General features: G+C 68.7%; 422 protein-coding genes, 6 tRNA genes and 1 pseudogene (2 of these 429 only partly in view). 271 read left to right on the top strand and 158 right to left on the bottom strand.

What is annotated here, in order from left to right:
• Positions 1–645 carry the 3' portion of an SLC13 family permease gene (locus tag ACIQLD_RS13890; RefSeq protein ID WP_402610273.1) on the top strand. The gene continues 522 nt to the left of window position 1, outside the view, so the window shows 645 of its 1167 coding nt (coding positions 523–1167); the start codon falls outside the window, past its left edge; its stop codon occupies positions 643–645.
• 88 nt (positions 646–733) lie between these two features.
• Here ACIQLD_RS13890 and ACIQLD_RS13895 read toward each other — a convergent pair whose 3' ends face one another.
• Entirely contained in the window at positions 734–1678 is a 945-nt protein-coding gene (locus ACIQLD_RS13895) for an alpha/beta fold hydrolase (protein ID WP_402608765.1), read from the bottom strand.
• 148 nt (positions 1679–1826) lie between these two features.
• Here ACIQLD_RS13895 and ACIQLD_RS13900 point away from each other — a divergent pair, with 148 nt between their 5' ends.
• Entirely contained in the window at positions 1827–2276 is a 450-nt protein-coding gene (locus tag ACIQLD_RS13900) for a hypothetical protein (RefSeq protein ID WP_402608767.1), read from the top strand.
• A gap of 51 nt (positions 2277–2327) precedes the next feature.
• Here the strand turns inward: ACIQLD_RS13900 and ACIQLD_RS13905 are convergent, their stop codons facing one another.
• The 3 genes from ACIQLD_RS13905 to ACIQLD_RS13915 are packed head-to-tail and all read right to left on the bottom strand — an operon-like array spanning position 2328 to position 4497.
• On the bottom strand, positions 2328–2924 hold the full coding sequence (locus ACIQLD_RS13905) for a GNAT family N-acetyltransferase (protein WP_402608769.1): 597 nt from the start codon (positions 2922–2924) through the stop codon (positions 2328–2330).
• A 32-nt stretch (positions 2925–2956) separates the two neighbouring features.
• A complete protein-coding gene (locus ACIQLD_RS13910) occupies positions 2957–3565 on the bottom strand; it encodes an FMN-binding negative transcriptional regulator (RefSeq protein ID WP_402608771.1) in 609 nt (202 codons plus the stop codon).
• On the bottom strand, positions 3565–4497 hold the full coding sequence (locus ACIQLD_RS13915) for a DMT family transporter (protein WP_402608773.1): 933 nt from the start codon (positions 4495–4497) through the stop codon (positions 3565–3567). The genes ACIQLD_RS13910 and ACIQLD_RS13915 overlap by 1 nt, the downstream gene beginning before the upstream one ends.
• Here ACIQLD_RS13915 and ACIQLD_RS13920 point away from each other — a divergent pair.
• Positions 4496–5902 carry a PLP-dependent aminotransferase family protein gene (locus tag ACIQLD_RS13920; protein WP_402608775.1) on the top strand — a complete coding sequence of 469 codons (1407 nt, stop codon included), beginning with the start codon at positions 4496–4498 and terminating at the stop codon, positions 5900–5902. The two genes, ACIQLD_RS13915 and ACIQLD_RS13920, sit on opposite strands and share 2 nt — an antisense overlap.
• An 82-nt stretch (positions 5903–5984) precedes the next feature.
• Here the strand turns inward: ACIQLD_RS13920 and ACIQLD_RS13925 are convergent, their stop codons facing one another.
• Positions 5985–8105, bottom strand: a complete 2121-nt coding sequence (locus tag ACIQLD_RS13925) for an APC family permease (RefSeq protein WP_402608777.1) — start codon at positions 8103–8105, stop codon at positions 5985–5987.
• 288 nt (positions 8106–8393) lie between these two features.
• Here ACIQLD_RS13925 and ACIQLD_RS13930 point away from each other — a divergent pair, with 288 nt between their 5' ends.
• Positions 8394–9296, top strand: a complete 903-nt coding sequence (locus ACIQLD_RS13930) for a VanZ family protein (RefSeq protein WP_402610274.1) — start codon at positions 8394–8396, stop codon at positions 9294–9296.
• A gap of 18 nt (positions 9297–9314) precedes the next feature.
• Here ACIQLD_RS13930 and ACIQLD_RS13935 read toward each other — a convergent pair whose 3' ends face one another.
• Positions 9315–9677 (bottom strand): nuclear transport factor 2 family protein, encoded by a 363-nt coding sequence (locus ACIQLD_RS13935; RefSeq protein ID WP_402608779.1) that lies wholly within the window; start codon positions 9675–9677, stop codon positions 9315–9317.
• Between the two features lie 107 nt (positions 9678–9784).
• On the opposite strand from ACIQLD_RS13935, the gene ACIQLD_RS13940 reads away from it, so the two are divergent.
• The 5 genes from ACIQLD_RS13940 to ACIQLD_RS13960 all read left to right on the top strand — a co-directional run bounded on the left by ACIQLD_RS13940 (position 9785) and on the right by ACIQLD_RS13960 (position 13573).
• On the top strand, positions 9785–10519 hold the full coding sequence (locus ACIQLD_RS13940) for a GTP pyrophosphokinase family protein (RefSeq protein ID WP_402608781.1): 735 nt from the start codon (positions 9785–9787) through the stop codon (positions 10517–10519).
• Between the two features lie 68 nt (positions 10520–10587).
• On the top strand, positions 10588–10875 hold the full coding sequence (locus tag ACIQLD_RS13945) for a hypothetical protein (RefSeq protein ID WP_402608783.1): 288 nt from the start codon (positions 10588–10590) through the stop codon (positions 10873–10875).
• A gap of 111 nt (positions 10876–10986) precedes the next feature.
• The gene (locus ACIQLD_RS13950; protein ID WP_402610276.1) at positions 10987–12612 is read left to right on the top strand and encodes a molybdopterin-dependent oxidoreductase; all 1626 of its coding nucleotides are present in this window, start codon (positions 10987–10989) and stop codon (positions 12610–12612) included.
• Between the two features lie 41 nt (positions 12613–12653).
• The gene (locus ACIQLD_RS13955) at positions 12654–13142 is read left to right on the top strand and encodes a molybdenum cofactor biosynthesis protein B (protein ID WP_402608785.1); all 489 of its coding nucleotides are present in this window, start codon (positions 12654–12656) and stop codon (positions 13140–13142) included.
• Positions 13139–13573, top strand: coding sequence for a molybdenum cofactor biosynthesis protein MoaE (locus tag ACIQLD_RS13960; RefSeq protein ID WP_402608787.1), 435 nt, complete (start codon positions 13139–13141; stop codon positions 13571–13573). Before ACIQLD_RS13955 ends, ACIQLD_RS13960 begins: the two co-directional genes overlap by 4 nt.
• A gap of 117 nt (positions 13574–13690) precedes the next feature.
• Here ACIQLD_RS13960 and ACIQLD_RS13965 read toward each other — a convergent pair whose 3' ends face one another.
• From ACIQLD_RS13965 to ACIQLD_RS13980, 4 genes are read right to left on the bottom strand one after another with little or no spacing between them, the layout of a single operon-like run.
• Positions 13691–13924: a MoaD/ThiS family protein gene (locus ACIQLD_RS13965; protein WP_402608789.1), complete on the bottom strand. Its 234-nt coding sequence runs from the start codon at positions 13922–13924 to the stop codon at positions 13691–13693.
• A complete protein-coding gene (gene moaC, locus ACIQLD_RS13970) occupies positions 13921–14415 on the bottom strand; it encodes a cyclic pyranopterin monophosphate synthase MoaC (RefSeq protein WP_402608791.1) in 495 nt (164 codons plus the stop codon). The genes ACIQLD_RS13965 and moaC overlap by 4 nt, the downstream gene beginning before the upstream one ends.
• Positions 14412–15647 (bottom strand): gephyrin-like molybdotransferase Glp, encoded by a 1236-nt coding sequence (gene glp, locus ACIQLD_RS13975; protein ID WP_402608793.1) that lies wholly within the window; start codon positions 15645–15647, stop codon positions 14412–14414. The genes moaC and glp overlap by 4 nt, the downstream gene beginning before the upstream one ends.
• The gene (locus ACIQLD_RS13980) at positions 15644–16441 is read right to left on the bottom strand and encodes a HesA/MoeB/ThiF family protein (protein ID WP_402608795.1); all 798 of its coding nucleotides are present in this window, start codon (positions 16439–16441) and stop codon (positions 15644–15646) included. The genes glp and ACIQLD_RS13980 overlap by 4 nt, the downstream gene beginning before the upstream one ends.
• A gap of 223 nt (positions 16442–16664) precedes the next feature.
• On the opposite strand from ACIQLD_RS13980, the gene ACIQLD_RS13985 reads away from it, so the two are divergent.
• Positions 16665–17690, top strand: coding sequence for a tellurite resistance/C4-dicarboxylate transporter family protein (locus tag ACIQLD_RS13985; protein ID WP_402608797.1), 1026 nt, complete (start codon positions 16665–16667; stop codon positions 17688–17690).
• Here the strand turns inward: ACIQLD_RS13985 and ACIQLD_RS13990 are convergent.
• Positions 17644–19017 carry a D-alanyl-D-alanine carboxypeptidase family protein gene (locus ACIQLD_RS13990; RefSeq protein ID WP_402608799.1) on the bottom strand — a complete coding sequence of 458 codons (1374 nt, stop codon included), beginning with the start codon at positions 19015–19017 and terminating at the stop codon, positions 17644–17646. The genes ACIQLD_RS13985 and ACIQLD_RS13990 overlap by 47 nt on opposite strands.
• Positions 19018–19165: 148 nt before the next feature.
• Here ACIQLD_RS13990 and ACIQLD_RS13995 point away from each other — a divergent pair, with 148 nt between their 5' ends.
• From ACIQLD_RS13995 to ACIQLD_RS14020, 6 genes are all read left to right on the top strand, one after another.
• The gene (locus tag ACIQLD_RS13995; protein WP_402608801.1) at positions 19166–19558 is read left to right on the top strand and encodes a molybdopterin-binding protein; all 393 of its coding nucleotides are present in this window, start codon (positions 19166–19168) and stop codon (positions 19556–19558) included.
• Between the two features lies 1 nt (position 19559).
• The gene (gene modA / locus ACIQLD_RS14000) at positions 19560–20342 is read left to right on the top strand and encodes a molybdate ABC transporter substrate-binding protein (RefSeq protein ID WP_402608803.1); all 783 of its coding nucleotides are present in this window, start codon (positions 19560–19562) and stop codon (positions 20340–20342) included.
• Positions 20339–21127, top strand: a complete 789-nt coding sequence (gene modB / locus ACIQLD_RS14005; protein ID WP_402608805.1) for a molybdate ABC transporter permease subunit — start codon at positions 20339–20341, stop codon at positions 21125–21127. The genes modA and modB overlap by 4 nt, the downstream gene beginning before the upstream one ends.
• Positions 21124–22218 (top strand): ABC transporter ATP-binding protein, encoded by a 1095-nt coding sequence (locus ACIQLD_RS14010; RefSeq protein ID WP_402608807.1) that lies wholly within the window; start codon positions 21124–21126, stop codon positions 22216–22218. The genes modB and ACIQLD_RS14010 overlap by 4 nt, the downstream gene beginning before the upstream one ends.
• Positions 22219–22336: 118 nt before the next feature.
• Entirely contained in the window at positions 22337–23431 is a 1095-nt protein-coding gene (gene moaA / locus ACIQLD_RS14015) for a GTP 3',8-cyclase MoaA (RefSeq protein WP_402608809.1), read from the top strand.
• Positions 23432–23489: 58 nt separating this feature from the next.
• Entirely contained in the window at positions 23490–23759 is a 270-nt protein-coding gene (locus tag ACIQLD_RS14020; protein WP_402608811.1) for a hypothetical protein, read from the top strand.
• 144 nt (positions 23760–23903) lie between these two features.
• On the opposite strand, the gene ACIQLD_RS14025 is transcribed toward ACIQLD_RS14020, so the two are convergent.
• Together ACIQLD_RS14025 and ACIQLD_RS14030 are read right to left on the bottom strand one after the other, a co-directional pair.
• A complete protein-coding gene (locus ACIQLD_RS14025) occupies positions 23904–25118 on the bottom strand; it encodes an amidohydrolase (protein WP_402608813.1) in 1215 nt (404 codons plus the stop codon).
• A gap of 53 nt (positions 25119–25171) precedes the next feature.
• Entirely contained in the window at positions 25172–25819 is a 648-nt protein-coding gene (locus ACIQLD_RS14030; RefSeq protein WP_402608815.1) for a TetR/AcrR family transcriptional regulator, read from the bottom strand.
• Positions 25820–25978: 159 nt separating this feature from the next.
• Here ACIQLD_RS14030 and ACIQLD_RS14035 point away from each other — a divergent pair, with 159 nt between their 5' ends.
• From ACIQLD_RS14035 to ACIQLD_RS14060, 6 genes are all read left to right on the top strand, one after another.
• Entirely contained in the window at positions 25979–27637 is a 1659-nt protein-coding gene (locus ACIQLD_RS14035) for an ABC transporter substrate-binding protein (protein WP_402608817.1), read from the top strand.
• 73 nt (positions 27638–27710) lie between these two features.
• Complete coding sequence (locus ACIQLD_RS14040) at positions 27711–28535, top strand: ABC transporter ATP-binding protein (protein ID WP_402608819.1); 825 nt, start codon at positions 27711–27713, stop codon at positions 28533–28535.
• Complete coding sequence (locus ACIQLD_RS14045; protein WP_402608821.1) at positions 28532–29338, top strand: ABC transporter ATP-binding protein; 807 nt, start codon at positions 28532–28534, stop codon at positions 29336–29338. The genes ACIQLD_RS14040 and ACIQLD_RS14045 overlap by 4 nt, the downstream gene beginning before the upstream one ends.
• Positions 29335–30423: an ABC transporter permease gene (locus ACIQLD_RS14050; RefSeq protein WP_402608823.1), complete on the top strand. Its 1089-nt coding sequence runs from the start codon at positions 29335–29337 to the stop codon at positions 30421–30423. Before ACIQLD_RS14045 ends, ACIQLD_RS14050 begins: the two co-directional genes overlap by 4 nt.
• A gap of 1 nt (position 30424) precedes the next feature.
• Positions 30425–31561, top strand: coding sequence for an ABC transporter permease (locus ACIQLD_RS14055; protein WP_402608825.1), 1137 nt, complete (start codon positions 30425–30427; stop codon positions 31559–31561).
• Positions 31561–33807, top strand: a complete 2247-nt coding sequence (locus ACIQLD_RS14060; RefSeq protein ID WP_402608827.1) for a glycoside hydrolase family 3 N-terminal domain-containing protein — start codon at positions 31561–31563, stop codon at positions 33805–33807. Before ACIQLD_RS14055 ends, ACIQLD_RS14060 begins: the two co-directional genes overlap by 1 nt.
• A gap of 33 nt (positions 33808–33840) precedes the next feature.
• Here ACIQLD_RS14060 and soxR read toward each other — a convergent pair whose 3' ends face one another.
• Positions 33841–34290, bottom strand: a complete 450-nt coding sequence (gene soxR, locus ACIQLD_RS14065) for a redox-sensitive transcriptional activator SoxR (RefSeq protein ID WP_402608829.1) — start codon at positions 34288–34290, stop codon at positions 33841–33843.
• Positions 34291–34408: 118 nt separating this feature from the next.
• On the opposite strand from soxR, the gene fdxA reads away from it, so the two are divergent.
• The 4 genes from fdxA to ACIQLD_RS14085 are packed head-to-tail and all read left to right on the top strand — an operon-like array spanning position 34409 to position 37238.
• The gene (fdxA, locus tag ACIQLD_RS14070) at positions 34409–34735 is read left to right on the top strand and encodes a ferredoxin (RefSeq protein ID WP_021199249.1); all 327 of its coding nucleotides are present in this window, start codon (positions 34409–34411) and stop codon (positions 34733–34735) included.
• Positions 34732–36090, top strand: a complete 1359-nt coding sequence (locus ACIQLD_RS14075) for an FAD-dependent oxidoreductase (RefSeq protein ID WP_402608831.1) — start codon at positions 34732–34734, stop codon at positions 36088–36090. Before fdxA ends, ACIQLD_RS14075 begins: the two co-directional genes overlap by 4 nt.
• Positions 36087–36596, top strand: coding sequence for a flavin reductase family protein (locus ACIQLD_RS14080; protein ID WP_402608833.1), 510 nt, complete (start codon positions 36087–36089; stop codon positions 36594–36596). Before ACIQLD_RS14075 ends, ACIQLD_RS14080 begins: the two co-directional genes overlap by 4 nt.
• A gap of 12 nt (positions 36597–36608) precedes the next feature.
• Positions 36609–37238, top strand: coding sequence for a superoxide dismutase (locus ACIQLD_RS14085; RefSeq protein WP_402608834.1), 630 nt, complete (start codon positions 36609–36611; stop codon positions 37236–37238).
• Between the two features lie 99 nt (positions 37239–37337).
• Here the strand turns inward: ACIQLD_RS14085 and ACIQLD_RS14090 are convergent, their stop codons facing one another.
• Both ACIQLD_RS14090 and ACIQLD_RS14095 read right to left on the bottom strand, forming a co-directional pair.
• Positions 37338–38366 carry a LacI family DNA-binding transcriptional regulator gene (locus ACIQLD_RS14090; protein WP_402608836.1) on the bottom strand — a complete coding sequence of 343 codons (1029 nt, stop codon included), beginning with the start codon at positions 38364–38366 and terminating at the stop codon, positions 37338–37340.
• Between the two features lie 99 nt (positions 38367–38465).
• A complete protein-coding gene (locus tag ACIQLD_RS14095; RefSeq protein ID WP_402608838.1) occupies positions 38466–40136 on the bottom strand; it encodes a glycoside hydrolase family 13 protein in 1671 nt (556 codons plus the stop codon).
• A gap of 227 nt (positions 40137–40363) precedes the next feature.
• Here ACIQLD_RS14095 and ACIQLD_RS14100 point away from each other — a divergent pair, with 227 nt between their 5' ends.
• Both ACIQLD_RS14100 and ACIQLD_RS14105 read left to right on the top strand, forming a co-directional pair.
• Positions 40364–40792 (top strand): DUF1761 domain-containing protein, encoded by a 429-nt coding sequence (locus ACIQLD_RS14100; RefSeq protein ID WP_402608840.1) that lies wholly within the window; start codon positions 40364–40366, stop codon positions 40790–40792.
• A 186-nt stretch (positions 40793–40978) separates the two neighbouring features.
• Positions 40979–42244 carry a hypothetical protein gene (locus ACIQLD_RS14105; RefSeq protein ID WP_402608842.1) on the top strand — a complete coding sequence of 422 codons (1266 nt, stop codon included), beginning with the start codon at positions 40979–40981 and terminating at the stop codon, positions 42242–42244.
• Positions 42245–42279: 35 nt separating this feature from the next.
• On the opposite strand, the gene purQ is transcribed toward ACIQLD_RS14105, so the two are convergent.
• The 3 genes from purQ to ACIQLD_RS14120 form a co-directional block, all read right to left on the bottom strand.
• Positions 42280–42987, bottom strand: coding sequence for a phosphoribosylformylglycinamidine synthase subunit PurQ (purQ, locus tag ACIQLD_RS14110; RefSeq protein ID WP_402608844.1), 708 nt, complete (start codon positions 42985–42987; stop codon positions 42280–42282).
• Positions 42984–43232: a phosphoribosylformylglycinamidine synthase subunit PurS gene (gene purS, locus ACIQLD_RS14115; protein ID WP_017204254.1), complete on the bottom strand. Its 249-nt coding sequence runs from the start codon at positions 43230–43232 to the stop codon at positions 42984–42986. The genes purQ and purS overlap by 4 nt, the downstream gene beginning before the upstream one ends.
• A gap of 214 nt (positions 43233–43446) precedes the next feature.
• Positions 43447–43980, bottom strand: a complete 534-nt coding sequence (locus ACIQLD_RS14120) for an adenine phosphoribosyltransferase (RefSeq protein ID WP_402608846.1) — start codon at positions 43978–43980, stop codon at positions 43447–43449.
• Between the two features lie 134 nt (positions 43981–44114).
• On the opposite strand from ACIQLD_RS14120, the gene ACIQLD_RS14125 reads away from it, so the two are divergent.
• From ACIQLD_RS14125 to ACIQLD_RS14150, 6 genes are all read left to right on the top strand, one after another.
• Positions 44115–45425 carry an ABC transporter substrate-binding protein gene (locus ACIQLD_RS14125; RefSeq protein ID WP_402608848.1) on the top strand — a complete coding sequence of 437 codons (1311 nt, stop codon included), beginning with the start codon at positions 44115–44117 and terminating at the stop codon, positions 45423–45425.
• A gap of 98 nt (positions 45426–45523) precedes the next feature.
• Positions 45524–46612 (top strand): carbohydrate ABC transporter permease, encoded by a 1089-nt coding sequence (locus ACIQLD_RS14130; protein WP_402608850.1) that lies wholly within the window; start codon positions 45524–45526, stop codon positions 46610–46612.
• On the top strand, positions 46609–47499 hold the full coding sequence (locus ACIQLD_RS14135) for a carbohydrate ABC transporter permease (protein WP_402608852.1): 891 nt from the start codon (positions 46609–46611) through the stop codon (positions 47497–47499). The genes ACIQLD_RS14130 and ACIQLD_RS14135 overlap by 4 nt, the downstream gene beginning before the upstream one ends.
• A gap of 5 nt (positions 47500–47504) precedes the next feature.
• Positions 47505–48935 (top strand): GH1 family beta-glucosidase, encoded by a 1431-nt coding sequence (locus tag ACIQLD_RS14140; RefSeq protein WP_402608854.1) that lies wholly within the window; start codon positions 47505–47507, stop codon positions 48933–48935.
• A gap of 27 nt (positions 48936–48962) precedes the next feature.
• Entirely contained in the window at positions 48963–49499 is a 537-nt protein-coding gene (locus tag ACIQLD_RS14145) for a DUF6578 domain-containing protein (protein WP_402608856.1), read from the top strand.
• A gap of 110 nt (positions 49500–49609) precedes the next feature.
• Positions 49610–50605 (top strand): LacI family DNA-binding transcriptional regulator, encoded by a 996-nt coding sequence (locus ACIQLD_RS14150; RefSeq protein WP_402608858.1) that lies wholly within the window; start codon positions 49610–49612, stop codon positions 50603–50605.
• 104 nt (positions 50606–50709) lie between these two features.
• Here the strand turns inward: ACIQLD_RS14150 and ACIQLD_RS14155 are convergent, their stop codons facing one another.
• Positions 50710–51747 (bottom strand): hypothetical protein, encoded by a 1038-nt coding sequence (locus ACIQLD_RS14155; RefSeq protein WP_402608860.1) that lies wholly within the window; start codon positions 51745–51747, stop codon positions 50710–50712.
• Entirely contained in the window at positions 51744–52616 is an 873-nt protein-coding gene (locus tag ACIQLD_RS14160; protein WP_402608862.1) for a DUF1266 domain-containing protein, read from the bottom strand. The genes ACIQLD_RS14155 and ACIQLD_RS14160 overlap by 4 nt, the downstream gene beginning before the upstream one ends.
• A 125-nt stretch (positions 52617–52741) precedes the next feature.
• Between ACIQLD_RS14160 and ACIQLD_RS14165 the strand changes: the two genes are divergently transcribed.
• A complete protein-coding gene (locus tag ACIQLD_RS14165) occupies positions 52742–53428 on the top strand; it encodes a TetR/AcrR family transcriptional regulator (RefSeq protein ID WP_402608864.1) in 687 nt (228 codons plus the stop codon).
• A gap of 75 nt (positions 53429–53503) precedes the next feature.
• On the opposite strand, the gene ACIQLD_RS14170 is transcribed toward ACIQLD_RS14165, so the two are convergent.
• Together ACIQLD_RS14170 and ACIQLD_RS14175 are read right to left on the bottom strand one after the other, a co-directional pair.
• Positions 53504–54322, bottom strand: coding sequence for a matrixin family metalloprotease (locus ACIQLD_RS14170; RefSeq protein ID WP_402608866.1), 819 nt, complete (start codon positions 54320–54322; stop codon positions 53504–53506).
• 235 nt (positions 54323–54557) lie between these two features.
• Positions 54558–55196, bottom strand: coding sequence for a GntR family transcriptional regulator (locus ACIQLD_RS14175; protein WP_402608868.1), 639 nt, complete (start codon positions 55194–55196; stop codon positions 54558–54560).
• 173 nt (positions 55197–55369) lie between these two features.
• Between ACIQLD_RS14175 and ACIQLD_RS14180 the strand changes: the two genes are divergently transcribed.
• From ACIQLD_RS14180 to ACIQLD_RS14200, 5 genes are read left to right on the top strand one after another with little or no spacing between them, the layout of a single operon-like run.
• On the top strand, positions 55370–56647 hold the full coding sequence (locus ACIQLD_RS14180; RefSeq protein ID WP_402608870.1) for an NRAMP family divalent metal transporter: 1278 nt from the start codon (positions 55370–55372) through the stop codon (positions 56645–56647).
• Between the two features lie 4 nt (positions 56648–56651).
• On the top strand, positions 56652–57416 hold the full coding sequence (locus tag ACIQLD_RS14185) for a LamB/YcsF family protein (RefSeq protein WP_402608872.1): 765 nt from the start codon (positions 56652–56654) through the stop codon (positions 57414–57416).
• Between the two features lies 1 nt (position 57417).
• Positions 57418–58218 (top strand): putative hydro-lyase, encoded by an 801-nt coding sequence (locus tag ACIQLD_RS14190; protein WP_402608874.1) that lies wholly within the window; start codon positions 57418–57420, stop codon positions 58216–58218.
• The gene (locus ACIQLD_RS14195) at positions 58218–59822 is read left to right on the top strand and encodes a carboxyltransferase domain-containing protein (RefSeq protein ID WP_402608876.1); all 1605 of its coding nucleotides are present in this window, start codon (positions 58218–58220) and stop codon (positions 59820–59822) included. Before ACIQLD_RS14190 ends, ACIQLD_RS14195 begins: the two co-directional genes overlap by 1 nt.
• A complete protein-coding gene (locus tag ACIQLD_RS14200; RefSeq protein WP_402608878.1) occupies positions 59819–61558 on the top strand; it encodes an acetyl/propionyl/methylcrotonyl-CoA carboxylase subunit alpha in 1740 nt (579 codons plus the stop codon). Before ACIQLD_RS14195 ends, ACIQLD_RS14200 begins: the two co-directional genes overlap by 4 nt.
• An 84-nt stretch (positions 61559–61642) precedes the next feature.
• On the opposite strand, the gene ACIQLD_RS14205 is transcribed toward ACIQLD_RS14200, so the two are convergent.
• Both ACIQLD_RS14205 and ACIQLD_RS14210 read right to left on the bottom strand, forming a co-directional pair.
• A complete protein-coding gene (locus ACIQLD_RS14205; RefSeq protein WP_402608880.1) occupies positions 61643–62971 on the bottom strand; it encodes a uracil-xanthine permease family protein in 1329 nt (442 codons plus the stop codon).
• Between the two features lie 224 nt (positions 62972–63195).
• Complete coding sequence (locus ACIQLD_RS14210; RefSeq protein ID WP_402608882.1) at positions 63196–64074, bottom strand: phosphoribosylaminoimidazolesuccinocarboxamide synthase; 879 nt, start codon at positions 64072–64074, stop codon at positions 63196–63198.
• A 90-nt stretch (positions 64075–64164) separates the two neighbouring features.
• Between ACIQLD_RS14210 and ACIQLD_RS14215 the strand changes: the two genes are divergently transcribed.
• From ACIQLD_RS14215 to ACIQLD_RS14240, 6 genes are all read left to right on the top strand, one after another.
• Positions 64165–64713: a GNAT family N-acetyltransferase gene (locus ACIQLD_RS14215; protein WP_402608884.1), complete on the top strand. Its 549-nt coding sequence runs from the start codon at positions 64165–64167 to the stop codon at positions 64711–64713.
• A gap of 91 nt (positions 64714–64804) precedes the next feature.
• Positions 64805–65431 (top strand): PadR family transcriptional regulator, encoded by a 627-nt coding sequence (locus ACIQLD_RS14220; protein WP_402608886.1) that lies wholly within the window; start codon positions 64805–64807, stop codon positions 65429–65431.
• Positions 65428–66999, top strand: coding sequence for an MFS transporter (locus tag ACIQLD_RS14225; RefSeq protein WP_402608888.1), 1572 nt, complete (start codon positions 65428–65430; stop codon positions 66997–66999). The genes ACIQLD_RS14220 and ACIQLD_RS14225 overlap by 4 nt, the downstream gene beginning before the upstream one ends.
• A gap of 66 nt (positions 67000–67065) precedes the next feature.
• Positions 67066–67620, top strand: a complete 555-nt coding sequence (locus ACIQLD_RS14230) for a GNAT family N-acetyltransferase (protein ID WP_402608890.1) — start codon at positions 67066–67068, stop codon at positions 67618–67620.
• Positions 67621–67674: 54 nt separating this feature from the next.
• The gene (locus ACIQLD_RS14235; RefSeq protein ID WP_402608892.1) at positions 67675–69153 is read left to right on the top strand and encodes an amino acid ABC transporter substrate-binding protein/permease; all 1479 of its coding nucleotides are present in this window, start codon (positions 67675–67677) and stop codon (positions 69151–69153) included.
• Positions 69150–69878, top strand: a complete 729-nt coding sequence (locus tag ACIQLD_RS14240; RefSeq protein ID WP_402608894.1) for an amino acid ABC transporter ATP-binding protein — start codon at positions 69150–69152, stop codon at positions 69876–69878. Before ACIQLD_RS14235 ends, ACIQLD_RS14240 begins: the two co-directional genes overlap by 4 nt.
• Positions 69879–70098: 220 nt before the next feature.
• Here ACIQLD_RS14240 and ACIQLD_RS14245 read toward each other — a convergent pair whose 3' ends face one another.
• From ACIQLD_RS14245 to ACIQLD_RS14260, 4 genes are all read right to left on the bottom strand, one after another.
• Positions 70099–71415, bottom strand: coding sequence for an MFS transporter (locus tag ACIQLD_RS14245; protein ID WP_402608896.1), 1317 nt, complete (start codon positions 71413–71415; stop codon positions 70099–70101).
• Positions 71412–71891, bottom strand: coding sequence for a winged helix-turn-helix transcriptional regulator (locus ACIQLD_RS14250; RefSeq protein WP_402608898.1), 480 nt, complete (start codon positions 71889–71891; stop codon positions 71412–71414). The genes ACIQLD_RS14245 and ACIQLD_RS14250 overlap by 4 nt, the downstream gene beginning before the upstream one ends.
• A gap of 232 nt (positions 71892–72123) precedes the next feature.
• On the bottom strand, positions 72124–73401 hold the full coding sequence (purD, locus tag ACIQLD_RS14255) for a phosphoribosylamine--glycine ligase (RefSeq protein ID WP_402608900.1): 1278 nt from the start codon (positions 73399–73401) through the stop codon (positions 72124–72126).
• Between the two features lie 43 nt (positions 73402–73444).
• Entirely contained in the window at positions 73445–74119 is a 675-nt protein-coding gene (locus tag ACIQLD_RS14260) for an NUDIX hydrolase (RefSeq protein WP_402608902.1), read from the bottom strand.
• 49 nt (positions 74120–74168) lie between these two features.
• Here ACIQLD_RS14260 and ACIQLD_RS14265 point away from each other — a divergent pair, with 49 nt between their 5' ends.
• Positions 74169–74537 carry a sterol carrier family protein gene (locus ACIQLD_RS14265; RefSeq protein ID WP_402608904.1) on the top strand — a complete coding sequence of 123 codons (369 nt, stop codon included), beginning with the start codon at positions 74169–74171 and terminating at the stop codon, positions 74535–74537.
• 85 nt (positions 74538–74622) lie between these two features.
• Here ACIQLD_RS14265 and ACIQLD_RS14270 read toward each other — a convergent pair whose 3' ends face one another.
• Positions 74623–75441, bottom strand: coding sequence for a BtpA/SgcQ family protein (locus ACIQLD_RS14270; protein WP_402608906.1), 819 nt, complete (start codon positions 75439–75441; stop codon positions 74623–74625).
• 125 nt (positions 75442–75566) lie between these two features.
• Between ACIQLD_RS14270 and ACIQLD_RS14275 the strand changes: the two genes are divergently transcribed.
• The 8 genes from ACIQLD_RS14275 (at position 75567) to ACIQLD_RS14310 (ending at position 85561) form a co-directional block, all read left to right on the top strand.
• A complete protein-coding gene (locus ACIQLD_RS14275; RefSeq protein WP_402608908.1) occupies positions 75567–76340 on the top strand; it encodes a DeoR/GlpR family DNA-binding transcription regulator in 774 nt (257 codons plus the stop codon).
• A gap of 172 nt (positions 76341–76512) precedes the next feature.
• Positions 76513–77547 carry an autoinducer 2 ABC transporter substrate-binding protein gene (locus tag ACIQLD_RS14280; protein ID WP_402608910.1) on the top strand — a complete coding sequence of 345 codons (1035 nt, stop codon included), beginning with the start codon at positions 76513–76515 and terminating at the stop codon, positions 77545–77547.
• 63 nt (positions 77548–77610) lie between these two features.
• Entirely contained in the window at positions 77611–79149 is a 1539-nt protein-coding gene (locus ACIQLD_RS14285) for a sugar ABC transporter ATP-binding protein (protein WP_402608912.1), read from the top strand.
• On the top strand, positions 79146–80174 hold the full coding sequence (locus ACIQLD_RS14290; RefSeq protein WP_402608914.1) for an ABC transporter permease: 1029 nt from the start codon (positions 79146–79148) through the stop codon (positions 80172–80174). Before ACIQLD_RS14285 ends, ACIQLD_RS14290 begins: the two co-directional genes overlap by 4 nt.
• Before the next feature lie 2 nt (positions 80175–80176).
• Entirely contained in the window at positions 80177–81274 is a 1098-nt protein-coding gene (locus tag ACIQLD_RS14295; RefSeq protein ID WP_402608916.1) for an ABC transporter permease, read from the top strand.
• Between the two features lie 24 nt (positions 81275–81298).
• Positions 81299–82786 carry an FGGY-family carbohydrate kinase gene (locus ACIQLD_RS14300; RefSeq protein ID WP_402608918.1) on the top strand — a complete coding sequence of 496 codons (1488 nt, stop codon included), beginning with the start codon at positions 81299–81301 and terminating at the stop codon, positions 82784–82786.
• Positions 82786–83859, top strand: a complete 1074-nt coding sequence (locus ACIQLD_RS14305) for an aminopeptidase (protein WP_402608920.1) — start codon at positions 82786–82788, stop codon at positions 83857–83859. The genes ACIQLD_RS14300 and ACIQLD_RS14305 overlap by 1 nt, the downstream gene beginning before the upstream one ends.
• Before the next feature lies 1 nt (position 83860).
• A complete protein-coding gene (locus tag ACIQLD_RS14310; protein ID WP_402608922.1) occupies positions 83861–85561 on the top strand; it encodes a dihydroxyacetone kinase family protein in 1701 nt (566 codons plus the stop codon).
• A gap of 13 nt (positions 85562–85574) precedes the next feature.
• Here ACIQLD_RS14310 and ACIQLD_RS14315 read toward each other — a convergent pair whose 3' ends face one another.
• From ACIQLD_RS14315 to ACIQLD_RS14325, 3 genes are all read right to left on the bottom strand, one after another.
• Positions 85575–86027 carry a hypothetical protein gene (locus ACIQLD_RS14315; RefSeq protein ID WP_402608924.1) on the bottom strand — a complete coding sequence of 151 codons (453 nt, stop codon included), beginning with the start codon at positions 86025–86027 and terminating at the stop codon, positions 85575–85577.
• 122 nt (positions 86028–86149) lie between these two features.
• Positions 86150–86926, bottom strand: a complete 777-nt coding sequence (locus tag ACIQLD_RS14320; RefSeq protein ID WP_402608926.1) for an inositol monophosphatase family protein — start codon at positions 86924–86926, stop codon at positions 86150–86152.
• Positions 86927–86990: 64 nt separating this feature from the next.
• On the bottom strand, positions 86991–87359 hold the full coding sequence (locus ACIQLD_RS14325; protein ID WP_402608928.1) for a VOC family protein: 369 nt from the start codon (positions 87357–87359) through the stop codon (positions 86991–86993).
• 62 nt (positions 87360–87421) lie between these two features.
• Here ACIQLD_RS14325 and ACIQLD_RS14330 point away from each other — a divergent pair, with 62 nt between their 5' ends.
• On the top strand, positions 87422–87871 hold the full coding sequence (locus ACIQLD_RS14330) for a MarR family winged helix-turn-helix transcriptional regulator (protein WP_402608930.1): 450 nt from the start codon (positions 87422–87424) through the stop codon (positions 87869–87871).
• 19 nt (positions 87872–87890) lie between these two features.
• On the opposite strand, the gene ACIQLD_RS14335 is transcribed toward ACIQLD_RS14330, so the two are convergent.
• Genes ACIQLD_RS14335 through ACIQLD_RS14345 form a run of 3 tightly spaced genes read right to left on the bottom strand, consistent with a single transcriptional unit; the run spans position 87891 to position 90837 of the window.
• Positions 87891–88664, bottom strand: coding sequence for a heme ABC transporter ATP-binding protein (locus ACIQLD_RS14335; RefSeq protein ID WP_402608932.1), 774 nt, complete (start codon positions 88662–88664; stop codon positions 87891–87893).
• Positions 88661–89734: a FecCD family ABC transporter permease gene (locus ACIQLD_RS14340; RefSeq protein WP_402608934.1), complete on the bottom strand. Its 1074-nt coding sequence runs from the start codon at positions 89732–89734 to the stop codon at positions 88661–88663. Before ACIQLD_RS14340 ends, ACIQLD_RS14335 begins: the two co-directional genes overlap by 4 nt.
• Positions 89731–90837, bottom strand: coding sequence for a hemin ABC transporter substrate-binding protein (locus tag ACIQLD_RS14345; protein WP_402608936.1), 1107 nt, complete (start codon positions 90835–90837; stop codon positions 89731–89733). The genes ACIQLD_RS14340 and ACIQLD_RS14345 overlap by 4 nt, the downstream gene beginning before the upstream one ends.
• Before the next feature lie 163 nt (positions 90838–91000).
• Between ACIQLD_RS14345 and ACIQLD_RS14350 the strand changes: the two genes are divergently transcribed.
• Together ACIQLD_RS14350 and ACIQLD_RS14355 are read left to right on the top strand one after the other, a co-directional pair.
• Complete coding sequence (locus ACIQLD_RS14350; protein ID WP_402608938.1) at positions 91001–95212, top strand: HtaA domain-containing protein; 4212 nt, start codon at positions 91001–91003, stop codon at positions 95210–95212.
• Positions 95213–95319: 107 nt separating this feature from the next.
• A complete protein-coding gene (locus ACIQLD_RS14355; protein ID WP_402608940.1) occupies positions 95320–95634 on the top strand; it encodes a potassium transporter Trk in 315 nt (104 codons plus the stop codon).
• A gap of 3 nt (positions 95635–95637) precedes the next feature.
• On the opposite strand, the gene ACIQLD_RS14360 is transcribed toward ACIQLD_RS14355, so the two are convergent.
• Positions 95638–96243, bottom strand: a complete 606-nt coding sequence (locus ACIQLD_RS14360; protein ID WP_402608942.1) for a zinc-binding alcohol dehydrogenase — start codon at positions 96241–96243, stop codon at positions 95638–95640.
• Positions 96244–96329: 86 nt separating this feature from the next.
• Here ACIQLD_RS14360 and purM point away from each other — a divergent pair, with 86 nt between their 5' ends.
• The 3 genes from purM to ACIQLD_RS14375 are packed head-to-tail and all read left to right on the top strand — an operon-like array spanning position 96330 to position 100249.
• Positions 96330–97460 (top strand): phosphoribosylformylglycinamidine cyclo-ligase, encoded by a 1131-nt coding sequence (gene purM / locus ACIQLD_RS14365; protein WP_402608944.1) that lies wholly within the window; start codon positions 96330–96332, stop codon positions 97458–97460.
• Positions 97461–97466: 6 nt separating this feature from the next.
• On the top strand, positions 97467–98939 hold the full coding sequence (gene purF, locus ACIQLD_RS14370; RefSeq protein ID WP_402608946.1) for an amidophosphoribosyltransferase: 1473 nt from the start codon (positions 97467–97469) through the stop codon (positions 98937–98939).
• Positions 98936–100249, top strand: a complete 1314-nt coding sequence (locus tag ACIQLD_RS14375) for a CynX/NimT family MFS transporter (RefSeq protein WP_402608948.1) — start codon at positions 98936–98938, stop codon at positions 100247–100249. Before purF ends, ACIQLD_RS14375 begins: the two co-directional genes overlap by 4 nt.
• Before the next feature lie 24 nt (positions 100250–100273).
• On the opposite strand, the gene ACIQLD_RS14380 is transcribed toward ACIQLD_RS14375, so the two are convergent.
• The 3 genes from ACIQLD_RS14380 to ACIQLD_RS14390 all read right to left on the bottom strand — a co-directional run bounded on the left by ACIQLD_RS14380 (position 100274) and on the right by ACIQLD_RS14390 (position 102059).
• Positions 100274–100798 (bottom strand): hypothetical protein, encoded by a 525-nt coding sequence (locus ACIQLD_RS14380; protein ID WP_402608949.1) that lies wholly within the window; start codon positions 100796–100798, stop codon positions 100274–100276.
• A 65-nt stretch (positions 100799–100863) separates the two neighbouring features.
• Complete coding sequence (locus tag ACIQLD_RS14385; protein ID WP_402608951.1) at positions 100864–101556, bottom strand: zf-HC2 domain-containing protein; 693 nt, start codon at positions 101554–101556, stop codon at positions 100864–100866.
• On the bottom strand, positions 101553–102059 hold the full coding sequence (locus ACIQLD_RS14390; protein ID WP_021199185.1) for a sigma-70 family RNA polymerase sigma factor: 507 nt from the start codon (positions 102057–102059) through the stop codon (positions 101553–101555). The genes ACIQLD_RS14385 and ACIQLD_RS14390 overlap by 4 nt, the downstream gene beginning before the upstream one ends.
• A 105-nt stretch (positions 102060–102164) precedes the next feature.
• Here ACIQLD_RS14390 and ACIQLD_RS14395 point away from each other — a divergent pair, with 105 nt between their 5' ends.
• Positions 102165–102614: a DUF2231 domain-containing protein gene (locus ACIQLD_RS14395; protein WP_402608954.1), complete on the top strand. Its 450-nt coding sequence runs from the start codon at positions 102165–102167 to the stop codon at positions 102612–102614.
• 3 nt (positions 102615–102617) lie between these two features.
• Here ACIQLD_RS14395 and ACIQLD_RS14400 read toward each other — a convergent pair whose 3' ends face one another.
• Positions 102618–103661 (bottom strand): LacI family DNA-binding transcriptional regulator, encoded by a 1044-nt coding sequence (locus ACIQLD_RS14400; RefSeq protein ID WP_402608956.1) that lies wholly within the window; start codon positions 103659–103661, stop codon positions 102618–102620.
• A 94-nt stretch (positions 103662–103755) separates the two neighbouring features.
• On the opposite strand from ACIQLD_RS14400, the gene ACIQLD_RS14405 reads away from it, so the two are divergent.
• Positions 103756–105576: a beta-galactosidase family protein gene (locus tag ACIQLD_RS14405; protein WP_402608958.1), complete on the top strand. Its 1821-nt coding sequence runs from the start codon at positions 103756–103758 to the stop codon at positions 105574–105576.
• A 227-nt stretch (positions 105577–105803) separates the two neighbouring features.
• Entirely contained in the window at positions 105804–110984 is a 5181-nt protein-coding gene (locus ACIQLD_RS14410; RefSeq protein ID WP_402608960.1) for an endo-alpha-N-acetylgalactosaminidase family protein, read from the top strand.
• Positions 110985–111271: 287 nt separating this feature from the next.
• Here the strand turns inward: ACIQLD_RS14410 and ACIQLD_RS14415 are convergent, their stop codons facing one another.
• The 5 genes from ACIQLD_RS14415 to ACIQLD_RS14435 form a co-directional block, all read right to left on the bottom strand.
• On the bottom strand, positions 111272–112192 hold the full coding sequence (locus ACIQLD_RS14415) for a carbohydrate ABC transporter permease (RefSeq protein WP_402608962.1): 921 nt from the start codon (positions 112190–112192) through the stop codon (positions 111272–111274).
• On the bottom strand, positions 112189–113166 hold the full coding sequence (locus ACIQLD_RS14420) for a carbohydrate ABC transporter permease (RefSeq protein WP_402608964.1): 978 nt from the start codon (positions 113164–113166) through the stop codon (positions 112189–112191). The genes ACIQLD_RS14415 and ACIQLD_RS14420 overlap by 4 nt, the downstream gene beginning before the upstream one ends.
• A gap of 90 nt (positions 113167–113256) precedes the next feature.
• Complete coding sequence (locus ACIQLD_RS14425; RefSeq protein ID WP_402608966.1) at positions 113257–114570, bottom strand: ABC transporter substrate-binding protein; 1314 nt, start codon at positions 114568–114570, stop codon at positions 113257–113259.
• Between the two features lie 194 nt (positions 114571–114764).
• Positions 114765–115586: an MOSC domain-containing protein gene (locus ACIQLD_RS14430; RefSeq protein WP_402608968.1), complete on the bottom strand. Its 822-nt coding sequence runs from the start codon at positions 115584–115586 to the stop codon at positions 114765–114767.
• A gap of 127 nt (positions 115587–115713) precedes the next feature.
• The gene (locus tag ACIQLD_RS14435; protein WP_028503149.1) at positions 115714–115899 is read right to left on the bottom strand and encodes a DUF3073 domain-containing protein; all 186 of its coding nucleotides are present in this window, start codon (positions 115897–115899) and stop codon (positions 115714–115716) included.
• Positions 115900–116048: 149 nt separating this feature from the next.
• On the opposite strand from ACIQLD_RS14435, the gene ACIQLD_RS14440 reads away from it, so the two are divergent.
• Complete coding sequence (locus ACIQLD_RS14440) at positions 116049–116594, top strand: universal stress protein (RefSeq protein ID WP_402608970.1); 546 nt, start codon at positions 116049–116051, stop codon at positions 116592–116594.
• Between the two features lie 220 nt (positions 116595–116814).
• Here the strand turns inward: ACIQLD_RS14440 and ACIQLD_RS14445 are convergent, their stop codons facing one another.
• Both ACIQLD_RS14445 and ACIQLD_RS14450 read right to left on the bottom strand, forming a co-directional pair.
• Positions 116815–117441 (bottom strand): PadR family transcriptional regulator, encoded by a 627-nt coding sequence (locus tag ACIQLD_RS14445; protein ID WP_402608972.1) that lies wholly within the window; start codon positions 117439–117441, stop codon positions 116815–116817.
• The gene (locus ACIQLD_RS14450; protein ID WP_402608974.1) at positions 117438–118277 is read right to left on the bottom strand and encodes a DUF4097 family beta strand repeat-containing protein; all 840 of its coding nucleotides are present in this window, start codon (positions 118275–118277) and stop codon (positions 117438–117440) included. The genes ACIQLD_RS14445 and ACIQLD_RS14450 overlap by 4 nt, the downstream gene beginning before the upstream one ends.
• Positions 118278–118454: 177 nt before the next feature.
• On the opposite strand from ACIQLD_RS14450, the gene ACIQLD_RS14455 reads away from it, so the two are divergent.
• The 3 genes from ACIQLD_RS14455 to ACIQLD_RS14465 all read left to right on the top strand — a co-directional run bounded on the left by ACIQLD_RS14455 (position 118455) and on the right by ACIQLD_RS14465 (position 120610).
• Positions 118455–119252 carry a MerR family transcriptional regulator gene (locus tag ACIQLD_RS14455; RefSeq protein WP_402608976.1) on the top strand — a complete coding sequence of 266 codons (798 nt, stop codon included), beginning with the start codon at positions 118455–118457 and terminating at the stop codon, positions 119250–119252.
• Between the two features lie 138 nt (positions 119253–119390).
• A complete protein-coding gene (locus tag ACIQLD_RS14460; RefSeq protein ID WP_402608978.1) occupies positions 119391–119765 on the top strand; it encodes a hypothetical protein in 375 nt (124 codons plus the stop codon).
• Positions 119766–119770: 5 nt separating this feature from the next.
• Positions 119771–120610, top strand: a complete 840-nt coding sequence (locus ACIQLD_RS14465; protein WP_402608980.1) for a nitroreductase family protein — start codon at positions 119771–119773, stop codon at positions 120608–120610.
• Here the strand turns inward: ACIQLD_RS14465 and ACIQLD_RS14470 are convergent.
• On the bottom strand, positions 120579–122105 hold the full coding sequence (locus ACIQLD_RS14470; RefSeq protein ID WP_402608982.1) for an FAD-dependent oxidoreductase: 1527 nt from the start codon (positions 122103–122105) through the stop codon (positions 120579–120581). The genes ACIQLD_RS14465 and ACIQLD_RS14470 overlap by 32 nt on opposite strands.
• A gap of 87 nt (positions 122106–122192) precedes the next feature.
• Here ACIQLD_RS14470 and ACIQLD_RS14475 point away from each other — a divergent pair, with 87 nt between their 5' ends.
• The 10 genes from ACIQLD_RS14475 (at position 122193) to ACIQLD_RS14520 (ending at position 133347) form a co-directional block, all read left to right on the top strand.
• Complete coding sequence (locus ACIQLD_RS14475) at positions 122193–122567, top strand: fluoride efflux transporter FluC (RefSeq protein ID WP_402608984.1); 375 nt, start codon at positions 122193–122195, stop codon at positions 122565–122567.
• Positions 122564–122923, top strand: a complete 360-nt coding sequence (locus tag ACIQLD_RS14480; RefSeq protein WP_402608986.1) for a fluoride efflux transporter FluC — start codon at positions 122564–122566, stop codon at positions 122921–122923. Before ACIQLD_RS14475 ends, ACIQLD_RS14480 begins: the two co-directional genes overlap by 4 nt.
• A 109-nt stretch (positions 122924–123032) precedes the next feature.
• Positions 123033–124301, top strand: a complete 1269-nt coding sequence (locus ACIQLD_RS14485) for an ABC transporter substrate-binding protein (protein ID WP_402608988.1) — start codon at positions 123033–123035, stop codon at positions 124299–124301.
• Between the two features lie 4 nt (positions 124302–124305).
• Complete coding sequence (locus ACIQLD_RS14490; RefSeq protein ID WP_402608990.1) at positions 124306–125265, top strand: carbohydrate ABC transporter permease; 960 nt, start codon at positions 124306–124308, stop codon at positions 125263–125265.
• Positions 125258–126151, top strand: coding sequence for a carbohydrate ABC transporter permease (locus ACIQLD_RS14495; RefSeq protein ID WP_402608992.1), 894 nt, complete (start codon positions 125258–125260; stop codon positions 126149–126151). Before ACIQLD_RS14490 ends, ACIQLD_RS14495 begins: the two co-directional genes overlap by 8 nt.
• A gap of 3 nt (positions 126152–126154) precedes the next feature.
• Positions 126155–127213 carry a LacI family DNA-binding transcriptional regulator gene (locus tag ACIQLD_RS14500; RefSeq protein ID WP_402608994.1) on the top strand — a complete coding sequence of 353 codons (1059 nt, stop codon included), beginning with the start codon at positions 126155–126157 and terminating at the stop codon, positions 127211–127213.
• Between the two features lie 42 nt (positions 127214–127255).
• Positions 127256–128452 (top strand): Gfo/Idh/MocA family protein, encoded by a 1197-nt coding sequence (locus ACIQLD_RS14505; protein ID WP_402608996.1) that lies wholly within the window; start codon positions 127256–127258, stop codon positions 128450–128452.
• A complete protein-coding gene (locus tag ACIQLD_RS14510; protein ID WP_402608998.1) occupies positions 128449–129384 on the top strand; it encodes a DMT family transporter in 936 nt (311 codons plus the stop codon). The genes ACIQLD_RS14505 and ACIQLD_RS14510 overlap by 4 nt, the downstream gene beginning before the upstream one ends.
• Positions 129385–129530: 146 nt before the next feature.
• A complete protein-coding gene (locus tag ACIQLD_RS14515) occupies positions 129531–130118 on the top strand; it encodes a TetR/AcrR family transcriptional regulator (RefSeq protein ID WP_402609000.1) in 588 nt (195 codons plus the stop codon).
• A 16-nt stretch (positions 130119–130134) separates the two neighbouring features.
• Complete coding sequence (locus tag ACIQLD_RS14520) at positions 130135–133347, top strand: efflux RND transporter permease subunit (protein ID WP_402609002.1); 3213 nt, start codon at positions 130135–130137, stop codon at positions 133345–133347.
• Between the two features lie 133 nt (positions 133348–133480).
• On the opposite strand, the gene ACIQLD_RS14525 is transcribed toward ACIQLD_RS14520, so the two are convergent.
• The gene (locus ACIQLD_RS14525; RefSeq protein WP_402609004.1) at positions 133481–134377 is read right to left on the bottom strand and encodes an aldose 1-epimerase family protein; all 897 of its coding nucleotides are present in this window, start codon (positions 134375–134377) and stop codon (positions 133481–133483) included.
• 282 nt (positions 134378–134659) lie between these two features.
• Here ACIQLD_RS14525 and ACIQLD_RS14530 point away from each other — a divergent pair, with 282 nt between their 5' ends.
• Positions 134660–136951 (top strand): DEAD/DEAH box helicase, encoded by a 2292-nt coding sequence (locus ACIQLD_RS14530; RefSeq protein ID WP_402609006.1) that lies wholly within the window; start codon positions 134660–134662, stop codon positions 136949–136951.
• Between the two features lie 189 nt (positions 136952–137140).
• Here the strand turns inward: ACIQLD_RS14530 and ACIQLD_RS14535 are convergent, their stop codons facing one another.
• Positions 137141–137680: a YaeQ family protein gene (locus ACIQLD_RS14535; RefSeq protein ID WP_402609008.1), complete on the bottom strand. Its 540-nt coding sequence runs from the start codon at positions 137678–137680 to the stop codon at positions 137141–137143.
• A gap of 46 nt (positions 137681–137726) precedes the next feature.
• Positions 137727–138818: an Rv2578c family radical SAM protein gene (locus tag ACIQLD_RS14540; RefSeq protein WP_402609010.1), complete on the bottom strand. Its 1092-nt coding sequence runs from the start codon at positions 138816–138818 to the stop codon at positions 137727–137729.
• A gap of 74 nt (positions 138819–138892) precedes the next feature.
• Between ACIQLD_RS14540 and ACIQLD_RS14545 the strand changes: the two genes are divergently transcribed.
• The 3 genes from ACIQLD_RS14545 to ACIQLD_RS14555 all read left to right on the top strand — a co-directional run bounded on the left by ACIQLD_RS14545 (position 138893) and on the right by ACIQLD_RS14555 (position 142346).
• A complete protein-coding gene (locus ACIQLD_RS14545) occupies positions 138893–139822 on the top strand; it encodes a M15 family metallopeptidase (RefSeq protein ID WP_402609012.1) in 930 nt (309 codons plus the stop codon).
• A 151-nt stretch (positions 139823–139973) separates the two neighbouring features.
• Entirely contained in the window at positions 139974–141137 is a 1164-nt protein-coding gene (locus ACIQLD_RS14550) for an acyl-CoA dehydrogenase family protein (protein WP_402609014.1), read from the top strand.
• Positions 141138–141248: 111 nt separating this feature from the next.
• Positions 141249–142346, top strand: a complete 1098-nt coding sequence (locus ACIQLD_RS14555) for a serine hydrolase domain-containing protein (protein WP_402609016.1) — start codon at positions 141249–141251, stop codon at positions 142344–142346.
• 219 nt (positions 142347–142565) lie between these two features.
• On the opposite strand, the gene ACIQLD_RS14560 is transcribed toward ACIQLD_RS14555, so the two are convergent.
• From ACIQLD_RS14560 to ACIQLD_RS14580, 5 genes are all read right to left on the bottom strand, one after another.
• The gene (locus ACIQLD_RS14560; protein WP_402609018.1) at positions 142566–143171 is read right to left on the bottom strand and encodes an ECF transporter S component; all 606 of its coding nucleotides are present in this window, start codon (positions 143169–143171) and stop codon (positions 142566–142568) included.
• Positions 143168–144043 carry a siderophore-interacting protein gene (locus ACIQLD_RS14565; protein WP_402609019.1) on the bottom strand — a complete coding sequence of 292 codons (876 nt, stop codon included), beginning with the start codon at positions 144041–144043 and terminating at the stop codon, positions 143168–143170. The genes ACIQLD_RS14560 and ACIQLD_RS14565 overlap by 4 nt, the downstream gene beginning before the upstream one ends.
• A 12-nt stretch (positions 144044–144055) precedes the next feature.
• Positions 144056–144874 (bottom strand): energy-coupling factor transporter transmembrane component T, encoded by an 819-nt coding sequence (locus ACIQLD_RS14570; RefSeq protein WP_402609021.1) that lies wholly within the window; start codon positions 144872–144874, stop codon positions 144056–144058.
• Positions 144871–146562, bottom strand: a complete 1692-nt coding sequence (locus ACIQLD_RS14575; RefSeq protein WP_402609024.1) for an ABC transporter ATP-binding protein — start codon at positions 146560–146562, stop codon at positions 144871–144873. The genes ACIQLD_RS14570 and ACIQLD_RS14575 overlap by 4 nt, the downstream gene beginning before the upstream one ends.
• A gap of 84 nt (positions 146563–146646) precedes the next feature.
• Complete coding sequence (locus tag ACIQLD_RS14580; protein ID WP_402609026.1) at positions 146647–147192, bottom strand: ECF transporter S component; 546 nt, start codon at positions 147190–147192, stop codon at positions 146647–146649.
• Between the two features lie 167 nt (positions 147193–147359).
• Between ACIQLD_RS14580 and ACIQLD_RS14585 the strand changes: the two genes are divergently transcribed.
• From ACIQLD_RS14585 to ACIQLD_RS14615, 7 genes are all read left to right on the top strand, one after another.
• Positions 147360–150593 carry a S8 family serine peptidase gene (locus ACIQLD_RS14585; RefSeq protein ID WP_402609028.1) on the top strand — a complete coding sequence of 1078 codons (3234 nt, stop codon included), beginning with the start codon at positions 147360–147362 and terminating at the stop codon, positions 150591–150593.
• Between the two features lie 183 nt (positions 150594–150776).
• Positions 150777–153062, top strand: coding sequence for a carbon starvation CstA family protein (locus ACIQLD_RS14590; RefSeq protein WP_402609030.1), 2286 nt, complete (start codon positions 150777–150779; stop codon positions 153060–153062).
• 16 nt (positions 153063–153078) lie between these two features.
• Positions 153079–153324 carry a YbdD/YjiX family protein gene (locus ACIQLD_RS14595; RefSeq protein WP_402609032.1) on the top strand — a complete coding sequence of 82 codons (246 nt, stop codon included), beginning with the start codon at positions 153079–153081 and terminating at the stop codon, positions 153322–153324.
• Positions 153325–153355: 31 nt separating this feature from the next.
• Positions 153356–154537: a sensor histidine kinase gene (locus ACIQLD_RS14600; RefSeq protein ID WP_402609034.1), complete on the top strand. Its 1182-nt coding sequence runs from the start codon at positions 153356–153358 to the stop codon at positions 154535–154537.
• A 5-nt stretch (positions 154538–154542) separates the two neighbouring features.
• Positions 154543–155310, top strand: a complete 768-nt coding sequence (locus ACIQLD_RS14605) for a LytR/AlgR family response regulator transcription factor (protein WP_402609036.1) — start codon at positions 154543–154545, stop codon at positions 155308–155310.
• Positions 155307–155681 carry a heavy metal transporter gene (locus ACIQLD_RS14610; RefSeq protein ID WP_402609038.1) on the top strand — a complete coding sequence of 125 codons (375 nt, stop codon included), beginning with the start codon at positions 155307–155309 and terminating at the stop codon, positions 155679–155681. The genes ACIQLD_RS14605 and ACIQLD_RS14610 overlap by 4 nt, the downstream gene beginning before the upstream one ends.
• Positions 155678–157135: a cation acetate symporter gene (locus ACIQLD_RS14615; RefSeq protein WP_402609040.1), complete on the top strand. Its 1458-nt coding sequence runs from the start codon at positions 155678–155680 to the stop codon at positions 157133–157135. The genes ACIQLD_RS14610 and ACIQLD_RS14615 overlap by 4 nt, the downstream gene beginning before the upstream one ends.
• 232 nt (positions 157136–157367) lie before the next feature.
• Here the strand turns inward: ACIQLD_RS14615 and ACIQLD_RS14620 are convergent, their stop codons facing one another.
• On the bottom strand, positions 157368–158285 hold the full coding sequence (locus tag ACIQLD_RS14620) for a pirin family protein (RefSeq protein ID WP_402609042.1): 918 nt from the start codon (positions 158283–158285) through the stop codon (positions 157368–157370).
• Positions 158282–158623: a GNAT family N-acetyltransferase gene (locus ACIQLD_RS14625; RefSeq protein WP_402609044.1), complete on the bottom strand. Its 342-nt coding sequence runs from the start codon at positions 158621–158623 to the stop codon at positions 158282–158284. Before ACIQLD_RS14625 ends, ACIQLD_RS14620 begins: the two co-directional genes overlap by 4 nt.
• 205 nt (positions 158624–158828) lie before the next feature.
• On the opposite strand from ACIQLD_RS14625, the gene recQ reads away from it, so the two are divergent.
• On the top strand, positions 158829–160877 hold the full coding sequence (gene recQ / locus ACIQLD_RS14630) for a DNA helicase RecQ (protein ID WP_402609046.1): 2049 nt from the start codon (positions 158829–158831) through the stop codon (positions 160875–160877).
• Positions 160878–160934: 57 nt separating this feature from the next.
• On the opposite strand, the gene ACIQLD_RS14635 is transcribed toward recQ, so the two are convergent.
• A complete protein-coding gene (locus tag ACIQLD_RS14635) occupies positions 160935–162212 on the bottom strand; it encodes a TetR/AcrR family transcriptional regulator (RefSeq protein ID WP_402609048.1) in 1278 nt (425 codons plus the stop codon).
• Between the two features lie 133 nt (positions 162213–162345).
• Between ACIQLD_RS14635 and ACIQLD_RS14640 the strand changes: the two genes are divergently transcribed.
• The 6 genes from ACIQLD_RS14640 to ACIQLD_RS14665 all read left to right on the top strand — a co-directional run bounded on the left by ACIQLD_RS14640 (position 162346) and on the right by ACIQLD_RS14665 (position 175194).
• Positions 162346–163644, top strand: coding sequence for an MFS transporter (locus ACIQLD_RS14640; protein WP_402609050.1), 1299 nt, complete (start codon positions 162346–162348; stop codon positions 163642–163644).
• 2 nt (positions 163645–163646) lie between these two features.
• Positions 163647–165401: a glycoside hydrolase family 3 protein gene (locus tag ACIQLD_RS14645; RefSeq protein ID WP_402609052.1), complete on the top strand. Its 1755-nt coding sequence runs from the start codon at positions 163647–163649 to the stop codon at positions 165399–165401.
• A 275-nt stretch (positions 165402–165676) separates the two neighbouring features.
• Positions 165677–170866 (top strand): choice-of-anchor G family protein, encoded by a 5190-nt coding sequence (locus ACIQLD_RS14650; protein WP_402609054.1) that lies wholly within the window; start codon positions 165677–165679, stop codon positions 170864–170866.
• A gap of 78 nt (positions 170867–170944) precedes the next feature.
• The gene (locus tag ACIQLD_RS14655; RefSeq protein ID WP_402609056.1) at positions 170945–171763 is read left to right on the top strand and encodes a DUF5819 family protein; all 819 of its coding nucleotides are present in this window, start codon (positions 170945–170947) and stop codon (positions 171761–171763) included.
• The gene (locus tag ACIQLD_RS14660) at positions 171760–173007 is read left to right on the top strand and encodes an HTTM domain-containing protein (protein ID WP_402609058.1); all 1248 of its coding nucleotides are present in this window, start codon (positions 171760–171762) and stop codon (positions 173005–173007) included. The genes ACIQLD_RS14655 and ACIQLD_RS14660 overlap by 4 nt, the downstream gene beginning before the upstream one ends.
• Before the next feature lie 120 nt (positions 173008–173127).
• The gene (locus ACIQLD_RS14665) at positions 173128–175194 is read left to right on the top strand and encodes an acyl-CoA dehydrogenase (protein WP_402609060.1); all 2067 of its coding nucleotides are present in this window, start codon (positions 173128–173130) and stop codon (positions 175192–175194) included.
• Between the two features lie 116 nt (positions 175195–175310).
• On the opposite strand, the gene ACIQLD_RS14670 is transcribed toward ACIQLD_RS14665, so the two are convergent.
• Positions 175311–175754: a hypothetical protein gene (locus ACIQLD_RS14670; RefSeq protein ID WP_402609062.1), complete on the bottom strand. Its 444-nt coding sequence runs from the start codon at positions 175752–175754 to the stop codon at positions 175311–175313.
• Between the two features lie 124 nt (positions 175755–175878).
• On the opposite strand from ACIQLD_RS14670, the gene ACIQLD_RS14675 reads away from it, so the two are divergent.
• Positions 175879–176922, top strand: a complete 1044-nt coding sequence (locus ACIQLD_RS14675; RefSeq protein ID WP_402609064.1) for an NAD(P)-dependent alcohol dehydrogenase — start codon at positions 175879–175881, stop codon at positions 176920–176922.
• 71 nt (positions 176923–176993) lie between these two features.
• On the opposite strand, the gene ACIQLD_RS14680 is transcribed toward ACIQLD_RS14675, so the two are convergent.
• Together ACIQLD_RS14680 and ACIQLD_RS14685 are read right to left on the bottom strand one after the other, a co-directional pair.
• Entirely contained in the window at positions 176994–177971 is a 978-nt protein-coding gene (locus tag ACIQLD_RS14680; RefSeq protein WP_402609065.1) for a nucleoside hydrolase, read from the bottom strand.
• A gap of 50 nt (positions 177972–178021) precedes the next feature.
• The gene (locus tag ACIQLD_RS14685; RefSeq protein ID WP_402609067.1) at positions 178022–179434 is read right to left on the bottom strand and encodes an MFS transporter; all 1413 of its coding nucleotides are present in this window, start codon (positions 179432–179434) and stop codon (positions 178022–178024) included.
• 141 nt (positions 179435–179575) lie between these two features.
• Between ACIQLD_RS14685 and ACIQLD_RS14690 the strand changes: the two genes are divergently transcribed.
• Genes ACIQLD_RS14690 through ACIQLD_RS14700 form a run of 3 tightly spaced genes read left to right on the top strand, consistent with a single transcriptional unit; the run spans position 179576 to position 181841 of the window.
• Positions 179576–180361, top strand: coding sequence for a GntR family transcriptional regulator (locus ACIQLD_RS14690; protein ID WP_402609069.1), 786 nt, complete (start codon positions 179576–179578; stop codon positions 180359–180361).
• Between the two features lie 12 nt (positions 180362–180373).
• Positions 180374–181231: a ribokinase gene (locus ACIQLD_RS14695; protein ID WP_402609071.1), complete on the top strand. Its 858-nt coding sequence runs from the start codon at positions 180374–180376 to the stop codon at positions 181229–181231.
• A gap of 40 nt (positions 181232–181271) precedes the next feature.
• Entirely contained in the window at positions 181272–181841 is a 570-nt protein-coding gene (locus ACIQLD_RS14700) for a DNA-3-methyladenine glycosylase I (protein ID WP_402609073.1), read from the top strand.
• A gap of 18 nt (positions 181842–181859) precedes the next feature.
• On the opposite strand, the gene ACIQLD_RS14705 is transcribed toward ACIQLD_RS14700, so the two are convergent.
• Entirely contained in the window at positions 181860–182606 is a 747-nt protein-coding gene (locus ACIQLD_RS14705) for a GntR family transcriptional regulator (protein ID WP_402609075.1), read from the bottom strand.
• 205 nt (positions 182607–182811) lie between these two features.
• Here ACIQLD_RS14705 and ACIQLD_RS14710 point away from each other — a divergent pair, with 205 nt between their 5' ends.
• The 9 genes from ACIQLD_RS14710 to ACIQLD_RS14750 all read left to right on the top strand — a co-directional run bounded on the left by ACIQLD_RS14710 (position 182812) and on the right by ACIQLD_RS14750 (position 201157).
• Positions 182812–185610, top strand: a complete 2799-nt coding sequence (locus tag ACIQLD_RS14710; protein WP_402609077.1) for a metallophosphoesterase family protein — start codon at positions 182812–182814, stop codon at positions 185608–185610.
• Positions 185611–185737: 127 nt separating this feature from the next.
• Positions 185738–186871, top strand: a complete 1134-nt coding sequence (locus ACIQLD_RS14715; RefSeq protein WP_402609079.1) for a serine/threonine-protein kinase — start codon at positions 185738–185740, stop codon at positions 186869–186871.
• The gene (locus ACIQLD_RS14720; protein ID WP_402609081.1) at positions 186871–192786 is read left to right on the top strand and encodes an Ig-like domain-containing protein; all 5916 of its coding nucleotides are present in this window, start codon (positions 186871–186873) and stop codon (positions 192784–192786) included. Before ACIQLD_RS14715 ends, ACIQLD_RS14720 begins: the two co-directional genes overlap by 1 nt.
• A 69-nt stretch (positions 192787–192855) precedes the next feature.
• On the top strand, positions 192856–193821 hold the full coding sequence (locus ACIQLD_RS14725) for an AAA family ATPase (RefSeq protein WP_402610278.1): 966 nt from the start codon (positions 192856–192858) through the stop codon (positions 193819–193821).
• On the top strand, positions 193818–195188 hold the full coding sequence (locus ACIQLD_RS14730; RefSeq protein ID WP_402609083.1) for a DUF58 domain-containing protein: 1371 nt from the start codon (positions 193818–193820) through the stop codon (positions 195186–195188). The genes ACIQLD_RS14725 and ACIQLD_RS14730 overlap by 4 nt, the downstream gene beginning before the upstream one ends.
• Positions 195185–197737 carry a transglutaminase domain-containing protein gene (locus ACIQLD_RS14735; protein ID WP_402609085.1) on the top strand — a complete coding sequence of 851 codons (2553 nt, stop codon included), beginning with the start codon at positions 195185–195187 and terminating at the stop codon, positions 197735–197737. The genes ACIQLD_RS14730 and ACIQLD_RS14735 overlap by 4 nt, the downstream gene beginning before the upstream one ends.
• The gene (locus ACIQLD_RS14740; RefSeq protein WP_402609087.1) at positions 197734–199641 is read left to right on the top strand and encodes a DUF5684 domain-containing protein; all 1908 of its coding nucleotides are present in this window, start codon (positions 197734–197736) and stop codon (positions 199639–199641) included. The genes ACIQLD_RS14735 and ACIQLD_RS14740 overlap by 4 nt, the downstream gene beginning before the upstream one ends.
• Positions 199638–200465, top strand: a complete 828-nt coding sequence (locus ACIQLD_RS14745) for a PP2C family protein-serine/threonine phosphatase (RefSeq protein WP_402609089.1) — start codon at positions 199638–199640, stop codon at positions 200463–200465. The genes ACIQLD_RS14740 and ACIQLD_RS14745 overlap by 4 nt, the downstream gene beginning before the upstream one ends.
• On the top strand, positions 200462–201157 hold the full coding sequence (locus ACIQLD_RS14750; RefSeq protein WP_402609091.1) for a hypothetical protein: 696 nt from the start codon (positions 200462–200464) through the stop codon (positions 201155–201157). Before ACIQLD_RS14745 ends, ACIQLD_RS14750 begins: the two co-directional genes overlap by 4 nt.
• Positions 201158–201325: 168 nt before the next feature.
• On the opposite strand, the gene ACIQLD_RS14755 is transcribed toward ACIQLD_RS14750, so the two are convergent.
• Positions 201326–201793, bottom strand: coding sequence for a hypothetical protein (locus ACIQLD_RS14755; protein WP_402609093.1), 468 nt, complete (start codon positions 201791–201793; stop codon positions 201326–201328).
• 283 nt (positions 201794–202076) lie between these two features.
• Between ACIQLD_RS14755 and ACIQLD_RS14760 the strand changes: the two genes are divergently transcribed.
• From ACIQLD_RS14760 to ACIQLD_RS14780, 5 genes are read left to right on the top strand one after another with little or no spacing between them, the layout of a single operon-like run.
• Positions 202077–202826 (top strand): hypothetical protein, encoded by a 750-nt coding sequence (locus tag ACIQLD_RS14760; protein ID WP_402609094.1) that lies wholly within the window; start codon positions 202077–202079, stop codon positions 202824–202826.
• A 1-nt stretch (position 202827) separates the two neighbouring features.
• Positions 202828–203145 (top strand): hypothetical protein, encoded by a 318-nt coding sequence (locus ACIQLD_RS14765; protein ID WP_402609096.1) that lies wholly within the window; start codon positions 202828–202830, stop codon positions 203143–203145.
• 20 nt (positions 203146–203165) lie between these two features.
• Positions 203166–203861: a hypothetical protein gene (locus ACIQLD_RS14770; RefSeq protein WP_402609098.1), complete on the top strand. Its 696-nt coding sequence runs from the start codon at positions 203166–203168 to the stop codon at positions 203859–203861.
• Positions 203862–203878: 17 nt separating this feature from the next.
• Complete coding sequence (locus ACIQLD_RS14775; protein WP_402609100.1) at positions 203879–204286, top strand: hypothetical protein; 408 nt, start codon at positions 203879–203881, stop codon at positions 204284–204286.
• A 41-nt stretch (positions 204287–204327) separates the two neighbouring features.
• Positions 204328–204759, top strand: coding sequence for a hypothetical protein (locus tag ACIQLD_RS14780; protein WP_402609102.1), 432 nt, complete (start codon positions 204328–204330; stop codon positions 204757–204759).
• A 59-nt stretch (positions 204760–204818) separates the two neighbouring features.
• On the opposite strand, the gene ACIQLD_RS14785 is transcribed toward ACIQLD_RS14780, so the two are convergent.
• Genes ACIQLD_RS14785 through eccD form a run of 3 tightly spaced genes read right to left on the bottom strand, consistent with a single transcriptional unit; the run spans position 204819 to position 208837 of the window.
• Positions 204819–206147, bottom strand: coding sequence for a S8 family serine peptidase (locus tag ACIQLD_RS14785; RefSeq protein WP_402609104.1), 1329 nt, complete (start codon positions 206145–206147; stop codon positions 204819–204821).
• Complete coding sequence (eccB, locus tag ACIQLD_RS14790; protein ID WP_402609106.1) at positions 206147–207499, bottom strand: type VII secretion protein EccB; 1353 nt, start codon at positions 207497–207499, stop codon at positions 206147–206149. Before eccB ends, ACIQLD_RS14785 begins: the two co-directional genes overlap by 1 nt.
• A gap of 3 nt (positions 207500–207502) precedes the next feature.
• Complete coding sequence (eccD, locus tag ACIQLD_RS14795; protein WP_402609108.1) at positions 207503–208837, bottom strand: type VII secretion integral membrane protein EccD; 1335 nt, start codon at positions 208835–208837, stop codon at positions 207503–207505.
• 424 nt (positions 208838–209261) lie between these two features.
• Between eccD and ACIQLD_RS14800 the strand changes: the two genes are divergently transcribed.
• From ACIQLD_RS14800 to ACIQLD_RS14885, 18 genes are all read left to right on the top strand, one after another.
• The gene (locus ACIQLD_RS14800) at positions 209262–210566 is read left to right on the top strand and encodes a S8 family serine peptidase (protein ID WP_402609110.1); all 1305 of its coding nucleotides are present in this window, start codon (positions 209262–209264) and stop codon (positions 210564–210566) included.
• An 89-nt stretch (positions 210567–210655) separates the two neighbouring features.
• Positions 210656–211042, top strand: coding sequence for a hypothetical protein (locus ACIQLD_RS14805; protein ID WP_402609112.1), 387 nt, complete (start codon positions 210656–210658; stop codon positions 211040–211042).
• 263 nt (positions 211043–211305) lie between these two features.
• Positions 211306–211620 (top strand): WXG100 family type VII secretion target, encoded by a 315-nt coding sequence (locus ACIQLD_RS14810; RefSeq protein ID WP_017831420.1) that lies wholly within the window; start codon positions 211306–211308, stop codon positions 211618–211620.
• 41 nt (positions 211621–211661) lie between these two features.
• Complete coding sequence (locus tag ACIQLD_RS14815; RefSeq protein ID WP_017831421.1) at positions 211662–211943, top strand: WXG100 family type VII secretion target; 282 nt, start codon at positions 211662–211664, stop codon at positions 211941–211943.
• 124 nt (positions 211944–212067) lie between these two features.
• Positions 212068–212496 carry a hypothetical protein gene (locus tag ACIQLD_RS14820; protein ID WP_402609114.1) on the top strand — a complete coding sequence of 143 codons (429 nt, stop codon included), beginning with the start codon at positions 212068–212070 and terminating at the stop codon, positions 212494–212496.
• The gene (locus ACIQLD_RS14825) at positions 212496–213839 is read left to right on the top strand and encodes a S8 family peptidase (protein WP_402609116.1); all 1344 of its coding nucleotides are present in this window, start codon (positions 212496–212498) and stop codon (positions 213837–213839) included. Before ACIQLD_RS14820 ends, ACIQLD_RS14825 begins: the two co-directional genes overlap by 1 nt.
• A complete protein-coding gene (locus ACIQLD_RS14830) occupies positions 213829–215217 on the top strand; it encodes a hypothetical protein (RefSeq protein ID WP_402609118.1) in 1389 nt (462 codons plus the stop codon). Before ACIQLD_RS14825 ends, ACIQLD_RS14830 begins: the two co-directional genes overlap by 11 nt.
• Positions 215218–215288: 71 nt before the next feature.
• Positions 215289–215696, top strand: coding sequence for a YbaB/EbfC family nucleoid-associated protein (locus ACIQLD_RS14835; RefSeq protein ID WP_402609120.1), 408 nt, complete (start codon positions 215289–215291; stop codon positions 215694–215696).
• The gene (locus ACIQLD_RS14840; RefSeq protein ID WP_402609122.1) at positions 215696–215986 is read left to right on the top strand and encodes a WXG100 family type VII secretion target; all 291 of its coding nucleotides are present in this window, start codon (positions 215696–215698) and stop codon (positions 215984–215986) included. The genes ACIQLD_RS14835 and ACIQLD_RS14840 overlap by 1 nt, the downstream gene beginning before the upstream one ends.
• Positions 215987–216014: 28 nt before the next feature.
• Positions 216015–216344: a hypothetical protein gene (locus ACIQLD_RS14845; protein ID WP_402609124.1), complete on the top strand. Its 330-nt coding sequence runs from the start codon at positions 216015–216017 to the stop codon at positions 216342–216344.
• Positions 216341–217912: a hypothetical protein gene (locus ACIQLD_RS14850; protein ID WP_402609126.1), complete on the top strand. Its 1572-nt coding sequence runs from the start codon at positions 216341–216343 to the stop codon at positions 217910–217912. Before ACIQLD_RS14845 ends, ACIQLD_RS14850 begins: the two co-directional genes overlap by 4 nt.
• Entirely contained in the window at positions 217912–218391 is a 480-nt protein-coding gene (locus ACIQLD_RS14855) for a hypothetical protein (RefSeq protein ID WP_387181831.1), read from the top strand. Before ACIQLD_RS14850 ends, ACIQLD_RS14855 begins: the two co-directional genes overlap by 1 nt.
• Entirely contained in the window at positions 218388–218534 is a 147-nt protein-coding gene (locus ACIQLD_RS14860) for a hypothetical protein (RefSeq protein WP_387181834.1), read from the top strand. The genes ACIQLD_RS14855 and ACIQLD_RS14860 overlap by 4 nt, the downstream gene beginning before the upstream one ends.
• 68 nt (positions 218535–218602) lie before the next feature.
• A complete protein-coding gene (locus tag ACIQLD_RS14865) occupies positions 218603–219013 on the top strand; it encodes a hypothetical protein (RefSeq protein ID WP_402609128.1) in 411 nt (136 codons plus the stop codon).
• Between the two features lie 64 nt (positions 219014–219077).
• Positions 219078–220442, top strand: coding sequence for a hypothetical protein (locus ACIQLD_RS14870; RefSeq protein ID WP_402609130.1), 1365 nt, complete (start codon positions 219078–219080; stop codon positions 220440–220442).
• Complete coding sequence (locus ACIQLD_RS14875; protein ID WP_402609132.1) at positions 220439–221692, top strand: FHA domain-containing protein; 1254 nt, start codon at positions 220439–220441, stop codon at positions 221690–221692. The genes ACIQLD_RS14870 and ACIQLD_RS14875 overlap by 4 nt, the downstream gene beginning before the upstream one ends.
• Complete coding sequence (eccCa, locus tag ACIQLD_RS14880; RefSeq protein WP_402609134.1) at positions 221689–225663, top strand: type VII secretion protein EccCa; 3975 nt, start codon at positions 221689–221691, stop codon at positions 225661–225663. Before ACIQLD_RS14875 ends, eccCa begins: the two co-directional genes overlap by 4 nt.
• A gap of 136 nt (positions 225664–225799) precedes the next feature.
• Positions 225800–226561: a hypothetical protein gene (locus ACIQLD_RS14885; protein WP_402609136.1), complete on the top strand. Its 762-nt coding sequence runs from the start codon at positions 225800–225802 to the stop codon at positions 226559–226561.
• Between the two features lie 9 nt (positions 226562–226570).
• On the opposite strand, the gene ACIQLD_RS14890 is transcribed toward ACIQLD_RS14885, so the two are convergent.
• Positions 226571–227047 (bottom strand): recombinase family protein, encoded by a 477-nt coding sequence (locus ACIQLD_RS14890; RefSeq protein WP_402609138.1) that lies wholly within the window; start codon positions 227045–227047, stop codon positions 226571–226573.
• Positions 227048–227101: 54 nt separating this feature from the next.
• The gene (locus ACIQLD_RS14895) at positions 227102–228091 is read right to left on the bottom strand and encodes a malate dehydrogenase (protein WP_402609140.1); all 990 of its coding nucleotides are present in this window, start codon (positions 228089–228091) and stop codon (positions 227102–227104) included.
• 52 nt (positions 228092–228143) lie between these two features.
• On the opposite strand from ACIQLD_RS14895, the gene ACIQLD_RS14900 reads away from it, so the two are divergent.
• Both ACIQLD_RS14900 and pip read left to right on the top strand, forming a co-directional pair.
• Positions 228144–229028, top strand: a complete 885-nt coding sequence (locus ACIQLD_RS14900; protein WP_402609141.1) for a neutral zinc metallopeptidase — start codon at positions 228144–228146, stop codon at positions 229026–229028.
• Between the two features lie 67 nt (positions 229029–229095).
• Positions 229096–230073 carry a prolyl aminopeptidase gene (pip, locus tag ACIQLD_RS14905; protein WP_402609143.1) on the top strand — a complete coding sequence of 326 codons (978 nt, stop codon included), beginning with the start codon at positions 229096–229098 and terminating at the stop codon, positions 230071–230073.
• A 3-nt stretch (positions 230074–230076) separates the two neighbouring features.
• Here the strand turns inward: pip and ACIQLD_RS14910 are convergent, their stop codons facing one another.
• The 3 genes from ACIQLD_RS14910 to ACIQLD_RS14920 are packed head-to-tail and all read right to left on the bottom strand — an operon-like array spanning position 230077 to position 233594.
• On the bottom strand, positions 230077–231873 hold the full coding sequence (locus ACIQLD_RS14910; RefSeq protein ID WP_402609145.1) for an aldehyde dehydrogenase family protein: 1797 nt from the start codon (positions 231871–231873) through the stop codon (positions 230077–230079).
• Between the two features lie 28 nt (positions 231874–231901).
• Entirely contained in the window at positions 231902–233299 is a 1398-nt protein-coding gene (locus ACIQLD_RS14915) for an MFS transporter (protein ID WP_402609147.1), read from the bottom strand.
• A gap of 31 nt (positions 233300–233330) precedes the next feature.
• A complete protein-coding gene (locus tag ACIQLD_RS14920; protein WP_045264281.1) occupies positions 233331–233594 on the bottom strand; it encodes a glutaredoxin domain-containing protein in 264 nt (87 codons plus the stop codon).
• 149 nt (positions 233595–233743) lie between these two features.
• Here ACIQLD_RS14920 and ACIQLD_RS14925 point away from each other — a divergent pair, with 149 nt between their 5' ends.
• On the top strand, positions 233744–234136 hold the full coding sequence (locus ACIQLD_RS14925) for an SIP domain-containing protein (RefSeq protein WP_402609150.1): 393 nt from the start codon (positions 233744–233746) through the stop codon (positions 234134–234136).
• Positions 234137–234188: 52 nt separating this feature from the next.
• On the opposite strand, the gene ACIQLD_RS14930 is transcribed toward ACIQLD_RS14925, so the two are convergent.
• Positions 234189–234644 (bottom strand): adenylyltransferase/cytidyltransferase family protein, encoded by a 456-nt coding sequence (locus ACIQLD_RS14930; protein WP_021198753.1) that lies wholly within the window; start codon positions 234642–234644, stop codon positions 234189–234191.
• A 161-nt stretch (positions 234645–234805) separates the two neighbouring features.
• On the opposite strand from ACIQLD_RS14930, the gene ACIQLD_RS14935 reads away from it, so the two are divergent.
• Positions 234806–235984 carry a glycosyltransferase gene (locus tag ACIQLD_RS14935; protein ID WP_402609152.1) on the top strand — a complete coding sequence of 393 codons (1179 nt, stop codon included), beginning with the start codon at positions 234806–234808 and terminating at the stop codon, positions 235982–235984.
• A gap of 83 nt (positions 235985–236067) precedes the next feature.
• Positions 236068–237090 carry a glycosyltransferase family 4 protein gene (locus ACIQLD_RS14940; protein ID WP_402609154.1) on the top strand — a complete coding sequence of 341 codons (1023 nt, stop codon included), beginning with the start codon at positions 236068–236070 and terminating at the stop codon, positions 237088–237090.
• Between the two features lie 26 nt (positions 237091–237116).
• On the opposite strand, the gene ACIQLD_RS14945 is transcribed toward ACIQLD_RS14940, so the two are convergent.
• The gene (locus ACIQLD_RS14945; RefSeq protein WP_402609156.1) at positions 237117–239114 is read right to left on the bottom strand and encodes a glycosyltransferase; all 1998 of its coding nucleotides are present in this window, start codon (positions 239112–239114) and stop codon (positions 237117–237119) included.
• A 193-nt stretch (positions 239115–239307) separates the two neighbouring features.
• Here ACIQLD_RS14945 and ACIQLD_RS14950 point away from each other — a divergent pair, with 193 nt between their 5' ends.
• From ACIQLD_RS14950 to ACIQLD_RS14990, 9 genes are all read left to right on the top strand, one after another.
• Entirely contained in the window at positions 239308–240261 is a 954-nt protein-coding gene (locus tag ACIQLD_RS14950; RefSeq protein ID WP_402609158.1) for a glycosyltransferase family 2 protein, read from the top strand.
• Complete coding sequence (locus ACIQLD_RS14955) at positions 240252–240971, top strand: CDP-alcohol phosphatidyltransferase family protein (RefSeq protein ID WP_402609160.1); 720 nt, start codon at positions 240252–240254, stop codon at positions 240969–240971. The genes ACIQLD_RS14950 and ACIQLD_RS14955 overlap by 10 nt, the downstream gene beginning before the upstream one ends.
• On the top strand, positions 240968–241585 hold the full coding sequence (locus tag ACIQLD_RS14960) for a hypothetical protein (protein WP_402609162.1): 618 nt from the start codon (positions 240968–240970) through the stop codon (positions 241583–241585). The genes ACIQLD_RS14955 and ACIQLD_RS14960 overlap by 4 nt, the downstream gene beginning before the upstream one ends.
• Before the next feature lie 199 nt (positions 241586–241784).
• A complete protein-coding gene (locus ACIQLD_RS14965) occupies positions 241785–242318 on the top strand; it encodes a DUF4352 domain-containing protein (protein ID WP_402609164.1) in 534 nt (177 codons plus the stop codon).
• Between the two features lie 86 nt (positions 242319–242404).
• The gene (locus ACIQLD_RS14970) at positions 242405–247105 is read left to right on the top strand and encodes a PKD domain-containing protein (protein ID WP_402609166.1); all 4701 of its coding nucleotides are present in this window, start codon (positions 242405–242407) and stop codon (positions 247103–247105) included.
• Positions 247106–247116: 11 nt separating this feature from the next.
• On the top strand, positions 247117–248427 hold the full coding sequence (locus ACIQLD_RS14975; RefSeq protein ID WP_402609168.1) for a hypothetical protein: 1311 nt from the start codon (positions 247117–247119) through the stop codon (positions 248425–248427).
• A gap of 10 nt (positions 248428–248437) precedes the next feature.
• Positions 248438–249835 carry a polysaccharide biosynthesis tyrosine autokinase gene (locus ACIQLD_RS14980; RefSeq protein ID WP_402609170.1) on the top strand — a complete coding sequence of 466 codons (1398 nt, stop codon included), beginning with the start codon at positions 248438–248440 and terminating at the stop codon, positions 249833–249835.
• A 192-nt stretch (positions 249836–250027) separates the two neighbouring features.
• A complete protein-coding gene (locus tag ACIQLD_RS14985; RefSeq protein WP_402609172.1) occupies positions 250028–252721 on the top strand; it encodes a right-handed parallel beta-helix repeat-containing protein in 2694 nt (897 codons plus the stop codon).
• Between the two features lie 10 nt (positions 252722–252731).
• Positions 252732–254042 (top strand): lipopolysaccharide biosynthesis protein, encoded by a 1311-nt coding sequence (locus tag ACIQLD_RS14990; protein ID WP_402609174.1) that lies wholly within the window; start codon positions 252732–252734, stop codon positions 254040–254042.
• 45 nt (positions 254043–254087) lie between these two features.
• Here ACIQLD_RS14990 and ACIQLD_RS14995 read toward each other — a convergent pair whose 3' ends face one another.
• The 3 genes from ACIQLD_RS14995 to ACIQLD_RS15005 are packed head-to-tail and all read right to left on the bottom strand — an operon-like array spanning position 254088 to position 257948.
• The gene (locus ACIQLD_RS14995) at positions 254088–255224 is read right to left on the bottom strand and encodes a glycosyltransferase (protein WP_402609176.1); all 1137 of its coding nucleotides are present in this window, start codon (positions 255222–255224) and stop codon (positions 254088–254090) included.
• Positions 255221–256417: a glycosyltransferase gene (locus tag ACIQLD_RS15000; protein ID WP_402609177.1), complete on the bottom strand. Its 1197-nt coding sequence runs from the start codon at positions 256415–256417 to the stop codon at positions 255221–255223. Before ACIQLD_RS15000 ends, ACIQLD_RS14995 begins: the two co-directional genes overlap by 4 nt.
• A gap of 4 nt (positions 256418–256421) precedes the next feature.
• Positions 256422–257948 carry a sugar transferase gene (locus ACIQLD_RS15005; protein ID WP_402609179.1) on the bottom strand — a complete coding sequence of 509 codons (1527 nt, stop codon included), beginning with the start codon at positions 257946–257948 and terminating at the stop codon, positions 256422–256424.
• A 351-nt stretch (positions 257949–258299) separates the two neighbouring features.
• On the opposite strand from ACIQLD_RS15005, the gene ACIQLD_RS15010 reads away from it, so the two are divergent.
• From ACIQLD_RS15010 to ACIQLD_RS15025, 4 genes are all read left to right on the top strand, one after another.
• Positions 258300–259457 (top strand): low temperature requirement protein A, encoded by a 1158-nt coding sequence (locus tag ACIQLD_RS15010; protein WP_402610280.1) that lies wholly within the window; start codon positions 258300–258302, stop codon positions 259455–259457.
• A gap of 79 nt (positions 259458–259536) precedes the next feature.
• A complete protein-coding gene (locus ACIQLD_RS15015) occupies positions 259537–260496 on the top strand; it encodes an intradiol ring-cleavage dioxygenase (RefSeq protein ID WP_402609181.1) in 960 nt (319 codons plus the stop codon).
• Between the two features lie 204 nt (positions 260497–260700).
• A complete protein-coding gene (locus ACIQLD_RS15020) occupies positions 260701–260985 on the top strand; it encodes a hypothetical protein (RefSeq protein WP_402609183.1) in 285 nt (94 codons plus the stop codon).
• Positions 260986–261144: 159 nt separating this feature from the next.
• Positions 261145–262263 carry a fatty acid desaturase family protein gene (locus ACIQLD_RS15025; protein ID WP_402610282.1) on the top strand — a complete coding sequence of 373 codons (1119 nt, stop codon included), beginning with the start codon at positions 261145–261147 and terminating at the stop codon, positions 262261–262263.
• Between the two features lie 87 nt (positions 262264–262350).
• Here the strand turns inward: ACIQLD_RS15025 and ACIQLD_RS15030 are convergent, their stop codons facing one another.
• The 3 genes from ACIQLD_RS15030 to ACIQLD_RS15040 all read right to left on the bottom strand — a co-directional run bounded on the left by ACIQLD_RS15030 (position 262351) and on the right by ACIQLD_RS15040 (position 264844).
• A complete protein-coding gene (locus ACIQLD_RS15030; RefSeq protein ID WP_402609185.1) occupies positions 262351–263742 on the bottom strand; it encodes a DivIVA domain-containing protein in 1392 nt (463 codons plus the stop codon).
• A 221-nt stretch (positions 263743–263963) separates the two neighbouring features.
• Positions 263964–264488 (bottom strand): hypothetical protein, encoded by a 525-nt coding sequence (locus tag ACIQLD_RS15035; protein ID WP_402609187.1) that lies wholly within the window; start codon positions 264486–264488, stop codon positions 263964–263966.
• 50 nt (positions 264489–264538) lie between these two features.
• Entirely contained in the window at positions 264539–264844 is a 306-nt protein-coding gene (locus ACIQLD_RS15040; protein ID WP_402609189.1) for a hypothetical protein, read from the bottom strand.
• A gap of 136 nt (positions 264845–264980) precedes the next feature.
• Here ACIQLD_RS15040 and ACIQLD_RS15045 point away from each other — a divergent pair, with 136 nt between their 5' ends.
• The 3 genes from ACIQLD_RS15045 to ACIQLD_RS15055 all read left to right on the top strand — a co-directional run bounded on the left by ACIQLD_RS15045 (position 264981) and on the right by ACIQLD_RS15055 (position 267598).
• The gene (locus tag ACIQLD_RS15045; RefSeq protein ID WP_402609191.1) at positions 264981–265244 is read left to right on the top strand and encodes a hypothetical protein; all 264 of its coding nucleotides are present in this window, start codon (positions 264981–264983) and stop codon (positions 265242–265244) included.
• A gap of 87 nt (positions 265245–265331) precedes the next feature.
• Positions 265332–266702 (top strand): FG-GAP-like repeat-containing protein, encoded by a 1371-nt coding sequence (locus ACIQLD_RS15050; RefSeq protein WP_402609193.1) that lies wholly within the window; start codon positions 265332–265334, stop codon positions 266700–266702.
• 53 nt (positions 266703–266755) lie between these two features.
• Complete coding sequence (locus tag ACIQLD_RS15055; RefSeq protein WP_402610311.1) at positions 266756–267598, top strand: transposase; 843 nt, start codon at positions 266756–266758, stop codon at positions 267596–267598.
• A gap of 213 nt (positions 267599–267811) precedes the next feature.
• On the opposite strand, the pseudogene ACIQLD_RS15060 reads toward ACIQLD_RS15055, so the two are convergent.
• Positions 267812–268822 (bottom strand): annotated as a pseudogene (locus tag ACIQLD_RS15060) (AAA family ATPase); the annotation flags it as partial.
• Between the two features lie 1615 nt (positions 268823–270437).
• Between ACIQLD_RS15060 and ACIQLD_RS15065 the strand changes: the two are divergent.
• Positions 270438–270632 carry a hypothetical protein gene (locus tag ACIQLD_RS15065; RefSeq protein ID WP_402609195.1) on the top strand — a complete coding sequence of 65 codons (195 nt, stop codon included), beginning with the start codon at positions 270438–270440 and terminating at the stop codon, positions 270630–270632.
• Positions 270629–271000, top strand: coding sequence for a hypothetical protein (locus ACIQLD_RS15070; protein WP_402609197.1), 372 nt, complete (start codon positions 270629–270631; stop codon positions 270998–271000). Before ACIQLD_RS15065 ends, ACIQLD_RS15070 begins: the two co-directional genes overlap by 4 nt.
• A gap of 214 nt (positions 271001–271214) precedes the next feature.
• Here ACIQLD_RS15070 and ACIQLD_RS15075 read toward each other — a convergent pair whose 3' ends face one another.
• Together ACIQLD_RS15075 and ACIQLD_RS15080 are read right to left on the bottom strand one after the other, a co-directional pair.
• On the bottom strand, positions 271215–271451 hold the full coding sequence (locus tag ACIQLD_RS15075; protein ID WP_402609199.1) for a hypothetical protein: 237 nt from the start codon (positions 271449–271451) through the stop codon (positions 271215–271217).
• Between the two features lie 744 nt (positions 271452–272195).
• Positions 272196–272762 (bottom strand): MauE/DoxX family redox-associated membrane protein, encoded by a 567-nt coding sequence (locus tag ACIQLD_RS15080; protein WP_402609200.1) that lies wholly within the window; start codon positions 272760–272762, stop codon positions 272196–272198.
• Positions 272763–272997: 235 nt separating this feature from the next.
• On the opposite strand from ACIQLD_RS15080, the gene ACIQLD_RS15085 reads away from it, so the two are divergent.
• Entirely contained in the window at positions 272998–273828 is an 831-nt protein-coding gene (locus ACIQLD_RS15085; RefSeq protein ID WP_402609202.1) for a hypothetical protein, read from the top strand.
• A gap of 207 nt (positions 273829–274035) precedes the next feature.
• Here ACIQLD_RS15085 and ACIQLD_RS15090 read toward each other — a convergent pair.
• The 3 genes from ACIQLD_RS15090 to ACIQLD_RS15100 form a co-directional block, all read right to left on the bottom strand.
• Positions 274036–274108 (bottom strand) — tRNA-Phe (locus ACIQLD_RS15090).
• 69 nt (positions 274109–274177) lie between these two features.
• A tRNA-Asp gene (locus ACIQLD_RS15095) sits at positions 274178–274251 on the bottom strand.
• Between the two features lie 29 nt (positions 274252–274280).
• Positions 274281–274353, bottom strand: a tRNA-Glu gene (locus tag ACIQLD_RS15100).
• A 210-nt stretch (positions 274354–274563) separates the two neighbouring features.
• Between ACIQLD_RS15100 and ACIQLD_RS15105 the strand changes: the two genes are divergently transcribed.
• Positions 274564–275928, top strand: coding sequence for a peptidoglycan DD-metalloendopeptidase family protein (locus ACIQLD_RS15105; RefSeq protein WP_402609203.1), 1365 nt, complete (start codon positions 274564–274566; stop codon positions 275926–275928).
• A 73-nt stretch (positions 275929–276001) separates the two neighbouring features.
• Here ACIQLD_RS15105 and ACIQLD_RS15110 read toward each other — a convergent pair whose 3' ends face one another.
• The gene (locus ACIQLD_RS15110) at positions 276002–276493 is read right to left on the bottom strand and encodes an inorganic diphosphatase (protein WP_021198726.1); all 492 of its coding nucleotides are present in this window, start codon (positions 276491–276493) and stop codon (positions 276002–276004) included.
• An 82-nt stretch (positions 276494–276575) separates the two neighbouring features.
• The gene (locus ACIQLD_RS15115; protein WP_402609205.1) at positions 276576–277241 is read right to left on the bottom strand and encodes a TMEM175 family protein; all 666 of its coding nucleotides are present in this window, start codon (positions 277239–277241) and stop codon (positions 276576–276578) included.
• Between the two features lie 91 nt (positions 277242–277332).
• Here ACIQLD_RS15115 and tilS point away from each other — a divergent pair, with 91 nt between their 5' ends.
• A complete protein-coding gene (tilS, locus tag ACIQLD_RS15120) occupies positions 277333–278325 on the top strand; it encodes a tRNA lysidine(34) synthetase TilS (protein WP_402609207.1) in 993 nt (330 codons plus the stop codon).
• A gap of 53 nt (positions 278326–278378) precedes the next feature.
• Here the strand turns inward: tilS and ACIQLD_RS15125 are convergent, their stop codons facing one another.
• Positions 278379–278978, bottom strand: a complete 600-nt coding sequence (locus ACIQLD_RS15125; RefSeq protein ID WP_402609209.1) for a DUF937 domain-containing protein — start codon at positions 278976–278978, stop codon at positions 278379–278381.
• 132 nt (positions 278979–279110) lie between these two features.
• Here ACIQLD_RS15125 and hpt point away from each other — a divergent pair, with 132 nt between their 5' ends.
• From hpt to ACIQLD_RS15175, 10 genes are all read left to right on the top strand, one after another.
• Entirely contained in the window at positions 279111–279662 is a 552-nt protein-coding gene (gene hpt / locus ACIQLD_RS15130) for a hypoxanthine phosphoribosyltransferase (protein ID WP_021198722.1), read from the top strand.
• 73 nt (positions 279663–279735) lie between these two features.
• Complete coding sequence (gene ftsH, locus ACIQLD_RS15135; protein ID WP_402609212.1) at positions 279736–281736, top strand: ATP-dependent zinc metalloprotease FtsH; 2001 nt, start codon at positions 279736–279738, stop codon at positions 281734–281736.
• 1 nt (position 281737) lies between these two features.
• Positions 281738–282346 carry a GTP cyclohydrolase I gene (folE, locus tag ACIQLD_RS15140; RefSeq protein ID WP_402609214.1) on the top strand — a complete coding sequence of 203 codons (609 nt, stop codon included), beginning with the start codon at positions 281738–281740 and terminating at the stop codon, positions 282344–282346.
• On the top strand, positions 282346–283155 hold the full coding sequence (folP, locus tag ACIQLD_RS15145) for a dihydropteroate synthase (RefSeq protein WP_402609216.1): 810 nt from the start codon (positions 282346–282348) through the stop codon (positions 283153–283155). Before folE ends, folP begins: the two co-directional genes overlap by 1 nt.
• Before the next feature lie 33 nt (positions 283156–283188).
• Complete coding sequence (gene folB, locus ACIQLD_RS15150) at positions 283189–283584, top strand: dihydroneopterin aldolase (protein ID WP_402609217.1); 396 nt, start codon at positions 283189–283191, stop codon at positions 283582–283584.
• A complete protein-coding gene (gene folK, locus ACIQLD_RS15155; protein WP_402609219.1) occupies positions 283581–284120 on the top strand; it encodes a 2-amino-4-hydroxy-6-hydroxymethyldihydropteridine diphosphokinase in 540 nt (179 codons plus the stop codon). The genes folB and folK overlap by 4 nt, the downstream gene beginning before the upstream one ends.
• Entirely contained in the window at positions 284117–284599 is a 483-nt protein-coding gene (locus tag ACIQLD_RS15160; RefSeq protein ID WP_402609221.1) for a DUF3180 domain-containing protein, read from the top strand. The genes folK and ACIQLD_RS15160 overlap by 4 nt, the downstream gene beginning before the upstream one ends.
• Positions 284550–285131, top strand: coding sequence for a PH domain-containing protein (locus tag ACIQLD_RS15165; RefSeq protein WP_402609223.1), 582 nt, complete (start codon positions 284550–284552; stop codon positions 285129–285131). The genes ACIQLD_RS15160 and ACIQLD_RS15165 overlap by 50 nt, the downstream gene beginning before the upstream one ends.
• A gap of 35 nt (positions 285132–285166) precedes the next feature.
• Positions 285167–287020: a PH domain-containing protein gene (locus tag ACIQLD_RS15170; protein ID WP_402609225.1), complete on the top strand. Its 1854-nt coding sequence runs from the start codon at positions 285167–285169 to the stop codon at positions 287018–287020.
• Positions 287010–287702, top strand: coding sequence for a DUF2520 domain-containing protein (locus ACIQLD_RS15175; protein WP_402609227.1), 693 nt, complete (start codon positions 287010–287012; stop codon positions 287700–287702). The genes ACIQLD_RS15170 and ACIQLD_RS15175 overlap by 11 nt, the downstream gene beginning before the upstream one ends.
• 39 nt (positions 287703–287741) lie before the next feature.
• Here ACIQLD_RS15175 and ACIQLD_RS15180 read toward each other — a convergent pair whose 3' ends face one another.
• Positions 287742–289628 (bottom strand): DUF2207 domain-containing protein, encoded by a 1887-nt coding sequence (locus ACIQLD_RS15180; protein ID WP_402609229.1) that lies wholly within the window; start codon positions 289626–289628, stop codon positions 287742–287744.
• Positions 289629–289708: 80 nt separating this feature from the next.
• On the opposite strand from ACIQLD_RS15180, the gene lysS reads away from it, so the two are divergent.
• Entirely contained in the window at positions 289709–291241 is a 1533-nt protein-coding gene (gene lysS / locus ACIQLD_RS15185) for a lysine--tRNA ligase (protein WP_402609231.1), read from the top strand.
• 16 nt (positions 291242–291257) lie between these two features.
• Here lysS and ACIQLD_RS15190 read toward each other — a convergent pair whose 3' ends face one another.
• The gene (locus ACIQLD_RS15190; RefSeq protein WP_402609233.1) at positions 291258–292376 is read right to left on the bottom strand and encodes a DUF4192 family protein; all 1119 of its coding nucleotides are present in this window, start codon (positions 292374–292376) and stop codon (positions 291258–291260) included.
• A 112-nt stretch (positions 292377–292488) separates the two neighbouring features.
• Here ACIQLD_RS15190 and ACIQLD_RS15195 point away from each other — a divergent pair, with 112 nt between their 5' ends.
• The 3 genes from ACIQLD_RS15195 (at position 292489) to ACIQLD_RS15205 (ending at position 294985) form a co-directional block, all read left to right on the top strand.
• Positions 292489–292662, top strand: a complete 174-nt coding sequence (locus ACIQLD_RS15195; RefSeq protein ID WP_021198192.1) for a hypothetical protein — start codon at positions 292489–292491, stop codon at positions 292660–292662.
• An 86-nt stretch (positions 292663–292748) separates the two neighbouring features.
• A complete protein-coding gene (gene cls, locus ACIQLD_RS15200) occupies positions 292749–294209 on the top strand; it encodes a cardiolipin synthase (protein WP_402609236.1) in 1461 nt (486 codons plus the stop codon).
• Positions 294210–294256: 47 nt separating this feature from the next.
• Positions 294257–294985 carry a hypothetical protein gene (locus ACIQLD_RS15205; protein WP_402609238.1) on the top strand — a complete coding sequence of 243 codons (729 nt, stop codon included), beginning with the start codon at positions 294257–294259 and terminating at the stop codon, positions 294983–294985.
• 17 nt (positions 294986–295002) lie between these two features.
• On the opposite strand, the gene ACIQLD_RS15210 is transcribed toward ACIQLD_RS15205, so the two are convergent.
• On the bottom strand, positions 295003–296001 hold the full coding sequence (locus ACIQLD_RS15210) for a diacylglycerol/lipid kinase family protein (RefSeq protein WP_402609240.1): 999 nt from the start codon (positions 295999–296001) through the stop codon (positions 295003–295005).
• 79 nt (positions 296002–296080) lie between these two features.
• Here ACIQLD_RS15210 and ACIQLD_RS15215 point away from each other — a divergent pair, with 79 nt between their 5' ends.
• Positions 296081–296611 (top strand): RNA polymerase sigma factor, encoded by a 531-nt coding sequence (locus ACIQLD_RS15215; RefSeq protein ID WP_402609241.1) that lies wholly within the window; start codon positions 296081–296083, stop codon positions 296609–296611.
• Between the two features lie 35 nt (positions 296612–296646).
• Here the strand turns inward: ACIQLD_RS15215 and ACIQLD_RS15220 are convergent, their stop codons facing one another.
• Positions 296647–297027, bottom strand: a complete 381-nt coding sequence (locus tag ACIQLD_RS15220; RefSeq protein ID WP_402609243.1) for a YybH family protein — start codon at positions 297025–297027, stop codon at positions 296647–296649.
• 109 nt (positions 297028–297136) lie between these two features.
• Between ACIQLD_RS15220 and serS the strand changes: the two genes are divergently transcribed.
• The 9 genes from serS (at position 297137) to ACIQLD_RS15265 (ending at position 306928) form a co-directional block, all read left to right on the top strand.
• Entirely contained in the window at positions 297137–298453 is a 1317-nt protein-coding gene (serS, locus tag ACIQLD_RS15225; RefSeq protein WP_402609245.1) for a serine--tRNA ligase, read from the top strand.
• Positions 298450–299271, top strand: coding sequence for an HAD family hydrolase (locus tag ACIQLD_RS15230; protein WP_402609247.1), 822 nt, complete (start codon positions 298450–298452; stop codon positions 299269–299271). Before serS ends, ACIQLD_RS15230 begins: the two co-directional genes overlap by 4 nt.
• A gap of 42 nt (positions 299272–299313) precedes the next feature.
• Positions 299314–299398: transfer RNA gene (locus ACIQLD_RS15235), tRNA-Ser, on the top strand.
• Between the two features lie 49 nt (positions 299399–299447).
• Positions 299448–300701: an LCP family protein gene (locus ACIQLD_RS15240; protein WP_402609249.1), complete on the top strand. Its 1254-nt coding sequence runs from the start codon at positions 299448–299450 to the stop codon at positions 300699–300701.
• Positions 300702–300764: 63 nt separating this feature from the next.
• Positions 300765–301769, top strand: coding sequence for a LacI family DNA-binding transcriptional regulator (locus ACIQLD_RS15245; protein WP_402609251.1), 1005 nt, complete (start codon positions 300765–300767; stop codon positions 301767–301769).
• A gap of 188 nt (positions 301770–301957) precedes the next feature.
• The gene (locus ACIQLD_RS15250; RefSeq protein WP_402610284.1) at positions 301958–303601 is read left to right on the top strand and encodes a glycoside hydrolase family 13 protein; all 1644 of its coding nucleotides are present in this window, start codon (positions 301958–301960) and stop codon (positions 303599–303601) included.
• Between the two features lie 40 nt (positions 303602–303641).
• The gene (locus tag ACIQLD_RS15255; protein ID WP_402609253.1) at positions 303642–305012 is read left to right on the top strand and encodes an ABC transporter substrate-binding protein; all 1371 of its coding nucleotides are present in this window, start codon (positions 303642–303644) and stop codon (positions 305010–305012) included.
• A gap of 6 nt (positions 305013–305018) precedes the next feature.
• Positions 305019–305984: a carbohydrate ABC transporter permease gene (locus ACIQLD_RS15260; RefSeq protein WP_402609255.1), complete on the top strand. Its 966-nt coding sequence runs from the start codon at positions 305019–305021 to the stop codon at positions 305982–305984.
• Positions 305981–306928 carry a carbohydrate ABC transporter permease gene (locus ACIQLD_RS15265; protein ID WP_402609257.1) on the top strand — a complete coding sequence of 316 codons (948 nt, stop codon included), beginning with the start codon at positions 305981–305983 and terminating at the stop codon, positions 306926–306928. The genes ACIQLD_RS15260 and ACIQLD_RS15265 overlap by 4 nt, the downstream gene beginning before the upstream one ends.
• Here the strand turns inward: ACIQLD_RS15265 and ACIQLD_RS15270 are convergent.
• Positions 306925–307509: a TetR/AcrR family transcriptional regulator gene (locus ACIQLD_RS15270; protein ID WP_402609259.1), complete on the bottom strand. Its 585-nt coding sequence runs from the start codon at positions 307507–307509 to the stop codon at positions 306925–306927. The genes ACIQLD_RS15265 and ACIQLD_RS15270 overlap by 4 nt on opposite strands.
• Before the next feature lie 94 nt (positions 307510–307603).
• Between ACIQLD_RS15270 and ACIQLD_RS15275 the strand changes: the two genes are divergently transcribed.
• Positions 307604–309889, top strand: coding sequence for a glycoside hydrolase family 3 C-terminal domain-containing protein (locus ACIQLD_RS15275; protein ID WP_402609261.1), 2286 nt, complete (start codon positions 307604–307606; stop codon positions 309887–309889).
• Between the two features lie 4 nt (positions 309890–309893).
• On the opposite strand, the gene ACIQLD_RS15280 is transcribed toward ACIQLD_RS15275, so the two are convergent.
• From ACIQLD_RS15280 to ACIQLD_RS15295, 4 genes are all read right to left on the bottom strand, one after another.
• The gene (locus ACIQLD_RS15280) at positions 309894–312488 is read right to left on the bottom strand and encodes a family 78 glycoside hydrolase catalytic domain (protein ID WP_402609263.1); all 2595 of its coding nucleotides are present in this window, start codon (positions 312486–312488) and stop codon (positions 309894–309896) included.
• Between the two features lie 101 nt (positions 312489–312589).
• Positions 312590–314203 (bottom strand): MFS transporter, encoded by a 1614-nt coding sequence (locus tag ACIQLD_RS15285; protein WP_402609265.1) that lies wholly within the window; start codon positions 314201–314203, stop codon positions 312590–312592.
• On the bottom strand, positions 314200–315675 hold the full coding sequence (locus ACIQLD_RS15290; protein ID WP_402609267.1) for a DUF2252 domain-containing protein: 1476 nt from the start codon (positions 315673–315675) through the stop codon (positions 314200–314202). Before ACIQLD_RS15290 ends, ACIQLD_RS15285 begins: the two co-directional genes overlap by 4 nt.
• Positions 315676–315858: 183 nt before the next feature.
• Positions 315859–316569: a potassium channel family protein gene (locus tag ACIQLD_RS15295; protein ID WP_402609269.1), complete on the bottom strand. Its 711-nt coding sequence runs from the start codon at positions 316567–316569 to the stop codon at positions 315859–315861.
• Positions 316570–316758: 189 nt separating this feature from the next.
• Between ACIQLD_RS15295 and ACIQLD_RS15300 the strand changes: the two genes are divergently transcribed.
• From ACIQLD_RS15300 to ACIQLD_RS15325, 6 genes are all read left to right on the top strand, one after another.
• Positions 316759–316847, top strand: a tRNA-Ser gene (locus tag ACIQLD_RS15300).
• A gap of 101 nt (positions 316848–316948) precedes the next feature.
• Positions 316949–318571 (top strand): sodium-dependent transporter, encoded by a 1623-nt coding sequence (locus tag ACIQLD_RS15305; protein WP_402609271.1) that lies wholly within the window; start codon positions 316949–316951, stop codon positions 318569–318571.
• Positions 318568–318702, top strand: coding sequence for a methionine/alanine import family NSS transporter small subunit (locus ACIQLD_RS15310; RefSeq protein ID WP_017828034.1), 135 nt, complete (start codon positions 318568–318570; stop codon positions 318700–318702). Before ACIQLD_RS15305 ends, ACIQLD_RS15310 begins: the two co-directional genes overlap by 4 nt.
• A gap of 85 nt (positions 318703–318787) precedes the next feature.
• The gene (locus tag ACIQLD_RS15315; protein ID WP_402609274.1) at positions 318788–319654 is read left to right on the top strand and encodes a GyrI-like domain-containing protein; all 867 of its coding nucleotides are present in this window, start codon (positions 318788–318790) and stop codon (positions 319652–319654) included.
• A 103-nt stretch (positions 319655–319757) separates the two neighbouring features.
• Positions 319758–320393, top strand: coding sequence for a GyrI-like domain-containing protein (locus ACIQLD_RS15320; RefSeq protein ID WP_402609276.1), 636 nt, complete (start codon positions 319758–319760; stop codon positions 320391–320393).
• 62 nt (positions 320394–320455) lie between these two features.
• Positions 320456–321256 carry a DUF1206 domain-containing protein gene (locus ACIQLD_RS15325; protein WP_402609278.1) on the top strand — a complete coding sequence of 267 codons (801 nt, stop codon included), beginning with the start codon at positions 320456–320458 and terminating at the stop codon, positions 321254–321256.
• A 34-nt stretch (positions 321257–321290) separates the two neighbouring features.
• Here ACIQLD_RS15325 and ACIQLD_RS15330 read toward each other — a convergent pair whose 3' ends face one another.
• The gene (locus ACIQLD_RS15330; RefSeq protein WP_402609280.1) at positions 321291–321938 is read right to left on the bottom strand and encodes a LysE family translocator; all 648 of its coding nucleotides are present in this window, start codon (positions 321936–321938) and stop codon (positions 321291–321293) included.
• A 77-nt stretch (positions 321939–322015) separates the two neighbouring features.
• Entirely contained in the window at positions 322016–322408 is a 393-nt protein-coding gene (locus ACIQLD_RS15335) for a nuclear transport factor 2 family protein (RefSeq protein ID WP_402609282.1), read from the bottom strand.
• Positions 322409–322498: 90 nt separating this feature from the next.
• Between ACIQLD_RS15335 and ACIQLD_RS15340 the strand changes: the two genes are divergently transcribed.
• The 7 genes from ACIQLD_RS15340 to ACIQLD_RS15370 all read left to right on the top strand — a co-directional run bounded on the left by ACIQLD_RS15340 (position 322499) and on the right by ACIQLD_RS15370 (position 327365).
• The gene (locus tag ACIQLD_RS15340; protein WP_402609284.1) at positions 322499–322879 is read left to right on the top strand and encodes a winged helix-turn-helix transcriptional regulator; all 381 of its coding nucleotides are present in this window, start codon (positions 322499–322501) and stop codon (positions 322877–322879) included.
• 42 nt (positions 322880–322921) lie between these two features.
• Positions 322922–324229 carry an aminotransferase class V-fold PLP-dependent enzyme gene (locus ACIQLD_RS15345; RefSeq protein ID WP_402609286.1) on the top strand — a complete coding sequence of 436 codons (1308 nt, stop codon included), beginning with the start codon at positions 322922–322924 and terminating at the stop codon, positions 324227–324229.
• Positions 324226–324660 (top strand): Fe-S cluster assembly sulfur transfer protein SufU, encoded by a 435-nt coding sequence (gene sufU / locus ACIQLD_RS15350; protein WP_387182230.1) that lies wholly within the window; start codon positions 324226–324228, stop codon positions 324658–324660. Before ACIQLD_RS15345 ends, sufU begins: the two co-directional genes overlap by 4 nt.
• Before the next feature lie 69 nt (positions 324661–324729).
• Positions 324730–325371: an NADPH-dependent F420 reductase gene (locus ACIQLD_RS15355; RefSeq protein ID WP_402609288.1), complete on the top strand. Its 642-nt coding sequence runs from the start codon at positions 324730–324732 to the stop codon at positions 325369–325371.
• Positions 325372–325483: 112 nt separating this feature from the next.
• The gene (locus ACIQLD_RS15360) at positions 325484–326149 is read left to right on the top strand and encodes a GntR family transcriptional regulator (protein WP_402609290.1); all 666 of its coding nucleotides are present in this window, start codon (positions 325484–325486) and stop codon (positions 326147–326149) included.
• A gap of 110 nt (positions 326150–326259) precedes the next feature.
• Positions 326260–326505, top strand: coding sequence for a hypothetical protein (locus ACIQLD_RS15365; protein ID WP_402609292.1), 246 nt, complete (start codon positions 326260–326262; stop codon positions 326503–326505).
• A complete protein-coding gene (locus tag ACIQLD_RS15370) occupies positions 326505–327365 on the top strand; it encodes a hypothetical protein (protein WP_402610286.1) in 861 nt (286 codons plus the stop codon). Before ACIQLD_RS15365 ends, ACIQLD_RS15370 begins: the two co-directional genes overlap by 1 nt.
• Before the next feature lie 25 nt (positions 327366–327390).
• Here ACIQLD_RS15370 and ACIQLD_RS15375 read toward each other — a convergent pair whose 3' ends face one another.
• Positions 327391–328230: an SDR family NAD(P)-dependent oxidoreductase gene (locus ACIQLD_RS15375; protein WP_402609294.1), complete on the bottom strand. Its 840-nt coding sequence runs from the start codon at positions 328228–328230 to the stop codon at positions 327391–327393.
• A 130-nt stretch (positions 328231–328360) separates the two neighbouring features.
• On the opposite strand from ACIQLD_RS15375, the gene ACIQLD_RS15380 reads away from it, so the two are divergent.
• Both ACIQLD_RS15380 and ACIQLD_RS15385 read left to right on the top strand, forming a co-directional pair.
• Entirely contained in the window at positions 328361–328945 is a 585-nt protein-coding gene (locus ACIQLD_RS15380; RefSeq protein WP_402609296.1) for an asparagine synthase, read from the top strand.
• 64 nt (positions 328946–329009) lie between these two features.
• Positions 329010–329082, top strand: a tRNA-Arg gene (locus tag ACIQLD_RS15385).
• Positions 329083–329184: 102 nt separating this feature from the next.
• On the opposite strand, the gene ACIQLD_RS15390 is transcribed toward ACIQLD_RS15385, so the two are convergent.
• Positions 329185–330114 (bottom strand): LysR family transcriptional regulator, encoded by a 930-nt coding sequence (locus ACIQLD_RS15390; RefSeq protein ID WP_402609298.1) that lies wholly within the window; start codon positions 330112–330114, stop codon positions 329185–329187.
• Positions 330115–330191: 77 nt separating this feature from the next.
• Here ACIQLD_RS15390 and ACIQLD_RS15395 point away from each other — a divergent pair, with 77 nt between their 5' ends.
• Positions 330192–331922 (top strand): L-aspartate oxidase, encoded by a 1731-nt coding sequence (locus ACIQLD_RS15395; protein ID WP_402609300.1) that lies wholly within the window; start codon positions 330192–330194, stop codon positions 331920–331922.
• Between the two features lie 103 nt (positions 331923–332025).
• Entirely contained in the window at positions 332026–332820 is a 795-nt protein-coding gene (locus tag ACIQLD_RS15400) for an APH(3'') family aminoglycoside O-phosphotransferase (protein ID WP_402609302.1), read from the top strand.
• A gap of 15 nt (positions 332821–332835) precedes the next feature.
• Here ACIQLD_RS15400 and ACIQLD_RS15405 read toward each other — a convergent pair whose 3' ends face one another.
• Positions 332836–333132 carry a hypothetical protein gene (locus ACIQLD_RS15405; RefSeq protein WP_402609304.1) on the bottom strand — a complete coding sequence of 99 codons (297 nt, stop codon included), beginning with the start codon at positions 333130–333132 and terminating at the stop codon, positions 332836–332838.
• A 128-nt stretch (positions 333133–333260) separates the two neighbouring features.
• Here ACIQLD_RS15405 and ACIQLD_RS15410 point away from each other — a divergent pair, with 128 nt between their 5' ends.
• The 5 genes from ACIQLD_RS15410 to ACIQLD_RS15430 all read left to right on the top strand — a co-directional run bounded on the left by ACIQLD_RS15410 (position 333261) and on the right by ACIQLD_RS15430 (position 337804).
• On the top strand, positions 333261–334757 hold the full coding sequence (locus ACIQLD_RS15410; RefSeq protein ID WP_402609306.1) for an L-serine ammonia-lyase, iron-sulfur-dependent, subunit alpha: 1497 nt from the start codon (positions 333261–333263) through the stop codon (positions 334755–334757).
• Positions 334758–334827: 70 nt separating this feature from the next.
• Positions 334828–335580 (top strand): AAA family ATPase, encoded by a 753-nt coding sequence (locus ACIQLD_RS15415; protein ID WP_402609308.1) that lies wholly within the window; start codon positions 334828–334830, stop codon positions 335578–335580.
• Between the two features lie 42 nt (positions 335581–335622).
• Positions 335623–336219, top strand: coding sequence for a TetR family transcriptional regulator (locus ACIQLD_RS15420; protein ID WP_402609310.1), 597 nt, complete (start codon positions 335623–335625; stop codon positions 336217–336219).
• A gap of 68 nt (positions 336220–336287) precedes the next feature.
• On the top strand, positions 336288–337073 hold the full coding sequence (locus ACIQLD_RS15425; RefSeq protein ID WP_402609312.1) for an ABC transporter ATP-binding protein: 786 nt from the start codon (positions 336288–336290) through the stop codon (positions 337071–337073).
• Positions 337070–337804, top strand: coding sequence for an ABC transporter permease (locus tag ACIQLD_RS15430; protein ID WP_402609315.1), 735 nt, complete (start codon positions 337070–337072; stop codon positions 337802–337804). The genes ACIQLD_RS15425 and ACIQLD_RS15430 overlap by 4 nt, the downstream gene beginning before the upstream one ends.
• 19 nt (positions 337805–337823) lie before the next feature.
• On the opposite strand, the gene hrpB is transcribed toward ACIQLD_RS15430, so the two are convergent.
• The 3 genes from hrpB to ACIQLD_RS15445 all read right to left on the bottom strand — a co-directional run bounded on the left by hrpB (position 337824) and on the right by ACIQLD_RS15445 (position 342873).
• Positions 337824–340379, bottom strand: coding sequence for an ATP-dependent helicase HrpB (gene hrpB / locus ACIQLD_RS15435; protein ID WP_402609317.1), 2556 nt, complete (start codon positions 340377–340379; stop codon positions 337824–337826).
• 197 nt (positions 340380–340576) lie between these two features.
• Complete coding sequence (locus ACIQLD_RS15440; RefSeq protein WP_402609319.1) at positions 340577–342178, bottom strand: SPFH domain-containing protein; 1602 nt, start codon at positions 342176–342178, stop codon at positions 340577–340579.
• Between the two features lie 266 nt (positions 342179–342444).
• Complete coding sequence (locus ACIQLD_RS15445; protein ID WP_402609321.1) at positions 342445–342873, bottom strand: MarR family winged helix-turn-helix transcriptional regulator; 429 nt, start codon at positions 342871–342873, stop codon at positions 342445–342447.
• A gap of 317 nt (positions 342874–343190) precedes the next feature.
• Between ACIQLD_RS15445 and ACIQLD_RS15450 the strand changes: the two genes are divergently transcribed.
• On the top strand, positions 343191–343715 hold the full coding sequence (locus ACIQLD_RS15450; RefSeq protein WP_402609323.1) for a VOC family protein: 525 nt from the start codon (positions 343191–343193) through the stop codon (positions 343713–343715).
• On the opposite strand, the gene ACIQLD_RS15455 is transcribed toward ACIQLD_RS15450, so the two are convergent.
• Positions 343712–344320 (bottom strand): hypothetical protein, encoded by a 609-nt coding sequence (locus tag ACIQLD_RS15455; RefSeq protein ID WP_402609325.1) that lies wholly within the window; start codon positions 344318–344320, stop codon positions 343712–343714. The two genes, ACIQLD_RS15450 and ACIQLD_RS15455, sit on opposite strands and share 4 nt — an antisense overlap.
• The gene (locus tag ACIQLD_RS15460; RefSeq protein WP_402609327.1) at positions 344317–344844 is read right to left on the bottom strand and encodes a hypothetical protein; all 528 of its coding nucleotides are present in this window, start codon (positions 344842–344844) and stop codon (positions 344317–344319) included. Before ACIQLD_RS15460 ends, ACIQLD_RS15455 begins: the two co-directional genes overlap by 4 nt.
• 140 nt (positions 344845–344984) lie before the next feature.
• Here ACIQLD_RS15460 and ACIQLD_RS15465 point away from each other — a divergent pair, with 140 nt between their 5' ends.
• The gene (locus ACIQLD_RS15465) at positions 344985–345974 is read left to right on the top strand and encodes an SDR family oxidoreductase (protein WP_402609328.1); all 990 of its coding nucleotides are present in this window, start codon (positions 344985–344987) and stop codon (positions 345972–345974) included.
• 8 nt (positions 345975–345982) lie between these two features.
• On the opposite strand, the gene ACIQLD_RS15470 is transcribed toward ACIQLD_RS15465, so the two are convergent.
• The 3 genes from ACIQLD_RS15470 to ACIQLD_RS15480 all read right to left on the bottom strand — a co-directional run bounded on the left by ACIQLD_RS15470 (position 345983) and on the right by ACIQLD_RS15480 (position 349242).
• Positions 345983–347089 carry a fatty acid desaturase family protein gene (locus tag ACIQLD_RS15470; protein ID WP_402609330.1) on the bottom strand — a complete coding sequence of 369 codons (1107 nt, stop codon included), beginning with the start codon at positions 347087–347089 and terminating at the stop codon, positions 345983–345985.
• A 67-nt stretch (positions 347090–347156) separates the two neighbouring features.
• Positions 347157–348473, bottom strand: coding sequence for an MFS transporter (locus tag ACIQLD_RS15475; protein WP_402609332.1), 1317 nt, complete (start codon positions 348471–348473; stop codon positions 347157–347159).
• Positions 348466–349242 (bottom strand): DeoR/GlpR family DNA-binding transcription regulator, encoded by a 777-nt coding sequence (locus ACIQLD_RS15480; protein WP_402609333.1) that lies wholly within the window; start codon positions 349240–349242, stop codon positions 348466–348468. Before ACIQLD_RS15480 ends, ACIQLD_RS15475 begins: the two co-directional genes overlap by 8 nt.
• A gap of 206 nt (positions 349243–349448) precedes the next feature.
• Here ACIQLD_RS15480 and ACIQLD_RS15485 point away from each other — a divergent pair, with 206 nt between their 5' ends.
• Positions 349449–350138, top strand: coding sequence for an HAD family hydrolase (locus tag ACIQLD_RS15485; RefSeq protein WP_402609335.1), 690 nt, complete (start codon positions 349449–349451; stop codon positions 350136–350138).
• Between the two features lie 80 nt (positions 350139–350218).
• Here the strand turns inward: ACIQLD_RS15485 and ACIQLD_RS15490 are convergent, their stop codons facing one another.
• The gene (locus tag ACIQLD_RS15490) at positions 350219–351181 is read right to left on the bottom strand and encodes an arsenic resistance protein (RefSeq protein WP_402609339.1); all 963 of its coding nucleotides are present in this window, start codon (positions 351179–351181) and stop codon (positions 350219–350221) included.
• A 113-nt stretch (positions 351182–351294) separates the two neighbouring features.
• Between ACIQLD_RS15490 and ACIQLD_RS15495 the strand changes: the two genes are divergently transcribed.
• The 3 genes from ACIQLD_RS15495 to ACIQLD_RS15505 all read left to right on the top strand — a co-directional run bounded on the left by ACIQLD_RS15495 (position 351295) and on the right by ACIQLD_RS15505 (position 354591).
• The gene (locus ACIQLD_RS15495; RefSeq protein WP_402609340.1) at positions 351295–351984 is read left to right on the top strand and encodes a GntR family transcriptional regulator; all 690 of its coding nucleotides are present in this window, start codon (positions 351295–351297) and stop codon (positions 351982–351984) included.
• A 203-nt stretch (positions 351985–352187) separates the two neighbouring features.
• Positions 352188–353216 carry a TerC family protein gene (locus ACIQLD_RS15500; RefSeq protein ID WP_402609342.1) on the top strand — a complete coding sequence of 343 codons (1029 nt, stop codon included), beginning with the start codon at positions 352188–352190 and terminating at the stop codon, positions 353214–353216.
• A 94-nt stretch (positions 353217–353310) separates the two neighbouring features.
• Entirely contained in the window at positions 353311–354591 is a 1281-nt protein-coding gene (locus ACIQLD_RS15505; protein ID WP_402609344.1) for a hemolysin family protein, read from the top strand.
• Positions 354592–354652: 61 nt separating this feature from the next.
• Here ACIQLD_RS15505 and ACIQLD_RS15510 read toward each other — a convergent pair whose 3' ends face one another.
• The 5 genes from ACIQLD_RS15510 to ACIQLD_RS15530 all read right to left on the bottom strand — a co-directional run bounded on the left by ACIQLD_RS15510 (position 354653) and on the right by ACIQLD_RS15530 (position 358173).
• Positions 354653–355558, bottom strand: a complete 906-nt coding sequence (locus ACIQLD_RS15510) for an arginase family protein (RefSeq protein ID WP_402609346.1) — start codon at positions 355556–355558, stop codon at positions 354653–354655.
• A gap of 40 nt (positions 355559–355598) precedes the next feature.
• Positions 355599–356507, bottom strand: coding sequence for an SDR family NAD(P)-dependent oxidoreductase (locus ACIQLD_RS15515; RefSeq protein WP_402609348.1), 909 nt, complete (start codon positions 356505–356507; stop codon positions 355599–355601).
• Positions 356508–356532: 25 nt separating this feature from the next.
• Positions 356533–357210: a cation transporter gene (locus ACIQLD_RS15520; RefSeq protein WP_402609350.1), complete on the bottom strand. Its 678-nt coding sequence runs from the start codon at positions 357208–357210 to the stop codon at positions 356533–356535.
• Positions 357210–357545, bottom strand: coding sequence for an ArsR/SmtB family transcription factor (locus ACIQLD_RS15525; RefSeq protein ID WP_402609352.1), 336 nt, complete (start codon positions 357543–357545; stop codon positions 357210–357212). Before ACIQLD_RS15525 ends, ACIQLD_RS15520 begins: the two co-directional genes overlap by 1 nt.
• A 79-nt stretch (positions 357546–357624) precedes the next feature.
• Positions 357625–358173: a small multidrug efflux protein gene (locus tag ACIQLD_RS15530; RefSeq protein ID WP_402609354.1), complete on the bottom strand. Its 549-nt coding sequence runs from the start codon at positions 358171–358173 to the stop codon at positions 357625–357627.
• A 155-nt stretch (positions 358174–358328) separates the two neighbouring features.
• On the opposite strand from ACIQLD_RS15530, the gene ACIQLD_RS15535 reads away from it, so the two are divergent.
• From ACIQLD_RS15535 to erm, 3 genes are all read left to right on the top strand, one after another.
• A complete protein-coding gene (locus tag ACIQLD_RS15535; protein ID WP_402609356.1) occupies positions 358329–359531 on the top strand; it encodes a sensor histidine kinase in 1203 nt (400 codons plus the stop codon).
• On the top strand, positions 359528–360130 hold the full coding sequence (locus ACIQLD_RS15540) for a response regulator (protein WP_402609358.1): 603 nt from the start codon (positions 359528–359530) through the stop codon (positions 360128–360130). Before ACIQLD_RS15535 ends, ACIQLD_RS15540 begins: the two co-directional genes overlap by 4 nt.
• A gap of 224 nt (positions 360131–360354) precedes the next feature.
• Positions 360355–361119: a 23S ribosomal RNA methyltransferase Erm gene (gene erm, locus ACIQLD_RS15545; RefSeq protein WP_402609360.1), complete on the top strand. Its 765-nt coding sequence runs from the start codon at positions 360355–360357 to the stop codon at positions 361117–361119.
• 70 nt (positions 361120–361189) lie between these two features.
• On the opposite strand, the gene ACIQLD_RS15550 is transcribed toward erm, so the two are convergent.
• Positions 361190–362002: an alpha/beta fold hydrolase gene (locus ACIQLD_RS15550; protein ID WP_402609362.1), complete on the bottom strand. Its 813-nt coding sequence runs from the start codon at positions 362000–362002 to the stop codon at positions 361190–361192.
• A 144-nt stretch (positions 362003–362146) separates the two neighbouring features.
• Between ACIQLD_RS15550 and ACIQLD_RS15555 the strand changes: the two genes are divergently transcribed.
• The 8 genes from ACIQLD_RS15555 to ACIQLD_RS15590 all read left to right on the top strand — a co-directional run bounded on the left by ACIQLD_RS15555 (position 362147) and on the right by ACIQLD_RS15590 (position 372111).
• Entirely contained in the window at positions 362147–362653 is a 507-nt protein-coding gene (locus ACIQLD_RS15555) for a methylated-DNA--[protein]-cysteine S-methyltransferase (protein ID WP_402609364.1), read from the top strand.
• Positions 362654–362756: 103 nt separating this feature from the next.
• A complete protein-coding gene (gene thrC, locus ACIQLD_RS15560; protein WP_402609366.1) occupies positions 362757–364160 on the top strand; it encodes a threonine synthase in 1404 nt (467 codons plus the stop codon).
• 240 nt (positions 364161–364400) lie between these two features.
• The gene (locus tag ACIQLD_RS15565) at positions 364401–365741 is read left to right on the top strand and encodes a purine-cytosine permease family protein (RefSeq protein WP_402609368.1); all 1341 of its coding nucleotides are present in this window, start codon (positions 364401–364403) and stop codon (positions 365739–365741) included.
• A gap of 40 nt (positions 365742–365781) precedes the next feature.
• Complete coding sequence (locus ACIQLD_RS15570) at positions 365782–367329, top strand: hydantoinase/oxoprolinase N-terminal domain-containing protein (RefSeq protein WP_402609370.1); 1548 nt, start codon at positions 365782–365784, stop codon at positions 367327–367329.
• A 1-nt stretch (position 367330) separates the two neighbouring features.
• Complete coding sequence (locus ACIQLD_RS15575) at positions 367331–368446, top strand: DUF917 domain-containing protein (RefSeq protein ID WP_402609372.1); 1116 nt, start codon at positions 367331–367333, stop codon at positions 368444–368446.
• Complete coding sequence (locus ACIQLD_RS15580; protein WP_402609374.1) at positions 368443–369561, top strand: DUF917 domain-containing protein; 1119 nt, start codon at positions 368443–368445, stop codon at positions 369559–369561. The genes ACIQLD_RS15575 and ACIQLD_RS15580 overlap by 4 nt, the downstream gene beginning before the upstream one ends.
• Positions 369562–369571: 10 nt before the next feature.
• Positions 369572–370600: a DUF917 family protein gene (locus ACIQLD_RS15585; protein ID WP_402609376.1), complete on the top strand. Its 1029-nt coding sequence runs from the start codon at positions 369572–369574 to the stop codon at positions 370598–370600.
• Entirely contained in the window at positions 370597–372111 is a 1515-nt protein-coding gene (locus ACIQLD_RS15590; RefSeq protein ID WP_402609378.1) for a PucR family transcriptional regulator, read from the top strand. The genes ACIQLD_RS15585 and ACIQLD_RS15590 overlap by 4 nt, the downstream gene beginning before the upstream one ends.
• 12 nt (positions 372112–372123) lie before the next feature.
• Here ACIQLD_RS15590 and ACIQLD_RS15595 read toward each other — a convergent pair whose 3' ends face one another.
• The 4 genes from ACIQLD_RS15595 to ACIQLD_RS15610 all read right to left on the bottom strand — a co-directional run bounded on the left by ACIQLD_RS15595 (position 372124) and on the right by ACIQLD_RS15610 (position 374210).
• Complete coding sequence (locus ACIQLD_RS15595) at positions 372124–372537, bottom strand: VOC family protein (protein ID WP_402609380.1); 414 nt, start codon at positions 372535–372537, stop codon at positions 372124–372126.
• A 104-nt stretch (positions 372538–372641) separates the two neighbouring features.
• Complete coding sequence (locus tag ACIQLD_RS15600) at positions 372642–372908, bottom strand: glutaredoxin family protein (protein ID WP_402609382.1); 267 nt, start codon at positions 372906–372908, stop codon at positions 372642–372644.
• 129 nt (positions 372909–373037) lie between these two features.
• Positions 373038–373346, bottom strand: a complete 309-nt coding sequence (locus ACIQLD_RS15605; RefSeq protein ID WP_402610288.1) for a hypothetical protein — start codon at positions 373344–373346, stop codon at positions 373038–373040.
• Between the two features lie 123 nt (positions 373347–373469).
• Positions 373470–374210, bottom strand: coding sequence for an SDR family oxidoreductase (locus ACIQLD_RS15610; protein WP_402609384.1), 741 nt, complete (start codon positions 374208–374210; stop codon positions 373470–373472).
• A 132-nt stretch (positions 374211–374342) separates the two neighbouring features.
• On the opposite strand from ACIQLD_RS15610, the gene sigJ reads away from it, so the two are divergent.
• From sigJ to ACIQLD_RS15625, 3 genes are read left to right on the top strand one after another with little or no spacing between them, the layout of a single operon-like run.
• The gene (gene sigJ / locus ACIQLD_RS15615; RefSeq protein WP_402609386.1) at positions 374343–375221 is read left to right on the top strand and encodes an RNA polymerase sigma factor SigJ; all 879 of its coding nucleotides are present in this window, start codon (positions 374343–374345) and stop codon (positions 375219–375221) included.
• Positions 375222–375245: 24 nt separating this feature from the next.
• The gene (locus tag ACIQLD_RS15620; protein WP_402609388.1) at positions 375246–376586 is read left to right on the top strand and encodes a M20/M25/M40 family metallo-hydrolase; all 1341 of its coding nucleotides are present in this window, start codon (positions 375246–375248) and stop codon (positions 376584–376586) included.
• Positions 376587–376641: 55 nt separating this feature from the next.
• Positions 376642–378102 carry an MFS transporter gene (locus ACIQLD_RS15625; protein ID WP_402609390.1) on the top strand — a complete coding sequence of 487 codons (1461 nt, stop codon included), beginning with the start codon at positions 376642–376644 and terminating at the stop codon, positions 378100–378102.
• Positions 378103–378105: 3 nt separating this feature from the next.
• On the opposite strand, the gene ACIQLD_RS15630 is transcribed toward ACIQLD_RS15625, so the two are convergent.
• From ACIQLD_RS15630 to ACIQLD_RS15650, 5 genes are all read right to left on the bottom strand, one after another.
• Entirely contained in the window at positions 378106–378933 is an 828-nt protein-coding gene (locus ACIQLD_RS15630; protein WP_402609392.1) for an alpha/beta hydrolase, read from the bottom strand.
• A complete protein-coding gene (locus ACIQLD_RS15635; protein ID WP_231479857.1) occupies positions 378930–379190 on the bottom strand; it encodes a hypothetical protein in 261 nt (86 codons plus the stop codon). The genes ACIQLD_RS15630 and ACIQLD_RS15635 overlap by 4 nt, the downstream gene beginning before the upstream one ends.
• Positions 379191–379386: 196 nt before the next feature.
• Complete coding sequence (locus ACIQLD_RS15640) at positions 379387–380556, bottom strand: RtcB family protein (protein WP_402609394.1); 1170 nt, start codon at positions 380554–380556, stop codon at positions 379387–379389.
• Between the two features lie 276 nt (positions 380557–380832).
• On the bottom strand, positions 380833–381237 hold the full coding sequence (locus ACIQLD_RS15645; protein WP_402609396.1) for a VOC family protein: 405 nt from the start codon (positions 381235–381237) through the stop codon (positions 380833–380835).
• Positions 381238–381270: 33 nt separating this feature from the next.
• On the bottom strand, positions 381271–382038 hold the full coding sequence (locus tag ACIQLD_RS15650) for a siderophore-interacting protein (protein WP_402609398.1): 768 nt from the start codon (positions 382036–382038) through the stop codon (positions 381271–381273).
• Between the two features lie 100 nt (positions 382039–382138).
• Between ACIQLD_RS15650 and ACIQLD_RS15655 the strand changes: the two genes are divergently transcribed.
• From ACIQLD_RS15655 to ACIQLD_RS15670, 4 genes are read left to right on the top strand one after another with little or no spacing between them, the layout of a single operon-like run.
• Positions 382139–383131 carry a siderophore ABC transporter substrate-binding protein gene (locus tag ACIQLD_RS15655; RefSeq protein WP_402609400.1) on the top strand — a complete coding sequence of 331 codons (993 nt, stop codon included), beginning with the start codon at positions 382139–382141 and terminating at the stop codon, positions 383129–383131.
• A 48-nt stretch (positions 383132–383179) separates the two neighbouring features.
• Positions 383180–384166: an ABC transporter permease gene (locus tag ACIQLD_RS15660; protein WP_402609402.1), complete on the top strand. Its 987-nt coding sequence runs from the start codon at positions 383180–383182 to the stop codon at positions 384164–384166.
• Between the two features lie 7 nt (positions 384167–384173).
• The gene (locus ACIQLD_RS15665) at positions 384174–385202 is read left to right on the top strand and encodes an iron chelate uptake ABC transporter family permease subunit (protein WP_402609404.1); all 1029 of its coding nucleotides are present in this window, start codon (positions 384174–384176) and stop codon (positions 385200–385202) included.
• On the top strand, positions 385199–385954 hold the full coding sequence (locus ACIQLD_RS15670) for an ABC transporter ATP-binding protein (protein ID WP_402609406.1): 756 nt from the start codon (positions 385199–385201) through the stop codon (positions 385952–385954). Before ACIQLD_RS15665 ends, ACIQLD_RS15670 begins: the two co-directional genes overlap by 4 nt.
• Positions 385955–385998: 44 nt before the next feature.
• Here the strand turns inward: ACIQLD_RS15670 and ACIQLD_RS15675 are convergent, their stop codons facing one another.
• The 3 genes from ACIQLD_RS15675 to ACIQLD_RS15685 are packed head-to-tail and all read right to left on the bottom strand — an operon-like array spanning position 385999 to position 387923.
• Positions 385999–386196, bottom strand: coding sequence for a hypothetical protein (locus ACIQLD_RS15675; protein WP_402609408.1), 198 nt, complete (start codon positions 386194–386196; stop codon positions 385999–386001).
• A 16-nt stretch (positions 386197–386212) separates the two neighbouring features.
• Entirely contained in the window at positions 386213–387172 is a 960-nt protein-coding gene (locus ACIQLD_RS15680; RefSeq protein ID WP_402609410.1) for a DNA-3-methyladenine glycosylase family protein, read from the bottom strand.
• Positions 387173–387215: 43 nt separating this feature from the next.
• Complete coding sequence (locus tag ACIQLD_RS15685) at positions 387216–387923, bottom strand: winged helix-turn-helix domain-containing protein (protein WP_402609411.1); 708 nt, start codon at positions 387921–387923, stop codon at positions 387216–387218.
• Positions 387924–388255: 332 nt separating this feature from the next.
• Here ACIQLD_RS15685 and ACIQLD_RS15690 point away from each other — a divergent pair, with 332 nt between their 5' ends.
• From ACIQLD_RS15690 to ACIQLD_RS15710, 5 genes are all read left to right on the top strand, one after another.
• The gene (locus ACIQLD_RS15690; protein WP_402609413.1) at positions 388256–388564 is read left to right on the top strand and encodes a GNAT family N-acetyltransferase; all 309 of its coding nucleotides are present in this window, start codon (positions 388256–388258) and stop codon (positions 388562–388564) included.
• A gap of 52 nt (positions 388565–388616) precedes the next feature.
• The gene (locus tag ACIQLD_RS15695; protein WP_402609415.1) at positions 388617–389099 is read left to right on the top strand and encodes a DIP1984 family protein; all 483 of its coding nucleotides are present in this window, start codon (positions 388617–388619) and stop codon (positions 389097–389099) included.
• Positions 389100–389409: 310 nt separating this feature from the next.
• The gene (locus ACIQLD_RS15700) at positions 389410–390855 is read left to right on the top strand and encodes an MFS transporter (protein ID WP_402609417.1); all 1446 of its coding nucleotides are present in this window, start codon (positions 389410–389412) and stop codon (positions 390853–390855) included.
• A 110-nt stretch (positions 390856–390965) separates the two neighbouring features.
• The gene (locus tag ACIQLD_RS15705) at positions 390966–392135 is read left to right on the top strand and encodes an exonuclease SbcCD subunit D (protein WP_402609419.1); all 1170 of its coding nucleotides are present in this window, start codon (positions 390966–390968) and stop codon (positions 392133–392135) included.
• Positions 392136–395120: an AAA family ATPase gene (locus ACIQLD_RS15710; protein ID WP_402609421.1), complete on the top strand. Its 2985-nt coding sequence runs from the start codon at positions 392136–392138 to the stop codon at positions 395118–395120.
• 64 nt (positions 395121–395184) lie between these two features.
• Here the strand turns inward: ACIQLD_RS15710 and ACIQLD_RS15715 are convergent, their stop codons facing one another.
• On the bottom strand, positions 395185–395742 hold the full coding sequence (locus tag ACIQLD_RS15715; protein ID WP_402609423.1) for a nucleoside phosphorylase: 558 nt from the start codon (positions 395740–395742) through the stop codon (positions 395185–395187).
• Positions 395743–395849: 107 nt separating this feature from the next.
• On the opposite strand from ACIQLD_RS15715, the gene nadE reads away from it, so the two are divergent.
• The 3 genes from nadE (at position 395850) to ACIQLD_RS15730 (ending at position 401010) form a co-directional block, all read left to right on the top strand.
• Positions 395850–396668, top strand: a complete 819-nt coding sequence (nadE, locus tag ACIQLD_RS15720; RefSeq protein ID WP_402609425.1) for an ammonia-dependent NAD(+) synthetase — start codon at positions 395850–395852, stop codon at positions 396666–396668.
• Between the two features lie 83 nt (positions 396669–396751).
• Positions 396752–400222 carry a TM0106 family RecB-like putative nuclease gene (locus tag ACIQLD_RS15725; protein ID WP_402609427.1) on the top strand — a complete coding sequence of 1157 codons (3471 nt, stop codon included), beginning with the start codon at positions 396752–396754 and terminating at the stop codon, positions 400220–400222.
• Positions 400219–401010, top strand: coding sequence for a hypothetical protein (locus ACIQLD_RS15730; protein WP_402609429.1), 792 nt, complete (start codon positions 400219–400221; stop codon positions 401008–401010). Before ACIQLD_RS15725 ends, ACIQLD_RS15730 begins: the two co-directional genes overlap by 4 nt.
• A 19-nt stretch (positions 401011–401029) precedes the next feature.
• On the opposite strand, the gene upp is transcribed toward ACIQLD_RS15730, so the two are convergent.
• On the bottom strand, positions 401030–401662 hold the full coding sequence (gene upp, locus ACIQLD_RS15735) for a uracil phosphoribosyltransferase (protein WP_017828113.1): 633 nt from the start codon (positions 401660–401662) through the stop codon (positions 401030–401032).
• 80 nt (positions 401663–401742) lie between these two features.
• Here upp and tadA point away from each other — a divergent pair, with 80 nt between their 5' ends.
• A complete protein-coding gene (gene tadA, locus ACIQLD_RS15740; RefSeq protein ID WP_402609431.1) occupies positions 401743–402198 on the top strand; it encodes a tRNA adenosine(34) deaminase TadA in 456 nt (151 codons plus the stop codon).
• A gap of 24 nt (positions 402199–402222) precedes the next feature.
• Here tadA and ACIQLD_RS15745 read toward each other — a convergent pair whose 3' ends face one another.
• Positions 402223–402651, bottom strand: a complete 429-nt coding sequence (locus tag ACIQLD_RS15745; RefSeq protein WP_402609433.1) for a hypothetical protein — start codon at positions 402649–402651, stop codon at positions 402223–402225.
• Positions 402652–402664: 13 nt separating this feature from the next.
• Complete coding sequence (locus tag ACIQLD_RS15750; RefSeq protein ID WP_402609435.1) at positions 402665–403636, bottom strand: cation diffusion facilitator family transporter; 972 nt, start codon at positions 403634–403636, stop codon at positions 402665–402667.
• 59 nt (positions 403637–403695) lie between these two features.
• Between ACIQLD_RS15750 and proC the strand changes: the two genes are divergently transcribed.
• Both proC and ACIQLD_RS15760 read left to right on the top strand, forming a co-directional pair.
• Entirely contained in the window at positions 403696–404535 is an 840-nt protein-coding gene (gene proC / locus ACIQLD_RS15755; RefSeq protein WP_402609437.1) for a pyrroline-5-carboxylate reductase, read from the top strand.
• A gap of 3 nt (positions 404536–404538) precedes the next feature.
• Entirely contained in the window at positions 404539–404826 is a 288-nt protein-coding gene (locus tag ACIQLD_RS15760; protein ID WP_402609439.1) for a DUF1905 domain-containing protein, read from the top strand.
• A 155-nt stretch (positions 404827–404981) separates the two neighbouring features.
• Here the strand turns inward: ACIQLD_RS15760 and ACIQLD_RS15765 are convergent, their stop codons facing one another.
• From ACIQLD_RS15765 to ACIQLD_RS15780, 4 genes are all read right to left on the bottom strand, one after another.
• Positions 404982–406574 (bottom strand): hypothetical protein, encoded by a 1593-nt coding sequence (locus ACIQLD_RS15765; RefSeq protein ID WP_402609441.1) that lies wholly within the window; start codon positions 406572–406574, stop codon positions 404982–404984.
• Positions 406556–407332 (bottom strand): ABC transporter ATP-binding protein, encoded by a 777-nt coding sequence (locus ACIQLD_RS15770; protein ID WP_402609443.1) that lies wholly within the window; start codon positions 407330–407332, stop codon positions 406556–406558. The genes ACIQLD_RS15765 and ACIQLD_RS15770 overlap by 19 nt, the downstream gene beginning before the upstream one ends.
• A 76-nt stretch (positions 407333–407408) precedes the next feature.
• Positions 407409–408080, bottom strand: a complete 672-nt coding sequence (locus ACIQLD_RS15775; RefSeq protein ID WP_021198064.1) for a TrkA family potassium uptake protein — start codon at positions 408078–408080, stop codon at positions 407409–407411.
• Positions 408073–409503, bottom strand: a complete 1431-nt coding sequence (locus tag ACIQLD_RS15780) for a TrkH family potassium uptake protein (RefSeq protein WP_402609446.1) — start codon at positions 409501–409503, stop codon at positions 408073–408075. The genes ACIQLD_RS15775 and ACIQLD_RS15780 overlap by 8 nt, the downstream gene beginning before the upstream one ends.
• Before the next feature lie 106 nt (positions 409504–409609).
• Between ACIQLD_RS15780 and ACIQLD_RS15785 the strand changes: the two genes are divergently transcribed.
• Together ACIQLD_RS15785 and ACIQLD_RS15790 are read left to right on the top strand one after the other, a co-directional pair.
• Positions 409610–410020 (top strand): ArsR/SmtB family transcription factor, encoded by a 411-nt coding sequence (locus ACIQLD_RS15785; RefSeq protein WP_402609448.1) that lies wholly within the window; start codon positions 409610–409612, stop codon positions 410018–410020.
• A gap of 70 nt (positions 410021–410090) precedes the next feature.
• On the top strand, positions 410091–410801 hold the full coding sequence (locus tag ACIQLD_RS15790; protein ID WP_402609450.1) for a DUF2071 domain-containing protein: 711 nt from the start codon (positions 410091–410093) through the stop codon (positions 410799–410801).
• Between the two features lie 160 nt (positions 410802–410961).
• On the opposite strand, the gene ACIQLD_RS15795 is transcribed toward ACIQLD_RS15790, so the two are convergent.
• Both ACIQLD_RS15795 and ACIQLD_RS15800 read right to left on the bottom strand, forming a co-directional pair.
• Positions 410962–411789 (bottom strand): ABC transporter permease, encoded by an 828-nt coding sequence (locus tag ACIQLD_RS15795; RefSeq protein WP_402609452.1) that lies wholly within the window; start codon positions 411787–411789, stop codon positions 410962–410964.
• Positions 411786–412679, bottom strand: coding sequence for an ATP-binding cassette domain-containing protein (locus tag ACIQLD_RS15800; protein ID WP_402609454.1), 894 nt, complete (start codon positions 412677–412679; stop codon positions 411786–411788). The genes ACIQLD_RS15795 and ACIQLD_RS15800 overlap by 4 nt, the downstream gene beginning before the upstream one ends.
• 102 nt (positions 412680–412781) lie before the next feature.
• On the opposite strand from ACIQLD_RS15800, the gene ACIQLD_RS15805 reads away from it, so the two are divergent.
• The 9 genes from ACIQLD_RS15805 to ACIQLD_RS15845 all read left to right on the top strand — a co-directional run bounded on the left by ACIQLD_RS15805 (position 412782) and on the right by ACIQLD_RS15845 (position 417819).
• Positions 412782–413714: a TetR/AcrR family transcriptional regulator gene (locus tag ACIQLD_RS15805; protein WP_402609456.1), complete on the top strand. Its 933-nt coding sequence runs from the start codon at positions 412782–412784 to the stop codon at positions 413712–413714.
• Positions 413715–413823: 109 nt separating this feature from the next.
• Positions 413824–414015, top strand: coding sequence for a helix-turn-helix domain-containing protein (locus ACIQLD_RS15810; protein WP_017204627.1), 192 nt, complete (start codon positions 413824–413826; stop codon positions 414013–414015).
• A gap of 157 nt (positions 414016–414172) precedes the next feature.
• On the top strand, positions 414173–414271 hold the full coding sequence (locus ACIQLD_RS15815) for a 30S ribosomal protein bS22 (RefSeq protein ID WP_003792170.1): 99 nt from the start codon (positions 414173–414175) through the stop codon (positions 414269–414271).
• A 78-nt stretch (positions 414272–414349) separates the two neighbouring features.
• Complete coding sequence (locus tag ACIQLD_RS15820; protein ID WP_029259767.1) at positions 414350–414652, top strand: rhodanese-like domain-containing protein; 303 nt, start codon at positions 414350–414352, stop codon at positions 414650–414652.
• Positions 414649–414945, top strand: a complete 297-nt coding sequence (locus tag ACIQLD_RS15825; protein WP_402609459.1) for a glutaredoxin family protein — start codon at positions 414649–414651, stop codon at positions 414943–414945. The genes ACIQLD_RS15820 and ACIQLD_RS15825 overlap by 4 nt, the downstream gene beginning before the upstream one ends.
• Positions 414942–415244, top strand: a complete 303-nt coding sequence (locus ACIQLD_RS15830) for a Dabb family protein (RefSeq protein WP_029259769.1) — start codon at positions 414942–414944, stop codon at positions 415242–415244. The genes ACIQLD_RS15825 and ACIQLD_RS15830 overlap by 4 nt, the downstream gene beginning before the upstream one ends.
• Before the next feature lie 172 nt (positions 415245–415416).
• The gene (locus ACIQLD_RS15835) at positions 415417–416235 is read left to right on the top strand and encodes a basic amino acid ABC transporter substrate-binding protein (protein ID WP_402609461.1); all 819 of its coding nucleotides are present in this window, start codon (positions 415417–415419) and stop codon (positions 416233–416235) included.
• A 34-nt stretch (positions 416236–416269) separates the two neighbouring features.
• A complete protein-coding gene (locus ACIQLD_RS15840) occupies positions 416270–417067 on the top strand; it encodes an amino acid ABC transporter permease (protein WP_136025337.1) in 798 nt (265 codons plus the stop codon).
• On the top strand, positions 417064–417819 hold the full coding sequence (locus tag ACIQLD_RS15845) for an amino acid ABC transporter ATP-binding protein (RefSeq protein ID WP_021198052.1): 756 nt from the start codon (positions 417064–417066) through the stop codon (positions 417817–417819). Before ACIQLD_RS15840 ends, ACIQLD_RS15845 begins: the two co-directional genes overlap by 4 nt.
• 69 nt (positions 417820–417888) lie before the next feature.
• Here the strand turns inward: ACIQLD_RS15845 and ACIQLD_RS15850 are convergent, their stop codons facing one another.
• The 6 genes from ACIQLD_RS15850 to ACIQLD_RS15875 all read right to left on the bottom strand — a co-directional run bounded on the left by ACIQLD_RS15850 (position 417889) and on the right by ACIQLD_RS15875 (position 422759).
• Positions 417889–418065, bottom strand: a complete 177-nt coding sequence (locus tag ACIQLD_RS15850; protein ID WP_402609464.1) for a YegP family protein — start codon at positions 418063–418065, stop codon at positions 417889–417891.
• Between the two features lie 89 nt (positions 418066–418154).
• Entirely contained in the window at positions 418155–419246 is a 1092-nt protein-coding gene (locus tag ACIQLD_RS15855; RefSeq protein ID WP_402609466.1) for an ABC transporter ATP-binding protein, read from the bottom strand.
• On the bottom strand, positions 419243–420037 hold the full coding sequence (locus ACIQLD_RS15860; protein ID WP_402609468.1) for an ABC transporter permease: 795 nt from the start codon (positions 420035–420037) through the stop codon (positions 419243–419245). The genes ACIQLD_RS15855 and ACIQLD_RS15860 overlap by 4 nt, the downstream gene beginning before the upstream one ends.
• A complete protein-coding gene (locus ACIQLD_RS15865; protein ID WP_402609470.1) occupies positions 420034–420972 on the bottom strand; it encodes an ABC transporter permease in 939 nt (312 codons plus the stop codon). The genes ACIQLD_RS15860 and ACIQLD_RS15865 overlap by 4 nt, the downstream gene beginning before the upstream one ends.
• The gene (locus ACIQLD_RS15870; RefSeq protein WP_402609472.1) at positions 420969–422108 is read right to left on the bottom strand and encodes an ABC transporter substrate-binding protein; all 1140 of its coding nucleotides are present in this window, start codon (positions 422106–422108) and stop codon (positions 420969–420971) included. Before ACIQLD_RS15870 ends, ACIQLD_RS15865 begins: the two co-directional genes overlap by 4 nt.
• A gap of 135 nt (positions 422109–422243) precedes the next feature.
• On the bottom strand, positions 422244–422759 hold the full coding sequence (locus ACIQLD_RS15875) for a GNAT family N-acetyltransferase (protein ID WP_402609474.1): 516 nt from the start codon (positions 422757–422759) through the stop codon (positions 422244–422246).
• A gap of 122 nt (positions 422760–422881) precedes the next feature.
• Here ACIQLD_RS15875 and ACIQLD_RS15880 point away from each other — a divergent pair, with 122 nt between their 5' ends.
• Positions 422882–423667 carry a sulfite exporter TauE/SafE family protein gene (locus ACIQLD_RS15880; RefSeq protein ID WP_402610290.1) on the top strand — a complete coding sequence of 262 codons (786 nt, stop codon included), beginning with the start codon at positions 422882–422884 and terminating at the stop codon, positions 423665–423667.
• 105 nt (positions 423668–423772) lie between these two features.
• Here ACIQLD_RS15880 and aspS read toward each other — a convergent pair whose 3' ends face one another.
• Positions 423773–425554 (bottom strand): aspartate--tRNA ligase, encoded by a 1782-nt coding sequence (aspS, locus tag ACIQLD_RS15885; protein WP_402609476.1) that lies wholly within the window; start codon positions 425552–425554, stop codon positions 423773–423775.
• Positions 425555–425697: 143 nt separating this feature from the next.
• Between aspS and ACIQLD_RS15890 the strand changes: the two genes are divergently transcribed.
• Both ACIQLD_RS15890 and ACIQLD_RS15895 read left to right on the top strand, forming a co-directional pair.
• Positions 425698–426072, top strand: coding sequence for a DUF5684 domain-containing protein (locus ACIQLD_RS15890; RefSeq protein ID WP_402609478.1), 375 nt, complete (start codon positions 425698–425700; stop codon positions 426070–426072).
• A 1-nt stretch (position 426073) separates the two neighbouring features.
• Positions 426074–426703 carry a histidine phosphatase family protein gene (locus ACIQLD_RS15895; RefSeq protein WP_402609480.1) on the top strand — a complete coding sequence of 210 codons (630 nt, stop codon included), beginning with the start codon at positions 426074–426076 and terminating at the stop codon, positions 426701–426703.
• A gap of 72 nt (positions 426704–426775) precedes the next feature.
• Here ACIQLD_RS15895 and ACIQLD_RS15900 read toward each other — a convergent pair whose 3' ends face one another.
• Positions 426776–427681 (bottom strand): NAD(P)/FAD-dependent oxidoreductase, encoded by a 906-nt coding sequence (locus ACIQLD_RS15900; protein WP_402609482.1) that lies wholly within the window; start codon positions 427679–427681, stop codon positions 426776–426778.
• Between the two features lie 55 nt (positions 427682–427736).
• Here ACIQLD_RS15900 and ACIQLD_RS15905 point away from each other — a divergent pair, with 55 nt between their 5' ends.
• The 5 genes from ACIQLD_RS15905 to ccsB all read left to right on the top strand — a co-directional run bounded on the left by ACIQLD_RS15905 (position 427737) and on the right by ccsB (position 432484).
• Positions 427737–428141: a MerR family transcriptional regulator gene (locus ACIQLD_RS15905; RefSeq protein ID WP_402609484.1), complete on the top strand. Its 405-nt coding sequence runs from the start codon at positions 427737–427739 to the stop codon at positions 428139–428141.
• A gap of 62 nt (positions 428142–428203) precedes the next feature.
• Positions 428204–428854: a TlpA family protein disulfide reductase gene (locus ACIQLD_RS15910; protein WP_402609486.1), complete on the top strand. Its 651-nt coding sequence runs from the start codon at positions 428204–428206 to the stop codon at positions 428852–428854.
• Between the two features lie 13 nt (positions 428855–428867).
• The gene (locus ACIQLD_RS15915; protein WP_402609488.1) at positions 428868–429653 is read left to right on the top strand and encodes a cytochrome c biogenesis CcdA family protein; all 786 of its coding nucleotides are present in this window, start codon (positions 428868–428870) and stop codon (positions 429651–429653) included.
• A 52-nt stretch (positions 429654–429705) separates the two neighbouring features.
• Positions 429706–431505, top strand: coding sequence for a cytochrome c biogenesis protein ResB (locus tag ACIQLD_RS15920; RefSeq protein WP_402609490.1), 1800 nt, complete (start codon positions 429706–429708; stop codon positions 431503–431505).
• 4 nt (positions 431506–431509) lie between these two features.
• Complete coding sequence (gene ccsB, locus ACIQLD_RS15925) at positions 431510–432484, top strand: c-type cytochrome biogenesis protein CcsB (RefSeq protein WP_402609492.1); 975 nt, start codon at positions 431510–431512, stop codon at positions 432482–432484.
• Between the two features lie 151 nt (positions 432485–432635).
• On the opposite strand, the gene ACIQLD_RS15930 is transcribed toward ccsB, so the two are convergent.
• The 3 genes from ACIQLD_RS15930 to ACIQLD_RS15940 form a co-directional block, all read right to left on the bottom strand.
• Positions 432636–433115, bottom strand: a complete 480-nt coding sequence (locus ACIQLD_RS15930; RefSeq protein ID WP_402609494.1) for a hypothetical protein — start codon at positions 433113–433115, stop codon at positions 432636–432638.
• 280 nt (positions 433116–433395) lie between these two features.
• The gene (locus ACIQLD_RS15935) at positions 433396–435276 is read right to left on the bottom strand and encodes a YhgE/Pip family protein (protein ID WP_402609496.1); all 1881 of its coding nucleotides are present in this window, start codon (positions 435274–435276) and stop codon (positions 433396–433398) included.
• Positions 435273–438074, bottom strand: a complete 2802-nt coding sequence (locus tag ACIQLD_RS15940; protein WP_402609498.1) for an efflux RND transporter permease subunit — start codon at positions 438072–438074, stop codon at positions 435273–435275. Before ACIQLD_RS15940 ends, ACIQLD_RS15935 begins: the two co-directional genes overlap by 4 nt.
• 131 nt (positions 438075–438205) lie before the next feature.
• On the opposite strand from ACIQLD_RS15940, the gene ACIQLD_RS15945 reads away from it, so the two are divergent.
• The gene (locus ACIQLD_RS15945) at positions 438206–438829 is read left to right on the top strand and encodes a TetR/AcrR family transcriptional regulator (protein WP_402609500.1); all 624 of its coding nucleotides are present in this window, start codon (positions 438206–438208) and stop codon (positions 438827–438829) included.
• 8 nt (positions 438830–438837) lie between these two features.
• Here ACIQLD_RS15945 and ACIQLD_RS15950 read toward each other — a convergent pair whose 3' ends face one another.
• A complete protein-coding gene (locus tag ACIQLD_RS15950) occupies positions 438838–439818 on the bottom strand; it encodes an o-succinylbenzoate synthase (protein ID WP_402609502.1) in 981 nt (326 codons plus the stop codon).
• A 40-nt stretch (positions 439819–439858) separates the two neighbouring features.
• Entirely contained in the window at positions 439859–440878 is a 1020-nt protein-coding gene (locus ACIQLD_RS15955; protein ID WP_402609504.1) for a GNAT family N-acetyltransferase, read from the bottom strand.
• 88 nt (positions 440879–440966) lie between these two features.
• On the opposite strand from ACIQLD_RS15955, the gene ACIQLD_RS15960 reads away from it, so the two are divergent.
• The 11 genes from ACIQLD_RS15960 (at position 440967) to ACIQLD_RS16010 (ending at position 450728) form a co-directional block, all read left to right on the top strand.
• Positions 440967–441299 (top strand): PadR family transcriptional regulator, encoded by a 333-nt coding sequence (locus ACIQLD_RS15960; RefSeq protein ID WP_402609507.1) that lies wholly within the window; start codon positions 440967–440969, stop codon positions 441297–441299.
• Between the two features lies 1 nt (position 441300).
• The gene (locus ACIQLD_RS15965; RefSeq protein WP_402609509.1) at positions 441301–442296 is read left to right on the top strand and encodes a permease prefix domain 1-containing protein; all 996 of its coding nucleotides are present in this window, start codon (positions 441301–441303) and stop codon (positions 442294–442296) included.
• 88 nt (positions 442297–442384) lie between these two features.
• Positions 442385–443305, top strand: a complete 921-nt coding sequence (locus ACIQLD_RS15970) for a 1,4-dihydroxy-2-naphthoyl-CoA synthase (protein ID WP_402609511.1) — start codon at positions 442385–442387, stop codon at positions 443303–443305.
• 27 nt (positions 443306–443332) lie between these two features.
• Positions 443333–444487 (top strand): AMP-binding protein, encoded by a 1155-nt coding sequence (locus tag ACIQLD_RS15975; RefSeq protein ID WP_402609513.1) that lies wholly within the window; start codon positions 443333–443335, stop codon positions 444485–444487.
• A gap of 26 nt (positions 444488–444513) precedes the next feature.
• On the top strand, positions 444514–445305 hold the full coding sequence (locus ACIQLD_RS15980; RefSeq protein WP_402609515.1) for a class I SAM-dependent methyltransferase: 792 nt from the start codon (positions 444514–444516) through the stop codon (positions 445303–445305).
• 60 nt (positions 445306–445365) lie between these two features.
• The gene (locus ACIQLD_RS15985; RefSeq protein ID WP_402609517.1) at positions 445366–446544 is read left to right on the top strand and encodes a sensor histidine kinase; all 1179 of its coding nucleotides are present in this window, start codon (positions 445366–445368) and stop codon (positions 446542–446544) included.
• A complete protein-coding gene (locus ACIQLD_RS15990) occupies positions 446541–447176 on the top strand; it encodes a response regulator transcription factor (protein WP_021198993.1) in 636 nt (211 codons plus the stop codon). Before ACIQLD_RS15985 ends, ACIQLD_RS15990 begins: the two co-directional genes overlap by 4 nt.
• 103 nt (positions 447177–447279) lie before the next feature.
• The gene (locus tag ACIQLD_RS15995) at positions 447280–448041 is read left to right on the top strand and encodes an ABC transporter ATP-binding protein (protein WP_402609519.1); all 762 of its coding nucleotides are present in this window, start codon (positions 447280–447282) and stop codon (positions 448039–448041) included.
• Positions 448038–449498: an FtsX-like permease family protein gene (locus ACIQLD_RS16000; RefSeq protein WP_402609521.1), complete on the top strand. Its 1461-nt coding sequence runs from the start codon at positions 448038–448040 to the stop codon at positions 449496–449498. The genes ACIQLD_RS15995 and ACIQLD_RS16000 overlap by 4 nt, the downstream gene beginning before the upstream one ends.
• Before the next feature lie 18 nt (positions 449499–449516).
• A complete protein-coding gene (locus ACIQLD_RS16005; protein WP_402609523.1) occupies positions 449517–450176 on the top strand; it encodes a 2-phosphosulfolactate phosphatase in 660 nt (219 codons plus the stop codon).
• Between the two features lie 138 nt (positions 450177–450314).
• Positions 450315–450728, top strand: a complete 414-nt coding sequence (locus ACIQLD_RS16010; protein ID WP_402609525.1) for a DUF3054 domain-containing protein — start codon at positions 450315–450317, stop codon at positions 450726–450728.
• Positions 450729–450735: 7 nt separating this feature from the next.
• On the opposite strand, the gene ACIQLD_RS16015 is transcribed toward ACIQLD_RS16010, so the two are convergent.
• The 4 genes from ACIQLD_RS16015 to ACIQLD_RS16030 all read right to left on the bottom strand — a co-directional run.
• Entirely contained in the window at positions 450736–451224 is a 489-nt protein-coding gene (locus ACIQLD_RS16015; protein ID WP_402609527.1) for a SprT-like domain-containing protein, read from the bottom strand.
• Positions 451225–451270: 46 nt separating this feature from the next.
• The gene (locus ACIQLD_RS16020; RefSeq protein WP_402609529.1) at positions 451271–451798 is read right to left on the bottom strand and encodes a hypothetical protein; all 528 of its coding nucleotides are present in this window, start codon (positions 451796–451798) and stop codon (positions 451271–451273) included.
• A gap of 160 nt (positions 451799–451958) precedes the next feature.
• Positions 451959–452819: a spermidine synthase gene (locus ACIQLD_RS16025; RefSeq protein ID WP_402609531.1), complete on the bottom strand. Its 861-nt coding sequence runs from the start codon at positions 452817–452819 to the stop codon at positions 451959–451961.
• Between the two features lie 31 nt (positions 452820–452850).
• Positions 452851–453163, bottom strand: the end of a protein-coding gene (locus tag ACIQLD_RS16030; protein WP_402609533.1) for an LCP family protein. It continues 959 nt past the right edge of the window; 313 of the gene's 1272 nt are visible here — the last part of the coding sequence; its start codon lies beyond the right edge, outside the window; it ends in the stop codon at positions 452851–452853.

Below are 453163 nucleotides of genomic sequence, written 5' to 3' on the forward strand. Positions count from 1 at the left end.
GCGATCCTGACGATCCTGCATCGGCGCACGGTCTTCGGTGCGTACGAGACCCCGGTGGCACGGCGGCCCGCCGACCCGACACTGTTCTGGAGCGCGACCGGCATCCTGCTCGTGCTGATGCCGCTGCTCGCCCTGACCCATGACGTCTGGATCCCGGCCACGGTCGCCGCGCTCGCGCTGATCTGCCTGTTCGCGGTCCGGCGGCGGCGCGCGCTGCGGCTCTCGCTCGTGCCGTGGCAGGCGCTCGCGCTCGCCGCGTCGCTGTTCGTGCTGGTCGAGGCGGCGCACGCGCAGGGCCTGCTCGACTTCCTGACCTCGCCGACCGCTAACGGCGACTCTCCCGCCGATCTGTTCCGCCTGGCTGCGCTCGGGGCCGTGAGCGCCAATGCGATCAACAACCTCCCGGCGTACCTGGTGCTCGAGCCCGCCGCCGGTGACCCTGTCGCCCTGATGGCGTTGCTGATCGGCGTGAACATCGGTCCGCTCATCACGCCGTGGGCCTCGCTCGCGACCCTGCTCTGGCATCACCGGATCGTCGCGCTCGGTGTCACGATCCGGTGGAGCCGCTTCATGCTGTGGGGCACGATCGCCGCGGTGCCGACCGTGCTCGCCGCCGTCGTCGTGTTGTGGCTCGTCTCGGGCTAGCGCCCGGGCCCGTTCCGGTCGCAGCTCCTGCCGCCCGCGAGGCGTGGAACCGGCAGAAAGTGCGACCGGACGACGGCGTGCCCGTCCGTCAGCGCACCGCGAGGGAATCCAGGAACGTGCGCGTCTGGGCCGCCAGCTCCGGCGACCGTGTGTGGTGGAGGTAGTGACCCCCGTCGATCCTCACGACCTCGCCGCGGTCGACGCTCGCGGCCTGGGCTTCGTGCAGCTCCAGCCAGCCGGGAACCTCGGCATCCTCATCCGCCACGAACAGCAGCACGGGGAGATCGGCGCGGAACGTCTTCCCGCTGACCTCGGCGAAGTTGACGGGGGCGTGGTCCATCTCGTCGAGCATCGTCGGTGCGGCGGCGTTCCTGGCGGTGAGCACCTGCATCCGATCTTTCGTCGCGTCGTCGTACGGCAGTCCCTCGTAGGGGTCAGGGGCGATCCCGCTCAGCACGCGGGTGAGCCCCAGGGCCGAGAACGTGCTGATGGTCGAGGTCGGGATCGGCTCATCCGCGCCCGGCTGGTCGGGCACGCTGCTGTCGATGCCCACGAAGGCGGTGACCTCGTCGGGGTAGGCGGCGGTGTAGGTCAGCGCGTAGATGCCCGAGATCGAGTGTCCCATCAGCACGTACCGGTCGATGCCGAGCTCCTGCAGCGCCTCGTGCACCTCGCTGGTGATGTTCTCGGCGGTGCGCTCCACGTCGGTCTGGTCGCTGAGCCCGGTGCCGAACGGCTCCACTGCGACGACCCGGTACGTGTCCTGCAGCTCGGAGATCAGCGGCTGGAAGTCCAGCGTCGGCGCGGCGGTGCCGAGGCCCGGCAGCAGCACGATCGTCTCTTCGCCCTCGCCGGCGACCACGACGTTCATGTTCTTGCCGTCGACGGCCACGGTCTCGCCGTAGGGCGTGAAGACGGATGTCTCGACCCTCGTCGCGATCACGTTCACGATGGCGGTCGTGGCGATCGCGAGCACGGGCACCGCCACGATGACTCCGAGGGTGGTGAGGGCGACTTTCCAGGGCGTGCGCATGGTGCTCTTTCTCGACCGGCGGATCGGGTTCCGCGTCGAATCCAGTCCATCCGGCCCGTGCATCCGGCGGAAGTGTCGTGCCGTCACCACCTGCGGTGACTTGTGTCACGGTCGCCTGGCGTCGGCAGGGGCTGACAGGATGTCGGTCATGAGCGTTCTCCACGACTACTTCTCCGCGCCGGACGACGAGCGGGCCGTGACGGTCCTCGAGGTGGAGGGTGGTCCGACAGCGGCGGACTCCGGCTTCGACGCCGGGACGCTCGGCGGCATCGACCCGGTCGTGCAGCTCGGCACCCTCGAGGCGCTGCTGACAGGCACGCCGTATGACGACGTGACCGACGACCCGCGCGCCGGCCACAACCTCGCGATGAGCGACGACTACGACCGGATCGCCATCACCGTGACGGATGCGCTGGCCGCCGCGCTCGCCGCAGCCGACGACGTCCGCCTGGCAGAGGTCGCGGAGTTGTGGTCGCAGACCGAAGAGCTCGAAGGAGCCGATCCGGCCCAGCTGGCCGCGTTCGCGCGCGACCTCGCCGCGCTCGCACGTCGCGCCGCGGCATCCGACCACCGCCTCTACTGCTGGACCTGCATCTAGGACGCCCGTCCGTGCAGGACGCACCCAGCGGCGAGCCGTCACGGGCCTCGATCAGCGTGCGGTCGGCCATTCCTCGGCGAGCAGGCCGTAGTTCATGCCGTCGAGCCATACGCCCGAGCGGTGCAGTGCCGTCTTTCGGCTGAACTCCTCTCGGCGCATCCCGAGTCGTTCCATGAGACGCCAGGACGGTTCGTTGTCGGCGAAGCACCCAGCATGCACCCGGCGCAGGCCCAGTCGTCCGAAGCACACGTCGATCACGGCACGGATGGCCTCTGTCGCGTAGCCGTGTCCGGTGTGGGCGGGGTCGAGAACCCAGCCGAGCTCGGCCTCGACGCCCTTCGCCTCGGGTTCGGCTTCGGCCTGCGCCCACCCGTCGCCGCGCCGCACCATGATGTCGCCGATCGGGGTGGGATCGGCGCCCTCGGCGTCGGGCAGCAGCTCCACGAGGTACAGGGAAGCGAGCAGCCCGGAGTCGAGATAGCGCTCTCGGAACGCGTCTCGTGTGTCGGGAGCGGCACCGAGCCACCGATTCACCTCGGGGAGTCGACGCCACTCCCACATCGCATCGACGTCGGCGGGCGTGCAGGGGCGCACCTGCAGCCGGGGCGTCAGCGCCGGCCACGGCTCGGGGGTTCGCGTGTCGGTCATCGCTCCACCCTAGGCGCGTCGGGCGACGTCGATCAGGCGGTCTCACCGCCGACCCGCCGCATCTCCTCTGCGAGCGCGCTGTTCGTCTCGGCGAACCGCGCGGTGATGCTCTCGCGCACTTCGGGGGACTTGTTCTGGCTGAGCTTGGCGCGGGCGTCGAAGCGGGCGACGCGCATCCGCAGACCGACCGTGCCCTTCGCGGCGCGGCGGGTCCCCGGCTCGTCCTCCGACAGGTGGCGGCCGTGCTGCTGGTGATCCTCGAAGTGGTCGGTCAGCCTCGTGAGCATGGCGTAGTTCTCCTCTTCGCTCAGGATCTCGGGGATGCCGTACAGGTGCGCGGTCACGTGGTTCCACGTCGGCACCAGATCGCCCGGCGCATACAGGCTCGGCGACACGTAGTCGTGCGGGCCCTGGATGATCACGAGCACCTCGTGTCGGCCGAGTTCGTGGAGCTGCTCATCCGGCCGCCCGAAATGACTCGCGATCACGATGTCGTCTTCGTCCTCGAGCAGCAGCACGGGGTAATGCGAGGCGACGAGGCCGCTGCGCGCAGGGGAGACGAACGTCGCCCACGGGTTGTCGCGAATGAGGCGTTTGACCTCGTCGGGGTCGGTCATCAGGTAGCGGGGCGTGTGGCGCATCAGGATTCCTCTCTTCGGCGGTCGGTCAGACGGGTGCGCACCGCGAGGGCGGCGCAGGCGATCACGGCGAGTCCCCCGACGGCGGTGGCCCAGCCGATCGGCTCGCGCAGCAGGAGCGCCGCCCACGCGATGCTCATCACCGGTTGGACGAGCTGGATCTGGCTCACCTGTGCCATCGGGCCGATCGCGAGACCGCGGTACCAGGCGAAGAAGCCGAGGAACATGCTCACGGCAGCGAGGTAGGCGAAGGCGAGCCATTGCACCGGTGTCGCGGCCGGCGGTTGCTGGACGGCCGACACCACCGTCAGTGCCGCCATCAGCGGAGCGGCCACGATCAGCGCCCACGATACGGTCTGCCAGGAGCCGAGTTCACGGGCGAGCAGGCCGCCCTCCGCGTAGCCGACGGCAGCCGCGATCACGGCCCCGAACAGCAGCAGGTCAGCGCCCGTGAGGGATCCGAGTCCGCCGTTCTGCAGTGCGGCGAACACGACGGCCGCGGCGGCGCCCAGGAACGCGAAGATCCAGAAGGAGCGGACGGGGCGTTCGCGCGTGCGGAGCACCACGGCAACCGCAGTCGCCGCGGGAAGCAGACCGATCACGACGGCACCGTGGCTGGCGGGGGTCGTGGTCATCGCGAACGAGGTGAGCAGCGGGAACCCGGCCACGACCCCACCGGCGACGATCGTGAGGCGGCCCCACTGCGGCATCGTCGGCCGGCGCTGACGGGTCGCGGCCAGGGCGATTCCCGCGAGGAGGGCGGCGACGACCGCGCGCCCGGAGCCGATGAACAGCGGTGAGAGCCCGCCGATCGCGATGCGCGTGAACGGGAGGGTGAAGGAGAAGGCGAAGACGCCGAGAAGCCCCCACCAGAGCCCCGCACGAGTCGATAGCACTGTCGATCGCCGAGCGATAACGCTACTGTCTACATTCATGAGTCAGGATAGCAGTGACCGGATCGTCGCCGGGGTCCGCGAGTGGATCGCCACCGCATCACCGGGCGCACGCGTGCCGTCGAACCGTGCGCTCATGGCGGAGTACGGCGCGAGCCCGGTGACCGTGCAGAAAGCGATGCAGCAGCTCGTGCGGCTGGGGCTGGTCGAGTCGCGCCCCGGTGCGGGGACGTTCGTGCGCGCCGCGCCCCGCGCCCGCACGGCCGACTACGGCTGGCAGACGGCGGCCCTCGGCACGGCGCCCACGGGGCTCATCGGCCTGTCGTCGACGCAGCGCACGGTCGCCCCCGATGCGATCGGACTGCACTCGGGCTACCCCGCAGTCGACCTGCTGCCCCAGCGTCTCGTGAGGCAGGCGCTCGTGCGCGCAGCCCGGTCCGACGCGGCGCTGACCCGTTCGCCCGCTGCAGGTCTTCCGGAACTGCAGGCCTGGTTCGCCGGCGAGCTCGCCTCCGCCGCTCCCGCCGGCATCACACCCGCCTCAGCGCGAGACGCCCTCATCATCTCGGGCAGCCAGAGCGGGCTGAGCTCGATCTTCCGGGCGGTCGTGGGTGTGGGGCAGCCGCTGCTGATCGAGTCGCCGACGTACTGGGGGGCGATGCTCGCGGCCGCACAGGCCGGCGTCGTGCTGGTGCCGATCCCGTCCGGTCCGCACGGGCCCGATCCCGACGACGTCGAGCGGGCTTTCACGCAGACCGGGGCGCGAGCGTTCTACGCGCAGCCGAACTTCGCCAACCCGACCGGGGCGCAGTGGCCGATCGCGACGGGCGAGGCCGTGCTCGAGACGGTCCGCCGTCACGGGGCGTTCCTGATCGAGGACGACTGGGCGCACGACCTGGGGATCGACACCGACCCGCATCCGATCGCCGCATCCGACGACGACGGTCACGTGGTCTATCTGCGCTCGCTCACCAAGAGCGCCTCGCCCGCCCTGCGCGTCGCGGCCGTGATCGCCCGTGGGCCTGCACGCGATCGGATCCTCGCCGACCGCGCAGCCGAGTCGATGTACGTGAGCGGGCTGCTGCAGGCCGCCGCACTCGACGTGGTCACCCAGCCCGCCTGGCGCACGCACCTGCGCGGATTCCGAGAGCACCTGCGTGTGCGCCGCGACCTGTTGATCTCGAGCCTGGCTGCACACGCGCCCTCCGCGCACGTCGAGGGCGTCCCGGTGGGTGGCCTGAACCTGTGGGTGCGACTGCCCGAAGGCACGGACGTCGTGCAGGTGGTGCGCGAGTGCGAGGTGCGCGGGGTGATCATCGCGCCGGGGCACGAGTGGTTCCCGGCCGAGCCCTCCGGCTCCTATGTGCGCCTCAACTACGCGAACGCCGACCCCGCCCGTTTCACCGAAGCCGCCGGCATCCTGGGCGCCGTGCTCGACGGAGTCTGACGGGTACTCAGCCCGCTCCGGTCGCACTTCCTGCCGCTCCCGCGCTGCGGAAGCGGCAGGAACTGCGACCGGAAGAACCGTCTCAGGCCTCGGGGGCGCCGTCCTGCGGCGGGCCCGCCGGGCGGTGCGCGCGGCGACCGTTCACGACCACCGGGCGGCCGGCACGCTCCTGGCCCGGCAGCGGACGGGAGCGGCGGCCGTAGATGAGCTCCGATGAGTCGAGCAGCCACGGCACGAGCGTGATCGACACCCCGTGCACGAGCATGAGCTGGTTGGCGAGACGACGCGCGCGCCGGTTGTGCAGGAACGACTCCCACCAGTGGCCGACGATGTACTGCGGCAGGTACACGGTCACCACCGACGAGCCGTGCTTCTCGCGGTACTGCTTGATGAACTGGGTCACGGGCTGGGCGAACGAGCGGTACGGCGACTCGACGATCACGAGCGGGATCGGCACCAGATGATCGGCCCACTCCTTCTGCAACTGCGCTGCATCGTCGGAGGCCACGGCCACGTGCACCGCCAGCGTCTTGCCGTGCTTTGCCGCGATCGCGTAGTCGATCGCTTTCACGACGGGCTTCTGCAGTCGGTTGACGAGCACGATCGCGAGGTCGCCGGTCGCCCCGAACTTCGTGGTGTCGTCGATCGCGATCTCATGCTCGACGTCGCGGTAGTACCGCTTCACACCCAGCATCAGGAAGGCGAGGATCGGGATCGCGAAGAACACCAGGTACGCGCCGTGCGTGAACTTGGTGATCGTCACGATGACCAGCACGAGCACGGTCATCACGGCGCCGGCCGAGTTGATGATGAGTCCGACCTTCGCCGAGCGGCGATCGGATGCCGAGGCCCCGTCGACGCCCGAGCCGGGCTTGTCCTCCACCGGTCCGCGCAGCACGCGCCGCCAGTGCCGCACCATGCCGATCTGGCCGAGCGAGAACGACACGAACACACCGATGATGTAGAGCTGGATCAGGGTGGTCAGCTTCGCCTGGAAGATCACGAGCACGGCGATCGCCGCGATGCCGAGCAGGATCATCCCGTTCGAGAACACCAGCCGGTCGCCGCGGGTGTTGAGCGACTTCGGCGCGTAGCCGTCGCGGGCGAGCACAGCGCCCAGCAGGGGGAAGCCGTTGAAGGCGGTGTTCGCTGCGAGGAGCAGAACGCACGCGGTCGCCGCCTGCACGATGAAGAACGCGATGCTGCCGCCGCCGAAGGTCGCCGCGGCGATCTGCGCCATCAGCGAGGGCTGCGGGTTCGTGCAGTCGAAGCCGACCAGGTCGCACGGGTTCTCGGCGTAGTGCACGCCGGTGATGAGGGCGAGAGCGGTGAGACCCGCGAACAGGCAGATGGCGATCGATCCCATGAGTACCAGGGTCGACTGCGCGTTGCGCACCTTCGGGGCGCGGAACGCGGGGACGCCGTTCGACACGGCCTCGACGCCGGTGAGGGCCGAGCATCCGCTCGAGAATGCGCGCAGGATCAGCAGGATCACGGCAGCCTGCCCGAGACTCTCGGCCTGCACCGAGAACTCGGCGCTCGAGGCGACCGGGGCGTCGCCGAGGAAAGTGCGGATCAGACCGGTCACGATCATGATGCCGACCGAGCCGATGAACACGTAGGTGGGGATCGCGAAGACCAGGGAGGCCTCGCGCACCCCGCGGAGGTTCACGACGATGATGAGGATGACGAAGCCGACCGCGAGCTCGACGCGGAAGGGGTCGAGCCCCGGCACGGCGGAGATGATGTTGTCGACACCGGAGGCGACCGACACGGCCACGGTGAGCACGTAGTCGACCAGGAGGGCCGCGGCGACGATCACTCCGGGGATCTCGCCGAGGTTCTTCGACGCGACCTCGTAGTCGCCACCCCCCGACGGGTAGGCCTTGATGAGCTGGCGGTAGCTGAGCACGACCACGATCAGCAGCACCACGACCGCGATCGCGACGAGCGGCGTGAACGACAGGAAGGTGAGCCCGCCGATCAGCAGGATCATGACCAGCTCCTGTGGCGCGTAGGCCACCGAGCTCAGAGCGTCGGACGCGAAGATGGGCAGAGCCATCCGCTTCGGGAGCAGCTGGTCGTCGACCTGCTGGCTCGTCAGCGGTTCTCCGATGAGGATGCGCTTGGCGAGCGGCGGTGCGTCCGCGCCCTCCCTGTTTTCGTCTGACACGTCCGGCGACACTACGCCTCCTGATGGCATCCTCACGCGATCCTCACGGAATCCCTACGGTGGGATGCGCGGTCCTCACGGAATCCTTACGCGCAAAGCTACACTGGCACGCGGTGGAAGATCAGGTGCTGCTCGGATTCATCGCGATCGCGATGGGGGCGGCTTTCGGCATCCTCCTCTTCGTGCCCTTCGTGGCGGTCAGCTATCGCCGACGCGGGCGAACTCGGCCTCGGACGCACGCTGCTCTGGCTGTCGGCCCTCATCTACTTCTGGGCGATCTGGACCTATACCCTGCTGCCACTGCCCGACCCCGACACGATCCGCTGCGTCGGAGCGATCACCGATCCGATGTCGGTCGTGCGCGATGTGCAGAAGGCATTCGCGGCACCGGGGAATCCGCTGCGACAGCCGGCCCTGCTGCAGCTGGTGTTCAACGTGCTGCTGTTCGTGCCGCTCGGCTTCTTCGTCCGTGTGCTCGCCGGCCGAGGCGTCGTGACGGCGCTCGCCGCCGGGCTCGGACTCTCGCTGTTGGTCGAGACGACGCAGCTGACCGGTGTGTGGGGCGTCTACCCGTGCGCGTATCGCTTCTTCGACGTGGGCGACCTCATGACGAACACCCTCGGTGCGGTGATCGGCTGCATCGTGGCGGTCCTCGTCCCGCGGTCGCTGCGCGGTGCGAAGGTGAGCCCCGACGCCGATCTTCCGCGTCCGGTCACCCGCGGTCGCCGCCTGCTCGCGATGCTGTGCGACTTCCTCGCCTACGGGTTCCTGAGCATGGCAGCCGGGGTGACCGTGCAGGTGTGGCTGGAGTTCGTCGTGGACGACCGCGCCTCGGTGCTCGACGGCACCCTCGCATCCGCCGCCGCCACCATCGCCCCCTCGGCTCTGTTCCTGGTGCTGATCCTGATCAGCGGGCGCTCGGTCGGCGACATCGCGGTGCAGCTCCGCTACACGGGGTCGCGCCTGCCCGCACCGTTCGCGCGGCTCCTGCGCTGGGCGGGCGGCATCGGCGGGATCAGCGCGCTTCAGCTGCCCGGTGGGTTCTTCGGATTCGCGGCGGCCGTACTGTTCCTCGCCGCGATCGTGCTGCCGTTCACGACACGCGACGGGCGCGGGCTTCCGGGCGTCGTCTCCGGACAGCATCTCGGCGATGCTCGGGCGTATGCCGCGGGCCCCGCGCCGAGCGCGCCCACATACGCTTCCCCTCCGCGCGACGCGTGACGGACCGACGCCCCGCGCTCAGCCCTCCGTGTGGGGGCGCGGCATGTACCACTCGGTGAACTCCGTCGCACGCTCGTCGGGTGCGAGCCGGATGATCCAGAGGTTGAGGTAGTCGCGCTCGGCCGGGTACTGCGTGCGGCCCTGGACGACCACGAAGCCGCCGACCTCGTGGAGGACCTCCCACTCGAAGGTCCAGGTGCCCGGTTCGTCGCCGTCCTCGAGCCACCCCGACACGATCGCCTCGCGCCCGACCCGCGGTTCCGAATCGGGGCTCGTGAGGTATCGGGCGTCGTGCGTGAAGAGCGCCCCGATCCGTTCGGGGTCGTTCGACCTCCATGCCTCGATGTAGGCCCGGGTCCAATCCTCTCCTGCTGTCGTCATGTGCTCCGTTCTAGGCCGCGGGAGACGCTGCGTCAACCCGTTCGCGAACCGCAGCGGTGTCGGGGATCCACAGCGGTTTCCGATCACGAAGCCGTAACGTCGAGGGCATGACGACCGTTCACGTCACCGAGGACACGATCAACCAGGCCCGCGAGCTGCGCGACGAGCTGCAGCGGTTCCTGCGCGAGTACGAGTTCGGGATGCGCGAGGTCGAGACGAAGATCTCGATCCTGCGCGACGAGTTCACGCACGACCACGCCTACAACCCCATCGAGCACGTGAAGAGTCGGCTGAAGTCGCCGGACAGCATCGTCGAGAAGATCGCCCGCAAGGGTATCGACGAACCAGACTTCGATCGCATCCGTGCCGAGATCACCGACATCGCCGGTGTGCGCGTGACCTGCAGCTTCGTCGCCGACGTCTACCGCCTGTTCGACCTGCTCACCGCGCAGGACGACGTCACGGTGCGCACGGTCAAGGACTACATCGCGCATCCGAAGGACAATGGCTACAAGAGCCTGCACGCGATCATCGAAGTGCCCGTGTTCCTGTCGACCGGTGCGCTCTCCGTGCCGGTCGAGGTGCAGTTCCGCACGATAGCGATGGACTTCTGGGCCAGCCTCGAGCACAAGATCTACTACAAGTTCTCGAACCAGGTGCCCTCTCACCTGGTCGACAGCCTGTCGGATGCCGCGGATGCCGCCGCTGAGCTCGACAGCCGTATGGAACGTCTGCACCGTGAGGCGCACGGGGTGCCGCAGCGTCAGCTCGCCCCACCGCCCCCTCCCGCGCCACCGGGGATCCCGGATGCGCCGTCCGATCCGCGAGTCGTCGGGGTCTGACCGCAGACGCGCCGCAGCCCCGGCTCGGTGATGTTGCGAGCGCGTGCCGGCCCTGGGAACATCAGCTGGTGGGGAGAACGCAGGAAGCCGAGGCCGTCGAGGTCGACACCGACGTCGACGAACTCGCGAAGATCGACGAGCTGGCCGGGCTCGATCGCGACCGGCAGCGGTGCGAATGCGATCACGGCGACGACGACGGCTACCAGCCGTGCGGACGCAAGGCCAAGTGGCGCGTGACCGTCGACTGCGTCTGCGGCGAGGGCCACCCGCGTCGGGTCGAGATCCTGTGCTCGCGATGCATGCGCACGCTGCGGAAGTTCCAAGGACGCGAGGCCATCACCGTTCGCCACCTCTGACCGTCGAGCCTGTCGCTCGCACGAACGTCACATCCGATCGCCCGTCCGCTCCGAACAACGGGGGATCACACCGGCGACAGTGTCGACGTGACGGTGGGACAGGAGACGACCATGGTGCAGCGCGGCAGCGGCAAGAGATTCCTCGTCTGGGCCGCCCTCGCGGGCGTGATCGGCGGTGGCGTCTTCCTCGCGACGGCCGAGCTGTTCGCGCTGCTGTTCGCGCGCGCGGCCAGTCCGATCCTCGCCGTCGGCGGGTTCGTCATCGACATCGTGCCGCAGCCCTTCAAGGAGTTCGCGATCGCCACGTTCGGCGAGTACGACAAGATCGCGCTGCTGGCAGGCCTCGGTCTGGCCGTGCTCATCGCCTCGGCGATCGCCGGCATCCTGCAACTCGTGCGTCCGCCGCTCGGGGTGATCGCGCTGGTCATCGCGGGAGCGCTCTCGACCGCGGCGATCGTGACCCGCGCCGCGGTGGCGCCGCTCGCCTTCCTGCCGCCGGTCCTGGGAACCGTCGCGGGATCGTTCGTCCTCGTGCTGCTCTGCCGTCGCCTGCGCGGATGGCGGGAGGCCGTCGTGGGCGTGCGGGGAGACGATGAGAGCGACACCGCGACCGCGGGCGTCGAGGACGTCGGGACGGACGCCGCCGACGGAGAGACCACCCGCCCCGGGTTCGACCGCCGCCGCTTCTTCGTCCTCGCCGCCCTCGCCGGAGCATCGGCACTGGTCGTGGGCATCACCGCCCGCACCGTGAGCATGGCGGTGTCGTCGGTCGAAGCGATCCGCGGCGCGCTCAAGCTGCCCTCCCCGAAGACCACCGTCACCGTGCCGGCGGGGGCCGAGCTCGACATCCCCGGACTCAGCGAGCTGTTCACCCCGAACAAGGACTTCTATCGCGTCGACACCGCACTCACTGTGCCCTCGATCGACCCGGACACCTGGCGTCTGGTGATCGACGGCATGGTCGACCAGCGCGTGGAGATGAGCTTCCAGGACATCCTCGACATGGGCCTCGACGAGTACGCGATCACGCTCACGTGCGTCTCCAACGAGGTCGGCGGTGAGCTCGTCGGCAACGCGAAGTGGCTGGGGGTGCCGTTGCGCGACGTGCTCAAGAAGGCGGGAGTGAAGTCCGGTGCCGACATGGTGCTCTCGCGCAGCGTAGACGGCTACACCGCGAGCACGCCGCTCTCGGCGTTGACGGACGATGACCTCGACGCCATCCTCGCTGTCGGGATGAACGGCGAGCCGCTGCCCCTCGAGCATGGATTCCCGGTGCGGATGGTCGTGCCCGGACTCTACGGTTACGTGTCGGCGACCAAGTGGCTCACCGAGCTCAAGGTCACGACCTTCGCCCAGGACGAGGCGTACTGGACGCCCCGTGGTTACAGCGCCGAGGCTCCGATCAAGTTCGCCTCGCGCGTCGACACCCCCAAGATCGGCGAGGCGGTGGCGGCGGGGAAGATCCCGATCGCCGGAGTCGCCTGGGCGCAGTCGGTCGGCATCGAACGCGTCGAGGTCAGCATCGACGATGGAGACTGGGTTCCGGCGACGCTGTCGGCTCCGATCAACGACGACACGTGGGTGCAGTGGTTCATGGAGTGGGATGCCACACCGGGGACGCACTACGTCGCCGTGCGCGCCGTCAACAAGAACGGCGACCTGCAGATCCAGGAACGCGCGCCCATCGCACCGAACGGGTCGTCCGGCTGGCAGCGTTCGCTCATCCGGGTCAACTGAGACCCGTGCGCGGTCGTGCGGGCGGGCCTAGGGTGGGAGCCATGGGCCCGCTCCCCGCACTCGTGATCACCGTCTCGGACCGATCCTTCTCGGGAGAGCGCGAAGATCGGGGCGGCCCGATCGCCGTCGGCCTGCTGCGCGAAGCCGGGTGGCATTGTCCTGACGCCGAGATCGTCGCCGACGGTGCGGGTTCGGTGGCCGATGCTCTGCGCCGGGCCGTCGCCCGGGGCATCCGGCTGGTCGTGACGACGGGGGGAACCGGTGTCGGTCCGCGTGATCTGACGCCCGAGGGGACGCGGCGTGTGATCACCCGAGAGATCCCCGGGATCGCCGAGGAACTGCGTCGCAGCGGACTCGCCGACACCCCGTTGTCCGTACTGTCGCGTGGACTCGCCGGCATCGTCGATCCCGACGGCACGCTCGTGGTGAACCTCCCCGGTTCGCCGAGGGCCGTCGCCTCCGGCGTCCCCGTGGTGCTCGGCGTCGCCGGGCACATCCTGGATCAGGTGAAGGGCGCAGACCACTCATGAACGACGTGCGAATCGCAGCCGTATCGGAGGAGCGCCTCGATCTCGATGCGCATCTCGCCGCGGTCGAAGACCCTCGATTGGGTGCGGTGACGACTTTCGTCGGTCGGGTGCGCGACAACGACCCCGACGCCGAGACGCCCGTCGTCGGACTGGAGTACAGCGCTCATCCCGATGCGGAGGCGACGTTGCGGCGGATCGCCGAGCAGGCCGGAGCCGGAGCGGAAGCCTCCGCCGTGGTGGCGGTGAGCCATCGCATCGGACACCTCGATGTGGGCGATGCGGCCGTGGTGGTCGCGGTCGCCTCCGAGCACCGTGCTGAGGCGTTCGAGGTGTGTCGGGCCGTCATCGAGGCGATCAAGAGCGACCTCCCCGTGTGGAAGCGTCAGCTCGAGGTCGACGGAACCTCGTCGTGGAAGGGCATCGGCGGCTGAGCCGCGGGGGCAGCCGTCGCTCCTGACGCGCCATCTGCATGAGCTCTTGCCGCATGCAGGAGGAAACGCCGGTCATCGGTCCTGCATGCGGCCAGCGTTCCTGCAGGTGGCGTGTGGTCATCCGCCCGCGAAGGGCGGGAGCACGTCGATGAGCTCGGCGTCGTCGAGGACGAGGTCGCCGTCGGTGCGCACCCCGTCGACGAGCACCGCGCAGCGCGGCAGGATGTCGACGAGGGCCGGATGCTCGGCGATGACCGCCGCGCGCAGGGCGACGAGTGACCTCTCCCCGCGCTCCTCGACGTCGGTTCCCGCAGCCTCCGCAGCGGCGGCGAAGTAGCGCACCCGCGTCATCGAGGTTCTCCGGGGGCTGCTTCGCCGGGTCGCACCCAGTCGCCCGAACGCCCGCCCGACTTCGCCACGATCCGCACATCGTCGATCACGACGGCGCGGTCGACGCCCTTGATCATGTCGACGATCGCCAGGGCGGTCACCGACACGGCCGTGAGTGCCTCCATCTCGACACCGGTGCGGTCGGCGGTGCCCACCGTCGCCTCGATGCGCACGCCGTCGTCGACGATCTCGAGGTCGACGCTCGCCCGGTGCACGCCGATCACGTGTGCGAGGGGCAGCAGCGCGGGAGTGGACTTGGCCGCCTGGATGCCGGCGATGCGCGCCACGGCGAGCACGTCGCCCTTCGGCACGGTGCCGTCGCGGAGGGCGGTGATCACGTCGGGGCTGCAGCGCACGAAGCCTCGGGCGGTCGCCGTGCGGACGGTCGGCTGCTTCGCGGTCACGTCGACCATGTGCGCGCGGCCAGCCGCGTCCAGGTGAGGAAAGCTCATCCGACCAGCATGACATCGATGACATCGCCCACGGCCACGGACTCGACCTCGGCAGGCACGATCGCGAACGCGTGCGCACGGGCGAGTCCGCCGGCGAGGTGCGATCCCGATCCGCCGTCGGTCGCCGGGCGCACGGTGCGCGTCGCAAGGTCGACGACGGCGGGAAGGTACTGGCGTCGGCCCGGCGGTGGTGTCCACGACGCGTCGGCGGTGAAGGTGGCGCGCGGCCGGTGGATCTCGCACCGTCCCTGCATCGCGAGCAGAGCGGGGCGCACGAACACCTCGAACGACACCGCCACGCTGACCGGGTTTCCGGGCAGGCCGAACACGAGGCAACCGGTCTCGAGCACCCCGAAGGCCTGGGGCTTGCCCGGCTGCATGGCGACCGCGCTGAACTCGACCTCTCCACCACCGTCGAAGGCCCCGCGCACCGGCTCGTAGGCCCCCGCGCTCACACCGCCGGTGAACACGATCACGTCTGCCCCGAGGGCTGTGGCCTCGGCGGTGACGGCCCGGACGGCGTCGGCCTCGTCGGGAACCCGTGCGACCAGCACCACCTCGGCGTCGGCTGCGGCGACCAGCTGTTCGAGCAGGGGGCCATTCGAGTCGGGGATGCGTCCGCGGGCGGGGGTTTCCCCCGGCGCGAGCAGTTCGCTCCCCGTCGAGACCACCGCCACGCGGGGCGCCCGCGTCACCGAGACCTCGACGATGCCGGCCGCGACCGCGGCGGCGAGCTGGAAGGGTCCGAGGCGCTCGCCGACGTGCACGACCTCGTCGCCGGTGCGCAGGTCGGCTCCGCGTCGGCGCACGAACACTCCGGGCTTCGCGGGGGCGCGCAGCACCGTCACCTCGCCCAGGGAGTCGGCGAGACCGCCGGCCGTGTCCTCGAAGGGCACGATCACGTCGGCATCGGTGGGGGTGGGCGAACCGGTCATGATGCGGGCGGCTTCGCCGATGCCGAGCGGAGGATCGAGGGCGACACCCGCGGGGAGGTCGGCGACCACGCGCAGGGTGACCGGGGTGTCCTCCGATGCCGCGGCGACATCGGCACCGCGCACTGCGAAGCCGTCCATCGCGGAGTTGTCGAACAGGGGGATGTCGTGGGCGGCCACGGCGGGAGCGGCGAGCGTGCGACCGGCGGTATCCGTCACCGGCCGCGTCGTGTGCTCGATGACGCGGACGGCCTCGAGCACGCGCGCGAGCTGCTCCTCGACAGTGCGACGGCCGGTCATGCGCGAGCTCCCGTTCGCTGCTCCGTCGTCGGGGCGGATGCCGAGCGGATCACGACCTCGTGCTGACGGGACGTGAGCGCATCGACCATCGCGAGTCGTCCGAGCAGGGGTTCGCCGGCGCCCGTCACGAGTTTGATCACCTCGCCGGCGAGTATCCCGCCGACCTGCACGCACAGGGCTCCGAGCACACCGACCTGGGCGCAGCTGGGGGGTTCGCCCTCGGTGCCGGGCGGGAAGAGGTCGGCGAGCACGACCGGCTCGCCCTGGGGAGGGGCCGACCAGAACACCGTGGCCTGCGCATGCCATTCCTGCACGGCACCCCACACGAGCGGAAGCCCGAGGGTCTCGGTCGCGGCCGCCACGTCTCGACGGGTCGCGAACGAGTCGCTCGTGTCGACCACCGCGTCGGCGCCCGCGAGCAGGCGTTCGGCATTGGCTGCATCCAGGCGTTCGGCTACTTGGGTCACCGCGGTCTGCGGGGCGAGCGCGGTGATCGCGCGCGCGGCGGATACGGTCTTCCGCGTCCCGATGTCCTGCACCCGGTGAGCCAGCTGACGTTGCAGGTTCGTGAGTTCCACCACATCGTCATCGATCACGGTGATCGATCCGATACCGGCGGCAGCCAGGGCGAGAAGCGCGGGGGAGCCGAGCCCGCCCGCGCCGACGATCGTGACATGCGCGGCGTTGAGGCGGCGTTGTCCTTCCTCGCCGATGCCGGCGAGCACCGCGTGCCGCGCCGTGCGGACGAGTTCTTCCGGCTCCAGCACGGGCGCGGGGGCGACGAGAGGCTGCATGGGTTCAGCGTATGCCCGTCGGATCGCGACGTCGCGGCTCGCCTGATCGTGCCGGGATGCATGTTCTGTCATCCTCGACTGCAGAGGCACGCGGTATCCGCGGCCGACATCGGTGACGATCTTCGAGAGGTGCCGGATGGTGGACAGCGGCGGGAAGTCGCACGCGGAGCAGGGGTCCCTCGCCCGCACGCCGCAGGAGCAGGACCGGCAGTCGATCTGAGCGATGTCCGTGCGCACGATGATCGAAAGGCTCCCGCCCGCGGCGTTCTCCTTCGTGATGGCGACGGGCATCGTCGGCACGTCGTTCGTCGCGATCGGACTGGTACCGGTCGGGGTCGTGGCGTTCGTGCTCGCCGTCGGCGGATATGCGGTCCTGCTGATCGCGACCGTGGCGCGCGTTGTCTTGGTGCCGGCCGCTGTTCTCCGCGACGCCGGCGACCCGGGCCGCGCGTTCGGTTTCTTCACGATCGTGGCGGCGACGGGTGTCACGGCCACGCTGGGCGCGTCGCTCGGGGCCGTGGGGATCCTCCCCGTCGCGCTCGCCGTGGAAGCGCTGCTCTGGGCCCTTCTGACCTACGGGATGCTGCCGTGGCTCGTCACTCATGCGTCTCGTCGGCCGCTGCTCCGGACCGTCGACGGCGGGTGGTTCCTCGTCGTCGTCGCGACCCAGTCGCTGTCGGTCCTGACGAGTGCGACCCCCGGAGCGCACCGTCTGCTGGCCCTCGTGGCGTTCGGGCTCTGGTGCCTCGGGATCGTTCTCTATCTGCTTCTCATGGCGGCGGTGACGGTGCGGCTGCTCGCCCAGGAGGTCGGTGCGGTCGACGTCGCACCGACCGCATGGGTGCTCACGGGATCGACCGCGATCTCCACCCTGGCCGCCGCACGGCTGCTGACGGCCGACTTCGCCGCCCTTCCCGGCACGGAGGGAGCGGTCGCCGTCGTGGCGATGGTGCTCTGGTCGTTCGGAACGTTCCTCATTCCCTTCCTCGTGGGGCTCGGCATCCGCGATCTCCGCACGCGCCCGGACGCGAGGCGATTCACGGTGGGGTGGTGGAGCATCGTCTTCCCCATCGGCATGTACGCCACCGCGACCATCGCCCTCGGCCGGGCCGCGGGCGTCGAGGAGATGGTCGCTGTCGGCACGTTCGCGGTGTGGTGCGGGGCCGTCGCGTGGGCGGTGGTCAGTGTCCTGGCGATCGTCCTCAGCCTCGGGCATCCGTCATCGAGCCGAGCTCGTACGGGTGGGTGAGCCGCCACCACTCGGACGGCGGGTCGATGCTTCCCTTGATCTCGACCGGCGCGGTGACGGTGTTCGGACCGGCGGTCCAGGTCACGTTCCCCACGGCCGAACCATCTCGATAGGTCGGCGGCGTCTTGATGTCCATCGTCACGGTGATCGGCGTATCCGACCAGGTGAAGATCGATGCCTCCTCGCCGATGACCAGTCGGGCGGTATCGCCCCAGGGCGTCGTGATCGTGCCGACTTCCTGACCGGATGTCGCAACCGGCACCGCATGGAAACCGGAGCGGATGCTGTCCAACGCGGCGATCACGCCGGCGTTCACCGAATCGCGCGATGATCCCCCGAGAATCACGCCGGTCACGGCGAGCGGATCGGCGGTCCCCACGACGAGCGTCGCCGTGTAGAGCAGGCTGTAGGTGCCCTCGCCGAGGGTGCCGGTCTTCAGCCCCGTGATCCCGCTGGTGCCGAGGAGGCCGTTGGTGTTGTAGAGCAGACCGGCGCCGGGAAGCGTGATCGACGGGGTCGCCACGATCTGCGCGATCACCGGGTTCGCGGCGGCGAGCTTCCCGATGGCCACGAGGTCGGCGGGCGTGCTCGTGTTGCGCGGGCTTATGCCGGTGGGCTCGGTGATCGTCGTTCCTGTGAGCCCATTGGCGGCGAGCCAGTCGCGCGTCGCGCCGAGGAACGCGTTCTGCGATCCGAAGATGTGCGACGACAACGCTTCGGCGTAGTTGCTCGCCGAGGGGATCAGCATGGCCGCCAGGGCATCATGCAGGCTCATCGAGGTGCCGGTGGGCATGGGGGCGATGGTTGCGCCGAGAACGTAGTACCTGTCGTAGAGGTCGTGGTCGGCCTTGCTGAACGTGATGGTCGGGCCCGGGTCATCGGCGGAGGCGAGCGGGGTGGCGTCGAGGATGACCAGGGCGGTGATGAGCTTGGTGATACTCGCGATGGGCAGCGGCTCGCCGGTCCCGCTCGACGACCAGATCCCGCTCGCGGCCTCGCCCAGGTACGCATCCGCGCCGGCGACGCTGATCGCTGACGCGCCCGCGGGAGGGGTGGCGATCGACGCGGCCTCGACGGCCGGGGCCTGCGGCGTCTGCGTGGTCACCGTCGGCGGATTCACGGGAGTGGAGAGAGCCCACGCGACGTACCCACCGGCGGCAGCGAGCACCACGACGATGCAGACGGCGGTGATGATGAGCCCCCGGCGCCGGCGCTTTCGGCGCACCTCCGGATCGACTCGATCACGAGGGGAGAGGAATTCCTGTTCGTGGGTCATCAGCTCGGCGAAGTCGGACAGGTCGTCCGTCGGTTGATTCGGTGCCGTCATCGTCGAGAGCCCCTCCAGTGCGTCGAACAGCCATCTTCGCGGAAACCTGACGTTTGCGGTATAGGCCATTCGGTGGACATACGGAGGGCGTGGTCGCAATCTCGGATCTATTAGAGGATTTCCTCCGCATCTGCGGTAGATTCGCCGCATGCAGGCTTACCGGATCGCTCGGGCCGCTCAGCTGCTCGGCGTGAGCGACGACACCGTGCGGCGCTGGATCGAGCAGGGGCTCCTGCCCGTCACCGATGCCGCGCCGTCTGAGATCCCGGGGGATGCCGTCGCCGCGCGAGCCGTCGCGCTCGCAGAGGAGGCGAAGGTCGCAGGCGACGTGGTCTCTTCTGCCCGCAACCGCTTCGTCGGCATCGTGACCCAGGTGCAGATCGACGGGCTGATGGCGCAGGTCGACATCCAGTCCGGACCACATCGCGTGGTCTCGCTGATGTCTGCTGAAGCTGCACGGGAACTGCAGCTCGAGGTCGGCTCGCTCGCCACCGCATCCGTCAAGGCGACTCAGGTCGTGGTCGAAGTACCGAAAGGCTGACATGAACCGCACCGTGCGTCGCTCCACCCTCGCCGTCCTCGCCGCCGCTGCGCTCGCCCTCACCGGCTGCGCGGGTGCCGTCGAGAGCGCCCCTTCCCCGTCGGCGACGGCGGAGAAGAGCGGTGTCGGCGGAGAGCTCACGGTCTACGCCGCCGCCTCGCTCAGCGGGGCCTTCGATGCGATCGGCGAAGCCTTCACCGCCGAGAACCCCGACGTGCGGTTCACTCCCGTCTACGACGGCTCGTCGACCCTGGTCACGCAGATCCTCGAAGGAGCACCGGCCGACGTGTTCGCGTCCGCCGACGAGGCGAACATGGACAAGGCAGCAGATGTGGCCGTCGATCCGACGCTGTTCGCCTCCAACACCCTTGTGATCGCGGTGCCTGCCGGCAACCCGGGCGGGGTGGAGGCGCTGGCCGATCTGGCCGACGTGACCACCGTGCTGTGTGCGCCGGAGGTGCCCTGTGGGGCGGCCTCCGCGAAGTTGCTCTCCGCGGCGGGCGTGACGGTCGACGCGGCGAGTCTCGAGCAGAACGTGACGGCCGTGCTCACGAAGGTCGCGGCCTCCGAGGCCGATGCCGGACTCGTGTACGCCACCGACGTGATCGGCCGAGACGATGTCGAGGTGATCGTGCCGGAGGGGGCAGACGAGGTGGTCAACCACTACCCGATCGCCGCGCTCTCCGATGCTCCGAACAGCGAGGCCGCCGACGCCTTCGTGGTGTTCGTGCTGTCGGACGCGGGTCAGAAGATCCTGGCGGACTTCGGCTTCGGAGCTCCATGAGCGCGGCCGGCGCGCGCGGATATGCTCCCCGCGCGCTCGCCGTTCCGGCCCTGATCGGTCTGGCGTTCCTGATCCTGCCACTGACCGCACTCGTCGCACGCGTGCAGTGGTCGACGTTCCTCGCCGATGTGACGTCGGAGGCCGCTCTCTCGGCGCTCCTGCTCTCCCTCAGCACCGGGCTGCTGGCCACCGTGCTGTGCGTCATCGTCGGGGTGCCGCTTGCGCTCTTCATCGCCCGCTCCGGACCTCGCCTGGCTGCGGTGCTCCGCGCCGTCGTCACGGTGCCCCTGGTGCTGCCGCCCATGGTGGGCGGCGTCGCGCTGCTGTACCTGTTCGGGCGCGCGGGGTGGCTCGGAGGACTCGGGCTGTCGTTCAGCACCCCGGCCGTCGTGCTGGCGCAGACGTTCGTGGCGCTGCCCTTCCTGGTGCTGGCGGTCGAGGGAGCGGTGCGCACCTCGGGCGTGGACTACGAGCGCACGGCAGCCGCACTCGGAGCAGGACGATGGACGATCCTGCGTCGCATCACCCTCCCGCTCGCGGCGCCGGGCATCGTCGCCGGCGTCGTGCTGTGCTTCGCGCGGGCTGTCGGCGAGTTCGGCGCGACAGCGCTGTTCGCCGGAAACCGGCCGGGAGTCACCCAGACGATGCCGCTCGCGATCTACACCGCCTTCAACGGGGCCGGAGTGACGCAGGGCACGGCGGTCGCGCTCGCCCTGCTGCTGCTCGCGACTGCGATCGTCGTGCTGCTGCTCGTGCGCGGCTGGCGACCGGGGGCGGCGCGATGACCGTGGCGAACGGAATGCCGGCCGAGCACCGCGCCGCCGATGAGCCGGGGCTGCGCGCCGACATCGTGGTCGAGCGCGAGCACTTCGCCGTCGAGGTAGCCGTGCAGGTCGCCGTCGGCGAGACGGTCGCGATCATGGGGCCGAGCGGTGCGGGCAAGTCGACACTGCTGCAGGCGCTCGCCGGACTCGAACCGCTGACCGCAGGAGAGATCGAGGTCGCGGGACGCGTGGTCGACCGCGTGGCCGCACCGCAGGTGCGCACCGCCCCCATGAACCGGGGCATCGTGCTGCTCGGGCAGGATGCGCGGCTGTTCCCGCACCTGTCCGTGCGCGAGAACGTCGCCTTCGGGCCTCGCGCTGCGGGAACGGATGTTCGCGCGGCACGAGACTCGGCGGATGAATGGCTCGACCGCGTCGGCCTCCCCGGTGCGGGGGATCGAATGCCACGCGAACTCTCGGGTGGGGAAGGACAGCGCGTCGCCGTCGCCAGGGCGCTCGCCGCGTCCCCCCGCGCGGTACTGCTCGACGAACCGCTGGTGGCGCTCGACCCCGCGACGGCGGGCGACATCCGGCAGATGCTGCGCGATCAGCTGACCGGGATCACCACGATCGCGGTCACGCACGATGCGGCGGATGCCGTCGCACTGGCGGAGCGTCTCGTCGTCGTCGAGGCCGGTCGGGTCACGCAGAGCGGGCCGGTCCGTGCGGTGCTGTCGGCTCCTGCCTCGGGCTTCGTCGCCTCGATCGCAGGCGTCAACCGTCTGGTGGGCGTCGCCGCGAACGGCGGCTGGCAGAGCGGAGACCTGCGCCTCGCGAGCTCGGACGCCGACTCGCTCGCGCGCGCCGCGGCTGACGGCACCCCTCTCGCTGCGGTCTTCCGTCCCGACCACGTCCGAGTGGTCGACGGGAGGGCAGGGGGAGCATGGATCACCGAGGTCACGCGACTCGAGCCCACCCTCACCGGTGTGCGTGTGCAGACGGCTTCGTGCGCGGTCGACGTCTCGCTCGTCGATGCCGCCGGGATCGCACCGGGAGATGTGGTCCACCTGCGGATCGATCCGGAGCGCGTGCGGTTCTTTTCCCTCGGCTGAACGGACGCCCTCGTCGACACCGTCGAACGCCGGCAATCCGCCGGTCGCGTCATCGAGGCGGCCCTGTCCGGTATTCCGCGGGTTAGTCTCGTGAGATGACGGGGAGCGTGGAAGCGCCATGACGGCCGTACCGGTCGTGATCGGTGTGCGCGCGCCGCAGGTCGCTTCGACGTCGCAGACCGCACCGCTCGCGGGGGTCGGCGGCGGCCTCGTCGACACGCATGGCCGGGTGCATCGCGACCTGCGCATCTCGCTCACCGATCGATGCTCCCTGCGCTGCACGTACTGCATGCCCGAGCAGGGCAACGAGTGGCTCGCCCGCACGAGCATCCTCTCCACCGACGAGATCGTCGAGGTGGCCGAAGTGGCCGCGGCCCTCGGCATCCGCACCTTCCGTCTCACCGGCGGCGAGCCGCTGCTGCGGACCGACATCGTCGAGGTGGTGAGAAGAATCTCCCGCATCGAGGGCGAGGAAGGCCCCGTCGAGGTCGCGATGACCACCAACGGCATCAGCCTCGCCCAGAAGCTTCCGGCGCTGATCGATGCCGGGCTCACGCGCCTCAACATCAGCATCGACACGGTCGACCGCCAGCGCTTCGCCGACCTCACCCGGCGCGACCGTCTCGACGACGTGTTCGCGGGGATCGCGGCGGCCGCGGCCTCCGAGCTCCGCCCCCTCAAGCTGAATGCGGTCGCGATGCGCGGCGTCAACGACGACGAGCTGGTCGACCTGGTGGAGTTCGCGATGAGCGTCGGCGCACAGCTGCGATTCATCGAGCAGATGCCGCTCGATGCCGGACACACCTGGGACCGGGCCTCGATGGTCACGCGCGAGGAGATCCTGGCGTCACTCGGAGAACGCTGGCGCCTTGATCCGGTCGAGGGGCGGGGCGGCGCACCCGCCGAGAAGTGGCGGATCGACGGAGGCCCGCATGAGGTGGGCGTGATCGCATCGGTCACCGCTCCGTTCTGCGGCGCCTGCGACCGCCTGCGGCTGACCGCCGACGGTCAGCTGCGCAACTGCCTCTTCTCGCTCGCCGAGTACGACCTGACCGGGCTGCTGCGCGGTGAGTCGGCCGCTGCGCCGGGGGAGCGCGCCGACGAGATCGCCGCGCTGCTGCGCTCGTGCGTGCACGGCAAGCTCCCGGGGCACGCGATCGACGACCCCTCCTTCCTGCAGCCGGCTCGCGGGATGAACGCGATCGGCGGCTGACCACCGCGGCTCCCGTGCAAGGGTTCGTCGGATCCGATCCGCGGTACGGTCGATCTCGATGACCACCACCACTGTCACCCCCGATTCCCGGATCGACGAAGAGCTCGACGAACTGCCGGTGCTCGATCGTGGCGATCTGCGCTGTGAGTGCAACCACGGCACGGCTGACGACTACCGGGCGTGCGGAGACAAGGCGCGGTGGCGGGTCACGATCGAGTGCACGTGCGGTGGCGGGCACCCGCGTCGGGTCGAGCTGCTGTGCACGCAGTGCCTGGCCAATCGGCGCCGCGATCTCGAGCGCGAGTCGATCGCGATCCGCCCGGTCTGAGTGCGGGCCGCAGTGCGCGAGTGGGCACACGTTGCCCGAACTGCATGGATCAGCCCGCAAGCACTACCGACGTGACCAACTCGACGAACTCTAAGTCGTCCCCGTCCATCGTCATGTCCGGGGTGAGCGCATCGCGGCGGAACTCTACGCGAGGAACTCCCGGGCCGCGGCCGACAGTGCGGTGACGCCGACCTCGATCGTCGGGTGGATCTCCGGTGCGAAGAACGGCGAGTGGTTGGTGGGGATGTCCTCGCCCAGACGGCCCGCGGCGATGGCCTCGGCGAACCGGGCCGGGTCGATCCCGCCCCAGAACCAGAACACGAGGGGTGCTCCGGCGTCGCGGGCGAACCAGGAGACGTCTTCACTGCCGGTGAACATGCCGGGGTCGATCACGGCCGCCTCGCCGAGGGCGCGCTGCAGGGCCGCAGTGACGCGTGCCGTGGCGTCGTCGTCGTTGATGGTGGCGGGGAGGGTGTGGTCGGTGCGGATCTCGGGCTCCCGCTCGGCACCGGAGGCCGTGGCCTCGGCCCGCACGATGCGCTCGACGCTTGCGAGCACCTTCTCGCGCGTCTCCTCGTTCGGGTAGCGCAGGCTGAGCTCGAGCTTCGCCTCGGCGGGGATGATGTTGTTCTTCAGCCCCGCGTGGATCGATCCGACGGTCACGACGGCGACGCCCTGCGGGTCGATCTCGCGTGAGGTGATGGTCTGCAGGCGCATCACGGTGGCGGCGGCCATGACGACGGGGTCGATCGTCGCATGCGGGCGCGAGCCGTGTCCGCCGCGGCCGTGCAGGGTGACGGTGAGTCCGTCGGAGGCGGCCATCTGCGTGCCGCTGCGCACGCCGATCACGCCGGCGGGCAACGGGGTGACGTGCTGGCCGAGCACCACGTCGGGCTTCGGATAGCGGTCGCGGATCCCGTCGTCCAGCATCGCCCGTGCCCCGGCGCCGTACTCTTCCGCGGGCTGGATCAGCACGACGAGGGTGCCTGACCAGTCGGACCGCTCGGCGACGAGCTTCTCGACCGCTCCGACCATGGCGGTGACGTGCATGTCGTGGCCGCAGGCGTGCATGACGGGAACGGTGGTGCCCGCGGGGTCGACGCCCTTCGCGGTGCTCGCGTACGACAGGCCGGTCTGCTCCTCGACGGGCAACGCATCCATGTCGGCACGCACCCAGACGACCGGACCCTCCCCGTTGCGCAGCACTCCGACGACACCGGTCACTCCGACGCCCTCTTCGACCTCGAGCCCCAGATCGCGCAGGTGCTGGGCGGCGATGCCGGCGGTGCGGGTCTCCTGGAACGAGAGCTCAGGATGCTGGTGCAGGTCGATGTAGAGCGCTTCGAGGTCGATCGTCATGGCCCGAGCCTAGCCGGGCCGACGGGCGTTGCCGAGGGTGCGCGATCGAGGGATCAGGCGGGACGCACGTAGGTCGGCAGCTCGGGCCCCGGATGCAGCACGGCGTTCACGATCGCCTGGATCGCGAACTCGCTCGTCTCCCCGAGCTCGATGACCCCGGGGTGCAGGAGCCACTGCAACTGCAGACCGTCCATCACCGCGAGGATCGCGGCAGCGGCCGCGGCGATCGTGTCGGGATCACGCACACCCTCCTGGGCGCACAGCGCGTGGAACGCGGCCGTGACCTCACGACGCAGGGTCGTGTAACGGTCCTCGAAGAAGTGCCGTGCGGGGTGGTCGTCTGTCACCGACTCGGCAGACAGCACGGTGTAGGCCTGCACGATGCCGGGCCGCTTCTCGTTCGCGAACGCCGTGCGCACGAGGTGCAGGAACAGCTCGGGGCCATCCGGGATGTGCTTTTCGGCGAGCTCGGCGACGTCGGCCTGGTCGCGATACGCGAGTACCTCGAGCAGCAGCTTCTGCTTCGAGCCGAAGTGGTGCAGGACGCCCGCGTGCGTGATGCCGACCTGCTCGGCCACGTCCGCCAGGGTGCCGTTGGTCGAACCCTTGTTGCCGAAGATCTCGACGGCCGCCTTGAGGATCTGCTCGCGTTTCGCGAGGGTCGCCGGGCGCACGCGCACTGTCTGGTCGCTGTCTGCCACCGCGGCCTCCTCTCCATCGTCGGGCTGTGCTTGCGATCAAACTTACTACTCGGTAACCTCACGAGAGCTTACTTTCTCGACAGTAAGCAAATCACGACAGTCGGCGGGCTCCCGTCCTCCGGCGACGCAGCACAAAGACCCGTGCCCCTAGGAGAAGCAATGAAGCTCAGAAAGTCTCTGATCGCCGTGACCGCGATCACCGCCCTCGGCGTATCGGCCCTCGCCGGATGCTCGGCAGGCGGTGGATCCGACGACGGCGCCGGTTCCGCATCCCTCACGATCGCGAAGCCCGACGGCGCGATCACCACCGAATCCAACAACCCGTTCGTCGGGGACTCGTCCGCCTCGAAGTACGGCTACGGCAAGGTGATCTTCGAGACCCTCGCCCTCGTGAACCAGACCGGTGACCGCGGCGTCACCCCGTGGCTTGCGGACAGCCTCGAATGGAACGACGACTACACCGTTCTCACCGTCGTCCCGCGCGCGGACGTCACCTGGAGCGACGGCGAGCCCTTCACCGCCGAAGACATCGTCTACTCCTACGAGCTGGCCTCAACGCCCGCCCTCGACACCGCCGGCCTCCAGCTCGACAGCGCTGCCGTCGACGGCGACAAGGTCGTGCTCACCTTCGCCGCGTCGAAGTACGTCAACCTCGCACGCGCACTGCACGTGCCGATCGTCCCGAAGCACATCTGGGAGAACCTCGGCGACCCGGCCACCGACCCCGTCAAGGGCGACGACCTGGTGGGCACCGGGCCCTATGTCCTGTCGAACTGGTCGACCGAGTCGGTCACGCTCGACGCCCGCGACGACTACTGGGGCGGCGACCTGGCCGTGCCCGAGCTGCACTACGTCTCCTACGGCGACAACACGGCGCTCACCACCGCTCTCGCGAACGGTGACGCCGACTGGGCGCAGGCGTTCATCCCGCAGATCGAGGAGCAGTTCCTCTCGGCCGACCCCGACCACAACAAGTTCTGGGCGGCTCCCACCACCGGTTCCGCGACGCTGTTCATGAACCTGCAGCAGAAGCCGTTCGACGACCCGGCCTTCCGTCAGGCGCTCGCCTGGGTTATCGACCGCGACGCCTACGTCGACATCGCCCGCGAGGGTGCCAGCGAGGCCGTCTGGTCGGTGACGGGACTCTCGTCGATCCTCGAGGACGAGATCCAGCCCGAGTTCCAGGGCAAGGAGTACGCGGTCGACGCCGAGAAGGCCCGCGACCTGCTCACCACGGCCGGATACACGTGGAAGGACGACGCGCTGATCGACCCCGACGGCGCACCCGTCTCATTCACGCTCTCCGTCCCCTCCGGCTGGAGCGACTGGAACACCGCGCAGGAGCTGATCGCCGAAGATGTGACCGAGGCCATCGGCGCCGAGGTCAAGATCGACATGCCCGACTGGGGTGGCTGGGCCGACCCGCGCGACAACGGCACGTTCTCCGCGATCATCCACTGGCTCGAGGACAGCGGAACGGCCTACGGCCTCTACACCTCCACCATGGACCCGCGCTGGATCTCGGACGGCAAGGCCGGCTTCAACTTCGGTCGCTTCGATGACCCGACGGCGACGGCCGCGCTGAACTCCTACGCGAACGCCTCGTCTGACGAGGAGCGCACCGCGGCAGTCGACACGCTCCAGACGATCTTCTCCGAGCAGGTACCGGCCATCCCGCTGGGCGCGCACCCGCTGCTGGGCGAATTCAACACCCGCAACTACGTCGGATGGCCTTCGGAAGAGGACCCGTACGCGTCTGCTGACCCGACTCAGCAGAACATCGTGCAGATCCTCACGAAGTTGAAGCCCGCCGAATAAGCAGCATCCTGCAGGGGAGCCCGCCTCGGCGACGGTGCGGGTTCCCCTGATCAGGTCGACGAAGGACACCCCTATGCCAGACCCCCTGCTCAGCGTGCGCGACTTCTCGGTCGTGTACGACGTCGATCCGCCCGTCGAGGCGGTGAAGAACGTCACCCTCGAACTGCAGCGCGGCGAGATCCTCGGTCTCGCCGGTGAGAGCGGATGCGGCAAGACCACGCTCGCCTACGGTGTGCAGCGTCTGCTCCGCGCCCCCGCCGTCATCACGGGCGGCAGTGTGACCTTCCATGATGTGACCGGGGTCGACATCGACATCAACGCCCTCGACGTGGATGCCATGCAGCGCTTCCGCTGGGACAAGGTGTCGATGGTGTTCCAGGGGGCGATGAACGCCCTGAACCCGGTCGCGACGATCGGCTCGCAGCTGGAGGACGTCTTCGAGATCCACCGTCCCGACATGAACCGCAAGCAGCGGCGTGCCGAGGCCGAGGAGCTGCTGGAGATCGTGAAGGTCGGACGCCAGCGCGTGCGCTCCTTCCCGCACGAGCTGTCCGGCGGCATGCGCCAGCGCGTGATGATCGCGATGGCCCTCGCGCTGCGTCCGCAGCTGATGGTCATGGATGAGCCGACGACGGCCCTCGACGTGCTGGTGCAGCGCGAGATCCTCAAGCAGATCTCGCAGCTGCGGCACGAGTTCGGCTTCTCGGTGATCTTCATCACCCACGACCTTCCGCTGCTCCTCGAGATCAGCGACCGGATCGCGATCATGCGCGAGGGCGAGATCATCGAGCTCGCGACCGCGGAGCGCATCTGGACGCAGCCCGAGCACGAGTACACGAAGACACTGCTGTCGTCGTTCCCCCGACTGACCGGGGAGAGAGGGGTGCTGGTGCGATGACCACTCTCGAATTCCGAGGCGTCACCAAGGCCTACAACGTCCGCGGAGCCGGCCAGATCAAGGCGCTCGACGACGTGAGCTTCACGCTGACCTCCGGGCAGACGATCGGGCTGGTGGGTCAGTCCGGGAGCGGCAAGTCGACGATCGCGAAGATCCTCACCCAGCTCGAGACCCCGACCAGCGGCGAAGTGCTGCTCGACGGCACGCCGATCCCGCGTCGTGGCAAGGGTCTGCGGAAGTACCGGCAGCAGCTGCGCATGGTGTTCCAGGACCCGTTCGCCTCGCTCAACCCGTACCACTCGATCCGCTACCACCTGGAGCGCCCGATCCGCCTCGACGACGTCGTGCCCAAGAAGGAGACGGAGGGTGAGGTGCGCCGACTCCTCGGCCGCGTGCGCCTGGACGCGGACGCGGTGATCGACCGCCGCCCCCACGAGCTGTCGGGCGGCCAGCGGCAGCGCGTGGCCATCGCCCGCGCCCTGGCCTCGCGCCCCTCGCTCCTCGTCGCCGACGAGCCCGTGTCGATGCTCGACGTGTCGATCCGCCTCGGCGTGCTGAACCTGCTCGCCGATCTGCAGCGCGAAGAGGGGCTCGGCGTGCTCTACATCACGCACGACCTCGCGACCGCCCGCCACTTCAGCGACGAGATCATGGTGCTCAACCAGGGCCGCGTCGTCGAGTACGGCGCTGCCGACGACGTGATCCTCCATCCGCAGGACCCATACACGCGGGAACTGCGATCCGCTTCCCCCGACCCGGACAAGTTCTTCGCGCAGGCCGCATCGAACGGAGGCACCCTGTGAGCACCGCGTTCCCCCAGCTCGACGACAACGACCTCGTCGCCCGTGACGCTCTCGAAGTCGGCACCACCGCGACCACGGCCGAACGCGGACGGCGGCGTGTGCCGTGGCGCTTCTTCGCCGGCCGAGCGGGGTTCTACCTGTTCACGCTGTGGGCGGCGATCACGATCAACTTCTTCCTGCCGCGCCTCATGAAGGGCGACGCGGTCAGCTCGTACCTCGCGCGCAACCGCAACGTGAGCCCCGAGGCCGCCGATGCGCTGCGCATCCTGCTGGGCATCGACACCGACAAGTCGATCTGGCAGCAGTACATCGAGTACTGGGGGATGCTGCTGCGCGGAGACCTGGGCATCTCGACCCTGCACGGTCTGCGACCGGTCGCAGAGGTGCTCGCCGCCGCTCTCCCGTGGACGCTGGGTCTCGTCGGCATCGCGACCATCATCTCCTTCACGATCGGCACGATCGCCGGCGCCGTCGTCGGCTGGAAGCGCGGCAGCAAGCTCGACGCGATCATCCCGGTGACGACCTTCTTCAACACGATCCCGTACTTCTGGCTCGGGCTCATCGCGATCGCGATCTTCTCGTCGACCCTGAAGTGGTTCCCGTCGTCGCACGCGTACGACAAGGGCCAATCCCCGGAGTGGAGTCTCGACTTCATGGGCCAGGTGATCATGCACGGCACGCTGCCGGCGCTGACCATCGTGGTCGCCTCGCTCGGCGGCTGGGTGCTCGGCATGCGCAACATGATGCTGACGGTGCTCGACGACGACTACATCACGGTCGCGCAGGCCAAGGGCATGCCCAACAAGCGCGTGCTCTGGGGCTATGCCGCCCGCAACGCGGTGCTGCCGCAGATCCAGAGCTTCGCGCTGTCGATCGGCTTCATCGTCGGCGGCACGATCGTGATGGAGATGGTGTTCAGCTATCCAGGCGTCGGCAAGCTGCTGCTCGATGCGACCAACGCCAAGGATTTCGCTCTCATGCAGGGCGTGTTCCTCGTGATCACGCTGTCGGTGCTCGTGGCCAACATCCTCGCGGATGTCGTCTACGCCTACCTCGACCCGCGCACGCGCCAGATGGAGTCCTGACATGACCGTTCCCACCACCGCCAGCACCACGGCGCCCGACGGATCCGCCGTCGTGTCCGGCATGCCGGAGACAGCGACGCTACGCACCCCGACGGGTGCTCCTTCGCGCAAGACGTTCTGGTCGCAGCTCGCTCAGGCGTTCGCGATGTTCCGCAACCCCAAGTCGATCGCGGGGCTCATCATCCTCGGGGTGTTCGTGCTCATCGCGATCTTCGCGCCGTGGATCGCGCCGTACGGGCCTACCCAGAAGGATCGCACCGCCCTGCGTCAACCGCCCTCCTGGGAGCACTGGCTGGGCACGACGCACATGGGGGAGGACGTGCTGAGTCAGATCATCTACGGCACGCGCGGCGTCATCGTCGTCGGTTTCCTCGCCGCCTTCATCGCTACGATCATCGCGATCACCATCGGCGTGATCGCCGGTTACGTGCGCGGCTGGAAGAGCGAGTCGCTCTCGGCGCTGACGAACGTGTTCCTGGTGATCCCGGGAATCCCGCTCATCATCATCATCGCCTCGCAGTTCGAGAACCCGCCGCTGATCGTGATCGCCGCCGTGCTCGGGATAACAGGTTGGGCCTGGGGTGCCCGCGTGCTGCGAGCTCAGACCATGTCGCTGCGCAACCGCGACTTCATCCAGGCCGCGCGGGCGAACGGAGAGCCCCTGCGCCGCATCATCACGGTCGAGATGCTGCCGAACCTCATGGCGCTCATCGCGTCGAGCTTCGTCGGCACCGTGACGGCGGCGATCCTCGGCCTCACCACGCTGGCGTTCATCGGGGTGATCCCGGTGAGCAACCTGAACTGGGGCACGATCCTGTTCTGGGCGCAGCAGAACGGCGCCTTCCCGCGGCTGTGGTGGTGGTACGTGCCCGCCGGTCTCTGCATCGCGATCATCGGCGTCGCCCTCTCGCTCATCAACTTCGGCATCGACGAGTACGTCAACCCGCGCCTGCGTTCCGCGGGTGAGCGGGCCAGGGCGATGAAGAAGAAGGGGCTGAACGTGAACGACGCCGTCACGGCCGTCCGCAGCGTGCCCCTGCCGAAGAAGACGCCCGATCCCGTAACGTCGGCGACCTCGCCCGAAACCTCCGACTCCTCGAAGACCTCGACACCGAACACGACCCAGAACACGAAGTGATGACCTCTCAGACTCTGACCACGCAGCTCCCGTACCAGGACCCCGCTCTCTCGATCCCGGAGCGAGTGGCCGATCTCCTCAGCCGCATGACGCTGGAAGAGAAGGTCGGGCAGATGCTGCAGCTCGACGCCCGCGACGATCTCGACGACCACATCGCCCGCCGTCACGCCGGATCGATCCTGCACACCTCGCCCGAACGCATCCTGCGGGCGAACGAGCTCACCGCCCAGACCCGGCTCCGCATTCCGCTGCTGGTGGGAGAGGACTGCATCCACGGGCACTCGTTCTGGCCCGGTGCGACGATCTACCCGACGCAGCTCGGCATGGCCGCGTCGTGGGATTCCGTGCTCGTCGAGCGCGTCGCCCGCGCGACCGCCGAAGAGGTCGCGGTGACCGGCATCCACTGGACCTTCTCACCTGTGCTCTGCATCGCCCGCGATCTGCGCTGGGGTCGCATCGACGAGACCTTCGGCGAAGACCCGTTCCTGATCGGCGAGCTGGCCTCGGCGATGGTGCGCGGCTACCAGGGCGACGGACTCGACGACCCGACCGCGATCCTCGCGACGGCCAAGCACTTCGCCGGCTACTCCGAGACCCAGGGTGGACGCGACGCGAGCGAGGCCGACATCTCGCGGCGCAAGCTGCGCTCGTGGTTCCTGCCGCCGTTCGAGCGCGTCGCCCGCGAGGGGTGCCGCACCTTCATGCTCGGATACCAGACCACCGATGGGGTGCCGATCACGACCAACGACTGGCTGCTCAGCGACGTGCTGCGCGGCGAGTGGGGTTACACCGGCACCCTCATCACCGACTGGGACAACGTCGGACGCATGGTGTGGGAGCAGCGGATCCAGCCCGACATCACGCATGCGGCTGCGGCAGCCGTGCGAGCGGGCAACGACATGATCATGACGACGCCGGCCTTCTTCGAGGGGGCGCTCGACGCCGTCGCCCGGGGCATGCTCGCCGACGACGCCTTCGATGCGGCGGCCGCCCGCATCCTGACGCTGAAGTTCGAGCTCGGCCTGTTCGAGAACCCGCGCCTGCCTGGCACGGAACTCGACGCCGTGGTGGGCAGTGCCGCGCACGCCGACCTGAACCTCGAGGTCGCCCGTCGCTCGCTCGTGCTGCTCGAGAACGACGGCGTGCTGCCGCTCGACGCGACGGCGCCGCTGAAGATCGCGGTCACCGGTCCGCTCGCCGACGACGCCCAGACGCAGCTCGGCGACTGGGCCGGCGGCTCCGGTCAGGCGGGCTGGCTCGACGGGCAGCCGCGCGAGATGATCACGACCGTGCTCGACGGCCTGCAGGCGATCGAAGGCTGGAGCGTCACCCACGCCCGCGGCGCCGACATCCTCACCCTCGAAGAAGACCCGCAGGGGCCGTTCTTCCCCGACAAGCAGCCACGTCCGCCGGTCGTGAAGGCCTGCGAGCCGGATGCCGTGCTGATCGCGGAAGCCGTCGCCGCGGCCTCCGACTCCGACGTCGTCGTGGCGGTGGTCGGCGACCGGATCGAGCTGGTCGGTGAAGGGCGCTCCACTGCGACGCTCGAGCTCATCGGCGGGCAGAACGCCCTGATCGACGCGCTCATCGCGACCGGGAAGCCGGTCGTGATCGTGCTGCTCGCCTCGAAGCCGCTCGTGCTGCCGGCGTCGGCATCGAAGGCTGCTGCCGTGATCTGGGCGGCGAACCCCGGAATGCAGGGTGGTCGCGCACTGGCCGACATCATCTCGGGGGCTGCCGAGCCGTCCGGGCGCCTGCCGATCTCGTTCGCCCGCCACGTGGGCCAGCAGCCGACGTACTACAACCAGATCCGCGGACAGCACGGTGACCGCTACGCCGACCTCACGCAGTCGCCCGCCTGGGCATTCGGCGAGGGGCTGTCGTACACGACTGTGGAGTACTCCGACCTGGCGCTCGAAGCGACGACGCTGGGGGAGACTGACACGATCGTCGGCCACGTCACCGTGTCGAACACGGGCGAGCGGCCGGCGCGCGAGACCGTGCAGGTGTACGTGCGCGACTCCGTGACGAGCGTGAGCTGGACCGACAAAGAGCTGAAGACCTTCCGCCAGGTCGACGTCGCCCCCGGTGAATCCGTGCGCGTGCGTCTGGAGCTGCCTGTTGCCGACTGCACCATCGTCGACGCCGCGGGCAACCGCATCGTCGAGGCGGGCGCGTTCGAGCTGCTCGTCGGCCCGAGCTCGCGCGACGACGCGCTCCTCTCCGCGGACTTCGAGGTCGCCTGACCCCACATTCCTGGAGGGGAGGAGCGAGAGGCGTCAGTCCTGAAGACGCTGGGGGCCGGCGCCCTGCGTCCCGAGGGCGTCGTCGGGGTTGAGCAGGCCGCACGCCTTCATCGACAGGCAGCCGCAGCCGATGCATCCGGTCAGCTCTCGTTCGAGGCGCTCGATGCCCTCGCGACGCTTCTCGAGTTCGCGCTTCCAGCGTCGCGATGCCCGCTGCCAATCGGCGTGGCTCGGGGTCTCGGTCAGCGGCACGTCGGCGAACGCCGCCTGCACGTCGGACAGCGGGATGCCGAGGCGCTTCGCGACCGTGATGAGCGAGACGCGGCGCAGCATGTGCCGGGCGTAGCGGCGCTGGTTGCCGGGCGTGCGGGTCGAGGCGATGAGCCCGAGGGTCTCGTAGAAGTGCAGGGCGGAGGCGGCGACGCCGGTGCGTCGGGTCATCTCGCCGATCGTCAGCGGTTCGTCGGGTGCGTGCGGGCTCATCGGGCGGCCTTCCCTCGATTTGACCTCAAGTGTACTTGAGGTTTTACGGTTGACGAGTGGCCCCGAGCCGGGCCGATCGACCGAACGAGGACAGCGTGACCCGAACGAAGACCCCGCGATGACCTACGTGATCGCTCTGCCGTGCGTCGATGTGAAGGACAAGGCCTGCATCGACGAATGCCCCGTCGACTGCATCTACGAGGGCGAACGCTCGCTCTACATCCACCCGGACGAGTGCGTGGACTGCGGTGCCTGCGAGCCGGTGTGCCCGGTCGAGGCGATCTTCTACGAAGACGACCTTCCCGACGAGTGGCAGGACTATTACAAGGCCAACGTCGAGTTCTTCGACGAGCTCGGGTCTCCCGGAGGCGCCGCGAAGACGGGGATGCTCGCCTTCGACCACCCGATCATCGCCGCGCTCGCACCACAGGGGGAACACGCATGACCATCGCCGAACCGCGCATCGCCATCGTCGGAGCGGGACCGGCCGGCATCTATGCCGCCGACATCCTGCTCGACCGGGTGCCGACCGCCTCGATCGACCTCTTCGAGAAGCTTCCGGCGCCGTACGGTCTCGTCCGCTACGGCGTCGCGCCCGACCACCCTCGCATCCGCAAGATCACCGATGCCCTCCACGAGGTGCTCGTGAACCCGCGCATCCGGCTGCGGTGCAACGTCGAGATCGGCGTCGACATCGGGATCGACGAGCTGCGCGCCGCGTACGACGGTGTGATCGTGGCGACGGGGGCCGACCTCGACGTCGCTCTCGACATCCCCGGGATCGACCTGCCCGGCTCGTTCGGCGCGGCCGACTTCGTGGCCTGGTACGACGGGCACCCCGATGTGCCCCGCACCTGGCCGCTCGCCGCCGAGTCGGTCGCCGTGCTCGGCGCCGGTAACGTGGCGCTCGACGTGACGAGGATCCTCGCCAAACATGCCTCGGCGCTGATCCACACCGACACCCCGGATGCCGTGCTCGACCAGCTCGCGGCCAGCCCGTTGCGTGACGTGCACCTGTTCGCCCGTCGGGGCCCGGCCGACGTGCGCTTCTCGGCCATGGAGCTGCGCGAGCTCGCCGAGCAGGACGATGTCGATGTGATCGTCGACCCGGACGAACTCGCCCTCGACGAGCACGCGGAGCGGATGGTCGCGCAGTTCTCGCAGCGCCGCATCATCGTGCGCACGATGACCGAATGGGCGGCCCGCGACCCCGCGAGCCGCATCGCTTCACGTCGCATCCACCTGCACCTGCGGCAACGTCCGGTGCGCCTGCTCGGCGCGGACGCGGTCACCGGCATCGAGATGGAGCGCACCGCATCCGACGAGCTCGGCCGCATGGTCGGCACGGGAGCACTGCTGCGCTACGACGTCGGAGCCGTCTACCGCGCGGTGGGCTACCGTTCGACACCTGTTCCCGGAGTGCCGTTCGATGCCGCTCTCGGGGTCGTGCCGCACGTCGAAGGCCGCGTCGTCGATGCCGACGGAGCGCCGATCCCGCGACTGTACGCGACCGGCTGGATCAAGCGCGGCCCGGTCGGGCTCATCGGATCGACCAAGTCGGATGCGGCGCAGACGATCGGTCACGTCGTCGACGATCTCGATGCGATGGAGCGCGAGGCGCGGGACGACGATCCGATCGCCCACCTCTCTCATGCGGTCGACCTCGACGGCTGGCTGCGCATCGACGCCGCCGAGCGCGGGGCCGGAGCGGAGCGCGGTCGTGAGCGGACGAAGCTCGTCGAGCGTGATGAGATGCTGACACATGCGAAGCAGGAGCAGATGATGGAGGCAGGTCGATGACCGCGACACCCGTACCCACCCCGATCGGCGAGGGGCTCAAGGCCGCTTTCCGCACCCATCCGGCGGGAGTCGCGATCATCACGGCGAGCACGCCGGAAGGGCCGGTCGGTCTCACCGCGTCGAGCGTCGCCTCGGTGGCGGTCGATCCCGCGGCGATCGTGTTCTCCGTGACCCGAGCCACCGGGTCGGCCGGAGCGATCCTCGGCGCCGACACGTTCGTGGTGCACCTCATCGACGACGAGCACTCCGATCTCGCCCAGAGCTTCGCGGTCAGCGGGTCCGAGCGATTCACGCCCGAACAGGGATGGGCGACACTGCCGACCGGCGAACCGCACCTCCCCGAGGCCAGGGTCGCGTTGCGAAGCCGTCCGATCCAGACCGTGGCCGTCGGTTCGTCGACCGTGGTCATCGCCGAGGTCATCGAGGTGCTGCCGGGACTCCCCGGGCGTCCCCTCGTCTACATCGATCGCCGCTTCCACGCACTTCCGCACGACACTCACCACTGAAAGGAAGACGACATGTCCACTCTCTACACGCTCCCCGAGCTGCCCTACGACTACTCGGCCCTCGAGCCCCACATCTCGGGCAAGATCATGGAACTGCACCACTCCAAGCACCACCAGGCCTACGTCACGGGGGCGAACACCGCACTCGAGCAGCTCGCCACGGCCCGCAGCGCGGGTGACCTCGCGAACGTCAACAAGCTCGAAAAGGACCTCGCGTTCAACCTCGGCGGCCACATCAACCACTCGGTGTTCTGGCAGAACCTCTCGCCCGAGGGCGGCGGAGCACCCGAGGGTGAGCTCGAGGCGGCGCTCGTCGACGCGTTCGGGTCGATCGACGCCTTCCGCGCGCACTTCACGGCGACCGCACTCGGTGTGCAGGGATCGGGCTGGGCCGTGCTCGCCTGGGACAGCGTGGGCGCGCGCCCCGTGATCTTCCAGCTGTTCGACCAGCAGGGCAACGCGCCGCTCGGTGTCACTCCGCTGCTGCAGCTCGACGTCTGGGAGCACGCCTACTACCTCGACTACCTCAACGTGCGGGCCGACTACGTGAAGGCGTTCTGGAACCTCGTGAACTGGCCCGACGTGCAGCGGCGCTTCGAGGCTGCACGCACGGCGACGGCGGGACTCATCGTCGCGAGCTGAGGCGCGCTGCGTTCACAACTCAGGAGGTCTGGTCCCGCGGGCACTCGAAATCGGGCAGCCGCGCATATCTCGGGGCCGTCTTCCTGAGTTGTGAACGCGTCAGCGGGGCGCCCGTTCCGGCTGCAGCAGGCGGGCGGTCGTGCCGCGCACGTTCAGTTCGTACGGCAGCGCCGACGGGATGTGCACGGCATCGGGGGAGGCGAGCTTCGCCAGCACGGCGTCCGCGGCGCGCTCGCCCTGCCCGAGCGGAAACTGATCGACGGTGGTCAGACGGAAGAACTCGCCGAGCTCGTGCCCGTCGATGCCGACGATCGACAGCTCCTCGGGAACGCTGAAGCCGAGGTCGCGGGCCGCGAGCAGTGCGCCGATGGCCATCTCGTCCGAGGCCGCGAACACGGCGGTGGGCCGAGGGCCCGGCCGTCCGAGCAGCTGCTTCGCCGCCCGGTAGCCGCCCTCGACGGTGAAGTCGGCAGGCTCGAGGAAGGCATGGTTGAGGGGGATCCCCGCCTTCGCCAGAGCCTTCTCGAAGCCCAGGCGGCGGTTGGTCGGGATGTGGAAGTCGATGTCGAACTCCGGGTTCGCCCCGATGTGCGCGATGTCGGTGTGGCCGAGACTGATCAGGTGCTCGGTGGCCAACTGCGCGACCGCGACGTCGTCGACCGTGAGGGTGTCGAGCTTCGGGTTCGGGCCGCCGATGGCGATCACCGGAAGCCCGAGATCGAGCAGGTACTGCGTCTCGTCCTCGTCGAGCTCGATCGACACTGCGATCACGGCATCCACACGCTGACGCCGCAGGAACGTGTCGAACACGTGCCGACGCACGTCCTTGTCGGCGGTGATGTTGTAGAGCGTGATGTCGTAGCCCTCGCGCATCAGGGCGGCCGAGACGCCGGAGAGCACCGTGCTGAAGAACCAGCGGTCGAGGAAAGGGACGACGACCCCGACGTTGCGAGTGCGTCCCGAGGCGAGACTCGACGCCCGTGAGGAGACGACGTAGCCGAGCGTCTGGGCCGCGGCCTGCACCCTCTCCTTCGCGGATTCGGACACGTGGCCGCGTCCGCTCAGTGCGCGCGAGACGGTCGCGGTGGAGACGCCGGCGAGCCGGGCGACCTCATCGATGCTGGCCATGTGTTCCTCTTCGAAAAGTGTTCCGGTCGCGATTCCCGTCGTGTCCCACGGGGTGGGCGACGGCAATCGCGACCGGAAGGGCCCTGTCAGACCTGGATATCAGGCCTGGGCTGCGGTGGTGTACCAGACGGCGGTGTCGACCGGGATCGACGACCCTTCGAACGGCTGGCTCTGCAGCATCACGAAGGCGTCGGCCGGCAGCTCGATCGGCGCGGTACCGAGGTTCGCGACCACGTGCACGTCTCCGCGGCGGAAGGCCACAGCGTCGGGGCCGGCGTCTTCCCAGACCAGCGAGCCGCTGCCGAAGCCGTGCTCACGACGCGCGGCCAGCAGACGCTTGTACAGCGCGAGCGTCGATGCGGGGTCGACCTCTTCGACGTCGCGGGCGTAGGCCGCCCAGTCGGCCGGCTGCGGCAGCCACGACAGGCCGGTGTCGTTGAAGCCGAAGGCCGGAGCCTCCGCCTCCCACGGCAGCGGCACGCGGCATCCGTCGCGCCCGTAGCGCTCGCCGTTCGTGCGGAACCAGGTCGGGTCCTGACGGTACTCGTCGGGGATCTCCATCGCCTCGGGCAGCCCGAGCTCCTCGCCCTGGTACAGGTACGACGATCCGGGCAGCGCCAGCATCAGCGTGGTCGCGGCGCGGGCGCGGGCCAGACCGATCGCGGTGTCGGGCTTGCTCGGGGTGTTCGGGCCGATGCCCTCGCCCTGCGGGTTGTCCGCCGTCAGCGCGAGGCGCGAGGCGTGGCGCACCACATCGTGGTTCGAGAGCACCCAGGTGCTCGGGGCGCCGACCGCGCCGAAGTCGTCGAGCGACTCGCGGATGACGTCGCCGAGGGCCTTCGCGTCCCACGGCGTCATCAGATACGGGAAGTTGAACGTCTGGTGCATCTCATCCGGACGCACCCAGAGAGCTGTCTGCTTGAGCGTCGGCATCCAGGCCTCGCCGCACAGGGCGCGGTCGCCGTCGTACTCGGCGAGCACCTTGTGCCAGTCGCGGTAGATGTCGTGCACGCCGTCCTGACCCCAGTACGGCACGTTCGACTCGCCGCCGCCCATGGAGTCGGCATCGCTCGGGGGCGTGTAATCGGGAAGGCCGTCGGCCTTGATCATGCCGTGGGCCACGTCGACGCGGAAGCCGTCGACACCGCGGTCGAGCCAGAAGCGCAGGATGGAGCGGAACTCCTCGCGCACCTCTTCGTTGGTCCAGTCGAAGTCGGGCTGAGTGGCGTCGAAGATGTGCAGGTACCACTGGCCCGGGGTGCCGTCGGCTTCGACGACCCGCTCCCACATGCCGCCGCCGAACACGGACTCCCAGTTGTTGGGAGGGAGCTCGCCGTTCTCGCCCTTGCCGTCGCGGAAGATGTAGCGCGCGCGCTCGGGGCTTCCCGGTGCGGCCTTCAGCGCCTGCTGGAACCAGACGTGCTGATCGGACGAGTGGTTCGGGACCAGGTCGACCACCACGCGGATGCTGCGGGCGTGCGCGGCCTCGAGCATGTCGTCGAAGTCGGCCAGCGTGCCGAACAGCGGGTCGACGTCGCGGTAGTCGGCCACGTCGTAGCCGGCGTCGCGCTGCGGACTGGTCATGAACGGACTCAGCCAGATCGCGTCGACGCCGAGCTCCTGAAGCGCGTCGAGCCGGCTGGTGATGCCCGGCAGGTCGCCGATCCCATCACCCGAGGCATCCGCGAAGGAGCGGGGGTAGATCTGGTAGATGACGGCGCTGCGCCACCACTCGGAACCGGGGGCTGCGATCTGCTCAAGCTGTGCCATGGGAACAGGTTAGTGCAAACGCTTACATTCATGCCAGAGCGGGGATCGAATCGGTTCGGTGCCGCGGATTCCGCCGGTGGAGGCCGCGCCACTTGCATGACGGTCGGCCATTCGCATGATCGTCCAGCGTCCGTGGTCATGCATCCGTCGCGGTCTCATGCCGGTGTCGCCGGCGGTGCGATCGCAGGCGGGGAGTAGGGTGAGGCATCCGAGGAGTGGAGGCTGTCATGGTTCCCGAGATCAACTACTGGGCTGTCCTGCTGGCCACCGCGTCGAGCATGCTCGTCGGCTCGGTCTGGTACGCCCCGAAGGTGTTCGGCACGCGCTGGTCGAAGCTCGCGAACGTCGACATGGATCGCCCTGCAGCCACAGCGGCCTGGCCGATCATCACCACGGTCATCGTGAGCTTCATCACCGCCTGGGTGCTCGCCGGCGCCTCGTCGATCGCGTGGCACTTCTACGGCGGATCGTACTTCTGGGGCGCCATCGTCACCGCGGTCACGCTGTGGGCGGGGTTCACGGCGGCCCGCTTCATCACTCACGACGCGTTCGAGGGGCGTTCGACCCGGCTCACCACGCTGAACATCGCACACGAGCTCGTCACGGTCGTCGTCATGGCGATCCTCATCGGCGTCTGGCCGCCGGCGCTCGCCTAGGGCGTCTCGCCGACACTCGGAGATCCGAGGCCGTCGGGAGATGCGCGCGGAGGTCTCGCCGATCGGTGAGGGATCCCTAGACTTTCGCCGCTTCTGCGGGCGGACGCGGGGTGCGAGGCTCGATGGGCGACCTGCCGGTCGCCCGCGTGCTGCCGACCCGCGCGCGGTTCTGACCGAGGGGTCTCGATGTCCGGTTCTTCGCGCCGATCGGCGCCGTGGGCGGTCGCCGCCGCACTCGTCGCCGCGGCCGTTCTGGTGGGTGCGGCTCCTGCCGCGTGGGGTGCCATGCGCTCGTCGGATGACCAGGCGTCCGGGGCGAGTCCCCTGGACCCCTCGCAGTCGGTCGCCTTGGCGTACGAGTTCCTGGATGCGCGCGTCGACCAGTTCTGCGATGGGGCCGGGCACTGTCTGCCGCGCAGCTACGAGGGCGGATTCTTCACCACCCCGAGCTGGGACTTCACTCCCTCGTTCGTCTATGACGATGCGCTCGTGATCATCGCGTACACCGCCCGTGGCCTTCCCGACGACCTCCGTCGTGCGCGGGCGATCGGCGACACGCTCCTGTTCGTGCAGGAGAACGATCCGATCGGCGACGGCCGCACGCGGGCGTCGTATGAGCCGCACGGTATCCGCCAGGGACGGGTGGAGATCACCGGCCCCGGCAGCTTCACCGGGAACCAGGCGTGGGTCGGACTGGCCCTCACTCGTCTCGCGCACGCGACCGGGGACTCCCGGTACCTCGATGGCGCGCTGCGCGTCGGCCGGTGGATCCAGGACAACACGGCCGACATGGTCCGAGCCCCGTACGGGTACACCGGGGGTCAGCTCGAGGACGGCACGTCGCTCACCTGGAAGTCCACCGAGCACAACAGCGACGTGTCGGGGTTCTTCACGCAGCTGGCTCAGCTCACCGGCGACCCGGTGTGGTCCGACAGAGCGGCCGTCGCCGCGGGTTTCGTCGCGACGATGCAGAGCGCCGACGGCCACGTGAACACCGGAACGGGCCTCGACGGTTCGACGGTCAACACTCGCCCCATCCCCCTGGATGCGCAGACGTGGAGTTCACTCGCCACCGGCGACCCGCGCTTTGGCGCCGCGCTGGACTGGACGCTCGCGAACCTGATCGCCACCGACGGTCCGTACACCGGCCCATCGATCAGCGAGGTCGATGTGTCGAAGGCATGGTTCGAGGGCAGCGGGCATCTCGCGCTGGCACTCACGTTGCGCGACGGACCGGGAGACGCCGACCGGGTGGAGACGCTGTTGAGCAGCATCCGGCTGGCGCAGCGCGACGCTCCCAACGGCGACGGCAAGGGCATCGTCGCGACTTCGAACGACGGTCTCGACTCGGGGTTCGGCGACCTCTACTACGCCAGCCTGCACACCGGAGCGACCGCCTGGTACCTGCTCGCGGCAGCGGGCGACAACCCGTTCACCCTGCCTGTCGACTGAAGGCCGGGCCGCGGGCCGGTCGCTTCCGCCGCGGGTTATGCGGCGACGCGGGCGACCGCGGCGATGGCGCTCGTGAAGAAGTCGAGTCCGTCGATGCCGCTGCGCATGGCGACCGAGGTGTCGGGGCCGAAGCCCGCCTCGGTGGCGTGCTCGGGGTGCGGCATCAGGCCGACCACGTTGCCCGCCTCGTTGGTGAGACCGGCGATGTCGCGCAGCGATCCGTTCGGGTTCACTCCGGCGTAGCGGAACGCCACCAGGCCTTCGCCCTCGATGCGGTCGAGGGTCTGCTCGTCGGCGATGTAACCGCCGTCGGCGTTCTTGAGCGGGATCACGATCTCCTGGCCGGTGCGGAACGCATTGGTCCAGGCGGTGTCGGAGTTCTCGACCGTGAGCTTCTGGTCGCGGCGCACGAAGTGCTGGTGGTTGTTGCGGATCAGGCCGCCGGGCAGCAGGTGCGCCTCGACGAGCATCTGGAAGCCGTTGCAGATGCCGAGCACGGGCATGCCCTTGGCGGCGGCATCCTTGACCTCGCTCATGATGGGCGAGAGGGCGGCGATCGCGCCGGCGCGCAGGTAATCGCCGTAGCTGAAGCCGCCGGGGAGCACGAGCGCGTCGACGCCCTCGAGGTCGTGCGAGCCGTGCCACAGGGCGACCGGCTCGGCGCCGGCGATGCGCACCGCGCGCTGCGCGTCGCGGTCGTCGAGTGAACCCGGGAAGGTGATGACGCCGATGCGGACGGTCACTCCGCGACCTCGATGCCGACGACGTCCTCGATCACGGAGTTGGAGAGCACCTCGTCGGCGATGCGCCGGGCCTCGGCGAGAACCTCGTCGGTGACCTCGCCTTCGACGGTGAGCTCGAAGCGCTTGCCGATGCGGACGTCGGTGAAGCCCTCGACGCCGAGGCGGGCGAAGGCGCCGGAGACGGCCTTGCCCTGCGGGTCGAGCAGTTCGGGCTTGGGCATGACGTCGACGACGATGGTGGGCATGACGGCTCCAAGAGTCGCGGGCGGACGGGCGCACCCAGTCTACTGCCCTCGGCCCACCCGCCCTTCATCCCCCCATCCCCTCCGCCCCCTCCGCCCCCCACGCCCCCTCGGTGCCGAGTGCACGACATCTCGCCGAGTGCACGGCCGGTGTGCGGGGGGATGCCGTGCCCTCGCCGAGTACCCGTGCACTCGACGAGCAGTGCGTGGGGGGGGGCTAGGCGGAGTGGAAGACGGTGTGCAGGTCGCCGACCGCCTCGCGGCCGCCGAGGCCGTCGATCTCGAACAGCACCGAGATGCCGATCACATGGCTGCCGAGACGCTCGACGAGCTCGCGACCTGCGGCGAGGGTTCCTCCGGTGGCGAGCACATCGTCGATCAACAGCACGCGGGATCCGGCGGGCAGGTCGTCGTGCATCTCGATCGTCGCGGTGCCGTATTCGAGGGCGTAGTCGACGGATGCTGCCGGGCGCGGCAGCTTGCCTGCCTTGCGGATCGGGATGAGGCCGACGCCCGCGGCGATGGCGGCGGCGCTGGCGAGGATGAAGCCGCGCGCCTCGATGCCCGCGATCACGTCGAACTGACCGGCGAAGGGCTCGATGATCGCCTCAGTCGTCACGCGGAGGGCCTCGGCGTCGGCGAGGAGCGGCGTGATGTCGCGGAAGATGATGCCCGGCTGTGGGTAGTCCGGCACGTTGCGGATCAGGGATTCGGCGCGGACGAGGGCAGGGGAGAGCGTGGCTTCGGGCACTGCCCAAGGGTACCCCGCGGCGGCCGGGTTGACACTGTGGGAGCGCTCCCATAGAGTGATTCCTCAGTTCGTGGGAGCGCTCCCACAACGTCCCGACGCACCAACACCGCACGACCACCACAAAGGAGTGAACCGTGAACACACGTGCCCGCAACCGGATCCTCGTGACTGCCGCCGTGGCATCCGTCTCCGCCCTCGCCCTCGCAGGCTGCTCCGGCAGCACCGGCGACGCCGCGGAAGGAAGCGCCGACGAGGAGGTCACACTGACCGTCACCACGTTCGGCACCTTCGGCTACGAAGATCTCTACAAGGAGTACGAGAAGGCCCACCCGAACGTCAAGATCGAGGCGACCAACATCGACACCGGCGGCAACGCCCGTACCGATGCGTTCACCAAGATCGCCGCCGGCTCCGGCCTCAGCGACATCGTCGCGGTCGAAGAGGGCTGGCTCGGCGCGATCATGGACGTCTCCGACACCTTCGTCGACCTGCGCGACTACGGCATCGAGGACCGCAAGGACGACTGGGTCGACTGGAAGTACGGGCAGGCGACCGACGCCGAAGGCCGCGTCATCGGCTACGGCACCGACATCGGACCGAGCGGCATCTGCTACAACGGCGCCGCGTTCGAGGCGGCCGGGCTCCCGAGCGACCGCGAGTCGGTGGCCGAGCTCCTCAACGGCGACTGGGAGAACTACTTCGCTGTCGGCGCGGACTACACCGCGAAGACCGGCAAGGCCTGGTACGACCACTCCGGCTTCGTCTGGAACGCCATGGTGAACCAGCTCGACGAGGGTTACTACACGATCGACGGCGAACTGAACGTCGAGGACAACGCCGAGCTCAAGGAGCGCTTCGAGTTGCTGGGTGCCGCGACCGAGGGCGGGCAGTCCGCCGCGCAGACGGCGTGGGACTGGAACGGTGGCAAGTCGTTCGTCGACGGCACCTTCGCGACCTTCGTGTGCCCGGGCTGGATGCTCGGCGTCGTGCAGGGCCAGGTCGAGGCCGGCGGCGGCGACGCGTCGACCGGATGGGACTTCGCCGACGTGTTCCCCGGCGGTGCGGCCAACTGGGGTGGCGCGTTCCTGTCTATCCCCGAGACCTCGCAGCACAAGAAGGCGGCCGCCGAGCTGGCCGACTGGCTGACGCAGCCCGAGCAGCAGGTGAAGCAGTCCGCCGCCGCGGGCAACTTCCCCTCGACGATCAAGGCACAGGAGACGCTCGCCGCCGATGCGACGCCGAACGCGTTCTTCAACGACGCGCCGACCGGGGCGATCCTCGCCGAGCGCGCCAAGGGCGTCGTCGCCCAGTTCAAGGGCGCCGATGACTCGGTCATCCAGGAGAACGTCTTCGGCCCGGCCCTCAGCAGCCTCGACCGCCGCGAGACCGACACCCAGGGCGCCTGGGACCAGGCGGTCGGCCTCCTGAACGAGCTCGTCGGCTGACATCCCCCTTCCGGTCGCAGTTGTTGCCGCCTCCTCCCCACGGCCGGCGGCAGGAACTGCGACCGGAACTCCTCGGAACTCCGGGACAAGGACACCCCATGACACTCACCGCCCCACCCGCGGAACAGCAGCGCGCGGCATCCCCGGCGAAGGATTCCCCGCCGAAGCGCTCCTGGCGCCACCGCGTCTCACGGTTCGACCAGAACGCCTCGCCGTACTTCTACATCTCGCCGTTCTTCCTGCTGTTCGGGCTGGTCGGTCTGTTCCCGCTGCTCTACACGGTCTGGGTGGCGGTGCACGAGTGGGACCTGCTCAAGGGCGAAGGCGAGTTCGTCGGGGTCGGCAACTTCGTCGAGATCCTCGGCGACTCGATGTTCTGGAACTCGATCGGCAACACCCTGAGCATCTTCCTGCTCTCGGCGATCCCGCAGCTGGCCGTGGCCCTCGTGATCGCCTACCTCCTCGACCGGGGCCTGCGCGCCCCGACGTTCTGGCGCATGAGCGTGCTGATCCCGTTCGTGGTCACCCCGGTCGCCGTCGCCATCATCTTCTCGAGCATCTTCAACGAGGCCGATGGCCTCGCCAACAACCTGCTCAACCTCATCGGCATCGCGGACCAGGAGTGGAAGCACAACACCGCGCTGTCGCACATCGCGATCGCCGTCATGGTCAACTTCCGCTGGACGGGCTACAACGCCCTCATCCTGCTGGCCGCGATGCAGGCCGTGCCGCGTGACCTCTACGAGTCGGCGGCCCTCGACGGTGCCGGCGCCGCGCGCCGCTTCTTCTCGATCACCATCCCCACGATCCGTCCCACCCTGATCTTCGTCATCATCACCGCGACGATCGGCGGGCTGCAGATCTTCGCCGAGCCGCGCCTGTTCGACGTGTCGACCGCCGGCGGCATCGGCGGCAGCGACCGGCAGTTCCAGACCACCGTGCTGTTCCTCTGGGAGCTGGCCTTCTTCCGCCGCAATCTCGGTGAGGCATCCGCCGTCGCGATCCTGCTGTTCCTGCTGATCGTCGGGATCGGCGTGATCAACTTCCTGATCTCCCGGCGCATCTCGACCGGGGATGCCCCGAAGAATCGCGCGGCCCGTCGCCGCGCACGCACCACCGACGCGGCCGCGACCGCTGCAGCTGCCGGAACGACGATCGCCACCACGACCGAGGAGAACGCGCGATGACCGCCACCCAGGCGCTGAGCGTCCCCGAGAAGATCCCCCGTCGCCGGAGCGCATCGTCGGGCACCGCCGGGATCGGCAGCCGCCCCGGATTCCTCACCTACGGACTCCTGGCCGCGTTCATCATCGGCAGCGTGTACCCGTTGTGGTGGTCGGTCGTGGTCGCGAGCGGCACCAACGCCACCCGCGGTGAGACGCTGCCACTGATCCCCGGCGGCAACTTCTTCACGAATGCGGCCAAGGTCTTCGATGCGATCCCGTTCTGGCTCGCGCTGGGCAACTCGTTCCTGATCTCCGGCATCATCACGCTCTCGGTCGTCACCTTCTCCACGCTCGCGGGCTACGCCTTCGCCAAGCTCCGGTTCAAGGGGCGCGACGGGCTGATGATCTTCGTGATCGCGACCATGGCGATCCCTACGCAGCTGGGCATCATCCCGCTGTTCATGCTGATGCGCGAGCTCGGCTGGACCGGTTCGATCGGTGCGGTGATCGTGCCGACCCTCGTCACGGCCTTCGGCGTCTTCTTCATGCGGCAGTACCTGGTCGATGTGATCCCGGACGAGCTGATCGAGGCCGCGCGCATGGACGGTGCGAACCAGTTCCGCACCTTCCTCACCGTCGGACTCCCCGCGGCCCGGCCGGCGATGGCGATCCTCGGACTCTTCACCTTCATGACGGCGTGGACCGACTACCTGTGGCCGTTGATCGTGCTCTCCCCGCAGAATCCGACCCTGCAGACGGCGCTCAGCCAGCTGCAGTCGGGCTACTACATCGACTACTCGATCGTGCTCGCCGGCGCGGTGCTCGCAACCCTCCCGCTGCTCGTGCTCTTCGTGATCGCCGGGCGCCAGCTGGTCAGTGGCATCATGGCGGGCGCGGTGAAAGGATGACCCCTATGACCCGCTCCTTCCCCGAGAACTTCCTGTTCGGCGCCGCGACCGCCGCGTACCAGATCGAAGGGGCGGCGTTCGAGGACGGGCGCACCGCCTCCATCTGGGATGCCTTCTCGCGGGAACCGGGAGCCGTGATCGGTGCCGAGAACGGCGACGTCGCGTGCGATCACTACCACCGCTACCCGCAGGACGTGGCGCTCATGAAGAACCTGGGGTTGCAGACGTACCGCTTCTCGACCTCGTGGTCGCGGGTGCGCCCTGGCGGCGGAGCGGTGAACGCGGCGGGAGTCGACTTCTACAAGCGCCTGGTCGACGAGCTGCTCGCCGCCGACATCCTGCCCTGGCTGACGCTGTATCACTGGGACATGCCGCAGGCGCTGCAGGAGACCGGGGGCTGGACGAACCGCGACACGGTCGATCGGTTCCTGGAGTACGCGGGCACCATGCACGATGCGCTCGGCGACCGGGTGAACGTATGGACCACGTTGAACGAGCCGTGGTGCTCGTCGTTTCTCTCTTACACGGCCGGCGAGCACGCGCCGGGGCACACCAGCATCGCGGAGGGGCTGCTCGCCTCGCACCACTTGCTGCTCGCGCACGGCAAGACGGTGCAGGAGCTGCGCGGACGTGATGCGTCGCTCAACCTCGGCATCACCCTGAACCACACGGTCGCCGACCCGGCCGACCCGCAGAACCCTGCCGACGTCGACGCCGCCCGGCGCGTGGACGGGCAGTTCAACCGCTGGTTCCTCGACCCGATCTACCGCGGCAGCTACCCTGCCGACATCGTCGAGGACATCCGCGTGGTCGATGCCGGCGCGGTCGCCACGTTCGAGGCGGCTGTGCACGAGGGCGACCTCGAGCTGATCTCGCAGCACATCGACACGCAGGGCGTGAACTACTACCACGGCGACCTGGTCTCCGGCACGGCCCCGGTTGACCAGCCGGTCTCCGCGGAGCCGGAGACCGAGCGCGTGCGGCGCAGCCCGTACCCGTCGAGCGACGGCATCCACGCGGTCGAGCGGGGTCTGCCGCGCACTGCGCAGAACTGGGAGGTGCAGCCCGAGGGTCTCACCCGCGTGCTGCAGCGGATCTGGACCGAATACGCCGAGCCCGCGGGCACCGTGCTCTACATGACCGAGAACGGCGCGGCCTACGACGACGTCGTGGTGGTCGAAGGCGGCGAGACCCGCGTGCATGATGCCGATCGCACCGAGTTCCTGCGCCTGCACCTGGGCGCGGTGCTCGATGCCGCAGAGGCGGGTGTCGACGTGCGCGGCTACTTCTACTGGTCGCTGTTCGACAACTTCGAATGGGCCTGGGGCTACGACAAGCGCTTCGGCATCGTGCGCGTCGACTACGACACCCAGGAGCGCACGCTCAAGGACTCGGGCCGGGAGTACGCCCGGATCATCGGTGCCCGGGAGCTCTGACCCCGGCGTCGGAGATAGTCTGGCGGCATGACGCGTGTGTGGCTCACGCCGTGGGAATGGGCGTGCTGCGGAGACCCGTTCGAGATCGGCGACGAGGTCGACTTCGGCATCCGGTCGCGTGATCCGCAGGCCCTGGTCGACGAGCTGGGGGCGGAGTTGACCGGCACCGTCGATGCGCTGGAGTCGCATCACGAAGAGGACTACGCGGATCGGGTTCGCGGCACAGTCGTCGCGGTGCACGAGGTCAGTCGGGAAGTGGTCGAGCGCAGGTTCGAGCACTTCGTGGACCCGTTCGCCCGGGCCCGGACGTCCGGCAGGCTGCAGCTTCCGGACGGTGTGTCCGCTGGAGCGGGGTTCTCGCGGCAAGGGTCCAGCATCGAACGGGTGCCCGGCACGACTCGACTGTCGTCCGTCGGAGGAATCCCGGTTGCGGCCGTCGAGTATTACGGGCCGTCCGCCCGACACGCTGATGCCGAGGAGTCGCCCGCCGAGGCGCGTCGCCGCCAACGGGTCGGCTGGCTCGTGGACATCGAGGAGGCGCCGCCCGCCCCTCGAATCGCGTGAATGGTCGTATCCGGGGCCGAGATGCGACCATTTGCGCGACTCGGAGCGAGACGGTCGTCGTCGCACCCGCGAACCGGTGAGAATAGGGCGATGGAAGAGTGCGTACGCTGATGTCGCCCCGAGCGACCATCGAAGAGGTGGCATCCGCTGCGGGTGTCTCCCGGTCGACCGTGTCACGGGTCGTGAACGGGTCTACCGCAGTGAGCCCAGAAGCCCTCGCCGCCGTGCGCGCCGCGATCGACGAGCTGAACTACGTGCCCAACCGGGCCGCACGCTCGCTCGCCTCACGCCAGACCCACGCCATCGCGCTGATCGTCCCCGAAGACACCACGCGCTTCTTCGGCGACCCGTTCTTCGCGGCCATCGTCGCGGGCATCACCGGTGCGCTCGGCGGCTCGGACTACCTGCTCAACCTGCTCATCGCGAGCGATGACCCCGGCGACAAGATGACCAGCTTCGTGCGCAACGGCGGAGTCGACGGCGCCCTGATCGTCTCGCATCACACGAGCGACGCCTTCGTCGATCGGATCGCGGATGCCGTACCGGTCGTGTTCGGCGGGCGACCCGTGCGCCGTCACGCCGGGGACTACGTCGTCGACGTCGACAACGTCGCCGGAGCGAAGAACGCCACCCGCCGCCTGATCGACATCGGCCGTACGCGCATCGCCACGATCTCGGGCCCGCTCACGATGGTCGCCTCGGAAGACCGTGTGCAGGGGTTCCGGTCCGCGCTCGCGGATGCCGGGCTCACCCCGTATGCGGAGGAGGAGGGCGACTACAGCGAGGCCAGCGGCGCGGAGGCCGCAAGGCGCCTGCTCGACGGCGGGCGGCCGGACGCGATCTTCGTCGCCAGCGACCTGATGGCCCGAGGCGCGCTGACGGCCCTGCGTTCGGCGGGCGTGCGCGTGCCGGAGGACATCGCCCTGGTCGGCTTCGACGATTCCTCCGTCGCCGTCACGACCGATCCGCAGCTGACCACGATGCGCCAGCCGATGTACGCGCAGGGCGAGGCCATGGCCCGGGTTCTGCTGTCGCGCCTCGCGGGGGAGGACCCGCCGACCACGACGATCCTGCCGACCGAGCTGGTGATCCGCGCCTCGGCCTGACCGGATTCGCACCGGCCTTGGCCGCCCATCGGCGGCGGGGGATGAACACGGCTGTGGCCCTGGCGCCCCCTCCGGGCCAGGCCCACAGCCGTGCGTCTTGAGGCTCAGCCGACGAGCGAGCTGAGGATGTCACCGCCGAACAGCGAGAAGGCGGTGAGACCGGCGGAGAGCAGAAGCACCGCGGCCGTGCCGGCGACAGCGAACACGGAGATCCCGCGACCGCCCAACCGCTGACCGCGCAGGCCGACCGACACGCCCGCTCTGGCGGCCAGGTCTCCGGCGTCGTCATCGCGGTACAGCTCGGTGCGCGCCGCGAAGCGTCGGTGGAACTCCTCGGCCAGGGTGAGCGCCGCCGTCATGGTCTCGGCGCGGTCGAACCGCGTAGCGGACGGCAGGTACACGTAGAGACGGTCGGAGACCAGCTCGATCTCGGCACCGGAGCCGAGGTCCAGCACGCGAGCCATCAGATCCGGCGTGAAGATGTAGAGAGCATCCTGCTGATAGCCCTCCGGCACGATGAGGCGGAACGTCTTCGCGAACTCGCCCTCCAGATCCATGCGCGCGGCACCGCGCCCGAGTCCGAGCGTGGGGACGATGCTGCGCTTCCGGTTGGCGAGCACGATGTGCGGAACCGATGCCGGCAGCGGCAGTTCGATGAAGGAGAACGGCCGCTGGATCGTGGCGCGCTCCTGCCCGTGGGCGACCGAATGATGGGTGCCCAGCTCGAACGGCATCCGCTCGTCATCGCACACGACGACCGCACGTTCGCGTCCGTACGCGACCCGCGCGAATGCGGCTCCGGGACGGCGGGTGCGCTCGAGGGCGTCGGCGTACGACCATCCGTTCGCCCAGGCGAAGGCCGCGATCTTCACCCGACGGCTCACGCCCACGGCCCACCAGATGAAGCCAACGGCGGCGAGCACCGTGTAGCCGATCACGAACACCCCGAGAATCGGGGCGACCGTGAGGATGTCGCTGCGTCCGAGGAACCACAGCCCCGTCAGCATCGCGGCGGCGAACAGCAGCACCACCACCAGGATCACCAGGAACCGCCGATGCGGCGGAATCCCGCAGATGCGTTCGTAGGTGCGGATGTCTCGGAGGCCCGCGCTTCGTCGCAGCGGTTCCAGGTCTACGGTCACAGGCTCCATGGCAGCGTCGCCCACGGGCCGTTGCGCTTCTCGGTCGCAGCGGCCTTGAAATCGGACCAGCCGTCGCCGAACTTCTCGAACGACTTCTCGTCGACGTTGCCGTCCGACCAGTGCATGACACGACCCACGATGTAGCTCAGACCGAAGTCCGCCCACGATTCGAAGGCCGGGCGTCCTTCGACGTTGATGCGGTGGATGATCGCGCGCGCCTCGGGAACATCGCCGTGCCCCAGGGCGACGCCCCAGGTCGTCATCGCCACGGCTTGACCCAGCCCGTAGCCGTCGAGGGTCTTCACGAACAGGCCCGGAGTCACGATGTCCTTGCCCACGCGCTTGCGCACCTCGGATTCGGAATACTCGATCGAGGTGACGAAGGTGCGCGCGTCCCGCTTGTCCCCGCCCTCCTGCACGATGGCGGCGAGCCATTCTTTGGCCTTCGGCGTGCGACCGAGACGCTGGGCCAGTTCGGTGCGCACGGCGAGGTAGAGCATCCATACCTCGCGGCGGCGACGGACGGTGCTCAGGCGCTCGATGTTGGCGAGCCACTCTTCGCGGGTGTGCACGCCCCACTGGTCGACGAGGACCTTCTTCTCGCGGTCGCCGAGGAGTGGGGCGGTCGGATCGTTCCAGTGCCCGGAGGGCAGGTTCACGATCTGCAGGAAGCCGAGCGCGATCTCATCGGCTTCGACCCCGGTGGTGGGGTGGTCCGGCGAGGCCTTGACCTTGGCGGCGGGGAGGATCCAGATCACGAGGAAGAACAGCACGACGACCCCGACGATCGCCCAGGCCCACCACTGGCTCACGAGCCATTCGAAGATCGAGGTGACGCTGTTGAAATCGACGCTCGCGAAAGAGTGCATGGGTGCTCCTGGGAGGGGTGAATCCGTGTCGGCTCATAGATTGAACGAGCATTCAGTGAGTAATCTATACGGCAGGGGGCGATTCGGGAAAGTCAGAACGGCGGGACTCAGGAGGTGGATGCCACGTGGCGCGCTCCGATGAGCAGAACCGGCGGGCCCGAGAACGCGCCAGGGAGAACATCCTGCAGGCGGCGATCGAGACTTTCAGCGAGCGCGGTGTCGCAGGGGCGAGCATCGCCGAGATCACGAAGCGGGCCGGCGTCGCCCAGGGACTCGTGAACTACCACTTCGGTGGCAAGGAGCAGCTCGTCGCCGCCGTGATCGATCGCTGGTTCGAGACGGTGCTCGGCTTCGCCCGCGTCGAAGGCACGCCCGACGAGATGCTCGCCGCGGTGATCGACGGCGCCCTCACCGCCACCGCCTATGCGATACCGCTGCAGCGGGCGGTGCTGGCGATGCAGCAGCAGCCGGCAACCCATCGGCTCTTCGCGGAGTCGGAGGCGCGGCACGAAGCCGGTGCCACCGCAGCCGAGGACGCGGTCCGCGACCTCTTCCGCGCGCGCGGGGCCGAGGATCCGGCGCTCGAGGAGGTCATGCTCCGCAGCACGATCGAGGGCATCTTCGTGAAGTCGGCTGTGTTCGGCGAGACCTATCCGCTCGAGGAGGCCCGACGCTGGATGTTCCGACGGTACGGGCTGCCCGAGCCGATGGCGCCCATCGCGCCCGCCGTTCCGTTGCGTGATGGCGAGCCGCGGCCACGGGCGACGGCAGCCCTGCGTCTGCACGAGCAGCTGCCGGGCGGATCCTCCTGAACGACAGATGAATGCGGGGCCCGGTCGTCCACGACCGGGCCCCGCATTCATCGTGTGGAGATTCGCTGACCGGTGTCAGTTCCCGTAGAGGGAGACGACTCCGGCGGTGTCGACGCTCGTCATCGACAGGTCGTCGGACGATCCGTTGCACTGCGGGTAGTGCATGATCGACGAGGAGTCGTACGGCGTCAGAGGGCGCCAGTTGTTGTCCTCGAAGCAGGTGCCGGCCTCGGGGCGGGTGTGCTCGTGGCGGAAGCCGAGCACGTGGCCGAGCTCATGACCGAGCACGTTCGTCGGGGTCCAGGACGAGCCGGGGGTCCAGATCGAGTCGTCGATGAGGACGTTCTGCAGACGCGGTGCTGTGCTCGGGAAGAAGGCCCGGGCGATGTACTGCGTCGTCTGCACCGGCTCCACCGAGAACAGGACGGCGTTGTTGCGTGTCGTGCAGTTGGCGTCGGCGCTGCTGTCGTAGATGAAGTCGATCTTCGAGGATGCGGCCTCCCAGAGGGCGGCGCCGCTCTCCATCGCGCTCACGACGTCGGCGTGACGCGTACCGAAGGCGGTGCTGACGCAGTAGGTGAGGTTCGCCACCTGTGCGTCGGACCACTTGTCGTCGATGCTGTTCACCGTGTTGACGATGAGGCCGTTGGTCACCGGATCGGCCCCGAGGAGCTGTTCGTAGAACGAACGAAGTTCGCCCTGGTTGGAGATCACTTCGTCTCCGTTGACGACGTAGGCACCGTCGATGTCTCGGTAGGTCGACGCCTCGAACTCCTGGAAGGTAGGGATGTCATCGGCGTCGGGTGCGGAATTCGCGGCAGCGGGGATGACCGTGCCGAGGCAGAGCGCAGCAGCCGCGGTAGCGGCGAACGCCAGTTTTCTCGTGAGTCGCAAAGTAGTAGTCCTTTTCGATCTGAACGATTCCGCGCGCCCCCTCGGCACGCGGCCTCCGGTGGACAAGCGGGCAACTCTGCGCCGCCGATCGTGCCGAAGTGCGCTCACGGTAAGCATGGCTTTCATGCGATGGCAAGGCATCTCCCGGCACGTTCACAGATTTATGCACTCAGGTCAGAAATACCGAACGCCGTTCTGGTCGAAGGTGATGCCCCGCACGGCGAGACGTCGGGGGTCAGGCGTGTCCCATGCGTGCGAAAGCCCCCAGCACGCTGCGCTCCGATGCGGTGAGGTAGCGCTCGAGCTCTTCTGCAGCGGCTTCGGGTCCCTGCTCCAGCAAAGCGGTGAGCACCGCTCGGTTCCGGCGGACGTACGGCTCGTGCAGCGACCTCGGCTCGTCGATCTCGAGGAAGACGAGGCGCAGCTCGGCAGCGACGTCGCGGTAGGTGCGGGCGAGGCGCGCGCTGTCGGCGAGGGCGACGATCGCATCGTGGAAGGCCATGTTCGCGCTGCCGATACGCCGCCAGTCCTCGTGCGGCAGTTGCTCTTCCGCCTCGGCGAGGGCGTCGCGCATGAGCTGCACGGCGGGGTGCTCGGGCTCGGACTGGCGCAGTGCGGTGCATTCGATCACGCGGCGCGCGCGGTAGATGTCGATCACGTCGGCGATGGTGGGCGACGCCACCGAGACGCCGCGGTGGGGAACGTGCTCGACGAGACCCTGCTCCGAGAGCACGCGGAAGGCTTCGCGGAGCGTGTTGCGCGAGACGTCGAACTGCTCGGCGAGGGCGGACTCCGACAGTCGCGACCCCGGTGCGAAGTCTCCGTCGATGATCCGCTGACGGAGCACATCGGCGAGCGGGCCCTGCTGGTTCATGCCTTCATCGTAGGCGGCGGAACGTCGGCATCGTCTGCACAGGGGTGTCAAGAATCACACGAAGGCAACTCGGCTGTAGCACGACGGAAACATGATTGTTGAACAATCGGCTTCTATCCGTTCTACACTGGGGGTCACCCGACACCCACCAACGACGATGGGAATCCCCCCGCATGTCAGAGCAGACCACCGCCCCCCTCTCTCCGGAAGACGAAGCCCGCCTCTCGTCCGCCAAGAAGCGCGCGGGCCGCAGTGCCGTCATCGGCGCGATCTTCCTCATGGCCACCAGCGCCATCGGCCCCGGCTTCATTACGCAGACCGCCACGTTCACAGCGACGATGGGGGCCGCCTTCGCGTTCGCGATCCTCATCTCGATCCTCGTCGACATCGCGGTGCAGCTGAACGTCTGGCGCATGATCACCTCGTCTGGCAAGCGCGCCGGCGAACTCGCCAACAGCGCCATCCCCTTCTCGGGGCACCTGATCGCCGTGCTCGTCGTGATCGGCGGACTGGCCTTCAACATCGGAAACATCGCCGGTGGCGGTCTGGGACTCAACGCCCTGCTCGGCATCGACCCCAAGCTCGGCGGCATGGTCACCGCGGCCCTCGCGATCATCATCTTCCTGGTGAAGAAGGCGGGCCCCGTGATGGACATCGTGCTGGTCGTGCTGGGTATCGCCATGATCGTGATGACCGTGGTCGTGGCCGTGATCGCCCAACCGCCGATCGGCGAGGCGCTGCGCCAGACCTTCGTGCCCGACGAACTGAACTTCGCCACCATCACGACCATCGTCGGCGGAACCGTTGGCGGATACATCACCTATTCCGGTGCGCACCGCTACCTCGACTCCGGCCACACCGGGCCGGAGCACGCCGGCCCCGTGATGCGCGCGGCCACCAACGGCATCCTCGTCACCGGTGTCATGCGCTACGTGCTGTTCCTCGCGATCCTCGGCGTCGTGGCCTCCGGGGTCACGCTCGACCTCTCCGGTCAGGGCGCGAACCCCGCGGGTCAGGCGTTCGGCGCGGTGCTCGGCGACGCGGGTCTCCGCATCTTCGGCGCGATCTTCTGGGCCGCGGCGATCAGCTCGGTCATCGGTGCGGCTTACACGTCGGCGACCTTCCTCTCCACCTTCACCAAGAAGCTCAAGGGCGGGTGGCCGCTGCAGCTCGCGACCGTCGCCTTCATCGTGGTGTCGCTGGCGGTGTACCTGTCCATCGGTACCGCTCCTGCCGCGATCCTCGTGTTCGTCGGCGGCTTCAACGGCCTGATCCTGCCGATCGGACTCACGGTGTTCATGTACATCGGCTGGTTCCGCCGCGATCTGCTCGGCTCGAAGAAGTACCCGATGTGGCTGCTCGTCGCCGGCACGCTCGTGACGCTGCTCACCTGGTACATGGGTATCGTCTCGGTCGGCCCCATCTTCGCCTTCCTCGGAATCGGAGCGTGATCGCATGACATCCATCGACCTGAACTCGGACCTCGGCGAGAACGTCGCCGACCGCGTCGTCAGCGACGACGAGAGCATGCTGCGCCTCGTCACCAGCGCGAACGTCTCGTGCGGGTTCCACGCCGGCAGCCCCGAGGGTATCCGCGAGACGCTCGCCGCCGCGGTGCAGGGAGGTGTCGTGATCGGCGCGCACCCCGGTTACCGCGACTACGAGAACTTCGGCCGCACGAAGGTCGACATCGACTCGGCCACGCTGCAGGCGCACGTCGAGTACCAGCTCGGAGCGCTGATGGGGCTCGCCGCCGCGGTCGGCGGCCGGGTCTCGTACGTCAAGCCGCACGGTGCTCTCTACAACACGATCGCTCGCGACGAGAGGCAGTCGAAGGACGTGGTGGCCGCGATCCGCGCGATCGACCCGAGCCTGGTTCTGCTGGGACTTTCCGGAGGCGTCGTGCTCGAGGTGGCCGAGCGGGCAGGGCTCGCCGTCGCCGCCGAGGCGTTCGCGGACCGCGCATATCAGCCCGACGGGCAGCTCGTCTCGCGCACCGAAGAGGGGGCTGTGCTGCACGACCCGGCCGCGGTCGCCGAGCGCATGGTGCGCCTCGCTGCCGACGGTGTGATCCGTGCGATCGACGGTACCGATGTGCCCGTGGTCGCCCAGTCGATCTGCGTGCACGGCGACAGTCCCGGCTCGGTGGCCATGGCCGCGGAGACCAAGCGGATGCTGCAGGAGGCGGGAATCACGATCGCCCCGTTCGCGGGCGCCTGATATGACCGTTCTCGCCACCGCCGACCAACTCGCCGACGCGCGCGCCGCTCGCGCCGCCATCCGGGCGGGGCACGCCGAGCCGACCAGCGGAGTCGCGGTCGGGATGACCCAGGCGAACCTCATCGCAGTCCCCGCCGACTGGGCCTTCGAGACGCTGCTCTTCGCGCAGCGGAACCCGAAGCCGTGCCCTGTGCTCGAGGTCATCGAGCAGGGGGCGGTGGAGTCACGGCTCGCACCCGGCAGTGACATCCGCACCGACATCGGCCGGTATCGCATCTGGCGTGACGGGGAGCTTGCCGAGGAGGTCGCCGACGCGACGGCGGCCTGGGCGGAGCATCCCGACCTCGTGGCTTTCCTCATCGGATGCAGCTTCACCTTCGAATCCGGGCTCGCACAGGCAGCGATCCCGATCCGGCATCAGGAGCTCGGACGCAACGTGCCGATGTACCGCACCTCCGTGCCGTGCACCCCCGCCGGACGACTGAGCGGCGAGATGGTCGTCTCGATGCGCCCGATCCCCGCGGCGCGCGTCGCGGATGCCGTGCAGATCTCCGGGCGCACTCCCGCCGTGCACGGTGCTCCCGTGCACATCGGCGACCCGGCATCGCTCGGCATCGACGACCTGGCGCATCCCGACTTCGGAGACGCTCCCGAGGTGCGCGACGGCGAGGTGCCGGTGTTCTGGGCGTGCGGTGTCACGCCGCAGGCGGCGATCATGGCCTCGAAGCCGCCGTTCGCGATCACGCACGCGCCCGGGTACATGTTCATCACCGATGTTCCGGATGCGGAGTACCTCGTCTGATGCGCATCCTCACGGCATCCGATCACGCTCTTCTCGTCGAGGCGTCCGACCTCGACGAGGCGATGCGCCTGAACCTCGCGTGGCAGGGGGTGCCCGGCATCGTCGAGCGCATCCCCGGTGCCCGCACCGTGCTCGTGCGCTTCGATCCGGTGCGGGTCTCGGCCGCCGATCTCTCGGCCGTGCTGGCCGCGACGCAGATCGACACCGCGCATCTGCCCGGCAGTGGCGAGGTCACCGTGCCCGTGCGGTACGACGGCGAAGACCTCGACGAGGCGGCATCGCTGTTGGGCGTCGCGGCGGAGGAGCTCGTCAACCGGCACCTGGCCGCGGACTGGCGGGTGGCGTTCTCCGGTTTCGCCCCCGGTTTCGGATACGTCGTGAGCAGCGATCCCCTGTTCGACGTGCCGCGCCGATCGTCGCCGCGCACACGCGTGCCCGCCGGCTCGGTCGCGCTCGCCGGAGCGTTCACCGGGGTCTACCCCCGGGAGAGTCCGGGCGGATGGCAACTGATCGGGCGCACGGATGCCGTGATGTGGGACATCGAGCGGAACCCGCCCGCTCTGCTGTCGCCCGGGACCGCCGTGCGGTTCGAGCGCGTGCGGGAGGTCGCCCGGCTCGAGGGGCGCCAATCCGGCCGAAACGGAGACGACCCGACGCGCGCACGGCGCGTCGCGGCGCAACACTCCGCGACGGATGCAGATGGTCTGGGTTTCGACGCAGAGGCTGTCGTCGAGGTGGTGCGCCCGTCGCTGCAACTGCTCGTGCAGGACGCCGGGCGTCCGGGCTATGCGGCGCTCGGGGTCTCGGCGTCCGGGGCAGCGGACCGGCGGGCCATGCATGACGCGAACCGTGCGGTGGGCAATGCGCGCGATGCAGCGGTGTTCGAGAGCGTCGGAGGAGCCGTCCTGCGATTCCGGGGAGCCGGTGTCGCCGCGGTCGCCGGGGCGATCGGCGCGCTTCGTCTGACCGAGGTCGGCGGCGCCGTCCGGTCGGTGGCGCACGGTGAGCCCTTCGCCACGGTCGACGGCGACGAGCTGACCCTCGGCCACCCCGAGCGTGGGCTGCGCTACGTCATCGCCGTGCGGGGAGGCCTGGATGCCCTGCCTGCGCTGGGCAGTCGTGCGGCGGACACTCTCGCCGGGCTCGGCCCGGAACCGCTCGCGGCGGGTGCCGTCATCCCGGTCGGCCGCGCCGCGCCGCATCCCGTCGAGCCTGATGCCTTGCCGCGCGAGCTCCCGGGCCCCGGAGAGCTCGTCGACCTGGAGATCACGCTCGGCCCGCGCGACGACTGGTTCACGGCGGCAGCGGTCACGACCCTCACCGGACAGGAGTGGACCGTCACGCCGCGTTCGGATCGCGTCGGCATCCGGCTTCAGGGCGAGGTGCCCCTGGAACGCGCGTGCGGTGGCGAACTGCCGAGCGAGGGTGCTGTCACGGGGGCTGTCCAGGTGCCGCCGGATGGACAGCCCGTCCTGTTCCTGCCCGATCATCCGCTCACCGGGGGCTACCCCATCATCGGCGCCCTCACGGACCGCAGCCTCGACCTCGCCGGTCAACTGGCTCCGGGAGTGCGTCTTCGTTTCACCGTCAAGGAGTCCTCATGACCACCGTGTCGACCGAGCCGACCACGCAGAGGGTCCTGATCGCCAACCGCGGGGAGATCGCGGTGCGCGTCGTCCGCGCCTGCGCCGAAGCCGGATACACCTCGGTCGCGGTCTATGCGGATCAGGATGCCGATGCCCTGCACGTGCGCCTGGCCGACGAGGCGGTGGGTCTGGGGGGAGCCACGGCGGCCGACACGTATCTTTCCGTCGAGGCGCTGCTCGACGCCGCGCGCCGGGTGGACGCGACCGCCGTGCACCCCGGATACGGCTTCCTCTCGGAGAGCGCCGCGTTCGCACGGGCCGTCGAGGCGGCCGGGCTGGTCTGGATCGGGCCGTCGCCTGCGAGCATCGATGCACTCGGTGACAAGATGACCGCGCGCCGGATCGCTCAGCGGGTCGGGGCGCCGCTCGCCGCCGGTACCGACGAGCCGCTGGCCGGGCCCGAGGAAGCCGTGGCATTCGCCGAGGAGCACGGACTCCCCATCGCGATCAAGGCGGCCTTCGGCGGTGGCGGGCGCGGGCTCAAAGTGGTGCGCGAGCTGTCCGAGGTCGCAGCGGCGTTCGACGCGGCCACTCGCGAGGCGATCGCGGCGTTCGGTCGTGGGGAGTGCTTCGTCGAGCGCTTCCTCGAGAGCCCGCGGCACATCGAGGTGCAGGTGCTCGGCGACGGGCACGGGGGTGTCGTGGTGGTCGGCGACCGCGACTGCTCGATGCAGCGTCGCAATCAGAAGCTCATAGAGGAGGCGCCGGCTCCGGGACTCTCCGTCGAACAGCGGACGCGTTTCCACGACGCGGCACGGTCGATCTGCGGCGAGGTGGAGTACCGCGGGGCCGGCACGGTGGAGTTCCTGCTCGCGGCCGACGGCACCATTTCGTTCCTCGAGGTGAACACAAGGCTCCAGGTGGAGCATCCGGTCACTGAGGAGGTCACCGGAACCGACCTGGTGCGCGAGCAGTTCCGCATCGCATTCGGGGAAGGTCCGTCCTTCGTCGAGACGCCGACGCCCGTCGGGCACGCGTTCGAGTTCCGCATCAATGCCGAAGACCCCGGGCGCGGCTTCCTGCCGAGCCCCGGTCGCGTCGACAGACTGCGGATCCCCGGCGGCCCCGGCGTGCGCTGGGACAGCGGCATCGAAGAGGGCGACGTCGTGCAGCCCGCCTTCGACTCGATGATCGCCAAGCTGATCGTGCGCGCCGAGTCCCGCGATGCGGCCATCGTGCGCGCGCGGCGGGCCCTGCGTGAGCTGACCGTCGAGGGGCCGGCGACGGTGATCCCGTTCGATGTGATGGCGCTCGACGAGGAAGCGTTCGGCACGGCGACCTTCGCGGTGCACACGCAGTGGATCGAGAGCGCCCTGCTGCCGAAGTTGGAGACGCAGTCGCGGCCGGCGGCAGTGTCGGACCCCGCACTGCAGCGCTTCCCTGTCGAGATCGACGGCCGACGCGTGATGCTGGGTCTCCCGTCCGGGCTGCTGTCGGGTCTCGGACGCCCGGCGGATGCGGCAGCCGCAGCGCCCACGGCCGACCCGACCGAACTGCGCGCACCGGTGCCGGGCACGCTCGTGCGCTGGCTCGTCGACGACGGCACCGAGGTCGCGGAGGGCGAGCCGGTCGCGGTCCTCGACGCCATGAAGATGGAGACCACGGTCGACGCGCACCGGGCCGGGACCCTGTCTCAGCGTGCCGAGCTGTCCGCGATGGTCACCGCCGACGGGGTGCTCGCCGTCATCGACTGAGCGTTCTGGCGCACCATCCGAAACGCAGAGATCCCGGATGCCTCACGAGAGGCATCCGGGATCTTCGTCTGTGCGCGGCGCGGCCTACTCGGGATCGCCGCCGAGCGGGCCGACCGCCTCGAGCGGCTTCGGGTCGTCGGCACCCGTCTTGCGCAGGCGCGCGATCAGGTTGCCGAGGTGGTAGATGAGGATCGCAGCCACCGTGGCGATGACGATGCCGCCGAGTTCGAAGCCGGAGGCCTCGTCCTTGATCATGAAGCCGCCGACCGCCATGATCAGCGCGACGGCCGCCGTGTACTGGTTGACCGGACGTGAGAAGTCGACGCGGTTGTCGACCCAGATCTTGATGCCGATGACCCCGATCAGACCGTAGAGTGCCGTCGTCACACCGCCGAGCACACCTGCAGGCACCGAGTTGATGACTTCGCCGAACTTCGGGGAGAGGCTGAGCAGGATCGCCGCCGCGCCGGCCACCCAGTAGGCGGCGGTGGAGTAGACGCGGGTGGACGCCATCACGCCGATGTTCTCGCCGTAGGTCGTCGTACCGGAACCGCCGAAGAAGCCGGCGAGGGTGGTCGAGACGCCGTCCGCGATCAGCGCCTTGCCGGTCTGCTGGTTCACCGTCGCGTCTCCGGTCATGGTCGCGACGCCGCGGACGTGGCCGACGTTCTCGGCGATCAGAACGAGGACGACCGGGAGGAACATCGCAAGCGCCGTGAGCGTGCCGGGCTCGGTGAAGTTCGGGAAAGTGAAGGTCGGAAGGCCGACCCAGTCCGCCTTCTCGACGGCTGCGAAGTCGAGCTCGCCGCGGAACGCCGCGAAGATGTACCCCGCGATGACGCCGAGGAAGATCGAGATGCGGCCGAGGAAGCCGCGGAAGACGACGGCGAAGAGGATGGTGATGGCGAGGGTGAAGGTCGCGGTCACCGGCGCTGCGGCGTAGTTGTTGTGCGCTGCGCCCGCGAGGTTGAAACCGATGAGGGCGACGATCGTTCCGGCGAGGACCGGCGGCAGGAAGCGGTCCACCCACTTCACCCCGACCGTGTGCACCACGACGCCGATGATCGCCAGCAGCACGCCGACCGCGACGATCCCGGCCAGGGCGGTGCCCATGTTCGCGGAGGCGGTCGCTGCGGTCACCGGTGCGATGAATGCGAACGACGAACCGAGGTAGCTGGGCAGTTTGTTGCGTGTGACCAGCAGGAACAGGATCGTGCCCACACCGCTGAAGAGCAACGTGGTCGCGACGGGGAACCCGGTGATGATCGGCACCAGGAACGTCGCGCCGAACATCGCCACGACATGCTGGAGTCCGATCGCGATCGTCGCGGGCCAGTTCAGGCGCTCATCGGGACGGACGACGGCGCCGGGCTCGACCGTGCGGCCGTTTCCGTGCAGCTTCCACAGGGCCATGCGGGCTCCTCAAGGTTCGGGGGATGGCAGGAGTGCTGGAGCAACACTACCGATTCCTGAGTTTTTCCTGAGCGCGGGCGCCGACTGCGCTCAGGTGCAGGAGCGGATGACGAATGCATGAGGGGCCCGCGGCCGATGGTCATGCATCTGTCCGATCGTCATGCATTCGTCCGTGGACCGGTCCGCGGATCGGTGCGTGACGAGTGGCCTCGACGGTCGCGAGGTCAGGCGCCGAGGCGCTCGATCAGCTCGCGGTAGCGGTCGGCGGTCCGCGCGACCACGTCGTCCGGAAGCAGCGGCGGCTCGCCCTGCTGGTCCCAGTTCGCGGCCAGCCAGTCGCGCACGATCTGCTTGTCGAAGCTCGCCATCCGCGCGCTCGGCGTGGTGCCGGTGCGCCAGGCCTCGGCGTCCCAGTACCGGGATGAGTCGCTCGTGAGCACCTCGTCGGCCAGGCGCAGCGTGCCGTCGGCATCCGTCCCGAACTCGAACTTGGTGTCGGCGAGGATCAGCCCCTTCTCCTCCGCGATGGCGGCCGCAGCCGTGTAGATGGCGAGAGAGGTGTCGCGCAGCTCGGCCGCACGCTCGGCGCCGACCAGTTCGACGGCGCGCTCGAACGTGATGTTCTCGTCATGCTCGCCCATCGGGGCCTTGTAGGCCGGGGTGAACAGCGGCTCGGGCAGTCGGTCGCCGTTCTGCAGGCCGGCGGGCAGAGGAATGCCGCACACGGTGCCGCTCTCCTGGTACTCGACCCAGCCGGAACCCGTGATGTAGCCGCGCACGACGCACTCGATCGGCAGCATCTCGAGCGACTGCGCGAGCATCCCCCGATCGGCGACGGCCTCGGGCAGCTCGCCCGCGGCGATGTGGTTGGGAAAGTCGGAGAGCTGGGCGAACCACCAGCGGCTCAGCCGTGTCAGCAGGGCGCCCTTGTCGGTGATGCCGGGGGAGAGCACGAAGTCGAAGGCGCTCACGCGGTCGGAGGCCACGACGAGGATGCGGGTGTCCGCCGGGTCTTCCGAGGCGTACAGGTCGCGGACCTTGCCCGAGTAGATGTGCCGCCAGCCGGGAATGCTCTGTGCCGTGCCTTCTGAAGGTGTGCTCACCCGCCTATTATCCCGGTTCCGTCCGACCGCGATCGCCCGGGTCCGTGGGTCGCGTTCGCGGGTGTCGGAGCCGGTGTCTAGCGTGGAGGCGTGGCTGACGACATCTTCACCGACCGGCTCCGTCTGTCGCGGGCGGTGGCCTCCGACCTCGACGCGATCTTCGCGATCCAGAACGATCCCCGGGTGTGGACGCACTTTCCGAGCCTCCGACACATCGACCCGGCGACGACCCTCGACATGATGGAGCGTTGGGATCGCAGCTGGGAGCAGGCGGGACTCGGATCGTGGGTGGTGCGTCTGCGTGACACGGACGAGATCATCGGAAACGGCGGCTGCACGCTGCTTCGCGGCGAGGTGTGGAACGTCGGCTACCGCATCGCGGCCGATCAGCACGGACACGGGTATGCGACCGAGCTGGCGCGCGCCGGTATCGAGCAGGCGCGGCTCATCGACCCCGATCGCCCGGTCATCGCCTATCTCGTGGAGCACAACCGGGCGTCGGCGCACGTCGCGGAGAAGCTGGGCCTCGAACTCGTGCATCGTGCACCGGATGTCGGCAACCCCGATCCTGCGGTGATGCGGCTCGTGTATGCGGACCGACCGCTCACCGCGGTGCAGCTCGCGGCCGCCCTCGGCTGACCGGCGGCCTGGCGGATCGACCGCTCGGCGGCCGGTCTTGTCGGTGTCCGCCGTGAGGCGTATAGTCCACATGGACTATTTGAGGTGGGACATGAAGAAGGATGCCGTCGACCGACTCACCCCCATGGGGGTGATGGTGCTCGCGCTGCTGCGCGAGGGCGACATGCACCCCTACGAGATGGTGCGGCTCATGCGGGCCCGTCACGACGATCGCCTGATCACGATCACCAATGGGACGCTCTACCACACGGTCTCCCGGCTGCATCGTGTCGGGCTGATCGACGAGCTGGGCATCGACCGCGAGGGCAATCGTCCGGAGCGCACGACCTACTCCCTGACGGATGCCGGACGCGACGCGGTCGTCACGTGGGTGCAGCGCGAGCTGCCCCGCATCGATCACCCGGCCGACTTCCGCATCGCGCTCGCCGAGGCCCACAACCTCGAGAGACCGGAGGTCGTCGCTCTCCTGCAGGAGCGGCGGATGGCGCTCGTCGAAGATCACGCACGGCACAGCGACGGCCTCGGCAATGCCAGGGAGAAGGGCGTGCCCGAACAGGTGCTCGTCGAGATCGAACGCCAGGAGGCACTGCTGGAAGCCGAGCTGCGCTGGCTCGACACCCTTCTGGACCGCCTCCAGACCGAAGTCCTGCCGTGGGGGCCCACGGCATTCCAGTACTCAGACCGCTACCGCGATCAGCGAAAGGCTGCACAGCAATGACAGATACCCCTCGCGACGGAGACCGCCCGCCGGTGTCCGCTCCCTCCACATCAGGTCCGTCGACCGGCACCTATTCCGTGGGGCATAAGCCCACGAGCCCCTGGCCCGCCCTCTGGGCGCTGGTCATCGGCTTCTTCATGATCCTCGTCGACACCACGATCGTGTCGGTCGCGAACCCGGCCATCAAGGCGGCACTCGACCCGAACACCAACAACCTCGACAACGTCGTGTGGGTCACGAGCGCCTATCTGCTCGCCTACGCGGTGCCGCTGCTGATCACCGGACGCCTCGGTGACCGCTTCGGTCCGAAGAACATCTACCTGATCGGTCTCGCGGTCTTCACGCTCGCCTCTCTCTGGTGCGGACTTTCGACCACGCTCGAGGGCCTGATCGTCGCCCGCGCGGTGCAGGGGCTGGGAGCGGCGTTCATGACGCCGCAGACCATGGCCGTGATCACCCGCACCTTCCCGCCCGAGCGCCGCGGCGCCGCGATGGGTCTGTGGGGCGCGACGGCCGGTGTCGCGACTCTCGTCGGTCCGCTCGTGGGCGGTCTGCTCGTCGACGGCTTCGGCTGGGAGTGGATCTTCTTCGTGAACATCCCGGTCGGCATCGTCGCCTTCGTGCTCGCCTGGCGTCTGGTGCCGAAGCTCGCGACGCATCCGCACCGGTTCGACATCGTGGGTGTGGTGCTGAGCGCCGTCGCCCTGTTCCTCATCGTGTTCGGACTCCAGGAGGGCGAGAAGTACGACTGGGGCGTGATCTGGGGGCCGATCTCGGTATGGAGCCTGATCATCGTCGGCCTGGTGGTGCTCGGTTTGTTCATCTTCCAGCAGGCCAAGACCCGCAGCGAGCCGCTGGTGCCGCTCGAACTGTTCCGCGACCGCAACTTCTCGGGCGCGAACGTGGCGATCGCCGCAGTCGGCTTCACGGTGACGAGCATGTCGCTGCCGATGATGTTCTTCCTGCAGACCGCACGCGGACTCACGCCCACAGAAGCCGCGCTGCTCCTGATCCCGATGGCGGTGCTCTCGGGGGTGCTCGCCCCGGCCGCGGGCAAGCTGCTCGACCGGGTCGATCCGCGCATCATCCTCATCCCCGGCCTGCTCTGCGTCGCCGGAGCGCTGGTCTGGTACTCGGCACTGATCAACATGGACACCCCGATCTGGATGTTCCTGCTTCCCTCTGCGCTGATGGGCATCGGCAACGCCGGCATGTGGGGTCCGCTCGCCACCACGGCGACCCGCAAGCTCCCGCCGCGCCAGGCAGGGGCAGGCGCCGGCATCTACAACACGACCAGGACGATCGGGTCGGTCATCGGCTCGGCATCCATCGCCGCGTTCATGCAGTCGCGTCTCGAGGCGAACCTTCCGGAGCTCGCCGATGCCCCGGCCGGCATCTCGACCGGCGGATCGCTGCCGCCCCAGGTGGCCGAAGGGTTCGCCGCGGGGATGTCGCAGTCGATCCTGCTGCCGGCGTGCGTCATGGCGGTCGCCCTGATCGCCTCGCTGTTCCTCGGTCGTTACGACAAGACGGCGGCGGCGGCACCCGCGGCCGTGCGGGCCGAGTAGCCGAACCCGGGGAGGGGTCGTGTCCGCCGGTTTGCGGACGCGGCCCCTTTCTGGTGTCATCGGGCGATGACGATCGCACTCTCTCGACCGACCACCGACCTCTTCGAATCCTGGGCCGCCGCAGTGGGCGAGTTCGAGGGCGGACACGTCGACGGGGGCGGTCTCGAGAAGGGTTTCGTGCCCGACCGGGCCGCTTTCGAGGAGTTCGTCGAGCGCGCGGAGCTGTACGCCACACCCGGTGCGGTTCTCCCGGAGGGCCACGTGCCCTGTGATTACTACTGGATCACCGAGGGGGACCAGGTGGTCGGCTTCCTCTCCTTCCGCCGAGAGCTCAACGACTACCTGCGTCGCTTCGGTGGCCACATCGGCTATTCGGTGATCCCGTCGCGGCGCCGTGAGGGGATCGTGCGCGAGGCGATGCGGCAGGTTCTCCGCCAGGCGAAGGCGGAGGGCTACGAACGAGTCATGCTCACCTGCGATGACGACAACATCGGGTCCATCCGCACCATCGAGGGGGCCGGCGGCGAGCTCGAAGACGTGATCGATGCGCCGGAGGCCGGGCAGCCCCGCGTGCGGCGGTACTGGATCGATATTTCGGGGACCCGACTCGCCGCGAGCTAGGGTAGATCCTCGGCGGTCGTCCGGTCGCTGCTGTCGACCCGAGGAGCACACGTCGTGATCCGAAATCCATCCGCCGCGGCGGGCCGCCTGCGCCGATCGGTGCGCACCGCCGGTGCGGCCGCGCTCGTCGCCTTCGTCGCCGTCGGAGCGCTCCTCGCCGGAGCCGCCCCCGCCACCGCCGCGAGCGACGGCGACAAGTACGTCATCGGCACCGACACGACCTTCGCGCCGTTCGAGTTCACCGACAAGGACGGCGACCTCGTCGGCATCGACATGGACCTGCTCCGCGCGATCGCGAAGGACCAGGGCTTCGAGGTCGAGATCCGCCAGCTCGGATTCGACGCCGCGGTGCAGGCGCTGCAGTCGAACCAGGTCGACGCGGTCATGGCCGGCATGTCGATCACCGAGGAGCGACAGAAGACCTTCGACTTCAGCGAGCCCTACTTCACCAGCGGCATCCAGCTCGGCGTGCTCGAGTCGAGCGACATCCAGTCGCTCGATGACCTCGACGGCAAGGCCGTGGCCGTGAAGACCGGCACGCAGGGGCAGACCTTCGCCGACGAGAACAAGGCCGAGTACGGCTTCAAGGTCACCCCGTACCAGGACACGACCGACATGGTGGATGCCGTGAAGGCCGGCCAGGCGGTCGGCTACTTCGAGGACTTCCCGGTGCTGGCCTACGGCATCCAGCAGGGTTCCGGCTTCCGCCTGATCGGTGAGCCCGAGCTCGGCGGCGAGTACGGCTTCGCGGTGAACAAGGGGCAGAACCCCGAACTGATCGAGATGTTCAACGCCGGACTCGCGAACCTCAAGTCTTCGGGCGAGTACGACAAGATCGTCGACACGTACCTGGCGGGCGGCGAGGAATCGTCGCAGCCGACCGACATCATCTCGGTCGCGGTGCAGTACTGGCCGGCGCTCATGGAAGGCCTGTGGCTCACGATCCTCGCGACGATCGTCGCCATCGTGGCCGCCTTCATCCTCGGGCTCATCTTCGGCTTCGGCCGGGTCTCGAAGTTCGCACCGTTCCGCTGGATCGCGACGGCCTACGTCTACGTGTTCCGCGGTACGCCGATTCTCATCCAGGCGTTCTTCGTGTTCTTCGCTATCCCGCAGCTGTTCCCCGGTCTCACGTTCAACCCGTTCGTCGCCGGAGCGATCACGCTCTCGCTCAACACGGGCGCGTACATGACCGAGATCATCCGCGGAGGCATCCAGGCGGTCGATCCCGGACAGAACGAGGCTTCGCGCTCGCTCGGGCTCGGACACTGGAAGACGATGCAGAAGGTCGTGCTCCCGCAGGCGTTCCGCATCATGATCCCCTCGTTCGTCAACCAGGGCATCATCACGCTGAAGGACACGTCGCTGATCAGCGTCATCGGCCTGGCGGAGCTCACGTTCGTCTCGCGCCAGATCATCGCCTCGACCTACCTGTCGGCCCAGGTGCTGACGATCGTCGCCATCATCTACTTCGTCGTGATCACGCTGCTGACGCTGCTCGCGAACCGCCTGGAGAGGACGTTCAACGCATGAGCAAGATCGTGGTGCAGGACCTGCACAAGTCGTTCGGCGACAACGAGGTGCTCAAGGGCATCAACCTGGCCGTGGAGGATGGCGAGGTCGTCGCGGTCATCGGCCCGTCGGGGTCGGGCAAGTCGACCCTGCTGCGCTGCCTCAACAAGCTCGAGGAGCCCACGTCGGGGCACGTCATCATCGACGGCGTCGACCTCACCGACAAGAGCGTGAAGCTCGATGAGGTGCGCCAGCGCATCGGCATGGTGTTCCAGCACTTCAACCTGTTCCCGCACATGACGGTGCTCGAGAACATCACCCTCGCGCCGGTCGAGTGCGGGAAGATGACGAAGGCCGAGGCGCGCGAGCGGGCGCTGTCGCTGCTGGAGCGGGTCGGTCTCTCGGAGAAGGCGGATGCGAAGCCCGCGTCCCTGTCGGGTGGTCAGAAGCAGCGCGTCGCGATCGCCCGCGCGCTTGCGATGGATCCCGAGATCATGCTGTTCGACGAGGCCACGAGCGCCCTCGATCCAGAGATGGTCGGCGAGGTGCTGCAGGTCATCCGCGACCTGGCCTCGGGAGGTATGACCATGGTGCTGGTGACGCACGAGATGGGCTTCGCGCGCGAGGTCTCCGGCCGTACGGTCTTCATGGACGGCGGTGTCGTGGTCGAAGAGGCCCCGCCCGCCGAGCTCTTCGGCTCGCCCAAGAACGAACGACTGAAGGACTTCCTCTCGAAGGTGCTCTGAGGTCGCGCTCTCCCCTGTGCGCATCCGCTCCGCGCGCATCCGCTCCGCGCGCATCCGCTCCACGCGCATCCGCTCCGACTTCCCGTGTACTCGCCGAGTGCACGGGAAGTTCGCGTAGAGAGGCCGTGCATTCGACAGCTTCCGGTGCACTCGGTGCCGGTGCACTCGGTGCCGGTGCATTCGCTTCCGGTGCACTCGGTGCTTGGCACGGCGGGGCGGGCTACTCGCGGACCGACGCGGGAGCGGGGTGACGGCGGATGGTCGCGCTGACCAGGGCGGCGACCGCGCAGAGGCCAGCGGCGGCGAACCACGCGAACGTGTACTGACCGGTGTGGTCACGCACGATCCCGGCGAGCACCGAGGCGATACCCGCGCCGATCTGGTGCGCCGCGAACACCCAGCCGAACACGAGCGGGCCCTTGTCGCCGAAGACCTCACGGCAGAGCGCGATCGTCGGCGGCACGGTCGCGACCCAATCGAGCCCGTAGATCACGATGAACACGATGATGCTCGGCTGCACCTCGGCCGAGAGCAGGCTGGGCAGGAACAGCAGACTCACCCCGCGCAGCGCGTAGTAGGCGGCGAGCAGGATGCGCGGGTTCACCCGGTCGGTGAGCCAGCCGGAGAACACGGTGCCGACGATGTCGAAGACGCCGACGACGGCCAGCAGCCCGGCCGCGGTCGTCGTCGCCATGCCATGGTCGTGGGCGCTGGGGATGAAGTGCGTGCCGATCAGTCCGTTGGTCGTCGCTCCGCAGATCGCGAAGCCGATCGCCAGGGCCCAGAAGGTCTTGGTGCGCGCGGCCTCGCGAAGCGTGCTCAGGGCGAGCTTCGCGGCGCCCCACGCCGTGCCGCGCGGAACGGGGGCCGCTGCCACGACCGGCGCGGTCTCGCCGTAGCGGGCGACGCCGAGGTCGCTCGGTCTGTTGCGAAGGAAGATCCAGACGAGAGGGGCGACGGCGAGAGCTCCGCCCGCAATGATGAGCGAGGCCCCGCGCCATCCGACGTCTTCTGCGGCGGCTGCGATCACGGGGAGGAAGATCAACTGCCCGGTGGCACTACCGGCTGTGAGGACACCGGAGACCAGCCCGCGACGGGTGGCGAACCAGGTGTCGGTGATGGTCGCGGCGAACACCAGCGCCATCGACCCGGTGCCGAGTCCGATAAGAACACCCCAGGTCAGGATGAGCTGGCCCGGAGTCGCCACGAACACGCTCAGAGCCGCGCCCGCCCCTATGACGAAGAGCGCGACCACGGTGACCGCGCGGATGCCGAAGCGCTGCATGAGAGCGGCCGCGAACGGGGCGATGAGGCCGTAGAGCAGCAGGTTGATCGAGACCGCGAGCGAGAGCTCGGCGGTGCTCCATCCGAACTCCTCCTCGAGCGGCACCATGAGCACACCGGGGGCGGCGCGGAACCCGGCGGCGCCGATGAGCGCGATGAGGGCCACCACCGCGACGGTCCAGGCCGGGTGGAAGCGGCGCTGCCGCCCGGCCAGGGGCTCTTCGATCGGATCGTCGAGCGATTCGGCGGTCATGCCGCGTCTCCGGAGCGAAGGGCGAAGGGCTCCCCGCCCATGCTGCGCCGTGCCCACCGGGTGCTGTCGGCGTCGAGCGCTGCCGCGCAGGTGGCACACCAATCGACGGATCCCGACACCTCGCCGCATCGACCGCAGCTCACCGTCAAGCCCCAGGGGCCGTCGGGGTCGGTGATCCGAGCGAACCGCGCGTAGGCGTGCAGGATCGGGAGGGTCTCGCGTCCGGCGGCCGTGAGACGGTAGCCGCTGCGCGCATCGGCGCGGTCTTCGCGGGCGATGAGGTCGGCCTCGCCCATCGCGGTCAGGCGCCGGGAGAGCACCGAGTCGGCTGCGCCGGTGGCATCGCGCAACTGATCGAAGTGCGTTCGACCGGAGAAGAGCTCGCGCAGGATGAGCAGCACCCAGGGATCGGCGAGCACGTCGGCGGTGCGGGCGATCGGGCAGGTCGCAGAAGACCAGTCGGAACGAAGCGGCATCCATTCACTTTCTTGAAGAAAGTCGCCCCTGTCAATCACGACCCCCACGTTGGCAGGATTCCTCCTTACATTCGCCCGAATTCGCCCGACCGCACCTCACGTGTCCCCGCTCATGGCGCTGCCGAGTGCACGGGAACTCGCCGAGCGAACGGGGTATTCGCGTCGGGAAGCCGTGCACTCGTCGAGAAGCCGTGCACTCGGCGGAGGGGAGGAGGGGGCGGGGCGCGGAGGGCTACTCGGCGACGCGGGCGGCGATGTCGGTGCGGTGGTGCGAGCCGTCGAGGCGGATGTGGGCGATCGCCTCGTACGCGCGGTCGCGCGCGGTGCGGAAGTCGGAGGCGACGGCCACCACGTTCAGCACCCGGCCTCCCGTGGCGATGAGCGATCCGCCGGGGGCGTCGGGGCTCGCGGTCGCGGCGTGCACGATGCGGACGCCCTCGACAGCCGCGGCTTCCGCGAGACCCTCGATCGGGCGGCCGGTCTGCGGCGCCTCGGGGTACCCCTCGCTGGCCAGCACGACCGTGATGACGACGTCGTCGCTGAACACGGGGTCGGGCTGGTCCTCGAGCGTGCCCGATGCCGCGGCGAACAGCAGCTCTGACAGCGGGGTGACCAGTCGTGGCAGCACGATCTGCGTCTCGGGGTCTCCGAAGCGCGCGTTGAACTCGATCACGCGCACACCGGCGGGGGTGAGGATCAGGCCCGCGTAGAGGAGCCCGATGAACGGCGTGCCCTCGGCGTCGAGCTGGCGCACGACGGGGAGCGCCACGTCGCGGGTGACTTCTTCGACGAAGGCCTGCTCGCTGCCGAACTGCTCAGCGAGCCAGGGCAGCGGAGAATATGCCCCCATGCCGCCGGTGTTGGGGCCGGCGTCGCCGTCGAGCGCGCGCTTGAAGTCCTGAGCGGGGCTGAGCGCGCGCACGGTGTCGCCGTCGCTCAGGAAGAACAGCGAGACTTCGGGGCCGGAGAGGAACTCCTCGATCAGCACCGGGCCGGCGGGGAGGTACTGCTCGGCGTGCGCGAGCGCTTCGGCGCGGTCGGACGTGACGATGACGCCCTTGCCTGCCGCGAGACCATCGGCCTTGACCACGTAGGGGGCGCCCAGATGGTCGAACGCGCTCTCGACCTCCGCGGTGGTGGCGGCACGCACGGCACGGCCCGTGGGTACTCCAGCCGCGTCCATGACCCGCTTCGCGAACGACTTCGATCCCTCGAGCTGCGCTGCCGCCTTGCCCGGTCCGAACACCGGGATGCCGCGGACGCGCAGAGCATCGGCGACACCGGCGACGAGGGGAGCTTCGGGGCCCACCACGACGAGGTCGATCGCGTGCTCGTGCGCGAACGCGGTGACCGCGCCGCCGTCGAGCGGATCGACCGAGACGGGTGTCGCATCCTGCGCTATGCCGGCGTTGCCGGGAGCCACGAAGATCTCGTGCTCCGCCTGCTCAGCCCGCAGGGCGAGGATGATCGCGTGCTCACGGGCACCGGAACCGAGGACGAGAATCTTCACCCGTCCAGACTACCGAGGGTGGCGCTTCGGATTTCGGCGGGGCTCAGAGGTCGACGGTGCGCACCGCGGAGGCGTCCCAGGGCACGGTCCAGCCGGCCGCGTCGAAGAGCGCATCGAGCACCATCGCGGTGAAGCCCCAGACGATCGTGCCGTCGACGTCGAACGCCGGGCCACGGAACGTGCGGCCCATCCGGGTGATCGTCGAGGTGAACCGGGTCTCCGGGTCGAGAAGCTGCGCGACGGGAACCCGGAACACCTCGACCGTCTCGGCATGATCGACCGCCGCGACCCGCGACGGCGACTGCCACCACGCCAGGACGGGAGTGACGAGATGGTTGCTCGCGGCGAGCGGGATCTCGGGCAGGGTGGCCAGGATCTCGACTCCCGCCGGGTCGAGCCCTGTCTCCTCCTCGGCCTCGCGCAGCGCCGTGGCGACGACGTCGGCATCGTCGGGCTCCACGCGTCCGCCGGGGAACGAGACCTGACCGGGATGGGACGAGAGGGTGGGCGCGCGTCGCTGCAGCAGCACGTCGAGGTCGCGGGCGACGGCCGCGTCGGTGGTGGGGGCGGGAATGCGATCGAGCACGCCGAACAGGATGAGCACAGCCGCGTCGTGAGCGTTCTGCGGATCGGCGAGGGGCGGGATCCGCACGCCCCACGAATGGTCGGCCACCGCCGCGAGCAGCTCGGCGCGCGCGCCCTGGGGATGCATGCTCATGAGTCCGAGCATAGGACTCGTCCCGTGCGGTCGGTCGTAGTCTGGAGAGATGGCCAGGAAGATCGACATCGTCGACGGACGCGCGGCGCTCGATGCCGTCCGGTCCGCCGAAGCCTCCGGTGTGAAGCCGCAGCGCGCCGATCTCGCCACTGCCGTGCGCTATCTGCTGCAGTTGCTCGACGAGAAGGCACCGGGCAACAGCGTCGAGGTGCGGGTGCCGCCGTTCGGTGCGGTGCAGGTCATCCAGGGTCCTCGGCACACTCGCGGCACGCCGCCGAACGTGGTGGAGATGGATGCCGCGACCTGGATCGCGGTGTCGACCGGCACGGAGCAGTGGGCAGATGCCGCGGACGCGGGACGCATCCACGCGTCCGGCACCCGCGCCGACCTCAGCGACGTGCTGCCGGTTCGGCCGTAGGGTCCGCGGCAGTCCGACGACGCAGAAGCCGCCCCGCGATCACCAGGGATCGGAGGGCGGCTGTGCGCGTCGCAGGGCTCGTGTGTCAGACCAGCTGGGACCGGAACGCCTTCGCCGCGCCCATCAGCTCCTCGACGCGCGTGCGGTCGGCGCGGTTCTCGAACTTGCCGTCCTGCTTGAAGTAGGTGCCCACCACGGCGCCGTCGGCCACTGCCAGCTGGTCGGCGACGTTGGAGGCGCGGACCCCGGTGTTGACGAACACCGGCACGTCTCCGGCGTTCTCCTTCACGATGGCCAGCGACTGCGTGTCGGTGGGGGCTCCGGCGGTGAGTCCGGAGACGCAGAGAGCGTCGGGGTTGGTCGCGAACACGGTGGAGCGGGCGATGGAGCCCAGGTCGCGCTCTGCGAGGTAGGCGGCCGACTCCGGCACGATGTTGAACAGCAGCTTCACGTTCGATGCGCCGATGCGGTGTCTGTGGCGCGCGACCTCACCGACGTTCGTGTTCCACAGCCCGAAGTCGCTGGCGTAGACGCCGGTGAAGATCTCACGCACGAACGCCGCATCGGTGGCGGTGGCGAGATCGATCGAGGCGCGGCCGTCCCAGAGCACGTTCACGCCGAACGGCACGGCGAGGTCGCCCTGCAACTCGCCGATGATGCGGGCCATGCTGATCGCCGTGATGGGCTCGGTCTTCGTGAGGTACGGGAGGCTGAACTCGTTGGAGATGAGCACGGCGTCGACGCCGCCGCTCTGCAGCGCATCGAGTTCGCCCTTGGCGCGGTTCACGATCGCGGCCATCCCGGCCGCGGTGTCGTAGCCGGGGTCGCCGGGGAGCGGCGCCAGGTGCAGCATCGCCACGATCGGCTTCTGCGTGCCGAACACCTCGGGGAGCCAGTTGGGCATGTCTTTCCTCGTTTCTTCGGAATGGATCACAAGTGCTGTGAAAGATTCACGAAGAGCAAAGCACAAGTTACTCATTCACACAAGCTTCTCGCCTAGGGTGGGATCTGCCACACGAGGAGGTCGGGATGGAAGCCCATGAGCGCCGCGCGCTGATCGAACAGCGGGTCCTCTCTGACGGGGAGGCCGAGTTCAAGGCCCTCGCCCTGGAGTTCGACGTCTCCGAGATGACCATCCGGCGCGACCTGGAACTCCTCGAGGAGCGCGGCAGCGTGCGGCGGGTGACCGGCGGTGTGATCGCCGCCCACGGGACGGTGGTGGAGCCGGGATTCAACTCCCGGGCACTGATGGGCGCACGCGAGAAGATCAACATCGCCGCAGCCGCCGTCGCCCACCTCAACCACGGCGAGACCGTCGTGCTCGACAGTGGCAGCACCGCGCTCGCCGTGGCCCGCGCGATCGTCGGCAAGGGCCTCGGGCTCACGATCGTGACGCCCAGCATCCTCGTCGCGCTCGAACTCCACGACGAGCCGAACACCACGATCCTCGTCACGGGTGGGCGGGTGCGCCCTGGCGAGCTCAGCCTGGTCGGTGCCGAGTCGATCGAGGCGTTCAAGCGCTACAACTGCGATGTCTACGTCATGGGTGTCTCCGGCGTCGACGGCAAGCGCGGGCTCTCCGACTACAGCAACGAAGAGGGCGCGGTGAAACGCGCCGCGATCGACGCGTGCGACCGCGTCATCGTCGTCGCCGATGCGTCGAAGCTCGGCCGTGTGCACCTGACGAATGTCGCCGGCCCCGGGGAGATCGACCTGCTGGTCACCGATGGCGCGGTGGATCACCCCGCGCTCATCGGCCTGCGGGCGGCCGGCGTGCAGATCGAAGCCGTCGCGGCGCTCTAGGAGCCCGCGCTCTGCGCCCGACCGGTTGCGCAACGGTTGCGCAACGGGTGTGAGATTTCGCATTGACAAGCGACGGTTTGACGTTTTACTGTTCCACAGCGATGAGATTTCTTCCCATTCCTCCCTGGGGGTGGTGGAAACTAACACTGGCTCACACACGAAGGAGTGGAACATGCGTAAGACGAAGTTGCTTGCAGGTGTCGGATTCGGTGCCGTGGCGATGCTCGCCCTCGCCGGCTGCGGTCAGGTCGGCGGCACCACCGGTGGTGGCGAGACCGGCGGGAGTGCCGAAGACGGCGCGATGGTCACCGTGGTCAAGATCTCGGGTGTTGGCTGGTTCGACCGTATGGAGGTCGGGGTCAAGGAGTTCGCCGAGGAGACCGGGATCGACGCCCGTCAAGAGGGCGCGGACGACGCCAGCCCCGAGAAGCAGATCCAGATCATCCAGGACCTGATCGCCCAGTCGCCCGCCGCGATCACGGTCGTCCCCAACTCGCCCGAGGCGCTGGAGTCCGTGCTCAAGCAGGCCAAGGACCAGGGGATCATCGTGGTCGCCCACGAGGCGGCAGGCATCAACAACGCCGATATCGACATCGAGGCGTTCGACAACCGGGCCTACGGCGCGAAGATCATGGACAACCTCGCCGAGTGCATGGGCGATTCGGGACAGTACGTCTCCTTCGTCGGAGGCCTCACGGCCAAGACCCACATGGACTGGGTCGGTGGCGCCTACGACCAGCAGCAGGCGGAGTACCCCGACCTGACCCGCGTCGAAGAGCCCGTCGAGAGTAAGGAAGACGAGAACGTGGCCTACCAGCGCGCGAAGGAACTGCTCGCGAAGTACCCCGACATCAAGGGCTTCCAGGGTTCGGCCGGCACCGACGTCGCCGGTATCGCCCGCGCCGTGCAGGAGGCCGGTCTGGAGGATCAGGTCTGCGTGATGGGCACCAGCATCCCGTCTGTGGCGAAGAAGTACATCGTCGACGGCTCGATCGACAAGATCTTCTTCTGGGACCCGGCGATGGCCGGCAAGGCTCAGCTCAAGATCGCGCAGCTGCTCGTCGACGGCGAGAAGATCACCGACGGCACCGACCTCGGCATCGAGGGCTACAACTCCCTGAAGAAGCTCGACGGCTTCGACAACGTGTACGTGGGTGACGCCGCCGTGATCGTCGACAAGGACAACGTCGACGACTACGACTTCTGACCCGACGTCCGCCACGACTCAGGGTGGGGTCGCCCACGCGCGACCCCACCCCGGAGGAAGAACATGAACGCAGAACAGGCGCAGCCGGCGCCCGAGGCCGAGCCCACTCCCGAGGCCAGGCCCGTTCTCGAGGTCAGAGGGGTGCGGAAGGTGTTCGGCGGTGTCGTCGCCCTCGACGACGTCGGCATCACCCTCTACCCAGGACGGGTGCACTGTCTGGCGGGCGAGAACGGGTGCGGCAAGTCCACTCTCATCAAGATCATCAGCGGGGTCGAGAAGCCGGAGGCAGGCGAGATCCTGCTCGACGGTGAACCCCTGACCCACCTCTCGCCGACCCAGGCCCTGCGCGCCGGCATCCAGGTCATCTACCAGGACTTCTCGCTCTTTCCGAACCTGACCGTGGCCGAGAACATCGTGCTCCCGGCCGCGATCGCCGCGCGACGCAAGCTCTACAGCGCGAAGAACCGTCGGCCCGAGGCGCAACGCATCGTCGAGGAGCTGGGCCTGACCCTCGACCTCGACTCCGATGTCGAACGGCTCTCCGTCGCCGACCGACAGCTCACCGCGATCTGCCGAGCTCTCGTGCAGGACGCCAGGGTCATCTTCATGGACGAGCCGACCACCGCGCTCACGCACTCCGAGGTCGAGCGGTTGTTCGCGCTCGTGCGCCGACTGCAGCAGCGCGGCGTGGCCCTGGTGTTCGTCAGCCACAAGCTCGACGAGGTGCTGCAGGTGTCGCAGGACATCACGGTGCTGCGTTCCGGGCGCCTGGTCGCGAACGGTCCGGCCGACGAGTTCGACGTGGCCTCCCTCACCCACGCCATGACCGGCCGTGCGGTGGATGACTCGCGCGTCGTCGTCGAGGTCGACGAGGAGGCTGAGCCGCTGCTGCGTGTGGAGCACCTCGACCTGCCCGGCGCCTTCACGGATGTCTCCTTCGACCTGCAGCCGGGCGAGATCCTCGGCCTCACCGGATTGCTCGGCTCGGGCCGTGGTGAGATCGCCGATGCGCTGTTCGGCCTGCTCACTCCACAGTCCGGTACCGTCACCGTCGGCGGCCGCGCCGTGCGACCAGGCAGCATCCGGGCATCCGTCGACGCGGGCATCGGGTACGTACCGGAAGACCGGCTCACCCAGGGCCTGTTCCTCGACAAGTCGATCTCCGACAACATCATCGCGGGCTCCCTGAGCGAGCACGCGGTCGGCAAGGTGCTGCTGAGTCGAAAACGCACCGCCGAGACCATCTCCCTTCTCTTCTCGCGCCTGCGCATCAAGGCGCCGAGCGTCGAGGCGCCCGTGCGATCGCTGTCCGGCGGCAATGCGCAGCGCGTCGTGTTGGCCAAGTGGCTCGCGACCAAGCCGCGGGTGCTGATCCTGAACGGACCGACGGTCGGTGTCGACGTGGGGTCGAAGGAAGAGATCCTGCAGATCCTCCGCGACGCAGCGAACGACGGGATGGGCGTGATCATGATCTCCGACGACGTGCCCGAACTCGTCTCGCTCTGCAACCGCGTGCTCGTGGTGCGCCGCGGCGAGATCGTCTCACGACTGGCCGGCGACGAGATCGCCGCGCCCCGAATCCAGGAGGTGATGGCCGCGTGAGCGCCACCGACACCCGCATCCGCCTTCCCCGCATCGGACGCATGTCGAACGAGCTCGTGCTCGCGAGCATCATCCTCGTCCTGGTGATCGTGATGTGCGCCGTGAACCCCGCCTTCTTCAGCGTGCACACGCTGTTCTCGATCCTGCGCTCCGCTCTGGTGCCGATGGTCTTCGCGCTCGCGGTGCTCTTCGTGATCATCTCCGGCGGCATCGATGTGTCGTTCGCGGCGATCGGCATCTTCGCCGCCTACACGACCGTGTCTCTCGCCCAGGGTGGGAGCCTCGATTTCGGACTGATCGGCATCCTCGCGTTCGCGATCGTGATCGGCGGCGCCCTCGGGTTCGTCAACGGCATCGTGATCGCCCGGTTCCGGCTCCCCACCCTGATCGTGACTCTCGCGACGCAGGGCATCTTCAAGGGCGTGCTGCTCGCCTACATCGGCTCCAAGTACATCGCCGAGCTGCCGGATGGCATCTCCTGGCTGTCGACCGCGAACTTCATCTCGATCGAGTCGACCCGCGCCTACCTGCCGATGCTGATCGTGCCGGTCGTGCTGCTCGTGATCGGTGCCGCGTTCCTGCTGCGCCGCACGATGTTCGGCCGAGGCATCTACGCCATGGGTGGCGACCTGGAGGGGGCACGACGGGCCGGCTTCCCGGTCGTGCGCCTGCAGGTCATGCTCTACGTGCTCGTCGGGGCGGTCGCCGCGATCGGCGGACTCATCCACGTCGTGCTCGGGCGCAGCGCCAACCCGCAAGACCTGGTCGGCACCGAGCTCGACGTGATCGCCGCGGTCGTGCTCGGCGGGGCCTCGATCTTCGGCGGACGCGGCACCGTCACCGGCACCGTGCTCGGCGTGCTGCTGGTGCAGATCATCAACAACAGTCTCATCCTGATGGGCGTGCCCACGGCCTGGCAGCGTGCCGCCGTCGGGTTCCTGCTGGTGATCGGCGTGGGGATCCAGGCCGTCATGGCCCGCCGCGCCTCTCGTCGGACGTTCGTCCTCGACACGGTGAAGGAGTGACCATGCCTCAGGCGACCCCTCCCGGGCAGCTCGCCCGGATGAACGACCAGGTCGATCGGTCGGTGCGGTCATTGCTCGGCCGTATCCACGTGAATCGTGGCGTCGGCCGGATGCTGGTGCTGTTCGCACTCGCGTTCGGACTGTTCGCGATCCTGAACCCGAGGGTCTTCCTCAATCCGATCAACCTGCAGAACATGATGGTCGCCTCGCCCGAGGTCGGCATCCTCGCCATCGCCATGGCGCTCGCCATGCTCACCGGCGGGATCGATCTGTCACTGGTGGCGATCGCGAACCTCTCGGCGATCACCGTCAGCACGATGTTCACGGCGATCGCCAGCAGCGATCCGGCGACCGCGGAGTCGATGGGCGGCCTCATCGCCCTGGTCGGTGTTCTGGTCGGCGCGCTCGCGGGAGCCGTCAACGGCTTCCTGATCGCGACGGTAGGCATCACGCCTATCCTCGCGACGCTGGCCACGATGCAGATCTTCAACGGCATCGCGATCGTCTGGACCGGGGGCACCACGCTCTACGGCGCCCCGGCGGTGCTCTCCTCGGTCGGGCAGGCGACGGTCGGCGGCATCCCTCTTCTGTTCCTCGAATTCCTCGTGGTCGCTGTTCTGATCGGGGTGCTGATCACGCGTACGCCGTTCGGGCGACGCACACAGCTGCAGGGGGCGAACCCGACGGCGGCGATGTACTCCGGTATCCGCAGCACGAGCCTGCTCTACGGCACGTACGTGACGACGGGTGTGCTCGGCGGCATCGCGGGTCTGGTGTTCCTCTCCCGCAACCCGACGGCGAGCGCCGACTACGGCACGTCGTACGTGCTGCTCGTGATCGTGATCGCGGTGCTCGGCGGCACGAACCCCACCGGCGGGTTCGCGACCATCACCGGAGTGGTCCTCGCGACGCTCGTGCTGCAGGTCGTGCAGTCCGGCTTCACGGCGATCCGGCTCTCGGCCTACGAGTACGCGATCGCGCAAGGGGTGATCCTGATCGCGGTGATGGTGTTCGATCAGGTGAGGGTCAAACGAAGGCCGCGCCGGGCACCCAGTAGTCAGACCGAGACGATCGCGCTCGCAGAGATCCCCCGGGCCTGACCCGCGCATCCGAAAGGCATCCTGATGGAACTGTTCCTCGGCATCGACGTCGGAACCTATGAGACCAAGGGCGTGCTGGTCGATGCCGCAGGTCACGTGCACGCCGAGGCGCGCGCCCGGCACGGGATCAGCACGCCCGCGTCTGGCATGGTCGAGCAGGATGCCGACGCAGTGTGGTGGCACGATGTCGTCGAGGTCGCCTCGACGCTGCGGAAGGCGATGCCGGATGCCGTGATCGCCGCGGTCGCGTGCAGTGCGATCGGTCCGTGCGTGCTGCCGGTCGATGCCGAGCTGCGTCCGCTGCGCCCGGCCATCCTCTATGGGGTCGACACCAGGGCCACTGCGGAGATCGACATCTTCGAGACGCGCCTCGGGCACGAGGAGATCTTCCGGCGGGCGGGCAATGCACTGACGAGTCAGTCCGCGGGCCCGAAGATCCTGTGGATCGAGCGCAACGAACCAGCAGTCGCCGCACGCACCCGGTGGTACCTCACGAGTCAGAGCTACCTGGTCGCGCGCCTCACCGGCGAAGTCGTGATCGACCACGCGACGGCGGGGTACTTCCACCCCGGCTATGACCTCGCTCGGCTCGACTGGGACCTCGACGGGATCGACGACCTGATCCGCCCGGAGACTCTGCCCCGGCTCGGGTGGTCGACGGATGTCGCCGGCACGGTCACGGCCGCGGCGGCCATGGCGACCGGCATCCCCGAGGGCATTCCGGTGCTGGTGGGCACGACGGATGCCGTCGCCGAGGCGGTCGGCGCCTCGGTCGTGGCCACAGACGACCTGATGCTCATGTACGGATCGAGCGGGTACTTCATCCGCGTGACCGACGAGCCGCATGCGGATCCGCGGCTGTGGGCGGCGCCGTTCGCTTTGCCCGGGCGCTACGTCCTCGCCGCCGGAACCTCGACGGCGGGCACGGCGACGCGATGGATCGCCGACATGCTCGGACTCGACCATGGCGACGGCGACACGGCGATGTTCGGGCGCCTGATGGAACTCGTGCGCTCAGCGCCGCCGGGTGCGAACGGCGTGCTGCACCTGCCGCATTTCAGCGGGGAGCGCACACCCCTGCACGACCCCGATGCCAGGGCGTCGTTCAGCGGTCTCACGCTCTCGACCGGTCGTGCCGATCTCGCCCGTGCGGTGGTCGAAGGGGTCGGGGAGTCGATCGCGCTCGCGGTCTCCGCATTGCTCGATGCCGGTGCTGCCGAGCCGCGCGTGGTCGCGATCGGCGGCGGAACGCACAACGAGGTGATGGTGCAGACGGTCAGCGACCTGACGGGTCTTCGTCAGCAGACCGCCGCGACGCTCGGGGCGGCCTACGGGGATGCGATGCTCGCGGCGATCGGCCTGGGTGCCGTGACGGAGAAGCAGGCCGCAAGCTGGGTCGCCTTCTCGGGCGAGGTCGTACCCCAGGAGAATCCCGCCCCGCCGTTGCGGGCCGCCTACGAGAGTTTCCCGAAGACGTACCGCGCCCTGCGCGCGCTGAGAGAGGTGGACTGATGAGCAGGTGGCAGGAACTGGCGGAGCATCTCGCCGAGGTGAACGAGGTCGGCGAGGGTACGAAGGTCTCGGTGTTCGCGACGACCTCCTCGGTGCTCGATGCCGTGGACGCCTTCGTGGAGGAGGTGTATCGCCGGGGCGGGATGCCCCAGGTGCTGCTCGTCGAGGAGAAGTACGACCGGTTCGCGCTCGAACACGCGAGCGAGTCGCTGCTGCGCGAGGCCGCCCCGCTCGAGCGGGCTTCGATGGAATGGGCCGACGTGCACGTCTCCTTCCGGGGGATGGAGCCGCCGGCGGATGAGATCGACGGCGCCAGGCTCAGCCTGCAGCGCGAGGGCAAGGGGCTCGTGTCGACCGCGCGGTGGCAGGGCACCCGGTGGACTCTCGTGCGTATTCCCACCCCCGAGTGGGCGGCACTCATCGGTGTGCCCCGCGAGCAGTTGGAGCAGGAGTTCTTCGCCGGCACGCTCGCCGACTGGACAGCGCACCGCGCGCACCTCGACCGGCTGTGTGCCGAGCTGAACCGCACCTCGATGGTCCGCATCCTCGATGACGACACCGATCTGCGCCTGAAGTGCGCCGGCCGCACCTGGGTGCCGTTCGCGGGGGAGGCGAATCTGCCCGACGGCGAGGTCGCGACCGCTCCCGTGGAAGACGGCGTCGAGGGGCACATCACGTTCCCCGGATCGTTCTGGTTCGGCGGCGCGACCATCACCGACCTCCGACTCGACTTCGTCGCAGGGCGGGTGGAGAAGGTGTCGGCCACCCGCGGCCTCGACCTCGTGGAGCGCATCCTCGAGGCCGACGGCGCTCGCCGCGTGGGCGAGCTCGGCATCGGCACCAACCCGCATGTGCAGACGATGACCGGCGACCTGCTGATCGACGAGAAGATCCTCGGCACGGTGCACATCGCGCTCGGCCGCTCCTACCCGCAGTGCGGGGGCAAGAACGAGTCGGCCATCCACTGGGACATCGTGAAGGACCTGCGGTCCTCTGGCAGGCTCGAGGCCGACGGGCGGGTGCTCATCGACCGCACGACCTACGATCCGATCCTCTCCGGGCAGGAGCACTGACATGCGCAAGATCATCAACGACCCTCAGACGTTCGTCGACGAGACGCTCGAAGGCATCCTCCTCGCGCACCCCGACGAGCTGCGGGCGGTCACAGCGGACCGACGTGCGCTGGCGCGGACGGATGCTCCGGCACCGGGGCGCGTCGGCATCGTCACGGGTGGCGGTTCGGGGCACCTGCCGTTCTTCCTCGGCTACGTCGGTCGCGGTCTGTGCTCGGCCGTCGCCGTGGGCAACGTCTTCTCCTCACCGAGCTCCGCGCAGATCCATGCGGCATCGGTGGCCGTGCACTCCGACGCCGGACTCCTCTACCTCTACGGAAACTACGGCGGCGATGTGCTGAACTTCGACATCGCCGCCGATCGCTGCCGCGCCGAGGGTATCGACGTGCGCACTGTGCTCGGGGTGGATGACATCCAGTCCGCGCCGCGTGACCGCGCGGAGTCGCGCCGAGGCGTAGCGGGGCTCGTCCTCGTCTACAAGGTGGCGGGGGCGATGGCCGACCGCGGGGCCTCCCTCGACGAGGTCGAGCGCGTGACCCGCAAGGCGTCAGAGTCGACCCGCACCATGGGTGTCGGCCTGTCGCCGACCGTGCTCCCGGCAGCGGGGGAGGAGACCTTCACGCTCGATGAGGGCGAGATGGAGATCGGCGTCGGCATCCACGGAGAGCGCGGCAGCCACCGCGGCCCTCTCGAGGCGGCTGATGCCATCACGGATCGGTTCCTGGCCGAGATCGGCACCGAACTCGATCTCACCGAAGGGCGGCGCGTGGCCGTGCTCGTGAACGGCCTGGGGGCGACGCCGCTCGAAGAGCTGTACGTGATCTACCGCCGGGTGCACCGCACGCTCGCGGACGCCGGGGTGACCATCGGGTACCGACTCATCGGCGAGTACGTCACGAGCCTGGAGATGGCCGGAGCCTCACTGTCGATCATGCAGCTCGACGACGAGTTGGAAGAGCTGTTGCACGACCCGGCGGGGTCACCGTTCTTCCGTCAGGGGGCGGCTCCGGTGGGGCGGGTGCTCATGGCCGAGACCGCCGTTGACGAAGACGCGGCCACGGTCGAGGTGACCCTGGCCGGATCCCGCAGCGCTCTGCGCGACCTGCTCCTGACCGTGCTGCCGCAGATGGAGCGGCACCGCGAAGAGCTCCGCACCCTGGATGCCGCGCTCGGCGACGGCGACCTCGGCGTCACGGTCGCCGCGGGCAGCGCAGCGGTGGCGGATGCCCTGCGTCAGCTGCCGGATGACCTCGACGCCCGCAGCATCCTGCGCGCGGCGGGTGACGCGTTCGCCGCAGCGAACCCCTCGACGTTCGCGGCTCTGCTCGGAAGCGGCCTGCTCGCTGCGGCGGATCAGGTGCCACCGGGCGTGCACATCGATCGGGCGGGCCTCGTCGATGTGCTCCAGACGGTGGCAGCGAAGATCGCCGTGCAGGGCGGGGCCGTGCGGGGCGACAAGACCGTGATCGACGTGCTCGTGCCCATCGCCGAAGCACTGGAGGGCGGAGCGGATGCGGCCGAAGTGTCGAAGGCGGCGCTTGCCGCGGTCACCGAGAGCGCCGGGTGGCAGTCGCGACGCGGCCGTGCCGGTTGGCAGCAGGAGCGCTCGGTCGGACATGCGGATCCCGGCTCGGTCGCCGTGGCACGGTTCCTCGAGGAGGTCGTGAGAGAGCAGCAGGGCAGAGGTCGGACCGGCGTCTAGGGCACGGTGCCGGTCAGCCCCGCCGGCGACTCGCGATCTCGTCGGCGAGCTCCTGAACACGGACGGGGTCGGCGTCTTCGGCGAGGGCGACGTAGTGGTCCATGACCGACGGACGGTAGCGCACGGGCATCGTCTGCCCTGGCGCGAGCCGGGTGAGCGCGGTGATCGTCAGGTCTTCGTCCGCGATGCCGCGGAATGAGACGCCGCCGGCGGTCTCGACGTCGAGCATCAGGACCACGCGGGGACTGCCGTCGCTGCTGACCTCCCGCCAGTCGACGAGAACGCCGAGCGCGAGCGTGCCTGTGCGCAGTTCCGCATTGCGCCTGCGTGCCTCGCCGCTCAGGAGCGGGTTCGGGGCGACACCGGGGAAGTCGGGTCCGACGCCGAGCGATTGCCGACTCAGGTCGGGACGGAGCTGCTCCATCAGGTCGTCGAGCTTCTGCTTCCTCTTCTTCGAACCGAACACCAGAGCCCTCCCTCGCGCCGGTGCCCGGATGTCGGCCTGGCGCTTCGCCTCACCGCGATTGTAGGGGCGCCGGTCCCCGTCCAGCCCCGTTCAGGTGCGAGACCGCCGGCTTTCGGATCGGTCTACGCGACCGGCAGGTGCGGCGGATGGGCGACGATGCCGCCTCGCACGGTTGCGGGGCGCCTCACGATGAGCCCCGCCTCTTCGGCGATCAGCGCGCCCGCTGCCCAGTCGAACTCGTACAGGTCGGTCTCGATGAAGGCATCGACGCTGCCTTCTGCGACCAGGCACAGTCCGAGCGCGGCAGACCCGATGCTGCGCAGATCCGTGAACGCCGACATGCGCGTCGGGAGCTCCGCGAGCTGCCGCGCCCGCTGCTCGGGGTCGTAGGAGAACCCGACGGCGAGCAGCACGGGAGTGGCGTCGGTCGCCGGTCCGCGCAGCCGTCGCCGGATGCCGCCAGACTCGCGGTACGCGCCGAGTCCTGACCCCGCGGAGTAGACGTGATCGAGCTCGGGGGCGTGCACCACACCGGCGAGCCAGGACCCGGAGCGCGCATCCTGCACTGCGACGGACGATCCGTAGTGCGGGAGTCCTCGGACGAAGTTGGAGGTGCCGTCGAGCGGGTCGATCGACCAGCGGAGCGCGGAGCCGGAGCCGGTGGTCGCGTATTCCTCGCCCGACACTTCGTCGTCGGGGCGGTGCTCGGCGATGACGGCACGGATGGCGCGTTCGGCCCGTAGATCGATCTCGGTGACCACGTCGCCGGAGGCCCCCTTGGTACGGAGTCCCAGTCCATCGGGGGAGGCGTCGCGATCCCTCGCCGCCTCGGCGAGCACGGCGGCCCCGGCTGAGGCCGCGGAGATGGCGATGTCGAGCAGGTCGGATGCAGACGGCATGGCGATATCGGTCCTCCGGTGGGCGATCCTCCAGCGTAGCGCCGGCCGGCTCACGCGGAGGGGGTCAGGCGCGGTCGTGGAGGGTGATCTGGTAGCCGTCGGGGTCGGCGAACGTGAAGGTGCGGCCGAACGGTCCGTCGATCGGGTCCGCGACGATGGTGTGTCCGTCGGCGAGGAGCGCATCGTGGATGGCCTGGACATCAGTGGCGTGGAGCCAGATCGCCGCGCCGATGCCCGGCTGGGCGACGCCGGCCAGATCGGTGCCCGGCGCGATGTCGCGGAGGGCGAAGGCGATGGGTGTCGTCTCGAAGACGACGGCGTGCGGCGGGCCGGCAGGCGAGCGGACGAGACCGAGGTACTTCTCGTAGAACGCGTGGGAGGCGGCGAGGTCGCGTGCCTGCAGGGAGATGAAGTCGGGGCCGGTGACGGGCATGTCGTGTTCCTTTTGTTGGTGTCAGTTTTCTGACATGCGCAACTGTATGTCAGAATACTGACATGAGTCAAGACCGAGTCGGGATCGACCTGGACACGTCGTTGGGCTACCTGCTGAAAGAAGCGTCCAGTGCCCTGCGCGCCGCGATGGAAGAGGTGCTGCGCCCGCTCGGGATGACCATCACCCACTACTCCTGCCTCGAACTGCTGGCGCAACGACCCGGGCTGTCGAACTCCGAGCTCGCGCGCGGCGCATTCGTCACGCGGCAGTCGATGAACGTGCTGCTGCAGGCGCTGGAGCGGGACGGGTTCGTGACCAGGCCGGCGGAGGCCCCGGTCGGCAAGGCCCTCCCCGCCCGCCTCACCGACCGCGGTCGTGAGAGTCTCGCGACGGCGACTGCTGCCGTCCGCTCGGTGGAGGTCCGGATGCTGTCCGGGATGACCGAGGACGAGCAGGCGGGAGCGCTGAAGATCCTCCGGAGCATGATCCGCTCCCTGCGCGGCGAGGCGTAGTCCTCCGTCGAGCCTCGACTCAGCGCCGAGCGACCACCAGCGGAACCCCGGTCGCGGGGTGCGGGAACACGTCGACCGCCTGGCCGTAGACCTGCTCGATCTGCTCGGCGGTCAGCACCTCGGTCGGCGTACCCGTCGCCGCGACCCTGCCGTCGGCGAGCAGCGTGACGCGGTCGGCGTGCGCGAGGGCGGCGTTGAGGTCGTGCAGCACGATGGCCACCGCGATCCCGTCATCCGCGCGTCCGCGGATCAGCCGCATGACGTCTTCGTGGTGCTTCAGGTCGAGAGCCGCGGTCGGTTCGTCGAGCAGCAGGATGCCGGTGCTCTGGGCGATCACGCGGGCGAGGGCGACCCTGGCGCGCTCGCCGCCGGAAAGGGAGGGGACGGCACGTGCCTGGAGTGCGGTGACCTCGGTCTGCGCCATCGCTGCGGACACCCGCTCGTCGTCTTCGTCGGCCGCCGGCGTGCGTGCCCAGGGTGTTCGGCCCATCCGCACCACCTGCTCGGCACTGAAGGGGAACGTGACGGTGATCTCCTGCAGCAGGACGGCACGCTGCTGGGCGAGCGTGCGCGGTTTGATCCGGTCGATCGGCTGGCCGTCGAGCTCGACCGTGCCGGCCTGTGCCGTGACGTCTCCGGCGAGCACTCCGAACAGGGTGGACTTGCCCGCCCCGTTCGGCCCGACGAGGGCGTGGATCTCTCCGGAGTGGATCGCGATGGACGCAGCGTCGAGGATCGTCCGCCCTTCGCCGACGCGCACCGTGAGCCCCGTTCCGCGGAGCCGGACGGTCATGCCCATCCTCCCGAGCGACGACGGGTGCGCACGAGCAGCCACAGGAAGAACGGGCCGCCCACCAGCGAGGTGATCATGCCGATGGGCAGATCGGCGAGAGGCACGGCCGTGCGGGCGACGAGATCGGCGACCGCGATGAGCAGCGCGCCGCCGAGCGCCGAGGCGATCACGAGCGGCAGGTGGGCAGGGCCGATCATCATGCGCATCAGGTGCGGCACGACGAGTCCGGCGAAGCCGATGATCCCGGCGAAGGCGACCGCCGCGCACACCAGCAGCGCGACCGTCACGATCACGACGATCCGCAGCAGCTCGACGTTGACGCCGAGGTGTCGCGCGGTGCGCTCGCCGAGGGCGAAGAGATCCAGGCTGGGGGCGACGATCAGCGCGACGACCACGCCGATCAGCACGAGGGGGGCGACGAGCTGGATGTTCGACCACAGCGCGCCGTTCAACGAACCGAGCTGCCAGAACACGATCTGCTCGCGGGTCGATGTGGTGCCGAGGAACGTGAAGAACGCCATGCCGGCGCCCGCGATCGCATTGATGGCGATACCGGTGAGCAGGAGGGTCACGACCTCGGTGCGCCCGCCTGAACGACTGATGAAGTACACCGAGAACACGGCGACCAGGCCACCGAGGAACGCGAAAGCGGGCGTGGTCCACATGCCGAAGGTCGCGAGTCCGAAGGTGATGCTCGCCGCCGCGCCGAGCGCCGCGCCCGAGGAGACGCCGACCACGCCGGCGTCCGCGAGCGGGTTGCCGAAGATCGCCTGCATGAGCACACCGGAGACGGCGAGGGCGGCGCCGACGAGGAGGCCGAGCACGATGCGCGGCATGCGCAGGTTGAAGATCACGCCGTAGTCGGTGGATGCCGACGGTGCCCACGCGGTGTCGATCCCCACACCATGCAGCAGCACGCCGATGAGGGAGGAGGGGGAGAGGTCGTACTGCCCACTCGTGATGGAAACGATGCAGGTGATCGTGAGCGCGACGATCAGGCCGACCGTCACCAGGGCGAAGCGCAGGCCCCGGTGTCTCGTCGGAGTCGGGGTGACGACCTCCCCGGTCACTTCGCGGGCTCGGGGGCGTACAGAGCGCGGGCGAGGGCACCGATAACGTCGGCGGTGCGCGGACCGAAGCTCAGGATCTCGCTGTCGGCCATGTCGATCACGCGACGGTTCGCGCCGGCGGGAGTCTGGGCCACGGCGGGGATCCGCTCGATCAGGCCGTCGATGCCGCCCACGGATTCGAGCCCGTCGGTCATCATCACCAACACGTCCGGCTGCGCGGCGACGAGGGCCTCGGCGGTCATCGGCTTCATGCCCTCCCAGCCGATCTCGGCCGCCACATCGACGCCGCCGACGGCGTCGATCAGCGAATCGGCGCCGGAGTCCTCCCCGAAGATGTAATAGACATTCGCGCTGCCCCGCACGTAGAGGAACAGCATCCGGGCGCGATCGGCTTCGTCGGCGGGAACGACCTCGGCGATCTCCGCGAGCGTCTCGTCGACCGAGGTGCCCAGCCGCGTGATGAGGGCATCGCCGCGGCTCGGCACACCGAGGGCGGTGGCGATCTCCGTCACGAGCTCGTCCGTGGTGTCGAGGCGACGGTCGCTGGAGATCACGACGACCGCGATGCCCGCGTCGCGCAGTTGCTGACGCACCTCCTTCGGGCCGATCGTGGTGTCGGTGAGGACGACCGTCGGGGCCAGCTCGAGGATCGCCTCGGCGTTGAGGGTGTGGCCGGTCTTGGTCACGACGGGGAGATCTTCGGTGCCGGCGAAGACCGTGGAGGCGTCGCGACCGACGACCTGATCGCCGAGGCCGAGCGCGAAGACCGTCGATGCGATCGTGCCGGAGATGTCGATCGGGAGGATGCGGTCGACGTCGGTGATCTCGACCTGGTGACCCTCGCTGTCGGTCACCGTTACGGGCAGCTTCGGCGCGCTGTCATCGTCGACCGGCTCGATCGCGTGGCTCGACAGGCAGGCGGTCGATGGGCCTTCGTGTCCGCGCACGTCGTCGATCAGGTCGAGCGAGGCCAGCGGGACAGATGCCTGCGGACAGCTGTCGTCGGGGGTGGCAGGGGGTGCGGCCGTGGCGCCCGGCTCTGCGCACGCGGTGAGCCCGACGGCGAGAGCGGCGACGAAGAGAAGGGCGGAGACGCGACGCATTAGGCAAGGCTATCCTAAAACTTGACGCGCGCCGATCCGCACCTCTACGCTCAGGAACGGCGGCTTGCTTAGCTAAGCCTAACCAAAATCCTACCTTCGCCCGACTGCATTGCGGCACCGCCGGCGCGCGTGCTCTTCTGCGTGCCCGGAGCCGTGGAGAACCGTGAACGCCACAGCCACAGCATCCCCGGGGAGCGCTCGCATACGCGTGCTGCTCGCCGCATTCGTCTCCTTCCTCCTCATCGCCGCGGGTGCCGTGATCGTGCCGCCCGCGCACGCTGCCGGTGCGACGGTCACCGCCACGGTGGCCTCCGCAGGCTCTTCGGGCGTGAGCGTGCAGGTGCAGGCGAGCGGCCTGCCCGAAGTCGAGGGGGCGTATGCGGCCCTCATCGTGAAGGGCACGGAGGCAGGGCTCACGGGTGGCGGCGGGTATGCCGCGTTCGTGATGCCGACTGTCACCGCAGGAGCGAGCACGTTCACGCTCGACGCGCCGACCGGTTCGCTGGACCGCACGAAGGCCTATGAGGTGCTCGTCTGGCAGAAGCACTCGAACCCGAGCGAGACCACGATCTACGGCCGCGGCGACGTCGCCATCTCGGCTGGGCAGTGGGACGCGGTGTTCGGCACCGTTCCCACCGACCCGGGAACCGACCCCGGCACGGACCCCGGCACCGACCCCGGCACGGACCCTGGTACGGACCCCGGCACGGATCCTGGTACCGATCCCGGCACGGACCCTGGTACCGATCCCGGGACAGACCCGGGTACCCCGGTCTCTGCAGCGATCGAGGTGTTCCTCGCCGACGGCACCACTCCGGCCGCAGGCGTGGCGCTCAAGGCGGGCGACAAGGTCGTCGTGAAGGGCTCGGGCTACGACCCGGGCGCGAACCTCGGCACCGAGGGCCGCGGTGTGCCGATCCCCAAGCACCTCCCTCAGGGCACCTACGTCGTGTTCGGCAACTTCGCCTCGGCATGGCAGCCCTCCACGGGCGCCGCATCGTCGACGCGATCCTCCGGGTCGCAGGTGTGGGCGCTGGCCGAGGGCGTGCTGAACCAGGTTCCCGCGCAGTATCAGAGCGCGATCCGCGCGCAGTGGGTCGACATCGCGGCCGACGGCACGTTCCAGGCGACGGTGACCCTGAAGGATGCGGCGGCCACGCCGGGGACTTACGGGATCTACACGTATGCGGCCGGCGGCGTGATCAACGCCGACCAGGAGCGCAGCGTCGCCCTGAACTACACAGAGACCCCCGTTGTCTCCACGGTCGTGAAGTCGGCCACGGCGAAGGACGGCCTGACCGTCACGGCCTCCGGCACCAAGCTCGGCGCGATCACCGGCGCCTACGTCGCGCTGATCGAGAAGGGCGCCGAGGCGAACGTCACCGGCAGCGGAGGGTTCCTCGCGATGCAGTACGTGCGAAACATCACGGGAGGCGCGCTCACGATCGATCTGACCGCCGCTGCAGACACGCTCGACCGCACGAAGTCCTATGAGGTCATCGTCTGGAAGCAGCACTCGAACCCCGATGCGAGCACCATCTACGCCCGTGCAGCCGTCACCCTCACCGACGCGCAGTGGGAGAGCCTGCAGCCGGCCCCGGTCTCTGCAGCGATCGAGGTGTTCCTCGCCGACGGCACCACTCCGGCCGCAGGCGTGGCGCTCAAGGCGGGCGACAAGGTCGTCGTGAAGGGCTCGGGCTACGACCCGGGCGCGAACCTCGGCACCGAGGGCCGCGGTGTGCCGATCCCCAAGCACCTCCCGCAGGGCACTTACGTCGTCTTCGGCAACTTCGCCTCGGCATGGCAGCCGTCCACGGGCGCTGCATCGTCGAGCCGTTCGGTCGGTGCGCAGGTATGGGCGTTGGCCGAGGGTGTGCTGAACCAGGTTCCCGCGCAGTATCAGAGCGCGATCCGCGCGCAGTGGGTCGACATCGCGGCCGACGGCACGTTCCAGGCGACTCTGACGTTGAAGGACGCCGCGGCTTCCCCCGGTTCGTACGGTGTCTACACGTATGCGGCCGGCGGCGTGATCAATGCCGACCAGGAGCGCAGCGTCGCCCTGAACTACGGCGTCACGCCGACAGTGACCGCAGCCGTGAAGACCGCGACGGCGAACGACGGCCTGACCATCACCGCCTCCGCCTCGAAGCTCGGTGCGATCACGGGTGCGTACGTCGCGCTGATCGAGAAGGGCACCGAGGCGAACGTCACCGGCAGCAGCGGCTTCCTGGCGATGCAGTACGTGCGGAACATCACGGGGGGCGCGCTCACGATCGACCTGACCGCCGCTGCAGACGCGCTCGACCGCACGAAGTCCTACGAGGTCATTGTCTGGAAGCAGCACTCGATGCCAGACGCGAGCACGATCTACGCGCGGAGCGCCGTCACGGTGACCGACGCGCAGTGGGACACCCTCTTCCCGGCAGGACCGACCGTGGCGACGGCCGTGAAGACGGCGACGGCGAACGACGGCCTGACCGTCACCGCGTCTGCCACGAATCTCGGCGAGATCCCCGGCGCCTACGTCGCGCTGATCGAGGCCGGCACCGAGGGCGCCGTGAACGCCGACGGCGGCTTCCTCGCCATGCAGTGGGCGCAGAAGGTCACGTTCGGCGCCTTCTCTATCGACCTCACGACCGCGGCGAAGAACCTCGACCGCACGAAGTCGTACGAGGTCATCGTGTGGAAGCAGCACTCGAACCCCGGTGCGAGCACGATCTACGCGCGCTCGACCGTGACCATCACGCCCGCGCAGTGGGACGCACTGCTCGACGTGAAGGTGCCGGAGGTGCCGGAGACGCCCGTCACCCCGACGAATCCGCCGGCGAACGTCCCGGGCGGCTCGCTCCGCTGGGCGATCTCCTCCTCGTTCACCGACTACATCACGAGCGACATCGCGAAGGGATCCATCGCGGTCTCCGACGGCGCGACCCGCTCGGGCGGTCAGTTCCAGTTCGGCCAGACGGTCGGGGGTGACTTCGACGTCAACACCGGGCTCGGCAGCGTCGTGTACCGGGGCTCGGTGCGCTTCACCGGACACCAGGGTGTGCTCGATGTGACGGTCTCGAACCCGCAGATCCGCATCACCTCACTGAGCGCGGCGACGCTGTACGTGACGAGCGGCGGTGCACAGGTGCCGTTCGCGACACTCGACCTCTCGAGCGCGGCGCGCATCGTGGCCAACGGCGCGGTCACCTACACGGCGGCTCCTGCCGCGCTGACCGCGGAGGGACGCGACCGTGTGCTGTCGGGCTACGGCACCACGCTGAATCCGGTGACCTTCACGATCGGCTCGGTCTCCGCGGCACCTGCCGGGTCGAGCGGCACGGTGGCTGCGGCGGTCGTGAAGCCCAAGACCACGCTCCCGGCTGCTCCGCCGGCGACCGAGGGGATCGAGGCCGACGAGGCCAACCTGTCCGCACTCGCATCCGGGCTGCCGGCCACGGTGTCGGCATCCGGGTTCCGCGCGAACGAGCAGGGCATCAAGGTCGTCGTGTACTCGACGCCCGTCCTGCTCGAGACGGTGACGGCCGACGCGAACGGCGTCGCGACCTGGTCGGGCGCCCTTCCCGCGAGCCTCGAGGACGGCGAGCACACGCTCACATTCCAGGGCTCGGTGAACCGTGGTCTCGCGTTCACCCTGAACAGGGCTACCACCGCGATCGGTGCGTGCACGGTCGAGGGTGCCACTCTCAAGTGGGGCTACAAGGAGTCGTTCCGCACCTACATCGAGGGCATCGCGAAGGGCGGCTGGACGCTGACCGACGTCGCATACCAGTACCCCGACTACGTGTGGGAGGGCGGCACCGGATCGTTCGATGACGAGACCCTCGCGGGCCTGGTCACCTACGGTGGCAGCATCACCTTCACCGGCCACGACGGCGCGCTCAACACGACGCTCGCGAACGCGGCCGTCGAGCTCGCCGGAGACAAGGGCTACCTGGTCTTCGATGTGACCGGCACCACGCAGGGGGGCGAGAGCATCGACCAGAAGGGCGTGCGCCTCGCGGAGTTCGCCCTCGGTGACGCGGCGGTCGTCGACGGCGTGCTGACGCTCGACGCGATCCCGACCACGCTGACCGAGGCCGGAGCCTCCGCGTTCGGCACCTACGCCGCCGGTGAGGAGCTCGACCCGGTCACCGCCGTCATCCCGGTCGGCGCGGCCTGCGGCGTCGCGGAGGAGAAGCCCACCTCCGACTCCGAGGCCAGCGCCGCGGTGACCACCGCGACCGCGCCTGCCGCATCCGATGGCGCTCCGGTGTGGCCGTGGATCGTGGGCGGCCTGATCGTCGTCGCCCTCGCGGCGACCGGCGGCGTGCTGATCGTCCGTCGCAACCGCACGGAAGAGGCCGCCCAGACGACGACCGAGGTCTAGTCGAGGCGCGACACGGAACGGCCCTTCCCGCGGCGGACGCGGGGAGGGCCGTTCTTCCGTCCCGATCTCGGGTACGCGGCATCCGTCGGCGGTGGGACAATGGATGCATGGCCCCCACCGATTCCCACCAGACCGTCGAAGCGACCGTGCGCCGTGTGCCGCGGTACGGCGTGCTCATGGGCATCGGCGTCGTGGTCGGCGTGATCGCGGCCGGCATCCTCACCTGGACCGGCAGCTTCGACGAGTCGCAGGCACTCGACGTCGTCTACCCGCCCGGTCAGGTGTTCGGCTTCCTTCTGCTGTGGACGGTGCCGATCGGCATCGCGCTCGGCGGCATCGTCGGTCTGATCATGGAGCGCCTGGCTCGTCGTCACGACAGGGTCGTGCGGGTCGACCGCGAGACCGTCGTCGACGAGGACTGACCTCTAGGCGAGCTCGGCGATCACCGGACGGATCGCCGCGTCGAACGCCACGACGTCGCGGCGCAGGCCGTCGGTCACCGCGACGGTGAGCGCGCCGATCCACCAGATGCCGCGCTGCGAGAACGGCAGCACCTGCACGTTCAGCTCGAAGGAGTGCGCGCGCCGGCCGACTTCGCGCTCGAACTCCGCGATCGCACTCGCATACGCACGGTAGGCATCGCCGCCGGTGTGGCTCTTCATCGAGTTCACGTACCGGTCGTGCGCGGCTCGCGCGTAGAGCAGGGCCGACGTCGCCTGCGGGGCGATGGCCGCCGTGAGTTCCTCCGCACCGTGGGCGGGAAGGGCGACCAGGGTGTCGAACCCGTCGATGAGTTCGAGCGGTACGTCGGACGGATGCGCACGAGGCTCGACCGTCATGTCCCAGTAGTCCCGCCACTGGGCCTCGATCGCGGGGGACGCGTCGACCGCGTCCGGTGCACGCACGGCGAGCTCGCGCAGGCTCGGCAGATCCTCCGGGACCCTGATCCCGAGGCGCTGCCGCAGTGCGAGGGCGACGAGCACCGGAACGCTCGCGTCTTCGCGGATGAGCCACTGCGGCTTGTCTGCCATGGCCCCATCGTAGGCGGGTCGGGCGTCCGGATCCGAGGTCCGACGTCGCGGAGAGTCGGACCGGCTGCGGGCGGTAGGCTGGAGGCGTGGCTGCCTCCCCCACCAATCCCTATTCCGAAGCCGGCGTCGACACCGCTGCAGGTGATCTCGCCGTCGAGCTGATGAAGTCTTCCGTGCGCGCGACGCACGGTCCCGAAGTGCTCGGCGGTGTCGGCGGATTCGCCGGACTGTTCGATGCCAGCGCGCTGCGCGACTTCCGTCGCCCGCTGCTCGCGACCAGCACCGACGGCGTCGGCACGAAGGTCGCGATCGCGCAGGCGATCGACAAGCACGACACGATCGGCCAGGACCTGGTCGGCATGGTCGTCGACGATATCGTCGTGGTGGGCGCGAAGCCCCTCTTCATGACGGACTACATCGCGTGCGGAAAGGTGGTCCCCGAGCGGATCGCCGACATCGTGCGCGGCATCGCCCAGGCGTGCTCGGCCACCGGCACCGCACTCGTCGGCGGCGAGACGGCGGAGCACCCGGGCCTGCTCGGACCGCGCGACTACGACGTGGCGGGAGCGGCGACCGGCGTGGTCGAGGCGGATGCGATCCTCGGTGCGGAACTCGTCCAGGACGGTGACGCGGTGATCGCCGTCGCCTCCAGCGGGCTGCACTCCAACGGCTACTCCCTCGTGCGCCACATCGTGACCCGTGCGGGCATCGGCTACGGCGACAACGCGGCCGACTTCGGCACCACCTGGGGCGAGGCGCTTCTCGAGCCGACCCGCCTCTACACGCTGCCGCTGCTTCGTCTGATCGATCAGCTCGGCGGCTCCACGGGAACCGGCGGCGTGCACGCACTCAGCCACGTCACCGGCGGAGGCATCGCGGCGAACCTCGCCCGCGTGCTCCCGCAGGGCAGCTGGGTCGAGGTCGACCGCAGCAGCTGGTCGCCGAGCCCCGTCTTCCGTGTGCTCAGCGACATCGCCGGTTCCACGCTGGAATCGGCGGAGGGCACCTGGAACCTCGGCATCGGCTTCCTCGCCGTGGTCGCCGCAGAGAAGAAGGACGCCGCGATCGCGGCGTTGAACGCCGAGGGCATGCCCTCGTGGCAGGTCGGGACCGTCGGCTTCGGCCCGCGTCCGGCCGGCGAATTCGAACAGGGCGCCAAGGGCGTCGACGGTGGAGCAGTGCGCCTGGTCGGCGCCTACGCGGACGGAGCGAAGTAAGAGCCCATGTGCGGCATCGTCGGAATGGTGGGCTCAGCCCCGGTCAATCAGGACATCTACGACGCACTCCTGCTGCTGCAGCACCGCGGCCAGGACGCGACGGGTATCGCCACCGCCGAGGCGAACGGCGTGATGCACAACGCCAAGGCGCAGGGCATGGTCCGCGAGGCTTTCCGTACTCGCGACATGCGAGCCCTGCTCGGCAACGTGGGCCTCGGCCACGTGCGCTACGCCACCAAGGGCACGGCTTCGAACGAAGAGGAGATGCAGCCGTTCTACGTGAACGCGCCGTACGGCATCATCCTCATCCACAACGGAAACCTCACCAACACGCGTGAGCTCACGGCCGACATGGCCAAGCGAGACCGCCGCCACCTCAACTCCTCGAGTGACACCGAGCTGCTGCTCAACGTGCTCGCCGGTGAGCTGCAGAACACGACCTCGGCCGTCGACCTCGACCCCGAGCGTGTGTTCGAGGCCGTCGCCCGCACGCACGAGCGCATCGAGGGTGCGTACGCGGTGATCGCCGTGATCGCCGGCTACGGGTTGCTCGCATTCCGCGACCCGTTCGGCATCCGTCCGCTGATCCTGGGCCGTCGTCCCTCGACCGTCCCCGGTGCCGAGGGCAAGGACGAGTGGGTCGTCGCGAGCGAGTCGCTCGTGCTCGAGAACGGCGACTACGACGTCGTGCGCGAGGTCGAGCCCGGCGAGGCGATCTTCATCACCAACGACGGCGAGTTGTTCTCGAAGCAGTGCGCCACGGCCGCCACGCTCGCGCCGTGCGCGTTCGAGTACGTCTACCTCGCCCGTCCCGACTCCGTCATGAACGGCATCTCGGTGTACGAGTCGCGCCTGCGCATGGGCGACCGTCTCGCCGACACGATCGCCAAGCATGTGCCGATGGACAAGATCGACGTGGTCATGCCGATCCCCGACTCGTCGCGCCCCGCCGCGATGGAGGTCGCCCGCAAGCTCGGCATCGAGTATCGCGAGGGCTTCTACAAGAACCGCTACGTCGGCCGCACCTTCATCATGCCGGGGCAGGCGGTGCGCAAGAAGAGCGTGCGTCAGAAGCTCAACGCCATGTCGACCGAGTTCCAGGGCAAGAACGTGCTCCTGATCGACGACTCGATCGTGCGGGGCACGACCTCCAAGGAGATCATCCAGATGGCGCGGGATGCCGGCGCCGCCTCGGTGACCTTCGCCTCGGCGGCCCCGCCCGTGCGGCACCCACACGTGTACGGCATCAACATGCCGTCGCGTCATGAGCTCATCGCCCACGGACGCACGATCCCCGAGATCGCCGAGGAACTCGGTTGCGATCACCTCGTCTACCAGGAGGTCGAAGACCTCAAGGCCGCGATCATCGAGGGCTCGGCGCTCACCGATCTCGACATGAGCTGCTTCGACGGCCGGTACGTGACCGGCACCGTCTCGGATGAATACCTGGCCTGGGTGGAGGGGTCACAGACCTCATGACGATGCCGAGCGCACGACCGCTGTGGCAGGGTCGGGCTCTCGCACTCGTGGGGATCGTCCTGGTGGCGTTCTCGCTGCGTTCGGCGGTCGCCTCTCTGTCGCCGGTGATCGATCACGTCGCCGAGGACTTCCCGGTCTCGCCCGTCGTCGTCGGGCTGATCGGCGCCGCACCGCCCGTCTGCTTCGCGATCTTCGGTCTGCTCACGCCGCTGTTCGAGCGGCGGTTCGGTCTGGAGCGGATGGCGGTCGCTGCGATCACGCTCATGGCACTGGGCCTGCTGCTGCGTGGTCTCGCCGTCGATTCGACGACCCTGCTCGCGGCGACCGCAGTCGTGTTCGCGGGCGTCGGCTCGGGCAACGTGTTGCTCCCGCCGCTGGTCAAGAAGTACTTCCCCGATCGGCTCGGGGTCATGATGACCATCTACTCGACCACGATGGCGGTGTCGACGTTCCTGCCCCCGCTGGTCGCCGTGCCGGTGGCCGACTCGCTCGGCTGGCGGGTGTCGCTGGGCATGTGGGGAATCGTCGCGGGGATCGCGCTGGTGCCGTGGGTCGCGCTGCTGCTGAAGAACGGTTCGCGTGCGGCCGAGCCGGTGAAGACCGAGCTGCTGGTCCCCGACCCGACCGACGGCGTCGACGACGTGCGGGATGCGGTGGCCGCCTCGACCGGTCCGATCACGACCACCCCGGCGAACCGTCGATACTTCGCCCGGCTGTGGCGCCTTCCGCTCGCCTGGGCGCTCGCGATCGTCTTCGGGGCGTCGTCGACCATGGCGTACGTCTCGTTCGCGTGGATGCCGACCATGCTCGTCGACATCGGCGGCGTCACTCCGGCGACTGCGGGCTTCCTGCTCTCCCTTTTCGCGCTGATCGGTCTGCCGTGCTCGCTGCTCGTGCCGATCCTCGTCGTGCGCTTCCAGGCGACGCGCCCGCTCTTCTTCGTCGCGGTCGGCGGAGGGCTGGTGGGGCTCGCCGGCTTCCTGTTCGCGCCGACCGTGGCCCTGCCGCTGTGGGTGAGCATCTTCGGTCTCACCGCCATCATGTTCCCGCTGAGCCTGGTGCTGCTCAGCATCCGCGCCCGCACACCGGAGAGCGCGGTGGCACTGAGCGGGTTCGTGCAGAGCATCGGCTACGCCATCGCGGCGACCTTCCCGCTGCTGATCGGGCTGCTGCACGAGACGACCGCGGGCTGGCAGATCCCGCTCCTGGTCATCGCGGGTGTGCTGATCGTCGCGATCCCCGCCGGCATCGTCGCGGGGCGTCGCCGCACGGTCGAAGACGAGTGGGAGCACCGGCACGGCCGCTGGTGAGTCTGTGGCCGTGCCGCTGCGACGTCACTCGGCCATGCGCTCCCCGGCGGGGGAGAGCACCCACCAGATGCCGCCGACGCCCTGGCCATTGACGTCTCCTGCGGAGGCATCACCGGCGAAGTAGTACAGCGGCCAGCCGTTGAGGGTCACCTGAGTGGAGCCGTCGGCCGTGGTGATGGTGCCGACTTCGCCGGTCACGCCTTCGACGGCCGGCGCGTCGCTCTCGACGGTCAGCGGCGGCCAGTTCGTCAGGCACTCGCCGGTGCACTCGCTCTTGCCCGAGCCCTGCGTGTCGTTGTCGAACATGTAGAGCGTCTTCCCGTCGGCGTCGACGACGATCTCGCCGAGATCCGAGTCCGCGGTCATCAGAGTGCCTGAGCCGGACGACGATCCCGAAGTGGGGGCGCTCGACTCGGAGGACTGGCCGTAGGCGCCGCCCGTGTCCTGCGCCCCACCGCCGGAGCTTCCGCCGGTCGACGTGCAGCCGGCGACGACGAACGTCATGAGCAGTGCGGCGACGGCCGCGGTCTTCGAGACTCTCGAGAACATGGTGAACCTCCTGTGCAGGACCGCGGGTGCGGTCATGGAAGACACGAGAGGAGGAGGTTAAAGGTTCACGATCCGTCGAGCGAAGACCGCATCAGCACTGTTCCGGAGTCGACGGCACGGATCTCGACGGCGGAGATGTCGGATGCCGGGAGCTCGGTGCCGGCGCTCAGGCGCGCGGTCGTGCCCGGGTGCGCCCGCCAGGTCGACAACACGCTCTCGGTGCCGTCGTCACTCACCACCACCAGCGCGTACGCCCATCCGTCGGCTGGAGCGTCGCCTTCGCTGCCGTAGTCGCAGATCATGTCGAGCCGGGTGCCCCAGGCGACATCGGTGAGACTGACGGAGGCGGTCAGCGGCGCGTCTCGGAGCTGCTCGAGTGCGATCGTGGTCGACGGTGGACGCAGTTGGGTAGAGATCACGGGCACCGCCACGGTGGCCACCACGATCGCGGCGGCCGCGGCGATGCCGACGATCCACGCACGGCGACGGCGTCGGGCGCGCTCGGCGGCCAGGGACAGCACGCGCGCGCGGTGCTCCGGTGCCGGGGCCTCGGCGTCGGGCACCCGCAGCAGCGACTCCGCCCGCTCGGGGGCGACCCGGGAGAGCAGGCCGGGGATCGGTGTGATCTCGGCGATGGCCGCGCGGCACTCGGCGCATTGCGAGACGTGCGCCTCGTATTCGGCGCGATCGGCGGCACTGAGACCTCCGAGCACGTAGGCGGCATCCCAGTCGGCATAGCGCGCGTGTTCGGCGTTCATCGCGTCACTCCCTTCTCCTGCAGCCCGAGGCGCAGCGCGCGCAGGCCGTAGTGCAGCCTCGACTTCACGGTTCCCTCCGGGATCGTCAGCTCGTCGGAGATCTCCGACACGGTGAGCCCTCGGTAGTACGCGCGGATCACGACCTCGCGATGTGCCTCGGAGAGGGCCGAGAGCGCCTCTTCGATGAGGATCGCATCGAAGATGGCGTCTGTCGCGTCTCGCATGGCGGAGTCCGGGGGTTCATCCGTCGTGATCTCCCGGCGGTGGTGGGCGCTGCGCACCTCGTCCACCACCAGGTGTCGGGCGACCGTGTACATCCAGGATCGTGTCGATTCCGGATCGTCGGCGAGGATCCGCGGGGTGCGCCAGGCGCGCAGCAGTGTCTCCTGGACCACGTCGTCGGCACCCGCTCGATCCCCGGTGAGGTGCACGACGTAGCGCCAGATCGGTGCCGCATGAGCGTCGTAGAGCGCGCCGAGACGTGCCGCATCATCCTTCGGCATCCGCCACCTCCTTCGGTCCCCTCCGGTGGGTCCTCTCAAGAGACACGAGACAGCCGGGCGAGAAGTTCATCTGAACCTCGCACGACGTCATCCCGTGTCCTGAGTATGGACCTCTTCGAGATCGCCGGCCTTCCTCTGCATCCGCTCATCGTGCACGCGGTGGTCATCCTCGTGCCGCTCACAGCGCTGGCGCTGATCCTCGGCGCCTTCCTCCCCGCCGCGCGTAAGAGGCTCGGCATCGTTACGCCGATCGCCGCGCTGGTGGTTCTGGCGCTCGTGCCGATCACTATGCTCGCGGGTGAAGCGCTGGCGCAGCAGGTCGGGCCGGTGCCGGCCGTCGTCCGTCATGCCGACCTCGGTGGTCTGCTGTGGCCGTGGACGCTTGCGATGTTCGTCGTCGCCGCGGTGCAGTGGTGCTGGTTCCGCTTCGGCGACGGACCTGGCAGGACGGCGCGCATGATTCTGGCCGTACTGGCCGCGGTGAGCGGTGCGGGGAGCACGGTGATGGTCGTGCTCATCGGCGAGGCCGGTGCGCGTGCCGTGTGGGGCGGGTGAGGGCTATCGGGCGGAGGCTTCGGAGCGCGGCGGCGCGGTGGACGAGCGCACGATGAGCTGAGGATCGGTGGAGGGCATCTCGCCGACTGCATCGTGCCCCTCGATCTGGGCGATCACCCGGAGCGTAGCCGCGCGGCCCATCGCTTCGAAGGGCTGGCGGACCGTGGTGAGTGCGGGGGAGGCGTAAGCGGCGAGGGCGATGTCGTCGACGCTCACCACCGAGACGTCGTCGGGAACGCTGCGACCGGCCTCGTGCAGGGCGCGGATCAGGCCGAACGCCATCTCGTCGCTGCTGACGAACACGGCGGTGGCCTCGGGGATGGCCGCGATCGTGCGACCGGCGCGGTAGCCCGACTCGGGCGTCCAGTCGGCGGGGATCAGCGGCGGGGGCACGATCCCGCGGTCGCGGAGCGTCTGCTCCCACGCCTCGCTGCGCTGCTGCGTCTCGGTCCAGTAGTCATCTCCCGAGACGTGCCAGACGGTCTTGTGCCCGAGGTCGAGCAGGTGCTCGACGGCGAGACGGGCGATCGCTCGCTGGTCGACGGCGAGCGGGGCGTCTTCGTCGAGCGAGGTGCGCTCGCTGCGGGTCGCGGGGGTGCGTTCGGTGCGCGCCCGCATGGCCGGGCTCTCGAGCTCGACGGGCACCCCGAGGATGATGCCCTCCGCGCCCTGGCGCTCCAGCCGGTCGAAGGCCTCCAGGAAAGCCTCGGCCGACGCGTGGTCGGCGACCGCCGCCGTCGACACGGTGTAGCCGTTCGCTGCAGCGGCCTGCTGGATGCCGACGCCGAGCGCGGCCGACGAGTATCGATCGGTCGAGACGACGATCACGCCCAGCACGCGGGTGCGGCCGGAGGCGAGCGAGGCGGCGGCCGCGTGCACGCGGTAGCCGAGCTCTTCGACCGCCGCGAGCACTCGTCTGGCGGTATCAGGACGCACATTGTCCTGCCCGGACATGACACGGGAGACGGTCTGCGTGGAGACTCCGGCGAGCTGGGCGACATCGACCTGGCTGGGGGCGCGGTCGTCTCTCGGGCGACGAGGTGACATGTGCTCAATGGTAGCGATCAATCGGCGTGAATCCAGGAGGCAGCGAGTCGTGTGATGCGATAATGTGAACGCAAACACTCGTGCTTGGAGCGCTATGTCTGACCTTCTCGCCTCGGCTATCGACGGCTCTTCCCTCGCTGTCGAGGCCCCGGCCGCCGCGTCGCCGCTCGGCGCGCCCACCTTGACCTGGCGCGACGGGGAGATTCTCCGCGACGGCGTCGCCCACCGCATCCTGGCGGGCTCGATCCACTACTTCCGGGTGCATCCCGACCAGTGGGAAGACCGTCTCCGCCGGCTCGCCGCTATGGGCGCGAACACGGTCGACACGTATGTCGCGTGGAACTTCCACGAGCGCGTCGAGGGCGAGGTGCGCTTCGACGGCTGGCGCGATCTCGAGCGCTTCATCCGCCTCGCCGGCGAGGTCGGACTCGACGTCTTCCTTCGCCCAAGTCCCTATATCTGCGCGGAGTGGTCCAACGGCGGCATCCCCTTCTGGCTGTCGGGGCGGGTCGCGGCACTGCGCACCAGCGACGCCGGCTTCCTCGCGGCGGTCGACGCCTGGTACGACGAGCTGATCCCCCGACTCGTCCCGCTGCAGGCGGCGAACGGCGGACCGATCGTCGCGATCCAGATCGAGAACGAGTACGGCTCGTTCGGCAGCGATTCCGCCTACCTCGTGCACCTGCGTGAGGGGCTCCGTCGCCGAGGGATGGTCGAGATGCTCACGACCGCCGACGGCATCACGGGCGACATGATCGAGCACGGCAGTGTTCCGGGTGCGATGGCGACCTTCACCTTCGGCACCGGCGTCGCGCGGGCGGTCGAGCTGCGTCGCGAGGGCGATGCGCTCATGTGCAGCGAGCTGTGGGGCGGCTGGTTCGACCACTGGGGCGAACGGCACCACGTGCGCTCCCCCGCGAGCACCGGCGGCACGATCGCGGAGTTGCTGGCTGCGGGCGGATCCGTGAGCCTCTACATGGCGCACGGCGGCACGAACTTCGGCCTCTGGAACGGTGCGAACCACGACCAGGTGCTGCAACCGACCGTCACCAGTTACGACTCGGATGCGCCGATCGGCGAAGACGGCACTCTGAACGAGAAGTTCCATGCGCTCCGGTCGATGTTCGCGCCGTTCCACGGGGGCGGGCTCCCCCCGATCCCTGCCGATCCTCGGCGGCAGCGCGCGGCGACCGCGTCGCTCGAGCCGCAGGCCTCGTTGGGAGAACTGATCGCGACGCTCCCCGTGACCGGCGACGTCTCGCCGCGACCACGCACGTTCGAAGAGCTCGGCGCCGAGGACGGCCTGGTCGCCTACGAGGCGGACGTGTCGTTCCCCGCCGATGCGGCTCTCACGATCGACGGACTGCACGATCGTGCCGTGGTGTTCCTCGACGGAGTGCGGCTCGGCGTGCTCGAGCGCGATGGCGTGACGTCTCTCGCACTGCCCGTCGACGGCGGTGCCGGCCGGCTCACGATCGTCGTCGAGAGCCTCGGGCGCATCAACTACGGTCCGTACACGGGCGAGGGCAAGGGCATCATGCGCGGGGTGATGATCGGTCGCCGGCTGGTCAACGGGTGGACGCATCGCCTGATCCCGCAGGATGCTCCTGCGGTGACGTCGGTCTCGGCAACTGACGGCTCCGACGGTGTCGCCGTCGCCGCGTTCGATGTCGCGGAGCCGCTCGACGCGTGGCTCGCCTTTCCTGGGGGATCGAAGGGGATGGTGTGGCTGAACGGATTCCTCCTGGGGCGGTACTGGAAGGTCGGACCGCAGGAGACGCTCTACGCGCCGGCCCCGCTCTGGAAGGCCGGACGCAACGAGATCGTGGTGCTCGACACCGATGGGCTCGGGGCGACCGTCGAGATTCGCGAGGAGCCCTCGTTCGGAGAGTCCGAGGAGTTCATCGGCTCCTGATCCGAAACGCTCGAAGAGCCGTCCTGCGCCCTGTGCGCGGGTCGGCTCTTCTCGTCTGCGGTGGAAGACCTTTGGCCAATGTTTGCGCTCGCTTTCATCTAGACCTTGAAATACCAACCGTGGTCTGATTATTGTGATAGCGCAAACATCGAGATGTGTCATCGATGATCATCTGCGACGCATCGGGGCGTCTGTCTCCCGGGCGTCGCTCGACCGAGAGGCAAGACGTGTCGAAACCTTCCCGACCGCCCCGCGCGGCCGTCGCCCTCAGCTCCCTGCTGGCGACGGCGCTCGCGTGCGGCGGGGTGCTCACCCAGGCACCCGCCGCCCAGGCCGCTGATCTGATCCCGGTCCCCCGGGCCGACTACCGCCTGCACGCGGTGTCGAGCGAATCGGACCCCTATCCGGCCCCGCCGTCCCTCGACGGCACGGCCCTCGGTGCGTTCGACGGCGACTTCGCGACGCAGTGGACGTCGCGGTACACCGCGAACGCTCCGTTCCCGCACTGGATCGTCGTCGATCTACAGCGGTCCCTCTCGGTGAAGGCTCTCGACTACTCGATCAAGAAGGGGCAAGGAGTCGCCGCCAAGACGGTCGAGGTCTACGTGACCGACGACCCCGATGTCGCTCGTGATTCGCCCGCTGACGGCGGGTGGGGTGCCGCGTCGGGAACGGCGACGCTGCACGCGCCGGTCGCGAACGACGAGAAGCAGCGCATCACCCTCGATACCGCGAAGGACGGTCGCTACGTGGCCCTGCTCGTGATCGACGCGCAGGGAACCACCGGCGGCGGGGCCGGTGAGATCGAGATCCTGTCGGACGAGGAACTGCCTCCCATCGTGACCGAGCCGGAGGTTCCCGATACCGATCAGAAGGTCGAGATCGCCGATGGCGGCACGACCGCCGTCGTCTCGACCGAGTTCCCGCGCGTCGCCGAGTATCGGGTGGGTGGCGACAGCATCGCCGGCCAGCGCACCTCGGCGAAGACGTGGTCCGTGAACGGCACGACGTACGCGTCGGAGACCACTTCGACGTCTTCGGCCACGGGCATCGACTACGTGTCGAAGCTCACCGGAGTCGACGTCACGGTGCGCAGCAGCATCCGCGTCGCGAACGACGGCACCGTCGGGTTCGAGGTCACAGCCGTCGACGGCACCGCGACCGTGACCACGCTCGGTATTCCGGACAACGCCTTCCTCTCCGTGAGCGCTGCGGATGCCGGGGCGGCACTCGACCGCACGGTGATCAGCCCCGACAGCACCAAGAACGCTGACGAGCACATCGCCGTGAACGCGTCGGCGGCGACCGGCCAGAAGGGGGCTGCCTTCGCCTTCCTCGGCAACGGGACGCTCGTCGGCAGCGTGATCACCAACGCGACGACCCAGGCCTCCGGGGGCACCGCTTCCTGGAACACCCGCCTGACCACGCGGGTGACCGAGACGGCAGGGCGCACGGCCGAGGTCGGATCCAGCGCCTGGCTGATCCACCCCACCACAGCCGTGGACGACCGGGTGACCACCTATGCCCTGCCGAAGGTCACGGTGCTCCTCGCTGCCGACCGCAACGGCGACGCGACGGTCGACTGGCAGGACGCCGCCATCCGCTACCGCGAGGTGGACACTCCGCGTCTCGGCGCCGACCGGGTCGCCGAGCGCGTCGTCAGTCGCATCCCCTTCAACTTCGCCTCCAGCGCGACGAACTACTTCGACCTCACCCTCGACAACACCAAGCGCATCGCGAACCAGACCGACGGTCTCGGCCAGTGGGTGCTCAACAAGGGCTACGGCAGTGAGGGACACGACTCGGCCAACACCGACTACGGCGGGAACTACAACGAGCGCGCCGGCGGTCTCTCCGACCTGAACACCCTCGTCGACGAGGGTGCGAAGCTCAACGCCGACATGAGCGTGCACGTCAACGCCACGGAGATGTACCCGCAGGCGAACGCGTTCGACGCGGCGATCATCGACGGCGCCGCGCCGTACAAGCCGGGCTGGAACTGGCTCGACCAGTCGTACTACATCAACCAGCAGGCCGACCTCGGCAGCGGTCGGGTTCTCGACCGCTTCCAGCAGCTGCGCGATGAGGTTCCCGGCCTCAGCGGCGTCTACATCGACGTCTACTACTCCAACGGCTGGGTCGCCGAAGAGCTCGCCGACGAGCTGAACGGCATGGACCTCGAAGTCGCGACCGAGTGGGGTGACAAGTTCGTCGACAGCACGGTCTGGTCGCACTGGCCGAACGACCTGGCCTACGGTGGCAAGGACAACAAGGGCATCAACTCCACCATGGTGCGCTTCATCCAGAACGGACAGGCCGATGTCTGGAACGACGACGCCCTGCTCGGCCAGCAGCGACTCATCGATGCCGAGGGCTGGGTCGGCAACCGCAACTGGGACGGCTTCGTCGACAACATCTGGAAGCAGAGCCTGCCGACCAAGTTCCTGCAGCACTTCGGCCTGCTCACGTATGAGGCCGGTGCAACGGCGACGCTGACGGATGACGTCGCCGTGCGCATGGACGGAAGCACGAGGGTCATCACGATGGACGGGGCGACCGTGCTGCGAGGCGACTCGTACCTGTTGCCGTGGCAGTCGCTGGAGTCGAATCAGGATGCCGGTTCGCCCGTCGACGCCGACAAGATGTACTTCTACTCCGCATCCGGCGGCGAGAAGACCTTCGGTCTCACCGACGCCTTCCGGGGCAACACCGCCTTCGACGTCTTCGAGCTCGGCGACCAGGGGCGCGTCAAGGTCGGCACGGCCACCGCGACCGGCGGTGAGCTCACGCTCAGTGCAGACAAGGGCACGGCCTATGTCGTGGTGCCGCAGGGTGGTGCCCAGCGTGCAGCCGTCGAGTACCACGATGCCGGCCTCGACGACCCGGGGTTCAACTCCGGTTCGCTCGATGTCTGGAACCCCCGGGGCGACGTGACGATCGAGCGCACCGACCTCGGCAGCGCGAAGAACGAGTCGCGTGGCGACAACATCGCCGTGCTCGGTGCAGCCGCATCGTCGATCTCCCAGCGGGTGACCGGACTCACTCCCGGCCAGAGGTACGCGTTCTCTGCACAGGTGCAGATCGATCCGACCGCGACCCGCGACGTGAGCGTCTCGGTCGACACCGGCTCAGGTGCGGTGACCCGCACGTGGAACCTCTCGCCGACGTACAACTACATGCGCGCCGACTCCAAGGCGGGTCAGTACTACCAGCGCGGTTCGACCTCGTTCCTGGCCCCGGCCTCCGGCGAGGTCACCGTGTCGATCGGTGCTGTCGCGGGTGAGGCGAAGGTGCGCATCGACAACGCCCGAGTCTCGTCGGACACGACGACGCCGTACGCGGCCGGCACGGTGTACTCGAACGACTTCGAGGGCAACGAGGCGGGCTGGGGGCCCTTCGTGAAGGGCGACGCCAACGGCATCGACGATCCGCGTACGAGCATCTCCCGCCGTCATGATCCGTACGCGAGCAGCGACTGGCGCAACACCGCCAAGCCGTTCGATGCAGGACCCCTCGCCGGTCTCGCCGTCGACACGACACTCGCCGGCGAGCACTCGCTGATGTCGCACTCCGAGAACAGCGGAGTCGTCTACCGCACCGACCCGACGCTCGTGCCGTTGCAGGCGGGGCACTCCTACCGCATCGGCTTCGACTACCAGGTCGGCGCGAGCGGGGCCTACCGCTGGCTCACCGGGACGGATTCCGTGGCGGGTGGGACGGTCACCTCGACCACGCTCAGCCGCACCGGGATCACGCAGGCGCTGGAGACGGCGGAGTTCTCGCAGGACGTGATCGTCGGATGCGGCGACTACACCTGGGTGGGACTCGAGCGCGTCGGCGGACCGGACGTGGATTTCGTGTTGGACGACTTCACCGTCACCGACCTCGGCCCCACGACCGGCGGCACGCCCTGCGCGACCGTCTCGGGTGAAGCGGGAGTCTTGAGTCCGGGTGCGCAGACCGCGTTCACGACAACCTTCACCAACAGCGAGTCCGTCGCCGTCGAGAACGTCGGCGTGCAGCTCGAGGTGCCGGAGGGGTACGTGGTCGAGGTCGCCGACGGCTCGTCGAACCTGTTCGAGAAGGTCGGGACCGGCGAGAGTGCGAAGACCACCTGGCTGGTCACCGCACCGGTGGGGGCTGCGGGCACAACCGTCGGCATCGGGATCGCGGCGACGTACCTCGCGGACTGCGATGTGCGTACCGTGACCACGTCGCAGGAGGTGCCGGTCTCCTCCCGAGCCCGCATCCCCAACTCGCAGATCACGGTGTCGGCGAGCTCCGAGGAGACGTCGGGCGAAGACGGTGCCGCCGCCAACATGCTCGACGGCAACCCGGGAACGTTCTGGCACAGCAGGTGGAGCTCGGCAGCCACGTCGTATCCGCACGTGCTGACGTTCGATCTGGGCGCTGCCGAGCAGGTCGACGGCATCTCGTACCTGCGCCGTGGCGCCAACCAGAACGGGCCGATCAAGGGCTACGAGGTCGCGGTCTCGACGGACGGGCAGACGTACACGCCGGTCACGTCAGGGGAGTGGAAGAACGTCGCCGAATGGCAGGACGTCGACTTCGCCGAGACCACGGCCCGCTACATCCGAGTGACGGCGACGTCGTCGATCTCGGGAACGCAGTTCGCGGCCGTCGCCGAGATGGCGGTCTACGGAACCTCGGCCCCGCAGGCGGGTCATGCGCCCGCGACGCGTCCGTCCGACGATCTGAGCGCGTGCAACCCGGTGATCGACCCGAAGCTCGGGCTCGACGCCGACTCGGTCCGGGCCGGAGAGACGGTGGGCATGGCGCTCACGGGCTTCGCGCCGGGTTCGACGGTGTCGCTCTGGCTGGACGGCACCGCGCTGACCGATGCGACGGTCGATGCGAAGGGAGCGTTGATCACACGACTGCTGATCCCCGCGAACGCCTCGGTGGGTAAGCACCGGGTGATAGTGAAGGACGCGGCCGGCACGGAGCTCGCGAGCGCTCCGTTGAAGGTCAAGAAGGCGAAGCCGGGGAAGAAGGCGACGGTCACGGCATCCATCGGATCGGTCGCCGCCGGGTCGAGCGTGACCGTGCAACTGAGCGGATTCGAGCCCGATGCTCTGGTGCAGGTGTGGCTGCACTCCGAGCCGGTGCGTATCGGTGAGGTGACCATGTCGGCCGACGGCGATGCCGTGGCCACCGTCACGATTCCGGCGGCGACTCCTGCCGGCGCGCACGCGGTCGTCGCGACGGATGCCGAGGGCGTCGAGCTGGCACGGGGCGATCTCGCGGTGACGGCGGCGCCGGGAAGCAGCGGCAACCTTGCGACCACCGGTGCCGACGGAGCCCTCTGGGCCGGGGCGGCGGTCGCCGGTCTGGCCGCGATCACGCTCGGCCTCGTCCTCTGGCTGCGGAGACGCCGACTGAGCTGACGCACCGCTGGCATACACGAACGGCCCGGAGGGGAAGCCTCCGGGCCGTTCGCCGTCTCTGCCCCGGGTCCCCCTTCACCGAGTGCACAGTTTGCTGTCGAGCGCACGGCTTGTGCGCGTGGAGATCCCGTGCGTTCGCGAGCATCCCGTGCACTCGCGGAGCATCCGACCCCGCCGCCCCGCCGCCCCGCCGCGCCGCGACCCCGCACACACACCGCGCGCACACGTCCGCCCTCGGCCGATGGGCCGATGGGCCGAGGGCGGACGGGACGGAGGAGACGGGGGGATCAGCCCTTCACGGCACCGGCGGCGAGACCGGAGCGCCAGTACTTCTGCAGGGCGAAGAACAGCAGCACGAGCGGGATGACTCCGAGCAGTGCGCCGAGCATGACCGCACCCTTGTCCGGGGCGAAGTAGCTCACCATGCCGTAGAGGCCGAGGGTCACGGGCTTCAGATCCTGACTCGAGATCATCATGAGGGGAAGCAGGAAGTTGTTCCACGTCGCCACGAAGATGAACAGGAAGATGGTCACCATCGCCGGACCCAGCAGGCGCATCACGATCGTGAAGAAGATACGTGCCTCGCCGGCGCCGTCGATGCGGGCGGCCTCGAGCAGTTCGGTCGGCACCGACGACTGGGCGTAGACCATGCCGAGGAAGACGCCGAACGGTGAGACCGCCGAGGGGATGATGATCGCCCAGACGGTGTTGGTCAGTCCGAGAGCCTGGAACTCGATGTACAGCGGCACCGTCAGCAGCGCCACAGGGAGCAACAGCCCGGCCATGATCACGCCCACCGCGAGGCGTTTGCCGGGGAACGCGAACTTCGCGATCGCGTAGCCGGCCATCACGGCGAACAGGGTGCCGATCACGCCCGCGCTCACGGAGTAGAGCATCGAGTTGCCGACCCAGCGCCAGAACAGACCCTGGGTCCAGCTCATCAGGCTGTCGTAGTTGGTGCCGAGGTTCCAGTCGGCGAACCAGAAGCCGAAGGTCGAGGTGAGGTCGGTGTTGTTCTTCGTGGAGGCGACGATGAGCCAGTACACCGGCACCAGGAAGTACAGGGTCGCGACCACGAGGGCGATGATGCCGAACGCGCGCGCGAGCGGGGTGGGGGCGATCGAGGGCGGCGGAGCATCCACGTCGCGGGCACGGCGGGGGCGTCGGCGCGTGGATGCCCCGGTGGTGATGAGGCGCGTAGTGGTCATGCGTCGCCCTTCCGGCGCTGCAGCAGCGCGTACACGATCGCGAGCACGCCCGCGATCAGAGCCATGAGCAGGGAGTATGCGGATGCCGGGCCGCTGCCGGACGGCGAGATCTCGCCCATCATCGTGTTGTAGGTGAGCATCATGGGGGTGAAGTCCTTGCCCATCCACGAGTTCGCGGCCTGCAGCACCACCGGCTCATTGAAGAGCTGGATCGTGCCGATGATCGACAGCAGCACGGCGAGCAGTGCGGCTCCCCGCACCAGCGGCACCTTGATGCGCATCGAGATCTGGAAGCCGGATGCGCCGTCGAGGCGGGCCGCCTCATAGAGGTCGCGCGGAACGGCCTGCAGAGCCGACAGGAAGATCAACATGTTGTAGCCCGTGTAGGTCCAGGTGGTCATGTTCGCCATCGAGAACAGGATCGTGCCCGGCGCCATGAAGTCGGTGCCCTCGGGGAGGAACGGCAGGAAGGGCGATACCTCGGGCGTGTAGAGGTAGAGCCACATCATGGCCGCGATGATGCCGGGAACCGCGTAGGGGAGGAAGAAGGAGAGCCGGAAGAGCGTGGGACGGCGCACGATGAACGAGTCCAGCAGCAGGGCGAGGCCGAGCGCGACGAAGATCATCACGGGGATCTGCAGGGCGGCGTAGAGGACGACTCGACCCATGCCCGTCCAGAAGGCGCCGTTGGTCGCGGCGGTGACGAAGTTCTCGAGACCGACGAACGTGTCGACGAGTTCGCCGCCACCGTAGAGTCCGTCTCCCGCCGGCACCTGCGCGAAGAACGACGAGCGGATCGACACGATGATCGGCACGAGGAAGACCAGGACGAAGAGCACGGCGAACGGCGTCATGAACAGCCATCCCGTGAGACCTTCGCGTCGGGTCCCGAACCGCCGCCGGCGGGCGGGATCCGCGGGGATGCGCGGTGCCGGCGCCGGCGCCGCACCTCGCGTTTCGGTCACTGTGACCATGGTGTCGCCTCTCGATGTCAAGACGACGGCGGAGTGCACGATTGCGCGTGCACTCCGCCGTCGATCATCCGATGATGCCTTCTCGTCGACTCACTCTGCGACCGGGAGGCCGAGGTCCTTCAGAGAGGCGACGGCGGTGTCCTGGGCGGTGGTGAAGATGTCGGCGACCGATGCGGTGCCGGCCACGGCCGCCGCCGCGGTCTCGTTCATCTTCGACAGCGTCGAGAAGCCCGGTGCGTAGGGGAAGTCGGGGTTGAGGTTCTCGGTCGCCGTGCTCAGCTCGGCGAGCACATCCTGACCGCCGAACTGGCGCAGCATCTTCTCGGGGGTCTCCACGTCGCCCTTGGCGGCGACGACGAGGCCCTGTGATGCGAGGTCGTCGACCTGCGTGTTGAACCAGTCGTTGAACTCCATCGCTTCGGCGGGGTACTCGCAGCCCTTCATCACCGAGACACCGGAACCGCCGTCGGGGCCGCTCATGGCGCCCGCGCCGAAATCGGGGAGCTGGGCGACGCGCCACTGCCCCTCGGCCGGCGTGCCGTCGAGGGAGTCGAGGAGGAACCCGGCCTCCCACGCGGCTCCGACGTGGCCGATGAGGCTGCCGTCGTTGAGCGCGGCGGTGAAGCCTTCGCCCCAGCGCTCGGTCGCGAGCGTCTGCTTGCCGTCGAGCAGGCCCTGCCAGAAGGCCGCGACGCGCTCGGACCCTGCGCCCTCGGCGTCGACCTTCCACTCGTCGCCGGCGGTGCTGAACCAGGTGTCGCCGGCTGCGGCCGACTGGGCGGAGAGCCAGTTCTGCGCCTCATCGGGCGTGAAGGCGGTGACGTACTTGCCGGCGGCGGCGGCCGCGGCGGAGTCGGCCGTGAGGTCGTCGAGTGTCTTCGGGGCGTCGAGGCCCAGCGCCGTGAACTCGGCCTCGTTGTAGAAGTAGACGAGGGGGCCGGTGTCCTGCGGGAGACCCACGATGGCGTCGCCGACCTTCATGCCGCTGAAGGCTCCGGCGGAGAAGTCGTCCTCGTACTTCTTGGCCTCGTCCGCGACGTCCTGCAGCAGCCCCTTGACGAACAGCTGCGGCACCTCGGAGTAGCCCGTCTGCGCGAGGCAGGGCCCGTTGCCGGCCTTCACGTCGGTCTCGAGCTTGAGGATCATGTCGCTCGACTTGCCGTCGAACTTCGTCGCCTTCACCTGGATGTCGGGGTGTTCGGCGTTCCAGCGGTCGACGATCTCGGAGGCGGGGGTCATGCCCTCGCCGTCGGGCAGGCGGTGCAGGTACTCGATCGTGATGGGTTCGCCGCTGGCGCCGCTGTCACCGGAGTCGCCGGATGAGCAGGCCGCGAGGCCGAAGGCCGACACCGCGCCCACCGCGACGATCGCGGCAGTGCGGGTGAAGCGAGGGGTGATTGCCATGCTGTTCTCCTCTTTGAGGTCATGTTCCTGCGGATCGCCCTGGGCGGGGGTTGACGCCGAGGCGTCGTCGATCACAAGCTCATCAAATCAGAAAATGTTTGCGCTCACAAGCCTGGAATGGTGTCCACTCAGCCCGTAACCTGGGCATCAAAGGGAGCGCTGACATCGAGGATCGGTGCGGTGGCGGATCGCGCTCAACCCGCGTGCACCTCGTCGTCAACGCGAATCACGCCGCCACCGCCGATCCAGCCGTCATCCGACGGTGTCCAGCCGGGCAGCAGCAGGCGTCCGAGGGTCGGCTCGTGCTGGGCGAAGGCACCCGTGAGGGTGGTGAGCACCTTGGCATCCCGCATGCCGGTGTCCGGGTTCGCGTGGGTCGCGAGGCAGCGCACGATCGGGCCGGCAGCCTGGAAGACGAGGTCGCCGATGCGCACCTCGCCGTTCCACTCGAGCTCGTTCCAGGCAGTGGCGTCGTCGATCACCACGTTGGAGCGGAAGCGTCGGTCATCGATGCTCATCCCGAGGGCTTCCGCCAGTGCGCGAACACTGCCTCGGCCATGAACCGAGACGTAGCCGCGCGGCCGGTCCTGGAAACGCGACGTCTCCCCGTCGCCGACGAGCGCGAGCGGGAGGCGGCCGGGGCGGCGAAGGCGACGGCCTTCGGGGGTGGCCAGCACGAACTCCGTGACGGCTTCGGCCAGTTCGCGCCGCCCGTCGTCGTCGAGTGTCGCTTCGACGAGCACTGCGCCGCCGTGTTCGATGCGGATGCGCCGCGACTCGTCGTCATACTCGGTGCGCAGGGCGGCCAGAGTGGGGAAGTCCTGGAGCGCGAGTCCCTTGGCCTTGGGCCAATAGTCGAAGCCGTCGCGATCCTCCGGCGCGGTGGCGTCCGCGAAGCGGAACGCCAGGACGCGGTCGCCGGCGATCCTGCCGTCGGGTTGCACGGTCAGGGAGTCGCGGCGCTCGGGAGTGAGTCCCTTGATCGGGTGGCGATAGAGGGCGACGACGCGGGCCATGAGGAGATCCTCTCAGCTGCCGAGGCCGGGGTACGACGAAAGGCGCTCTGGCGCCGAGGTGTTCTCTCGGCGCCAGAGCACGACGAAACACCCGCACGTGGTGCGGGTGCGACGAGCAGAGGGGCGGTCAGGCCTTCTCTAGCTCGTCTTCGTCTTCGTCTTCGTACTCATCGGCCCACTTGTCGACATATGCGTCTTCGTCGGTCGGGTGACCCAACTCGCGCTCGAGAGCCGAGTAGTTCACCGACGGACTGTACGCCTTGAGTTCGCGGGCGATCTTGGTGTGTTTCGCCTTCTGACGGCCACGGCCCATGCGCGAGACCCCCTCACGAGTTAAGCTGCGGGCTTTTCAGGCCCGAGGCATTTCACGACACCGGCTCGAGGCCGGTAAGAGTAGCATTCAGAATAGCACGCGGGTACGACCCTCTGGCTGATGCCAGGCTGGTGAAGGGAACGATCTTCATGACCGACAACACCTCCACTCCGTCCGACGAGGCCGCGCAGAACGCGGCGCTGCAGAAGGCCGTCATCGTCGGCATGCAGTTGGACCAGGACCGACACGTGATCGACGAGGCCGTCCGCTACGCGCGGCTGCTGAACGCGCCCCTCGTGGTCGCGCATGTCGACGTCACGCGCTTCGTGACCTACGAGGATCCGGACGGCTACGTGCATTCGGCCCCGATCGACATCAACTTCGACGCCGGCGCCGCGGAGTTCGAGGCGGTCGAGGCCGCCGCGGCCACGCTGCTCGCGGGGACCGACGTCACCTGGACCGCACGGCAGCTGGTCGGCGATCCGGCTCTGGCGATCAAGCAGCTCGCCAACAAGCTCGACGCGCAACTGATCGTCGTCGGCACACGCAAGCGTGGCATCGGCGAGTCGATCAGGGAGTTCTTCACCGGATCGGTGGCCGCTCGCCTCGCGCATCGACAGCACCGTTCGATCCTGGTCGTACCGCTCGGAGAGTCGGTGCCGGACGAGCAGAAGGAGATCTGGCCCGAGAAGTAGCGGCCGGTCTGCAACGCAGAAGGGGCCCCGTCGGCGATAGCCGGTGGGGCCCCTTCTGCGTTGCGTCACCCCATGTGGATGACGATGCCGTGGTGTCGTGCCGAGGGCGACGGTCGAGCGACGGGTGCGGTGCGTAACGGAACCTGCGTCGGAAGGGACGGTGTCATCCGCGCCCGAGCGTCGTCCGGCCGCGGTCGCGCCGCACCCGGCTCCGACTCGGTCACGAGCGTGTCGTGTTCAGGGCGACCGTGATGCCGCGTGCTGCGGTGTCGAGCGCCGTCTCGAGCTCGGTGACGACCGACGGCGAGAGAGTGCCGCCCTTCGCGATGTGCGTGCGCAGATCGGTGCGCACCCGGGCGCGGAACGCGTTGATCACTGCATCTGCACGGTGCATCTCCTCGCGACTGACGAGCCGGGAGTCGTCGGTCGCCGAGCGGGGACGGTTCTTCGCCGCCGTGCGTTCGCCCTTCTCGGCCGCTGCCAGATCGGCGCGAAGGCTCTTCATCGCGTCCTGCACGCTCTGTCGCACCTCGCTTGCGATCAACCGCACCGAGTCGGTGAGGCCGGCCTCGATGCCGGCGAGGTCGCCCTCGCGAGACGCGAGCTCGGCTCGGCCGGCCTCGGTGATGGAGTAGATCGTCGTGCGGCCGTCGACGGTCTTGGAGACCAGGCCGTCTTCCTCGAGCTTCGCGAGTCGTGGGTAGATGGTGCCGGCGCTCGGCGTGTAGGTGCCGCCGGTGCGATCGGTGAGCGACTGGATGATGCCGTAGCCGTGCTGGGGCGCCTCGGCGAGGAGCGACAGCAGGTACAGGCGCAGGTCGCCGTGGGAGAAGACCGCGGGGCTCATGCTTCCCACTCCGGGTCGTCGGCGATCGATGCCGGGGTGCGGCGGAGCACGGTGACCCCACCCGAGACGGAGTTCGCGCGCAGGTCGACGAAGCGTCCGGCGAGCTCTCCGGTCGTGCCCGTGTAGTTGCTGGGGCCCGAGGTGCTGCGCTCGACGCTGTCGATGAGCAGTCGTCCGCTCAGGGATCGGATGACGTAGTTCGCGGCGAGCGACTCGTCGAGACGAACGGTGGTGCCGCCGGAGACCGAGTTGACGTTGATGGTGTTCACGTCGCCCGCGGCGTCGACCAGCGTGGAGCCGGAGACGATGTCGACGGTCGCCCGGCGCACGGCACCGGTGACGGCCACGTCGCCCGAGACGCTGTTCGCGCTGATCGATCCGGTGAGGCCGCGCACCTGAACGTCGCCAGAGACGGAGTTGACCGTGAGGTCGCCGATCAGGGTGTCGACGATGATGTCACCCGACACGGTGTTGAGACGGGCGTCGTTGCGGAGGCCGGAGATCAGAGCGCCGGCGCTGACGACGCCGAGGTTCAGGGCGATGGCGCGGGGGACCGCGACGCTCACCTCTGCGCGGGGACCGCCGGAGCCGAAGTTGCGGAACACCTCGAGGAAGTTGTCCCAGCCCAACTGCGGGTGGTCGATCTCGACCTCGCCGTCGTGGGATTCGATGCGCAGGTCTTTGGTGGTGACGCCGTGCACCTCGATGCGGATGCCCGGTTCGTCATGGGCGATGATGTCGACCTGTCCACCGACGAGGCCCACCTTGAGGCGGGTGACGGATTCGATGTCGATGACGCGTTCCTCGCCGGGGGCGATGAGCCACTTCTCGGTCATGTCTGCTTCTCCTGGGTTGACGGTCACGATATATCGTGTGTTGCCACAATAACACGATATATCTCGATCGTGTCAAGGGGTGCGGGTGAGTGTTCGCTGAGAGAACTTGACCTTGACGCGACGTCAACTTCTAGAGTTCAAGTCATCACCGCACGAGCACGAACGGAAGGAGGCGGCATGGACACGGATGACTGGTCGATCCAGGAGATCGCCCGGCTCGCGGGCACGACGAGCCGCACGCTGCGGCACTACGACGACATCGGCCTGCTGCCGCCCTCGCGCATCGCGCACAACGGCTACCGGCACTACGACGGGCCGGCGCTGGTGCGTCTGCAGCGCATCCTGCTGCTGCGGGAGCTCGGGCTCGGCCTGCCGCAGATCGCGGACGTGCTGGGATCCGCGTCGGGCATCGATGCCGCAGCGAACGAGGCCTCGGCCCTGGAAACCCATCTCGCGCTGCTGCGCGACGAGCAGACCCGGCTGGCGCGTCAGATCGCGTCGGTCGAATCCACCATCACGGCATTGAGAGGAGGTGAGAACCTCATGGCAGAGAACATGTTCGACGGCTTCGACCACACGCAGTACAAGGAAGAGGTCGAGGAACGCTGGGGAAAGAGGGCCTACGCCGACAGCGACAACTGGTGGCGCGGGATGACGGACGCCGAGCGCGCCGACTGGCAGCAGCGTGTGTCCGACCTCCGGCGCGACTGGATCGCCGCCGCCGAGAGCGGCATCGATCCGGCTTCACCCTCAGCCCAGGAGGTCGCGCGGCGCCACGTCGAGTGGCTCACGGGCGTCCCGGGCACACCCGCAGCCGTCCCCGGCGGAGACGTCAAGGCCTACGTGATCGGGCTCGGTGAGATGTACGTCGCGGATCCGCGCTTCGGTGCGAACTACGCGACATCGTCCGGCGGCACACACGGTGCGGAGTTCGTCCGCGACGCGCTCCGTGTCTACGCGGAGGGCAACCTGTAGGCCCCGCACCGATCTGGCCCCCTCCTGAGCGATGTCCGCGCAGGAGGGGGCCGTTCACGTCTGCACGCGACTTACCCGACCGGCGCACTCGCGTGCAAGGGGGAGCCCGCGGCCGAGCCTCGGGCGTAGGGTCATGCCATGGTCCACCGCCGTGAGCGCGCGAACACCGCGCCGCTGTTCGCCCTCGCGGCCACGGCCTATGCCGTGAACTGCGCACTCGGCGCATCCGTCGCCGCGCGCCTGATCGACACCAGCCGCTTCCGCTGGCTGCACCATGCCCTCTACATCGCCACGTGTGCGACCTCTGTCGTCGCCGTCGTAGCCGGCTGGTCATCGGGCCCGCGCACCGCCGGGCGCCGCGCCAGCCTCGCCCTCCTGCCCGCCGCGGTGCCCCTCGCGGCCATCCCGTACCTCGGCACGCACAGCCGGCGGCACCCGCTGGTCGCGCTCGCCGCCGCCCCCTTCATCGTCGCGGGGCTGGTGCGCTCGCGATCCGCCGCCGACCGGAAGTGACACGCATGGAACTGCTCGACGCCATCCGCCGCCGCAAGACCACCAACGGCGCATTCCTGCCCGACCCCGTCTCGGAGGAGCATCAGCGCATCCTCCTCGAGGCCGCGGGGCGCGCGCCGTCGCAGTTGAACAGCCAGCCCTGGCGATTCGTCGTGATCGAGAGCCGCGACACCATCGAGCAGATCGCCCGCATCTCGGGGGAGAGCATGACCGAGGCGATGTCGAACGGCACCTTCTTCGAGCGATACAAGCCGTACTTCCGCTTCAGCCAGGCCGAGATGGAGGAGAAGCGCAGCGGGATGCTGTTCGACAAGCTGCCCGCCGCGCTCCGCCCGTTCACGAGCCAGGTGTTCACCAAGCGCGGGCAGACGCTCATGAACACCTTCGGAGTGCCGAAGACCCTCGGCGCCGAGAACCGGAAGCTCGTCGCCGGATCCCCCTTGCTGCTGGGCGTGATGCTCGACCGCAGCGAGTACCGGCCGGGGCAGCTCTCGTCGTTCTATTCGGTGTTCAGCATGGGCGCGGCGATGGAGAACGTCTGGCTGACCACGGTCGAGCTCGGCATGGGCATCCAGTTCATCTCGTTCCCGATGGAGGTGCCGGGCCGCTGGGACGAGATCGTGCAGCTGTTGCGGGTGCCGGACGATCTCGAACTCATGGCCGTCTACCGGCTGGGCTACCTGCCGCCGGAACAGCGTCGTCCCGCGATCGACTGGTCGAGCAGCCAGCGCAAGCTCGTGTCGCAGTACGTGTTCCGCGTGAACGGCGATACGCCGCAGCAGGGGTGGGACGGCGCGCCTCCCACCGGCGATATCACTCCGGGTCCGCCGGCGTCAGGGGAGTGAGGTCTCGCAGCGCCGGACCCTCGAGGCGGGTGCCGTCCGGTGCGAAGCGCGAGGCGTGCAGCGGGCAGTCCCACGAACACTCCGCGTCGTTCCAGGCAAGCACCCCGCCCAGGTGCGTGCACACCGCGCTCACGGCGCGGGTCACACCGTCGACGGTGGAGACCGCGACAGGGCGTCCGGCGCGATTCGCCACCACGCCTTCCCCTTCGGCGGGTTGCGGGACCGGCGTGCGTCGGGTCTCGGCGTCCGCCCAGCCGGACGCGAGGACCGTCGCGACCTTTCCGCCCTCCACGGCTGCACGACCGAGATCGGCGGGCACGGTCAGACGCGTGCCGATCGTCGTGATCCAGGTCGGGCGGTCGCGTCGGGGCGTGCCGAGGATCTCGGAGGTGAGGCGCTGGGCGGCGGCGGGCGCGTTCGACAGCCCCCACTTCCCGTAGCCCGTCGCGAAGCGGATGCGACCCAGCCCGCGGGGCATCGCCCCGACGAACGGGATCAGGTCGTGCGACTCGTAGTCCTGCGCCGACCAGCGGTGCGTCTCCTCGGCGCCGGGGAAGTGCAACTGCGTCCAGGCGATGAGATCCTCCACGGCTGCCGCTTCGCTGTCGGACCGGCCGACAGGGTGGCCGTTGCCGCCCACGATGAGTCGCGCGTCGCCACCGGGGCCATCCGCTGCGGTCACCGGGCGGATGGAGCGCGTCGGCCCGTCGACCGAGAGGAACGTCCCTGCCGTGATCTCGCCCGGCACCCGGAACGTCACGCAGTACGACCGGAGCCCTCGCGTCTTGGCGAAGTACAGACCTCGGTCGGTGATCGGCGTGCCTGTCGCGAGCACGATGTGGTCGGCGGAGAGCGGGCCCTGCGCGGTGTCAACCCGACCGGCCAGAGCGCGGGTCCCCGTCGCGCGAACGCCGGTGTGCAGTGTGCCGCCGCCGGCGAGAAGCTCTTGGGTGAGCGCGATGGAGACGGCCACGGGGTCGATCGCCACCTGCTCGTCGAGCGCCACGGCTGCGGCCACCGGGAACGGCAGATCGGGGAGCGCCGACGGCGAGAGCATTCTCGTGGACAGCCCCGCCTCGCGGGCGGTCGAGTGCTGCTCGTCGACGGTGTCGATCCCCGCGGGACCCTGGGCGTAGGAATGGTCCGTGTGTCGCGTGAAGGGGACGCCTGCGAGCTCGGCGAACGCGAGCAGCCATTCCATGCCCGAGCGATTGGCGTCGACATAGGCGCGCACGAGCGCCGCCGGGTGGTGACGTCGGAGCGTGGCGAGCTGGCCACCCTGCAGCAGGGAGAGCTTGCCTGTGTTGGCCCCGGTCGCGAGCCCGGCGACCTCGCCCGCATCGATCACGGCCACGTCGAGACCGGCTCTGGTGAGCATCACCGCTGTGGAGAGGCCGGTGATCCCTGCGCCGACGATGACGACGTCGTGATGTGCGCCGGGATCGAAGGGCGATCCGACGGGCAGGGTCCGGTCGAGCTTCCACAGGGGATTCATGTCGTCAGTCAACGCCGATCGTGGCCGGGTATCCACCGCCTTGACATCCGCACAGCGCACTGCCAGCCGGCGACTACAGTGGCGGACGTGAACCTCCGCCGCATCCTCCTCGTCGCCGCCGGCGGCACGGTGGGCACGGCCGCACGCCTCGGCCTGGGGCTCGCCCTCCCGGACGCCGGAGGATTCCCGGTGGCGGTGCTCATCGCCAACGTCGTCGGTGCCCTGCTGATCGGTGTGCTGGCTGCGCGCCTGCCCGCATCGGCCGACCTCCGGCTGATGCTCGGCACCGGTGTGCTCGGGGGCTTCACGACCTACAGCGCGTTCATGACCGGCACTCTCGCCCTGTGGGCTGAGGCGCCCGTTCTCGCCGCCGCCTATGCGGTGGGCAGCTTGGTGCTGGGGCTCGGCGCGGCAGCTCTGGGGCTACGTCTCGGTCGGCCGCGCACGGGAGCCACATCGTGAGCCCGTTGCTGTTCGTCGGGGCCGCGCTCGCCGGAGGGGTCGGCGCGGTGTTGCGCTATCTCGTCGACCTCGGGGTCGGCCGCGTCGTCGGGCGCCGCTATCCGTGGGGCATCCTGCTGGTGAACCTCACGGGCTCGTTCGCGCTCGGCCTGGTCACCACCGCTCTGCCCGCTGCTGCCTTCCTGCTCGGCGCCGGGCTGTTGGGTGGGTACACGACCTTCAGCACGGCGATGCTCGACACGGTCGCCCTGTGGCGCGACGGCGAGCGCCCAGCATCGGCCTTCAACGCGATCGGGATGCTGCTGCTCGGTCTGCTCGCCGCGGGCCTCGGTCTCGCCCTCGGCTCGGCTCTGTAACCGAGGGTTGCGGGCTGCGGCCCCATCGGGCTACTCTCCTTGCTAATCGATTAACGCTAAACGATTAACATCCACTCCCGCACTCGTGCACCTGTCGAAGGAGACACCGATGCCCCGTACGACCCGCCGCGCTCTCGGAGCCCTCGCCGCGACAGCGGTAGCCGTCCTCGCCCTCAGCGCCTGCTCCTCCTCGACCGGGGGTGGAAGCTCCGACGGCGACGTCACCCTCAGCTACGCCATCTGGGACGAGAACCAGAAACCGGCGATGGAAGACATCGCGGCGGCGTTCACGAAGGAGAACCCGAACGTCAGCATCGACATCCAGGTGACCCCGTACAAGGAGTACTTCACCAAGCTGCAGACCGCAGCGACCGGCGGCTCCGCGGCCGATGTCTTCTGGATGAACGGTCCGAACTTCCAGCTGTACGCCTCGAACGGGCAGCTCGCCCCGCTCGACGACGGCGGGATCGATGCGGCCGACTATCCGCAGGGCCTGATCGATCTGTACACCTATGACGGAAAGCTCTACGGCGCTCCGAAAGACTTCGACACCGTCGCGCTCTGGTACAACAAGGCCCTCTTCGACGCCGCGGGAGTGGGGTACCCCTCTGCGGACTGGACGTGGGACGACTTCACCGCAGCAGCCGCGAAGCTCACCGACCCGGCGAAGGGGCAGTTCGGGGTGGCGGCCAGCCAATACGGCCAGGAGAACTTCTACAACTCGATCGCCCAGGCCGGCGGTGAGGTGATCTCCGCCGACGGCACGGAGAGCGGATACGGCTCGCCCGAAGCGCTCGCCGGCATCGAGCTGTGGACAGACCTGATCGCGGCCGGCTCCTCGCCCACGGCGCAGCAGATGACCGACACGAACCCCGAGGACTTCTTCCTCTCCGGCAAGGTCGCCATGTTCCAGAACGGATCGTGGGCGGCCATCGCCTATGCGGACAACGCCGACATCGGCGGCAGCGTCGATGTGGCCCCGCTGCCGGCGGGAGCCGAGGGCGACCAGAGCGTGATCCACGGTGTCGGCAACGTCGCCAACGCGAAGAGCACGCACCTCACCGAGGCCAAGGCGTTCGCCGAATTCGCCTCCGGAGAGCAGGCGGCGAAGATCCAGGCCGAGACGGGCACCGTGATCCCCGCGTTCGACGGCACGCAGCAGGCATGGGTCGATGCCCTGCCCCAGTACGACCTGCAGGTCTACATCGACGCGCTCGAGAACGCCGTGCCGTACCCGGTCTCGAAGAACACCTCCGCCTGGACGAGCATCGAGAGCGAGGTGCTCTCCCAGGTGTGGTCGGGTGCGGTGACCCCGAAGGACGGCCTGCAGGATCTCGCCGACCAGATGCAGGCGGCACTGGACGCCGAGCAGGAGTGATCGCATGACCGTCATCGCGCCACGCGTGGAAGAGACGGCGGAGCGGGTGCCGGAGCCGCAGACCCCCGGCACCCGCCGTCGTCGGCGGAGTCCGGGTGCCTCACCCTGGTGGGCGCTGGTCTTCCTCGGCCCGACCGCCCTCGGCATCGCCGTGTTCTACCTGTGGCCGACCGTCCGCACCCTCATCATCTCGTTCACCAAGTCGGGCCCGTTCGGCGGGTCCGAGTGGGTGGGCATCGAGAACTACACCCGCCTGTTCCAGGACCCCGAGCTGATCGGAGCCCTCCGCAACACCGCGATCTACACGATCATCGCCCTCATCGGCATCCCGCTCGCTGTCGGCATCGCCGCGCTGCTGAACACCGCGGGGCTCAAGGGCCGTAGCGCCTACCGCACGCTGTACTTCATTCCCGTGGTCACCATGCCCGCTGCGATCGCGCTGGTGTGGCGCATGATCTACAACGGCGACTACGGAGTGCTCAATGCGGCCCTCGGTGCCGTCGGGATCGAGGGCCGCAGCTGGCTCACCGACCCGAACACCGCGCTGATCGCGATCGCCGTCGTGGGCATCTGGGCAGGGCTCGGCACCAATATCGTCATCTTCCTCGCCGGACTCCAGGGCATCCCCGACACGATCATGGAGGCGGCCGACCTCGATGGCGCGGGCCCGGTGCGCAAGTTCTTCTCGATCACGATCCCGCTGTTGTCGCCGTCGATCTTCTTCGTCAGCGTGATCAGCGTGATCGGAGCGCTGCAGGTGTTCGACCTCATCTACATGATGCTCGGCCGCAGCAACCCCGCGATGCCGAACACCCGCACCGTCGTCTACCTCTTCTACGAGGCGGGCTTCCTCGACAACGACCGTGGCTATGCGGCCGCCGTCGCCTTCCTCCTGCTCGTGATCATCCTGATCCTCACGATCGTGCAGTTCCGTCTGCAGAAGAAGTGGGTGCACTATGAGTGACGTCTCGCTCGACACGCGCGCCGTGGTCGGCGCCTCCGCCGGTCGCTCCGGCACCCGGGCTGGGAAGCCGCGGAACCGCGGCCTCTGGATCGTGCACCTCGTGCTGATCCTCGGCGCGGTGCTGATGGTCTTCCCGTTCGTGTGGCAGCTGCTGACCTCGTTCAAGACGCTGTCCGACTCGGTGCAGGTGCCGCCGTCGTTCCTGCCGCGCGAGTGGGTGTTCACGAACTTCGCCGAGGTGTTCGACTCGATGCCGTTCGCGCAGATGTTCCTGAACTCCGTGTGGCTCACGGTCGGCCGCACGGTCGGGCAGGTGGTGCTGTGCACCATGGCGGGCTATGCGTTCGCCCGCATCCCGTTCCCCGGCCGCAACGCCCTGTTCGTGGTGTTCCTGTCGGTGCTGATGGTGCCGTCGCAGCTGTACCTGCTGCCGCAGTACGAGATCATCCAGTCGCTGGGCTGGCTCAACACGCTGCAGGCGCTCATCGTGCCGGGCATCTTCAGCGCCTTCGGCACCTTCCTGATGCGGCAGTTCTTCATGTCGATGCCCGCAGAGCTCGAAGAGGCCGCCCGCATCGACGGAGCGAATCCGTGGCAGACCTTCTGGCGGATCATGGTTCCGCTCGCGAAGCCTGGCATCATCGCACTTGTGGTGTTCACCGTGCTGTGGTCCTGGAACGATCTGCTCTGGCCGTTGATCGTGACGACCGATCCCGCGAAGATGCCGCTGTCGGTCGGGCTCTCGCAGCTGGTCGGCATCCACGGCACCGACTACCCGGTGCTGATGGCAGGCGCGCTGCTGGCGACGCTGCCGATGCTGGTGACCTTCATGATCCTGCAGCGGCAGTTCATCCAGGGCATCGCGTTCAGCGGATCGAAGGGCTGAGACATGGTGAAGAGCGAACACCCGGCGCCCCGGCGCCCGACACTGCGCATGGTGGCCGAACGGGCCGGGGTGTCGACGGCGACCGTGTCGTACGTGTTCTCCGGACGCGCAGGGTCAGCGTCGGGTGCCGGCGTCGCCGAAGCCACGGCCGCGCGCGTGCTGGCAGCAGCCGATGAGCTGAACTACCGACCGAACAGCGCGGCGCGGGCGATCCGCACCGGACGCAGCGGCATGGTGCAGCTCTCGCTGCACATGTTGAGCGACCCGTGGTCGTTGGCGGTCGCCGACGCGGTGAACGCCGAAGCGAACAAGCAAGGCCTCACCACGTTGATCCTCGCCGACGGCGACTGGCACGCGGCCCTCGACCGGGTCGAGAGCGACGTGGCATACCTCGACGGCGTGGGCCTCGACGACGAGGCGCGGCAGAATCTCAGCGACCTCGTGCGGCGCGGTCAGCGTCTCGTGGTGTTCTCCGAACATCTCGAACCCGACGGATTCGATGTGATCCGCTCGGATGCGATCCCCGGCTGCGAGATCGCGATGGACCATCTGCTGGAGCGGCACACCGCGATCGGATGCATCGCCGCGGAGGGAGCCGTGCGCCTCGCCGGCGCGCAGGTCACGCGCTACACGCCCTACGTCGAGAAGCTGGCGGCCGCCGGCATCGAACCGGACCCGAGCTGGACCGTGACGTATGCCGACACCCAGGCGAGCGCCTTCACCGCTGCGGTCGAGCTGCTGTCGGGCGAGAACCGGCCGCGAGCGGTGTACGCCACGACCGACTTCGCCGCGATCGCCGCGATCAACGCCGCGCACATGCTCGGTCTGCGGGTGCCGCACGACGTCGCGGTGGTGGGCGTCGGCAACACCCCGGACGCCCGCCTGATCGCGCCCACGCTCACCACCGTCGGCCCCACCGACTTCTACGAGCGGCAGGCGCGCATCATCGTCGACCGCGCCCTCGAGACAGACCCCACCCCTGGGCGCCTGCACGACTTCGCATGGTCGCTCATCCCCGGCGGATCGACCGACCTCGACGCCCCCGCACCGCGGGCCCGTTGACCTCGGTATCCCGCACAGACTCATCACACAAGAAGGACCATCGTGGATCTCCAGATCGGCATCATCGGCTTCGGCGCGCGCTCGACCCTGCAGGAAGAGGTGCATCGCCCGGGGCACGGCTCACGCATCAGCGCCGTGTGCGACCTCGCGCCGCGCGCTCGCGACGACGCCCGCGCCCTCGTGCCGGACGCCCTCATCACCGACTCGCTCGACGAGCTGCTGGCCTCCGGGGTCGACGCCGTCATGGTGCTTACCCCCGACGACACGCACGCAGCGCTCAGCATCCGTGCCCTCGAAGCCGGGGTGCCCGTGTTCTGCGAGAAGCCCCTCGCGATCGATCTCGCCGACGCCGACCGGATGCTCGAGACCGCACGCCGCACCGGCACGGGACTCTACATCGGCCACAACATGCGTCATATGCCGGTGATCACGCTGATGCGAGGGCTGATCCAGAGCGGACGCATCGGCCAGGTCAAGGCCGTCTGGGTGCGCCACTTCGTCGGACACGGCGGCGACTTCTACTTCAAGGACTGGCACGCCGACCGCCGTCGTACGACGGGACTGCTGCTGCAGAAGGGCGCCCACGACATCGACATCATCCACTGGCTCGCCGGCGCCTACAGCGAACGGGTCTCCGCGATGGGCGCCTTGAGCGTGTACGGCGACATCACCGACCGGCGTGACCGCACCGGGGAGCGGATGCCCGACTGGTTCAGCATGGACAACTGGCCGCCGACGGCCCTGACCGGTCTGCACCCGGTGGTGGACGTCGAGGACATCTCGATGGTGAACATGCAGCTGGAGGGCGGCATCTTCGCGTCGTACCAGCAGTGCCACTTCACGCCCGACTACTGGCGCAACTACACGGTGATCGGCACCGAGGGCCGCATCGAGAACTTCGGGGATGTGGCCGGCAGCGAGGTCAAGCTGTGGAATCGACGTCATGCCGGAGCGGCGGCGGCCGACGAGACCTTCATCGTCCCTGAGGTGCCCGACGCCGGACACGACGGTGCCGACGCGCTGCTCGTCGCCGAGTTCCTGCGGTTCGTGAGGCATGGCGGTCTGACCGAGACATCGCCCGTCGCGGCACGTGAGGCCGTGGCGGCGGGCATCCTCGCCACCGCATCGCTGCGGGGTGACGGGTCGGCGATCGAGATTCCGCCGCTGGACCCCGAGCTCGTGGCCTACTTCGAACGCGGACAGGTCGAGCGCGGACAGATGGAGGCCGCACTGGTATGAGTGCACCGCGGGTCACTACGAGGTCGGTCTCATCGAGCACCGACCGCGTACGGCTCGCACTCGAATCCGTAGCGCTGGTCGTGCTCCTCGCCGCCACCTGGGTGATCGCGGGAATCGCGCTGGAGGGATCCGGCGTCGGCGTGGTATCCGCGGGGCGCACGGCGTTCGCCGCACTCGGCCTGCTGGCGGTGGTGTCTCTCGCCAGAAGCTCCTCGCCGCGGTCAGGTCCGCGGTACACGGGGTGGCAATTGGTCATCCTCGCCGTCACGGGCGTCGCCGGCTACACGATGCTCTCCACCCTCGCCATCGCTCTCGCGGGTCCGACGATCCCGAGCCTCGTCCTGGCGCTCTCGCCCGCGGTGGTGCTGCTGCTGGAGAGTGCTCTGGCGCGCACCCGGGTGCACCCGCTCGTGCTCGCGGCCACACTCTCCGCGATCACCGGCGCTGCGCTGTACGTCGCCCCGCGGGTCGACGGCGGTGCGGGTGCGAGCGTGGTCGGGGGCGTCCTCGCCGCCCTGGGCGCGATGCTGTCGGTGTCGGTCTACGGAGTGCTCTTCGCGCACGTGAACCGCGACCACTCCGGCCCGGTCGCCCCGCGCATCCTCCCGGTCTTCGCCCTCGGAAGCGTCCCGCTGGTGGTGTGGGCGGTCATCGAGGTGAGTTCCGGCGAATCGATCGCACCGGTCAGCATCGCCGTGCTGGCACTGCTCGGCCTCGGCATCTACGTGCCCGGGTATCTGGTGCAGCACCGCATCATCCTCGCCGCCGGCCCCTCGTACGCGGCACTGCTCGGGCTCGCAGTGCCGCCGCTCGTGGGCATCGCCTCGGCGTTCCTCGGTCTCGCAGCAGTCCCGGGCGCCGTCCAGGTGTTCGGCATCGCGCTCACCCTGGTCGGGATGCTCGTCGTCATCGGGATGAAGTTCCGTGCGTGACCTCCCGTTTCGAATCGCGCAATCGGTCGTATCCGGGGCGGATATGGGGCAATTCGCGCGATTCGAAGTGGGTGGCCCCGGCTTCCCAGCGTCCTCACAATCCGGAAATGTACAAACGTACATGTACGGATGTCCAAGGGGGCGGGATGAAGCATGGTGTGCGTCGTCGACGTGACCCTGAGGCGCGCCGTCGGGAGATCGTGACCGCGACGGCCGAGCTCATCGTCGAGGTGGGTGCCGAAGCCGTCACACACCGCATGGTGGCCGCGCGTGCCGGGGTGCCTCTCGGGGCGACGACGCAGTACTTCGACACCCTCGACGATCTCAGGGCTGCCGCGTTCCGCGCGCTCGCGGAAGAGGTCGATGCCCGCCTCGACGGAGTGCGTCAGACCATCGCCGAGCGCGGCGACAGCCCTGACGTGATCGCCGCGCTCGTGTTCGAGAGCATGGACGACCACCATGCCGTGCAGGCCGACCGCGCCGTGGTCACCGCCGCCGTGCACGACCCGCGCCTGCGAGATCTCGCCCGCCACCTGTCGGACCGCCTCGTCGAACTGCTCACGCCGACCTATGGCGAAGACCGTGCCAGAGCGGCGATGATCTTCATCGACGGCGTCATGTGGAGCATGCAGATCCGCGACGACCGTCTTGCCCAGTCCTTCATCGAGTCCGCACTGGCGCGGATCCTCGGAGACGACGTCTCCACCCCTTCCGCAGCGACAGCCACACCCTGACACCGAGGAAACCGCCTTGTCGAAACTCGCCATCCTGAGCCTGAAGAACCGCGCGCTCATCGCCCTCATCACCATCGTCGCGGCGGTGTTCGGCGGGCTCGCGCTCACGAACCTCAAGCAGGAGCTCATCCCGTCGCTCGAGCTGCCCGCACTCGTCGTCATGACGACCTACCCCGGCGCCTCGCCCGAGGTGGTCGAGAACGACGTCTCCACGCCGGTCGAAGCGGCGATCCAGGGCGTGCCCGGTCTGGAGTCGACCACCGCGACCAGCACCACGAACGCCTCGATCGTGCAGGCGATGTTCGCCTACGGGACGAATCTCGCCACGGCCGAGCAGAAGATCCAGCAGGCGATCAACCGCATCTCCTCGCAGCTGCCGGAGGATGTGACCCCGCAGGTGCTGTCGGTCTCCATCGACGACTTCCCGGTGATCCAGGTCGCCGTCACCGGCTTCGAGGATGCCGACAACGCGCAGGCCGAGCTCGAATCGGTCGCGATCCCCGAACTCGAAGACGTCGACGGCGTCAACGCGGCCGAGATCGTCGGTGGGGTCGGTCAGCGCATCAGCATCACGCCCGATGCGGCGAAGCTCGCCGCTGCGGGCCAGAGCACCTCGGCGATCAACGACGCGCTGGAGCAGAACGGCACGCTCTTCCCCGGTGGCGACATCACCGAGAACGGGCAGACGCTCACCGTGCAGACCGGGGCGAAGATCACCTCGGTAGAAGAGATCGCGGCGCTCCCCCTGGTCGGTTCCGACGTCACGATCGGCGATGTCGCGACGGTCGTGCAGGAGTCCGATCCGGTCACCTCGATCTCGCGTGTGGACGGCGAGGACGCGCTCTCGATCTCGATCACGAAGCTGCCGGCCGCGAACACGGTCGAGGTGTCCAACGGCGTGATCGCCGCGCTCGACACGATCGGCGACGCCTTCCCCGACGCTCAGTTCACGGTGATCTTCGACCAGGCACCGTTCATCGTGCAGTCGATCGAGACGCTCGCCACCGAAGGCCTCCTCGGCCTGGTGTTCGCGGTGCTCGTGATCCTGCTGTTCCTGCTCTCGGTCCGGTCGACGCTCGTCACCGCGATCTCCATCCCGACCAGCGTGCTCATCACGTTCATCGGGCTGCAGGCGTTCGGATACTCGCTGAACGTGCTCACTCTCGGTGCGCTCACGATCGCGATCGGTCGCGTGGTCGACGACTCCATCGTCGTGATCGAGAACATCAAACGTCATTACGTCGGCGATGCCGACAAGGGCGACGCGATCCGGCTCGCGGTGCGCGAGGTCGCCATGGCGATCACGGCGTCCACCATCACGACCGTCGCCGTGTTCCTGCCGATCGTCTTCGTCGGCGACATGGTCGGCGAGCTGTTCCGACCATTCGCGATGACCGTGACGATCGCGATGATCGCCTCGCTCCTGGTCGCGTTGACGATCGTCCCGGTACTCGCGTACTGGTTCCTCAAGCCCGGCAAGCCGCTGCTCGACGAGCACGGCAATGCGATCGACCCCGAGCACCCGGATGCGCCGCCGACCTGGTTGCAGCGGCAGTACCGTCCGATCCTGGGGTGGACCCTCAAGCACTCCGGCATCACGGTGATCCTCGCGGTCGTCGTGCTCGGCGCCACGCTCGCCGCCGCGCCGCTGATGAAGGTCAACTTCCTCGGCGACTCCGGCCAGAACACGATGACCATCACGCAGGACCTCGGCCCGACGGCGAGCCTGCAGGCCAAGTCGGATGCCGCTGTCGCGGTCGAAGACGCGCTGCTCGACGTCGACGGCATCGAGCACGTGCAGGCCTCCATCGGCACGAGCGGCTCGGCGCTCAGCGACGCGTTCTCCGGTGGTGCGGGTGTCACGTACTCCGTGCTGACCGACGCCGACGCCGACCAGGAGAAGCTCCGCGCCGATGTGCAGGACGCGATCGACGGCCTCGGCGACGACGTGGGCGATGTCGCGGTCTCGGCCTCGGCCGGCTTCGGGTCGAGCGACATCGAGATCACGGTCAGCGCGTCGAACGCCGACGACCTCCAGACCGCGACGACGGCACTCGTCAAGGAACTCGACGGGCGCGACGGCGTCGGTCAGGTGACGGATAACCTCGCTGCGTCGCTGCCCTACATCGCGGTCGTGGTCGACCGGGAGGCGGCCGCCCAGCGCGGACTCTCCGAGGTCGCCGTCGGAGCCATCGTGTCGGGCACCATGCGCCCGCAGCAGGCAGGATCCGTCGAGATCGACGACACCGCGCTGACGGTCTACATCGTGACTCCGAACCCGCCGGCCACGGTCGACGCGCTCAAGGCCCTCGCGATCCCGACCCCCACCGGCATCGTGCAGCTGCAGGACATCGCCACCGTCGAGCAGCAGAACGGACCGACCTCGATCACCACCGAGCAGGGCCGTCGCACCTCGACGATCACCGTGCCTCCGGCATCCGACAACCTCGCCACCGCCACGCAGTCGGTGAACGAGGCTCTCGCGGCGGTCGACCTGCCGAACGGAGCCTCCGCAGAGGTGGGCGGCGTCGCATCGCAGCAGGCGGACTCGTTCTCGCAGCTCGGCCTCGCGATGCTCGCAGCCATCCTGATCGTCTACGTGGTGATGGTCGCGACGTTCAAGTCGCTGCGCCAGCCGCTGCTGCTGCTCGTGTCGGTCCCGTTCGCGGCGACCGGTGCGATCCTGCTGCAGATCATCACGGGCGTGCCGCTCGGCGTCGCGTCGCTGATCGGTGTGCTGATGCTCATCGGCATCGTGGTGACGAATGCGATCGTGCTCGTCGACCTCGTGAACCAGTACCGGGAGAAGGGTCTGTCGACCATCGAGGCGGTGAAGGCCGGTGGCGAGAAGCGACTGCGGCCGATCCTGATGACCGCGCTCGCGACGATCCTCGCCCTCACTCCCATGGCTCTGGGCATCACGGGGCACGGCGGGTTCATCTCGCAGCCGCTCGCGATCGTCGTGATCGGCGGTCTAATCTCGTCGACCGTGCTGACGCTGATCGTGCTGCCGACGCTCTACAACCTCGTCGAGGGGGCCAAGGAGCGGCGCGCGGCGCGCAAGGCGGGCGGATCGGATGCCGGCGGAGCCCCGGTCGCGGATGCACCGGTCGGCCCGGATGTGTCCGGTGCCGCCGTGGCGTCGGCGCAGCCGGTGCTGATCGATGCCTCGGGCCTGCCGCATGCGCCGCAGCTCACCCGCCGCGAGATGCGCGAGCGCGGGGAGTAGTCGCGCTCTCGGCTCCGCCCGGCCGAAACGGAGATCATGTGCGCCGCGTCCGGCGAGTCACCATCCGACTCGCCGGCGCCGCGTCATTCGGTCTCCGTTTTCGCTGAAGAGCCTCGCGGCGGGGCTCGTCGAGTCAGCTCAGCGTGATGCCCCAGCGCAGGGTCCAGGTCTCGTCGGGGACGAGTCGGCGGATGCCGAGGCCGCTGTTCAGGGCGTCGGCCGGTGCGGTCATCGGCTCGATCGCGACCGCGAGGCTCTGACCGGGATAGGTGGGTGTCGTGTACACCTGCACGTAGTCGAAACCCTCGCCCTGCCAGAGCGTCACGCGGCGACCGTCGGGCGCGGTGAGCGAGTGGCGTACGCGGCCGTCGGGGTCGCGGGAGAGATCCGTGAAGCCGGTGTCGAGGGTGACGTCTCCCAGCCGGACGCCCTCGCGCAGGGCGGCATCTGCCGTTCGGGTGCCGGTGGGGAGCATTCTGTCGTCGGTCTCGAAGGCTGTCTCCGCGGGAATCCGCAGCACGAGGTCATGCGGGTCCACGTCGCCGATCGTCACGAACGGGTGGGTGCCGAGGGCAACCGGCGCGGCCGTGGTCGACCGGTTGGTGAGCGTGTGGGTCACCTCGATGCCGTCGGGCGTGAGCGCGTACTCGACGGTGGTCTCGATCAGGTACGGGTATCCCGTCTGCGGGAAGATGGTCGCCCGCAGCACGGCCTCTCGGTCGGTCTGCGACGCCTCGTAGGCGGTGAAGCGCAACAGACCGTGGCTCGCATTGTTCAGCTTCGGCTCGGTGATCGCGAGCCTCCGCGCGGTGCCGTCGTCGTCCCACTCTCCGTCGCGTACCCGGTTCGGCCACGGGGCGAGGACCACGCCGGAACAGGCCGGCGTCGGCAGCTCGAGAGGATACGGCGGCACGAGGTCGACGTCGTCGATGCGCAGCGAACGCAGGGAGGCGCCGACCTGTGCGATCTGTGCGGTCACCCCGCCGTGTCGAAGGCTGATCTGGGCGCCGGTGGGCGAAGCGGTACTCACCTCGTCATCGTACGGCCAGGACCGGGTCGGCGGTCTCTCAGGAGCGTCGGCTACACTTGAGCGGTCGGCTTCGGACACCCGCGCGTTGGCGCGGACGTTTTATGTGTGTGAAGTGTGAGTCCAGGGGCCGATGGTGAGCGTCGCTCGACGCTAATCAACCATCACATGAATGGCCCCGGCCGCTGACAGTCCGGAACCCCGCTGGTCGAGTTCGACCAGGCGCAGGGTGCTCGCGCGTGCGCGCGGCGCTGTTCTCGTGCGAGAACACAGAAAGACATCGCAATGCCGAAGAACAAGAAGCCCCGCGGCGGACGTCCGTCCGCGAACTTCGAACCGCGCTACGGCGCGAAGAAGACCTCTTTCCACGACCGTCACAACGGCGGCCCCGCTCGTGACGGCGCACGCGATGAGCGCGGTGGACGATCGGATGCCGGCGACCGTCGCACCGCTGCATCCGCGGGCGGGTACGACCGTCGCCCCGGCAGTCGCAGCGCCGGCCACCGCGGCTACCGTCCGGCCGAAGCCGAGTCGGGTGCACCCAAGCAGCGCTGGGGCGCGTCGGAGCGCGCCGGCCGCGACGAGGCACGCGGGATCCGCAATCGTGCGGAGTCCGGGCGTCGTGAGGCCCCGCACCACCGCAACGACGAGCGCTCCGAGCGCCCGCGTTACAACGACCGCCCCAGCGCCGGCGGCCGTTTCGACGACCGCCCGCGTCGCGACGACCGTGGCGGACAGCGCCCGACCGGACAGCGCCCGACCGGACCCGGAACCTACCGTGACGAGCGTGGTGGCGATCGCCCCCGGTTCGACCGTGACGACCGTGCGCGTCGCGATGACCGCAGCGCCGGCACCCAGCGTCAGGGCTTCCGCGACAACGACCACCGCGATGGCGGCCGTCCGGTTCGCGACGATCGCCGCGGTGCCGAGCGTCCTCGGTTCAACAGCGATCGTGGTGCCGAGCGCCCTCGGTTCAACAGCGACCGTGGCACCGAGCGTCCCCGGTTCGACCGTGACGACCGCCCGCGTCGCGACGACCGCGCCGGCGACCGCAGCCGGTCGAACGACCGCGGCACCGACCGCCCCGAGCGTTCGTACGACGCCGACCGCGCGCGCCGTGCCTTCGACCGCGACCGCACCCAGCGTTCATACGAGGGGGGCCGTGACGAGCGTTCGCGTCCGTCGACCGGTGGCGCGTACCGCACCGAGCGCCCGCGCCCGCTGACGTCGGACACCCGTGGGCGTCCCGCACGCAACGAGCGTCCGAGCCGCAACGACTGGAACGCCACCAGCCGTCCTGCATCGACCGGGGCGAAGTTCGCGCCGGGAGACGACGTCGTGCACGAGCGCCTCGAGGCGAAGTCCGTCGCAGCGGTCGAGGTCGATGGTGTGACCTTCGGCGACCTCGGTCTCGGGTCGAACATCGTCGAGACGCTCGTCGGCATGGGCGCGGCCACACCGTTCCCGATCCAGGCCGCCAGCATCCCCGCCGTCCTCGCCGGGCGTGACGTGCTCGCCCGCGGTCGCACCGGCTCGGGCAAGACCATCGCCTTCGGCGCTCCGCTCGTCGAGCGCGTGCTGCAGTCGCAGGCCGGCAAGCGTCGTGAGTTCGGCCGGTCGCCGCGCGCGATCATCCTCGCTCCGACGCGTGAGCTCGCGCTGCAGATCGACCGCACGATCCAGCCCATCGCCCGCAGCGTGGGTCTGTTCACCACCCAGATCTACGGCGGTGTGCCGCAGGGTCGTCAGGTGGGCGCGCTCAAGAAGGGCGTCGACATCGTGATCGGCACTCCCGGTCGCGTCGAAGACCTCATCAACCAGGGCAAGCTCGACCTCTCGGACTGCCGCATCGCGGTGCTCGACGAGGCCGACCACATGTGCGAACTCGGCTTCGTCGAGCCGGTGCAGCGCATTCTGCGTCACACCGCGGACGGCAGCCAGAAGCTGTTGTTCTCGGCCACGCTCGACCGTGAGGTCGCCGCCCTCGTCGACGAGTTCCTCGTCGACCCGGCCGTCTACGAGGTCGCTGGTGAAGACCAGGACTCCAGCACGATCGAGCACCGCGTGCTCGTGATCGAGCACCGCGACAAGGCCGACATCCTCACGTCGCTCGTGGATCGCGACGGCAAGACGCTGGTCTTCGCCCGCACCCGCGCCTACGCCGACATGCTCGCCGAGCAGTTCGACGACGCCGGTATCCCGGCCGTCTCGCTGCACGGTGACCTGAACCAGGCCAAGCGCACGCGCAACCTCGAGCGCCTGACCTCGGGGCGCGTGAACGTGCTCGTGGCCACGGATGTCGCCGCCCGCGGCATCCACGTGGACGACATCGACCTTGTCGTCCAGGCCGATGCGCCCGACGAGTACAAGACGTACCTGCACCGCTCGGGTCGCACGGGTCGCGCCGGCCGCTCGGGTCGTGTCGTCACGCTGATCACGCGTCAGCGTCAGCGCCGCATGACCGAGCTGCTCGAGCGCGCCGAGATCGACGCCCCGTTCGAGAACGCCCGGCTCGACGACGACGTGATCGAGGAGATCGCCGGTCGCGTGCCGACCGCGGCGGACCTCACCTCCTGAGTCCTGTCGTGATGAAGGCCCTGTCCGCTTCTGCGGGCGGGGCCTTTCGCGTCTGACCGCCGCGAGATCCCGTGCTCTCGACGAGTGCACCGGATGCGTGCGTGTGGATGCCGTGCGTTCGGCGAGATCCCGTGCTCTCGACGACCTGACGGGGCCTGGCCTGGCGGGGCGGGGCGGGGCGGGTGCGCGTCAGGACAGCTCGTGCACGTGCACGGCGGAGGTCAGGTTCGTGCCGTTGAGGTCGAGATAGATCACGCTCTCGGTCACGGTGAGGGTCATGGTGTTGCGGCGTTCGATCAGGGCAGCCGCGGTGTCGATGAACCCCGGGTCGAAGCTGTAGACGCGGATGTCTTCGCGGCGGTGGATGCGCTTGTCGGTCCACGGCGCCATCACTTTGGCGGGGTCGCGGTGGGTGTACACCACGGTGCGCTCGGCGAGTCTGCTGCCGTAGTGCAGTCGCTCGGCGTCGGGCGCCCCGATCTCGACCCAGGCGGTGATGAGTCCGGTGAGATCGCGGACGAGCACCGCGGGTTCGTCGGTCGACGAGATGCTGCCGCCGAACGCGATGCCTTCGGCGAACTCGAGCCCGTAGGCCAGCACGCGGGTGAGCATGTAGGCATCGGTCTCGGAAGGATGCCGCGCCACGCGCAGCGAGTACTCCTCGTAGACGCCGCGATCGGTGTCAGCGAGCTGCACCTCGAATGTGTGGACTGTGGAACCGATCGCCATGATCCCCGAGCCTACGCGGCTGCGGGATGCATGCCCGACCGCCGGGTCAGAAGAGCATCGGCTGAGCGGGGGATGCCTCGGCTCGAGCGCTGGGGGTGAACCTCACCGCGGCAGCGGCCGCAGCGCTCGTCTGCACGTGGCCCTGCCCTGGTCGGAACCCGCGCCGAGGGTAGTCGTCTTCGTGGCGGCCGTCGAGTCCGTGCATGCGGATGAGCGGACGGGTGCGCTTGGCGAGCCACTGCCGGTATCCCTTCGGCGCCTCGGCGGAAGCCCCGGGATACAGCCCCCGGTACGACGAGACGAGGTCGGGGCGATGGGTGTCGAGCCATTGGAAGAACCACGGTTTGACGCCCGGTCGCAGATGCAGGGCACCGTAGATGACGTTGCGCGCCCCCGCCTCCTTGATGCGGACGAGGGCACTGTCGATCGCGGCGAGCGAGTCGGTCATGTGCGGCATGATCGGCATCAGGAACACGGTCACGGGGAACCCGGCGTCGGCCAGCGCGCGCACGGTGTCGAGCCGGGCCTGGGTGGTCGGGGCTCCGGGCTCGATCGCCTTCTGCAGGTCGTCGTCGTACATCGCGATCGACATCTGCACGTCGATCGGCACACGTGCGGCGGCTTTCACGAGCAACGGGATGTCCCGGCGGATCAGCGTGCCCTTGGTGAGGATCGATATCGGGGTGCCGGATGCCGCGAGCGTCTCGATGATGCCGGGCATGAGCTTGTATCGCCCTTCGGCGCGCTGGTACGGATCGGTGTTCGTGCCCAGGGCCACTGTCTCGTGTTCCCAGCTGCCCTTGCGCAGTTCGCGTGCGAGCACCTCGACCACATTCACCTTCACGACGATCTGCGAATCGAAATCGGACCCGCCGTCGAGGTCGAGATACTCGTGCGTGCCGCGGGCGAAGCAGTAGACGCAGGCATGCGAACACCCGCGGTAGGGGTTGATCGTCCAGGCGAACGGCATACGGGAGGCGCCCGGAACATGATTCAGCGCCGATTTCGACAGGACCTCGTGGAACGTCATGCCCGCGAACTCGGGGGTGGTCACCGAGCGCAGCACGCTCGACCGATCTTCGAGGCCGGGCAGCGCCGCTGCATCCGTCTCGCCCAGTTTCTGCCCCTGCCACCTCATCTCCCAATTCGAACAGAAAGACGATCTCGGCGCAAGTGACTCTGCGACATATCTTCGAATGAGAAGATGGATCAATGCCCTTCCTGCCGCACGCTCAGCATGCGGCTCCGCGGTCCCCGATCCGCGGGCCTGCATTGCCGATCGGCGTCGCCCTGACCGCCATCGGGATCCTGCTCTCGATCGGTTCCGGTCCGGTGTCGCCGTCGGGTGCCGAGTCGATGCCGGTGCCGGTCGCGGTCATGCAGGTTCCACCGGTCAAGGTCGCCGCCACGACCGCGGCCGACCCCTGCGCCGAGCCGTCGGTGCAGCAGGCGATCGCGAATGGCGACGATGCCGCCACGATCGCGGGATTCGGAGGAGGGGCAGCCTTCCGCGCGGCGGTCATCGCGGGCAACGCGCCGTGCATCTCGCTCAATGATCCTGCGCGCCTCTGGGTCGTGGTGAACAAGTCGCTGCCGCTGAACCCGCCCGAGTACGAACCGGCGGATCTCGCCTCCGTGCCCCTGCAGATGACGACGCCGTCCGGACGGGTGCGCTCCGACGTCGCCGCCGCTGTCGGCCAGATGGCGGATGCGGCCCTCGCCGCCGGTGTCGGACGCATCGGCGCGAACAACGGCTACCGCTCCTACTCGTTGCAGGTGACGACCTACGGATCGCACGTGCGATCACAGGGGCAGGCGGATGCGGACGCGGGGTCGGCACGCCCCGGTCACAGCGAGCATCAGACGGGTCTCGCGCTCGACGTGGTCGCGTGCGGTACGGGCTGCGGCGGCCTCGACGGCTTCGGGGGAACACCGCAGAGCGACTGGGTCGCCGCCCACGCCTGGGAATACGGCTTCATCGTGCGCTATGAGCAGGTCGGCACCCCCGTGACGGGGTACGCGCCGGAGCCGTGGCACCTGCGCTACGTCGGAGTCGACCTCGCGGCGGCCTACCACGAGGGCGGGTACCACACGCTCGAAGAGTTCTTCGCGCTTCCCGCCGCTCCGGATTACGTGCACTGAATCGGTGGGAACGCCCCGGTTGCGACATCCGACAACCGCGGTACCCAGTGCCACGTTTTATGGGATGCATTCTCACAACGTCCTGTCCCGCGCCCTCTCCGCGACATAGAATCGCCGGAGCAACGATGCATGAGACGTTCAGGAGGACGGCATGGAACGCGACATCTACGACGAGGATCACGAGGCTTTCCGGGACCTGGTCAAGGACTTCGTCAAGCGCCACGTGACTGGCGAGGCGATCGAGCGGTGGGATGCCGCGGGGGAGATCGACCGGGGGACCATGCTGGCCGCCGGTGAAGCGGGTCTGATCGGACTGTCGGTCCCCGAGGAGTTCGGTGGCGCCGGGATGCTGCAGGACTATCGCTTCCGCACGATCGTGATGGAAGAGGTCATCGCCGCAGGGGCCGGTTCGCTGGCGGGTGCCTTCGGCATCCAGGACGACCTGGCCGTGCCCTATCTCGTGCACATGGGAACGCAGGAGCAGAAGGAGAAGTGGCTGCCGCGCATGGCCACGGGAGAGGTGCTCGGCGCGCTCGCGATGACCGACCCCGGCGCAGGCTCTGATCTGCGCGGCATCAAGACCAACGCCAAGAAGGTCGACGGCGGCTACATCCTCAACGGCGCGAAGACGTTCATCTCCTCTGGCACGACGGCCGACGTGGTCGTGACCTTCGTCAAGACCGGCGAAGGCAACCGTCCCGATGCGTTCAGCCTGCTGCTCGTGGAGAAGGGCATGGAGGGCTTCGACCAGGGTAAGAAGCTGAGCAAGATGGGCTTCCACGGCTGGGACACGGCCGAGCTCAGCTTCACCGACGTGTTCGTCCCCGACGAGAACCTCATCAGCGGCAAGGAGGGCCAGGGCTTCATCCAGCTGATGCTGAACCTGCCGCTCGAGCGCCTCTCGATCGGCGTCGCCGCTGCCGCAGCGGCACAGGCCGCTTTCGATTGGACCGTCGCCTACACGAAGGACCGCGAGGCGTTCGGTGAGCGCATCGCCGACTTCCAGAACACCCGCTTCCGGCTCGCCGACATGTCTGCGACCACCGACGCGATGTGGGCGTACATCGACCGTGCACTGCTCGCCTACAAGGACAACAAGCTCTCCGCTGAAGACGCCGCGAAGGTCAAGTTCTGGGCGACCGAGCGCGAGTGGGAGGTGCTCGACATGGGAGTGCAGCTGCACGGCGGCTACGGCTACATCATGGAATACCCGATCGCCCGTGCCTTCACCGACGCCCGGGTGCACCGCATCTACGGCGGCACGAACGAGATCATGCGTGATCTCGTCGGCCGTCAGATCGCCGGCAAGCGCTGACGCCGTGCTCCTGAAGAGGCCCCGGATTCCTGATCCGGGGCCTCTTCTCGTCTCAGCCGGATCGCCGCGGAGGCGTGGACACGGGCGCTGCCGCCGGGTTGAATCGAGGGCATGACGACCTCGCTCCCGCAGATCCTGGAAGACCACGTAGCGCGGGGCACCGCCCCGGGGATCATCGGCGTGCTCGGCGCTCCTGGCGGCGCGATCGAGATCGTCACGGCCGGCGATCTCCCGGCGGATGCGATCGTCCGCATCCAGTCGATGACGAAGCCGATCCTCGCGGTCGCGGCGCTGCGCCTCGTGCAGGAGGAGCGGCTCCGGCTCGACGATCCGGTGGAGCGGTGGCTGCCCGAGCTCGCCGCCCGCCGGGTGCTGCGCGCACCGGATGCTCCTCTCGATGCCGCCGAGCCTGCGACGACGTCGATCACGCTGCGGCACCTGCTCACCAACACCTCCGGGTACGGCGTGCAGGTCGTTCCGTCGCCGCTGGCGGAGGCGATGATCGGGAACCGGACGGCTGCGGGGCAGGAGCCGGTCGCGATGGGGGCTCAGGAGTGGCTGGAGGCGCTCGCCGCGCTCCCGCTGGCGTTCGAACCCGGCACCGGATGGCGGTACCACCACTCCTTCGGGATCCTCGGGATCCTGCTCTCGCGGGTGGTCGACGGTTCGCTGGAAGATCATCTGCGGCGCGACCTCTTCGCCCCGCTCGGCATGGTCGATACCGGGTACACGGTGCCTCTCGACCATGCGCACCGGCTGCCCGCCGCTTATCGCCACGATGGCGGGACACTGGTCGAGATCGAGCCCGCCGCCGGGGGATTCTCCGTCGCGCCCGCTCCGTTCGACCTCAGTCATTCGGAGCTCGTGTCGACCGCGGCCGACTATGCGGCTTTCGCGGGGATGCTCGCCGCAGGGGGACGGCATGACGGCAACGTCATCATCGACCCCGAACTGCTCGCTCTGATGCGCACCGACCAGGTGCCGTCGAGCGCGAAGACCGACGACAGCTTCTTCCCGGGATTCTGGGAGGGCACGGGCTGGGGGTTCGGCGTCGCGGTGCAGACCGATGGAGAGAACGCGGGTCGCTACGGCTGGTCGGGCGGGCAGGGGACGGACTTCTGGATCGATCCGGACGGCTCGTATCGCGTCGTGCTGAGTCAGGTCGAGATGGGCCCGGAGATAATGGGGCTGTTCGCCGACGTGCAGTGACGCTCTCTGGCACCACCGGGCATCCGACTGGCGCACTGTTGCCGACGCGGCGTCGCTCGGTGTTCTCAGGATGCCGACCGCGACCGGGACCGCGCGAACCCCGAGGCTCGGCGGGCGCGCACGCTTCGACATCGCCGCCTGACGACTCAACGCCCGCCTGACGACGCCGCCGCGAGTGATGACGTCGATGCGTGACGTGGGCGGCCGCGCTCGCGAGGTTCAGCGGTGCTTGCGGACTCCGGCCCTGCCGAGACCGGTCGCACCGACTCCCGCCCTGCGCAGGCGGTCGGCGATCAGGATGCCCAGAGCGGTCGCACCGACGCAGCTCGCGATGGTCACGGCGAAGAACGTGATCTGGGCGAAGAGCGACATCGACCCGAGATCGAACCATGCCCACGCCGAGATCGGGTACACGATGCCGACCGCGACCGCACCGAGATAGTGCATCCACGTGCCCCAGTAGCGCCAGAGCACGAAGAGGAACGGCAACTCCGTGAATGCCGCCCACCAGAGATTGGTCAGCACGGTGCGAAAGCCATATCCGGAGAACGGCACCATGACGAGGCCGGCGATCAGGGCAACAAGCAGCCCGACGAGTGGACGACGGAGCAGCCGCAGCGCGATCACCGACGGCAGCAGCCAGAGACCGGCGAGCGCCATGCCCACGAACGGGAGCGGCCCGGTCAGCACGGTCGAGAACCAGTTCATCGGTGCGAGCAGCACCGCTCCCGCGACGCCGAGCGCCGCGCAGGTCAGCAGGATGGCGGTGGGGAAGCGGAACCGTCCGCCGGTGCGGGGCGTCCGGCCCGCGGCATCCGCGCTCATGCCAGGGGCTCCGCGGCAGCTTCGCGGGCGGCCTTCGACGCGGGGGAGGCCGCACCGATCTTCCAGTATCCGCAGAAGCTCACCGCGTTCTTGTCCACCCCGCGCTCGCCGACGAGGTGTTTGCGGGCACCCGACGCGAGCGCCTGCTCACCCGCCGCGTACGCATGGAACGGGGCCTCGGGCAGGGCTGTGCGGCCGAGCGTCTCCAGCGCGAGGGAACCGGGGGCGACATCGTGCGGGCGCACGATCCACACGACCTCGACGCCAGCGGGATGTGCGAACTCCAGCGCATCCTCTTCGCTCGGTGTCTCCACGATCGCGGTGCCCACGGCGTCCACCGGCAGCGAGGCGCAGATCGAGGAGATCGCGGGCAGCGCGGTCTCATCGCCGATCAGCACGACGCGATCCGTACCGCGCTGCGGATTGAACGTCAGGCCCTCGTCGATGATCAGCACATGCTCGCCCGGCTGGCAGGTCTCGGCCCACCGAGACGCCGGGCCGGCCGTTCCGTCGGCCGCCGAGCCGTGCAGCACGAAGTCCACGTCGATCTCGGCGCCGGCGTCGGCCGTGGCCGCTCGAAATGCGCGCACGCTGTAGTTGCGCATCACCGGACGTTCGCCGTCGGGGATGCGCAGGAACTTCAGGTAGCCGAACATCTTGTTGGCCTTCGCCGGCACCCGGTCGAGGCCCGCGTCGCCGCCGATCGGCAGGAACAGCCGGAACCACTGGTCGAACCCCATCGGGCGGAACTTCTCGATCTCGCCACCACCGAGCGTCACCCTGATCCAGTGCGCAGACAGTCGTTCCGTGCGCAGCACCACCAGGTGGATGAGCTCGGTCGTCTCGGGCTTGACCATCTTGCTGAATGCCATCGGGGGTGCCTTTCAGGGAAGCTGCCAGGGGAAGAACGCGACGAAGATGGCAGCGGATGCCAACAGGGTCGCGATGACGAAGACGGTGTCGCGCGTGCGGAACGGGACGAGGTGCCGCTCGGTGCGGGTCGCGTGCGCGCCGAACGCACGGGAGTCCATCGCGAGTGCGACGCGTTCGGCGTGACGGATGGCACCGGCGAGAAGCGGCACGATGTACCCCCAGCCTCGGGCGATGCGTGCGAACGGGCCGCGTCCGCCGTGGTAGCCGCGCACCCGGTGTGCCTCCCGGATCACGGCGAGTTCGTGCCCGAACCGCGGCACGAACCGGAAGGCCGCCAGTGCCGTGTAGCCGATCCGATACGGCACCCGCAGCTGCTGCACGCTGGCCCGAACGAGGTCGGGTCCGCTGGTCGTGAGTCCGCCGACGAGCGCGAGCGCGACGATCGAGCCGAGTCGCAGTGCCGTCGCGAAACCGATCACGAGTGCTCCGCTGTAGAGCGTCCAGTCGCCGATCCGCAGGATGGGGGAGCTCTCCGCGACGAGTCCGGTGTCGACCCACAGGGAGAATCCCACCCCGATTAGCAGCATGCCGGCCGGGAGCCCCAGCAACAGCAGGGCGAGGAGTCGGCCCGTGAGACGGGCCCCGACCAGGATCAGGACGTAGGCGAGGATCAGGAAGGCCGCGGGGGTGGCCAGATCCCGCACGAAGACGAGCAGGAGCATCGCCGGTGCGAACCCGGCGACCTTCGCGAGCGGGTTCAGGGCATACAGGAACTGCCGTCGCGAGGTCGCGGTCATCCGCGCGTACGGATCGAAGGTCGTCGCCGTCACGAGGTCACCCCGAGCCCGGTGGAGGCCAGCACGCGCTGCAGTGCGGGCAGGCGCAATCCCGCGTCGGCGAACAGGCGCTCCTCCTGCAGCAGGGTGGCGGTGGGACCGACCGCCCGCACCCGGCCGTCGGCCAGGACCACGACGTGGCTGGTGTGCTCGGCCACGAGCTGGAGGTCATGCGTGACGATCAGGATGGTCGTGCCTTCCGCCCGCAGGTTCTGCAGCAGGTCGAGCAGCTCGGCGGCCCTGGCGCGGTCCTGTCCGAAGGTGGGCTCGTCGAGCGCCAGCACGCGCGGGCGGGTGATCAGGGCGGTCCCCACCGACAGGCGACGCTTCTCCCCTCCGGAGAGCAGGAACGGATGCACGGCCGCCTTGTGCTCGAGGCCGAAGCGGGTCAGCATCTCGCCGACCCTGGTCGAGATCTCGTCATCGGAGACGTGGCGCAGCCGCAGTCCGTGGGCCAGCTCGTCGAACACCGTGGGGGCGATGAACTGGTGTTCGGGATTCTGGAAGACGAACCCGATGCGCGCGGCGAGATCGCGCGGCGAGGCGGTGCCTGGATCGACACCGTCGACGGACACCTGACCGCGGGGCGGCGGCACGACCCCCGCGAGTGCCTGGATCAGCGTCGTCTTGCCCGCGCCGTTCGCGCCGACGATCGCCGTGAGGCTGCCGGGTTCGAGGTCGAGATCGATCCCGTGCAGGATCTCGGTGCGTCGTCGGCGCACGGTCAGCCCGCGAGCGCGGATGATCGGCTCGGTGTGTGGCGTCGCCTCGCCGCGGGGTCGGGAGATCTCGTCGGTCGTCGAGTGGGGGGCGGGCGACGGAAGGCCTTCTCGATCGAGCGCTGCGGCGAGCTCCTGCGGCGACAGCGGCAGCGGGTCGAGCGAGAATCCCCGTTCCCGCAGGCGGAGCGCCGCCAGCGTTGCGGCAGGGAGCCACACGCCCATCCCGACCAGCTCATCAGCGTGGTTCCTGATGACCTCGGCCGCCGGTCCGTCGAAGGCGACCCGGCCGTCGCGGTCGAGCACGATCGCCCGCGTGACGAACGCCATCGCCGCGTCGAGGTTGTGCTCCACGAGCATGATCGCCCGGTCTCCGGCCGAGACCACCTCCGTGAGGGCGGCGTAGACATCGTCGATGCCCTGGGGATCGAGGTTCGCCGTCGGCTCGTCGAGCACGATCAGCGGCGACCCCATCGCCAGAGCTCCGGCGATCGCGAGCCGCTGTCGTCCGCCGCCGGAGAGGTGGTCGGGGTTCTCGTCGCGCCGTTCCCAGAGGCCGACCCGACGCAGTGCCTCCTCGACCCGGCCCTCGATCACGTCGAGCGGAAGCCGCAGGTTCTCGGGGCCGAACGCGACCTCGTCGTAGACGCTGCCGGTGACGATCTGCGCATCCGGATCCTGGAACACCATCGCGACGTGGGTGCTCAGCGCGGCCGTCTGCGCGCTGGCCGTGTCGATGCCACCCGCTTCGACGGTGCCGGTCATGCTTGCCGGCAGAGCGTGCGGGATCAGTCCGTTGAGCGCGAGCGTGAGCGTCGACTTGCCGGAACCGGACGGTCCGAGCAGGAGCACGACCTCCCCGGCAACGATGTCGAACGTCACGTCGCGTGGCGAGGGGTGCACCGCATCGGCGTGGGTGAGGGAAAGCTCACGCACGCGGAGCAGGGGCGCGGATGGGCGCACGGCGGAGTCCCGGGTCGGCGGATCGTACCCCTCTAACTTAGCTGAGCCTTACCTGATTCTCCATCGGGCGCAGAGGGTCGACGATCAGCGCCGGGCGACGCCGGCACGCCTGAGCGCGGAGCCGATCGCGAGGCCCACTGCTGTCCACGCGATCGGCCCGAGCACCGAGATCGCGAGGTAGAGGATCTGCGCCCACAGCGGCATGACCGAGAGGTGAGCGGCGAAGAACACGACGACCGCCACGAAGACGCCGATGATCGCGGCAGAGATGAAGAAGCGCCACGGCCCCCAGGCGCGATACCGCGTGAGCGCGGCCACCCCTTCCTGGATCAGGCCGAACAGCAGGGCGGTGCCGATGAAGCGCAGCGCCCAAGCCGGGTTGAAGGCGCTCGCGATCAGGGCGGCGAACACATGGGTGATCAGCGCCACGAGCGGCAGGCGCAGCACCTCTTGCGCGATGATGCCCGGCAGCACGTGCGAGCCGAGCACCAGACCGTAGAGGAACAGCAGAGGGCTCGCCAGCAGCACCGGCGTCACCCATCCGGCTATGCCCGCGAGGATGCCCGTCGCGACTCCGATCGCCGCGCAGACGAGCAGTACTCGGGTCGACAGGACGGAGGTACGGGCCACCTCTCCAGCTTACTGTCGACCTATCGGGAGGGCGGCCGTGGATAACCCTGGCCGATCGGCGATGGCCGATTGGTCGATCGACCAGATCTCGTGTCGATCGCTGAGGGCGGGGCTATGTTGGCCGCGGTGCAGCAACGAGGTTGCACCGTGATCATCGGGAGCACCACATGGGTCGAACACCCCTCCGGATGGCAGCGGCCACCACCCTGGCCACGCTGTTCATCGCATCGACAGCAACCACCGGCTACGCCGCGACGGAGGAGGTGACGCACCCCGTCCCCGTCGCAGGCACCCCCGGACATTACATCGTGGTGATGAAGTCGGATCCGCTCGCCACCTACGAGGGTGACGTGAAGGGCCTGAAGGCCACCAAGCCCGCCGAAGGCGAGCAGCTCGAAACGCAGTCGCAGGATTCGCAGCGTTACGTCGAGCACCTCCAGACCGAGCAGACCGATCTCGTCAGCGACATCGGCGTGACCCCCGACACCACATATCAGGTGGTGCTGAACGGGTTCAGTGCCGAGCTCAGCGGCGAGCAGGTCGACGCGCTCCGCGCTTCGAAGGACGTGCTCGGCGTCTACCCCGATGAGATCCGCCACCCCGATGCGCAGACCTCGACCGACTACCTCGGACTCGGCGATGACCGCAAGGGTCGTGGCGGCGTGTGGCAGCAGACCGGGGGAGTCGAGAAAGCCGGAGAAGGCGTCGTCGTCGGTGTGATCGATACCGGAATCGCCCCCGAGCACCCCTCCTTCGAGGGCAAGAAGATCAAGAAGCAGAAGAAGCAGCACAACCGCAATAAGGGCGGTCAGCCCTACACCGACGGCACCTACGTCTACTTCGACAAGTCGGACGGCGGGCAGTTCCAGGCCGCGATGGTCGAGGGTCAGGACTGGGACAAGAGCGACTACTCCTCGAAGCTCATCGGCGGACAGTACTTCTACGCGGGTGCGGAGGCCGCCGGCTTCGACTTCCAGTACGACTACCTCTCGCCGCGTGACGGCGACGGACACGGCTCGCACACCGCGAGCACCGCCGCGGGCAACTTCAAGGTCAAGGCCAGCATCGAGAACGTCGATTTCGGGACGATCTCGGGAGTCGCGCCCGCCGCGAAGATCTCCGCCTACAAGGCCTGCTACGTCGGTCCTGACACGACGGTCACCACCGACGACATCTGCGCGCAGAGCGACCTCATCGCCGCGATCGATCAGGCCGTCGCCGACGGCGTCGACGTCATCAACTACTCCATCGGCGGAGGAGCCGCCAGCACCGTGATGGCGCCGGAGGACCTCGCGTTCTTCAACGCCGCGGCTGCAGGCGTCTTCGTCGCGACCAGTGCAGGCAACGACGGCCCCGACTCGGTAACGGCCGACCACGCATCGCCCTGGTACACGACCGTCGCCGCCTCGACCATCCCGACCTGGGAAGGCACCGTGCAGTTCGACGGGTTCGCGCAGGCCGGAGCCTCGGTGAGCGTGCCGTTCGGTCAGACCGTCACCGGCCCGTCGATCGCCGCCGTGGATGCCGCCGCGGCAGGTGCGACGGATCCGCAGCTCTGCCTGCCGGGCACCCTCGATCCGGCGAAGGTGGCCGGACACATCGTGGTCTGCGACCGTGGCGGCAACGCCCGCGCCGAGAAGTCGCAGGTCGTGAAGGATGCCGGGGGCATGGGCATGGTCCTCGTGAACGTCCCCGGTGGTGCCGACTCGCTCGACAACGACTTCCACGCGGTGCCGACCGTGCACCTCAACGCGGTGCACCGCGCCGCCGTGCTCGCGTACGTGCAGGGTGGCGTGGATCGCCCGATCACGCTCGTCGGTGAGAACACCACGGGTGTCACCACACCGACGCCGCAGATCGCTGGCTTCTCCAGCCGTGGACCGATGCTGGCAGACGGCAGCGATGTGATGAAGCCGGACGTCGCGGCTCCCGGCGTCGCGATCCTCGCAGCGACCGAGAACGCTCCGGGCGAGAAGCCGACCTTCGGCATCCTCTCCGGCACGTCGATGGCCTCGCCGCACGTGGCCGGTCTCGCGGCACTGTACCTCGGCGAGCGCCCGAAGGCGACCCCCGCCGAGATCAAGTCGGCGATGATGACCACCGCCTACGACACGGTGCTGCCCGACGGGTCGAAGAACACGAACCCCTTCGAGCAGGGCGCGGGTCAGGTCGACCCGAAGCGGTACCTGAACCCGGGTCTGCTGTACCTCAACGGCGTGAAGGACTGGGCGGCGTTCCTCGACGGGAAGGGCCTGTCGGACTTCCCCGGCATCGAGCCCATCGACGGCAGCGATCTGAACCAGGCGTCGATCTCGATCGGCTCGCTGACCAGCGCGCAGACGGTCACCCGCACGGTCACCTCGACCGAGAAGGGCACCTTCACCGCCAAGGCCTCCGTTCCGGGAGTGAACGTCAAGGTCACGCCGCAGCAGCTCAAGTTCGACCGCCCCGGTCAGACGAAGACCTTCACGGTCACGTTCGACAACGCCAGCGCCCCGGTGGAGCAGTGGGCCACAGGCTCGCTGACCTGGACGAGCGCGAAGAACACGGTGCGCTCGCCGATCGCACTGTTCCCGGTCACGGCCGACGCTCCGGCCGAGGTCACGGGCACCGGTGTCGACGGCAGCACCACGGTCGACATCACGCCCGGTCTCACCGGAGACCTCGCGCTCGGGCTCTCGGGTCTGACCGCGTTCGAGCTGCTCGCGGATGCGGACAACCCCGTGGAGGGCCACTCGGGTGATGAGAAGTCGGGCGACGCGAACAAGGACGTGTCGTGGATCGTGAACGTGCCGGAGGGGACGACGCTCTCGCGGTTCGACCTCGACTCGTCCGACGACAAGGGCAGCGACCTCGACCTCACCGTGTACCGGGTGGTGAGCCCGGACGACCTGCAGTACTACCAGCGCTGGCGTTCGGCCACCGGGTCGGCGGATGAGCAGGTCACGATCCCGTCGCCGACGGCGGGCACGTACCTCGTGGTGGCGAACATCTACTCGACGACGGGTCCGATGACGTGGGACATGACCTACGCCAACGTGCTGCCCGACGGCGAGGGAGACCTCACCGCCACGCCGAACCCGCTCGCTGCGGTGCGCGGCAAGCAGACGTCGTACGATCTCAGCTGGTCCGGCCTGACCGCCGGTACGCGTTACCTCGGCCTCGTGCAGTACGGCGAATCCGATGTCCGCACCGTGCTGACGGTCGACGTGCCGAACGCGAAGGCACCGGAGACCCCGGCGCCCGAGAGCCCGGCACCGGAGACTCCGGCGCCCGAGACTCCGGCACCGGAGACCCCGACGCCCCAGACTCCGGCACCCGAGACGACCGCGCCGGCCACGCCCGCGCCGCAGTCGTCGGCGCCGGCGACGCCCGCACCGCGAGGGGAGAAGCGGGAGTAGCCGCAAGCACGACAGCACTGCACCCCGTGGTCGTTCGACCACGGGGTGCAGTGCTGCGCTGGGGCATCCGTTCATCGCGTGATCGGCGCCGCTCGTCGCATCACGCGCCCCCGCGGGCCCATCCCTCGGCACCACGTTCCTAACGTGGGGGAACGCAACGTCGCGTATCCCGAGGAGACCCCCATGACCGCACCTTCGTCGCGCCGCCGCGACGGCGCCGGACTCGTCGACGACGAGCCCGTGATCGTCACCGATCCGAAACTCCCCTCCGTCGCCCTCACCGAAGAGCACCACGAGAAGGCGAACCGCTGGACTCTGCCGAAGATCATCCTGTGGGCCGCGATCGCCCTGCTGGGCGCCGTCGCCTGGACCATGCTCGCGATCGTCCGCGGCGAGACCGTCAATGCGATCTGGTTCGTGTTCGCGGCGGTCTGCACGTATCTGATCGGCTACCGGTTCTACTCCAAGGTGATCGAGAAGTACATCACCCGGCCCGATGACCGCAGGGCGACTCCCGCCGAGGTCAAGCAGGACGGCAAGGACTACGTCCCCACCGACCGCCGCGTGCTCTACGGCCACCACTTCGCCGCCATCGCCGGCGCCGGCCCGCTCGTCGGTCCGGTGCTCGCCGCGCAGATGGGGTACCTCCCCGGCACGATCTGGATCATCGTGGGCGTCGTGCTCGCGGGTGCCGTGCAGGACTACACGGTGCTCTTCTTCTCCATGCGCCGCGGCGGCCGCACGATCGGTCAGATGGCCCGTCAGGAGCTCGGCAAGATCGGCGGGACCGCCGCGATCATCGCCTCGCTGCTGATCATGCTGATCATCGTCGCGATCCTCGCCCTCGTCGTCGTCAATGCGCTCGGGGAGAGCCCGTGGGGCGTGTTCTCGGTCGCCATGACCATCCCGATCGCGCTCTTCATGGGCGTCTACCTTCGCTACCTGCGCCCCGGCAAGGTCACCGAGGTCTCGATCATCGGCTTCGTGCTGCTGATGGCCGCGATCATCGGCGGCGGCTGGGTCGCCGGCACCGAGTGGGGTCAGGCGATCTTCCACCTCGACCGCACCACCATCGCCTGGGGCATCATCGTCTACGGCTTCGTCGCCGCCGTGCTCCCGGTCTGGCTGCTGCTCGCTCCGCGTGACTACCTGTCGACCTTCATGAAGATCGGCGTGATCGTCATGCTCGCCGGAGCCATCGTGCTGGTGCGCCCCGAGATCACGGTCCCGGCGGTCAGCATCTTCGGCGAGAACGGCATGGGCCCGGTGTTCGCGGGTCCCCTCTTCCCCTTCCTGTTCGTGACGATCGCGTGCGGTGCCCTCTCCGGTTTCCATGCGCTGATCGCCTCGGGCACCACACCGAAGCTCATCGAGAAGGAGCGCCAGACGCGCTTCATCGGCTACGGCGGCATGCTCATGGAGTCGTTCGTCGCGATCATGGCCCTCGTCGCCGCGATCTCGATCGACCAGGGCATCTACTTCGCGATGAATGCACCGACGGCGGCGACAGGAGGCACGGTCGAAGGGGCCGTCGCCTTCGTGAACTCGCTGGGGCTGACGGGGGTGAATCTCACGCCCGAGATGCTCACCGGCACGGCGGCCGCGGTCGGCGAGGAGTCGATCGTGTCCCGCACCGGTGGCGCCCCGACGCTCGCCCTCGGACTCGCGCACATCATGCAGCAGGCCCTCGGCGGTCAGGCGCTCATGGCGTTCTGGTACCACTTCGCGATCATGTTCGAGGCGCTGTTCATCCTCACCGCGGTGGATGCCGGAACCCGCGTCGCCCGCTTCATGCTGCAGGACTCCATCGGCGCCTGGTTCCCCAAGTTCCGTGACGTCTCGTGGCGCCCCGGCGTCTGGATCTGCACCGCGATCATGGTGGCCGGCTGGGGAGCGATCCTCATCCTCGGCGTGACCGACCCGCTCGGCGGCATCAACACCTTCTTCCCGCTGTTCGGCATCGCCAACCAGCTGCTCGCCGCGATCGCGCTCGCCGTGGTGCTGGCGATCGTCGCCAAGCGCGGCCGCAGCTACGTCAAGTGGTTGTGGATCATCGCGCTGCCGCTGGCGTTCACCGCAGTAGTGACCATCACGGCATCGCTGTACAAGATCCTCTCCCCGGTCCCGGCGATCGGCTACTGGGCGAACCACTTCCGCTACGTCGCCGCCCGCGACAGCGGAGACACCTCGCTCGGCGAGCCGGCGGTGCTCGATGCGGTCATCCGCAACACCGCCGTGCAGGGCACGCTGTCGATCATCTTCGTGACCTTGGCGATCATCGTGATGGTCATGGCCGTGATCGTCACCATCAAGGCCATTCGCAACGGCGGCGGCGAGAACACCGAGGAACCGCCGGTGGCCTCGCGCCGCTTCGCCCCGGCCGGATTCCTCCCGAGCGCCGAGGAGCGCGAGCTCGAGAAGCAGTGGGAGCCGATCCTCGCCGATGAGCGCAAGGCGTCGACCCACTGATGTCGATCCTCCTGAGATGGCCGACACCATGAGCCGGACGGATGCCGCGACCACCCTCCTGCGGACGCTGTTCAGCGCCGCGGGGCGGGTGGGCCGCGGCATCCGCTGGTACATCACGACGCTGATGGGCGACAGCGCCTATGCCACGTACGTCGCCCATCACCGTCGGCAGCATCCAGATGAGGAGCCGATGACCGAGCGGCAGTTCTGGCGGCAGCGGATGGATGACCAGGATCGCAACCCCGGTGCCCGCTGCTGCTGAGCGCAGCCATGCCGGTGCCTAGGCTGAGACCATGACCGACGTCGTTCTCGCAGCGATCCTCGGCGTGCTCGGCGGCGTCGTGCTCTCGGTGCTTCTCTTGCTCGCACGCCGACTCGCGCGCGGGGCGGCCGACCTCGGGAGCGACGCCGAACAGGCCGCCCTCACGGCGCTGCATCAGGCGAGCCTCGCGGCACCGCATCTGCGCGCCGGGCTCTCCGATCCCGACGTCGTCAAGGCGGCTCGACACCTGCGCGTGCTGCTCGGCAGCGCAGCGGTCGCGATCGTGAGCGCCGAGGGCACGGTGTCGTTCGACGGTCCCTCCGACGGGCTGGAGTCCGCCGCCCGTCGCATCGCCGATCAGGCCAGCACCTCGCGTCGGCGGCAGGTGTTCCCGGCGGCGGGACGGGAAGACCACCTGGAGGCGGTGGGGGCGCCGATCCTCGTCGACGGCCGCGTGGTGGGTGTCGTCGTCGCCTTCGCGGCTCCCGTCCGGGCGGCGCTCGTGAGGGCGGCCGAAGAGGTCGCCGACTGGTGCGCGGCGCAGGTCGAGCTCGGCGGGCTCGATGCATCGCGGACACAGTTGGCCGAGGCGGAGCTGCGATCGCTGCGGGCGCAGATCTCCCCGCACTTCATCTACAACGCCCTCACCGCGATCGCATCCTTCGTGCTCACGGACCCGACACGTGCGCGCGAGCTGGTGCTCGAGTTCGCCGACTTCACGCGCTACTCGTTCCGGCGGCAGGGGGAGTTCACCACGATCGCCGAAGAGCTCGGCAGCATCCACTCCTACCTCGAGCTCGAACGCGCGCGCTTCGGCGAGCGCCTGCGGGTCACCCTGCAGATCGCGCCGGAGACCCTGGCGACGGTCATCCCGTTCCTCTCGGTGCAGCCGTTGGTCGAGAACGCGGTCCGCCACGGCCTCGAGCCGGGCGTCGGCGGCGGAGAGATCCGCATCGCGTCGCGTGACGACGGCACCCACACCGAGATCACGGTCGAGGACGATGGCGTGGGGATGGATCCCGAGGCGTTACGGGCAACCCTCACCGCCCGAGACGACGGCGTGCACGTGGGGCTCCGCAACGTCGACACCCGCCTCCGCCAGCTCTACGGTGCCGATGGAGGGCTCGTCGTCGAGACCAACACCGGCGCCGGTACCCTGGTGCGCATGCGGGTCCCGAAATCGCAGCCGCAGCACGACCCGGACACCGACTGACGATCATGACGAACAGTGCGCCTCTGATCGATGTGCTCGTCGCCGACGACGAGAGACCCGCCCTCGACGAGCTCGTCCACCTGTTGCGCACCGACGCCCGTGTCGGCGAGATCCTGACGGCCTCGTCGGGTGCGCAGGCATTGCGGCTGATGTCGGAGCGCATGGTGCGGATCGCGTTCCTCGACATCCACATGCCGGGACTGACCGGGATGGAGCTCGCGCGGGCGCTGCTGACCCTGGCCGAGCCGCCGGCGGTCGTGTTCGTCACCGCCGACGAGGCCAGAGCGGTGGAGGCGTTCGAGCTGCGTGCCGCCGACTACCTGCTCAAGCCCGTGCGCCTCGAGCGGTTGCGTCAGTCGATCGACCGGGTGGTCGAGCTCGGAGACTCCGCAGCTCCGGGCGACGACGAGGTGCTGCCGGTCACGGTCGGATCCGTCGTGCGATTCGTGCGCCGCAGCGACGTGCGCTGGGTGCGGGCGCAAGGGGACTACTCCCGGCTGCACACAGGAGGCGGGAGTAGGCAGAGCGGGGCAGGGCCCGAGGAGACGGGGCATCTGGTGCGCATCCCGATCTCGGAGCTGGAGGCGCGATGGGCGGATGCCGGGTTTCTGCGCATCCATCGCTCCTCGCTCGTGCGCATCTCGGCCGTGACGGAGGCGCGGCTGTCGGGATCGGAGCCCACCGTATCGATCGGCACGATCTCGCTCCCGGTGAGTCGGCGACTGGTACCCGCGGTGCGCGATGCCTTGCTGCGCGGAGAGGTCGCGGGATGACCGAGAAGCCCAAGCGCGTGCGTGTGACGGCGGACCTGCCCGATCGGAGGCCGGCGACCTTCACGCGCGGCATCGCGCTACCCGGCGCTCCCGTGGACGAGGCGGATGCCGTGTACGCGCGGGCCCTGATGCGCAGCCAGCTCCGACTCGCGCTCGGTACCATCGCCGGGTTCGTGGTCGTGGTCATCGCGCTGACCCTGACGATCGCTCTCGTCCCCGAGATCGGACAGGTCGTGGTCTGGGGGTTGCCGCTGTCGTGGCTGCTGCAGGCCTACGCGTTCTACCCGATCATCGTCGTGTTCGCGGTGCTCTACGTGCGCACGGCCGCGCGCAACGAGCGTCGGTACCGGGCGCTGCGGGATCGCGAATGAACGCGGTGCTCGACCTCATCGGCGTCGCGCTCGTCATCGTCGCGACGCTGCTGATCGGCGTCTACGGTCTGCGCATCTCGCGCACGACGGGCGACTTCTTCGTGGCGTCGCGCACGGTGCGGCCGGTGTGGAACGCATCGGCGATCAGCGGCGAGTACCTCTCGGCAGGTACCTTCCTCGGCCTGTCGGGTCTCGTGCTGCTCGACGGCGCCCGGGGCTTCTGGTTCCCGATCGGCTATGCGGCCGGCTACCTCCTGGTGCTCGCGTTCGTGGCGGCCCCGCTCCGTCGCAGCGGGGCGTACACGATCCCCGACTTCATCGAGGCGCGGCTGGAGTCGACGTTGGCCCGGCGTGTCACCAGCATCGCGGTGCTGGTGATCGGCTGGCTCTACATCGTGCCGCAGCTGCACGGTGCGGGGCTGACACTGCTGGTCGTGGCCGGTCTGCCGGAATGGGTGGGAGCCGTGACCGTCGCGGTTCTGGTGGCGGCGGCGGTCGCTGCGGGCGGCATGCGGGCGATCACCTACGTGCAGGCGTTCCAGTACTGGCTCAAGCTCACCGCCCTTCTCGTGCCGGTGGTGTTCATCGCGTTCGCACTCAGCGGCGGGCCGCACGACTTCGACCCCGCGCTGGTATTTCCCGTCGAGGCCGGACCCTCGGGGTTCGACGCGTACGAGACGGCGTCGCTCCTGCTCGCGCTGCTGCTGGGCACGATGGGCCTGCCGCACGTGCTGGTGCGGTTCTACACGAGTCCGACCGGGGTGTCGGCGCGGCGTACCACCGTGATCGTGATCGGCATGGTGAGCGCGTTCTATGCGGTGTCGAGCACGATGGGGCTGCTGGCGCGCATCGCCGCTCCCGATCTCGCGGTTCCCGGTACGGCCGACACGGTGGTGCTGCTGCTGCCCTCGCGCGTGTTCCCCGGGGTGGTCGGCGAGCTGCTGACCGCGTTGATCGTGGCCGGCGCCTTCGCGGCGTTCCTGGCGACATCGGCCGGCCTCGTGGTCTCGCTCGCCGGCGTGATCAGTCAGGATGTGTTCTCCGGTTCGGTGCGGTCGTTCCGACTGTCAGCCGTGCTCTGTGCGCTGGTGCCACTCGGTGTCGCGCTGCTCACCGCCCCGGCCGGCCTCGGGTCGAGCGTCGGCGTGGTGTTCGTGGTGGCGGCGTCGACGCTGTCGCCGGTGGTGCTGCTCGGCGTGTGGTGGCGAGGGCTCACGGCCCGTGGTGCGGTCGCCGGGATGCTGTCCGGTGGGAGCGCCGCCGGACTCGCCCTGCTCGTGTACGCGGCGATCGGGGGTGTCGGCGTCGCTGCTCCCTACCTCGCGCAGCCGGCCGCGTGGACCATACCGCTGGCCACGGCCGTGACCGTGGTCGTCTCGCTCCTCGACCCGCGGGGTCCGTCGCCACGCACCGAGCGTTTCCTCGCGCGGGTGCACACGCCCGAGCGTGGGTGAGCGCCCGGGCGCGGGTGAGTCCCGCCCCCGCCCCGTCCCGTCCCGCCCCGTTCCGCCCCCGGCCCGTCCCTGCCCCGGCCCGGGCCCCGCCTCGTCCCGCCCCTGCCCCCACCTCGTCCCGCCCCTGCCCCCACCTCGTCCCGCCCCTACCTCGTTCCGGTCGCACTTGCTGCCGTCCGGACCGCGTTCGGCGCGGCAGGAACTGCGACCGGAACGAGACAGGGACGGCGCGTCAGAGCGTGCGGCTGCGCGGCATGAGACGTACGGGCGGGAGCGGCGGGGCCGGGATGCGCACGTCGTGACCTGCCACCACGCCGAAGCGGTCGGATGCTGCCTCCCACTCCTCGCGGGCCTCGACGATCTCGTCGTGCGAGCGACCGGCGAAGTTCCACCACATCACGATGTCGTCCTCGAACGGCTCACCGCCCAGCAGGAATAGCAGGGCACCCTCGGTGCTCGACACCTCGACGGTGTCGCGGGAGTCGCCGAGGTAGAGCAGACCGTTTCGATCGAGCGGATGCGCGGCCACCACGGCGTCTCCCTCGACGAGCATGAGGGCGTGCTCCCAGTCGGAGCGCAGCGGCAGATGCACACGCGAGCCGGGAGCGAGCACGATCTCGGCCCCGACGATCGGGGTGTGCACCGTGGCGGGCGAGCGCACGCCGGCGAACTCGCCGAGGACCACGGTGGCTTCGGCATCCGTTCCCTCGTCGGCCGGGAGGGCGAGTGCGGGCAGCGCGGTGTGCCGTTCGAAACCGGGGGCACCGTGGCGAGCCGAATCCGGGAGCACCACCCAGAACTGCAGTGCGTCGAGGGGGACGGGATCCTCGCCGATCGAGTACTCCGAGTGGGAGATCCCGTTGCCCGCGGTCATCAGGTTCAACTGCCCGCGGCGCAGGTCGGCGTCGCTGCCGAGCGAGTCACGATGACGGATCTCTCCGACGAGCGGCCAGGTCACGGTCTGCAGACCGATGTGCGGGTGTGGCTCGACCCGCATCTTCGTGTCAGCCGGTCCGAACCGGTCGAGGAAGCACCAGGCGCCGATCGTCGGCAGGTTGCGGTGCGGCAGGGCGCGCAGCACGTTCATGCCGCGCACTCCGCCGAGCGGAACCTCGCGCGGTTCGAGGATGAGGCGGTGCTGTCCGATCATTCGGCTCGGCCCGTCGGGTCTTCCTCCGAGGATCCGCCGGTCGCGGGCCGCTGCGGCCAGCGGATCTCGGCCCCCGGGATCTCGTGCGTCTCGAGGTACTTCGCGATGTACGGGCACAGCGGCACGATCGCCTCACCGCGTCCTGCCGCATCCGCCAGCGCCTCGGCAGCGAGCTTCCCGGCCAGCCCCTGGCCTTGGAAGGCCGGGTCGATCTCGGTGTGGAGGAAGCGGATGGATCCGGGGCGGAGGTCGAAGGCCGCGAAGCCCGCGAGCACATCGTCGGAGCGGATCTCGTAGCGCGATTCCGGGTCGTTGCGGGTCACGGTGATGTCGGTCATCGGATGCTCCTTCGAACGGATGCCTCCAACCTACGCCCGCGGGCGAGGGGAGGGGCGGGCGAAAACCCAGGCCATGTGGCGCGGGAGCGGCGCGTCGAAGCGCGGCGCGCCATGCGGATGCAGGATGCTCTGGGTTTTCGCCGGCGGGTGTGCAGGGGTGTGGATGACGCGCCGCCGCGTCGGCGGGGGTCGTTACGCTGGAGGGATGCCGCAGACTCCCCGTGACCCGTACGCGGACCTGCCGTACGCCGACGAGCCCTACGACGACGGCTGGGAGTCGTCCATCCCGCCGGAGCCGATGGACTGGGAGCCGCAGGGCGCGGGCTTCGAACCGCCGCTCGACTGGGGGCAGGGGCCCGTCACTCCGGTGAGTGCGTCCTCCTCCGCCTCGTCTGCGCCGGCCGTTCGCCGGGCGACGCCGAGCCGGTACGCGACCGCGCGCGACGCGCTGCACACCGTCTTCGGCTACGACGAGTTCCGCGGCGACCAGGCCGACATCGTCGAGCAGGTCATCGCGGGAGGCGACGCCGTCGTGCTGATGCCGACCGGTGGCGGAAAGAGCATCACCTACCAGGTGCCCGCCCTCGTCCGTGAGGGCACGGGCCTCGTGATCAGCCCGCTCATCGCGCTCATGCACGACCAGGTCGATGCCCTGCGGGCCAACGGTGTGAAGGCGGCGTACCTCAACTCCACGCAGGCGATCGACGAGCGTCGCGAGGTCGAGCGGGCCTACGTCGCGGGCGAGCTCGACCTCATCTACGTCGCGCCGGAGCGCCTCTCGAACGCACAGACCACCGCGCTGCTCCAGCGCGGAACGCTCAGCGTGATCGCGATCGACGAGGCGCACTGCGTGTCGCAGTGGGGGCATGACTTCCGCCCCGACTACCTGGCTCTCGGCGACCTGGGGGAGCGGTTCCCCGGGGTGCCGCGCATGGCGCTCACGGCGACAGCGACCGCGGCGACGCACAAGGAGATCACCGAGCGGCTGCGCCTCGACGGTGCCGACGGAAGAGCGCCTGCGAAGCACTTCGTCGCGAGCTTCGACCGCCCGAACATCCAGTACCGGATCGTGCCGAAGGTCGACCCACGCAAACAGCTGGTCCAGTTCATCCGCTCGCAGCCGGAAGGCGCGGCAGGCATCGTCTACGCGCTCAGCCGCAAATCGGTCGAGCAGACGGCGACCTCCCTCGCCGCCCAGGGGTTCGATGCGCTGCCGTACCATGCGGGGCTGCCCGCCGAGGTGCGGGCGGCCAATCAGGCGCGCTTCCTCCGCGAAGACGGTGTGGTCATGGTCGCGACCATCGCGTTCGGCATGGGTATCGACAAGCCCGACGTGCGCTTCGTCGCGCACATCGATCTGCCGAAGTCTGTCGAGGGCTACTACCAGGAGACCGGTCGTGCGGGCCGTGACGGCGAGCCTTCGGTGGCGTGGATGGCGTACGGTCTGGGCGACGTCGTGCAGCAGCGCCGGCTCATCGATCAGAGCCCCGGCGACCGCACGTTCAAGATGCGGATGGGGCAGCACCTCGACGCGATGCTCGCGCTGTGCGAGACGGTGGAGTGCCGCCGGCAGAACCTGCTCGGGTACTTCGGTCAGGAATCGCAGCCCTGCGGCAACTGCGACACGTGCCTGGAAGACACCGCGACGTTCGACGGACTCGTCCCCGCGCAGAAGCTGCTCTCGACGATCGTGCGACTGAAGCGCGAGCGCAATCAGGCGTTCGGCGCCGGCCACCTGATCGACATCCTCCGCGGAGCCTCGACCGAGCGCATCCGGCAGCAGGGACACGACACGCTCGCGACCTACGGCATCGGCAACGACCTCTCCGATCAGGACTGGCGCAGTGTCGTCCGGCAGCTCCTGGCTCGCGGCGTCCTGGTCGCACAGGGTGACTACGGCACCCTCGCCCCCGGTGAGCAGGCCGCCGGAGTGCTGCGCGGCGAGACCGCTGTGCCTCTGCGAAAGGACACGATCGGGCGTCCGACCTCGTCGGGTCGCGCCCGCAAGGCCAGCGCCGCCGATGCCCTGGACGCCGGGGATCGGGGGCTGTTCGAGGCGCTGCGTGCCTGGCGGGCTGAGACCGCGCGCGAGCAGGGCGTTCCCGCGTACATCGTGTTCGGGGACGCGACGCTGCGTGCGCTCGCGGAGCATCGGCCCGCATCTCTTGCCGACCTCGACGGCATCACCGGCATCGGTGCGAAGAAGCGCGAGGCTTACGGCGACGGCGTGCTCGCGGTCATCGCCGCGGCCTGAACCTCGCGGGATCCGAATCGCGCGGGCTGACCCTCGAGGTCGGCCCGGCACGCCTCCTCAGCGCCGCGGCAGCACGTCGTCGAGGTGCGCGCGCAGGTGCGTCGCGATATCGAGCCGCTCCCTGTCGTACAGCCACTGGTACTGCAGCCCATCCCACATCGCGATGAGCCACGTGGCCTCGTGCTCGGGGTCGCGGTGTCCCGGCAGGTCGCCGTCGGCCTGAGCGAGGCGGAAGAGCTCGGTGAAGTACTCGAGGGCGTTCGCGAACCGCGTCGCGAAGTAGTCGTGCGCGGGGTGGGCGGTGGGCACGGCCTCGCACGACAGCACCGCGTACACCTCGATCAGGCCGGGCTCTTCCCGCGCGCTGAGCGCGGCACCGTCGGGGATGCTGCGGAGCACGTCGCCGGCCGACGCGGCGCCGGCGAACCCCTGGTTCTGGTTGATGGCGCTGTCGCGTTCGGTGAGGACGGCGCTGAGCAGCAGCTCCTTCGAGGGGTAATGGTGCAGCAGCGTCGACTTCGACACCCCGACCGCGGTCGCGATGTCCTGCAGGCTGGTGTCGCCGTAGCCGTCGCGGGCGAACAGACGCGTCGCATCCACGAGGATCTGCGCGCGACGACGACGGCCGACCGCATAGCCGGGGTCGGCATCGGGCACAGCGGTCGTGCGCAGCGCGGGCAGGGGACCCGCCGGATCAGGGGTACGCGACGAAGGCTCATCATCGGGGTCCCGCCACCCGAGAGGCAGCGCCCAGAGGTTCTCCCGCTCCTCGAGCATCTCCACCACGTCGACCCGATCCGGCAGATACTGCGAGAGCAGTTGCAACCCGTCCCAACCGGCGGTGTGTCGCACCGTCTCCCCGTCGACATCGCGATCGGCCGCGATGACGCCGTGGTGCTTCGCGTCTTCCAGAACGTCGATGCTCAGCGAGCGGAGTCGGCAGTACCGGTCGCGCATCCGTGCGTGCGCGGGGTGCCCCGCAGCGGAGGCCTCGCCGGTGAGCGCGGCGAACAGCTCGAGGTAGCCCGCGGTGCGCGCGTTCCGCTCGGCGATGCCCGAGAAGACGAGCTCGCCGGGCTCGGACGCGGCGGCGATCGCGCTGAACACGGTCTCGTTGTCGGCTTCGAGCGTGGCGACGACTTCGCCGAGCAGGTCATCCTTCGAGGCGAAGTGGCCGAGCAGGCCCGGATGGCTGACGGCGGCCGCGGCGGCGATGTCACGTAGAGACGTCGAGCGATAGCCGCGGGTGACGAACAGCTCATGTGCGGCGGTGAGGATGCGCTGGCGCGTGGCGGCAGCGCGTGCGTGCCGGGAGCCGGTCGCCGTCGTGGTCATCGCATCCTCCTTCCACATCCTATCCTCGCTCATTACCAAGCGGTCTAATTTCAGTTACCAGATGGTCGAGATTGGTGTATCGTCATCCCAGACCGCAGCGCCCGAAGACGTGCGGTGAATCGAAAGGACTGTCATGACAGAGCTGTCATCCGCCGCCACGGCGGCCGCGGTCGGCACCACCGGGTTCAAGGTTCCCGGAACCACGCCGCCGAAGACCCCGCGCGGCTACACGCCGGGCCTCGCCGCCGTGAACTTCGGCGTGTACCTTGCCCTGCTCACCCCGGTCATGGTGTCGATGGCGTTCAAGATCCAGCACATCGACCCCGTGAACACCGAGGGCAGCCTCGGACTCGTCATGGGCGTGGGGGCGATCTTCGCCCTCATCGCGAACCCGCTCGTCGGTCGGCTCTCCGACCGCACCACCTCACGGTGGGGCATGCGTCGTCCGTGGATCCTCGGCGGCGCGATCGTCGGGCTCGGCGGCTTCCTCCTCATCGGCTCGGCAACCTCCGTGTGGATGGTGCTGCTCGCCTGGTGCCTCGTGCAGACCGCGATGAACGCCGTGCTCGCCGCAGCCAACGCGACGCTCCCCGATCAGGTGCCCGTCACCAGCCGAGGCAAGGTCTCCGGCATCATCGGCATCACGACCCCGATCGGCATCCTCGCCGGCAGCTTCCTGGTGAACTTCCTCCCCGGCGACTTCGAGCGCTTCGTCGTTCCCGGTGTGATCGCCCTGCTCCTGGTGATCTTCTTCGTCCTGACCCTCAAGGATCGTCGCCTCACCGAGAAGCCGGCCGAGAAGTTCACCGTCGGCATGTTCTTCGGCTCCTTCGTCTTCAACCCGCGCAAGCACCCCGACTTCGGCTGGACCTGGCTCACCAAGTTCTTCGTGATGTTCGGCTACGCCGGTATCGCCACCTTCCTGCCGCTCTACCTCGTCACCAAGTTCGGTCTCGACGAGCAGGGCGCGGTCGGCATCATCCTGGCCGCCAACCTCGCCTCGATGGCGGCGATGGCGATCTCGTCCCCGCTCGGCGGATTCCTCTCCGACAAGATCGGCAAGCGTCGGCCCTTCGTCGCGATCGCCGGCGTGATCATGGTGATCGGCCTCGTGATCCTCGCGGTCGCCCCCGATGTCACGACCGTCATCATCGCGCAGGCGATCATCGGCCTCGGCGCAGGATCCTTCCTCTCGGTCGACCTGGCCCTCGCGACCGAGGTGCTGCCCAACCCCGACGACGTGGCCAAGGATCTCGGTGTGCTGAACATCGCCAATGCGCTGCCGCAGTCGATCGCCCCGGCCATCGCCCCCGGCATCATCGCCATCGGCGCAGCCACGCCGCTGGGCGGCTACACCACCTGGTACCTGTTCGGCGCCGTCGTCGCGCTGGCCGGCGCCGTTCTCGTCTACCGCATCAAGGGAGTCAAGTGACCATGACCGAGACCATCACCGCACGCCCCTGGCTCGACACCGACCTCTCCGTCGACGAGCGGGTACAGCTGCTGCTCGACGCCATGACGATCGAGGAGAAAGCCGGACTCTTCTTCCACACCATGATCGCGATCGGCGACCTCGAAGAACCGAACCCGATCTTCGCGACCCCGTCGGCCCGCGAGTTCCTCGAGACCAAGCGGATGACGCATTTCAACCTGCTCGGCGCCGCGCCCACCGGTCGGGAGATCGCGGCGTGGCAGAACGCACTGCAGCGCCTCGCGGCGTCGACGCGCCTCGGCATCCCGGTGACGCTGTCCACCGACCCGCGGCACTCGTTCAGCGAGAACCCCGGCGCATCGATCCTCGCCGGCCCGTTCTCGCAGTGGCCGGAGACCCTCGGGCTCGCTGCGACCCGCGACGAGGAGCTCGTCGAGCGCTTCGCAGACATTGCCCGCCAGGAGTACACCGCGGTCGGGCTGCGTGTGGCCCTGCACCCTCAGGTCGACCTCGCGACGGAGCCGCGGTGGGCGCGGCAGACGGCGACCTTCGGCGAGGATGCCGAGCTGTCGGGAAGGCTCGGCGCGGCATACATCCGCGGATTCCAGGGCCCATCGTTCGGCCCCGGTTCGGTCTCGACCATGACCAAGCACTTCCCCGGAGGCGGGCCGCAGAAGGACGGCGAGGATCCGCACTTCCCCTACGGTCGCGAGCAGGTCTACCCTGGCAGCGAGTTCGAGCTTCACCTGAAGCCGTTCGAAGACGCGCTCGCCGCGGGTACCCGGCAGATGATGCCGTACTACGGGATGCCCGTCGGCACGGAGTACGAGGAGGTGGGATTCGGGTTCAACAAGTCCGTGATCACCGGCCTGCTGCGTGAGCGCTACGGCTTCGACGGTGTCGTGTGCACAGATTGGGGCCTGATCAGCGACTCCGAGATCTTCGGCCAGCCCTTCCCGGCACGTGCCTGGGGTGTGGAAGACCTCACGCCGCGCGAGCGGATGAAGAAGGTGCTGGATGCCGGTGCCGATCAGTTCGGCGGCGAGGCGAACCCGGAACTGCTGCTCGAGCTCATCGCCGACGGCGAGGTGACCGAGGACCGACTCGATGTCTCGGCTCGACGCATCCTGCGCGAGAAGTTCGAACTGGGACTCTTCGAGAACCCGTTCGTCGACGAGGACGCCGCCGATGACGTCGTCGGGCGTGCCGAGTTCCGCGCCGCGGGGGAGGACGCCCAGCGCGCCTCGATCACCGTGCTCGCGAACGATGGTGCTCTGCCGTTCGCCCGTGGACGCAAGCTCTACATCGAGGGCATCGACGGCGAGGTCGCGGCATCCTTCGGCGAGGTCGTCGCGACGCCCGGTGAGGCCGATCTGGCGATCATCCGCCTGCAGGCTCCGTTCGAAGAGCGCGAGACCATGTTCGAGAACTTCTTCCATGCGGGTTCGCTCGCGTTCTCAGACGACGTGGTCGCGCATGTCCGTGAGGTCGCCGCTGCGGTGCCGACCGTCGTCGACGTGCTCGCGGATCGTCCGCCCATCCTCACCCCGATCGTCGAAGTCGCCGCCGCAGTGACCGTGAACTGGGGCGCCTCGGGCACGGCGCTGCTCGACGTTCTCAGCGGCGCGTTCCCCGCCGGGGGGCGGCTGCCGTTCGACCTGCCGCGGTCGATGGCCGCCGTCGAAGCCTCCCGTCCCGACGTGCCGTTCGACACCGCCGATCCGCTGTTCCGTTTCGGTCACGGACTCTCGCTCTAGATCGGTCCCAGCGCCCGGAAGACCGCCCCGCATGCTTCAGCATGCGGGGCGGTTCGGCATCCCCGAGACGTCTCGCGAGTCGCAGCCCCGTGCGTCCCTGCCGACAGCGCATTTCGAAATGTCTCGCCCGATGGCGTCCGCCGGAGGATTTCTGGACGAATGCTGGACTTCTCATTCGCGATCCCGTAAGAATGAGCCAACATCGCTCGGCCGACAGATGTCGACCCGTGGGGGGGCCATGTGACGCGGAAGATCGCATCACACGGGAGTAGCGAATGGAATTGCAGGAGAGGACTCTGCGGCGACGCAGAGCTGTAGGAGGAGGCATCGCCGGCGTCACCGTCGGCGCGGTGATCCTCGCGAGTGCGCTGGTGCCGACAGCGGCGAATGCGCTGGACGCGGCGAATCCGAACGATCCGTCGGTCGCGCAAGGGCAGATCATCCAGCTGCCTGCCGCCCTGCTCGGCGGGCTCGACATCGCGGCGCTCGGTCACACGTTGACCAGCAATCCCGCAGCCCCGGGCTCCGAGCTCGGCGGGCTGAATGTCGGACTGCTCGAGGCGCTCAACATCGACGTGGGCACCCTGAACGTGCCGCTGTTGACCGATGGCACCACGCCGGGTCTGCTGCGGCTCGGTGATCTGGGGGCCGCACAGAGCTTCAGCTCGTCGCCGACGCAGACGCAGTCGATCGCGTCCTCGGGCACCATCACCTCGGGTGGAGCGATCGACACCGGCGCCATCGACGGCAGCGTGAACCCCGGCACCCTCGAGCTCACCGATCTCTTCGATCAGCTCTCCGTCGCAGGTCTGACCGATGCCGTGCTCGATCAGGCCTCGGTCGGCATCGGCGCGCTCGCGTCGCGCGCCGAATCGAACGCTGGAACGGTCACCTCCCAGTACCGCATCGCGGATCTGAACCTCGATCTGCACAGCAACCTGGTCGCCGGCCTCTCGGGCACGCTCGCCGCCGCGATCCAGGGCACGGTCACCCCCGTGAGCAACCTCGCCGGTCCCGGCGGGGCGCTGACCGCACTCACCACGACCCTCGTCAACACGATCAACGCGATCCCGGATGTGCCGCTCCTCGCCGCCTTCACGGCGACCGGCGGGACGGTCGCGATCGCCGGACTCGACACGGTCGGACAGACGGTGACGACCCAGGTGCTGCAGACACCGCTCGAGAACACGACGGGCTCGGTCCTGGTCGATCTGAGCACCGGGACGGTCTCGGTCGATCTCGCCAAGATCCTCGTCGAGACCGGAGCGGGCGCGAACCTCAACACGTTGCCGGCGAACACCCCGGTGCTCTCGGCCTCCACGATCTCGGCGATCCAGCAGGGCATCACCTCCGCCCTGACCGGCACCCACCCGAACAGCCTGAACGGCAAGGTCTCCACGATCCTGAAGTCGACGCTCGACGCGCTCCAGGTGACGCTGACCGTGGGGGTCGACCTCACGGTTCCGCTCACGGGCACACCGCTCGTCTCCGGTGACGTGACGGTCAAGGGCTCGCTGGCGCAGTTCGCCGGCACCGCGACGCCGCTTCCGGTCGTCGCGACCGACATCACCCTCGCCGGGCTCAACATCGGCATACTCCTCAACCCGGTCGTCGCGGCGGTCACGAATGCGGTCGCCACCACGACGGGTCCGCTCGTGAACACCGCGCTGAACAGTGTGATCCCGCTCGTGCAGCCGGCACTCGCCGCGCTCACCGGTCCGGTGCTCACGACACTCGACCCCGTGCTCCAGGGCGTGCTGTCAGGGGTCGCGACCATCACGATCAATGAGCAGCCCGCGACAGGGGATATCCCCGGAGGAAGCTTCACCGTGCGTGCGCTCGGCGTGAACCTGCTCCCCGCCGTCGGTGGCGGAGTCTCGCTCGACCTCGGATCGTCGACGGTGAAGTCGGCGGTCGCCGCCATCGCCGCCATCGATGCGGCCGCGACGGTGCAGGCGGGGACCAGCCTTCCGATCACCGGATCCGGCTGGCCCGCGACCACCGACGTCACCGTGCAGCTGACGGCGCCGGGGGGTGCAGCGGTCGGCGACCCGGTGACGGCGACCACCGATGCGTCCGGTGGGCTCACGCTCTCGTACCCTGTTCCCGCATCCGCGGTGCCGGGCACCGGATACACCGTCACAGGAACGGCCGGGGCGGTCACGGCGACGGACACCACCGAGGTCACGGCCGCAGCCGCGGTCGATGCGGCACCCGCCGTGCAAGCGGGCACCGATCTCGGCATCTCCGGAACGAACTGGCCCGCGAACACGCAGGTGTCGGTGCAGCTCACGGCTCCCGGCGGCGGGAACATCGGCGGTCCCGAGCTCGCCACGACCGACGCGTCCGGCACGTTCACGCTGGACTATCCGGTCCCGGCGGGCACTCCCGCGGCCACCGGCTACACGGTCACGGCGAGCGTCGGCACCCAGACCGCCACCGACACCACCGAGGTGACGGCTGCTCCGGTCGCGGCGATCGACGCGGCGGCGACCGTCCAGGCGGGCACGAGCCTTCCCATCACCGGCTCGAACTGGCCGGCGAACACGCAGGTGTCGGTGCAGCTGACGGCTCCCGGCGGGGGCGCGAACGTCGGCGGCCCGGTGACGGCGACCTCCAACGCATCCGGTGAGATCACGCTCGACTACCCGGTCCCCGCCTCTGCGGCGCCGGGAGCGGCGTACACCGTGACCGGGACGGCAGGGGCGATCACCGCGATCGACACCACCGAGGTGACGGCCGCAGCGACCGTGGATGCGGCGGCGACCGTGCAGGCAGGGACGTCGCTTCCGGTCACCGGAGCGAACTGGCCGGCCAACACGCAGGTGTCGGTGCAGCTGACCGCCCCCGGCGGGGGGAACGTCGGCGGTCCGGAGACGGTGACGACGGATGGGTCCGGCGGGTTCACGCTCGACTATCCGGTGCCCGCGTCCGCGACGCCCGGTGCCGGCTACACGGTGACGGCGAACGTCGGCACGCAGACCGCGACCGACACGACCGAGGTCACGGCCGCGGCGGCGATCGACGCGGCGGCGACGGTCCAAGCCGGCGCGACTCTTCCCGTCACCGGCACGAACTGGCCGGCGAACACGCAGGTGACCGTGCAGTTGACGGCTCCCGGTGGAGGGAACGTCGGCGGTCCGGAGACGGTGACGACGGACGGGTCCGGCGGGTTCACGCTCGACTATCCGGTGCCCGCGTCGGCGACGCCAGGCACCGGCTACACGGTGACGGCGACCGTCGACACGCAGACCGCCACCGACACGACCGCCGTGACCGCGGCGGCCACCGTCGACGCGGCGGCGACCGTGCAGGCCGGCAGCACCCTGCCCGTCTCCGGCACGAACTGGCCGGCGAACACGCAGGTGTCGGTCCAGCTGACCGCTCCCGGCGGCGCGAACATCGGCAGCCCCCAGACGGTGACGACGGGCGGGCTCGGCGGATTCACGCTCGACTACCCGGTTCCTGCCGGCACCCCCGCCGGGACCGGCTACACCGTCACGGCCTCGGTCGGGGCTCAGGCGGCCACCGATACCACAGAGGTCACGGCGGCTCCGGTCGTGGTCGACGCGGCCGCACAGGTTCCGGCAGGCACCAACCTGGCCGTCACCGGCTCCGGATGGCCCGTGAGCTCCTCGGTGTCACTGCAGCTGACGGCTCCCGGTGGGGGCGCGAACGTCGGCGGTCCGGTGACCGCGACCACGGATGCCTCCGGCGCCTTCACTGCGAGCTATCCGGTTCCCGCCGGCACCACGCCGGGAACGGGCTACACGCTCACGGCGACCGCGGGTGCGGTCACCGGGTCGGACACGACCGAGGTGACTGCAGGCACGCCGGGTGACGTCAACACGAACGCGGCAGCCTCCGCTTCGGCGTCGGCCGACGCGACCGCAGACGGTGATCCCTCGGCGCAGGCGGCGGCGGAAGCAGCTGCCCTCGCGGATGCAACCTCTTCCGCCTCGGCGGCAGCGACGGCTGATGCCACAGCGGCGGCCGAAGCGGCGGCGACGGCGACGGCATCGACCACGGCATCGACCGATGCCACGTCGACCGCCAATGCCTCCGCGGCCGTCGCCGCCCAGGCGGCCGCACAGGCGGATGCCTCGGACGACGCGAATGCTGCGGCATCGACCGCGGCGGAGGCGAACTCCGCGGCCTCGTCGGAATCGGCAGCGACCACGGACTCGTCCACGGACGCATCGTCCGAGGCTTCGGCCAACGCGAACGCGACGGCATCGGCATCCGCGTCGGCGAACGCCGACGCCACCACCGCCGCGGTCGCCGAAGCGTCCGCACAGGCGGCGGCCTTCGCTGATGCGACGGCGGAGGGCTCGGCTGCAGCCGACCCGGCGGCCGAGGCGGCATCGGAGGCGGCGGCGACCGCGACCTCGTCCACGGCGGCCACGGCGGATGCCACGTCGTCGGCGAACGCCGGTGCGGCGATCGCCGCTCAGGCGGCAGCGCTGGCCGATGCGACGACGAACACCGCGGCTGACACTTCGGCCACGTCGGATGCCAGCACGAGCGCGGCGTCGAACGCGAGCGCGGCAGCCATCGCGAACGCCTCGACCGATGCGTCCTCGGATGCGGTCGCCTCGGCGGACGCATCGGCGGAGATCAACACCAACGCATCCGCGTCGGCGGCGGCCTCCGCTCAGGCGGATGACGACAGCAACGCTTCGGCCGAAGCAGCGGCAGTGGCGGCGGCACTCGCCGATGCGACCAGTCAGGCGTCGGCTGCGGCGGACGTGTCGGCCAATGCCGCCGCGCAGGCCGCGGCGACCACGGACGCCTCCACGGATGCTTCGACCACGGCGACCACCGCGGCGAACGCCTCCGCAGCGGCAGCGGCTCAGGCGGCGGCGCAGAACGATGCGACCTCCACGAGTGCGGCGGATGCCTCGGCCTCGGCCGATGCGGATCCGAACGCCTCGGCGGCGGCCGCGGCGAATGCGTCGTCGTCGGCCACGGCCTCGGCATCGGCTGCGGCCGACGCCTCGGCCGAAGCCACCTCTGCCGCCTCCGCGTCTGCCACCGCGAGCGCGTCGGCGGACGCGGCAGCCGACCCGACAGGGAACATCGCGATCGCGCTCAAGTCCCCGGTACTGGAACGAGGCAAGCAGCAGACCGCGGTCGGCACCGGCTTCAAGCCGGGTGAGACGGTGACGGGCGTCATGAACTCCGCTCCTGTGGCACTGGGAAGCCAGGTCGCGAACGCGCAGGGCACGGTCACCTTCACCTGGACCGTTCCCACCGCCACCGATCTCGGAGCCCACACCGTGACGTTGACCGGAGCGACCTCCGGCAGCGTGTCGGCCTCGTTCCAGGTGGTGGCATCGGGTCTGGCCACGACCGGTGGACAGGTTCAGGGCGGATGGATCGCTCTGGCCGCACTGCTCTTCATGCTCGGCCTGGGGGCGATGAGACTCGCGAGATCCCGATGGCCCCAAGTGCAGACGGAGTGATCGCGATGCAGGAACGCTGAGTGGTCGGGACCGTTTCCCCACGGCGGTCCCGACCCTCGGCGGTACGGAGGGAAGTGAATGAGCACGAAACTCGAGTCCTCACCGGAAGTCGACGTGTCCGCGTCGGGTGGAGCGTCCGCGGTGCGTCCGCGTCCGAGCTGGTGGGTGAAGCTCATCGCCTTCGCGGCCTGTCTCCTCACGCTGTGGCATATCGGCGCATCCTTCCTCTGGATCGCGCCGTACTCGGCGTTGCGGGAGATCCCCACGCAGGAGGTGCTGGCCGGCTACATGCTGCCGATGTTCGGGCAGTCCTGGAGTGTCTTCGCGCCGGAGCCCATCAACGGCGACTACCACTTCAACGTCCGCGCCGTCATCGAGAAAGACGGTGAGCAGGTCGAGACCGGCTGGGTCAGCGCCACCGACGTCGAGCTGTCCATGATCCGCTACAACCTCTTCCCGCCGCGTGCCGGCATCCAATCCAGCGAGGTGGCGAGCGGACAGATGAACGCCTACAACAAGCTGAACGCCGACCAGCAGGCCGTGATCGGTCTCGATTTCGCGGAAGACGACGGGGAGGAGTGGATGGTGCGCTCCTTCGAAAAGCTCGAGGGCGACAACCCGTCGACTGACGCCTACATGGCCGAAGAGCATCTCTCCACCGCGTATGCGACCCAGGTGGCCTACGCGATCTGGGGTGCAGACGCCGTGGTGAAGGTGCAGTACCGGGTGAGCCGTCAGAACGTGGTCCCCTACGAGGACCGCAACGATCCGAGCGCACAGCGCCCCGACCCCACCTTCTCGACGACCGGATGGCGACTCCCGATAGAAGAGGAAGGGCAGAGTCGCGAGAACTTCGCGAACACCTTCCGTGGCCAGTTCGAGAGGATCCAGCCGTGAGTGCGCCGATCAGGACCGCGCCGCGGAAGACGGACGCGAAGAAGAAGGACGCGAAGAAGAGGGAGTCCGTTCCGCAGAGCACGACGACGGCGCCGGCGCCGGTGTCCACACCTCCCGCTCCTGTGCGAGAGCCTGCTCCTGCTCCGGTCAGCACGGTTCCGCCGCGGTCCTTCGTCACCCGGTTGCTGACCTTCATCTCGTCGATGATCGGCGGGCTCTGGGCGATGGTGCTCTCGGCGATCGACCGCATCTCGGCGTTCGTCGGCGACTGGCTCTTCAACGGCAAGAAGGCGCTCTACGGTCTCGCCGTCACGCGCATCCTCTTCGGCGTCACGGCGATCGGTCTGCTGGCTTCGAACTTCAGCACCCGCCTGTACACGTTCGGATCCGGGTCCGCCTGGAACGGCGAGCTCGCCGCGCCCGTGAGCGAGTTCCCGAAGATCTGGGTGTTCAGCGCCTTCCACGCCGCGATGGGCAACGACGTGCTCTACACCGCGCTCTACCTCCTCCTCGGAGTGCTCGCCGTGCTGTTCGTCCTGGGCTGGCGGTTCCGGATCGTGCTCCCGATCTTCTTCTGCCTCTGGGTGGGCTTCATCGAGGCCAACGACATGGTCGGCGATCAGGGCGACAACATGTTCCGCATCGCCCTGCTGCTGCTGTTCTTCGCCGACCCCGCGGCCCGGTGGTCGCTGGACGCGAGGCGTCGGGCGAAGTCGGGGGAGTGGTTCGCCCCGAACAGCCAGCCGGCATTGCTGGGAACGATGTTCCACAACCTCGCCCTCGTCGCCCTCACCGCGCAGGTGTGCTTCGTGTACGCCTCGGGGGCGCTGTACAAGGCCGGGGGTGCCCCGTGGGAAGAGGGGTACGCGATCTACAACCCGCTGCAGACGGCACGGTTCGGCACCTGGCCGGTGCTCAGCGACCTCGTCACCGCCTGGGGGCCGATGGTCACGATCGCGAGCTGGGGGTCGATCATCCTGCAGGTCGCCTTCCCTCTCATGCTGTTGACGCGTCCCACGCGGCTGATCGGTCTGCTGGGCATCCTCTCCTTCCACATCGGCATCGCGGTGCTCATGGGTCTGCCGTGGTTCTCGCTCACGATGATCGCGATCGATGCGATCTTCATCCGCGATCGCACCTGGGGGCGTTTGAGCGCGGGCACGAAGCGGCGGTGGCAGGAGGCGGGGGCCGCACGCCCGCCGGTGACGCCGGACCCGGTGTCGCCCGCGCGGACTGTGGTCTGACGACAACGCGGCGGGGAGATGGGCCCGCCACGCGTTGGAGGAAGCAGACAGAGCACTTCGCCCGTGGTTGTGGCAGACCTACCATGGCAGTATTCCCACTTCCCTCTGAGAGGAACGCTCATGGTCGACGCCGCCGTCCGTCCGAAGACGACTCGCCCCTCCACCGACACCCCGGATGCGCACTTGCGCCTCGATGTCGCCCGCGTCAATGACGCCCTGATGGGCACGTGGGGTGACGTGCGCCGCCAGGCCCGCGAGATGATCAAGGACTCGGCGTTCTGGCGCAAGGACGAGCTCGGCAAGGACGAGCACCGCGAGCGCGTGCTCAGCCAGCTGCACCTGCTGGTCGAGAACAAGGCCGTGCATCGCGCGTTCCCCAAGTCGCTCGGCGGCGAGGAGAACAACGGAGCGAACATCGCCGGCTTCGAGGAGCTCGTGGTGGCCGACCCCAGCCTGCAGATCAAGTCGGGCGTGCAGTGGGGGCTCTTCGGCTCGGCGATCCTGCAGCTCGGCACCGAGGAGCACCACGCGAAGTGGCTCCCCGGGGTGATGGACCTCTCCATCCCCGGTGCCTTCGCGATGACCGAGATCGGCCACGGCTCCGATGTCGCGGCCGTCGGCACGACCGCGACCTACGACCCCGAGACGGAGGAGTTCGTCATCAACACCCCGTTCCGCGGGGCGACGAAGGAGTACCTCGGGAACGCGGCCCTGCACGGCATCGCGGCGACCGTGTTCGCACAGCTCATCACCAACGGCGTCAACCACGGCGTGCACTGCTTCTACGTGCCGCTGCGCGGAGACGACGGCGTCGATCTTCCCGGCATCGGCCGCGAGGACGATGGCCTCAAGGGCGGGCTCAACGGCATCGACAACGGACGCCTCTCGTTCGACCATGTGCGCATCCCCCGCACCAACTTGCTCAACCGCTACGGCGACGTCGCGGCGGACGGCACGTACTCCAGCGCGATCGACAGCCCGGGCCGCCGCTTCTTCACCATGCTCGGCACCCTGGTGCAGGGGCGGGTGTCGCTCGACGGCGCGGCCTCGTGGGCTTCGGCGCTCGGCCTGCACATCGCGATCACCTACGCCACCCAGCGCCGCCAGTTCGACGGTGCGGACGGGCAGGAGGTCGTGCTCATGGATTACGGCAAGCACCAGCGCCGTCTGCTGCCGCGCCTGGCGACCACCTACGCGCAGATCTTCGCGCACGACGAGTTCCTGCAGAAGTTCGACGGCGTCTTCTCGGGCCGCACCGACACCCCGGCCGACCGTGAAGACCTCGAGACGCTGGCCGCCGCTCTCAAGCCGCTGTCGACCTGGCACGCGCTCGACACGCTGCAAGAGGCCCGCGAGGCCACCGGCGGTGCCGGCTTCATGTTCGAGAACCGGCTGGTGGGACTGCGCGCCGACCTCGACATCTACGTGACCTTCGAGGGCGACAACAATGTGCTGCTGCAGCTCGTCGGCAAGCGTCTGCTGACCGACTACGCCAAGCAGTTCCAGGGCAAGGATGCGGCGGCGCTCGCGAAGTTCGCGGTCGGCATGACCGCGGGCAAGCTGTTCCACGGTGCCGGCCTCCGCCAGCTCGGTCAGGCCGTCTCCGACTTCGGGCAGGTGAGTCGTTCGGTCGAGCGGGGCCTGCGCGAGGAGCAGCAGCATGACCTGCTCGCTGGCCGTGTGCAGCAGATGGTGGCCGACATCGCCTCCCGCCTGCGCCCCGGGGCCAAGGACAAGGCGCTCGGCGCGCGCCTCTTCAACGAGAACCAGGCAGAGCTCATCGAGGCCGCCCGTGCGCACGGAGAACTGCTGCAGTGGGAGGCGTTCACCGACGCCGTGCACCAGATCGACGACGAGGACACGAAGAAGGTGCTCACCTGGCTGCGTGACCTGTTCGGTCTGCAGCTCATCGAGAAGCACCTCGCCTGGCACCTCATCAACGGACGCCTGTCGACGCAGCGCGCAGCGGCCGTGTCGAGCTACATCGATCGCCTGTGCGCACGCCTGCGCCCGTACGCGCTCGACCTCGTGAACGCGTTCGGCTACGAGCCCGAGCACGTGCGCGCACCGATCGCGAGCGGTCTGGAGAAGCAGCGTCAGGATGAGGCCCGCGCGTACTACGCCGACCTCGCCGCGACCGGCCAGGCTCCGATCCAGGAGAAGGCGCTGAAGAAGAAGCAGCGCTGACCCACCCACGGTTCACAGTTCAGCAATCCCGCCCCGTCTTCACGATCGGGGCGGGATTCCTGCGTCCGGCGCCGGTTTCTCCTGAGTCGTGGACACACCGTCACGACAGCGATGTCTCAGGGTGCGGTGAGATCCACGCCGCGGGCGGTGGCCAGCTCCTGGAGCTTCTGGGCCGCGTCGGTCTCGACGCACACGCACGCCTGCATTCCCGCCTCGTCTTCGTCGCGGAGCAGGTAGTAGCTGTCGGTGTCGGTCAGCTGTGCACCGCCGGCGTCGAAGAACAGCCACCGCACGCGCACGAGCACGAGCCGATCGGAGAGGTCGCGCCGTTCGAGGAGCTCGAAACCGACGGAGGCCAGCCCGAGTCGCTGATAGATCGGATACGCCTGCCGCAGGCCATCGACCATGGTGTCGCGGGACTCGAGTACATCGGAGGAGCGGTCGTTCACGATCATGCCAGGCGTCGACCACAGCCCCGCCGCGGTCTCGGCATCGAACGCCTTCAGGCTGTCCGCATAGCGGGTGAGGTACTCGGAGATGGTGTCGTCGGAGGTGGGCATGGCGCGAGCTTAGACGCGGGCCAGGGCAGCGTGCCCGGCCTTGACAATCGTCGATCCGCGAGGACGGCCGATTCCCATCCGGGGCTGGGTAGTCTCGGCAGGTACCCGATCCGAGGAGTCCGAGATGTCTGCCGTGAACGCCTATGCCGCACCCCGTGAAGCAGCCCCGCTGGAGAAGACCGTCATCGAACGGCGCGAGCTCGGCCCGCTCGACGTGTTGATCGACGTCGCCTTCGCCGGGATCTGCCACTCGGATATCCACACCGTGCGCGGCGACTGGGGTCCGCAGCAGTATCCGCTCGCTCCCGGCCACGAGATCACCGGCACGGTGGCAGCGGTCGGCGATGCCGTGACCCGGCATGCGGTGGGCGACCGCGTCGGCGTCGGATGCCTGGTGAACTCGTGCGGCGAGTGCCGCAACTGTCTGCGCGGCGAGGAGCAGTTCTGCACCCAGGGTGCCGTGCTCACCTACGGCAGCACGGACCGCGACGGCACCGTCACCCAGGGCGGGTACTCCGAGCAGGTGGTAGTGACCGAGGCGTTCGTCCTGAAGATCCCCGACGCGCTGGCTCTGGATGTCGCAGCTCCCCTGCTGTGCGCCGGCATCACGACCTACTCGCCGCTGCGGCACTGGAACGTCGGGCCCGGCACCCGCGTCGCCGTGGTCGGTCTCGGCGGGCTCGGGCACATGGGTGTGCAGATCGCGCATGCGCTCGGCGCCGAGGTGACCGTGCTCTCGCAGACCCTGAGCAAGAAGGACGACGGCCTGCGCCTCGGGGCCGACGACTACCGGGCCACGAGCGACCGCGACACCTTCCGCGACCTGCGCTCATCGTTCGACGTGATCCTCAACACCGTGAGCGCCGTGATCGACCTGCGCTCATACCTGAGCCTGCTCGACGTGGGTGGGGCGATGGTGTGCGTCGGGGCTCCGGGCGAGCCTCTCGAGGTCGGCGTGATGTCGCTGATCGGTGGCCGACGCTCGCTCGCCGGCAGCAACATCGGCGGCATCCGGGAGACCCAGGAGATGCTCGACTTCTGCGCCGAGCACGGAATCGCGGCCGAGATCGAGGTCATCCCCGCCGCCGACATCAACACCGCCTATGAGCGCGTGCTGGCATCGGACGTGCGGTACCGGTTCGTGATCGACGCCGCCACCTTCGGCTGAGCTTCCTGCACCGACAGTACGGGCGGGCCGAGTCACGACGACTCGACCCGCCCGTTCCGTTCGGCTGAGCGTCAGCCGACCAGGACCGCAGCCCCCGTCATGCGACCGATGAGGTGCGGGGCGAGCGGGGCATCCGTCCCGAGCACCACGCGCACGGTCGCGCCGGACTGGTCGACCGGGCCGCGGCGCTGGCCGCGGAGGTCGCAGATGACCTGGCCGCGCGCTGGTCCCTGCGAGGTGTCGACCACCACAGCGACGGCCGGGGCGTTGGTCGCAGTGATCCCGCCCACGGCGATGGCGGCGGCCAGGGGGTCGTGCAGGGCGCTGCAGCGCTCGCCGTAGGTGTCGACGTAGAAGTCGAAATAGAAGTCGAGCATCTCGCCGACCGCGCGGGCGAGCGGAGCCTCGGCGGCCAAGAGGGCGGCGCGGTCGTCCTCGTCGAACACGTTCTCCATCGTGACGTCGAGCGGCACGAGCACGACGGGCCACCCGGCCGCCAGCGTGGCGGATGCCGCCTCCGGATCGTTGCCGATGTTCGCTTCGGCGACGGGCGTGATGTTCCCGGGCACGAGCGCGGCCCCGCCCATGGCGGTGAGGTTGGCCACGCGAGTGGGGAGCGTCGGGTCGAGGGCGAGAGCGGTCGCGATGTTGGTCAGCGGCCCGACCGTGATGACCTCGAGCGTGCCGGGGTACTCATGCGAGAGGCGGATCAGCATATGCGCGGCGTCTTCGTCCTCCGGCTGACGCTCGGCGACCGGCAGGTCGATCTCGCCGATGCCGTTGTCGCCGTGCACGTGCGGGGCGCCGCCGTCGAAGGGGTGGGTGAGGAAGTCGTGCTGCCCGATCGCGACGGGCACATCGGTGCGGCCCGCGAGTTCGAGCAGGCCGAGCGTGTTCACCGCGGCCTGCGCGGCGCTGGTGTTGCCGCTGACCGTGCCGATGCCGACGAGGTCGATCTCGGGGGAGGCCAGCAGATAGGCGAGCGCGAGCGAGTCGTCGATGCCGGTGTCGCAGTCGAAGTAGACGGGGCGGGCGGGAGTGAGGGACATGGGTGCTCCGGTGGTCGGGAGGGCGGCCGCGGGTGCGGCCGCCCGATGGTTCAGTCCTCGGGGGAGACCCGAGGCGTGATGAGGAAACTGGTGATGAGGGCGAGCGCGGTGATCCCCACGGAGATCCACAGCGCCGTCACGTAGCCGCCGGGCGTGCCCTGCGCGGCGAACGGAGCCACGATGCCGATGCCGAGACCGGCGCCGATGCCGAACGCACTGCCGTTCAGGCCGGGAAGAGCGGCGGGTGCTTCGGCGGGGGACTGCACGACGCCGAGGCCGTTGATCGTGGTCAGCACGATGCCGTTGTACGTCACGCCGAGCAGCGCGATCATGGCGAACACCACCCAGAAGCTCTGCGGCATCATCGCGATCACGACGAGCAGGGCGAGGCACGCGATCATGCCGATGCGCAGGACCGGGATCCAGCCCTTGCGCCCGGCGAGCCAGCCCGACAGCGGTGCGGCGAACACGCCGATCAGTGCGGGCGGCGCGAGGAAGAGCAGAGCCGAGGTCGCGGGGTCCAGTCCGAACCCGTTCGTGGCGTCCTGGCTGAGCAGCACCACGGTGAAGTTGATGACGGCGAACACACTGGACAGCGTGAGGATCGTCGTCGCGACGACGGGCCAGACCTGGCGCGAGCGCAGGTGCTGGACGGCGATCAGCGGGGTGGTCCGGTTCTTCTCGACGAACCAGAACACCACCAGCGACACGACGGTGCCGGCGAGGTAGAGCAACGTGATCGGCGCCAGCCAGCCGGCGCTGGGGCCGGAGGACACGAAGTACGTCACGCTGATCAAGGCGATCGAGAGCACGGCAGCACCCCACCAGTCCATCTTCCCGGTGGACGCACCGGTCGTGGAGGCCGGGATCACCAGGGCCACGCACACGATGGCGACGAGGCCGACGACGAAGATGACCAGGAAGATCGAGCGGAAGCCGAACGTCTGGCTCAGCAGGCCGCCGAAGTAGCCGTCGATGCCACCGACTCCGCCGTTGACGGCTGTGATGATGCCGAGCGTGGTTCCGAACACCTTGGTGCTCAGGGATTCGCTCAGGATCACGTAGGCGAGCTGGAAGGCGGCACTCGATGCGCCCTGCAGCACGCGGCCGATGAGCAGGACGGTCAGGTTGGGGGCGAACAGGCACAGCAGCGTTCCGACCGAGAGGATGCCGAGCACCACGAACAGGGCGCGCTTGCGCCCGATGAAGTCGCTCCAGCGCCCCAGCACCACACCGCCGACGGCACCGGCGACGAAGAACAGGGAGGACACCTGCGAGACCTTGCCGATGTCTTCGCCGAGCTGTGCGGCGATGTCGGGGAGAGCCGGCGTGATCATGCTTGCGTTCAGTTGGAACGAGAGCACTCCGAGGATGAGGGTCGCGACCAGCCCGACGGCGCGGCCTCCGCGCACGGGTTCGCGGGCGGCGGCGCCCGGGGATGCAGTGATGGTCTGGGTATGCACGGAGACTCCTTCGTCATGGATGCCCTCGGGTGAGGCTTGTACGATGTTATACCTCCCGGGTCTAACATCGTCAACAGGGTGCTCCTCGTGCTTGAATACGAGAGGTGCTCCCGCACGGGCGGCCAGGGAAGGGGTATCGGCATGACGAAGGAGATCGACCAGTTCCTCGGTCGGAGCCTCACGAGCACGGTCGGACAGCCGCTGCGCGTGGCGGTGTACTCGCGCATCGCCGACGGCATCCGCTCCGGAGTGTTCGAACTCGGGTCCGCCCTGCCGCGCGAGACCGAGCTGGGCGTGGCGCTCGGCGTCAGCCGCACCGTCGTGCGCGAGGCCCTGATGCTCCTCGAGGAAGATGGGCTGATCATCACGCGCCGCGGCATCGGACGATTCGTCGCCGACGACCTGCCACGGGTGGGGCTCGAGGAGCTGCGGCCGCTCGAACAGGCTCTCTCCGACGGTGAGGACGACGTGGTCGTTCGCACCATCAGCTTCGACCTGCAGTCCACGACCGACTTCACCTCGAGCAAGCTGGCGCTCGATCCCGCCGCGAACACCTGGTTCCGCGAGGCGGTGGTGGAACGACACGGCGAAGCCGTCGCGATCCTGCAGGAGCACCTTCCGGCCGGGCGCTACCTCAGCGACATCAGCCAGGAGATCGCCGATGGGCTCGATGCGGCCGCGGCCTCGTCGTCGAGCGTGCTCGCGGCCCTGCGTGAGCAGACCGGGGCCGTCTTCGACTCCGCGGTGTGCGAGATCACGGTCAATGTCGTCGGTTCCTCGCGCGGAGCCCTGCTGGGTCTCGGTCCGGCCGACCCGGTGCTCATCCTCACGCAGACGGTGACCACGGGAGGCACACCCGTGTACCTCGCCAAGTGCATCGTCTCGTCCCGCGTCGGACACCTCTCCGTCGTCCAGACCACCTCCTGATTGCGAGCCTCTGTGTCTTCATTCCTGCCCACCCCCGCACCGCTGCTGCTCACCGTCGTCGGCAGCATCAACGTCGACCTCACCGCCCGCGCCGACCGTCTTCCGCAGGCCGGCGAGACCGTCGGGGGAGGACGACTGGTCCGTGAGGCGGGCGGCAAGGGAGCGAATCAGGCCACTGCTGCCGCGCGACTCGGCGCGTCCGTCCGCATGATCGGCGCTGTCGGCACCGACCCGGACGGCGCGTGGATGCGTGCGGAACTCGATGCGGCCGGCGTCGACACCACGTCCGTCCAGGACCGTGAGGAGCCCACCGGTGTGGCGTTGATCGTCGTCGACCGCGAAGGCGAGAATCAGATCGCGGTGTGCGAGGGTGCGAACGGCGAGATCGACCTCGACGGCGTGGTGTTCGCCGCGGACGAGGCCGTGCTCGCGCAGCTCGAGATCTCGATGGAGCTCGTCGAGGCGCTGGCTGCGCAGGTGCAGGGCTACTTCGCCGTCAACGCGGCCCCCGCGCGGGACCTCCCCGAGGCGGTGCTGGAGCGTGCGGACCTGATCATCGTCAATGAGACCGAGTACGCCCTGATCCCCGCTCTGCGCACGGCGAGGCGCGTCGCCGTCACCTACGGCGCGGACGGTGCCCGGCTGTTCGAGTCGGGGGAGGAGATCGCGTCTGCCCCCGCCGTCAAGACGATCGTCGAGAACACGGTGGGCGCGGGGGATGCGTTCTGCGCCGCTCTGACGATCGGGCTCGCCTCCGGTGTTCCGGCCGACACGGCGCTCGCCGCCGCCTGCGCGGTCGGGGCGGCGGCCGTCGCCGACCCGCGCTCGCAGCCGTTGCTCTCGTCGTACGAGACGTACCTCCCGCGCTGAGCACGTGCTCGGTGTCGGTCGTCGTGGATAGCCTGAGCGGATGACCTCTCTTCTCACGGGCCCCGACGCCCGCGACCGCTGCGCCTGGGTGGGCGACGACGACGAGTACCGTCGCTATCACGACGAGGAGTGGGGTACGCCCCTGCACGGCGACAGGGCGCTGTTCGAGAAGATGGCGCTCGAGGGGTTCCAGGCCGGGCTCTCGTGGATCACGATCCTGCGCAAGCGGCCGCGTTTCCGCGAGGTGTTCGCCGGATTCGAGCCCGAGATCGTCTCGGAGTTCGACGAGTCCGACGTCGAGCGCCTGATGGGTGATGCGGGCATCATCCGCAACCGCGCGAAGATCGAGGCGACCATCGGCAACGCCCGCATCGTGCGTGGCATGGCCGAGGGCGAGTTCGATGCGCTGATGTGGTCGTTCGCTCCGGCGGCATCCGACGCTCGTCCGGTGTCGTTCGCCGACGTCCCCGCCGTCACTCCGGAATCGACGGCGCTGAGCAAGGAGCTGCGTCGTCGTGGGTTCCGGTTCGTGGGGCCGACCACCATGTACGCCCTCATGCAGTCGGGCGGGATGGTCGACGATCACATCGCGGGGTGCTGGCGGGCGTGATTCCCGCGTCGCCGATGCTCAACGCTCCCCGGTCTCCCTGGTGAGCGCCGAGCGCGCGTCGGAGGTGTTCTCGACGGCGAAGCTGGCCATCGTCGGCAGGTAGCGGTCGTCCGCCACCTCGACCAGGGAACCGTCTTCGGCCCATCCCGTACGCCGCACGCGCAGCAGAGGAGTCGATGTCGCGATCGCGAGCGCCGCGGCGTCGAGGTCGCCCGCAGGGACGGCGTCGAACACATGACGGGCGCGGACGGGGGCGCATCCGTGCTCCTGCATCGCCTGGTAGATGCTGCCCGTATCGAGGTCGGCTGCCAGCAGGAGTATGCCCACGTCGAACGGGAAGGCCGACCGTTCGAGCATCGCCGGTTCGTCGTCGAGCAGTCGCAGTCGCACGATCTCCACGATCGGTGCGCCCTGTTCCACGCCGAGGTCGTCGGCGACGGCTTCTGTGGCAGGCCGGCGCGCGGCCTCGATCACCCGCTGGCCCGGCTGTCGTCCGATCGATCGCGCCCAATCGGTGAACGATACGAAGGTCTGGAACGACTGCGTCGGCACGAGCCTTCGCACCCGCGGCGGCGCGCCCCGGCCGCCGTCGACGGCGCCTTCCGCGCGCAGCGTCGCGAGCGCCTGCCTGATCGGCCCCCGCGAGGTGCCGAACTCGGCGATCAGGGAGTGCTCGCTCGGCACCCGTTCCCCCTCGGGCCACTCGCCGCTCGTGATGCGCTCGAGCATCTGCTCGTACAACTGCTCGTGCAGGGGTCTGCGCATTCTCTTCCTCACCTCGGTTGTCGTGACTTCTCGCCCACGCGGCTACCGCGACATGTTCACTCTGCCGCAGGTCGGTGAACAATCGGGGAATATCGTTCGAAAAAGTTGTCATGACTACTTTTGCTCCGCATGCTCGGAAGAGACCCGGAATTCCTCCACCCTGCTTCGGCCGAGATGTGCGGTCGACCAACTCCAAGGAAGAGACATGAGAACCAGACGCGGAATCGGTGCCCTTGCGGTGTCGTGCGCCTTGACCCTGCTCGGCGGGGCTGCGGCGACGCCCGCCTTCGCCGCAGCCCCGCCGTTGACCGAAGGCTTCACCGGCGCGACTCCTGCGCAGCCACCCGCCGGATGGTCGGTCGACAACACCAACGTCGCCGGGATGCGGGCGGACTGGGAGGGCTGGTCGTTCCACACCCCGGCCGAGGTCGTGTCGGTGTGGGGGAACAGTGGAGATCGCGGTTCGTTCTCCCGCGCGGACGGGATGACCGCGGTCGTGCACGCCGACTCCAACCGCCCGACGCAGGGACGCTTCAGTTCGGTGCTGTGGGCACCGACCGTCGACCTGCAGAGCCAGGATGGTGCGGTGCGGGTGAGCTTCGACAGCCACTACAAGCAGGGCCAGGCACCGCAGACCGCGCAGCTCGTTGCCCGCTTCGATGGCGGAGCACCCGTGGTCGTCGAGTCGTTCGCGCGAAATCGGCTCGACGAGCAGGTCGACGTCTCGATCCCGGTGCCCGCAGGAATCGACGCCGTCACGGTGGGCTGGTCGTATGCCGAGAGCAGCAACAACTGGTTCTGGATGATCGACGACGTGCAGATCAGCGAGGCACCGCCGGCCGATTCGACACCGCGCATCCTCTCCGCCGCCAAGCCCGTGGCCACGGCGGGGGCGACTGTGCCGGTGAAGGTCGGCGGACTCCGACCCGGCCAGCAGCTGACCGCGACGCTGGGTGATTCCGTCGCTCCGATCCCGGGCATCCCGGTGGCCGACGCTGCCGGAGAGGCATCGTTCTCTGTGACCGTACCGGCGAACCTCGCCGCGGGATACGTGGCGCTGACGTTGGGCGGAGCAGGGATCGTGTCGACGTCGCTCGAGATCACGGTTCTCGCCGCGGGTGACGCCGCTTCGTCGACCACCGAACCGCTGCTCTGGTTCGACGGGTTCGAGAAGGAATCCTGGACCGGGACCGGGGCGTGGACCCTGTCGACTCTCGACAGCGTGGTCGCGCAGTACGGCACCGATCGCCGACACGCGTTCACCCGGGCGTCGGGCCGCATCGCGGTGGCGGAGGCGACGGGCGGCGCCTTCTCGGGCACGCTCACGTCCGCACCGATAGCGGTGAAGGCGGGGGATGAGCTGGAGGTGCGTCTCGACAGCCACTACCGCGCACGCGGCGGCGCACAGCAGGGCTCGGTGACGGCGGTCTTCGATGACGGGACCGAGACCGTGCTGCGCGCGCTCTCCGATGCCGACGAGGAATCCGCGCAGCTGCGACTCCCGGTCGCTGTGCCGGTCGGTGCCCAAGCGATGACCGTCCGGTTCGCCTTCGACGCCCCCGGCGCCGCCGGATCATGGATGCTCGACGACGTGCAGGTCGTGCGTCCTCTCGCCCCGCTCGCCGGCGGCGTCGACGCGAACGCCGTCGTCGACATCTTCAGCGATGTGCAGGGAGCGACGACCCGACTGAGCCAGAACGTGCTGCCCGGCTTCCGGTCGATGCCGCAGACCGCCGACGTGCTGGTGTCCAACGGAGACCTGGTGAGCAATGGGTCGACCGCGAACTACACCTCGTATCTGTCGGCGCTCGCCGCGGGTGGCGGCGGCGAGTACGACACGGTCGTCTCGACGATCGGCAACCACGAGTACTACGGCAGCGATGGATCGGCGGCGTACCAGAAGCGCTTCCTCGACTCGACCGGAATGCGCGACATCGGCGGGCAGGGCGGTCTGTGGGGCGAGGTGCTCGTCGACGGACAGCTCCCGCTGATCTGGATCGGCAGCGAGTTCTACGACTACGCGGCGAAGACCGGATCCGGCCCGTTCGTCGACCTCAGCCAGCAGCAGTTCACCTGGCTCCGCGATCGACTCGCGTACTGGCGTGCACAGGACAAGCCGGTGCTCCTGTTCTCGCACCACCTGCTGCCGTACTCGGTCTCCGGGTCGTACGCGCGGTTCTACGAGAACGACTACGGCCAGGAGCAGGCCCGGTTCGCCGCGCTGCTCGACCAGAACCCGAACGTCATCATGTTCAACAGCCACACGCACTGGTCGCCCACGCTGAACGACTGGAGCACCCAGCTGCGCACCGATCCGGCGCTCGCCCACGCCCCGACCGTCGTGAACACGGGAGCGGTGACGACGATGTACGGGCCGAGCGGCGACTGGGAGGAGAAGGCCGTCGGAGGAGCGGACCCGGTCGGCCTGCGTGCTGCGTTGTACGACGATCGCGTCCGCGTCACGGTGTACTCGTTCTCGACCGCCGGGGCGACGGAGATCAAGCACGTCGACGTCCCGCTGCCGACCGATGCTCCGGTCGATCCGGTCGATCCGGTCGAACCCGTGGTCCGGCTGAGCGCGCAGACGGTTGCGGCCGGCGGTCAGGTCACGATCTCCGGCACCGGATTCCCTGCCGCCACGGAGGTCGCGATCGAGTTGCGTCCCACGCCGGTTCGCGTGGGAGCGGCGACCTCAGACGCCGACGGGGCGTTCCGCACGGATGTCACGATCCCCTCGACGACGCCTGCGGGGGCGCACACGCTGGCCGTGCTCCTGCCCGACGGGACAGAGACGACCGTGCCGATCACCGTCACACGCGTGAGCGACGGATCGGGTGGCGTCGCACCCGGGTCGGGTTCGGGGAACGGTGCGGATGCTCCGTCGACCGGGGGCGACCTCGCCACCACCGGCGGCGAGCCCGGCTGGTACCTCTTCGGCGGCGGACTGCTGCTTCTGGCGCTCGGCGGGTACCTCCTCGTCCGGCGGCGCCGGGCTCGCGGCTGAGCGACCGGACGGAGCGTCATCGGGATCGTCGAGGGCCTCGATATAATCGGTGACCGGGGGGATCTTCTGGCGCCGTGTGTCGGAGGAATGCAGGGCACGGTCTCCCCACCGACCGTGAGGAGCATTCGTGGCAACGCGCATGGCAGCGACACCGCCGACGCTGGCCGGTTACAGCTATGTGCGCCCGCTCGGTTCCGGTGGCTTCGCCGACGTGTTCCTCTATGAACAGGACATGCCGCGTCGGGTGGCCGCCGTCAAGGTGCTGCTGGCGGATGCCGTGAACCCCGAGGTGCTGCGCACCTTCAACGTCGAGGCCGACATCTCCGCCCGGCTGAGCGCGCACCCCTCGATCGTCACGATCTACCAGGCATCGATCTCGGCAGACGGCCGCCCCTACTTCGCGATGGAGTACTGCCCCGACACGATGAGTGCGCGCTACAAGAAGGCGCGGCTTCCTCTGGCGGAGGTTCTCGACATCGGTGTGCGCATGGCCGGTGCGCTCGAGACCGTGCACCGTGCAGGCCTGCTCCACCGCGACATCAAGCCGTCGAACGTGCTCGTCAACTCGCTCGGCGCCCCGGTGCTCGCCGACTTCGGGATCGCCGCCGCCGTCCTCGACGAAGGCGACGGCGAGACCATCGCGATGTCCGTGCCGTGGAGCTCGCCCGAGGTGTTGCAGGAGCGCGTGTCGGGATCGGTGCCGAGTGAGATCTGGAGCCTCGGGGCGACGCTGTACACCCTGCTCGCCGGCCGCAGCCCCTTCGAGCGACCCGATCGCGGCTCGAACTCCCGCGATCAGCTCACCGAGCGGATCATCAAGGCCCGCTACACCGCCGTGCCGGTCGAGGGGATCCCCCCGATCATCGATGAGATCTTCGCGGTCGCCATGCACCGGGATCCCGCCAAGCGGCCGGCCAGCATGGCGGAGTTCGCCGAGCGCCTGCGCTGGGCGCAGTATGAACTCGGGATCTCGCCGACCGCGTTCGAGGCGGCATCCGCGGAATGGGCAGCCGCAGCTCCGGTGAGCTTCTCGGATTCCAGCGTCCGCGGACCCGTCATCACGACGGTCGCCCCGGATTCACGGCGAGCGGTGCGCGCCGCTCGCCCGCAGGCCGCACAGCGCGAACGTGACGATCTTCCCTCGACCGCACGGCGCGGAGCGCGCTCGCCGCTGCTGATCGGGGTCATCGGCGCACTCGTCGGAGCAGCCGTCATCGCGGGCGCGGGCACCGCCGTCCTCTTCCTCACGGGGGTTCTCTGATGGCGATCGGCGGCCGCGATCGGGCGGAGGCGAAGCCGCGTCCGCGCGGCCGGCTGATCGCGGCGATCTCGGCACTCGCCACACTCGGAGTGGTGGTCACCCTCGCCGTGACGGCGCAGGGCTATCAGTCGCAGGAGGTTCCGCGACTCGAATCCTCGGTGTGGGTCATGCGCGACAGCGGTCAGTATGCACGTGTGAACACCGAGCTCGCCGAGATCGACACGGTCCGCAACGTCGATGACCCTGAAGCGGTCTGGCAGAACGGCTCGACCGCGGTGCTCTACGCGCAGGGCAACAGACAGCGGTGGGACGTCGACGCGGCCAGCCCCACCGATCTGCTCTCCGACTCCTCCGAAGCGGGGACTCCGCTCGCTTCACAGCCGACTCCCGCCGGCACCAGGGAGATTCTCTCCGCCGGGCCGTACGTGGCGTACCGCACCGACACCGGGCAGGTGTCCGTGTCCACGCTCGAGCCGGGGGCGGGCACAGCCCCCGTCGATCCGTTCGCGGAGGTCGAGGTCGAAGAAGGAGAAGACCCGCCGACCTACACCGCGGATGCGATCGGCCTGTCGCCCGAAGGTCTGCTGGTGCTGTACTCCGCGGATGAGGAGGCCGTGCGGCGCTTCGACATCGACGAGCATCGGTTCCTCGGCGACTCGACGTCCGTGCCCGAAGCGCCCGAGGCCGGGGACGGGCTGGCGCTCACCGTCATCGGCGACCGCTGGGCCATGCTGCGCTCCGGCTCCGGCGAACTGTGGCTCTCCGGGCGGGACCAGCCGGTCGAGCTCGATGTGGCGGAGGACGCGCGGCTGCAAGGCGGTGCCGCAGCGGGCGACGTGGTGATGGTCGCAGACTCCGACGGTCTCGTCTCGGCGGAGCTCGCTTCGGGCGAGTCCGAACGGGTGGCCGAGGCGACGGGCGTCCCGGCCGCGCCGGTCACTGTCCGCGGAAAGACGTACGCGGCGTGGCTCGACACGGGCGGCGGCACCCTGTGGACCGACGGCGAGACGGTACCGCTGCGCGTTCCGGACGAGACGCTCGACTCCGCCGCGATCGAACCCGTGTTCCAGGAGAACGGCGATCGCGCGGTTCTCAGCGAGACGGGGACCGGCCTCATCTGGAACGCACCGGACGGCGTGCTCATCCCTCTCGAGCAGTGGAAGATCGAAGACGAGACGGAGCAGCAGGAGGGCACCATCATCGTCGAAGATGTGGCGGAGCAGCTCCCGCCCGTCGCGGTCGACGACGCGTTCGGCGTGCGTGCCGGGGAGCAGGTCATTCTCCCCGTGCTGTTGAACGACCACGATCCGAACAAGAAGGACGTCCTGACGATCGATCCCGATTCGGTGTCGGGCGGGCTTGCGGACCCCGCTTTCGGGGAACTGACCCTCGTCGCCAACGGGCAGTCGCTGGTCGTGAACGTGAAGGCCGGGTCGGGGCAGACCAGCTTCACCTACGCCGTGACCGACGGCGCCGCGGTCTCGCCGCCGGCGACCGTGACGCTGACGGTCGTCGACCCCGGGGTGAACTCCGCGCCGGTGTGGTGCGGGGTCGATGCCTGCAAGCAGGAATGGCCGTCGCCGCAGCTCCTTGCGGGTGGAAGCACCGTGGTCTCCGCGCTCTCCGGGTGGGTCGATCCCGAAGGAGACGCCTTCGTCCTCAGCGATGCCTACGAGACCGACGCCTCCGCGCCGGTGATGGTGGTGCCGATGGCCGACGGTCGCGTCGCCATCCGGCACACCGACCCGAACGCCGCGGATGCGGTGATCTCGGTGACCGTCGTCGTTCAGGATGTGCACGGCGCGACCGCGGAGAAGACCCTCGACGTCCAGGTCACCGGAAGCCCGGCGCTCCTGGCTTCGCCGGTCGCGCTGACCGCTCGCGTCGGGGAACGTCAGTCCATCCGGATCTCGGATCACCTCTCCGGAGGGTCGGGCTCGTATCGCCTCGTCGATGCCGTGCAGACGGCCGCAACGGCACAGGGTCTGGAGGTGACCCCGAACGCCGCTGCCGGCACGGTCGAGCTGACGGTGGCCGAACCCGGTCAGTACGTGGTGACCTACACCGCGCAGGATGTGTCGACACAGGCGGAGCAGTCGGCGGTCATCCGCATCACCGCGGTCGACGGGTCGTCCGGACTCGCGATGGCGCCGCTCACCGCGTTCGTGCGTGAGGGCGAGGACACGACGGTCGACATCCTCGGAGCCGTGCAGAACACCAGCGGGCGGGTCCTGATGCTGTCGGGCGCCGAGAGCTCGACTCCGCAACTCAACGTGCGCGTCGTCGGCAACGAGAGCATCCGGGTCAACGGGACGACCGAGAGCGGGGATCCGGGTGTCATCGGCAAGGCCACCGTGACCGTCGCAGACGGCTCGGGTGCGGCTGTGGAGGGCGCGGTCACGGTCTTCCTGGCCCCGCCGTCGAGTGTCACGCGGCCGATCGTGTTCCCCGATGCGGTGACGGTACGTGCGGGTTCGCTCACCCGCATCAACGTCACGGCGAACGATGTCGCTCCCCGCGGCGAGCCGCTCGTCGTGCTCCCGGAGGTGACGGGTTCGGGCGAGCCGGACGAGCTCGTCTTCGCCGACCGCAACGCTCTGCGCTATCTGGCACCGACGACCCCGGGCACCTACCGGCTCACATACTCGGTCTCGCTCGAACGCAACCCGTCGCTGTCCGACAACGGCATCGTGACGGTCACCGTGCTTCCGCCCGGCACCAACCGTGCTCCCACGCCGACGACTCTCACCGGCCGCGTCCTGAGCGGGCAGACCGTGTCGCTCCGGGTACCGGCGACGGGGATGGACAGCGACGGCGACCGGGTGGTGCTCGCCGGAATCGAACAGCCGGAGAAGGGCGCAGGAACCGCGACGATCTCGGCGAGTGGCGAAGCCATCGTCTATCGGGCTCCTGCCGCGGGCGTATCGGGAGGTCAGGTCTCGTTCCGCTACACCGTGCGCGACCCGCAGGGCGAAGAGGGGACCGGTGTCGTCCGGATCGGCGTACTCGATGCGGATGTCGACGATGCCGCGCCGGTGACGTTCAGCGACTACGTCCGTGTCGAGGCGGGTTCTCGGACCCCCATCGTGCTGGATCCGCGCTCGAACGATCTCGACCCAGCACAGAGCGAGCTCGAGATCACCGCGCTGGTGCCCAACGCGCCGCCGGTCAAGGGGAATCCGCTGTATGAGCGGCTGAACGCGCTGATCGATTCCGACACCTCTCTCAAGGACGGCCGCGTGGTGCTGCGCGCCGGGGACACGGCCGGCACGAACTCGTACTTCTACACCGTGAAGTCGAAGCGGACCGGGAGCACGGCCCAGGGCCTCATCGTGGTCACGGTGACCGATGGTTCCGTCACGGATCAGCCGAGTGTGGCCGACACCGTGCTCACCGCACGGGATCGCGACGATCTCGCCGATCGGGGCATCGACGTCGTCACCGACCGTGTGAGTTGGCCCTCGGGCGACGCCTCGTCGCTCAAGCTGAGCCTGTGGGGCACGCAGCCCGGCTACACGGTGCAGGGCAACCGCATCGTGGGAACGGCCCCCGAAGACGGCGCGCTGGTGCCGTTCCAGCTCACCGGGAAGACGGGAGGACGCGACATCATCGCCTACGGGTTCCTCCGCATTCCCGCGTTCGACGACATGCAGGTGCAGCTCAAGCCGGGAGCCACCCCGGTGGTGGTCGACGAAGACGCGTCCGCCTCTTTCCGCGTGAGCGAGTACGTCGACCTCTCGTCTTCGGATGCTGTGGAGGTCGGGGCGGGGCAGTTCACCGCGCAGCGCGCCGCGGCGTCCTGCGCGGCGGAGGGCTCGAACGGTGGCGTGTACCGCGCCGGGCGCGAGGCGCCGTGGTCGGACACCTGCCTTGTACCCGTGCGGCTCAAGGGCCAGGAGCGCTGGTCGTACATCGACGTGCCCGTCAGCATCCGCCCCGCCGAGCCGCAGCTGCTGCTCTCCTCGATCGCGCACACGATCGCTCCCGGCGCGACCGAGAGCATCGACCTCTACGCCAACATGGCTGCGTGGGAGGGCGGGCGCGAGGGCAACGTCGGGTCGCTCGAGTATCGGATCGTGTTCTCCGGTTCCGCCTTCATCGTCACCCAGAACGGGTCGAAGCTGACCGTCGAGGCCCGGGCCGATGCGCGGCCGGGCAACGCCGAGAACATCAGCGTCACGGTGGCGCAGTACGGCCAGCCGTCGGCATCCGTGCGCCTGGTCGTGGGGGCGGCGCCGCCAGACGCACCCCGCGGAGCGACCTTCACGAAGCAATGCATCGTCACGAGTGCGAGCTGTTCGATCGACGTCGTCGGTGTCGCGGGCGAGTACGACCCCTTCGCCGGCAAGCCGGGGTCGGGTCTGCGGCTGGTGTCGCTCGGAGCAGGCGCGCGCTGCGACGTGGCCTCGATCTCGGCGTCGGGCAGCACGGCGATCACCGCGAGCTGGCCGGGCGGCGGGCAGGCACCGGGAGGCCAGTGCGTCATTCCCTTCGTCGTGTCGGATGCGCAGGGCCGCACGGGCGCGGGCACCCTCACCCTCGACCTTCAGGGATTCCCGCAGGCGCCGGCGAGCGTCACGACCGTCGGGTTCACGCGCACGACCGTCGTGCTCGAGGTTCCGCTCGGCGAGGCGGGCAGGGCGCATCCCGCCGTCTCGGGTGTGACGATCCTGCAGGATGGATCCCCCGCGAACGCCTCCTGCAGCCCTGCCGGCGGCGTGTACCGCTGCACGGTGAACGGCCTGGTCAACGGCGCACCCCACGCGTTCACCGCAGCGGCCGTCAATGCTGTGGGCACCTCGGCGTCCACATCGCCGCACACCAGCTGGGCCTACGCGGCCCCGGTGGTCTCGAACGCGACGGCGTCGCCGGTGTATCGCCCCGGCACGTCGGACCGCGGACGTGCGGCCGTCGCCTTGTCGATCGACGCCACCGACGACGCGCTGTCCTTCCGGGTCGAGGAGACGGGGCAGGTCATCAACCGGACCGGCGCGACGACGTCCGCGGACATCGTGCTGACCCCCGGTGCGCAGACGATCACGATCGTCCCCATCAGCCAGTTCCAGCCGCCCACCGGCGGCGGAAACGAGGGTGGGGGCTTCCGCACGTCGGTGACGGCCGCCGGAACCGTCTACTTCGAACCCGGCTCGACGCAGGCGGAAGCCGTCTCGAACACCTCGGTGAACGTCTCCGGCATCGCCGCACAGGCCAACGGGAGTGCCTTGGGGCTCGACGTCGTCTATCTGGCGTGGCGCTCGGGCAACGCGAGCTGCAGCGCCGACGGGAACGGCCGCCTCTCAGTATCCGGTGCGGAGGTGCAGTCCTCCTCGCCTTCCATGCAGGGTCTCCAGCAGTACCAGGTCTATTACGTCAAGGCCTGCGCCTCGAACGGGTACGGCGTCGCGGAGTCGTCGACCACGTCGGAGTTCACGTTCAAGTTCGTCAACGGGCCCGGCGGTGACACCACCTACACGGTGGCGACAACGCCCGTGCGCGACGGCGACCGATACGAGTACCGGCTTTCGTCGGCTCCACGCATCGACGTCGAGGACGGATTCGTCCCGCAGTACTACATGTACGGCGACTGGCGTCCCGACTTCAGCGTGAACCCCGACTCGTCGCCGGGCCAGGTGCGGGCGCGCGCATGCCACGCTACGCAGAGCGGATCGTGTTCCGACCCCGTGAACATCACCGCGACGACGGCTCCCACGGTGGTCAACGCGGTGTTCCGAGCCTGCATGCCGCCGCGCGAGGCAGATGTCGTGACGGTGTCGGGTGCCGCCCGAGGCTCGTACACTCTCGTGTCGACTCCCGTGGTCGACACCCCCGGTGCCTTCGACGTGAAGGTCACCTGGACCGGCGCATTTGCCACCCTGTCCCCGATCACCCACCGCGTCACGGGTGTGTGTCCCTGATGCGGGTCGCACATCGAGCGCGCCCATGACGAATACTCTTGCCTTATGCCAGCCACCTCAGCCGCACCTGTGACCATCGCTCCCGAACAGGCGACCTGGTTCGCGGAGACGTTCTCGATCCTCACCGGCAACATCGAGCAGGCGATCCTCGGCAAGCGGCATGTGGTCGAGCTGGTGCTCGCCGCCGCCGTCAGCGGGGGACACGTGCTCCTGGAGGACTTCCCCGGCACCGGTAAGACGGCGCTCGCGCGCGCGGTCGGGCAGACGATAAACGGCACGAGCACCCGTATCCAGTTCACCCCCGACCTCCTCCCCGGCGACGTGACGGGCATCACCGTCTACGACCAGAAGGAAGGCGCCTTCGAGTTCCACGCGGGTCCCGTGTTCGCGAACATCGTGCTCGCTGACGAGATCAACCGCGCGAGTCCGAAGACCCAGTCCGCGCTGCTCGAGGTCATGGAAGAGGGCACCGTCACCGTCGACGGCGTGACCCGACCCGTCGGCGCGCCGTTCCTCGTGATGGCGACGCAGAACCCGATCGAACAGGGCGGCACCTACCGCCTGCCCGAGGCGCAGCTCGACCGTTTCATGATCAAGACGTCGATCGGCTACCCCGACGAGGCCGCGACCATGCGCATCCTGCAGGGTGCGGGGCGGCAGAAGCAGGTGCTGGACGGCATCGTCGGCACCGACACCATCCTGACGATGGGGGAGATGTCGCGCGGCGTGTACGTCAACCCGCTCGTCTCCGACTACATCATGCGCATCGTCGATGCGACCCGTCGCGCGTCCGAGGTGCGTCTCGGCGCCAGTGTCCGTGGCGCGCTCGCGCTCTCCCGCCTGGTCATGACGTGGGCCGCCAAGAACGGTCGTACATTCGCGACGCCGGACGACGTGCGCGAGCTCGCCGTAGTGGCGCTCGCTCACCGTCTCGTGCTCGAGCCCGAGGCCGAGTTCGACGGGGTGACGGCCGTGGCCGTGATCGGACAGATCCTTCTCGACGTCGAGCCGCCGCGCGAGAACGGCACTGCGTGAGCACCAGCTCCGAATCCCGCGTCACCCGCACCGCGGCACGCACGAGCACGTCGACGCGCACGAGCACCGTCACACGGTACGACACGACACGTCGCGGCCCCGTGCGCGGAGCGGTGTTCGGTGTGCGCCGTGCGGCCCGCAACACCGGACGCGCGGTCGGAGCGGCCGTGGCGTGGGTGCGCGAGACGGTCACCGCGGCGGGGATGCTGGTGGCTGTCGCCCTGGTGCTCGGCGTCGTGGCAGGGCTGCTCTTCGGGTGGGTCGAGGCCTGGGCCGTGGCAGCGATCGCCCTGGTGCTGCTGCTCGCCTGCATCCCCTTCATCCTGGGCGCCCACGACTACCGGATCGACCTCGCCCTCGATCGCGATCGCGTCGTCGCAGGAGCGGAGATCGGCGCCACCCTCGATGTGCGCAACAACGGAGTCCGCCTCTCGCTGCCCGGGATCGTCGACGTGCCGGTGGGGGAGGGGCTCGTCGAGGCGCACGTCCCGCTGCTGCGTCCGGGTGCCCACCACCGCGAACAGCTCACGATCGCCGCGCACCGCCGCGGCGTCATCGACGTAGGGCCCATGACGATCACCCGGGGCGACCCGATCGGCATCCTCCGCCGCGAGCTGCGCTGGCCCGACGTGCAGCGCATCCACGTGCATCCGGTGACCGTGCGCCTCCCGAGCACCAGCGCCGGACTGATCCGCGACCTCGAAGGCACGCCGAGCACGACGCTCGTCGATGCCGACCTCTCCTTCCACGCGGTGCGCGAGTACGTCGTCGGCGACTCCCAGCGGCACGTGCACTGGAAGTCCACCGCCAAGACCGGCAAGCTCATGGTGCGCCAGTACGAGGAATCGCGGCACGCGCGCATCGCCATCATCCTCGACCTCGACGCCGAGTCCTACGAGAGCGACGACGAGTTCGAGAACACCGTCAGTGCTGCGGCCTCCCTCGCGCTGCAGGGCGTGCGCGACGGTCGCGATGTGCTGTTCTCCGTGAGCAACGAGATCCCGGAGCAGAGCCGCTCCGAGGTGCTCTCGATCCGCACCCTGCCGACCGTGACGCCCAAGGCTCTGCTCGACGCCACCTCGACGATCGATCCGGCGGATCGCGTCATGCGGCTCGAAGCCGTCGCCGCCCTCACCGCGCAGTCGTATCCTGACCTGTCGATCGGCTTCCTGCTGACCGGCTCGCGGATGCCGCTCGAAAGGCTCCGTCATGCCGCGGTGAAGCTCCCGGCGGCTGTCGAAGCCGTGGCGGTGCGCAGCGAACTCGGCGAGCAGCCGACGATGCGCACGGCGCGAGAGCTCGCGGTGATGACGCTGGGTGCACTCGGTGACCTTCCGCAGATGCTCGCACGGGGAGCTCTCCGATGAATGCTGCGGGACAGAAGCGCGGTATCGCACGGTCGCGCCGCAGCGTCGTCCCGTCGGCGCTGACGCTCTGGTCGCTGGGATACGTGGTGGTCGGCGTGCTGCTCGCGACCGCCGCTGCCTGGCCCGTGTACGAATCGCCCCGCGCGCTGGTGGTCGGTTTCGTCGGCGGCATCCTCGGCATCGGCGTCGCCGTGGCGGCCCGTGCTCTGCGCTGGGGCACGCTCATCGCCGTGCTCGTCGCGGTCGGCGTATATCTGGTGGTCTCGGTGCCCCTCGCCATCCCGTCGGCGCTCTCCTCCGTCCCCGCGTTCCTCGGCGGTCTCCGCGACGCCGTGCTCGGAGTGGTCGTCGGCTGGAAGCAGATGCTGACGCTGAATCCGCCGTTGGGCGAGTACCAGGCCGTCCTCATCCCCTTCCTTGTCGTGATGCTGTTCGGCTCATTCCTCGCCGCCCTCCTCGTGCTCGAGTCCGGGCGACTCGCCACGATCGCCGTGCCCGTCGTGGCGGCGATGAGCATCTTCGGCATCGCCTTCGGCATCAGCGGCACCTCTTCGGCGGTCACCGTGATGGGGGTGAGTCTTCCCGCCCCGCGCGAATGGCTGATCGGTGTCGCGCTCTTCGTGTCCTCCGTGGTCTGGCTCGTCGGTCGCGCGCGGCTGCAGCGCGCGGAAGCCCTGCGTGCCGTGGCTGCGGCGAACATCTCGCGCCGCGCGACTCCGGCGTGGCTGACCGTGCGTCGCCACCTGCTCTCCGCCGCACTCGCCGTGGTCGCGCTCATCGCCGGCTTCGCGATCGCCCCGGCAGCGGCAGGCTGGTCCGACCGCTCCGTGCTCCGCGATGAGATCGAGCCCATGATCGTCGTGCAGCAGCAGCCCAGTCCGCTCAGCTCCTACCGTTCCTGGTTCGCCGGTGACACGCTCGATGAGACCGTTCTGCAGGTCGAGGGCGACACCGGTGCCCTCGACCGCATCCGTCTGGTCACCCTCGATTCCTACGACGGCGAGGACTTCCACATCGCGGCGGACGATCGCTTCAGCCGTCTGCCCCGCACCGCGCTCCCCGCGACGGGCCGCGTGACGCTCGGTGTGACGATCGGCGAGGCGTACCGAGGCATCTGGGTCCCATCGCCTGCCGGTCTCGCCGAGGCGCCCGACTTCTCCGGCGCCCGCGCCGATGAGCTCGCCGACGGGTTCCATGTGAACGCCGGCGGCGATACGGCGATCACGGTGGCCGAAGCGCCCGACGGCGGGGAGGGGCTCGTGCCGGGCGATCGTTACACGGTGCTCCTCGATGCTCCGGGGAAGCCGGCCGACGTGACCGCGCTCCAGGGTGGGGCATCGAACCTCGATACGGATCTCTATCCGGCGCTCGTCGAGTGGGCAGAGATGCAGGAGCAACCCCGTACCGGAGCCGGATACCTCGAGCTCATCGATCGCCTCCGCGACCGCGGATATCTCAGCCACGCGCTGCTCGACGACGATGCTGCTGCGGGCTGGATCGCGTCGCTCAAGGAAGCGGAGGGTTATGCCTTCGCTCCGAGCTACGCCGGACATTCGGCCGCCCGCATCGAGGAGCTGTTCACCGATCTGATCGAGCAGGAGCGGAGGGCGGGAGCGGATGCCGCGCCCGAGCTGCTCGTGTCGGCTGTCGGAGACGACGAGCAGTTCTCCGTGGCGGCCGCGCTCCTCGCCGGGCACTGGGGCCTCGAGTCGCGCGTCGTGCTCGGCGCGCGACTCGGCTCCGCGGAAGAGGTTCCGGGGATTCCTTCCTGCGCGGAGGTGTGCACCGGGGCCAACATGACCGCCTGGGTCGAAGTGCGCAGTTCGGGCGGCGAGTGGACTGCCGTCGACACGACGCCCCAGTACGCGATGCTGCCGAGCTCCATCACCGAAGGCGAGCAGCTTCCCGAGCACCCGACCGTACCCGAGCAGCCGCGCTCCGAGGCTCTCGATCCTCCGCAGGCGCAGAGCGACTCGAACAACGACGCGCCACCGCTCGAGGAGCCGCAGTCCGAGGTGCTGGCGATCCTGCTGCCGATCCTCTCCGGCATCGGCCTCAGCCTCCTCGCACTGGTGCTGCTCGCCCTTCCGTTCCTGGTGCTCCTGCTCGCGAAGCGACAGCGTGCCCGCGTGCGTCGCACGGCCGCGGACCCGGAGGTGCGCCTCGCCGGTGCTTGGGAGGAGCTCGCCGACGTGTATGCCGATCACGGGGTGGACATGGACCCGCGGGGTACTCGCACCCAGCGTGCGCAGTCGACCGACCGGCAGGCCGCCGAGCGACTGGCCGTGCTCGTCGATCGCGCCGTCTTCGCCGAGCATCCGCCCACGGATGACGACGCGACCGCAGCGTGGAAGATCGTCGATGCCGAACGGACGGAACTCGCGCACACCGGAAAGTGGTGGCACCGACTGATCATGCGCGTGCGACCGACATCGTTCATCGTGAGGGCGAGACCCGTCGGCGGGGCCCGCTTCTTCGGTGCCGGGCCCGTGCTCGGTACGCTCGGACTGACCGGTTCGCACGGCGACCGGAAGAAGGGGGACTCATGACCGCGCCCGCAGACAGCGGCCTCGCCACGGTGCTCGTCATCCTCGGCGGTCTCGGACTGCTCATCGGCATCGCCGTGTACGTCTGGTACGCGTTCGCCCTGTCACGCCTGTTCCCGCGCATCGACGGCGAGGGGTGGAAGGGGTGGGTGCCCGTTCTCAACGAGGCCGAGATCCTGGCACGAGGCGGCATCCCCGCGTGGTCGGTGGTGTTCTACTTCATCCCCCTGGTGCAGCTCTACGGTCTCTACCTGAAGATCGTCGCCACCCACCGCATCAACAAGCGCTTCGGCCGCGGTGCCGGCATGACCGTGCTCGCCATCCTGCTGCCGCCGGTGTGGGCGACCGTGCTCGCCTGGGGAGCGGCGCCGTATCCCGAGGGCGACCGTCTGGCGGCCCTTCAGCCCGGTCCGCGTCGCAGCACACCTCCGGCCGCCGCGCCCGCTCGGGATGCCTCGGGCTACACGATCCCCTCCCTGGCGCCATCCGGCAACGGCTCGGCGGATGCACCGGCGCTCGTCTTCCCCGATTACGCACCACCGCCCCGACCGGTCGGGGCGGAAGCCGCAGCGGTGGTACCGACCGGCCAGCCCGCGCCTGCGCCCACGCCGGCGCCGTCCGCCTGGGGGGCGCCGCCGCAGCCGCTGCAGCAGACCGCGGCGCAGCCGCCGGCCGCAGATGCTCCTGTGCGGTCGTTCGCGCCGCCGCCCGTGCAGCCGCCGGCTCCGCAGCCGCCGGCACCGCAGCCGCCGGCTCCGCAGCCGCCAGTTGCTTTCGAGCAGGTCGCCCCGATCGGGCCGCCGGAGTCCGCACCGCTCCCGTCTGCGTCGGCGGACGCACATCCGCCGACGGGGATCATGGCCGCCATGGGTGGTGTCCCTGCGGAGCCTCGCGTCCCGCAGCCTGCTGCTCCCGGGGCTGAGCCTGCCGCTCCCGGAGTTCCGGCTGCCGCCCACGAGGTCCAGGCCCCGCAGCCCCCGGCACCGCCGCTGTTCATCGAGGTCCCTTCCGCCCATCCGTCGACGTCGGTGTTCGAGCCGATCCCGCGACCGGCACCGGCCGCCGAGGTCGAGCCGGTCGGTACCGTCGAGCCGGTCGGTGCCGTCGAGTTGGTCGCTCCCGTCGAGCCGACTGCTCCCGAAGACGCCATCGACTCGCCGCAGCGCGTCGTGCGCTCGGTTCCTCCGTCGTTCCGGGATGGGGGGATCCAGGATGCTGAACGCCAGGCACCGACGATCCGCCCGGCTCCCGACCTGTCCGTCGGCACCTCGCCCGCCGCCGATCCCGTGGCGTCGATGCTCGCTCCCGAGCAGCCGATCGCCCCGGCGGCACCGATCACCCCGGCGGCACCGATCCCCCCGGCTGCCCCGGCGGCACCGATCACCCCGGCGGCACCGATCACCCCGGCTGCCCCGGCGGCACCCGCTGTCGTTGTCCCCCCTGTCGCCGTCCCCCCTGTCCCCGTCTCGCCCGTCGCGGCGCCCGGCGGGCTGACTCCCGAGGTCGACGAGACGGTCGTCACGCCGCGTCCGACGGATGACGATCTCGACGCCACCGTCGTGGTCGCCCGCAAGCGCGGCGTACGACGCGTGCTCGTGCTAGACGACGGCCGGCGATTCTCCCTCTCGGGCGCGAGCGTCGTGATCGGGCGCAACCCGGTCGGCGATCCCGGCGAGCAGCGTCTGGCGATCTCCGACACCACCCGCACGCTGTCGAAGACGCACGCCCGTCTCGTCGTGCAGGAGGACGAGTGGCGCCTCACAGACCTGCACGCCACGAACGGTGTCGTGGTGGTCGCCGATGACGGCGCGGAGATGCTCCTCGACCCGGGCGAGAGCGTCATCGGCACGGGGCGCTTCATCCTGGGCGAGGTCGGCATGCATGTCGTCGCGGAGCGCGATTCGTGACGGTCTCCTCGGTCGTCCTCAACGTCGCGTCGCTGACCGACACCGGACTCAAGCGCACGGCGAATGAGGACTCGGTGCTGGATGCATCGCCGGTCTTCGTCGTGGCCGATGGCATGGGCGGGCACGAGGCCGGTGACAGAGCGAGCGCGGCCGTCGTCGCGGCATTCGAGCCGCTGCGGGGGCGGGCGGTGGAGATCGATGACGTGCGTGATGCGCTGAGTCGTGCGGCGGCGGTCGTCGAGGACATCGCGGCCGAGCACAAGCGCGGAGCGGGCAGCACGGTCACGGGCGTCGCGCTGCTGGAACATGAGGGCACGCCGCACTGGCTCGTCTTCAACGTCGGCGATTCCCGTGTCTACCGCCACCACGGCAACGAGCTCGTGCAGCTGACGATCGATCACTCACTGGGACAGGAGCTCGTCGACGCGGGTGAGCTCCGGGCAGAGGACCTCGCGTCGTTCTCGCAGCGCAACGTGATCACGCGCGCCATCGGGGCCCCCGACAGCACGGCGGACAGCTGGCTGCTGCCCGTCGTCGACGGCGAGCGTCTGCTGTTGTGCTCCGACGGTCTGAGCGGCGAAGTCAGCGACGAGGCGATCCGTGCCACGTTGACGATGAACGGACGGCCGGAGACGGCGGCCACGGCGCTGGTGCGCCGCGCGCTCCAGGCGGGAGGTCGCGACAACGTCTCGGTCGTCGTGATCGACGTCGTCTCCGGCGGCGCCCGCACGCGTCCCGACGACAGCACGGGCGGTCGGATCGCGGCGTCCGCGCTCACCGATTCGATGCTCGAAGGCACGACCATCCCGGTGCGGGCACGATGAGCGACGACGAGACCGAGGAGACGATCATCCTCACCCGTCGCGACCGACGGCGTGCCGGCACGATCTCGGATGCCGCGGAGGCGGAGTCGCCCGAGGACGCGGACGAGGCCACGATCGTAGTGAATCGCGCGAAGACCGCGCCGGAAGACGTGTCGGATGCCGCGCCCGCGCCCGCAGCGTCGCCCGACAGCTCCGACAGTTCGGACAGTTCCGGAGCGCCGGAACCGTCGGAAGACGTCGAAGCGCCCGAGGAGGAGGGCGAGGCGGATCCACTCGACGAGGCCACCGTCGTCGTCGACCGCTCGGCCGTGCCGAAGACCGACGCCGCCGACGAGTCCACGGTCGTCGTCTCCCGACCGGCCCGTCGTCTGCGGCGCAAGCGCGTCGCCGATGCGGGGAGCGATCCCTCGTCGTCGCACGAGACGACCGCTGCCCGGCGCGTCGATTCGTTCGCAGCGCCCACCGACGGCCCGGCTCCGGCGATCTACAAGCCCCGCCCGGCCCCGCTCGTCCCCGTCGCTCCGCCGGTCGTGGTCGGGGCCGCTGCACCCACCCGCGTCGAGGACCCGGAGCTTCCGTCCGTCGCGAAGCAGGGACAGCGCTGGAGTCTCCTCACGCTCGTCGCCGCTGCCGGTGCGTGCGTCGTGTCGGTCGCCGGTCTCGTGGCACTCGGGTTCGTCGTCTTCGGCTGACCGGTGTTCGGACACGACGGGTTCGTGTTCGCCGGTTCGGTCACCGGTTCGCCCGCACAACGTCCCACCGGCGACTGACTCTCCGGACCATCGGCGTCGGAGTCTCGACGGTCAGTCGAACCGACCGGCCTCGGCTCCGCGTCATCTCGCGGCGCCGATCCTGAGGTTTCAGAGCCGACGCTCTCCGACGGGTCGCTGTGCGTCGAGAGGGCCAGAGAGTGAGCGCGTTTTCCAGTTCAGGATCAGGAGGGTCTCCAGCGCGACGGAGAGGATAACGGCGTACAGCAGAAGCCCGATCCACCCGTCGAGACCGGCGGCGGTCATCGCGGAGAAGACCATGGCGAAGACGACGATCAACCCGGCGAGGGCGATGAGCCGATCAGCGGCGGCGCTGCCCTCTGTGTGACCACCGCGTCGGGCGAGGACGAAAGACCGAACAGCCGCGACGGCGAAGGTGACCGTGAGGAGGAGGTTGCTCGGCAGGGAGACCATGCCGGCCGCCGGGGTCCGCTTCCACAGATCGAGGGTCATCAGCACTCCGATGGCGCTGACCACTGCGAGGACGATCGCGACGACTCCGCGAACGCGGGCAGAACGGCGCACGCCGTCAGGTGTGGAAGCGGGGGCAGCGGTCATTCGATTCCTCTCAGCCGCGGCGTATGGAGCATCAGCTCGTCGTGAACTTCGGCCACCCGGTGGCCTTGCCCGCGACTCACCATCTTCGACGTCCTTTTCACCGTATCCGATCGATGGACAGCGCTCCAGCGGGATCCGACGTATCGAAGAAGGGACTCACGGGTTCGTCGTCTTCGGCTAGATGCGCGGGAGAAGGGCGCCGGATATCTTCGGCTGATGAGCCTTCATCGGAGCGCGGCTGTCGCGTAGGGTGGGCGGGAATGGCCTTGAGGGGGGAACGTCCATGAGCGACGATGCAGAGCGGTTCTATGAGCTGCGCGATGAAGTCGACCGCGAAGCGAAGATGTACGCGGAAGCGGCTGACGGCGCCTTGCCGGATTCCTTCACAGACGAGTCGGGTCTGATCACGGCTCGACTCGATGAGCAGGGTCTGCTGTCCTTCGACATCGCTGATCGCTGGCGCGACGGAATCGAGGCTTCGGCGCTCGGAGACCGGATCGTCGCGACGTTCCAGGCGCTCAATGCGGCCAGGATCGAGGCGTGGGCGACCAACGTCGGCGACGCCTCCGAGAAGGAGCATCGAGCTTCTCCGATTCCTTCGACGCAGGACTCGGTGGCCGCCAAGCTGCAGGAGGCGCTTCTGGCGCAGCCCGACAGCACTCCGGCGGTGGAGCAGGCGCTAGAGAACATGCTCGCGTTCCTCGACGACGTCTCCGCCAACCTCGACGAGACCTTCGCGGGCGCCCTCAGCCGGGGACGACAGACCGAGGAAGTCGCACCGCTCTCGCGCCACCTCACCGTCGAACTCGCTGCTGGCGGCCAGCTCGTCGCGGTCTCGATGTCGCCGAACTGGGTCGCAGGCTCATCGGGAGCGCAGATCTCCCGCGAGCTCAACGACACTCTGCGCGAAGCGTTCGACAAGACCGCGTCCGCGCGTGAGGCCGGTCCGCTGGACGGAAGCCCGCTCGAGAAGTACGGCCGCTACATCGACGATCCTGACGCCTTCGTGGCGTTCATCACGGGGAGGGAATGACATGGATCCGGAGATCGCACTCAGTTTCGAGGCGCTGACGAAAGATGCATCGATTTGGGACGAGGCGTCTGACACGCTCCAGTCGAGCGCGAACGACCTCTCGGGGATCGAGGTGAACCGCGGAGCCTTCTCGTTCGCGGCGATCGACCTCGCCGACACGTATGCGGAGCTGCACACGCGCGTGCAGCAGCTTCTCTCCGACGGCGCGAGTCGGACGAGCGAGGGTGCCGACGCGCTGCGCGCCGTCCGCGATGATTTCGAGCGGTACGAGGACATCACCCAATCCGAGCTCTATCGGATCTGGCAGCCGGCAGTCTGAGCGAAGGCGAGACAAGACAGATGAACCCCATCATTGACCGAGTCCTCGAGCTGCTCGAGAAGATTCAGCAGAAGCTCGACGAGATCGTGCGCCTCATCAACGCAGTGCTGCGCACCATCCCGGTCTATCTGAGCTGGATCGCGGACCGCGTGAAGGACGCGTGGGACACGACCATGCAGAAGATCCAGGAGATGTGGGACTGGCTGGCCGACAAGCTGAGCTACGTCGGCAATCCCTTCGTCCTCAACGGCGCCGCCGATGGATGGAAGAAGATGGGCGGGAAGGTGTCGCGCATCAACGACACGATCGTCGACGCGAATCTGTCTGTGGATGATCGGTGGGCAGGACGCGCCGCGGACCAGTATCAGCAGTCGCTGGAGCCGCAGCGGCGCGCCAACACGTCGATCATGTCCGACTACGCCGAGAACATCGGCAACGCCATGAGCGGCCTGGCCGTGGCCATCACGGTGTTCTGGGGTGCGGTCGCCGTCGCGATCATCACACTGCTCGGTGCGCTGGCCGGTGCCGCCGTCGCCACGGGTACGATCATCGGTCTGCCCGCAGTGCCCGTGCTGGTGGGAATCGGCATCGCGGGCTTCCTGGTCGCTGCGGGTGCCGGTGTTGCGATCCTCTTCGTGTCGGCAGGTCAGGCGCGGACGACGATGACGTCCACCACGGCGGGCATCACCACCTGGCCGTCGATCGCAACGGCATGATGAGTGCAGCTGTGCCCGTGGCACGGCCCCGGATCCCCGCGGTCGTCTCACTCGTCGTCGGTGTGATCGCCGCGGTCGTGGCGATCATCTCCCTCGCGAACGCTCCCGCTGACGGTGCTCTGCTCGGCGGCGGGCTGATTGCGGCGGTCGTCGCCGTCATCGCTTTCCTCTTCACCGGCTACGGATTCCAGCTCGCTCGATCCGCTTCGGCACGCCTTCCTGCTTCGGGCCCGCTGATGCTGCTCGCCTTCCTCGCGATGATCATCGGCGTGATCGGCAGCATGGGAGCGTTCATTCTCAGCTCCGCGGTCGCCAGTCAGAACGGGGTCGCGGTGGCGATCATCGTGTTGCTGCTGGCAGTCGTCGTGACGATCGCCGGTTTCCGTCTCGTGCGGGTCGCTCGCCAGGGCGGCGGGTCGAACTGACCGGAGCAACCGGCCTGCTGAGTGAAGGTGACACAAGACAGATGAGCCCGCGTTCCCAGGCACGGCCGAGAATTCCCGCGATCACCTCGCTCGTGGTGGGTGTCGTCGTCTCGATCATGGCTATCGCCTCCCTTGCCGGTGCAGCCGCCGATGGTGCTCTTCTCGGCGTCGGGTTGGTGGCTGCCGCCGTCGCTGCTGCTGCCTTCTTGCTCGCCCGCTGCGGATTTCGGCTTGCCACGCCGGTACCGGGGAAGGAAGTCGGCGTGGGCACGGCGATGTGGCTGGTGGCGATCGTCTTCTTCGTCGGTGTGATCGGCAGTATGGCAGCGTTCGTGATCAGCTCCGCTATGACCAGCCAGGGTGGGGCCGGTACCGCGCTCATCCTTCTTCTGCTGTCGGGGATTCTGACGGTCGCCGGCGCCCGGGTCTTGGGGATCGCGGCTGCCCGGCGTCGAGCGGTCGAAAGCAGCTGACGACAGCTCGTCGGAGTCCACCGGACGGTAAGGCTCTCGACGGGTCCCTTCGGGTCGTGTCAGTCGAACTGACCGGCGGCGTCGCCCGGCTCATCCCGTTCGAGGAGTCCGCCTGAGCGCTCCGATGCCGCGGGATCCTCCGCGGGGACATCCTTGCGTCGCCGCAGCACGATGAGGATGCCGAGCACGCCGAGCAGGCTTGCCCCACCGATCGCTGCGAACAGCGTGGCCTCGCGGGTGCGGGCGAACGGTGACGCACCGTGGTCGGGGTCGACGGTCGCCACGGGCGGGCGCACCGCGCTGTCGGCCGTGTCGAAGAAGGGGCTGACGGGCCCTCGGGTGGTGGCGTCGGGCAGGAGCTGGATGGCGGCGGAGGGCTGGATGAATCCCCACCCGTTCACGTCGTCGCGGTTGTCGGCATCTGCGCGGAGGGCGGTCGCGGTGAGGCGGTAGGCCCAGCCGGCGGGAGGGTCTTCCGGGTGCGCTTCAGCGACCAGCGCAGCGGCGGCGCTCACATATCCGGTCGCGAAGCTCGACGCCGGGGCGTCGGAGGCGAAGAGGCAGTCGCCGCCACCGGTCGCGGACGTGAGCACGTTGCTTCCAGGAGCCGTGACGCCGACCTGCGGACCGTGGATCGAGGCGTCCGTGGCGAGGCCGTTCGCGTCGGCGGCACTGACCCCGAGCACCTGCTCGTAGGCGGCGGGGTAGCGGGGTCCGTCTTCGGCCTCGGTGTCGGATGCTCTGTTGCCCCCGCTCGCCACGACCAGTGCTCCGACCGCCGCGGCGTGCTCCACGGCGGCGCGGAGGTCGTCGGAGTTCGATGCCTGTGACATCGAGACGTTGATGATGTCGGCACCGTTGTCGGCAGCCCAGTGGATGCCGTCGGCGATGCGCTGAGAGGTGGGGCCGAACCCCTTGTCGACATCCTGCGGCGAATCGCTGCGGAAGACCCGCACCGACAGCAGGCGGGCGTCGGGGGCGAGCCCGACCACGCCGGACCCGGCGACCGGCTGCCCGGCGATCTGGCCGGCGATGGCCGTTCCGTGTCCGGCGATGTCGCTCATCCCGTCACCGCGTTCGCCGTCGCCGACGAGGTCGATGCCACCGACGACCACTCCTACGAGGTGAGGGTTGCCGGCATCGATCCCTGAATCGACGACCGCGACGACGACGCCCGCACCGGTGGCGAGGCGGTTCGCGTCTTCGGCGCCGAGCGCGGCGAGTGCGGCAGGAGCCTCGGGTGTGAACACGACGTTTCCGGGCTCGCAGGCACCGGTCGCCGCCGAGACGATGGAGGCGGGAGCGGAGGTCGATGCCAGAGCGGAGGCGGGGGCGCCGAACACGGCTGCGCCCAGAACGAGGGTCGCGAGGGCGGCGCGTCGACGCATCACTTCGTCCCGGATCCGGGCGATTCTCTCGCGGCCTCGGAGGTCAGGGCCGGTCCCGCGGCGAAGAACTCGATCCATGCGTTCGAGACACGTCCGATGTCGGCGGGGGAGTAGCCGAGCTGGGCGATGGCGTCGCTCGCGGCCTCCTCGGCATCCGGCTCGACGACCGCCCCGGGGATCGCGTACGCGGTGCCCGACTCGTCGACCAGCACAGCCATGCCGACGGCATCGTCTGACGCGCCGCGCACCTGTACGAGGGCGCCGCCGCCGACGGCGACGTCGACGCGGCCCCGCTCTTCCGGCAGCTCGGAGGATGTTGAGCCGAGCACCGTGCGAGCGTCGTCGCCGAGGACGGCGCAGGGGGTCTCGCCCGACGCGAGAGTCTTCAGGGGCTGGGTCGGCCAGTCGTCGCCACCCGCGTTCGGAACGGTCGGCACGTTGGCGACCTCGGCGGGAGAGACCTCTTCCTCCGTACCGGCTTCCGCTCCGCTGCCGAGCAGGTACAGCTGGTAGGCGAGCGGGCTGAGACGCGCGAGCTCCCCTGTGGCGAGGGCCACGTAGCGCTCGTCGGCCGGGCTGCCCTGCACGTGCACGATCGTGCCGGCTGTCAGGTCGGTGCCGGGAACGGAGGCGCCGACGGCGTTGAGACGGATCGGCTCGAGGTCGGCACCGGCGTCGAAGAGGTTCAGCCACCGGCCGTCGACCTCGTACACCTCGCTGGTGCCGAGCCCCACTGCACGCAGCACGGCGTTCGCGTCATCGGCGGGCACGGCGTGACGGAGACCGTCGGCGATCACGAAGAGCTCGTCTCCGCGCTGCACCACAGTGCCGGTGCCGTTCGAGACGTCGGCGATCGGGTCGTTCGACAGTGACACGGCGGTGCCGGCAGAGTCGTCGACGCACGCGGTCCACGACGAGTTGATGAGAGCGCTCGGCGCGGGCAGGTCGTCGGGGGCGCCGAGGATGCCGATCGAGCTTCCGACGGGGATGCCGTCGAGTGCCGACTGATCGGTGCGCACGACCTTGAACTCCCCGGCCGGTATCAGCAGGTGGGCGCTGGCGGTGTTGATCACCGGATACAGGGTGCCCTCGACCGAGACGTAGCGCGCCCCGGTGTCGGTGGCGATGATCAGACGGTTGTTCTGCCAGTCGCCGGGAAGGCCGGGCTGCATGATGCCCCAGAACACTCCGACCAGGATGACGCCGACGGTGAGGGCGACGCCGGCGACCACGGCGCGCAGCGGCTTCGCCGGGTCGAGTTCCTTGCCTCCGGGGGCTCCGCCGGTGAAGGCGGAGAGGAGACGTCGTCTGCTGAAGCCCTGGGCTTCGATCAGATCTTTCTTGGTCGCCATCGGTCAGACGAGCCCCGCCGTGATGACGCCGAGGGGCAGCAGCAGCGCGAGAGCGACGATCTCGACCGTGTCGCCCAGACGCGTGAGCCGCAGACGCGCCTTGGGCGTGAGCAGGGTGAGACCGACCAGGATCACGGTCGCCACGGCCAGGATGAGCAGCATCCAGGTGCGCACATCCGGCAGGGCGAGGGCGACGGTCACACCGGTCGCGGCCAGGCCGATCGCCCCGATCGCCATCAGCACGAGCACACCGAGGCGGGCGTGGATCTGGCGCGACTGGAACATCATCCCGACGAAGGCGAGCACGCACAGCACGGCGCCGAAGACCCCGCTGGCCGCGACGAGCGGTGTGGCGATCAGCGCGGCGAGTCCCAGCGCGGCGCGCAGCGCGATCAGGGTGCGGGTGCCGGCGGCGGCTCGGCGCTTGACCTCGTCGGCGTCGATCGGCACGGGTGCGGAGAACATCTCGGCATCGCTCTGCGGCGAGATCACCCGGATGCGGGTGGAGCTGAGTGCGAGCCACGGGATGCCGTTCGCGAGCAGGGCTGTGGTCGCGAGCATGATGGCGTAGGGCGCGAGCGGGTCGCCGAAGACGGCTGCGGCCGTGGCCGTGATCCCGATCGAGGCGCCGAGCGCGATGGGGACGAGGTGGATCTCGGGCTTGTCCTGAGTGACGGCGAGTCCGAGTCCGCCGACGATGACGAGGCCGAGGCCCATGGCGGCGAGGGGCCAGCCCCAGATGCTCTGCGTGGGTACAGCGAGGTAGCCGGCGAGTCCGCCATAGGCCGCAGCGGTCAGCCCGAGTGCGTGTCCGGCTTCGGGCTGGTGCAGGCGCATGAGGACGGCGGCGGCGACGCTGAGCACCACGGCACCGGAACCGGCGATGATCGCGGGAATCAGCGAGGTCGGGGGTGTGGCCACGAGGAGCAGTGCACAGAGGGAGAGGAACGTGAGGCCGACGAAGAGCGCCGTGCGCGAGCTGTCGGCGGGCGTCCACGAGCCGTGCTGCTCGGCCGTGGCGTCGATGACGGCTTCGACGACGTCGTCGTAGATGCGGGGCTCGTGCATGAGTCCGCCGCGCACCAGGGTCAGCAGCTCGCCGTCGTGCACGCCCTGGGCGGCAGCACCACGAGCAGGGTCGAGGGCGGTGCCGTCGGCGCGCTGCAGCGCGTATCCGCCGTGGGTGAGAGTCGGGTCGAGCACGCCGAGACTGCGGGCGAATCCCGGGATGATCTCGACGAGCGGAACCTGCGACGGTACGCCGACATCGAGCCGTCGGTCGTCGCTGACGACGGAAAGCCGCAGCACGGTACCTGCCGCTGCGCTGCTCTGAGTCATGGAACGATGCCCCCTCCATGGTGTGCAGCCGGACGGAGGAGATCCGGTGGCTGCGCATTCCGCCTTTCACACTAGTTGAGGTGCACGACAGCACGCAGCCGCGGAGAGGATCGATTTCTCCATCGAAGTCACGAATCTCGACGCGGATCCGCACGGGGGAGGACTGGATCCCGCCTCGTTTCACTCGCGAGGGACCCACATCGCCGGCCGCAGGCGGTGACAGCATTCTGGTGATTCACCCCGATCTGGCTTAGCCTGCATGCTGAAACAGATTCGTGGGGGGTTGTTTCGAAGACGTTCCGTCCGGGACGTGCTCCCTGCATGTGTGTCCGCATGCGGACCGGAGGGAGCGGATCATGGTCGTGGTGCCGGGATGGCGGAACGAGGCCCTGCGGGGCGTGGCCTCGTCACGGGACGAGTGCTGATGGCGCGCGCGTCGAGTCTGCTCGCGGCGGCGCTGGGGGCCGTGGTGGTGGGGTTGGTTGCTGTCGTACCGTCGGCGGCTGTTGCCGGCACGGCGGAGTCAGGGCTGTGGTGGTTCGACCGGGGCAACATTCAGGCTGCGCATGATGCGGGTTTCGATGGGGCCGGGGTGAAGGTCGCGGTGATCGATAGTCAGATCAATCCCGACGTGGTCGGTCTCCGTGGGGCCGATGTGACGGTGCGCGAGCCGTCGTATTGTTTTGATGCTTCTGGCACTCCGTATCCGACGGTGTCGACCGACTATGTTGCGGCGTCTCATGCGACGCGGGTCGCGTCGATGATCGTGGGAACGGGACAGGCTCCGCCCGGCGGTGCCCCGGTGAAGGGCGTTGCGCCGGGCGTGGAGTTACTGTTCTACACCGCTCCCGTGATGGATGGTGTCGTCGATGAAGACGGCGATGATGCCGAGTGTCTGCAGCAGGACGGCACCCCTTTCGCGGAGGACGGTCGGGAAGGGCTGGACCATGCGATCTCGGATGCGGTAGCCGACGGGGCGGATATCATCTCCATCTCTTCCATCGGCACCGACGCCTCGAAGGGCATCGCGGAAGCGTACGCCAACGACGTGGTGGTGGTCGCCGGGATGGGCAACGAAGATGGGATCGAGGTGCTGCCGGCCGCATTGAACGGTGTGGTTGCTGTGCAGGCCTTCGGCGAGGACGGCAAGATCCAGAACGGTCAGTACGGGAAACCGAACGTGAGCGACTACGTGGTGACGGCCGGACCGGGGATCGGCCTGTTGTTGCAGGGCGCGTCGGATTCGTGGGATGCGCAATCGCTCGGGTCGGGGACATCCTTTGCGACGCCGATCGTGGCGGGGATGCTGGCGGTCGTGAAGCAGAAGTATCCCGAGGCGACGGCGGGGCAGCTGATCCAGAGCCTGATCCACAACACGGGCACGAAGGGCGAGCACGAACCGGAATGGAACCCGGGTACCGGGTACGGGGCGGTATCCCTCACGGGCATGCTGGCTGTCGACCCGACGAAGTATCCCGATGTCAATCCGATCTTCGACGCGGACGATCCGAACGCCTCGCCGTCTCAACGGGCGGTCGATGAGGCGAAGGCAGCGCTCGGCGAGGGCGACTCGACGGCGAGCCCGACCGCTGAGCCGGGCGCGGTGGAGCCGCCGTCTGGAGCTTCCGTGATGGCGCCGTGGATGATCGGCGGCGGGGTAGTGCTCGTGCTGCTGGTCATCGGTGGCATCGTTCTCGCCATCGTCCTCGCGAGACGCACGCGACGGTGAGGTGGCGGACGACGGCGGCCTTCCTCGCAACAGCGCTGACGGTCCTGATGCTTGCCGGGTGCGCTCCCGGAGCTGCGACGGCACTCACCGTGACTTATGCGGTGGACGGCGAAGAGCGGACACTGACGCTCACGCCCGACCAGATCACCTGCGATGCGGACAGTGTGCACGGGCTGGCGATCTCGAATGATCCGCAAGGGCGATTCTCTATCCGGCTCGACGGCGACCATCGCGGCTCCGTCGGTGCCGGAAGCGATGAGGGTATGGTGCTCTTCGAAGCGGCCGAATTCGATCTCTCGGGATCAGACGCCGTGCTCACCATCGGAGAGTCCAAGGGTGAGGTGTCCGTCGTCGAGGGATGGCTGCCTGGTGACGATGTGAACGTCACGGCCGATGATGCCGAGCGGTATCCGGCGTCGCTGTCGGGCTCGATCACCTGTGACGGTGCCATCACCGTGCCCACTCCGGCGCCCTGAATGCTGCGCTCGGCAGGGCGCGGCAACGAGCGCGTGGGCTGCGCGTGCAGAGACACCGCACACACCACAGCACTCGTTCGGTCCGATTTCTCCATCGAAGGCACAAATATCGGCGCGGATCCGTCTTCGCTTGTGGTGATTCGTTGCGATCTGTTCTACCCTGGCTCCTGAAACAGATTCGTGGGGGGTTGTTTCGAAGTCGTCCCAGATCAGGGATGCGCTCCCCCGCACGTGTGTCCTTAATGGACCGGAGGGAGTGAGTAATGGCTGATGTCATCTCCGCAGAAGAAGGGGCTCTGCGTCGCGGAGCCCAGGCGGTGCGGGAGACCAAGACCGGGATCGACCAGCAGACCAAGAAGGTCCGCAGTGAGATCGAGCAGCTGCGTGGATTCTGGACGGGTGCGGCTGCCGCGTCGTTCACCACGCTCATGTCGCGTTGGGACGAGCAGGCTCGTCAGCTCAACGAGGTTCTCGTGACGCTCGAAGATGCCCTCGCCGGCACCGAGCGTGACCAGGCCGCGACCGAAGAAGCGCACCAGCAGACCATCTCGGGCCTCGGCTCGATGATGGGTTCCTGAGCGTAGACCACAGAGATTTCAAGGAGAACATGATGCAGTCAATGTCAGTTCGCCCGGAGCAGGTCAACGCTCTGGCAGCGCAGATCCGCAGCGGGTCGCAGGGTATTCGTTCCGAGCTCGACCGTCTCGAGTCCGAGGTCGGCAAGCTGCGGGCTTCCTGGGACGGTGCCGCACAGCAGGCATACGACCAGGCGCAGGCCAAGTGGAACCGTTCGCTGAGTGAGATGCAGCAGCTGCTCACGCAGATCGCGGGCAAGACCGAGGAGATCTCGGGCCAGTACGTGCAGACCGACAAGTCGGCTGCCGGGCGGTTCGGGGCCTGACCCGTGGCGCGGGTCCGTCGCAGAGATGCGTCGGACCCGCGCCGTCTGCTGTGCTTTTCGGTGAGTGACCGGACGGTACAGCAGATGTCACGGGATTCGCCGTTGTAAACAAGGAGGGGCGTCGATGGCTATCGCAGTCGACTTCGATGGAGTTTTCGCCGAGCTGAAGCGACTTCTGCGCGAACTGCAGGAGTTCCCGAGCCCGGCTGAGGTGGGTGTCGCCGAGGGCGACGTGTCGGAGACGACGCGCGAGTTTCACGCGGCCGTGTCTCGCGCCGCCCGCGAGATGGGGTCCGCGACCGAACGTGCCCTTGAGAAGCTGCAGAACACGCACGACACCATTCGGGCGGCGGTCATGCAGATCGCGGAGCAGGACGCGGCGCTCGCTGACGAGACGAAGCTGATCGTGTCGCTCCTGGATTCGGCCGTCGAACAGGCGGGTTCGCCCGCAGCGACCGGTACGGCGACGGGCGCGAGTGGCGGGTCCGCGAGCGGAGAGCGAGGCGATATCGACAGCTCCACCGACCAGCCCAAGAAGGACGTCGACTTCTGATGAGACGTGCGCATCGTGGATTCGCAGCGCTCGCCGGGGTGGCAGGGCTCGCGGTCGCGGTTATGGTGCCGTCGGCGGCTGTTGCCGGCACGGCGGAGTCGGGGCTGTGGTGGTTCGACCGGGGGAACATTCAAGCTGCGCATGATGCGGGGTTCGACGGGTCGGGTGTGAAGGTGGCGGTGATCGACAGTCAGATCAATCCGGATGTGATCGGTCTCCGCGGGGCCGATGTGAAAGTGCGCGAGCCGTCGTATTGCTTTGATGCTTCTGGTACTCCGTATCCGACGGTGTCGACTGACTATGTAGCGGCGTCTCATGCCACGAATGTCGTGTCGATGATCGTGGGGACGGGCGAGGCTCCGGCCGGGGGCGCTCCGGTGAAGGGGGTGGCCCCCGGCGTGGAGCTGCTGTTCTACAACTCCGGTGGCGTGCTGGACGGGGTCGTCGATGATGAGGGCGTGGATGCCGAGTGCTTGCAGGAGGACGGCACCAAGCTCGCCGAGGATGGTCGGTTCGGCCTCGACCACGCGATCTCGGATGCCGTGGCGGATGGCGCGGACATCATCTCCATCTCCAGCGCTGGAGGCACCGACGTGTCCAAGGGCGTTGCGGAGGCGTACGCGAATGACGTGGTGGTGGTCGCCGGAATGGCGAATGACGATGGGATCGAGGTGCTGCCGGCCGCGTTGAACGGTGTGGTGGCTGTGCAGGCATTCGGTGAGGACGGCAAGATCCAGAACGGGCAGTACGGGAAGCCCAACGTGAGCGACTACGTGGTGACGGCGGGGCCGGGGATTAGCTTGTTGTTGCAGGGCACCTCGGATTCGTGGGATGCGCAGGAGCTCGGGTCAGGGACATCGTTTGCGACGCCGATCGTGGCGGGGATGCTCGCCGTGGTGAAGCAGAAGTACCCCGAAGCCACGGCAGGGCAGTTGATCCAGAGTCTGATCCACAACACGGGCACCAAGGGCGAGCACGAACCGACGTGGGACGACGCCGCCGGGTACGGGGCGGCGTCTCTCACGGGGATGCTGGCTGTCGACCCGTCCAAGTATCCCGATGTGAATCCGATCTTCGATGCCGATGATCCCAACGCCTCGCCGTCTCAGCGGATGGTGGATGAGGCCAAGGCGGCGCTCGGCGAGGGCGACTCGACGGCGAGCCCGACCACCGAACCCGGTGCGGCCGAGCCGCCGACCGGGGCTTCCGCGATGGCGCCGTGGCTCATCGGCGGCGGAGTCGTTCTCGTGCTGCTGGTCATCGGCGGCATCATCCTTGCGATCGTGTTGACACGATCCTCACGACGAAAGACCACCGAACAAGGGGGGAACCATGGCCGGTAAGCAGGGCGGCGGCTACGAGGCAGAGCTGAACCGCATTCGTGTACTTTCGGATTCGATCATCCCGAAAACATCAGCGCTGCTCAATGCGCTGTATTCGCTGGATCGCGCACTATCGACCGTCCGGATCTCCGAGTCATGGAAGGGCAGTACCGCAGAGGCCGCCACCGCTGACATCGACGAGATTCGCCGGAAGTTCAGCAAGGTCCGCGACATCGTCGGCACCATCGATTCCGCCATCGGTGAAGGCAACCAAGCACGGCGCACTGCTGCCTCAGCAGAACTTCCCTCCGCGTCGATCGACCCCTTCTGGGCGAATGCGGCCAAGGGTGCTTCTTTCGTCATCCATCCCGTCCTCGGACCGCTCGCGGCCGATTCCGCACTCGACGCGATCGGTGACTTCCTCGGGAATCAGCGTGAGGAAGCGGCGCGCCAGGCTGTCGAGAAAGTGGAGAACGCGCTGATCGAGCCCACGAAGAAGCTCCAGGAGGCATCCGACGAGCTTCGAAAGCAGACCTACATCAGGTCGGACGACGACGACGACATCGACGACGGGCCCATCGGGGGCCCCCAGATCGCTGCCCCGAGAATTAACTCGCCGGGTGTCGGCGGTGGTCCCTCGGGCTACACACCTGGTGTCGGCGGATACCAGCCGCCCACCGGTGGCGTCGGTGAGTACCAGCCGCCGGTCCCGACGTCCCCCACGGCACCGACTCTTCCCGGCGGACCGGGGACTGGGGGGTGGCATCCGGTGGATCCGGGCGGCGATGGCCCCGTTCTCCCCGGCGGCAAGGATCCTTCGGTCGACTCTCCCGGTGGCGGCGTGCTGCCCGGACTCCCCGGTGGATCCGGTGGCGGCGCGGGAACCGGTGGCGGCTACCCCGTCGGCCCTGGTGGCGGACTGCTTCCCGGCGGTAACACGGGCGGTGGAGGCCTCGGCGGTATCGTCGGTGGCGGCGCGGGTGCGGCAGCGATCGCTGCGAGCTCGAAGATCGCGGGCTTCGGCAGCATGGGCGGCCTCGGCGGCTCGGGTCTCGGCGCGGCATCCGGTGCCGGTCTCAAGGCGGGCGGCGGGTTGCTCGGCAACTCCGCACTCGGCGGCGCGGGCGGTGTCGGCGGTGCCGCGGGTACGGGCGGCGTCGGTGGTGCAGGCGGTGTCGGTGGTGCAGGTGCGGCAGGCACCGGTTCCTCGGGCGCAGCCGGTGCGGGTGGTCGTCCCGGCATGGGCATGATGGGCGGCGCCGGTGGCGCTGACGAGGAGGAGAAGGCCAAGCGGTCAGGCCTCGGTGGTCCCATCGCTCCGAAGCTCGAAGATGACGAAGAGGTCGGTCCCCGCGCCAAGGGCGCGAGGGCTGGATCCCGCGACGAGCCCACCACCTGACACATTGACGCGATCGGGGGGCCGCGGGTGAAGAAAGCAGAGCTCATTCGAGCCGACCGGAGAGGAACGCAATGTCGGGGGACGATGACCTTCTGGCGTCGATGGAGGCATTGAACGCGAAGATCGATGCGCAGATCGCGCAGTCTCGTGTGCGAGCAGACGAGTCTGCGCGCGTAGCCGCCGAGGCGACTCAGGTGACGGCGACGGTGACATCGCCGGACGGGAGGGTCACCGTGGTGGCGCAGCCGACCGGTGGAATCACCGCGGTGCGGCTCTCGAGCGCGGCGGCCGACGACGCCGTGGCGCTCGGAGCGGTGATCACGGCGACCATCGCCAAGGCGCAGCGTGCCGCGGCCGACGTCGTGCTGGAATCGATGGCGCAGACGCTCGGCGCTGACTCCGGCCTGGTCGATGCGGTGCGACGCGACGTCGACGCCGCGTTCCCGGCGCCCGGCGACAACTCTCTGGGATACCGCTGATGGCGGCGCTCGAGGTCAATCCTTCGCGTCTCGCAGCGGCCGCGCGATCGATCGGAGACGCCTCCGTGAACATCGATGCCGCGCTGGAGCAGCTGCTGGCGGTTGCTGGTGTGCTCAGGGACTCCTGGTCGGGGGATGCGCAGTCGGCATTCGACTCCGCGCACGGGCGCTTCGATCAGTCGATGCGGGAACGCGCGGCGCTTGTCGACGCCATCGCGACGACACTTGGCGATCTCGGAACCTCGTACTCGGAAGCCGACCTCGCGGGCCAGCGCGCCCTCGGCGGCTGAGACCCTCGACCCGGCAGAGAGGACAGCCATGACAGCGGCAGCGAATCAGCAGATCATCATCGATCCCGAAGTTCTTCAGGCGCACGTGCGCGCGCTCGCGGATGCGGCAGACACGCTTCGTGCCGCCGCGGCCAACGCTGGCAGCGGCGTGGGAGTCGACGCGTTCGGCGCCATGTGCGGACCGTTGCTCGGCCCCGCCGTCTCGGGGCTCGCGGACGCCTCGCGGTCGACGCTCGTGACCGCGAGTGCGCTGTCCGCCATGACCTCCGCGGCATTGCAGGCCACTGCCGGTCAGTTCAGCGAGATCGAGGAGACAGCGGTGACGACGTTCCGCGCCATCGAGGGGCTGGCGCTGTGACGGCAGTCGCTGCTGTCAGCGGTCAGGTGCGATCCGGCTCCTGGGCTGCCGGCGCTGCGGGATACACCTCCGCCCAGGCGGACTGCGCCAGCATCCCTGGCGTCGCGGGGCTTCTCATCCAGTACATCGCCCCGCTCCGGGAATGGTTCGATGACCTGCTCGGCGACCCGGGCACCGTCGGCGCTTTCGCCGCACGCTGGGAGGACTCCGAACGTGTGCTCGGGTCTGTGCTGACTGCGCTGCGCGGAGCCGAGCGCACGCTCGTCGACTTCGATGGCCGCATGATCCGAGCCCTGCGTGAGCGCTTCACCGACCTCATCTCCGTCGCCGAAGACGGAGTGCAGTGGACGGGCGCGACCGCGAGCGCCGTCCGCATGGTCTCGCAGATCATCGAGTCGACCCGGGTGCTGATCTGCGACTTCCTGGGACGCCTCAGCCGGTTCGCCGATGACCTCTTCGGGTTCTCCCTGAACCCGATGTCGAAGTTGCAGGACATCGAGCGCTTCGCGACGTCGGCCTCCGAGTTCATCACGGTCGGCGGGGCGCTCGTGAAGAGTCTGATCAGCGCCGTCGTGTCGCTCGCGCAGCTGTTGTACAAGCTCGCTCCGCTCATCGGCGACGCGCTTCAGCAGATGCGTGGTGTGATCGCCGACATGATGCCGATCGTCGGGGTGCTGTTCGGCGGCCCGCTCGGAGTGCTCGGCGGGAACGTGCTGGACGACTTCCTCGATACGGATGTCGACATGCGGGAGATCGATCCGGATGACCTCTCCACAGAGCAGCGCATCGCATGGAATGAGGCGCACAAGGTCACCTCACTCAACTCACTTTCTGATCTCGTGGACGTCAACACGTGGACAGACGCGATGGGTGGCCAGGACTCGACAGTCATCGACATCAAACAGGTGCTGGCGCCGGATGGTACGACGCACTGGGTGGTGTCTTTGCCATCGACGCAGCCGTGGGAGTTCGATGGACCTCATGGTGCGATGAACGACCGTGACAGCAACCTCGCACTGATGATGGACAACCCGATCTTCCGGGGACAGTACGAGCGTGCCGTCATGCAGGCGATGAAGGAGGCGGGTATCCCGGCGGGGGCGGATGTCGTGCTCACGGGCTTCAGCCAGGGCGGCATCATGGCGGTCAATCTCGCTGCCGATCCGACCTTCCCCTACAAGCCGATCGGGGTGGTGACCAATGGCTCGCCCGTCGACAACTTCGCGGTGCCGCCGCACATCCCCGTGTACGCCTTCCAGCATGCATCGGACATCGTGCCGATGACCGATGGAAGCACGGTCGCGCTTCCCGGGCTTCCCGGCCTCGCACCGTTCGATGTGCCGAACTCGCCGATCACCGTCCTCCCGGCGAATATGCATCAGATCACGCTCCCCGATCCTCCCGGGAAACATCTTTTCGACGCGCACAGTAATCCCTTCTACGCCGAATCGGTCGCGGAGTGGGAGCGACAGTACCGAGCGGGTAATGACGGTGAAGACCCGTGGAATCTGGCGGGACTCGGCGGACAGGTCATCGATCATCAGGTGTATTCGGGAGTGGAGCACTGATGCATCGGATCGCTCACCTGAAACGGCACGGTATCCGCCTCGGAGCGGGGTTGCTTGGCGTCGCACTGTTGATGTCGGTCACCGGATGCTCGTTGATCGCGGGCGACTTGGCGGAGGACGAGGTCGAGGAGATTCCCGCGGCGTTGCTGGCGTCCGACATCGGCGTCACCGAAGCCTTCGCGGTGAAAGCGACGAACGGACTCTCCTTCGACCTCTGGGTCGGCGTGGATCTCGACGATGCCGAGCTGACAGACGAGGAGCTTGCCTCGATTCTGCAGATCGTCGTGGACGAGAACGACCTTCCGACGGACAGCATCAGGTTCGGTGTCGATGATGTCGACGGTGTCGGCATAGATGTGGAATCGATGATGGAGCGCGTCGTCCCGGGAGTGGTCGAGGTCTCCTCATCGTCGATCGTGTGGATCACGATGGACGGGGCGCGCGAAATCATCGATGCCGTGGGGTCGGAGCAGTCGTGACGCGCAATCCTCTTTATGCGGACTCCGTCTCCGCATCGGAAGAGCAGTACCGATCGAGCAACGACGGTGAAGACCCGTGGAACCTGGCGGAACTCGGCGGACAGGTCATCGATCATCAGGTGTATTCGGGAGTGGAGCACTGATGTGCCGGCCCTCGCGCCCGCACGGTCCGCGCCGCAACCTTGCCGCGGTGTTGCTCGGAGTCACGTTGATGGCGTCGCTCGCCGGCTGCTCATTCATCGCGGGTGATCTTGCTGACGATCAGGTCGAGGAGATCCCTGCGGCGCTGCTTGCATCCGATATCGGGATCACGAAGGCGGGTGCGGACAAGGCGGTGTCTGGCTTCACCTACTACCTTGCGGTGAATGTCTATCTCGATGATGACGAACTTACAGACTCCGAACTCGCGTCGATTCTGCAGATCATCGTGGATGAGAACGATCTTCCGATCGATGAACTCAAGCTCGGGGTCGTAGACGTCAACGACGAGGACCTCGACCTCGATTCGATGATGGAGCGCCTTGTCCCGGGTGTCGTCGCGGTGACCGTCGGCGCTGATGTGCGCTTCACGATGGACGGCGCGCGCGAGATCATCGACGCAGTGAACACGGAGCAGTCGTGACGCCGGGAACATCGCGCAGCGTCGCCGCACGACGCATGTCCCGCACAGTGGATAAGGTGCAGGTGTGTCAGTCGAGATCGTAGAGCGGCGTCGGATCGTGCTCCAGAGCGAGGATCGTCGTATCGATCTCTCGCTCCCGCTCGACGAGACCCTCGAAGACGCGCTGATCCTGAGCGGGCTGTCGACGGCTGATCGCTTCGTCACCATCGGCCCCGGTGGGTTCGAGATTCCGGGCGACACCGAGTGCGAAGACCTCGTCGACGGCGGCCTCTACGCGCTCATCGACCGCACGGCCCTGGCCCCGCAGGCTCGTCCCGCAGGCACGGCGACCGGCGCCACCCGTGCCGACCACGGCGCGCGATGGTGGATGCTGGCGGTCGCCGGACTGCTGCTCGTCGCCGTCTTCGCGCAGGGCGCGGGCGATCCGCTGCTCCGGCTTCTGATCGCGCTCCTGGTGGCAGCCGGTGCGATCAGCGGCGCGGTGGCGTGGGCGCGTCGCGACTCTGCAGCAGGGGTGCGCGGCATCCTCGGCGTGCTCGCCCCGGTCCTCCTCTCGTTCGCGGCCGGCGCGCTCCTGATCCCCGCCGACCTCGAAGCAAGTGCACATCTCTCGGCCGCAGCCGGTTTCCTCGCGGCGGGAACCACCACCGCGATCATCGCCGTCACCGCCAAGGTGCGCCCCATGCGGGCTGCCGCCGGCACAGCGACCGTGCTGCTCGTCGCCCTTGCCGCCGTCTGGGGCCTCGCCCTGCTGATGCGCTGGGGCCAGGCGGAGGCTGCGGCGATCTCGCTCGGGCTCATCCCCCTGGGCCTGCGAGCGCTTCCGAGCAGCCTCGTCAACCTTCCCGAGGGCTACTTCATCGACTACAAGCACTTCATGACCAGCCGGTGGACCGTGCGCGGAGCCATCCCCGAGTCGGTCGGACTGCTGCGGCCGGAGCGCATCACCGCCGTCGTCGACGATTCGTCCGCGCGGCTCATCGCCGGGACCGCCGTGCTGAGCGTCGTCGCCGCCCTGATGGCGCCGATCGCCTTCCTGCGTCCATGGCCGGACGACCCCCTGGTGATCTCCGGCGGCATCGCTCTCTTCTGCTGCCTGGGCCTCGCGCTCCTGCTCACGCCGCGGCACACGACATCGCGCATCCTGCGCTGGTTCCCGCGTGCCGCCGCCGCGGTCGTGTTCCTGGTCGCCGGCATCCACGCCGCCACCGCGCTCGGTGCAGGCTTCCAGGTGCTCGGCGCCGCCGTGCTGTTCGGCGTGGGGCTCGTGGCCGTCGCCGTCGTCATCCCCATCTCGCGCGGCGCGAGTTCGCTCATCTGGTCGAGGTTCGGCGACGCATTCGAATGGCTCGCGGTCGCACTCGCGCTGCCCTCCGCGCTGCTCTACGCGAATGCCCTCGCCCTCGTTCGTGGAATGATGGCCGGATGAGCGGGAACGGCGAACCACAGCCCTGGCCGGGCAGTGGCCCGATCCCTCCGATGCAACCCGGAGGCGGCCGGCCGGGCGAGATCCCGGCGCTGCCCCCTGCGCTGATCGCGGCGCCTCCCGGCGTCGACGGGGCTCCATTGCTGCAGGTGCAGACTCCGCCGTCGCCGACCCGGATCGAATCCCGACGCACGACCGCGCGACAGCCCGCCGAGGGACTCGGACCGGCGTTCGCCGGTTCGCCGGCGGCAACCGGGTTGCGCGTCGCCGCCTTCACGCTCGATGCCGCAGTGGTCGTGCTCGCCGCGGCCATCGTCCTCCTGATCTCTCACAGCCCCCTGCTCGCCGGGCTCGCCGTCTTCGAGCTCGCGATCTTCTTCTGGGTCCTCGAAGCACGAACCGGCATCACACTCGGCAACGCGGTGCTGCGTCTCCGCACCGCTCGGGTCGACCGGCCCTACTCGCCGGGTGTCGGCCGCCAGTTCGTGCGCGGCATCATCACCGGTGCCGGGTTCCTCGTCGCAGTGGGCAGCTGGGTCATCGTCGCGTCCGGTGCGTGGGACCGCAGCGGGCGGCGGCAGTCGTGGGCCGATCGTGTCGCCGGCACTGTCGTGGTCTCCGTGCCCGCCCCAGCCGCGGTCGAGGCGCAGCCGCAGACACCCGCCGTCGATGCCGTCGAGTCGCTCGCCCCGCCGCAGGTCGTGCCGCTGGGCGCGCATTCCGCGGTGATCGACGAAGACTCCGAGCCCACCGACGCCCGCGCCGCATCCCACCGCACTGCGACGCCGGAGCCGACCGCACCGGGAACGGACAAGCCGCTGTTCAGTGTCGCCCCGACGCCCGCGCCGCAGGCCGGCGGCGCCGATGCTGCGACCACGGCATCCGAGACCGGAGCGCTGCTGCTGATCTTCGACACGGGACAGCGTGTGCAGCTGGCCCTCCCGCTCGCCGCGAACCTCGGCCGGGCGCCTGTCGCCAGCGCCCACGACGACCGGCTCATCATCGTGACCGACCCCGATGCGTCGGTCTCGAAGACGCATCTGCGCATCGAGCACTCGCGCGGTCGCACCTGGGTCACCGACTTCGGTTCGACCAACGGCTCCGACATCCGCGCAGACGACGGCCAGACGACTGAGCTCGTCGCGGGGGAGCGTGTGCTCCTCGACGATGCCGACCGCGTCCGGATCGGCAACCGCAGCTTCACCATCAGCCTTCTGCTGGGCACCGACAGCAGCGCCGGAGAGAGAGCATGACAGGACCCCGTCTCGCCCCGCCCCGCGTCCCCTCCGGGAAGCTCCCCGTCCAGGCGCCGCCGGAGCTGCAGCCCAACGACGGCGGCATGGGGATCCTCGGCTCGCTGCTGCCCATGCTCGGCAGCGTGGGCGCGATCGTCATGGTCACCATGTCGAATCAGTCGGTCACGGGTCTGCTCACCGGTGGCATGTTCCTGCTCTCGTCGCTCGGATTCGTCGCCGTCAACGGCTGGCGTCAGCGTTCGCAGCGGCAGGCGGCGACGCTCGGCGCCCGCCGGGAGTACCTGGCCTACCTGACCGAGCTGCGACAGACCGTCCGCGTCGCGGCCCGGCAGCAGAGGCGTGCCGCGAACTGGCACCTCCCAGCGCCGGAGACCCTCCCGTACATCGCCGAGGAGCGCACCCGTGTGTGGGAGCGCGGTGTCAACGACCCCGACTTCCTCTCGGTGCGCGTCGGCACGAACGACCAGCAGCTGTGCATCACGCTCGAAGCTCCGGAGCTGCCGCCTCTCGCCCAGCTCGACCCGGTCGCCGCTTCCGCCGCCCACCGCTTCATGCTGACGCACGAGATCCAGAAGAACCTCTCGCTGGGCGTGACGCTGCGCGACTACGCCCGCATCGAGATCACCGGCGATGAAGACGAGACGCGGGCGCTCGCGCGGGCGATGCTGCTGCACGTGGCGACGATGCACGACCCCGACGTCGTCCAGATCGTCATCGCCGCAGGCCCCGATGTGCTGCCGCAGTGGGAATGGGCGAAATGGCTGCCGCACACGCATTCGCGCACGGTCAGGGACGGGCTCGGCGCCGCCCGCATGATCGGTTCCCAGCTGTCGGAGCTCGAGGACATGCTGCCGGCCGAGGTGCGCGAGCGCTCGCGCTTCGTCCGTGACGGCTCCGGCGCGAAGGCACCGCACATCGTGATCGTCACCGACGGGGCGACTACCTCGTTCAACGACATGCTCGTCAGCGGTGAGGGCGTGCAGGGCGTGACCGTGATCGACCTCCCGGCGCGCTGGGGCGACCTCGACGATCCGAACGCGCTCCGCATCGCCTTCGAAGCGGGTGGCAAGGGTGCGCGTGCCGAGCTCGTGAGCCTGCAGGTTCCCGCCCGCCCCTTCGAGGCTGACGCGATCACCATCGTCGAGGCCGAAGCCACGGCCCGGCGCCTCATCGCCCTGTACTCGGGTGGCACGACCATCACCAAGAAGAAGAGTGCGACCGATCAGGCCGAGCTCGTCGAGCTGCTCGGCCTTCCCGACGTGCGCGACCTCGACCTCGACGCGGCCTGGTCACCGCGTCTCGAACGCGACCGCCTGCGGGTGCCCATCGGCCAGACCGAGGACGGCAGCCCCCTGATCCTCGACATCAAGGAATCGGCCCAGCAGGGCATGGGGCCGCACGGTCTCATCATCGGTGCGACCGGGTCGGGCAAGTCGGAGGTGCTCCGCACGCTCGTCCTCGCACTCGCGATGACGCACTCTCCCGAGCAGCTCAACTTCGTGCTCGTCGACTTCAAGGGTGGGGCGACGTTCGCCGGCATGGCCGACATGCCCCACGTCTCGGCGATCATCACGAACCTCGGCGAGGAGATCTCGCTCGTCGACCGCATGCAGGATGCGCTGCAGGGCGAGATGGTTCGCCGTCAGGAGCTGCTCCGCGCAACCGGGCCCTTCGCCAACGTCGCCGACTACGAGAAGGCCCGCCGTGGCGGACGCACCGACCTCGCGCCCCTTCCTGCTCTCCTCATCGTGGCGGACGAGTTCTCCGAGCTGCTGTCGGCCAAGCCCGAGTTCGTCGACACGTTCGTCAACATCGGTCGCCTCGGCCGTTCGCTCCAGGTGCATCTGCTGCTGTCGTCGCAGCGGCTGGAAGAGGGCAAGCTGCGCGGCCTCGACACGCACCTCTCCTACCGCATCGGTCTGCGCACCTTCTCGGCCGCGGAATCGCGCACCGTCCTCGGCGTCCCCGACGCATATCACCTGCCCACGCAGCCGGGTGCCGGCATCCTGAAGTCCGACACCGAGACGATGACCCAGTTCCGTGCCGCGTACGTGTCGGGCCCGCCGCCTCGCCGCCGCCGTCGCGCTGCCTCGGGGTCAGGGCAGACCTCCGGGTCCACCGCGGTCGAACTCTTCACGGCCGCACCCGTCTGGCGCGCTGAGGCACCCGTGGATGAGCCGGAGGTCGTCGTCGACGCCGAACCGGAGGAGAAGCGGAACACCTTCGAGATCGCCGTCGAGATGATGAGTGGACGCGGTCCGGCAGCGCACCAGGTGTGGCTGCCGCCGCTGGAGACGCCGGCCACGCTAGACCAGCTCTTCGGCGACCTGGTCGAAGACCCGTCCCTGGGCCTGATCTCCCCGCGCTGGCGTGGTGCCGGCGCGCTCACCGTGCCGCTCGGAATCGTCGACGTGCCCCTCGAGCAGCGTCGCGAGAACCTCGCGGTCTCGCTCGGCGGCGCGGCCGGACACATGGCGATCGTCGGTGCGCCCCTCAGCGGCAAGAGCACTCTCGCGCGCACCACCATGGTCGCCTTGGCCCTCACGCACACCCCGCAGGAGGTGCAGTTCTTCGTCATCGACTTCGGTGGCGGCAGCTTCACCGGTCTGCAGAAGTTCACGCACGTCAGCGGCGTCGCGACGCGGTCGGAGCCCGACGTGGTCCGCCGCACCGTCGCCGAGGTCACGAGCCTCCTGAACGCCCGCGAGGTGTACTTCCGTCAGAACGGCATCGATTCGATCGACGCGTACCGTCAGCGCCGCGCTCAGGGTCTCGCCGACGACGGCTACGGCGACATCTTCCTCATAGTCGACGGCTGGGGCACGCTCCGCGCCGAGTTCGAGATGCTCGAGCCGCAGATCCAGGCGATCGCCGCGCGCGGTCTGACCTACGGCGTGCACGTCGTGATCACCGCGGCGCGTTGGATGGAGATCCGCGCCAACATCAAAGACCTCATCGGCACCCGTATCGAGCTGCGGCTCGGCGACCCGACCGACTCCGAGGTCAACCGCAAGGCGGCGGAGAACGTCACGGCCATCCCCGGTCGCGGTCTGAACGACCGCGGCCTGCAGATGCTCACGGCGCTGCCACGCGTCGACGGAGTCGACGACGCCTCCTCGCTCGCGGACGGCATCGATGACCTGGTCGCGCGCGTCGCCGGCGCGTGGCACGGACCCGCCGGACCCAAGCTGCGCCTGCTGCCGTCCCGCATCAGTCACGCCGACCTGCGCGCCGTCGCCGCCGCGGGTTCGCCCGACGGTGCAGAGCCGCGCGAGCTCCTGCTCGGTATCGACGAGGCGAATCTCGCCCCGTTCTCGATCGACCCGGTCGCCGAGCCGTTGTTGTATCTGTACGGCGACGCCGACTCGGGGAAGTCCTCGATGCTGCGCGGGGTCGTGCACGAGATCACCCGCCTGTACGGGCCGACCGAGGCGAAGATCTTCGTGGTCGACTACCGTCGTGCGCTGCTGGGGGAGATCCCTCAGGAGTACCTCGGCGCCTACCTCACATCGCACGAGATGACCGAGGGTGGGATGAGCGAGCTGGCGCAGTTCTTCCAGAGCCGCATCCCCGGTGCCGATGTCACACCCGATCAGCTTCGCAGCCGGTCGTGGTGGAAGGGCGCGGAAGGATTCGTCCTCATCGACGACTACGACCTCGTGTCGACGTCGCAGGGCAACCCCGTCGCTGTGCTCGCACCGCTCCTCGCCCAGGCAGCCGACCTCGGTCTCCACGTGATCCTCACCCGCCGCACGGGTGGGGCGAGCCGTGCCGCGTACGACCCGATCATCCAGCGCATGACCGACCTCGGCGCCACCGGCATCCTGCTCTCGGGCAACCCGGAGGAAGGCCAGCTGATCGGCAAGGTCAAGGCCGTCCCGGCCATCCCCGGCCGCGCGCAGATCGTCAGCCGCGACCGCGGCCTGGTCGCCGCGCAGCTGCTGTGGGTCCCGCCGAGCTACGAGTGACACCCGAGGAGAGACCGAGAAGACCTTCGAACCCACGCCGGCCGCACCGCCGATGGCGCTACTCGCCTACAGCGCTGACCGATTTCGTCGGTGACGCGGGACACAACATCGGCAAGGCGTGGAAGGGTCTGTTCGGGTGAGCGGTCAACAGGAGAAGGCGTCCCTGGAGACGATCTGGGTCCCCGGGCACACCGGGTGGCAGGGGCAGCAGCGCGCGAACTCGGCGCTCACCGTGTTCGGTGTCGTGTTCGGCATCGTGGTCCTTCTGTTCAGTATGATCCTGTTCACCGATCCGGCTCCGGCCATGAAGGCTCTGGGAGTCGGCGTGATCGCGGCTGTCGCGGTGGGTACCTGGTTGTTGGTGGCCCACGCCCGCGTGACCCGGGTCCGGGTCGTCCGGCCGGTCGTCGACGGTCAGACGGTCGTGTTCGGCGGTGCCGCGGGGATCATCTGGCCGTTGCGAGCGTTCGCATTGGTGGGGGCACTCCTTCTTGCGACCTGGACCTGGAGCATCTTCAGCGTTCCCGCGGACCGGCTGTCGCTCTTCACCCTTCTCCTCCTCCCCGTGATCGCGCTGATCATGATGATCGCCGGCATCCGGTCCTGGTTCCGTGCACCCGGAGCTCACCGTCTAGCGCTCCGCCCTGAGGGCCTGGAGCTCCGCATCCCCCGCAACAACGCAGCCGTCGCGTGGGACGAGGTCGTCGGTGCCGCCCTGGAGGGCAACCGGGTGGTGCTGCGGATGGCGACCGCGCAGCCGTCCTCCTGGGCGGCCGCCGACCTCGCCAGCGACCCTGTCCTCCTGGCTGAGCTCGTCACCTTCTATGCGAGCCGCCCCGACGCCCGCGCCGAGATCGGAGCGAACACGCTCGTCCGCCTGCGGTCCGGGGAGTTCTAGGACCGAGTTTCAGCGCCCGGCAGCGGCGTCAGCGAGGTGCCGCGCATCGTGATTGAGCACCTTCACGATGATGCCGTGTTTGCGCAGCTCGGTGACCGTGCGTGCGCCCTCTTCCGAGTCGCGGCCCAGAGCCTTGATGTTCACGACGACCAGAACGTCGCCGTGCTTCAGGGTCGAGATGAGCCGCGCGAGCCGGTCGTTCCAGCTCTCCAGGATGTCGGGCGCCGGGTGGCGGAAGCCTTCGATCGGCACGCCGAAGCGAGTGAGGTCGTCACGCTGCTCGACCACCGAGGGCATCCCCTCACGGGCGACGACCAGGCCGACCAGGCGGGAGCCATCCGGACGCGCGGTCCAGAAGTTGCGGTTCTGCTGCAGTTCCGTGAAGCACTTCGGGCACGATGCGGCATCGTGCGGCAGGTGCAGGGGACTGGTCAGGGCCTCATCGACGGATGCCGTGGTCTTCGTGGGATCGATCGTCTCGCTCATCGCGCACCTCCGGCATCCATTCTGCCCTGTTGCCGTGCGTCGCGGTGACCGGGTTCACAAGAGCCCGAGTGCGCGCACCGCCTCGCGCTCCTCGACCAGCTCCGACACGGAGGCATCGACGCGGGAACGCGCCCACTCGCTGAGCTCCAGTCCCTCGACGATCTGCCACTCGCCGTCGACGGAACGCACCGGGAACGAGGAGATGAGACCCTCCGGGACGCCGTACTCGCCGTGCGAGACCACGCCGGCAGAGGTCCAGTCATCCGTGCCCTTCACCCAGTCGCGCACGTGGTCGATCGTCGCGCTCGCCGCCGAGGCCACGGACGACGAGCCACGCACCTCGATGATCTCGGCGCCGCGCTTCGCGACCCGCGGGATGAAGGTGTTCTCGAGCCAGGCGGGCACGTCGCCGACGATCTGCTCGAGCGCTTCCCCGACGGGGCTACCGCCGACCGTCGCGTGCGAGATGTCGGGGAACTGCGTGGCCGAGTGGTTGCCCCAGATGGGCACGCGGCGAACGGTGTGGACCGGGGTTCCGAGTGTCAGCGCGAGCTGCGCCCGTGCGCGGTTCTCGTCGAGCCGCGTCAAGGCCGTGAAGCGCTCGGCTGGTACGCCGTCGGCGGAGGCCGCGGCGATCAGTGCATTCGTGTTGGCGGGGTTTCCGACGACCGTGACGCGCACGCCGGAAGCCGCGTTCGCCGCGATGGCCGCCCCCTGCGGTCCGAAGATCCCGGCGTTGGCGGCGAGCAGGTCGGCGCGCTCCATCCCCGGTCCACGCGGGCGCGCGCCGACGAGCAGCGCGAGGTCGGCGCCATCGAAGCCCACCGCGGCGTCATCCGTCACCTCGACGTGCTCGAGCAAGCCGAACGCGCCGTCCTGCAGCTCCAGCGCCGCGCCCTCTGCGGCACCGAGTCCCTGCGGGATCTCCAGCAGCCGCAGCCGCACGTTCTCCTCCGGGCCGAGCAGGTCGCCGGCCGCGATGCGGAACAGCAGTGCATAGCCGATCTGTCCGCCCGCGCCGGTGATGGTGATCGTGGTCGTCATGCCCCGAGCCTACGTCCGTTCGACATGGTTCTGCTCGGAGTACCCTCGACGCATGACCTTCAATCCCGATGCCGACATCTCGGGCAACACCACGCGTCGACGCGGCCGCAACGGAGCCATCGCGGGCGGCGTCGGTGTGGGCGTGCTCGGCATCATCGCGCTCATCGCCGGACCTCTGCTCGGCATCGACCTGACCGGCCTGCTGGGTGGCGGGGCACCGAGCGGGGGCAGTGAGCCTGCCGGCGGATCCGCCATCGAGAACTGTGACACCGGTGCTCAGGCGAACGCCGATGTCGACTGCCGCATGGCGGGCGCGCAGGTCGCCCTCGACGCGTTCTGGGCCGACAACGTCGAGGGCTACCGCAAGCCGGGTTTCATCGTGGTCGACGGGTCGACGAATACCGCCTGCGGGACGGCATCCAATGCCGTCGGGCCGTTCTTCTGCCCGGGTGACGAGACGGTCTACATCGACCCCACGTTCTTCCAGCTCATGCAGCAGCAGTTCGGCGCATCCGCCGGCAATCTCGCTCAGCTGTACATCGTCGGCCATGAGTGGGGCCACCACATCCAGTGGATCACCGGCGTGATGGACAAGTACCCGAACAACGGGACGGGGCCCGGCAGCAACGGCGTGCGCACCGAGCTGCAGGCCGACTGCTATGCCGGGGCCTGGATCGGGAGGATCTCGGAGGAGACCGACAGCAAGGGCATCCCCTATCTGCAGCCGACCACCGAAGCGCAGCGGATCGACGCGCTGAACGCCGCGTTCGTCGTGGGCGACGACCACATCCAGGAGCAGTCCGGGTTCTCGAATCCGGAGAGCTGGACGCACGGTTCGAGCGAACAGCGGCAGCGCTGGTTTGCGGAGGGGTATCAGAACGGGCTGAGCGTCTGCGCACAGGCGCTGACGCTCCCCGCCGAGCAGCTCGACCCGTGATGCCGGACGGGTGGAAGAACGTCCGCTACCGTTGACGAAGTAGTCAGCACGACCGGCCGGGGGACCGATGATGAAGAAGACGGATGCACTGTATCCACCGATCGAACCGTACGAGACCGGGGAGCTGCTCGTCGGCGACGGGCACCGGGTCTACTGGGAGGTCAGCGGCAATCCCGAGGGCAAGCCGGTGGTCTTCCTCCATGGCGGTCCCGGCAGTGGGACATCGCCCTGGCAGCGGCAGTTCTTCGACCCGAAGCGCTACCGCATCGTGCTGCTCGATCAGCGCGGCTGCGGGCGCAGCACCCCGCATGCCAGCGCTCCGGATGCCGACTTCCGCCACATCACGACGGCTCACCTGATCGCCGACATCGAGCTGCTGCGCAAGAACCTCGGCATCGAGAAGTGGCAGGTCTTCGGCGGATCGTGGGGCAGCGCGCTCGCCCTCGCCTACGCGCAGGCGCACCCGGATGCCGTGACCGAGCTGGTGCTCCGCGGCATCTTCACGCTGCGCCGCGTCGAGCTCGAGTGGTTCTACGAAGGCGGCGCGGCAGCGCTGTTCCCCGATCTCTGGGAGAGCTTCCTCGCGCCGATTCCGGTGCTGGAGCGCTCACACATGATCGAGGCGTATCACCGCAGGCTGTTCGACCCCGACGCCGCCGTGCACGTGCCGGCGGCGGTCGCCTGGTCGACGTGGGAGGCTTCGACCGTCACGCTCACGCCGAACGAGGCGCAGATCGAGGCGATGTCCGACCCGGAGAAGGCGACGGCGTTCGCTCGTATCGAGAACCACTTCTTCGTCAACCGCGGATGGTGGGAAGAGGGGCAGCTGATAGCCGGTGTCGACCTCATCCGCCACATCCCGACGGTCATCGTGCAGGGGCGACATGATGTCGCGACGCCCATGATGACGGCGTGGGATCTGCACCGTGCGTGGCCCGAGGCGGAGTTCATCGTGGTCGATGACGCCGGTCACGCGGCCACCGAGCCCGGCACGCAGAAGGCGCTCCGAGCCGCGACGGACGGATTCGCCCGCGCAGAGCGTTGATCGTCAGGCCTGCAGCGCCTTGGTCAGCGTCTTCACGAGCCCCACGATGCTGCCGTCGACCCGGTAGCGGGTCAGGCCTTCGCTGACGGCAGCGCCGGTGCGTGCGGAGACGAACCAGGGCGGCTTCGGCAGGATCGTGAGCCGTCCGCCGCCGTTCGCGATCGGAAGCGACCGGGGGAACGGACGGAAGGGGCCACGGAGCACGGAGCGTTCGACGCCATCGAGCAGGAGCGCGTTGTGCACCACGCCGATGCCGCTGCCGACGTCGCCGATCGTCCCACCGGGGAACGCGCCCCACGTGAGAGTGGGGGTGATGAAGGCGAACGCCGTCCAACTGTTGATCGCGATGGAGCCGTAGTGGAGCGCGGTGATGGCTCGCTCGAAGCCGGCGCCGAGCGCCTTCTCGGTCGCGGGGTCGATCAGCAGGTTCGCGCCGAGCGTGCCCTGGAGCTTGTCGTTCGCGTGTGTCACGGCGGCGTCCAGGAAGTCCTGGCCGGTCCCCGGCACGGTGACGACGCCCAGCACGGGCGCGAAGTACTCGGTGGTCTCCAGTGCTGTGGGATCGTCGTCGGCATCGATCTCGACGAGCAGGCGGTCGCCCAGGACGAGGGCGTCGGGGTACGCGTCGGTCGCGAGTTCCATCCGCGAGGGAGAACCCGGATACCAGATCGGTCGCTCCGGAGCATTGGCGTATGCACGTCGCAGGGCCGCGCGGAAGGCATCCGCCTGGTCCCAGTCGGACGAGATGATCACGACCTGACCGGCGATGCAGTTGTGGCCGCAGTTCTGCAGCCGCATCGTCGCGATGTGCTCGGCCTGGTAGGTGAGATCGGCGTCGGTCCAGGTGCCGGGGACGACGATGATGGGGGAGACGCCGCCGAGCTCAGCCGTGATCGGCTTCTTCAGCTGCGGACGGTTCTCGCGTCGACGGCGCTTCGTCGCGGCTGCGCCCTCACCCGCGGTCGGGCCCCAGACGATCGCATCGAACGTGGCTGCCGAGCCGGTGATGTGCACGTGCACGAGCCCGGGGTGTCCGGTCAGGTACGCGCCGACGTCGGGCCCACCGCGGACGATGCGCAGGAACCCGGGCTCGATGAGCGGCGCGAGTGCACGCTTGTACACCGGAACCAGGGCATCCTGCGTGGGGTTCACCTTGAGCAGCGCCGTGCGGTTGTGGGCGAGCAGTTCGTAGAGCACGTCGAGCACCGGGATGGAGGTCACATTCCCCGCACCGAGCACGAGCCCGACGCCGCCCGACTCGGTGGGTGTGCGCTGCGCGAGGCCGGCAGACGCACGCGCGGCGCCCGGGGTGATGCCCGGCTCCAGCCAGACCTCGCCCGTGAACCCGGACAGCAGGAACTTGTCGATGCCGGTCAGCGGGAAGGCGTGCACCCGGGTGCGCCCTCCCGGCGCGCGGTCGATCCTGATCCCCTCGAGCGGGTTGGTGCCGTCGGCCAAGCGGGAGAGGGTCTCGATGTACGCGTCGAGGGCGCCGAGCACGCTGTACGGTCCGCTGAGCCACTCCTCGCCACGCAGCGGATGCCGGGCGTCGAGGCCCTTCGACGACGCCGCCGTGTGCGCCCAGTCCTCTGCGGTCGCGGCGACGCTCGTGCGCACCGCCCGCAGCAGCGTCACACGCTGGGCCACGGTGAGGGCCGCCCAGGTGCGCGTTCCGGTCTGAAGGGCGTCGACCGCCGAGTCGAGTCGTTCTCGCTCGCCGTCGCCCAGCCCCGGGCGTTCGGTCTTCGACGCACTCTTCGGGGTCGTGGCGGAGGGGGCGGTTGTGCTCGCAGAAGTCATCGACGTCTCCTTCGGACGGGATCCCAGCTTAGGCGTCGGAGTCATCGACGGCATCGATGTCCGCACGGCGCAGACGATAGCGGCGGAGCATCAGCAGGCTCGCGGCCATCAGCACGGCGGGCAGGATGCTGAAGCTGAGGACGATTCCCGTGACCGCCGCCTCCGGCTGTTCGACGGTGGCGCCGGCGACAGTCGAGATGTAGCCGGTCCCGGCGAGAGTCAGCGACACGGCGGTCGCGCCGAGGGCGAAGCCGACCGTCTCGCCCGCGGTCCAGATGCCGGTGAAGGTACCGGCCTGGCCCGGTCCGCTGGTGCGCTCGTCGTGGGAGATCACATCGGGGAGCATGGCCATCGGCAACGACTGGAGTCCCGCATAGGCGATGCCGGCGACGGCCACGGACGCGTAGATCCAGGTGCCCGGTGTCCAGACTGCGAGGACGAGCGATGCCGCTGCAGCGGTGAACAGCACACTGGCCATCGCGAACGCCCGCTCCTTGCCGACGCGTCGCGCGATCACGGTCCATCCGGGGGTGGCGAGCAGAGCCGGACCCACGAGTGCGACGAAGACGAAGGTCACTGCGTCCTCGGATCGCAGCACCCAGGTCGCCACGTACTGCGCCCCGGCGAGCATCGTTCCCGTCGCGAGCGCCTGCAGCACGAAGGTGCCCAGCAACGCGCGGAAGGGCTGGCTGCGTCCGAGTGCGCGGAAGCCCGACATGTACTGATCGCGCCAGGTCGACGCCGCAACGACCGTGGCAGGAGAGGCCGCCGCGGTGCGCCTGGCCGCGACACCTGCTGTCCGCGAGGCGATCAGCATCCCGACACCGATCACGAGCCCAGAGGCGATGCCCATCAGGAGGTAGCCCGTGACAGGGTCGTCTCCGGCATTGCGCAGCGCAGGGCCGCCGGCGCCGAACAGCAGGATCGCCGCGGTGAGCACGACCACCCGCCACCCGAGAAGGCGCGTGCGCTCGTCGTAGCTGCCGGTCAGTTCTGCGGGCAGGGCGACGTACGGCACCTGGAACAGGCTGAACGCGGTCGCCGTCGCGAGGAACGCCAGCAGCACGCTGATCGCGCCGGCGACCGGGCCCCAGGACGGCGGCACGGCGAAGGTGAGTGCGAAGAACAGCGGCAGCGCGAGTGCCCCCGTGACCATGAAGCCGCGGCGGGAGCCCGTGCGGGCGAGCTGGCGGTCGGAGGCGGCGCCGATCAGCGGGTCGATCAGGACGTCCCAGATCTTCGCCGCCGTGACGATGAGCCCTGCCGCCAGGGCGGCCACACCCAGGTTGTCGGTGAGGAAGTAGGTCAGCACCAATCCGGGCAGCGTCGCATAGCCGCCGGTCCCGAGAGACCCGATCGCGTACAGCACGATCGTGCGCGGAGAAAGACGGACGGATGCTCGTTCGGGCCGAGCCTCGGTGCTCATCGCGCCAGTGTAGCGGCGCGATGCCGCCGGATCAGATCAGGGAGAGCTCGCGCAGCTTCGACTCGACGTCGGCGTTCGACGGCTCGACGTGGTGCGAGGCGTCGGGGTACACGACCACGGGGATGTTGGTGCGACCCGAGATCTCCTTCGCGACGTCCGCCGCGGCGGGCTCAGCCACCAGGTCGACGTAGGTGTACTCGACCCCGAGGGCGTCGAGCTGCTTCTTGGTGCGGATGCAGTCGCGGCACCAGTCGGCGCCGAACATCGTGATGGTGTCGGAGGCAGCAGAAGTCATGCTTCCAGCCTACGGCCGCTCGGATGCGGTGGCTCTGAGTGCCAGCTGAGCGCTCAGCACGAGGGCTAGAGGTGACGGCGCGGTCGGATCGGCGCGCTGATCCGGGCTCATCCCTTGTAAGTAAGGGCACCCTTACTTACACTGGGGGCATGAGCGGCGCATGCGAGCATCTGGAAGATCCCGACTGGGACGACATCGAAGGTGCGGTGCTCATCGCCGGCGATGCGGCCGATGCCGGCTTCATCGCGAACATCGCCGCACGGCTGCCGTGGGACGCGCAGGGCGTCGTCATCCTCGAAGCGGCGGCACGTATTCAGTTCCGACACATCGATGTCCCCGATGGGGTGTCGGTGCGCTGGCTCGTGCGTGGTGACGGAACCAGAGCGCACACGCGTGGCGAACGGCTCGCGAACGCCGTGCACGCCTGGTGCGTGGAGTGGGCATGCAGTGAGCCGCCGTCGCAGTGGACGGTATGGCTCGGACCGCACACTCCGCCGCACGTGGCTCGCATGGCGAGGAGCCTTCTCGGCGTGGCCAACTGACCTCACGTCGGCGGGCGGCGAACCGACCGAGCGACGACGGGTTGCTCCGGCCTCAGCGCACCGAGGCGACGGCGGGAGCGTTCGCGCCCGCGGTGATGGCGTCGAGTGCGCGACGCAGCGACGAGCTCGAGGTGTGCGCCGTGTACGGGAAGTACACGACCTCGACCCCGACCTCGGCGAACTCGCGCTCCAGGCGCAGACCCTTCTCGGTGCCGCGCCAGTCGTCACCCTTGAAGAAGTGCGTGAACTGCACGTCGCGCCATGAGTCCATCTTCGACGGCGTCGTCTCGACGTAGACGTCATCGACGAACGAGATGTGCTTCACGATCTCCGCCCGCTCGGCCGTCGGGATGACGGGCTCGATGCCCTTCACCTGACGCAGCATCTCGTCGCTGACGACACCCGCGATCAGAATGTCGCAGTGCTGCTTGGCGTGACGAAGGAGGTTCAGATGCCCGACGTGAAACAGGTCGAAAGCACCAACGGCATAGCCGATACGCGTCCCCATGATCTCCCCAGATCAGTAATTCCCCAGTAAGCGGATCCCCATCCGCTTCGCGACTCCCACAGCCGCGGTTCGAAAGTCTAGCAGGTTCCGGTTTCCTTCCCCATAGGAACCCGTGGAACGATGGAGGCCGCACGCGATGCGCGTGGGGACAGGGGGCGGACGTGGGGACACCGGTCACGATCATCGTGCCGACGTTCAACGAGCGCGACAACGTCGCCGAGCTCGTCGCGCGCACCGCGGCCGCGCTTGCGGGCTGGGACGCCGAGATCCTGTTCGTGGACGACAGCTCCGACGACACCGCGGCCGAGGTCGAGCGTGTGGCAGCCGACGCCCCGATCCCCGTGCGCGTGATCCATCGCTCCGAAAACACCGGAGGACTCGGCGGCGCCGTCGTCGTCGGGCTCGAGGCCGCGGCCTCCGATGTCTGCATCGTGATGGACGGCGACCTGCAGCATCCACCCGAACTCCTCCCCGCCCTGCTCGCCCGGTATGCGCAGGGAGACGCCGATGTGGTCGCCGCGTCCCGCTACATCGGCGGAGGCGACACGAGCGGCCTCGGCACCGCTGTGCGCTTCGGCGTCTCCCGCGTCGCGACCTGGCTGACGCGGGCGATGTTCCCGATCCGTCTCGCCCGCAGCACCGACCCGATGACCGGATTCTTCCTGGTCGATCGCGGTCGTCTCGACCTCTCGACGCTCCAACCCCGGGGCTTCAAGATCCTCCTCGAGATCCTTGCTCGCAACGATCTGCGCATCGCCGAGGTGCCGATGGAGTTCGCCGAACGTCGACACGGCACGTCCAAGGCGAGCCTGCGTCAGGGGGCGATGTTCCTCGAGCACCTCGCGCGACTGCGCTTCGGCAAGATGTCGTTGTTCGCACTGATCGGCGCGATCGGCGCTGCCGCCAACCTCGGGATCATGTGGGCGCTGACCGCCGCAGGGGTTCCGTACGTCTGGGCGGCGATCATCGGCGCCGAGGTCACGATCATCGGCAACTTCGTGCTGCAGGAGCGCTTCGTGTTCGCCGACATGCGGACGGATGCCCGTGCTCTCGGTATCCGGTTCGCCAGTTCCTTCGCGTTCAACAACGTCGAGGCCGCGCTCCGGATCCCGGTGATGGCGCTGATGGTCGAGTCGTGGCACATCTCGAGCGTCGTCGCGACGGGCCTCTCGCTCATCGTGGCGTTCTTCGCCCGCTTCCTCTTCCACTCGCTCGTCGTGTACGCGCCCCAGCGGCGACGCAAGGCAGAAGCCGGCAGCGCGGAACCGCCGACCGACACCGCCGCGCAGCGTGTGATCCGTGCCATCGACACCGAGGTGATGAAGCCCGGCGAGCTCTAAGGGCTCGTCCCGGGATCGCCTTCGAGGTAACCTCCCGCGACTCTTCTCTTGCCAGGACGGGCGAGGGGGGCCATAGTGGGCTCGTGGAATCCGAGGGCGGTCCCTCGCTGTCTCTCACCTGGGCCCATCGTGCCGAACAGTCGGCGCGCACCTGGGAGCAGAGCCATGCCAGGGGAGAGGTGCCCAGCGTCTGGCCGTACGGGTTCGACGCGCTGCGCGATCATGCGGCGGTCGAGCTGGTCGACCTGGCACCGCCGGGCCGCGTCGCGCGTGCTCGTGCGCGATTGTCGATGGGTCCGCGCCCTGTCGGCGGTCTCACGCTGACGTGGGACGAGAACACGGCGTATCGGATGCAGACGACACATCCGCGGACCCGATTCGCCACCGGAGTGATCTGGCTCACGGACATGGCCGAGACCGGGGCCGCACCGGCACGCATGGTCACGATGCTCGGCAAGGCAGAGGCCGCATGGGTGCTCAGCGAGGCGCAGATCGAACCCCTGCGGATGATGCTGGGATCAGGATCGACGCGCGTTTTCGCGGTGCCGTTCGGCATCGACAGCGCGTTCTTCGTTCCGAGGCCCTATCCGGAGCGCCCGTGCATCGTCAGTGTGGGCAACGACAGGGATCGCGATCCCGCCACCCTCTATGCGGCTCTCGCCCGGGTGCTCGCCATCCGCCCGGAGGTCGAAGTGGTGGTGCAGACCCGCTCGGACCTCGACCCGCCGGAGGGGGTGCGGGTCGTGCGTCACATGCCGCACGCCGAACTCCGCGACCTCTACGTCACGGCGAGCGTGGTCGTCGTCCCGACCCGGCCGAATCTCCACGCCTCCGGAATGACGGTCGCACTCGAAGCGCTCGCGACCGCCCGCCCCGTCGTCGCCACCGACACGCCGGGGATGCGCCAGTACGTGAGCGAAGGGCGCACCGGGCATCTCGTCGCTCCGGAGGATCCCGCCGAGCTCGCCCTGGCGCTGCTCCGACTGCTCGACCACCCGGTGCACGCCGCCGAACTCGGGCGGAACGGCCGGATCGAGGTGGAGCGGCACTTCACGACGCAGATCATGGTCGCGTCGCTGGTACGCGAGCTGCTACCCACGGCCTGACTGCGTGCGGCGCGCGAAGCCGGTGTCTAGTGCTTCGAGCCGCGCCGCTTGACCCGCACGGCGGCACGGAACGCGTCGGCGTGCGCGCGGCCGGCGTCGGCCCAGTCACGTCGCGAGAGATCCGGCGAACCTGCCAGGGTGGTCGCGGAACGCCACGCCTCGACCACGGTCGGCGCATCGAGATCCCCGTCGTACATCAGCACCCACTCCTGGCCGACCTCGCGTCCGAGGGCCTCGTTCGCCTCGTTGCGGGGGACGAGCACCGGCCGGTCCATCGACAGAGCGGCGAGCACGCTGCCCGAGTTGTGCATGAAGCGGTAGGCCAGCACGATGAGGTCGGACGAGGTCGCCAGCTGGACGAGCTCGGCATCGCTGAGGAAGTCGAGGTGCAGCCCCACGCCGGGGAGGTCTGCCGTCCGTGCCCGGAGGTCGTCTCCGAGCTCTGGGGTCGACGGGCGCCCGCCGATCCGCAGGCTCAGCGTCGGCTCGACTGCGACAGCCTCCGCAAAGGCATCGATGAAGCCCTCCAGGCCCTTGTAGCGACGGATCCCACCGAACGATCCGAGCTGCCCCGGCACCCGCTCGGCCGAAGGGAACTTCGCGTACCAGCCGCGGTAGTCGCCGTGCAGGATCAGGCTGTGCGGCGTGCCGGGAGCGAGCGGAGTGGTCTCGTTGATGACGATCCGGTAGTCGGTGTGGCGATCGATGAACCGCAGCAACCACAATCGCGGAGCGTTGTCGTCGGGAAGCTCGATGTTGTGCACCGTGCGGACGACCGCGATCCGACGGGACAGACGGTGCCGGAACACGAGCGCGGTGGTGAGGAGGAATTTGCCCGTGGACTTCCACCAGGTCGAGCCGTGCAGCTTCGCCTCCGGCCAATGCCAGTGGAAGGCGTCGTAGCGTCCGAAGAGGGCCGTGCCCCAGGAGAAGCGCAGACGTGTGAGGCCGTCCGTGGACCCGAGCGCCTCGTCGAGCATCTTGTTGTACGGGTTGGTCGTCGGACGCGGAGCGCCCAGCGACTGCATCACCCGGATGGTCGATCCGTTGTCGGTCATGGTCGTGTCATCCTCCGATGGGCGACGGTACTCGTCGTAGCGACGGCCGAGGGCGGCGGTGATCGTGCCGCGGCCGCGGTGCACGAGACGCGTGCCTCTGGCGTGATGGGTGATGTTCGAGGTCAGGGCTCCGAAGGCCCTCCGCAGGCCGCCGACGACGATCCGGGCCACGCCGCCAACGAGGGCCTTCAGCCGCAGGACGCAGCGACGGACTCTCCCCTCGGTCAACTGCAGTTGGATGCGGGTGCCGGCGTTCGCCGAGCTGAACGCGCGCTGAGCCGCCCAGGCGCGGCTCAGGCGCGACGCGACGACGAGGTCTTCGGTCTCCGACTCGTTGCACCACACGATCAGCCCGCCGCGGCGGGCGAGCTGCCGGGAGAAGAGCGTGTCCTCTCCACCGCCCAGACCGAGAGAGGGATCGAAACGCAGCCCGAGCCGACGGATGGAACGGAGATCGAGCAGCAGGTTGCCCGCGGCGGCCACCTGCAGCACCGTTCCCGTCTGCCGGGGCGGGCGCCGGAACGTGCCGGATGCGAGCAGCCAGGGGTCGACGTCCTCGTCGAAGACCGAGATCACGCGCCCCATCACCGCGTCGGCGTCGTGTGTGCGCCAGACCTCGATCAGCGAGGAGAGCCACGCTTCACGGGGGATCTCGTCGTCGTCGATGAAGGCGAGGAGATCGCGATCGGCGCATTCGTCGAGGATCCGGTTGCGAGCGGCGACGATTCCCGGCGCGGGTTCGACGACGTAGCGCACGGGGAGGTCAGCGGCCGCGACCACATCTCGTGCAGAACCTGCGGGGTCGTTGTCGACGACCAGCACATCCACCGCGACGCCGAGCTCGACGCATTCGGCGATGCGTGCGGGGAGTGTGCGGAGCAGAGCCGCCAGAAGCTCCGGCCTCCGGTACGTGGGGACGCCGATCGTCACAGTGATCATGTCGTTCGATTCCGGTCCCCTGGTCATCCGCCCCATCCCCATGGCAGTATCGCGCCTCGACTCCGACGCGGGCTCATCGTATCGTGAACCCCTGATACCGGTCTGCGCGGCCTGCTCTCGCGTATAGTCTTTGTCCTGGGAGTCGACGCCGGTCGCGACTCTGGGGAATTCGACCGGCGACCCGAGGCGATCCGTGATCCGGATCCGGGGGGAGGATCGCGTGTCAATCGAGCACGGACGGCTTGCCGTGGTCGTGGTCAACTACGCCTCGGCACGGCTTCTGCAGCGCAATCTGGTGGTGGTCGCGCAGGAGGCGCAGGCGATCGACCACGAGGCTCTCGTCCTCGTCGTCGACAACTGGTCGAACGCGGAGGAACGTCGAGCCGCGAGAGAGGTCGCCGTCGCGAACGGCTGGCATCTGATCGAGCCGGAGTCGAACTCGGGCTTCGGCGGCGGCGTCAACCTCGGTGTGACGCGCGCGCTCGCCGAGGGGGCGACCGACGTGCTCGTCATCAATCCGGATGCGCACATCGATCGCGATTCCCTGCGTCGACTCGCTTCCATCACCGCAGCCTCGCGCACGACGCTCGCCTCGCCGGTGATCACCGACTCCGACGGACGAACCTGGTTCGCTGGAATCGACCTCCTGCTCGACGACGGCACCATGCGCGCTCGCCGCAAGCGGGTCGACGGAGATACGCAGCCGTTCGAACCGTGGCTGAGCGGGGCATGCCTGTGGATCACCCGCGAGGTGTGGGAGCTCGCCGGCGGCTTCGACGACGACTACTTCCTGTACTGGGAAGACGTCGACTTCTCTCGTCGTGTGGTGTCCGCGGGCGGTTCGCTGATGCTCGTCGAAGACGCCACGGCGGTGCACGACGAGGGGGGCACGCAGCGCGCGGAACCCGAGACCTCCAGGGCGAAATCCGAGGGCTACTACTACTACAACATCCGAAACCGGATGCTGTACGCGGTGCGTCATCTCGACGACGCGGCGGTGCAGCGCTGGCGTCGTTCGATTCCGCGCACCGCCAGGGAAGTCATCCTCCGCGGTGGCCGAAGGCAGCTGATCCAGTCGGCCGCACCGATCCGGGCCTACCTCCGCGGTGTACGCGAGGCTCGTCGGATCGCACGGGCCCACGCAACGGTCCAGAAGGGCAGGAAATGGTCGTAGACGCCTACCATCGTCTCGCGCGCGCGCAGAAGGGGCATGCCCGAGGGGCGCCCGCATACTCCGTGTACGTCAACCGCCGCATCGGGCGGGTTCTCGCCGCCGTCGCCTACCGGATCGGACTCACCCCGAATCAGGTGTCGATCATCAGTGCCGTGCACTCCTTCGTCGCGATCGGTCTCATCGCTTTCGGTCCCGTGAACGTGCCCATGGGCCTCCTGATCGCCCTCCTGCTGGTGCTCGGCTATGCCTGGGATTCCGCGGACGGTCAGGTCGCACGCCTGCGCGGCGGGGGAAGCCCCCAGGGCGAATGGCTCGATCACTTCATCGACACGATCAAGATCGCCTCGCTGCATCTGGCGGTCCTGATCGGGCTCTACCGGGTGCTTCCCGAGACGCCGCTTCTTCTGCTGATCCCGATCGTGTTCAGCATCGTCGCCACGACCACGTTCTCCGGCATGCTCCTCAACGACCTGCTCAAGGGCAAGCACGCCGTGGCGTCGACGCACGAGCGAGGTGGGGGGACCCTGCTGCGCTCTCTCATCCTGCTCCCGACCGACTTCGGCCTCGTGTGTCTCGTGTTCGTCCTGTGGGGCTGGACCCCGGCTTTCCTCGTCGGCTACGGTGCGCTGTGCGTCGCTGCCGTCCTGTTCCTCGCCCTCGCCGCGGTCAAGTGGTTCCGCGAGATCGGAAGGCTCGGGGCGTCCGCATGACCGAAGAGAAGATCCTCGTGGTCTGCGCAGCCAACGTCTGCCGGTCCCCCCTGGCCGAGCTCGCACTGAGGCGCGGGCTCGGGGCGGATTCGCCTCTCTCGGTGAGCAGCGCCGGTGTCCGAGCCAATGCGGGTGACCCGATCTGCTCCGTGGTGGCTTCGCTGCATGACGACGAGGAGTGGCAGACCCAGGCTCGGGCGCACCGGGCGCAACCGGTGACGATCGAGCAGATCGAACAGGCGAGCATCGTGCTCGCGGCGTCGCGGGACATCCGTGGCGAGCTCGTGCGGCTTGCACCCCGCTCCCGGGACTGGATGTTCACGATCAAGGAAGCCGCCCATCTGGGCGAAGGATTCTCCTCGTCCGCGCCCGATCGGGTGGCCGAGTACGTCGCGCATCTCGACCGGGCTCGTTCACGAGCCGTTCCACTGACCCCGCCGGGCGGTATCGGCGCGCGGGTGCGGCACCTCTTCGGCGGTCGCACGAGCGTCGACCCGACGAGCATCGCCGATCGCCACGGAAGCCGCGGGCACCTGGAGACGATCGCCGAGGTCGAGGCCTCCGTCGCGACGATCCTCGCTCAGCTCGGAGGGCATCGGCGCCATTCGTCCTGAGTGAACACTTGCGATCTTCCGGTACTCGCACTACGATTAGCCGACGCCGCGTTCTGCGCGGTTGAAGGGGACCCGAAGCCGAGGGGGCTTTGGGAACGGGGAATCTGGGTTCTGGGGAGCTGCAGTGTTCAAAGTTTCATCATGCCGTTCTGGGGACGGCTCTTCGCGCTCACTACGCGCGATACTCGTCGCGCCGTTGGTGGCGCTCGCACTCGTGACGGCCGGTTGCACCGCTGCGCCGGGAGCGTCGGAGACACCGGCTCCTGAGGGGACCAGCACCACAGACTGGACGCCTCCGGCGGACACTGAGACCGAAGGGCCCACCGAGGGGCCGGTGCTGACCGAGGAGAACGGGGCGCTCGACGCGCCGATCACTCTCTCCACCGACATGGTCGTCACGATCGACAAGATCTCGACCACCACGATCAAGCCCGAGACCCCCGGCGAGTATGCCGGTTCCGCTGTCGTGGTCACGCTTTCCGTGGCCAACGACTCGAAGCGGGCGCAGAGCGTCGACTCCGCGGTCGTCAGCCTCGTCACGGACGACGGCGACATCGGCGTCTCCACCACCGCCGGTCCGAACGAGCCCCTGCAGGGCGAACTCGCCGCCGGCGCGAAGACCACGGGGACCTACGTCTTCATGCTCGACCCGACGAAGGGTCGCTCGGTGAAGATCAGCGTCAACTACGCCGCAGGAGAGCCGGTCGCGACGTTCGCCGGCCAGCTTTCCTGACCCGCACGCAATCTTTCGCATCACTTTCTGTTTTTCATTGCACTAACTCATTTTCGAAGAAGAAAACTGGCGGCTGGGGAGTCACTATGGGGAACACATCGACCACGAGGCGGGCGCTGAGCGCGCTCGCGTCTGTCGTGACGGCGGCATTGCTCGTCGCCGGCATGACGACATTGGGCGCGCAGGCGGCGTCGGCAGACGTTCCGTCGACGCCACCGCCTCTGCTGCAGCGCGATGACAACGTCGTCACGTCGGACCCGATTCCGACGGTGCAGATCGACAACGGCTACGTCTGGGCGCAGGCGACCATCGGATCGACCGTGTACGCGGTCGGCAAGTTCGACAACGCCCGTGCGCCCCTGGCCGTACCCGGCACGAGCCTGACAGCCCGTTCCAACGTGCTCGCCTACGACATCAACACGGGCCAGCTGCTCTCGTTCGCCCCGCAGGTGAACGGTGTGATCAAGGCCGTCGCCGCGTCGCCCGACGGAAGCCGCATCTACATCGGCGGTTCGTTCAACTCGGTCAACGGTCAGGCACGCTGGAACTTCGCGGCTCTCGACGCCGTGACCGGTCAGCTCGTGCCCGGGTTCTCTCCGTCGATCGGCGGCAGCGGCGTCTACGCCCTCGCCACCTCGGGGTCGAGCGTCTACGTCGGCGGCCTGTTCACCCAGGGCAACGGCACGGCCCGCAAGAACCTCGCCGGCTTCAGCGCCACCAACGGCGCGCTGCTGAGCTGGGCACCGCAGACCGACCTGCAGGTCGACGCGATGGTCATGGACCCTGCGGGTCAGAACGTCATCGCCGCAGGCCGGTTCTCGCAGGTGAACGGCGACCTGACCATGCGCGGTACGGTCGCGTTGGATAAGACGACCGGTGCCGTGGACTCGTCCTGGGCGCTGCCCCAGACGGTCAAGAACGGCTCGAACACGGGGGCCAACTCGGGGAAGGCCGGTATCTTCGGCCTGGCCGCCGACGCCACGGCCGTCTACGGCACTGGCTGGGTCTACGCCGACGCCGCCACGGGAAACCTCGAGGGGACCTTCGCAGCGGAGGCCGGCACCGGACAGGTCCGCTGGATCGCGGACTGCCTCGGCGACCACTACGGCGTCTACTCGACCGGCAAGGTCGTCTACACGACGAGCCACACCCACGCGTGCGGCACGATGAATCTGCACCCGGAGCAGAACCCGCGCACGCACCGCTACTCCGAGGCGTACACGGCCGACGCCCGCGGATCGCTGGGCAACCAGCCCGCGGCCGGTGGCACCTACAAGAACTGGGCGGGTACTCCCGCGCCGTCGCCGTATGCCTGGACGCCCGACTGGGCCGTCGGCGTCACGACCGGCATGGGCCAGGCCGGACTCTCCATCACCGGTGCCGGCAACATGATCTCGATCGGTGGCGAGTTCCGATCCGTGAACAACGGTCGCTTCGAAGGACTCGTACGCTTCTCGACGAACCCTCCGGGAGGTGCCAAAGACGGCCCTCGCCTCGCCGGGGCCAACTGGACAGGCACGGCGCAGTCGTTCATCCCGGGTCGCGTCCGCGTCTCGATCCCGGCCAACTGGGACCGCGACGACCTGACGCTCACCTATGAGCTGCGTCGTACCGGCACGGCCACTCCGATCGTCTCGACCACGGCCAACGGAACCTGGTGGAACCGGCCGGCGGTCATCCTCGAAGACACGACGGCGCCTCCGGGATCGCAGCAGGAGTACACCGTCGTCGCGAAGGACGGCAACGGCAACGCCGTCAGCAGCCAGGCGATGAGCGTGACCGTGACGGCAGGTGCGGTGTCGAGCTACGTCAACGCGGTCTCCGCCGACTCTCCGCAGCTCTACTACCCGCTGGGCACGGCGGCTCAGGACTGGGCGGGCGCGAACACTCCTGTGTTCGGCACGGGTGTGACGTCATCGGCGTCCGGTGTCGAGAACACCGCGACCGGAGCGTCGACCTTCACCGGAACCTCCACAGGACGTGTCTCGACGACCGACAAGGTCGCTGCCCCGGCGGAGTTCTCCACCGAGCTCTGGTTCAAGACGAACACGACGAGCGGCGGCAAGCTGATCGGGTATGGATCTGCCGCCTCCGGTGACTCCACGAGCTACGACCGTCATCTCTACATGACGAACAACGGGCGCCTCGTCTTCGGTACCTACAACGGCGGCACCCAGACGATCCAGAACTCCACGGCGCTGAACAACAACGCCTGGCACCACGCGGTGGCGACCCAGAGTGCAGACGGCATGAAGCTCTATGTCGACGGCGTGCTCGTCTCGTCTGCTGCCGGTGCGACCACCGCTGAGAACTACGTCGGGTACTGGCGCGTCGGCGGCGACAACATCGCCAGCTGGCCTTCGGCGCCGAGTTCCAAGTACTTCAAGGGAGCGCTCGACGAGGTCGCGGTCTACCCCTACGCGCTGACTGCCGCACAGGTGCAGACGCACTACGGCATCGGCAAGGGCTTCCAGCCGCCGACCGCCGCGTTCACCGCGACGCCGACCGATCTCGCTGTGGCGTTCGACGCCAGTGCGTCCGCGCCGGCCGGCTCGGCCACGATCGCCGGCTACAAGTGGGACTTCGGCGACGACTCGGCATCGGCCACGGGCAAGACGGTCTCGCACACCTACACGGCGGCCGGAACCTACACGGTGAAGCTCACCGTCACCGACAGCAACGGACTGGCCACCACGACCGAGAACCCTGTCGTGGTCCAGGCCGCGAACGTGCTGCCGACCGCGTCCTTCCAGGTGACGGGCACGGGGCTCTCGGTCTCGGCCGACGCCTCCGCCTCCTCCGATTCCGACGGCACGATCGCCTCGTACGACTGGAACTGGGGCGACGGATCGACCTCGACCGGTCAGGTCGCCAGCCACGTGTACGCCTCGGCAGGCACGCGCACGGTGACCCTGACGGTCACCGACAACCGTGGTGGCACGGCGACGACCACGCGAGAGTCCGTCACGACCCACGCGAACCCGGTTGCGACCTTCACCTCGACGGCGTCGGGGATGAACGTCGACGTCTCGGCCGCAGGATCGAGCGCCTCCGACGGCGCCACACTGTCCTACTCCTGGAACTGGGGTGACGGCACACCTGCGGGTACCGGCGCGACCGCTGGTCACACGTACACGCAGCCGGGTGCACACGACATCACCCTCACGGTCACCGACAGCCTCGGCGGTTCGGCGAGCGTCACGAAGTCTGTGACCGTTCAGGCACAGGTTTTCGCGGCATCCGACTCGTTCGGTCGGGTCGTATCGAGTGGCTGGGGTGCGGCTGATGTCGGCGGCACCTGGGCGCCCATGAGCGGTTCGGCCGCTGTCACCTCCGTCGCAGACGGAGTCGGCAAGGTGAATCTCACCCCGGGCGAGACCCGCGAGATGCTGCTGCAGGGCACGTCGCTGCTCGACACGTCGGCGCGGATCACCTACACGCTGGCCGCCGGGCCGTCGACGGGTGTCGCATACGAGGGGCTCGGTGCACGTCGCTCCGGTTCGAACGGCTACCGCGCACTCGCGTGGCACCGTGCAGACGGCACCACGTGGCTCGTGATCCACCGCAACGGAACGGCCATCGCCAGCACCGCGGTCGCCGGTCTCACGTGGACCGCAGGAAGCACGTTCAACCTGGCCATGGAGACCACGGGCGCCGGAACCACGACGATCCGCGCGAAGCTGTGGGCAGCCGGAGCCGCGGAGCCCGCCAACTGGCAGCTCTCCACGACGGATGCGACGCCGGCCCTCCAGGTCGCGGGAGCGCCCACGGTGTTCTCGTACCGGGCGGGCAGTGCGACCGGAACCAACCTCGCGAGCTTCGACGACTTCACCCTGAAGAACCTCGGAGTCGTGGCGCCGGAGCCCGAGCCGGAGCCGGAGCCCACGAACGTCGCGCCGACGGCAGCGTTCACCGCGACGACCGCGGGCCTGACCGTCAACGTCAACGGTGGGGCATCGACCGACTCGGACGGCACCATCGCGTCCTACGCCTGGAATTTCGGAGACGGAACGACAGGCAGTGGAGCGACGAGCTCTCGCGCCTACACCGCGGCGGGCACCTACACGGTGACCCTCACGGTGACGGACGACAAGGGTGCGACCAACACCGCCACCCAGCAGGTCACGGTCACGGCGCCGCCCGTCGACCCGCAGCCCGAGCCCAACCCGGCCCCGCTGGCGGGAGACGAGTTCGACCGCACGGCAGGCCCCGGCTGGGGGACCGCGGTCACGGGCGGCGCCTGGAGCATCGCCGGGGGCTCGCAGGCGGCGGCGACCGTCGCCGACGGCCAGGGCAAGATGAGCCTGGTCGCCGGAGACACGCGCCACGCGACGCTCAACACGACGTCGATCGGCGATGCGATCCTCGAGACGCAGTTCCGCGTCGACCAGGCTCCTGCCGCCGGTGGCGCCTATATCGGCGTCATCGCGCGACAGACCGCCGCGGGGAAGTACTTCGCCCGCGCATGGCTTCGTCCTGACGGGACCGTGTGGCTCGTGGTCCACCGTGAAGGGACGGTACTGCTCACACAGGCAGTGCCCGGTCTCGTCTGGGCGGCGAACACGTCGTACAGCCTGAAGGTGTCCGTCACCGGATCCACCTCGACCGCCATCTCGGCGAAGATCTGGGCGACCGGCACCACCGAGCCGGCGACCTGGCAGATCAACGCGACGGATGCGACGCCGTTGGCCGCGGGTTCCGTCGGTCTCAGCGGCAACCGGTCGGGCAGCTCGACGGCGCCTCTGAACGTCTCGTTCGATTCGTTCCGCGTCACCGCGCCCCAGTAAGATCCTGACGCATGGCCACTGCTGTTCCGATCGCGCTCCTCGCCGTCGGAGGAATCGCAGCAGTGGCCATCGTCGTGTTCGTTCTGCGACTGATGCCGCGCGCCGCGTTCGTGGCCTGGGCATGCGTGCTCTTCTTCGTGCCGCTCTGGGTCGGCGTGAACGTGGGCTTCTACTGGGCGGCGATCACGCTGTTCACGGCTTTGATGATCATCGTCAACTGGTCGGTCGTCCCTCTTCGCGCCGCGGACGCCTGGGTCGTGGCGTTCATCATCGTCATCGTCGGGCTGTACGGTTTCGGCACGGTCGATCTCCCGTCGCTCGTCGCCGCGTTGCTCGAGTGGGTCATCCCGTATCTCTGGGGTCGGGTCGTGCTCGCGCGGATCGCCACAGGGTGGATCACATCGACGATCGCCGTTGTCGCGATCATCGCCGCGGTCCTCGGCATCGTCGAGTTCTTCACTTCGTTCAATCCGTTCGTCCTGATCCCGGGATCCGGCGTCATCTACGACACCTGGAGCCCCCTACAGGAACGTGGCGGGGTTCTGAGGGTCGAGGGAGCCTTCGGGCATTCGATCGCGCTGGGAGCGGCGCTGGCGATGTCGTCGGCGTTCATCGTCGCGACGAAGTGGCGGCTGCTCCCGAAGATCGGCGGCGTGGTGATCGTCGCCGTGGCGACTGTCCTGACGTTCAGCCGTGCGGGACAGCTCACGCTCGTGCTCACCCTGGTGCTGTCCACATTCCTGATCGTCGGGGTGTCCACCCGGTTCCGGGTCGCGGTCGTCACCGCCGGTGTCATCGGCACCGTCATCGCGATCCCGATCATCGATTCCGTCTTCGGGGCGGCAGGCGATGAGGCCGGGGGCAGCGCGGACTATCGGACCGACCTCCTCGTGCTCCTCCAGCAGGTGCAGCTCTTCGGCAACCCGGGGGACTGGCATTCGCTCGTCTCGGGTGACTATTACCTCGGCTACTTCGCGCGATCCGTCGACAACGCCCTCGTCCTCACCCTGCTCCGGTACGGGTACGTGCCGACGCTGCTGATCATGGCAGCCATCGTCTGTGCGGCGATCCTGACCGTACGCCGCTCGACCCGGAGTCCGGCGTCGATCGCGGTCGTGGGGCAGCTGCCGAGCCTCGTGGTGGTCGCGCTGATCACGCAGTACAGCATGTTCCTCTGGTTCTGCGTGGGGCTCGCGATCACCTGGGCGCGCGACGCCGACATTCTCGGCGGAGAACGTGAGGGGCCCGCAGAGATACCGCGGAGATCGCTCAATCCTTCGAAGCCGCTGCGCGGCGCCGAGCAGCACCGTGCACAATCATGAAGTCGTGGAAATGAACACTCCCCTAGAATCGAAGTCTCAGGGGGAATGGGGAGTCATGGGCGAGAGCCGGGTCAGTCTGCGCGTCATCGCTAGCTCGTTGCGCAAGTTCTGGTGGATGATCGTGCTCTTCGGCGTCGTCGGGGCCGCCGGCTCCTTCGGCTACGCCTCCCTGCAGACCCCGCTCTTCCAGGCGACGACCTCTCTGTATTTCGCCCTCAACCAGGGCACCAGCGCCTCGGATCTCAATCAGGGTTCGGTCTACACGCAGAGCCAGATGCTCTCCTTCGCCCAGCTCGCCACGAGTTCGCGTGTGCTCGACCCCGTCATCGAGGAGCTGGGTCTCGACACGACCCCGCGCGAGCTCGCGCGGGGTATCGAAGTCACGATCCCGCAGAGCACCGTGACGCTGCGGATCACGGGAATCGCCGAAGATGCCAAGGGGGCGGCTGAGCTGGCCGACGCCGTGGCGGATCAGCTCATCATCGTGGTCAAGGATGTGGCGCCCAAGGACCCGCAGGGCGAGTCCACGATCACGGCTCAGGTCATCGACGACGCGGTCGTGCCGGAGTTCCAGTTCACGCCGAGCAAGCCCAGGGATGCGCTCCTCGGGGGCTTCCTCGGGGGTGTGCTCGGTCTCGCCGTCGCGCTGCTGATCGGCGTGCTCGACACGCGCATGCGCAACGAGGAGACGCTGACGGAAGCGGGCGGCGACCCGGTGCTGGGCGTGGTCTCGAAGTCGCCGCTGCTGGCCATGCGGGGCATTGCCGTCGCGCAGGAGCCGTTGGGTCACACCGCGGAGGAGTTCCGTCGCATCCGTTCCGCCCTCGCCTACGCGAACGTCTCCTCTCGGGTGAAGGTTCTGCTGGTGACATCCGGCATGCCCGCAGAAGGCAAGTCGACGGTGTCGGTGAACCTGGCCATGACTCTCGCGGGGCTGCGCAACTCCGTGCTGTTGATCGACGCCGACATGCGACGCCCGCGGGCGCACGAGCATGCCGGTATCGACGGCTCGATCGGCCTGACGAGCGTGCTGCTCGACGAGGTCGAGTTCGAGGTCGCCAAGCACAGCGTCGCAGACAGCACGCTCGACATCCTTCCCGCCGGCACCATCCCGCCGAATCCCGCGGAGCTGCTCACCTCGGCCCGCATGGCACAGTTGCTCGACTTCGCCGCCGCCGAGTACGACTACGTCGTGATCGATTCTCCTCCCATCCTGAGCGTGGCCGACGCGAACCTCTTCGCCACCCAGACCGACGGAGTGATCCTCGTCGTCGACGCGACCAAGACCCGTCGCGCCGCACTCGCCAAGAGCGTCAAGTCGCTCGAGTCGGGTGGCGCGCGCATCCTCGGTACCGTCCTGAACCGTGCCCGTCCGGATCGGCACCGCAGCGAGTACTACAGCGACTGAGGCGATGTCGTGCAGCTGAGACACGCACGAACCAGCGGAGTATATCGGTGCGACGATGTGTCCGTTTGTCTTTGCCCGGATAGCCGGGTATTCTTCATGAGTTGCGAGGGGGACTCGCTCTTTGCTGCCGGGGTCTAAACTGCGGCGGAGATGCTGGGTGATCATGAATCTGCCCCAGAAGACGGTGACATCGTGTCCACTCCGTTCCTCGATCTCGCATCACGCGAGTCCGCGAATCCGCCTCGGCGACGCCCTCGAAAGGCGCTTGCTGGCGCACTGACCGCGGTCCTCGCGGTCACCGCCGCACTGACGGCGGTTCCCGCGTCGGCGCTGGCCGACGATGCTGTGCTCCTCTCGCAGCCCACTGCGTCGACGGACACTCCGGTGATCGACGACGACATGGAGCGCACGGTCGAATCGGGCTGGGGTTCCTCGCCCGAGGGGGCGTGGCGTGTGGTGGAGGGAACGGCGAGCGTGACGGGCGCGCAGGCGTTGCTCGCCAGCCGTAAGCCCGGAATCACCGCCAGGGCGACGGTCGACGGCGTGGCTGCGGCCGACGTGGACGGCCGCTTCTCGCTGACGGTACCCGAGCTTCCGATCGGAGGACCGCTCTACCTGTCGCAGGCGGTCCGCGTATCCGGGGCCGACTCGTATGGCGTGCGCGTGCGTGTGCACCCCGACGGTTCGGCATATGTGTCGATCGTCCGACTCGCCGATCTCATGCGCGTGCAGAACCTCAGCGAGCGCAGACTCCCGCTCACGGTGGCGAGTGGCACGACGCTGACGGTTGCTCTCCGCGTCACCGGGACTGACCCCGTGGAGCTGGGCGCCAAGGCTTGGGAATCGAGCTCGGCGGAGCCGAGCGACTGGCAGGTCACGTACTCCGACGACTCTGACGCCCGGATCCAGGCGGCCGGTGGCTACGCTTTCGCCCTCTATACGTCTTCGGGAGCCCGGACCGCTGTTCCGGTGGGTATCGACGACGTCTCCGTCACCACCCCTCTCACGGTTCCGGAGCCCTCCACCGAGCCGACGCCCGCACCGGAGCCGACGCCCGCACCGGAGCCCACGCCTGCGCCGGAGCCGTCACCGTCACCGTCGCCCGAGCCGTCGCCCGAGCCGACGGCCTCGCCGACCCCGACTCCGACCCCGACTCCGCCTCCGGCGCCCGAGCCCGAGCCGGTTCCGCCGGGCACGCCGGAGGGTGTGCGCGGTGACCCCGGCGCCAAGTCTCCGGGTACGCTCGCGTACGATGCCCCGGCGACAGCCGTCTACGTCGCTCCCGCAGGCTTCGACGGAGCCTCGGGAACCAAGAACGCGCCCGTCAAGACGGTCGCTGCCGCGCTGCGCGTCGTTCCCAACGGGGGAACGATCGTCCTCCGCGGTGGTTCGTACCATGAGGAGATCGTGGTGCCGGCGCAGAAGCGGGTCACCATCCAACCAGCTCCGAACGAGTCGGTCTGGCTCGACGGGGCGAAGCCGGTCACCGGGTGGAAGGCCTCTGGAAGCACCTGGGTGGTCGACGGTTGGAACACGGCTCTCGACGCGAGCCCGACCTATACGAAGGGGGCGCCCGACAACACCCAGGCGGACTGGCGCTTCGTCGACCCCGCCCATCCGATGGCTGCGCACCCCGATCAGGTCTGGGTCGCCGGGGTCCAGCTGCGTGAAGTGGCCTCGGCAGCGCAGGTCACGGACGGCACCTTCTTCGTGGACGATGCGGCCAAGCGTCTGGTGATCGGTACGAACCCGACAGGCAAGTCCGTCGAGGCGAGTGTGCTCACGCAGGCGCTGTCGATCCGCTCGGCGGGCACCGAGGTTCGTGGAATCGGGGTGCGCCGCTACGCCACCAGCGTTCCGCAGATGGGCACGGTGATCGCCGCTGCACCGAACGTCACACTCACTGATGTGACGATCCGCGACAACTCGACCACGGGCTTCTACTCGTGGGCTCCGGGTACGACGCTGACTCGAGTGTCGTTGATCGGGAACGGCCTGCTCGGTGGAGGGGCTTCGCAGGCGGATGGGCTCACGGTGACCCAGATGCTCTCGGTGGGCAACAACATGGAGCACTTCAACGATTCGCCGGTGTCCGGCGCCTTCAAGGTCACGCGAACCCGTGGGGTGACGGTCACCGACAGCGCGTTCACGGGCAACGACGGACGAGGCCCGTGGTTCGACGAGTCCGTGCTCGACATCGCCTTCACCGGCAATGACGTGATCGGCAACTCCGGGCACGGTGTCATCGTCGAGCTGTCGGAGCGGGCCGTGGTGGCGGACAATGTCATCGCCCGAAACGGCGAGTTCGGTCTGTTCGTGCTCAACTCCGGCAGCGTGAAGATCTGGAACAACACCTTCGTCGGCAACGGGAACCGGAACATCAGCATCGGGATGGACTCCCGGCGCGCCTCCGACCCGAACACCCCCGGCCACGACCCGCGGACGAGGTACGCGCCGCAGGCCTCCTGGATCGTGCGCAACATCGTGATGTCGAACAACGTCATGGCCGAGAGCGCCGGCAACTGCCTGGTCTGTGTGCAGGACTACTCCCTGCAGTACACGGGCTCCCAGATGGTGTCGAGCGTGAACGGAAACCTCTACCAGCGCACGTCGCCGGGCACTCCCCGGTGGTTCTCCGCATGGTCGAAGGGGGCGGTCTCGAGAGACCCCGCTGTGACGGACACACTTGCCGCGTTCACGGCCGCCACGGGGCAGGACCGGCGCTCGCAGTTCGTCGAGGGCGTTCCTGTGGTCGATGGCGCCTACGCGCTGCTTCCCGCGTTCGCGGCCGCGCAGGGCTCTGTGGCGGTTCCGGTGCCGGCCGATATCGCATCAGTATCACGACTCCCCGGCAGCAGCACGACGCTGGGGGCACTGCCCCGGTGACGATGTAGGTATGGGCTCTCTTCTCGCCGTCGGCGCGCGCGCGCTGACGATGGTCATCGCGCTGGTCTGCGGCGTTCTCACGACCCGGATGATCATCGGCGGTGCCGGCGTCGACAGCTTCGCTCTGTACACGCTGCTGACGACCATCCCCTCGCTTCTGACGTTCACCGACCTCGGCAGCGGGGCGGTTCTGGTCAATGCGGTCGCGACGAGTGAGGACGTGCGCACGGACGAGAAGCTGCGATATCAGCTCACATCGGTCGGACGGGTTCTGTTGATGTTCGCGGCGACGGCGATGGCGATCAACACCGTCCTCGTCCTCACCGGCGCCTGGGAGTTGGTGTTCGGCGAGGCAGGCGGGCGCCCCGGCGCTTCACTGGCCGCCTTCTACTGCGTCACCATCTTCTGCCTCGGCATCCCTCTCGGGGTCTGGGCGCGGATCATGCTGGGCCAGCGCCGCAATCACATCGTGATCCTCCTCCAGGGCCTGATCTCGCCCCTGACCATGACCGGTGTCTGGCTGATGCTGACGTTCGGCGGTGAGAACCTTCACTCCTTCGTCGCCATCGCCTCCTTCGCGGCCTCCTTCATCGTCTCGTTGCTCGGCATCCTCATCACGGCGCGCACGACATCCCCCCTGATTCCCGCAGCTGCGCGGATGGTCCTGCGCCCTCGGCGGTATCCGGGAGTGCGGGTGATGGACGTGGGGTGGCCGATGCTGGCGCAGATGGTGACCTATCCCATCGCCGTGGGCTCGCAGCGGTATGTGATCGCCCAACTCGGCGGTCCCACCGATGTCGCCGAGTACGGGGTGGCGGGACAGGTCTTCTTCGCCCTCAACGGACTGGTGATGGCGGGTGGCCTCGCACTCTGGCCACACTTCGCGAAGAGTCGCCACGACGGCGACCTCCGGCGCGGACCGTTCCTGCTTTCGATCCTGTTCGCCGCGGCCATCGGGCTCGCGACCGTGATGGTGTGGCTGGTCGGTCCGTGGCTGTTCGGGTTCATCACACAGGGTGAGCTCACCGTGCGACCGAGCACGATCTTCGCGTTCGGCCTGATGATCATGATGACCGCCGCGGTGTACCCGCTGGGCATGTTCATCATGGACAAGCCGGGCATCCGCTTCCAGGTGATCCCGACGCTGAGCATGGCCGCTGTCGGCATCACGCTCTCGTTCGTGCTGACCCCGGTGCTGGGGATCGCCGGACCGCTGATCGGCGTCGCCTTCGCGCTCGTCGTCTGTCAGCTGATCCCGTTCTCGATCTACATCGTCCGCAACAAGAAGCGGCTGACGGTCGGAGATCTCGAACCGGTATAGCCCGGGCCGGGCGGATAGACGCCGGGGTGGTGTCGGCGGCGGACGTCAGCCCAGGACGTGCGCCGTGACGCTCGAGCGATAGACGGCGGGAGCGTGCCGGCGCAGGGCCTCGGCGCGGCTGTCGGCGACGGTCGAGACCATCTCATCCCAGCGGGTGTCGATATCGGTCAGAGCCGTCGCGATGGAGTCGGGGTCGCCGGCGGTGACGAGCTGCGCGGTGCCGTAGCCGCCTGCCGCTTCTCGAAGACCGCTGCTGTCGCTGGCGATCACGGGGCGCAGTGCGAGGATCCCCTCGACGGCGGTGTTCCCGAAGGGCTCGTCGATGCGCGAGGGGACGAGCAGCACATCGGTCTGCTCCAGGAACGGCCAGATGTCGGTGTGGAACCCGGCGAAGTCGACCGATACCCCGGCGTCGGCGGCCTGTGCGCGCAGCTCGTGTTCGAACCACTCGTAGCCCTCGAAGACGGCGCCGAGAAGGGTCACGTCCACAGCGCGCCCGGCCGCGTGCAGTCGCGAGGCCGCCTCGATCACGAGGTCGGGCCCCTTACGAGGGGAGAGGCGTCCGATGTAGAGCACGCGGAGCGGGCCGTCAGTGCGTGGGCGTGGCGACACCGGGTGCGGGGGAGAGGCGACGCCGTTGTAGACCACGTGGGAACGCCGGGCGAGGGCCGGCAGCGCGGCGCGGATCGTGTCCAGGCTGAAACGGCTGTTCACCAGCGTGCGGTGGGAGGCCAGGTGAGGGGAGTAGAGGATGCCGTTGACGAGCCTGTTGCCCGATGCCTCGGCCTCATGGACGTGGCTCACCGTGCGGATGCCCTTCAGCCGAGCGATCACCGGCCATTCGGGGATGATGATCGTCGAAACGTAGACGACGTCGGGGCGGACACGTCCGAGCAGCCGCCACGCGGCGCCGAGGCCACGGAACGTGTCGCGGAAGAGCCGGGGAAGACCTCGTGGCGTCAGCAGGACCTTGCGCAGCACGAGCATGGGGACGATGACCACCTCGGCGCCGGCGTTGCGCAGCTCGTTCACGAGGAGACCGGAGCTCGGAAGGGCCACGACGACGCGCGCCCCGGACTCGACCAGACCGATCGCGCTTTCCAGGAGCATGCGGTCGGAACCGAACAGCTCGGCGCCGGGGTGCACGAGAAGGATGGTGCGCCGCTTCCCGTCGCCACTCACGAGGCGTCCGATCCGGCGGGGGCCGGGACCCAGTCCGTCTGTCGGCGGCGTGCACGTCGCGCAGAGGGATGGATCGTCGCGCGTTCGGAGATCCGATGCGCAAGCGCTTCGTACTCGTCGGCGACGTCGTCCCAACGGAAGCGGGTGCGCGCGATCTCCTGCACGGCCTGCGCGCGTGCCGCGGTGGATGCGGGCTCGGCCTCAGCCGCCATGACGTGCTCGGCGACGTCGCCCGCATGGGAGAAGAACCATCCGTTGCCGTCGAGGACTTCGCGGTTGAAGGGCACGTCGAAACCGATGACGGCGGTGCCCGCACCCATGGCGCGAAGGAGCGAGGGGTTGGTGCCTCCGACGGAGTGGCCGTGCACGTACGTGAGCGCATTCGCATAGAGCGCGTCGAGCAGTTCCTGGTCGTACACTCCGCCGACGAGCCGGATCCGGTCGTCGCCATCGGCCACCCGCTGGATCTCCTGGGTATACCCCGCGCTGTACGGAGCGGAGCCGACCACCACGAGCGGAAGTTCCGCGTCGCTGTGGCGATAGCCTTCGACGATCTCGAGCACATGGTTCTCGGGTTCGAACCGGGCCACGACGAGGTGATAGCCGTTCGAGGTCAGACCCATCTCGGCCACGCTGCGCTCGGGAAGCTGGTCGAGGATGGGAGCGCCGTAGCGGATGAGTTCGGTGGGTACATCGAACTGGTGCCGGTAGTAGTCGGCGATCCCCGGTGCATCAGCGATCAGAGCGTCGGCGGTGCGCACCCCGAACTGTTCTGCCCAGCGGTAGTAGGCCTTGCCGCGCGGCCCCCACTTGGAGCGTCGCCATTCGAGCCCGTCCATGTGCAGCGCGACCGGTGCGCGGCGCAACCGGAGCAGCGGTAGGAACGGCGAATTGGCGGCGTTGAACACGAAGGTCGCATCGGGGCGCCGCCGGAACATGAGGTGCAGTGCTGACAGTCCTGTGTGGCTCAGCGTCTCGATCTGCTTCACGGGAACCGCAGGAAGGTGCACGACCCGCATGCCGAGGTACTCCTTCTCGCGCCGCTCGGACCCACGGGTGTACACGACGACGTCATGCCCGCGTTCCGCGAGCCGGCGTCCGACCTCTTCGATGGCGGTTTCGAAGCCGCCGTATGCCGCGGGCACTCCTCGGGTCCCCACCATCGCGATGGTGAGGCGGTTCGAATTGCTCATCCGATCAGTATGCCCCGCTGGGCTGCACCATGACCTTGGCGGTACGCCACATGATCTGCAGGTCGTTCATCACGGACCAGTTCTCGACGTACCGCAGGTCGAGGCGGACGCTCTCGTCCCAGGAGAGGTCGCTTCGTCCGGAGACCTGCCACAGACCGGTGATCCCGGGCTTGATGTAGAGGCGCCGGAAGACGGTGCCGTCGTAGGCGGTGACTTCGCTGGGCAGCGGCGGGCGCGGTCCGACGACGCTCATGTCGCCGATGAGGACGTTCCAGAACTGCGGCAGCTCATCCAGGGAGAGCTTGCGCAGAACCTTGCCGACACGGGTGACGCGCGGGTCGTCCTTCATCTTGAAGAGGAGTCCGGAGCCCTGGTTCTGCTCCTTGAGGGCGGCGAGCTGCTGCTCGGCATCCGTCTTCATCGAGCGGAACTTGACCATCTTGAAGCGGCGACCGTCACGGCCGACGCGCTCCTGGAAGAAGAAGACCGGGCCGGGTGAGTCCAGCTTGATGAGCAGCGCGAGCACAGGGGCGAGCAGACCGATCGGGATCAGCGCCAGCGTGGCCACAGCGACGTCCAGCGCACGCTTCAACAGGTGCTGACCGCCTTCGTAGGTCGGGATCTGCACCTGGATCAGCGGCAGGCCCTCGACCGGGGCGAAGGAGATGCGCGGACCCGCGACATCGGTGAGGCGGCTGGAGAGCACGAGCTCGGCGGCCGTCCCTTCGAGCTGCCAACTCAGCTGCTTCACGAACTCGGGCTCGCCCTCGGGGCGGCTCGCCACGATGATCGTGTCGGCACCGACTTCGGCCGCGACCGACGACACGGAGTTCACGTTCCCCAGAACCGGGAACCGCGTGTCGTCGATCACGATGTCGCGCGCGTTGCCGTCGAGCAGCGTCGCACCGACTACCTGGTACCCGGATGCGCCGATCGGGTGCAGCGTCCGGACCACATACTCCACGTCGTCCCTGTTGCCGACGACGAGGGTACGGGAGGCGAACCTCCCCTGGGAGCGCTGCTTCTGCAGCCAGTGGCGCCACAGCCACCTGGTCACCAGAAGAGTCAGCACACCGACGGGCAGCCCCAGCAGCAGCGTCAGTTGCATCGACTTCCATGCGAGCAGGACCGCCACGATGGCGATGATCCCGAAGGCGAGTCCGGTGGCGTGCACGACGCCCCGGTACTCGGTGGCACTCGCGCGGAACAACGCGGCGTCCCGCGTGTGCATCGCGCTGAGCATGAGATACCACAGCGCGGCGAGCGGAATGCCGTCGCGCAGGACCTCAAGCCCGGAGACGCCGGTCGCCAGCTGGACCGCTGCCGTCAGACCGAGCGCGAACAGGATGACAGCTGCATCCGTCGTCCGCAGACGCATCCGATAGCGACGCTCCCACTGACGGCGTCTTTCCAGCGTCGCCGAAGCGCGCGGTGTGACCACCGTGCGCGTCACCGACTTGGTGGCTCGCGGAGCCGCGACCGGCACGAAGCCCGTACGAGCGATGCTCAGAGCATCCTCGACGGAAGTCATGCCGAGGCCTCATGAGCCGTGAATGTACGCAAAAAACCCCAGTGCGACATGTGTTTCCCCAGTTTCCCCAGACCATGAACCCCACGTTCACGGCATTCGCCTGCTTCCCGACCCCTCGGGTCCTGCTGAAACTCCCCGTGATTCCCACATCACGGAGTGCGTTCTCACCGTCCCACACGGTGAGCGCTGACAGCAGGCACTGCAGACCTGATCCACTGTAGCGGAACATCGTCGCCACGGGAAGGTAAATCTGTTGAATTGACGAACGAAGGTGGCGGGAAGGCATCGGCCGGGAGCTATCCTGTCGCGGTGACCGCGAACACCGACACTCAACGCTTCCGGCTTCGAACGATGCTGCCGCGCGACCCTTCTCAGCCGCATCGCACTGCGAGCCCGCTCGAGCTCTTCTTCGACCTCGTCTTCGTCGTGGCGGTGAGCATCGCCTCCGCACAGCTGCACCATGCCCTCAGTGAAGGGGACTTCCTGCACGGGGTCACCTCCTACGCCATGCTGTTCTTCGCGATCTGGTGGGCCTGGATGAACTTCACGTGGTTCGCCACGTCGTTCGACACGGATGACTGGCTCTATCGCGTCACGACATTCGTGCAGATGGGCGGAGTCCTCGTCTTCGCCGCCGGCATCCCCGCGGCGTTCAACGAGAGCGACTTCACGGTTCCCGTCCTCGGCTATGTCGTGATGCGCGTGGCCATGGTCGCGCAATGGCTGCGGGCCTCACGATCGGCCGGCCCCCTGCGCTCCGCGACGCGCCGGTACGCGTTCGGCATCGCCGCGGTCCAGGTGCTGTGGATCCTGTTCCTCCTGATCCCGGCCGGCACGCTGCAGTTCGTCGCCTTCGTGGCCTTCGCCCTGATCGAGATCAGCGTTCCGGTGTTCGCCGAGTACCGCAGACAGACACCGTGGCATCCGCACCACATCACCGAGCGCTACGGCCTGTTCACCTTGATCGTGCTCGGTGAGAGCCTTCTCGCCTCCGCGAACGCCATCATCGATGCACTTCACGAGGTCGAGAGTCTCGGACCGCTGATCGCGATCGCCGTGCTCGCCCTCGTGGTCACGGCGTCGCTGTGGTGGATCTACTTCTGGCCGCCGCACCACCGTGCTATCACGAGCTTCGGTCGCTCGCTGCGCTACGGCTACACGCACTATCTCGTCTTCGCGGCCGCCGCGGCCTTCTCGGCCGGCATCGAGGTCGAGATCGACGTGCTGACGGGGAAGAGCCACCTCTCCAACGTCGCGGCGTCGTTCACGGTGACGATCCCGATCGCGATCTTCCTCGCGGGTATCTGGTGGATCGCGATCCGCGAGAATGCCGACCGCCTGGTGAACACGGTCGTCCCTCTCGGAGCGCTGCTCGTGCTGCTCGATCCGGTGCTGCCGATACCGGTCACCCTCACCGCGCTGGTCCTCGTCGTCATCGTGGTGGTGCTGGTGCTTCATCCGCCGGTGTCGTCCACGCGCCTGGACTCCACGCGCATAGACAAGGCATAGCACCGGCAGAGAGTTCTGATCGGAAGCTCCGCGACGCTGGGTGGCACGCAACAGGCACCCATCGACGAGGAGACACATCATGAGCATTCCGGAACCCACCCAGACCCCCGACGGCCCCGCCTACGAGGGGCGTCTGCTCGACCGCGCCGATGAGGAGGTCGTCGATCAGGGGGCGGCCTTCGACATCCGTACGCTGTTGAGCCGACGCGGGGTGCTCGGACTCGCGGGGGTCGGGCTCGGCGCTGTCGTCCTCGCGGCGTGCGCATCCACGGCATCGGACGGATCGACGAGCACGGCGACGCCGACCACGGCTGCCGACGCAGCTCGCGACGACGTCGCGAGCGTCGGCGAGATCCCCGATGAGACGGCAGGCCCGTACCCGGGAGACGGCTCGAACGGGCCCGACGTGCTGGAGGATGCGGGGATCGTCCGTCGGGACATCCGCTCGTCGATCGACGGCGGGGCGACGGCTGTCGGCGTTCCGCTCACGTTCGAGTTGCAGGTGCTCGACCTCGCGAACGGGGGAGCGCCCTTCGCGGGAGTCGCCGTGTATGCGTGGCACTGCACGGCACAGGGCGAGTACTCGATGTACTCCTCCGGGCTGGAGGACGTCACCTATCTGCGTGGTGTGCAGGTGGCGGATGCCGACGGCAGGGTGTCGTTCACCTCGGTGTTCCCGGGGTGCTATTCGGGGCGCTGGCCGCATATCCATTTCGAGGTGTACCCGGACGTCGGGTCGATCACCGACTCGACCGCGGCCATCGCCACGTCGCAGCTCGCGCTTCCGGAGGCGTCGTGCACGGCCGTCTACGCCGAGGCGGCCTACGACGGATCCGCGGGTAATCTCTCTCGGATCACGTTGGCGAGCGACAACGTCTTCGGTGACGACTCCGGCGCGCTGCAGGTGGCCACAGTCACCGGGGGCGTGCGAGACGGGTATACCGCCACCCTCACGGTCGGTGTCGACACCGCGACGGCTCCGGCGGTGAGCGGAGGTCAGGGAGGGCCCGGCGGTGGGGGACAGCCGCCGTCGAACTGAGTCGCGATGGGTCGCGATGAGGGCCCGTGGGATCGGTCTGCTATAGTTGTCATGCAGCGTGTGTGCATCGCCCCTCTCGGCCGCCACGTCGCCACTGATCAGGGCCATTACGGACCGCGCACATCGATGCGTGCGGAATCCGCCCTCGGTCTGACATCTTGCGGAGCGCCCACGCGTGCCCGCCACACAGCAATGAGCATCACCATGAGCACCACCACCTTTCCCCCGTCCGATCCGTTGACCTGGAAGCAGGCCGACACCGATGTGCACGTCGCGACGCGCGACGGCGAATTCGCCGGGTTCGTCGAGTTCGACGGCAGCGCGCACCTCGTGCGCGACAACCACGGCACCGAGCTCGGCGTCTTCGACTCGCTCGACGACGCCTTCCGTGCGCTCGAGGACGCGAACAGGCCTGACCGGGGCGGATCCGTCTTCCCGACGATCCTGCCTCGGGCCTGGCGTCGCCGGACCCGCCGCGCCCGCGCCTGAGCCCCGCGCCGAACCCGCGCGAGCGTGCTCGCGCCTGGGGGCTCGGCGAGAGGTTCCGATGTATTCCCTGACGCGCATAAGGCGAGGGCTACTGTGAGGTAAGCGTTGGGCAGCTGCCTTGGGCTTTCACAGCTCAAGGGCTCCGATCGTCAGGAGAAGATCATCTCCATCACACAGATCGAACCGACCGCGGCAACGCTGGGTCCGATTCGTCAGACGTATTCCGGCAACGCGGACTTCCCGCCTATGGCCAAGGCATACAAGCAGGTGTCGCAGGTGGTCAAGGAGACGGGTCTGCTTCAGCGGACCCAGTGGTTCTACGTCTTCGTGGCCGCCGGTATCGCGGTCGCACTCGGCGGCCTCATCACCGGCTTCATCCTGCTCGGCGACAGCTGGTTCCAGCTGCTCATCGCCGCGGGCCTCGGCATCGTCCTCACGCAGATCGCGTTCCTCGGGCATGAGGCGGCGCATCGTCAGATCCTGACCACGGGGCCGGCGAACTTCAAGCTTGCCCGCATCGTGATCGCCAGCATCGGCATGAGCTACTCCTGGTGGGATTCGAAGCACACCAAGCACCACGGCAACCCGAACCAGGTCGGCAAGGACCCCGACATCGAGGTCGACACGATCTCTTTCCTCGAAGAAGACGCCGCGAAGGCGAAGGGGCTGATCAAGCTCATCACCCGCAAACAGGGCTGGCTCTTCTTCCCGCTGCTCACGCTCGAGGGGCTGAACCTCCACTTCCTCGGCTTGAAGTACCTCACGACGACGAAGAACGTCAAGGGACGTTGGACCGAGCTCGGTATCATCGCGCTGCGGTTCGCCCTCATCCTCGTGCCCGTGTTCATGATGCTTCCGCTCGGAATGGCCTTCGCCTTCATGGGTGTGCAGTTCGCGGTGTTCGGCGTCTACATGGGTGCCGCGTTCGCACCGAACCACAAGGGCATGCCGATCATCGAACCCGGCGCGCGTCTCGACTTCTTCACCAAGCAGGTACGCACCTCCCGCAACATCAGCGGCGGATGGTGGACGACCTGGCTCATGGGCGGGCTCAACTACCAGGTGGAGCACCACCTCTTCCCGAGCATGCCGCGCCCGCACCTGGCGAAGGCCCGCGAGATCGTGCGCGACTACTGTGCGGCGAACGACGTGCCGTACACGGAGACCAGCCTCGGCCGTTCGTACATGATCGTGATCGAGTATCTGAACCGCGTCGGACTCTCGGCAGGCGCCGACCCGTTCGACTGCCCAGCGGTGGCGCAGTTCGGTCGGGCGTAGTCCACAGAGATCACCGGGCCCTGATCAGCCCGGGAACGACAGAGGCGCGAGCAGGAATTCCTGCTCGCGCCTCTGTCGTGTGTGCGTCTACTTGGAGGACTTCTTCTTGGTCTCCACCACGTCGATCGTGATCTTCTCGAGCGGGCGATCGTCGTCGAGCTCGTCTTCGAGCACCTCGTCGCCGAGGAAGGTCTCTTCCGGCGTCTCGTCTGCGGCGACCTCGGCGGGGGTCGCAGCGACGGGCGCGTCCGCTCCGGTGATCTCCGTCGGCAGTGCCTCGTCGGAGAAGATGCCGTCGGGGCGGATCAGCTCGCGCACCTCTGCCATGAAGCTCGACAGCTGCTGTTGCTGCCACCGCAGCTGACGGGTGCGGTCCTCCGCATCGTGCAGCACCGCCGTGGTGTGACCGGTGACCGAATCGACGATCTTCTGCGCCTTCGCGCGAGCGCGCTCGAGGGTCTCGCGCGCACGGACCTGCGCTTCGGCCTCGATCGCCTGCGCCTGCGAACGGGTCAGGCGCTCGTAGTCCTCCGCCCGCGCCGAGATGCGCTGAGCGTGCTCGAGCGATGCGGAGACCTGCTCGTTCGCATCGTTGGTGATGCGCTCGGCGTGAGCCACGGCCTGGTTGTGCAGCACGAGGAACTCCTGCTGCGCATCGTCCTGGCGGCGGGTGAGGGTCTCCTCGAACTCCAGCACCCGGGCGTTCATGTCGCGGACGTCGCGCTCGGCGTCGGCGCGCAGCTGAGTCGTCTCGCGGGTCACGAGGGAGCGCAGTGCGGCCGCTCCCTTCTCGGCTTCGGTGCGGATAGCCGTGGCCTCCTGGGCGGCCTGGTTCACCTTCTCCGCTGCGTGCGCGGCCTCGCGCTCGATGCGGGCCTCGTGTGCGGTGTACTCGGTGTCCATCTTCAGGCGCACCTGGTCGGCGTCGCGCTGCGCCTGGGCGGTGATCCGCTCGGCGTCGGCTTCGGCCTCGGCGCGCTGTGCGGTCACTTCCTCGCGGGCGGAGGTCATCAGGCGGTCGGCCTGCACGGCCGCGTTCTGGATGAGCACGTTCGCCTGCTCTTCGGCGACGCGCAGGATCGCCTCGAACTGCTGGCGAGACGGAGCCTCTTCACCGTCGGGCTGCGGGGCGTCGACGAGCTCGGAGGTGAGGGTCGCGACCTGCTGCTCGGCGTCGGATACCTTCGCGTTCGCGGCCGTCAGCTCGCTCTCGAGGGCTTCACGAGCCTTGCGCTCCTCTTCCCGCACCGCTTCGACGGCGTCCTCTTCGCGAGCCTGCGCCTCGGCGACGTCGGCGGCGGCCTGCTTGAGCTGGTTGCGAAGGGTCGCGAGTGCAGCATCGACCTCGGCCTTGTCGTAGCCGCGGAAGCCGACCGTGAACGCGCCCTGCTGGTCGCGGGGCGTGGTCTCGATCAGCTGGTCGAAGAAGTCCGGCGAGCGCTCGCCATCGCGGTCGGCGGTTCCGGGAGATTCGCTCATGGTTCTAGCCTTTCTGGCGTGGCCACACCGGGAGCGGCGGCTCCATCCCGACAGTCGGGACCGTGTGGACCGGAGGAGGTCGTCAGGGCGCACGCCACCACCGTGACCCGGCGGAGGCCCGGCGGGCAGGGCGCGTTCCCCAGCCTAGTTGCGTCAGCTGTGTGTTGTGCGCTCGTCTTCTGCGCCCGCTGCCTCAGACGGAGGTCGAGGTGTGGGGCGACTCAGGCGTCTCGCACCCAGCGCACGTTCCTGTCGTCGACGCGCTCGCCACGGATGTAGCGGACGGCCGGCCCTTCTGTGACCGCGACCCCATGGGCTCCCGCGGCCGACGCGATGCGTGCCCGCAGATCCGTCCAGAGCGGCACCGTCTGCGGAAAGCCGAAGTACTCGCGGAAGGTCTCGATCTGCACTCGGGTCCCCTCGGCGACGGAGACGAGGTGCACGACCGTGTCGTCGGCCTCGACGAACCGGATGCCGTAGGCGCCGTCGCTGCGGATGACGTACTCCCGCTGCTTCTTCGCCATCGCCGACGCCACGACTTCACGAGCCCGGTCTTCTGCGGCGTGGATCACCAGGGTGGTGCCGAGCTCATCGAGTGCTGCGTCGAGCTGTTCCGTGGCGAACCTCTTCCCTGCTCTGTCGCCGGCCTCGGAAGCGCCGCGGCGCAGGCGATTCTTCAGGAGGGGGCCGCCGATGATCAGTGCGAGGATCGGCAGGCCGAGGAGGAGGTAGGGAACGGCATCCACGGGCACAGCGTATCCGGAGCCGTGTCTGAACCTCCGCGCTCGGCGTGAGGTCAGACGGGGGTGATCAGGTGATCCAGCACCAGCTCGCCCGAGGCGTTGAGCGCCTGCATCATCTCCGCGATGAGCCGCGGGTCGATCGGCGGCTGCTCGGCGGCGTCATACCCGAACTGCAGGGGGATCGCGGGGTGGATCCAGACGGTCGCGCGCTTGTCCACGCCGTCGTTGACGGGGCGCCACGTCATCATGAAGCTCTCCTGGCGGCGGAGTTTCGTCGAGATGACGATCTTCAGATGTGCCAGCGTCGCGTCCTCGATGAGGATCGGATCCGAGGTTCCGTCATAGCGGAGTCTGCCCATGAGAGCACGCTACACCGCGCACGTCCTGCCTCTTCCGCCGCCCATGCGCAACCCCCTCTGCGGGCGGCGATCCCCTCGATACCGTCGCTGCATGACGACAGCGGAATGACAACGAGCGGAGGGCAAGGTGCAGACGATGGCGCGGACGCGGATTGCGCTCAACGAATCAGAGTTCTTCTTGGCGCAGGGCCAGGATGTCTCCGAGCTGAGAGGCCGGATGGAAGAAGCGATGCGCGCCGGCGGAGGGTTCGTCGAGTTCATCGTGGTGGGCAACCGTTCGGTCAGCGTGCTCATCACTGCGGCGACCCAGGTCGTCATCTCCGTCGAGACGGTGGAGTTCGACGCGCGGGACACCGGTGACAGCGCGGTGCCCTACGGCGGGGAGTACGACCTGCTGTGATCGCGGGGCGACGGGTCCTGGGGCGGATGTGCGGGAGTCCCGGCCGCGCTCGACGGCGGAACGCCGCGCACTGCTACGGTGACGACGGTGGGCATCGCGCCCCTGGGGCCGTCGAGCAAGAGGAACTTCGAGATGAAGGGTGCGTCTCGCCTGCGTCGTGGACGGATCGGGATCGCCACCGTGTTCGTGCTCGTGATCGGAGCACTTGCGCCCTCCCTGTCGGCCGGCACTCCAGCGCTCGCGGCCACCGACGGTCAGATGGTCTACCCTGCTTCGGGCAACATCCAGTCGAAGGTCGGAGACGGCTGTCGCGGAAACTATCGCGCGCATGAGGGCATCGACATCTCGGCCGCCGGTGGTACGCCGATCCTCGCTGCGTACAGCGGAGTGATCAAGTCGCGAACAGTGAACAGCGGCTACGGGAACTACACCGATGTCGAGCACCCGGGCGGTTACGTCACGCGCTACGCGCACATGGCGTCACCCGGCACCTATGCGCCGGGCACCCGGGTGGAGCGCGGGCAGCAGATCGGCGTCGTGGGAAACACCGGAAACTCACCGGCATACCATCTGCACTTCGAGGTGCGGTTGAACGGAGCGGTGTACACCGCGATCAACGACGGGTTCGTGTGCCTCTCGAACGTCGCGCGCGGGGGCACCATCCCGTTGTACTTCCCCGGCCTCCGCACGGAAGCAGGCCCCCCGATCCCGCCCGCTGACTACACGGGAGACGGCAAGTCGGATCTGCTGGTCGTCGCGGGGAACGGCGATCTGCGTCTTCGCGCGGGGACGGGCACCGGCGGTTTCCAGGCGGCCACCGCTGTGGTCAGCGGCTGGGCGGACAACCGGAGGCATGTCACCCGGACGGACTTCAATGCTGACGGCAAGGGCGATGTCCTCGCCGCGCGCACGGATGGTGTCCTCGAGTTCTACGCGGGAAACGGTGCCGGTGGTTTCGCGGCACCGGTGGCGGTCGGCAGCGGGTGGTACGACATGCTGCATGTCACATCCGGCGCGGACTACACGGGCGATGGGAAACACGACGTGCTGGGCGTCTCCTCAGCAGGCGTTGTCGGCATCTACCAGGGGAACGGTGCCGGCGGGTTCGGCACCTCGCACATCCTTCTCGGCGGCGGATGGCAGGGGTTTCATTTCGTGATCGGGGGCGACTTCAACAACGACGGCCGCGGCGACCTCATCGCGATGAGCGATACCGGGACGCTGTACTTCTATCCGGGCGTGGTGAACGGCTTCGCCGCCGCCGTCGTCGTCGGGAGCGGGTGGGTGGAGTTCACGGCGGCGACGGGAGGAGCCGACTACGACGGCGACGGGAAGGCCGACCTGCTCGCACGTACGGCTGCGGGCACTCTCTTCCTCTACTCCGGCAACGGAGACGGCGGATTCCCGACGAGCAAGCTGGTCAGCGCCGACTGGGCGGACCATCTCGCCATCGGGTAGCGGAGACCGCACCTCTCCGCACAGGAGGAGCAGGTGCGGCGTATCGTGGGCGCATGGTCGGCACCACGTTCGAGGAGATCGCGGCCGGACTGTACTCCGGCCCTCCGGAAGCGTTCGTGTCATCGCGCAAAGCTCGAGCCGCAGAGGCCGATGCTCACCTGGCTTCCCGGATCCTCGCCCTGCGGAAGCCGTCGATCGCGGCCTGGGTGGTGAACGTGTTCGCGCAGGAGCGGGCCGGTCAGCTCGGAGAGGCTTTGGAGCTGGCGCGAGAGCTTCGCGAGGCACAGGACGATCTCGATGCCGCAGCGCTGGCGAAACTCGGCCGGGAGCGTCGTGCGCTGACGAGGAAGCTCGCTCAGGCCGCGGGGGAGTTGGCCGCGTCGAGGGGCGAGCGCGTCACGTCCTCCACGCTCGATGCGGTCGAGCAGAGCATCTCGGCAGCCTTCTACGACCCGGCAGCAGCCGCGGCGGTTGCCTCCGGACGACTGTCGCGAGCTCTGGATCCATCTGCGACGCAGAACGACATCCGCGACGCCGTGGCGGGAGACGTGCCCGAGCTCGATCCCGTTTCACTGCCTCCCGCGGATGAGCTGCAGGCGAGGCGGGCTCGACGTGAGGCCGAGCGCGCGATCGCCGCAGCAGAGAAGGACCAGGCATCGGCCGAACGCGAACTCACGACGCGCGACAAGGCGCTGCGGGAGTTGCGCGCCAAGAGAGGTGAGCTCGCCGAGCGCACGTCGGAACTCGAGAACGAACTCGCGCGGATCCGCGAGGAACTGAGGCGGGCGGAGCACGATCTTCCGGAAGCGGAGCGGAGCAGGGAGGACGCGGCGACACGTGCGGAGGCGGCCGCCGATGCTCTGGACCTGGCTCGGAAGGCCAAGGACGCGCTCTAGCCGACGGTTCACCAGGGCAAAGCAAAACCCCCGCCATGTAGAAGCTAGGCGAATCTCAGGATCGAGCGCATCCGCGCGGAGCAGTGCTCCTGGGGTGATCATGCCTGAACGCAAGACCCCAATGGTGTGCTCACTAATTGGCGAAAGGTACGATCTGCCGTCGTCGCTCCACACGACTCGAAGCGACTCGACAGGAACTTCATCGATGATGTCGGCGCTGTGGGTTGTGATCAGGACCTGGGTGGTTGCTGACTCCGCTCGCAGTATTTCTACGAGGCTTTGAAGCGCGCCAAGGTGGATCGCGACCTCAGGTTCCTCGATAACGATCAATCGCGGCCGGGCTTCTTGGGCGAGGGCGAGCATAATCGCAAACGCTCGGAGCGTTCCATCAGACATCTGCTTCGCCAAGAACTCCCGATTTCCGTTTCCGGTCGCCTGAATGAACGCGAGTGTCTGTTGGTCGGTGAAGCTCCGGGGCTCGATGCGAACTATCCCCGGAACGATTGCCGACAGCCTTTCTGCAACTATCTGTCGGTCGTCCTGTGAGAGGGATTCGAAAACGCTTGCGGTGTTTGAGCCGGCCGGGTCAAACTCGCCTGTCGACGACGGTTCCTGAAGACCCCCAACGAGAGCTGGATTGATCTCGATGGTCTGGATCGACCGCAGGGCGTTGTACACGACGAACGCCGCCAGAGGGCCTGTCGTGAGTGCGCTTTGACCCGGCGGAATAACGTTGCCCGGTGAATCTTCTCCTCGCTCGGAGGACAGAACGCGCTGGCCGTCGCTGTCGAAGTAGATTCTCGCACCCCGAGAGCCGTAGTTGATCACCGCACGTTCGCGTTTCACCTTGTAGCGTTTGCCGCTGACGGAGGCGAGCGAGAGTTCGTAGTAGGACGGAGGGGCGTCGTCAAAGGCGAAGGTCAGCCGCAATGCAGGTTCGTTGGGACGCCCGTTGCTTCGGTGACGTAGTTGGTCGTAGCCGCCGTGCCGGGCAAGTGCTACCGGGAGCCCGTATGTAGGGATGTCGCGTAGTAGGCGGAATGCCTTGACAGCGTTGGACTTGCCGCTAGCGTTTGGGCCGACGAGGGCGGTGAAGTCCGAGAGGTCGAGTTGAGCGGACTTGTAAGACAGGAAGTTGGTCAGTTCGATGCTCAGGAAACGTGGAGCGACAAAGAGGGGTGGTTCCTCGCTGCTTTCATTCGCCAGGAGGTCGATGTCTGTCATGGGCCAAGCATAGGGCGGAGTTGATGCGGATTGGGGTACCGCCGAGGAGCGCCCGGACCGCAGCGGAGCGAGGACCGGACGCACCGGAGCGCGGCACCCCAATCCGCGCAGCCGGCCGCTAGGCCGGCCTTGAATGAGTAAAGAAAGTTCTCACAGCTCGCGACTCACGCGGGCACTCGGTCGACCCAAGGTAGCCGAGGGCTGCGCGAAAGCGCCAAGGTTACGTCTGTTGAGGAGGACCAAAGCAACCGTGCCTGGTTCTCATCGAACTGATGAACACCGTTGAGCTCTGCCAGACGTAGACCAGGGACTCCACTGACGAGGTTTGCCGTCTCGCGAGTGAATTCTCCGTACCCCGGCAAGATGATCGCGAGCACCTGAGATATCTGAAGCGATCCGCCCCAGGTCAGTCGAACGTGTGTAGCAGGTCACACCCGTCAGCACGTCGCGAGCGTTGACAGTCCGCTGGTCATCATCCTGATCGACGAACTCGCGGCGCTCACCGCGTATGAGACGGACCGCGATCTTCTGCGTCGAGCCAACGCTGCCTTGGCAACCCTCGCGTCTCAAGGCCGAGCAGTTGGCTTCGTCGTCTTTGCTTGCTTGCAGGATCCCCGCAAGGAGACGTTGCCCGCGCGTGGGCTGTTCACCCAAACGATCGGGCTTCGCCTTCGCGACCGCACAGAGACAGCGATGGTCTTGGGCGATGGGGCGGTCGAGGGTGGTGCGCGGTGCCACGAGATCTCGCCAGCTACACCGGGTGTCGCATACGTCGTGCCCGAGGACGGGACTCCACCAATGCGAGTTCGGGCTGCTCACGTTCCAGACGAGCAGATCCGCGATGCGGCTCTGTCGTACTTCGCGCCTACCCAGATCCCGATCGTCATTCCAGAAGCTCTGCGCGAGCCCAAGCGCGCCCCCAGAACGAGGCAGTCGCGTCGTTCTTCAGACACTCAGGAGGAATCATGAATATCCAGCACTCGAGCATCGCGATCCTCGGCCTTGTGGCCGTCGTGACTGCGACAGGATGCACGTCAGGTACGGCTCCGGGAACGGCGGACAACTCGCGGACGACGGAGCTGAGCGCTTGGTCTGCGCCCTGCAATCTCGGGGTTGAGCGTGAAGAGAGCGGTCCTGGTTGGACGGCGGTCTACGACCTGCCCACGCTGGGAGCGCAGACTGACCTCGATCTCTACGGGGGAACCCTTGCCAACGACGCATGCACTGACGCGCAGACCCTTCAATGGCAGCAGGTTCGGAGACAGTCCGGACAGAGTGACGCCATTTGTCGCGTGATCTGGAGTCATGACTCCGATCGTTCGATTTGTGACCTGGGCTGTGCGGTTCCTGTAGTGGTGGCTGAGCGATGAACCTCGGAGTCTCCGCTGCTCGGCGTCTCCGGAGCCTGGAGTTCGATCAGTGGCTCCACGGTGCTTCTCGCGCCGGATACTGCTCGAACCCGGTGAGGGTGTCGGGCGAGTCCAACGGGCGGTACGAGGACGTGCTGACGGTGCTGAGGGGGGTGAACCGCGGGACCCACCGACGTGCGATGCAGGACTTCGCAGACTCGGTGGCGGAATTCGCGGAACGGTCCAAATTCGGGTGGGACCCGGACATGAGCGTGCTCACCGGATGGTTCGAGCTGCCGGGCGAGACGGGCTTGTTGGTCCCGGCGGATCGTCGTGGTCTGCTGGGCAACTCGTACAGCAAGGCTCCTGCCGAAATCCGCCCCGTGTTCAACGGCGATGTCCCTGCCAACGTTTGGGAGTGGGACGAGCGACTCTCGCTGAGGCGGAAGGACGCGCGATGAGCGGTGTCGAGGTGTTCTCCGGAACCAGTGCTTGGAGGCTGTTGCGCGTGCTAGCAGGGGAAAGGCTCCTGCGGCTCTGCGTTGTGGACTCTGAACTGCGGACGTACGTTTACATCTGGGATTCTGGGCGCTTCCATCCCAACAACGGTGTCTACGTCGATTTCGTGTGGGACAACGAACTTACATACGTACCCATCGGCGTCGAGGAAGGACGCGTACTAATTGCAGCACGCGTCGGATCTTTGCCTCCGGAACTTACGCTCACCCAGCGCAGGCGGTATCTGACGGACGGACACCTCGGGGTCGAGGAGACTCTCGCCCGCGTCGAGCGGAGCAGCCGGGAGGGTGACCTCATGCCGGACTTCTGAGGGCGCACGGTACCCTTGGACTGCGGACCCGCCCAGTGAACACTGGCCGACGGGTCCAGCTTCTTTCTAGGGCCAGAGTTCGACATGGTGCTCTACCATCACCCGATCGCGCGACCAGCATAAAAACCGGCACAAAACTCCGTGTCGAGGGTGTTTTGTCTCGGCTGCGCTCGCTTAACGTCTGGAAGTTCCACTCCCCGGACGGTGCGTTTGATCAGACTAGGAAGTACAGGGCCGCGCTGATGACAACACAAGCAGTGGCGGCGCTGATCGCGAGACGGTCCACTCGCGTCCCCGGGCGCGCGGCAAGGGTGACGATCAACAAAGCCATCCAGACAGCCCATAGGATCACGAGACCGACGATCAGAACGGTCGGGTTCGTGACGTCGGCCGTCGCGAGGTAGTAGTACGTCGCGAAGATGTTGAACGCGAGCGTCAGCGCCAGAAGCACCCACCTAGCCGTCCGAGACGGCCTGACGCCCGTATCATCCGTCGCGAGTCGGTCCTGTTCAGACGCCACAGCACGCATAGGTCCACCTCCTGCAGTTCTGTGATGCACAGACTGAGCACATGATAATAACGCAAGACAGCAGGGCGTATGGATTCCCGGCCGCCCACGCACAGCCGCCGCAACATGCCAGAACTCCTCCTGTGTTGAGATCGGAACAGGTGCGACACGAGTGCTTACCTGGAGGGCAACTCGCAGCGGCTGTGGCGTCGAACTGAGCCCGGCTAGCAACTGCGGAGCGGGCATCGGGGCCCATGGAGTACAGGCTCATGGTCTCCATGTCTTCGGATACAGCGAACGTTGTCGTTGCCGCGCGAACGACTTTCCCCTCAGGTGAGAGCTCAACATGCCGAGCGTAAATTCGTGCCGTGACCAGAGCCGCTCCGAAGGCCACCACCGTGCCGTAGACGCTCTCGGAGATCGACATAGTCAGGGGCTGTCCTTTCATGCGTGCTCCGTAGCTGCGTTCCATGCTCTCGAGATCGCTCTCGAAGAGGGCAAGGTACTTCGAGCGTTCCTCCTCCGTAGCTGCCCGCGCGTCTCTCGGCTGCCACTGCCATGGCGTGTCTGCGGTCTCGCTCGCCGCAGAAGAGGCACCCGATCGAGCGCTTGCCAGCTCTGGGAAGACCATGGCCGCGAGGCCGCCGATTCCGATTCCGATGAACGATCTACGTTTCATATCCACGATCAATCTCCAATCTGGTTCACTGCGACTCTGCTCTGAGGCGCAGATCCTTCTTGTGTTTTCTGCGAGTGGCGAACTGGTGTGAACATCCGAACGAGCCCGATGAGGAATCCGAGCCCGACGAGGGCCCATCCGACCCATGCGTCCACGAAGCCGGTGATTGGCCAAAGGAGGGAAGGCGCAAGAAGCAGAAGGAGGACTAGATTGCGGCCAACCACGACCCAATTCGCTCGTGACTTAAGTACCGACCCAAAACAACCGCAATCAGTGGAGATCTTCCGGGTGATGACGGAGATCACGGACGCGGTGTAGACCACGATGAGCGCCACAGCTGCGAGGGCCCACGGGCCTGCAATCCCGGCCAACAGAGCGAGCCCAATGGCAAGTTCAACTGGCGGAAGGACCGCGGCGATCGGGCGCACTATTGCAGCCGGCACAACTCTGAACGTCTCGATCGCCTGCCCGAGCGGCCGTCGACCCTCCCGCAGTTTGATCACGCCGGTGACGGCAAGAATGAGTCCAACGAGCGCTGAGAGCGAATAAACGACTACCGACACTTGAACCTCCATTGAGTCTGCATCTACGTCAATGACGACCCACATCCGACGGTACGCCCGTTTCCGCAGTCTGGATGTCCCCTCTTTGGGGGACAGTAGCGCGTGCCTTGATCCGCATGACACCGTCGAGGGCCAACGTAAGATAGCCGCATTTCCAAGCGAACGAATCTGACAACGCCTCTCCGATCGCAGTCCGCGTCGATTCTCGTTCTCGAAGCTTGTCCGGGGTTCTGGCTAGGTTCGCGGCATGGAACTAGCAACGGTGAGAAGAACCAATGAGTCCTACTTGGCCGGCGCCTTCGCCGAGCTCGATGAAGCGCTCCGCGAAGAGTTGAGACGGGACTTGATCTGCACAGATTGTGGTGCGGACGCGTACTACGTGCGACCGTCCCGGAACGGACGACCCGCCTGTTTCGGTGCGCGTCCACACAACGAGTCCTGCGATTTAGCCTCCCAGACGACGGAATCATCAACGGTCGACGCTCTCACGACGGAGGAGGAACGGGCAGCTAAGAAACATGGCTTCACGCTTCGCGGCGCTGATGCGTCGGCGATTGGTCACACCGCCCTCGACGCACCGCCCGTCGACTCAGACCGCCCCGGACGCAGCTACACCGAGCGCGACGGTGCCGCCCGTGGTTCTTATCCGGGCCTCAAACTGAACCGGCTCCTGCGGCTACTCATTACGGTGTCATCCTTTGGAGAGGAGAGGGCGGCGCTCCACCTGGCCAATGGAACCCGCACGACGGTTCCCGACTACTGCGCGCACATGTCTCGCGTCGATCTTGAGTACCGGGATCGCGAGCGGGTGTACTGGGGCACGATACGCTACGCGAAAGCAGTCGACGACGGAGCCTGGTTGAACACCGGCAGCAAGACAGAACCAAGCATTCACATCAGCAATGAGATGCTCGGACGGTTGCTTGATCACTGGCAGCTCGACTCCGTGGAGGATCTTGCTGGCGCTGCGTTCGCGCTGTGGGGAAAGATCAGGCGGGGCCGCAAAGCTCCCGACAAGTTGTTCCTGTTCGTGGAGTCGTTGACGACATTCGTGATCATCCCGGAGGAACGAATCTGAGGTCGAACCGCCACCAAATCGGCACAGGCTTCATGTCGAGGTGTCGAGTCTCGCTGCACTCGCTCGACAGCCGGAGTTTCACTCGTTCAACGACCGAGTCGGAACAGTCCAGGGGAGCGGAGAAAAACCCTGATCAGGGCAAAGCAAAACCCCCGCCATGTAGAAGCTAGGCGAGGGTTTCTGGGCTGATTGTAATGATCAGCCGTGTGGCTCCGACCGGCATCGATCCGGTGACCTTTCGATTTTCAGTCGAACGCTCTACCAACTGAGCTACAGAGCCGCGCGACCGGCGAACCTGTCGCGTCCTAGACGAAGAGCCCTCTCCGAAGAAAGAGCTCATCGCACGGAGCGACCCTGACGGGACTTGAACCCGCGACCTCCGCCGTGACAGGGCGGCACGCTAACCAACTGCGCTACAGGGCCATACTTGTTTTCAATTATATCGGAAGGTGTGACCCCAACGGGATTCGAACCCGTGCTACCGCCGTGAAAGGGCGGCGTCCTAGGCCGCTAAACGATGGGGCCGAGTCAGTCCCGGGGGACTTCCTTGCCGACGCTCAAGCATAAGGGATGTTTCGGGCAAATCGCGAATCGAGGGCGCGGCGCCGCAACCCGGGCGTGTTCCGGGGGGACGATCGAGGTGTCGGGAGAGGGCGAGGACGCCGCGATGACCCCTGGTGCGGATGTGAAGGTTGTTGTTAGTGTGGCAACTGTGAAACCGGCGGAAGGGGCCGTGTGAACGACAAGATCACGCTGGATGCGGCAGTTGCTGCGGCATCCGAGGACTGCGGTTGCGCGCCCAGCCCGACCGAACGCCGTGCGTTCGGCAAGAACGGCATCAGCCGCCGTGGTGCTCTCGGCATCGGCGCGCTCGGCGTCGTCGCACTGAGCGCCTTCGGCATCACCAACGGTGTCTCCGCCGCCTATGCCGCCTCGTACCCGAGTTGGGACGACGTGCAGCGCGCGAAGAGCAACGAGGCGGCCAAGGCCGCCGAGGTCTCGCGCATCGAGGGGCTGATCCAGTCCCTCACGCAGAAGGTGGCCGAGACGCAGGCTGCGGCCAAGGTCGCGTCCCAGGAGTTCTACGACGCTCAGCAGGCATACTTCGCGGCAGCGACCGAAGCAGACTCGATGCAGGCGAAGGCCGACGAGCAGGCCGCGGTCGCCGACAGCTCCGCCCGCAAGGCGGGACAGGTCGCAGCGCAGCTCTACCGCAACGGTGGCGACGACACATCGATGGAGCTGTTCTTCGCCGGCTCGGCGAGCAATGCCGACGAGCTGCTCGCGCGCCTCGGCACGATGGACAAGCTCCTCGAGTACAACCAGTCCGTCTACGACAAGGCTGTCGCTGCGCGCAACTCCGCGCAGTCCCTCAGCGACCAGGCCGTCGTGGCGCGGAACGAGCGCGACCGGCTGCAGAAGGTCGCCGAAGAGAAGATGGTGGCGGCTCAGCAGGCCGCGGATGCGGCTCAGGCCGCTCTGGACGAGCAGTCGGCGAATCTCGCCACGATGCAGGCGCAGCTCGCCGCTCTCAAGGATGCGACGACCCAGACGGTCGCCGGCTACCAGGCCGGCGTCGAAGCCGAGGCGAAGGCCCGTCGCGAACGCGAGGCCGCTGAGCGTGCCGCCGCGGCTGCGGCCGCCGCAGCGGGCGGCGGCGGAGGCGGCGGAAGCCAGGGAACCGGCGGCTGGTGCCGTCCCCACGGCGGCGGAAAGAGCTCGGGGTACGGCCCTCGCTCCGTGCAGTGCGGCTCGCAGGGCTGCTCCTCGTCATTCCACTACGGCACCGACTTCGCCAACGGTTGCGGTTCTCCGATCTACGCCGCGAATTCGGGAACCGTCGACTACGCCGGTCCGAACAGCGGTTACGGCAATTACATCCGCATCCAGCACGGAGGCGGCATCGGAACGGGGTATGCCCACATCCGCGACGGCGGCATCCTCGTCCGATCCGGACAGCGGGTCGACTCCGGTCAGCTGATCGCCTATGCGGGAAACACCGGGCGTTCTTTCGGCTGCCACCTGCACTTCGAGGTCTACGTCAACGGCGGCCCGGTGAACCCTGTGGCCTTCCTCGCCGCACGCGGAGTATCCGCCTGAGCGTCGATCGCCCTGACACCAAGAAGACCCCCGGCCGCTGAGCGGATCCGGGGGTCTTCTTCGTGCGGAGGGCTCAGTGACCCTGTTCGCCGAAACGCACGATCGCCTCGTCGAGGATGCGCTGCGCCTCGGCGGCGTTCCCCCACTCGTCGACCTTGACCCACTTGTTGGGCTCGAGGTCCTTGTAGTGCTCGAAGAAGTGCGAGATCTCCTTCTTCGTGTACTCGGCGATGTCGTCGATGTCCTGGATGTGCGCCCAGCGCGGATCCTTCGAGAGCACGGCGACGAGCTTGTCGTCTCCGCCGGCCTCATCGCTCATCTTCAGCACGGCCACGGGGCGCACCTCGACGACGACACCGGGGTAGATGGCGTGGTCGAGCAGCACGAGCACGTCGAGCGGGTCGCCGTCCTCGCCGAGGGTGTTGTCGAAGTAGCCGTAGTCGGCCGGGTAGCCGAAGGTCGTGTAGAGCACGCGGTCGAGGTGCACTCGCCCGGTCTCGTGGTCGACCTCGTACTTCACGCGGCTGCCGCGCGGAATCTCGATGACGGCGTCGTGTGCGCCCATGCGTGTGCTCCTCAGGAAAAGTTCGGTTGGATGCCGCGGACTAGCCTACCCGCGGCGCTCGCACCGCTGTGGGCACGGCTGCTCAGGGGCCGACGTCGGCGGTCGGTGCATCGTCCTCGCCCGACGTCCTCCGGAAGAGGCGGTTCAACAGCCTGCTCATCGGATCGCTCAGGAGCAGGAGGAAGAGACCGGCGTATCCGTTGGGGGAGGCCGCGATCGCGATGGCGAGGGCTGCGGCGAACAGGATGATCGCCGCGAGGTCGCCGATCGCGCCCAGCCGGATGGTCTCCGTCGACACGTCGCCGAGTTCACGATGACGCGCCAGGTAGAGCCAACCGGCGAGGGTGGTGACCTGGGTCATGATGAGCGTGCCGATGTACACCACGGCCTGCAGAGCGTCGGTGTCCATCTGGCCGATCATCGCCGTGGGTACCGGCAGCCAGACGATCGTGGCCATCCACGCGACATTGATCCACAGCAGCGGCCCGGTGATCCGCTCGACGTCGCGGTACTGGCGATGGTGCCCCATCCAGAAGGTGGCGATGAGGAGGAAGCTCAAGCCGAAGCTCAGCAGCTGACCCGAGTGCTCGTCCAGGAACTCGGCCGTGGTCATGTGGCCGGAGGCGGCTTCGGAGACCGACTCCATCAAGGGCAGGATGAGCAGTGTCATGGCGATCGCCACGACGGCATCGACGAACGCCTTGAACCTCTCGGTGCGGAACGGCCGCGCACGCGTGTTGTCGGTCACGGCGTCAGAATAGCCCGGCCACGGTTCTTCATCGTCGTGCGCGCGCGGATCCGGAAGCGCGCGGATCGGGGGAGTGCCCTAGCGTGGAAGGGTGCCGTCACTTCCTCCCGCCATCGCCGAGATCCGCCTCGCCGTGCGCACCGCGCTCGCCGAGATCCCCGAGGGCTCGACGGTGATCGTCGCTCTCTCCGGAGGAGCGGACTCGCTCGCGCTCGCCGCGGCCACCGCCTTCGAAGCGCCCAAGCTCGGTCTTCGCGCGGCATCCTTGACGGTCGATCACGGCCTGCAGGACGACTCTGCAGAGGTGGCCTCCCGAGCGGCGCGCGCGGCTGCCGAACTGGGCCTCGACCCATTGATCGTACGTGTCGAGGTCGCGACGGCGGGTGGCCCCGAAGCTGCTGCCCGTGAGGCCCGCTACGGTGTGCTGCGCGATGCGGCCGCCGACGTCAGCGCTGTCGCCGTGTTGTTGGGGCACACCCTCGACGACCAGGCGGAGACCGTGCTCCTCGGACTCGCTCGCGGCTCCGGCGCCGCGAGCCTGCAGGGGATGGCCCCGGTGCGTGAGGATGACGCCGGCGTGCGGTGGGTGCGTCCGCTGCTCGGGGTGCGCCGGGAGACGACACGCGCGTTCTGTGCGGCATCCGGGCTCGACCCCTGGGACGACCCGCACAACCTGGAGGACCGCTACGCGAGAGTCCGGGTGCGTGAGCGCGTTCTCCCCGTGCTCGAAGCCGAGCTCGGGCCCGGCATCACCGAGGCGCTCGCCCGCACGGCCGAGCAGCTGCGGGAGGATGCGGAGGCGTTCGACGAGATGATCCACGAGACGATCGAGGACATCGTCGAGCACGCGGAAGCGGGGATCTCCGTGAGCGTGGCGGCCCTCGCCGCGAACCCGGCAGCACTGCGCAACCGGATCATCCGCCTCGTCGTGGACAGCGAGTTCGGAGTGAGCCTGACGAGGGTTCAGACCATCGAGGTCGCGAGACTGGTGACCGACTGGAGCGGTCAAGGGCCGATCGACCTTCCCGAGTGCTCGGTCGTGCGCCACGGCGGCCGCATCGTCTTCACCGCATCCGGTCGCTGAGCGCGCTTCGTCTCGGGAGAGGCGAGACGAAACGCGCTCGTCGCTGAGGCTCCCTACCTCTTGCCGCCGAAGAGGCCGCCGAGGATTCCGCCGAGGTCGATGCCGCCGCCGGATCCGCCGCTGTTGCCGCCGCCCAGCAGCCCGCCGATCACGTCACCGATGCCACCGCCGGTGGAGCCGCCCTTGTCGCCGCCACCGAGGATGCCCCCGATGAGATCGCCGATACCGCCCGAGCTCTCCGCACCGGCATCCGCCTTCGCCGTCTTGTCCTTGTTCGCGTTCGCGATGAGGCCCATCACGATGGGGGCGAGGATCGGGAGGAGCTTGCCGAAGTCGATGCCGGGGGTCGCCTTCGACTCCGTGAGCTCCTTGGTGACCTCTTTCTCCTTCGAGCCGAGGATGTGCGCGACGATCTTGCCGCCGTCGGCCTGATCGATGTCGTCGACCTTCGAGGCATCGGTGCCGCCTTCGTGCTTCTTCAGCGCGTTCTGGATCGCGGCAGAGCCCTCGTCGGTCCGGGCGTTCTGCGCGAGGCCGCCGAGCAGCACCGCGCCGCCCTGCTCGACAGCGACCTTGGCCTCGTCCCGCGAGACGCCCAGCTTCGCGGCGATGTCGTCGATCGGCACCTGGTTGAGGATGTCGTCAAGAGTCATGGTGAATCCTTCCGTCGGGGCGTCCGCCCACATCACCGCTCACAGTAGTGCGGATGCCACGGGATGGGGAGATGCCTTCCGGATCGGCGAACCTGGAACCGAGCATCCGATCGCGTCGCCTAAAATCGATCCATGCGCGCCGCGGAAATCCAGGACGACCTCACCAGCATTCTCGTCACAGAGGAGCAGATCCTCGCCAAGCTCGACGAACTCGCAGCACAGGTCGCTGAGGACTATGCGGGCAAGGACCTCGTGCTCGTCGGCGTCCTCAAGGGCGCCGTCATGGTGATGGCCGATTTCGCCAGGGCACTGCCCTTCCACGCTCCGATGGACTGGATGGCGGTCTCGAGCTACGGCGCGAGCACCAAGTCCAGCGGTGTCGTGCAGATCCGCAAGGACCTCGACACAGACTTGAACGGCAAGCACGTGCTGATCGTCGAGGACGTCATCGACTCGGGCCTGACCCTCAGCTGGCTGCTGGAGAACTTCGGATCCCGCGGGGCCGAGTCGATCGAGGTGCTGGCGCTCCTGCGCAAGCCCGAGGCCGCGAAGGTCGTCATCGACTGCAAGTACGTCGGCTTCGACATCCCGACCGACTTCGTCGTCGGTTACGGCCTCGACTATGACGAGCGCTACCGCAACCTGCGCGACGTCGCGGTGCTCGCTCCGCACGTCTACAGCTGACGACCGCGGCGCGCTACGCCGTGGGTGAACGCACAGCGACCCCCTAGGGCGCGCGCGATACGCTGATCCGATCATGGATGTGAAGAAGCTCACCCGGAATCCGCTGATCTACGTCGCGCTGATCGGCGTGCTCCTGTTCGGCGGTTTCCTGCTGATCTCCAATCTGGGCGCGCCCAAGCAGATCACGACGCAGGAGGGGCTCAAGCTGCTCTCCGGCACGACGGTCACAGAGGTCGTGAACACCGACGGCGACCAGCGGGTGGACATGACGCTCTCGAAGCCCTTCAAGGGCTCGGAAGACGTGCAGTTCTACTATGTCGACGCACGCGCCGACGAGGTGGTCACCGCGATCAACGAGTCGGCTCCGAAGGACGGCTTCAACGACGCCGTTCCACGGGCGACGTGGTTCGACGGCTTCCTCTCGCTCCTTCTTCCGCTCGTGCTGCTGGGGCTGCTGTTCTGGTGGCTGCTGTCATCCATGCAGGGTGGTGGCGGCAAGGTCATGCAGTTCGGCAAGTCCAAGGCCAAGCTCGTCAACAAGGAGACCCCGACGGTCACCTTCGCCGACGTCGCCGGTGCCGACGAGGCCATCGAAGAACTCCACGAGATCAAGGAGTTCCTCCAGGACCCCGCGAAGTTCCAGGCCATCGGAGCCCGCATCCCGAAGGGCGTGCTGCTGTACGGCCCTCCAGGAACCGGCAAGACCCTCCTCGCCCGCGCCGTCGCCGGTGAGGCAGGCGCCCCGTTCTACTCGATCTCCGGTTCCGACTTCGTCGAGATGTTCGTCGGCGTCGGCGCCTCTCGTGTGCGCGACCTCTTCGGCCAGGCCAAGGAGAACGCCCCCGCCATCATCTTCATCGATGAGATCGACGCCGTCGGCCGTCACCGCGGTGCCGGCATGGGCGGCGGCAACGACGAGCGCGAGCAGACCCTCAACCAGATGCTGGTGGAGATGGACGGCTTCGACCCGAACGCGAACGTCATCGTGATCGCGGCGACCAACCGCCCCGACATCCTCGACCCCGCACTGCTGCGTCCCGGGCGCTTCGACCGTCAGATCGGCGTCGACGCCCCCGACCTCAAGGGCCGGCAGAAGATCCTCGAGGTGCACAGCAAGGGCAAGCCTCTCGCGAAGAGCGTCGACCTCGAAGTCGTCGCCCGCAAGACCCCCGGATTCACCGGTGCCGACCTGGCCAACGTGCTCAACGAGGCCGCGCTGCTCACCGCCCGCTCGAACGCGCAGCTGGTCGACAACCGCGCTCTCGACGAGGCGATCGACCGTGTGATCGCCGGTCCGCAGCGCCGCACCCGCGTCATGCGCGACAAGGAGAAGCTGATCACGGCGTACCACGAGGGCGGCCACGCGCTCGCGGCAGCGGCGATGAACTACACCGACCCCGTGACCAAGATCACGATCCTGCCCCGCGGCAAGGCTCTCGGCTACACGATGGTGCTGCCGCTGGACGACAAGTACTCGGTCACCCGAAACGAGCTCCAGGACCAGCTGACCTACGCCATGGGCGGCCGCGTCGCGGAGGAGATCGTGTTCCACGACCCGACCACGGGGGCCTCGAACGACATCGAGAAGGCGACCTCGATCGCCCGCAAGATGGTCATCGAGTACGGCATGACCACGCAGGTCGGACCGGTCAAGCTCGGCACCGAGGGCGGTGACATGTTCGTCGCACGCGACGTGGGCCGTGGCCGCGAGTACTCAGAGAAGGTCGCGGAGCGGGTCGACGCCGAGGTACGCGCCCTCATCGAGCAGGCGCACAACGAGGCGTACGAGGTCATCAGCGCGAACCGCGACATCCTCGACAAGCTCGCCCTGGCTCTGCTCGAGGAGGAGACCCTCGACCACAACCAGATCGCAGAGATCTTCACCGAGATCAAGAAGCTTCCCGAGCGCCCGCTGTGGCTGTCGAGCGAAGGGCGTCCGGTGTCCGAGCGTCCGCCGATCGAGGTGCCGAAGAAGGACGTCTCGCTCGCGGCGTCCGTCGAGGCTCCGGCCAGCGCGCCGCGCACGCAGCAGGGTTCGGCGGGAGCCGGGCACCCGCGGCCTGCGACGGCGTGACGTGACGGTCGACAGGCAGCGTGTCGAGCGGCTCACCAGAGAGCTGCTCGAGGCGATCGGCGAGGACCCGGATCGACCGGGTCTGAAGCAGACGCCGACGCGGATGGGCGAGCTGTACTCCGAGTTCTTCTCGGGAGTCGGAGAAAACCCGGCCGAGCCGCTCGCACGCACCATCAGCGTCTCCCGCGGTCCCGCACCCGACACCCTGCCGTCCGGGGCGGTGCTGCTGCGCGACATCCGCTTCCGCTCCGTCTGCGAGCACCACCTGCTGCCCTTCGCCGGTCACGCACATATCGCCTACCTCCCCGGAGAGCAGGTCGTGGGGCTGGGGGCACTCGTGCGCGTCGTCGAGATCCTCGCGGCACGTCCTCAGGTGCAGGAGCGACTCGGCGAGCAGATCGCCGACATCATCGCGGAACACCTCGACACCCGAGGCGTCCTGGTCGTGCTCGATGCGGTGCACGGCTGCGTCACGATGCGCGGCGGACGACAGACCGAGGCCTCGACGCTCACCATCGCGGCGCGCGGCGACTACACGGATGCCGTCGCCCGGGCCGAACTCATCACCCTGATCGGCGCATCGGTGCCTCTCGGGGGAGCCGCGCGCTGATGACCGGCATCTGGGGCATCGTCAACGTCACACCCGACTCCTTCAGCGACGGCGGCCGCTATCTCGACGTGGATCGCGCGGTCGCCCACGGGCTGCGACTGCGTGCAGAGGGCGCGGCTGTGCTCGATGTGGGCGGAGAGTCGACCAGGCCGGGTGCCGACCGCGTCGGCGACGAGGTCGAACAGCAGCGTGTGATCCCCGTGATCGAGCAGCTCAGCGCGGCGGGGGTACCCGTCAGCATCGACACGCTCAGCGCATCGACGGCGGCTGCGGCCGTGCGGGCGGGCGCCAGGATCGTGAACGACGTGTCCGGAGGGCTCGCCGATCCCGACATGCGCGCGGCCGTCGCGGAGTCGGGGGCCGATTTCGCGATCGGGCACTGGCGAGGCTTCTCCGCCGACATGTATGCGAATGCCGAGTACCGTCGGGTCGCGCGTGAGGTCGCCGGCGAGCTGCAGGAGCGCATCGGCGAAGCCGCGGCCTCCGGGATCGCTCCGTCGCGCCTGATCGTCGATCCCGGCATCGGATTCGCGAAGGCGGGCGTGCAGAACTGGGACGTGCTGCGGGGGCTCGACGAGATCGTCGCGCTCGGCCCGCGCGTGCTCATCGGCACGTCGCGCAAGAGGTTCCTCGCTGATGTGCTGCGTCAGGAGAGCGGTCCCGCAGAAGAGGTGTCGGAGTCCCGACGCGATCTGGCGACCGCCGTGACCAGTGCTCTGGCGGTCAGGGCCGGCGTCTGGGCGGTGCGTGTGCATGATGTGGCGAGCACGCGCGACGCCCTTGCGATCGCGCACGCCTGGGAAGGCTGAGGGCGCATCGGGGCGGCCCCGTACGCTAGAGGCATGGAGTCCCTCGACGAGATCGTCCTCACCGGTCTGACCGTCTTCGGCCGTCACGGCGTCTTCGAGCACGAGCGCCGAGACGGGCAGGAGTTCACGATCGATCTGCGTCTGCGCATGTCGCTCGCACAGGCCGCTGCTTCCGATGACGTGGTGGATACGGTGCACTACGGTGAGCTCGCCGAGAAGGTGGCCGCCGTCGTCGCCGGCGAACCGGTGAACCTGATCGAGGCACTCGCCGAGCGGATCGCCGCCGTCGGTCTCGAGGACCGGCGGGTTCAGGACGTCGTCGTGACCGTGCACAAGCCGCACGCGCCGATTCCGCTGAACTTCGCCGATGTGGCGGTCATCGTGCATCGCCGCCGAACGCCCGACGCGCTGGAGGATACGATCCGATGAGCCGCAACCTCGCGAACCCGCCCGCGATGCCCGATCCTCGCCCCGGGCGCCCGGAGACCACCGCCGTCGTCGCGCTCGGCGCGAACCTCGGAGACCGCCGCGACACGATCAGGGCGGCCGCCGAGAGGATCGCCCGGCTGCCGCTGGTCAGCGAGGTGCGCCTCTCCCGACTGTTCGAGACCGTTGCCCTCCGGCTCGACGGGCCCGACCCCGAGGCGCCCGGATACGTCAATGCCGTGGCACTGGTGACCACCCGTCTCGCTCCCGAGATCCTTCTCGGGATGCTGCACGCCATCGAGGACGAGAACGGCCGGGAGCGTCGGGAGCGCTGGGGCGACCGCACCCTCGACCTCGACCTGATCGCGTACGGCGATGTCATCTCCGACGAACCGCGTCTGCAGCTGCCGCATCCGCGTGCCGCCGAGCGGCTCTTCGTGCTCGACCCCTGGCTGGACGTCGATCAGGATGCGGTGCTGCTCGGTCGGGGCAAGGTCGCCGACCTCGCGGCGGAGTTGCGGGCACGGGGCGAGGGATGAGGCGCACCTCTGCGGGCGTGCTCGTCGTCCTCGCGCTGCTCGCCGGCGGTGGGGGCTTCCTGCTCGATCACCTGCTGACGGCATCGGGGCGCGTCACGTTCACTCCCTCGCTCCTGCTGCCGGTTCTCCTCCTGCTGATCGCCGCCGCATCCCTCGGAGTCGCCTGGCCGGTGCGACGCAGCGTGCGATCGGGTATCCGCATCGATCCCTTCCGCGCCCTCAGAGCGGCGACGCTCGCCCGCGCCTCGAGTCTGCTCGGCGCCATCATGGCGGGGTTCGGAGCCGGGCTGCTCGTGTTCCTCCTGTCGCGTCCCGTCGTTCCGCAGGTAGGGTCGACTGTGGCCATGCTGGCCCTGATCGGGAGCGCGATCGTCCTCGTGATCGCCGCGCTCGTCGCCGAGCAGTTCTGCACCCTGCCGAAGGATCCTGATGACTCAGAACCCAGAGACCGCGCCACTGAACCCGGCGGAGGGCACTGACCTCGACGCCCTCGACCAGGGGACGTACACACGGCTGCGCACGGCACGCAACGAGGCCCGCCTCGAGCTCGACGGCACGTGGCACCAGATCTCGCCGCGCTATGTCGTCTCGCAGATCGTGCAGAACGTGATCTTCATCGCGATCGTCGTGGTCGCCGCCGTCGTGCTGAACGTCGTGCTGCACCAGCAGTGGGTGTGGATCCCCGCCGGGATCATCCTGCTGATCACCGTGTTCGCGCTCATCATCCTCCCGCGCCAGGCGAAGGCCATCGGCTACATGCTCCGCGCCGACGACATCGTCTTCCGCAAGGGGATCCTCTGGCAGCGCATGATCGCCGTCCCGTACGGCCGCATGCAACTGGTCGACATCACGCAGGGTCCGCTCGACCGCGCGTTCGGCATCGCCCAGCTCAAGATGGTCACGGCCGCCGCGACGACCGGCGTGCAGATCCCCGGTCTGACGCAGGGCGCGGCCGAGGCGCTGCGCGACACCCTCATCCAGGTCGCCGAGACCCGCCGGACCGGCCTGTGAGCGAGCAGCAGCCCCCTCTCGTTCCGAGCGCTCCCATGCCTGTCGCCGAGGGTTCCACGACGCTCGCGAACGGCGAGTGGCACCGGATGCATCCGCTCACCCCGCTCTTCAAGGGCGGGCTGGCGCTGATCATCATCGCGGGTATCGTCATCGCGAACATGCGGGATCGCCTGATCGCGTGGGCCGTGGGCATCTTCACGCCCGAAGAGGCGCACTACGGCGACTACGCCGGTGCCGACCCTGTCGACTGGGTGCTCTCGAACAACCTGATCCTGGTCGCGCTCCTCAGCGTGCTGGGGCTCGTGATCGTGCTGGTGCTGATCTTCTGGTTCGTCTGGCGCTTCCAGCAGTTCCGGATCACGGGCGATCACGTCGAGGTCCGCAAGGGCATCATCTTCCGCTCGCACCGCCGCGCTCCTCTCGACCGCGTGCAGGGCGTGAACCTGACCCGCCCGTTCCCGGCCCGCATCATCGGTCTCGCGAAGCTCGAGGTCGTCGGTGCCGGCAACGACGCGAACGTCGAGCTCGAGTACCTCGCGACGCCCCGCGCTGAGTCTGTGCGTGCCGACATCCTGCGTCTGGCCTCCGGCGCCCGTGCGGCGCGCGATGCCGCGCTGAACCCGGCCGCGTCTGCCGCGTCGGGTCCGACATCTGCTCGAGCGCAGCTGGTGGGTTCGATGAATGCCGGCGTCAACGGGCTCATCTCCGGCGTCGACCTCGCCGATGTCGTCCCCGAGAGCGTCGTGAAGATCCCGACAGGCCGGTTGGTGGGATCACAGCTGATCTCGGGCCTGCTGTGGTTCGTGTTCTTCGGCGCGATCTTCGCGATCGCGATCGGCAGTGCATTGATCGGAATGCTCGCCGACGGCATCACCGACGGCGGGGTCGTGCTCCTCGGTCTCGGGCTCGGCATGGGCGTGCCCATGGTCATCGCCGTGGTCGGAATCACCTGGGCGCAGATCTCGAAGTCGTTGCGCTACTCGATCGCTCCGACCCCTGATGGCGTGCGCATCACCTACGGTCTGCTCACGACCGTCACCGAGACGCTTCCGCCGGGGCGCATCTTCGCGGTGGAGGTGTCGCAGTCGCTGCTGTGGCGCCCGTTCGGGTGGTGGACGATCAAGATCAACCGCATGAGTGGCAAGAGCGCAGCCCAGCAGTCGTCGGGGAGCGGACAGCAGTTCAACGTGGTGCTGCCCGTCGGCAAACGCGCCGACGTCGAACGCGTGCTCGCACTGGTGCTCCCCGACGTTCCCGCGGAGAGCATCCCGTTCCTCTGGGATCAGGGCGTCGTGGGTCCCGCCGACGGAGACACGTATCGGACGATGCCCCGGCGCGCCTGGTGGCGGCGTCCGTTCTCCTGGAAGCGACACGGCTACCTCGTCGCTGACTTCGGCCTGCTGCTGCGCCGTGGAAACGTGTGGCGCAAGCTCGCGGTCTTCCCGTTGGCACGTCTGCAGGGGGTCTCACTCAGCCAGGGGCCGATCGATCGGAATCAGCGGGTCTCAGGTGCGCAGGTGCACACCGTTCCCGGGCCGATCACCGGGTATCTGTCGGGTCTCGAACGGGCCGACGCGCTGGCGCTGCTCAACGATGTCAGCCGTGCCGCCGCGGAGGCGGCATCCCGCGACACCACCCACCGATGGAGCGCACACGCGGTCGAGACGCCGGTCGCAGCGCCTCCGGCCCCGCCGGCGTATACCGGCCCGCCGCCGGTGTTCCCTGTGCCTGGACAGTCGGCGCCGCCCGCGCCTCCGCTCCCGCCCGCCGCCCCGCCGGTCGGGAGGCCGGTGCTTCCGCCGGCGCCTCCGATCGTCCCGGATGCTCCGCCGGTCGCCCCACCCGCACCCCCGCTGCTTCGGCGGACGAGGCGCGACGATGGCGCGTGACGGTCGCCTCGGCGTCGGCATCATCGGGGCAGGCCGCGTAGGGCCGGTCGTCGGGGCGGCACTCGGCGGTGCAGGACATGCCGTGATCGGGATCACCAGCGGGTCCGACGACGAACGCGCCTCGGCCGTGCTTCCCGATGTGCCCGTGCTCGATGCTCTGGAGGTCGTGCGTCGTGCCGAGCTCGTGATCATCGCCGTACCCAGCGAGCAGTTGCCTGCGCTCGTCGCCGGCATCGCCGAGGTGGGCGGCTGGCAGATCGGCCAACTCGTGCTGCACACGGACCCGGCGCACGGGATCGAGGTGCTGCGCCCGGCGGCCGAACGCGGGGCGATCCCTCTCGCCGTGCATCCCGCGATCACCTTCACGGGGACGTCGATCGACCTCCGGCAGCTGCATGCCGGATTCGCTGCGGTGACCGCGCCGGCCGCGGTGCTGCCGATCGCCCAGGCTCTCGCCGTCGAGATGGGGTGCGAGCCCGTCGTGATCGCGGAGGCGGATCGTCCGGCCTACGCCGATGCGATCGCGACAGCCACCGAGTTCTCGCGGTCGATCATCGGACAGTCGACCGCGCGACTGCGGGAGATCGGCGTGGAGAACCCGGGCGGCTACCTCTCGGCGTTGGTGCAGTCGACTGTCGAGCGCGCGCTGCGCGAAGCATCCGACGCTCCGCCGCTGATCTGAATCCGCCGGCGTGGCACCCCGTGCGGGCGCCAGCGGGGCTCACCGCCCGCCGGAGAAGCCGCCGCCCCCTCCACCTCCGGAGAACCCGCCGCCGAATGACCCGCCGGCACTCGACGACGAGCTCGTCGAGGGCGCCGAGTAAGTGGCGGCGGCGTGCGACGATGCCACGAACGAGGCGAGCTGCGCCCGGAGCGCGAACGATGCGGGGTCACCGATCCAGGATGCGCCGCGCTCCGCGTCGGCGTAGGCCTTCTCGAGCACATCGCCCCACTCGCGTTCCATGCCGAACAGGATCGCGTAGGGAAGGAGACGCTCGTACACGTGGATGACATCGGCGGTGCCGTCGGCGCGACGCTCCGCTGCGCTGTACGACTGGAGCATGCGTAGACGGTCGGCCTCAGCGACCCGGACGAATTCCTTTACCCCCTGCAGGTACTCGTACGTGCGTGCGCCTTCGGCGGTGAGCACTGTGTGCTTCGAGAACGCGTAGAGGCTGGACAGCAGCACGAGGAAGGCGCCGAAAGAGATCACGACGAGCGCGGGGATCGCGGAGAGACGCCCTGTGGCCGCACTCCAGATCCCGAACGCCAGGCCGGCGACGGCGATGCCGATCGCGCACCACTGCAGAATCACGGCGCCCCGACTGCGCACCTTCTCGGTGAATCCGCGCGTCTGTGCCTCGGTGGTCCCCCTCTGGTGCAGCGCGGTCATCCGGGCAGCGAACGCTTCGTCGGAGGCGGGGAGATCGATCACGTCGTCGGCATCCGCTTCGAGGAAGAGCGCTTCGAGGGCGTCGACGTCCAGTTGGTCGGGCGTGCGTGCGTCGCCAAGACGACGCAATCGCGGCTCTTCGTCTTCAGGCCCCTCTTCGATGCGCAGCATGCCGCGGACGGCGAGGTGCACGATCTCGGACGGGATCACGTCTTTGGCCCCGGGAACGATGGCAGCGGCGAGCAGCGGTGGCAGCGAATCCGGCACGTCGTACTGGGCGACCACGACGCCCGTGGCGGTTCGCCGTCGGCGCGCGAAGGCCGACACCGCCACCCAGCTGCCCGCGGAGAGTCCGAGGGCGCCGACGGCGGCGGCGATCGGTGCGATGTCGGCGACCGGATCGGGCGTGCGGGCCGCAGGCTGCGCGACAGTTCCCGGTTCGAACCCGATGGCGACCGTCACCCCGTCCCCGGCGGGACGAGACCCCGATTCGACATGGAACGTCGCCCCGCCGCCGCCGCCGGTGGTCGGGCCCTCCAGCTCGCACTCCTCCTTCGAGCCGGAAGGGCCGGTGTAGCAGCGTGTGGCACCGGTGAGCGCGCCGCTCATCGTGGGATCGAAGACGATCTCTGCGCTGAACCGATCGATGGGCTGCGTGCTGTCGAGCGGGAGCAGATCCCAATAGAACTCGTCTGCCGGGGGAGTGGACGAGCCCTCGGATGGGTCGGTGGCAAGGATCACATCGCGCATCTCATACTCGATCACGTAGGTCGTGAGCCCTCGCACGTAATCATCGTCGTTGCCCGTGAGCACGTAGAGGAGACCGTCCTCCTCATCCGCCTCGTAGGGCACGTCCGCACCGTTCTCATCGGTCACGGAGAGGACCGTCGTCTCGGTGCTCGCCCCTTCGTACGAGGTCGCGAGCCCCCGGACGATGCCGTGATTCTGGTCGGTGTCCGGGAAGCCGGCCACGAGGGTCTCCGTTACGTGCATGCGGGCGCGGCCCTCGTCGTCGAGACCGAGTTCGTAGACCGCATCCCACGAACTGTAGGAGAAGTCGTCGACGTCGGCCCCCTCGGCGATTGCCGATCGCAGAGGCGAAGCCCCCTGCGTCTCGGGACCGTCGGAGGCTGCCATCGCTGCGCCCGGCGCGAGGATCGCCCCTGTCGCGAGGGCGAGTGCAGCGAACGCGCGGAGGATCCGTGGGTGGGCCATTCTTCGAGGCTACCCAGCGCGCGCCAAACTGCGGGATCCCGCCTCGGTAAACTGGGAGGGACTTCCAAGGAGCCCTGCACATGACTGACGCGTCCGCCGCGCCCGAATCGGCCTCGACCGACCCTTCTCTCGAAGAGGACGTCCACGAGCAGAAGGCCGTGCGACTCGCCAAGCGCGAGCGCCTGATCGAGAAGCGGACGGACGCGGGGGGCGGGGCGTTCCCGGTCGCCGTTCCCGTGACGCATACGATTCCCGCGCTGCGCTCCGAATACGGCGAGCTCGAAGCAGGCGCAGAGACGGGCGTCATCGTCGGGGTCGCGGGACGTGTGGTGTTCAGCCGCAACACCGGCAAGCTCTGCTTCGCCACCCTGCAGGCGGGCGACGGGTCGCGCATCCAGGCGATGATCTCTCTGGCGAACGTCGGCGAGGAGTCGCTGGCGGACTGGAAGGAGTACGTCGATCTGGGCGACCACGTCTTCGTGCACGGTGAGGTCATCTCCAGCCGCCGCGGCGAGCTGTCGATTATGGCCGACGACTGGACGATCGCGGCGAAGGCGATCCTGCCGCTCCCCAACGCGTACTCGGAGCTCAGCGAGGAAGGCCGCGTGCGCAGCCGCTACCTCGACCTGATCGTGCGGGAGCAGGCGCGCACCACGGTCCGCGCACGCGCCGCCGTGAACGCGAGCCTGCGTTCGACCTTCACGAGCCACGACTATCTCGAGGTGGAGACCCCGATGCTGCAGGTGCAGCACGGTGGAGCCTCTGCCCGTCCGTTCATCACGCACTCGAACGCGTTCGACACCGAGCTGTACCTGCGCATCGCGCCGGAGCTGTACCTCAAGCGGGCCGTGGTCGGGGGCATCGAGCGCGTCTACGAGATCAACCGCAACTTCCGCAACGAGGGTGCCGACTCCACGCACAGCCCCGAGTTCGCGATGCTCGAGGCGTATCAGGCCTACGGCGACTACAACCAGATGGCCGCCCTCACCCAGGAGCTCGTGCAGAACGCGGCGATCGCGGTCGCCGGAACCACGACCGTGACCTGGGCCGACGGCACCGAATACGAGCTCGGCGGTGAGTGGGACCGCATCTCGATGTACGAGTCGCTCTCCGCCGCATCCGGTCGCACCGTCACGCCGCAGGACTCGGTCGAGGATCTGATCGCGTTCGCGGAGGCGAACGAGGTCGACCTGCCACCGCAGGCCACCCACGGCAAGCTCGTCGAGGAGCTGTGGGAGCACTTCGTGAAGGGCGATCTCGTGCGCCCCACGTTCGTGATGGACTTCCCTGTGGACACATCGCCCCTGGTCCGCGAGCACCGCTCGATCGCGGGTGTCGTGGAGAAATGGGATCTGTACATCCGCGGCTTCGAACTGGCGACCGGATACTCCGAGCTCGTCGACCCCGTGATCCAGCGCGAGCGCTTCGTCGAGCAGGCCAAGCTCGCCGCCCGGGGTGATGTCGAGGCGATGCCGGTCGACGACGAGTTCCTGCGGGCGCTCGAGCACGGCATGCCCCCGTCGGGCGGAATGGGCATGGGGATCGATCGTCTGCTGATGGCCATCACCGGTCTGGGCATCCGCGAGACGATCCTCTTCCCTCTGGTCAAGTAGTCCGTCCATCCGGCGGTCATTCCGCCGAGTGGCGTCGGAACGCCCATTCCGGCAGCATCGCGCCGCCGATCATGGTCTCCAGGAGCGCAGCCAGCGAATAGCGAGGATCGATCTCGCGCACCATCTCGAGGTACCGGTCTGCGTGGCTGGCGCGCCCCAGAGCCCACGACAACCACGCCGCCACGGTGAGGGGTGCGGGCCGCGCGAGTCGCGGCGACCGCGCCGCCGCCGCGCGCGCCGCCGAGAGGGCGCGCCGCAGGCGTTCGGTGTCGGGGGTGGGGCCGCGTCCGAGGAAGACCTGGCCCACGTCATCGGGGACCATCACTCCGGACTCGGCGAACGCGGTCTGCGCTTCGAGCGTGCGGATGCCGCCCGCCAGGTCGGTCGCCCATTGAGCGATGGCGACGTCGCGCAGCAGCGGTTGCCCCAGACACCACAGCAGCGTGGCGGTCGCGGAAGGAGGGAGGTCGTCGGGCGCCGCCAGCACCGATTCGAAGAAGGCCGGAACGTCGTCGAGCAGGACGAGCGCGGCGATGAGCTGCGGATTCTCCCGAACCGTCAACCGCCCTCGCCCCTTCCGATCGAGGAATGCGGCGAGTTCGGCCGACGCCGTTCCCACACGTTCCTTCTCGGCGAGATCGACCTTCGGGAGCTCCGCTCCGATGCTCTGATCCCCGGACACCTCGGCCGACGGCGGCAGATCGGCCGGACGGCAGATCTGCGCCAACGCTCCGAGCTCGGGCTCCTCGTCGATGTAACTCGACCAGCCGGAAGGAGTCACGCAGAGGGCGTCGACCACGCGGAGACCGGCTTCCTCAGCGCAGCCCAACAGCTCGTCGACGGCCACCGCGTGCGGGAGCACGAGACCGTCTCGTGTGGGGTGCGACTCCTCATCGGTGTAGACGACGACCGCGACGGCGTCGGTGCCGACGACGCGTGCGACGAGACCGACGGCGGCGTCGGCATAGACCTCGAGGTCGGCCTCCTCGTGCGGGAGGTCCAGACGCATGGCCCCATCGGTGCGGGCGCCTCGGAAGGGCAGGAGCACGATGCTCCGACGAGGCGTGAACCCTGCGAGAGACGGGACGATACCGAGGAAGGCGGCGGAATCGGTGGCGCGGAGAACTGTTGTCATCCCGAGAGTGTGGTCGAGGCCGAAGGGCGGCGGGCGCGAAATGTGGCTCTGTGGACGGAGTTTCTGTGAGGCCAGGAATGTGCACGAACAGTGGCTCGCGTACCATGGGGTGATGGACAACTTCTGGCTCGCCGCGGCATGGTCGCTTCTGCCGACCGTCGGGGTGAGCATCGTGTTCTTCCTCGTGGTCCGCGGCATCCTCCGGTTCGATCGCACCGAACGCAAGGTTCACGCGCAGATCGAGGCTGAAGAGCGCGCCGCGCGGGGCCTCCCTCCGCGCGCCTGAGTCCGACCCATCGGCTACTGTGAAGCCAGCGCACCTGCTCTGGTGCGCATCGGCTGTGACGGTCACTGCGGTGGCGAGGGGGCACGATGACTGCGGAGACCTGGGGATGGTGGATCGCCGCCTTCCTTCTGGTGCTCGACATCATCATCCGTGTCACGGCGATCATCGTCATCCCACGGAACAGACGCCCCACGGCCGCGATGGCTTGGCTTCTGGCGGTCTTCTTCATTCCGTTCGTCGGGGTCTTCCTGTTCCTCGTGATCGGCAATCCGCGCCTCCCGCGCGCCCGCCGACGCAAGCAGGACCAGATCAACGAGTACATCGCGGAGACCAGCGAGCACCTGCATTTCGGCACGCTCCGCCCGAACGCTCCCGCATGGTTCGGACCGATCGTGCAGATGAACCAGAAGCTCGGCGCTCTCCCCCTGTCCGGCGACAACGGCGCCCACCTCATCTCCGACTACCAGGAGTCGCTCGATGAGATGGCCGAGGCCATCCGCACGGCGCAGGAGTATGTGCACGTCGAGTTCTACATCCTGCAGTCCGACACGTCGACGGACAACTTCTTCCGGGCGCTCGAAGAGGTCTGCGCACGAGGCGTCGAGGTCCGCGTGCTGCTCGACCACTGGGCCAACCGCGGCAAACCCCGCTACAAGCAGACCATCGCGCGGCTCAATGCGATGGGGGCGGACTGGCACCTGATGCTGCCGGTGCAGCCGCTCAAGGGCAAGATGCAGCGTCCCGATCTGCGCAATCACCGCAAGCTCCTCGTCGTCGACGGCAACATCGCGTTCCTCGGCTCGCAGAACATCACCGACTCGACCTACAACCTGCCGAAGAACATCAAGCGCGGTCTGCACTGGGTCGACCTGATGGTGCGTCTCGACGGCCCTGTGGTGTTGAGCGTGAACGCGATCTTCGTCGCAGACTGGTACAGCGAGACCGACACGGTGCTCGAGGGAATCGACATCGCACACGCGAACATCGGCTCCGGCGACCTCGACTGTCAGGTCGTGCCGTCCGGCCCCGGATTCGAGGTCGAGAACAACCTCCGACTCTTCCTCAGCCTGCTCTACTCGGCCAAGAAGAAGATCATGATCGTCAGCCCGTACTTCGTCCCCGATGAAGCGCTGCTGCTCGCGGTGACGGCGGCGGTGGACCGCGGCGTGCACGTCGAGCTGTTCGTCTCGGAAGAGGGCGATCAGGCGATGGTCTACCACGCGCAGCGCAGCTACTACGAGGTGCTGCTCAAGGCCGGAGTCCGCATCTGGATGTATCGCAAGCCGTACATCCTGCACACCAAGACGCTGACCATCGACGACGAGGTCGCCGTGATCGGATCGAGCAACATGGACATGCGCTCCTTCGGTCTGAACCTCGAGGTCTCGATGCTCGTGCGCGGCGAGGAGTTCGTCGCCGAGATGCGTGAGGTCGAGGACAAGTACCGGTCCCTCAGCCGCGAGCTGACCCTGGAGGAGTGGATGCAGCAACCGCTGCGTTCGACCGTGCTCGACAATCTCGCACGCCTCACCTCCGCTCTGCAGTAGGTGAGGCCGGCTATCCCCGCGAACTCCGCGAGGGCTACCCTGTGAGGATGACCTCCGCGCTTCGTCCTCTCGTTTCCGTCATCGGCGTCGCCGCGGCCGCGCTCCTCATCGCAGGGTGCACCGCCGGGCCGGGCGCGGAGACGCCGACCAGCTCTCCGGCACCGAGCGCCGGCGGCATCGACGACCAGAACGATGTCGAGGGTGCACTGCTCGACGATGGGCGCATGTTCGCCGTCATCACCGTAGGCTCCTCCACCTGTGTGCCGCAGGTCGACCAGGTCACCGCAGAGGGGCAGACCGTGACGGTCACCCTCGTCGACCCGGAGGGTGAGTCGTCACGGCCATGCACGAAGGATCTCGCACCGCGTGCGAGCCTCGGCGCTCTGCCGGAAGGCGTGGATCCGAAGACCGACATCACTCTCAACGTCACCTATGGCGACATCACCGACGACGTCGATCTCGACGGAAACCCGGGTGCCACCGGCGCGCCCGGCACCTCGACCGAGTATCTGCCCTCGGCCGGCTGGTTCGATGACGGCGGCCTGGTGCTGCTCACCTGGGGATCCTCCTCCTGTCCGCCGGTCGTCGACTCGCTCGAGGGATCGGGGAACGCGGGAACGGCGACTTTCGCGACCGACCCGAACCAGGTCTGCACGATGGACATGGCACCGCGCGCGACGATCCTCTCGTTCGGCGACGACACCGTCGACGACGATGCGACGTTCACCCTGACCCTCGTCGGCGGAGGACTCGACGGCACGGTCGAGGTGCACTGACCGGGGAGTCCCGGCTCTCAGAGGATGTGCACCGGGTGCCCGGACGGCAACGCCAGCAGCAGAGCTCCGGGATCCGCCCAGCAGGTGATGCGCACGGCCTCGCCGAACTCGTCGCCGTCGAGCTCGATCGGGATGGGGTCGGGTGCTGCGGCTTCTGCGGCGGTTCCGTGGAAGTAATGCACCGAGGCGTTCTTGCCGCGGTGCTCGAGCACACGGCGCCCTGCGCGGAAGCGGTGCAGCACCGAGTTGTCCCACCAGATCTTGCGCCAGACCCCGAACCAGCCGAACATGCCGGTCGGCTGGATGACGGCGACATCGAGGGCGGCATCGGTGATCGACGCGTCGGGGATCAGGGCGATGCCGGCGGGGAGCGTGCCGCAGTTCGCGAAGAGCAGGCTGTATGCGCGGTGCGAGTGCAGGCGCCCGTCATCGACCTGGTAGACGGCACGGAACGGCTTCGCGCGAGGCAGTGACCGGGCGGCACCGTCGACGTACGCGATCCACCCCACGGACTTCTTCAGGTCGGAGCGGGTGTTCGCGATCATGTCGGCGTCGAGACCCATGCCGGCCAGCACCACGAAGGCGTGTTCGGCCTCTTCGCCGTCCTGCCGTGTGAGGCGCGCCCACCCGATGTCGATCGGATGCCGGAAGTCGCCCAGTGCGGCGCGGATCATCTCCGTCGGATCGCCGAGAGGAAGCCCGAGGTTGCGAGCGAGCAGGTTGCCCGTGCCACTGGGAAGGATCGCCAACGGCACTCCGCTGTTCGCGATCGCCTCGGATACCGCCCGCACCGTGCCGTCGCCGCCTGCGACCAGTACGACATCCACCCCGCGCTCCAGGGCCTGCGCGGTGGCATGTTGCCCGGCATCCTCGATCGTCGTCGGGTAGAACGCGGGGTGCTCCCATCCGGCTTCGCGGGAGAGATCGCGCACCGTGGCGCGAAGATGCTTGCCGTCGACCTTGATGGGGTTGTAGACGAGCGCCGCCTGTCGCTGGACGGGTGCGCTGGATGTCATGGCGCTACTCTAAACCGGGAACTGCCCGGTCCTCCTCATCCGAAGGAGACTTGCTCGATCGCGGGGGGAGAGCGGACGTATGGACGATGTCTCCCGCGATGCCTCGCACGCCGCGCTCTCCGCGCTGATCGAGAACGAACCCGATCGGCTGCGTCGTCGAAGCATCTCGCTGGGAGTCCCCGTGCCCGATGCCGAAGATGCGGCGCAGATCGCGTTGCTCCGGGCGTGGCGGTCCGTCTCGCACCTGGACGCCCCGCAACCGGGACGCCTGTGCGCTTGGCTCGATGTCATCGCCCGCAACGTCGCCATCGATCTCGCTCGACAGCGCAGACGGAGGCCGGAGGCCCCGTTGGAACAGGACATCGCGGGAGACGGGGCGAGCGTGGAATCCGCCGTGGAGGTCCGGGTGTTCCTCGGCGGCGCTCTCGCCGCCCTTCACGCCCTGCCCGAAACCCTCAGAGAGCCTCTGCTGCTCACCGTGGTGGAGGGCCTCTCCGCGGACCAGGTCGCGATTCGTCTCGGAATCGAACCCGCTGCCGCCCGGCAGCGCATCTCGCGTGCACGAAAAGCGCTGCGGGCTTGTCGCCGTACCGGGATGGGCGAGGGCTGACGGAGGCCGAGCGTCCGGCCCGGCCTCCGCGTCCATCAGAGCGTGCCGAACGGGTTGTCGATCACGTAGCGCCAGCCGTGCTCGTCGTCGTACACCGCGACATCAGCTGTCGTGCCGGCGAGAGCGATCGCGGAGCCGTCCGGGCCCGTGCCGGTGATCGTCCAGTCCGCGACCGCGAGTCCGGTGCCCGCGCTCTGGAAGACATGACGGACCGTCATCACGATCGGCAGATGCAGCCCGAGGAACTGCTCGAGCGCGCCCCTGACCTCTTCGGCGCCCGTCACGGCTGTCCCCGGGGCAGGCACGAAGACGACGTCCGGGGCGTTCAGAGCCATCAGGCCGTCGATGTCTCGGGCGTTGAACCGTTCGGCGAAGGCGATGTTCAACTGGTCGAGGGAGGTGACACGGGTGCTCATGGGATTCCTTTCCACGGGCCGACGGGGTGGCGGCCGTTGCAGAGGAAGACGACGCCGGTCGACGAGTGTGACATCCGGCGCGCCCGGGCGTTCACCGTAGACTTGGTGGATGATCGACCTCGCACTCCTCCGCGAAAACCCGGAGATCGTCCGCCGTTCGCAGACTGCTCGTGGAAACGACCAGAGCACCGTCGACGTCGCTCTCGAGGCCGATCGATCGCGCAGGTCCGCGCTCTCGGCTTTCGAAGAGCTGCGTGCCGAGCAGAACGCCTTCGGCAAGCAGGTCGCGAAAGCTCCCAAGGAGGAGAAGGCCGCGTTGGTCGCGCAGGCGAAGGATCTCGCGGAGCGCGTCAAACAGGCCCAGCATGCGGCGAACGAGGCCGCAGACGCAGCGGCGGCGGCGCTTGCTCGCATCGAGAACGTCGTGATCGACGGTGTACCCGCCGGTGGCGAAGCCGACTTCGTCGAGCTGCGTCGCGTCGGCGACGTGCCCGCGTTCGACTTCGAGCCGAAGGACCACCTCGAGCTCGGTGAACTCCTCGGCGCGATCGACATGGAACGCGGTGCCAAGGTCTCCGGCGCACGCTTCTACTTCCTGCGCGGCATCGGGGCGCGGCTCGAGATCGCCCTCATGAACCTCGCGCTCGACAAGGCCCTGCAGAACGGCTTCGTGCCGCTGATCACCCCGACGCTCGTGCGCCCGGAGATCATGCAGGGCACCGGGTTCCTCGGCGAGCACGCCGATGAGGTCTACCACCTCGACAAGGACGACGACCTGTACCTGGTGGGCACCAGCGAGGTCGCGCTCGCGGGGTACCACAAGGACGAGATCGTCGACCTGGCCGATGGCGCCCTCCGCTACGCCGGGTGGTCGACCTGCTATCGGCGCGAGGCCGGCTCGCACGGCAAGGACACCCGCGGCATCATCCGCGTGCACCAGTTCAACAAGCTCGAGATGTTCGTCTACACGACCGCGGAAGAGGCCGAAGCCGAGCACCTGCGCCTCGTCGCGCTGCAGGAGGAGATGCTGACTTCGCTCGGCCTCGCCTACCGCGTGATCGACGTCGCCGCCGGAGACCTCGGATCGAGCGCGGCTCGCAAGTACGACATCGAGGCCTGGGTGCCCACGCAGGGCGCGTTCCGCGAGCTCACCTCGACCTCGAACTGCACGACCTACCAGGCGCGCCGCCTCGATGTGCGTCATCGTCCGGCCGTCGACACGGCGGATGCGGCAGCACAGGGCACCGCGAAGACGCAGCACGTCGCCACGCTGAACGGCACGCTCGCCACCACCCGCTGGATCGTCGCCCTGCTCGAGACGCACCAGCAGGCCGACGGATCGGTGCGCGTGCCCGAGGTCCTGCGCCCCTACCTCGGCGGCCTCGAAGTGATCGAGCCCCTCGCCGACGGGCGGGCCGCTCGATGACGGGGCCCTGGCTGGTCGGCCTCGACGTCGACGGGACCATCCTGCTGCAGGATGAGACGATGAGTCCCGGGGTTCCGGAAGCCATCGCCCGGGTGCGCGACGGCGGGAACGTGGTCACCATAGCGACCGGGCGCAGCTGGATGGCGACGCGACGCTATGTCGAGGAGCTCGGCCTGACCGCCGATTACGTGGTGTGCTCCAACGGCGCCGTGACGATGCGCCGCTCCGGCGACGACTGGGAGCGCTGGAACGTCGAGACCTTCGATCCGACGCCGGTGCTGGGTCTGCTGCGCGAGCGTCTCCCCGACGCCAGGTACATGGTCGAACTCGCTTCGGGGCAGCGGCTGTTCACCGAGCAGCTCGATGACTGGACGCTCGACGGCGGACGGCAGGTCGACTTCGACGAGCTCGGCGCGCTCCCCGTCTCGCGCATCGTCGTCGTCTCTCCCGGTCACGATGAAGACGACTTCCATCGCCTGGTGGCGGATGCCGGTCTCAACGAGGTGTCGTACGCGATCGGCTGGACGGCGTGGCTGGACATCGCGCCGCAGGGTGTGGACAAGGGCACGGCTCTGGAGCAGGTGCGCACCGAGCTCGGGCTCGGCGAGGGACGCATCCTCGTCGCGGGCGACGGGCGCAACGACATCGGCATGTTCGGCTGGGCGCGCTCACTCGGCGGACGAGCGGTGGCGATGGGTCAGGCCCCCGACGTGGTGAAGGAAGCCGCCGGCGAGGTCACCGCAGATGTCGCCGACGGCGGCCTGGCGCGAGCGCTCGACACGCTTCCAGCCCCCGCCCAGGTCAGCGCAGGAGAATAGAACTCGGCTAGACTCACGCCTGGTCGACAGAAGCGTCTGTCGGGAGGGTTGTCCGAGCGGCCGATGGAGCTGGTCTTGAAAACCAGTGGGCAGAGATGTCTCGTGGGTTCGAATCCCACACCCTCCGCATTTGAGCACGATGCCCCCGTATCGGCGCTGAATCCGAAAGGACCCGAGTGAGCCAGAACACCCGACGCCGTCACACGATCGCGCGCCACGGTCAGCTGGGCACTCCTGGCACCGTCGGCCAGCTCTTGAAGTTCATCGCGATCGGCCTCGCCGTGGTTCTGGTGAGCGGGCTCGGCGTCGGGGCCTACGTCTTCTACGACCTCACGAGCACGGTTTCGGCGAACGCGGTCGAGATCGAGGGCCAGGACCCGATCCCGCCGGACATCGGCGAGTACAAGGGTGGATTCAACATGGTGCTCACCGGTGTCGACACCTGCGAGGAGAAGTACAAGGACCTCTTCGGCGCTCGCTGCTCCGGCTCGGACGCCGAGGGCACGCTCAACGACGTGAACCTGCTGGTCCACGTCTCACAGGAGCCCCGTCGCATCACCGTCGTCAGCTTCCCTCGCGACCTGATGGTGCCGATCCCGTCCTGCACGGACAAGAACGGCAATGCCACCTCTGCGATGAGCAAGCAGCCGCTCAACACCGCCTACACCGACGGCGGTCTGAACTGCGTCGTGAAGACGATCTCCGAGCTCACCGACCAGGAGATCCAGTTCGCGGCAGGCGTCACCTTCGGCGGTGTGATCGAGATCACCAACGCGATCGGCGGTGTCGACGTCTGCCTCGCCAATCCGATCAAGGACCGCTACACCGGACTGGACATGGCTGCGGGAACCCACACGGTCGAGGGACTGCAGGCGCTGCAGTTCCTGCGCACCCGTCACGGCGTCGGCGACGGCAGTGACCTGGGCCGCATCGGAAATCAGCAGCAGTACATGTCGAGCCTGGCACGCAAGATGATCAGCGGTGAGGTGCTCGGCAACGTGCCCGTGATGCTGAAGCTCGCGAACACCGCGATCCAGAATCTCGAGCCGAGTGAGTCGCTCACGAACCCGATGACGCTCGTGCAGATCGCCCTCGCGGTCAAGTCGGTGCCGTTCGAGGACATCGTCTTCGTGCAGTACCCGAACGGGACGGACTCGGCCAACCCCAACAAGGTCGTCCCCAACTACACCGCCGCTTCGGCGCTCTGGGACGCGCTCGCTGCGAACGCCCAGCTGCAGATCACGCACGAGAACAACAAGAACGACGGCGTGGTCGTGCAGGAGCCGACGGCACCTGTCGAGCAGCCGGCGACGGATCCGGCAGCGACCCCCGACCCGGCAGCGACTCCCGACAATGTCGTGGCGCTCCCCGATTCGATCAAGGGCAACTCCGCAGCACAGCAGACCTGCTCGAACGGCAACGTCCGCTGAGTCGTCCGCGACGTCGCGCAAGCTGCTTGCGCGTTCTTGCAAGGACTTGCGTACACTGACTGCATGTCGAAGCGACTGGCAGAGGTGGCCCGAAAGGTCGGTGTGAGCGAGGCGACGGTCAGTCGCGTGCTCAATGAGAAGCCGGGAGTCTCCGACGCCACGCGGCAGGCGGTGCTCACCGCCCTCGATGTGCTCGGTTACGAGCGGCCGACCAAGTTGCGCGGCGAACGTGCCCGCCTGGTCGGGCTCGTGCTCCCTGAACTGCAGAATCCGATCTTTCCCGCGTTCGCCGAGATCGTCGGAGGCGCACTCACCCAGAACGGGTACACGCCCCTGCTCTGCACCCAGAACGCGGGGGGAGTGACGGAGTCGGACTACGTCGACCTCCTCCTCGCGCAGCAGGTCTCGGGCGTGATCTTCCTCGGCGGGAACTACACGCAGGCGGACGCCGCGCATCAGCACTACGAGCGGCTGCGTCAGGTGAACCTGCCGACCGTGCTCGTCAACGCCCGCGTCCCCGAGCTGCATTTCGCGACGGTGTCGACCGATGATGCCGCCGCAGCTGAACAGGCCGTGCTGCACGTGCACCAGCTCGGGCATCGGAAGATCGGCCTTCTTCTGGGGCCGGAGGACCACGTCCCCTCCCGTCGCAAGCTCGAGTCCGCGCGCCGACTGCTGGCTTCGCTCGGGGCGCCGTTGTCGGACGAGCTCGTCGTGCGCGGCATGTACTCGCTCGAGTCGGGGCAGGCGGGGGCCGCGCGTCTCTTCGCCGCCGGGGCGACGGCGATCGTGTGCGCGAGCGACCCGATGGCGCTCGGGGCCGTGCGCGCGGCTCGCCGTGCCGGCCTGTCGGTTCCGGGAGATGTGAGCATCGTCGGGTTCGACGACTCGGCCCTGATGAGTTGCACCGAGCCCCCGCTGACGACGGTGCGACAGCCGATCGAGTCGATGGGGCGGGCGGTGATCGCGCTGCTGCTCGCGCAGATCGCCGGCACGGCGCAGCCCAGCGATGAACTGCTGTTCGAGCCCGAGCTGGTGCTGCGAGCCTCGACAGGTCCGCTGAGCTGATCGGTTCCGCAGATGGCCTGCGGGCCGTCTCTTGTTCGCGCTCGGAAACGATCGCAATTTTCCAATAATCTGTTTAGTTCTTGCACGGAACGCTAGAAAAAGCTACATTCGACTCATCGCCACTGACGACGAGGAGTTCCGTGGACACTGACGTTCTGCGCACGGCGGCACCCGCCCGCACCCTGCCGATGCCCGTGCGTGAGGGGTGGTGGCGCACGGCCGTCATCTACCAGGTGTACGTGCGCAGCTTCGCGGACGGCAACGGCGACGGCATCGGAGATCTCGCCGGCGTCCGCTCACGGCTGCCGTACCTGAAGAGCCTCGGCGTCGACGCTCTCTGGTTCACTCCCTGGTACCTGAGCCCTCTCGCGGACGGCGGGTACGACGTGCAGGACTACCGCCGCATCGACCCCCGCTTCGGCACGCTCGAGGAGGCGGAGCAGTTGATCGCCGAGGCCCTGGCTCTCGGCATCCGCACGATCGTCGATATCGTCCCCAACCACATCTCGGATCAGCACGAGTGGTTCCAGCAGGCACTGGCCGCGGGGCCGGGAAGCCCCGAGCGCGAGCGGTTCTGGTTCCATCCCGGTCGGGGAGAGCGCGGTGACGGTATCCCCACCAACTGGGTGTCGAGCTTCCAGGGCCAGACCTGGTCGCGCACACGGAACCCCGACGGCTCCGACGGCGAGTGGTACCTGCACCTGTTCACGCCAGAGCAGCCCGATCTGAACTGGAACCACCCCGACGTGCGGCGTGAGCACGAAGACGTCCTGCGGTTCTGGTTCGACCGCGGCGTCGCGGGCGTCCGCATCGACTCCGCGGCGCTCCCGGTCAAGGATCCGGCCCTTCCCGATCTCCCGCCCGGCACGGCTCCCGCGATCGGCCACCCGCACATCGACCGCGACGAGCTGCACGAGATCTACCGTGAATGGCGCGCCGTCGCCGACGAGTACGACGGCGAGCGGGTGCTCGTCGGCGAGGTGTGGCTCGACGACGCCGAGCGCTTCGCGCGGTATCTGCGTCCGGGCGAGATGCACACCGCGTTCAACTTCGGGTTCATGACACAGCCCTGGAGCGCGCAGGCCATGCGCGACTCGATCACCCGCACGCTGGCGGAGCATGCACCCGTCGGCGCGCCGGCGACCTGGGTGCTCTCGAACCACGACATCACACGCCCGGTCACCCGCTACGGGCAGGCGGACTCCTCGTTCGCCTTCGAGCGCAAGCGCTTCGGCACGGCGACGGATGCCGCACGCGGCGCGCGTCGGGCCCGCGCGGCGGCGCTGCTCGTCGCCGCGCTTCCGGGCAGCCTCTACATCTACCAGGGCGACGAGCTCGGCCTTCCCGAGGTGGAACTGCCGCTCGATGCGATCGAGGACCCCATGCACTTCCGCTCGGGTGGGGTCGACCCGGGGCGGGACGGCTGCCGTGTGCCACTGCCCTGGTCCGGAGCGGCGGCCCCGTACGGCTTCGGCGGCACGCCGTGGCTTCCTCAGCCAGAGGACTGGGCGACGCTCACGGTCGACGCCCAGGACCGGGACCCCGATTCGACCCTCAACCTGTACCGCGCGACGATCGCGCTCCGGCGTCGAATCGACGATCTCGCCGGAGACGATCTCGAGTGGCTCGAACTCGGCGCCGACGTGCTCGCGTTCCGCAGAGGTGACGGCACCCTCAGCATCACGAACCTCGGGTCCGCGGCCGTGCCGCTGCCGGCGCACCACGAGGTGCTCCTCGCCAGCGCGCCGCTCGACGGTGCACTCCCTCCCGATTCCACAGCCTGGCTCGCCCTCCGAGCCGTCCCCGCGCGCTCGCACCGAGCGCCGAAGTAGCCCTGCACCACCCGATCAGCACCACATGGAAGGACAGACAATGAAGTCACCAACGAAGGCCATGGTCGCCGGCATCGCCGTGCTCGCGACGGTCGGCGCGCTCGCCGGCTGCACGTCCAGCGGCGACGGCGACAACGCCGACGGGCGGCTCGAACTGCGCGTCGCGACGTTCCCACCGGGAGCGGACGCTGCCGCCTATGATGCGTTCGCCGCTCAGGAGAAGCAGTTCGAGAAGGAACATCCCGACATCGACATCATCGGCGTCGAGTACGAGTGGGAAGGCCCGACCTTCGCCGTGCAGCTCGCCGGCGGAAGCCTGCCGGACGTCTTCACCGTGCCGTTCACCGACTCGAAGACGCTGCTCGAGAACGGGCAGCTGATGGATGTGACCGACGCGATCGAGAAGCTCGGCTACACCGACAAGTTCAACCCGATCATCCTCGACGGGGTCACCGGCTCCGACGGCAAGATCTACGGGTTCCCGCGGCAGGCGTACGCCGCCGCACTGCACTACAACCGCGACCTGTTCGAGCAGGCCGGGCTCGACCCCGACAACCCGCCGGAGACCTGGGACGGGATCCGCGAAGCTGCCAAGAAGATCGCAGATGCCACGGGCAAGGCCGGGTACGCCCAGATGGCGATCAACAACACCGGCGGGTGGCAGCTGACCTCGCAGACCGTCGCCCGCGGCGGTCGCACGCAGACCGACAACGGAGACGGCACGGCCGAGTCGACGATCGACAACGACGCGACCAAGGCCTCGCTGCAGTTCCTGCACGACGTGAAGTGGGAGGACAACGCCTTCGGCTCGAAGGTCGACCTCGACTGGGGGACCATCAACCAGGAGTTCGCGGCTGGCAACATCGGCATGTACACGTCGGGTTCCGACATCTACACCGCCCTCGTCCGCGACTTCGGCATGGACTCGGACATCTACGGCATGACGGTCGTGCCGATGGAGGGCGACGACCCCGGCACGCTCGGCGGCGGAGACATCGCCGTGATCAGCCCCACGGTCGACGACGCGACGAAGGAGGCAGCGGTCACCTGGATCGACTGGTACTACATGCAGAAGCTGATGGACAAGGATGCGGCCGTGCTCGATGCCAAGACGCTGAACGAGTCCGGCCAGGCGGTGGGCACCCCGCTGCTCCCGGTGCTCAGCCGTGAGCTGTACGACGAGTCGCAGGTGTGGATCGCCGACTACATCAATGTTCCGGTCGAGCAGATGGCGCCGTTCAGCGATCGCATCTGGGACCAGACACCGGTGGGTGAGCCGAAGGTGAAGACGCAGGAGGTCTACGCGCTCCTCGACACCGTCGTGCAGAAGGTCCTGACCGACCAGAACGCCGACATCGACGCCCTCCTGGCCCAGGCGCAGACCGACGCGCAGGCGAAGCTCGACGAGTAACACTTCATGACGATGACGCTCTCCGAGCAGCGGGCGGCGGTGGAGGATTCTCCGCCGCCCGCTGTGCGCTCCTCCCGCCGCCGCTCGCCGCTCACGTGGTTCCGCGGCGGCGGGCTCGCGAACCTCCTGTTCGTGCTCCCGATGCTGTTCGTGTTCGTGTTCTTCTCGTGGTCGCCGATCGTGCAGTCGGTGATCATGAGCCTGCAGAAGACGAACCTGATCGTCTCCGAGTGGGTCGGATTCGACAACTATCTCGCCGTGATCGGCGACCCCGAGCTCGGCCGCGCCGTGATCAACACGCTGTGGTTCGCCGTGCTCGCGCTGCTCTTCGGGTTCCCGCTGCCGCTGCTGATGGCCGTGCTGATGAGCGAGGTGCGCCGTGGCAAGGGCATCTACTCGGCGCTCGCCTACCTGCCCGTCGTGATCCCGCCGGTCGTCGCGGTGCTGCTGTGGAAGTTCTTCTACAGCGCCGACCCGTCCGGTGTGTTCAACACGGTGCTCGGATTCGTCGGCATCCCGCCGCAGCCGTGGATCCAGGACGCGGTGCAGGCCATGCCCTCGCTCGTGCTGGAAGCCACCTGGGCCGGGGCCGGAGGCTCGATCATCATCTACCTGGCCGCGCTCCTGGGCGTGCCCCCCGAGCTCTACGACGCCGCTGAGGTCGACGGCGCCGGCATCTGGAAGAAGGTCTGGCACGTCACGCTGCCGCAGCTGCGCGGCATCCTCTTCATCATGCTGATCCTGCAGGTGATCGCGACCGCGCAGGTCTTCCTCGAGCCGTTCCTGTTCACCGGCGGCGGCCCTGCCGGCGCGACCAAGACCGTGCTGCTGTACATCTACGACAAGGCCTTCCGCAACAGCCTCGGCGGCGACTACGGCGAGGCGACGGCCGTCTCGGTGCTGCTCGCGATCGTCCTCGCCCTGCTCTCCTGGCTGTACTTCAAGCTGACCGACCGTTGGAGCACGACGTGAGCCTCACCACCCGCCTCTCGACCCGTGCCGCGGAGAAGGCGGCGGAGAAGGCCGCCGATCGCGTCGGCGACCGCACGGTCATCTCCGACTCCGAACGTCGGCGCCCCGGCATCCGCATCGGGATGTCGCTCACGCACGTGTTCCTTGCCGTCGGGTTGGTCATCGCCGGGCTCGGTCCGATCCTGTGGCTCGCGAAGTCGGCGATCACCCCCACGCAGGACACCCTGCAGCAGCCGTTCGCGCTGTGGCCGAACGGCATGGACTGGGAGAACCTGTCGACCGCGTGGAACGACATCCACATCGACCAGTACTTCTTCAACACGGTGATCATCGCGCTCGGCGCCTGGTTCGTGCAGCTGTTCATCGCGACGACCGCCGGCTACGCGCTGTCGGTGCTGCGTCCGAAGTACGCGCCGATCCTGAACGCGCTGGTGCTGGCGACGCTGTTCATCCCGGGCATCGTGCTGCTGGTGCCGCTGTACCTGACGATCGTGCATCCGCCGCTGCTGGGAGACGTGAGCCTGCTCAACAACTACCTCGCCGTCTGGTTGCCGATGGGGGCGAACGCCTTCAACATCCTGCTGGTGAAGCGGTTCTTCGACTCGCTGCCGCGAGAGGTGTTCGAGGCGGCCCGCACCGACGGCGCCGGACCCTTCCGGCTGTTCTGGTCGATCGTGCTGCCGATGTCGAAGCCGATCCTCGGCGTGGTCTCGGTCTTCGCCATCATCGCCGCGTGGAAGGACTATCTGTGGCCGATGCTGGTGCTGCCCGACCCAGCGGTGCAGCCGCTGTCGGTGCGCCTCCCCGCCGTGCAGTCGCAGACCGAGCTCGACGTGTTCCTGGCGGCGCTGGCGATCGCGACACTCATCCCGATCGCGATGTTCCTGGTCTTCCAGTCGGTGTTCCTGCGCTCGGCCGGACTCGGGGGTGCCGTGAAGGGCTAGTCGCCGGACGGCGGTGCCGGCGGATGCAGGGCGTCGATCAGGGCGCCCATGATGCCGGGCATGTCGACGGTGGGGTCGATCATCCACTGCAGTTGGAGTCCGTCGGATGCGGCCTGGATCACGCGGGCGAGCGTGTCGGGGTCGAGGGCGGAGCGTCTGTCGTCGGTGCCGAAGTTGTCGGCGATCGAGTCGCGCAGGCGGGCGCTGCGGTCCAGGAAGTAGTCGTGGGCGGGGTGTTCCGGGTCGGCGGCGTCCACAGAGAGGCGCGAGAACAGGGCGACGAGACCCGGGACCTCGGTGTTGTGTCGGATCACATCGATGAACGCGGCCCTGGCCTCGGCGTCGCTGAGCCCCGCGGGGTCGAGGCCGTCGTGCTCGTCGCGTTTGCGGAGCACCTCGGTGAAGAGCTCCTCCTTCGAGCCGAAGTAGTGCAGGAGCGCGGCGGGTGTGACGCCGACGACCTCGGCGATCTCCTTGAGGGAGGCGTTCTGGTATCCCTTGCGCCCGATCACGTCGAGGGCGCTCTCGAGGATCTCCTCGCGTCGCGCCACGCCTTTCGCATACGAACCCCGTCGTGCCATGCCTCGACCCTAATCCTGAATGTCGTTTGAAATCTAATACTGAAGGGCATATGGTTTTCGCAAGGACATCGACGTCGCCCGCGAAAGGAACACCATGACCGAGAACTCGGCTTCCGACCTCACCCTCGAGGAGAAGGCGTCGCTCACCAGCGGTGCGGACTTCTGGACCACGAAGGCCATCGACCGCGTGGGCATCCCGTCGGTGATGATGACCGACGGTCCGCACGGCCTGCGCAAGCAGTCCGGCAGTACCGACCACCTCGGCCTTGCGAGCAGCGTCCCCGCCACCTGCTTCCCGCCCGCCGTCGGCATCGGTTCGTCGTGGGACGCCGAGATCATCGAGCGCGTGGGCGCGGCGATCGGTGTGGAAGCCGCGATCGAGAACGTCGCCGTCGTGCTCGGCCCCGGCATCAACATCAAGCGCTCGCCGCTGTGCGGGCGCAACTTCGAGTACTTCTCGGAAGACCCGATCGTGTCCGGCATCCTCGGAGCCGCCTCGGTCCGCGGCGTCCAGTCGAAGGGCGTCGGCACCTCGCTCAAGCACTTCGCGGCGAACAACCAGGAGTTCGACCGCATGCGTGCGAGCTCCGACGTCGACCCCCGCCCGCTGCGTGAGATCTACCTGCGCGGGTTCGAGCGCGTCGTGAAGGATGCCTCGCCGTGGACCGTCATGTGCTCGTACAACAAGCTCAACGGCGTCTGGACCTCGGAGGACCCCTGGCTGCTCACCAGCGTGCTGCGCGACGACTGGGGCTTCGACGGCCTCGTCGTCTCGGACTGGGGTGCCGTGAACGACCGTGTGACCGGCGTCGCCGCAGGTCTCGACCTGGAGATGCCGGCCTCGGGAGGGCGCACGGATGCGCAGCTCGTCGCGGCCGTGCGTGCGGGAGCGCTCGATGAGAGCGTGCTCGACACCGCAGCAGGCCGTGCCATCGACCTCGTGCGCAAGGCCGGGGAGCGGCCGGCCGTGGCAGGTCCGCTCGATGTCGACGCCCACCATGCGCTCGCGCGGGAGGCGGCCGGTCGCTCCATCGTGCTGCTGAAGAACGAGGGCGCGCTGCTTCCGCTCTCCGCCGACCGGAAGATCGCCGTGATCGGTGCGTTCGCGACCGAGCCGCGGTTCCAGGGCGCGGGCTCATCGCTGATCAACCCCACCCGGGTCGACAAGGCGCTCGACGAACTTCGTGCCGTGGGCGGCGAGAACGTCTCCTATGCTGCGGGCTTCGCCGTCGACGGCGGCACCATCGCGGCGTCCGGTCGGACCGCCGACGATCTGCGGGCAGAGGCCGTCGGCGTCGCCGCGGAGGCGGACGTGGCCGTGCTGTTCCTGGGCCTTCCCGCCGCCGAGGAGTCGGAGGGCTTCGACCGCGATCACATCGACCTGCCGGCCGGTCAGCTCGCCGTGCTCGACGCCGTGCTCGAGGTCAATCCCCGCGTCGTGGTCGTGCTGTCCAACGGTGGCGTGGTGGCGCTGCCCTTCGCCGACCGCGTGCCGGCCATCGTCGAGAGCTGGTTGCTCGGCCAGGCCGGCGGCGGCGCTGTGGCCGACGTGCTCTACGGCGCGGTGAACCCCTCGGGCAAGCTCACCGAGACCGTGCCCGTGCGGCTCGAGGACAACCCGTCGTTCGGCAACTTCCCGGGCGAGTTCGGACACGTGCGTTACGGCGAGGGTCTGCTGGTCGGATACCGCTGGTATGACGCGAAGGGACTCGAGGTGACGTACCCCTTCGGGCACGGACTCTCTTACACGACGTTCGAGTACGGCACGGCGACGGCAGAGGTCGGCGCCGACGGCGACATCGTGGTGCGCGTCGACATCACCAACTCCGGCGATCGCGACGGACGCGAGGTCGTGCAGGTCTACCTCGCACCGGCGGCGTCGATCGTGCAGCGTGCCCCTCGTGAGCTCAAAGCCTTCTCTTCGGTCGCGCTCGCTGCGGGGGAGACCCGCACGGTCGAGCTCGTCGTGCGGCGCGAAGACCTCGCGTACTGGGACATCCGCGTCGACCGCTGGGTTGTCGAGGGCGGCGAATACACCGTCGACGTGGCCGCGTCCAGTCGCGACATCCGCTCGACTGTGGCGGTCGAGGTCTCCGGTGACGCGGTGCACCAGGAGCTGACGATGAACTCCTCGATCGGCGACCTGATCGCGCACCCGATCGCCGGCCCCATCGTGCAGCAGGCGCTGGGCGGCCTGATGGGCGGGCTCGGCGGCGATGCGGCGGCGGCGTCGATGATGCCGAACGACGAGGCGATGCAGAAGATGATGGCCTCCTTTCCGATCGGACGCCTGGCCGGATTCCCCGGGCTCCCGGTCGACTTCGAGCAGATCGAGCAGCTGATCGCCGCGGCGAACGCAGGCGGTCCCGCCGCCGGCTGACCCGTCACGGATGCAGAGGCACGGCGCGCGTGTGTGCGCCGTGCCCGAGCTGCTCAGGGGCTGTGCCGAGGAGGTCGAGTTCGGCGGTCGCGCCCACCGGGACCACGAGGTCGAGGTGCAGCTGGTCCGCTGCGATGCGCCATGAGATCGAGGCTTCGCCGTAGGGTGTGCGCTGGATCGCCGAGGCATGGGTGAGCCCGCCGCCGGGACGCGGAGCGAAGCGGATGCGACGGTATCCGGGCTCTACGGGTGCGAGCCCGGCGACGCTGCGGTGCAACCAATCGGCGACGGCTCCCAGCGCGTAGTGGTTGAACGAGGTCATGGTCCCGGGATTCACGGTGCCGTCGGGGAGCATCGCATCCCACCGCTCCCAGATCGTGGTCGCGCCCTGCACGACCTGGTACAGCCATGACGGGCAGCCCTGCTCGAGAAGAAGGTCGTAGGCGGCCTCCGTGTGGCCGGTGAGGGTGAGCGCATCACAGACGAGCGACGTGCCCACGAAACCGGTCGCGATGCGGTTGCCGGCGGCGCGCACGAGCTCGGCGAGACGCGTCCCGGCCGCCGCCCGCTGAGTCTCGTCGGCCAGCAGATCGAACACGATGGCCAGGGCGTAGGCGGTCTGCGCATCGGAGGTCATCGTGCCGTCGGGCTTCACATACCCACCTCGGAACGCGGCGGCGACCTCGGCGGCGAGGGTGTCGTACCGAGCCGCGTCGGCAGAGCGTCCGAGCACACGAGCCATGTCCGCGACGGCTCGTGCCGACCGGGCGAAGTAGGCCGTGGCGACGAGGTACCGATCGGTGCGGGCATCTCCCGGATCCTGGGGGGGAGCCGCGGGATCGAGCCAGTCGCCGAGCTGGAAGCCCTCGTTCCACAGGCGGTCGGGTCCGGCCAGCGATTCCACCTTGTCGACCCATCGGCGTGCGCTCTCGAACTGCGTCGCCAGAACGCCCTCATCTCCGAAGCGCTGGTACAGGGTCCAGGGCAGCAGCGTCGCCACGTCTCCCCAGGCGGCACCGGCGCGGATCGGAGACCACACCTTGTGCGAGGGGATCACCGGTACGAACCACGGGACCGTGCCGTCGGGCAGCTGGTCGGCCTCGACGTCTCGGAGCCATCCCGACAGCATCCCCGAGACGTCGAACAGTGTCGACGCGGTCGGTCCGAACACCTGCACGTCGCCCGTCCACCCCACGCGCTCGTCACGCTGCGGGCAGTCGGTGGGGATGTCGACGAAGTTGCCGCGCATGCCCCAGACGACGTTGCCGTGCAGCTGTGCGACCAGGGGATCGGAGCACGTGAACCACCCGGTGCGCTCGAGGTCGGTGTGCAGCACACGCGCGGTCAGAGCGCCGTCCGCAGCATCCGCATCGAGGTCGCCCGGCCAGCCGGAGACCTCGGCGTATCGGAAGCCGTGGAACGTGAACCGCGGCTCCCACTCCTCGCCGCCGGGGCGTCCGGCGAGTGTATAGGCGTCGCTGGAGCGTGCGCTGCGCAGCGGCCGCGTGTAGATCTCGCCCTCTTGCAGAACCTCCGCGGTGCGCAGCGTGACGGTCGTGCCGCGCGGACCGGTCACGCGGATGCGCACCCTTCCCACGAGGTTCTGCCCGAAGTCGAGGATGCGGGCGCCGCTGGGTGACGTGAGCACGGCGACGGGAGCGACCTCTTCGGTCACCCGGACGGGCGGTGCCGTCGGTGCGACGAGGGTGCGCGGATCACGGTCGCGCACCGTGACCGGCAGCCACTGCGCGTCGTCGAAGGTGGCGATCGTCCACTCCGGGAGCTCCTCACGCGCGTCGTAGTCCTCGCCGTCGTAGATGCCGGAGCGGAGGATGGGGGAGAGTGCGCCCTTCCATGAGTCGTCGGTCACGATCGTCTCGCGTCGTCCGTCGACGTAGGAGATCTCCAGCTGGCCGAGGAACGAGAGATCGCTTCCGAACACGTTGCGGTAGCCGCCGCGCCAGCCGAGACGGCCGCGGTACCAGCCGTCGCCGAGCCAGGCGCCGAGCGCATTCTCCCCGTCGACGAGCAGGTCGGTCACGTCGTAGGTGTAGTAGCGCAGCCGCTCGCGATAGACCGTCCATCCCGGTGAGAGCGTGTCGGAGCCGACCCTCATGCCGTTGATCTCGGTTTCGTACAGGCCGTGCGCGCTGGCGTAGAGCCGGGCGCGGGAGATCTCCGCGTCGAGCCGGAAGCTCCGCCGCACCAGAGTGGCGCGGCGGGCGTCGCTCTCCGGGTCTTCGTCGAGGTCGAGCCCGATCGGACGCGCCGACCAGTCGTCGGGGTGGAGGAGGCCGGCTTCCACCCAGGTCTGCGGGCTCTCGGCCGACCAGCGGCCGTCCGCACCCTGCACCGCCACGCGCACACCCACCCGCTCGCGGGAGTCGAGCGCACGGGTCGGCCAGGGCACCAGGACCTGCTCGGCGGACGTGACCTCGACGGTCTCCTCGCCGTCGTCGCGCACCAGCGTGATGATGTAGCGCTCCTGGCGCCAGCCGTCGGGGGCATCCGTTGTGGTCCAGCTCAGACGCGGCGTGCGCTCGCCGATGCCGAGCGGTTCGCGGTGGTGCTCGATGCGGGGCGCGGAGACGGTCGTCATGGTCCTCATCCTCGCCGATCCCGGCGTCGACGGCGGTGTCGATCCCGGTGTCGGTGGCGGTGTCGATGCTCGGATCGACATCCCCGCCCGGTCAGCCCTGGTCAGCCGGTCTCCTGGCCGTGCCGCCTGCGGGCGTCGTTCGTGTGGGGTATCCCCTTCGAGAAGAAGAGCGACAGCAGACTGATGAGGATGAGCCCGAAGAACGCGATGCGCAGCGACGAGAGCTGCGAGTCGCGGTAGACCGTGGCGAGCGTGTCGGCGTCGTCGTCGTCCAGTCCGGCCTTCTCGGCGATGGCGGCGACGTCGGCTGCGGGCACGATGGTGACTCCATGCTGCGTGGCGCTCGCCACGGTCGCCCGGGTGGTGTCGGGCAGGTCACTCGCCGCGACCCCCGAAGCGAACGAGGTCGACAGCGCACCGATGAGGATCGAGCCGATCAGTGCCGTCCCGAGCGACGAGCCGAGGTTCTGGAACACGCCCTGAAGCCCACCCACCTCGCTCGTCTCCTTCTCGGTCACACTCGACATGTTCACGTTCCCGAGCTGGGAGGCGAGCAGTCCGAGGGCTGCTCCGGCGAGGAACATCCCGGTCGCGAAGAAGCCGCTGCGCAGGTCGCTGGTGGCGGAGCCGAGCAGGATGAGGGCGCTGACGACGAGTGTCAGTTGTCCGATCCGCACGATCGTCCGCGGCGACAGCGCGCGAGAGAGTCGGGTACCCACGATCGAGAACAGCACGAGGGCGATCGAGAGGGGGAAGATCCGGATCCCGGTCTCCAGCGCATCGAGGCCGAGGGTCATCTGCAGATACACCGGCACCATGAAGAAGAGCCCGGCTGTCACGGTGTACTGCGCCCCGAGCACGGTGAGTCCGCTGCGGAGCGACGTGATCGAGAACATCCCCACGTGGATGAGCGGCGACCGGCCGAGGCGTTCGAGCAGGCGCTGACGCGAGAAGAACAGGGCCAGGAGCACGACGCCGAGCACGATGAACCAGGCGGCGGGAGAGATGCCGAGAGGGGCGATCGCGACGCCGCCGATCGTCGGCGGGTTCAGCGGCAGCACCCATCCCCACGTCTTGCTCTGCAGCATCCCGAACACCACCGCGACCAGCCCGACCGATGAGAGCGCGACGCTGAGGAGGTCGATGCGCACGCTCTGCCGCGGCGTCGGATCGGTGACGATCCGGGCGCACAGCACCACGCCGATCATGATGATCACCTCGGCGGCGAACACGTAGCGCCAATCGAAGTAGGTCGTGACGAATCCGCCGATCAGTGGTCCGGCCGCGACGGCCGCCCCTGACACGGCGCCGATGATCGCGAACGCCGTGATGCGCTCACGACCGCGGTAGTTGTCGGCGACGAGGGCGGCGATCGCCGGGATGACGAGCACGGCACCCAGGCCTTCCACGACCGACCAGCCGAGGAAGAGGAACTGCACGTTCGGGCTCAGCGCCGTGATCAACGACCCGACGGCGTACACGCACGAGCCGATCACGAACGCCCTGCGCCGGCCCCACACGTCGCCCAGCCGCGCGCCCAAGAGCATGAACGCCGCCATCGTGAGGGTGTAGAACGTGATGGCGCCCTGCATCGCCGCGACGGTGGTGTCGAGGTCGGAGACCACCGTCGAGATCGACACGTTCATCACGGTGCCGTCGAGCACCATCACGAACTGCGCGGAGCCGAGGACAGCGATGACCCCCCAGCGCTTCATGACTGCTCCTTCGTCGGAGTGGCGTTCATCGACGGCAGCCTCCCGGAGGCGAGGGCGTCGCGGAGTGCCGTGTAGTCGCGGTCGTTCTGGTCGGCGTACGTATCGGCGAAGGCGCAGATCGCCTGCTCGAAGGCTCGACCTCGACCGAGGTAGCCCGCGATCTCGAGACGATCTCCGCCTCTGGCGTGTGCGCGGGCGAGCGTCTCGCCGCAGATGCGGGCGTATAGCGCCGCCCCGCGCGGGGTCATGGTGTCGGGATCGATGCCGCCCTTCCAATCGTGCAGCTGGCGCACGTAGAAGTCGCGGGTGATGCCGTCGGCACCGGTCACCCGTTGCCAGCCGAGGAAGATGTCGCTGGCCGCCTGCATGAGCCGCTGCCCCCGCACGACCCGCTCTCCCTCGGTGTCCTGTCCCCCGGGTCCGAGGAACCGCTCCAGCACGGATGGCTGCGCGGTCTTCGCCTGCAGCAGCAGGGGATCGCCGTCGTCCCTGCCGCTGAGGAGGATGACCCAGGCGCGTGTGCCGACGCTCCCGATTCCTCCGACGGTCCGCGCCATGTGCCGGTAGCGGTACTCGGAGATCGGATGTCGGTCGCCTGGCAGAGTGTCCTGGTACGAGGCCAGGAGCTCGCGCATGATGGCGAGGTCGTCGAGCTGGGTGCCGACCTCCGGCACCAGATCTTCGACCGGGGTGACCAGGGGCGGGTTCGCGATGATGCGCAACCGGCCGTCGGCGACGTGCACGAGTTTCGCGAATGATCGCCTGCGATCGCGCGAGCGGGCCTTCTTCACGGCGGCGTCCAGCCGCGCGACCGTCTCGTCGTCCACCTGCTGTCGATCTCGCTCCGCCCTGATCCGGCGGCGCGCGCTGCCGGCGTCGAAGCGGTCGTACCAGGCGTCGAGGACGTGCGCATCGGCCGCGCGCCGCATCGCCTTCCGGTAGCCGACCACTGCCGCGCGCACACTCGCGCCGGTCTGCTCCGACGTGAAGCCGCGATGGCGGCCGGCCACGGCGAAACTCGTCGCCAGGCGCTTCACATCCCACTCGAACGGGCCGGGGAACGTCTCGTCGAAGTCGTTCATATCGAAGAGGAGTCGACGCTCCGGAGTGCCGAACAGGCCGAAGTTCGACAGGTGCGCGTCGCCGCACAGCTGCACGGTGATGTCGGTGTGTGCAGCGGTGGACAGGTCGGAGGCCATCAGCAGGGCCGCGCCCCGGAAGAAGGCGAACGGTGAAACCGACATCCGTTCGTACCTCAACGGCACGATGTCGAGATCGCGCGTGCTCGCCTGGCTCTCGAGCAGCGCGATCGGGTCGGGGCGGTCCGTTGCCGGAACCCACGGACCTTGTCGCGATCGAGGAGCACGAGCGCGGGCGTCGCGCCCGCGACTTCGTCTGGCGACGAACGCCGGTGCGACCGCGTCCGGTGCCGCGAACTCGTCGCGCTCCTCCGCGAATCCCGTCTCCACCATGTCGCACCTCGCCGTCTGTCGACAGCGCAGGAGCCGGAGGACCGGAGGTGGGTCCCCGGGTCGGGTGCGGGCGGCGTCGCACCTTTCATCGTCGCAGCCCGCGGACTGAGCGTGGACGGGGCGTCACCCCTTTCGGGCGAGGGTGCGCAGGTGACAGCGACCCGCCTCGTCCATCCAGCAGGCTCAGACCTCGGGTGTGGTCGTGGCTTTCGCGCTCGCACCGCGCATGATCCGCGCGACCGCGGTGATCAGGAACAGCTGCCCGGTGATGCCCTCGGCGATGGCGATCCCCTGCCCCGTCGTGCCCACGGGAACCAGGTTGCCGTATCCGGTCGTGGTCAGCGCGGTGAACGAGAAGAACAGCTGGTTGCCGAGCGAGTCGAGGCTTTCCGTGCCGAACATCGGGTCAGGGGAGATCTGCGAGATGAGGTTGTAGACGAAGGCGAAGAACATCCCGACCAGGATGTAGGCCGTGATCGCGGCCAGCAGCGCTTCCAGGTCCAGGCCCCGCCGGGTGACCTGGTGCGCGATGATCGCCCACGGAGCGACCAACAGCGCGACCATCGATGCGGCGGACAGCGGGATCGCGAGCACGGGGCCGTCGACGCCGAAGAGTGTGGCGATGACGGCGGCGGCACCGGCGACCGAGAGCACCGCCCACGACACGCGCTGCACGAGGTGCCGGGCGCGGGTCACGTAGAACACCATCGCCACCGTCGCCAGCATGGCGAGGAACGCCCAGGGGCTCGGGTCCGTGCTCGGCTGCGCAGCGCAGAAGGCGTACGAGACGATGAGCAGGCCGAGGATGATCGCGTAGCCGCGGGCCTGGCCGTCCCTCGCACGATGCGAGAGAACGCGGGCGTTCTCCGTGTCCACGGTGTCTGAGCGGGGCATGATCGGTCCTCTTCCGTGCGGTGGACGCTGCGTGCCCACGATGTGCGGCAAGTATCCCAGCGCGAGCGCGCATCCCCGCTCAGCGCGGGTGCGCGTCGGTCAGAAGGGGAGTCGGGGGTGCCGGTTCGTCACCGCTCGTCCGACCCGTTATGATGGCTAGGTGCATCCGTGCTTTCGGGTCGGATGCCTGGAGACGTCGCATAGTCCGGCCGAGTGCACCACCCTGCTAAGGTGGAGTCCCCTCACGGGGACCAGGGGTTCAAATCCCCTCGTCTCCGCAGAAGAACCCCCGCTCAGGCGGGGGTTTTCTCGTGCGGGCGGTGCGTGTCGCGCCGTCGTCGGATGTGAACCGACCCGGCCGTCGGGTAGTCTCGCCCGCATGGCCACCGCAGCGACGCAGACCCACAAACGCGAAGCCTTCGGCTCGCGCAATGTGTTCATCCTCTCGGCGATCGGCTCCGCGGTCGGCCTCGGGAACATCTGGCGGTTCCCCTACGTCGCCTACGAGGGCGGCGGCGGGGCGTTCCTGATCCCGTACCTGTGTGCTCTGCTCACGGCCGGCATCCCGCTGCTGTTCTTCGACTACGCGATCGGTCACCGGTTCCGTGGGTCGGCGCCGCTGGCGTTCCGTCGCATGCACCGTGCGGCCGAGCCTCTCGGCTGGTGGCAGGTGCTCATCTGCGTCGTGATCGCGGTCTATTACGCGGTGATCATCGCGTGGGCGGCCATGTACACGTGGTTCTCGGCCCAGCTCACCTGGGGCGCGGGCAACGAGAACGACTTCTTCTTCATCGACTTCCTGCGATCGGCGGACGTCGCCGAGGTCGGTGTATCGACGCAGTTCGTGCCGCAGGTCGGCATTCCGCTCGTGGTGGTCTGGCTGATCGTGATCGTCATCATGGCGCTGGGCGTCAAGCGAGGCATCGGCCGGGCGAACATGATCCTGATGCCGCTGCTCACGGTGATGTTCGCGATCCTCGTGGTGCAGTCGTTGTTCCTCCCGGGAGCCATGGACGGCCTCAACGCCTTCTTCACCCCGAACTGGGAGGCGCTGGCCGATCCCGGCGTCTGGGCATCCGCCTACGGACACATCTTCTTCTCGCTCTCGGTCGCCTTCGGCATCATGGTGACCTATTCGTCCTACCTGAAGCGGAAGACCGACCTCACCGGCTCCGGTCTCGTGGTGGCCTTCGCCAACTCGGGCTTCGAGATCCTCGCCGGCATCGGCGTCTTCGCGGCCCTCGGATTCATGGCGCAGGCGCAGGGAACGGAGGTCGCCGGCGTCGCGTCCTCGGGAATCGGCCTCGCCTTCATCGCGTTCCCGACGATCGTCTCGCAGGCGACGGGAGGTTCGATCATCGGTGTGCTGTTCTTCGGAGCCCTGGTGTTCGCCGGTGTCACCTCCCTCATCTCGATCCTCGAGGTGATCGTGGCCGCACTGCAGGACAAGCTGGGATGGGCGCGCGTGCGCACGACCCTCACGGTCGCGATCCCGTTGGCGATCATCTCGATGGCGCTCTTCTCGACGACCACGGCCTTGTCGGTGCTCGACACGGCCGATGCCTTCGTCAACTCCTTCGGCATCATGGCGGTCGCGCTGGTGGCGGTGATCGTCGTGGCCTGGCTGCTGCACAAGCTGCCGGTGCTGGTCGAGCACCTCGATCGCCGTTCGAGCTTCCGGGTGGGCACCATCTGGAAGGTGCTGGTCGGAGTTCTCGCGCCGGTCGTTCTCGGATACCTCTTCGTCAGTGAGCTCATCGCGAAGACCTCCGAGCCGTACAGCGGCTACCCCGCCTGGTTCCTCGCCATCTTCGGCTGGGGGATGGTCGTCGCTCTGGTCGTGCTGGCGCTGATCCTGTCGGCGTTGCCCTGGAGCAGGCGCTCGCATGCGAAGGACGACCCCGAGTACGACGAGTTCCTCTCGGAAGAAGAGTACGAACCGGATGCGGAGACCTCGGCGATCCCGCTGATCGACACGACAACGAAGGGAGCCGGCGCATGACCACGGCAGCGATCGTCATGATGATCATCGCGATGGTCACGGTCTGGGGCGGCCTCGTCGCCGGGATCGTGAACCTCGCGCGCCATCCCGAGGAGTCGGAGACCGAGCCCGCGCCACCCGTCGAGCTCTGACCGATCGCATCCGATCGCATCCGACCGCAGAAGTCGGGTCGCGATGGGTGCGCGACGGTGACGATGGTGAGGAAAGGAGGACCTCATGATCGGCACACTGAACGCCCTTGTCGACGTGGTCGACGCGGGAGACCCTGGCCAGGAGATCGACGTGGCCTCGTTCTCGCATGAGCACGGCACCACCGAGTATCACCTGCGCCGGATGTTCTCGGCGCTCGCGGGCATGCCGTTCTCGGAGTACGTGCGTCGTCGTCGGATGACCCTCGCCGGGGCGGAGCTCGCTGCGGGCGCCACGAGTCTGCTCGACGTGGCCGTGCGCCACGGCTACGGGTCGGTCGAGGCATTCGGACGAGCGTTCCGGGCGGTGCACGGCATCAGCCCCGCCGCTGCGCGCCGTGACGGGGGTCCTCTCCGCACTCAACCCACGCTCCGGTTCCGCCTGAGCGTCGAAGGGAGAATCCCCATGGACGTCACCATCACCCCCTTGCCCGCGCTCGTCCTCGCCGGCCATGCCGCCGAGGTGCCGTTGATCCACACGGGCGTCAACCGGCACATCCAGGCGCACATCGCGGCGATACCGCCCGAGGAGCATGTGCGACTCAAGGCTCTCGGCGACGCCGAGCCGTCGGGGATCCTGGCCGTCACGGCCGATATCGAACCGGACGCACCGGAGGGCACGCTCCTCACCTATCTGCATGGCGTCGCCATGCAGAGCACCACTCCCGTTCCGGAAGACCTCGGCTCCTTCCGTCTCGAAGCCGGCTCGTGGGCGGTCTTCGCCGCCCGCGGCCCGTTCCCCGAGACGCTGCAGGATCTGTGGGCCGCCACAGCGACCGAGTGGTTCCCGTCGAACCCCTGGAGGCTGCGTCCCGGCCCCTCGATCGTGCGCTATCTCGAGTTCACGGGTGACTTCGCGTCCTGCGAGCTCTGGCTTCCGGTCGAGCACGGCTGAGGCAGAGCCGAGGGCGGGCGCGCATCCGCACCACCCGCCCTCGCCTCGCCGCCCGTGTCCGAGGCCCGTGCGACACTGGGCGCACGATCAAGGAGGGCACGTCATGGCGGCGATCGATCCCAAGAAGACGCTCGACGCGTATCGCGCGAAGCGGGGCGAGTTCCGCATCGTGGAGGTGCCGCCCCTGCAGTATCTGATGATCGACGGCGCGGGGGATCCGAACACCTCTCCCGCCTACCGAGATGCCGTGTCGGCCCTGTTCCCCGTGGCCTATGCGCTGAAGTTCGCGAGTCGGAACGCGCTCGGCGTCGACACCGTGGTGATGCCGCTCGAAGGGCTCTGGCATGCACCGGACATGGAATCGTTCACCTCGCGCCGCGACAAGTCGGCGTGGAGGTGGACGATGATGATCATGGTCGGCGACCACATCACGACACCGATGTTCGCAGCGGCGGTGGAGGCCGTCGCGCAGAAAGCGGCGAAGAAGAAGGAGCCGATTCCGGCCCTGGATGCCGTGCGGTTCGAGACGCTCGATGAAGGCGCCTGCGTGCAGACCCTGCATGTGGGCCCGTTCGACGACGAAGGTCCGGTTCTCGACGATCTGCACCACCGTTTCATCCCCGAGAACGGGCTGCAGATGCGAGGGCTCCATCACGAGATCTACCTGAGTGACCTGCGCCGCACCGAACCGGCGAAGCTGCGCACCATCCTTCGGCAGCCGGTGGCCACCTCGGCCTGACCGGTGATTGCAGGGAAATCAAGCCCCTCCGCGGCTTCCGGTGTGACGGATACGCTTCAACGATGAGCACGGTCAAGCACGCGGCGCGCGCCGCCAAGGGATCGTCGGCATTCCGTCGAATCGCCCGCGTCGGGTTCATCGTCCTGGGGCTGATCCACGTCATCATCGGGTCGATCGCGATCTCGATCGCCGCCGGTGCCTCGGGCGACGCCGACCAGGACGGCGCGATGGAGCAGATCCGCCAGAATCCGGTCGGAGGGCTGCTGCTCGCCCTCGTCGCCGTCGGCCTGATCGCGCTGGCCGTGTGGCAGATCGCGAGTGCGTTCCTCGCCGCCGACCCGGCCGAGACGAAGAAGTGGGGTCAGCGCGTCAAGCTCTTCGGCATCGCCCTCGCCTACCTCGTGGTCGCGGGTATGGCGATCATCTACGCCGTGGGCGGCGACGCCGACTCGGAGACGGCCTCCAAGACCTTGAGCGCTGTCCTCCTCTCCGCTCCGGGAGGCGTCGCGCTGCTCGTCGTGGTCGGGCTCTCCGTGGTCGGCGTCGGCGTGGGATTCGTCGTGGGCGGCTTCACCCGCGGCTTCGAGAAGCTGCTCGATCTGCCGTCGGGAGTCGCGCGCGGAGGCATCGTGACGCTGGGCGTCATCGGCTACTTCGGCAAGGGCATAGCGGTGGCCGTGACCGGGGTGCTGTTCGTCGTCGCCGCAGTCACCCAGGATCCCGACAAGGGCGCGGGGCTCGATGCCGCTCTGCACAGCCTGCTCGACCTGCCCCTCGGGGGGCTCGTGCTGGGAGCCGTAGGCGCGGGCTTCGCCATCTACGGTGTGTTCTGCATCGCTCGGGCCCGCTTCGCACGCATGTGATCCACGAGCGTGTGGGCGCACGATGTCGCTGCGCTCACGGCGTCGCGGGTTTCACGCTCCACACCAGCAGGAACGCTCCGAGAGCGATCATCAGTCCGCCGCCGGTCGCTCCCATCGCCTCGATGCGTCGAGGGGAGCGACCGAACCAGTCGCGGGCTGCGCTCGCGAGGAACACCCACACCGCGTCGCAGGTCACACCGATCGTCACGACGATCGCCCCGAGCAGGAAGAGCTGCGCGGGGACGGATCCGGCATGCAGATCGACGAACTGCGGCAGGATCGCGAGGAAGAAGGCGATGGACTTCGGGTTGGTCACCCCGACGATGAACCCTTCGGTGAAGAGCCGCCACCCCGAGCGCCGCGCCGGCGCCGCGATCATGGCTCGTGCCGCGTCTTTGCGGTGACGGATGGCCTGGACCCCGAGGAAGATGAGGTAGCCGGCGCCGAGCACCTTGACGATCGTGAACAGCACGATCGACTGCGCGATCACGGTGCCGACGCCGAGTGCGACAGCCACGACGAGGCCGATCGACCCGACCGCCGTGCCGAGGACGCTGAGGAACCCGCCCCAGCGGCCCAGCGCCATCGCGCGTCCGATCGTGAACAGCACGGTCGGCCCGGGGATCACGACCATGACGAACGCGGCGATGACGAAGGCGAGCAACGTGTCCGGGGCGATCATGGGATGAGCCTAGAGGCGCGGGGACCGGGCGGTCGAGATCCCGACCGCCCGATACCGCCCGATCAGGTCGCCCTCGATCAGACGGTGCCCCAGAAGAGGTCCTCCGCCTCCTGGTCCTCGCTCATCAGCCAGACCTCGACGATGCGGTCGTCGGCGACGCGGAAGACATCGACGCCATGCTGGTCGAGGTCGTCGTGCCCCTCGCGCTGGGCACGGAAGCGCACGGTCGCCGAGACGAGGGCGCCGCTCTCGGTCGCCGATTCCGTCTCGAGGGCGAAGGTTCCGCCGCTCAGCTGCATGAACCGGCCGAGGTGGGCGATGATCGCGTCGGGTCCGACGTGGTCTCCCGACACCTGGTTCGCTCCCGGCTGGTGCCAGACGGCATCCGCGTGGAAGGTCGCGGCCAGGGCTTCCATGTCTCCGGCGGCCATGGCCGCACCGTACTGTCCTACGACGTCGATTGCCGACATGATGCTCCTTCTCGTTCGGTCGGTAGGGTGGAGCCTCCAGCGTCTCGATCGGGGCGCGGTTACTTCAACGTCACCGAGAAGGAGCGGCGGATGTCACGCACGTGGACGGTGTTCACCGCCAGCTGCCCGTCGCGTGCGTCTCTCGCCCGCATCGCGAACAAGTGGACCGCGATGATCGTCGTCCTCCTGCACGAGCAACCGCTGCGCTTCGGCGAGCTGCACACCCGGATGGACGGGATCACCAAGAAAGTGCTCGTCGACACCCTCCGCGCCCTCGAACGCGATGGGATGATCGAGCGCGCGGTCGACGACGACGGTCATGCCCGGTACCGACTCACCCCACTCGGGCGCACCCTGCATGAGCCGCTCCAGGCGCTGCAGGTCTGGGCGGAGTCGCACGTCGAAGACGTGCTCGACGCGCAGGACCGCTACGACGAGGCCGCCGACGCGAAGCTGCTCGACGGGCACTGACACCTGCGCCCACCCCGCGCTCGCAGGTGGGAAACTGGAACGATGAGCGTTTCTCCCGGTGTCGACCTGATCGCCCCCTTGAACGAGGCCGAGGTGCGGCGCATCCGCGGGGATTTCCCGATCCTGGGCGCGCGCGTGCACGGGCATCCGCTCGTATACCTCGACTCGGGGGCGACGTCGCAGCGTCCGACGGCGGTGCTCGACGCCGAGCGCGACTTCGCGACCTCCATGAACTCCGCCGTGCACCGTGGCGCGCACACCCTCGCCGCCGAGGCGACCGAGTTGTTCGAAGACGCCCGTGCCGCCCTCGCCCGATTCGTGGGGGCCGGCGACGACGAGATCGTCTGGACCTCGAACGCGACCGAGGCGATCAACCTCGTCGCGTACTCGCTGTCGAACGCGTCTCTCGGGCGTGGAGGAGCAGCCGCCGAGAGCCTGCGGCTCCGCGAGGGCGATGAGATCGTGACCACCGAGATGGAGCACCACGCGAATCTGATCCCGTGGCAGGAGCTCGCAGCGCGCACCGGCGCGACGCTGAAGGTCATCCCCCTCGACGACGACGGAGCGCTGCGGCTCGATGTCGCGGCAGAACTGATCACCGCCCGTACGAAGCTCGTCGCGTTCACCCATGTGTCCAACGTGCTCGGTGTCGTCAACCCCGTCGATCAGCTCGTCTCGCTCGCTCGCGAGGTCGGCGCGCTGACGCTGCTCGACGCCTGTCAGTCGGCGCCGCACCTGCCGCTCGACGTGCGTGCCCTCGGGGTCGATTTCGCCGTGCTGTCCGGTCACAAGATGCTCGGACCGACCGGCATCGGCGCTCTCTACGGGCGGCGCGATGTGTTGGCGGCGATGCCTCCGTTCCTGACGGGCGGCTCGATGATCACCACGGTGACGACGACCGAGGCCGAGTACCTGCCGCCGCCCCAGCGCTTCGAGGCCGGAACACAACGCGTCTCGCAGGCTATCGCGCTCGCCGCGGCCGTGGGCTACCTGACCGAGGTGGGGATGCCCCGCATCGCCGCGCACGAGGCCGCGTTCGGTCGCCGTCTCGTCGACGGGCTGAGCGCGATCGAGGGCGTGCGCGTGCTCGGTGCCGGTATCGACCTGCCGCGCGTCGGTCTGGCGAGTTTCGATGTGGAAGGCATCCACTCCCATGACGTGGGCCAGTTCCTCGACGACCTCGGCATCGCCGTGCGAGTGGGGCATCACTGCGCGCAGCCGCTGCACCGCCGTCTCGGGGTGACCTCGTCGACCAGGGCGAGCACCTATCTGTACACGACCGATGCCGAGGTGGATGCCGTGATCGACGGTGTCGCCGGGGCGATCGACTTCTTCCGGAGGAGCGCATGAGCGACCTGCAGAACCTGTACCAGGAGCTGATCCTCGATCACTCACGCACGCCGCACGGCTACGGACTCCGTGACGAGATCCCGGCGCAGTCCCACCAACTGAATCCGACCTGCGGTGATGAGATCACCCTGCAGGTGCACCGCGATGCCGACGGCAGCGTCGAGGCGATCGCCTGGGAGGGGCACGGCTGCGCGATCTCACAGGCATCGGCTTCGTTGCTGGCCGAACTCGCGGAAGGACTCAGTGTCGAAGACCTCGAGGTGCGCATCGCGGCCTTCCGGGAGGCGATGCGGTCACGCGGAAAGATCGAACCCGATGAGGAGCTGCTCGGCGATGCCGCAGCCCTCGGCGGGGTGTCGAAGTACGTCGCCCGCGTCAAATGCGCCATGCTCGCCTGGGTCGCCGCGGAGGACGCGCTCACCCGCAGCTGACTCGGGCACAGGCATCGACACACGTGGTCATCGAGGGAATAGCCGCGCGCGTGAGACGTTGGGCCGAACATGACAACTCTCGGAATCATCGGTGCAGGACACATCGGCAGCCAGGTCGCCCGTGTGGCGATCGCGAACGGCTATGACGTGGTGATCGCCAACTCGCGTGGACCGGAGACGCTCGCCGATCTGGTCGCCGAACTCGGGCCCGGTGCCCGCGCGGCCACTGCGCAGGACGCGGCCGCCGCCGCCGACGTGGCCGTGGTCACGGTACCGCTCCGCGCGATCGACGAGCTCCCGGCCGAGCAGCTCTCCGGCAAGATCGTCCTCGACACCAACAACTACTACTTCGAGCGGGACGGACACATCGAAGCCCTCGACAAGGGGGAGACCACGACGTCCGAGTTGGTTCAGCGCGCGCTTCCCGGCGCGAAGATCGCGAAGGCCTTCAACCACATCTTCGCCTCGGAGATCACCTCCGACGGCACACCTGCCGGCACCTCCGGCCGCCGCGCGCTGGCCACGGCCGGGGATGACGCGGAGGCCGTGGCCTTCGTGACGCGCTTCTACGACGAGGCCGGCTTCGACACGGTCAACGTGGGTCCGCTCAGCGAGTCCTGGAGGGTCGAGCGTGACCGCCCGGCCTATGTGGTGCGACAGACTGCCGAAGAACTGACGGCGAACCTCGCGAACGCGAACCGCCTGCCCTGAGCGCTGATGCGGGCGAGAGAGGCCCCTTCGCCCGCATCCCGGACCGCCGGTGCATCGACGCCTTGGGATACCAAAAGTTGAGGAACGTCGGCGAGAGTGCGAGAATGCCCAGATGGCGGGGGCTATAGCGGCAAGCGGCGAACTCGAGTCGGTGAGGGTCACGCGCATCCTTCGCGATGACATCATCCTCGGTCGGCGAAAGCCAGGCGCGCGTCTGGTCGAGCGCGACATCGCGGCAGAGCTCAACGTGTCGCGGCTTCCGGTTCGCGAAGCCATCCGCACTCTCGTGGCGGAGGGGATCGTCGTCGCCCGTCCCCGCACCTGGGCTGTCGTGCGGGAGTTCACCCACCGCGATATCCAGGACTTCGCCGAGGTGCGCGAGGCCATCGAGACGCTGATCTTCGTCTTCGCCGCCGAGCGCCACGACGAGGCCGGCATCGCCCGCATCCGTGCGGCCTACGAGCGTGAGGTCACGGCCGCCAGGGCGGGGGACTCGGAGACGGCCAGGGTCGCCGCAGCGGAGTTCCACGAGATCGCCGTCGAGCTCGCGGCGAACGAGATGCTGGGTGAGCTCATCGCGGTCTTCCTCACGCGTCTGCGCTGGTTGTTCGGTCAGCACGACGATCTGCTGGCCATGGCGGATGAGCACCGCATCATCCTCGAAGCGATGGTCGGTCGCGACACCGAGGCGCTGCGCCGGATCGTGCCGGCGCATCTGGCGAGCGGCCAGTCCGCGGCCGAGCGCCGCCTCGCCGAGAGCACCGATCTGACGGTGTAGGCCTCTTCGTACGCCGGCTCCGGCATCCGGGGGACTGCAGAGACGGCTCCGGTTGTATATTGGGGCGATCGGAGTCGGTCCGGAACTGTTGCGCTGTCCTGGGGAGCGAGATGCGGAGTCTTGCTGTCGCGGTCGGATGCCTCTTGTTGCTCGGCGGGATCACGCTCGTCGCGATCGCCGATCAGCAGCGTCAGGAGTCGATCGCCGCGGTCAAAGCGGAGATTGTCCGCGTCGAGCGCGCGCTGGACGAGTCGCGCGGCGAGAATCTGGAACTCGCGGAGAAGCTCACCGCCCTGCGTTCGAAGCTCGCTGAGCAGGACGCGGAGATCGCCGACACGACGGGGTTCCTGCAGTGATGCGCCGCGTGCTGGCCGTCACGCTCGCGGCGTCGGTACTGCTCATCGCGGGGATGATCGGCAGAGCCGACGCCCTCGAGCAGGAGAGAACGACCGCTGTCGCACAACTCGTCGCGCTGAACGGGCAGTATCGCGATGCCGGCCAGCGCACCGACTACCTCGACGGTGCGCTCGACCATGCCGAGCAGGAGACCGCCGACCGCGCCGCCGTGCTCGCGCTGAGGCCGGCCTTCCTCACCGAGGTCCACGCGCTGACCGCCGCACTCGAGGGAGCGCAGGGTCGGGTGGACACGGCCGCGCACCGCGCTGCTGCTCTTTCCGCGCAGCAGACCGTCGTCGCCGAGAAGGAGAACCCCGACACGGTGACCGCGGCCACGGCGACCCTGCACGCGCTCACGGAGAAGGTCGGTACAGAGGTCGCGTCGTGGCAGGCGGCACAGACCTCGGGTCCCGGCGGGCCGGCATGGGCGTCGAGCGGGCCGGACGGGTACGCGCGGGTGCGGGCGGCCCTCGATCTCGTCGGCGGTGGGGGCGTCGGGCTCTACGAGTCCTCGTCGTGCGCAGGAGGAAACGCCCCGGCATGTGCCAACAGCAACGGTTACATCAAGTACCGCGCCGACATCGCGAACTGGAGCGCCGACCGGTTGAACTGGGCCATGGCGCACGAACTCGCCCACATCTACCAGTTCCGGGTGTGGGGCGCCCTCACGTCATCCGGGGCGTACGGCACGCTCTTCGGCGGTGACCCGGAGTTCCTGGCGAACTGCATGGCCGTGGTGCGGGGCTATCCCGGATCGGTCGGCTGCAACGGCGACCAACAGGCCTGGGCCTCCGCCATCTGGGTGGGCTCCGTGCGCTGAGCGAGGAGCGGTCGCCCTCTCCCGCTCAGGCCACCGGCGTGGTCGTGTCGATCGCCGCGCGCAGCGGACGACGCATCACTCGCCAGTAGGAGGCGGGAGCGATGCGGGTGAGCGCGTCGATCAGGCGGGCCTCGCGCCCGACCATGGTGCGCGCAGCCCGTCGTTCGGTCGCCCGCACGATCCGGGCTGCGGCATCCGTGGGCTCGGTGTGGTACATCGCGGCCTGCGCGGCGGCGGCCCGGGCCGCCACCTCCGGGTCGATCGCCGCGGCGTAGCGACCGTGCAGGATGATCCCGGTGCGCACACCCGCCGGGTAGACGGCGCCCACGCTGACCGAGGTGCCCTCGAGCTCGTGCCGCAGTGCTTCGGAGAAGGCACGTACGGCGAACTTGCTCACTGCATACGGGATGCGGCCGGCGGGGGCGGCGAGTGCGTAGACGCTCGCCAGGTGCGTGATGTGCGCGGCCGGCGCGGCGCGGAGCGCGGGGAGAAGGGCTTTGGTGACCGAGACCGTTCCCCAGAGGTTCACGTCGGTGAGCCAGCGCATCTCCTCCATGGTGAGCTGGTCGATGTCGCCGAGCATCGATGAGCCGGCGCAGGTGATGAGCGCATTGATCCGCGGGTGGGTGTCGGTGATCGCGGCGGCGGCGGCGAACACGGCCTCGTCGTCGCGGAGGTCGACCACGTGCGTCGTCACGCGGACGCCCTGCAACTCCGCCGCGATCGTCGCCAGCGCAGCGGAGTCGTGATCGATGAGTGCGAGGTGGGTTCCGCGGGCGGCCAGCCGGCGTGCGATGTCGGCACCCATCCCGTTCGCCGCTCCGGTGATCACGGTGGTGCTGCCGGTGAGTTCGAGGTGCTTCATTGCTCTCCTGCGCGGCGCGATCCGGGTGCGAACCCGCGGATGTCGGATGGGTGGGGCAAGCTGATTCCGAACCATTCTGGCCGACACCGGGCCGCAGTGATACCGGTACGCTCAAGGAGAGGAGGTACCGGTGGGACGGACAGCGGATGCCATCGCCGAAGGCGTTGCGATCGCGACCGCTGCCGCGCGCCTCGCCGTGAAGAACCACATCCTCATCGGCACCATCGCCGAAGACGGGGTCTTCGACATGGACAAGTACATCGACGATGCGCGTGAGGCGCTTCGCGCCATGGCCGAGGAGTCGGAAGAGGCGGCTGCCACCGTCACCGCGCTGCGCAAGCGGGCGAGAGGCCGGCACTCCGATCCGGTGGGAACGCACGACTACCGCGACCGCGATGTGCGCAACCTGCGTCGACGGGCCAAGCAGTCCACCGGCGTGGCGGTGCGCCTGCGCGAGATCATGCAGGACCGTGAGCGGCTCGCCGAGATCGTCGAGGAGGCGCGAGACGCGGCCTGGGCGGATGTGCGTCACAACCTCGACCGTCGGCTGCGCGTCGAGGGCATGCGTCCAGACCAGGATCCCGACTACAACCGCATGCGCGAAGCGCGGATGCAGGCCCTGCGTCTTGTCGATCTGCAGGCGCTCTCGTCGGAGCAGAGGGCCAAGGCGAAGCGGCGGAAGAAGCAGCAGAAGTCCGCGTCAGCCGACGGGTGAGGCCTCGTTTCGCTTTCGCGTCGGGACTGTTGTAGGCTGTTCTACGGCCCGCTGAGCGGGCTGAGCGCCCGTAGCTCAATGGATAGAGCATCTGACTACGGATCAGAAGGTTAGGGGTTCGAGTCCCTTCGGGCGCACACTGTGTTGAGACAGTGACGAAACGGCTTCCACTTCGGTGGGGGCCGTTTCTGCGTTCCACACGGGAGTGCACGACGGCTGAGTGGTTCGCCCTCAATGCTTCAGAGCAGGCTCGTGATCGCCGGGTCGCGTTCGGCGACATCCGCCGCCGTCGAGACGATCACGCTGCGCATCGCGGCTACGGCGACGGCCGGAGTGACGTCGGAGCGGTGCGCCAGGCTGATCGTGCGCGACATCGCCGGATGCGCGAGTCGCGCCGATCGCAGCAGCGGGCGGTCGAAGAGCACCATGGCGGGCACCACTGCGACGCCGACGCCGCGTTCCACGAAGCGGAGCACCGCATCCATCTCGGCACCCTCGAGCGCGAGCGTCGGGGTGAGGTCGGCGCTCCGGAACGCGGCGTCCATCGCCGCGCGCAGTTCGTAACTCTCGTCGAAGGCGATCAGGGGAAGGGTCGCGAGGTGCGCGAGGCTGATCGAGGGGCCGTGGGTGACGGGCGGAGCGGCCGCCGACGACACGACGACCAGTTCCTCCGACAGCAGCGGCATGTGCGTGAGGCTCACTCCGGCAGGGGTGGGGCCGTCCGATTGCGTGACCAGGGCGATGTCGACGGCACCGACGGCGAGCTCCTCGACGAGTCGGCGGGAGCCGCTCTCCGTGAGATGCAGATCGACGTGCGGATGTGCGGCGTGGAACGCGCTGATCGCCTCGGCGACCAGGCTGATGCAGAGCGTGGGAGGGGCTCCCAGACGTACGCGTCCTCGACGGAGGCCGGCCAGCTCGCCCATCTCGTCGCGGATGGCGTCAGCCTCGGCGAGCATGCGCTGCGCACGGGGGAGCAGTGTCTCGCCGGCGGCTGTCAGCGCGATGTGGCCGCGCGCGCGGTGGAACAGCTCGGCACCGAGTTCGCGCTCGAGCGTCGAGATCTGCCGACTCAGCGACGGCTGTGCCAGATGCAGGTGCTCGGAGGCGCGGGTGAAGTGTCCGAGACGTGCGACCTCGACGAACCCGCGGAGCTGCTCGAGGTTCATGTCCATAGCCTACCCGCATCGTTTCAACTCGAACTATGCATTGGAGTTATTAGGATCACCTAACTACCGTGGACCGCATGGCTACGCGCGAACGTCAGATATCCACCACCGTCCTCGTCATCGGCACCGGCGGGTCCGGGCTGCGGGCGGCGATCGAGATCGCCGAACATGGGGTCGACGTGCTCGCCGTCGGCAAACGCCCGCGGCAGGATGCGCACACCTCGCTTGCCGCCGGCGGCATCAACGCGGCGCTCGGCACGATGGACGCGGACGACAGCTGGCAGCAGCACGCGGCCGACACCATCAAGGAGAGCTACCTGCTCGCCAACCCGCACACCGTCGAGATCGTGACGCAGGGGGCCGAGCGCGGCATCCGCGACCTCGAACGCTGGGGCATGGACTTCGCCCGCGAAGACGACGGCCGCATCTCGCAGCGCTTCTTCGGTGCCCACACCTTCCGTCGCACGGCGTTCGCCGGCGACTACACGGGCCTCGAGATCCAGCGCACCCTCGTGCGCAAGGCCGAGCAGCTCGAGGTGCCGATCCTCGACCACGTCTACATCACGCGCCTGCTCGTGCGTGACAACGTCGTCTTCGGCGCCTACGGCTTCGATCAGGCCGACGGCACCCGCTACCTCATCCACGCGGATGCCGTGATCCTCGCCGCCGGCGGACACAACCGCATCTGGCGGCGCACCTCGTCGCGCCGTGACGAGAACACCGGCGACTCCTTCCGTCTCGCGGTCGACGCCGGCGCCCGTCTGCGCGACCCCGAGCTCGTGCAGTTCCATCCGTCGGGCATCATCGAGCCGGAGAGCGCAGCGGGAACCCTGATCTCCGAGGCCGCACGCGGTGAAGGCGGAATCCTCCGCAACGCCCTCGGCGAGCGATTCATGGCGAAGTACGACCCCGAGCGCATGGAGCTGTCGACCCGTGACCGCGTCGCGCTCGCCGCGTACACCGAGATCCAGGAAGGGCGCGGCACCGAGAACGGCGGCGTCTGGCTCGACGTCTCGCACCTGCCGCGCGAGACGATCATGACCCGTCTGCCCCGCGTCTACCAGACGATGATGGAGCTGCAGATGCTCGACATCACGACCGATCCGATCGAGATCGCGCCCACCGCGCACTACTCGATGGGTGGCGTCTGGGTGCGTCCGGAGGATCACCAGACCGACGTCGACGGCCTCTATGCGATCGGCGAGGCATCCAGCGGGCTGCACGGCGCGAACCGTCTCGGTGGCAACTCGCTGATCGAGCTGCTCGTCTACGGACGCATCGTGGGTCAGGCGGCCATGGAGCATGCGGCCGGGCTCGACGCGCAGCGCCGGTCGGCGACCGCGGTTGCTGAAGCGCGAGCCGAGATCGACGATCTGCTTGCCGCTGAAGGGCGCGAGAACGTCCGCGCCCTGCAGCGTGCGATTCGCAACCTCATGACCGAGTACGCCGGTGTGGTGCGCTCGGAGGAGGGGCTGCTCGCCGGTCTCGCCGACCTCGACATGATCGAGGGGCGTATGGAGGACATCGGCATCCACCCCGATATCGCCGGTTTCCAGGACCTCGCGCATGCGTTCGACCTCAAGGCGTCGGCGCTCGCCGCCCGTGCCACCCTCGAGGCTGCGCTGGAGCGGAGGGAGACCCGCGGATGCCACAACCGCAGCGACTTCCCCGACACCGACCCCACGTTGCAGGTGAATCTCGTGTGGTCACCGAAGGACGGCGTGACCCGCGAGGCGATCCCGGAGATCTCGCCCGAGATCGTCGAGCTCATGCGCGAGGTCGACACCGCGGGCAAGCTCGTCGAGTAGGACCTTCTCTGGCTCTTTCCGGTCGCACTTGCTGCCGCCCGATCATCGATCAGGCGGCAGGTAGTGCGACCGGAGGGCGGATGAGGTGCGGGAGGATGAGGAGATGCACACTCCTGCAGAGCTGCTCCCCGATGGCGCGGACTGGGTGACCGTGGAGAGTGGCGAGTCAGGTGCGACGGTGCTTCGCGATGAGGCCGGCGAGCGATACGTCAAGGTGGTCCCTTCGGCGCAGGCAGACGAACTGGCGGCCGAGCGAGACCGGATCACCTGGCTCTCCGGCGCCGGCATCCCCGGTCCGTCGGTGATCGAGTGGCGTCTCACCGCGCACGGCGCAGCCCTCGTGACCTCCGCGGTGCAGGGCACCCCCGCCGACCAGCTCGATGCGGGGGATCTTCGCGCGGCGTGGCCGGCGATCGCCGACATCCTGAGGCGGCTCCATGCCGTCCCGGTGTCCGACTGCCCCTACGACCGGGCTCTGGACGAGATGATGACGGCTGCCAGAGCGACGGTCGCCGACGGTCGGGTGCAGACCGAGTTCCTGCCCGTCGCGCTGCAGGATGTGCCGGCGGCGCGGATCCTCGCCGGCCTCGAGAGCGAGCTGCCGCACCGGGTCGTCCAGGAGCAGGCGGAGGCGGTGGTCTGTCACGGCGATTTCTGCTTGCCGAACATCCTGATCGCGCCCGAGGGTTCGCGCGTCGCCGGACTGATCGACGTCGGACGGCTCGGACGCGCTGACCCCTACGCCGACATCGCCCTGCTCCTGGCGAACGCCCGCGAGACGTGGCCGGATGAGAGCGCCGCCCGCCGCGCGGACGAGGAGTTCGCCGCGCGGTACGGCATCGCCCTCGAACCTGACCGTCAGGACTTCTACCTGCGGCTCGACCCGCTGACCTGGTAGCGCGGATCCGGGGTCTCAGTGCGTCGGCGGTTCCTCGCCTTCGATGACTCCGATGCCGACGGCTTCGTGATCGGGCTCGGGCTCTTCGCGTTTGGGCGCCTTGGGCTCCTCGCCGGGCGCCTTTTCGGTGCTCGGCTCTTGGAGCTCATCGGTGCGGGGCACCTCGCTCGGGTCGGCGTCTTCGGGGGAGTCGGCCTCGGCCGGTGTCGTGACCTCGCCTTCGCTCGTGTCGGAGGTCGGGGTGGGAGTCGGAGTCTGTGCCTCGGCGGAGAGCTCTTCGGTGGGCTCCGGCTCGGGAGTGCTGTCGGTCATGGAGGGACCCCTTTCGGTGATGTCGTCCGCTCAGGATGCCTCGGCGGCGGAAGCGTCTGTAGGGGGTTGACGAGACGACGAGTTAACCTCGGTGAACCGAAGTCGCCGATCCGGCGTAGCCTGGAGGGGTGACTGCGTACGTCTCGGCCTTCGACCTCTTCTCCATCGGAGTGGGCCCTTCGAGCTCCCATACGGTCGGACCGATGCGCGCGGCCCTCGACTTCGCGCGACGACTCACCGCGACGGGCGTCCTGCCGCAGGTGGCCCGCATCGGAAGCACACTGTACGGCTCGCTCGGGGCGACGGGAATCGGGCACGGGACGCCGGATGCCGTCGTCGCCGGACTCCGCGGACTCGCGCCGGAGACGTGCGACCCCGCTGACGTCCGCGCCGCCTGGACCGACCTTCCGGCTCAGGCCGTGATCCGCATCGACGGCACGCACGACGTGCCCTTCGCGAAGGACGACATCGTCTTCGCGCCGCGCACCCGGCTTCCCGGCCACCCGAACGCCATGACCATCACCGCCTGGGATTCCGCGGGGCAGGTGGTCGCCGAGGAGACCTACTACTCCGTGGGGGGCGGGTTCATCCGACGCGACGGCGAAGAGGCGAAGCTCACGACCGCAGGATTCCCGTACTCGTATGTGGATGCCGCGTCGCTGCTCGCCCTCTGCGACGAGAACGGACTGTCGATCGCCGAGGTCGCCCGACTCAACGAGACCTCGCTGCGCAGCGAGGAGGAGGTCGCCGCCGGGCTCGACGCGATCTGGGACGCGATGTCGGGGTGCGTCGACGCGGGTCTCCACGCCGACGGCACGCTTCCCGGCATCCTCAAGGTCAAGCGGCGGGCCGGAGTGATCCGCGGCCAGCTCGAAGAGGTCGAGGCCGATGGACATCGCGAGCTTCCGGGTGAGTGGCTCGGCGCCTTCGCGCTCGCGGTCAACGAGGAGAACGCCGCGGGTGGCCGAGTGGTCACGGCGCCGACGAACGGTGCCGCCGGAATCCTCCCCGCCGTCGCGATGTACTGGTGGCGGTTCCTCGCCGACTCGGGACTCGGGGCGGGCAACGCGGTCACGCCCTACGGTGAGCTGGTCGGCAGCGCACTCCTCGGGTTCGAGTCGGATGTGCGGGCTGTGAGCGACGGGAGCGACCTCGACGAGGAGCAGACCGCCGAGGCGAACCGTCGCCGTGGCATCCGTCGTTTCCTGCTGACGGCGACGGCCCTCGGGTCGTTGTTCAAGGCCAACGCGTCGATCTCCGGGGCGGAGGGCGGATGCCAGGCCGAGGTCGGCTCCGCCTGCGCAATGGCAGCCGGGGGCCTGACCGCGGTGATGGGCGGCACGAACCGCCAGATCGAGAACGCCGCCGAGATCGCGATGGAGCACCACCTCGGTCTCACCTGCGACCCGATCGGCGGCCTCGTGCAGATCCCGTGCATCGAGCGCAACGCGATCGCCGCGTCGACGGCCGTGACCGCCGCCCGCCTCGCCCTGCGCGGCGACGGCAGCCATTACGTCTCCCTGGATGCGGTCGTCGAGACGATGCGGCAGACGGGTGCCGACATGTCGACGAAGTACAAGGAGACCAGTGAGGGCGGTCTCGCGGTCAACGTCATCGAGTGCTGATCGTCGTCGGCCGCGCTGGTGTCCGCGGATGCCGGTAGCCTCCACGAGACGACACGGGCGGAGGGCCACGATGGATGAGTTCTGGGAGCCGACCTCCCGCCGTCGACGCCAGCAGCCCGTCGTGGCGGTACGTCCCAGCGACGACGCCCCGAGGCCCGGTACCGGGTGGCCGACGAGCATCCCCGCCGTCGCCCAGGTGCTGCGGGAGGGGATCGACCTCGACCCCGGCATCACGTTCCTGGTCGGCGAGAACGGCAGCGGCAAGTCGACCCTGGTCGAGGGGATCGCGATCGCCTACGGACTCTCTCCCGAGGGTGGTTCCCGACAGGCCAGGCACACCACGCGCGCGACCGAGTCGCCCCTGTCGGAGTGGCTGCGGCTGCAGCGGGGCGTGGGGGCGAATCGGTGGGGCTTCTTCCTGCGCGCCGAGACGATGCACTCGTTCTACACCTATCTGGAGGAGAACCCCTCGGCAAGCGGCGACGTCCCGTTCCACGAGATGAGTCACGGCGAATCGTTCCTCGCCCTGCTGGAGAGCCGTTTCGACGAGCCGGGCTTCTACTGCCTCGACGAGCCGGAGGCGGCGCTGTCCTTCAACTCGACCCTCGCCCTCATCGCGGTGCTCCGCCGCATCGCCGACGAGGGCGGTCAGGTGCTGTGCGCGACGCATTCGCCGGTGCTCGCGGCCCTCCCGGGTGCGAAGATCCTCGAAGTCGGGGAGTGGGGTGTCCGTCCGGCGGCGTGGGAAGACCTCGAGATCGTGAAGCACTGGCGCTCGTTCCTCGAGCATCCGACCCGCTATCTGCGTCACCTGCTCGACTGACGGGCACGCCGTGCCGTCGACGCGCGTCGTAGGCTGACGGGCATGACCGAGCAGAAGCCTCCGCGGCGGCGCGGCCGTCCGCGGGGCGTCTCCGATACGCGAGCGCGCATCATCGCGGCCGCGGTCGACGACTTCGGTGAGAAAGGCTATGACGGGGCGACGATCCGCTCGATCGCCGCTCGCGCCGGGGTGGACTCAGCGCTCGTGCATCACTACTTCGGCACCAAGGCCGACCTCTTCGCGGAAGCCGTGGGCATTCCGCTGCGACCGGACGTCGATGTGCCGCGGATCCTCGCTGGTCCGCGTGACGAGATCGGCGAACGCCTGATCCGCTACGTCCTCGAGGCATTCGAGCAGCCCGAGGTGCGCCGGCGTGGCGTCATGCTGCTGCGCACCGCGATCGGGAGTCGCCTCACGACCCCGTTGCTGGCGGGCTTCCTGTCGCGCGAACTGCTCTCCCGGGTGTCTCAGCGCCTCGATGCCGATGACGCGGACCTGCGCGCCTCGCTCGTCGCCTCGCAGATCGCAGGGGTGCTGATCGCACGCTACGTGCTGCGGCTCCCGGCGCTCGCCGCGGCATCGGTCGATGAGCTCGTCGTACGTGTCGGTCCGACCGTGCAGCGCTACCTCTTCGACTGACCCCGACCGTCGGCATCCGGGGCGCGATGCCGTTGACGCGGACGATTCGCGGGCGCATAATTCATCACATGATGAATAACTCCGCCGTCGAGATCGCACAACTGCGCGTGCGTCGCGGTGCGGTGCACGTGTTCGAGGGGATCGACCTCGCGATCCCGCGCGGCCAGATCACGGGACTGCTGGGCCCTTCGGGATGCGGCAAGACCACGCTCATGCGCTCGATCGTCGGCGTGCAGAAGATCGCCTCGGGCGACGTGACGGTGCTGGGCGAGCCGGGGGGATCGCGACGGCTGCGGCACCGGGTGGCGTACGGCACACAGGGGGCGTCGGTGTACGGCGACCTCAGCGTCCGTCAGAACCTCTCCTACTTCGCCTCGCTCCTCCAGGCGCCGAAGGGCGATGTCGATCGGGTCATCGACGAGGTAGGGCTCGGGCCGCAGGCGGGGCAGCTCGTCGACTCGCTGAGCGGCGGGCAGGCGACGCGGGTGTCGCTCGCGGTGGCGCTCATCGGTGCCCCTGAACTCGTCGTGCTCGACGAGCCGACCGTGGGACTCGATCCCGTGCTGCGGGCCGAGCTGTGGACTCTTTTCCGGGGTCTCGCGGATCGAGGGGTCACGCTCATCGTGTCGAGTCATGTGATGGATGAGGCCGTGCGCTGCGACCGCTTGCTGCTGATGCGGGAGGGGCGGATCATCGCCGACACGACGCCGGCGTCGCTCCTCGCCGACACCGGTACGACCGACGCCGAGGCCGCGTTCCTGGCGCTGATCGAGCGCGACCGCGCGGCCGGTCTCGGCGACACCAGGAGATCGCGCCGAGAAGCACGCGACCAGCACGAGGGGGCCGGAGAATGAACGGCCGCCGAACCTTCGCCACCGCCGGACGCGTGCTCGCCCAACTGCGGCACGACCCGCGGTCGATCGCACTGATGCTCATCGCGCCGAGCCTGCTCGTGGGCCTCTTCGCCTGGCTGTTCAGCGATCAGGACGGCGTCTTCGATCAGTTCGGCGGCGCGATCCTGGCGCTGTTCCCGTTCATCGTGATGTTCCTCATCACCTCGATCACGACGCTGCGGGAGCGCCGTTCCGGCACTCTCGAACGCCTGATGACGACACCGCTCGAGAAGGCCGACTTCATCCTCGGGTACGCGCTCGCATTCGGGCTGATGGCTCTGCTCCAGGCGGTCATCACGGTGTCGTTCGCGGTCGGGGTGTGCGGACTCGACGTCGACGGGCCGCTCTGGCAACTCGGCCTGGTCGCGGTGGTCGACGCGCTGCTCGGTACCGCGCTCGGTCTGCTCGCGAGCGCGTTCGCCCAGACCGAGTTCCAAGCGGTGCAGTTCATGCCGCTGCTGGTGTTCCCGCAGATCATCCTCGGCGGACTCTTCATGCCTCGCGATCAGATGCCCGACGTGCTGTACGCCATCTCCGACTGGCTTCCGCTGAGCTACGCGATCGACACGATCAACGCGGTCGCCGCGGGGGACGAGGGGTGGGAGGTGTTCGGTCCGCTGCTGATCGTCGTGGCCTTCGCGGTCGGCGCTCTCGTGCTCGCCTCCCTGACGCTACGGCGGCGCACCCGCTGACCCGCGACCAGGTCGGCGCTCAGCGCGTGGCGCGATTCTTGGTGTGCTTGGTCGGCGTCGCGGCCCACGGGTCCTCGGGCCAGGGGTGCCGCGGGTAGCGCCCCCGCATCTCGGCGCGCACCTGTGCGTAGGGCCCTGACCAGAACGAGGCGAGGTCGTCGGTGACCGCGAGCGGCCGCCCCGCGGGAGACAGCAGGTGGAAGAGCACCGGCACCCGTCCGTCGACGAGGCGAGGAGTCTCCGCCCAGCCGAAACACTCCTGCAGCTTCACGGCGACGACGGGTCGTGACGTCGGGTCGCCGTCGGGTTCGGGGTAGGTGATGCGGACGCGGGATCCGCTGGGCACCTCGAGGCGCTCCGGCACGAGTTCTTCGAGTCGCACCGCTTCGGGCCACGGCAACAGACGACGAAGAGCCGCCAGCAGGTCAAGCCGCCCCGCGGGGGTGCCGGCAGCGAGGGCGTCGAGCTCGGACGCCAGCCAGGTGTCGAGTGTTTCGATCAGGCCGGCGTCCGAGACATCGGGCCACGGATCGCCCAACTCGCGCCGCAGCACCGCCAGTCGTCGGCGCAACGCGTCTGAGGTGTCAGACCAGGTGAACATGCCGAGTCCCTCACGTCGGAGCGCCCGGCGCACGGCATCCCGCCCCACTTCGACGGATGCCCGCACCGGTACCGATGTGCGCAGGATCGCACCGATCCGCCGCTCACGTCGGGCCTGGATTCGTCCTCCGATGAACTCGGCTTCGACGCGGTCGGTCATGAGGTGGTCGGCGGCATGCTCCATCTGCGCTTCGGTGAGCGCCGCTGCGGATCGGATGATCGCACCGGACCCTGCCGCCGCACGACCGGAGGAGCGCGTCACGTCGGCGACGGCGAGCCATTCGACCGCCGCGAGCGGGCCCGCCACCCCCGCTCGCGTCCCGGAGGCGAGCAGGAACGTCGCTCCGGTGGCGGTGCGCTCGACGCGGCGGGCGATCCGCCCGGGGAAAGCCAGCGCGACCACCAGGCCGACCCCGTCGAGATCCGCGCGGACCTCCGGGGTCGGACGTACCATGCGCTCGAGACGGTTGGCATCGTCGCGCCATCGGCGGGCGTCCGCGGTGCGCCCGCCGCGAAGCGCGATGAGGGCCTGAGCGACGTCGGCTTCGGGGATTCTCAGGTCGCCGCCGAGGAGCGCGACGACCTCGGCTGCGAGCCGACTGCCGACCGCCGGACTGCCGTCGCGCAGAGCACGGGCCAGCCGGGGATCGGTCGGGATGCGTGCCAGGGCGCGGCCCTCTGCGGTGGCGCGACCTTCGTCGTCGATCGCGCCGAGACCGTGGAGCACCGCGATGGCATCGGACAGGTTGTCGGCGGGCAACGGGTCGATCATCCGAAGGCCGGTTCCGCCGGGGGCGCCCCAGCACGCGAGCAGGAGGGCGGCATCGGCGAGGTCGATCACGGCGATCTCCGGCATCGGCCGGGCGGGAGCCGCCGCGTACGAGCGTTCGTCGACGCAGCGGACCACCGTTCCGGGGCCCTGGCGCGTGGCGCGTCCGGCCCTCTGCACACACGACGAGCGGGGTGCGGCGCTGGTGACCAGGCCCGTCATGCCGCGAGCGGCGTCGCGCTGCGGATACCGCGACAGGCAGGTGTCCACGACCAGACGCACACCCGGCACCGTGAGAGAGGATTCGGCGAGCGACGTCGTGACGATGATGCGCGGACGCTCCTGCGGCGTGCGGCCCCGGATCACGGCGTCCTGTTCGGCCGGGGGGATCCGGCCGTGCAGCTCCCGCACGTCGAACCTGTCGCTTGCGTCGCGGACGCGGCGAGCGACCTCAGACACCTCGCGGGCACCAGGGACGAAGACGAGCACGTCGGCATCGGGGACTTCGCGGACCAGATCGCGGGCTGCCGCTGCCGCGACCTCTGCGACGTGGTCGAGGAATCCCCACGTGACACCGCGTTCGTCGAGGCGGGGCACCGGGCTCGGGGCCCAGCGTTCGGTGAGTGGAAAGGCCGGGACGTCGTGGTCGACGATCGGGGCGGGCATCTCCTCCGTGGTGAGGACGGAGGCAATGCGTGCAGCGTCGAGGGTGGCGGACATGGCGACGACCGCGAGGTCGTCGCGCAGCTCACGCACTTCGGAGAGCAGGCCGATCAGAAGATCGGTCTCGAGGGCGCGCTCGTGCACCTCGTCGATGATCACGGCATCCACGCCCTCGAGCCCTGGATCGTCGAGCATGCGTCGGAGCAGCACGCCGGCGGTGACGAATTCGACCCGCGTCTCCGGACCGGCTGTGCGCTCGCCGCGGACGGTGAATCCCACGCGTGAGCCGAGTGGGGACCCGTCGAGGTGGGCGAGCCGGCGGGCGGCTGCGCGGGCGGCGACGCGGCGGGGCTGGGTGACGATCACCCGACCGCTGCGCCGCGAGGCGATGAGCGGCGGTACGAGTGTGGTCTTGCCCGTGCCCGGGGGTGCGGTCACGACGACCGATCCACTCGTGTCGAGTGCTGCCGAGACCTCGTCGAGCGCGGCCGCGAACGAGAGGCCAGCGCCGATGGCGGCGAGGTCGAAGGCGGCGGGGTCCATTCGTCCAGTCTGCCCGGTCGGGCGATGTCCGGAGCCGTTCACAACTCAGGAGGTCTGCGGGGAAGTCGACCGAGTGGGCCGTCCGGGAGCCGAAGGGGACAGGCGTCCTGAGTTGTGAACCGGCAAGAGGGCTGCCTGGCCGTGAAACAGCGGATGCCGCGACCGGATCGGCCGCGGCATCCACTGATGTGCGCTGTCTACTCCGCTGCGGGAGCCGCGGGTGCGGGCGGTGGCGGAGTCGTCGGCGTCGAGACACGCGGTGCGGGTGCAGGAGGCGTGGCCTCGGCGACCCCTGCGCCGAAGCCACGGCCGACGGCCTGACCCTGGATGATGCCCGCGAGGTCGAGCCCCGTCGCCGAGTGGACGCTGTCGAACACCGAGCGCAGAGCCTTCGCGCTGTCGGCTCCGACGACGTTCGAGGCGCCGTCTTCGCCCGAGCTGCCGATGATCGACACGTTGCCGATCGCCGCGTAGCCCTTGGAGAACTCGGCCATGATCGACGGCAGCACCTCGAGCACGCGCTGCGAGAGGAACGCGTCCTGGTTCGAGGCGATGGCCTTCGCCTCGGCCTCGAGAGCGGCGGCTCGCGCGTCACCCTCGGCGCGGATGGCGTCGGCCTCGGCGCTGGCGCGCAGACGGCGGGCTTCGGCCTCTGCTTCGGCCTGGGCGCGCAGGGCGTTCGCCTCACCACTCGCCTTCGCGATCGCGGCGGCGGCCTCACCGTCGGCGCGGGCCTTGTCGGCCTGAGCCTGCTGTTCGGCGATGCGGGTGCGGGCCTCGGCCTGCTTGACCTGCTCGATCGCGGCGGCCTCTGCCGCGCGCTCGCGCGTGTAGAGCTCGGCCTGAGCGCGGGTCTCGGCCTCGTACCGCTGCGCATCGGCGACGCGCTTGATGTCGGCGTCGAGCTGAGCCTGCTTGTTCTCAGCCTGCTGCTGCAGAACTGCCTGCTCGGCCTGGGCGCGCGCGAGCGCCTCGGCCTGCTCGGCTTCGGCGCGGGCGCGACCGATGCCGGAGTCGGAGTTGGCCGTGTTGGTGTCGAGCGCGGTCTGCTCGATCAGGTTGGCTTCCTGGTTGGCGATGTTCTTCTGGTTGATCGCACGGTCGGCGTTGGTCTGCGAGATCTCGGCAGACTGACGCTTCGCCTGGATCTCGGGGGCACCGAGCGACTGGATGTAGCCGACCTTGTCGGTGATGCCCTTGATCTGGAACGAGTCGAGGATCAGACCCTGCTCGGCGAGCTCCTGAGAGACATCGGCGGCGATCTGGTCGGAGAACTTCTTGCGCTCGCGCATCAGCTCGACGACCGAGAGCGTCGCGACGATTCCGCGGAGCGCGCCTTCGAGCTGCTCGGTGGTGAACTGCTCGATGGCCTTGTCCTGCGAGGCGAAACGCTCGGCCGCTCGCCGGACCAGGATCGGGTCGGAGCCGATCTTCACGATCGCGACGCCGTCGACGTTCAGCGTGACGCTGTCGAGTGACTGCGCCTCGGCGTTGAGGGAGACCTGACGCGAACGCAGGGAGATGATCTCGTGGCGCTGCGTGATCGGGTTGACGAGTGACTTGCCGTTCACGATGACCGTGACGGGCGACTCCGACATCTCGGATGTGCTCGATCCGTCGGCGGCGATGACCGCGCGCTGCACCTTCTGCTTGCGGCCCGAGATGACGAGTGCTTCGTCGGCTCGAGCGACCTTGATCCAGCTACGTGCGAACAGCAGCAGGATGAGCAGAACGACGACGGCGACGACGACCGCGATTCCGACGATGACGAGGATGCCGACGATTCCGGCGATCTCCATGAATGACCTCCCTGGTCCCCCCGAAGGGGCGGTCCCGAGCGCGCCGTGGTGCGCGCCTTCGCCCCCCACCCTGCCAGAAATGCAGAGAGGCCGTTCCGGGGGCATCGTGGTGGGCGGAAAACTCGACGTCGGGAGGAAGGTCTTCGGCCATACGTCCGCCCGACGAGGAGATCTCCTCCTGCGGGGGGGGGGGGGGGGGGCAGGGGCAGGGCCGCCTGGTCAGGGGGTGCGGGCAGGGGAGGTGGCGAGGCCGAGGGCGAGGGGCGTCAGCGGGTGCGGAGCTTCTCGGCGAGGTCGCGCAGGGCGCGCAGCTCGTCGTCGTCGAGACGGGACATGCGGTCGGCGATCGAGCGCCCGTGCACGGTGGCGAGCGAGCGGAAGGCCCGCGCCCCCTCATCCGTCGCCCGGATCAGTGCACCGCGCCCGTCGTCAGGGTCGGCGCATTTCGCCACGAGTCCACGCGTGACCATGCGATCGACCAGGCGCGAGACGCTGGGCTGGCTGATCAGCATGTTCGAGGTGATGTCGCGCAACCGCGCGGTCATGTCGGGGGAGCGGGTGACGGTGAGCAGCACGTCGTACTCTGCCTGCGCGATATCGCTGTGCTCGAAGTCGCTCATCATCTCGGTGAACAGCTCGTGCTGCGCGCGGAACAGGCTCTCCCAGGCCTCCAGGGCGAGCTTGCGATCGGTCATCCTCACAGAATAGTGCGAACAGTAAAGGGCCGGTCGGAGAGGCTCCCGACCGGCCCTTGTCCCTTGCACCAAGAGTGTCCTGCAATCACATGCGGTGAGTGCCACAGCAAACATTCACCGTGTGATCACTGTATAACGGCGAGATAACGAATGCAACGGTTTGATTACGGAACTTCTCCGAGATCGAACAGGCGGGCCGATGATTCGGCGGCGCATCGTCAGCACGAGGGCCGAGAACGCCACACCTCGGCGCGACGAGTGTCCGTGGTCCCTTCTACGGTGTGCCTCAATCGGAAGACCGGGAAGAGGGAAGAGCCATGACTGCATCCACGAGCGCAGCCCCGAACGGCTACACGAGCGTCGCCCCCTGGGTCGTCACCGACGACACCGGTGCGCTGCTCGACTTCATCTCCCAGGTCTTCGATGGTGAGGAACTGGCGCGGGTCGCCACGGAAGACGGTCTGATCGGCCACGGTGAGATACGCATCGGCGACACCGTCGTCCTGGCCTTCGACCGTCGACCGGAGTGGCCGGTGATGCCGAGTCTGCTGCGCGTATGGGTGCCCGATGCCGCAGGGGCCTTCGCGCGAGCGGTCGCTGCGGGCGCGAGCGTGGTCACCGAGCTCAGCGACAACGCCTTCGGCCAGCGCGGTGGGCGGATCAAAGACCCTTTCGGCAACATCTGGTGGGTCGTGAGCCATGTGGAGGAGGTCGATGAAGAAGTGATGTGGCAGCGGCTGCAGCAGCCCGAGTATGCCGACCAGATGCGCGTCGCGCAGGAGACGCTCGACGCCGAGCTGAGCGGTCGTGCGCACGGGCGCAGCAGCGCGCCGACGCGCTAGTCGGCGAACGGCTCACCCCGATACTTGCGGCACACGCCACCTGTCTCTTCGACATCTTCCGCGACGGCGACGGCGTCGACGACCGCGACGGCGGCGGTGCGCGTGCGCGGTGCGACCTGGCTCAGCGCGAGAGCACCGGTGCACGCGAACACGATCAGGTCGCCGGGGGAGAGCACCTTCGGCAGCCGGGCGTGCAGCCGTGTGTCGTCTTCGTCGGTGCGGAGGACCGTCTGCACCAGGTCTCGAGCCCGTGGAGTGCTCAACAGCTCGACATGGGTGACCAGCGGAATGATCGCACGGAGATCGCAGTCGACGGTCGCAGACACCTCACGATGCCATCCCAGGGGTTCCTCGCGCGCGGTGATCCGTGCCACCACCAAAGTCACGTGCGCGTCCGCTTCGGGATGCGTGGCCGACGCGGCGACCGGCGCGATCAGCACGCACGGCGTGTGTCGCTCCCGAGCGAGATCGGTCAGCGAGCGTCCGGCCACGACGATGTCCTGCGCGCCTATCACCGTGTCCGTCGGCCACAGCTGGCGCACGTCACGTCGCGGGTCGTTCCACACGAAGGCCGTCGAGTGCAGCACCGTGTGCAGGACGGTCATCGTGATGCCTCCGCGGGGAGTGCCACGGCTCCCGCAGTGCGCGGCCGGACGTTGCTCAGCGTCACCGCTCCGATGCAGGGGACGACCACGAGATCGCCCTCCCGAAGATCAGCGGGGAGGGGCACGATCGGGTGCGGCCAGGCCACGCCGCCGTCTTCGCCGGGGATCAGCTCGATACTCGTGGTCCGCGCAGAAGAAGCCCGGCCGATGAGGCGGCATTCCTCCCACGCGGCATCCACCCCGTCGAACGAGCAGTCCGTGAGCGCGATGCGCTTGTCTTCCTTGGTGTCGACGCGCAGTGTGATGCGGAACAGCAGCACGGTCACGTCGGTTCCCGCGGTCGGCAGCGGCAGGTCGCCTGTGAGCACCGCGGGTGATCCGCTGATCTCGAACAGTCGCATGAGCGAGATTCCTCCCACCACGACATCGTTCGTCGTCGGGTGCGTGTGCACCGGCCACCTCCATCGGTCGAGGGGAGTGGGAATGCTCTGTCGAAGGGTGGGGAGGATCTCGGTGAGGGTCATGACTCCGTCCTATGCCTCGGCGATCATGCCCAGGGAGGGGCCCTCACGGAAAGCATGCGCGTACGCGCGTATCGCTCACGGCGCACCCACTGTCTCGATACGACGCCGACCTGCTGCGGACGACATGACAGGATCAGGACATGAGCGCACAGGACATCCTCTTCATCGGCGGCAGCGGGGTCATCAGCGCGGCTTCCGTGCGACGGGCGGTGGAACTCGGGCATCGGGTCGCCGTGCTCAACCGTGGACGGTCCGACGAGCGGCCGCTGCCGGAAGAGGTGGAGCTGCTGCAAGGCGACATCCGTGACCCCGACGCGGTGCAGGCTGCGCTCGGGGACCGCGAATTCGACGTGGTGGCGCAGTTCACGGCCTTCACACCCGCCCATGTGCACGCCGACATCGCCCGCTTCGCCGGTCGGACAGGGCAGTACGTCTTCATCAGCTCCGCATCGGCGTACCAGAAGCCGCCGCTGCGCTTCCCGATCACCGAATCGACGCCTCTCCGCAATCCGTTCTCCGCGTATGCGCGTGACAAGATCGCCTGCGAGGACGCCCTCGCCACCGCGTATCGCGACCAGGGCTTTCCCGCGACGATCGTCCGTCCGTCGCACACCTACGATCGCACCAGCATGCCCACGCTGGCCGGATGGAACGACGTGGCGCGGATGCGCGAGGGCAGGCCTGTCGTCGTGCACGGAGACGGCGCGTCGCCGTGGACCATCACGCACTCGACCGACTTCGCGGTGGGGTTCGTCGGTCTCTTCGGTCGTCGCGACGTGCTCGGCGACGTCTTCCACATCATGGGGGACCACGCTCCGACGTGGGATCAGATCTACACCTGGTTGGGCGAGGCGGCCGGAGTCCACCCCGAACTGGTGCACGTGTCGTCCGACGCGATCGCCGCCGTCCGGCCATCGCTCGCGGCGGACCTGCACGGCGACAGGGCGCATCCGATGGTCTTCGACACCGCCAAGATCCGGCGCATCGTCCCCGAGTTCCGATCCCGGGTGCCGTTCTGGACCGGGGCGGAGGAGATCATCTCGTACCACGACGCCACCCCGGTCCGGCAGGTGGTCGACGCCGAACTCGACGCCGACCTGGACCGGATGGTCGCGACCGTCAGCGGCTAGCGCCCGAATCAGGGCCGGAGCGGCGCCCCGATGGCGAGCCGCTGATCCGCGAGAGGACAGCTGAAGACGTCGCGCTCGCCGAGTCCGACCCGGTTGATGTAGCGCACCACGATCGCGTACGACGTGAACAGGCCGACCTGCGTGTACTGCACGTCATGCTCCCGGCAGTACTCGGCGATGATCGGGGCAGCAAGACGCAGATGCGGGCGGGGCATCGACGGGAACAGATGGTGCTCGACCTGGTAGTTCAGACCGCCCATCGCGACGTCGAGGAAGCGGCCGCCGCGCACGTTCCTGCTCATCAGTACCTGTCGGCGCAGGAAGTCCAGGGTCATGTCCCGGGGCACGACCGGCATGCCTTTGTGGTTCGGAGCGAAGGCGATCCCCATGTAGAACCCGAACAGGCCCAGCTGCACCGCGAGGAACACGACGGCGGTCCCGGGGGACAGCACGATGAACACCAGCACCAGGTAGCCGATCATGCGGACGCTGAGGAACGTGATCTCGGCCCACCGGCGTTCGAGCCGGCCCCGCACGAACATCCGCCGCACGCTCGAGGCGTGCAGCGAGAGGCCTTCGAGGAGCAGGATCGGGAAGAACAGCACGCCCTGATGTCCGCGCAGCCACGTGATGACAGGTCCCTGGTGCCGTGCCGCGGCCTCGGGGGAGACGGCGATGACGGGGAGTTCGATGTCGGGGTCGGAGCCCAGCTTGTTCGGGTTGGCATGGTGGCGGGTGTGCTTGTGCTGCCACCATCCGTAACTCATGCCGACGAGGAGGTCGCCGAGGATGATGCTGATCCAGTCGTTCCATCGGCCGGACACGAAGATCTGCCGGTGCGCGGCATCGTGACCGAGGAACGCGATCTGGGTGAACACGATCGCCAGGACGGCGGCGGTGAACAGTTGCCACCAGGTGTCGCCGATCCAGAGGAACGCGAGCAGGCACACGCCCACGGCGATCGGGGCGGCGATGAGCTTCGTCCAGTAGTAGCCGTAGCGTCGGTGCAGCAGTCCTCGTTCGCGGACCTGCTTCGCCAGCTCGGTGAAGGTGCTCGATGCCCGAGACGCGCTGTCGCGTGGACGGGTGCGGACGGTCGGACGGATGACGTCCATGATGACCTCGTCTCCGGCGTCGCCCGAGGTGGGCGGCGGAGGTGTTGTTCTTCTCGCGGAGGGCCGTTCAGGGCGTCGCGTTCTGATCTTCGGTTGTGCCCTCTGCGGCTGACGGTACGCGCCCAACCTGGGTGCGCGTCCAGGATCGGGACGACTCCCCGCGGCTCATGATCAGCAGTCCGATCACCGCGACGGCGGCGAATCCCGCGGGGATCACGAAGACGAGCGGGAGACCGATCGCGGCTGCTCCGAGACCGCCGGCGAGCCCGCCGATCGCGGAACTGATCGCGGTCGAGCTGAGGAAGATCGCGGAGGCCGTCGCTACCGCGGTCGGCAGCAGACGCTGAGCGACGATGATGCCCAAGGCGGCGAAGACACCCCAGACCGCGCCCATCAGGATCTGTCCGGCGAAGAGCCCGGCGGCCGTGCCCGAGAACGCGAAGAAGAGGTTCGCACCGACGCCGCAAGCGGCGGCGAACGCCATCAGTCTGGTCATACCGACTCGCCGACCGACGACCACGGCGAGCGGCATCAGGGCGAGCTCGACCAGCGGCTGGATGCCGATGATCGCGCCGCTGACCTCGGGGGCCAGGCGCAGCTGCTCGTTCATGTACAGGGGAAGGTAGGCGTACTTCACCGACTCTCCGGCGTAGACGCAGATGTACAGCGCGGTGAATGCCAGCAGGGGCAGCATCGCGCGAAGGGAAGGTGCTGTCTTCGGTGCTGCGCCGGCGCCGGGAGTTTCGGGGGCTCCGCTGGGTGGCGGCGGGGTGCTGCGCAGGGTGCCGAGCGGAAGGATCTGGGCGAGGGTGGCGATCGCGACGAAGATCAGCATCGTCCGATAGCCCGCGTACGCCGCGAGGAACGAACCGAGGACGGGGCCGATCACCCATCCGGCGGTGAGGGCCATGCGCACCACGGCGACGACGCCGTCATCCGCGGCGGTCGGCTCGGCGGTGAGTTCGTCATGGATCGCGGCGAACAACTGCGAAGTCGCCGCGCCGGCGAACCCGAGCACCACTGCGCTGATGACGAACGGCATCCACAGTTCGGTGGAGTACGCGATACCCAGCCACCCGGCGAACCCGGCGACAGCGCACAACCGGAAGAGTCCGAGTCGACGGCCTGTGCGGTCGGAGCGTGCGCCCACCAGGTAGCCGGCGACAGGCGCCGTGAGGCTGGTCAGGTAGTAGAGGCCGGCGACGGTCAGCGAGGCCCCGAGCTCCGTGACCAGGAACGACGCGATGAGCGGCGCGGCTGCCGACATGCCCAACCCCGAGAGGAAGAGCGCGAGCGTCGACGCCCGATACAGCGGATGCGTCAGGACGACGCGGATGGTCGAGGCCTTCGCCGTTCGCGTCGCCGCGCCGCTGTCGTCACTCACCCGACGCTCCCGCCGCGACGATGACCTCGACACCGGCAGCACGGAGCTCGTCGAGCACGTCGGTCGGGGCGGACGCATCGGTGACCACCACATCGACGTCGGTGAGGCGGCACACCACGGACATCGCCGACCGGGCGAACTTCGCGCCTTCGGCGGTGAGGACGACGCGACGTCCGGCGGCGATCATCGCGCGCTTCGCCGCGGCGTCGTCGAGATCATAGGCGGTCACGCCTGCGTCGACGGCAGCGCCGCAGCAGCTGAGGAACACCGTGTCGAAGCGGAGGTCGCGCAGGGAGTTCTCGACCAGCGGGCCGACGATCGACCCTTCGTCCGGGTGGACCGACCCGCTCGGCAGGATCACTCTGGCGGCCCCGCCACGGGTGAGGATCTCCAGCGCCTGCACGCTGAACGGCATGACGGTGAGGCGTCGCGAGGCCAGCTGCTCGGCGACGGCGGCACCGGTCGTGCCGCTGTCGACGCACACCGCCTCGCCGTCGATGACCAGTCTCGCCGCTGCTTCGGCGATGCGCTCCTTCGCGTCGGACGCTTCGAGGCGACGCATCGAGTAGGGAAGACCCTCGCCGCGCAGTCGCACGCTCACAGCTCCGCCACGCACGCGCCGGAGAACGCCGGCCTGCGCGAGCTGGTCGAGGTCGCGCCTCACGGTGACCTCGGACACGGAGAACTCGGACGCCACGTCGGCGACGCTGACGCGACCGCTGGTGTACAGGGCTTCGAGGATGGCGTCGTGCCGTGACAGTCCGGTCATCGCTCAAACATACACAATCTTGTTTCATTCGGACAGCATGAAGGCGATTTCGAAGGATCTGATGGTCCGCTTCGGAGCCTGCACGAGAGTCCCGTGGCGAAGAATTCAACGATTCCGTGTGGCAGTGGCCTCAAGTAAACGAACATGTATATCTCCGTTCGATCATGTAGCGTGTGCGTTCTGAGATTCGGACAACGGGAGGCACCATGACCACGCATCTGCTCGTGGATTTCGGGGAGGTGATCAGCGAGCCGCAGCCCGTGGCCGCGGTTCGGGGGATGGCCGCAGTGGTGGGGATGCCGACGGCGACGTTCCGCGAGCGGTACTGGGCATCCCGCGAACGCTACGACCGCGGGCTCCCCGCGCAGGAGTACTGGGAGGACGTGGCCGGACGCGGGGTGCGAGGGGGAGAGCTGCTCACTCTGCGCCGGCTCGACATCGAGAGCTGGACGCACCTCAACTTCGCGACGATTACGGCGCTGCGCATCGCGCATCGTCGTGGCGCGCAGCTCACCCTGCTCTCGAACGCGCCGAGCGATCTCGCGGACGAGGTCCGAGGTTCGGCGGTCCTCGGTGAGCTCTTCTCGCTGATGGTGTTCAGTGCAGAGCTGCGCCTCGCCAAACCGGACGGGGAGATCTTCGACACCGCCCTCGCGCTCGCCGAAGTCGAGCCCGGGGCCACCCTCTTCATCGACGATCGGGCCGAGAATCTCGAATCGGCCCGGGGCCGGGGCATCCGCACCCATGAGTTCCGCACGGCGACCGCCCTGCACGATGAACTGACGGCAATCGATCTCGGGACTCCTCTCCGGGGGTTTCGAACGACATCACCCGGATCGAGACTCGGCGCGAAGCATCCGTTCCACCGAGTGGATCGTCCTCGACGGCGGGGATGACGCGGATTACGGAAGCGCAGCTGTCGGAGTGCGTCCCGACAGTGCTCGACGGTCCGCCGGGGCGATGATCGTCGCGGCGCTCAACGCTGCCTGACCAGGCGGGGGATCACCGCGACCATCGCCACCATGACGATCAGCTCCACCATCGTCTGCGTGACGACGACGAGCGGCGTGAGCGTGAACGCATCGGGCAGGGCCAGCGCGAGTGGGAGCACGACGAGCGAGTTGCGCGTGACGCCGCTGAAGACGACCGCACGGCGGCCCGGCACGTCCAGACCGGCGATCCGCGCGAGGAGCGCGCCGAGGGGAGCGGCGATCACGGCGAAGGCCGCGAAGATCGGCACCGTGAGGAACAACCGCCCCCACGCGTCGCCCACGGCGAACACCTGCGAGGCGACGACGGCCGCCAGGGTGAGCATCATCAGCGGCACCATCGCCGTGGCGGACCCGCTTTCGATCACACGGGCCGCGGCGAACCTGCTCGCGAGCACCTGGGCCAGTGCGGCGAGTGCGAGCGGCAGCGCGATCAGCAGCAGGAACGCGTCGATGAAGGGCCGCGGCTCGACGGCGGGCACCGCATCCGTTCCGAGGAAGACGGAGAGATAGACGGGGAGCAGTGCCATCTGCAGCAGCATGAGCAGAGGCGTCGCCGCCAGAAGCCGGGAACGATCGCCGCCTGCCAGGCCCGTGAAGACGATCACGTAGTCGACGCACGGGGTGAGCAGCACGAGGAGCACCCCCAGCAGGATCGCCTCGTCGGCCGCCACCACTCTGCTCACTGCGAAAGCCAGTGCCGGCACCACCACGAAATTCAGGATCAGAAGCGTGCCGAGGAACCGCCAGTCGGCGAATGCCCGTCCGATGCGCGCGAACGGCACACCCAGGAACGTCGCGAACAGCAGAACGCCGAGGAGCGGAGTGATCGCCGACTCCCACACGGGCGCCGTCGCCGGGGCCAGGAGGCCGACGAGCGCGCCGATGGCGATCGCCACCAGGTACAGCGTCACCTGATGCCGTTCTCCCCACGCCGTGAACGCGCGCACGGTCACCTCCACGACCCCGTATCATCCCGGCCGTTACGCCGGATGCGATACATTGCAGTGTAGGTAGAACTTCAGGCTCTACTGCGATTCGTGCTCGAGTGGAGGACAAAGCGGTGGCACTCTCAGGCGGACCCCTCGAGCGCAGATCGATGAGTGACGAGGCGTACAACCGGTTGCAGGATGCGATCATCAGTGGCGAGCTGCGCCCGGGTGAGCGTCTGCGCGACTACGAGCTCGCGGAGCGCCTCGGGACTTCGAAGACCCCGATCCGGCACGCCCTGGACCGCCTCGCCGACCACGGTCTCGTCGAGATGCAGCGCAATCGATACACCCGCGTCGCTCCGATCGATCTCGATCAGGTCCGCAACGCCGTCGACCTCTTCGGAGACATCTGGATCGGCTCGGTGCGTCACGTGATGCCCCTGATCCAGGACGACGACATCGCCTACCTCACCGATCTGGCCGATGAGATGGCCGCCTCGGTGAAGGCGCGCGACGTCGCGGGGTTCGGCATCGCCCTCCGCGCAACCGCCACAGGGTTCGCTCGTATCGAGGGCAACGCGTCGCGCGCCGGCATCATCGAGCGTCTCGGACCGCAGATCCGGAGGTTCAGCCAGCACTCGCGGGATGCGTTCGACTGGGAGGTCGTCGGCGCGTTCGTCGTGTCCCTTCGGGAGGCGATCCTCGAGCGCGACGCGGTGAAGACCCGCGCCGTCCTGGTCACCTTCTTCGACGAGGTGCTGCCCGCCATCATCGATCGCGCCCAGGAGCAGGAACTCATCCGCTCCGACATCCAGGACTAGCGGAGGGCGCGCGGATCGCTATCGGCAGATCCACAGGAAGAGCAAAGCCTCTTCTCCTAATCTGAAGACACCCAAGGGGAGTACTCCGGCACGGTGGGGTCGTCATTACGGATGCACGTCGCATCCCGGGCCACCGGTTCCATGTTCCATGGAATGGAGAAGACTTTGGCGGTACTGTCGTACCCCGAGTCTGGAGTCCTCATTTGGATATCACCCCCCTGATCTGGATCATCACGATCGCGATCACGATCGCCTTCTTCGTCTACGAGTTCTTCGCTCACGTGCGCACACCGCACGAGCCGACGATCGCGGAGTCGGCGCGTTGGTCGATCTTCTACATCAGCCTCGCGCTGCTGTTCGGCGTCGGTATCGGCGTCTTCTCCGGGTGGACGTTCGGCGGCGAGTACTTCGCCGGGTATCTCACCGAGAAGGCCCTGTCGATCGATAACCTCTTCGTCTTCCTCATCGTGATGACCGGTTTCGCCGTGCCGAAGAAGTACCAGCAGAAGGTGCTGATGATCGGCATCGTCATCGCGCTGATCCTGCGAGGAATCTTCATCGCCGTCGGCGCGACGCTCATCGAGAACTTCTCGGCGATCTTCTACGTGTTCGGCGCGCTGCTTCTCGTGCTCGCCTATCGTCAGGCGTTCAGCAATCACGAGAGCAACCCCGCGAACGGGCGCTTCATGACGTTCGTCCGTCGGCACCTGCCCGTCAGCGAGGAGTACAACGGCGACCGGCTCACGGTCGTGAAGAACGGCAAGCGCTTCGTCACGCCGATGCTCCTCACCATCATCGCGATCGGCTTCATCGACCTGGTGTTCGCGGTCGACTCGATCCCCGCGATCTACGGTCTCACCGACCAGGCCTACATCGTCTTCACGGCGAACGCCTTCGCGCTCATGGGACTGCGACAGCTGTACTTCCTCATCGGCGGTCTGCTCGAGCGCCTCGTCTACCTGGCGCAGGGCCTCGCCGTCATCCTCGGATTCATCGGCGTCAAGCTGGTCCTTCACGCCCTGCACGTCAACGAGCTGCCGTTCATCAACGGGGGCCAGGGCGTCGAGTGGGCGCCCGAGATCCCGATCTGGTTCTCGCTGCTGTTCATCGGCGCGACCATCGCGGTGGCCACGGTGGCGAGCCTCATCAAGACGCGCCGCGCACCGGGCGAGCCCTCCCACGACATCTCATCCGCCGATACCACCACCACAACCAAGAAGGAGCACTCTTGAGCGCGCAGCGCTGTTCTGACTCTTCGGACTCTGACAGTACGAGCGCCCGGTTCATCCCGGGCGCTCACCCCACCACAGACGAGGCGGCCCGCTGATGGGCGACCTGCTCTGGAACATCGCTCTCGTCTTCGCGTTCGTGCTGATCGGCGGTGTCTTCGCTGCGACGGAGATGGCGCTGGTCACGCTGCGCGAAAGTCAGATCAACGCGATCGGTCAACGCGGGCGGCGTGGGGCGAAGGTCGCCGCCCTCGCCCGCAACCCCAACACGTTCCTCTCGGCCGTGCAGATCGGTGTGACCGTCGCCGGGTTCGCCTCGGCGGCGTACGGTGCGACGTCGATCGCCCCGTCGCTGGCGCCGGTGCTCGAGTCGTGGGGCCTCGCCCCCGCTCTGGCACTCACCGTCGCGACCCTCGTGCTCACGCTGGTGATCGCCTACCTGTCGCTGGTGCTCGGCGAGCTGGTGCCCAAGCGTCTGGCGATCCAGCGCAACGCGCAGTTCGCCTACGCGGTCGCGCCCGCCCTCAACGGGTTCGCGACGGTCATGCGGCCGGTGATCTGGCTGCTCTCGGTCTCGACGAACGCCCTCGTCCGGCTGCTCGGCGGCGATCCGCACAAGACGAGCGATGAGATGACCGACGAGGAAGTGCGCGACATCGTGGCGAGCCATCAGGGGCTGCCCGATGACGAACGGCGCATCCTCGATGACGTGCTGTCCCTCCGCGGGCGACAGGTCAGCGAGGTCATGCGACCGCGCCCCGAGGTCGTCGCCCTCGACGAGGCCGCGAGCGTCGGCGAGGTGATGGCGCAGGTGCGCGACCTTCCGTTCTCGCGCTACCCGGTCTCGGAGACCTCGATCGACGACATCACCGGATTCGTGCACGTGCGTGATCTGTTCGAGGCCGCATCCGACGATCCGGAGCGTCCGCTGAGCGCGCTGATGCGCGACATTCCGTACATCCCCTCGACCGCGCGGGTACTGCCGACTCTGACCCGCATGCGGGCGGAGGGGCATCACATCGCGGTGGTCGTCGACGAGTACGGCGGCACGGACGGTCTCGTGACCCTGGAAGACCTCGTGGAAGAAGTCGTCGGCGAAATCTTCGACGAGTACGACGCAGAGGTGTTCATCTCTGCGGACGACGGCATCGACGGGCGGCTCAACCTGCAGGACTTCGAAGAGGCCACGGGGCTGGCGATGCCGCGCGGCTCGTCCGACACGATCGCCGGGTTCGTGACCGAGCAGCTCGGACGTCTCGCGGTCGTCGGCGATATCGTGGAAGTACCTGGAGCCACGATCCAGGTCGCCGAGCTCGATCGACGACGCATCGCCCGTGTGCGGGTCATGACCGAATCCGTCACCGAGTCGGAGGCGTGAGTCCGGGCGGTGCGAGTCCGGGCGGTGACTGCCGGGAGCGTAGCTGCCGGGAGCGTGGCTGTCAGGGTCGCGCGACCCGACTGCCCAGCTCGCCGAGACCCGCGGTGAGCACCTCGACCAGCAGGCGGGCGTAGCGTCCGTCGGGGTCGAGCTCGGGGTCGAAGACCGTGATGGAGGCGCCGATCGCGCGCGGCGCGAGTTCCCGCAGCAGTGCGGTGAGCTCCGCCGCGCCGATCCCGCCCGCATCAGGACTGTCGACCGCGGGCATCACACTGGGGTCGAGCACATCGACGTCGAGTTGCAACCAGTAGTCGTCCCCGGCCACGGCGGCGCTCGCGGCACCCACGCGAGCGGCGCCGAGCGAGGTGACATCGGCGGCGGGAGTGACCCTGCCGAGGACGCCACGCACCTCTTCCTGATCTTCATCGTCGGCGCGGTGACCGATGTGCGCGGTGCGCTCGGCCGGGAAGAGAGGACCGAGTCCGTCGATGTCGGCGATCGCCGGCCAGTGTCTGCCGACGGCCGCGGCGAGGGCCTCGCCGGCCACGCTCGCGCATTCGTCGCTGTTGCCGGGATGGCGGAAGTCGGTGTGGCCGTCGATGTGCACGAGGCCGACACCGCCGCGGCGTGCGGTCGCGAGGCCTGCGCCGAGGAGGATCGCGCAGTCGCCGCCGATCACGAGGGGAGCCTCACCGCGGTCGATGGCTGCGCCGATGCGCGTGGCGAGGCGCCGCGAGTGGTCGATCATCGCGCTCTCGTTGCGCACGCGGCCGGCCGGCCTGGTGCCGTCGTCGTCGACGTAGCGGCCGGCGAGAACGACGCCGGAGTCGGAGGCGCCGAGCTCGGCGAAGCGCGCGAAGAGGCCGGCATCGCGCAGTGCCTCCGGTGCCTTGGCCGCGCCCGGTACGCTCCCGGGCTCCGGCGGGCGGAGGCCGAGATTCGACGGGGCGGCGAGCATCGTGATCATGACCACAGCATGCCGCGGGGGTCGGACATTCCGACCCGGATCATGCGGGGAAACGCACCCCGGTGAGGCGCTCTGCCGTGGCCCACAGCTGCGCCCCGATCGCCGCGGAGCGCACCTCATCCGATGCGGTCACCCGTGCCGGCGCTCCACGGAACTCGAGCAGTCCGCCCGGGCCCCAGTAGTCGCCGTCGACGACATCCGCGGCGGTGGCCGCATGCACGATCGGGAGGGCCCCGCCGTCCTTGCCCTGCACGAGTGCACGGGTCGGGGCGGACAGGGCTCTGACGAAGCCGGACACCTCGGCGAGGCCCCGGCGCGGGGGAGTGAGCGGATCGACCGCGTAGCCCGGGTGCGCACAGACCGCCGCGCGCGACGAGGCGGACCACCGACGCGCCAGCTCGAAAGCGAAAGCCATCAGCGAGGCCTTCGACCGTCCGTACTGGCGCAGCGAGGAGCCGCTCCATGGGGCGTCGAGGGTGGCGGCGTCGAGATGGGCGAATCGGTGCGCGATCGAGCCGACGGCGACCACCCGGGCATTCGGGGCGAGCAGAGGCTCGAGCTGTGCCACGAGTGCGAAATGCCCGAGGAAGTTCGTGCCGACCATGAGGTCGAAGCCGTCGCTCGTGCGCGCCGAGCGGTCCGCCGCCTTCACCCCCGCGTTGCAGATGACCGCATCGATTCGCTCGCGCACCTCTGCAGCGGCCAGGGCGATGCTGCCGAGCGAGCCGAGGTCGAGTACCTGCACGCGCAGGTCGGCATCCGGTACCCGGCTTCGGATGGCCGAGACCGCGGTCTCGGCACGTTGGGGGGAGCGGCAGCCCAACAGCACACGGGCCCCACGTGCGGCGAGCTGCTCGGCGCACCAGTATCCGATGCCGGCGTTCGCGCCGGTGACCATCACCGTGCGTCCGCGCAGGTCTGCGGGCGACGGGAGGGGAGCGGCATCCATCCCCCCAACCTAGGCGCTGTTCGCGTCAGTGGTCGTGGTCGTGGTCGTGGTCGTGGTGTTCGTCTTCGTCTTCCAGGAGCATCCCGACGGAGGTCGCGCAGGCATCGCCCTTCCACGCCTCGATCCCCTCGCGCACTGCGAAGGCGGCGATCACGAGACCGGCGACGGCATCCGCCCACCACCACCCGAGCAGTGAGTTGGCCACCAGCCCGATCAGCACGGCGGCGGAGAGGTACGTGCAGATGAGGGTCTGCTTCGAGTCCGCGACCGCGGTGGCCGATCCCAGTTCCTTGCCCGCGCGTCGTTCCGCGAGGGAGAGGAAGGGCATGACGGCGACACTAACTGCGGTCAGGACGATGCCGACCGTGCTGTGCTCAGGCCGTTCGGCCGTGACGAGCGCGGTCACCGAGGTGGCCGTCACGTAGAGAGCGAGTGCGAAGAAGGCGACGCCGATCACACGCAGGGTCGGCTTCTCCCAACGCTCGGGATCGCGGCGGGTGAACTGCCAGGCGACGGCGGCCGCGGAGAACACCTCGATCGTGGAGTCCAGCCCGAAGCCGATGAGCGCTGCCGACGAGGCGACCGAGCCGGCGGCGATCGCTATGACCGCCTCGATCAGGTTGTAGCCGATCGTGATGCCGACGATGAGGCGGATGCGGCGGTGGAGGGTCTCGCGACGTGACGCGGTTGCGATGGTGGTCATCAGCAGGTGCAGCCTTCGCCCGAGCAGCAGTCCGGTTCGACGATGAGGGTGACCCGCATGAGCATGTCGAGGGCCGGAGCGAGGTGGCGATCCGCGAGTCGGTAGCTGCTGCGGCGTCCGTCGGGGACGCTCTCGACGAGCCCGCATCCGCGGAGACACGCGAGGTGGTTCGACATCGCCTGCCTCGAGACGCCGAGGGATTCAGCGAGGTCGGCGGGATAGTGCGGTGCTTCTCGCAGCGCGAGCAGGACGCCGGCGCGGGTGGGGTCGGACAGTGCATGCCCGAGGCGGGCGACGGCGGCCGTGTGAGTGAAGGAGGCGAGAGCGGTGGTCACGCCTCCACTGTACAGAAAAGGTTGAATACAGAAAAGGCTGAACTCAAGAGATCTTGAATTCAGCCCGTTCCGTGGGAGATCAGCGGATCGCGTACACCGCGCTTCCGACGATGACGGCCACGATGGTGGTCCAGCCGATGATCGCCAGAGCCTGCCAGAAGAGGATGCGCGCCCTGCCGATGCCGGATGCCGCGAGCATCGTCGCGGTGAACTGCGTCGGCAGCAGGAGCGGTCCGAGCAGGCTGACCCCGGGAACGCCGTAGCGCTCGAACGCGCGCTGGAACTTCTCGCGACGCGCGGTGCGCCGACCCGTGACGGCGGCATCCGCGGCCGGCTCGTCGATCGTGCCGCCGCCGGCACCGACGAGCGCCGCGGTCTTGGCGCGGGAACGGTTCACGACGGCCTGCCTGGCTCCGGAGCTGACCAGCACCACCACCAGCACGCAGAGGAAGTTGCCCACGATCGCGGCGATCGCGGCGATCACCGGAGAGATGCCGCCGATGATACCGATGCTCACCGCACCCTCGCCCTCGATGAAGGGGATCGCGCCGGCGAGGGCCACGATGAGAGGCTGCACGAGCTCGGGGACCTGGGCGACCAGGTTCTGGAAGGTCTCGATGAGGTTCATGGGATGCTCCCGGTAGTCGGTGCGAACGGAGTCTCCGCCGCGATGACTCCAGTCCAGCCGAGTGCTCGCTTCGGCGGCAGTGTCGGCACGTCACCGGTTCCCGGGTGGATCGCACACCGCATCCGTGACAACTGTCACGGCCCTATCGTGGGAGCGTGAGCAGCGTTCCTCCCGACTTCAGCGCCGAACCGGCCCCCGGCTCCCGACAGCTCGCGAGGGGGATCACCGCGACCTGGTGGTACACCGTGACGGCGGTGCTGTTCATCGAGTTGATGCTCGTCGGAGCGTGGACCGGAATCGCCGCAGCGGTCGACTTGCGCGGCGGCATCCTGCTGTTCGTCGGTCTCGGCGGCGTGGCCTGGTGCGCGTCGACGCTGATGCTGCTCCTCGACTACCGTCACCACATCGATTCTCGACCCGGTGTGGCGTGGGGTCGCCTCGCGGTTCCGTTCCTCGTCGCGATCGGCTACGGCGTCACGGCGGGTCTGCTCGTGGGCAGTTGGCAACTCGCCGCCATGCCGGTGGTGCAGTTCTTCGTGCTGCTGAGCTGGCCTCGTGGAGTGCGCGTGCGCGTCGTCGCTGCGGCGACCCTCGTGCTGGTCGCGCTGGCTCTGGTCGATTCCACGACGAGCGGACTCGGCGGGGGCCTTCCGTGGTGGTTGCCGGTCGTCTACGGAGCGATGCTCCCCGGGATGAGCGTGAGTTCGCTGTGGTGGTGGGATGTGCTCGTCACCCTCGACCGCGCTCGCACCTCGGAGGCGAAGCTCGCAGCGACCCAGGAGCGTCTGCGGGTCGCGACCGACGTGCACGATCTGCAGGGGCACCATCTGCAGGTCGTCGCTCTGCAACTGGAACTCGCCGAGAGACTCATGCCGCAGGACTCGGCAGCCGGCATGGAGCAACTGCGGGCCGCGCGGGCGAGCGTCGACGATGCACGACAGGGAACCCGTGACCTCGCTCTGCGGTTCCGCTCCGTGCCGTTGGGCGACGAGATCGCGAATGCCCGTGACCTGCTCCGCGCCGCCGGACTCGACGTGGAGGCGCTGATCGCCGAGGATTCCGATGCCGCTCCCGCGTCCGCTCTCGGACCCGTCATCCGCGAGACGACGACCAACGTGCTCCGCCACGGCGGAGGGCGCAGGGCGCGACTCGAGCTCGCCCGCGTCGACGGCGGGTGGCGGTACGTGATCGCCAACGATGTCATCGTCGGCGACGTCGTTGAGGGCGTGGCGGGCTCAGGCCTCGACGGCATCCGGCGCCGCATCGATGAAGCGCAGGGCTCGCTCGTCGTGGACCGGGATGCGGAAGAGTTCACGGTCGCGGTGACCGTGCCGGCGCAGGCGGAGGAGGGGCGATGATCCGTGTGCTGATCGCCGATGACGAGGCGATGATCCGATCCGCGCTCGCCGCGTTGCTGCGGCTGGAAGACGACATCGAGGTCATCGCCGAGTGCGAGGACGGTGAGCAGGCGGTCGCCGAGGCTCTGCGACTGCAGCCCGATGTGTGCCTGTTGGATCTCGAGATGCCCGGACTCGACGGTGTGCAGGTGGCCGAGAAGCTGCACAGGGTGCTCGCGACGCGGTGCGTGGTCGTCACCCGTCACGCGCGTCCCGGCGTGCTGCGCCGGGCCCTGGCCTCCGGCGTCTCCGGCTTCCTGCCGAAGTCTCGTGGGGCCGACGAGGTCGCCGCGGTCATCCGCCGGGTCGCGGCAGGGGCGCGCTATGTCGATCCGGAGATCGCCGCCGACGCGCTGAGCGACGAGCGCTCGCCACTCACTGATCGCGAGCTCGACGTGCTGCGTGCCGGTCGGCGCGGGGAGACGACGGGGCAGATCGCGCGTGCGCTCTCTCTCGCCCCGGGGACGGTGCGCAACCACATCTCCGTCATCCTCGGAAAACTCGCGGTCGGCACACGTCAGCAGGCCGTTCTCATCGCCGAGGAGCGCGGCTGGATCTGACGGCCGATATGCTGGCAGGCATGGGAACCATATGCGCAGCGCCCACGATGGGGCGCACCCTCGTGTTCCGCGACCGCCGCGCCTGACGGCGCGCTCGCTCATCGCACGCATCTGCGCGCCGTCCACCGAGATGTCATCGCACCTCGGGACGGGCAGTCCTCACTGACGCCACTTCGCGTCCTCCCTCCTCCGAGGTGCTCCGATTCTTCTTCTGGAGCGCACTCATGCCTCGTTCAATCCATGGTGGCCGTCACGAACTCGGCCAGAACTTCCTCACCCACCGTCCCACCCTCTCCCGCATCTGCGACCTCGTCCGGAACACGTCCGGTTCGATCCTGGAACTCGGCTGCGGTGACGGTGCGCTGACCCGCGCCCTCGCGGAACTGGGCAGACCGCTCACCGCGATCGACATCGACGAGCACCGGGTGCATCGACTGCGAAAGACGCTGCCCGGCGTCCGCGTCGAGATCGCCGATGCCACGCGTCATCCGCTCGATGCCGAGGTCGTCGTCGGCAACATCCCCTTCCACGTGACCACGCCGATCCTGCGACGGCTGCTCTCGCGCGGTCGCTGGAACGAGGCGGTGCTGCTGACGCAATGGGAGGTCGCGCGCAAGCGGGCAGGTGTCGGAGGCGGCACCCTGATGACCGCGCAGTCGGCGCCGTGGTTCGACTTCTCCCTCGAAGGCCGCGTACCGGCCTGGTGCTTTTCGCCCCGACCGAGCGTGGACGGGGGTCTGCTCGCGATCACCCGTCGCGGTTCCCCCCTTGTCCCAGCCTCCGACAGGCGCGGGTACGAGGAGTTCGTCCGGGCGATGTTCACGGGACGAGGGGGCACCCTCCCCGCCGTCGTGGCACGTGCCGCGTGTACGTCGATGTCCCGAGCTCGGCACGCGGTGGCGGCCGCCGGGGCGGAGGACCGGAGGCTTCCTCGCGAGCTGCGCCCCGAGCAGTGGGCCGCGCTGTGGCATCAGGTCTCGCGGGGGTGACGTCGGCGGCGGTCGAGCGGTGCGCGCTGCTCGACGGCCGTCGTGCGGGGCTCAGGCCGCCTCGCGTCCGTCAGCGCGCGAGCACCTCGCGCAGACGGGCGGCGAACTCCGCGGGGTGATCGACGAATCCGGTGTGGTCGCCGGGGAATCGGGTCGGCTCGATGCCGAGCTGTTCCCCGAGCGCGGTCGTCGTGCGCTCGCAGAGCTGGTCGACCGACTCCTCGCCGATGCCCAGAAAGAGGTCGCCGGCGCGTGCACGCAGGGTCACGATGTCGGGCTCCCAGCGCACACTCGCGGGCAGCTCGTGGCGGAACCAGAACTGCTCGTCCTCGTGGTGCTGCGGATCGACCTCGCCGCCGAACCACTGGACGAGCATCTCCTCCGGCATCGGGATGTTCGCCTGCGCGAAGAACAGCCGCCAGGCGCCGACGCGGTCGCCCGAGAGGGCTGCCGAGGTGAGTTCGTCGGTGAGGTGGCGCTGCGCGACGCGGTCGGGGAGCAGCTCGAGCAGCGGGGGTTCGTGGGCGATGACCGAGGACGCGAGATCGCCGTGCGATTGCATGAGTGCCAGGCTGGTGACCGCACCACCGCTCGAGCCGAAGACGACCGCCGGCCCGCGATCGACCTGGGCGATGAGCGCCGCGAGATCGTCGGCTCGCTGCTCGGGGCTCGAACCCCGGGAACGGTCGTGGAGCACGCTCCGCTTGGCGCCACGCGGGTCGGAGGTCAGCACCGTGTGGTCGGTCGCGAGCTCGTCGGCGAGCGGGGCGAAGGCGTCGGCGTCCATGGGGGCGCCGATCAGGACGAGGAGCGGTCCTTCGCCGCGGAGTTCGTAGTGGAGACGGACGTCGGGGAGATCGAGTGCAGCCGTGGTCGTGCTCATGAGGTGCTCCTTGTCGTCGGCGGGGCGTGCCCGTGTTCTTCGGCTTCCGCTGGATCCAGGTTCGCCCCGAATGCGTCGTGGCGCCAGACCCAGCGTGCAGGAGCGATCCTCCTCACTGTCGGGGGCGGGAGGTACCCTCGACGCATGTCCGCCTTCGGAACGCTCGCGACCCCGGTCGGTGTCGTCGGCGTCGTCAGTGACGGTTCGTCGATCACCCGCGTCACGTGGCGATCGACTGCGCCCGAGGGGAGCGCAGTACCGCCAGACCCCGCCTCCGACCCGCTGCTCGCAGAAGCCCTCGCGCAGCTTGCCGCCTACTTCGACGGCGCTCTGCGACTCTTCGACCTACCGGTCGACCTCGGCGACCAGACGGTGGCGACGCGCGCCGTCCTCACCTCCCTCCACGAGACGGTCGCGCATGGCGAGACGATCACCTACGGTGGGCTCGCCGCCCGCAGCGGCACAGATGTGCCGGCGAGGGGGATCGGCTCGATCATGGGTGCGAACCCCGTCCCGCTGATCGTGCCCTGCCATCGCGTCGTGGCTGGCGACGGCCTCGGCGGGTACTCGGGCGGCGATGAGGGGCACGGGCTCGAGACCAAGCGCTGGCTGTTGGAACACGAAGGGGCGTTGCCGACCTCTCTGTTCTGAGCGGGTCGGTCTGCGCGGCCGCCGGGGCGTGCGTCATCGCGTCATCGCGAGCGCGCGCACCCTGCGAGAATGGACGGGCCGAGTCCCGAGCCGAGGAGCCAACGTGCAGTTCATCTCCACCCGCGGCGGCATGCAGCCGCAGTCGTTCAGCGAGACGCTGTTGGAGGGCCTCGCGCCCGACGGCGGGCTGGCGGTGCCCCAGACCATGCCGACCGTCGACGGCGAGACGCTCGAGCGCTGGCGTGCGCTGACCTACCCGCAGCTCGCGGCCGAGGTGCTCGGCCTGTTCGCGACCGACATCCCGCGCGCCGACCTGGCCCGGATGACGGATGCGGCTTATGTCGACTTCCCCGACGGCGTGGTGCCGTTGCGTGCGATCGATGACGAGCTGACCCTGGTCGGGCTCTCCGAGGGGCCGACCCTCGCGTTCAAGGACATGGCCATGCAGTTCCTCGGCCAGGTGCTCGAATACACGCTCGAGCGCAACGACTCCGTGCTCAACATCCTCGGTGCCACCTCGGGCGACACCGGATCCGCGGCAGAGCATGCCCTCCGCGGCAAGGAGCGCGTCGCGGTGTTCATGCTGTCGCCGCAGGGGCGCATGAGCGCGTTCCAGCGCGCGCAGATGTTCTCGCTCGACGATGCGAACGTGTACAACATCGCGGTCGAGGGTGTCTTCGACGACTGCCAGAACCTCGTGAAGAAGCTCGCCGGAGATCTCGATTTCAAGCGCGCGCAGCACTTGGGGGCTGTGAACTCCATCAACCTGGCGCGCATCACGGCGCAGACCGTCTACTACTTCTGGGCGTGGTTGCGGGCGACCGACGCGGGCGGCTGGACCGAGCTGTCGTTCACGGTGCCCTCCGGGAACTTCGGCAACATCCTCTCCGGATTCTTCGCGAAGCAGATGGGGCTGCCGATCCGGCGCCTCGTGCTGGCGGCGAACGAGAACAACGTGCTGGACGAGTTCTTCCGCACCGGTGTCTACCGTCCGCGCAGCGCCGCCCAGACCCTCGCGACCTCGAGCCCCTCGATGGACATCTCCAAGGCGTCGAACCTCGAGCGGTTCATCTTCGAGCTGGTCGGTCGCGACCCGGCCCGCGTCGTCGGTGCCTGGGATGACCTCGAGGCGCAGGGCCACTTCGACTTCTCCGCCGAGCAGGAGCGCTTCCTCGAGGAATTCGGCATCGTCAGCGGCACCTCGACGCACGAGGATCGATTGGCGACCATCCGCGCGGTGTACGAGACGAGCGGCGAGGTCATCGACCCGCACACGGCCGACGGCGTCAAGGTCGCACGTGAGTACGTCGAGCCCGGTGTGCCGATGCTCGTGCTCGAGACGGCCAAGCCGGAGAAGTTCGCCGAGACGATCCACGAGGCGATCGGTGTGGAACTCGGCTACGCGCCGGAACTGCAGGAGATGCTCGACGCGCCCCAGCACGTGACGGAGATGGGTGACGACGAGCCCGCGCTCCGCGCCTTCATCGAGACGAACGCGCTGCACTGACCTTCGACCTCGACCCGCGAGGTGGTCGAGACCCACGCCTCGAGCCGAGACCCACCCCTGGCGATGTCCGCAGGGGGTGGGTCTCGTCGTCGGTCGTGATGTACCGGCGGCCGTGGACGGAGCGAGTGGTGTGCGATCTGCACATCCATGGGTAATTCTCGTGCGATATGCACATGTCGGCAGTGAGGGAAGCGTCGCTACTGTGGCGCACAACCCGTTCCCTCCTCCCGAAGGATCCTCATGGCACGCACGGCGCACGCAGACGACTTCGCGCTTTCCCGAGTGACTCCCGAGGCTCGCAGACCCTGGTTCGGAATCGCCGTGCAGCGATTCGGGCAGGTCTCGGCCCTCTCGCAATTCCTCCTCGGCGCGACCCTCGGCTACAGCATGACTTTCGGCGAGGCCGTCCTCGCCTTCCTCTTCGGCTCGCTCATCCTCGAGGTGATCATGTGCGTGGTCGGCTTCATCGGCCAGCGCGAAGGCCTCAACACCGCCCTCCTCGCCCGCTGGACCGGTTTCGGTGAGATCGGCGCCTCGCTGGTCGGCCTCGCGATCGGCATCAGCCTGATCGGGTGGTTCGGCATCCAGTCGGCCATCTCCGCGCAGTCACTCGATGCCCTTATGCCCGGCGCCCTCCCCGTCTGGGCCTGGAGCCTCATCTTCGGCCTCGCCGTCACCGCGATCGTGGCCTTCGGCTTCGTCGGGATGCAGTGGCTCGCGAACATCACCGTCCCGCTGTTCCTCATCCTGGTCGGCTGGTCGGTCATCACCGAGCTGAGCCGCCACGACATCGGCGAGCTGCTCACAGGACCGGCACCCGGACCCACGATGAGCGTCTGGGCCGGAACCGGCATCGTCGCCGGTGGTCTCATCGTCGGCGCGATCATCACGGGCGACATGACCCGTTTCAACCGCTCGCGCGCCGATGTCATCAAGCAGACCGTCCTCGGCGTCTCGCTCGGCGAGTTCGTGATCGGTCTCGCCGGCGTGCTGCTGGCCCACGCGGCCGCCACGGGCGACATCGTCGCGATCGTCACCTCGTCGGTCGGATTCATCGGGCTGTTCATCGTGCTCACCGGCACCCTGAAGATCAACGACTGGAACCTGTACTCCTCCACGTTGGGCCTGGTGAACTTCATCTCCACCGCGTTCGGGAAGAACCTGCACCGTGTCACGACGACCATCGTGCTGGGCGTCGTGGGATCCATCCTCGCGGCGGTCGGCATCCTCGGTCAGTTCACCGAGTTCCTGATCGTGCTGAGCGTCGCATTCCCGCCCATCGCCGGGATCATGGTGGCCGAGTACTACATCGTGCGCCGCTGGCGTCCCGACCTCGACGCCACCCGCGAGGCCGGTACCCTCCCGACGACCGCTCCGCGCATCGTCCCCGCGACGATCGTGGTGTGGCTGGTCTCCGCGCTGGTCGGCTACTTCGTGACCTGGGGCATCCCGTCGCTGCTGAGCCTCTTCCTCTCCATGGCGCTGTACGTCGTTGCAGGCAAGCTCGGCTGGGTCCGCGGCGTCGGCGTGGCGACCACGCGGCAGGCGAGACCGATCGAAGAAGCAGCAGCAGCGGCCTGAGCCCCCTGAGACAGACACCCCTCACAGGAAAGCGAGAATCATGCATATCGGCATCGACGTCGGCGGCACCAACACCGACGCAGTCCTCATGGACGGCACCCGCACGCTCGCGGGCGTGAAGCACTCGACCACCCCCGATGTCACCAGTGGCATCATCCAGGCGATCGAGGATCTGCGGGCCGGGCACGCCTTCGAGGGCACCGACGTCGATGCCGTCATGATCGGCACGACGCACTTCATCAACGCGCTCGTGCAGGCCAGCAGGCTCGCGCCGGTCGCGGCCCTCCGCCTCGGGCTCCCCGCCACGCGGGCCCTGCCGCCGCTGATCGACTGGCCCGAGGTGCTGGTCGAGGCGACGCAGGCCCGCAGCTACCTCGCGCACGGCGGTTACGAGTTCGACGGACGCCCGATCTCGCCGCTCGACCCGGACGAGATCCGGGCGCACGCGGAGGACATGAAGGCGCACGGCATCCGCTCGGTCGCGATCTCGTCAGTGTTCAGCCCGGTCAACCACGACCTGGAGGTGCGGGCGGCCGAGATCGTCGCAGAGGTGCTGGGCGCGGATGCCGCCATCTCGCTGTCCCACGAGATCGGCCGCATCGGACTGCTGGAGCGCGAGAACGCGACGATCATCAACGCCGCGCTGCGCGAGCTCGCATCGGAGATCGTCGACGGGCTCACCTCCGCCGTACGCGCCCAGGGGATCGAGGCGCCGATCTTCCTCAGCCAGAACGACGGCACGCTCATGGACGAGGAGTACGTGCGCCGCTACCCGGTCGCCACCTTCGCCTCGGGCCCGACCAACTCGATGCGCGGGGCTGCTGCCACGAGCGGCCTCGACGACTGCGCCGTGATCGACGTGGGAGGCACCACGGCCGACATCGGTCTGCTGATCAACGGCTTCCCGCGTGAGACCGCGAACGAGGTGAAGGTCGCGGGAATCCGCACCAACTTCCGGATGCCCGACGTGCTCTCCCTCGGCATCGGCGGCGGGAGCATCGTCGACGAGGAGACGGCCGAGGTCGGGCCTGCTTCGGTCGGGTACAAGCTGACGACGGAGGCTCTGGTCTTCGGCGGTTCCACCCTGACCGCCACCGACATCGCGGTCGCCGCCGGTCGCGCACAGGTGGGCGATGCGAGCAAGGTCGCGCACCTCGACCCGGCGTTCGTCGAGCGGGTGCTCGCCCGCATCGCCGAACGCGTGTCCGAAGCCGTCGACCGCATGCGCACCTCGCCCGAACCCATCGCGGTGGTCGCTGTCGGCGGAGGATCCATCCTGCTCCCCGACGAGCTGCCGCTGTTCGGCACCGTGCACCGCCCGGAGAACTACGCGGTCGCCAACGCCATCGGCGCCTCGATCGCTCAGGTCGGTGGTGAGATCGACAAGGTCTACGCGATCGAACCGGGGCGTCGCGACGAGACCATCGCCGAGGTGCGGGCCGAAGCCGTCGACAAGGCGATCGCGGCGGGCGCGAAGCCGTCGACCGTATCGATCATCGACTTCGACGAGGTGCCGATCCCGTACCTCCCCGGCAACGCGACGCGCATCCGCGTGAAGGCCGTCGGCGACCTCGACATGGGAGCGTGACATGAGCTGGACGATCACTCCCGCGCACATCGACGGTCTCGCCCGCGGCGCCGCCGTGCTCGGCACCGGCGGCGGCGGAGACCCCTACATCGGGGCACTGCTCGCGCGTCAGGCGCTGACCTCCGGCGACGTCACGGTCGTGGGCCTCGACGAGGTGCCCGACGACGCGCTCGTGCTGTTCGTCGCGATGATGGGAGCACCGACCGTGATGGTAGAGAAGCTCCCGAGCCTTGCCGAGGTCATCGAACCGGTCAAGGCGCTCAGCGTCCACCTGGGCCGTCCGATCACCCACATCGCGTGTGCCGAGGTCGGTGGAGTCAACTCGACCATCCCGATCGCCGCCGCCGCCGCACTCGGCCTTCCACTGGTCGACGCCGACGGCATGGGGCGTGCGTTCCCCGAGCTGCAGATGGTGCTCCCGACACTGTACGGCGTGACCGCATCGCCGCTTGCGTTCAGCGATGAGAAGGGCAACACCGGCGTGCTGCAGACGGTCGACAACTCGTGGACCGAGCGCATCGCCCGCGTGGCCTGTGTCGAGATGGGGTGCTCGGTCATGATCTCCGGGTTCTCGATGTCCGGCACCGCCGCGCGGGAGTCGCTCGTCTCGGGGTCGCTGTCGCGCTGCATCGAGATCGGGCAGCGCATCGCCGCCGCGCGCGACGCGAAGACAGATCCCGTCGCCGCAGTCGTCGAGCTTCTCGGTGGGCGTGAGCTGTTCGACGGCAAGGTCGTCGACGTGCACAGGGCGACCACGACCGGCTTCGCCCGCGGGCGCGCACGCATCGACGGCGACGGTGGGGCCGCACTGACCCTGCAGTTCCAGAACGAGCACCTCGTGGCCGAGGTCGACGGGACGGTGCTCGCGACCACTCCCGATCTGATCATGGTGCTCGACGGCGAATCCGGCGAGCCGATCACGACCGAGGCTCTGCGATACGGGCAGCGGGTGAGGGTGATCGCCGCACCTGCCGACGAGCGCTGGCATTCGGACGCGGCGCTCGCGATGGTCGGGCCGGGCTACTTCGGGTACGACATGCCGGCGCACCGCTTCGACGGGAGCGTGTCGAGCGGAACGGCATCGAGCGCAACCGCGTCGACGGGAGCCGCGGCATGAGCTGGCAGCTCACCGCCGCTGATCTCCCCGACCTCGCCCGGGGCGCGACTCTGCTGGGCACCGGTGGCGGAGGAGACCCCTACATCGGCAAGATGCTGGTCGAGCGTGTGCTGGGGGAGGGGAGCATCACGATCCTCGACCCGGATGAGCTCCCCGACGACCTGTTCGTGATCCCGACGGCTCAGATGGGTGCGCCGACCGTGATGATCGAGAAGATCCCCGCCGGCACCGAACCCACGCTCGCCCTGCGCACGCTCGAAGAGCACCTCGGGCGGAAGGCGGATGCGACGATGCCGATCGAGTGCGGGGGTATCAACTCGATGATCCCGCTCATCGTCGCGGCCGAGACCGGGCTGCCGGTCGTCGATGCCGATGGCATGGGCCGTGCCTTCCCCGAGCTGTCGATGGAGACCTTCGCCGTGTACGGTGTGCACGGGTCGCCCCTCGCGCTTGCTGGCGAGCGGGGTGAGAAGGTCGTGATCGACACGGGAGACGACGACCGGCAGATGGAATGGCTCGCCCGCGGCATCACGATCCGGCTCGGCGGCGTGGGGCACATCGCCGAGTATGCGATGACGGGAGCCGACGTGCGGCGCACGGCCGTTCCCCGGACGATCTCGATGGCCCTCGACCTGGGCCGTGCCATTCGGATCGCCCGTGAAGAGCACCGCTCGCCGTTCGATGCGATCGCCGAGACCCTGGCGAGCACCCTCTACCCGCACCTGCGCGAACTCTGCGTCGGCAAGGTCGTCGACGTCGAGCGACGCACGACCGAGGGATTCGCCAAGGGGCGGGCCGTCATCGCTCCCCTCGGGGCGGACGAGGGCGACACGTTCGAGATCTCCTTCCAGAACGAGAACCTCATCGCCCACCGGGGCGGGACGCTCGTGGCGATCGTGCCCGACCTCATCTGCGTGGTCGATCACGAGACGGCGGAGCCGATCACGACGGAGGGGCTCCGGTACGGGCAGCGTGTGCGCGTGCTCGGCATCTCCACCCCCGAGATGATGCGCACGCCCGACGCGCTCGCCGCGTTCGGCCCGTCTGCGTTCGGTCTCACAGCCGGCTTCGTGCCGGTCGAGGAGCTGGCCGCGGGCGAGGGCGTTTCTCCCTAGGCTGGAGCGCATGATGCTGCAGCGCGACGACCTCACGGCGCTCGCCCGCGGTTATGCGCTGCTCGGCTCCGGCGGCGGCGGCTCGACGACCATGCTCGAGCTGATGCTCGCGGGCGCTGCGAGCTGGCCGATGGAGGTCTCGCCGATCTCGGCGCTCGATCCCGCCACGCCCTGCCTCGGGGTCGCCTTCGTCGGCTCGACCATGCTTCTGGAGGAACGGCCGCCGGGCACAGCACCCTTCACGCGGCTCCTCGACGCCGTCGAGCGGTGGATCGGTCATCCGGTTCCCGCGGTCTGCTCCCTCGAAGGCGGCGGCATGAACGGTCTGTCACCGTTGCTGTTGGCCGGCACCCACGTCGTGGTCGATGCGGACTGCACCGGCCGGGCGGTTCCGGGCCTCGACCAGATGTCGCTGTTCGTGGATCGCGTCCCCGGCCTCGTGTTCGCCTGCGACACGGGTGTCGACGGCGTCGCACTCGTCGAGGCGCACCGGGCGATCGATGCCGAGCGGGTCGTGCGATCGGCGATCATCCAGGCCGGTGGGGCCGGCTGTGCCGTGCTCGGCGGGTTCACGGTCGGCGATCTGCGAGAGCACGCGATCGGCGGCCATCTCGCCCATGCACTCGAGCTGGGGCGGGCCTATCTCGGCGCCGCGTCCGCTCCGCTCCCGATCCTCGCCGATGCGCTCGGGGCAGAGCTTCTCGCCGAGGGGCGCATCGTCTCGATCTCCTCATCTGCGCACGATCCACACGTGAATGCGGTGGAGATCAGCGGGCTCGCGGGGGCCGTGCACCGGGTGGTCAGTCGCTCGGAGACCCTCGCCGTGCTCACCGACGGCCGTCTGGTCGCATCCGCTCCGACGATCATCGTGGTCATCGACACGATCTCGCGGGAGATCCTGGAGGTCACCGAACTCCGACTCGCGCGCAACGTCGCGGTCCTCGCCGTCCCGGCGCCGGAATGGTGGAATGCCCGACCGGATCGGCGGGCGAAAGTGCTGCCCTCCGCGTACGGACTCGACGATCTGGACGCCGCGTGAACGAGAGGCTGCAGTTGAGCGCGCTGCTCGCCCATGCCGAGAACGGCGGGGTGCGGAGAGTCGCGGGCCCCGACGACGCGGCGTGGGAGGCGGTGACGGTGGGGGCGGGGGAGTCTGAGCTGAGCGAGAGCGGAGCCGACCGGCTCGCGGTCCTCACCGCGACCGCCCCGACGTCGACGTGGCAGCAGGACGCGCTGCTGCGCCGGCTGCGTGACCGCGGATACACGGGTCTGGCGCTCACCGGGGCGGCCTCGTTCGATGCGGGAGCCTTCCGCCTCGCGGACCGGATCGGCCTGTGCCTGCTCGATGTCGAACGTCCCATCCAACTCGCGAAGGCCTGCTGGATGCTGATCGAGGCTCGTGATGCGCTGACCCTCAGCCAGGTGCGCAAGGTCGCCCAGTCGTTCGAGTACGCCGCCGCAGACCTGGCCGACCTGCTGGGGCACATCGCCGCGAACCTCGGTGTCGGCGCCGCGCTGATCGACTCGTCGGGAGTGCTGCAGGAGGCGGGGGCGCATCTGGATCAGCGGCTGCACGCCGCGATCAGTTTCGACTCGTGGCTCGACAGGGCGGGTGTCGGCGATGCGGCGGCCGCGTCGGTGCGCGTGGACAGCCCGGGGCGCAGCGGGCTGCGGCTCGTGCTCTTCGGCCGAGGACTCGGCGAGGCACAGGTGCAGTCGCTTTCCGTCGCTGCCGAGGTGGCGATGCCGGCGGTCGCGGCGCGCATCCTGATCGACGAGGTGGCGGCGGTGAACGATGTCGCCGTGTCCTCCGGCCTGCTGCGCGACTTCGTCGACCTGCACGGGGCGGCCGACGCCGATGTGGAGCGGCGCATGGCCGAGCGCGGCTGGCGCACCGGAGGGCACCACCTCGGCTTCCGGATGGTGGCGAGGGGGCGACTCGACTCCTTCTCGCTGCTGAGGACGGTCAGCGCCGGGCTCAGCGCCATCGACGGCGATGCGCACGTGACGACAGCCGGCCGAGGACTGAGCGGATGGCTGACCTTCCCGGAGTCGCCGGATCCGGATCGGGTGGAGAGGGCGGTCGCGGCTCTGCGTGAGCTCCACCTCGGTGTTCTGCGCGATTTCGCCGTCGCGACCGGTATCGGCTCGCTGCAGGGCGGACCGGAAGGCCTCGCCGCGACCCTCGACGAGGCGGGCGACGCGGCACGCATCGCCGCGTCGCGCTCGGCGACAGGGTGGTTCGTGCGTGTCGACAGCCTCGGACTCGAGCAGCTCCTGCTCGCCTGGACCGGGAACGACACGTTCGTCCCCGCCGCGGAATCCCTCCTCGCGCCGCTGCAGGAGGGAGGGGGTGAGCTGCTCACCACCCTTTCGTCGTATCTCGACAACGAATCGGGTATCGCCGCGACCGCGACGGCGCTCGGTCTGCATCGCAACACCGTCGCCGTGCGGATCCGGCGTGTGCAGGAGCTTCTCGGCATCGACCTCACAGATCCGGAGGCGCGCTTGGCCCTGCACCTGGCCTGCCGGGCGGTGCAGCCGCGGTGAGCGGTGGCGGTCTCACTCCTCCGGGTCGCCGTGCAGCATCCACGGGATGCCGAAGCGATCGACGAGCATGCCGAAGAGGCCGCCCCACGGGGGTACGTCCAACGGCATCGTGATGGTCGCGCCGTCCGAGAGCTTCTCCCATACCGCGCGGGTGGTGTCCTGTGAGTTGCCGCTGAGCGAGACCGAGAATCCCTGCGGCTTCTCGTAAGGCATGCCGTCGGGGGAGTCGGAGGCCATCAGCACCAGACCGTTCGGAGCATCCAGCTGCGCGTGCATGACGAGATCCTTCTGGCTCGGATCCTGCACCATGTCGGGGAACTCCCCGAAGGTGTTGATCACGAGGTCGCCGCCGAGGACGCTCTGATAGAACTCCATCGCCGTGCGGGCCTCGGTGCGGAAGGAGAGATACGGATTGAGAGCAGGCATGAGGACTCCAGGGTGTGCGAAAGGTGTCGCGACCGGCACCACTGACGCTCAGTCTGCGCTCGCATCGACGGGGTCCGCAAGAGGGACCCGGATGGACGAGGGGTTCAGTCCGGGAGAGCCTTGACCGCGGCGGTGAGCACCTGCGGGATGGTCGGCACCCCGGTGGCGCGAAAGACCTCGGCGCCGACGGAATCACGAATGATCACGGTCGGTGTGAACCCGATGCCGAGCTTCTCGGCGGCGTCCGGATCCTGTGCGACGTCGATCTCGGTGACGGTCGCGTCGGGGAGGAATCGTGCCGCCTCGGCGAGGACGGCCCTGGTCCGCGCGCAGGCGCCGCAGAACGACGATGACACCAGGGTCAACTCCATGCGGGCCTCCTCCGGCGCCCATTGCGCCCCACATCTGCAACCTGCAACCGGTTCGTGGTGTTCCCGTGAGACGGCGGAGGTGCTCAGGCGACGGGACGCCGCGCGCTCGGTCGGATCAGCCTCAAGAGGTCATCCGCGGTCGAGGCCGAAGGTGTGCTTCACGAGCGCGCGCACGTCGCGGTCGAGGCCTTCGATACGGCTCTCCACGGCGTCGATGCGAGTGTTCACCGAGACGAATCGCGCATCGACGGCCTCGAACCGCGCATCGACGGCCTCGAACCGCGCGACCATCTCGGTGTGGAGCCCGCCGATCTCTGACCTCACGCCGCCGATCTCGGCTCGCAACACTCGGATGAACAGCGTCGAGACCACCGTGACCATTCCGAACATCAGGGCGATGACGGCACCGATCATGGTCCAGATCTGCGGCTCGGTCATCGTGATCACGCTCTCATTCTGGTCGGATGATCTCATCCTGCCAAGACCGTGAACCAGTATGCGGCGAGTGGGGAGAAGCCTGTCTCGGAGCAATATGTGGAGGGGGACTGGCGCGCGGCAACGCTAGCGCGCGGCGAGCCATTCGGCGAAGGTCTGGCGTCCGAGATCTGCGTCAGGACCGGGGAGAGCATGCCCCGCTCTCATGCCGGCCATCTGCGGCCCTGGCACGTTGAGTCTCGGTATCCATCCGCGGAATCCCGTCCGCCGCGCGAACGCGCGCACCATGTCAGACAACTGCTCTTCCCGAGGGCCGGCGAGGTCACGCACGCGTCCCTGCGGATCGGCAGTGGCGAGTGCTGCGAGACGCGCACCCACTTCGCTCGCAGCCACGGGCTGTGTACGCGCGTTCGGGGCGATGTGCACGGGGCCCAGCTTCGCGCGTTCGAACATCTGCTCCGCGAATTCATGGAACTGCGTGGCCCGCATGATCGTCCACGGCACGCGCGACGCCTCGACGATCTTCTCCTGGGCGATCTTGCCGGCGTAATAGTCGTAGGGAATGCGGTCGATCCCGACGATCGACAGCAGCACCAGATGTCGTACCCCGGCTTCTGCGGCTGCCGAAACCAGATTCCCGGTCGCCGCGGTGAAGAACTCGATCGCTGTGCTCGCCTTGAGCGTCTCGATGCTCGCGACGTCGATCACCGCGTCCACGCCGGTCAGGGCGTCGTCCAGGCCCTGCCCGGTCACCAGATCGACTCCCTGCGATCGGCTGAGGACGACCGCGTCGTGCCCCGCTGCGCGCACCGCCTCGACGGTGTGCCGCCCGACGGTCCCGGTTCCTCCTGCGACGGCGATCCTCATATCCGCTCTCCTTCGTCTCGGTACATCCTTCTCCTTGTTCGACGACGCAGGCGACCGAAACGTGAGGTGCCCGTGCGAGCGCGGCGTCGGCGCGGTGTCGACGGGAGGCGCAGCCGGGCCAGGATGGAGGTGATGGATGATCTCGATGTGGTCGAAGCCGAACGCCGCGGCCTGCTCGCTCTCGCATACCGTCTGCTCGGCACGGTCGCGGACGCCGAGGACGCGGTGCAGGAGACGTACGTGCGCTGGGTCGGGCTGACCGACGGGGAGCGCGCGCGGATCGTCAACCCCGGTGCGTGGCTGACGCGGGTGGCCGGACGCATCTGCCTGGACGTGCTGGGCTCGGCGCGAGCGCGACGGGAGAGCTACGTCGGTCAGTGGCTTCCGGAGCCGGTGCCACAGGACTCGCCGTTCACCACCGCACCTGCGGATCCGCTCGACAGGGTGTCGCTCGACGAGTCGGTCGGCATGGCGTTGCTCGTGGTCCTGGAATCGCTCACCCCCGCCGAGCGCGTTGCCTTCGTGCTGCACGACGTGTTCGGCGTTCCGTTCGCCGAGATCGCCGAGACGGTCGGCCGGAGCACGGACGCGGTCAGACAACTCGCGTCGCAGGGTCGTCGACGCGTGCGGGAGCGGCGGGCGCGCCTGGCGACGCGGGAGCAGCATGACGCCGTCGCCCGTGCTTTCCTCGAAGCCGCATCGACCGGGCGGCTCGATCGCCTCATCGCTGTGCTCGATCCGGATGTCGTGCTGATCTCCGACGCGGGCGGGAGGAAGTCGGCGGCGCTGCGACCGGTCGTCGGGGCCGATCACGTGGCACGTTTCCTGCAGGGCATCGCTCGGCGTCACACCGACGCCGAGATCCGTCTCGTCGCCACCGCGGACGGGTTGGCCGTGCTCGCCGCACTCGGCGGCGACACCGATGCGGTGTTCTCCCTCGTCGTCGAGGGCGAACGGATCACCGAGGTACTGGCCGTGCGAAATCCCGACAAGCTCACGCAGTGGTCGTGACCGTCGCTGGGTACGATGGCGACTGTGACCACATCGACCGTGCGCCCGGGCATCGCCGAGCGGCTTTCGCAGATGATCCGGATCCCGACGGTCTCGGCCGAGCTCGACGAACGCGGCACGGCTCCCTTCGAGGAGTTCGTCGAGCTGATCGCGGAGCTCTACCCCTTGACGCACGAGAAGCTGCGTCGGGAACGGCACACCGACTTCGGCCTCCTGTTCCACTGGGAGGGGAGCGGCGCGACTTCCGACGAGCCCGTCGTGCTGATGGCGCACTACGATGTCGTTCCGGTCGACGAGAGTGACGACTGGACCCATCCGCCGTTCGCCGGCGTGATCGCCGACGGCTCGGTGTACGGCCGCGGAGCGCTGGATGACAAGGGGCCGCTGATCGTTGTCCTCGAGGCGGTCGAGAATCTGCTCGCCGACGGGTTCGTCCCGCCCCGCGACGTGTACCTCTCCTTCGGGGGCAACGAGGAGACGTACGGGCGCGCAGCCGAGGAGATCGCGCGGGTGCTGCGCGAACGCGGGGTCGTCCCGTGGCTCGTGGTCGACGAGGGCGGTGCCGTGGTCGACGCGCCCCTGCCCTTCGTCCCCGGCCGTGCCGCGATGATCGGTGTCGGGGAGAAGGGCGTGATGACGCTCCGGTTGACGGCTCGCGGCGACGGCGGCCACGCCTCCGCGCCGCCGTCGTTGACCGCCGTCCGGCGCATCGCCAGGGCCGTGGACAGACTCGGACCGACCACGTTCCGCCCGCGGGCGTCGAAGGCGATCCTGCGGATGCTGTCGCAACTGGCCATGCAGACTCCGGGACAGGCTCGGCACGTGCTGCGGCTGCTCGGTTCCTTCCCGCTGCTGACCGCGCAGGTCTTCGCCGCCCTCGGGGGCGAACCGGCGGCTCTCGTGCGCACCACGGTCGCGCCCACCATGCAGTCGGGCGGCACTGCGGCCAACGTCCTGCCGTCTCAGGCCTCCGCCACCGTCAACCTGCGCATCGCGCTCGGCGAGACGACGCAGCAGACGGTGTTCCGGGTGCGCCGGCGCATCCGCGACCCGCTCGTCACTGTCGAGGTCGTCGAAGCGAGCGAGCCGTCGCCGGAGTCACCGACCGACAACGCCCAGTTCGCCCTGCTGGCCGAGGCCCTCGACGTCGCGTTCCCCGGGGTGCCCGCAGTGCCGTACGTGATGATGGCGGCCACCGATTCGCGGCACTTCCACCGCTTCTCGCCGGCCGTCTACCGCTTCGCGCCGCTGGACATGTCGAACGCCCAGCGTGCCTCGATCCACGGGGTCGACGAGAGTGTCGAGATCGCTGCCCTGGAGCGGGGGGAGCGATTCCATCGGGCGCTGCTCGAACGGCTAGGGTGATCTCACCCTTTCCTCGGAGTGTGCCGGGGAACCCGAAGCAGAAGCAGGAGACGCGATGACGCGCACCCGCACCCTGGGCACCCTTGCCGTCGTCGTCGGCTTCCTGGCCTTCGTGGAGTTCACGAGTGGTGTGCTGCAGGGGTACTACACCCCGATGCTCACCGACATCGCGCGCCATCTGGGCATCCACGACGCCGACGTGAACTGGCTCGAGGGGGCGCAGCTGATGCTGTCGGCGCTCGTCGTCCCGGCGTTCGCGAAGCTCGGCGACATGGTCGGCCACAAGCGGATGCTGCTGATCTCGACCGCCGTCACGGCTGCAGCCGCCCTGGTGCTGCCGTTCACCGACTCGTTCCCGGTGTTCCTCGCGGCGTGGGCGTTGATGGGGTTCTACGTGGTCTGGCTTCCGCTGGAGATCGCTCTGATCTGGTCGCGCTCGCGTCGTATGGAGGGGCGTTCCTCGATCACGGCGAAGGCGGCAGGCCTCCTCGTCGCGGCCCTCGAAGGAGGCGCGATCATCGGCGCGCTCGTCGGCGGCGCGCTCATCGATGTGCTGCCTCTCACCGTGGTGCTGCTGGTGCCCGCCGTGCTGATCGTGGTCTGCTTCTTCGTGATCCTGTTCGGCGTCAAGGAGTCGCCGGAGCCCACGGGCGGCCTCTTCGACACGGTCGGTCTCGTGCTCATCTCCCTCGCCCTCGTCTGCTTCACCGGGGGTCTCAGCCTGCTCCGGCTGGAGGACGGCCTGACCAACCCCTGGTCCTGGGCGGTGGTGGTGCTCGGCGTCCTGCTGGTGATCCCGTTCGTCCTCTGGGAGCTCCGCTCCGACGATCCGCTGATCGATGTGCGCATGTTCCGTTCGCCGGCGCTGGGCCCGGTCTTCCTGACCGCCGGGCTCTTCGGCGTCAGCGTGCTCGGCGCGCAGGCCCCGCTGTCGACGTTTGCGCGCACCGATCCGACGGTCTACGGCTATGGTCTCGGCACGAGCGGCTTCGCGACCTCGCTGATCATCGGCGTGTATCTGATCGCCATGATCGCGGGGGCTCTCCTGTTCCCGACCGTCGCCAGGCGGGCCACGCCGCGCCTGACGCTGATGGGCGCGTCCGTGCTGGTCGGCATCGGGTTCCTCCTCTTCCTTCCGTTCCACGACACGTACGCGCAGGTCATCACGAACATGGTCGTGGTCGGACTCGGCTCCGGTGCGCTGGTCGCGGCGCTCCCCGCCGCTGCCGCCTCGGCCGCTCCGGCCACGCAGACCGGTGTCGCGACGGGGCTCACCAATTCGGTGAAGACCATCGGCGGTGCCATTGCCTCGTGCGTGTTCGGCATCGCCCTCCTGCACGGGGTCGCGAGCACGGCGGGTGCGACCGAGGCGACGGCCGGCTCGCTCGCGGGCTACTTCACGGTATGGATCGTCTGCGGAGTGACCGCCCTCGTGGCCGCCGTGATCCTCGTGTTCGTCCCGAAGACCGCGTTCACCGACCGATCTGTCGAGACCGAGGCGGCCGCGGCGCGCTGAGTCTCAGGAGCGCAGCCCGAGAGCGCGCGCGATCTGCGGCCACGCGCGGGCACCGAGCTCCGCGTCAGCAGACGGTGAGCCTCCCCGCGCCATCGTCACTCCACCGGTGGCGATCGATTCGCCGGGCAGGATCATCCGGTGCCCGGCGGGGGCGTGGGCGATCAGCGTCGTCTCCTGTCCGTTCGCTCTGCGGCGCTCGATGATCTCGGCGGCGAATCGGTCGCTCGGCCAGACGCGGTCGTCGCCTCCTGCGATCAGCACGACGACACCGGGGATGTTCTCCGAGTGGATCGCGGCGGCTGCGGTGGCGTCAGGGGCGCGATCGAGGCTCGACTCGTACAGGGATCGGTACTCGGGTGGCTCGCTGGACGGCGACCAGGATGAGTCGAAGGGGACAGCCGGCAGCGGAGTCCCGCGCCAGGTCCAGTGCGATGACCAGTCCCCGTCGGCGACACCCGCCCAGACGACGGATGACGGTGAGACCGCGACTGTCACGTCGACGGGGTGAAGCGAAGCGGTCGCGAGGGCCGCCTCGGCGCCGAACGACGTTCCGAAGATCGCGACGCGATCGGCATCGCGTCGCAGGAAGTCCAACTGATCGGCGAACAGTTCGATCGGCACGTCGTGCGGTGCGGGGCGTTGGCCCGCACCACCGAACCAGCGGATGGCGCGGACCCGGGCCCCGTGCCGTGCGAACAGGTCGGCCCGCTCTGCCTCCACGCGCCCACTCGACCCCGCGAGCAGCAGGATCGCGGTGCCGCTGGGCATCTCCGGATAGGCGTCATACCGGTCGGGTGGGGCGACCGAAGCGTCGTCTCGAAGCGGCGTCATCCGTCGCGGTCGAGACCGAACGTGCGCTTCACGATCGCCTGCACGTCGCGGTCGAGTCCGTCGATGCGGGTGTTCACGGCATCGAATCGTGCGTTCATCTCGGTGCGCAGACCGCCGATCTGCCCGTTCATCTCGGTGCGCAGACCGCCGATCTCACTGCGGACGATCCGGACGAACAGGGTCGAGACGACCGTGAGCGTGCTGAACATCAGCACGGTGAACGATCCGATCATGGTCCAGATCTGCGCGTCATTCATGAATCCCACTTCCTCATCGTCGCATCGATTCGGCAAGCCTGCCAGAGCCCGGGAACCGAAGATATCGGTCGCGCACGAGCGGGGGATAAACCCGGCTTCTGACGTGTCGGAGCAGGAGAAGACGATCCGCCCGGGGATTTCGCGCGGAAGGGGTGGAGAGGAGACCGGGCGGTGGGATCCCACCGCCCGGTCCTGCTCAGTCGCCCTTCACGTTGACGATCTGCCGCAGCGTGTGCCGGATCGACACGAGTCCGGCGGCATCCGCCATCACCTGGTCGATCGGCTTGTACGCCTGCGGGATCTCGTCGATGAAGGCATCGGTGTCACGGAACTCGATGCCCGTCATCGCTTCCCGCAACTGGTCGTGGGTGAAGGTCCGCCGCGCCGCCGACCGGGAGTACTCCCGTCCGGCACCGTGCGGGGAGGAGTTCAGCGACTGCGGGTCGCCGAGACCCTCCACCACGTACGAGGCGGTGCCCATCGAGCCGGGGATCAGCCCCGGTCGGCCGATGTCCGCCTGGATGGCGCCCTTCCGTGACACCCACACCTGCTTCTCGTAGTGCTTCTCCGACTCGGTGAAGTTGTGGTGGCAGTTGATGCGCTCCTGCTCGTCGACCCGAGTTCCGAGGAACTCCGACACCTGCCGCACGACCCGGTCCATCATCTCCTCCCGGTTCAGCAGGGCGAAGTGCTGGGCCCATCGCAGCTCCCGGATGTATCGCGTGAACTCCGCCGTGCCCTCGACGAGGTAGGCCAGGTCGGGGTCGGGGAGGTCGATCCACCACTGCCTCGCCAGCCGCTGGGCGACGGCGATGTGGTGTCCGGCGATCTTGTTGCCGACGCCTCGTGAGCCCGAGTGCAGGAACAACCAGACCCGGTCGAGCTCGTCGACCGAGACCTCGATGAAGTGGTTGCCCGAACCGAGCGTGCCCAACTGCAGACGCCAGTTCCCGGCGTACTGCGCCGCGTCGAAGCCGTTCTTCTCGGCGAGCTGCTCGAGCTCGGCGATGCGCGGCTCCGCGGTGGCCACCACCTTGCGGTTGTACCGGCCGGCCGAGAGGGGAATGGCGCGCTCGATCTGCTCGCGCAGCTCGGCGAGGTCGCGACCGTCGACGTCGCTCCTCGTGAACTGCGTGCGAACGGCGATCATGCCGCAGCCGATGTCGACGCCGACGGCCGCGGGGATGATCGCGCCGAGCGTCGGGATGACCGAGCCGACCGTCGCCCCCTTGCCGAGGTGCGCATCCGGCATCAGCGCCAGGTGCGGGTGGATGAACGGCATGCGGGCCGTGGTGTGCGCCTGAGCGAGTGTCTTCTCGTCGATCAGCGACGCCCACGACAGCAGCCGTGCGGAGAGCCTCTCCATGATTCCTTTCCTTGTGGTGGTGTGCAGCCACAGGTCAGGGGGAATCTCCAACGGAAAACGCCCCGGACCTGACGGTACGGGGCGTTGCGAGAGCGGATGCTGTCACACGGCGCGTGCCGGAGGGTACGACTCGTAGCGGTCATTGCGCTTCTGCTGAAGCTGCAACACCGCTCCGATGGGAAGGTTCCGCTGCGCGGTCATCCGTCGTGCTCCTCGGCTGGTTCGCTGCGCCGATCGGCACAGCTTTGCCACACTAGGGTGCGACACGCCCGGGAGTCAAGCCGTCTCCCGCGGCGGGTTGTACATGAACTCCACCCGGATGCCGTCGGCGTCTTCGACGAACGACGCGTAGTAGCGCTCCGAGTAGCGCGGATACTCCTTGGGCTCGCGCACGGCTGTCCACCCGGCTTCGACCGCGACCGCGTGCAGGCGGTCGACCTGCTCGCGCGTCGGCACCGCGAAGGCGATGTGCTGCCAGCCGATGCGGCCATGCTGATGCGGAGCGGAGTCCTCATCCCAGGTGTAGAGGATGATCTCGGTCTCGTCGCCGTTGTTCCAGGAGATCGAATGATCGTTCGCGCCCCCGCTCTGATATCCGAGAGCGGTGAGCACAGGGTGGAACTGCGCCCGGCCGCGCTCGAGGTCGTCGACGGTGATGCCCAGGTGATCCAGAAGAGCCATGGGCCGAGTCTTCCAGCAACCGCCGACGTCGCACTAGTGCGGAGCGTGGTACTCGGCTTCGCCGCGCTTCCAGTAACCCTTCACGACGGCTTTCGCGGTGTCGACGCTCCAGCGCTCGAGCAGCGCTCTGCCGGGCTTCACGATCGACTGCTCGGCGGCGATGAAGACGAACGGGTCGGCACCGATCGCGTGCTCGGCGGTCAGTCCCTCGAGGAAGGCGATGAGGGCGGAACCGGAGGGCGCCTCGCCACGATGCAGCCACTCGATGTCGACGGGCGCGTCGATGTCGACCTCTCGGCCGGGGCTCACGGTCTCGATCACGATGCGTGCGGGCGTGCCGTCGGGGATCAGCGCGGCGAAGCGACGGATCGCCGGAATGGCGGTTTCGTCGCCGACGAGCAGCCACGAGCCGGGCACACCGGACAGCACGGCCGCCCCGCGGGGACCGCCGACACCGATCGTCGATCCGAGTGGTGCCGTCGCCGCCCACGGCGCGGCGACGCCTTGGTCACCGTGCACGGCGAACTCGACGTCGAGCCAGTCCTCGCCCCAGGCGAGCGGGGTGTACTCACGGCTCGGTGAGGCTCGGAGCTCCTCGACGGACTCGGTGGGGCCCGCGGGGAAGAACAGGCGCATGTGGTCGTCGGAGCCGGGGGAGTCGAAGCCTGCGAGGTCGGAGCCGGTCAGACGCACGCGCACGAAGTCGGGCGCCAACCATTCGCGAGCGCTCAAAGTGACGTTGCGGAAGCGCAGCTCGAGGCCACGACGCTCGATCGAGAAACCGGATTTCGTATCGCTCATAAAGTAAGGCTAACCTAAATATGAAGAGGGTAGGTTGCCCTAACCTCGTCATCCGGCGCCCATCGTGTGCGCATCGATCCCGCAGAACAGGAGCCTCTCCATGTCCGTGCCCAGAACCCTCACCGCCACGAGTGCCGCGCTCGTCGGCCTCCTCGCCCTCGCCGGCTGCGCCTCCGGCGGCGCGGCGGAACCGCAGAAGACCGACGCCGCAGCATCCGTCACGATCGAGGACAACACCGGCACGAAGGAGATCGCGACCCCTCCCGCATCGGTCGTCGCCCTCGACAACCGCACCTTCCAGACGCTCTCCGACTGGGGCGTCGAGCTCTCCGCGGGTGCCGTCGCGCTCATGCCGGAGACCGTGTCGTACGTGAAGGACGACGCGATCGTCGACATCGGGCTGCACAGCGAGCCCGACCTCGAAGCGGTCGTCGCGGTGGAACCCGACCTGATCATCAGTGGTCAGCGCTTCACTCAGCACAACGCCGCCATCGCCGACCTCGTGCCCGACGCCACGATCGTCGACCTCGAACCACGCGAGGGTGAGCCCTTCGACGAAGAACTCAAGCGCCAGGTCACGGTCCTCGGCGAGATCTTCGGCAAGCAGGACGAGGCCAAGAAACTCGTGGACGACTTCGACGCCGCCGTCGAGCGCGCCAAGGCCGCCTACGACGACGCCGACACCGTCATGGCAGTCAACACCTCGGGCGGCGAGATCGGCTACCTCGCCCCGACCGTCGGACGCTCTCTCGGCCCGATCTACGACATCCTCGGTCTGACGCCGGCGCTCGAGGTCGACGACGCGACCGACGATCACCAGGGCGACGAGATCTCCGTCGAGGCGATCGCCTCATCGAACCCGGACTGGATCCTCGTGCTCGACCGTGACGCCGTCTTCGCGGCCGACACCCCCGACTACGTGCAGGCCGCGGAGATCCTGGAGAGCTCCGAGGCGCTCGCCGGCGTCACCGCGGTGAAGCAGAAGCAGATCGTGTACATGCCCACCGACACGTACCTGAACGAGAGCATCCAGACGTACACGACGTTCCTCGACGACCTCGCCGACGCCCTCGAGAAGAGCGCGAAGAACTGAGGCACGGCGGCGGCATCCGGACGATCCGGGTGCCGCCGCCCCATCATCATGGTCTCCACCGACATCGCTCCGCCGCCCCGTTACACCGGGCGGCTCTTCGACGTGAAGCTGCTCCTCGGCGTGCTCGTCGTCGCCGTGCTGCTCGTCATCTCGCTCTTCACGGGTGTCTACGACGTCACCGGCGCGGAAGACGGTGCGCAGATGTTCCAGATCACGCGCGTCCCCCGCACGATCGCCCTCGTCCTCGCCGGCGCCTCGATGGCGATGGCGGGCCTCGTGATGCAGCTGCTCACCCAGAACCGCTTCGTCGAGCCGACGACAACCGGCACCACCGAGTGGGCGGGCCTCGGGCTCCTGATGGTCATGATCCTCGTGCCGCAGCCGTCGCTTCCACTCCGGATGGCCGGGGCGGTGCTCGCGGCGTTCATCGGCACGATGGTGTTCTTCGCGTTCCTGCGCCGCGTGGCGCTCAAGTCGTCCCTGATCGTCCCGATCGTCGGCATCATGCTCGGGGCCGTGGTCGGCGCCCTGTCGACGTACCTCGCGCTGGCCACCAACTCGCTGCAGATCATCGGCGTCTGGTTCGCGGGCAGCTTCACCTCGGTGATGCGAGGTCAGTACGAGATGCTCTGGATCGTGGCCGCCATCGGGGTGATCGTCTTCATCGTCGCCGATCGGCTGACCATCGCGGGGCTCGGCGAGGAAGTCGCCACCAACGTCGGCGTGAACTACAACCGGATCATCCTGCTCGGGACGGTGCTGATCGCGGTCACCACCGGCGTCGTCACGGTCGTCGTCGGCAATCTGCCCTTCCTGGGGTTGATCGTGCCGAACATCGTCTCGATGGTGCGCGGCGACGATCTGCGCAGCAATCTTCCGTGGGTGTGCCTGCTCGGCATCGCGATCGTCACCGTGTGCGACATCATCGGACGCACGATCATCATGCCGTTCGAAGTGCCGGTGTCGCTGATCCTCGGGGTGGTCGGCGCCGTGGTGTTCGTCCTTCTTCTGCTCAGGCAGCGTCGACGTGGCTAGCGGGGTGATGAGCGACGTGGCGACGGGCGGCGCGGTGCGGTCGGCGGGCCCGTTCACGGCCCCTCGTGCGCGACGGCGGTATCTGATCGTCCTCGGCATCCTCATCGTGCTCTCCGCCGTCTCCGGCTTCGGCCTGCTCGCCTGGGCGAACCCGATGCCGGTCGGCTCTGCGGGGTTCTGGCGCATCGCGCAGCACCGTGCCACCGACGTCACGGTGATGGCCCTCGTCGCGATCGCTCAGGCCGTCGCCACGGTGAGTTTCCAGACCGTGACCAACAACCGCATCATCACGCCGTCGATCATGGGGTTCGAATCGCTCTACCGCGTCGTGCAGACCTCGACCGTGTATCTGTTCGGAGTGGCCGGGATCGTGGCGATCCAAGGCGTCGGGCAGTTCGCGATCCAGGTCGCCATCATGGTCGGGCTCGCGGTGGCGCTCTACGGCTGGCTGCTCTCCGGGCGCTACGGCAACCTGCAGATCATGCTCCTGGTGGGCATCGTGATCGGGGGAGGCCTCGGGGCGATCTCCACGTTCATGCAGCGCCTGCTCACACCCAGCGAGTTCGACGTGCTCGCCGCGCGCCTGTTCGGCAACGTGTCCAACGCCGACGCCTCGTACCTGCCGTTGGCGATCCCGCTGGTGGTCGCGGCGTCGGCGCTGCTGTGGCTCCGTTCTCGCCGACTCAACCTGATGGCCCTCGGCCCGGATGCGGCACGTTCGCTCGGCGTCGATCATCGGCGCGAACTGTTCATCGTGCTGTTCCTCGTCGCCGTGCTGATGGCGACCTCGACGGCACTGGTGGGGCCGATGACGTTCCTCGGCTTCCTGGTGGCGACACTCGCGTACCAGTTCGCCGACACGCACGACCACCGGTTGATCTTCCCCGTCGCGGTGCTCACGGCCTTCACGATCCTGGCCGGGGCGTACTTCGTGATGAAGAACATCTTCTACGCGCAGGGGATGGTGTCGATCCTGATCGAGCTCGTCGGTGGCACCGTGTTCCTCATCGTCATCCTCAGAAAGGGCAGACTGTGATCGCTCTCGACGGCGTCCGCCGGGACTACAGCAGCGAGGTCGCGATCGGCCCCGTCGACCTCGAGATTCCCGCCGGCGGAATCACCGCCCTCATCGGTCCGAACGGCGCGGGCAAGTCGACGCTGCTCACGATGATCGGTCGGCTGAGTGGGATGGACGCCGGCGCGATCGAGATCGCGGGCCTCGACGTGGCCTCCACGAAGTCGAAGGATCTGGCGAAGGTCGTGTCGATCCTGCGCCAGGAGAATCACTTCGTCACCCGTCTCACCGTGCGCCAGCTGGTCGGCTTCGGGCGGTTCCCGCACTCGAAGGGCAGGCTGAACCGCACGGACGAGGAGATCATCAGCCAGGCGATCGACTTCCTCGACCTCGGCGCCCTGGAGGGACGCTACCTCGACGAGCTCTCCGGCGGACAGCGCCAGCGCGCCTACGTTGCGATGGTGCTCGCGCAGGACACCGAGTTCGTGCTGCTGGACGAGCCGCTGAACAACCTCGACATGCGGCACGCCGTGCAGATGATGAAGCACCTGCGCCGGGCGGCGGAGGAACTCGGGCGCACCATCGTGATCGTGCTGCACGACATCAACTTCGCCGGGCACTACGCCGACCACATCTGTGCCATGAAGGACGGCGGGGTCGTGGAGTTCGGGTCACCGGCGGCGATCATGACCGACGACGTGCTCACGCGGGTGTTCGACACTCTCGTGCGCGTGGTCGACGGGCCGTCGGGGCCCCTCGCCGTCTACTACTGAGCCGTCTCCTTCTGAGTGCTGGCCGTGTCGCGTCGAGCGGCAGCTCAGAGCTCGATGCCGTGGTCCTCGTCGTTGACGCCGGCGTTGTTCCCCCGGCGCGATTCGTAGCCCAGGAACCAGCCGAGCCACACGATGGCAGCGAGCAGGATGCCGAGCCAGACGTTCTGGAAGATCAGCCCGACGACGACACCGACGATCAGCAGGCCGACGGTGACGAGGATGCGCAGCATGGAACGGGACATGGCACCAGCTTAGGCGTCAGCGGTGGCGATGGTCTTCGGGAGCGAGACGGGGCCCCCGGCGCGGTTCCTGCACACCACTGGCGTAGATGAGGCGCACGACGCGCTGCCGCTGACCCGTCCAGGGGGCGAGGAGCTCTTCCATCCCGGCATCATCGGTGCGCTTCCCCGCCAGCGCGAACCCGACCTCGTGCGCGAGGTGGTAGTCGCCGACGCTGACCGCATCGGGGTCGCCGAGAGCACGGATGCGGGTCTCGGCCGATGTCCAGGCGCCCACGCCCGGAAGACTGGTGAGGACGCGGTCGCGGCCGGCTCCGTCGGCGGCTGCCCGCACAGCGCGCGCGATGCGATCGCCACGTTCGGCGGCGCGCACGATGGTGCGGGACTGCGGGGGCTCGACTCCGGCTCGGTGCCACGCCCACGACGGGATGCGAAACCACTGCTCGGGGGTAGGCACGGCGAACATCGGGCGCGGCGTGGGGCCGGGTGCGCGCTCGCCGTAGCGGGATACCAGCCACCGCCAGGCGCCGAAGGCCTGCATGCCGGTGACTTTCTGCTCGATGATCGCGCAGACGAGCGCGTCGAAGACTTCGTCGGTGCGCGTCAGGCGCAGGCCGGGATTGCGGCGCGCCGACTCGGCGACGAGCGGATGAAGCGACGCGTCGAAGTCCCCGTCGTCGTCGTGCGCGCCGCAGAGCGCGGGCACGAGGGCGAGCGCGGCATCTGCTCCCGGTCCCCACGCGGTCGCGCGCACCTCCTGGCCGACCATCCGCAGCGCGAGGGTGGTGGGCCCATCGGGAGTGCGCATCGCGCGCCAGATGACGGGACCGTCGATGACCATGGTCGGGTCGTTGCGGCCGCGGCGGAGCATGCCGACGGTGCGGTGGAGGTCGAGGTCGTGCGGCGGACGATAGACGGTCTCCTGAGCGACGTCCGCGCGAGCGGCGTCAGCCGGTGCGGAGTCAGCTGTCAGGGTCATGCGCCCACCCTACGCGCCGGTCCTGACACGGACTCCCGACGACTCAGAAGCGGTCGGGCGAAGGGGTGCCGTGTCCGTAGCGGATGACGACGTCGGCGTGCCGGTCGAAGCGGTATCCGATGCCGCGAACGGTGCGGACGATGTCCTCATAGCGACCCAGCTTCGCGCGGAGGCGGCGCACGTGCACGTCGATCGTGCGCTCGCCGGGCGTCTCGTCGTCCTGAGCCTGCCAGAGGGCGGAGACCAGCTCGCTGCGTTCGATCGTGCGGCCTTCGCGCAGCACGAGGTACTGCAGCAGCTCGAACTCCTTGTACGTGAAGGCGGCGGACTCGCCGTCGATCAGCACGCGCTTGCGGGAGATGTCGACGGTGACGCCGGTCTCCTCATCGGCGGTGTCCTCCTCGGCAGCGGCTTTGGTGCGCGCGATCGCACCGGGCTCCTGCAGAGCGAGGCGGACCACGTCGAGGTCGCGGCCACCGGATCCGTGCGGGGCGAGGGCGACCGTGGCGTGCGTCTCGGCTCCCGGAGCGAGCTCGGCGAGGGTGCGGCGCAGAGCGTCGACCAGAAGAGGGAGGCTGACACCGGCCTCGGCGGCCTTGATCTCGTCGAGCCCGACGTAGAGGGCGAAGCCGCGGGGCGAGCGCACGGCGGGAAGGTCGGCGCCGGCGGCGGAGAGCGGGGCGGCGGCCTCGGGCTGCGTGCGGATCGCGGCGGTGGTGGCGGGACGCTCGAGAAGTGCGGTGTTCGACATGATGATGAAGTCCTCAGGACGTGAGCCCGGATCGAGCGGGGCTCTGATGCGTTGCATGAATGACCGGCGGAGCCGGGAAGCGAGCAAGGGTGGATGCTCGGAGACGCTGACCTCGCAGATCGCGAGGAGTTCAGGTCAGGCGGGGTGGCTGTTCGTTCAGCGACACATTCGGCAACACATGCCAACGCGACCGGGCATCATCATCCCGGCAGTCCTGTTCGCCTCCTGGGCGGACAAAGGGCTTGCGTTGGTGGTCATGGGGGGATTATGTCTGATCGTGACGCCCCATGTCAAAACGCCCGGGCGCTGCGGGCGGGCGTAACGTGGATCGAATGACGATCTCGCACGCTGTCGGCGGCTTCATCCTGACCGACGAGAAGGACGCCTCGCGTTACACGCTCATGCGCGATGGCAAGCTCGTGAGCGTGCTCGACTACCGTGACGACGGTCGCACCATCGCCCTCACCCGAGCCTTCACGATCCCGACTTTCCGCGGCCACGGCTATGCGGGGAAGGTCGTCGAGGGTGCGGTGGCCGACATCGAGGAGCGCGGTGACCGCAAGGTCGACGCGGTGTGCTGGTACGTCGCCGACTGGTTCTCGGCGCACCCGGAGCACTCCGATCTGCTCCGCTCCCGCTGACTCTCCGGCCATATGACGAACTGTTACGGCCGCTCCCTGCGAGGATGAGGCCATGAGACTCGCCGAAGCCCTCACCGCACGCGCCGATCTGCAGCGCCGCATCGAGCAGCTGCGGGCGCGCATCGTCGCGAACGCCCGGTACCAGGAGGGGGAGGAGCCGGCGGAGGATGCGGCCGCGCTGATCGTCGATGCGGAAGGCGCGCTCACGCAACTGCGTGACCTCATCCGCCGCATCAACGCCACCAACGCGCGCCTCGATCTGGGGGCGGACGGCACCATGACCGATGCGCTCGCCGCCCGTGACGTGCTGCGCCTGCGGCACTCGGTGCTGACGGATGCGGCAGCGGCAGCCTCCGGCTCGAACGACCAGTTCCTGCGGCAGATGCGTTCGGAGCTGCGACAGGTCTCGGCGCTCCCGGTCGCGCAGCTGCGCTCGCGCGCGGATGCCGTCGCGCAGGAGCTGCGCGAACTCGACAACCGGATCCAACAGGCGAACTGGTCGAACGACCTCGAGGAGGAGAGCGGAAGTCGGTAGTCGCGACGGAGCGGGCACAACCCTCAGCCGGCGGGGCAAGTCCGGCACCTGTCGGGCGGAGGGCAGCCCTGATCTCGCATCGCGCAGCCCCGCACGCCGCACAGGTGAAGGTGCACAGCGCATCTCGCATCACCGCGTGCCGGTCGTCGTGACGAGGGTGGGTCAGGGGACCTTCCGCTTCCTCCTCGTGCACCTGCGATAGAATGGAGATCTGCTCAGCCCCGTCGGCTGAGGCGGTCAGGCGCCGAGAGGCGCGCTGGTCCGAGGCTCGAAACCTCCGGCATCCTCACCAGACACCGGAGGTTTTTCCATGTCTTCGTCCTTGCGCGCCCGTCCTCGTTCCCGATGGTGGGCGCTCATCGTCATCTCCCTCACGCAGCTCGTCGTCGTGCTCGACGGCACGATCGTGAACATCGCGTTGCCCCGCGCTCAGGCCGCCCTCGGTCTCACCGACGGGCAGCGCCAGTGGGTCGTCACCGCGTACGCGCTGGCATTCGGAGCGCTGCTGCTGATCGGCGGCCGGATCGCCGACTACGTCGGGCGCAAGCGCATCTTCCTGGTCGGCATGATCGGGTTCGGAGCGGCGTCGCTGTACGGCGGACTCGCTCAGCAGGGGTGGGAACTGATCCTCGCCCGCGGGCTCCAGGGCGCTTTCGCCGCTCTCCTTGCTCCCGCCGCGCTCGCGCTGCTCACCGTCACGTTCCCGTCGGGACGGGAGCGGAACACGGCGTTCGCGGTGTTCGGAACCGTGGCAGGCACCGGGGCGGCTGTCGGGCTGCTCCTCGGGGGCGTGCTCACCGAGTTCGCCGATTGGCGCTGGTGCCTCCTGGTCAACCTCTTCTTCGTCGTGATCGGCGTCGTCGGCGGTGCCCTCTTCCTGATCGAGAGCAAGGCCGAGGGAGACAACCGCTACGACGTCTGGGGTGCCGTCTCGGTGACCCTCGGTCTCGGTGCGGTGGTGTACGGCTTCAGCCTCGCCGAGAACGGGTGGGGGGACCCGCTGACGATCACCTTCCTCGCCGCAGGTCTCACCATCCTCGGTATCTTCGTCTGGATCGAGAGCCGGGTCGCGCAGCCGTTGCTGCCGCTGCGCGTGGTCGCTGACCGCGTGCGCGGCGGAGCCTTCCTCATCCAGGGCGTGACCGGCGCGATCATGATCGGAGCGACGGTCTACCTGACGTTCCATCTCCAGTTCGTCCTGGGCATGGGGGCGCTGCAGGCGGGGCTCGCCAGCCTTCCGCTCCCGCTCGCGACCATGGCTCTCGCGCCGATCGCGACGAAGCTGCTGCCCGTGATCGGGCCCCGGCCGCAACTGATCGTCGGACCGCTGATCGCTGCGGCCGGGCTGTTCCTGTTCTCCGGCATCACACCGGACGGCGCGTATCTGCTGCAGATCGCTCCGGGGCTGGTCCTCCTCGGCATCGGCATGGGGTTCATCTTCATCCCGCTGCAGAACCTGGCGCTGTCCGGGGTCGCCACGCACGACGCGGGCGTGGCCTCGGCGGTCGCCAACTCGACGATGCAGATCGGCGGATCGATCGGCCTCTCGGTGTTCACGGCGGCGTACGCCGCATCCGTCGGCGGTCGTGCGCAGGCCGACGTGGCACCGCAGCAGCTGACCGATGCCTACAGCTTGACGTTCATCATCGGGGCGATCCTCATGGTCGCGGCGTCCGCGATAGCGGTGACCATGGTGCGCGGCACGAAGGAGGAGCTGCTCCCCGCGCAGAGCGCTCCCGTCCTCGCCGCACACTGAGGCAGGGCCGCGGCAGCCGTTCCGGGGCGATGGACGATGATCTCAGGTCGGGAACGGCTGCTGCGGCACGCCTCGGACGAAATGTCGGAGGGGGTTCGTACCGTGTGAGTATGCGCATCCTGCACACCTCCGACTGGCACATCGGCCGGACGTTTCATGGCAACTCGACCATGGATGCTCTCGCCGAGGTGCTCGGAGCGCTCACCGCGCAGGTTCGCGAGAATTCGGTCGACGTCGTCGTCGTCGCGGGCGACGTCTTCGATTCCGCCACGCCGTCCGGCGCCGCGTACACCCTGCTCGGCGATGCGCTGGTGGCGTTGCACGAGACGGGTGCGCGGGTGATCGTGACGAGCGGCAACCACGATTCGGCGGCGCGACTCGGCTTCCAGGCACGGCTGCTCCGCGAGGGCATCCATGTGCTGACCGACCCGCTCGCGGTGGGAGTGCCCGTGACCCTCGCCGACGTGCATGGGCCGGTGCACTTCTTCGGCATTCCCTACCTCGAGCCCGCGATCGTGCGTCAGCACTGGCCCGAGGGCGACAGCGCCGGGCGCCAGCTGCGAACGCAGGCGCAGACCATGGCTCACGCGATGCACCTGGTCCGTGCCGGTATGCAGCAGCACCCCGGGCGCTCGGTCGCGATCGCGCATTGCTTCGCGGCCGGTGTCGACGCGACCGCCGGTCTCGAACGCGAGGTGCGCCAGGGCGGCCTCGATGTCGTGCCGCTGAGCGTCTTCGATGGTCCTGACTACGTGGCGCTCGGCCACATCCACGGGCGTCAGCAGCTCAGCGATCGGGTGCGCTACGCGGGCGCTCCTCTGCACTACAGCTTCGGCGAGCAGCACAAGCCCCGCGGTTCCTGGCTCGTCGACATCGATGCCGAGGGGCTCTCCGGAGTCGAATGGTTGGAGCTGCCGGTGCCGCGCCGCCTCGTCACACTCACGGGCGCGCTCGACGATCTCCTGTCGACCGAACTGGTCGCAGAACATGCGGGCGACTGGGTCTGCGCCGTCTACACCGACGCCGTGCCGCAGACCGAGCCGATGCGGCGCCTTCGCGAGAGCTACCCCTACTGCGCCATGGTGCAGCATCAGCCCTCTGTCACCGCTGAGAGAGACGAGCGCTCCTACGTGCAGCGTCTGCGTACCGCGGTCACCGACGCCGACCGCATCGAGGCGTTCCTCGAGCATGTCAGGGCGGGGCACGGGGCGACAGAGGCAGAGAGCGAGTTGATCCGCACGGTGCTCGACGATCGCGTGCGTGCCGAGGCCCTCGTCTAGATGCGTCTTCATCGTCTGGAGGTCGAGGGGTTCGGTCCCTTCCGCTCACGTCAGACCGTCGACTTCGACGCGTTCGCCGATGACGGCATCTTCCTGATCGCCGGACGAACGGGGGCGGGCAAGTCGAGCATCCTCGACGCTGTCTGCTTCGGACTCTACGGCGGAGTACCACGCTACGACGGCGGCGAGAAGCGGCTGCGGAGCGACCACTGCGAGCCCGATGACCCCTCCGAGGTGGTCGTCGAGTTCAGCACGCCGACCGGCCGATTCCGGGTGACCCGGTCACCCGAGTATCTGCGCCCGGCCAAGCGCGGGGGAGGCATGACCAAGCAGGCATCGGCCGTGGCCCTCGACGAGTGGACGGACGCGGGGTGGATCGGACGCGCGGCGCGGGCCGTCGATGTCGCGGGCGAGCTCGACGAGATCCTGCAGCTGAGCCGTGAGCAGTTCCTGCAGGTGATCCTGCTCGCGCAGAACCGATTCTCGGAGTTCCTCCTCGCGGGCAGTCGCGACCGCCAGGCGCTTCTGCGACGGCTGTTCGGCACCCAGAGGTTCGAAGATGTGCAGGCGCGATTCGACGAGCGCCGTCGTGCGGCCGAGCACGCGCTGGGTGCCCGGCTCGCCACGGTCGAGGCCCGTGTCGAGGAGGCCGAGCGATTGGTGTCCACCGACGGCTTGTCGGGAGACGGCGATGAGACTCCTCCTGAGGCCCCACCTGTGCCGTCGTCGATCGAGGAGCGGCTCGACACCCTCCGACGCGCGAAGGCTCGCGCCGACTACCGCGTCGATCGTCGAGCGTCGGAGCAGGTCGACGCGGAGAAGCGGTCGGCCGCCGCCGACGCGGCTCTCGCCATGTTGCGAGAGGAGCAGCGAGCGCAGCGCGAGCGCGACCGCGCCAGGTCAGCGCTCGAGCGCCTCGAGGCCGAAGGGCCCCTGATCGACGAGGCTCGCCTGGAGCTCGCCGCGGCCCGAGCCGCGGAGGCCCTGCGGCCGACGATCGCCGCGGTGGCACGTGCGAGTTCCGCGCTGGCAACCGCCTCCCAAGACGAACGAGACGCTCGCGCGCACGGAGAGACCCTCGGCCTCTCCGTGGATGGCGACCTCGACGCCTGGACGGCAGAGGCCACCAAGGAGAGCGGTGCCTGGCAACGCGCGCGAGAACTCGAGGAGAGCGCACCGACGCTCGACGCCGAGGTCCGATCGGCGGAGGAGGTGGTCGTGGCAGCGACCGCGCGTATCGAGGCCGCGAATGTGAAGCGTGCCGCGCTTCCCGAAGAGATCGCCGGGCTGAACACGCTGCGCGACGAGACCCGGCGCCGTGCCGACCGGGTGGAAGATCGGCAGGCCGCGCAGCAGGCGGCAGACCTTCGCCGCACGGCGGCGCGCGAGGCGGAACGGCTGCGGACCGCCGAGATCTCCCTCGATCTCGAGCTCACGCGGGCGACCGCGCTGCATGCGGAGGCGCAGTCGGCTCTGGCACGACTGCGTCAACGACGAACCGACGGCATGGCCGGAGAACTCGCCTCGACGCTCCGAGACGAACACCCCTGCCCGGTCTGCGGCGCGCTCGATCATCCGACGCCGGCCACGCATTCGGACCCGGTCTCGCCCGAAGACATCGCCGTCGCGGAGGATGCGCGGGATGCCGCATCACAGAAGGAGCGCGACCTGGCATCGCGCTCCTCGACGCTGCGCGCCGAACTCGCCGCCGTCGCCGCCCGCGCTGACGGACGAGATATCGAACAGGCCGAGAGCGAGTACGTCGAGGCTGCTGCGGCGCTCTCGAGCAGCCTCACCGCCGTCGATGCGCTGAAGACGCTCGACAGCCGCCTGGACGAGCTCGTCGCCCGCGTCGGACGCCTCGACGCCGAGCGGGAAGACGATGCGAAGGCCCTCGCAGAACTGCGCCAACGGCATGCGCTCCTCCGCCAACGACGAGCGGAGGCACACGAACTGATCGCCCAGGCGCGGGGCGGTTTCGACACGGTTGCCGCCCGGCTTTCGGACACGGAGGCGAAGATCGCCGCGGCGCGCGCCGTGATCCATGCGATCTCGGAGCGCGCACGCAGGGTCGAAGCTCTCGCCGAAGCCGAGGCGGAGCGCGACGCGGCGCTCGCAGACTCCGTGTTCGACGACGAAGCTGCGGCGGAAGACGCTCTGCGCTCGACGACAGAGCAGGAGGCGCTCGACACACGGATCGCGCAGCACTCGGTGCAACGAGAGAAGGAACGGGCGATCCTGTTCGACCTCGAGCTGCGCACCCTCCCGGAAGAGCCGATCGACCTGGCACCGGCCGAGCAGGCATCGGCCGACGCTCGTAGTGTCTGGATGGTCGCGGTCGACGAAGCCGCCAGAGCGGCGGGAACCGCAGAGCGGCTCGGAGGGTTGATCGACTCGGCTACGGCCGAGCAGGCCCGCACGGCCGACGATGCCGCGGAGTTCGAGGTGCTGCAGACTCTCGCCGACACGATCGCGGGGCGGGGCGTCAACACCCGCAAGATGACGCTGGAGACGTTCGTGCTGGCTGCAGAGCTCGAGGAGATCGTCGAGGCGGCGAACCGCCGGCTGCACGACATGTCCGCCGGGCGATATCAGCTGCAGCACTCCGATGCGCTCGCCGCTCGCGGTGCGGCATCCGGACTCGGCATCGTGGTCTTCGACGCCTTCACCGGGCAGACCAGGCCGCCGCAGTCGCTCTCAGGAGGCGAGACGTTCCTGACGTCGCTCGCCCTCGCCCTCGGACTGGCCGAGGTCGTGACCGCACGCGCAGGCGGCATCCGTCTCGACACGCTCTTCATCGACGAAGGATTCGGTTCCCTCGACGGTGACACGCTCGATGTCGCCATGCGCACTCTCGACGAGCTGCGGCAGGGCGGCCGCACCGTCGGAGTGATCAGTCACGTCGAGGCCATGCAGGAGCAGATTCCCGCCCAGCTCACGGTGCGCGCACTGCCCAACGGGCCCAGCGTCATCGAGGCGCTCTGACCCGGGATCGAGGCCGCCCCGAGATCGAGGCCGCTGACGCGAGCGCGACGGGGAGTCCGACCCCTCAGACGCCGTACTCGCTGCGGATGAAGTCACGCAGCTGCACGCTGCATCGCGCGACGGCTTCACGCCAATCCGTCAGCGCACCGTCTTCTGCCTGATCGGAGACGGCGCGGAACACGCGGATCGGCACATCGAACTGTCCGGCGACCCAGATGTAGGCGTAGGTCTCCATGTCGACCAGAGCCGCGCCCGACGGACGGATCACGGCGGTGACCTCCGCGTCTTCCACGAAGTGGTCGCCCGTGGCGATCAGAACGCCCTGTCGTCCGGTGCTCACGCGCGCCGGAAGGGAGACGTGCTGGCCCGCGACGCCGTCGAGGTCGGTCACGTCGTGCTGGAATGCAGTGCCGACCTCATGCACGGTCGCCTCGAGACCGGGGTCGATCGCTCCCGCTGTTCCCACGACCACGATCTCGTCATAGTCCCTGGCATCGAGCGCGCGGGTGAGGGCGTACGTCGCCTGCAGCTTGCCGGGGCCGGTCACGAGTCGGTCGAAGCCGTCGAGCTCCTCCGGGAAGGCGGACAGTTCGGACTCAAGGGCGGCGACGAGAAGTTTCACTGCCCCATTCTCTCAGGTCTTCACCGACAGCGACGTCCGAACGCGCGGCGTCACCCGGGCGTAACACGCAGGGGCGATACTGATTCGAGGACAAGACGGAGGATGACATGTCGTTGCAGCAGCAGATCTCTGAAGACCTCGGCGTCCGGCCGGAGATCGACCCCGAAGCCGAGGTCGAGCGTCGGGTCGGGTTCCTCGTCGAGTACCTTCGCTCGACAGGCGCGAACGGCTTCGTGCTCGGCATTTCGGGCGGGCAGGACTCCACGCTGGCCGGACGCCTCGCACAGCTCGCGGTCGAGCGGGTGCGGTCGGAGGGAGGCGAGGCGAAGTTCCTCGCCGTGCGTCTGCCCTACCGCGTGCAGCACGATGCCGCGGACGCCGAGGCCGCCGTCGAGTTCATCGCGCCCGATTCCTCGGTCGAGGTCAACATCCAGAACGGTGTCGACGGGGTCGAGGAAGACATCGAGTTCGCCGTCACGAGCGACATCAGCGACTTCAACCGCGGCAACATCAAGGCCCGCGTCCGCATGGTCACGCAGTACGCACTCGCCGGCCATGACGGGATGCTCGTGATCGGCACCGATCACGCCGCCGAGGCCGTGACCGGCTTCTACACGAAGTTCGGCGATGGCGCGGCCGACATCCTGCCGCTGTCCGGGCTCAGCAAGCGGCAGGGGCGTTCGCTGCTGCAGTTCCTCGGCGCGCCGGATCGCCTCGCGTTCAAGGTTCCGACCGCCGATCTGCTCGACGGCCAACCCGGCCGTGCCGACGAGGACGAGCTCGGTCTCACCTACGAGCAGATCGACGACTTCCTGGAAGGACGCGAAGTCGCGCCGGAAGTCGCCGGCCGCATCGAGGCGAGGTACCTCGCGACGCAGCACAAGCGCCATCTTCCGGTGGCGCCCGACGACACCTGGTGGCGCTGACCTCGCTCGACCGAGACGCATACGCTTTCGCCCGTGTCGGATGCCGCGGATAGTGTCGAAGCATCCGACAGAACGGGAGCATCGTGCGGATCGACACTCAGGCGCAGCGCGTCATCTGGAGCGCGAGTGACCTCAAGGCGGCCGCGGAATGCGAGTTCGCGTGGTGTCGGGCGATCGACGCGAAGCTGGGGCGGGTCCCCGCGGTCGAGGAGCCGGAAGACGCGACGCTGAAGCGCGCCGCCGAGCTGGGCGACGTGCACGAGCAGAACGTGCTCGCGCGGTACATCCACGACCTCGGCGATGAGAACGTGCACCGCATCGAGAAGGTCTCGTCGGTCGACGCCGAAGCACTGTCCGCCGCGATCGACGAGACCGTGGCCGCTCTGCGCTCAGATGCGCAGGTCGTCTTCCAGGCGGCTTTCGCCACCGAGGAGTTCGTGGGGTTCGCCGACTTCCTCCGCAAGGATCACGACGGTCTCTGGCGGGTGCAAGACTCCAAGCTCGCCCGCAAGGCGCGCGTCACGGCTCTCATGCAACTCGCGGCATATGTCGACCAGCTCGACCGTCTCGGCATTCCGCGCTCCGACGAGGTCGACCTCATTCTCGGCGACAGCACGCTCAGCACGCACGCCGTCGACGATCTCCTCCCACTGTTCCAGGTTCGACGGGCGAGACTGCGTGCCCTCATCGCCGATCGGCGCATCGCCGAAGGAGCGACGGGCGTTCCCCTCGCCTGGGGCGATGATCGCGGCGATCTCCAGATCGTGGCCTGCGGGCGCTGCGCCACCTGCGAGGAACAGGTGCTCGCACACCGGGACCTCCTGATGGTGGCGCGGATGCGCCCCGTGCAGCGAGCGCGCCTGCGTGCGTCCGGCATCGAGACGATCGACGAGCTGGCCGCGGCATCCGAAGCTCCGACCGGCATGAACGTCGACACGTTCGAGACTCTGCGGGCGCAGGCACGCCTGCAGCTGCGTGCAGACGCGGAAGGCGCACCGACCTTCGACGTGCACTACGCGCAGGCGATCCACACACTTCCCCTGCCCAGCCACGGCGACATCTTCTTCGACTTCGAGGGCGACCCCCTCTACACCGAGCCCGCACCCGACGGCGAGGCGCACTGGGGGATCGACTACCTCTTCGGCTGGGTGGACAACGCCGACCAGTACTCGGCACTGTGGGCTCATACCTTCGCCGACGAGAAGCGGGCTCTCGAGACCTTCCTCGACTTCGTCAATGCGCGCAGGCTGGCGCATCCCGGCATGCACATCTACCACTACGCGCCGTACGAGACCTCGCACCTCGTGGCCATGGCCGCCCGGCACGGCGTGCGCGAGGGCGAGGTCGATCGGCTACTGCGCGAGGGCGTGTTCGTCGATCTCTATCCGCTCGTGCTGCGGACTGTCAGGGTCGGCTCCCGGTCGTACTCGATCAAGAAGCTCGAACCGCTCTACATGGGCGAAGACGTGCGCACCAGCGATGTGCAGAAGGGCGACGACTCGATCGTGCAGTACGTCGCCGCGCGAGAGCTCGCAGCGGCGGGAGAGCAGTCCGAGGCCGACGCGGTCCTCGCCGACCTCGCCGACTACAACCGCTACGACTGCGTGTCGACGAGACGCCTGCGCAACTGGCTCATCGACATCGCTCGCCAGAAGGGCGTGACGCCCGCGCCGCCTGACGACGCCGACGAGGTCATCTACGAGCCGTCCCCCCGCTCCGTCGCGCTGCTCGCCGATGCGGAACGCGCCGTGGAAGACGGCGGCGACGGGCTCGTGCACCGTATCGCCGCCGCGGCAATCGACTACTTCCCCCGCGAGGCGAAGAGCTTCTGGGTGTCGCATTTCCAACGGCTGCGCGAGCCGGTGACGATGTGGGACGGCACCCGTGACGTGGTGAGGATCGATCGCCCGTCGTCGGTCGTGCGTCGCGAGTGGAGTGTGGGCGAAGGGCGTCGAGTGATGTCGCGCGACATCGAGATCCGCGGTGAGGTGTCGCCGGGAACCACGCTCGGTGTCGGCTCCCAGCCCTTCGCCCTCTACGAGGTGCCTGCTCCCTTCGACACCGAGGTGCCGTCGCGAGCGGTCCACGTGCCGCACACGGTCACCGTGGCCGAGGTGCTCGACGACGGTTACCTCGTCACCGAGTCGGCTGTGCAGGGCCAGACCTGGGATGAGCTGCCGCTCGCACTCACCCCGGCGGCGCCCCCGCGCGTGGTCTCGCTGCAGGGCGCGATCGACGAATGGGCCGATGCCGTGCACGCCGCGGCCCCCGGATACCCGCAAGATGCCGCGACCGACATCCTGCGTCGGGTACCGCCGCGCACGGCCTCGGGCGATGCACTGCCCGCCGCGGGCGACGACGCGATCGACGCGATCGTGCGCGGTGTCCTCGATCTCGACCGCAGCTATCTCGCGGTGCAGGGGCCTCCTGGAACGGGCAAGACCTACACGGGCTCCCGCGTGATCGCGCGCCTCGTGAACGAGCACGGCTTCAAGATCGGCGTGGTCGCCCAGTCGCACGCCATCATCGAGACGCTGCTGTCACGAGTCGTCGCCGACGGCGTCTCGCCGGCGCAGGTGGCGAAGGCGCCGAAAGATCCCGATGCAGAGCCGCCGTACACCGTGATCCCGAAGAACGGCATGGCATCGTTCCTCGCCGAGCATGCAGGCGAGGGCGTCGTCGTCGGCGGTACTGCCTGGGACTTCAGCAACACGCAGCGTGTCGACCGTTCCGGACTCGACCTTCTCGTGATCGACGAGGCGGGACAGTTCTCGCTCGCCTCGACGATCGCCGTCGCTGCCGGGGCGAAGCGGCTTCTGCTCCTCGGCGATCCGCAGCAGCTCCCGCAGGTGAGCCAGGGCGCCCACCCCGAGCCGGTCGATACGTCCGCCCTCGGCTGGGTGATGGACGGCGACCCGGTCGTACGACCCGAGTACGGCTACTTCCTCGCACGATCGTGGCGGATGCATCCGTTCGTGGCCGCCCCGGTGTCGATGCTCGCCTACGCCGGTCAGCTCGCCTCGGCGCCCGGAACCGAGCTCCGATCGCTCGACGGCATCGATCCGGGCCTGCACATCGTGCCGCTGCGTCATCGCGGCAACGCCACCCAGTCACCGGAGGAGGCCGCAGAGGTCGTACGGCTCGTGCGTGACCTGATCGGTCGGACCTTCACCGACAACGACCCGCACGCCAAGGCGAGGCCGCTCGCCCCTTCCGACATCATCGTCGTCACGCCCTACAACGCGCAGCGTCAGCTGGTGCTCGATGCGCTCGCCGAAGCGGGATTCCCCGATGTTCCGGTGGGCACGGTCGACAACTTCCAGGGCAAGGAGGCCGTCGTCTCGATCACCTCGCTCGCCGCATCCAGCGGCCGGGATGCTCCGCGCGGGCCCGAGTTCCTGCTGCTGCAGAACCGCCTCAACGTGGCGATCTCCCGCGCGCAGGTCGTCGCCTACCTGATCCACTCGCCCGCGCTGCTGGATGATCTGCCCTACACGCCGGAGGGAGTTGCCCGGCTCAGTGCCTTCGCCCGCCTGGTCGGAGCGGCGGAATGACCGGCGGCACGGGCGCCCACACCGCCGAGGAGATCCTGCGTGCGGCTGCCGCATGGGTGTGGTTCCCCCGAGGCAGCGAGCATGTGCGCGATGAGCTTCTGTTGGTGCGGGATCCGGAGAGATTCGGCGGTGGGGTGCGGGGCTCGCAGGTGGAATCGAGCCTCGAGCCCGCGGAGATCGTCGAGCATGCGCTGGAGCGGACGAGAGACTGGGGCGAAACGCAGTTCACGTTCTGGACCAACCCGTCCGACGCGCCGGACCTGGAGGACGAGCTGCGACGGCGAGGGGCCGAGCACGTCGACACGGTCGCCGTCTTCGCCCTCTCGCTCGACGGTAGAGCCGTCGACGTCCCTGACGACGTCACGGTCGAGGTCGTGCGCACACGGGAGCAGGTGCGCGACGTCGATGCGATCAATGTGCCGGTCTGGCAGCAGCAGCCTCTCGACGCCCAAGGGCTGCAGGAGGAGCTCGCCGAGGTGACGACCGCGCTCGAGACTCGCGAAGGCTTCCGGGCCCTCGCGCGGATCGGCGACCGAGCGGTCAGCACCGGAGGGTGCACGATCGTCGACGGATTCGTCCGACTCTGGGGCGCTTCCACGCGTGAGGAGGACCGTGGTCGCGGGGCGTATCGTGCCGTCCTCGCCGAGCGACTCCGGCAGAGCGCCGCCTGGGGCGCGAAGACGGCGCTGGTCAAGGGCCGAATCTCGACTTCGGCGCCGATCCTGGCGCGCGCCGGATTCACCCACTACGGAGATGAACGCGCGTACCGGCTGGCGGTCGAAACGTGACCGGCTGGCGAGCTGTGACTCAGACCGTGCCGTAGAGCCGATCGCCGGCGTCGCCGAGTCCGGGCACGATGTAGCCCTTCTCGTCGAGGCGCTCGTCGAGCGCGCCGAGCACGAGGGTCACGTCACGGTCGCCCGCCATCGCCTCGATCGCGGCGACACCCTCCGGCGTGCCGAGCAGGCAGATCGCGGTGACGTCCTTCGCCCCACGGTCGAACAGGAACTGGATCGCGGCGGCGAGCGAGCCACCGGTCGCGAGCATCGGGTCGATCGCGAAGCACTGGCGGTCGCTCAGGTCGTCGGGCAGACGCTCGGCGTAGGTGGTCGGCTCGAACGTGGTCTCGTCGCGCACCATGCCGAGGAAGCCGACCTCGGCGGTCGGGAGCAGCTTCACGAGGCCCTCGAGCATGCCGAGTCCGGCACGCAGGATCGGCACGACGATCGGGCGCGGCTCCGAGATCTTCACACCCATCGTGGTGGTCACCGGGGTCGTGATCTCGATCGGGCTGACCTTCACGTTGCGGGTCGCCTCGTACGCGAGCAGCGTGACGAGCTCCTCCGTGAGCTGCCGGAAGACCGGCGACGGGGTGCGCGCGTCGCGCAGCACCGAGAGCTTGTGAGTGATGAGAGGGTGGTCGGCGACGTGAACACGCATGGATACAGGGTAATGCGCCGTGCGGTCCGGCACGACATCGGGGCTCCACCCGCGCTCGGCGGCTGTCGTAGGCTCGTCGCATGACCACTGCCGACGACCACGCGATGCAGCGTGCGTTGGCGCTCGCAGACGAGGCGGCGGCAGCATCGGAGATCCCGGTCGGTGCGGTGGTCCTCGACCGTGAAGGGCGCATCATCGCCGAGGGCCGCAACACCCGCGAGGCCACGAACGATCCGACCGACCATGCCGAGATCGTGGCGTTGCGTGGTGCCGCGGCATCCGTGGGCTCCTGGAACCTCGAAGGGCACACCCTCGTGGTCACGCTCGAGCCGTGCATCATGTGCGCGGGAGCGATCCTGCAGGCGCGCATCAGCCGCGTGGTGTTCGGTGCCTGGGATGACAAGGCGGGCGCGGCCGGCTCCATGTACGACGTGCTGCGCGACCGGCGGCTGCCGTACCGCGCTGAGGTCATCGGCGGCGTCCAGGCCGAGGCGGCGACCGCGCGGTTGCGCGCCTTCTTCGAGCAGCGGCGCTGAGCACCACCGTCATCAGAGGCGGCGTCAGCCTTCCTCGACGGTCCACCACGTGACGTCGACGACGCACAGGCCGTCATCGACCTCCCGGTAGAAGACGTAGCCGGGGAACTCGACGCCCCCGTTCACCCGCTCGGCGCTGAGGGAGAGGCCGATGTTCCAACTCGGCTCCAGGGGCACCTGATCGGGCCAGTAGTCCGCCACGAATCGTTCCGGCTCTTCGGGGGACAGCCCTTCCCAGTCGGCCGGCTCCCGCAGCTCCGGATCCTGGCCTTCGCATATGAACGACTCGGCATCGCCGGCCGCCGCCGCATCGAGCAGGTCGGTGGTCGTCTCGATCACCCCGGCTCCATCGTCGCCCCACAGCATGGTGTTCAGCGAGCAGCCGGAGAGCATGACGACCAGCGCGGCGGCCGCCGCAGTGGTCTGGCCGAGGAGCCGTTTCGCCGGCGTCATGTCGAGTCCGCGTTCAGTCCGACGACTTGAGCACGAAGACGTCGGTCGAGGGCTCGGGGTCGATCGCCGGGCGGTACACGTCCGGCTCGATGTAGACGATGCGGGCGACCGGCACGGCCTCCCGGATGCGCGCCTCGATCGCGTTGATGTCGTCGGCGGCCTCGCGCAGCGGCTTGTCGGCGTTCAGTGCGATCTTCGCCGCGACCATCAGCTCGTCCGGGCCGAGGTAGAGCGTCTTCATGTGGATGATCTTCTCGATCTCGTCACCCGCGTTGATGGCGTCGACGATCCGATCGTGGTCGGCCGGCGTCGCGCCCTCTCCGACCAGCAGGCTCTTCGTCTCGACGCCCAGCACGATCGCGATCAGCACCAGCAGCACACCGATCATCACGGTGCCGAGTGCGTCGAACATCGGGTTGCCCGTGATCAGGGTGAGACCGACGCCGAGAAGAGCGAACGTGAGTCCGGTCAGCGCGCCCACGTCTTCGAGCAGCACGACCGGGAGTTCCGGCGCCTTCGAGCGACGCACGAAAGACACCCACGACTGACCCTTCTCCCGTACGAGGTTGCTCTCGCGCACGGCGGTGCGCAGCGAGAACGATTCGAGTCCGATCGCGACGACGAGAACCACGAGCGGCAGCCACCACCACGTCTTGTCGAGCTCGTGCGGATTCGTGAGCTTCTCGACGCCCTCGTAGATCGCGAAGAGGCCACCGACCGAGAAGAGGATGATCGAGACGACGAACGCATACACGTAGCGCTCTCGTCCGTAGCCGAACGGATGCGCGCGGTCGGCCTCGCGGCGGGCCTTGCGTCCGCCCAGCATCAGCAGCAACTGGTTGCCGGAGTCGGCGACCGAGTGGATGGCCTCCGCGAGCATCGAGGCCGACCCGGAGAGGGCCCAGGCGATGAACTTCGCGAGGGCGATGCCCATGTTCGCCAGGAACGCCGCGACGATGGCCTTGTTGCCTCCGGATGCACTCATGGGACGAGTCTAGAACCGCCCGCCCGAGGATGTCGGAGTGCCCGCCGTAGGATGACGACATGGCTGACTCGCTTCCTTCGCTCGCTTTCCTCGGTGCCGGTTCGATGGGCGGTGCGATCCTCCGCGGGGTTGTCGCCTCGGGCATCCACATCGACGGCGGCATCACCGCGACGAACCGCACCGCGGAGAAGGCCCATGTCTTCGCCGGACTCGACGGCGTCACGAGCATCGCTCTCGCCGAGCGGCCGGACGGCAACGCCGAGGCGGCGGCGGGTGCGCGCATCGTGCTGGTCGGCGTGAAGCCGGCCATGGTGCCCGACCTGCTCCGCGAGATCGCTCCGCACCTCGCATCGGATGCGATCGTGGTGAGCGTCGCCGCCGGTGTCACGCTGCAGACCTTCGCCGACGTGCTCGGTGCCGACGCCCGCGTCATCCGCTCCATGCCCAACACCCCGTCGACCGTGCGCAAGGGGGTCACTGGACTCGCAGCCGGCGCCGCGGTGTCGGACGACGACCTGGCTCTGGTGCAGCGCCTCTTCGAGACCGTCGGAGCAGTTGTCGAGGTGCCGGAGTCGCAGATCGACGCGCTGTCGACGATCTCGGGCTCCGGCCCCGCGTATGTCTATCTGCTGATCGAGGAATTCACGAAGGCCGCCGTGGGTATGGGCTTCGATGAAGCCGACGCACGCCTGATGGTCGAGCAGACCTTCATCGGTGCGACGGCTCTGCTCGACGCCTCGGGCGAAGACCCGGCAGAGCTGCGTCGTCGGGTCACCAGCCCGAAGGGGACGACCGAGCGTGCGGTCGCCGTATTGCAGGACGCGCATCTCGAGCGCACCTTCGCCGATGCTGCGGCCGCGGCTCTTGCTCGTGCCAGGGAACTCGCCGCCGGAGCGTGAGCGGTGCGACTGCGGATCGAGGGCGGGATCTGGTACTGGCGCGGTCCTGCGCCCTTCCATTTCGTCACGGTGCCGGCGGTCGAGAGTGAACTGATCCACGAGATCGCACCCGTCGTCACGTACGGGTGGGGGATGATCCCTGCCACGGTCACGATCGGTGAGACCACGGTGACCACCGCCCTCTGGCCGAAGGACGGCGGATACATCGTGCCGATCAAGAAAGCACTCCAGGACCGCGAGGGTCTCGACGTGGACGACGTGATCGAGATCGTTCTCGAGATCGACGCCTGACGCGTGCCCCTGCCCAGAAACAGGCAGACGCGCGAAATCAGGCCGATCCAGCGTTGTTCGGCCTGATTTCGCGCGTCCGCCTGATGTCGCGGGTTTCGCGCGTACGCCTGATGTCGCGGGTCGCCGCGGGGTGCCGACGAAGCGCTCCGCGGAGCTCAGCTCTCGCTGGAAACGTCGGCGAGCACTTCGGGCCAACGACGATCCAGGATCCTCCCGCCGAGCACTGTCCCACCCCAGAGCGCCAGTGCGCCGAACGCGATGCCGCACGCGAGGCTGACCCACCCGAGCGCGGGATTCCAGATCGCCGCGATCGCGAATCCGAGTGCGGGAGCCCCGAGCGCGAGCGTGATCGGTCCGATGATGATCATCGCGAGCAACGACTGCACTCCGCCCGACGAGCCGCGTCCGAAGGGGTTCGCCTCCGGGGCGGGCGCGCGTCCGGGGAGGAAGCTCCCCACCCAGGCGCCGGCGCCGGCGGCGATCGCCGTCAGGCCGAGGGCAGCGCCGAGACTGCCCGGCAACAGGTCGGGGCGTCCTGCAAGAAGGCAGGTCGCCACGCACAGCACGACCGTCACGGGAATCGCGATCAACCCGAAGCCGAGCAGGCGTCCTGCGCGGTCAGCGGCACCGCTGACCCCGGTGAGGATGTGCATCGCGACCGCATCGTTGTCGTAGGCGATCGCCATCTGCACGATCGTTCCGGCGAGCAGCGCGTTGATCGCGGGGATCAGGGTGATGGCAGGAGCGAAGCCGATCGCTTCCTCCTGCAGGCCGTTCATGAGGGCGATGCCGATGAAGATCGCCGGCAGCAGCAAGAGCATCACGATGTTGACCAGCTGCCGTGGATCGCGGCGGAAGTAGCGCAGTGATCGTGCGGCGATCGCCCCCGTCGAGTTCGCCGGCAGCACGCGGTCGAGCAGGCCCCCGGAACGCACCCGCCCGCCCCCGCTGCTCTGGATCGGTGAGACGAGCCGTGCGGCCAGCAGCTGCTGCGACGCGAACCACAGCACGACGACCGTCGCGAGGGCGATCAGCAGGCGGAACGTCGCGGTGATGAGGTCGCCCTGCGCGGCCGATGCGGACACTCCGAACACGGCACCGAAAGGCGTCCACGCGACGATGTCGGCGATGGAGGTGAACGCCTCTCCGACGTCGCCGACTTTGGTCAGCGCCCCGATGCCGAGGTTGAGGATCAGGCCTGACGAAGCGGCGAGCAGCACGCCCAGGGTGAGCACGAGGTCACGTGTGCTGCGTCGTGCCAGCCATCCGGCGAGGAGGCCGCTCACCACGCGGGCGCCGAGCACGCACGTGACGACGGCTACCGGGATCATGATCAGTGCGCTGAACAGGGCAGGCAGACTCACCGACCAGCCGAGCAGCATCAGCAGCAGCGCGACCGTGGTGCCGATGCCGCCGATGGTCGTGGCGCCCGCGACGACGAACCCCGGCAGCAGCGATGGCGCCGTCACGGGCAGCAGTGCGAAGCGCTCGGGAGCGAGCGAGTCGTCGGCGCTGACCAGGATCGACCCGATCCACCATCCGACGACGATCACCGCGCCGGTGAGCACGATGGCGGTGACGGCAGCTTCGGGCGCGGCGAAGCGCAGCGCGACGAGCCCGGCGGTGAGTGCGGCGAGGAGCCCGAGCGCCACCATGCCCGTGATGATCAGGGTGACGATCATCCACGGATTGCGGGACAGCTGGTGGCGGAGCTGCCGCCAGCGAAGGCTTACGAGGAGCGCAACCATGCGAGCGTCTCCGTCCCGAGGTCGTGTGCCCCCACGAGAGTGAGGAAGCGCTGTTGCAGCGAGAGGCCGGCGCGCACCTCGTCGAGGGGGCCGTGCGCGAGCAGGCGTCCTTCGGCGACGATGGCGACGCGGTCGCACATCGATTCGACGAGCTCCATCACGTGGCTGGACAGCACGACCGTTCCGCCGCCGTCGACGAACGACCGCAGGATCTGTCGGATCGTCTCGCCCGACACGGGGTCGACCGCCTCCAGGGGCTCGTCGAGGATGAGCAGTCGGGGCGCGTGGATCAGCGCACAGGCGAGCCCGATCTTCTTGCGCATGCCGGCGGAGTAGTCGACGACGAGGGTGTCTCGTGCGTCGGCGAGCCCCAGTGCCTCGAGAAGGTCACCTGTGCGCGAGACGACCTCGGCCTCCGGCATGCCGCGCAACAGGCCGGTGTACCGCAGCAGCTCGGCGCCGGTCAGTCGATCGAGCATGCGGATGCCGTCGGGGAGCACACCCATGCGCGCCTTCGCTTCGGCGGGGTTCTGCCACACATCCGCACCGAGCACCCAGGCCGTGCCGGCATCCGGACGCAGGAGGCCCGTGGCCATCGCGAGCGTCGTGGTCTTGCCCGCACCGTTCGGCCCCAGAAGACCCAGCATGGATCCGGCCGGCACGTCGAGGGAGAGGCTGTCGACGGCGACCTTCTGCCCGAACTGCTTGCGAAGCCCGCGAAGGGCGAGGACGGGGGGAGCAGCTGTGGGGTCGGTCATGGCTTCCATCCCACCACGGCCGCGACGGCCCGCACATCCGCCGCGAGGGGGAGCCGGGAAACCGGAGGGCGGGGTGTCAGCGGTCGAGGCCGGCGAACCGCTCGATGTCGCTGTTGGTGCCCGAGACGATGATGAGGTCGTGGTTCGTCACGATGGTGTTCGCCTCGGCATAGCGGAACGGCTTGCCCGGGCTCTTCACTCCGACGACCGTGACCTTGTACTTCGAGCGCACGCCCGATTCGTTCAGTCCGACGCCGCGGATGAACTTCGGCGGATACATCTTCGCGAGGACGAAGTCGTCGTCGAAGCGGATGAAGTCGAGCATCCGCCCGCTCACCAGGTGGGCGACGCGCTCGCCGGCCTCGCGCTCGGGGTAGATGACGTGGTTCGCGCCGACGCGGGCGAGGATCTTGCCGTGTGACTGGGAGACGGCCTTCGCCCAGATCTGCGGCACCTTCAGGTCGACGAGATTCGCGGTGATGAGCACCGACGCCTCGATCGAGGACCCGACCGCGACGACCGCGACCTGGAAGTCCTGGGCGCCGATCTGACGCAGCGCGTCGATGTTCTTCGCATCGGCCTGCACGGTGTGCGTGACCCGGTCGGACCACTTCTGCACGAGCTCGAGGTTGTCGTCGATCGCGAGCACCTCGCGGTCGAGGCGGTCGAGCTCTCCGGCGCAGGCGGCGCCGAACCGGCCGAGACCGATGACGAGGACGGGAGCGTCGCCCCGGAGGACTTCAACCAACGATCGGCCTTTCCACGGGCAGTGAATAGTACTGCGTTCGTGATGTCGCGGCGACTGCCGCGGCGAGAGTCACTGTACCAACGCGGCCCATGAAGATGGTCGCGGCCATCACATACGAAGCCGAATCGGGAAGCTCCGACGTGAGCCCGGTCGACAGGCCGACCGTGCCGAATGCCGAGATCACGTCGAACAGCACATGGCTGATGTCGGCCTTGGTGATCTGGGCGATGACGATCGTCGACAGCGCGACGATGGTCGCCCCCCACGCGACGACGCTGAGGGCCACGCGCTGCACGTCGCTCGGAATGCGGCGACCGAACGCCTCGACCGACTGGCGTCCCTTCGCCTCGGACCAGACGGCGATGGCCAGCACGGCGAGGGTGGTCACCTTGATGCCGCCGGCTGTCGATGCCGAGCCGCCGCCGACGAACATGAGCATGCTGGCGGCGAGCAGGGAGGAGCCGTTCAGATCGTCCATCTCGATCACGTTGAAGCCGCCGGAACGGGTCATCGCCGAGAGGAAGAAGGCTTGGAAGGTGGTGTCGGAGGCATCCATCGAACCGAAGGTCTTCGGGTTGTTGAACTCGAGGATGACGAAGACGGCCGCGCCCAGGATGAACAGGAGGACGGTCGTGACGAGTGTGAGCTTGGTGTGCAGCGACCAGCGCTTCACGTGCCAGACGTGCTTGGCCAACGTGTAGATGACGGGGAAGCCGATGCTGCCGAGGAACACGCCCACCATGAGGAGGGAGAGCACGAGGTAGTCGTCGGCGAACACCGCGACACCGCCGTCGTTCGGGGCGAACCCGGTGTTCGTGAACGCCATGGCCGCGAAGTACGGCGCCTCCCACAGCGCCGCGATCGGGTCGACCTTGGCCATCACGAGCGCGGGGTAGAGGAGGATCGCGAGCGAGGCCTCGATGATGAGCGCCGAGACGGCGACGGTGGTCAGCAGCTGGCCGACTTCGCCGAGCCGCACGGTCTGGCTCTCGTTGACCACGCCGCCATGTGCGCGCATCGGGTTCGTGTCGCCGGCGGCCATCAGCTTGGCACGCAGTCCGAGGCGCTTCGAGATCAGCATGCCCATGAGCGAGGCGAGGGTGAGGACGCCCAGGGCGCCGATGTTCACACCGAGGAAGATCAGGACATGCCCGAAGGGCGACCAGTAGTTGGCCATGTCGACGGTCGCGAGTCCGGTCACGCAGATGGTGGAGACGGCGGTGAAGAGCGCGTCGCTCAGCGGCGTGACGGTTCCGCTCGCCGAGGCGATCGGGAGCGAGAGCAGCACCGTGAAGACGAGGATCAGCAGAGCGAAGATGACGATCGCGAAGCGCGACGGTGACGAGGTGACGAGGTGCTTGACCCACCCGGCCGCGCTCTTCAGGCTCTGCCGCGGGGACGACGCCGAAACGATGCCCGACATCGCGGCCCCCTCTGGATTCTCTTTCAGCCGCGTCGAGCGGCCGCACGGCGCCTGTCGCCGAGCCTTCGTCATGGTACTCCGTGCCGGGGACGACTACCCTGAACTCATGACGGACATCTTCGACGTGATCGCAGACGGTACGAGGCGAGACATCCTCCAGCTCCTGCTGCGGCGCACGGCCGAAGGAGAGGCAGGTACCAGCGTCAGCCAGATCGTCGCTGATCTGGGCATCAGCCAGCCGACGGTGTCGAAGCATCTGAAGGTGCTGCGCGACACCGAGCTCGTCACCGTGCGCGAAGACGGTCAGCGCCGCTTCTACAGCCTCGCGGTCGAGCCGCTCGAGGCCGTGGACGACTGGCTGGTGCCGTTCCTGGTCGACGCCTACGGCGACAGCGCGCCCGACATCGACTACCACGCGGTGCCCGAGAGCGCCGCGCACGCAGCTGAGGTCGTGGGCCGGGCGGCAGCCTCCGCGAAGCACGTCGTCGCCACTGCTCTCAAGCGTCTCGGAGCGTGACGGTTCGAGTGTTGCGATGACCCTCTTCGCAAGCTTTGTAGCTATTTAGCAAAGCTGTTAAATTGTGGGCATGAACCTTCTCATGCGTACCCTGCGCGGCCGGATGCGGCGTCGTCTGCTGCTGACCTATCGGGTGGATCCGGCGGTGGCCGCCGAGTTCATCCCCGCCCCCTTCCGCCCCCAGCTCGTCGACGGGAGCGCTGTCGGTGGAGTGTGCCTGATCGCGCTGACGGAGCTGCGTCCGGGCTGGGTGCGTCCGCGCTGGGGGATCACCACGGAGAACGCCGCGCACCGATTCGCGGTCGAGTGGGATGAAGACGAGCAGACGCGCACAGGCGTCTACGTCATCGAACGGCATTCCTCCGACCTCGTGCCCGTGATCGGCGGCGGGCGGTTCTTCCCCGGGATGCAGCGGCGCGCGCGGTTCGAGATCGAGGAGACCGACTCGCGGTTCCACGTCGGGATGCAGGCGTCCGACGCCAGCGTGTCTGTGGACGTCGAGGTCTCTGAGGAATGGGAGAGCACTCTGTTCCCGACGGTCGACGATGCCTCGCAGTTCTACCGTGACGGGGCGATCGGCTGGTCGCCGCGACGTGACGGCAAGGGAGCGGAGGCCGTCGAGTTGTCCGCGACGCGGTGGGTCGTGGATGCGGCCCGCGTGAACGAGGTCACGTCGTCGTTCTTCGACGGGCTTCCCCGCGGTGCGGCACGGATCGACAGCGTTCTCGTGATGCGCGATCTCCCCGTCACCTGGCGGAGACCCGCAACGGCTCGCCCCTGACGACAGGGGGGCTTGTCGTCAGGGGCGAGGTGCGGGCCCCACACCCGGGACGGACTCGGCGGTGCCCGCACGAGTCCTGTCTCCACAGTCGCAGGGGCAGATGGGCGAACGCCGGAGAACGTCTATGTCTCCGCTGGGATGCTCGCTCTGATCGGCCGATTCAGCGTCGTCCGGCTTTGCGGCGGAAGAGCCACGCGCCCCAGAGGACCGCGATCAGGAGGATGACCAGGCACCAGCCGATCGCCCACCACGCCTCGTCTTGTACTGGGGCATCGGTGAGCAGCCCGCGGATGGTCTCGACGATGGGGGTGATCGGCTGATTCGCGGCCACCGGCTGCAGCCACGCCGGCATGCTCGCGACCGGGACGAATGCACTGGACAGGTAGGGGAGGAACAGCAGCACGAAGCCGTAGCCGTTCGCGCCCTCCGGGCTTCCTGCGGCGAGGCCGATGGCGGCGAACAGATACGTGATCGCGAGGATGTACAGCGCGATCAGGCCGGCGAGCCCGATCCACTCCCATCCGTTCGCGCTCGGGCGGAAGCCGACGAGCACTCCCACGCCGATCACGATCGCCGTGGCGATGAGGTTGCGCAGCACGCTCGAGACGACGTGTCCGGTCAGCACCGACCCTGCTCGCAGTGGCATCGTGCGGAACCGGTCGATGATGCCGGTGCGCATGTCGTTCGCGACATACACGGCGGTCGAGGAGGCTCCGAACCCCGCGCAGGTGAGGATGATGCCCGGCACCACGTAGTCGACGTAGGCGCCGGACGGATCGATCGCTCCGCCGAACACCCAGGTGAACATGAGCATGAGCATGACGGGCAGCATGATCGCCATGAGGAGGGATTCGCCGTCGCGGAGCGAGTGGCGAAGGCTGCGGCCGACGAAGACCGTCTCGGCGGTGATGCCTCGCAGGCGCGGACGCGGCGAGGGGGCGGGGAGGGCGGGGGCCGAGGCGCGAGGCGCGGCGAGGGCGATGTTCATGCGAGCTCCTTCACGGGGTGGTCGGTGTGGTCGGGTGCGGTGACGGCGAGGAACACATCGTCGAGCGTGGGCCGGCGCAGCGTCACGGTGCCGTCCTCGCCGTCTTCGTCGAGCAGGTCGAGCGCTCGCCGCAGGTCGGCGACCGTGCCGTCGGTGGGGATCTGCCGGCGAAGCTCGCCGCGGCTGTCGTGGAGTTCGACGGTGTCGCCTCCGACGCGCGCCTTCAAGTCGGCCGGCGTGCCGAGAGCAGCGATCCTGCCGTCGTGGAGCACCGCGATGCGGTCGGCCAGCTGGTCGGCCTCCTCCAGGTACTGGGTCGTGAGGAAGACCGTCGTCCCCGCGCTCGCCAGCATGCGGATGATGTCCCACAGTGCGCGACGGCTGCGCGTATCGAGACCCGTGGTGGGTTCGTCGAGGAACAGCACCTCCGGCGTCACGACGAAGCTCAGCGCGAGATCGAGGCGCCGTCGCATTCCGCCGGAGAAGGTGCGCACCATGCGGGAGGCGGCATCTGTGAGATCGAACTGGTCGATCAGGTCGGCGGCACGTCGCCTCGCGGCTGCCCGCCCGAGCCCGGCGAGCCGCGCGAACATGACGACGTTCTCGGTCGCGCTCAGTGCGTCGTCGACGGCTGCCGCCTGTCCGGTGAGGCTGATCCGTCGCTGGACCTCGGTCGTCTGCGTCCCGATGTCCCAGCCGGCGACCGTGGCCGAGCCGGCATCCGCCGCGGTGAGGGTGGTGAGGATGTTGATCGTCGTGGTCTTGCCTGCGCCGTTCGGGCCGAGCAGGGCGAAGACCTCGCCGCGTGCGACTGCGAAATCCAGCCCGTCGACGACGGTCTTGTTCCCGAAGGCCTTGCGCAGACCCTGCACCTCGATGGCTGTCTCCATCAGGCGCTCCTTTCTGTGTATGTGACAAACTGTGTACGTCCAACGCAACTGTGTATGACGGTAACACACTGTTTAGTTAATAAACAGAAGTAGGATGAGCGCATGACTGAGACAGAGCCGCCGGAGCTGCCGCGGGGGATCGCACTGGCGTGGGGTGTCGCGGCGAACCCGCAGCGCGGTCCCAAGCGCGAGATGAGCGTCGAGAAGATCGTCGAAGCCGCCGTCGAACTGGCGGACGCCGAGGGCATCGGTGCCGTGTCGATGGCCGCCGTCGCTGCGCGGCTCGGCTTCACTCCGATGTCGCTCTACCGATACGTGACGGCGAAGGACGATCTGCTGCTGCTGATGCAGGAGGAGGCGACGGGGCTCCCGCCACAGAGTCACCTCGAGGCCGACGCCTGGCGCGGACGGCTGCTCGCGCTGTACGAGGAGCAGATCGCGCTCTACCTGCGCCATCCCTGGATGCTCTCGCTGCCGATCACCGGATCGCCGATCACCCCGAACAGCTCGGCGTGGTTGGATGCCGGGCTGGCCTCTCTCGAGGACACCCCGCTGACGACGGAAGAGCGCATGGCTGTCGCGCTCGCGGTGACCGGGCATGCCCGCTGGTGCGGGATCGTGCAGGCCGGATACACCGAGCAGTCCCGCGGCAGCGGGCTCACCCCCGACGAGGTCGCCGCGCACGAAGCGGCACTCTTCGATCGGGTGATCACGGCAGAGGAGTTCCCCGCGCTCCGCCGCGCGATCGAAGACGATGTGTTCACCTCGACGGCCGATCCGTTCCGGTTCGCCGTCGAGCGGACCCTCGATGGGGTCGCGGCCTATATCGCGGGCCTCGACCGGGGAGATGCGCACGCCGAGGCGACGGAGTGGATCGACATCGATTCGGTCGAGTTGTCGGGGGACCGTCGACTCAAAGAGGCGCAGAAGGCGGTGCGCGAGGCGGAGAAGGCTCTGCGGGCGGCCCACAAGATCGAGCGTCAGGCACTGCGGGAGGCCAGGGAGAGGTCGGCGAAGGCGAGGAAGTCCGGCTGAACCTGCGCGGTCGCGGTCTGCCGCACCTCACTGATCACACGAGTCACAGAGGTTTACACGCGTCCCAGCTACCACATAGAGTGTGCACATCGAGAAAGGGGTACGTGGGATGCCCGAGGTTCCTGACGTCCGATTCCTCACGGTTGCTGAGGTCGCAGAGCTGATGCGCGTGTCCAAGATGACCGTGTATCGGCTGGTCCATGCAGGGGAGTTGCCGGCCGTCCGCTTCGGACGCAGCTATCGCGTGCCAGAGTCTGCCGTGGCCGACGCGCTGCAGCGCCCGATCGCCGACGTCGGCTGACGTCGACCGCTGTCTCGTGCTCTGCCGCCCTTTGTGCGGACGATGCGTGTGACAGTCGATGCCTTCGGGTTTGCTAGACTGACCCGAGGCATTTTCCGTGCCCGTACCCGGGTGTCCGATTTCGGCGACACCCAGCCACTGACTTAGTGAGGTTTCCGTGGGTTCTGTCATCAAGAAGCGCCGCAAGCGCATGGCGAAGAAGAAGCACCGCAAGCTGCTTCGTAAGACTCGCCACCAGCGTCGCAACAAGAAGTAAGCGACCAGACACGAGCGCCTGTCTTCGGACGGGCGCTTTGTGTCTCCGGCCGCATCTCCGTCCCGCCGAGAGGATGTCATGAAGTCGATCACCGTCACCGAGCTCGCCGAGCGCACCGGTATCCCGCTCATCGATGTGCGGGAGGTGGACGAGTTCGCTGCCGGCCATGTGCCGGGGGCCGTCAACATCCCGATGTCCGAGATCGGCAACCGGCTGGAAGAGCTGCCTGCCGAGGCGTTCGACGTGATCTGCCAGGCAGGCGGGCGCTCGGCTCGTGTGGTCGAGGCTCTGGAGTCGCGCGGCTACGACGCCACGAACGTCGAGGGAGGCACCGGCGAGTGGATCGCACAGGGCCGCGCGGTCGAGGTGCCGTCGGCGTGACCACGCTGACCCTGATCGGCAAACCCGACTGCCATTTGTGCGACGTCGCCTCCGACGTCATCGATGCCGTCGTCGCCGAGCTGCCCGATGCCGCCGCCGAGCAGATCGAGATCGTCGAGGCCTCGATCCAGGACGACCCCGCGCTGTACGAACGGTGGTGGGAGAAGATCCCGGTGGTGTTGATCGACGGCGAGCTGCACGCGCATTGGCGCGTCTCGCCCGACCGGCTGCGAGAGGCGCTCGAAGGTGCACTCCGCGGTGACGCCCCGTCTCATCTGAAGGAGGCCCTGTGACGATCCGCCATGTCGTGACCTGGAAGCTCGCCGCCGAAGACGCCGCCGAGCGCGGCGCCCAGGCTGCAGAGGTCGCTCGCCGGCTGAACGCCCTCGACGGTGTCGTCCCGCAGCTCCTCTCCATCTCCGCCGGCGCGAACGTCGCCTATCCGGAGGCGAACTGGGACGTCACGCTCGTCGCAGACTTCGCCTCAGTCGCGGCGATCGACGAGTACCAGGTGCACCCCGCGCACGCCGAGGTCGCCGCATACATCCGATCGGTCGTCGCCTCGCGCGTCGCCGTCGACTTCGAGGTCTGACACCGCGTCGCACCGGCCCAGGAACTCGGTTTCCACGCGTGATCGGGGCGTACTTGCAACACAAACGTAATGCGCGCGGATGCCGATGTCATTGGTCACGCGACGAGCCGCATGTTTAGATGAACTCCTACCCGTCAGCGGGCCTCCGTGCCCTCGACTCACAGGAGCCGACATGCCTCGTCGCAACCTCATCGCCGGTCTCGCCCTCGTGGCGACGGCCACCCTCGCGCTCGCCGGCTGCGCCACCGGATCATCCGACGCGGGCAGCAGTGACGCTCCCGCCGCCGACGACAAGTACGGTCTCGTCGAGGCCGGAACGCTCACCGTGTGCTCCGACGTCCCCTACCCGCCGTTCGAGGTCGAGGATCCGTCCAGCGAGACGGGCTACTCGGGCTTCGACATCGACCTGCTCAGCGCGATCGCCGAGAAGATCGACCTGAAGCTCTCCGTGCAGGACGTGGGCTTCGACGCACTCCAGTCCGGCACCACGCTCGCCGCCGGCACGTGCGACATCGGTGCTTCGGCGATGACCATCACCGACGAGCGCAAGGCGAACATCGACTTCTCCGACCCGTACGTCGACTCGCTGCAGTCGCTCCTCGTGCGCGCCGACTCCGACATCAAGTCGATCGACGACCTCGATGGCAAGAACGTCGGCGTTCAGCAGGGCACCACCGGCGAGACCTACGCGGGTGAGAACGCTCCGGGCGCGCAGCTCGTGCAGTACCCCTCGGACGGTGAGCTGTGGCCGGCGATGCAGGCCGGTCAGATCGATGCGATCCTGCAGGACCAGCCCGTCAACTACGTGCACGAGCAGGACGACCCCGACTACAAGATCGTCGAGACGTACCCGACCGACGAGTCGTACGGCTTCGCCTTCGCCAAGGGCGAGAAGGACGAGCTGCGCGACGCGGTCAACAAGGCGCTCAAGGAGCTCCAGGACGACGGCGGATACCAGAAGATCTACGACAAGTACCTCGCGGCCAAGTGACCGGCGGGGTCGGTAGAGCGGGAGGTCCTCGACGATGGCGTTGAGGCGCACCACCAAGAGCAAGCTGTATCGCTACACGGTCTACGTGGTGCTGATCGCGATTGCCGTCTGGGCGATCGTGAGCACCGACTGGGCGAAGATCGGACCGCTGTTCTTCAATCCTGAAGTCGCGGCGAAGATGTTCCCCGGGATCATCACGACCGCTCTCGTCAACACGCTGTGGTTCACGGCGGTGGCCTTCGCCGGCGGTCTGCTGCTCGGCGTCGTGCTGGCATTGATGAAGCTGTCGACCATCGCGCCGTTCCGATGGATCGCGACCTGTTGGATCGAGTTGTTCCGGGGCCTTCCCGCGATCCTCACGATCTTCGGCATCGCCTTCATCCTGCCGATCGCGCTGGGCGTGCCCGGCACGAAGCTGGGCGGACCGGTCGTGCTCGGGCTCATCGGTCTCGTCCTCGTCGCCTCGGCGTACATGGCCGAGACGATCCGCGCGGGCATCCAGGCCGTTCCGAAGGGTCAGACCGAGGCGGCGCGGTCGCTGGGCATGTCGCCCATGAAGACGACCTTCTGGATCATCGTGCCGCAGGGGTTCCGGATCATCATTCCGCCCCTGACCAACGAGTTCGTGCTGCTGCTGAAGGACACGTCGCTGCTCTTCGTGGCGGGTTCGTTCATCTGGTCGAAGGAGCTCACGACCTTCGCCCGCGATGCGAGCACGCAGAACGCGAACGGAACGCCGCTGATCATGGCGGCGATCCTGTACCTGATCGTGACGATCCCGCTCACGCGCTTCAGCGCGTGGCTGGAGCGACGGATGTCGAGGCAGCGATGATCACCGACCTGATTGATGTCCACGCCCCCGCGATCGACGTGCAGGGGCTCGTGAAGTCGTTCGGCGACAACGAGGTGCTCAAGGGCATCGACCTCACCGTCACCAAGGGCGAGGTCGTGTGCGTGATCGGACCCTCGGGCTCGGGGAAGTCGACGCTGCTGCGGTCGGTGAACCTGCTCGAGGAGCCGACCGGAGGCAAGGTGCTGATCGAGGGGATCGACATCACCGACCCCGACGTCGACATCGACCGGGTGCGCACCCGAATCGGCATGGTGTTCCAGAGCTTCAACCTCTTCCCGCACCTCGATGTGCTGGGCAATCTCACGATCGCCCAGCAGCGGGTGAAGAAGCGGTCGAAGAAGGAAGCCGAGCTGATCGCGCACGCCATGCTCACCCGGGTCGGTCTGGCCGAGAAGGCCGACGCCTACCCGGGGCATCTGTCGGGAGGGCAGCAGCAGCGCGTGGCGATCGCCAGGGCGCTGTGCATGAACCCCGACATGATGCTGTTCGACGAGCCCACCTCGGCGCTCGACCCCGAGCTGGTCGGCGAGGTGCTGCAGGTCATGCGCTCGCTGGCCGACGAGGGGATGACGATGCTCGTCGTCACGCACGAGATGGGATTCGCGCGCGAAGTCGGATCCCGCCTCATCTTCATGGACGGTGGGCACATCGTCGAGGAAGGCGACCCGCGCGAGGTGCTCGGCAACCCGCAGCACCAGCGCACGAAGGACTTCCTCTCGCGCGTGCTCTGATCTGAAACCGTCGAGACCCCCTGTCGCAGCACTGCGGCAGGGGGTCTCGGTGTGAAGCGTGGTGTGAGGTCAGGCCTCGACGACCTCGGCGTCTGCGGCGTTCCGACGGACGGAGTCGATGCCGTTCAGCGCGGCGGACTTCGACGAGTAGCCTTCGCTGATCGCGATGACCTCGCCGTTGCCGGCTTTCAGACGGAACCGGTACTCGCCGGACTTGTCGGTGTACAGCTCGAATTTGCCTGCCATGAGGCGTCCTTTCTCTCTCGGATGGAGGGAACCCCGCCCCTCGGGCATCACGCTAGCGCTCGGGGCAGGCCCGGGGAAGAGCGATGGGTTCAGCCGCGTGGATGCACCGTGACGGGTTCGGGGGCGATCGCGATGCGCACCCGATCGCCGAACGCGGGATGGGTCCCCGGGGCGTGCTGCACCCGGACGAGCTCGCCGGATTCGGTGCGCACGAGCGTGCGCCGCATGCTGCCGAGGAAGGTGCTCTCCTCGACCAGGGCCTCGGCTGCGGCGTCGGCCTCGGATGCGAAGTAGACGTTCTCCGGTCGCAGATACACATCGACCGGACCGTCCGCCCGTGACTGCAGAGGAAGCCGCTGCCCCCAGACCATCACATGATCGCCCTCGGCGACCCCCGATACGACGCTGGAGAGCCCGACGAAAGCCGCGACTCCGGCAGTCGAGGGCATCGTGTAGAGCTGCTCGGGAGAGCCGATCTGCTCGATGCGACCGGCGTTCATCACCGCGATCCGGTCGGAGACGGCCAGCGCCTCCTCTTGGTCGTGAGTGACGAACACGGTCGTGATGCCGAGGCGCAGCTGGATGCGGCGGATCTCATCGCGCAACTGCACGCGTACCTTCGCGTCGAGTGCGGAGAGCGGTTCGTCGAGAAGCAACACCTTGGGCTCGGTCACCAGAGCGCGAGCGAGCGCCACACGCTGCTGCTGTCCGCCGGAGAGCTGGTGCGGGAAACGGTCGGCGAACTCGGCGAGCCCGACCAGAGCGAGGGCGTCCACGGCACGGCGCGAGGCCTCCGCCTTCGCGATCCCGCGCCGGCGCAGACCGAAAGCCGTGTTCTCCGCCACCCGCAGGTGTGGGAAGAGCGAGTACGACTGGAAGACCATGCCGATGTCGCGCTTGTTCGTGGGCACTCGCGAGACGTCTCCGCCGCCCAGCACCACGGCACCCTCATCCGCGCCCTCGAGCCCGGCGAGCACACGCAGCAGCGTGGTCTTGCCGCATCCGGAAGGGCCGAGGAGCGAGACGAACTCGCCGGGGGCGATGTCGAGGTCGACCCCGTGCAGCACCCGGTTGCCGGCGTAGCTCTTGACGATGCCCTGCAGCTCGACGCGGGTTCCCTCGCCCGCCTGGGCGAGCAGCAGGTTGTCCTTGGTGCGCGGCAGCGCGTGATCGAGGGTCATGAGCGGGCCTTTCCGGTGCCGCGGGCGACGCGGCCGATGACGAGGAGCAGGAGGAAGACGAACACCAGCGCGAGCAGCGTGAAGATGGCGGGCGCGTAGGGATCCTGTTTGTTCACGACGACCATGGCGGTCTGGAACACCTGGCGGTTCAGGAGCGAAGCGATCGTGAACTCTCCGAGCACGACGGCGATGGAGATGAGGGATGCCGCGAGCAGCCCCTGGCGGAGGTTCGGGGCGAGCACCTTCAGCACCACGGTCGGCCAGCTCGCGCCGAGTGAACGCGCGGCCTCGGACAGCGTGCGCAGATCGGCCGCGTCGATCGACGCCTGGATGGAGCGGAACGCGAACGGCAACACGGTGATCCCGTAGGCGAAGGCGAGCGTCCAGGTGCCGGTGCCGAAGGCTCGACCGATCTGCAGGTAGATCGGGGCGAGGCCGACCACGAGCACGATGGCGGGGATGGAGATGGGCAGCAGCACCGCGAACTCGAAGGCGGGCTTGAGCTTCGGGAAGCGCAGGTTCACCAGGATCATCGTCGGTGCGAGCAACAGCAGTACGATGGCCACCGTGACGACCGCGAGGACCAGCGAGTTGCCCAGGCCGGTCCAGATCGGCTTGAGGGTGGCCGCAGCCGCGGGGTCGAACAGTGCGATCCAGCGGGCGAACGACAGCCCGCCCTCGGGGTCGCGCAGCGTGAAGAGGAACGTCGACACCAGGGGAACGGCGAAGAACGCACCGACCAGGATGCCGATGACCCAGCGGGTCGCGAGGGAGGGGCCGAGCCGGTTCACGACTGCCACCTGGCCGCGCGTCGCTGTACGAGGGAGTACAGGGCCATCACGATCCCGACGATCACGATCATGCCGAGCGCGAGGGCGCCGGCGAGATTCTCCCGCCCGAGGACCGTCTCGCTCGTGAGGGCGGTGCGAATCTGCAGCGGCACGATCTGCGCTCCCTGACTGGCGAGTGCGGCGGCCGTGGCGTAAGAGGAGAACGCGTTCGCGAACAGCAGCAGCAGGCTGGCGAGGAACGAGGGCGCGAGCACCGGGATGCCGATGCGCAGCCAGAAGCTCGAGCGGGTTCCGCCGAGCGTGAGGTTGGCCTCGGCCCACTGCGGCTTGAGCGCGGCGAGGGCGGGCATGAAGGTGATGACCATGAGCGGGATCTGGAAGTAGAAGTAGGGAAGCACGAGTCCGGGCAGCTCGTACAGCCAGGTGCCGTTCTCGAAGATGTTCACACCGAAGGAGTCCTTCAAGAAGACCGTGACGACTCCCTGGATGCCTATGGTCGCGATGAAGGCGAACGCCAGCATGACGCCACCGAACTGGGCCAGCACGCCGGCCGCCGCGTCCACAGCCGAGCGCGTTCGGCCCTCGGGGTCCATGCCGAGCAGGGCGTAGCAGACGAGGGCGCCGACGAGCGCGCCCACCACGGCGGTGAGCAGCGAGAGGCCGGCCGAGTTCGCGAAGGTGTTCAGCACGACGGGATCGGCGAGGGCCGACAGGTTCGACCAGGTGAAGGAGCCGTCCTTGGTGAAGAAGCCGGAGCCGATCGACAGGATCGTCGGCACGGCCAGGAAGAGCACGACGTACGCGGCGAAGGGGACGAGCCCGATCCAGGTGAGGGACGGAGCGGACCGCCGGGCCCTCGCGTGCGGCGAGGACCCGGCGGAGGTGGCGGGGGCGGATGCCGCGGCATCCGCCCCCGTTGCGGCGAGGGTGGTCACTGGACCGCCGCGGCCCACTTCTCGCCGAGCAGCGTACCGGCGTTCGTCGACTGCTCCTCGGTCGGGACGACGGTCTCTTCCGGAGCCTCGGGGAGTGCGGCGGCGAGGTCGGCGTCGATCGTACCGGCGTCGGTCATGGCCTCCATGCGCACCGGACGGGCGCCGCCCTTCAGCCAGAGGTTCTGCACCTCGTCGCTGTAGAGGAATTCCTGCCACAGACGGGCAGCCGCCGGATGCGGGGCGTCGGCGTTGATGGCCTGGTTGTAGTACCCGGCGTAACCGGTGCCGTCGAACACGACGACCTTCCAGTCCTTGTTGTCGGCCGTGTGCGAGGCGTTCAGGTAGTCCCAGTCGAACACGACGGGGGTCTCGCCGCTCGCGATCGTCGCGGTGGTCACGTCGACCTTGAGCAGGTTTCCGGCCTTCTGCAGCTCGGAGAAGAAGTCGATGCCCGGCTGGAAGTCGTCGAGCGTGCCGTCGGACTGCACGGTGGCGAGGCCGACGGCGGCGAACGCGGCACCGGCCTGGGTCGGGTCGCCGTTGATCGCGACGGCGCCCTTGTAGTCGGCCGAGAGCAGGTCGGAGAGCTCTGCCGGAGCCTCGAACTTCGACGAGTCGTAGCCGATCGACATGTACCCGCCGTAGTCGCCGACGAAGAGGCCGGTGGGCTCCTTCAGCTCCGCGGGGATGTCGTCCCACGTCTGCACCTTGTAGGGCGCGAAGACGTCGGTGTTCTGCAGGGCGACCGTGAGGCCGATGTCGAACACGTCGGGAGCGGTGTCGAGGCCCTCGTTCGTCTTCGCCGCCTGGATCTCCTCGGCACTCGAGACGTCGGGGGAGGCTTCGTTGATGGTGATCTCGGGGTACTTCTCGGCGAACAGGTCGAGGATCTCGCCGTAGTTCGCCCAGTCGCGGGGGAGCGCGATGACGTTGAGGGAGCCTTCGGCCTTGGCAGCGGCCTCGAGGTCGGCGAAGGTGCCGAAGTCGGTGACCGAGGTCGCGGCGGAGGCGTCGACGTCGGAGCTGCCTCCGCCGGTCGCGTCAGCTGCGCCGGAGCAGGCCGTGAGTGCGAGCGCGGCCGTGGTGGCCAGGGCGATGCCGGCGCCGATGCGCGCGCGGCGGGTGAAGCGAGCCATGAGTGTCCTCTCGGTGTCCGGCGCTGTGAGCCGGTTTCGGGTTGCGAGAGGACACTATGAGGCGGAGGTTGCCGCCCGTCGCGGGTCTGGTGAACGGACGGTGGCGAGGCGGTGGCCGAACAGGGCCGTGGAGCCTCAGTCCTGCGGGACGCTGTACTTGAATCCGCGGTGCGAGCCGACGTAGCCGAGTCGCTCGTAGAAGCGGTGCGCGTCGGAGCGGGCGGCATCGGAGGTGAGCTGCACCATCGTCGCCCCGACCGCGGGGGCTGCGGCTTCGCCGACCCAGCGCATCACGGCGGAGCCGATGCCCGACGAGCGCAGGCTGCTCTGCACGCGCACCGCCTCGACGAGCAGCCGCCGCGCGCCACGACGCGCCATCCCCGGGATCGAAGTGAGCTGCAGCGTGCCGACGATCGCGCCGTCGAGCTCGACCACGAGCAGATCGTTCGACGGCTCTGCCAGGATCTCCACGAGCCCGCGTGCGTACGCGGGACGATCCTCGTCGGAGGCCACATCGCCGCGGGCCGCGCTGATCGGGTCGTCGGCGAGCAGGGCGATCACGGCATCCGTGTCACCGACAGTCGCCCGGCGCAGGAGCGCGGTTCCGATACGCGATTCGAACGAGTGGGGCAGCGGGAGGGCGTCGAGCATGGCTCCAGTCTGCCAGCGCATCTGTCGGCGCGAGCGCGGATGCGAGGGTCGTGCCGACTCTCTGGAATCATGGCGAGGTGGATATCGGCGCCGTGCTCGGACTTGAGCAGCTCACGTGGGGGATGCTGCTTCTCGTGGTCATCGCCGCGTTCTGCGCCGGCTGGATCGATGCGGTCGTCGGCGGGGGAGGGCTGCTGCAGCTGCCGGCCCTGCTGCTGATCCCCGGCATCTCCCCGGTGCAGGCGCTCGCCACCAACAAGCTCGCCTCGGTGTTCGGCACCGCGACCAGCAGCGTGACCTACTACCGCCGAGCCAGACCCGACCTGCGCACCGCCTTGCCGATGGCGATCATCGCGTTGATCGGATCCTTCGGCGGTGCGGCCGTCGCGACGGTGCTGCCGCCGGCTGCTTTCAAGCCGATCATCGTGATCGCGCTGCTCGCGGTGGCGCTGTTCACCGCGTTCAAGCCGCAGATGGGCGCGGCGACCCAGCTGCGGTTCCACGGCCACAAGCACCACATCATGGCGGGTGCGGCGGGGCTCGGGATCGGCTTCTACGACGGCATGATCGGACCGGGGACCGGCACCTTCCTCGTGATCACCCTGGTCGCGCTGCTCGGCTACGACTTCCTGCAGGCGAGCGCCAAGGCCAAGATCGTCAACCTCGCGACGAACGCGGGTGCGCTCATGCTGTTCGTTCCGCACGGCGCCGTGCTGTGGCTGCTCGGCGGCATCCTCGCGGTCGCGAACGTCGCGGGCAGCTACCTCGGCTCGCGGATGGCGATCTCGCGCGGGACCACCTTCATCCGCGTCGTCTTCCTCGTGGTCGTCATCGCACTGATCGCGAAGCTCGGCGTCGACGTGTGGAACGAGAACATCGTGCCGGCGTTCGCGGCGCTCTCGTCCTAGGCTCGGGCGCGGCCTGCAGGGTCAGGCAGAAACGCCGGATCAGGCAGGTTCTTCGCAGAACCGCCTGATCCGGCGTGTGCCTGTGCTCGCGTGAGGCGGCGGGTGTCAGGCCTGGTCGTCCTCGGGCTCGTAGTCGACGCCGGCCTCGGCGCGCTGCGCGTCGGTGATCGGTGCCGGAGCGGAGGTCAGCGGGTCGAAGCCGTTGCCCGACTTCGGGAACGCGATGACCTCGCGGATCGACTCGGTCTTGGTCAGGTGCTGCAGCACGCGGTCCATGCCGAGCGCGATCCCGCCGTGGGGCGGTGCGCCGAACTTGAACGCGTCGAGCAGGAAGCCGAACTGCTCGTCGGCCTGCTCGTCGCTGATGCCCATGACCTCGAACACGCGCTTCTGGACGTCTTCGCGGTGGATGCGGATCGAGCCGCCACCGAGCTCGGAGCCGTTGCAGACGATGTCGTACGCGTAGGCGAGAGCAGAGCCGGGGTCGGTGTCGAACGTGTCCTGGAACTCCGGCTTCGGGCCGGTGAACGCGTGGTGCACGGCCGTCCAGGCACCCGCGCCGACGGCCACGTCACCCGAAGCCACAGCGTCGGCGGCAGGCTCGAACATCGGGGCGTCGACGACCCACGTGAAGGCGAACTCGTCGGGGTTCAGGTAGCCCAGGCGGCGGCCGATCTCGACGCGCGCCGCACCGAGCAGCGCACGGCTCTGCTTGGTGTCACCGGCGGCGAAGAACACGCAGTCGCCCGGCTCTGCACCGACGAGGTCGGCGAGCCCGGACTGCTCGGCCTCGGACAGGTTCTTGGCTGCGGGGCCGCCCAGCGTGCCGTCCTCGTTGAACAGGACGTAAGCCAGACCACGCGCACCGCGCTGCTTGGCCCAGTCCTGCCAGGCGTCGAGCTGCTTGCGCGGCTGCGAGGCGCCACCGGGCATGCGCACGGCGCCCACGTACTCGGCCTGGAAGACGCGGAACGGGGTGTCCTGGAAGTACTCGGTCGCGTCGACGAGCTCGAGACCGAAGCGGAGGTCGGGCTTGTCGGAGCCGTACTTGGCCATCGCCTCGGCGTAGGTCATGCGGGGCAGGGGCGTGGCCACCTCGACGCCGATCGTCGCCCACATCGCCACGATGAGCGACTCCATGAGCGTGATCACGTCTTCCTGGTCGACGAAGCTCATCTCGATGTCGAGCTGCGTGAACTCCGGCTGACGGTCGGCGCGGAAGTCCTCGTCGCGGTAGCAGCGTGCGATCTGGAAGTACTTCTCGACGCCGCCGACCATCAGCAGTTGCTTGAACAGCTGCGGCGACTGCGGCAGGGCGTACCAGCTGCCGGGGCTCAGACGAGCGGGCACCAGGAAGTCGCGGGCACCCTCGGGTGTCGAGCGGGTGAGGGTCGGGGTCTCGACCTCGGTGAAGTCGTCGGCGTGCAGCACGTCGCGGATCGCCTTGTAGACGTTCGAGCGCAGGCGCAGGGCCGATGCCGGTGCGGGACGACGCAGGTCGAGATAGCGGTACTTGAGGCGTGCCTCCTCGCCCACCGTCTCGGTGTCGGCGAGAGCCGTGGAGACCTGGAAGGGGAGCGGCGCGGATTCGTTCAGCACCTCGACGTCGGTCGCGATGAGCTCGATCTCGCCGGTGGGCAGGTTCGGGTTCGCGTTGCCCTCGGGGCGCTGCGAGACCTCGCCGGTCACCTTCAGGACGAACTCATTGCGCAGCGGGTGCGCGATCTCCTCATCGCGGATGACGACCTGGGCGATGCCGGAGGCGTCCCGCAGATCGATGAAAGCGACTCCTCCGTGGTCACGACGGCGATCGACCCAACCCGAGAGGGTGACGGTCTGACCGATGTGCTCGGCTCGCAGAGAGCCTGCCGAGTGGGTGCGAAGCACGGAGTATTCCTTCTGATCTGGGAAATGGGGAACCCGCCCATTCTACGGGGGCCGTCGGGCGGTCATCGGCCCGGTTGGCGGCGCCGGAGTCGCCGGATCAGTAGGATCGCCACGACACAGCTCATACACAGAAAGGGTGCACCGTGGACAACAACGGCATCTCCGATCTCTACGCATCGATCTTCTCCGGCACCACGGGCCTGATCGCGCTCGTCTTCTACATCCTCGTCGCGGTCGGACTGTGGAAGGTCTTCACCAAGGCCGGATACCCCGGCATCCTCGCGATCATCCCGATCGTGAACCTCGTCTTCCTCGTGAAGATCGCCGGTTTGTCCGGGTGGTTCGCGCTGCTGTACCTCATCCCTGTCGCCAACCTGATCCTCGCGATCATCGTCGCGTTCAAGCTCGGCGGACGTTTCGGCAAGGGCGGGGTGTTCTCCTTCTTCCTGCTGTTCCTCTTCCCGTACATCGGGTACCTGATCCTCGGCTTCGGGGATTCGCGCTACAGCAAGGCGTGACATGACGGCGTCCCGGTTGCACCTCGTCCGACACGGTGAGGTGCACAATCCGGCCCGCGTGCTCTACGGTCGTCTTCCCGACTACCACCTGAGCGACGCGGGCCGGGGGATGGCCGCAGCGGCCGCCGACCACGTGGCGGCGCTCGACCGTTCCGTCTCCGCGCTCTACGCATCGCCACTCGAGCGAGCACAGGAGTCGGCCGAGCCGTTCGCCGAGCGCTTCGACCTCGTGCCGGAGATCGACATCCGCCTGATCGAACCGACGAACGTGTTCGAGGGGACGCAGATGCGCCGTTCCCTGATGAACCCCCTGAATTGGTGGCACCTGCGCCAGCCGTCGGTTCCCAGCTGGGGTGAGCCCTACTCGTCCATCGCCGAGCGGATGCTCGGTGTCATGGACGAGGCGTGGGACGTGGCACCCGACGGAGACGTCGTGATGGTGTCGCACCAGGCGCCGATCTGGATCACCCACCTCCGCGTCGCGGGGCTTCCGCTCCGGCACGATCCGCGCACCCGACGCTGCGCCCTGTCGAGCGTCACCTCGTTCGAGCGCGTCGGCGACGTCTGGCGCGAGGTCGCGTATGCCGAGCCCGCCGCGACCGGCGGTGCCGTCGACGTCGGTGCGGTCTGAGACCCGCTTTCGAATCGCGCAGATGGTTCCCTTTCGGCGACGGATGGCACCACTTGCGCGATTCGAAACGGGTCAGTGCTCCGCGGCCAGGAGCGACTGGATGATGCCGACCGCGGCCAGCTGACCCGCGGCGGCCGCGAGCAGGACCGACGCCATCGGGCCGGGGAGGGTCGCGCGGTGGGCGAGGTCGCCCGCAGCGAACACCCCGGGACGCGAGGTGCGTCCGAACTCGTCGATCTCGATGCACCCGGACTCGAGCATGTCCACGTCGAGCTGTGCGGCGAACGGGGACCGCTGACGCATCGCACCCGCAGCGACGAAGACTCCTGAGACCACGCGCTCGTCGTCGCGCGTATAGATGCGCACTCCGTCTTCGACCTTCTCGACGGAGGTGACCGGGGTGCGGCTGACCTGCGCGCCCTTCGCCTCGAGCGTGCGTATCTCCTCGTCTGCGAACGCCTCCCCCATCGGCACGACCGTGATGCTCGCGACGATCCTCCCCAGTAGGCCGATGAGGTGCTCGGCCCGAGGCGCGGCGCCGATGATGGCGATGTCCTTATCGGCGTGCTCGTGCCCGTCGCAGAACGGGCAGCTGAACGCGGCGGTGCCCCACAGGTCTTGCAGCCCCGGCACTTCGGGAAGATCGTCGGCGACGCCGGTGGCGAGGATGACCCGGCGCCCCTCGACGATGGTGCCGTCGGACGCGCCCACGACGAACGCATCCTCGACGTCCGAGATGCTCGTCGCCGCCGCGTCGCGGATCTCCACGTCGTCGTACTCCGCGAGTTCGGCGCGGGCGGTTGCGCGCAGCTCCGACGGCGGCATCCCGTCGGCGGCGATCATGTTGTGCATGTGCAGGACTGTGCCGTTGCGGTACTCGCCCGAATCCAGGAGCAGAGTCGAGCGGTGCATCCGCCCGAGGGTCAGAGCGGCCTGCAGTCCTGCCGGTCCTGCGCCGATCACGATGGCGTCGTACATGGTGGTCCTTCCCGTGGATGTTGCTTTCCCCGTCAGTTTGTGACTTCATGTCAACATGAAGTCAAGCGATACGCACCCCTGGTCTGTCGGCGATGTGGCCGAGCGCTTCGAACTGCCGACGAACGTGCTGCGGCATTGGGAGTCGGTGGGGTTGCTCACGCCTCCGCGCGACTCCGCAGGGCGGCGGCGCTACGGCGAGGACGAGGTCGTGCGCATCGCCGTGATCCAGCGGAGCAAGGCCGCGGGGATGAGCCTCGAACAGATCGCGGTGCTGCTCGACGATGGGAGCGCCGGGCGGCACCAGGTGCTGCAGCAGCACCTGGACGACATCGACCGGCGGATGGAGGAGATGCGTCGATCGCGCGAGATGACCGAGCACGCGATGGGCTGCCGCGCGCACGACATCGCCACCTGCCCCCGTTTCCGTGCGGGTGTCGACGACGTCCTGGCGCGCTTCTGAGGGGCCTGCAGCCTCTTCCGTTTCCGGCTCGTGCATAGGATCCTCTGCGTAAACTCGGAGTCGTGCCACGCGATTCGACGGTCCGTCAGATCCGCAGCGGCCGCTCCTCCCGCACCCGGCGCTCGCGCCGTGCGGTCGGTGCCGCGCTCGCTGCGGTGCTCGCCATCGGCTTGAGCGCCTGCGCTCCGGATCCGGTCAGCGAATCGTTCCTGAACGGCGAGAACACCGGTTATGTCGCCGCCGACGGGGCGATCGTCGAGATCCCGGTCTCCGAGCGCGGCGAACCTGTCGTCTTCAGCGGAGTGACCGAGAAGGGCGAGAAGTTCGACAGCGCCGATATCGCCGGACAGGTCGCGGTCGTCAACTTCTGGTACGCCGGATGCGCACCGTGCCGCCTCGAAGCGGAAGATCTGGAAGGCGTCTGGCAGGACTTCAGCGATCAGGACGTCGCCTTCATCGGCATCAACACCCGTGATCAGGCCGATACCGCCGTGGCCTTCGCAAACGAGTACGGCGTCACCTACCCCAGTCTGATCGACGTCGACACCGCCCAGGCCAAGCTCGCCTTCGCGAAGGAGACACCGATCGCGGCGACGCCGACCACGCTCGTGATCGACAAGCAGGGCCGCGTCGCCGCGCGCATCATCGGCCCGATCGATGGGAAGTCGATCCTCTCCACGCTCGTCAAGGACGCACTCGCGGAGAAGTCGTGACCCGGGGAACGTCGTGAATCCCGAAGCGATCATCGGCTCCGGGGCCCTCTGGATCGCGATCCCGGTCGCGATGCTCGCCGGACTCGTCTCGTTCCTCTCCCCGTGCGTGCTCCCGCTCGTGCCCGGTTACCTCGGCTTCCTGGGCGGTGCCGTCGCGCCTCGGTCGACCGCTGCTGCCGGTGCGGGAGGCGCGACGACGACGAAGACCACCGAGACCGCGACGCGAGGGCGACTCGTCGGGGGCGTGCTGCTGTTCATCCTCGGTTTCACGATCGTCTTCATCCTCTACACCGTGCTCGGTGGAACGGCCGGGGTCTTCCTGCTGAAGTGGGGCGACCTGATCACGCGCATCCTGGGGGTCGTGATCATCGCGATGGGGCTGGTGTTCCTCGGGCTCTTCGGGTTCGCGCAGAAGGAGTTCCGCTTCCACGTCGACTCGAAGGTCGGCGTCGTCGGAGCCCCGCTCCTCGGTATCGCGCTCGGCATCGGATGGGCTCCCTGCATGGGCCCGACACTCGCGGCGATCCTCGCGCTGTCGTTCAACGCCGGTGATCCTGTGCGGGCGGGCTTCCTCGGGCTCGCCTACTCTCTCGGCCTCGGCATCCCCTTCCTGCTCGTCGCGCTCGGCTTCGGCTGGGCCACGAAGGCGGTCGGGTTCCTGCGTCGGCACATCCGGGTGGTGAACATCATCGGTGGCGTGATGCTTCTCCTCCTCGGCGTGCTGATGGTCACCGGGCTCTGGACCGACATCATGTCGAGACTGACGGCGGTGATCGGCAGTGTCATCCTCCCGCTCTGACCGCTCCGACAAGCCCACCCGTCCTGAGAAGAACCCCCGCACTGAGAAGGCCATGACCAAGAACAAGGGTGCCGCGAACAGCGACTCCAGCGATCCGCTCCGCCCGTCGGACCACGTCGACGGCGACGACTCGATCACCCAGCCACGCCTCGGGTTCGTCGGCTGGCTGCGCTGGGGCTGGCGTCAGCTGACCTCGATGCGCACGGCCCTGATCCTGCTGCTCGTGCTCGCGATCGCCGCCATCCCGGGCTCGATCTTCCCGCAGCGGATGGCCGACCCGAACGGCGTCACGCAGTGGGAGCGCGACAACCCCGATCTGTTCCCGATCCTCGACGGTCTGAAGCTGTTCGACGTATACCTGTCGCCGTGGTTCTCGGCCATCTATCTGCTGCTGTTCGCCTCGCTCGTCGGGTGTGTGATCCCGCGTATCAAGCACCACGCCAAGGCACTGCGCGCGCGCCCGCCCCGCACTCCCGCCCGACTGCAGCGACTCGAGGACTACCGTGCGGTCACGCGCGATCCGTCGGCAGGCTCCGGCACGAAGACCGGTGACGCCGAAGCGGAGGCAGCCGCCTCGATCGACGTCGCGACGAAGCAGCTCAAGGCTCTCGGCTACCGGGTGGAGCGCTACGACCGCGGACGCACGTTCTCGGTCTCTGCAGAGCGCGGGTACTGGCGCGAGACCGGCAACCTGCTCTTCCACCTCGCGCTCGTGGGCGTGCTCGTCACGGTCGGCATCGGCGGCGGGTTCTCGTACACGGGTCAGCGCGTGCTGGTCGAGGGGGAGACCTTCGCCAACACGCTCCTCGACTACGACTCGATGAACCGCGGCCGCTTCGTGGGCGACGACGCGTTCTCCCCCTACTCGATGCGCCTCGACTCGTTCGACGTGACGTACCAGCCGTTCGGCGAGCCGGGTTCCGGCCAGGCCGGCAACTTCTCCGCCAACGTCACGGTTCAGGAGAACGGCGAGGAGCGCACAGGGTCCGTCAAGGTCAACGAGCCGCTCGGGGTCGCCGACGACGACGTGTTCCTGCTCGGCAACGGCTACGCGCCGACCGTGACCGTGCGCGATCCCGAAGGCAACGTGGTGTTCACCAACAGCACCCCGTTCCTCCCGCAGGACAACAACATGACCTCGCTGGGCGTGCTCAAGGTGCCGGACGGGCTGGCCGAGCAGGTCGGGCTGGTCGGGTTCTTCTACCCGACGACGGGTGTGCTCGAGAGCGGGGCGTTCTTCTCCGCCTACGGCGACCTCACCAACCCGACGCTCACGCTCGACGTGTACACGGGCGACCTCGGCATCAACGAGGGTGTGCCGCGCTCGGTCTACGTGCTCGACACCACGGGGATGACCAAGCTCACCGGCCGGACCACCGACGTCAAGTCGATCGAGCTCGCCCCCGGACAGACGGCGCAGCTGCCGAACGGCCTCGGTTCGGTCACGTTCGAGGACGAATCCCCGGCGGGTGCGACGGATGCCTCGCAGTCGGTGAAGCGCTTCGCGTCGCTGCAGATCCACCGGGACGAGTCCGGTGTCTGGGTGCTCGGCTTCGCGCTGCTCGCCCTCGGTGGCCTGATGATCGCGCTGTTCGTTCCGCGTCGACGCGTATGGGTCAAAGCCACGGCGCACGATGGGGAGATCGCCCTCGAGTACGCTGCGCTCGCCCGCGGGGAAGACCCGACGCTCGCGGCGGCCGTGGAAGACCTCGTCGCCGGTCACGCCCGACTGCTCGACGCCGCAGGTGGAACCGCCGCGCGCCCCGCGACCGCTGACACCGCGACCCATGACACCGCGGATGAGTCCGCTGAGCCGGAAGCCCCGGCAACCGACACCCGGAAAGTAGACTGACACCATGCTCGAGCTCAACGTGATCTCGCCGGTCCTGCTCTGGACGGCGATCGCGATCTACGCGGCGGCCTTCGTGGCCTACGCCTTCGATCTCGCGCGGCGCTCGCAGGCGACGGCCGATGCGCAGAACGTGCGCGAGTCGGTGCTCGTCGGAGCCGGTGGTGGAAGCACCACCGCATCCGTCGGCGCTCCCGGATCGGACGCCGTTCCGCAGCGATTCGTGATGGCTCGGATCGGCACCTCGCTGACCGTGCTCGGTTTCCTCTTCCACCTCGCCGCCGCGGTCACCCGTGGCATCGCGGCGGGGCGAGTGCCGTGGGCGAACCTCTACGAGTTCGCCATGATGGGCACGTTGCTCATCATCGCGGTGTACCTCGTCGTGCTCACCCGTATCGACCTGCGGTTCCTCGGCACCTTCATCACCGGCCTCGTCGTCGTGCTCCTCGGTCTCGGGGCGACGAACTTCTACGTCGACGTCTCGCCGCTGATGGACCCGCTCAAGAGCGTCTGGCTGGTCATCCATGTGTTCGTGGCTTCGCTAGCGACCGCGTTCTTCGCGCTCGCGTTCGCCCTGTCGGTGATCCAGCTCATGCAGTCCCGCCGCGAGCGACTCCTCGGCGAGGGCGCGACCAAGACCGGTCCCGGCTTCCTCCGCACCTTCCCGAACGCGGTGCGCCTGGAGAGTCTGGCGTACATGTTCACGATCATCGGCTTCATCCTCTGGACCTTCACGCTCATCGCCGGGTCCATCTGGGCGTACTACGCCTGGAGCCGCTTCTGGGGCTTCGACGTCAAGGAGACCTGGACCTTCGTGATCTGGGTCATCTACGCCGGATACATCCACGCGCGCGCGACGCGCGGATGGCGCGGCAACCCCTCGGCGTGGCTGGCGATCGTCGGATTCTCCGCTGTGATCTTCAACTTCACCATCGTGAACGTCTTCTTCAAGGGTCTGCACGCCTACTCCGGCCTGAGCTGAGTCCGTTTCCGGCTGCGAAAACGGAGACCTCCCGGCTTCGTCCCGGCGCGTCTGAACAAGACACGCGGGGCGGGGTGCGGGAGGTCTCCGTTTTGGCCGAGGCAGCGGGTGAGGGCTGGGCCGAGGCAGCGGCCGAGGGCTGGGCCGCGGATCAGCCGCCGAGAGGCAGGATCTCGGCGTGCTCGATGCCGCCTTCGTACCAGACCAGTTCGGCTTCGGTGATCGTCTCGGTCGTCGCCGGCTCGAATGCGCGCGGCTCCGTCTGGGCGAATCGAGACCACTCCTCCAGGTGGAGACTCTTTCCGTAGAGCACCGACAGGTGGAAGGTCCAGTCCTCCAGCGGCAGTTCGCCGAGGCGGCGGAAATCCGTGCCGTCCAGCGCCGTGGTCAGGGATGAGTACGCCGAGACGAGCGACGCGCTGCGGGCGAGGCGCACGATCAGGATCTGCCAGGGCGTGGGGAACTCGTCCACGGCTTCGGCGATCGCTTCGATCGGACGCTGCTGCGCCGCCCACGTACGGATCAGCGCGGCGAGATCTTTCTCGACGTTCCGGTTCGTAGAACCCCCGGAGCGTGATGTGCCCGGTGTGCGGATGCCGCGCCGGAGAGCCGAGGCGTGCGAGCGCGGCATCCTGAACCTCCCGATAGACCTCGGCGACCGCTCCGGTGGGCCGGAGCACGAGGTACTGCTGCCCGTCCAGACTCGCGAGTTGGTCGGGGGTGTCCATGAACGGTCGGCGCATGTCGGGAGCCTAGGTCGCCGGCATCGGATGCCGAAACGGAGACGGTCACATGCGCGGCCCGGCGCGTCACATGTCGACGCGCCGGGCCGGGCACGGAGGGTCTCCGTTTTGGCAGGGGGAGGGAGAGGGGAGTGAGGGGGAGGGAGGGAGTGGGGGAGGGAGTGGGGGTCAGGCCGTGGCGAGGACAGCCTTGGCCGAGGTCGTGCGTCGCAGCGTCACGGCGAGCGTCGTGGCGACGAGAGACAGCACTCCCCAGACCACGAGTGCCGCGACCGCGGAACCGCTTGCGGTGATCAAGCCCGCGAAGGCCGGAGCCGTCGGGAGAGCGGCTCCGATGCCGGCGAGCCAGCCCGGCACGGTCGAGATCAGGCCGGTCGCGACCGCGAGCACTCCGACGAGGGCGGAGATCCATCGTCCGACGCCGCCGAACAGGGCGACGAGGGCCTGGTTCACGGCGGCGAACACCACACCGGCCAGTACGGCCGTGCCGGCGAACGCCCACCAGGTGCCGGCGTCGTAGCTCGCCACGATCTGCACGATCAGCGACACCAGCAGGCCCTGCGCCGCACCGATCAGCGCGGCCGGGGCGAAGGCGCGCAGCGCGAGAGTCGCGGACGACCGGCGCGAGGTGAGGGTGCGCGCGGTGTGTGCGCGCATGACCACGAACGACGCGAGTCCGCCGAACCAGAGCACCACCGCTGCGAGCAGCGGGATCGCCGTCGGGCCGAAGATGGTGTTCATCGACGAGTTCGACGACACCGGGTCGGCGATCACCGAGGCGAGCGACTTCGACTCGGTGTCGCTGAACGAGGGGAGGGAATCGGATGCCGTGCGCAGCCCGCCCGCGAGATCACCTGTGCCGGTCGCCAGGGTGTCGAGCCCGGTGGTGAGTTCGGTGGCTCCGTCGGCGAGGGCGGTGGCGCCGTCGGACAACTGGGTCGCGCCCGAGGCGAGGCCGCGGGCGCCCGTGGCGGAGGCGCCGATACCCTGGTCGGCGAGCTGGGTGAGGCCACCCGCGAGCTGGGTGGCGCCTGCTCCGGCCTGGGCCATCTGGGGGGCGATGGCTCCGGGGAGCGCTGAGAGCTGCCGGACACCGGCATCGGTCTTCGCTGCCCCCGTTGCCAAGGCAGTCAACTGGTCGCAGTATGCCGCGGTCATGACCAGTGGATCGCAGCTATCCGCAAGCGCTTTGATCCCTGCCGCGAGCTGCGTGGTGCCATCCGCGAGTGCGAGCGCACCAGGCGCTTGCTTCTGCAACTCCACCGCACCGGCCGTCAGTCCTGACCCGATCGCACCCGCGCCGGCCGCAGCCTCACGCGTCTTGCCCGCGATCGTGTCGAGCCCGGAGGCGAGTGACGACGCACCCGTCCCGAGCTCGCCCGCACCGGAGGCCAGTTTTGTGGCGCCGTCCGGGATCGCGGCCGCTCCGGTGGCGGCATCGCGTGCGCCGCTTGCGAGCTTCACGGCACCGTCTGCCGCCTCGCCGATCTGGTCACCGATGGTGGTGAAGCCGACGAGGATGTTCTCGGTCGTCGCCTCGGAGAGCATCGTGCCCATGGTCGAGGCGGCGACGTTCGCGATCTGACTCGTGATGAGGTCGTCGGCGACGAGTCCGTCTTTCGGAGTGGTCACCTCGATGGTCGCCTTCTCGGCCTTTCCTCCGCCGTCGGAGATCGCGGTGCCGGCCGAGGTGGCGGCCGAAGAGAAGTCCTCGGGGATGGTGATGACAGCCTGGTAGGAGCCATCGGCGAGCCCGTCGGCGGCGTCGTCCTTGTTCGAGATCACCCACGTGAGGTTCGAGTCGAGGTCGTCCGATCCCTCCACGAGCCCCGAAGCGAGCTGGCGTCCGAGGGGAGTCATCTGTCCGTCGATGGTCACGGGCTCGTCGAGGTTGACGATGGCCGCGGTCATCGAGTCCAGGCGCTCGGTCGGGTTCTGCAGGGCCGCGACGAGGATGCCGCCTACCGCTGCCGGCAGCAGCAGCACGCCGAGAATGGTCAGCCACGTGATGGGCTTGCGGGAGCGCGCGCGCTCGATGGGGAGGGTCATGCGGTCACCTCGGTGGATTCTGCGGAGCTCCGGCGAGGAGCGCGCGTGTCGAGAGTCTGGGGGTCGGGCCATCCGGCCTCGGCGAGGGTTGTGCGTGCCGAGTCGGCATCGGAGGCGGTGGCGAACACCGCGAGCGTGCGGGAGGCCGCGGCATCGCGCAGCATGGCTGTCGCCTGGTCACGCTGGCCGCCGGTCAGGCGGTCGAGTCCATCGATCACGACGATCTGCGACTTCCCACGGAGCGCTTCGGCGAGGTCACCGAGTGCGGCATCCGCGTCGTCGACCAGTACGCAGCCGACATGCGAGCGCACCCACGCCGCGCGACCGGGGAGCAGGTGTCCGGCGACGCGGAGCTTTCCATCCGTCGGCATGAGGCGTCCAGCGACCGTGAGGGCCAGCGCCCGACGAGTCCGCAGGTCGCCACCCGTCGCGATGACCGCGCCGCCCGCGGCGATGCGCATCGACAGGCCCTCTACGAGGGGTGCATCCGCACTGATCTCGAGGTCGTCGGCCGCGACGATCGATCCGTCGCCGGGCCAGGCGGCCAGGTGGCGTTCGCGTTCCACCGCCTCGCCCTCGACATCGACACGAGGGAGGATCTTCTCCAGCCAGCGCGGGAGCTCCCAGGCACGCTCGCCCAGGATCGCCATGAGGGCGGGGATCAGCGTCATGCGCACCAGGAAGGCATCGAACGCGATACCGGCGGCGAGGCCGAGTGCGATCGGCTTGAGCGACGAGTCGCCCTCGGGGACGAACGCGACGAAGACCGCGAACATGATGAGCCCGGCCGCGGTGACGACCTTCGCCGAGCCGGTGAAGCCGCTGCGCACGGCGCGGAGCGCGGCTGCCCGCCGGGTGGCACGATTCGGGCTCGTCGCATCCTTGTCGTGCACGAAGTCCTCGCGCATGCGGGAGACGAGGAACACCTGGTAGTCCATCGCGAGGCCGAACAGCACGCCCATCAGGATGATCGGCATGAAGCTGATGATCGGACCGACCTTGGCGACGTGCAGCAGGTCGGCGAACCAGCCCCATTCGAACACCGCACCCACCACACCGAAGGCGGCGACGATCGAGAGCAGGTAGCCGACGGCGGCGGTGATCGGCACCCAGAGCGAGCGGAACACGATCGTCAGCAGGATCAGCGAGAGGCCGATCACGAAGATGCCGAAGGGCAGGAGCGCGTTGCCGAGCTGGTCGGAGATGTCGATGCCGACGGCCGTGAATCCGGTGACCTTGAGGTCGATGCCGAACCCGTCGAGCCATTCGTCGTGATGGCTGCGCAGCTCGCGCACGAGGTCGGCGGTAGCCGGGTCGTCGGGGGCGGTCTCCGGGATGATCTGCACGATGCCGGTGTCGGCGGTCTCGTTCGGCGTCGCGAGGGCGACCTCCTTGACGCCGGGGACCTTCGCCACAGCGTCGCCGAGGTCTTCCATCAGGGTGAGTGGATCGGTGGAGGTGACGATCGTGCCGGTGAGGATCAGCGGACCGTTGAAGCCGGGACCGAACTGCTCGCCGACGAGGTCGTAGTTCTGCCGGGCTTCGGAGTCCTTCGGAAGCACACCGGCGTTCGGCAGGGCGAGGTCGAGACTCAGCGCGGGGACGGCGACGATGCCGAGCCCGAGGACCACGGCGAGCGACACCAGCACAGGGTGCTTCATGACGCCGCCGACCCATCGGGCGCTGCCCTTCACCGGGGCGACGACGTCCTTCGGCTCCTCCGACGCGTCGGATGCGGTGCTCTTCTTCGCCTTCGACGCCTTGACCTTCTTCGGGCGGCCGACGACCCTGCCCTTCATGAAGCCGAGCAGAGCCGGGGTGAGGGTCACGGCGATCGCCACGGCGACGGCCACTGCGGCGGAGGCGGCGATGCCCATGGTCGTGAGGAACGGGATGCCGGCGAAGCCGAGGCCGATCAGCGCGATGAGCACCGTGACGCCGGCGAACACGACGGCGGAGCCTGCGGTGCCGACGGCGCGGGAGGCGGACTCCTCCGGATCGACGCCATCGCGCACCTGATCCTGATGTCGCGCCATGATGAACAGCGCGTAGTCGATGCCGACCGCGAGTCCGAGCATCAGCGCCAGCAGCGGGGTGGTCGAGGAGACGGTGGCGAAGGCGGTCGCGGTGAAGATGCCGGCCATCGAGATGCCGACGCCGAGGATCGCAGTGAGCAGGGGGAGGCCCGCCACGACGAACGAGCGGAACGTGACGATCAGCACGAGCAGGGCGATGAGCAGTCCGACTGCCTCGGTGAGCGTGACGCCGGGGATGGAGATGGCGAAGAGGTCGCCGCCGAGCGAGGTCTGCGATCCTGTGGGGAGCTCGGCGTCGAGGTCGCTCACGACGGAACGCAGCGCATCCTTCGTCGTGTCCGAGACATCGGTGGACTCGCCGTCGAACTGCACGCGCACGATGGCGGCGGTGTCGTCGTCGTTGATCATGCCCTTGACCATCTCGTCGTACGGCGAGGTGGCCGCGAGCACGCCGTCGAGGTCGCCGAGCTCGTCGACCGCGCCTTCGATGTCGTCCCGGTACTCGTCATCCGTGATCTTGTCGCCGTCGGCGGCGACCACGATGAACTGCGCGTTCGTGCCGCTCACCTGCGGGAACGAGCGGGAGAGCTGCTCGAGCCCCGCCTGCGACTCCGTGCCGGGGATGGAGAACGTGTTGTCGGTTCCCGCGCCCAGCACGAGTGCTCCGGCGCCGGCGATGCCGAGCGCGAGCAGCCAGGACACGAGGACTCGCCACGGGTGCCGGAAAGACCAACGTCCGAGCGAGGACAGGAGAGTGGACACGCGTTCCTCCGAGGGGTGCGGGGTGGATACACAGGTGTATCCAATACATAGATGTATCGTAAGGTGACCCGCCCGGCCAAGCCTGTGTGCGGGGTGTGAATCATGCGAGAGTGAAGGGTCAGGAGGTTTCGATGTCGACACCCGCAACCCGCAGTCGCGAGAACACGCGTGCCCGTCTGCTCGAGGCGGCGGCGCAGGTCTTCGCCGAGGTCGGGCTCGATGGAGCGTCGGTGGAGGCCGTCTGCGAACGCGCCGGATTCACCCGGGGCGCGTTCTACTCGAACTTCGAGTCCAAGGACGAGCTGTTCCTCATGCTCGCCGCCAGCGTCTCCGAAGTGCGTGTGAGTGCCGTGCGCACCCGCGTCGAAGAGCTGACGGCCGCCGGTGCCCTCGTCGAGGGGTGCGATCCGATCGACCTCGTTCAGCAGATCATGGAGCTCGGTGGAGACGATCGCCTCGGCGTGATGCTGTTGAGCGAGATCCGCATCCGCGCCCTCCGCGATGCCAAGTTCGGTGAGGCGTATCTCGCACAGGAGCGCGAGATGGTCTCGAGCATCGCGCAGATCGTCGATGACATCATCTCGGCCGGGCTGCTGCGTCTGCGGTTGCCGGCGGAGGTCGCCGCTCGCATGCTCATGATCATCTGGGAGGGCATGACCGTGCGCGGAGCGATGGCCGGCCAGGATGACGCGCAGCTGCGGCACTCCGGAGGCGAAGAGCTCGGCCGTCTGGTGCAGCTGCTCATCGAGCCGTAGGGGTCAGGTCAGGCTCGGACGCTCAGCTCGTAGTGGCAGCGGGCGAGTCGGGCGAACCACCACTCGCGACGCTCGTCCGAGGCGGCGAGACGGTTGAGGGACTCGGCATCGGGCGTCACGCGGCCGACCGGGATGGTGCCGGCGACAGGACGCAGGTCCGCCACATCGTCGAGGAAGAGCGACGCCGTGCCGAGCCCGCAGTCGTAGTCGAGCGACGGGAGCGCGGCAGCGAGTGCGGCTCCCTGGGACAGACCGATCGCGGTATCCAGGGCGCTCGAGACCACGACGGGGAGTCCCGCGGCGGTGACGATCTGCAGGGCGTGGGTGATGCCGCCGAGGGGCTGGGCCTTGATCACGAGCAGGTCGGCTGCGCCGGCACGGGCGACCGCGAGTGGATCGGAGGATTTGCGCACGCTCTCATCGGCCGCCACCGGGATGCCCATGTACTTCACGCGCCGGCGCAGATCCGCCAGCTCCGTCACGGTCGCGCACGGCTGTTCCACGTATTCGAGGTCGTACTCGCCGAGGGCGTGTACCGCGTGCTCGGCCTCGTCGACGTTCCAGGCTCCGTTCGCGTCGACGCGGATGCGCCCCTCGGGGCCCATCACCTCGCGCACGGCGCGGACGCGCGCCACATCGTCGGTGAGGGTCTGTCCCGGCTCGGCGACCTTGACCTTGGCCGTGCGGCATCCGGAGAACCTCGCCAGGAGCTCGGGCACGCGCGCGGCCTCGATCGCCGGCACCGTCGCGTTCACGCCGATCCGGTCGCGCAGCGGCTCCGGCTGCGCACGCCACGCATAGTCGATCGCGGCGGCGAGCCACGTCGCCGCCTCATCGTCGTCGTACTCGACGAACGGGGAGAACTCCGCCCACCCCTCCGGCCCCTCGAAGAGCAGCGCCTCCCGCACGTCCACGCCGCGGAAGCGACTGTGCATCGGGAGGGCGACGACCCTGGCCGAGTCGAGCAGGTCTGCGAGTGGCGGGATCATGTGCCCATTCTGTCCCCGTGGGGTCGTTGACCGCCGCACGTCAGGCCAGGTGATTCTGCAGCTCGCCCATCCGTTCGGTGGGAGCGAAGCCGAGAAGGGTGTTGACGGCGAGCATGTGGGCGTTGGATTCGGCGTTGTAGGTGTAGGCGGCGCGTGTCTGCGGCGCCGCGTGCTGCAGCAGGCGGAGGTTGGCGATCTTCACCGCGGTGCCGAGGCGGTGGCCGCGATCCGAGCGGCGCACGAGTGTTCCCCACTGATAGGCGTTGCCGTCGTCCCCCGACACGACCAGCTGGGTGTAGGCGACCGCATCGCCCTGCGGGGTGAGGGCGATCGTGCCGATCGACAGGCGGTTCTGTCGGACCAGGAGATCCTCGTGCTCGCGGATGCTCTCGACATCGGGCTTCGCCGGTTCGATGTCGAGATCGCCGCTGGGAGCCTCGGTGTCGATCGAGGCATCGAGGGCCGCCCAGCCTTCGACGACATCCTCCGGAACCGGCCCGACCCAGCTGCGGATCGTGTAGCCCCGGATCGCGGCGGCGATGTCGGCGTCGATGCTGTCGAGCGCCGTCGGCTCCACGGGGAGTGCGAGCCTGTTCTGCACATCGCCGAGCGCGAGCGCGTAGCCGTGGCGGCGGGAGAACTCCCGGCCGGGGTCTCCGGTGCCGTCGGGGCCGAGCTCGTAACGCCATGAGGTGTCGCCCTGCGCGGTGGTGCGTCCGGCTGCTGCGGCCTCGCTCTCGAGGAAGGCGAGGGCGGCGGAGCCGAATCCGCGTCGTCGATACGTGGGCGGCACGTCGATGTCGAGGTGCGCGACGTGGGTGTTGTCCTTCAGGGGGAGGGCGAGGCTCGCGGCACCCACGACGACGCCGTCGTCGTGCAGCAGGTAGGCGCGCCGCTCGTTGACCCGTGAGTCCTGCTGCAGCTCGCTGCGGGTCTCCTCGCGAGACCAGACGGGGATGTCGTCCCCGCGGTCTGCGCGCTCGGCGGACGCATAGGCGTCCCACCAGCCATCCACTGCGGCGGAGTCGAACGGGTCGATGCGCGTGATCTCGGGCGTCATGTCTCCACGGTACTTTCCCATCCCGACCTTGGATTGCGCATAAATGTGTGATTGACAATGGTGTGTGACGCACAGTAATGTGATCGACATGAACGAGACGCTCGACACGCACCTGCAGGAACTGCGGCGCGGCACCGTGGTGCTCGCCTGCCTGCAACTGCTGCGCACGCCGGGATACGGCTACTCGCTGCTGGAACAGCTCGAGCAGCGCGGCTTCGCGACCGACGCCAACACCCTGTATCCGCTGCTCCGCCGTCTGGAGAAGCAGGAGTACCTCACGAGCGAGTGGAACACCGACGAGGCACGGCCCCGCAAGTTCTACCGCACCTCCGATGCCGGCATCCGCCTCGCCGACACCCTCACCGACGAATGGCGATCGCTCACCACTGCGATCGCATCCCTCACTTCAGAGGAGAACTGACATGACCACGACAGTCACACTCACCGAGCGCTACATCAGCGCGACGATCCGCAGTCTGCGACCCGAGGCCCAGGCCGACGTCCGGGCCGAACTCGAAGCCTCCATCGCCGATGCGATCGAGGCGCGCGTCGAGCAGGGGGAAGCTCCGGAGTCGGCAGAGCGCGCGGTCCTCACCGAGCTCGGCGACCCCGGAATCCTGGCCGCAGGCTACGCGGACCGCCCGCTCTACCTGATCGGGCCGCGCTTCTATCTGACCTGGTGGCGGCTGCTGAAGCTGCTGCTGATCATCGTGCCTGTCTGTGTGCTCGGCGGTGTCGCGCTGGGGCAGACCATCTCCGGAGCGCCGGTGGGTGAGATCATCTCCACATCCATCCTCGCGACCGGAGGGGCGATCCTCCACATCTGCTTCTGGACGACCCTCGTCTTCGTCATCCTGGAGCGCACCAACAGTGCGACCGCGATCGAGAAATGGGATCTCGACCAGCTCCCCGAACCGACCCAGAACGGCGCGGGTCGGAGCGAGCTGATCGCGTCCCTTGTCTTCCTCGGGATCGCTGTCGGCGCGCTGCTCTGGGATCGCTTCCGCGGCTTCGTGCTCGTGGACGGCGAAGCACTGTCCATCCTCGACCCGCGGCTGTGGCCGTGGGGAATGGGAATCCTGTTCCTGATCATCGCCGCCGAGGCCGTGTTCGCCGTCGTGCTCTACCGCAGGGGGCGATGGGGCGCGGGGCTGGCCGTGGCGAACACGATCCTCGCACTGGCGTTCCTCGCTTGGGTGCTCGTCCTGCTGCTGAGCGGCGACCTCGTCAACCCGGCCTTCCTCGCCCACGTCACAGCGGCGGGCGGAGAGGGTTTCGCGGCGGGGCAGGCCGAATCAGCCGACGAAGGCGGGCTCTTCCGCATCCTCGCCGTCCTGCTGGGGTTCGGGGTCGCCGCAGGGACCGTGTGGGACATCGTCGACGGATGGATCAAAGCAGCCAGGGCGCGTCGCATCTGACGGCAGAACCAGAGGTCGCACGCGCCGCTCCATTCCGGAGCGGCGCGTGCGATATGTCGGGAAGGGCGCGAGGAATAGGCTGGATGCCGTGACCACCGCCTTCGTCTCCGATCTGTTCGACCCGGCCGAATGGGTGCTCGCGCCCGGGGCGGAGGACTACACCGACATCACCGCGCACGTCTCGCACGATGGCGGAGTCGCACGCATCGCGTTCAACCGGCCGGAGGTGCGCAACGCCTTCCGCCCGCACACCGTCGACGAGCTCTACCGCGCACTCGACATCGCCCGGCAGGATGCGCACATCGGTGCGGTGCTGCTCACCGGCAACGGTCCGAGTCCGAAGGACGGCGGATGGGCGTTCTGCTCCGGCGGCGACCAGCGCATCCGCGGTCGTGACGGGTACAAGTACTCCGACGCGGAGACGGCGATCGTCGACGGGGCGAGCCGCGCAGCGGTCGGCCGCCTGCACATCCTCGAGGTGCAGCGGCTCATCCGCTTCATGCCCAAGGTCGTCATCGCGGTGGTGCCGGGATGGGCTGCGGGTGGCGGACACTCGCTGCACGTGGTGTGCGACCTCACGATCGCCTCGGCGGAAGAGGCCCGCTTCAAGCAGACCGACGCCGACGTGGGCAGCTTCGACGCCGGCTACGGTTCCGCCTACATGGCCCGCCAGACGGGGCAGAAGTTCGCCCGCGAGGTGTTCTTCCTCGCCGAGGAGTACTCCGCGCAGCGTGCCTACGAGATGGGCGCCGTGAACCGGGTGGTGCCGCATGCCGAGCTCGAGCGCGAGGCGTTGAAGATGGCGCGCACCGTGCTGACGAAATCTCCCACGGCGATCCGCATGCTGAAGTTCGCCTTCAACGCGGTCGACGACGGATTGGTCGGCCAGCAGGTCTTCGCGGGGGAGGCCACCCGCCTCGCCTACGGCACCGACGAAGCCGTCGAGGGCCGCGACTCGTTCCTCGAGAAGCGCGACCCCGACTGGTCGTCCTTCCCCTGGCACTACTGACCCTGGCACCCAGAGTCGGAGACGCGCATGACCGCCCTGATCCCCACGGATGCCGAAGATCCGGTCCGGCTGCGAGAGGCCCTGCAGCGCGCGCTCGACGGCGGCCCCGCACTGGGACTCGGGATGGTGACCGGTGCCCCGGAGGATGTGGCGGACGGCCTCGCGGCCGTGATCGCGACCTCGGGATCGAGTGGCGTGCCGAAGCGGGTCGCGCTCAGCGGGGAGGCCCTGCGCGCGAGTGCCGAGGCCACGGCCGCGCGGATCGGGAGCGGACGCTGGCTGCTCGCCCTGCCTGCCGGCTATGTCGCGGGCCTGCAGGTGCTGGTGCGCTCGATCCTCGCAGACACGCAACCGGCGCGGATCGAAGGTCGATTCTCGCCGCAATCGTTCGCGGAGGCGACCCTCGAGATGCTGCGACCGTCACCCGGGGCGGGGATCCTCGACCTGTTCACATCGCTCGTTCCGGCGCAGGTCGCGACCCTGCTCGACGCCGCGGAGGACACCGCCGTCCGTGCCGCACTGAAGGCCTATCGGGCGATTCTGGTGGGCGGGCAGTCGCTCCCCGAACCGCTGCGTGATCGCGCCGCCGATCTCGGGGTGCGTCTGGTGCGCACCTACGGCTCGACCGAGACCAGCGGGGGATGCGTCTACGACGGCGTTCCGCTCGACACGGTCGGCGTGCGCACGGTCGACGGCGAGTTGCGTATCGCGGGCCCCATGCTCGCCGAGGGGTACCTCGGCGACGGATCACTGACCGCGCGCACGTTCGTGCGCGACGAGCACGGCATCCGCTGGTACCGGACCGGAGATCTCGGTCTCGTCGAAGACGGTGTCGTCCGGGTGCACGGCCGCGCCGACAACGTCATCGTGTCCGGAGGGATCAACATCTCGCTCGACCGTGTCGAACGGATCGTCCGCCGGATCGCGGGTCTTCACGAGGCGGTGGTGGTCGGCGTGGAGGACGAGCGCTGGGGCGAGGCCTCCGTGATCGTCGCGGCCCGGGGTGAGGTGCTGCGCCGCAGCGAGTCGGAGCAGCTCGCGCAGGCGCGCGACGCGGTCGAGGAGGCACTCGGCAAGCATGCCCGACCCGTCCGGCTGATCATGGTGGACGAGATCGAGGTGCTGTCCTCCGGCAAACCCGACCGCGAGGCCATCCGCCGTATGGTCGCGGAACTGCACTGAGGGCGCGCTCTGCCAGACTGAACCGCATGGCCTCGTACACGCATGGACACCACGAATCCGTCCTCCGCTCGCATAACGTGCGCGACATCGCGAACTCGGCCGAGTACCTTCGCCCGCACCTCACGGCCACGACCCGCCTTCTCGATGTGGGCGCAGGCCCCGGCAGCATCACGGTCGACTTCGCCGGCATCGTCGCCCACGTCACCGCCACCGAGATCGACGAGAACGCCCTGGCTCTCTCGCGGGGCCTCGCGGCCGAGCGCGGTCTCACGAACCTCGAGTTCTCGGTCGAGGACGTGCACGCGCTGCGCTTCGCCGACGACGCCTTCGACGTCGTGCATGCGCATCAGGTGCTCCAGCACGTCGGCGACCCGGTGCAGGCGCTCCGTGAGATGCGCCGCGTGACCGTGCCCGGCGGCGTCGTGGCCGCGCGCGATGCCGACTACGCCGGCTTCGTCTGGTTCCCCGTGCTGCCCGAGCTCGAGCGCTGGCTGGCGCTGTACCGTGCGGCCGCACGAGCCAACGGCGGCGAGCCGGATGCCGGTCGCCGGCTGCTGGCCTGGGCCCGTGCCGCAGGCTTCACCGACATCACGGCGACCGCATCCACCTGGTGCTACGCGTCACCCGCCGAGCGCGCCTGGTGGGGTGGGATGTGGGCCGACCGCATCCTCGAATCCGCCCTTGCACGGCAGCTCATCGACAGCGACATGGCGACACGCGCCGATCTGCAGGAGATCAGCGACGCGTGGAAGCGCTGGGCCGACGACGGCGACGGCTGGTATCTGGTGCCGCACGGCGAGATCCTCGCCCGCGCCTGACGGACGCGGATACATCCCGCGACGGATGCCGACGCGAAGGCCCTCGCGTAGCGTGGGGGAGTGATCCGCCCGCTCTCTCGTACGGCGCTGACCCTCGACATCGTCGGGGCGGCGCTGCTCTTCCTCGTGCTCGTGCCGATGTCACTCGTGTTCTACGGGCCCGGGACGGGGAACACCGCGATCGGGGGAGTAGCGGTCGCGGGCATCGTCATCGCCAGCGTTCTGATGTCGGGCGGCGTCGCCATCGGCCGACTCGCCCCCGGGTGGGCGCTCGCGGCCGCATGGGCCGGTGCCGTGCTGCAGATGCTCTCCGGGTTCGGCCCCTTGCCGATCGACTTCGCGATCCTGCTCGTGCTCTACGCCACCTCTGCCTGGGGCACACGCCGTGTGCTCTGGTGGGGCTTCGGTTCGGCGCTCTTCGGTGGACTCGTCGCGGCGGTCTACATGGTCTTCGTCAACGGCGTCGCCTTCGGCACGGGCAGTGGGTGGGAGAAGGTCAGCGCGGGCACGCTGCTGCTCGTCCTCTCGGTCATGGCGCTCGGGTTCGCATGGGTGTGCGGCCTGCTCTGGCGGGTCGTCCTGCGCGCTCGCCGCACCCGGTCGGCCCAGCTGCAGGCGGAGTCGCTGGCCGCGGAGGAGCAGGAGCGGGTGCGTATCGCGCGCGACATGCACGATGTGGTCGCCCACTCCCTGGCGGTGGTGATCGCGCAGGCGGACGGGGCCAGGTACGCGGCCGCGGTGAAGCCCGAACTCGCGACCGAGGCGCTCGGCACCATCGCCCAGACGGCACGCGGCGCCCTGAGCGACGTGCGGATGCTGCTCACGCAGCTGCGGCATCGGCAGGGCGACGGTCCGCAGCCCACACTCGCCGACCTCGAGGCGCTTTTCGCGCAGGTGCGGCAGGCCGGAATCGAACCGCGGGTCACTGTCGACCCGATGCCGCCGGGGGAGCCGCCTGCGGCCATCCAGCTCGCGGTCTACCGCATCCTGCAGGAGGCTCTCACGAACGCGATCCGGCATGGAGACGGCGCGGTCGACGTGCATCTCGCCTGGCTCGCCGACCGCGTCGACGTCGATGTGCGCAACACCGTCAAAGGGGAAGCCACCGTGTCTCCGGGTGGGCACGGAGTCATCGGCATGCGTGAGCGTGCGCAGCTCGTCGGCGGTAGTCTGCAAGCCGAGCGCCGAGGGGCACAGTTCGTCGTCCACGCCACGCTCCCGATCGGAGTCTCCGAATGATCAGAGTCGTGCTCGTCGACGACCAGGCGCTCTTCCGCGCCGGAATCCGGATGCTCGTCGCCTCCCAGCCCGACCTCGAAGTCGTCGGGGAGGCAGGTGACGGCAAAGAGGCTCTCGAGGTCGTGCGCACGACCCGGCCCGACGTGGTGCTGATGGACATCCGGATGCCGGTCATGGACGGGCTCACCGCGACCGCTGAGATCCTGGCGCGCCCGGAGCCACCGCGCGTCGTCATGCTCACGACGTTCGACCTCGACGAGGCGGCGGCGAGGGCCATCCGACAGGGCGCGAGCGGCTTCCTCCTCAAGGACGCCGATCCGGAGTTCCTGCTCGCCGCGATCCGCACGGTGCACTCGGGGTCGAGCGTCATCGCCGCCGCCGCGACGCGCGACCTGTTCGAGCATTTCGCCGAAGCCCCCAAGCCCGTGCCGCCGCAGTACGCCGACCTCACGGACCGGGAGCGGGAGATCTTCGCGCTCGCCGCCCGGGGGCTCTCGAACGCCGAGATCGCCGGCCGGGAGTACCTGAGCGAGGCGACCGTGAAGACCCACATCAGCCGCATCCTCAGCAAGCTCGCGCTGCGCGACCGCGTGCAGTTGGTGGTCTTCGCCTTCGAGCACGGCCTCGCCTGAGCACCGTTCTGCGCGCGGTGTCCGCGGATCATCCTTGCGATGTATGCGGAAGGGTCCCCGGGAGCGATGACTCGCGCGGGGCCGCGGAAATAGCGTCGGATGCATGGAGATCACGACCACCGACCTGGGGCTCGCCGCCCGCGTCCAGCACCTGAAGAAGACCTACGGCTCCGGCGAAGGCACCGTCCGTGCCCTGGACGACGTCAGCGTCGGCATCCGCCGTGGGCAGTTCACCGCCATCATGGGACCGTCGGGTTCCGGCAAGTCCACCCTGATGCACATCATGGCGGGGCTCGACAGTCCGACCGAGGGGCGGGCCTGGATCGGAGACACCGAGATCACGGGTCTCGGAGACATCGACCTCACGATTCTGCGTCGTCGCCGGGTCGGCTTCATCTTCCAGGCCTTCAATCTCGTGCCGACGCTCGACGCGCTCGGCAACATCATGTTGCCCTTCGAACTCGACGGTCGTCGTCCGAGTGCGATCGAGCGGGCGCGCATCGACGGGCTGATCGAGACGCTCGGGCTCGGCTCGCGTCTCGCCCACCGCCCGCATCAACTGTCCGGCGGGCAGCAGCAGCGCGTGGCGATCGCCCGGGCCCTGGCCACGGCACCGGATCTGGTGTTCGCGGACGAGCCCACGGGCAACCTCGACTCGAAGACCGGGCGCGAGGTGCTGCGACTGCTCGCCACCGCGAGCCGCGAGCACGGCCAGTCCATCGCGATGGTCACGCACGACGCGATCGCGGCGAGCCATGCCGACCGCGTGCTCTACCTCGGCGACGGCCGCATCGTCGCCGATCACCCGCGTCAGACCGCAGAAGAGATCTCGGCCTACATGCTCGCCGCCGAGGTGGCGGCATGACCGCCGTCGCCACGGTCGTTCCCGAGACCCGCGCGACCGGGCCCCGCCTGGCCTGGCTGCGCGATCGGGGAATGGGTGCGAGCATCCTGGTCGCCGCACTCTCGGCCGCGTTCGGAGTGCTCCTCGTCGAGATCACGGCCTACATCGGTGCTGTGCTGCAGGCCGACCCGTTCATCGGGGACAGCGGCACGCTCGCCTTCGTGGTCGCGCTGCTGTCGGTGCTGCTGACCGTCGTCGCGATGTACGTCGCCGCGATCGTCACCGCGAACACCTTCTCGACGATCATCGCCGGCCGCACGCGTCAGATCGCGCTCATGCGCTTGATCGGGGCGACCGCGCGCTCGCAGCGGGCCGAGGTCGGCAAGCAGGGGCTCGTCGTCGGACTGCTCGGCGCGGCGATCGGGCTTCTGGTCGGCTTGCTGCTCGCCGTCATCGGAGTGCAGATCGGCGGGCAGCTGATCGACAACGCCCCCTCCGGCTTCTCGCTCGCACAGCCGTTCGTGGCGCTGCCGGCGATCGGTGTCGCGCTCACGACGTGGGCGGCGGCGTGGGCGGGATCACGGCGCGTGCTGTCGGTGACCCCTCTGCAGGCGCTCGGCGGTTCCGTCGAGCGCACGCATGACGAGGTCTCCGGCAAGCCGGGGAGGCACATCGGCGCCTGGGTCCTGCTGGTCGCCGGGGCCGTGCTCCTCGTGGGTGGCGTGCTGTTCGGACTCATGACGCCGCTCGGTGTCGTGGTGGCCTTCTTCGGCGGCGTGCTCTCGTTCACGGGACTCGCGCTCGGATCCGTGCTGTTCATGCCTCCGGTGCTTCGCCTGGTGGGACGGATGTTCGGGTCGAGCGCGACCGCCCGTCTCGCCGCCGAGAACGCTCTGCGCTACCCGGAGCGCTCCTCGCGGATGGCGATCGGCGTGGTGATGGGGGTGACCCTGGTGACGATGTTCGCCGTGGCGCTGGAATCGGCCAAGGGCCTGATGATGAGCCAGTCCACGGGCGAGGTCCCCGCGGAGTTCTTCGCCCCGATGGACGCCTTCGCGGCGGTGATGATGGTGCTGGTCGCCGTCTCGGCCGTGATCGCGGCGGTCGGGCTCGTGAACCTGCTCACGATCGGCGTGGTGCAGCGTCGCCGTGAGCTGGGGTTGCTGCGCTCGATCGGGCTGTCCAACCGTCAGGTGCGACGGATGGTGCTGCTCGAAGCGACCCACATCACGGTGGCTGCGACGCTGACGGGACTCGTGCTGGGTGTGGCATACGGCTGGATCGCCGCACAGTCGCTGCTCGGGTCGGTGCCGACTTTGCCCGACTTCGTTCCCGCGGGACTCATCGCTCCGCAGATCCCGTGGATCCCTGTCGCCATCATCGTCGTGGCGACGGCGGTGCTGACGCTGGTGGCGGCGGCGACGCCGACCCGACTGGCGACCAGAGTGGCTCCGGTCGAGGCGCTCGCGGCCGACTGACCCCTCTAGGCTGGTCGGATGCCGTCGCCGTTCGATCAGTCCACGTACCAGGTCCGCCTCGACTGGGGCACCGCCGGCCTCGCCCGCGTCGCCGGCGCCGACATCGTCGTGGTCGTCGATGTGCTGCGGTTCTCGTCCACGGTCATCGACGCCACGGCTGCCGGCGCCGCAGTCGCGCTGGCGGATGCGGAGAGATGGTCACGCAACGGCGCGGCCGTCGCCGCTGCGGCCCCCTCCGACTCCACAGTGCTCGTGGGCGGCATCCGCAACGCGGCGGCGGTCGCACGAGCGGTGCAGACCATCCAGGAACGACGGCAGGCCCGCACCTCGGTCGCGGTCATCGCAGCCGGCGAGCTCGATGAGACGGGTGCGCTGCGATTCGCCGTCGAGGACCAGCTCGGGGCCGGGGCGATCGTCTCGGCACTCTCGGCTCGGGGCATCGACCACACGGCCCCGGACGCCGCCGTCGCCGCCGAGGGCTTCCACGCCCTGCGCGGTGCGGTGCGGCACATGGTCGGTGCGAGCGGCTCCGGCCGTGAGCTCGCTGCCGGCGTCGCCGCGACCGCCCGCATCGAGGCAGCGGGTCTGGTTCCGACCTCCGTGGCGGATGCCGCCGCCCTCGATGCGGTCGACGTCGTCCCGATGCTCCACGACGGATCATTCATCCGCTTCGACTGATCCCCGCGCCCATCCCGTTCGGAGGATTCTTCCCCGACGGGCGGACGCACGGTCGCACGACATCCTCCCGAAACGGAGATCTCCGCCGGTTACCGCGGGGCAGGCACCGACACGGCCGCGGGCACGTAGGGTCGTGTCATGAGGTACCTTCCCGCTGTCATCGTCGACGTCGTGCTCGTGCTGATCTTCGCCACGATCGGTCGCGCCTCGCATGACGAGAACCCCGCCGGGTTCCTGCTCACGGCGTGGCCGTTCCTGGTCGCACTGCTCGTGGGGCATCTCCTCGCCGCGTTGCTGCCCGGTCGGCCTCGTCGCCCCTGGTCGCTGCTGTGGGGTGTGGTGGTCTGGGTCGTGACGGTCGCGGGTGGGATGCTCATCCGCGTGATCAGCGGCGACACGGCCGAGCTGCCGTTCATCATCGTGGCGACACTCGTGCTCGGGGTCTTCCTCGTCGGCTGGCGCGCGATCACAGCCCTGCTGCGTCGTCGGCGCACCTCGTCTGACGGGTCAGCAGAGACCGAGGTGGCGAGCCTCGACGACCCGAACGCCTGAGTCGCGGTCAGCGCGGCATCTGCGCGGCGAGGCGCACGTCGGTCGAGATCTCCCGCCGGGTCCAGGCGAAGAGATGCCGGGCGTCGAACGTGCGCGAGCAGCGCGCGCACGATGTGGGTCTCGTGGGGCGGCGGTGTCGGTAGGTCACGTGGCCTGCCGGGCAACTGCCCACCCAGGGGGCGAGCTCTACGGCCGTCTCGCCGTGGTGGGTCGTGCCGCCGACGTAGCCGAGGTCGCGGGCGACGCGCTTCCACGCCGGGCCATGCGCGGCGGCGTGCCCGGCGAGGGCGTGCGCGACCTCGTGCAGCAGCACCTGGTGGATGTCGTCGTCTTCGAAGCGTGCCGCGAGGTAGCGCGATACGGTGATGCGCTTCTTCGTGTAGTCGCACTGCCCGGCCCGACGCTTGGCATTGTCGAAGCCGAAAGACCAGCTGTCGTCGAGATGCAGCGTGATCAGTGCTTCGCCCCAGACGCGCACACGGTCAAGTTCCGCCATGCGATCAGGCTAAGCCATGCCGCCGACATCACGGCCGCACGAAGGCTCAGCCCGCGATGAGCTGCGGCGGGCGGCGCCGCTCGACAGCCTCGATCGCCAGCAGAGCGGTCTCGAGCTCGCTGTCCTCCGCGCCCGATTCGCGCCGGAGGAACAGCGACTGCTTGAAGCTCTCCCTGGCGGTCTCGTAGTCGCCGGCGTCGTAGGCGTTCTTGCCGTGGTGCTGATACGCGAAGGCGGCGATCGACAGCCAACGCTGCCCCTCGGCCTCGGTCGCACAGGTCGAGAGCTCCTGTTCGGCTGCGGCGTGGGCGCCCCGGTACTGCAGGATCGTGGCGTGCAGCACGCGGGCGCGCAGAACGTCCTTGCGTGTGCCGGCCATGCGCGCCTGGCGCACCGTCTCGTCAGCCAGCGCGAGCGCCTCGTCGAGGCGGTCGAGCACCTTCAGCAGCCACACGCGCTCCAGCAGAGCGGGCAGACTGCGCTGCGAATCGATCTCCGCGAGACGTGCCTCGCATTCATCGAGATCGACCTTCTCGCGGAGGGTCTCCTGGTCGTATCCCCGGATGAAACTCATTGCTCTCCTTCCGCAGCGTCCCCATCCAGTGTGCCTTCCGCCCGCGGGGTCGTCGGGGCGGCGCGCCCTGGTCTCGGCATCCCGTCTCCGACACGCCGCGGGGACCGGTGCGCCGACCACCGAACGTGCCCGTCGGACGACGTCGGGAACCGCTCGTGCCTCAGCGCAGGAAGAGCGAGGCGTCGGGGCGCGGGGAGGCGACGGCGTCGGCGTCGGTCACGATCCGCGCCCCCTGGAGGAAGGAGACGACCTCGGCACCCTGTGCGATCTTCGCGGGATGGGGGCCTGCGGCCAGGATGCGCGGCAGCCATTCGGTCGGCAGGGGAGCGGCGGACGCCGCGACGACGAGGTTCCCGAACCGCCGCCCCTTGAGCACCTGGGTGTCGGCGAGGATGCCGATCTCGGGGAGCACCTCCGCGATCGTCGCGGCCTGGCGGCGGGCGAAGGCGAGGCCCGGACCGTCGGCGACGTTGACGAGAAGCACACCGCCGGGTGTCAACAGCTCTGCGAGCTCGCGGTAGAACTCGACGCTGGTGAGGTGGGCGGGCGTCTGCGCACCCGAGTACACGTCGGAGACGACGAGGTCGCAGCTCGCCTGCAGCCCGCTCGGCAGCTTCGCCACGCCCTCGCGGGCATCGCCGATCCTGATCCTGATCGGCGCGCCCTTCGGCAGAGGAAGATGCTCCCGCACCAGCTGGGCGAGGGGGGGCTCGAGTTCGATCACCTGCTGCCGGGAGCCGGGGCGCATCGCCTCGATGTAGCGGGGGATCGTGAGGGCGCCGGCCCCGAGGTGCACGGCGGTCAACGGTCCGGGCGGGAGCTGGTCGATCACCGCTCCCATGCGCACGATGTACTCGAAGTGCAGGTGCGTCGGGTCGTCGAGGTCGACGTGCGATTGCGGGGTGCCGTCGACGATGAGCTCGAAGCCGCTCGTGAACTCGGACGGGATGATGCTGGCGATGCCGCCGTGATCGAGTCGGGCCTGGGGGTGCTCGGTGTCGCGCGCTCTCGTCCGGCCCATGGGCACGAGCCTACGCTCTGGCCGAGCGGGATCAGCGCTGCTTGCCGTTCGCGCAGGTCTCCTGCTCCGCCGTCTGACCGGAGATGGCCGAGTCGAGCGTCGCACGGGGCGCCGGGGCGTCGGTCGCCGGGGAGTCGGTGGCGGGAGGGTTCGTCGCCGGAACCTCGGCGTCGGCGCCCGGTGCGGGCTCCATGAGCTCGACGCCTCCGTTGTTGCTGACGTTCCCGGTGAGCTGCACGGGCTGCCCGGCCTTCAACGCATCCCAGATGCTGGCCGCGGCGTCGCGGTTCGGCACGACGCGGTTCGTGTCGTCGGGATCGGTGAGCACGGGGTACTGCAGGAAG

The sequence above is a fragment of the Microbacterium sp. NPDC091662 genome, assembly GCF_044756705.1.
GTDB lineage: Bacteria > Actinomycetota > Actinomycetes > Actinomycetales > Microbacteriaceae > Microbacterium.

Excerpts from the sequence above, each read along its gene's own strand:
- ACIQLD_RS14925 (WP_402609150.1), top strand. The coding sequence starts at position 233,744 with ATGAGCGGCGCATGCGAGCATCTGGAAGATCCCGACTGGGACGACATC.
- ACIQLD_RS15310 (WP_017828034.1), top strand. The coding sequence starts at position 318,568 with ATGACCACGGCAGCGATCGTCATGATGATCATCGCGATGGTCACGGTC.
- ACIQLD_RS15835 (WP_402609461.1), top strand. The coding sequence starts at position 415,417 with ATGCCTCGTCGCAACCTCATCGCCGGTCTCGCCCTCGTGGCGACGGCC.
- ACIQLD_RS15625 (WP_402609390.1), top strand. The coding sequence starts at position 376,642 with ATGACGCGCACCCGCACCCTGGGCACCCTTGCCGTCGTCGTCGGCTTC.
- ACIQLD_RS15290 (WP_402609267.1), bottom strand. The coding sequence starts at position 315,675 with ATGGTGGAGACGGGATTCGCGGAGGAGCGCGACGAGTTCGCGGCACCG.
- ACIQLD_RS14385 (WP_402608951.1), bottom strand. The coding sequence starts at position 101,556 with ATGAACGCCGAACACGCGCGCTATGCCGACTGGGATGCCGCCTACGTG.
- ACIQLD_RS15485 (WP_402609335.1), top strand. The coding sequence starts at position 349,449 with ATGACCACGCATCTGCTCGTGGATTTCGGGGAGGTGATCAGCGAGCCG.
- ACIQLD_RS14465 (WP_402608980.1), top strand. The coding sequence starts at position 119,771 with ATGGAACTGCTCGACGCCATCCGCCGCCGCAAGACCACCAACGGCGCA.
- ACIQLD_RS15180 (WP_402609229.1), bottom strand. The coding sequence starts at position 289,628 with ATGGCCCACCCACGGATCCTCCGCGCGTTCGCTGCACTCGCCCTCGCG.
- ACIQLD_RS14585 (WP_402609028.1), top strand. The coding sequence starts at position 147,360 with ATGGGTCGAACACCCCTCCGGATGGCAGCGGCCACCACCCTGGCCACG.
- ACIQLD_RS15505 (WP_402609344.1), top strand. The coding sequence starts at position 353,311 with ATGGGCGACCTGCTCTGGAACATCGCTCTCGTCTTCGCGTTCGTGCTG.
- ACIQLD_RS15930 (WP_402609494.1), bottom strand. The coding sequence starts at position 433,115 with ATGCCGCGCTCGCACGCCTCGGCTCTCCGGCGCGGCATCCGCACACCG.
- ACIQLD_RS14835 (WP_402609120.1), top strand. The coding sequence starts at position 215,289 with ATGTCGGGGGACGATGACCTTCTGGCGTCGATGGAGGCATTGAACGCG.
- ACIQLD_RS14910 (WP_402609145.1), bottom strand. The coding sequence starts at position 231,873 with ATGACTTCTGCGAGCACAACCGCCCCCTCCGCCACGACCCCGAAGAGT.
- ACIQLD_RS14010 (WP_402608807.1), top strand. The coding sequence starts at position 21,124 with ATGACCGTGGCGAACGGAATGCCGGCCGAGCACCGCGCCGCCGATGAG.
- ACIQLD_RS15945 (WP_402609500.1), top strand. The coding sequence starts at position 438,206 with ATGTCGACACCCGCAACCCGCAGTCGCGAGAACACGCGTGCCCGTCTG.
- ACIQLD_RS14460 (WP_402608978.1), top strand. The coding sequence starts at position 119,391 with ATGGTCCACCGCCGTGAGCGCGCGAACACCGCGCCGCTGTTCGCCCTC.
- ACIQLD_RS15220 (WP_402609243.1), bottom strand. The coding sequence starts at position 297,027 with ATGAGCACCCGTGTCACCTCCCTCGACCAGTTGAACATCGCCTTCGCC.
- ACIQLD_RS15045 (WP_402609191.1), top strand. The coding sequence starts at position 264,981 with ATGGCGCGGACGCGGATTGCGCTCAACGAATCAGAGTTCTTCTTGGCG.
- ACIQLD_RS15165 (WP_402609223.1), top strand. The coding sequence starts at position 284,550 with ATGACTCAGAACCCAGAGACCGCGCCACTGAACCCGGCGGAGGGCACT.
- ACIQLD_RS14760 (WP_402609094.1), top strand. The coding sequence starts at position 202,077 with ATGAGCGACGATGCAGAGCGGTTCTATGAGCTGCGCGATGAAGTCGAC.
- ACIQLD_RS15965 (WP_402609509.1), top strand. The coding sequence starts at position 441,301 with ATGACCACGACAGTCACACTCACCGAGCGCTACATCAGCGCGACGATC.
- ACIQLD_RS15030 (WP_402609185.1), bottom strand. The coding sequence starts at position 263,742 with ATGAGCGAATCTCCCGGAACCGCCGACCGCGATGGCGAGCGCTCGCCG.
- ACIQLD_RS15400 (WP_402609302.1), top strand. The coding sequence starts at position 332,026 with ATGCACACTCCTGCAGAGCTGCTCCCCGATGGCGCGGACTGGGTGACC.
- ACIQLD_RS13940 (WP_402608781.1), top strand. The coding sequence starts at position 9,785 with ATGACGACCGTTCACGTCACCGAGGACACGATCAACCAGGCCCGCGAG.
- ACIQLD_RS15780 (WP_402609446.1), bottom strand. The coding sequence starts at position 409,503 with ATGTCGGGCATCGTTTCGGCGTCGTCCCCGCGGCAGAGCCTGAAGAGC.
- ACIQLD_RS15935 (WP_402609496.1), bottom strand. The coding sequence starts at position 435,276 with ATGACCCTCCCCATCGAGCGCGCGCGCTCCCGCAAGCCCATCACGTGG.
- ACIQLD_RS14820 (WP_402609114.1), top strand. The coding sequence starts at position 212,068 with ATGGCTATCGCAGTCGACTTCGATGGAGTTTTCGCCGAGCTGAAGCGA.
- ACIQLD_RS14390 (WP_021199185.1), bottom strand. The coding sequence starts at position 102,059 with ATGCCGAAGGATGATGCGGCACGTCTCGGCGCGCTCTACGACGCTCAT.
- eccCa (WP_402609134.1), top strand. The coding sequence starts at position 221,689 with ATGACAGGACCCCGTCTCGCCCCGCCCCGCGTCCCCTCCGGGAAGCTC.
- ACIQLD_RS14095 (WP_402608838.1), bottom strand. The coding sequence starts at position 40,136 with ATGGCACAGCTTGAGCAGATCGCAGCCCCCGGTTCCGAGTGGTGGCGC.
- ACIQLD_RS14300 (WP_402608918.1), top strand. The coding sequence starts at position 81,299 with ATGGAACTGTTCCTCGGCATCGACGTCGGAACCTATGAGACCAAGGGC.
- ACIQLD_RS14400 (WP_402608956.1), bottom strand. The coding sequence starts at position 103,661 with ATGTCACCTCGTCGCCCGAGAGACGACCGCGCCCCCAGCCAGGTCGAT.
- ACIQLD_RS14330 (WP_402608930.1), top strand. The coding sequence starts at position 87,422 with ATGAGTCAAGACCGAGTCGGGATCGACCTGGACACGTCGTTGGGCTAC.
- cls (WP_402609236.1), top strand. The coding sequence starts at position 292,749 with ATGACTGCGGAGACCTGGGGATGGTGGATCGCCGCCTTCCTTCTGGTG.
- ACIQLD_RS15980 (WP_402609515.1), top strand. The coding sequence starts at position 444,514 with ATGGCCTCGTACACGCATGGACACCACGAATCCGTCCTCCGCTCGCAT.
- ACIQLD_RS15275 (WP_402609261.1), top strand. The coding sequence starts at position 307,604 with ATGACCGAGAACTCGGCTTCCGACCTCACCCTCGAGGAGAAGGCGTCG.
- ACIQLD_RS15405 (WP_402609304.1), bottom strand. The coding sequence starts at position 333,132 with ATGACCGACAGCACTCCCGAGCCGGAGCCCACCGAAGAGCTCTCCGCC.
- ACIQLD_RS15990 (WP_021198993.1), top strand. The coding sequence starts at position 446,541 with ATGATCAGAGTCGTGCTCGTCGACGACCAGGCGCTCTTCCGCGCCGGA.
- ACIQLD_RS15685 (WP_402609411.1), bottom strand. The coding sequence starts at position 387,923 with ATGTCGAACACCGCACTTCTCGAGCGTCCCGCCACCACCGCCGCGATC.
- eccD (WP_402609108.1), bottom strand. The coding sequence starts at position 208,837 with ATGACTCAGAGCAGCGCAGCGGCAGGTACCGTGCTGCGGCTTTCCGTC.
- ACIQLD_RS14360 (WP_402608942.1), bottom strand. The coding sequence starts at position 96,243 with ATGGCAGACAAGCCGCAGTGGCTCATCCGCGAAGACGCGAGCGTTCCG.
- ACIQLD_RS14680 (WP_402609065.1), bottom strand. The coding sequence starts at position 177,971 with ATGTCCCTCACTCCCGCCCGCCCCGTCTACTTCGACTGCGACACCGGC.
- ACIQLD_RS14840 (WP_402609122.1), top strand. The coding sequence starts at position 215,696 with ATGGCGGCGCTCGAGGTCAATCCTTCGCGTCTCGCAGCGGCCGCGCGA.
- ACIQLD_RS14220 (WP_402608886.1), top strand. The coding sequence starts at position 64,805 with ATGAAGAAGGATGCCGTCGACCGACTCACCCCCATGGGGGTGATGGTG.
- ACIQLD_RS16000 (WP_402609521.1), top strand. The coding sequence starts at position 448,038 with ATGACCGCCGTCGCCACGGTCGTTCCCGAGACCCGCGCGACCGGGCCC.
- lysS (WP_402609231.1), top strand. The coding sequence starts at position 289,709 with ATGACTGACGCGTCCGCCGCGCCCGAATCGGCCTCGACCGACCCTTCT.
- ACIQLD_RS14490 (WP_402608990.1), top strand. The coding sequence starts at position 124,306 with ATGACCGTCATCGCGCCACGCGTGGAAGAGACGGCGGAGCGGGTGCCG.
- ACIQLD_RS16025 (WP_402609531.1), bottom strand. The coding sequence starts at position 452,819 with ATGGGCCGGACGAGAGCGCGCGACACCGAGCACCCCCAGGCCCGACTC.
- ACIQLD_RS14205 (WP_402608880.1), bottom strand. The coding sequence starts at position 62,971 with ATGGCCCTGTGGAAGCTGCACGGAAACGGCCGCACGGTCGAGCCCGGC.
- ACIQLD_RS15580 (WP_402609374.1), top strand. The coding sequence starts at position 368,443 with ATGAGCTGGCAGCTCACCGCCGCTGATCTCCCCGACCTCGCCCGGGGC.
- ACIQLD_RS14270 (WP_402608906.1), bottom strand. The coding sequence starts at position 75,441 with ATGCCCAACTGGCTCCCCGAGGTGTTCGGCACGCAGAAGCCGATCGTG.
- ACIQLD_RS14420 (WP_402608964.1), bottom strand. The coding sequence starts at position 113,166 with ATGGTCACAGTGACCGAAACGCGAGGTGCGGCGCCGGCGCCGGCACCG.
- ACIQLD_RS15065 (WP_402609195.1), top strand. The coding sequence starts at position 270,438 with ATGAGCGTGCTCACCGGATGGTTCGAGCTGCCGGGCGAGACGGGCTTG.
- pip (WP_402609143.1), top strand. The coding sequence starts at position 229,096 with ATGATGAAGAAGACGGATGCACTGTATCCACCGATCGAACCGTACGAG.
- ACIQLD_RS15870 (WP_402609472.1), bottom strand. The coding sequence starts at position 422,108 with ATGGCTCGCTTCACCCGCCGCGCGCGCATCGGCGCCGGCATCGCCCTG.
- ACIQLD_RS16010 (WP_402609525.1), top strand. The coding sequence starts at position 450,315 with ATGAGGTACCTTCCCGCTGTCATCGTCGACGTCGTGCTCGTGCTGATC.
- ACIQLD_RS15070 (WP_402609197.1), top strand. The coding sequence starts at position 270,629 with ATGAGCGGTGTCGAGGTGTTCTCCGGAACCAGTGCTTGGAGGCTGTTG.
- ACIQLD_RS14970 (WP_402609166.1), top strand. The coding sequence starts at position 242,405 with ATGGGGAACACATCGACCACGAGGCGGGCGCTGAGCGCGCTCGCGTCT.
- moaA (WP_402608809.1), top strand. The coding sequence starts at position 22,337 with ATGACGGCCGTACCGGTCGTGATCGGTGTGCGCGCGCCGCAGGTCGCT.
- ACIQLD_RS14250 (WP_402608898.1), bottom strand. The coding sequence starts at position 71,891 with ATGCCGCTTCGTTCCGACTGGTCTTCTGCGACCTGCCCGATCGCCCGC.
- ACIQLD_RS14145 (WP_402608856.1), top strand. The coding sequence starts at position 48,963 with ATGACGCGTGTGTGGCTCACGCCGTGGGAATGGGCGTGCTGCGGAGAC.
- ACIQLD_RS14720 (WP_402609081.1), top strand. The coding sequence starts at position 186,871 with ATGGCGATCGGCGGCCGCGATCGGGCGGAGGCGAAGCCGCGTCCGCGC.
- ACIQLD_RS15655 (WP_402609400.1), top strand. The coding sequence starts at position 382,139 with ATGTCCGTGCCCAGAACCCTCACCGCCACGAGTGCCGCGCTCGTCGGC.
- erm (WP_402609360.1), top strand. The coding sequence starts at position 360,355 with ATGCCTCGTTCAATCCATGGTGGCCGTCACGAACTCGGCCAGAACTTC.
- ACIQLD_RS15125 (WP_402609209.1), bottom strand. The coding sequence starts at position 278,978 with ATGACTCTTGACGACATCCTCAACCAGGTGCCGATCGACGACATCGCC.
- ACIQLD_RS14485 (WP_402608988.1), top strand. The coding sequence starts at position 123,033 with ATGCCCCGTACGACCCGCCGCGCTCTCGGAGCCCTCGCCGCGACAGCG.
- ACIQLD_RS14135 (WP_402608852.1), top strand. The coding sequence starts at position 46,609 with ATGACCGCCACCCAGGCGCTGAGCGTCCCCGAGAAGATCCCCCGTCGC.
- ACIQLD_RS14180 (WP_402608870.1), top strand. The coding sequence starts at position 55,370 with ATGTCAGAGCAGACCACCGCCCCCCTCTCTCCGGAAGACGAAGCCCGC.
- ACIQLD_RS14785 (WP_402609104.1), bottom strand. The coding sequence starts at position 206,147 with ATGCGTCGACGCGCCGCCCTCGCGACCCTCGTTCTGGGCGCAGCCGTG.
- ACIQLD_RS14855 (WP_387181831.1), top strand. The coding sequence starts at position 217,912 with ATGCATCGGATCGCTCACCTGAAACGGCACGGTATCCGCCTCGGAGCG.
- ACIQLD_RS15260 (WP_402609255.1), top strand. The coding sequence starts at position 305,019 with ATGACGATGACGCTCTCCGAGCAGCGGGCGGCGGTGGAGGATTCTCCG.
- ACIQLD_RS14640 (WP_402609050.1), top strand. The coding sequence starts at position 162,346 with ATGACAGAGCTGTCATCCGCCGCCACGGCGGCCGCGGTCGGCACCACC.
- ACIQLD_RS14620 (WP_402609042.1), bottom strand. The coding sequence starts at position 158,285 with ATGATCGGACAGCACCGCCTCATCCTCGAACCGCGCGAGGTTCCGCTC.
- ACIQLD_RS15270 (WP_402609259.1), bottom strand. The coding sequence starts at position 307,509 with ATGGCACGACGGGGTTCGTATGCGAAAGGCGTGGCGCGACGCGAGGAG.
- ACIQLD_RS13895 (WP_402608765.1), bottom strand. The coding sequence starts at position 1,678 with ATGCGCACGCCCTGGAAAGTCGCCCTCACCACCCTCGGAGTCATCGTG.
- ACIQLD_RS14765 (WP_402609096.1), top strand. The coding sequence starts at position 202,828 with ATGGATCCGGAGATCGCACTCAGTTTCGAGGCGCTGACGAAAGATGCA.
- ACIQLD_RS14130 (WP_402608850.1), top strand. The coding sequence starts at position 45,524 with ATGACACTCACCGCCCCACCCGCGGAACAGCAGCGCGCGGCATCCCCG.
- ACIQLD_RS15010 (WP_402610280.1), top strand. The coding sequence starts at position 258,300 with ATGCTGCCGCGCGACCCTTCTCAGCCGCATCGCACTGCGAGCCCGCTC.
- modA (WP_402608803.1), top strand. The coding sequence starts at position 19,560 with ATGAACCGCACCGTGCGTCGCTCCACCCTCGCCGTCCTCGCCGCCGCT.
- ACIQLD_RS15430 (WP_402609315.1), top strand. The coding sequence starts at position 337,070 with ATGAACGGCCGCCGAACCTTCGCCACCGCCGGACGCGTGCTCGCCCAA.
- ACIQLD_RS15575 (WP_402609372.1), top strand. The coding sequence starts at position 367,331 with ATGAGCTGGACGATCACTCCCGCGCACATCGACGGTCTCGCCCGCGGC.
- ACIQLD_RS15555 (WP_402609364.1), top strand. The coding sequence starts at position 362,147 with ATGTCCGCCTTCGGAACGCTCGCGACCCCGGTCGGTGTCGTCGGCGTC.
- ACIQLD_RS14285 (WP_402608912.1), top strand. The coding sequence starts at position 77,611 with ATGAACGCAGAACAGGCGCAGCCGGCGCCCGAGGCCGAGCCCACTCCC.
- recQ (WP_402609046.1), top strand. The coding sequence starts at position 158,829 with ATGCCGCAGACTCCCCGTGACCCGTACGCGGACCTGCCGTACGCCGAC.
- ACIQLD_RS14105 (WP_402608842.1), top strand. The coding sequence starts at position 40,979 with ATGTCCGGTTCTTCGCGCCGATCGGCGCCGTGGGCGGTCGCCGCCGCA.
- ACIQLD_RS15955 (WP_402609504.1), bottom strand. The coding sequence starts at position 440,878 with ATGACGCCCGAGATCACGCGCATCGACCCGTTCGACTCCGCCGCAGTG.
- ACIQLD_RS14600 (WP_402609034.1), top strand. The coding sequence starts at position 153,356 with ATGACCGACGTCGTTCTCGCAGCGATCCTCGGCGTGCTCGGCGGCGTC.
- ACIQLD_RS15005 (WP_402609179.1), bottom strand. The coding sequence starts at position 257,948 with ATGACTTCCGTCGAGGATGCTCTGAGCATCGCTCGTACGGGCTTCGTG.
- ACIQLD_RS14240 (WP_402608894.1), top strand. The coding sequence starts at position 69,150 with ATGAGCAAGATCGTGGTGCAGGACCTGCACAAGTCGTTCGGCGACAAC.
- ACIQLD_RS14555 (WP_402609016.1), top strand. The coding sequence starts at position 141,249 with ATGACGACCTCGCTCCCGCAGATCCTGGAAGACCACGTAGCGCGGGGC.
- ACIQLD_RS14075 (WP_402608831.1), top strand. The coding sequence starts at position 34,732 with ATGACCATCGCCGAACCGCGCATCGCCATCGTCGGAGCGGGACCGGCC.
- ACIQLD_RS14560 (WP_402609018.1), bottom strand. The coding sequence starts at position 143,171 with ATGAGCGCGGATGCCGCGGGCCGGACGCCCCGCACCGGCGGACGGTTC.
- ACIQLD_RS14260 (WP_402608902.1), bottom strand. The coding sequence starts at position 74,119 with ATGAGCATGCATCCCCAGGGCGCGCGCGCCGAGCTGCTCGCGGCGGTG.
- ACIQLD_RS15245 (WP_402609251.1), top strand. The coding sequence starts at position 300,765 with ATGTCGAAGCGACTGGCAGAGGTGGCCCGAAAGGTCGGTGTGAGCGAG.
- ACIQLD_RS15480 (WP_402609333.1), bottom strand. The coding sequence starts at position 349,242 with ATGACCGGACTGTCACGGCACGACGCCATCCTCGAAGCCCTGTACACC.
- ACIQLD_RS14865 (WP_402609128.1), top strand. The coding sequence starts at position 218,603 with ATGGCGTCGCTCGCCGGCTGCTCATTCATCGCGGGTGATCTTGCTGAC.
- ACIQLD_RS14545 (WP_402609012.1), top strand. The coding sequence starts at position 138,893 with ATGCCCTTCCTGCCGCACGCTCAGCATGCGGCTCCGCGGTCCCCGATC.
- ACIQLD_RS14245 (WP_402608896.1), bottom strand. The coding sequence starts at position 71,415 with ATGACCGCCGAATCGCTCGACGATCCGATCGAAGAGCCCCTGGCCGGG.
- ACIQLD_RS15085 (WP_402609202.1), top strand. The coding sequence starts at position 272,998 with ATGGAACTAGCAACGGTGAGAAGAACCAATGAGTCCTACTTGGCCGGC.
- ACIQLD_RS13985 (WP_402608797.1), top strand. The coding sequence starts at position 16,665 with ATGTCCGTGCGCACGATGATCGAAAGGCTCCCGCCCGCGGCGTTCTCC.
- ACIQLD_RS14650 (WP_402609054.1), top strand. The coding sequence starts at position 165,677 with ATGGAATTGCAGGAGAGGACTCTGCGGCGACGCAGAGCTGTAGGAGGA.
- ACIQLD_RS14320 (WP_402608926.1), bottom strand. The coding sequence starts at position 86,926 with ATGCCGTCTGCATCCGACCTGCTCGACATCGCCATCTCCGCGGCCTCA.
- ACIQLD_RS14310 (WP_402608922.1), top strand. The coding sequence starts at position 83,861 with ATGCGCAAGATCATCAACGACCCTCAGACGTTCGTCGACGAGACGCTC.
- ACIQLD_RS15600 (WP_402609382.1), bottom strand. The coding sequence starts at position 372,908 with ATGGAGTTGACCCTGGTGTCATCGTCGTTCTGCGGCGCCTGCGCGCGG.
- glp (WP_402608793.1), bottom strand. The coding sequence starts at position 15,647 with ATGACCGGCCGTCGCACTGTCGAGGAGCAGCTCGCGCGCGTGCTCGAG.
- ACIQLD_RS13960 (WP_402608787.1), top strand. The coding sequence starts at position 13,139 with ATGAACGACGTGCGAATCGCAGCCGTATCGGAGGAGCGCCTCGATCTC.
- ACIQLD_RS15445 (WP_402609321.1), bottom strand. The coding sequence starts at position 342,873 with ATGACCGATCGCAAGCTCGCCCTGGAGGCCTGGGAGAGCCTGTTCCGC.
- ACIQLD_RS14740 (WP_402609087.1), top strand. The coding sequence starts at position 197,734 with ATGACCGCGCCCGCAGACAGCGGCCTCGCCACGGTGCTCGTCATCCTC.
- ACIQLD_RS15750 (WP_402609435.1), bottom strand. The coding sequence starts at position 403,636 with ATGAGTGCATCCGGAGGCAACAAGGCCATCGTCGCGGCGTTCCTGGCG.
- ACIQLD_RS15195 (WP_021198192.1), top strand. The coding sequence starts at position 292,489 with ATGGACAACTTCTGGCTCGCCGCGGCATGGTCGCTTCTGCCGACCGTC.
- ACIQLD_RS15680 (WP_402609410.1), bottom strand. The coding sequence starts at position 387,172 with ATGACCCTGACAGCTGACTCCGCACCGGCTGACGCCGCTCGCGCGGAC.
- ccsB (WP_402609492.1), top strand. The coding sequence starts at position 431,510 with ATGCTCGAGCTCAACGTGATCTCGCCGGTCCTGCTCTGGACGGCGATC.
- ACIQLD_RS15210 (WP_402609240.1), bottom strand. The coding sequence starts at position 296,001 with ATGACATCCAGCGCACCCGTCCAGCGACAGGCGGCGCTCGTCTACAAC.
- ACIQLD_RS14495 (WP_402608992.1), top strand. The coding sequence starts at position 125,258 with ATGAGTGACGTCTCGCTCGACACGCGCGCCGTGGTCGGCGCCTCCGCC.
- ACIQLD_RS13925 (WP_402608777.1), bottom strand. The coding sequence starts at position 8,105 with ATGCCATCAGGAGGCGTAGTGTCGCCGGACGTGTCAGACGAAAACAGG.
- ACIQLD_RS14425 (WP_402608966.1), bottom strand. The coding sequence starts at position 114,570 with ATGGCAATCACCCCTCGCTTCACCCGCACTGCCGCGATCGTCGCGGTG.
- ACIQLD_RS14265 (WP_402608904.1), top strand. The coding sequence starts at position 74,169 with ATGGCCAGGAAGATCGACATCGTCGACGGACGCGCGGCGCTCGATGCC.
- ACIQLD_RS16015 (WP_402609527.1), bottom strand. The coding sequence starts at position 451,224 with ATGGCGGAACTTGACCGTGTGCGCGTCTGGGGCGAAGCACTGATCACG.
- ACIQLD_RS15730 (WP_402609429.1), top strand. The coding sequence starts at position 400,219 with ATGACCGGCGGCACGGGCGCCCACACCGCCGAGGAGATCCTGCGTGCG.
- ACIQLD_RS15255 (WP_402609253.1), top strand. The coding sequence starts at position 303,642 with ATGAAGTCACCAACGAAGGCCATGGTCGCCGGCATCGCCGTGCTCGCG.
- ACIQLD_RS13920 (WP_402608775.1), top strand. The coding sequence starts at position 4,496 with ATGAGTCAGGATAGCAGTGACCGGATCGTCGCCGGGGTCCGCGAGTGG.
- ACIQLD_RS15705 (WP_402609419.1), top strand. The coding sequence starts at position 390,966 with ATGCGCATCCTGCACACCTCCGACTGGCACATCGGCCGGACGTTTCAT.
- ACIQLD_RS15425 (WP_402609312.1), top strand. The coding sequence starts at position 336,288 with ATGATGAATAACTCCGCCGTCGAGATCGCACAACTGCGCGTGCGTCGC.
- ACIQLD_RS14915 (WP_402609147.1), bottom strand. The coding sequence starts at position 233,299 with ATGAGCACCGAGGCTCGGCCCGAACGAGCATCCGTCCGTCTTTCTCCG.
- ACIQLD_RS15415 (WP_402609308.1), top strand. The coding sequence starts at position 334,828 with ATGGATGAGTTCTGGGAGCCGACCTCCCGCCGTCGACGCCAGCAGCCC.
- ACIQLD_RS15325 (WP_402609278.1), top strand. The coding sequence starts at position 320,456 with ATGAGCACGGTCAAGCACGCGGCGCGCGCCGCCAAGGGATCGTCGGCA.
- ACIQLD_RS14780 (WP_402609102.1), top strand. The coding sequence starts at position 204,328 with ATGAGCCCGCGTTCCCAGGCACGGCCGAGAATTCCCGCGATCACCTCG.
- ACIQLD_RS14565 (WP_402609019.1), bottom strand. The coding sequence starts at position 144,043 with ATGGCATTCAGCAAGATGGTCAAGCCCGAGACGACCGAGCTCATCCAC.
- ACIQLD_RS14770 (WP_402609098.1), top strand. The coding sequence starts at position 203,166 with ATGAACCCCATCATTGACCGAGTCCTCGAGCTGCTCGAGAAGATTCAG.
- ACIQLD_RS15470 (WP_402609330.1), bottom strand. The coding sequence starts at position 347,089 with ATGGACGTCATCCGTCCGACCGTCCGCACCCGTCCACGCGACAGCGCG.
- ACIQLD_RS15695 (WP_402609415.1), top strand. The coding sequence starts at position 388,617 with ATGAGACTCGCCGAAGCCCTCACCGCACGCGCCGATCTGCAGCGCCGC.
- ACIQLD_RS14635 (WP_402609048.1), bottom strand. The coding sequence starts at position 162,212 with ATGACCACGACGGCGACCGGCTCCCGGCACGCACGCGCTGCCGCCACG.
- ACIQLD_RS15710 (WP_402609421.1), top strand. The coding sequence starts at position 392,136 with ATGCGTCTTCATCGTCTGGAGGTCGAGGGGTTCGGTCCCTTCCGCTCA.
- ACIQLD_RS14845 (WP_402609124.1), top strand. The coding sequence starts at position 216,015 with ATGACAGCGGCAGCGAATCAGCAGATCATCATCGATCCCGAAGTTCTT.
- ACIQLD_RS14175 (WP_402608868.1), bottom strand. The coding sequence starts at position 55,196 with ATGAACCAGCAGGGCCCGCTCGCCGATGTGCTCCGTCAGCGGATCATC.
- ACIQLD_RS14470 (WP_402608982.1), bottom strand. The coding sequence starts at position 122,105 with ATGAATCCCCTGTGGAAGCTCGACCGGACCCTGCCCGTCGGATCGCCC.
- ACIQLD_RS15340 (WP_402609284.1), top strand. The coding sequence starts at position 322,499 with ATGTCACGCACGTGGACGGTGTTCACCGCCAGCTGCCCGTCGCGTGCG.
- ACIQLD_RS15650 (WP_402609398.1), bottom strand. The coding sequence starts at position 382,038 with ATGAGCGATACGAAATCCGGTTTCTCGATCGAGCGTCGTGGCCTCGAG.
- ACIQLD_RS14305 (WP_402608920.1), top strand. The coding sequence starts at position 82,786 with ATGAGCAGGTGGCAGGAACTGGCGGAGCATCTCGCCGAGGTGAACGAG.
- nadE (WP_402609425.1), top strand. The coding sequence starts at position 395,850 with ATGTCGTTGCAGCAGCAGATCTCTGAAGACCTCGGCGTCCGGCCGGAG.
- ACIQLD_RS15630 (WP_402609392.1), bottom strand. The coding sequence starts at position 378,933 with ATGACGCCGCTTCGAGACGACGCTTCGGTCGCCCCACCCGACCGGTAT.
- ACIQLD_RS14535 (WP_402609008.1), bottom strand. The coding sequence starts at position 137,680 with ATGGCGATCGGTTCCACAGTCCACACATTCGAGGTGCAGCTCGCTGAC.
- ACIQLD_RS15855 (WP_402609466.1), bottom strand. The coding sequence starts at position 419,246 with ATGACCCTCGATCACGCGCTGCCGCGCACCAAGGACAACCTGCTGCTC.
- ACIQLD_RS14895 (WP_402609140.1), bottom strand. The coding sequence starts at position 228,091 with ATGACGACCACGATCACCATCACCGGCGCGGGCGGACAGATCGGCTAT.
- ACIQLD_RS15690 (WP_402609413.1), top strand. The coding sequence starts at position 388,256 with ATGACGATCTCGCACGCTGTCGGCGGCTTCATCCTGACCGACGAGAAG.
- ACIQLD_RS14455 (WP_402608976.1), top strand. The coding sequence starts at position 118,455 with ATGGACACGGATGACTGGTCGATCCAGGAGATCGCCCGGCTCGCGGGC.
- ACIQLD_RS14020 (WP_402608811.1), top strand. The coding sequence starts at position 23,490 with ATGACCACCACCACTGTCACCCCCGATTCCCGGATCGACGAAGAGCTC.
- ACIQLD_RS15460 (WP_402609327.1), bottom strand. The coding sequence starts at position 344,844 with ATGACCCTCACCGAGATCCTCCCCACCCTTCGACAGAGCATTCCCACT.
- ACIQLD_RS15355 (WP_402609288.1), top strand. The coding sequence starts at position 324,730 with ATGACAACTCTCGGAATCATCGGTGCAGGACACATCGGCAGCCAGGTC.
- ACIQLD_RS15305 (WP_402609271.1), top strand. The coding sequence starts at position 316,949 with ATGGCCACCGCAGCGACGCAGACCCACAAACGCGAAGCCTTCGGCTCG.
- ACIQLD_RS14890 (WP_402609138.1), bottom strand. The coding sequence starts at position 227,047 with ATGAGCGAGACGATCGATCCCACGAAGACCACGGCATCCGTCGATGAG.
- ACIQLD_RS15450 (WP_402609323.1), top strand. The coding sequence starts at position 343,191 with ATGACTGCATCCACGAGCGCAGCCCCGAACGGCTACACGAGCGTCGCC.
- ACIQLD_RS14670 (WP_402609062.1), bottom strand. The coding sequence starts at position 175,754 with ATGCCCACCTCCGACGACACCATCTCCGAGTACCTCACCCGCTATGCG.
- ACIQLD_RS14295 (WP_402608916.1), top strand. The coding sequence starts at position 80,177 with ATGCCTCAGGCGACCCCTCCCGGGCAGCTCGCCCGGATGAACGACCAG.
- upp (WP_017828113.1), bottom strand. The coding sequence starts at position 401,662 with ATGCGTGTTCACGTCGCCGACCACCCTCTCATCACTCACAAGCTCTCG.
- ACIQLD_RS14930 (WP_021198753.1), bottom strand. The coding sequence starts at position 234,644 with ATGGGGACGCGTATCGGCTATGCCGTTGGTGCTTTCGACCTGTTTCAC.
- ACIQLD_RS15345 (WP_402609286.1), top strand. The coding sequence starts at position 322,922 with ATGAGCGTTTCTCCCGGTGTCGACCTGATCGCCCCCTTGAACGAGGCC.
- ACIQLD_RS15250 (WP_402610284.1), top strand. The coding sequence starts at position 301,958 with ATGCCCGTGCGTGAGGGGTGGTGGCGCACGGCCGTCATCTACCAGGTG.
- ACIQLD_RS15550 (WP_402609362.1), bottom strand. The coding sequence starts at position 362,002 with ATGAGCACGACCACGGCTGCACTCGATCTCCCCGACGTCCGTCTCCAC.
- ACIQLD_RS15515 (WP_402609348.1), bottom strand. The coding sequence starts at position 356,507 with ATGGATGCCGCTCCCCTCCCGTCGCCCGCAGACCTGCGCGGACGCACG.
- ACIQLD_RS14510 (WP_402608998.1), top strand. The coding sequence starts at position 128,449 with ATGAGTGCACCGCGGGTCACTACGAGGTCGGTCTCATCGAGCACCGAC.
- ACIQLD_RS13980 (WP_402608795.1), bottom strand. The coding sequence starts at position 16,441 with ATGCAGCCTCTCGTCGCCCCCGCGCCCGTGCTGGAGCCGGAAGAACTC.
- ACIQLD_RS15020 (WP_402609183.1), top strand. The coding sequence starts at position 260,701 with ATGAGCACCACCACCTTTCCCCCGTCCGATCCGTTGACCTGGAAGCAG.
- ACIQLD_RS15365 (WP_402609292.1), top strand. The coding sequence starts at position 326,260 with ATGCGGAGTCTTGCTGTCGCGGTCGGATGCCTCTTGTTGCTCGGCGGG.
- ACIQLD_RS14920 (WP_045264281.1), bottom strand. The coding sequence starts at position 233,594 with ATGACTTCTGCTGCCTCCGACACCATCACGATGTTCGGCGCCGACTGG.
- folB (WP_402609217.1), top strand. The coding sequence starts at position 283,189 with ATGGAGTCCCTCGACGAGATCGTCCTCACCGGTCTGACCGTCTTCGGC.
- ACIQLD_RS15295 (WP_402609269.1), bottom strand. The coding sequence starts at position 316,569 with ATGCCCCGCTCAGACACCGTGGACACGGAGAACGCCCGCGTTCTCTCG.
- ACIQLD_RS14975 (WP_402609168.1), top strand. The coding sequence starts at position 247,117 with ATGGCCACTGCTGTTCCGATCGCGCTCCTCGCCGTCGGAGGAATCGCA.
- ACIQLD_RS14700 (WP_402609073.1), top strand. The coding sequence starts at position 181,272 with ATGACCTCTCTTCTCACGGGCCCCGACGCCCGCGACCGCTGCGCCTGG.
- ACIQLD_RS15610 (WP_402609384.1), bottom strand. The coding sequence starts at position 374,210 with ATGAGGATCGCCGTCGCAGGAGGAACCGGGACCGTCGGGCGGCACACC.
- ACIQLD_RS15565 (WP_402609368.1), top strand. The coding sequence starts at position 364,401 with ATGGCACGCACGGCGCACGCAGACGACTTCGCGCTTTCCCGAGTGACT.
- ACIQLD_RS15645 (WP_402609396.1), bottom strand. The coding sequence starts at position 381,237 with ATGGCTCTTCTGGATCACCTGGGCATCACCGTCGACGACCTCGAGCGC.
- ACIQLD_RS15585 (WP_402609376.1), top strand. The coding sequence starts at position 369,572 with ATGATGCTGCAGCGCGACGACCTCACGGCGCTCGCCCGCGGTTATGCG.
- ACIQLD_RS15800 (WP_402609454.1), bottom strand. The coding sequence starts at position 412,679 with ATGGAGACAGCCATCGAGGTGCAGGGTCTGCGCAAGGCCTTCGGGAAC.
- ACIQLD_RS14980 (WP_402609170.1), top strand. The coding sequence starts at position 248,438 with ATGAACACTCCCCTAGAATCGAAGTCTCAGGGGGAATGGGGAGTCATG.
- ACIQLD_RS14530 (WP_402609006.1), top strand. The coding sequence starts at position 134,660 with ATGCCGAAGAACAAGAAGCCCCGCGGCGGACGTCCGTCCGCGAACTTC.
- ACIQLD_RS15455 (WP_402609325.1), bottom strand. The coding sequence starts at position 344,320 with ATGACCGTCCTGCACACGGTGCTGCACTCGACGGCCTTCGTGTGGAAC.
- ACIQLD_RS14200 (WP_402608878.1), top strand. The coding sequence starts at position 59,819 with ATGACCACCGTGTCGACCGAGCCGACCACGCAGAGGGTCCTGATCGCC.
- soxR (WP_402608829.1), bottom strand. The coding sequence starts at position 34,290 with ATGAGCCCGCACGCACCCGACGAACCGCTGACGATCGGCGAGATGACC.
- ACIQLD_RS13910 (WP_402608771.1), bottom strand. The coding sequence starts at position 3,565 with ATGCGCCACACGCCCCGCTACCTGATGACCGACCCCGACGAGGTCAAA.
- ACIQLD_RS15950 (WP_402609502.1), bottom strand. The coding sequence starts at position 439,818 with ATGATCCCGCCACTCGCAGACCTGCTCGACTCGGCCAGGGTCGTCGCC.
- ACIQLD_RS15370 (WP_402610286.1), top strand. The coding sequence starts at position 326,505 with ATGCGCCGCGTGCTGGCCGTCACGCTCGCGGCGTCGGTACTGCTCATC.
- ACIQLD_RS14900 (WP_402609141.1), top strand. The coding sequence starts at position 228,144 with ATGACCTTCAATCCCGATGCCGACATCTCGGGCAACACCACGCGTCGA.
- eccB (WP_402609106.1), bottom strand. The coding sequence starts at position 207,499 with ATGGCGACCAAGAAAGATCTGATCGAAGCCCAGGGCTTCAGCAGACGA.
- ACIQLD_RS15795 (WP_402609452.1), bottom strand. The coding sequence starts at position 411,789 with ATGAACATCGCCCTCGCCGCGCCTCGCGCCTCGGCCCCCGCCCTCCCC.
- ACIQLD_RS15850 (WP_402609464.1), bottom strand. The coding sequence starts at position 418,065 with ATGGCAGGCAAATTCGAGCTGTACACCGACAAGTCCGGCGAGTACCGG.
- ACIQLD_RS15675 (WP_402609408.1), bottom strand. The coding sequence starts at position 386,196 with ATGTCCCGTTCCATGCTGCGCATCCTCGTCACCGTCGGCCTGCTGATC.
- ACIQLD_RS14665 (WP_402609060.1), top strand. The coding sequence starts at position 173,128 with ATGGTCGACGCCGCCGTCCGTCCGAAGACGACTCGCCCCTCCACCGAC.
- folK (WP_402609219.1), top strand. The coding sequence starts at position 283,581 with ATGAGCCGCAACCTCGCGAACCCGCCCGCGATGCCCGATCCTCGCCCC.
- ACIQLD_RS14345 (WP_402608936.1), bottom strand. The coding sequence starts at position 90,837 with ATGCGTCGCGTCTCCGCCCTTCTCTTCGTCGCCGCTCTCGCCGTCGGG.
- hpt (WP_021198722.1), top strand. The coding sequence starts at position 279,111 with ATGCGCGCCGCGGAAATCCAGGACGACCTCACCAGCATTCTCGTCACA.
- ACIQLD_RS15745 (WP_402609433.1), bottom strand. The coding sequence starts at position 402,651 with ATGACGCCGGCGAAACGGCTCCTCGGCCAGACCACTGCGGCGGCCGCC.
- ACIQLD_RS14990 (WP_402609174.1), top strand. The coding sequence starts at position 252,732 with ATGGGCTCTCTTCTCGCCGTCGGCGCGCGCGCGCTGACGATGGTCATC.
- ACIQLD_RS14515 (WP_402609000.1), top strand. The coding sequence starts at position 129,531 with ATGAAGCATGGTGTGCGTCGTCGACGTGACCCTGAGGCGCGCCGTCGG.
- moaC (WP_402608791.1), bottom strand. The coding sequence starts at position 14,415 with ATGAGCTTTCCTCACCTGGACGCGGCTGGCCGCGCGCACATGGTCGAC.
- ACIQLD_RS14610 (WP_402609038.1), top strand. The coding sequence starts at position 155,307 with ATGACCGAGAAGCCCAAGCGCGTGCGTGTGACGGCGGACCTGCCCGAT.
- ACIQLD_RS14540 (WP_402609010.1), bottom strand. The coding sequence starts at position 138,818 with ATGAGGTGGCAGGGGCAGAAACTGGGCGAGACGGATGCAGCGGCGCTG.
- ACIQLD_RS14705 (WP_402609075.1), bottom strand. The coding sequence starts at position 182,606 with ATGCGCAGACCCCTGCACGAGCAGTTGTACGAGCAGATGCTCGAGCGC.
- ACIQLD_RS14160 (WP_402608862.1), bottom strand. The coding sequence starts at position 52,616 with ATGCACTCTTTCGCGAGCGTCGATTTCAACAGCGTCACCTCGATCTTC.
- ACIQLD_RS15595 (WP_402609380.1), bottom strand. The coding sequence starts at position 372,537 with ATGCCTGCTCTCAATCCGTATCTCTCCTTCCGCACCGAGGCCCGCACG.
- ACIQLD_RS15820 (WP_029259767.1), top strand. The coding sequence starts at position 414,350 with ATGAAGTCGATCACCGTCACCGAGCTCGCCGAGCGCACCGGTATCCCG.
- ACIQLD_RS14405 (WP_402608958.1), top strand. The coding sequence starts at position 103,756 with ATGTCTGACCTTCTCGCCTCGGCTATCGACGGCTCTTCCCTCGCTGTC.
- ACIQLD_RS15530 (WP_402609354.1), bottom strand. The coding sequence starts at position 358,173 with ATGAACCTCATCGAGACCTTCCAGAACCTGGTCGCCCAGGTCCCCGAG.
- ACIQLD_RS14605 (WP_402609036.1), top strand. The coding sequence starts at position 154,543 with ATGACGAACAGTGCGCCTCTGATCGATGTGCTCGTCGCCGACGACGAG.
- proC (WP_402609437.1), top strand. The coding sequence starts at position 403,696 with ATGGCTGACTCGCTTCCTTCGCTCGCTTTCCTCGGTGCCGGTTCGATG.
- ACIQLD_RS14445 (WP_402608972.1), bottom strand. The coding sequence starts at position 117,441 with ATGAGCCCCGCGGTCTTCTCCCACGGCGACCTGCGCCTGTACCTGCTG.
- ACIQLD_RS14825 (WP_402609116.1), top strand. The coding sequence starts at position 212,496 with ATGAGACGTGCGCATCGTGGATTCGCAGCGCTCGCCGGGGTGGCAGGG.
- ACIQLD_RS14750 (WP_402609091.1), top strand. The coding sequence starts at position 200,462 with ATGAGCGACGACGAGACCGAGGAGACGATCATCCTCACCCGTCGCGAC.
- ACIQLD_RS14550 (WP_402609014.1), top strand. The coding sequence starts at position 139,974 with ATGGAACGCGACATCTACGACGAGGATCACGAGGCTTTCCGGGACCTG.
- ACIQLD_RS14645 (WP_402609052.1), top strand. The coding sequence starts at position 163,647 with ATGACCGAGACCATCACCGCACGCCCCTGGCTCGACACCGACCTCTCC.
- ACIQLD_RS14225 (WP_402608888.1), top strand. The coding sequence starts at position 65,428 with ATGACAGATACCCCTCGCGACGGAGACCGCCCGCCGGTGTCCGCTCCC.
- ACIQLD_RS15330 (WP_402609280.1), bottom strand. The coding sequence starts at position 321,938 with ATGATCGCCCCGGACACGTTGCTCGCCTTCGTCATCGCCGCGTTCGTC.
- ACIQLD_RS14430 (WP_402608968.1), bottom strand. The coding sequence starts at position 115,586 with ATGGCCCGCGTCGTCGCCCTCTATCGCCACCCGATCAAGGGACTCACT.
- ACIQLD_RS14625 (WP_402609044.1), bottom strand. The coding sequence starts at position 158,623 with ATGACCGACATCACCGTGACCCGCAACGACCCGGAATCGCGCTACGAG.
- ACIQLD_RS14380 (WP_402608949.1), bottom strand. The coding sequence starts at position 100,798 with ATGTTCTCGAGAGTCTCGAAGACCGCGGCCGTCGCCGCACTGCTCATG.
- ACIQLD_RS15635 (WP_231479857.1), bottom strand. The coding sequence starts at position 379,190 with ATGAATGACGCGCAGATCTGGACCATGATCGGATCGTTCACCGTGCTG.
- ACIQLD_RS15190 (WP_402609233.1), bottom strand. The coding sequence starts at position 292,376 with ATGACAACAGTTCTCCGCGCCACCGATTCCGCCGCCTTCCTCGGTATC.
- ACIQLD_RS15280 (WP_402609263.1), bottom strand. The coding sequence starts at position 312,488 with ATGACGACCGTCTCCGCGCCCCGCATCGAGCACCACCGCGAACCGCTC.
- ACIQLD_RS15790 (WP_402609450.1), top strand. The coding sequence starts at position 410,091 with ATGAACCTTCTCATGCGTACCCTGCGCGGCCGGATGCGGCGTCGTCTG.
- ACIQLD_RS14435 (WP_028503149.1), bottom strand. The coding sequence starts at position 115,899 with ATGGGCCGTGGCCGTCAGAAGGCGAAACACACCAAGATCGCCCGCGAA.
- ACIQLD_RS15080 (WP_402609200.1), bottom strand. The coding sequence starts at position 272,762 with ATGGAGGTTCAAGTGTCGGTAGTCGTTTATTCGCTCTCAGCGCTCGTT.
- ACIQLD_RS14710 (WP_402609077.1), top strand. The coding sequence starts at position 182,812 with ATGAGAACCAGACGCGGAATCGGTGCCCTTGCGGTGTCGTGCGCCTTG.
- ACIQLD_RS15640 (WP_402609394.1), bottom strand. The coding sequence starts at position 380,556 with ATGGAGAGGCTCTCCGCACGGCTGCTGTCGTGGGCGTCGCTGATCGAC.
- ACIQLD_RS14355 (WP_402608940.1), top strand. The coding sequence starts at position 95,320 with ATGGCCCCCACCGATTCCCACCAGACCGTCGAAGCGACCGTGCGCCGT.
- ACIQLD_RS14335 (WP_402608932.1), bottom strand. The coding sequence starts at position 88,664 with ATGACCGTCCGGCTCCGCGGAACGGGGCTCACGGTGCGCGTCGGCGAA.
- ACIQLD_RS15900 (WP_402609482.1), bottom strand. The coding sequence starts at position 427,681 with ATGTACGACGCCATCGTGATCGGCGCAGGACCGGCAGGACTGCAGGCC.
- ACIQLD_RS15465 (WP_402609328.1), top strand. The coding sequence starts at position 344,985 with ATGAGCGCACAGGACATCCTCTTCATCGGCGGCAGCGGGGTCATCAGC.
- sigJ (WP_402609386.1), top strand. The coding sequence starts at position 374,343 with ATGGATGATCTCGATGTGGTCGAAGCCGAACGCCGCGGCCTGCTCGCT.
- ACIQLD_RS13900 (WP_402608767.1), top strand. The coding sequence starts at position 1,827 with ATGAGCGTTCTCCACGACTACTTCTCCGCGCCGGACGACGAGCGGGCC.
- ACIQLD_RS14090 (WP_402608836.1), bottom strand. The coding sequence starts at position 38,366 with ATGGCCAGCATCGATGAGGTCGCCCGGCTCGCCGGCGTCTCCACCGCG.
- ACIQLD_RS15660 (WP_402609402.1), top strand. The coding sequence starts at position 383,180 with ATGGTCTCCACCGACATCGCTCCGCCGCCCCGTTACACCGGGCGGCTC.
- ACIQLD_RS15895 (WP_402609480.1), top strand. The coding sequence starts at position 426,074 with ATGACGGCGTCCCGGTTGCACCTCGTCCGACACGGTGAGGTGCACAAT.
- ACIQLD_RS14440 (WP_402608970.1), top strand. The coding sequence starts at position 116,049 with ATGACCGACAACACCTCCACTCCGTCCGACGAGGCCGCGCAGAACGCG.
- ACIQLD_RS15315 (WP_402609274.1), top strand. The coding sequence starts at position 318,788 with ATGATCGGCACACTGAACGCCCTTGTCGACGTGGTCGACGCGGGAGAC.
- ACIQLD_RS14875 (WP_402609132.1), top strand. The coding sequence starts at position 220,439 with ATGAGCGGGAACGGCGAACCACAGCCCTGGCCGGGCAGTGGCCCGATC.
- ACIQLD_RS15420 (WP_402609310.1), top strand. The coding sequence starts at position 335,623 with ATGACCGAGCAGAAGCCTCCGCGGCGGCGCGGCCGTCCGCGGGGCGTC.
- ACIQLD_RS15375 (WP_402609294.1), bottom strand. The coding sequence starts at position 328,230 with ATGAAGCACCTCGAACTCACCGGCAGCACCACCGTGATCACCGGAGCG.
- ACIQLD_RS14040 (WP_402608819.1), top strand. The coding sequence starts at position 27,711 with ATGCCAGACCCCCTGCTCAGCGTGCGCGACTTCTCGGTCGTGTACGAC.
- ACIQLD_RS14275 (WP_402608908.1), top strand. The coding sequence starts at position 75,567 with ATGGAAGCCCATGAGCGCCGCGCGCTGATCGAACAGCGGGTCCTCTCT.
- ACIQLD_RS15920 (WP_402609490.1), top strand. The coding sequence starts at position 429,706 with ATGACCAAGAACAAGGGTGCCGCGAACAGCGACTCCAGCGATCCGCTC.
- ACIQLD_RS13990 (WP_402608799.1), bottom strand. The coding sequence starts at position 19,017 with ATGACGGCACCGAATCAACCGACGGACGACCTGTCCGACTTCGCCGAG.
- ACIQLD_RS15015 (WP_402609181.1), top strand. The coding sequence starts at position 259,537 with ATGAGCATTCCGGAACCCACCCAGACCCCCGACGGCCCCGCCTACGAG.
- ACIQLD_RS13935 (WP_402608779.1), bottom strand. The coding sequence starts at position 9,677 with ATGACGACAGCAGGAGAGGATTGGACCCGGGCCTACATCGAGGCATGG.
- ACIQLD_RS15360 (WP_402609290.1), top strand. The coding sequence starts at position 325,484 with ATGGCGGGGGCTATAGCGGCAAGCGGCGAACTCGAGTCGGTGAGGGTC.
- ACIQLD_RS14500 (WP_402608994.1), top strand. The coding sequence starts at position 126,155 with ATGGTGAAGAGCGAACACCCGGCGCCCCGGCGCCCGACACTGCGCATG.
- serS (WP_402609245.1), top strand. The coding sequence starts at position 297,137 with ATGATCGACCTCGCACTCCTCCGCGAAAACCCGGAGATCGTCCGCCGT.
- ACIQLD_RS13950 (WP_402610276.1), top strand. The coding sequence starts at position 10,987 with ATGGTGCAGCGCGGCAGCGGCAAGAGATTCCTCGTCTGGGCCGCCCTC.
- ACIQLD_RS15520 (WP_402609350.1), bottom strand. The coding sequence starts at position 357,210 with ATGACCACCATCGCAACCGCGTCACGTCGCGAGACCCTCCACCGCCGC.
- ACIQLD_RS14280 (WP_402608910.1), top strand. The coding sequence starts at position 76,513 with ATGCGTAAGACGAAGTTGCTTGCAGGTGTCGGATTCGGTGCCGTGGCG.
- ACIQLD_RS14815 (WP_017831421.1), top strand. The coding sequence starts at position 211,662 with ATGTCAGTTCGCCCGGAGCAGGTCAACGCTCTGGCAGCGCAGATCCGC.
- ACIQLD_RS15995 (WP_402609519.1), top strand. The coding sequence starts at position 447,280 with ATGGAGATCACGACCACCGACCTGGGGCTCGCCGCCCGCGTCCAGCAC.
- ACIQLD_RS15875 (WP_402609474.1), bottom strand. The coding sequence starts at position 422,759 with ATGCTCGACGCCCTCCCGCTGCCCCACTCGTTCGAATCGCGTATCGGA.
- ACIQLD_RS15960 (WP_402609507.1), top strand. The coding sequence starts at position 440,967 with ATGAACGAGACGCTCGACACGCACCTGCAGGAACTGCGGCGCGGCACC.
- ACIQLD_RS14190 (WP_402608874.1), top strand. The coding sequence starts at position 57,418 with ATGACCGTTCTCGCCACCGCCGACCAACTCGCCGACGCGCGCGCCGCT.
- ACIQLD_RS14615 (WP_402609040.1), top strand. The coding sequence starts at position 155,678 with ATGAACGCGGTGCTCGACCTCATCGGCGTCGCGCTCGTCATCGTCGCG.
- ACIQLD_RS14810 (WP_017831420.1), top strand. The coding sequence starts at position 211,306 with ATGGCTGATGTCATCTCCGCAGAAGAAGGGGCTCTGCGTCGCGGAGCC.
- ACIQLD_RS15000 (WP_402609177.1), bottom strand. The coding sequence starts at position 256,417 with ATGAGCAATTCGAACCGCCTCACCATCGCGATGGTGGGGACCCGAGGA.
- ACIQLD_RS15810 (WP_017204627.1), top strand. The coding sequence starts at position 413,824 with ATGCCCGAGGTTCCTGACGTCCGATTCCTCACGGTTGCTGAGGTCGCA.
- folP (WP_402609216.1), top strand. The coding sequence starts at position 282,346 with ATGACCGGCATCTGGGGCATCGTCAACGTCACACCCGACTCCTTCAGC.
- ACIQLD_RS15700 (WP_402609417.1), top strand. The coding sequence starts at position 389,410 with ATGTCTTCGTCCTTGCGCGCCCGTCCTCGTTCCCGATGGTGGGCGCTC.
- ACIQLD_RS14735 (WP_402609085.1), top strand. The coding sequence starts at position 195,185 with ATGAATGCTGCGGGACAGAAGCGCGGTATCGCACGGTCGCGCCGCAGC.
- ACIQLD_RS14450 (WP_402608974.1), bottom strand. The coding sequence starts at position 118,277 with ATGACCGAGAAGTGGCTCATCGCCCCCGGCGAGGAACGCGTCATCGAC.
- ACIQLD_RS15880 (WP_402610290.1), top strand. The coding sequence starts at position 422,882 with ATGCTGCTTCTCGTGGTCATCGCCGCGTTCTGCGCCGGCTGGATCGAT.
- ACIQLD_RS15540 (WP_402609358.1), top strand. The coding sequence starts at position 359,528 with ATGATCCGTGTGCTGATCGCCGATGACGAGGCGATGATCCGATCCGCG.
- ACIQLD_RS15845 (WP_021198052.1), top strand. The coding sequence starts at position 417,064 with ATGATCACCGACCTGATTGATGTCCACGCCCCCGCGATCGACGTGCAG.
- ACIQLD_RS14655 (WP_402609056.1), top strand. The coding sequence starts at position 170,945 with ATGAGCACGAAACTCGAGTCCTCACCGGAAGTCGACGTGTCCGCGTCG.
- purS (WP_017204254.1), bottom strand. The coding sequence starts at position 43,232 with ATGCCCACCATCGTCGTCGACGTCATGCCCAAGCCCGAACTGCTCGAC.
- ACIQLD_RS15390 (WP_402609298.1), bottom strand. The coding sequence starts at position 330,114 with ATGAACCTCGAGCAGCTCCGCGGGTTCGTCGAGGTCGCACGTCTCGGA.
- ACIQLD_RS14100 (WP_402608840.1), top strand. The coding sequence starts at position 40,364 with ATGGTTCCCGAGATCAACTACTGGGCTGTCCTGCTGGCCACCGCGTCG.
- ACIQLD_RS13965 (WP_402608789.1), bottom strand. The coding sequence starts at position 13,924 with ATGACGCGGGTGCGCTACTTCGCCGCCGCTGCGGAGGCTGCGGGAACC.
- ACIQLD_RS15055 (WP_402610311.1), top strand. The coding sequence starts at position 266,756 with ATGGTCGGCACCACGTTCGAGGAGATCGCGGCCGGACTGTACTCCGGC.
- ACIQLD_RS14395 (WP_402608954.1), top strand. The coding sequence starts at position 102,165 with ATGGACCTCTTCGAGATCGCCGGCCTTCCTCTGCATCCGCTCATCGTG.
- ACIQLD_RS14085 (WP_402608834.1), top strand. The coding sequence starts at position 36,609 with ATGTCCACTCTCTACACGCTCCCCGAGCTGCCCTACGACTACTCGGCC.
- ACIQLD_RS14080 (WP_402608833.1), top strand. The coding sequence starts at position 36,087 with ATGACCGCGACACCCGTACCCACCCCGATCGGCGAGGGGCTCAAGGCC.
- ACIQLD_RS15975 (WP_402609513.1), top strand. The coding sequence starts at position 443,333 with ATGACCGCCCTGATCCCCACGGATGCCGAAGATCCGGTCCGGCTGCGA.
- ACIQLD_RS14800 (WP_402609110.1), top strand. The coding sequence starts at position 209,262 with ATGGCGCGCGCGTCGAGTCTGCTCGCGGCGGCGCTGGGGGCCGTGGTG.
- ACIQLD_RS15510 (WP_402609346.1), bottom strand. The coding sequence starts at position 355,558 with ATGATCACGATGCTCGCCGCCCCGTCGAATCTCGGCCTCCGCCCGCCG.
- ACIQLD_RS14830 (WP_402609118.1), top strand. The coding sequence starts at position 213,829 with ATGGCCGGTAAGCAGGGCGGCGGCTACGAGGCAGAGCTGAACCGCATT.
- ACIQLD_RS14185 (WP_402608872.1), top strand. The coding sequence starts at position 56,652 with ATGACATCCATCGACCTGAACTCGGACCTCGGCGAGAACGTCGCCGAC.
- ACIQLD_RS14690 (WP_402609069.1), top strand. The coding sequence starts at position 179,576 with ATGACGAAGGAGATCGACCAGTTCCTCGGTCGGAGCCTCACGAGCACG.
- ACIQLD_RS15215 (WP_402609241.1), top strand. The coding sequence starts at position 296,081 with ATGGACGATGTCTCCCGCGATGCCTCGCACGCCGCGCTCTCCGCGCTG.
- ACIQLD_RS15395 (WP_402609300.1), top strand. The coding sequence starts at position 330,192 with ATGGCTACGCGCGAACGTCAGATATCCACCACCGTCCTCGTCATCGGC.
- ACIQLD_RS15840 (WP_136025337.1), top strand. The coding sequence starts at position 416,270 with ATGGCGTTGAGGCGCACCACCAAGAGCAAGCTGTATCGCTACACGGTC.
- ACIQLD_RS16020 (WP_402609529.1), bottom strand. The coding sequence starts at position 451,798 with ATGAGTTTCATCCGGGGATACGACCAGGAGACCCTCCGCGAGAAGGTC.
- ACIQLD_RS16005 (WP_402609523.1), top strand. The coding sequence starts at position 449,517 with ATGCCGTCGCCGTTCGATCAGTCCACGTACCAGGTCCGCCTCGACTGG.
- ACIQLD_RS13905 (WP_402608769.1), bottom strand. The coding sequence starts at position 2,924 with ATGACCGACACGCGAACCCCCGAGCCGTGGCCGGCGCTGACGCCCCGG.
- ACIQLD_RS14195 (WP_402608876.1), top strand. The coding sequence starts at position 58,218 with ATGCGCATCCTCACGGCATCCGATCACGCTCTTCTCGTCGAGGCGTCC.
- ACIQLD_RS14755 (WP_402609093.1), bottom strand. The coding sequence starts at position 201,793 with ATGACCGCTGCCCCCGCTTCCACACCTGACGGCGTGCGCCGTTCTGCC.
- ACIQLD_RS14060 (WP_402608827.1), top strand. The coding sequence starts at position 31,561 with ATGACCTCTCAGACTCTGACCACGCAGCTCCCGTACCAGGACCCCGCT.
- ACIQLD_RS13995 (WP_402608801.1), top strand. The coding sequence starts at position 19,166 with ATGCAGGCTTACCGGATCGCTCGGGCCGCTCAGCTGCTCGGCGTGAGC.
- ACIQLD_RS15335 (WP_402609282.1), bottom strand. The coding sequence starts at position 322,408 with ATGTCGGCAATCGACGTCGTAGGACAGTACGGTGCGGCCATGGCCGCC.
- ftsH (WP_402609212.1), top strand. The coding sequence starts at position 279,736 with ATGGATGTGAAGAAGCTCACCCGGAATCCGCTGATCTACGTCGCGCTG.
- ACIQLD_RS14230 (WP_402608890.1), top strand. The coding sequence starts at position 67,066 with ATGACGATCGCACTCTCTCGACCGACCACCGACCTCTTCGAATCCTGG.
- ACIQLD_RS14955 (WP_402609160.1), top strand. The coding sequence starts at position 240,252 with ATGGTCGTAGACGCCTACCATCGTCTCGCGCGCGCGCAGAAGGGGCAT.
- ACIQLD_RS14590 (WP_402609030.1), top strand. The coding sequence starts at position 150,777 with ATGACCGCACCTTCGTCGCGCCGCCGCGACGGCGCCGGACTCGTCGAC.
- purF (WP_402608946.1), top strand. The coding sequence starts at position 97,467 with ATGTGCGGCATCGTCGGAATGGTGGGCTCAGCCCCGGTCAATCAGGAC.
- ACIQLD_RS14375 (WP_402608948.1), top strand. The coding sequence starts at position 98,936 with ATGACGATGCCGAGCGCACGACCGCTGTGGCAGGGTCGGGCTCTCGCA.
- sufU (WP_387182230.1), top strand. The coding sequence starts at position 324,226 with ATGAGCGACCTGCAGAACCTGTACCAGGAGCTGATCCTCGATCACTCA.
- ACIQLD_RS14045 (WP_402608821.1), top strand. The coding sequence starts at position 28,532 with ATGACCACTCTCGAATTCCGAGGCGTCACCAAGGCCTACAACGTCCGC.
- ACIQLD_RS15805 (WP_402609456.1), top strand. The coding sequence starts at position 412,782 with ATGACTGAGACAGAGCCGCCGGAGCTGCCGCGGGGGATCGCACTGGCG.
- ACIQLD_RS15440 (WP_402609319.1), bottom strand. The coding sequence starts at position 342,178 with ATGGAGATCGCCGGAATCGTCGGCATCCTCGTCATCGTCGGAATCGCG.
- fdxA (WP_021199249.1), top strand. The coding sequence starts at position 34,409 with ATGACCTACGTGATCGCTCTGCCGTGCGTCGATGTGAAGGACAAGGCC.
- modB (WP_402608805.1), top strand. The coding sequence starts at position 20,339 with ATGAGCGCGGCCGGCGCGCGCGGATATGCTCCCCGCGCGCTCGCCGTT.
- ACIQLD_RS14325 (WP_402608928.1), bottom strand. The coding sequence starts at position 87,359 with ATGCCCGTCACCGGCCCCGACTTCATCTCCCTGCAGGCACGCGACCTC.
- ACIQLD_RS15785 (WP_402609448.1), top strand. The coding sequence starts at position 409,610 with ATGACGGACATCTTCGACGTGATCGCAGACGGTACGAGGCGAGACATC.
- ACIQLD_RS15770 (WP_402609443.1), bottom strand. The coding sequence starts at position 407,332 with ATGACCGACCCCACAGCTGCTCCCCCCGTCCTCGCCCTTCGCGGGCTT.
- ACIQLD_RS15175 (WP_402609227.1), top strand. The coding sequence starts at position 287,010 with ATGGCGCGTGACGGTCGCCTCGGCGTCGGCATCATCGGGGCAGGCCGC.
- ACIQLD_RS14675 (WP_402609064.1), top strand. The coding sequence starts at position 175,879 with ATGTCTGCCGTGAACGCCTATGCCGCACCCCGTGAAGCAGCCCCGCTG.
- ACIQLD_RS14150 (WP_402608858.1), top strand. The coding sequence starts at position 49,610 with ATGTCGCCCCGAGCGACCATCGAAGAGGTGGCATCCGCTGCGGGTGTC.
- ACIQLD_RS15605 (WP_402610288.1), bottom strand. The coding sequence starts at position 373,346 with ATGACCGAGCCGCAGATCTGGACCATGATCGGTGCCGTCATCGCCCTG.
- ACIQLD_RS15205 (WP_402609238.1), top strand. The coding sequence starts at position 294,257 with ATGACCTCCGCGCTTCGTCCTCTCGTTTCCGTCATCGGCGTCGCCGCG.
- ACIQLD_RS15160 (WP_402609221.1), top strand. The coding sequence starts at position 284,117 with ATGAGGCGCACCTCTGCGGGCGTGCTCGTCGTCCTCGCGCTGCTCGCC.
- ACIQLD_RS14945 (WP_402609156.1), bottom strand. The coding sequence starts at position 239,114 with ATGACCAGGGGACCGGAATCGAACGACATGATCACTGTGACGATCGGC.
- ACIQLD_RS14140 (WP_402608854.1), top strand. The coding sequence starts at position 47,505 with ATGACCCGCTCCTTCCCCGAGAACTTCCTGTTCGGCGCCGCGACCGCC.
- ACIQLD_RS13955 (WP_402608785.1), top strand. The coding sequence starts at position 12,654 with ATGGGCCCGCTCCCCGCACTCGTGATCACCGTCTCGGACCGATCCTTC.
- ACIQLD_RS15905 (WP_402609484.1), top strand. The coding sequence starts at position 427,737 with ATGAAGTCAAGCGATACGCACCCCTGGTCTGTCGGCGATGTGGCCGAG.
- ACIQLD_RS13915 (WP_402608773.1), bottom strand. The coding sequence starts at position 4,497 with ATGAATGTAGACAGTAGCGTTATCGCTCGGCGATCGACAGTGCTATCG.
- tadA (WP_402609431.1), top strand. The coding sequence starts at position 401,743 with ATGACCACTGCCGACGACCACGCGATGCAGCGTGCGTTGGCGCTCGCA.
- ACIQLD_RS15665 (WP_402609404.1), top strand. The coding sequence starts at position 384,174 with ATGAGCGACGTGGCGACGGGCGGCGCGGTGCGGTCGGCGGGCCCGTTC.
- ACIQLD_RS15765 (WP_402609441.1), bottom strand. The coding sequence starts at position 406,574 with ATGGTTGCGCTCCTCGTAAGCCTTCGCTGGCGGCAGCTCCGCCACCAG.
- ACIQLD_RS15285 (WP_402609265.1), bottom strand. The coding sequence starts at position 314,203 with ATGAAGCGCTGGGGGGTCATCGCTGTCCTCGGCTCCGCGCAGTTCGTG.
- ACIQLD_RS14025 (WP_402608813.1), bottom strand. The coding sequence starts at position 25,118 with ATGACGATCGACCTCGAAGCGCTCTACATCGACCTGCACCAGCATCCT.
- ACIQLD_RS14595 (WP_402609032.1), top strand. The coding sequence starts at position 153,079 with ATGGCCGACACCATGAGCCGGACGGATGCCGCGACCACCCTCCTGCGG.
- ACIQLD_RS15320 (WP_402609276.1), top strand. The coding sequence starts at position 319,758 with ATGGCGGCGATCGATCCCAAGAAGACGCTCGACGCGTATCGCGCGAAG.
- ACIQLD_RS14055 (WP_402608825.1), top strand. The coding sequence starts at position 30,425 with ATGACCGTTCCCACCACCGCCAGCACCACGGCGCCCGACGGATCCGCC.
- ACIQLD_RS14960 (WP_402609162.1), top strand. The coding sequence starts at position 240,968 with ATGACCGAAGAGAAGATCCTCGTGGTCTGCGCAGCCAACGTCTGCCGG.
- ACIQLD_RS14035 (WP_402608817.1), top strand. The coding sequence starts at position 25,979 with ATGAAGCTCAGAAAGTCTCTGATCGCCGTGACCGCGATCACCGCCCTC.
- ACIQLD_RS14415 (WP_402608962.1), bottom strand. The coding sequence starts at position 112,192 with ATGACCACTACGCGCCTCATCACCACCGGGGCATCCACGCGCCGACGC.
- ACIQLD_RS15110 (WP_021198726.1), bottom strand. The coding sequence starts at position 276,493 with ATGGGCGCACACGACGCCGTCATCGAGATTCCGCGCGGCAGCCGCGTG.
- hrpB (WP_402609317.1), bottom strand. The coding sequence starts at position 340,379 with ATGGACCCCGCCGCCTTCGACCTCGCCGCCATCGGCGCTGGCCTCTCG.
- ACIQLD_RS15040 (WP_402609189.1), bottom strand. The coding sequence starts at position 264,844 with ATGGGCAGACTCCGCTATGACGGAACCTCGGATCCGATCCTCATCGAG.
- ACIQLD_RS15570 (WP_402609370.1), top strand. The coding sequence starts at position 365,782 with ATGCATATCGGCATCGACGTCGGCGGCACCAACACCGACGCAGTCCTC.
- ACIQLD_RS15230 (WP_402609247.1), top strand. The coding sequence starts at position 298,450 with ATGACGGGGCCCTGGCTGGTCGGCCTCGACGTCGACGGGACCATCCTG.
- ACIQLD_RS15170 (WP_402609225.1), top strand. The coding sequence starts at position 285,167 with ATGCCTGTCGCCGAGGGTTCCACGACGCTCGCGAACGGCGAGTGGCAC.